A 455,780-nucleotide genomic window follows, 5' to 3' on the forward strand; every position below is an offset into this window, starting at 1 on the left:
CGCCGCGAAGAAGGGCTTCGTCGAGTGGCTCGCGTCGACCGACGCCGATGTGATCTGCCTCCAGGAGGTCCGGGCCGAACCGGGGCAGCTGCCCGCCGAGGTGCGGGAGCCCGAGGGCTGGCACACCGTGCACGCCCCCGCCGCCGCCAAGGGGCGGGCCGGGGTCTCGCTCTACTCGCGGCACGCGCCGGAGCGGACGCAGATCGGTTTCGGCGGCTTCGGGGTGGCCGGGAGCGAGGAGTTCGACGCGAGCGGGCGGTACGCCGAGATCGACCTGCCCGGCGTCACGGTCGCGAGCCTCTATCTGCCCTCGGGTGAGGTCGGCACCGAGCGGCAGGAGGAGAAGGAGCGCTTCATGGCGGCCTTCCTGCCCTATCTGAAGGGGCTCGGGGAACGGGCCGCCGCGGAGGGGCGCGAGGTCGTGGTGTGCGGCGACTGGAACATCGCCCACCAGGAGGCGGACCTCAAGAACTGGAAGTCCAACAAGAAGAACTCCGGCTTCCTCCCCGAGGAGCGGGAGTGGCTGACCCGGGTCCTGGGCGAGGCCGCCTACGTGGACGTGGTGCGCGCGCTGCACCCCGGAGTGGAGGGCCCGTACAGCTGGTGGTCCTACCGGGGGCGGGCCTTCGACAACGACTCCGGCTGGCGCATCGACTACCAGATGGCCACCCCGGGGCTGGCCGGGCGCGCGGTGAAGGCCTGGGTCGAGCGGGCCGCCACGCACGAGGAGCGGTGGAGCGACCATGCGCCGGTGGCGGTCGTGTACGACAAGTGACGGGCAGCCGCGCCGTTGCGCGCCCCTCGGGTGCGGAGCGGCGCGGGCGTGAGCCGGTGTGACGCGGTGTGACGCGGTGTGACGCGGTGCGACGCGGTGTGACGCGGTGCGGGGCGGTACGGGGCGGTGTGGGGCGAGAGCGCGACGGCGCGTGCGTGTGACAGCGCGTGCGTGACGGCGCGCGTGTGTGTGCCGGTACCCGGACGTGCGCCGTTCTGTCCCCCGGGGCGTGCGTTACGCCCCGGGTGCGGTTCGCCGGTCCGCCGGTGCGTCGGCCTCCGGCGCCTTCGGGGGCTGGGTGCCGTCCTCACGGCGCAGCCGCCGGTCCAGTGCCATGGAAAGCTCCGCGTCCACCACCGCGCGCGCCAATGGCCGGAGTTGGGCCGGTTCGGTCTCCGCCGTATGGGCATGCAGTACCCGGACGAAGATTTCGGCGAGAGCGTCCGCGTGTTCCCGGACGCGGCGGCCCGAGGAGAGCACCGTGGAGAGCGGCACCCCTTCCCGTACCAGTTCCGCCGAGACTTCCAGCAGACGGCGGCTGATGTGCACGATCTCGTCGCCGTCGGTGGCCAGATAGCCCAGGTCGAGCGCGGTGGCCAGGTTCTCCGGGGTGACCTCGCCCTCGAAGTAGTCCGCGAGCTGTTCCGGGGTGAGGCGGACCGGGGTCTCCTCGGTCGGTTCGCCCAGACCCAGCACCTCGGCGACATCGCGGCCGCTCTCGAAGGTGGCGGCCAGATCCGCGATGCCGTTGAGGGTGTGGCCGCGCTCCAGCAGACCGGCGATGGTGCGCAGACGGGCCAGGTGGTGGTCGTCGTACCAGGTGATACGGCCTTCGCGGCGGGGCGGCGGGATCAGGCCGCGCTCCCGGTAGAAGCGCAGGGTCCGCACGGTGATGCCGGCCATTCCGGCCAGCTCCTCCATGCGGTATTCACGGTGCTCGCGTCCTTCAGCCACAGGGGCACCCTATGTTGTACCGCCGGTAACTTTCCTCGGTCCGCCCCCTACCCATCAGTACGAGGCTGCTCTACTCTCCCCAACAGTGCCAGTGATTGCTGGCAGAGTCGTGTGACGTATCGCGGGAGGCGGCACCATGGCCCAGCAGGAGCAGGTACGCGTGGCGGTGATCGGATCCGGATTCGGGGGCCTCGGGGCCGCCGTCCGGCTGCGCCGCGAAGGGATCACCGATTTCGTCGTCCTGGAACGGGCCGGCTCGGTCGGCGGCACCTGGCGCGACAACAGCTACCCGGGCTGCGCCTGCGACGTACCGTCCCACCTCTACTCGTTCTCCTTCGCGCCCAACCCCGACTGGCCGCGCACCTTCTCCGGGCAGCGGCACATCCGCGCCTATCTGGAGCATGTCGCGGACACCTTCGGGCTGCGCCCGCATCTGCGCCTCAACCATGAGGTGACGATGATGCGTTGGGACAACGACGAACTGCACTGGGTGATCGAGTCCGCGAACGGGACCACGATCGTCGCCGATGTCGTCGTCTCCGCGACCGGCCCGCTGTCCGACCCGAAGATGCCGGACATCCCGGGGCTCGCCGAATTCCCCGGCAAGGTCTTCCACTCGGCCCGGTGGGACCACGACTACGACCTCACCGGCAAGCGCGTCGCCATGATCGGCACCGGCGCCTCCGCCATCCAGATAGTCCCGGCGATCCAGCCGAAGGCCGGCCGGGTGACCCTCTTCCAGCGCACCCCGCCCTGGGTCATGCCGCGCATGGACCGGACCATCAGCGGCGCCGAACGCTGGCTGCACCGCGCGGTCCCCCTCACCGGCACCGCGCGCCGCGGACTGCTGTGGGGCATCAGGGAGTTGCAGGTCAGTGCCTTCACCAAGCACCCGGACCAGCTGGGCCTGGTGGAGAAGATAGCCAAGTCCAACATCGCCCGGTCCATCAAGGACCCCGCGCTGCGGGCCAAGCTGACCCCCTCGTACCGCATCGGCTGCAAGCGCATACTGCTCTCCAGCGCCTACTACCCGGCGCTCGCCCGGCCCAATGTGGACGTGGTCGCCTCCGGGCTCGCCGAGGTGCGCGGCTCCACGGTCGTCGCGGCCGATGGTACGGAGACCGAGGTCGACGCGATCATCTTCGGCACCGGCTTCCATGTGACCGACATGCCGATCGCCGACCGGGTCGTCGGCTCGGCCGGCATCACGCTCGCCGAGCACTGGAAGACGGGCATGAAATCGCTGCGCGGCGCCACCGCGGACGGCTTCCCCAACTGGATGACGATCATCGGACCCAACACCGGTCTCGGCAACTCCTCCATGATTCTGATGATCGAATCCCAGCTGAACTACATGGCCGACTACCTGCGCCAGCTGAACGTCCTGGGCGGCCGGGCGGCGTTCGGCGCCCGCCCCTCCGCCGTCACCGCGTGGAACCACCGGGTCCAGCAGCGGATGAAGCGGACCGTGTGGAACACCGGTGGCTGCACCAGCTGGTACCTGGACGCCGAGGGGCGCAACACCACGGTCTGGCCCGGTACGACGGGTGAATTCCGCAAGGAGACACGGGTCATGGACCTCGCGGAGTACGAGGTCATCCGCCTCCCGAAGCGGACCGTGCCCGCCCAGGCGCGCGCCGGGGCGCCCGTCGCCGAGGAGATCGCGGGATGAGCCGGCTGCTGCGCCGCGACGCCGCCCGGCAGGCGCCCGCCGCCCCGGTGCCGGACCGCGTACTGTCCGCCGTCTCCGCCGACGGCTCCCGCATCCATGTCGAACTGCACGGCCCCGAGGACGCCCCCGCGGTGGTGCTGGCACACGGCTGGACCTGCAGCACCGGCTTCTGGGCCGCCCAGATCCGGGACCTGGCCGCCGACCACCGGGTCATCGCCTACGACCAGCGCGGTCATGGGCTGACCCCCGCGGCGGGGCCCGGCGGCTACAGCACGCACGCGCTGGCCGACGACCTCGAAGCGGTGCTGGCCGCCACCCTCGCACCGGGGCGCAAGGCGGTGCTCGCCGGTCACTCCATGGGCGGGATGACGCTGATGGCCGCCTCCCGCCGGCCCGGACTGCGCGAGCACGCGGCCGCCGTACTGCTGTGCAGCACCGGCAGCTCACGGCTGGTCGACGAGGCACTCGTCGTGCCGCTCCGGGCGGGAGCGCTGCGGACCCGGATGACCCGGGCGGTCCTCGGGGCGCGGGCACCCCTCGGACCGGTCACGCCCGTTTCGAAGCGGATCCTCAAGTACGGCACGATGGGGGCGGGTTCGGCCCCGGAGCGGGTCGAGGCCTGCTCCCGCATCGTGCACGCCTGTCCGCGACGGGCGAGGGTGGCCTGGGGGCATGTGCTCGCGGATCTGGACCTGGACGCGGGCGTGCGGGGACTGCGGGTACCGACCGCGGTCATCACGGGCACGGCCGACCGGCTGACCCCGCCGGTCCACGCGCGCGCCATCGCCGCCGCGCTGCCCCGGTGCCTCGGGCTGACCGAGCTCACCGGCATGGGGCACATGACTCCGGTGGAGGCGCCGGAAGCGGTCACGGCGGGGATCCGGGAACTAGTGGTGCGGTACGTCGAGGTGGACGGGGCCGGCACGGCCGACAAGGAGGAAGTCGCATGAGCGGCAGGCGGAGTCTCGAAGGACAGGTCGTCGTCGTCACGGGCGCGGCGAGAGGCGTGGGCGAACTGCTCGCCCGCAAACTCTCGGCACGCGGCGCGACCCTGGCACTGGTCGGCCTGGAACCGGACGAGCTGAAGAAGGTCTCCGAGCGGCTGCACGGGGAGAGCGACCACTGGTACGCCGACGTCACCGACCATACGGCGATGGTCCGGGTCGCCCAGGAGGTCAAGGAGCGCTTCGGCAAGGTCGACGTCGCCGTCGCCAACGCGGGCGTCGCCTCGGGCGGGCCGTTCGCCGACTCCGACCCGGAGGCGTGGCGGCGGGTCATCGAGGTCAACCTGATCGGCAGCGCGGTGACCGCGCGGGCGTTCCTGCCGGTGCTGATGGAGAGCCGCGGGTACTACCTCCAGATAGCGTCACTGGCCGCGATGACCCCGGCGCCGATGATGACCGCCTACTGCGCCTCCAAGTCGGGCGTGGAGGCGTTCGCGCACAGCCTGCGCGCCGAGGTCGGCCACCGGGGTGTCCGGGTCGGGGTCGGCTATCTGTCCTGGACGGACACCGACATGGTGCGGGGCGCCGACGCGGACGACGTGATGCGGGAGCTGCGCCAGCGGCTGCCCTGGCCGTCGAACCGCACCTACCCCCTCGGCCCGGCCGTGGACCGGATCGTGGCCGGCGTGGAGCGGCGCTCCCCGCATGTCTACGCCCAGTGGTGGCTGCGGGGGATGCAGTCGGTGCGCGGCTATCTGCCCTCGGTCATAGGGGTGGCCGGGCAGCGAGAGATGAAGCGGTTCGGATCCCGGCTGGAGAACGTACCCAAGGGGCTGGTGGGGGCCGGAGGAGCGGCGGACCAGGACGCGCGCACGCTGCGTAAGTGATCGAAATGCGGGGACTGTCATGCCGTGCGAGGCTGGGCGAGGCCCTTCAGGGGCTCCCCCCACCACGTCCCCCACACCCCCCACAGGAGTGAACGGCATGGGTATCGCAGACCAGTTCAAGGTCAAGGCGCAGGAACTTGCCGACCAGGCCCGGAAGAAGGCGAACCAGGGCCGCGACGAGGGCGGAGAGCGGGCGCAGGACGCGTCCGAGCAGGCCTCGGAGACGTCGCGGCACAACCGTGACATGGCTCGCGACGCCGCGACCGCCCTCGGCGAGCGCCGCGACCGCTGACGCGCCTGCGCGCCCTCGCGCGTCGTCCGTGAATCACCCACCGCATCCGGGTCCCCGGGTGCGGTGGGCGTGCGCGCGGGCGAACCGCGGTCGCCCGGAAGGTACTTCAGGAAGCCCGCAGCGGCGTCAGGACGCCTTGACGGACTCCACGAACGGTGACCAGGCGGACGCGTGGACGATGAGCACCGGCCCCTCAGGGCGCTTGGAGTCGCGGACGGGGACAACACCGGGGTGCCCGTCCGCGACTTCGAGGCAGTCGCCGCCGGAGGTGTTGCTGTAGCTGCTCTTGCGCCAGGTGGCGAAGCCCTCGGCGACTTCGAGGCAGTCGCCGCCACTGCCGTTGCTGTAGCTGCTCTTGCGCCAGGTGGCTGAACTGAGATCAGGACGGTTGCTGGCCATGCCGGTACTCCTCGGCCGCCTGCTCGATCAGTGCGAGGGACACCTCCGGCGGCAAGGCGGCGGCCCTCAGCCGATCGTATGCCTTGCGGTAATGCATCACGATGGACGGATCATCGATGATCTGGCCGTGGTACGGACCCTCGGTGTAGAGCAGTGGTGGTTCGCTGTCGAAGTCCAGCAGGAGGAGCGGCAGTTCGGTGAGGGGGCGGGTCGGACCGTTCCACGGAAGGATCTGCGTAACGATGCGACCGCGTCGTACGAGGGCGGCGATCTGGTCCAACTGCTCGGCCATCTCCATGGGCGCGATGATCGGCTGACGGATCAGACACTCGTGCAGAACAACCCAGTACTCGGGCCTCTTGGGGTCGTCGAAGAGCCGGGCCCGTTCGAGCCTGGCGTCGATCTTGGCTTTGGCCTCCTCCGGTGTGTCCAGCGAATGGGTGGAGCGGATGACGGCATGGGCGTACGACCGGGTCTGGAGCAGGCCAGGGATCAGAGTGCCTGACCATTGGTCGATGGTCCGTGCCCGCGTCTCCGCTTCCGCGACCGGAGCGAAGAACGCGGCGTGAGCCCCCCGTTTGGCCTGCCGCACGTCCTCGCACCGCCGCTCGAAGAACCCGTCCGTCCCCAGCACCCGGTCCACATGCTTGGCCAGGTCCGCGGGCATCCGGCGGTTGCCGTGCTCGATCTCGCTCAGATACGTGATGCCGTAGAAGCTGCCGGCCACCAGCTTCTCCAGGGTCAGGCCCGCCTCCTCCCGTTTGAAGCGGAGTTCCTTGCCGTAGAACTGCGGGACCCCGGCCGAGCCGTCGATGTCCTTGCGCGTAGCCACGTTGACCACCTTTCGCGCTGTGCGTTGTGGAGCGGGAAACCCTTTCAAGGTAGAGGTATGTACGGCAGCGTGTGAGGCGTTCGTCACAGTGTGCAACGGAAGGTGGATGCTCCCCCCATGGACGACACTCAAGACAGCCCCGGCTGCGACATCGGCGCGGACATCGACGCGCTGCGGGCCGCGCTCACGGCCCACGGCATCACCCTGCCGTCGCTCGGCGTCGATCCGCTGACCCTCGCCGGGCGCGGCAGCCGGCCGCCGTTGGTCGCGCTCGGCAACTGCAATGTGGCGACCGCGCGCCGCATGGCCGAGGCGCTGCGGTCGGCGGCCGGTGGATGACCCCGCTGCCCTACACGGTGGCTCTGTTCGCCGTGCCGAAGGCCGTACCGGAGATCCGGCGCTCCCTGAGGGAGTGGTGCGGGGGCGAGGATTCGCCCGATCTGCTGCTCTGCGTCAGTGAGTTGATGGCCAATGTGATCGTGCATCTCGGCGAGGGCACACCGGTCACGCTCCGGGTCTTCGGTACCCGCTCCGGGGGGATGCGGGTCGAGCTGAGCGACCCCGAACCGTGTGCCTGGCCGACGTTGAGAGCCGCGGCGGACGGCGAGGAGTCGGGGCGGGGGCTGACGCTCGTGGACGCGGTGGCGTGGCGCTGGGGCGTCGAGCGGCTGCCGTACGGGAAGACGGTCTGGTGCGAACTGGGGGCGCCCGTCCGGTGGGGCCTGCCGAAGCGCGAACCGGCCGGTTCCGACAGCCGGTCCGCCGCGGCTGTCGCTCCCGGCGGGGGGTGACGCCGGGCGCCGCCCCGTTCCAGGTGCTCGCCCCGACCGCCTCAGTGCGGCCGGGGCGAGCGGCTACCGCGGGGGCAGCGGCGGGCGCCGCAGGTCCGGCACCGTGCCGTACGTCGGCGGGGTCGCCGCCGGATGCTTCGCCAGCAGGTCCAGCGCCACCCGCACCGCGTCGTCCAGTACCGCGTGCCGGCCCTCCGCCCAGTCCAGGGGGGTGCGCAGCGCCTCCAGATCGGGCTCGACGCCATGGTTCTCCACGGACCAGCCGTAGGTGTCGAACCACGCGGCGTTCATCGGCACCGTGATCACCGTGCCGTCGCCCAGCCGGTGGCGCCCGGTCATGCCGACCACGCCGCCCCAGGTGCGCTGGCCGACCACCGGACCCAGCCTCAGCAGCCGGAACGCGGCTGTGATCATGTCGCCGTCGGAGGACGTCGCCTCGTCGGCCAGCGCGACCACCGGCCCCCTGGGCGCGTTCGAGGCGTAGCTGACCGCCTGGGCGTTGCGCGTCAGGTCCCAGCCGAGGATCCTGCGGGTCAGCTTCTCGACGACCAGTTCGCTGATGTGGCCGCCCGCGTTGCCCCGGACGTCCACGATCAGCGCCGGGCGCGAGACCTCAAGCCGCAGGTCCCGGTTGAACTGCGCCCAGCCCGAGCCGCCCATGTCGGGGATGTGCAGATAGCCGCACCGGCCGCCGCTCAACTCCCGTACGACTTCCCGGCGTTTGGCCACCCAGTCCTGGTAGCGCAGCGGCCGTTCGTCGACCAGCGGGACGACCGCGATGCGCCGGGGGCGGCCCTCCTCGCCGGCCGGGCGGAACGTCAGCTCCACCGTCGTGCCGCCCGCCGCCGTCAGCAGCGGGTACGGGCCGGTCACCGGGTCGACCGGGCGGCCGTCGACATGGGTGAGGACCGCGCCCTCCCTGATCCCCGTACCCGCGAGCGGTGAACGCGCCTTGGAGTCCGAGGAGTCGCCGGGCAGAATGCGCCGGACCTGCCACTCCCCGTCGCGGCAGACCAGGTTCGCGCCGAGCAGTCCGATCGCCCGCTGGTAGTGCGGCGGGCCCTCGTTGCGGCGTGCCGGTGTGACGTACGCGTGCGAGGTGCCCAGCTCGCCGACCACCTCGCGCAGCAGATCCGCGAACTCGTCGGGGGAGGCGACCCGTTCGACCAGCGGACGGTACTGGCCGAGCACCCCGTCCCAGTCGATGCCGCACATGTCCGGCTCCCAGAAGTACGCGCGGATGATCCGGCCCGCCTCGCCGTACGCCTGCCGCCACTCCGCCGCCGGGTCGACGTCGTGCAGGATGCGGCGCAGGTCGATGTAGACCGTGGAGTCGTTGTCGCCGGGTTCGTTGGACGGTACGGCGCGCAGCTCGCCGTCGTCCATGACGACGAGCCGGCTCGCGTCACCGCTGACCGCGAACCAGTCGAGGTGGTCGACCAGTTCGGTCTTGCGGGCCTTGGCGATGTTGAAGTGCTCCAGGGTGGGACGGCCGGACATGTCGGAGGGGTTGGCGAACGTCTCGCCCAGCGCGCCCGAGATCGGCCAGCGCAGCCAGACGAGCCCGCCGCCGGTGACCGGGCGCAGCGCCGAGTACTTCGAGGCGGAGACCGGGAACGGCGTGACCCGGCTCTCCAGGCCCTCGAACTCGACGGTGACCGTCGCCCCCTCGCCCGTACCGCCCTCGGGGATGTCCACCGGGTCCAGGCCGCCCGCCGCCGGGCGGCCGTCCGGGGAGAGCGCGAAGGGCGACGGGGTGGCCGAGGAGAGCGGGACCAGATACGGACGGCAGCCCAGCGGGAAGGAGAGGTCGCCGGTGTGCACGTCGTAGACGGGGTCGAACCCCCGCCAGGACAGGAACGCCAGATAGCGGCCGTCGCCGGTGAAGACCGGGTTCTCGTCCTCGAAGCGGCCATTGGTGACATCGGTGATGACCGGGGCGCCCGGACCGGAGATCCGGGCCAGTTTGATCTGGCGCAGCGAGCGGCCGACCCCGGGGTGCGACCAGGTGAGCCAGGCCCCGTCGGGGGAGAAGGCCAGGTCGCGGACGGGTCCGTTGACGGAACGGATGAGTTCGGTGACCCCGTCCGCGTCCGCCGCCGCGTCCTCGGCGTGCGTCGCGCGGTACAGATCGGCCCGCGTGGCACCGCGCGGTTCGTCCTCGGTCTCGGCGTCCGTCTCCGTCTCCCCGTCCGTCTCTGTCTCCCCGTCCGTCGCGGGTACGGGTACGGGTTCCGGTTCCTCCGCTGTGTCCAGGAGCAGCAGCCGCCCGTCGTTCGACGCGATCGCCAGCCGTTCGCCCGCCGGGTCGGAGATCAGTTCGTGCACCCGGCCGAGCTTCCCGGAGGCGAGCCTGCGCGGTTCGCGGTCGCCGCTGGCCCGGGGCAGGTAGGCGATCTCGACCGCGTCGTCGCCGTCCGCGTCCGTCACGTACGCCACCTGGCCGCCGCTGCCCAGCATCTCCGGCAGCCGGACCCGGACCCCCGGGGTGTCGGTGATGGTGCGGGCGGGGCCGTCGCGGTGGGTGAGCCAGTACAGGCTGCCGCGTACCGAGACGGCGCTCGCCCGGCCCGTCTCGTCGACCGAGAGCGCGTCGACGTTGCTGGCGGCGGGCACCTGGTAGGTGCGCCGCCCGGTCCGGGGTCCTCCGAGCCGTACCTCCAGCTTCCGGGGCGTGGCGTCCGGCGCCTCCAGGTCCTCGACGAGCCACACATCACCGGCGCACTGGTAGACGACCCGGTGGCCGTCGCTGGAGGCGTGCCGGGCGTAGAACGCGTCGTGGTCGGTGTGGCGCCGCAGATCGCTGCCGTCCATCAGACAGGAGTACAGATTGCCGACGCCCTCGTGGTCGGAGAGGAACGCGATCCGGCGGCCGACGAACATGGGCGAGTCCAGATGGCCGCCGATGTCCGGCAGGAGCCGTTCGCCGTGCAGCCACAGCCGCCCGGTCGCACCGCCCCGGTAGCGTTTCCAGGCGGCCGGTTCGTGCGGTGGCTTTCCGGTGAGCAGCAGGGTGCGCCGCTCGCCGTCGATGTCCGCGACCGCGATGTCGGAGACCGGTCCCCAGGGCAGGCGGCCGCCGGGGCTGCCGTCGATGGGGACGCTGTAGGACCAGGAGAAGTACGAGAACGGCTGGTTGTGCGAGGACACGGCGAGGATCTGGGACGTGTCGCCCGGGTCGGGGCTCCAGCCGCAGACCCGGGCGTCGGTCGAGCCCCAGTAGGTGAGCCGCCGGGCCGGGCCGCCCTCGACCGGGGCGAGATGGATCTCGGGGTCCAGTGTTCGCCAGGTGGTGTAGGCGATGCGGCTTCCGTCGGGCGAGAAGCGTGGATGGCTGACTCTGGTCCGGTCGACGGTGACCCGCCATGCCCGGTCGGGCCGGTGTCCTGCCGCGGCGAGGGGGGAGACCCAGAGGTCGTCCTCGGCCGCGAAACAGATCAAGTCCTGGTGGAGGTGCGGGAAACGGAGATACGCGACGTCGTCACTCACCCCCCAATGCTTTCCGCGCGAAGGGCCCGGGGCAACTTGTGGTGCAGCACACAAGCGAAACGATTTCGTTTCGCTGGATCGGGGGAGTACGGTCAGGTGTACGAAACGGTTTCGTTCGATGATGAGCGGGGCCGAGGCAGCGAGACCCCGAGGGAGGCCGGCACATGGCACGCACCAGGCTCACACCTGAGCGTGAGAGTGAGATGTACGCCGCCGTCCTCGACCTGCTCCGTGAGGTCGGTTACGACGCCCTGACCATGGACGCCGTCGCCGCCCGCACCCGGTCCAGCAAGGCCACCCTCTACCGCCAGTGGGGCAGCAAGGCCGAGCTGGTCGTCACGGCGCTGCGGAACAACAAGCCGGTGGATCTCGGCGAGATCGACACCGGCTCGCTGCGCGGGGACTTCCATGCCGTGCTGCACCGCAGCGACGACTGCCAGATGGAGAAGGACTCCGCGCTGATGCGGGGTCTGAGCCAGGCCGTCCACAACAATCCCGATCTGCACAAGGCCATGCGCGAACTGCTGATCGAGCCGGAGATGACCGGCTTCGATCTGCTGCTGCGACGGGCCGTGGACCGGGGCGAGCTGCGTCCGGACAATCCGGCGCTGAAGTACATCCCGCACATGCTGATCGGCGCGTTCGCCGCTCGGCAGCTGGTCGAGGACCGCGCCGTCGACCAGGCGTTTCTCATCGATTATGTCGACTCCGTGGTCCTCCCCGCCCTCGGCGTCTGACGTCCCCGCACCTCACGCACGGCCCTCTCCCCAACGCTCCACCTGACACGCCGCTCTCGTCGTCGGGCTGGTTCCTCATGCCCATTTCCACTCACACGACCTGACCGGGAGTACGCCCCCGTGGCCACATTCCTCTACAAGCTCGGACGGCTGACCTTCCGGCGCCGCCGCCTTGTCGCCCTTGTCTGGGTGGCACTGCTGGCGCTCGCCGGATTCGGCGCCGCCTCCGCGTCCACCGCCACCTCCAGCTCCTTCTCGATTCCGGGTACGGAGGCACAGAAGGCCTTCGACCTGCTGGAACAGCGCTTCCCGGGCAGCAGCGCCGACGGCGCCACGGCCCGCGTCGTCTTCAAGGCGCCCGACGGGCAGAAGGTGACCGACGCCGCCAACAAGGCCGAGGTCCAGGGCATCGTCGACGAGCTGAAGTCCGGTTCGGACCAGATCGCCTCGGTCGCCGACCCGTACACGGCCAACGCCGTCAGCAAGGACGGCTCCACGGCGTACGTCTCGGTCTCGTACAAGGTCAACTCGATGGAGCTGACCGACCCGACGCGTGAGGCCCTGGAGGACGCGGGGACCTCCGCCGAGAAGAGCGGGATGACCGTGGCGATCGGCGGTGACGCGCTCATGGTGATCCCGGAGACCGGCATCACGGAGGTCATCGGGGTCGCCCTCGCCGCGGTGGTGCTCGTCATCACCTTCGGTTCGCTGATCGCCGCCGGGCTGCCGCTGCTGACCGCGCTCATCGGCGTCGGTATCGGTGTCTCGACGATCACGGCGCTGGCGAACGTCCTGGACCTGGGCTCCACCACCTCGACGCTCGCGATGATGATCGGCCTCGCGGTCGGCATCGACTACGCGCTCTTCATCGTCTCCCGCTACCGCGCCGAACTGGCCGACGGCCGGGAGCGCGAGGAAGCCGCCGGACGGGCCGTCGGAACGGCCGGATCCGCGGTCGTCTTCGCGGGCCTGACCGTGATCATCGCCCTGGTGGGCCTGGCCGTCGTGAACATCCCGATGCTGTCGAAGATGGGCTTCGCCGCCGCCGGTACGGTCGCCATCGCCGTTCTCATCGCGCTCACCCTGGTCCCGGCCATGCTGGGCTTCGCGGGCAAGCGGGTCATGGGACGCAAGGCGCGCAAGGCCGCCGAGGCGGAGAACCGCCCCGACGCGAAGCCGAACATGGGCACCCGCTGGGCGCGGTTCGTGCTGCGCAGGCCGGTGTGGGTGCTGCTGGCCGGTGTCATCGGCCTCGGCGTCGTCGCCGTACCGGCCGCCTCGCTGGAGATGGGCCTGCCGGACGACGGAGCCCAGCCGAAGAGCACCACGCAGCGTCAGGCGTACGACATGCTCTCGGACGGCTTCGGCCCCGGGTTCAACGGGCCGCTGATGGTCGTCGTCGACACGAGGAACAGCTCGGACGGCAAGACCGCCGTCAGCCAGGTCTCCCAGGAGATCGAGTCCCTCCCGCACGTCGTCGCCGTCACCCCGGCCGCCTTCAACAAGGCCGGCGACACCGCGACCATCACCGTCATCCCGCAGGACCGGCCCAGCTCCGTCGAGACGGAGAGCGTGGTCCACGCCATCCGTGACGCGGGCGCCGACGTCAAGAGCGACTCCGGGGCGGAGGTGCTGGTCACCGGCGCCACCGCGATGAACATCGACTTCTCCCAGAAGATGAACGACGCGCTGCTGCCCTATCTGGCGCTCGTCGTGGGGCTGGCCTTCCTGCTCCTGATGCTGGTGTTCCGCTCGGTCCTCGTCCCGCTGAAGGCAGCCCTCGGCTTCCTGCTCTCGGTCGTCGCGGCACTCGGCGCGGTCGTCGCGGTCTTCCAGTGGGGATGGCTCGGCTCGCTCTTCGGGGTCGAGCAGACCGGCCCGATCATGTCGATGATGCCGATCTTCATGGTCGGTGTGGTCTTCGGTCTGGCCATGGACTACGAGGTCTTCCTCGTCACCCGGATGCGGGAGGCGTACGTCCACGGGGAGAGCCCCGGCCAGGCCATCGTGACCGGCTTCAGGCACGGTGCGCGAGTGGTCACGGCCGCGGCCGTGATCATGATGGCGGTCTTCGCCGGCTTCATCGGTGCCAGCGAGCAGATGATCAAGATGATCGGCTTCTCGCTCGCCATCGCCGTCTTCTTCGACGCCTTCGTGGTGCGGATGGCGATCGTGCCCGCGGTGCTCGCCCTGCTCGGCAAGCGGGCCTGGTGGCTGCCGCGCTGGCTGGACCGGGTGCTGCCCAATGTGGACGTGGAGGGCGAGGGGCTGCGCAAGCAGCTCGGCGAGACGTCCGGGTCCGCCCAGGACGGGTCCGGGCCCGACGGTGAGCGCGAGCTGATCCGGGTCTGAGAGCCGAGAGCCAAGAGCCGAGAGCTGAGAGCCAAGAGCTGAGAGCCAAGAGCCCCGGGGCCCGCGTCTGAGCGGAGCGCGGCCCTGGAAGCGCCGGTACCTGTGGGGACGGGGACCGGGCGCATGACGAAAGCCCCCGTGCGAGCGGCACGGGGGCTTTCGTCACGCGTACGGGCGTCAGGTGCCGCGGGTGGCCGGCTGCGGGGGCGCGGTCTCGCCGTGGGTCCGGCCGAGGAAGCGGATCAGCGTCGCGTTCTCGAACTGGAACACCTCGACGCCGTCCGCCGAGTGCAGCTCCACGATCAGCTGCGTCCGGCCGCACGGCCAGACGCGTACGGCGCCGCGTTCGGCGGGGAAGCGGAGGCCGCGCTCCAGCAGATCGCGGCCGAACGCCCAGTCGCTGCCGCCGGGCAGGGTGACATGGACGGTCCGGGGGTCGACGGCCGCGTCGTAGCGCAGGGCCACGGGGACGGGGCGGGTGAGTGGGCCGTCGGTGATGAGCCGGGCGCGGGCACGTTCTTCAATCACGGGGGACATGAGCCGGCTCCTCCTGTATGTAGAACTCTGCACTCCAATGTCCCATATTTCGGACCAAGGGTGCGATGGACGCGTGAGAAGTGGATAGGGGTGAGGCATCCAGTTGTGACCTGCTTGCTCTTGCATACTCTTCGCAACAGGGTCCTATCATTGACGCGTTCATGACCCTGCCCGCAGGGGCGCGGAAACCGCAGGAAGCGGAGCCACCTCATGCATGTACCCGACGGATTCATCGACGCACCCGTCTCCGTGGCCGCGGGAGTCGTCGCCGCGGGCGCCGTCGCCGTCAGCCTCCGCGGGGCCCGCCGTGAACTGGACGAGCGCACCGCACCCCTCGCGGGCCTGGTGGCCGCCTTCATCTTCGCCGTGCAGATGCTGAACTTCCCGGTCGCCGCGGGTACCAGCGGCCACCTGCTGGGCGGGGCGCTGGCCGCGATCCTCGTCGGGCCGTACACCGGGGTGCTCTGTATCTCCGTCGTCCTGCTGATGCAGGGCATCCTCTTCGCGGACGGCGGCCTCACCGCGCTCGGAGTCAACATCACCGTGATGGGTGTGGTCACCGTGGTCGTCGCGTACGCCCTGTTCCGCGGACTGACCGGGATACTGCCGCGCACCAGCCGTTCGGCCACCGCCGCCGCGTTCGTCGCCGCCCTGGTCTCCGTACCCGCCGCGGCCTGCGCCTTCACCTTGATCTACTGGATCGGCGGCACCACCGACATTCCGATCGGCAAGGTCCTGACCGCGATGGTCGGCGTCCATGTGCTGATCGGTGTCGGGGAGGCCGTGATCACCGCGCTGACCGTGGGCGCCGTCATCGCCGTCCGCCCCGACCTCGTGCACGCCGCCCGTGGACTCGCCGCCCCGCTCAAGCTCCGCGTCGACGGCGAGCTGATCGACGCCCCGGTCACCTCCGGCTCCTCCGCCGCACCCGCCCCGGCGGCCACCCGCTCCACGCACGGGATCCGGGCCGCCGGCCTGGTCACCGCCCTTCTCCTCGCGGGCTTCGTCTCCTACTACGCCTCCGCCAGCCCCGACGGCCTGGAGAAGGTCGCCGCCGACAAGGGCATCGACAGGAAGGCCGAGGAGCACGCCGCCGCGGACTCCCCGCTCGCCGACTACGGCGTCAGGAACGTCACCGACGCCCGGATCTCCGGGGGCCTCGCCGGAGTGATCGGCGTGAGCGCCACGATCGTCGTCGGCAGCGGCGTCTTCCGGGCCGTACGCGGGAGGCGCGCCGACCGGAACGCCGGCCCGGCCGACGACAGCGCCCACCGCACCGGAGAGAACGTCTGACATGGGCGCCGGTCACGCCCACAAGCTCTACCGGCACGGACACTCACCCGTCCACGACCTGCCCCCGCACTGCAAGCTCGTCGCCGTCCTCTGCTTCGTCATCGTGGTCGTCACCACCCCGCGCGAGGCGATGTGGGCCTTCGCGCTGTACGCGGCCCTGCTCGGCGCCGTCGCCGCCATGGCCCGTATCCCCGCCGGATTCCTGCTGAAGCGGCTGGTCATCGAGGTGCCGTTCGTCGCGTTCGCGCTGCTCATGCCGTTCGTGGTGCCCGGTGAGCAGACCGAGGTCCTCGGGCTCTCCGTCAGCGTCCCCGGCCTCTGGGGCGCCTGGAACGTCCTCGCCAAGGGCACCCTCGGCGTCGCCGCGTCCGTGATCCTCGCGTCCACCACCGAGCTGCGGTCCCTGCTGCTGGGCCTCCAGCGGCTGAGAATGCCGCCCCTGCTCGTCCAGATCGCGTCCTTCATGATCCGGTACGGGGATGTCATCACCGGCGAGATGCGGCGGATGTCGATCGCCCGGCGCTCCCGGGGCTTCGAGGCGCGCGGAGTACGCCATTGGAGTGTCCTCGCCAAATCGGCGGGCGCCCTGTTCATCCGGTCCTACGAGCGCGGCGAACGCGTCCACCTCGCGATGGTCAGCCGCGGCTACACCGGCACCATGCCGGTCATCGACGAGGTGACGGCCACCCGGACCCAGTGGGCGTACGCCTCGGCGCTCCCCGTGCTCGCCCTCGTCATCTGTCTGCTGGGACGGTCCCTATGAACAGCCCCCCGTCCGCGGCCCCCGCGCAGCCCCTCTCGCTGGAGGTCAGCGGTCTCGCGTACGCCTATCCCGACGGCCACCAGGCCCTGTTCGGCGTCGACCTCACCGTGGCCCGCGGCGAACGGGTCGCCCTCCTCGGGCCCAACGGGGCGGGCAAGACCACCCTCGTACTCCACCTCAACGGCATCCTCGACGCGGGCGCGGGCACCGTGCGCGTCGCCGGGCTCCCCGTGGCGAAGCGGAACCTCGCCGAGATCCGCCGCCGCGTCGGCATCGTCTTCCAGGACCCCGACGACCAGCTCTTCATGCCGACCGTCCGGGAGGACGTCGCCTTCGGGCCCGCGGCGGCCGGACTGCGCGGCCCCGAACTGGAGGAGCGGGTCCGCCTCGCGCTCAAGCAGGTCGGCATGGAGGAGTACGCGGACAGGCCGCCGCACCATCTGTCGTTCGGGCAGCGCCGCCGTGTCGCCGTGGCCACCGTTCTCGCCATGCGGCCGGAGATCCTCGTCCTGGACGAACCCTCGTCCAACCTCGACCCCGCCTCGCGCCGCGAACTCGCCGACATCCTGCGCTCCTTGGACGTCACCGTGCTCATGGTCACGCACGATCTGCCGTACGCCCTGGAACTGTGCCCGCGAGCCGTCATCCTCAGCGAGGGCGTCATCGCCGCCGACGACCCCACGCGGGATCTGCTCTGCGACGGGGAACTGATGCGCGCGCACCGGCTGGAGCTGCCCTTCGGCTTCGACCCGCGCTCCGTATCCGTCAACGGGGGGTGACCCGCCACGCGTCCGGCACGCGGCGCGATGCACCATGGGGGGTATGAGCGGGAGCGCAGGAGCAGGCGTGGACGTACGGGGCACGGTGGCACCCGGATTCGAACCGGTTGGGGACGCTTTCGTCCGTAACTTCGAGCGGCGCGGGGAGCGCGGTGCGGCCGTCACGGTCTACCGCCACGGGCGCAAGGTCGTGGATCTGTGGGCCGGTACGAAGGATGTCGACGGCACCGAACCGTGGGCCGTCGACACCGTGCAGGTCGTCCGCTCGGCCGGAAAGGGCATCGCCGCCGCCGTACCGCTGATGCTGCACCAGCGCGGGCAGGTCGACCTGGACGCCCCGGTCGGCACGTACTGGCCGGAGTTCAAGGCGAACGGCAAGGAACGCGTCCTGGTCCGCCACCTCCTCGCCCACCGGGCCGGAGTGCCCGCACTGGACCGCGTCCTGACCCCCGCGGAGGCCGCCGACGGGGTCTCCGGGGCGCGGGCCGTCGCCGCCCAGCGCCCGCAGTGGGAGCCCGGCACCGACCACGGTTACCACGCCCAGACCTACAGCTGGCTCATCGGCGAACTGGTACGCCGGGCCACCGGCCGGACCATCGGCCGCTGGATCGCCGAGGAGATCGCCCGCCCGCTCGGCCTGGACTTCTGGTTCGGGCTCCCTGTCGAGGAGGCCCACCGCGTCGGCCGGATCGGCCCGGTCGAACCGCCGCCCGCCGAGGCCGGGGGCGGCATCCTGCGCGTGCGCCCCAAGCGCAGCGTCACCGAGGCCTACCGCGACCCGGAATCCCTCACCCGCCGGGCCTTCGGGGCGATCGATCCGTTCCCCGACGAGAACGACGCCGCCTACCGGGCCGCCGAACTCCCCGCCTCCAACGGCATCGCCACCGCCCGCGCCCTGGCCCGCTGCTATGCCGCGATGATCGGCGAGGTCGACGGCCACCGGCTGTTCGCCCCGGCCACGCTCACCCTCGCCCGTACCGAGGAATCCGCCGGCCCGGACCGGGTGCTGGTCGTCGGCACCCGCTTCGGCCTCGGCTACATGCTGCACGGCCCGGCCGCCCCGCTGCTGGCCCCCGGCTCCTTCGGACACCCGGGCCGGGGCGGCTCGCTCGGGTTCGCCGACCCCGAATCCGGCATCGCCCTCGGCTATGTGACGAACGGTCTGCAGAAGGGAGTTACCGCCGACCCCCGTGCCCAGGCACTGGTCAGAGCAGTACGGTCGGCCCTATGACTCCTTCCCGCTTCGACGGTCACCGTGTCCTCATCACCGGCGCCGGCCAGGGCATCGGCGCGGCGACCGCCCGCCGCCTGGCCGCCGAGGGCGCCGCCGTACTGGTCACCGACCTGGACGCCACCCGCGCGGAGAACACCGCCGAGCGGATACGCGCGGCGGGCGGCACCGCCGAGTCCCTGCCCTGCGACGTCGGCGACCGCCGGGCCGTCGAAGCGGCCGTCGCCCACGCCGTCACCGCCTTCGGCGGGCTGGACGTGCTGGTCAACAACGCCTTCTCGGCCGGTGCGGACACCCCGCTCTTCGAGGACGAGACGGACGAGGTCTGGCAGCGGGACCTGGACATCACCCTGACCGGCCCGTACCGCTGCTCGCGCGCCGCCCTGCCGCACCTGGTGGCCTCGGGCCGGGGCGCGATCGTCAACATCGGCTCGGTCAACGGCGAACAGGACTTCGGCGGCCACGCCTACAGCGCCGCCAAGGCGGGCCTGGCCAGCCTGACCCGCACCCTGGCGGGCCACGCGGGCCCCCGGGGCGTCCGCGTCAACCTGGTGGCCCCCGGCACGATCCGCACCCCCGCCTGGGCGGGCCGCGAAGCGGAACTGGACCGGATCGCCACCCTCTACCCCCTGGGCCGCATCGGTGAGCCCGACGACATCGCGTCCGCCGTCGCCTTCCTCGCCTCGCACGAGGCGTCCTGGATCACGGGCACGACCCTGCGCGTGGACGGCGGGCTGCTGGGCGTGAACACGGGGTTCCGGAGGGCGGTGGCGGAGGGGTAGGGGCGGCCGGGCGCGGGGGACCGGATCGCCCGGTACGTCGTGTGCGCCCGGAGCGGGGGCGGGTTCGCGGGGGCGTCCGCGTGTTCCGTGTGCTCCCTGCCTGACTCCGCACGCCCTAATTTGCCGACATCATGTCGGTATCTACTCGGGGCATGACCACACTCACCGGACCACCCTTACCGACCGTCGGCCCCGAGGGCGTCAACCCCTCGATCCGCATCGTGTCCCGCGACTCACCCATGGCCATCGGCCGCACCGATGTGATCACCGAGATCCTGTCCTCCGACGTGATGTGCCCGCCGATCGGTGCCGGAGTCCTCGCCCTGCAGTGCCGCGAGGACGACACCGCCCTGATCGGCGCCGTGAGCGCACTCGGTGACCCCGCCGCACACCGTGAGGCAACGGCCGAGCGGATGTTCCTCCACGTCCTGCAGGGGCATTGCAACAGTCCCATCGCGGGGTACGCCCAGGTCGAGCGCAACGGTGACCTGTCGCTGCGGGCCAAGGTCTTCACGCCCGACGGCAAGACCGTCCTCAACGCCCATGAGTGGGCCGGCCGGCTCGACCCGGCGACCCTCGGCACATCCGTCGCTGTCAGCCTGCTGCGTCAGGGTGCCCGGGAGCTGATCGACGGCATCGCGCACTGACCGCCCGTACGACTCGGGGGCCGGGGCCGGGCCAAGGGCCGGGGCGATGACAGCATGGAGTAATGACGACGAACCACGAGGAACCCCCGGAAATCCCCGCTCCGGACCCGGCGCCCCGGCCTTCCGGGGCCCCCGTCCACGAGGACCTCCTTGCGGCGAAGGCGCTGGTGTACGACCCGTTGGGGTTCGTGTGCTCACGGCCGGTGGCGGAGGCGGAGAGCGCCGAGTACGGGGCGTACGGATTCACCCTGGACGGCCGCTCCGTCAGGTTCCGCGCGGCCAGGACGACACCGAAGAAGGCCGGCCAGTTCGTCACCCTGTGGCAGAGGTCCGGGGACGGCCCGATCCGGCCCTTCGACGCCGAGGACGGCATCGACCTCGTCGTCATCAGCACCCGTGAGGGCGGGCACTTCGGGCAGTTCGTCTTCCCGCGCGAGGTGCTCTGCGAGCGGGACATCATGTCGAGGAACGGTACGGGCGGAAAGCGCGGGTTCCGCGTCTACCCGCCCTGGGCGACGACGACGAACCGCCAGGCGGGCAGAACGCAGACCTGGCAGCTGAACCACTACCTCCCCGTCGGGGAGGACGGACCGGCCGACACCGACCGCGCCCGCGCGCTCTATCACCCGTAAAGGCTGTCCCGGAACGGAACGGGCCACCGCTTTCCGCCGACGGCCGACTTGCCGTACACCCGGGCGCTCCGTCTTGCGACTGCCTACGATGGAAGGGGAGTTGGCCCACACTCCCCACGGGAATCCAGCACGTCGAAGGAGTCGGATGCAGCTCGCCCTGCGGATCGAAGAGGACCGGGACCACCGCGAACTGCTGGCGCTGCGCACCTGGCTGAACCGGTCTGACGACCTGCGCGGGCGGGCCGGCCTCGCACCGCAGGGGCCGCTCTCCCCCGGGGACATGGGCGCCGGCCTGGACCTGATCAACGTCGTCCTCGCGAACGGCATCGCCCTCGGCAGCCTCGTCACCGCAGTCGCCACCTGGCGCGCCACCCGCCCCGGCCGCCCCGCCGTACGCATCGAGGTGAACGGCGTGACCGTCACCGTCGACACCGACGACCCGGAGACGATCACCCGGGTCACCGAGGCACTGCGTGGCGACGGCTCCGCGGCCGATTCCTGAGACGTGCGCGGTGCTCCGGCACGGGGGCTCAGGCGCTGTTGCCCGTCAGCCTAGGAGAGCGCACCGGACGTGAGGGCCGACATGAAGGCACTCCACGCCGAGGCCGCGTAGAACTGGGTCCCCTCGTCGCGGCACTTGCTGTCTCGTACGGCACGCCCCTGGTCGGTCGTGCGGGCGACTTCGAGGCAGTTGCCCTGCTGGTCGGAGTAGGACGACTTGCGGAACGAGCTGGTGATCTCGGGGGTCACGATGCCTCTTTCGTATGTCCGGACGCTTCTTCGAGGATATGCCGAATGCGGTCGGCGCTCTCCTGCGGTGACAGTGCGGCCGAGCGCAGGAGGTCGAACACGTTGACGTAGAGAGCGAGATCTTCGGGAGCCTCCACCACGGTGGTGTGGGCGACGGTCTGCACTGTCACCGCTTCCACGATGGGTTCCACGCCGAACGAGAAGGCGGCGAACGCGCCGGACATCCCCGCGCTCTTGCTGGCCGCGCGGGGCAGGATCTGCACGGTGACGTTCTGGCGGCTCCCTGCCTCCAGCAGGCGGAGCAACTGGCCCCTGCACACTGTCGGATCGTGCGGCAACGAGGCTATGGCGGGTTCCCAGATGATCGCGGTGAAGTGGACGCCGCCCTGCTCGATCCTCTTCTGCCGTTCCTGGCGGACCTTCACCAGAGCGGCGACGGTCTCCTGGGCGATGAAGGTCGGGCCCGACGTGATGACCGATTCGGCGTACTCCGCCGTCTGCAACAACCCGGGGATGAGCGCGGGTTCCCACGACCGGATGTAGGAGGCGTCGCTTTCCAGGGTGATGTAATCCGCGTAGTCCGGCCGGACGGCCTCCTGATGGTCGACCCACCAGCCGCGCTGGTTACTCGTACGCGCCAGCCGCTCAAGCCGACTGCGTTCGTCCCCGTCCTGCACTCCGTAGCAGTCCATCAACGCCCGGACTTCCAGAGCGGAGGCCGAAACCTGTCCGCCTTCCAGCCTGCTCACCTTGGAGACCGACTTCATGATCGCTTCGGCGGCCACTGACTGATCCACGCCTGCGGCCTCCCGATGGCGCTTCAGGGCCGAGCCCAGCCGTCGACTGCGGACGGTCGGCCTCCCACCTGCGGGCATGTTGTCTCCTCTCAACGTGCCGCTCATCTTGCCGCGTTGGGCTGGAGCGAAGCCAGCCGGCGACTCAGCAGACAAGCCCTATCGCAAATTTGCGAGCGTTTCACTTGCAGTAGTTTGCTCACCACCTCTAACGTACGTGTGTGACGTCACGCACATGAGCGCGTGCTCTGCGTGATGAATGGTGCTCGTCAGGCGCCGCCGAAGTTCGGCGTGCGGTTCCTTCGGCTGGAACGCACGGGTTCCGAATCTTCGGCGCCCTTGGGCGAGCCGGGACAAAGAGGACCCCCGCGACCGCTGCGTGGTCCGGGGGCGTGGTCAACGCTTCGAAGGAGCGCCGACATGGTGGACCCTATCGTCCGGGCGTTCGGACGGCTTTTATGTCTCTTGCGCGGGGGGCGGCGTCACCCCTCAAATCAACAGCCCTCTCAACGAACCCTCGCTGGACAGCCGGGGACTGAACCCCCGCCTGTGCCTGGGCGCCGACTGATCATCAGTCATCGCGCCGTGGAGGTGACCCCAGGCCCCCGACCGGCTGACGGCCCGTACTCCCGTGCCGCGTACAACCGTTGGGAGCGGACCGAGAACCGGCACCGTCGAGCGCACCGTACGGTCCTCTGGCTCGCGTGCCAGGGCATCGATGCCGGGCCGCGCATCGTCCACGGTGTGGTGGTGGGCTGATGAGTGAGGTCAAGGAGCCGCCGGTGGTGTTGCGCTGGAGCCGCCATCCGCGCCAGGTGGGCCGCGCCCGTGCGGCTCTGCGTGCGGCGTTGGCCGCCTGGGGGCTGTCGTCCGTGCAGGACTCCGCCGAACTCGTCCTCTCCGAGCTGCTGACGAATGCCGGGCGCCATGCCCGGGTGTCGCCGGGGCGGGAGATCGAGACGCGCTTCATCCCGGTCGGGGGCGGGGTTCGTATCGAGGTGCACGACGCATCGGAGGCGCCGCCCGTCACGCGTCGTGCCGCGCCGGAATCCACGGACGGGCGGGGCTTGTTCATCGTGTCGGCGCTGGCGCGGAGCTGGGGTATCGGGGAGCGGAACGGGCCGGGCAAGTTCGTCTGGGCCCATGTGGTGGCCGAGGGGGCGAGCCGTGCGCGGTGAGCGTCAGGTACCCGCAGTGCGGGTGCGGCGCGGCGACCAGGTGCGCGTCTGGGGGGAGTGGCAGGAGGTGATGGGCAATCGCCTCGAACGCTACGCGACCGGCGGGATGGCCGTGGTCCTGGACTTCCTGACGGCCTACCCGCTCCGGATTCCGGCGGCGTCCATGGTGCTGGTGGCTGCCCCGGCGGACCCGGGACCGTTATCTGCCCCGGCGGACCTGGGGCCGTTGGCCGGGCAGAAGCCGAGGCTGTGCATGGCGGATTGGGCGGTACGTGCGGACGCGTCCGGTTCACCGGTCGTCGCGGCCGAGTGCGCCTCGTGCGGCGAGTTCTGCGAGCCGTCCCCGTCGATGTCCGCCCAGCCTGTGTGGTGCGTCGATCACGCGGAGCGGACTGGGCACACAGGATTCCGGCGGATCGTCACGGACTTCGTCCGAGTCTCCGGCGGCCACGGGGAGGGGGTGGCGTGCGATGAAGGGGTGTAGCCGTGTCCCGCCGCCGGGGTAGCCGTACTCCATGATCCTGCCTCGGCCTGTCCGCCCTCTTCCCGGCGGGCAGGCCGGGGCAGGCGGGTGGGACGCCGCGCAGGGGAACCGTCCGCCCCTGGTGATCTCGCGGCGTGACGCCGCTTGACCTTGTCACAGTGACAAGGCCTTCACTGTGGCCGAGGAGGTGATCCCGATGATCACGCCGAAACAGGAAACGGACGCCGTGCGAGCTCTCCAGGGGCTGGAGCACGGCAGCTCGTCAGTGCGGCTGCAGACAGCGCTGGCGGTCGGCACGAACCCCGACGCGCGGTTCATCGACAGGCTCATCGAGCGGTGCGCGATCGAGCCCGAGTTCTACGTTCGTGAAATGCTGACGTGGGCGCTCACCCGCCACTCCGCGTCACTTACGGTTCCGGAGCTGCTCGGTGAAGTCCGCTCGGAGCATGCGCAGGCTCGAAGCCAGGCGTTGCACACGCTGTCCAAGATCGGGGATCGGCAGGCGTGGCCGGCGATCACGCGGGCGCTGCTGACCGACGCCGACGACGAGGTGGCGCGAAGCGCCTGGCGAGCAGCGGTCGCGCTCGTGCCCGAGGGCGAGGAGTCCGAGTTGGCGGCGGTGCTGTCGACGCAGCTCGGGCGGGGCGAACGTGAGACGCAGCTGAGTCTCAGCAGGGCGTTGATCGCGCTCGGTGAGGTGGTTCTGCCCCCTCTTCGCGCTGCGATGACGCATCTCGAACCTCGCGTGCGGCAGCATGCGATCGCCACGGAACGGCTGTTCCGCGACCCGGATGCCGGATTCGAGTTCGCGATCGAGGAGGCGAAGCGCATCGTGGCCCTCGGCAGGACCGGCCAGGAGGAGTGACAGGCAGTGTTGATCGGCGAAGTGGCACGGCGCTCCGGGGTCAGCGCCCGCATGCTCAGGCATTACGAGTCACTCGGACTGGTGCGGCCGACGGGACGTACCGGGGCCGGCTATCGGGAGTACTCCGGCGAGGACATCCGGCGGATCTTCCACATCGAGAGCCTGCGGTCATTGGGGCTGTCGCTGCGTGAAGTCGGGCGCGCGCTGGATGATCCCGGCTTCTCGCTCTCGGAGCTCGTCGATGACCTCATCCGCCGGACGCGAGAACGCATCGAGGTGGAGACGGAGCTGCTCACGCGGCTCCGTCGGATCGGGGCCGCGGAACCCGCCGGCTGGGAGGACGTGCTCCAGAGCGTCGCACTCCTCCAGGCGCTGGGGTCGAAGAGCGCCGGGACGCGCCAGCGCGCGGCCCTGTCCGCGATCGAGGAAGTTCCGGTTCCGGTGGAAGCACTGGCCGAGGCGGCGCTGAGCGAGTCGGACCCGAACGTCGCCGGGGCCCTTCGCTGGGCCTTGGCGCGCTCGGGCGGTGGCGGATGCGTGCTGCTGGCAGAGGGGCTCGGCTCGCCGGTGGCCGAGGTACGGAAACGTGCTGTCCAGTCCCTCGCCGAGATTCCGAGCGGTGAGGCGACCGCAGTGCTGCAGGACGCCCTCACCAACCCCGACCTCGTGGTCCGCAGGTACGCGGCTCTGGCGCTCGGGGCACGGGGAGTGGCCGACGCGGTCCCGACGCTCATGGACATGGTCGTCGAGGAGACGCATGACGTCGATGCGGCCGATGCGCTGAGCGCGCTGGCGATCCGTCCCGCCTTGGCGGAACGGATCGCCACGGGGCTCGTCGATCGCCTCGCCCACGGCACCGCCGAATCGCCCGCACGTCTACGGCTGGCACAGGCGCTCGCGGATATCCCCGGGACCACAGCGTCACGTGCCCTCGCGGATCTGTCCCATGACGAGGACCGTGCTGTCGCACTTACCGCGGCGTACGTTCTCGGGATGCGCGGGTAGGGCTTGCCCGGCGGATCATGTGACTGCCGGACCATTGGCTCGTCGCAGGGTGATCAACGGGATCAGGGTGAGCATGGTGAAGGCTGACCACCCCGCCACGAGGTACCGCTGGTCACCTCGGCGGGTCCTCGCCCGTGAGCCCGTCGACGGATTCACGGATGAGGTCGGCGTGACCGGCGTGACGGGCGTACTCCTCGATGAGGTCAAGGAGAATACGGCGGAGGTTGGGACGTTCGCCGCTACGGGTGGTGCAGGCGCCGAGTTGGTCCAGCCCGCAAGTGCTGAGCGCCTCGTCAACGATGACACGGGAGCGGGCGACTGACTCCTGCCAGAGAGTGCGGAGTTGCTCGGGGGTGTCCTCCGCAGCGGAGCGGTAGTCCCAGTCGGGAGTGCTGTCCCAGTCGACGGTGTCCCAGGGAGCACCGACGGGGGAGCCGAGCCACAGCCGGGCGAAGTGACTGTCCTCCACGTGCGCCAGGTGCTTGAGGAGGCCGCCCAGAGTGATGGTGGACGTGCCGAGTGTGGCGCGAAGGCCGGAGGCGTCCAGGCCGGAGCACTTCCAAGCGAGGGTGGCCCGCTGCCGTTCGAGGGCGCCGAGGACGGCTGCTGCCTCGGTGCCGGCGAGTGGAGGTTCCGGCCATGCCTCGGTTTTGCTCTCAGTCATGGCCGCAGACCTTAGCGAACGGAGCTGACAGCGCAGCCGACGGGTGAGCTGCGACGAACCGGTCACTCGAACCACAGGATCCGCCGGACAGGCTCTCACCGTGCACGAGCTCGTCAGGCCGTGTATCGAACGGGCTGGTCGCCGGCGCGACACCTTCGGCGGACGACTCAAAATCGCGTGCGGGCTTCGCCCGGTCATGCTGGGATCAATCGCTATGAACGATCATTTCCTCAATGAAGCCGACTTGATGGACAGGATGGAACGGAACCTGGCGGAGCATGCCTGTCATCTGCATCGGAGTATGACCGGTGCGGCCGTCACGGAGACTGATGACCTTCTGGTCGCCGACAGCGGCCTGGACGACGACACTTTCAACATCGTTGCCGCGGCCCGCTTCACCGACGCCACCGCCCCGGCACGCATCACCGGGACCGCCCGGACCCTGGCCGGCACCGGCCGCCGTTTCTCCTGGTGGGTGGGGCCCGCCTCGACGCCACCGGACCTCACCGCCCGCCTGACGGCGGCCGGTCTGCCGGCGTCCGAACGCGAGACGGCCATGTGGGCCGAGCTGGACGACACCCTGCCACCGCCCGCCGCCCAAGGCCTGGACATCCGGACGGTGTCCACGCCCGAACAGCTCGCCGACTACGCCACGGTTCTCGCCGCGAACTGGTCCCCGCCCGCCGATACCGTCCGCCGTTTCTTCGCCCGTGCCACCCCGCAGGCACTGTCCGCGCACTGCCCGGCCAGCTACCTGGTCGGCTATGTGGAGGGCCGGCCGGTCTGTTCGGCCGAAGTGTTCCATCACGCGGGGGTTGCCGGTATCTACAACATCTCCACCCTGGCCGCCCACCGCCGACGTGGCCACGGCGGTGCCATCACCCTCGCCGCGCTCCGCACGGCGCGCGACCGGGACCACCGCATCGCGGTCCTGCAGGCGTCGGCCGACGGCGAGCCCGTCTACCGCCGCCTCGGGTTCCGCTCCTGCGGCGAGTTCACCGAACACGCCATCAACCCCTGAACCGCCCGAACTCCACTGGTTGGTGGTTGAACGGATCCGGGGCCGGCACCAAGGCCAAGGTAACCGTGTGGCTGCAAGTGAAGGACGGCGGCAACTGGAAGGGAACGGCACCCGTGGATCGAGAGGGCCAGTGCCGAGTACGACCTCGATGAGGGGGTGTTCCGCCTCACCGGCCTGCATGTGCTGGCGCCAGTACGCCTTGCCCCGGACAGCCGGTTCGATCTCGTCGCCGCTGCCGACTGGTTCGGTCTCGCTGATCGGGACGGCCGGGCCGACATGGTGGTCACGGTCTCGGCCGGGGAATCGGCGGGCCTGGGCGGGCGCGTCGCCGAGATCCGCGAATTGGCCCGGGAGCGCGCCTTCGGGCGAATGACCGTCGACGCGGTACCGGCAGGGCGGGTCGGGCAGAACGGGCTGGCTCCCCCACTGGCAGGTGAGCTCCAGACCGGTGGAATGCGGCAGACCATGGCCTTTTGCTGCCGCGCACGCGAATGGTCCCCGGACGTGGCTGCCTGGGCGACCGAGATCTTCGTCGATGCCCTTCGGGCCTCCGGAGCGGCGCACCCGGCCCTCATCACCGTCTCCGTACCCGACACTTTGCCGTAGTGGTGGCTCGCACGGCATGAACCGGCCCGCTCCGTCCACTCGCGGGCAGCGTCAACTCGTGTGCAGCATCAGCCCGATGCCCACCACCATCAGCCCGGCCGCAGCGATGCGCGGGGCGCCGAAGCGCTCCTTGAAGAACAGGGTGCCTATCGCCGCGCCCACGATGATCGAGGATTCCCGCAGTGCCGCGATCGGGGCGAGCGGGGCCTTCGTCTGGGCCCACAGGACCAGGCCGTACGCGGAGACCGAGAGGGCCGCGCCGATGAGGCCGCGGGCCGCGTACGGGCGTAGCTGTGGCAGGAGAGCGGCGCGGCGGCTCCAGAGCGCGTACGCCGGGATGGCGAGGCCCTCCAGGATCATCAGCCACGCGATGTAGCCGAGCGGGGTGCCCGAGGCGCGTACGCCGACGCCGTCCACCGTGGTGTACCCGGCGATGGCCAGGCCCGTGCCGAGGGCCGCCAGGATCGCCGGCCAGTGCGGGCGTTTCCCGGAACCGCGGATGCCCCACAGGGCGAGGCCGACGAGTCCGGCCGAGGCGACCGCGACGCCCGCCGTGGCCCAGGCGTCGGGGCGTTCGCCGACGAAGACCGCGGCCAGGACCGTCACCACGAGCGGGGCCGTGCCCCGGGCGATCGGGTACATCTGGCCGAAGTCGCCCAGGGTGAACGACCGCATCAGCAACAGCATGTACGCCACGTGCAGCGCGGACGAGACGAAGAGGTACGGCCAGGCCTCCGCCGCAGGGAACGGGACGAACAGGGCGGCCACCGCGCCGATCAGCAGGCCGCCCCCGGATATCAGGGTGAAGGAGACGAGCTGGTCCTTGATGGCGTGCGCGATGGCGTTCCACGAGGCGTGGGTGATCGCGGCCATGAGGACCGCGAACGCGACCAGAGGAGTCACTTGGTCTGCTCGCGCACATCGGCCACCGTGGCGCCCGCGTGGCCGATCAGCGTCGTGGGGTCGAGCGGGAACACCGTGTGCGGGGTGCCCGCCGCCGCCCACACCACCGCGTGGTCCAGCAGCCCGCGGTCGGCCAGCACGCGGGTCTTCCGCACATGGCCGAAGGGCGGTACGCCGCCGATCGCGTACCCCGTGGTCTCGCGGACCAGGTCGGCCCCGGCGCGCTTGACCTTCCCGGCGCCCAGTTCCTTCCGTACGAGCTCCACATCGACGCGCGAGGACCCGTCCATCAGGACCAGGACCGGTACGCCGTCCGCCTCGAAGATCAGCGACTTGACGATCTCGCTGAGCTCGCAGCCGACCGCCGCGGCCGCCTCGGCGGCGGTGCGGGTGGCGTCCGGGAACCGGCGTACCTCCACCTGGAGGCCCAGCTCGCGCAGCGCTTCGGCGAACCGGGGGTGGGCATCGGAGGAGGCGGCGGACGGGGAGGCGGCGGTCGCGGGCGCGGTTTCGGGAGTGCTCATGTGCTGCACGCTACTGAACCGCGCCGGGCGGGCACCAGACGGATTCCGGAGTATCGCACTCCGGACGATTTCGGTGACTTCCGGTCAAAACCTGGCCGGATAGATGCCCGTGCCAACCCGGAATGGCCGGGCGCTCCACAGGGCGGCCACCGCGCCGATCGGCAGGCCCGCCCTCTCCGATATTCAGGGAGAAACGAGACGAGCTGGTCCTTGATGGTGTGTCCGAACACTCAGGACTGCCGGCAAGACCGTAGGGCTCAGGTGGAAGCCCCGTCCGACGCCTCGGGCAGAAGCGCACGGACGGGGCGGTCTCGCTGATCAGCCACTTGTGGGGACGTGCCGTTCAGGGGTGTCCAGCCACGGAGTCTCACCTGTGGCCGTGACCGTCAGACCGAGTCGTTCCGGGCCGGGACGGTCATGCAGCGCCCACCAGTCGTGCGCCGCTTCCACCTCGTTCCAGAGCCGACGGCGGCCTTGCTGCCACACCGTCCACTGGGTGTCGGACTTCCCGTCCCAGTCCACGGCAGCCCACGACGTGGCATCGGTCGTGGCGAGCCACAGGCGGGATGCCACCCCTTCCACGTCCGGGTTGTCGTGCCACGTCCACCACACGTCACGGAGCTGCAGCCCCATGGCGAACCGTGCGGCGAGTTCCTCCCCGGCCACCTGCCACGGCGGCAGGATGGTGGTCGACTCGTCGGGCTGGTGGTCGTCGCGCACCACGTCCCGGAAAATCCGCAGGTTGGTCCGCTGCTGCCGCATGAGCATGAACGCACTGTGCGGAGAGAACCGGCCCGAAGCCGTCCCACCGTCGTCCACGGTCAGGCGCAGCAGTCCGTAACAGATCCACGGCGACTCCCACGGAGCGAGGATGACGCCCCCGGGCTTCACCTGCGTGAGCCACGGGCGAGGGACGGACCGCACGGAACACGTGGCCACGAGCCGGTCGTACGGCGCGCCGTCCGCGTGTCCCATAGCGCCGTCCCCGGCGATGACTTCCACGCCGAGCCCCGACTTCCGCAGACAGGCCTGGGCTCTGGACGCCAGCACGGGGTCCACTTCGACGGTCGTCACGTTCTCCGAGCCGGCGACGTGGGCCAGGAGACCCGCGTTCCACCCTGTTCCGGTGCCGATCTCCAGGACTCGTTGTTCCGGCGCCACATCGAGCATGTGCAGCATCCGGAACACGATGGACGGAGCCGAAGCGGATGACGAGGCCCACCGATCTCCGTCCGCGGGCTCCTCGCCGTCGTTGATCTGCGTCACTACGGAGTCATCGACGTACACCGCCCGAAGCCACGCCTCCGGAGCCTTGGTGCGGTCGCAGGGCACCAACTGATCACCCAGATAGATGCGTTCAGGAACAAACGCGGACCGGGTGACGGACCATGCCGCTCGCTCCCACTCGGGGCGCAACGGCGTATCCATGTCGTTGTTCACTGCTCCGAGCAGATCACGGAGGGCGATCTGCTCGGACGCTGCGAGATTCGGTGTTGTCACCTACTCGTCCTTCTTGTGCTTCGGCGGGTCCTTCGGCTTGGCCGTGTCGCTCGACGGCTTGGACGTGCCCGGGTCCTTCCCCCCGGAGTGCTGCCCGCTGCCACCGCTTCCGCCCTTTCCCGTTCCCCATCCCATGCCGTTGCTCCTCTTGTTGGTTGCGGACTATCTGCGGAGTCTCGGAAGTCTTGGGGCGCGCGGGGAATGCCCCCGACCCCCGGCCGGCCGGGACCACTGGTGACAGTCCTCACCAGGGGCCGACGATGCGAGTCGACGCTAGAAGGACGCCTGTCCGGGGCGCTACGAACTTGCACGGGTTTGCACATCAATTCCCCTGGCCGAGAGCGGTATTGACGCTGTACCCGCTGTTCGGCGAAGCTCGTGCAAGCCCGAGCAAACCCGAGCAAGCACCTGGATCAGGGAGCCAGCCATGGCCGTAGAGTTCGTCGGTATCGATCCGAACACCGACCGGGATCACTGCCCGACGGTGTGGGCGGACACGGAAGCTCAGGAGATCTTGTTGCAAGGATGGAAGCCGGACGCCAGGGCTCAGGCCCAGTGCGAGGCGACCAGCCCGGCGAACGGATCGGTCCCTGAGGGCGAGGCCATCGTGCGGCTCCCCGCCCGCATGATTCCGGTGATCAGGGAGGCCTGCGATGCCGTCGAGCGCGCCCGGCTTCGCTGAGCTGCTCGGCCGGTGCGAGCGGTCGGCCGTCCACCTGGAGATGCGTGACTCGTACGCGCCCACCGACCGGTTCGACGCATGGCGGCGCGGCGTGCGGATCAACTGGGAAGACCGGGAGTCCTGGTGGCACCCGTACGACCAATTGATCACGGACTCCGTGGCACGGGGTGTGTCGATCCGTCGGGCCCGCATCGTCTCCGAGCCAGTGACGGAGTACATCCGCTGGGAGCATTACGTGACCCACGCGAACGTGACGGCGGGGGAGGAGGTCCGATGGCTACCGCGACGACGGGCCACGGACATCGCCCTCCCGGGAAACGACTTCTGGCTCTTCGACGGTGAGCTCCTGCGGGTGCACCACTTCTCAGGGGACGGCGCGGTGGTCGAGGATGAGATCACCTCGGACGAGGAGACCGTGAAACTCTGCTCGTCGGCCTTCGAAGCCGTCTGGCAGCGAGCGGTTCCGCACCACCTGTACGCGATCTGACGAAAGCCGGCTCCATGCCCCCGCACCCTTCACCGAGCGTTCAGCAGGCACGCGAAGAACTGGCGGGCCGACTGCGCGATCTCCGTAGGGATGCCGGAATCAGCGGGCGGGAGCTGGCCGTCAGGTGCGGCTGGTCGGACGCGAAGGCATCGCGTATCGGAAACGCCAGAACGCCACCGTCCGACGCGGACATCCGGGCATGGTGCCGAGCCTGCGACGCCGACAGCCAGGCGCCGGACCTGATCGCGGCGAACAGGCAGTCCGCGGACTCCCACGTCGAGTGGAGACGACTCCAGCGCACCGGCCTCCGCCGGGTGCAGGAGTCCACGGAGAGCCTGTACCAGCGAACCAGTCTGTTCCGGGTCTACGTCTCCGACGTGATCCCCGGATTCCTCCAGACGCCCGGGTACGCCACCGCCCTTCTGTCCTCCATCGCGGAGTTCCGAGGGGCACCCGACGACGTGACCGATGCCGTCAAGGCCCGGATGAGGCGTAACGCGGTGCTGACCAACGGTGCACACCGGTTCTCGTTCGTTCTGGAGGAATCGGTCCTGCACTATCGGCTGTGCACGGTCGAGACCATGGCCGCGCAACTGGGCCATCTCCTGGGAGTCATGGATCTCCAGAACGTGGCCCTGGGAATCCTGCCGTTCTCGGCCCGACGAGCAGTGTGGCCCATGCCGACGTTCACGATGTTCGACGATGCCAGGGTGCACGCGGATGGTTTGGACGCCGCGTCCACCCTCACACAGCCGAGTCAAGTGGACCTGTACGCACGGGCCTTCGGGCGCCTTTCGCAGGGTGCGGTGCGGGGGGCCGTCGCGCGTGCTCGCGTGGCGTCCGCCCTGGCTGCGCTTGGGTAGTCCGTGCTCGGCGGCGGGCGCATGACAAAAGCCCCCGAAATCGTCGCCCTGGCGTGGTGACAAGTGCGGGGAGTCACGGCATCAGCCGTTCAGCGCGCCGGTAAGGACCGCCGCGGCGGTTTGGGGCGCGGTTTCGGGAGTGCTCATGTGCTGCACGCTACTGAACCGCGCCGGGCGGGCACCAGACGGATTCCGGAGTATCGCACTCCGGATGATTTCGGTGACTTCTGGTCAAAACCTGGCCGGATAGATGCCCGTGCCAACCGCGGCTCCCTGGCGCGGCGTCGGTGGGGTAAGGGCCCATGGGTAGTACGACAAGGGGGGAAATCTTGTTGCGCGTCCATTTCACCGGCCGGGACCTGGAGTACATCCGCATCGCCCGCCGCCCTGACCCGCTGTGGGAGATCGTCTGCAGCGTCTGCCGATTACAGACCAAGGAAGGGCCGCTCGTGTTCGGCCCGTGGCGGCGCGCGGTCGCCCCGAGCCTGAAGGGTGACGCGGCCGCGCGCGGTGCCGCGCTCGCCCTGCGCAGCCTGGTGCCGTTCGGCCCGTACTTCCCGGACTTCCTGACGCCCGCCGTGGACGGGGGCACCACCGACCTCCGGCAGGGCATCGAGGGAGTGCTCTCGACGCCGCGACGCCGCCTGCGCGACGAACTGGTGCTGCTGGCGGAAGGCGGGGAGAGCGCGGTCACGGGGGTGCGGGTGCGGCCGTTCGCCGGGGCGGAGCTGGCCCGGGGCGACACCACGGCGCTACGGGCACTGGGCGGACTCCTGAGCTCCTACGACGAGGTGTTCGTCGCACCGTTCCAGCACCGGATCGACGAGGCGGTGGCGCTCGACGTCGCCTGGCGGTCCCGGGAGTTGTCGGTGGGCGGGACCAGGGCGCTGCTGGGCACCTTCCGGCCCATGGCCCGGTGGAGCCCGCCGGTGCTGGAGGTGGAGTATCCGGTCGAGAGGGACCTGTACCTCGACGGGCGCGGCCTGCTCCTGGTGCCGTCCTACTTCTGCTGGCGCATGCCGATCACCCTGGTCGACGACGCGCTGATGCCGATGCTGGTCTACCCGGTGGCCAAGTCCGTCGAGCGGCCCGTCGACAGGCCCGCCGGTCCGGAGGGGGCGGGGTCCGTGTCCTCCCTGGCCAAGCTGCTCGGGCCGACGCGGGCCGCGCTCCTGCACGAGGTGGCGGCGCGCGGCTGTGCCACGACGTCCGAACTGGCCGAAGCCGTCGGCTCGTCGCTGCCCAACACCAGTCAGCAGCTGGCGATTCTGCGCGAGGCCGGGCTGGCCTCCAGCCGCCGGGAGGGCCGGTTCGTCCTGCACATCCCCTCGCCGCTGGGCCTGGCGCTGATCGAAACGACCAGCCCCTGACCCGGCCTCGATCCGGCCCCTGGTCCGGCCCTGATCTCCCGACGATTTCACCCCGATGAAAGCGTGCGGCGCCCGGGGCGGCTCCGGGGCCAAGCTCTTCCCATGCCGGGCGTCACGGCAACGGAAAACGTTGCGGGGAGGGCGTCCGGAGGGCCGACGGCCATTCCACAGGGGAGTGCGGTGTCCACCGGGCACGGCACAGGGAAGGATCGATATGCGTAGGTTCGTACGAGCAGCAGCGGCACTCACGTTCGCGGCGGGGGCCGTACTGGTGACGGGGGCGGGTGCGCAGGCCGCCGACGCCGGCACGCAGGCCGTCACGGTGCACGGGTGCCGGTCCGGGTACGTCTGCGTCTACCCGAAGGCGTCGTGGAACGGCGACAATCCGGAGCTTGAGTACTGGGATTACCGCGCCTACAACCTGGTCAACCACACCGGGATGCACCGGGTCTTCAACAACCAGATCGACGGGGCGACCGCACAGCTCTGCAAGAAGTACGACGGCGGCGACTGCGGCACCAAGGGGTTTCCGGGCCAGTACATCGACGCGGACCTGACCCCGATCAACTCGATCAAGCTGGCCCCGTAGCGGGCCGGTTCACCGTCCGGCGGTGAAAACGGGGTGACATGGGGGCGAGGGGGTTTCTACCCTCGCCCCCATGAGCATGGGTGGGACGCTGCTGAACGTCGTCGATGTCGAAGCGACCTGCTGGGACGGGCAGCCGCCGCCCGGCCAGGTGAGCGAGATCATCGAGATCGGGCTCACCGTCGTCGATCTCCGCGCGGGCGAACGCCTGGCCAAGCACCGGCTGCTGGTCCGGCCCGCCAGGTCCCGGGTCAGTCCGTTCTGCACCGAGCTGACCGGGCTGACGCAGGCCGAGGTGGACGCGGGCCCGTCCTTCGCAGAGGCCTGCCGGCTGCTGGCCACCGAGCACCGGACCGGCGCGCTCCCGTGGGCCAGCTGGGGCGACTACGACCGCAACCAGTTCACCCGCCAGTGCCGCCACACGGGCACCGAGTACCCCTTCGGTCACCGGCACACCAACGCGAAGGTCCCCTTCACCTCTTCGTACGGGCTGCGCAAGCGTCCCGGCATGGCCCAGGCGCTTCGGACCGCCGGCCTCCCGCTGGAGGGCCGCCACCACCGGGGCGACGACGACGCGTGGAACATCGCCGCCCTGGTGCTCGATGTGGCGGGACGGGGCGACTGGCCGGAACCGCGGGACTCGTGGGACGTGGGGGACTCGCCGGTCCCGTCCGGCTGACCGGGCCCCGGTCTCCTGTCTCTGACCCACGGTGCAAAGTAGCCGTCGCTCCCTTGTCCGGGCCCGTTGCTTCGTGGTCGGCCACCTCGTTGGGCCGAACGTGTTGTCGGCGGAGGGGGAGCGTTCATGCGCCGGGAGTGGTCCTCCGAGGACGTGGTGGCTCGGGTTCCGCCCCGCGACCCGCGCGGACGAGGAACGGCTGACCGCCTGGCTCGCCGATGACGTCTGCCCGGTGGAACTGGTGCAGGACCGGTTGCGCGGGGCCCTCCTCGTGCAGTGCCGCAGTGACCGCATCGAGCCCCCGGGCCGTGTCGAGCGGATCGTGGCCACGGCACGGGCGGACCGCCTCTTCTGCGCGCAGACCGTCGCGCGTCTGGGCGAGGTGTGCGCCGACCGCCTCCTGGCGCTGGTCGTGGAGGGCAACGAGGACGGCGCCGCGCTGGCCTCGCTGAAGCGGGACCCGGGCGCGGTGGGGCTGGACTCGCTGCTGACGGAGATCGTCAAGCTGACCACCGTACGGCAACTCGGTCTGCCGGACGGGGTGTTCGCGAACTGCTCGGAGAAGCTGGTGACCGCGTGGCGGGCGCGCGTGACCCGAGCATCGACGAGAAAGCGGCCGACGACGAGAACAGCTGACCGCTTCCCAGCGGTCAGGTCGTTCTGGTCGCTACTCGGCCTGCAGGACGAAGAACAGGAAGCACAGGAAGCGCGGCTCGGCCGCGATGGCCTCGGGGAACATCTCGCGGGCGGCGGGATCAGGATCCGGCTCGCTGATACCCGTTATCCGGAAACCGGCCCCGATGAAAGCCTCGATCATCGCGTGCAGCGGCCTGTTCCATCTGCTCACCAGAGCGGTCTGGCCGCCCACGGTCCACTCTACGGTCCATTTGGTGGTGTCGAAGTAGTTGCACTCGGCCTCGCGACCGGCCTCGCGGTGTATGAGGTTGATGGCAAAGGGATGGTCGACAGACGCGATCAGCCGACCGCCGGGCCTGAGTATGCGTCGCAGCTCGGCCAGCGCCGGCCCCCAGTCCTCCAGGTAGTGCAGCACCAGGGACGCCGCTACATCGTCGAACGTGTCATCAGCGTAAGGAAGCGGGCTGCCCAGGTCCGCCACCTGCAGGTCCGTACCGTCGCCGAGCCGCTGCCGAGCCAGCTCCAGCATCCCGGCACTCGTGTCGAAGCCACTCACCATGGCGCCACGGTCGCGCAGCGCGGCAAACAGGGCCCCCGAGCCGCAGCCCGCGTCGAGGATCCGCCGGCCCGCCACGTCGCCGGCGAGGGCCAGCATCGCGGGCCGCTCGTAGTAGGCATTGACCAGGTTGGTTTCGTTAGCGGCCGTGTACGCCTCGGCGAAGCTGTTGTAGTCGTTGGTCTTCGACGGATCCACACTCACCGCGGACGGCGAGACCAGCCTGGTGGAAATCGCGTGCTCTTGGCGCTCGCTTGAGATCATGGTGCGGGAGACGTGCGCTGCAGCAGCTCGGTTCCTGGCTGCGGCCAACTGCTGCGCCTCCACCCGCGCCACCATCCGCCCCGAGTTGGAGGCGGCCGTCAGACTCGCCGGGGAGATCCGTTCCTCCGGCGTGCACGTCACCCTCGTCGTCCACGAACACAAACGGCTCGGCCGCGGCATCGAACTCGTCATGCTCGCCGAGGAACTGAAGGCGAGCGACGTCGGCCTGGAATTCCTCGCCGGGGAGCTGGAGGGCTCGCACGACCCCTCCGGCATCGTGTTCACCGTGCTGGCTGCCATGTCCGGCATGGAGCGCGAGTACATCCGCGACCGCACCCTCGAAGGCCACGAGTCCGCCCGCAACCGCGGCAAGACCATCGGCGGCGCCGGCGTCACCGACCCCGACATGCTCTCCATGGCTCTCCACCTGCGCGACGAGAAGGAGATGAGCCTGCGCGACATCGCCAAGCGGCTCGTCATCACCACGGGCACGAAGAAGGGACAGCACCCCTCACCCGCCACCGTCATGCGGATGCTGCGCGAACACGACGAACAGGCGGCAGCACTGACGAGCGCCTGACCGCTGCGACCCCTGTCGCTACTTTGCACCGTGGGTCAGAGATAGGAGACCGGGGCCGACCGGGCGGGCCTGCCGGACGGCTCAGCCGCCCGCGCGCAGTACGTCGGCCACCACCGGGCCCGCCGCGTCGCCGCCGTGGCCGCCGGACTGGACGACCGCCGCCGCCGCGAGGTCGTTGCTGAAGCCGGTGAACCAGCTGTTGGACGTGCCCTGTCCGTCGACCTCGGCCGAGCCCGTCTTGGCGCCCTTGTCGCCGCCGACCGAAGCCATGGCGTCCCGGCCCGTGCCCCAGGCCGCCGTGGCCCGCATCATCGTGGTGAGCTGCTGGGACACATGCGCGGGCAGGGAGCGGGAGGCCGTGGCGAGCTGACGGTTGTCCAGCGACTGCGGGACGATGACGGGCTGGCGGAAGGTGCCGGTGCGGGCGGTCGCCGTGATGGACGCCATGTTGAGGACGTTCATCTGGACGGTGCCCTGGCCTATGTACTGGGCCGCGGCCACGCCGCCGGTCTCCTCCGGGACGCTGCCGTCCGTGGTGACGACGCCGGTCTTCCAGTCCAGGCCGATCCCGAAGACGTCCCGGGCCTCCTTGGCGAGGGCGGCGTCGTCCTTCACGTCATCGATCAGCTTGATGAAGGCCGTGTTGCAGGACCGGGCGAAGCTCTGGGTGAAGGTGCTGCCGTCCGGCAGGTCGAAGTACTTCAGGTTGTGGAACGAATTCCCCTGGTACATCACGTCCTTGGGACACTCGGCCGCGCCGTTCGCGGTGGCGAGGCCCTTCTCGATCAGCAGCGCGGCGGTCATGATCTTCAGCGTGGAGCCGGGCGCCTGCTTGCCCTGGAGCGCCACGTTGAACTCGGTCACCGGGTTGTTGGCCACCGCGCGGATCGCGCCGGTGGAGGGCTTGACCGCGACCACCGACGCCTGGCCGAACTTCTTGACCGCCTGTTCCGCCGCCGCCTGGGCCCCGGCGTCCAGGGTGGTCCGGAGCTTGCCGGGCCTGCCCTTCGTCACGGTCAGCAGTGTCCGGTCCGGGGCGTTCGCGTCGGCGCTCTCGATCCAGGTCTCGATGCCGGGCGTGCCGCCGGCCGTGGAGCCGTACTTGGTGCGCAGGGTCTCCAGGACCGGCCCGAGCGACGGGTACTTCTCCTTGGTCAGCACCTTGTCGTTGCGGTCGACCGCCTCGATCTGCGCGAGGGAGGACTCGCCCGTCCTCAGGGTCGCGCCCTCCGTCAGCTGCGGATGGACGACGGAGGGCTCCCAGTCGACCAGGGCCTTTCCGGTGGTCACACCGCGCACCACGGTCAGCTCCGAGGCGTACGACCAGGGCTTGGTCTTACCTTTGTAGGAGATGGTCGCCTTCACCGTGTACGGCACCTTGGTGCCGACCGCCGGGCCGGGAGTGATCACGGCCTTGCCGACATGGGCGTCCTCGGCGAATCCGGCGAGCAGCGGCTCGGCGGCCGACTCGTTGTTCGTGAGGGCGGAGGCGCCCTTCGCGTCCCCGGCCGCCCACGCCGTGAGGAAGTCCTCCGACGTCCCGGTGATCTCCGCCTCGCTGAGCGGCCCCGTCTTCACTTCCTGTGACGCGGTCCTGGACGATCCGGACCCGGCATCCGTACCGCCGTCACCACCCCCGAGCATGCTGTACGCCCCGTAGCCGATGCCTCCGGCCGCCAGTACGAACACTCCGCCGACCACGGCGACCTTCGCTCCACTGCGCATCCGTGCAGTCCCCCTCCCCAGGAGTCCCCCTTGAACGTGTTCAAGGGGAGCTGTCAGGAACCATAAGGGGTGGTGACGGCTGGTGAGTGTGTTGTTACCGGACCGGAATGCTGTCCGGTGGGTGCTACACCCAGGTGTCCAGCCACATCCGGTCGCGCCAGGAGTCCTCCGGGATGGAGGTCCCCGTGTACAGCGGCCAGAAGTAGATGAAGTTCCAGACGATCAGCAGGATCAGCACGCCCGCCGCGACCGCGCCCAGCGTCCGGCGTCTCTCACCGCCGGGGTCGTCGGTCGGCAGGCCGAGTTCCGCTTTCGCCCCCGTGCCCGCCGCGGGCCCCAGCATCGCGCCGATCATCATCGACACGGCCAGGCACAGGAACGGGACGAACACGACCGCGTAGAAGAGGAAGATCGTGCGCTCCTGGTAGAAGAACCAGGGCAGCCAGCCCGCCGCCACACCGCAGGCGATGGCGCCCGCCCGCCAGTCGCGCCGGAAGAACCAGCGCCACAGCACGTACAGCAGCGCGAAGCACGCGGCCCACCAGAGCAGCGGGGTGCCGATGGCGAGCACCTCGCTGGCGCACTTGCCGGTCGCGGACTCCTTGCAGCCGCTCGTCTCCTCGTAGAAGTACGAGACGGGGCGGCCCAGGATGATCCAGCTCCAGGGGTTGGACTCGTACGTGTGGCCGGACGTCAGGCCGACGTGGAAGTCGTACACCTGGTTCTCGTAGTGCCACAGGCTGCGCAGCCAGTCGGGCAGCCAGGTCCAGCTGCCGCCCTTGCCCTCGGTCGCCGCCCAGTTGCGGTAGTAGCCCTTGTCCGTGACGATCCAGCCGGTCCACGAGACCACGTACGTGCCGATCGCGACCGGCACCGTGGAGACGAACGCGGGCACCAGATCGCGCAGGACCACCGCCCGGTAGGGCCGTACCGCGCCCGCCGTGCGCCGCCCGGCCACGTCCCACAGCACCGCCATCACGCCGAACGCGGCCAGGATGTAGAGGCCGTTCCACTTCGTGGCGAACGCCAGCCCCAGCATCAGGCCCGCGGCGATCCGCCACGGCCGCCACCCCAGGCGCAGGTTCTCGGCGATGTGTGCGTCCGGGCGCAGCACCCCCTCCGCCTCGTCGTAGGGCAGCGCGGCGGCCAGTTTCCGGCGGGCCCAGTCGCGGTCGATCACCAGGCACCCGAAGGCCGCCAGCACGAAGAACATCAGGATCAGGTCGAGCAGCGCGGTGCGGCTCATCACGAAGTGCAGGCCGTCCACCGCGAGGAGCAGGCCCGCCAGACAGCCCAGGAACGTGGACCGGAAGAGCCGCCGGCCGATCCGGCACAGCATCAGGACGGACACCGTGCCGAGCAGCGCGACCATGAAGCGCCAGCCGAACGGCGTGAAGCCGAACATCTGCTCACCGAGCCCGATGATCCACTTGCCGACCGGCGGATGCACGACATAGCCGGGATCGACGGGGATCTCCACCCCGGAGGGGTTCTTCAGGATCAGTTTGTCGATGTCCTTGGGCCACGCCCCCTCGTACCCCTGGTTGACCAGGGCCCAGGCGTCCTTGGCGTAGTACGTCTCATCGAATATCACCGCGTCCGGCTTGCCCAGGTCGTGGAACCGCAGCAGCCCGGCGACCAGCGCCACCAGCAGCGGCCCGCCCCAGGCCGACCAGCGCACCAGACGGTCCGCGAGCGTCGGAGGCACGCCGAGCACCGCCCACAGCCGGGCTCCCGGGCGGGTGTACGGCGGCACCAGCCGCTCGCGCAGCCCGATTCCCGGCCGGGGCGAATGGCCGAAGCGGCGCAGCCGCCGCTGCCAGGAATGCGACTCTTCGCCGTGCTGGTCCCCGGCGTCTTGGCCCTGCTGGGCTTCGGGCGCAGTACTCGTCACCGCGCCATCGTAGGGAACGCATCTGTGCGAGGCGCGCTCCCGGGCTGGGAGGATGGTTGTTGTGACTGGAACGACTGGAACGCTGGTACTCGCAGGGACCCCCATCGGTGATGTGGCGGACGCCCCGCCACGGCTCGCCGCCGAGCTGGAGCGGGCCGACGTCGTCGCCGCCGAGGACACCCGGCGGCTGCGCCGTCTCACCCAGGCGCTCGGCATCCACACCACGGGGCGTGTCGTCTCCTACTTCGAGGGCAACGAGTCGGCCCGCACGCCGGAACTCGTCGAGGCGCTGACGGGCGGCGCCCGGGTGCTGCTGGTCACGGACGCCGGGATGCCGTCCGTCTCCGACCCCGGCTACCGGCTCGTCGCCGCGGCCGTCGAGAAGGACATCCGGGTCACGGCGGTGCCGGGCCCGTCGGCGGTGCTGACGGCGCTCGCCCTGTCCGGGCTGCCGGTGGACCGGTTCTGCTTCGAGGGCTTCCTGCCCCGCAAGGCGGGCGAACGTCTCGGCAAGCTCCGGGAGGTCGCCGACGAGCGCCGCACGATGGTCTTCTTCGAGGCCCCGCACCGGCTCGACGACACCCTGGCCGCGATGGCCGAGGTGTTCGGCGCGGACCGCCGGGCCGCCGTGTGCCGGGAGCTGACCAAGACGTACGAGGAAGTGAAGCGCGGCCCGCTGGGCGATCTCGCCGTCTGGGCGGCGGACGGCGTACGCGGTGAGATCACCGTGGTCGTCGAGGGAGCCACGGACTCCGGCAACGAGGACCTGGACCCCGAGGAGCTCGTCCGCAGGGTGCAGGTCCGCGAGGAGGCGGGGGAGCGGCGCAAGGAGGCCATCGCGGCGGTCGCGGCGGCTGCCGGGCTGCCCAAGCGCGAGGTGTTCGACGCGGTGGTCGCGGCCAAGAACGCCGCCCGGCCTCCGAAGCCCTGACCGGTCCGGCCCCCCGAAGCCCTGACCGGTCCGGGCGCGGCGCGCCGACCGGTCCGGGCCCGGGGCGCCGCGCGGTCCGGGTGCGGCGCGCCGGTCGGAGGTGTTACGTCAGAGCTTTTCCGTCAGCAGCTCGTGGATGGTCGCGATGAACGGGTCGGCCCTGTTCACCCGCCGGTCGACCATGGCCGCCAGGGCGGTGCCGGTGTCCGGGCGGAAGCCGAGGAACATCTGCTGCCCGAGCGTGGCTCCGGCATGGAAGCAGACCGGTCCGCGCGGTGACGGATGGCGGAACCAGGTCAGCGTGTGCGTATGGGCGTGCCGCAGTCCGCGCCGCAGCAGCGGACGCCGTACGTCCGTGAGCGCGACGGCCAGCGGGCGGGTGGGCGCGACGGCCGGCGGCAGATGCGCCTCCAGGAACGTGAGCAGGTCCGACGGGGTCGCCCGTACCGCTCCGGCGGCGGTGAAGCCACCGGTGTCCAGCGCGGGCAGCGCCCTGCCGTCGCGTCGGTGCCCCACGGCATCGCTGCCCGGCGGACCCGGGCGCAGCCGCGTGCCGTCCAGCCCGAGCGGGCCCAGCACCTCCTGCTGGAGCAGGACCTCCCAGGGGGTGCCGGTGGCGGCGGCGAGGGTGTGCCCGAGCACGGAGACCGCGAAGTTCGAGTAGTGCCAGCGGGTGCCCGGCCGGTGACGCGGGCGGGCGCGCAGGAAGGCCCGTACGACCCGGTCGGCCGGGTAGCGGCTGTACGGGGCGGTGGACCACCGGGGCAGCGCCTGCGGGTAGAAGTCGGCCGGCAGCGCGGGGAGCCCCGAGGTGTGGGTGATCAGATGGCGCAGGGTGATGGCGCGCACGGCGGGATGCACCGGCCGGCCCGGGGCCAGCAGTTCGGCCGCCGAGTCCTCGTACCGCAGCCGGCCCGCCGCGACGAGTGCGGCCAGCAGCAGCCCGGTGAAGGGCTTCGACGCGGAGCCGAGCTCGTGGTGGAGCCGGTCGCGGGGCACCTCGCCGGGCTCGGCGCCGCCGAACCGGAGGGTGCGGTGGCCCCGGTGGCTGAGCGCGATCACGAGGCCGGGCGAGTCGATGGTCCGCGCGGCCCAGTCCAGCAGCCGGGCCCTCTCGCCGTGGTCCGGGGAGGGACGGCCGGCGGGGGCCCGGCGGACGTCCTGCCGGGCCGTCACGCGGGGGCCGGGGCGGCGAGGTCCGACAGGGCGCGGGACAGGGCCAGCGCCGAGGCGAACGCGGCCACCAGCGTGGGGTGGTAGAGGAGGTCGAAGACCGACTCCTCGTCGCCCTCCGGCACCGGCATGGCGTCCATCACGGGCATCGCCCCGTCCGGCTGCTGGGCCCCGGCGAATCCCGCCCAGGCGGCCGGGTCCAGGGTCGGCTCCGGCAGGCAGGCATCGACCACGAGCAGTTCGCCCAGCAGGTCCCAGCGGCCCAGGTCGAGCCAGTCGTCCAGCCACACCGGCAGCCAGAGGGCGAGGTAGTCCGCCACCTCGGCGGGCAGCCCGGCCGGGTTCGCGCCCCAGTCCGTCAGATGGAAGACGGTGTGGGTGATGTCGTAGCCGATGTTGCCCTCGACGGTCCAGGGCTCGGGCCGCCGGGACAGCCAGGTGTTCCGGTACGCCTCGTCGACCGGCACGCTCGGCTCCAGTCCGAAGCGGCGCTCCACGGCGCTGAGTCCGAGCCGGCGCGCGGGCTGGACCTCCAGTCCGCCCCAGCTGGTCAGCCGGTGGTTCAGCCGGACGGCGGCCTCCAGCTCCGGCGCCCGGAACCCCAGCTCCCGGAACGGTACGTAGACCTCCATCGGAATGGGGCAGAGCGGTTCGTGCCGCTGGCCGTCGACCAGCCGGCTTCCCGAGCCGAGCAGGTCGTGCCAGGCGTGGTCGAGGAGCTTGCGCGCCAGGCCGGCCTGCCGGGAACCGGCGACCCCCTCCCGGAAGATGACCTTGCTGATCATCGCCAGCTCGCCGAGCGGCTTGAACCGGTCCAGGACACCCGCCTCGGGTGGCGGGTCGTCGTCCAGCCGGAAGCCCGTCCGGTGGTCGTAGAGCCATCCCAGGGCCCGCGCGCCCACGTCGTGGATCTGCTGGATGCCGCTCATGCGGCAGCTCCTTCCGTACGGCTGGTCCGGCTCATGCGACCGGTGCGGCTCGGATGACCGGTGCGGCCGGTGCGGTTCATGCGGCTGCCCCGGTTTCCGCTGCCGTGACGTCGGGCCGGTGTGCGGTGAGCCGCTTCAGGCACAGTGCGGCGGCGAACGCGGTCACCAGCGTGGAGTGGTAGCAGGCGAGAAAGGGGTACGGGTCCGGGTTCTCGTTCCCGGAGTCGGCCAACGGGCCCGTCTCCGGTACGGCGCCGCTCGCGGCCTGCGCGGTCGCGAGCGCGGGCCAGGCCGCGTCCAGCAGGGCCGAGGGCGGCGGGCCCGGCAGGGCGGCGGCGACCGCGAGCAGTTCGCCGGTCAGGTCCCACTGCTCGCTCTCCAGACAGCCGTCGACCCAGGGGGGCAGCCAGGCCCGCAGATAGGCGTCGATGCCGGCGGGCATCCGCTCGGGGACGCAGCACCAGTCCGTGATGTGGAAGACGGTGTGGGTCAGCGCGTAGCCGGAGGGGCCCTCGAACATCCATGGCTCGGACAGCCCGCCCAGCCAGGTGCGCGCGAGGACCGGACCGGGGTCGGTGTGCGGGGCGGTGCCGACCCGCCGCTCCGAGTTGATCAGCCCCAGCTCCCGGTTGGCGTGCTGCTCGGTGTGGGCCCAGCCCCTGGTCGCGGAGAGGGTCCCGGCCAGGCGCTCGAAGCCCTCGTGGCGTAGCCCGTATCCGGCGAAGGCGGCGTAGATCTCGTACGGGTAGGCGGCGAAGGGTTCGCCGTGCAGCAGTTCCAGCAGCAGGTCGCCGGTGTGCAGCTGCTCCCAGGCGAAGGTGACGAGGTCCCCGGCCGTCCCGTGTTCCGGGGTGCCCGGGACGGTGCTGCGGCGGATCGTGGTGCACAGCTGGGCCAGCTCGCCCAGCGGCTTGAGCGTGGCGTTGACCTGGGTGTGCGGCTCCAGTACGTCCTGGGGGAGCACGAAGCCCGAGCGGTGGGCGTCGGCCCAGCCGAGTGCCTGCCGCAGGACGCGGGGCAGGACGGACAGCGCCGCGCCCGTCGTGCCGCCGTGCTGTGCGTCGGGGCCGGCGGCCGCCGCTGCCGTCACCGCGCCCGCCCCTCGGCCATGAGCCGGGCCGCCCGTACGTGCAGCGTGACCCGGGGGTCCGGGCCGCCCATGAGCTCGACGAAGTCGAGTCCGCGCTCCAGGCCCAGGCTCTCGGGACGGCCGTCCAGCGCGGCCAGCCAGCGGCCGGCACCCGCCGCCTGGAGCCAGTTGCGCCGCCGCACCGCGCGCACGAATCCCCGGGACAGGTCCACGACCCGGTGTGCGGCGGCCCGGTGCACGGCCGACGAGGCGGCCGGGACGGCGAGCGGGGCCAGTACGGAGAGCTGATGGGTGAACGCCTGCCAGGGAGCCCCTTCGAGCCAGGCCGCATCCGGCTCGTCGACACCGGGTCCGGCGGCCGGCGGCTGTCCCGGAGCGGTGGTGGCCGGTGCCGTCCGGTGCAGGGCCGACATCATGCCCCAGTGGCTCCAGGCCGCCGCGTCGGAGGCGTCGGGCCTGGGCGGGAATTCCCGCACGGCACGGTGCAGCACGGCGATGTCGCCGGGATGCGGACTGCGCCCACGCAGAACACTGGGCAGAAGAAGGTCGGCCCCGATGACACGTACCGCGGCGATTCCCGTCCGGTTGTCCTCGTCGATTCCGGCGGCGCCGCATACCGTGGCGAGGTGGTCCCCGCTCCGAAGAGCGAGGACCACCTCTGTTGCCAGGTCATGCACGGCACCCGCGAGGGGGGACGAGGCATGTGACTGGTCCATGTGCTACCGACTAGCCCTTCTTCGGGCGGGGGGTCGGAGGCGCGAGCAGCAGGAGCGAGCCGCCTCCGAGAAGGGCGAGGTACGCGCACTCGCGCGAGTCCCGGTAGAAGCCCTCGGCCTCGCCCGGGTTGAGAGCCGCGTCGAGGTCGAGCTCGATGTCGGTGGCAGTGGATTCGGTGGTGTACATGGGTGTTTCCCCGTCCTGTGGGAAGTGGGGTTTGCGTACGGTCCGAGTGAAATACACGAAATGTAAAGCCGCAATTCGGGCGGATTGGCCCTGGAATTTCTTCTTTCAATTGAATGATGAATTCTCATGGCTCTCAGTAAGGCGATGGCCTGGGGCAATGCCTATTCCGTTCACGCGAACGGAGGGTGGTGCGCGGGGCGCATTCGCCCCTGCGCGGGGGGCGCTCACGGGCGGTCGGTGCGGGGCCGGTCACGGGCGTTCCTGCCCGGGGCCATGCGGGGGCAAAGGGCTGCCAAAGGAGGCCAAGAACGCATCAATGCTGGCCCTGAGCTGGTGCGTCCGCCCATACGGAGGTGTCCACTGGAAGGTGACGGGCAATCCCCGGAGTGCTTGTCCGGCGGACAAGAGGAGCAGGTATGAGCGAGATCGCAGCAACCACCGTGCATGAGGCGTACGCCTTCGCCTGCATGAGGTGTGGATACGGCTGGGAACAGGCCTACGAGATAGAGCACCACGTCGACGGTTCCGGCCATGCCTTCGTGGTCTACAAGGCGGACGGGGAGCGCGTGCCTTCACCGCTGTCCACTCCTACCTGCACGAACTGCGGTGGACACGTGGTCCGGATCATGCGGGCCGGCCGGGTCTCCATCGTGCAGCAACTGCTCCAGCGCCAGCAGATCCCCAAGCCCCCGGAGCCCGCCGAACAGGACGAGGTGGCCGCGGTGGCCGTCGGCGCGCCGCGGACACCGCACCACTGGCATCTGTCCGACCTGCTGCACCCCTTCCACCGCCGGTGAGCCGTCGGTTCCACCGCCGGTGAGCCCTCGGCCCGTGCCCTCGTGCGCCCGTGCCCTCGTACGATCGTGGGCATGAGCCGTACCGAAGCCCCGCCGCTGCCCGAACCCCTGCGGGTTCCGGTCGCCGATTCGCACACCCACCTGGACATGCAGGACGGAACGGTCGAGGAGGGCCTGGCCAGGGCCGCCGCGGTCAACGTCACCACCGTCGTCCAGGTGGGCTGCGACGTCGCGGGCTCGCGATGGGCCGCCGAGACCGCCGCCGCACACCCGGCCGTGCACGCCTCGGTCGCCCTGCACCCCAACGAGGCGCCGCGCATCGTGCACGGCGACCCCGACGGCACCTCGCGCCAGGGCGCCAGGACGCCGGGCGGCAGGGCGGCCCTCGACGAGGCGCTCGCCGAGATCGACGCGCTGGCCGCCCTCGACCACGTACGCGGTGTCGGCGAGACCGGTCTCGACCACTTCCGTACGGGTCCCGAGGGCATGGCCGCCCAGGAGGAGTCCTTCCGGGCCCACATCGAGATCGCCAAACGCCACGGCAAGGCGCTCGTCATCCACGACCGCGAGGCGCACGCGGATGTGCTGCGCGTCCTCGCCGACGCGGGCGCCCCCGAGCGGACGGTCTTCCACTGCTACTCCGGCGACGCCGAGATGGCCCGGATCTGCGCGGACGCCGGGTACTTCATGTCCTTCGCGGGCAACGTCACCTTCAAGAACGCCCAGCCGCTGCGCGACGCGCTGGCCGTCGCGCCGACCGAGCTGGTCCTGGTCGAGACGGACGCCCCCTTCCTGACCCCCGCCCCGTACCGGGGGCGGCCCAACGCGCCGTATCTCATCCCGGTCACCCTGCGCGCCATGGCGGAGGTGAAGGGCGTCGATGAGGACACCCTGGCGGCGGCGGTCTACGACAACACCGCTCGGGCCTTCGACTTCTGAGGCACGGCACGGGGGCACCGCGGCGCACGGCACGGGCGGCCCCGCGGAAAGCGGCACCGGCGGCCCCGCGGGCGCGACGGCACGGCGGCACCGCGCCGCGGCCGTAGGCTTACCGGGTGAGCAGCACAGAGCCCGACGCCCTCCTGGGCCCCGCAGACATCCGCGACCTGGCCGCGAAGCTGGGCGTACGCCCCACCAAGCAGCGGGGTCAGAACTTCGTCATCGACGCCAACACGGTCCGCAGGATCGTGCGCACCGCGGAGGTCCGCCCGGACGACGTGGTCGTGGAGGTCGGCCCCGGGCTCGGCTCGCTGACCCTGGCCCTGCTGGAGGCGGCCGACCGGGTCGTCGCCGTGGAGATCGACGACACGCTCGCCGCCGCCCTCCCGGCCACGGTCGCCGCCCGGATGCCGGGGCGCGCCGACCGGTTCGCCCTGGTCCACTCCGACGCGATGCTGGTGACCGAGCTGCCCGGCCCGGCGCCCACCGCGCTCGTCGCGAACCTGCCGTACAACGTGGCGGTGCCGGTCCTGCTCACCATGCTGGAGCGCTTCCCGAGCATCGAGCGGACCCTCGTCATGGTCCAGGCCGAGGTCGCCGACCGGCTGGCCGCCCGGCCGGGCAGCAAGGTCTACGGCGTGCCGTCGGTGAAGGCCAACTGGTACGCGGACGTCAAGCGCGCCGGGTCCATCGGCCGCACGGTGTTCTGGCCCGCGCCGAACGTGGACTCGGGGCTCGTCTCGCTGGTCCGGCGCACCGAACCGATCAGGACCACCGCGAGCCGGCAGGAGGTCTTCGCCGTCGTCGACGCGGCCTTCGCCCAGCGCCGCAAGACGCTGCGCGCGGCTCTGTCCGGGTGGGCCGGTTCCGCACCCGCCGCCGAGGCCGCGCTGGTCGCCGCCGGAATCTCCCCGCAGGCCCGGGGCGAGGCGCTGACGGTCGAGGAGTTCGCCGCCATCGCCGAGAACAAGCCCTCCGTGGACAAGCCCTCCGAGGACAAGCCCTCCGTGGACAAGCCCTCCTCGACCGCCGGGAGCGACGCATGAGCGGCACCGACCGTACGGCGGCCGGTACGGCGGCCGGGAGCGTCACGGTCCGCGTACCCGCCAAGGTCAACGCGCAGCTCGCCGTGGGTGCCGCGCGCCCCGACGGCTTCCACGACCTGGCCAATGTCTTCCTCGCGGTGGGCCTGTACGACGAGGTCACCGCCACCCCCGCCGACGAGCTGACCGTCACCTGCTCGGGGCCGGACGCCGCCCAGGTCCCGCTGGACACCACCAACCTCGCCGCCCGCGCCGCGCTGGCGCTGGCCGAACGGCACGGCATCGCCCCCGGCGTACACCTGCACATCGACAAGGACATCCCCGTCGCGGGCGGCATGGCGGGCGGCAGTGCCGACGGGGCCGCCGCCCTGCTGGCCTGCGACACCCTGTGGGGCACCCGCGCCACCCGCGAGGAACTGCTCGGCATCTGCGCCGAGCTCGGCAGCGACGTCCCCTTCAGCCTGGTCGGCGGGGCGGCCCTCGGCGTCGGGCGCGGAGAACAGCTCACCCCCGTCGAGGTCGGCGGCACCTTCCACTGGGTCTTCGCGGTCGCCGACGGGGGGCTCTCCACACCGGCGGTGTACGGCGAGTTCGACCGGCTCACCGCCGGTACGGACATCCCCGCCCCCGCCGCGTCCGAGGCGCTGCTGAACGCCCTGCGCTCCGGCGACTCCGGCGCACTCGCGGCGGCCCTCAGCAACGACCTCCAGGCCGCCGCGCTCTCCCTGCGCCCCTCGCTGGCCGACACCCTCGCCGCGGGCACCGGGGCGGGCGCCCTGGCCGCGCTGGTCTCCGGCTCCGGGCCGACCACCGCGTTCCTGGTGGCGGACGAGGCGTCGGCCCGCAAGGTTGCCGACGCCCTGCTCGGCTCCGGCACCTGCCGGAACGCGCGGATCGCGGTCTCGCCCGCGCCCGGTGCCACCGTCCTCTGACACCGGGTACGGGCTGATCCGCCAGGGACGACGGGACAGCCCGCGCTCGGACGGGAACCGAGTACGGCCGCGCTCGGACGGGAACCGGGTGCGGCCGTACTCAGACGGGAACTGAGTACGGCCGCGCTGCCGCTCCCGGGCGATCGGCGCGACCGTACCCGTATGGGATCAAGTGTTCGTGCGGGATCAAGCGTCCGTGACCTGGCCGGGGCGACGCCCGCCACCCGGGACCGCTACATCGACCTGCTGCGCGTCGCCTCGCTCGGCACGGTCGTCCTCGGCCACTGGCTGATGGCGGCCGTCACCTCCGACGGCGTCGGCAATCTGCTGGCCGTCGTCCCCGGCCTCCAGTCGCTGACCTGGGTGCTCCAGATCATGCCGGTGTTCTTCTTCGTCGGCGGCTTCTCGCACGCCCTGTCCTACCGCTCGCTGCTCCGCAAGCGCCCCGGGGGTTCCACGGACTCCGTCTACTCCGCGTTCCTGCGCGCCCGGCTCCAGCGGCTGCTGCGGCCCACCGTGGTCTTCATCCTGGTCTGGGGCGCGGCCGCGCTGATCGTCCAGCTGCTCGGCGGGGGCGGCGGCGGGCTGACCGGGGTCACGCTGCGGCTGGTGACCCAGCCGCTCTGGTTCATCGGGATCTACCTCGCCATGGTGGCGTTCACCCCGCCGCTGCTGAAGCTGCACGAGCGCTACGGCTGGGGCGCCTTCGCCGCGCTCGCCGGTGCCGCGGTCGCCGTCGACGTCCTGCGGTTCGCCGCCTCGGTCCCGTACGTCTCGTTCCTGAACTTCGCCTTCGTCTGGCTCGCGGTCCACCAGCTCGGGTTCCTGCGTGCCGACGGCCGGATCCGCCGCCCCGCCCTGCTCGCCGGTGCCGGGCTGGCCTCGGCCGCGGCACTGGTGGCGCTGGGCCCGTACCCCCTGTCGATGGTCGGCATGCCCGGCGAGAAGGTCAGCAACATGGCCCCGCCCACCCTCGCCCTGCTCTGCCACGGCCTCTGGCTGGTCGGCGCGGTCGAGCTGCTGCGCGGACCCGGCACCCGCCTCGTCGCCCGCCCCCGGGTCTGGCGCACCGTCGTCGCCGCCAACGGGGTGGCCATGACCGCGTTCCTCTGGCACCTCACCGCGATGCTCGGGGTCTACGGCGCGATGCTCGCCCTCGACGTCCCCCTGCCCGGACCGGCCACCGGCGCCTGGTGGGCCCAGGTCCCGCTCCGGCTCGCCGCGGCGGCGGCCCTCACCGCCGGGCTCGTCGCCGTCTTCCGTACCTTCGAACGACCGGTCTCCGCCCTGCCCGGCAAGGGTTCCGGCGCCGTCTCGGCGCTCGGCGCGACCCTCTGCCTGCTCGGTGTGCTCGGCCTGTCCATGGTCGGCTTCGGCGGGCTCCTGGAGGGACACACGGCGCTGCTCATCGCGGTACGGGTCAGCGCCCCGGCCGCCGTCGCGATGGCACTCGGCGGCTGGTTCCTGGTGGAACGCGCGGGCCGGTGAGCGCGGGCCCCGCCCGGGACGGGGCCGTCGGGGTTCCCGCCGCGCCGTACCCTGGGGACGTCGAACGAACCCCTGGACAGGAGTGAAATGGCCGTCAATCTGGTCAATGTCGAGCAGGTCACCAAGGTGTACGGCACCCGTGCCCTGCTCGACGGCGTATCCCTCGGGGTGTCCGAGGGCGACCGGATCGGTGTCGTCGGCCGCAACGGCGACGGCAAGACGACCCTCATCCGGATGCTCGCCAAACTGGAGGAGGCGGACACCGGCCGCGTCACGCACAACGGCGGGCTGCGGCTCGGGGTCCTCACCCAGCACGACTCCCTCGACCCGTCGGCGACGATCCGCCACGAGGTCATCGGCGATCTCGCCGACCACGAGTGGGCGGGCAGCGCCAAGATCCGTGATGTGCTCACCGGCCTGTTCGGCGGGCTCGCCCTGCCCGGCTTCGAGCACGGGCTGGACACCGTCATCGCCCCGCTCTCCGGTGGTGAGCGCCGCCGCATCGCGCTCGCCAAGCTGCTCATCGGCGAACCGGATCTGATCGTCCTGGACGAGCCCACCAACCACCTCGACGTCGAGGGCATCTCCTGGCTGGCCGGACATCTGCGGGCCCGCCGCTCCGCGCTCGTCTGCGTCACGCACGACCGGTGGTTCCTCGACCAGGTCTGCACCCGTATGTGGGACGTCCAGCGCGGCACGGTCCACGAGTACGAGGGCGGCTACAGCGACTACGTCTTCGCCCGCGCCGAACGGGAGCGGATCGCCGCGACCGAGGAGTCCAAGCGGCAGAACCTGATGCGCAAGGAGCTGGCCTGGCTGCGCCGGGGCGCCCCGGCCCGTACGTCGAAGCCGCGCTACCGCATCGAGGCCGCCAACGAGCTGATCGCCGATGTGCCGCCGCCGCGCGACACCAGCGAGCTGATGAAGTTCGCCAACGCCCGCCTCGGCAAGACCGTCTTCGACCTGGAGGACGTGACTGTCCAGGCCGGGCCCAAGACGCTGCTCACCCACCTCACCTGGCAGCTCGGTCCGGGCGACCGGATCGGTCTGGTCGGGGTCAACGGCGCCGGCAAGACCTCGCTGCTGCGGGCGCTGGCCGAGGCCTCCCGTACGCAGGGCGAGGAGCAGCCGGCCGCCGGCAGGATCGTCGTCGGCAAGACCGTGCGGCTGGCCTACCTCTCCCAGGAGGTCAGCGAGCTGCCCCCGAACCTGCGGGTGCTGGAAGCCGTCCAGCAGGTACGCGACCGGGTCGACCTGGGCAAGGGCCGCGAGATGACCGCGGGCCAGCTCTGCGAGCAGTTCGGTTTCTCGAAGGAGAAGCAGTGGACCCCGGTCGGCGACCTCTCCGGCGGTGAGCGGCGCCGGCTCCAGATCCTGCGGCTGCTGATGGACGAGCCCAACGTCCTGTTCCTCGACGAGCCGACCAACGACCTGGACATCGAGACCCTGACCCAGCTGGAGGACCTGCTCGACGGCTGGCCCGGGTCGATGATCGTGATCTCCCACGACCGGTTCTTCATCGAGCGGACCACGGACCGGGTGATGGCGCTGCTCGGCGACCGCACGCTGCGGATGCTGCCGCGCGGGATCGACGAGTACCTGGAGCGCAGGCAGCGGATGGAGGAGACGGCCACCCCGTCCGCCGCCGCGCCCGCGCCGTCCGGCGGGACGTCCGCCCCGGCCCCGGCCGTGTCGCCGCAGGAGGCGCGGGCGGCGAAGAAGGAGCTCCAGAAGGTCGAGCGGCAGCTCGACAAGATGTCGACGCGCGAGACGGCCCTGCACAAGCAGATCGCCGACAACGCCACCGACTTCGAGAAGGTCGCCAAGCTCGACGCCGAGCTGCGAGAACTGGTCACGGAGCGCGATGAGCTGGAGATGCGCTGGCTGGAGCTGGCCGAGGACGCCTGACGGCCAGGGTGTGACGGGCCGGTGAAGGCGGGGCCAGTGGTGCGGATGGTGCGGGCGGGGCGGGTGGTAGAAAGAAGCCCCGCCCGGGGGTGACGTGAACCCTGCGGTACGGGACCGCACGAGGGGGACGTGCCGATGACTCAGCCGCCCGGCCGGCAATCGCCGCAGGGAGGCTTCGGAGCACCGTACGATCCGTCGCCCGGCCTGTACGGTCCGCCGCGGCAGCCTTCCGCGGCCCCGGAGCCCCCACCGGCGCACTCGCCGTACGGACCTACCGCTCCCCACTCGTCGGCGGCACCGACGACTACGAGCCGCGCTGCACCAAGGAACAGCGCACCCAGGGCAGGAACCTCGACAACTGCGTGGGGGTCGCGGCCGAGGCGGACACCTTCTGCATGGCGACGAAGCCCGAGTTCGTCGACAAGGACATGACCAACGCCGTCGTGGCCTTCGACCTGAACACCGGTAGGTCGAAGTGGAGGGCCGCCGCGCCCGCCGGACAGACCCTGATGCCGCTGCGGGTCGAGGGCGGCAGGGCTGCTGATGTATGTGAGCGCGGCCATGGTCGCCTTCAGCGACTGACGGCGGTCGCCCCAGGTGACTGACGATCAGGTCCGGCCATGGCGTAACGAGGGCATCACAAGGCGGTTCTCCCTTGGGAACAGGGGATGGGCCGACCCCGTGTTCGAACTGATGCGGGTGGTACAAAGAAGCCCCGCTCGACTGTCGTAACACGCGGAAGCCATGCCCGATTCGCTCCTTTCCGGAGGGATTTCAGCCCAACGGAATCGCGGGGGAGACCGAAACGGGCACCGGACCGCACGAAGGGGGACGTGCTGATGACCCAGCCGCCCAGCCAGCAACCGCCGCAGGGAGGCTTCGGGGCTCCGCAGGAGCCGCCGCAGGGAACTCCTCAGCCGCCCCAGGGCCAGCCTCCCCAGGCACAGCCGCCTCTGCCGCCCCAGGCACCGCAGACACCGCCGCCCGTGCAGCCTCCGGCCGGGCTCCCGCAGACGCCGCCCGGGGGTCAGCCCGGCTACGGCTATCCGCAGACGCCGCCCGGGGGTCAGCCCGGCTACGGCTATCCGCAGACGCCGCCCGGGGGTCAGCCCGGCTACGGCTATCCGCAGGCCCCGGGTCAGGCGCCCGGCCAGGCCCCGGGTCCGTACGCCGCCCAGCAGCCCGGCCCCTACGCCCAGCAGCCCGGCCCGTACGGCGATCAGGCCGCGGGCCCGTATGCCCAGCAGCCGGGACCGTACGGTCAGCAGCCCGGCCCCTACGCCCAGCAGCCGGGGCCGTACGGCGGGCAGGCCCAGACCGGGCAGGGCTATCCGACCCAGCAGTACCCCGGCGCGCCCGTGCCCGGCGGACCGGGCGGTTCCGGGGGCGGCGGCTTCCTCAAGGGCAAGCCCGCGGTCGTCGCGGCAGCGGCGCTCGCCGTCGTCCTGGCCGTAGGCGCCGGAGTCTGGTTCACCGTGAGCGGCGACGACGACAAGAAGCCCGTGGCCAAGAAGAGCACCGGCCCCAAGGAGCCGAGCGGGTCGCCCACGGTCGACGAGGGCGACGGCAACGGCGACGGCCGCGCGGTGGACGACGACCTGAACGCCGGGCGCAAGAAGGGCGAGGCGAAGGTTCTCTGGCTCCAGCAGAACGGCGTCGACCTGCCGCGCAACGGCGCCGATGTGTACGGGCCCTGGATCGTCGGCGACACGGTGGTCAAGGCCATGTACCGCTCCGTCTCCGCCTACTCGGCCGCCGACGGCAAGCAGAAGTGGACCCTTCCGCTTCCCGCCGATGTGTGTGCGACGCCCAACACTCCGACCGCCGACGGCAAGATGGTCATCGGCGTGAAGAACGGCACCACGGACAAGGCCGACTGTTCCGACCTCCAGATGATCGACCTCAACACCGGCAAGGCCGGCTGGAAGAAGTCGATCACGAAGAACAGCACCTGGGACCTGATGTCCGACATCGGTCTGGCGATCAGCGGCGACACCGTCACCGTCGGGCGGACCAGCAACTCCAACGCGTACCGCGTCAGCGACGGCAAGGAACTGTTCGGCAAGCCCTCGGGCAACTGCCAGCCCTTCGCGTTCGCGGGCGGCCCCAAGCTGATCGCCGCGGCGAGCTGCCGCACCGACGACATCCAGAACCCGCAGCACCAGGTGCAGGAGCTCGACCCCACCACCGGCAAGGCCAAGTGGACGTACCAGCCGCCGCGCGGCTGGGAGGTCAAGAAGGTCTACTCGGTGAGCCCGCTGATCGTCTCGCTCATCCACGAGAAGAAGAAGCAGTGGTCCATCGTGGCGCTCAAGGAGAACGGCACGCTCCGTTCCCAGCTGGTCAGCGACAAGGGCGACAAGCTCTCCACCAACTGCGGCCATGACTTCAGCATCTTCGGCGAGAAGCTCGAAGGGTGCAGCGGCGTCGCCGCCGACGCCAACACCTTCTACATCGCGACCGAGGCCGACACCAGCGGCACCGGCCGGACCAACAAGGTCGTCGCCTTCGACCTGAACACCGGCAGGACCAAGTGGAAGGCCGACGCCCCGGCCGAGCGGATCCTCCAGCCCCTGCGCATGGAGGGCGGCAACGTGCTCCTCTACATGGAGGCGAAGTACGACAAGGGCGGGGCCATCGCGACGCTCCCGCCGACCGGCGGGACCCCCACCGTGGTGCTCCAGCACCCGGATTCGACGACCCGTATCGAGAGCAGCTTCTTCACCTCCAGGATCGCCTACGCGGGCGGCCGTTCCTTCATCATGAGCGGGCGCGTCAGCGCCTCCAACGACGAGGAGGAGAAGGAGCAGAAGACGATGATGGTGTTCGGCAAGTGACGGTTCACGACGGCACCCGACGGAATCCGGCCGGCAGCCACCGGCCCCGACCCCACACACCCCCTTCTTCCGAGGTACGCACGCCATGACCCAGCCGCCCCAGCCGCCCAACGAGCCGTCCCCCGGCGGATTCGGCGCTCCCCAGGACCCGCCGCCCGGTGGTTTCGGTGCCCCGCAGGACCCGCCGCCCGGTGGTTTCGGCGCCCCGCAGGACCCGCCGCCGGACGCCCTCAGCAAGCAGCAGCCGCCCGCACCGGCCGCACCGGCCGCGCCGCAGACGCCGCCGCCCGGCGGGTACGGCAGCCCGCCCGCCCCGCCCGCCGGGGGTTACGGTGCTCCGGCCGCCCCGCCCGCGGGCGGCTACGTCCCGCCGCCCGCGCCGCAGCCCAACGGCTACGGCTATGGCTATCCGCAGGCACCGCAGGGCGGCTACGGCTACCCGCAGGGTCCGACGGCAGGCCAGCCGGGAATGCAGCAGGGGGCGCCGCAGGGGTACGGCTACCCGACCCAGCCGATGCAGCCGCAGTACCCGGACCCGCAGCAGGGCGCCGGCGGCAAGAAGTTCAGCACCCAGATGCAGATCATCGTCGCCGCGGCCGTCGCCGTGGTGCTGATCATCGGCGGTGGCATCATCTACTCCGCCACCGGTGACGACGACAAGGGCGGTGGCACCGAGGCAGCCTCCGCCGGCGCCACCGGCGGCGAGAGCAAGGGCGGCGAGGGCGCGGACGGCGGACTCGGCGGCGGGGCCGAGAAGGCACCGGCGAACACCAAGTCCAAGGTCGCCTTCCAGCTTCCGCAGCCGAAGGTCACCGACGTCACCACGGTCTCGGGCTCCTGGCTCACCGACAAGGCGTACGTCAAGACCGGCGTGAACGAGATCGTCGCCTACGACCTGACCAAGGGCACCAAGCTCTGGGCCATTCCGCTCACCGGCCAGCTCTGCGCCGCCTCCCGGCACATGAGCAAGGACTTCAGGACGGCGATCGCCTTCGAGCCCGCCAAGCGGACGGCTAAGGACAAGTACCAGGACTGCAGCCAGGTCGGCGCGCTCGACCTGAGCACCGGCAAGCTGCTGTGGAGCAAGTCCGTCACCGCCGCCACCAGCGGTGACAAGCCGATCAGGTTCGACGAGGTGACGCTCAGCGGCACCACGATCGCCGCGGGCGGCACCAGCGGCGGCGCCGCGTTCAACCTCACCACCGGCGCCGAGCTGTGGAAGCCGAAGGCCAGTACGGACGGCTGCTACGACAAGGGGTACGGCGGCGGCGACGCCCTCGCCGTGGTCCGCAAGTGCGGCTCGTACGACGAACCGCAGCTCACGATCCAGGCCCTGAACCCGGCCACCGGTGCCCCGATCTCCTCGTACAAGATGCCGGCCGGTGTCGAGTACGCGAGCATCGTCTCCACCAAGCCGCTGGTCGTCGCGGCCGACGTCGGCGACACCGCCGGTGACGGCAGCGGTATCTCGGACTTCTTCTCCATCGACGCGGCCACCGGCAAGCTGCTCGTGCGGATCTCGGCCGACGCGGACAAGTACGCGGCGCGCTGCGGCTCCACCGAGGTCGAGACGTGCCAGCACGTGGTCGTCGGCAACAACCGGATCTACGTGCCGACCGAGGAGCACGAGGGCGGCGGCGACTACGGCGACACCAACGAGATCGTCGCCTTCGACCTGACCACCGGCAAGCTCGTCGGCGGCAAGGCGGACGCGGGCGACCGCTACACGCTGACCCCGCTGCGGATGGACGGCTCCAACATCATCGCGTACAAGGAGCCCCCGTACGACAAGGGCGGCCAGATCGTCTCCATCAACGGCTCCAGCTTCAAGGAGACGCTGCTGATGGAGAACCCGAGCGAGGAGGCCGTCCGCGACGCGGAGACCAGCTTCTCCGGCGACTACGCCGAGATCCTGTACTCCCAGGGGCGGCTGTACCTCTCCGAGGTGATGATCAGCGAGCCCCGCGAGAGCTCGGCGGACGACAAGGAGTACCTGGTGGTCAGTTTCTCCGCCAGCTGACCCCTCAGCGTTGTTCCACGGCCCTGCCGGTCGATCACCGACCGGCAGGGCCGATCGTTTTCCGCCCGCCAAGTAGCCCTGAATCAAGCAGAATTCGGCAATCCGGGGGGCTTATGGCGGGTAAGGCGCACGTGGCGTCGAACAAGCGTGTAGCTTGCCGGGTCAGGCGGCCGGGGGCACGGAATCCGGTGCACACAGGGGTACTTGGGGGCGTGTTTCGATGGGCGTGCGGCTCATGGTGGTCGACGATCACCGACTGCTCGCCGAGGCACTGGCCTCGGCGCTGAAACTGCGCGGGCACCGGGTCCTCGCGGCGGCCGCGCCGACGTCGGGGTCAGCGGAACTGGTGGTCAGCAGGGCGCCGGAGGTCTGCCTCTTCGGCACGGCGTCCCCCGCCGAACCGGGGGCCTTCGACCCGATCGTACGGATCGGTCAGGAACGCCCGCAGGTGGCGGTGGTGGTGCTCGGCCCGGTGCCGAGCCCGCGCGGGATCGCGGCGGCCTTCGCGGCCGGGGCCGCCGGATACGTACGGCACGACGAGCGGATCGAGGGCGTGGAACGGGCCATGATCAAGGCCCGTGCCGGAGAGACGGCGATCGCTCCGCAGTTGCTCCGGGGTGCCTTCGCCGAGCTGCTCAACCCGGCGGTCCAGCCCGACGACGAGGGCCGACGGCTGCTCCTGATGCTCACCCCGCGCGAGGCCGAGGTGCTGGTGAGGGTCGCCGAGGGCGAGGACACCCGGCTGATCGCGGCCGGGATGGGCATCGCGCCCAGCACCGCGCGTACGCATGTGCAGCGGGTGCTGATGAAGCTGGGGGTGGGCTCACGGCTGGAGGCCGCGGCCCTCGCGGCCCGTACCGGACTGCTGGACCGGGCGTCCACGGGGGCGGTGCGGGGACCCGACGCCCTCGGCCGGGACGAGTGACGCCGGGCCGGCACAGAGGTTGACGCTTGGCACGGGCGGCGAGGCCGATGCCGGGAACGACGGCGAAGCAGATCGTCGGGATCGTGCAGTCGAGCCCGTTCGTGGGGAGACGGAGCCCTTCGGCCAGTGCCTGCTGGGGAGGCATGCGGCGGGGGTTCTCGCTTCGTTGGGCGCATGTGAACGCGACGGGACCTACGCCGATGCGTTCCGCGAACGAGCCATCCGAACGGTGTTCTTTGTTCGGTCATGAGCGAGCGTGGCGCTATGTACGGGTGTGTGCCGATCGGGCGAAGCGCTTCGCGTGGCCGGGGCGCGGTTCGCGTCCCGGGGTGTGCAGATGCGGGACGGGCGGCTGGACCATTGACGGAGGTGTTGGGTCGTGATTAGTTATGTGCGGTTATGTTTGGAGGAACCTGGTGAAGAAGACGGTTACGCCCCTCGCCGACGGCCGTGAACTGATCTATTACGACGCCGCGGACGACACCGTCCGCGACGCTGTCGACCGACGCCCCCTGGCCCCGGTCTCGACCTCGTCGCAGATCCGCCACGATCCGCTCCTCGGCGACTCGGTGGCCATCGCCTCGCACCGGCAGGGGCGTACGTACCACCCGCCGGCCGACGAGTGCCCGCTCTGCCCGTCGAGGGACGGGCGGCTCAGCGAGATCCCCGACGACCACTACGACGTCGCCGTCTTCGAGAACCGTTTCCCCTCCCTCGCCGGGGACTCCGGCCGCTGCGAGGTCGTCTGCTTCACCTCCGACCACCACGCGTCCTTCGCCGACCTCACCGAGGACCGCGCCGCCCTGGTCCTCGACGCCTGGACCGACCGCACCGCCGAACTCGCCGGACTGGACGAGGTCACCCAGGTCTTCTGCTTCGAGAACCGCGGGGCCGAGATCGGTGTGACCCTCGGCCACCCGCACGGCCAGATCTACGGCTACCCCTTCGTCACCCCGCGCACCGAACTGATGATGCGCTCGGCCCGCCGGCACCGCGAGGAGACCGGGCGCAACCTCTTCGACGACGTCGTGTCCCGCGAGGAGGCGGACGGCTCACGCGTCGTCCTCAGCGGCGAGCACTGGGTCGCCTTCGTGCCGTACGCCGCGCACTGGCCCTACGAGGTCCACCTCCACCCCCGCCGCCGCGTCCCCGACCTGCGGGAACTGGACGAGGGCGCGCGGACGGAGTTTCCACAGATCTATCTGGAACTCTTGAAGCGGTTCGACCGGATCTTCGGCCCCGGTGAACCGCCGACCCCGTACATCTCCGCCTGGCACCAGGCACCGTTCGGGGTGCCGGGCCGGGAGGACTTCGGGCTCCATCTGGAGCTTTTCACCATTCGACGTACCTCCGGCAAGCTGAAGTTCCTCGCGGGTTCCGAGTCCGGCATGAGTGTGTTCATCAACGATGTGCCGCCGGAAGCCGCGGCCCAGCGACTGCGAGAGGTAGCGAGCGAATGAGCAACCCCCGGAAGAAGTACCTGGTGACCGGCGGCGCGGGATACGTCGGCAGCGTGGTCGCCGCGCATCTGCTGGAGGCCGGGCACGAGGTGACCGTCCTCGACGACCTGTCCACCGGGTTCCGGGAGGGCGTCCCCGCCGGGGCCGAGTTCATCGAGGGCCGGGTCCAGGACGCGGCCCGCTGGCTGCACCCCGGCTACGACGGGGTGCTGCACTTCGCCGCGTACTCCCAGGTCGGCGAGTCCGTCGCCGACCCCGCGAAGTACTGGGTGAACAACGTCGGCGGCACCATGGACCTGCTCGCCGCGATGCGCGACGCCGGGGTGCGCACCCTGGTCTTCTCCTCGACCGCGGCCACCTACGGCGAACCGGTCTCCAGCCCCATCGCGGAGTCCGACCCGACCGCGCCGACCAGCCCGTACGGTGCCTCCAAGCTCGCCGTCGACCACATGATCACCGGCGAGGCGGTAGCGCACGGCCTGGCAGCCGTCTCGCTGCGCTACTTCAACGTGGCCGGAGCGTACGGCGGTTACGGGGAGCGCCACGCGCCCGAGACGCATCTGATCCCGCTCGTCCTCCAGGTCGCCCTCGGGCAGCGCGAGTCGATCTCCGTCTACGGCGAGGACTACCCGACCCCGGACGGCACCTGCGTCCGCGACTACATCCATGTCGCCGACCTCGCCGAGGCCCATCTGCTGGCACTCGACGCGGCCGTCTCCGGCGAGCACCTGATCTGCAACCTCGGCAACGGCAACGGCTTCTCCGTACGCGAGGTCGTCGAGACCGTCCGGCAGGTCACCGGCCACCCCGTCCCCGAGACCGCCGCCCCGCGCCGGGCCGGCGACCCGGCCGTGCTGGTCGCCTCCGCCGACACCGCCAGGAAGCGCCTCGGCTGGCAGCCGTCCCGCTCCGGCCTGGCCGGAATCATCGCCGATGCCTGGGCGTTCGCCCGCCGAGAGGAGCCCACCGCCCCATGACCGATGACACCACCGATGCCACCGATGTCATGACCGATGCCACCACCCGTGCCGCTTCCGGCACGGCGGCGCGGAACGCCGAGTCGGCCGCCTCCTTCACCGCCCTGTACGGGACCGAGCCCGAGGGGATCTGGGCCGCGCCCGGACGGGTGAACCTGATCGGTGAGTACACCGACTTCAACGACGGCTTCGTGATGCCGCTCGCCCTCCCGCACACGGCACGCGCGGCCGTCGCCCGGCGCACCGACGGCGTGCTCCGGCTGCACTCCACCGACATGCCCGGCGGCGTCGTCCAGCTCCGTGTCGACGAGCTGGCCCCGCACGCGGGCCACGGCTGGGCCGCCTACCCGGCCGGAGTCGTCTGGGCGCTGCGCGAGGCGGGCCACCGGGTCACCGGCGCGGACATCCAGCTGACCTCCACGGTCCCCACCGGGGCCGGGCTCTCCTCGTCCGCCGCCCTCGAAGTCGTCACGGCGCTCGCCCTGAACGCTCTCTTCGGGCTGGGTCTGACCGCCTCCGAGCTCGCGGTGCTCGGCCAGCGCGCCGAGAACGCGTTCGTCGGCGTGCCCTGCGGCGTCATGGACCAGATGGCCTCGGCCTGCTGCACCGAGGGGCACCTCCTGTACCTGGACACCCGTGACCTCGGCAGCCGCCAGGTTCCCTTCGACCTGGCCGCCCAGGGGCTGACGCTCCTGGTCGTCGACACCCGGGTCAAGCACGCCCTCGGCGACGGCGCCTACGCCGAGCGCCGGGCGGGCTGCGAGGAGGGCGCCCGGATCCTCGGCATACCGGCGCTGCGGGACCTCCCGTACGACGGTCTCGACGCGGCACTGGAGAAGCTGGCGGCGGCCGGGGCGGACGAGTCCGTCCTGCGTTTCGTACGCCATGTGGTCAGTGACAACCAGCGCGTCGAGCAGGTCATCGCGCTGCTCGACGCGGGGGACGCACCGGCCGTCGGCCCGGTCCTCACCGCGGGCCATGTCTCGCTCCGGGACGACCTGCGGGTCTCCTGCCCGGAGCTGGACCTGGCGGTCTCGGCGGCGAACGGGGCCGGGGCGCTCGGGGCCCGGATGACCGGCGGCGGTTTCGGCGGCTCGGCGATCGTGCTGGTGGACGTGGCGGCCGCGGCCGCGGTCACCGAATCCGTTCTGGAGGCGTTCGCCTCGGCCGGCTACGCGGCGCCCGGGGTGTTCACCGCCGTGCCGTCGGCGGGTGCCCGCCGTCTCGCCCCAGCCGCTTGGTGAGGACGAACTCGGTGACTCCGGGCGGGTAGTTGTCCACCCGCCCGGCCTCCTCGTACCCGTGGCTCCGGTAGAAGCCGGGGGCCTGGAAGTCCCAGGTCTCCACCCGGGAAGCGGTGCAGTCCCGCTCCGTGCGGGCCACCCGTTCGGCCTCGGTGAGCAACAGCGAGCCGAGGCCGAGGCCGCGATGGGTCGCCTCGACCCAGAGCAGTTCCACATGGAGCCAGTACGCCCAGGTCCGCCCGGTCAGGCCGCCGACGATCCCGCCCTGTTCGTCCAGCGCCCATACCTCCAGCGGGACTTCGTGCTCGGCGGGGGTGGTGAGCAGCGCCCGCAGCTCCGGTGAGGCGGCTCTGTTGTCGTCCCGCAGCCGTCCGTTCAGCAGGCTGCGTCGTTCTCTGTCCACTTCTGTCTCAAGACGGAACATGCAGCACACCCTAAACACCTTGGGCAACCAGTTCCGCGAATTTGCTTCCCCTGTCGGCCCCCGCCCGTACGCTGATCCCAGCACCGGTGGGGGCCGGTGCCGATTCAGGGGGCGAGACAGTCGGGTACGACGCCCGGGGCAGGGTTCCAGTCGGCGCACGGCGGCGGCCGTGGGGCCGAGGAACATCCCGATGCTCCGGGTGTCGTACCCGTACCGGTCCGTCCCCGCCGAAGGGGATGTCTGTGGCTCGAATCCGGGTTCTCGTGGTCGACGATCACCGCATCTTCGCCGAGTCGCTCGCCGCGGCCCTCGCGGCCGAGCCGGACGTCGACGGGGCGGCGGCGGGCAGCGGTCCCGCCGCGCTGCGCTGTCTGGAGCGTGCGGCGGCCGAAGGGCACTGCTACGACGTCATGCTGATCGACGCCGAACTGGGCGCCCTGGCCGCGGGCGTCGCCCGTGCCGTCCCCGTCCCGCAGCAGGGGGACGGGCGTCCGGTGGACGGCATCTCGCTGGTGGCCGGGGTCCGTTCGGACCGGCCCGCGGTGCGTACGGTGGTGCTCGCCGAGCGGGACGACCCGCGCCGGGCCGCGCGGGCGCTCCAGGCCGGGGCCTCCGGCTGGGTGGCCAAGGACAGCTCGCTCCAGCGGCTCCTCGCGGTGATACGGGGCGTGCTGCGCGACGAGACACATCTGCCGCCCGCCCTGCTCACGGGCGTCCTGCGGGAGTTGACCGCGGCCCGCAAGCACCGCACCGAGAGCGAACGGCTGGTGGAGTCGCTGACGCCGCGCGAGCGCGAGGTGCTGCGCTGCATGGTGGCGGGGCTGGGCCGCAAGGCGGTGGCCGAGCGGCTCTTCCTGTCCCCGCACACGGTGCGTACGCATATGCAGAACGTGCTGGGCAAGCTGGGCGTGCACTCGACGCTGGCCGCGGTGGCGCTGGCCAGGAGGGCGGGGGTGGGCCCCGCCGAGCTGAACGGTGACGTGGTGGAGCTGGCCGGGCACGCCGCCGGACTGAACGGGCACGTGGCGGGCTGATCGGGTACGTGGCGGGCCGGGCGGGCACGTCGCGGGCCGGGCGGGAACGGTCCCGGTTCCGGCCCTCAGGTCGGGACGTTGTCGAACGGTGCGGTCAACTGGCGCAGCAGACCGGCCAGTTCGGCCCGCTGGTGGCGGGACAGCTCACCGAGGATGGCGCGCTCCTGGGCGAGCAGACCGGCCAGCGACTGGTCGGCCTTGTCGCGGCCCTCGGCGGTCAGCCGGACGAGCACGCCCCGGCGGTCGCTCGGGTCGGGCAGCCGCTCGACGAGGTTCTTCTTGGTCAGCCGGTCGATGCGGTTGGTCATCGTGCCGGAGGTGACCAGGGTCTGGGTCAGCAACTGGCCGGGTGAGAGCTGATACGGGTCGCCCGCGCGGCGCAGCGACGTCAGCACGTCGAACTCCCACGGCTCCAGATGATGCTCGGAGAAGGCGATCCGGCGGGCCCGGTCGAGGTGGCGGGCCAGGCGGGAGACGCGGCTGAGCACCTCGAGCGGTTCCACGTCGAGGTCGGGGCGCTCGCGGCGCCATGCAGCGACCAGTCGGTCGACCTCGTCCTCCATGTCGATCAGTGTAGAGGGTCTGTCGACATGAAGTCTCTTGAATTCGAGTGTCTTGACATCAAGATAGTTGGATGCTGATGCTGTTCCATGACCGATTCCGCCTCCTCGCCCGCCCCCACGCCCCCGCCCACTTCCGCACCCCCCACTTCAGCGCCCCTCGTTTCGCCCACCTGGGACCCGGGGCAGTACCTGCGCCACGCGGACCACCGCACCCGCCCGTTCCGCGACCTGCTGGCCCGGATCGGGGACCTCCCCGGCCACCCGGCGCCCCGCATCGCCGACCTCGGCTGCGGCGCGGGCAATGTCACCGCGCTGCTGGCCGACCGCTGGCCGGAGGCCCGGATCACGGGCTACGACAACTCCCCGCAGATGCTGGAGGAGGCCGTCGCCCATACCCGCCCCCTCCTGGACTTCACCCGGGCCGACGCGGCGACGTGGACCCCCACGGAGACGTACGGCCTGATCGTCTCCAACGCCCTGCTCCAGTGGCTCCCCGGCCACTGGGGCCGCTTCCCGGTCTGGCTCGACGCCCTGGCCCCCGGCGGCACGTTCGCGTTCCAGGTCCCCGGCAACTTCACGGCCCCCAGCCACACACTGCTCGCCGCACTCCGTGAGTCCGACCGCTGGCGCCCCCTGCTGCACGGCGTGGGCGACCGCACGGCCGCCGTCCTCACCCCCGCCGACTACCTGACCCGGCTCCAGGACCTGGGCTGCGAGGCGGACGTCTGGGAGACCACCTACCTCCAGACCCTGCCCGGCGAGGACCCCGTCCTGGACTGGGTCAAGGGCACCGCCCTCCGCCCGGTCCTCACGGCGCTCGCCGGCGACCCCGGGGCCCGCGACGCCTTCCTCGCCGAATACCGCGACCTGCTCCACACCGCGTACCCGCCGGGCCCGCACGGCACGGTCTTCCCGTTCCGCCGCATCTTCGCGGTCGCCCGCAAGCGGGGCTGACGGCCCTGCGGGCTGACGGCCCTGCGGGCTGTCGCGGGGACGTCAGAGCTCGTTCAGGGCGTCCAGCGTGATGTCGATGTCGATGGGGAACGGCACGCCGGTCTTGAGACGGTCGTGGTGGATCCCGGTCAGCGCGTACGCCTTCGTCACCGGGTCCAGCTCGTAGACCCGCACGACCGGGTGCTGGTCGGTGCCCGCCATCTCGACCAGCCAGAAGTTCGGGATGCCGGCCGCGGCGTACTTCTGCGGCTTGGCCTCACGGTCGCGCGCCTCGGAGTCGGGGGAGACCACTTCGACGGCGAGGAGGACATCGGAGGCGTTGTACGACGTCTGGTCCAGGCTCCCCGTCTCGGCTGCGGCGCGAATGACGGAGATATCGGGCTCGGGGCCGTTGCGCCGGTTGAGGACAACCGTCATCTCCCGGACGGCCTTCAGCTCGCGGGGGGCGCTGCCCCGCAGGCCGTACATCAGCAGGTCGATCATGCGGCTGTGGAAGATCCGCTGCGGACTCACAAAAACGAGGCTCCCGTCGATCAGCTCTGTGTGCGGCGGGAGATCGGGCAGCGTGAACAGATCGTCCACGGTGTAGCCGCCCTGGGGCGGCACCGGCCAGCGGGAACTGTGCGCGGCGGTCGACTCGGCGGTCATGGTTCCTCCCATGGACGGGATTCTTGGCCCTGTTGACCACAGTACGGGTGGGTTTCCCGCAGCGTCACCGCATCGGGTGACGCGTCGGCTCAGTTCTTGCGGTGGCCTATCAGGCGCGGCTTCGACTCCAGGTTCTCCAGGCCGTGCCAGGCCAGGTTCACCAGATGGGCGGCGACCTCCGCCTTCTTCGGCTTGCGGACGTCCAGCCACCACTGGCCGGTCAGTGCCACCATGCCCACCAGGGCCTGCGCGTACAGCGGGGCCAGCTTCGGTTCGAAGCCGCGGGCCTTGAACTCCAGCCCCAGGATGTCCTCGACCTGTGTGGCGATATCACTGATCAGGGACGCGAACGTGCCGGTCGACTGGGCGACGGGGGAGTCGCGGACCAGGATCCGGAAGCCGTCGGTGTACGTCTCGATGTAGTCGAGCAGCGCGAACGCCGCCTGTTCCAGCAGTTCGCGGGGATGGCCCGCCGTGAGGGCGCCCGTCACCATGTCCAGCAGCTGACGCATCTCGCGGTCGACCACGACGGCGTACAGGCCCTCCTTGCCGCCGAAGTGCTCGTACACGACCGGCTTGGAGACCCCGGCGCGGGCCGCGATCTCCTCCACCGACGTGCCTTCGAAACCCTTGTCGGCGAACAGGGTGCGGCCGATGTCCAGCAGCTGTTCGCGCCGCTCCTTGCCGGTCATCCGGACCCGTCGGGTCCGGCGGGTGGGGGAGGGTCTGCTCTTCTCGCCGCTTGTGCTTCCGTCGGTCGCCACGTCGTCAATCATGCCGCGTCTGCCTGTGCGGGCTTGCGCCGGGAGTCGATACGGGCGGCGTCGGGCCAGCGGACGTCGTACGCCCAGCCCAGCTTCTCGAACCAGCGGATCAGCCGGGCGCTCGAATCGACCTGGCCGCGCAGCACTCCGTGCCGGGCGCTCGTCGGGTCCGCGTGGTGCAGGTTGTGCCAGGACTCGCCGCAGGACAGCACCGCCAGCCACCACACATTCCCGGACCTGTCACGGGACTTGAAGGGGCGCTTGCCGACCGCGTGGCAGATCGAGTTGATCGACCAGGTGACGTGGTGCAGCAGCGCCACCCGTACCAGCGAGCCCCAGAAGAACGCGGTCGCCGCGCCCCACCAGGACATCGTCACCAGACCGCCGACCAGCGGCGGGATCGCCAGCGAGGCGATGGTGAAGCCGAGGAAGTGCCGGGAGATCGCGACCAGGGCCGGGTCCCTGATCAGATCCGGGGCGTACTTCTGCTGCGACGTCCGCTCCTCGTCGAACATCCAGCCGATGTGGGCCCACCACAGGCCCTTCATCAGGGCGGGCAGGCTCTCGCCGAACCGCCACGGCGAATGCGGGTCGCCCTCCGCGTCGGAGAACCGGTGGTGCTTGCGGTGGTCGGCCACCCAGCGCACCAGCGGGCCCTCCACGGCCAGCGACCCGGCGATGGCGATCGCGATGCGCAGCGGACGCTTCGCCTTGAAGGCGCCGTGCGTGAAGTAGCGGTGGAAACCGATCGTGATCCCGTGGCAGCCGATGTAGTACATCGCCACCAGCAGACCCAGATCGAGCCAGCTGACCCCGCGCCCCCAGGCCAGCGGCACCGCCGCGGCCAGGGCCAGGAACGGCACCACGATGAACAGCAGCAGGGCGATCTGCTCGACCGACCGCTTCCGGTCGCCGCCGAGCGTGGCGGGGGGCAGAGCGCGGGTCTCCGCGGCCGGGTGGGGATCGTCGATCACATCGGGGCTGGTCGGCATGCGAGTCCTCTGTGGGGTGAGGAGATATACGACGGACGGCCCTGGCTACGGTTCCGTAACCTACGGCCTGGTAAGTATGGCAGTGACGGGGGCCACAACACGAGAGGCCGGTCCAGCACGTCCCCGGCGGTACCCCGTACGCGCACCGGGTAGGGGAACCGTGCCGACGGCATCCGCGAGCCGCCCCTCAGGGCAGCGGAGACGCCGTTCGCGACGACACCTATCCTTGGGAGGGTCGGACAGCGCGGTCCGCACCCGCTCGTCGGGGCGTGGCGACAGCACCGCTGCAGCCGAGGGCCCCGGATCCCGTGCTCAACCACTGCAAGGAGCCGCACACTGTGAGCAGTGCCGACCAGACCCCTGCCGCCAGCCCCGAGCTGCGGGCGGACATCCGACGCCTCGGCGATCTGCTGGGCGAGACCCTCGTACGTCAGGAAGGCCAGGAGCTCCTCGACCTCGTCGAGCGGGTCCGCGCCCTGACCCGTACCGACGGCGAGGCCGCGGCCGAGCTCCTCGGCGACACGGACCTGGAGACCGCCGCGCAGCTCGTGCGCGCCTTCTCCACGTACTTCCACCTCGCCAACGTCACCGAGCAGGTCCACCGCGCCCACGAGATGCGCGACCGGCGTGCCGCGGAGGGCGGGCTCCTCGCCCGTACCGCCGACCGGCTGAAGGACGCGGACCCCGAGCACCTGCGCGAGACGGTCAAGAACCTCAACGTCCGCCCCGTCTTCACCGCGCACCCCACCGAGGCCGCCCGGCGCTCCGTGCTCAACAAGCTCCGCCGCATCGCGGAGCTCCTCGAAACCCCCGTCATCGAGGCCGACCGGCGCCGCCACGACCTCCGGCTGGCCGAGAACATCGACCTCATCTGGCAGACGGACGAGCTGCGCGTCGTGCGGCCCGAGCCGGCCGACGAGGCCCGCAACGCCATCTACTACCTCGACGAGCTGCACGCCAACGCCGTCGGCGACGTCCTGGAGGACCTCGCCGCCGAGCTGGAGCGCGTCGGCGTCGAACTGCCCGCGGGCACCCGTCCGCTCACCTTCGGCACCTGGATCGGCGGCGACCGCGACGGCAACCCCAACGTGACGCCCGCCGTCACCTGGGAGGTGCTGATCCTCCAGCACGAGCACGGCATCACCGACGCGCTGGAGCTCATCGACTACCTGCGCGGGCTGCTCTCCAACTCCATCCGCTACACCGGCGCCACCGACGAGCTGCTGACCTCCCTCCAGGCCGACCTGGAACGCCTCCCCGAGATCAGCCCCCGCTACAAGCGGCTGAACGCCGAGGAGCCCTACCGCCTCAAGGCCACCTGCATCCGGCAGAAGCTCGTCAACACCCGCGAGCGCCTGGCCTCCGGCACCCCGCACCGCCCCGGCTGCGACTACCTCGGCACCGCCGAGCTGATCGCCGACCTCGCGCTCATCCAGACCTCGCTGCGCGAGCACCGCGGCGGCCTCTTCGCCGACGGCCGGATGAACCGCACCATCCGCACCCTGTCCGCGTTCGGCCTCCAGCTCGCCACCATGGACGTACGCGAGCACGCCGACGCCCACCACCACGCCCTCGGCCAGCTCTTCGACCGGCTCGGCGAGGAGTCCTGGCGCTACGCCGACATGCCGCGCGACTACCGGCGCAAGCTCCTCGCCAAGGAGCTCCGCTCACGCCGCCCGCTCGCTCCGACCCCGGCCCCGCTGGACGCCGCGGGCGAGAAGACCCTCGGCGTGTTCCACACCATCAAGGAAGCCTTCGAGCGCTTCGGCCCCGAGGTCATCGAGTCCTACATCATCTCGATGTGCCAGGGCGCCGACGATGTCTTCGCCGCCGCCGTCCTCGCCCGCGAGGCGGGCCTCCTGGACCTGCACGCCGGCTGGGCGAAGATCGGCATCGTGCCGCTGCTGGAGACCACCGACGAGCTGCGCGCCGCCGACGTCATCCTCGACGAGATGCTCGCCGACCCGTCGTACCGCCGGCTCGTCTCCCTGCGCGGCGACGTGCAGGAGGTCATGCTCGGCTACAGCGACTCCTCCAAGTTCGGCGGGATCACCACCTCCCAGTGGGAGATTCACCGCGCCCAGCGCCGGCTGCGCGACGTCGCCCACCGCTACGGCGTACGGCTGCGGCTCTTCCACGGCCGCGGCGGCACCGTCGGCCGCGGTGGCGGCCCCTCGCACGACGCGATCCTCGCGCAGCCGTGGGGCACGCTGGAGGGCGAGATCAAGGTGACCGAGCAGGGCGAGGTCATCTCCGACAAGTACCTCATCCCCGCGCTCGCCCGGGAGAACCTGGAGCTGACCGTCGCGGCCACCCTCCAGGCTTCCGCGCTGCACACCGCGCCCCGGCAGTCCGACGAGGCCCTCGCCCGCTGGGACGCGGCGATGGACACCGTCTCCGACGCGGCGCACGGCGCGTACCGCAAGCTGGTCGAGGACCCCGACCTGCCCGCGTACTTCTTTGCCTCCACCCCCGTGGACCAGCTCGCCGAACTGCACCTCGGCTCCCGCCCCTCCCGCCGCCCCGACTCGGGCGCCGGGCTGGACGGGCTGCGGGCCATCCCGTGGGTGTTCGGCTGGACCCAGTCCCGCCAGATCGTGCCCGGCTGGTACGGCGTCGGCTCGGGCCTCAAGGCCCTGCGCGAGGCCGGGCTCGGCACGGTCCTGGACGAGATGCACGAGCACTGGCACTTCTTCCAGAACTTCCTGTCCAACGTCGAGATGACCCTGGCCAAGACCGACCTGCGCATCGCCCGGCACTACGTCGACACGCTCGTCCCCGACGAGCTGAAGCACGTCTTCGCCGACATCGAGGCCGAGCACGCGCTCACCGTGAGCGAGGTCCTCAAGGTCACCGGGGGCACCGAACTGCTCGGCACCAGCCCGGTGCTCCAGCAGACCTTCTCCATCCGCGACGCCTACCTGGACCCGATCTCCTACCTCCAGGTGTCGCTGCTGGCCCGTCAGCGCCGGGCCGCGGAGCGCGGCGAGGAGCCCGACCCGCTGCTCGCGAGGGCCCTGCTGCTCACCGTGAACGGGGTCGCCGCGGGTCTGCGCAACACCGGCTGACCGCCGCCGGGGGCGCCGGTACGCCCCCGGCCGGTGGGTGCGGTCCTGTCACAGGGCGACGAACGTCGCCACCAGCAGGACCGCACCCGCCGTCCCGAAGCCCCACGCCGTGCGGGACAGCCGCAGTCCGCCGCCGATCACCAGGGCGGCCAGCAGCAGGGAGCCGCCCAGCGGCATCCAGGCGTGCAGGAAGCCCGCCGTTCCGACGCGCACGGCGGCATCGGTGCCGGGCTTCACGACCACGGGGAAACGGTCGCCCTTCTTCGCCGCGACGGACTTCTCCACCGTCAGCCGGGAGCGGTCCGGCGACTTCGCGTCCGGCTCGTAGGGGCCGGTGCACCATTCCTCACCGCATCCGGTGACCGTCAGCGTGCCGTGTTCGCGGCCCTTGGACAGCACGACGTGATGCGCGGTGTTCCAGGACGACCACGCGCCCGCGACCAGCAACAACAGGGCTACGAGACCCATGGCGGCAAGGCGGCCGAAGAGTATCGCGCGGTGGGGAGAGCTCCGCTTCATGGGGGCAGATCCTTGGCCAGACCGGCACCCCGGGTCAACCTGTGGCCGAAAATCGCCCCACAGGTCGTGGGTATCCCGGGGGAATGTCAGGAGTTGTACGCGCTCTGCGCCCGCTCCAGCCCCTCCGCGAGCAGGCACTCCACCGCGTCCGCCGACCGGTCGACCAGGAACGCCAGCTCCTTGCGCTCGGTGGACGAGAAGTCCTTGAGCACGAAGTCCGCGACCTGCATCCGGCCCGGCGGCCGTCCGATCCCGAACCGCACCCGGTGGTAGTCCGGTCCCATCGACTTGGTCATGGACTTCAGCCCGTTGTGCCCGTTGTCGCCGCCGCCGAGCTTCAGCCGCAGCATGCCGTAGTCGATGTCCAGCTCGTCATGGACCGCGACGATGTGGTCGGTGGGCACCTTGTAGAAGTCGCGCAGCGCCGTCACGGGGCCGCCGGACAGGTTCATGTACGACATCGGCTTCGCCAGGATCACCCGGCGGCTCGCCGGTCCCGGCGGACCGATCCGGCCCTCCAGCACCTGCGCCTGAGCCTTCTGGGCGCGCTTGAACTTCCCGCCGATCCGTTCCGCCAGCAGGTCGGCGACCATGAAGCCGACGTTGTGGCGGTTCGCCGCGTAGTCGGGGCCGGGGTTGCCGAGGCCCACGATCAGCCAGGGGTCGGTGGCGTCGGACATCGCGCTGGGTCTCCTCGGGTGCGGGCGAGTGGATGAGGTGTTGCTCGGAGCTGTCGATACGAGCTGTCGATACGAGCTGTCGGTACAGGCAAACGGGGCGGCGGAACCCCCGGAAGGGAACCGCCACCCCGTCAGTCAAGCAGGTGCGGTGAGGCTCGGAGCCTGTCGGGCTCTCAGGCCTCGGTGGTCTCGGCGTCGGCGTCGGCCGGCTCCTCGACCTGCGCGGCGACGACCTGGAGCACGACGGCGTCCTCGTCGCCGGCCAGCACGGAGCCGGCGGGCAGCGGGATGTCCTTGGCCAGGATCGAGTCACCGGCGTCCAGGCCCGCGACGGAGACCGTGACGGACTCGGGGATGTGGGTGGCCTCGGCCTCGACGAGCAGGGTGTTCTGCACGTACTCCAGCAGGTTGCCGCCCGGTGCCAGGTCGCCCTCGGCGTGCACGGCGATCTCGACGTTGACCTTCTCGCCGCGCTTGACGGTCAGCAGGTCGACGTGCTCGATGTTGCCCTTGAGCGGGTTGCGCTGCACGGCCTTCGGGATGACCAGCGCGTCCTTGCCGTCGATCTCCAGACCGATGAGGACGTTGGCGGTACGCAGCGCCAGCTGGAGCTCGTGGGCCGGCAGGCTGACGTGGACGGCCTCGGCGCCGTGGCCGTAGACGACCGCGGGAACCAGGTTGGCACGGCGGGTGCGGCGGGCGGCGCCCTTGCCGAACTCGGTACGGACCTGAGCGGCGAGCTTGATCTCGGCCATGGTTGCACTCCTCGTAAGTGACGAACGTCGAATGGTCACCCGGCCCACGACAGGCCTGCTACGAAGAGCGCGTCGATAACGGACCACCGTACCGAACAGGTACGGCCTCCCTCGCCGAGCAACTCGCTGAGTCTACCCGGCGGGGAGGCCGCACCCCAAAGTGGATCTACCGCACCCTTACGGGCACGGCCTGAGCAGGGATTACTCCTGCTCCTCGAAGAGGCTCGTGACCGAACCGTCCTCGAAGACCTCGCGCACCGCGCGCGCGATCGTCGGCGCGATCGACAGCACCGTGATCTTGTCGAGCTCCAGCTCGCCCGGCGTCGGGAGCGTGTCGGTGAAGACGAACTCGCTGACCTTGGAGTTCTTCAGGCGGTCGGCGGCCGGGCCCGAGAGGACACCGTGCGTCGCCGTCACTATGACGTCCTCGGCGCCGTGCGCGAACAGGGCGTCGGCGGCGGCGCAGATCGTGCCACCGGTGTCGATCATGTCGTCGACCAGGACACAGACCCGGCCCTCGACGTTGCCGACGACCTCGTGGACGCTGACCTGGTTGGGCACGTCCTTGTCGCGGCGCTTGTGGACGATCGCCAGCGGGGCGTCCAGACGGTCGCACCAGCGGTCGGCGACCCGCACGCGGCCGGCGTCCGGGGAGACGATCGTGAGCTTGGTGCGGTCGACCTTGGCACCGACGTAGTCGGCCAGGATCGGCAGCGCGAACAGGTGGTCCACCGGGCCGTCGAAGAAGCCCTGGATCTGGTCGGTGTGCAGGTCGACCGTGAGAATGCGGTCGGCACCGGCCGTCTTCATCAGGTCCGCGATCAGGCGCGCCGAGATCGGCTCGCGGCCGCGGTGCTTCTTGTCCTGGCGGGCGTAGCCGTAGAACGGCACGATCACCGTGATGGACCGGGCCGACGCGCGCTTCAGCGCGTCCAGCATGATCAGCTGCTCCATGATCCACTTGTTGATCGGAGCCGTGTGGCTCTGGATCAGGAAGCAGTCGGCGCCACGTGCGGACTCCTGGAAACGCACGTAGATCTCACCGTTGGCGAAATCGAAGGCCTTCGTCGGCACGAGACCGACACCCAGCTGGTGTGCGACCTCCTCGGCCAGCTCGGGGTGGGCGCGGCCGGAGAAGAGCATCAGTTTCTTCTCGCCGGTCGTCTTGATCCCGGTCACAGCACAGTCTCCTCAGACGTGTATCTGGCGCCGCACGCATAGGTCCCGATGTGCAACGAGCCAGCCGAAATGGGTGAGCATCTATCACGGTACGCCGTGTCGGGCGCACCTGTTTCCGGTCAGCTTTCGTCGTTGGTCTCCCCGGACGCCGCGTGGGCGGCCTGCGCGGCCGCGCTGCCCGGACGCTTCCGGGCCACCCAACCCTCGATATTCCGCTGCTGGCCCCGGGCGACGGCCAGCGAACCCGCGGGCACGTCCTTCGTGATGACCGATCCGGCGGCGGTGTAGGCGCCGTCCCCCACCGTGACGGGCGCCACAAACATATTGTCCGAGCCGGTGCGGCAGTGGGAGCCGATCGTCGTGTGGTGCTTCGCGACCCCGTCGTAGTTCACGAACACGCTGGCGGCACCGATGTTGGTGTGGTCGCCGATCGTCGCGTCGCCCACGTAGCTCAGATGCGGGACCTTCGTGCCCTCGCCGATCGTGGCGTTCTTCAGCTCCACGTACGTACCGGCCTTGGCCTTCGGGCCGAGCCGCGTTCCGGGCCGCAGATAGGCGTACGGGCCCACCGACGCCCCGGGGCCGACCTCGGCCGAGTCCGCGACCGTGTTGTCCACGCGCGCGCCCGCGTGGACGACCGTGTCCTTCAGCCGGGTGTTCGGGCCGACCTCGGCGTCCTCGTCCAGATGCGTGGTCCCCAGCAGCTGCGTGCCCGGGTGCACGGTCACGTCCTGCCCGAAGGTGACCGTGGCGTCGATCAGCGTCGACGCGGGGTCGACCACCGTCACGCCCGCCAGCATCGCCCGCTCCAGCAGCCGCTCGTTGAGCAGGGTGCGGGCCTGGACGAGCTGGAGCCGGTTGTTGATGCCGAGGATCTCGCGGTGGTCGGCGGTGACGCAGGCCCCGACGCGGTGCCCGGCCTCGCGCAGGATGGACAGGACGTCGGTGAGGTACTCCTCGCCCTGGCTGTTGTCCGTACGGACCTTGCCGAGCGCGTCCGTGAGCAGCCGGCCGTCGAAGGCGAAGACCCCGGAGTTGATCTCCCGGATCGCGCGCTGTTCCTCGGTGGCGTCCTTGTGCTCGACGATCCCGGTGACCGCGCCGCTGGCCGCGTCGCGGACGATGCGGCCGTAGCCGGTGGAGTCGGGGACCTCGGCGGTCAGCACGGTGACGGCGTTGGCGTCGGAGGCGTGCGTGGCGGCGAGCGCGGTGAGCGTCCCGCCGGAGAGCAGCGGGGTGTCGCCGCAGACGACGATCACGGTGCCCTCGACGGCACCGCCGAGCTCCTGGAGCCCGATGCGTACGGCGTGGCCGGTGCCGTTCTGCTCGGACTGGTAGGCCGTCCGTACGGGGGTGTCCCCGGCGGAGAGGTGCGCGGTGACCCGCTCGCTCGCGTGGCCGACGACCACGACGAGGTGCTGGGGGTCCAGCTCGCGGGCGGCGGCGACGACATGTCCGACGAGCGAGCGCCCGGAGATCTCGTGCAGGACCTTGGGAGTCTTCGACTTCATGCGGGTGCCTTCACCCGCTGCGAGGACGACGACGGCGGCCGGGCTGATGGCGCTCACGGATGTGCCCTTCGGCTTCGGGTGGTGGACATCCGCAGGATACCGGGGGTGTTTCCGCGTGAAACGAGCGCGGGCCCCGACCGGTGAGGTCGGGGCCCGCGTACGTGTGCTCCCCCATCAGGATTTGAACCTGAACAGACGGTACCAAAAACCGCAGTGCTGCCTGATTACACCATGGGGGATCAATTCCGACTGAACCGGACATTGCGTCGGCCCGCCGGATCGGCACCCAACACTATGCCGTACCGACCGCCTTTTCCGCGACGACGAACCCGTCCGCTCCCGGCCGCGCGAGGGCGGCGGCGGGGCGGGTGGAGGCGGCAAGAAAGACAAGAGGGACAAGGGCGACAAGGTGCCCGCGATGCGGGCCGGTGGTGTTCTTGCTCGCATACGGCGCGCGGTGTCCGGGTCACCCGAAAATGAGATGCGTGCGCCCGTAGGCTGGAAGGCATGACCGCAACGGGGGCAGACCAGGAAGCGGCGGGCCCGACCACCCGCGGCTACTGGTGGTGGGAACGGCGGCGCAGTGTCGCCCTGGACGTGGGACTGGCGCTCTTCTCGGCGCTGGAGTGTGCGCTGGAGGGGGTTGAGTTCGCCCGGGACACCGGACTGCCGGTGCCGATCGGGGTGCTGTTCGGGCTGATCGCCGGCTCGGTCCTGGTGGTACGCAGACGCTGGCCGATCGCCGTGGTGCTCGTGTCGATCGCGACGACGCCCGCCGAGATGGGCTTCCTGATGGGCCTCGTGGGCCTGTACACACTGGCCGCGTCCGACGTGCCGCGCAGGATCACCGTCGTACTGACCGGGATGTCGCTCGTCGGCACGTTCATCGTCACCTACGTACGGATGCGCCAGAGCGTCACCGAGCAGGCCGACTTCGGGCCCACCGAATGGTACGTACCGCTGATCTCCCTGTTCATGTCGCTGGGGCTGACGGCGCCCGCGCTGCTGTTCGGCCTCTACATAGGGGCCAGGCGCCGGCTCATGGAGAGCCTGCGGGAGCGGGCGGACTCCCTGGAGCGGGAGCTCTCGCTGCTCGCCGACCGGGCCGAGGAACGCGCCGAGTGGGCGCGGACCGAGGAACGCACCCGCATCGCCCGCGAGATGCACGACGTGGTCGCGCACCGGGTCAGCCTGATGGTCGTCCACGCGGCGGCGCTCCAGGCGGTCGCCCCGAAGGACCCCGCGAAGGCGGTGCGCAACGCCGCGCTGGTCGGCGACATGGGACGCCAGGCGCTGACCGAGCTCCGCGAGATGCTCGGTGTCCTGCGCAGCGGCGACGCGCTGGTCGCGCCCGCGGCGGGAGGCCGTCCGCCGCTCGCCGAGGTGGGCCGGGCGGCGGCCGCCGCCGCGGCGGCGGCCGCGAGCGAGGACGGGCCGCGCCTGCACGAGGTGGAGAAGCTCGTCGCGCAGTCACGGGAGGCCGGGATGACGGTCGAGCTCTCGGTCCACGGTGAGCTGCGCCCGTACGCGCCCGAGGTCGAGCAGACCGCGTACCGGGTGGTGCAGGAGGCCCTGACGAACGTGCACAAGCACGCGGCGGGGGCGAAGACCTGGGTACGGCTCGCTCACCGCGGCGAGGAGGTCGCGATGCAGGTGGAGAACGGCCCCTCGGACAGCGCGGCGGCGGACGCGGGACTGCCGAGCGGGGGCAACGGCCTGGTGGGGATGCGGGAGCGGGTGCTGGGGCTGGGCGGCGTGTTCGTCTCCGGCCCGACGGACGCGGGGGGCTTCCGGGTCTCGGCGGTACTGCCGGACGCGGGCTGAGCCGGGGGACCGCGCGGACCCACGGCCCGTGCGGATCGCGGACTTACGGGCCCGTACAGATCGCGGACTCACGGCTTGTGCGGATCGCGGACTCACGGGCTTGTACGGATGCACGGCCTGCCCGTGCGGACTCGCCGCACCCCGCCGGGGGTGTCGTCAGCCCGGTGCCAGGCGCGACGGCTGGGCGCCCGTCACCAGCGTGGCCAGGGCCTGGTCGATGTCCGCGCCGAGGTACCAGTCGCCCGTGTGGTCGATGCTGTAGACCCGGCCCTCGTTGTCGATCGCGAGCACGGCCTGTCCCTCCCCCTCCTCGCCGAGCGGGCTGACCTCCGTCTCCAGCGCCCGTCCGAGGTCGCCCAGAGTCCGGGCGAGATGCAGCCCGCTCAGCGGGTCGATGCGCACCGCGGCCGGGGCGATCTGCCGGCCCGGCGCCGAGGCGGTGATGTACAGCCCGCCGAACTCCGCCCAGGCCTCGACGGCCGCCGGGAACACGGCGTGCTGATGCCCGGCGGGCGAGGCGTGGGAGCGCAGCTCGTCCGCCCATTCCTCGGCCTGCCGGATGTCCCAGCGCCCCGGCTGCCAGCCGGCGTCGCGCAGGGCGGCGTCGACGGCGACGGGGAAGCGGGTGGAGGTGTGCTGCTGGTGTCGGTCGTGCATCTGCGCGCGGTCAGCCCTTCTCGGCGGTGGTCGCCGCCCCGGTGGCGGTGAGGTCGACGGGGCGTACGCCGAAGTGGGCGAGCATCGCCGTGCAGGAGCGGCAGGGCGGTGCGTAGCTGCCGTGCAAGGGGTCGCCGTCCTCGCGGATGCGGCGGGCGGTGATGCGGGAGTGCTTCAGCGCGCGGCGGGCCTCGCCGTTGGTCAGCGGCTTGCGCTGGGCCCGCTTGGAGCGGTTGCCCTCCGCGGCGGTGAGCTGCCGGGACAGCAGTATGGCCTCGGGGCAGCGGCCGGTGAAGCGTTCGCGCTGGCCGCTGGTGAGGGTGTCGAGGAAGTCCTGGACGAGTGGGTGGAGCACGGGCGGCTGGTCCCCCTTGCCCGCCGTGCACGTGAGCGTCTCCCCGCGTACGGACAGCGCTGCGGCCACGGCGGGCAGGATGCCGTCGCGGCGGTGGTGCAGGCGGGGGGTGCGGCTGGTCTCGGTGCTCCTCCAGCTGAGTCGCGGGTCCCCGGATGTCGTTGTTTGTGCCGTATGCATGGTGCTGGCGTCCCTCCCTGCAATCCCCCGAGTTGCGGGGACAGCCTGCCAAATGTGCCGGGTCGTGGGGAAGCTGGGGCGGTGAAACGTGTCCTCGTGTCGCCCGAAGGGGGCGAAACGGTCGCTCCTCCGTCACGCCGAAGTGACGGTTCGTGACCGATGCGGAGGGGCGGGACCCCCTGTTGCCCCACCGCATAGGCTGTGCGGAACACCAGACGCAGCAGGGGGCAACCGCCATGACGACAGGTCGGCTCGGGCAGCAAGCCGCGCCACCGAACTCGGCCTACGCCGGGCAGGTCGTGCACTTCCCGGACCCGGTCCGGGCGTCCCGCCACCCCAGAGGTGTGCGCGTGGACGGGAACGGCCATCCGGAACTCTCGCCGTACGCGCGTGCCGCCGCGGAGATCGCCGATCCCCCGCAGGGCTTCGGCATCGACGAGCTGCGGCTCACCGACTACGTGTCGGCGAACGCCGCACTGGCGACGAGCGGCCATGAGCTGTGGGACACGATCCCGGCGGTGGCCACACCGCACGGCTGGACCTGGCACCACGTGGCGGGCGGCCGGCGGATGGAGCTGGTCCCGGTCGAGGTGAAGGCGCTGCTGCGCCATCACGCCGGCCTGGCCACGACTCCGGTCGACCAGAACCGGCGCGGCACCCGTCCGCTCCAGGAGACCCGGCCCGCGCACTTCCGGCTGCCGAAGGGCGCCGTGGCGGTGAGCGAGCACCAGGTCCTGAACGTGGAGGAGGACCTCGGCTACCGGCTGCCGGGCGCGTACCGCACCTTCCTGAAGGCGGCGGGCGGCTCGGCCCCGGTGGGCGCGGCACTGGACGCGGAGCTGGGACTGCTGGTGGACCAGCCGTTCTTCACGGTGCGTGAGGAGGCCGCGATGAACGACCTGCTGTACGTGAACAAATGCCTGCGGGACCACTTCACCAAGGACTACCTGGGCGTCGGCTTCGTCCAGGGCGGCATCCTCGCCGTGAAGGTACGGGGCGACAGCATCGGCTCGGTCTGGTTCTGCCCGTACGACGACGCCAGGGACCAGGACGGCTGGAGTGTGCAGGAGCGGGCCGAACGGCTGCTGCTGCCCTGCGGTACGGACTTCGATGTGTTCCTCCAGCGGCTGGCGGGCAACCCGCCGGAGCTAGAGACCGTGGCGAACCTGATGGTGGACGGCGGCTTCGCGCAGGCCGTCCCGGTGGAGGGGTGAGCGCGATGGTGACCTTCGCGCAGGCGCAGGAGCGGGCGGACGAGTGGGTCAACGGCGACGTGGCCGCGTACCAGCACCGCGAGGTGCGGGTCCGTGAGTTCGAGCTCGGCTTCGTGGTGTGGGCCGAGGACCGGGTGGACGGCCCGGTCTCGGACGGCGGGCGGCAGCGGCTGGTGATCGCCCGCGACAGCGGCGAGGCCACGCTGTGGCCCGGACTGCCGGTGGGCGAGGTGATCCGGCGGTACGAGGAGGAGTACGGCACCTCGGCCGGAGCACCGGTCGCGCCGGAGCCGCCCCAGCGCATCGACCTGAACCAGACGTCGTTCCTGCTGACGCCGCCGGAGTGGCTCCAGGAGGCGGCGGACAAACTGGGGATCCCGGACCGCCGCGCGGGCGCCGACACGGATGAAGACACGGCCCCGGATGCGGATCCAGCCCCGGGGATTCCGGCTGCTCCGGTCGCCCCGGCAGCGCCCGCAGCGCCCGTGGCGCCCGTGGCCCCGGCAGCACCTGTTCCGCCCGCAGCGCCTGTTCCGCCCGTGGTCCCGGCCGCCCCTGCAGCCGACTACGAGCCCACGGCCTCCGAGGGCGTGCCCGCGTCCGCTCCGCCCCCCGTGCCTTTCGGGGCCACCCCGTGGGCCGGCACCGACACCAACGGGGGCTCCGACGAGGGTGCCGTCCCGCTGCCCGCCACCGTGTTCGCGCCGCCGCTCTCCGGGGCCGACGACGAGGGGATGCCGCCGCCGGTCGTATCGGCCGACGCCCCCACGGCGCTGATGTCCGGCGGCAGCCAGTTGCCGCGTACGAGCGTCGCGCACGCGCTGAACACGCGGCCGGGCCCCGATGCCGGTGACATCGCGGACGCGGCCACCAGCAAGGCCGCCGTGTCCCCGCGCAGCGCGCGGGGAAGCGTCTCGACGACTCCGCCGCCGCCCGGCGCCCCCGGGACTCCCGGCGTACGCCCCGGTGCGACGCCGCCCCCTTCGGGCCCGGGTGCGCCCGGCGCTCCGGCGGGCGGCTATGTACCGACCCAGCTCGTCTCCCAGCTCGGCCCGCCCGGCCCGCCCGGTCCTCCGGGGCCGCCCGGTGCGACACCGCCCCCGGGGTTCCCCACGCCTCCCGGTCCGCCCGGAGCGACGCCGCCTCCCGGTCCGCCCGGTCCTCCCGGAGCCACGCCCCCGCCCGGCGGCGGGATGCACCACGCGGCGACGATGTTCGCCGACGGGAGCAGTCTCGGCGGCCCCGGCGGTCTCGCGGCCCCGCAGCCTCCGGGCCCGCCCGGCGCCCCCGGCGTCCCGGGTGCCGGTGCGCCGCAGCCGCCCGGCCCGCCCGGTCCTCCCGGTCCGCCCACGCCTCCGGGCCCGCCCGGTGCGCCGCAGCCGCCCGGCCCGCCCGGACCTCCGCCCGGCTCCACGCCGCCGCCCGGTGGCGGGGTGCACCATGCCGCGACGATGCTGGCGAGCCCCGGCCAGGTCGGCCCGCCCGGTCCGCCCGGTGCTCCGGGTTCTCCGGGTGCGCCCACGCCCCCCGGCCCGCCGAATCAGCACGCCCCGCACGGTCCGCATGCCCCGCACACCCCGCCGCCTCCGTCGTACGGCTATCCGCAGCAGCCCACCGGTCAGCCGACCGTCGGGCCCGGCTACCAGGCCGTGCTGCGCTTCCGGGCGCCGGACGGCAGTGAGCAGCAGCTGATCCGCCGCTCGGCGCCCGGCACCCCGCACCCCGAGTGGCAGATGCTGCACGAGCTGCGCGCGATGAACGTGCCGCCGCAGCAGGTGATCGAGCTGCACACCGAGCTGGAGTCCTGCGAGCTGCCTGGCGGGTACTGCGCCCGGATGATCCGGGAGACCTGGCCGCAGGTACGGATCACCAGCGTCGCCCCGTACGGCACCGACCACGCGAGCCGCCAGCAGGGCATGCAGCATCTGCTGACGCACCAGGGCGAGCTGCACCAGGTCGCCGACGGCCCGGCCCGGCCCGCGCCGGTACGGGCTCCGCTGCCGCAGATGCCGCCCGCCCCGGCCATTCCGCCGGAGGCTGTCGCGGAGGAGCTGCTCCAGGCCTTCGGCCCGCAGGGTGTGCTCCGCTTCGACCAGCGCGCCGTGTCCCGGCAGGGGGTGCCCGAGATCGTGGGGCGGACCCTGGTGTGGGCGGGGCTGCCCGCCGATTTCGGGCCGTTCTTCTGGGCGCAGCCGGGTCAGCCGGTGGTGCCCACCCTGGCCGAGCTGGCCACGCAGCGGCAGGTGCAGCCCGCTTCCGACGCGGGCTCGTACCTCGTGATGGGGACGGACTTCGGCCGGGCGATCTGTGTCCAGTACGGCACGGCGAACATCGTGGCCGTACCGGTGGAGGCAGGACCGGGCGGGCAGCCGGTGCCGCCGCAGTTCGTCAACACCGGGCTGCCGGAGTTCGTGCGCTCGATGGCGCTGCTCGGCCGGATGTGGCGGCTGCGCTTCGGGCTCAACCCGGAGCAGGCGGGCCGCTGGACCGTCGACTTCCAGGCGCAGCTGGTGGCTCTGGACCCGGCGGCTCTCGCGTCGCCGGAGAGCTGGTGGTCGGTGCTGCTGGAGCAGATGTGGGACGGGCTGATCTGACCCGTACGAGCCATGTCGCCGATGGCTGGGAAGCGCCCGGTCCCCCTGGAATTCGCCGGAATGAGCCAGGGGGACCGGGCGCTTCCGGCTTCCCGGGCTGTGATGCCGGTCGCTTCCGCACGGAATCCCGCTGATCGATTCAGACTTCCGTCACCAATTACCGCATCCTTGACGTATTGATGGGGTGTCGGAGAGTCGGAGAGAGGCTTCAGGATGAGTGCTGCACCGGATTCCGCGTACGGCTTCGTCGGCGTACGGGGACGTGGCTACCGCCCTGAGCAGGTGGACCGCATGGTGGCAGCCCTGTCGGCGGAGCGGGACGCGGCGCTGGCCGAGATCGCCCGGCTGTCGGACCTGACACAGGAGCTGACCGCCGAGTCGGCCCGGCTGGGCGAGGCCGTGGCCACGCTCGCCCCGCAGACCTACGCGGAGCTGGGCGAGCGGGCCCAGCGGATCCTGGCGCTCGCCGAGAGCGAGGCCGAGACCCTGCACGAGGCCGCCCGGACGGACGGCCAGCAGCTGCGTGACGAGGCGGAAGCGGTGGGGCGGGCCGCCGGTGACGCGGCCCGCGAGCACTCCGCGACGGTACGGGAGGCGGCCGAGGCGCACGCGGAACAGGCGCTCGACGCCGCCCGCCACACGGCCGAGGAGACGGTGTCCACGGCCCGCCGGGAGGCCGCCGAGGTCGCCGGGACCGCCGCGACGGGGATGCGGGAGACACAGCGCCGTACGGCGAGCGTGCTGGCACACCAGGAGCAGGAGCACGCCGAGCGCTGGAAGGTCTCGGAGGCCGAACTCGCGGCGGAGGAAGCCGCGTCGGCCGCCCGGCACGCCGAGCTGACCGAGCGCGCCGAGGCACTCCTCGCGGAGGCGAAGCGAGCCCTCGCGGAGACCGAGGAAGCCGTCCGGCACGGCCAGGAGGACGCGGAGGCGAGCGCCGCCGAACTCCTCGCTGAGGCCCGGGTCCGCGAGGAGCGGGTGGTCCGCGAGACGGAACGCGTCCTGCGCGAGCACGAGGAGGGCCGCGAGGAGGTGCAGGCGCACATGAAGCACGTACGCAACTCGCTCGCGGCGCTCACCGGACGCGTGACTCCGGCGGAGGACGACGGGGCGGCGGAGGACTGAGAGCGGCGGGACGGGGAGCTGAGGACGGGCGCTCCGCCGGCTACGCCGAGATCATCCGATTCCGACGAGGCATTGTCCAAGCAGGCGCAGGAGTTACTGGCTGAGGCACGGAGTCAGCGAGACGAGGCCGCCGAGGCGGTTCAGCGTGTTCTCGACGCGGCGATGGAGCACGCTCCGGCGGAGCCCGCCGCCGGTATCTAAGTGGTCGGCTTCGTAAGTCCTTCTTGAGCCGCATCGCTCGGGCCTTGCCGGGGGCAAGGGTGGGGTGGCAGCGACAGCGGGCCTGGATGGAAGTCTTCTCGTCGGCGCTGATCACGTACTCGCCATCGCCCAGCGGAACGTTGTTGAAGGTGCGGTGGTACAGGTCCAGGACGCGGGCGGCTTTGGTGCCGAAGGCGGGGTCTGTGGGAAAGATCCAGGAGCGGTGCTGACAGGGTTTGAGCGCGTCCCGGGAAAGCCAGCGGCGCACGGTGGAGAGCGAGGATGACGACTTCCGAAGAACGTGGACGGACGGAAGGCTGGAAAAACGAACCGGGCCGAGGCCCGTCGCAGCCTCGGCTCGGCAGATTGGGCGTGTTTCCTCTGGAGGACCTATAAAGCGCCTCCGGTTTCAATTCACCCCACGTTGTGCCCCTAAGGGCTGTCCCGTAATCGATCTACGGAACGTGCGCTGACGTGTTCGTCGTGAGGGCGCGGACGGGATTGTGCAGGCCGGTGATGCCGAGGACTCAGTTCTGGTTCACTGGCCAGACCGCCGCCGGATGGCAGTGGGCCGGGCACGCCAGCAGGTAGACCTCGTTGCCAAGAAACAGCCCGTAGGTGTCGGCCCCAATGCTGTAGGGCTGCTCTGGTTGGCCAGGATGGACGGCGAATTCCATGCCTTCCGGAACCTGGCAGAGGTACTCCAGATCGGCGCCGCACACGCACTTGTAGTACTCGGGATCCTGCGCCCAGGAGGGTGTGCCGCCCACCTTGAACGTCTGGGCTCCGAGCCCGCGTGGGTTGGGGGCGTCCACGAAGGGCTGAAGCGTCAGCGGCAGTGCGCGTACGGACGGTTCGGGCTCCGCAGTTGGAAGCACCGCGTCTTGCTGGAGCAGGACACGCCAGAACGGACGCGGGTAGGGCAGTTGCGGAGCGTCCCAATACTCGGTCACGAGCCGGCCGTCAGCAAACTCGGGTTCGGACGCGTCGTTGTGCGCACGGCAGTGGAAGACCAGTAGATGGTCTCCACCGAAAGGCCCCAGGTCCAGGGGCACGTCGAGCTGGAAGAACAGGGCCATCTGCTCCCCGCAGAAACACGAGGGCCACTCCTGTGTGTTGTCGAGGAAGGGCCAGCCGCCAACGGAGTTCCGCGTCGGTCGATCCAGCGGATCGGACCCGACCTCGATCACGTGAGCAGGCAGCGCCGCCCAAATCTTCCCCACATCCCGTCCGGCCATCCGCTCACCCTAAGGGCTGCCCTGTGACTGCTGATCGTGGGTGAGAAGGTCTGGCTATGACTGGTGTGATCACGGCGTCCGAACCATCCTGGATATACCCATTCACCGGGTTGAGCCAGCGCCAGTTTGGGAAGCTGCTGACCGTGCTCCGATGCCAGGACGCTGCAGTGGTGCGACGGGGCCGGCCGTGGAGACTCCCCTTGGAGGACCGTCTCCTGCTCATTGCGGCCTACTGGCGCACGAACTAGGCACTGCGCCAACTTGCCCTGCTGTTCGGCATCTCGAAGTCGGCAGCCGACCGCATCATCGGTCAGATCGTTCCGCTTCTCGCGCTGAAACCCAGGCGACGCTTCGCGAAAGACACCGTGCTCATCGTCGACGGCACCCTTGTCCCGACCCGTGACCATGAGATTGCCGAGCAGTCGAAGAACTACCGATACTCCACCAACCGCCAAGTTGTCATCGACGCCGACAGTCGCCTCGTCGTCGTGGTCGGTCGGCCGCTTCCCGGCAACCGCAATGACTGCAAGGCATGGGAAGAGTCCGGAGCCGAAAGGGCCGTCGGCGCCACTATGAACGATCGCTGACGGCGGATACCCAGGCACCGGGCTCGTCATGCCCCACCGCCGCCGCGCAGGCGAGGAACTGCCTGGCTGGAGAGAAGCACACAACAAGTCTCACAAACAGGTCCGCGCCCGCGTGGAGCACGTCTTTGCCCGCATGAAGACCTGGAAGATCCTCCGCGACTGTCGCCTCAAAGGCGACGGTGTCCATCACGCCATGCTCGGCATCGCCCGCCTCCACAACCTCACTCTCGCCGGATAGGCGAGCAATCACTATCGCGACCGACCCACGTCTGCATCGAATCGAAGATCGATTACGGGACAGCCCTTAGTGGAGTCGGCGAGCCTGCCGGAAAGCAGTGATGATGTCTGAGATTTCGCGGCCGACGAAGCAGGGGAAGGGTGACATGCTTGCGGCGGAAGCGGAATGAGGTAAGTAGCCTGATCTCGTGCTTGCATTACAGGTACCCGAGCGTGCCAGGCACGCTGACCATATGCGTTCTCATGAATTCAAGGACTCATGCGCGTTTGTGGGTGTCCACCCCTATTCGTCCTTCACTGTGAGGCCGAGGACCTGAGCGAGTGCCGGTGCCAGCTCTATTGATCCGAAACGATTCGGGTTCTGGGTCGTTGGAGGGGTCAAGGTGCCCCTCAAGATCCGGATCAAGCCGGTCCTGCGGGGTGACCTGGGCAGACTGATGGCCGCGGTGGCGGCCTTCGAAGTCGGCAACGTCGCCGTCACGCTGCTGATCCTGCGGGTATCCGACCTGTTCGAACCGGAGCACGGCACGAAAACCGCGACCATGATCGCGCCCGGCCTCTACACCGCGTACAACATCGCCGCGTCGCTCGTCGCCATCCCCGCAGGCCGGCTCCCCGACAGGCTCGGCCGACGCGGGCCAGTCATCGTACTCGCCGGCGGCGTCGCAAGCTTCGCCGTCTCCTACAGCCTGTTCGTTGTCGACGCAGCCGCCGTCGCGTTCCTCGCCGTCCCGTTCATTCTGGCCGGCATCGGCATCGGCGCCGTCGAGACCGCCCAGCACGCGGCGGTTGCGGCCCTCGCCCCCGAGGACCTGCGCGGCTCCGCCTTCGGCATGCTCGCCGCCGTCCAGTCCTTCGGAAACCTCGCCGCCTCCACTCTCGCCGGCATTCTCTGGACCGTTCTCTCACCCGCCGCCGCCTTCGCTTATCTGACAGCCTGGATGCTCCTCGCGCTGGTCGGGCTGATGGTCAGCTCCCGCCTGCTTCAGCGCTGAGTGCCGTACGAACGCCGAAGCCTCCAAACGCTCGGTCCGGAAGCTTGGCGGAATCTTCTCGAGGCTCGGCGGTCAGGCCGGATGCGGTCAGCCGATGCCGAAGTGCACGTACTGGGGCTCGACGTGGCGCCGGTCGGTGCCGCCTTGCAGGGTGACGCCCGAGGCCACCCACTCCGAGGAGTTCGGGTTGTGCCGACGACAGGAGGCATAGTCTCCCCACGCTCCGCCGTTCGGTCCGTTGGTGCCGGTGCGGGTGATGGCCAGTCGCCAGTCCCCGCCGTCGCGGAAGCCCACGACATGCGAGGGATGCCGGGTCCCTCCGCCAAAGGCCAGTGATACGCCGACGACTCCTTGGGCGTTCGGACAGGCCGCGGGATAGGCGAAGGCCGAGTTCGCGTTCCAGATGTCAGGTTCCTCCACCAGCCGGTGAGTGGTGATGTCGACGACCGCGCCCTTGACATAGGGCTTCGGCCGGCCGGACCTGGGCGCCGCGGTCCACAGGAAGCCCGCGCGGGTACCGCTCACCCAGGCGCCCGTGATCCGCGAGTCGACCCGGTCGAGCCACTCCGAGCCGTCAGGTCCCGGGGCGCTGTACGGACCGGAGTTCCACGGGCTCACCTGGACGTCGAACGAACCCACCGTGTTGGAGCTGTCCGGCCAGCCGTGGACCCGCAGCGTCGTCCCCGCGTTGTGGCTGGCGAAGAACATGCTGCCCGCAGCCCCTTGGGTGAGCCGCAGGGAACCGTTGTTGGTCGTCGACCACCACTGGTACGTCAGGCCGGATCCCGCGCGCAGCGTGTCGAGAGGCAGCTTGAAGGCTACCGCGCGCTGCCACCGGTCGGCCGAGTTGAACACGTTGAAGGTGACGTACAGGTGGTTGCTGCTGAACGCCGCGTCCGGATAGTCGAACCACAGGTCCGTCCAGGAGGAGTTGAGGTCACTGGGACTGAAGTCCCACCAGTGCCAGGCGCCCGGGTTCGCTCCTGGAGCGACGGCGATCCGGAAGACGTTGTTGCCGCCTGGGACCGCGATGTACTGGAGGATCCAGATCCAGATGTCCCGGCTGGGCTCGTAGACGACGATCTGGTCGCAGCAGAAGCCGTCGGCGGCCGACGGCAGAGCTGTGAACGGGTCGACGTGATTCCATTCCTTGCCGCCGGTGGTGCTGCTGGTGGCGGACCAGTTGCAGGTGTAGAAGATGTTGCTGTTGGACGCTGCGACGGTGGGCTCGTTGACGGTGCTCGTCTGGGTGCCGGTGGCAGTGTCGTCGAGGCCGATGTTCTTGATGAGTTGGACGTTCGCCATGGCAGTTGCGCTCCTTAGCGAGCTGCGGGGATGGCCCCGCGTTCAGGCGGGGCCATCGGTCACCGCTCTTCGGGGACGGTTTCAGGCACCTGGCCCTGAGTGGGACCCATCGGCTTGCGGGGTCCGGTGAACTTCCTCTCGCGCGCGTCAAGCTGCTTGGTCGTCGGCGTCTTGGGCTGGTCGGCGGACTCGTCCATCGCCTGCGGTTCTCCCGGGCCGGGCAGCGACTGGGCCTCTCCGGCATGTGCAAGGGCAGCGTCCTCCGCCGTGTACTCGGGGCCATCGCTGCGGATCTCGTTCGACATGTGTCATCCACCTCAATCTCGAGTTACCCACTGGCATTCTCGGCAGGGTGATACCCGCATTCCGGCGTCATATTCATTAGGCATCTCACATCACATCCTGTCAAATGCGCAGAGTCTGCCGGATTCGCGATTGCTGGCGTTTCATCAATTTTCAATTATGGAGTGAACAATTGAAGGGCGTATCGGATCGGTTCAACTCGACCTCACAGGCCGGCAAGTAGGCGTCCGGTGTAGCCCACCATCACGGTCCAGAAGAGGCCGGTGTATCCGCGCTCGCCAATTTTGGTGTTAAAGCGCCTGCCGAGAAACGTTGCGAAGAACATCAGCGGCAGACACGCCAGGGCGACGAGATAGTCCCCACCCCCAAGCAGCGCGGCATCCGTCCAGACAGCGGTTTTCGTGGCATCTCCGACGAGTGAGGCCATGGAAAGCGCGCCAACGAGGTGGAGACGGTCCAAGGAAAGTCCACGGACGGCAAGCCCTTTCAGCGGTCCGGACGTGCCACTGAATCCGGACGTCGCTCCGGCAGCGAACGCCATCACCGGGGAACTCGCCCGCCGCCAGCGGGTGAGATCGAGCGACTCGATCAGAAACGCGGCAGCGAAACTGACGATGACCGCGATGGCCACAGCCCGATCGGGCGCGGAAACCAGCAACTTCGCACCCAGGAACGCTCCCACGGCGACCAGCGCGATAACAATGGCTGCCTTCCGATACGGGAGCGTCTTTCGGTAGGCGAAGACTTTGACCAGGTTGTTCCCGGCAAGAAGGAGAGCTGCCAGCGCCACCCCGGACTTGGTGCCGAGTACGAGCGCCAGCGTGGGAACAAGAATCAGGCTGCCGCCGAATCCCGCCGAAGCGGAGAGTGTGAATGCGGCGGCCACAGCCAGGAACACTATGGGAAGCAGATACGGATCCATCAGTGCTCCTCCATCGGACCGCAAAGGGCAGCAGCGATGCAGGCATCTCCACCACCAGGTGGCTCACCGGGATCTGCCTACACGGCCACGGTGTCCCGGGGCGGAGGGCCGGTATGTGGCAACCTGCTGGAAACCGGCCAACCGCCGCGCCGGGACTCCGCAGTGGCGGCGTCTGGCTGTCAGAAGCGTCTCCCCCAGTTCATTGTCGCGGAAACGCAGTCCCCCCATCCATACTGGCTGAGGTGGTAGTACGTCTGCCCCGCGTAGAGTTCGAGCCGATTTCCCCCAAAGTCGGGGAGATCCCAAAGCGTTATGTGCCAGCGGCACCAGTTGACCGACGACATGATGTCGTTCCAGTCGCCCAGGCCCAGGATCCCGCGTGGAACACGCCTCAGGTTCCTCCAGCCATACCCGGGCCTGTTGTCCAGCCGGTCTCCGCCTGCGTCATCGTGCTCGAAGTAGGACGAGTACTCTGGGAGTGAGTCGGGATTCGTCGTTCCGATGTCGTGACGAACCGAAGTCTCCTGGAGCGCATGGTCGTTGAGACCTTCCAGCGAAGTGAAGCAGTAAAGGACCTCGTTTCGCTTGGAGTCAAGACCAGGTGTGGAATACAGGGCCTGGCCATCGAATTGCTTGATCACTTCTGGCTCGTGGGTCTCGCCGTCGATCACCACCATCATTTCGGGGGTCTGGTGGTTGGGCGGCGTCGCGACGACGCCGCCGTGCAGATTTCCGACGAGCGTCGCGGGAACTTCGTTCAGGGTGCGGGGAACGGATTCTGCCAACCGCTCGACAATCGCGTCGAAGGAGTCGAGTCCGGATTGCGCGAGGCTTTCACGGACTTGCGCTTTCGTGTCTTCCGGGGTCGCGTTGCCTGCTTCTCGGATCAGTGGCCTGGTCATGATTCGCTCACCTTCCTCGTGGTATGTGCGCGGCCCGCACGAGTGGCGGGACAAATGAACAGCGCGGTCAACCGCTGGAGCGAGGGATGGACGACTAGAGAGCGCGGTTATAACCGGCTATACCTCAGCATGCGTCCGACCGAGGCAGGGCGCATCTCAGCGAGCAGGATGCTCAGCGCATGGGTATCCCCGCAGGCGCACGCGGAGTTGAAAGCCGGAATAGTTCAGAACTGGTTCGCCGCCTCGGCTGCGTAGGCAGTGCAGCCCTTCCCTTCGTCGGCCCCGGATTTGATCAGAAACGGTTTGGGTTCTGGGTCGTTGGACGGGTGTGAGCGATCTGGTGGGGGACGCGCGGCATCTGTCGCCGTCGGCGCAGGAAGCCCCGCGGCTGCGGGCGGTGGCCGCGCTGGTGGCGGGACGGGACCGCGAGAACGTGGCGGCGGTGTTCGGGGTGTCGCTGAAGGCGGTCGACACGTGGTGGGCGAAGTGGCAGGCCGGCGGGCGGGAGGCGCTGGTCATGCGTCCGCGTGGCAAGCCGGTCGGGGTGCACCAGGTGCTCGGGGAGGCTGAGCAGGCCGCGGTGCGGCAGGCGGTACTCGATCACCGGCCCTGTGACGTGGGGCTTCCGGTCAGCTGTGGACGCGGCGGTTGGTGGGCGAGCTGATCGCGAGGCTGTACCGGGTGCGGCTGACCGAGGTGGGGGTGGGCAAGTACCTGAAGCGTTGGGGGCTGTCCTTCCAGCGTCCGGACAAGCGGGCCGTCGAGCAGGACCCGGATGCTGTCCGGCGCTGGCATCAGGAGACCTGGCCGGAGATCCGCGCGAAGGCGAAGGCCGACGGTGGGGAGATCCTCTTCGCCGATCAGGTCGGCATCCGCTCGGACCAGGTCACCGGCCGTACCTGGGGTGAGAAGGGTAAGACACCTGTGGTGCGGCGGAGCGGGAACCGGTTCTCGGTGAACGCGATGTCGGCGATCAGCACCAAGGGCCGGATGCACTTCATGGTCTTCGCCGAGAGCTTCACCGCCGAGGTGATGTGCCGCTTCCTGGACCGGCTCGCCGGCCACTTCGACCACAAGGTCCACCTCGTGGTCGACGGGCACTCCGCCCACCGCTCCAAGAAGGTCCGCGACTGGCTCGCCGCCCACCCCAACGACATCGAGCTGCACTTCCTGCCCCCGTACTCGCCCGAGCTGAACCCCGACGAGCTGGTCAACGCGGACCTCAAGCACAGCCTGCCCAAACAGCACCGGGCTCGCGATCAGGCCGAACTCGCCGCCGAGACCCGCCGCTTCTTCCGCAGACGCCAGTGTCAGCCGCACATCGTCCGCGGCTACTTCGGCGGCCCGCACGTCCGCTACGTCCTGGACGAGAACCCCATGAGTTTCTGATCAATAGGAGTTGGTAGGTGTTGATCATTGCACCCTTCAAGGCTTCGAGTCCGGAAGCGATGTTCAGCCCGTCTGCCCCTCGCAGGTCGACCTTCGTCATCTTGGAGTTGTCGAAGTGTGCTCGGTCCAGGGTGGATCCGGGGAAGGAGACATTGGTGAGCACGGCTCCGCCGAAGTCGACGTCGCGCAGGAGACAGTCCACGAACGAAACATTCTTCAGCTTGGTCAGGCGGGCATTGACCGAGTCGAACTTGCAGTTGGAGAAAGTGACGCGGTTCATGTGGGAGCCGGAAAGTTCTGTGCCGGCGAGGACCATCTGGTCACACTCGCTGTCCATCCAGGTGGTCTCTGAGAGGTCGGTCCCCACCATGCGCACGGTGTGCAGCCAGACGTCGTCGAACTGAGAGCGCCGGTAACGGCCCCGAGTGAAGGTAACCGCAGAGAATGCGGATTCAGTGAATCCAGAGCCGCCGCCATCTACTTCCTCGAAATCGCAACCCTCGAAGTGAATCCATTCGTAGGAGCCCTCCCTTTCCATCTCTCCGGTGAATGGTGTAAGGCGATGCAGGTACGGGAGCTCATTGAGATCGCGGGGGGTACGGGCTCGCATCAGGTGTCTCCAGGAGATGGGCGCATCAATATTGCAGGGCAGGCAAAGACTTACGCAATCGCCACGTTGAGGCGGCTTGGTGCGAAAGTGGAGTCCTATGCCTATCGCGACTCGCGATGCTCTGCCCAATCGTCAAGTCCGGAAAGCTGTCGACCTAATAGACGGCATCACGCGGAAGCCAGGAGAGCATAACGGGGCAAATATCGCATAAGGTATGGGCCCATGTGGTCCGGTCTGCAGGCAGGGCTGCCGTGCGCGCCTAGGAAAGCGCCTCGATGTATCCAACTAGCCCTGTCCTACGGGTACTTGCTTGACCATCTATCGACGGTCGGGTGCCACCTCTCCCCGAGGGGCGAGTTCCCTGAAACTCATTTTGCGCTCGGCATTCCGATCGCCCGATTCCGCTACCTGTCTCACAATCGTTCTGGATGAACATCGCTGCCCGTGCGGGCGACGCGTTCGCCGGGGCGATGGGCATGGAGGGCATGGAGGGCATGGAGATGAAGGGGCGTCTACGCCTTCTGTTCCGCGGATCCCTTCGCGAGCAGGGATGGGGTGGAACGGTGGATTTCGGTGTGGGGCAGACGGGTAGGGCGTGGGTTCTTACGGATGTGTCCCTGGTGGTGAAGAAGAGTGATCTCGACCCTGACGCGGTGACGGCCCGTCTTGGGCTGCAGCCGACTGCGGTCCGCGCGCCAGGGGAGGACCGCTGGGGCCCGCCGGGCGAGATCGACGGTCAGTGGCGGCTCCAATGCGACGAGCACACGGCCAGGAAGCTCTCCGAGCAATTGGATGAGATTTTGCTTTTGGCGGAGCGGTGTGCGCCCCAGTTGCGAGAAATGATGGCGGAGGGATTTGAAGTCTGCCTGGCTGTCCATGGATTTGCGGACAATGATTCCCGTGCCCTCTTTTCCTCTCCCGCCATATCGAGGATCGCCTCTCTGGGTTTCCCCCTGCTCCTTAAGCCGAACCTGAATGCGCGATGATCCAATGAAAGAGTGGAGTTGTCATGGGCTTGGTCGATAGCTGGCGGGGTGTGAGTGTCACCCTGGTGGTTGCCAGGAGTGATATTGATGTGGATTTCGTGGCGTCGACCCTCGGGGCGAATGTGAAGCCGCTTGCGGAAACCTCGCGAATCGACTCAAGTCCGGACTCCTGGGCATGGAGCTTCGGGGATTCCGTAAACGGCACGCTAGAGCAGCAGGTCTTCTCGCTGGCCGCCCGGATCCGGCCCAGGCTTGAGAATGTGCGGGGTCTCATTCGGGACGGTTGCTCGGTGCATGTGGATATCGCAGGCACAGTGGAGACGGGATCGGAGATGCTTGTTTCACCTGATTTGCTCTCTGAGTTGGCATCCTTGGGTGTTCCCCTGACCTTCACCTGTCGTACGGAGACGGGGGTGGCCGAGAGCGACCCCTTGAGTTGGCTCGACGGGTAGCCGAGTGACCTCCTGTCCCTGTCGACAGGGATGTTCTGGGGCCTGGCTGTCGGCGGAGGACTGAGAGCGGCGGGACGGGGCCGCTTTCAGGCGACGGCGGTGCCCCTGTTGCCGGTGCGGCCCTTCCTGCCCCGGTGGGCCCTGTCGGCCCGGTCGGTCATGGCGGCGCGCACGGTCTTGATGGAGTCGGGGTCTGTGGGGTCTGCGGGGCCTGCGCTCTCGGGCGGGGCGTCGCAGTCGAGACAGTTGCCGGGGCGGGCGGCGCGGAAGGCGCGCTCACAGCCACCGTCGCAGGTCTGCCAGGGCAGTAGGTCCGGCGCGGCCCCGGCAGGGGAAACCGCCGGTGCGGCAGGCACGGCAACGGGGGCTTCGCCGAGCCGATAGGCCAGGATGCGGGCCGGTCGGGCGCGGAGCGGGGTGGGCAGATCAAGGGTGAGCGAATCGGTGATCTGCTCGGCGCCGATTCCCTGCGCGAGCCAGGCGGTGACGGCTGGGGCGAGCGCGGCCACTTCACGCCGGGACAGGATGAGCCGGGCATCGACGATACGCAGCGAGGCCAGGATGGCGACGGCCTGCGGGTCGGCACCGGTGAGCGCGAGCGGGGGCGGGGCATCGGGGGTGTACGGGGCGGGGGTTGCGTCCACGCCCGCATCGACTTCGGGGGCGGTTACGGACGCGTCGTCCGCCTCCCCGGAGGGCCACCCCTCTGACTCCGGCGGCGCAGGTGGCGCAGGTGGCGCAGGTGGCACAGGCGGCGGGGCGGTCCGGGCAGCGGTCCGGGCAGCGGTCCGGCTGTCAGTGCGGCCGGGCACGTCGTGGAAGTACGTCCGCGTGCCGATCAGCCCGCCGGACCCGCGAACCCGGCGCCGTTCCAGGTACCCGGCGTCCTCCAGCTCCCGCAGCGCGCGGGAGATCAGGATCTCGCCCTCGGTGAAGTGCGCACACAGCGCGGGGACGCTCACCCGGGCACCGTCCGGCAACGAGAGGATGTACGCGGCGACGCCGACCGTGACGGCGCTACCGGGGCGCTGTGCAAGGGAGTTGGAGATCACGGTGAAGTGGGCCGTGAGGCGCGTACGGACGTGGATCACGCCGGAGGTCGGAGCTCCGGGTTCGGCGCGCAGGGGGGTATTAGACTGCGAATCAGCCATGGGGAAGCGCTACTTCCTGATTGGTCAGGCCCTCGATCGGGATTGCCGTCCCGGCCGGGGGCCGTCTGCGTGTGAGGTTGTTTCGCCGAACGTAACCGGCCCCGCCCCGGGCATGCAAACAAGTCACCCTTGTGGGTGACCAGTTGGGAGGGGAGGGAGGGAGGTAGTTCTTTCCCCCGGTTCTTTAGGGAGGCCAGTGGCCCACCGACCCCCCGGCGACGCCCCCTTGGTGGCCGGCAGAACCCGAGCGCGAGCGCACGCGCGAGCCGTCAGCCGCGCCGCCGCGTGTTGAGCCGGGCCGCCTGGCGGGTCAGGTGGTCGCGCTCGGCGAGGTTGGGCGCCTTCAGGGCCGCTTCGGCGTACAGCCGCGCCGCCGTCGCCGGGTCGCCGTCGCGCTCGTGGAGGTACGCCGCCACCGCGCTGTGGCGGGGCAGCGAGCCGTCCAGTGACGCGAGCGCCGACAGACCGGCGCGCGGTCCATCGGCCTCGCCGACGGCCACCGCGCGGTTGAGCCGGACGACCGGGTTGTCGGTCAGGCGTACGAGTTCGTCGTACCACTCCACGATCTGCACCCAGTCGGTCTCCTCGGCGGTGGGCGCGTCTGCGTGCAGTGCCGCGATGGCGGCCTGGGCCTGGAACTCGCCCAGCCGGTCGCGGGCCAGGGCCGCCTGAAGGATCCCGACTCCCTCAGCGATCGACGCGGTGTCCCACCGGCCGCGGTCCTGCTCGGCGAGCGGCACCAGGCTGCCGTCCGGCGCGGTCCGGGCGGCGCGCCGGGCATGGTGGAGCAGCATGAGGGCGAGCAGTCCCGCCACCTCGGGGTGGTCGACCACGGCGGCGAGCTGCCGGGTGAGCCGGATGGCCTCGGCGGCGAGGTCGACATCGCCGGAGTACCCCTCGTTGAAGACCAGATAGAGGACGCGCAGCACGGTGGCGACGTCGCCGGGGCGGTCGAACCGTACGCCGGAGACGGTGCGCTTGGCCCGGCTGATGCGCTGCGCCATGGTCGCCTCGGGCACCAGGTAGGCGCGGGCGATCTGGCGGGTGGTCAGCCCGCCCACGGCGCGCAGCGTGAGCGCGACCGCGGACGACGGTGTCAGCGACGGGTGGGCGCACAGGAAGTAGAGCTGGAGCGTGTCGTCCACCGCGGGCGAGGGGCCTGGCGCCGGCTCCTCGTCGACGCGGTCCTCACGTCGGCGGCGGGCGCTGTCCGCCCGGGTCGCGTCGAGGAACCGGCGCCAGGCCACGGTGATCAGCCAGCCCTTGGGGTCCTGCGGCTGTCCGGCGGGCCAGACGCGTACCGCCTCGACCAGCGCGTCCTGCACGGCGTCCTCGGCCGCCGCGAAATCGGCTCCGCGGCCGACGAGGACTCCGAGCACCTCCGGCGTCAGGCGCCGCAGCAGTGCCTCGTCCACCTGGAAGGTCACTCCGTGACGGTGGGCTGCGCGGTCAGGAACGGGCGAAGTTCGAGCCACTCGTGGATGGGCTTCCCGCCCGCCCCGGGCGCGGCCGACAGCTCCCCGGCCAGTTCGACGGCGCGTTCGTAGCTGTCGACGTCGATCACCATCCAGCCGGCGATGAGGTCCTTGGTCTCGGCGAAGGGACCGTCGGTGACCGGGGGACGGCCCTCACCGTCGTACCGGACGAACGTTCCCCCGGGGGCGAGCGCCTGGCTGTCGACGTACTCGCCGGTTCCCTCCAGCCGGGCCGCGAAGTCGTTCATGTACTGCACGTGGGCCGAGACCTCCTCGGGCGTCCACTGGTCCATCGGAACGTCGTTTACCGAAGCCGGAGCGCCGCGGTAGTGCTTCAGCAGCAGGTACTTGGCCATGGTGTCTCTCCTCGCTGTGGTGCGGCCCATTCTGGCCGCGTTCACTACGGGGACGGAGCCGGACACGGGTTCTCGACATCGGCGGCGGGAAGTCTTGGCCCTCGCGGACGAGCCCGGTGAGCGGTTCCGGGTGAGTGGTCGCGGGCGAGCGGTCCGGGGGGCGGTCAGCCGACCGTTCGCGGTAGAGCTTGATCGAGGAGGACTTCCGCCGCCGCCCACGCGTGCCGGCCGTAGTCCGCTTCGTCCAGCACCATGGCACGGCTGGCCGCCCCGTCCGCGAGGGTGGCCAACTGGTGGGCCAGTGAGAGGGGGTCGCGGCAGCCCAGCTCCGTCACCAAGGCGACGATCAGTTCCACCATGCGCAGCTTCTGCTCCCGGGCGTAGGAGTGCACCGTGCTCTCCGGGTCGGGGAACTCCGCCGCGGCATCGATGAACGGACACCCGCGCACCGGAACCGCGTCCGGCACCGATTGGTCGAACAGCTTGCGGATCCGGTCACGCGGCGGGATGTCCTCGCGGGTCAGCACGCCTTCCAGCGTGGCCCCCGACAGCACGAGGTCCTGCAAGTGGGCGATGACAAGATCGTCTTTGGTGCGAAAGTGCGCGTAGAGCGTCCGCTTGGACACCGGCGCCTCCTTCGCGATCTGTTCCATGCCGGTCGCGTTGATGCCCTGGTTCGCGAACAGCAGGGCGGCGGCAGCCAGAATGCGCTCCCGCCCTCCACGCCCCCGCCGCTGGGATGTCGTGGCCGTCGTGCGCACAGTCGTATCCATGAATTAAGTGTACGCATTCGTTTACTTCATCCGGGAGGCCGCGCTAAGGTGACGTTTGGATGTAAACGATTCCGTTTACATGGGTCTCCGTCGCCAAGGAGTCACATGAGCAAGTTCGTTCCCACTGAGATGAGCGGCTGCGCGGAGAAGCTGATACGCGGTCGCCACGCGACCCGCGCCTTCCGTCCGGAAGCCGTACCCGAGGACACGATGCACAGGATCTTCTCCCTGGCCGGCGCCGCGCCGTCCAACTCCAACGCCCAGCCGTGGCAGGTGCAGGTGGTGAGCGGGGCGACACGTCAGCGCCTGACCGATGCCTTGCAGACGGCCCACGCCGGAAGGCGCACCTCGGTGGACTTCCCGTATTCCGAGGGGATGTACGCGCAGGTGCACCAGGCGCGTCGGGCGGCGTTCGGCGCCGAGCTGTACGGGGCGCTGGGCATCGGCCCCGACGATCACGCGGCACGTGCGGCCTACGACTTGGAGAGCCTACGCTTCTACGGCGCGCCACACGCGGCGTTCCTCTTCGTCCACGGTGACGGAGAGGTGCGGCTGGCCGCAGATGTCGGCGCCTACATGCAGACACTGCTCCTGGCGATGACCACGTACGGCGTGGACAGCTGCCCGCAGGGGCTGTTGAGCTTCTACTCCGACACCGTCCGCACCGAACTCGGCGTCAATGGGGGAAAGCTGCTCGTCGGCATCTCTTTCGGCTATGCCGACGAGGCCGCACCGGTGAATCGGGTGAGAACCGAGCGGGCTCCAGTCGAGTCGACCACGGCCTTCCACTACTAGTGCCGCATCAGGCAACGTTCGCCCTGTGGACGACGGCGCGTAGGCGCCGGTCGTCGGCGTGGCGGTTTCGCCAGATGATGTAGCGGCGGATCATGCTGCCCTGCTCTTTATGGTCGGCGTGGTCGGTGCCGTCGAGGGTGAAGTAGCGCAGGGCTGTGAACTGGGCCTCGATGCGGTTGAGCCAGGAGCTGTTGGTCGGGGTGTAGGCCATCTCCACGTTGTTCGCCGCTGCCCAGGTGCCGACGCGCTGGCACTTTTTCGTGGTCAGGTGCGGGGAGAAGTTGTCGCTGACGATCGCGATCCGCACCGTTGGTGGGTGAAGCGTGCGGAGGTAGCGGCAAAACTCCAGGAACTGGGTCCTCTTCTTGACCGGCTTGATGTGGCCGTAGAGCTTGTCCTTGGTCAGGTCCAGGGCAGCGAACAGGTGCCGGACCCCGCCGTAGCGGTTGTAGGTCGCCCGGCGCCGTCGCCGGGGCTCGCGGTCGGGGTCCTTGTGCTTACCTCCCCGTTCGGCCCACTGCCGGCCCGGGTGCGGCATCAGGTTGAGGGGCCCGAACTCGTCCATGCAGAAAATGACCTCGGGTTCACCGTCCTCGGGTATGACCTCGCCGTCTGCGATCGCATAGAGGTGCTCGACGCGGGCCTTCTTGGCCGCGTAGTCCGGATCGCGGGAGGTCTTCCAGGTCTTCAGGCGTTGAAAGGAGACGCCTTCCTCGCGGAGCAGGATGCGCAGGCCCTCGTAGCTGATGTCGTCGACCACCCCCTCGGCGACCAGGAAGTCCGCCAACTTGGTCAGACTCCAGGTCGAGAACGGCAGGTCGTGCTCGGTCGGCTTGGACTTGGCGATCTTCTTGATCTCGCGTCGTTCCGGCAACGTGAATGTCTTCGGCCGGCCGCCGGAATACTTCGGATACAGCGAGCCGAAGCCGTCCGTGTTGAAGTTGTGGATCACGTCTCTGACACGATCGTCACTGGTGAACGACACCTCGGCGATTCTCGCCACCGGCATGCCCTGAGCGGACAGCAGCACCATCTGAGCCCGCCGCCAGGTCACCACCGACCCGGTGCCCCTGCGGATGATCCGCAGCAGCCGTCGGCCCTCGTCGTCATCGATCTCACGAACCCGTACACGCTCTGGCATCCGCATAGGATCTCGCTCAATGCGCGGTCACATGGGAGCTCCAGGCGGCGCGTAGTGATTCAAGTAATCCTGCAGCCGCAGCTCGAGCAGTGGCGGTTCACGGTCGTTGACCGCATGCCAGAGGCGGTTCTCGATCCAGAACCGATGGGCAAACTCCTCGAATGACGGCGCACACCAAAGGATCGCGGCCCTCTGCTCCTCCGCATCCTCAAGATCGGCCTGCGTCTCCTCCCCATCGCGCCGCGCCTCGTACTCGAACTCGTAGTCGAGGTCGGAGTACACCACGAATGCCTCGCTCATCGGGCGGAGGTAGAGGTACCAGATGACGCAGTCCTGCTGGTCCCGGAAGAACCGCACCAGGAAGGCATCGGGCTCGACCGGACTGGGCAGCGGGTCTGAAAGATTTGTCCAGCACCCAGTTACCGAAACATCGTCCAGCGAGCCGTACAGATTCTCGGTGGTCTGGAACGTCACGAAATCCTGCGGCAAGGTGAGGCCCCTGGCGGCCAGATCCCTTGCCAGCCCATTGAGCTTCATGACCTGCCGCGGGATGAGGTCGCCAGCGTCCCCGAGCCATCGGAAGGCACCCGTGAACTGGCTGGAGTCCAGCGGCGGCAGACTCTCAAGGGAGTAGTGCTCATAGGTGTATTGGCAGGCACGGTACTTGCCGAGGTCGGTGGCGCACCAAGCGGCGTCGAAGTCGACCGAAGACAGGGCAGACCCTGATTGTTCACTCATCGGAACCCCTGAATGATCATTGGGAGCGGAGTTGTCGGCGTCAGCATCACATTGGCCACCGACAACTCCTGCCGAGGAGCGCGCGTGGACGAGCCCTCAGGCTCGGTCAAGAGGGCGAACGTTGTCTGATGCGGCACTAGGAGCGGGCCGACCCGGGTGGAACGCCGGGTCCTCGTGCGATGGCGGCGGCTGAGCGGTCGCGGCGGGGCTCGTCCCAGCTGTCGAACTGTGCGGTGAGCCACCGGGGGTCGACCTGCCAGGTGCGGCAGAGGTTCAGCAGGGATGCGCCGTTGCGGTAGGCGTGGAGTACGTCGTCGCGGTGGAGGAGTAACTCTACTCGTGCGGCTTTGACTTGGGCTCTGGTGCGGCGGGGCAACGGTCCTTCTCCTCTGGGGTTGTGGGGTTGCTGGGCTGTTGGGCTGTGGGGTTACGGGTGTTCCACGACTTTCACGCCGCGTAGTTGGCGGATGAGGAGGGAGGCGAGCATGCCGGGGTGGCGGGGTTGGTTGTAGGGGGAGAGTTGGCCGTTGTCGGTGGTGGTCCAGCCGGTGGTGGTGAGGGTGTAGAGGGTTCCGGCTACGCCGTGGGGGTGGGGTTTGCGTACGCGGAGGAGGGTGTGTTCGCCGTGGCGGAGGAAGGGGCATTGGCGGGCGGAGATGTGGGCGTGTTCGGTGCAGAGCGGGGGCATGGTGGTGAGGGATTTCTCGGGCCAGGTGGGGGGTGAGTCCTGGCGTCGCCAGTCGATGAAGAGCCAGCCGTCCTTGTTGCGGTCGGCGGGCCGGGCGCAGATCTGGCAGAGGAGCTGTTCCATGCAGGTGCGCTGGCGGGTGGGGTGGAGGGAGTCGTACTGGATGTGTCCGGGGTCGTCGGATTCCTCGACGCGGACCCAGAGGTTGCCGTGCTTGTCCCGGTCCTGGGGCCGTTCGTCCCGGTAGACGAGGTGGGGCCCTTTCGCGGTGAACCCGATGTCCAACGCGGATTGCAGGGTGCCCCTGTCGGTGCTCCGTGAGGCGACGTACGGGGTCAGGAGAGGCATGGTTCCTCCTTGAGTTGTCTGGCGGCCCGGGGTGGCCGGGCGGGGCGGCCGGTGAGGTGGAGGTGGAGGCCGGTGGCGGGGTCGGTCACGGTGAGGAGGGGGGTGTGGGGGCGGGTTTCGAGGTGGTGGAGTGCGTGGGCCTGGTGCTGGTCGGTGGTGGCCCAGGTGCGGAGTGCTGTGGGGGCGTGGGTGCTGTGGAAGGTGACCGGCCGTACGTCGTTGCTCGTGTGGGTCCAGGGGGTGGTGCCTGGGGGTATGGGCTGTCCGTGTGCGTCGGCGAGGCGGAGTGCTTGTGTGCGGAGCCAGCGCAGGGCGAGGCGGCGGTTGGGTGCGGTGGTCCGGCCGAGGGGGACGGGGTGTGGTGTGGCTCCGGTGGTCATGGCGATCTCGGCGATGTAGGTGGTGCCTGTCGCGGCGGCGGCGGCGGCGGTGTTGCGTTCGGCAAGGCTGGGGCTGGGGTCGGGGTGGGTGAGGTGCCGGAGCAGGTCGCCCGCTGCTTCGACGGCGTGGAGTTCGGCGGTGCGTTCCGCGTCGCGCCGGTGGATCGCGGCGTCCAGTCCGGCGAGGAACAGGGCCCGGTAGGCGGGGTCGGTCTCGATGCGTCGCAGCTCGGTGAACAGCGGCTGGGGCCGGGGTGGTTGTGGGGTGAGGGCCCGCGTGATCCGGCGGGCGTACTGGCGGATGAGGAGTGCGGCGGCTCCTGCGGTGAGGGCGAGCCGGACGGGTAAGTGCGCGAAGGGCCTGGTCACAGCAGCCGGCCCTCGCTCCGGGCGTTGCGCCGCGCGTTCTCGGCCCGAAGACGCTCTATGCGGTCCACGGGACGGACATCCTCGGGCACGGCTTCCCACTCCTGTCCGCCGCAGACCGGCCGCAGCGACCAGTACGGGCCGGCAATCCCACGGAACTCGCCCACGCGGTCGGCGCGGCTGGTGTCGACCACGAGGGTGCCGGGGGCGGGAGTGTGGGGGGTGTGTCCGTTCGGGAGACCGTCTACTGCACACACGATCGTGCCTCTCCGTAGCTGTTCCACTACCAAGGCGGCCAGCGTGGCCTAGAGTCTGTGGCGCTTCAACTTGTTGGGCACGAACGGAAAGCTGGTGAAGGGCCCTTGAACCGCAAGGAGTTAGCCCCTGAGAGCAGTCCGGAGGCCGCCTTCGGTGCGCGAATCCGCAGGCTGCGCGAGGCTCACGGATGGAAGCAGGAAGAGCTGGGCGGACAGATGGGGTACTCCGGTACGCACATCTCTGCCGTCGAAACTGGTCGCAAGCTTCCGACTCTTCGCTTCTCGCGCAGTGCGGACCGTGTCTTCGGGACCGGGGACACCGCCGACACCTTCGAACGTCAGTGGCGTGAAATCCGGCACGGCAGCCTGCTGGAAGGCTTCCCGGAGTACGTGGGGTACGAAGGCCGGGCAGCGGAGATCCGGCTGTACGAAGTAGGCGTCCTACCTGGTCTTCTCCAGACCCCGGAATATGCAACAGTCCTCGCGGAGAGCGCCGTCAAGCGGGGGGCGATCACCCCCGAGCAGGCGCGTGAGCGGGTCTGTCTCGTCGCGGAGCGGCAGGCCGCGCTCGTCCGGAAGTCCACCGCGCCCCTCGTCCTGGTGGTGCTGGATGAGAGCTGCATCCAACGGCCCGTAGGCGGATCAGCCGTGATGGACGCGCAGTTGGCGCGACTGGTGGAGTTCGCCGAGCTGCCGAACACTGTGCTGCAGGTTGCCCCGTTCGGCATGGGGGAACGTCGCCCGTTCGACCTGCCGCTGTACATACTGACGCTCGCGGACCGCCAGCTCATGTCGTACGCGGAGTCCACCCAGCGGGGCCATCTCGAACGGGAAAGCACTTCCGTAGTCCCCCTGTTGACCGCCTACCATCAGTTGCAGGCCGAAGCGCTCTCACAAGCGGCATCCGTGGCCATGATCGAGCAGTTACGAAAGGGCACTCCGTGACGACCGAATCCCCCCGTTGGTTCAAGTCCTCGTACAGCAACAACGGCGGCGCCTGTGTCGAGGTCGCTGCCAACCTCGCCGCCTCGCGCGGCATGGTCCCCGTGCGTGACTCCAAGGATCTGAACGGCCCCACCCTGGACCTTCGTGCCGATGCGTTCGCCTCCTTCGTGGCGGGCGTCAAGGCCGGAGAGTTCGGCACTGCCTGACCCCCCGGTTCTTCGCCGAGCCGGGCAGCCCCATCGTGCGTGCGCATGGTGGGGCTTCGCGCTGATACGGCGGTTAGCTCATGTCGTACGCCGAGTCCGTCCAGTCGTCGTCACCTAGTAGGGCGTGGTCATGTGCGGTCTGTGGTGGCGTGTCCTCTTGATCGGTAGTGTCGTTGATCGGGTTTGCTGGGTGGGGAGTTGGCTGCGGTCCGGTGTGATCTGGAGAACTTCGCGGCGGAGATGTTCGAGCCGTTCGCGCGGGCGGATCAGCGTCGGTGGGCGGGGTCTATCTGCGGGGCCTGCTGCTGGACGGCGCGCGCAAGTCGGTGGAGCCGATGGCCGCCCGCCTGGGCGACTACGGGAACCGGCAGGCCCTGGCCCACTTCGTCACCTTCAGCCCGTGGGATGCGGCGCATGTGCGGGCCCGGTTGGCCTGGCGCCTGCAGCCGGTCATCAAGCCCACCGCGCCGGTCATCGATGACACAGGATTCCTCAAGGACGGGGACGCGTCGGCGGCCTGAGCTTCTACCGAGTCGTCCACGAACTGCAGATACTCATCGTGATCTGGACCGGCGCCTGCCCCACCTGTCACCGCGACATGCCAGACCCCGCACCAACATGACCCAGCTCTACTAGCTAGTAGCGGTGGGCGCCGCGTCTGCCTCTCAGGCGCGGCGGATCCGCCAGAGCCAGGTGCACGCGGCGGCAATCAGGGCGGTGATTACCAGGTTGGGCAGGAGAGCGGGAGCGCTGTCCTCCTGCAGGATGCCGGAGGAGAGGTTCCAGGTGACGATGAGGACCGTGGGCAGGACGGCGGTCAGCAGGACGCCAGTGGTTTTCTGGACGGCCCGCCAGTGCACCGAGGTGCAGAGCAGGACGGCGCCGATGACGCGGAACAGGACGCTGAACACAGGCCCCGGCTGGTCGGGGAAGACCATCCCGAAAGGGGCGGCGAGGGTGAGCATCAGGAGCGGGACCAGGGGGTGGACTCTGCCGGGCCGGGCGGACGGGGCGTCGTCGCCGTGGCTGCGTGCCGGGACCCAGGCGTTCCCGTGGGCGGCCTCGGCCAGTGCCGTCGCCGCGATCGTCCGAGGGTCGCCCAGCTCGGCCAGAACGACGACGACTGCGGTGCCGGGGCGTTCGGCACGGGTGACCTCGATGTGTTCGGCGAGGTCGGCGAGGAGTTCCTGGCGGCGCTCTGCGGGCAGTGCGGATGCCTCGCGCTCGACGGCGCGGAGGTAGTCCTGGACAAGGTCGGCGGTCTTCATGCGGGGTCTCCAGGGGAGGGGCGGGGGACGTTCAGGAAAGCGTCGACGGCGTTACGGAAGCCGGGCCACAGGAGAGTGAACTCCTCAAGCGCGGCCCGGCCACTGCCGGTGAGCGCGTAGTAGCGGCGCGGCGGCCCGACGGCGGACTCCTGCCAGGTGGTGGTGACCAGGTCGTCGCGGCGGAGCCGGGAGAGCAGCGGATAGACGGTGCCCTGGCTGGTGGCCAGGGCGCCGGAGTCCTCCAGGGCGGCCAGCAGTTCCACGCCGTAGCGAGGGCGGTCCCGCATGAGAGCGAGGACGCAGTACTCCAGGACGCCCTTGCGCAGCTGGGCGGTTGCCCGAGCCTGCTTAGCTGAATAACCTGGTTCCATGTGATGCAAGATACCTGGTGAGGCAGGCAGCAGGGAAGGGGGGCCTTTCTCTGGACATCCCCGGTGCCGGCCGAGCTGACGGATCTGGTGCGGGAGGCGTTCGAGCGCTGGGCGCAGCTGGATCAGGCCGAGCAGCAGCGGCGTTGCGCCTGCGGCAGCAGGCGGCGTCATGATGCGCCGCAGCCGGAAGGAGCGTGCCCGGTGGTCCGATGCCGATGCTGTGGCGGACCAGGAGCTGGAGGAGCAGGGAGGTTGGTGGATGTCGCCGCCGACCGGGCCGGTGGTGGTGACCGGTGTGGTGCGGCGCCTGCCCCACCTGTCACCGCGACATGCCAGCCCCCGCACCAACATGACCAAGCCCTATGCTGTGACCGGGATGGTTCACCGTGATCGGAAGGCGGCTCGCGGGACGAGCGCACGGAGGGCACTCCGTGACGACCGAATCCCCCCGTTGGTTCAAGTCCTCGTACAGCAGCAGCGGCGGCTACTGCGTCGAGGTCGCCGCCAACCTCGCTCCGCTGGGTGTGGTCCCGGTCCGTGACTCCAAGCGCCCGAGCGGACCCGTCCTGGGCGTCCCCGCCGGCGCGTTCGCGTCGTTCGCGGCGGGTGTGAAGGCCGGAGAGTTCGGCACTGCCTGACCCCCCGGTTCTTCGTCGAGCCGGGCAGCCCCATCGTGCGTGCGCAGGGTGGGGCTTCGCGCTGTTCCGGCGGCCGGCTCATGTCGTACGCACCGAGTCCGTCCAGCCGTCGTCACCTCAAGGCTTTTCCGTAAAGGCGAATCGCGCGCATGGGGTGTCGCCATGTCACTGCCGACGCGGACGGCCGGACCCTCCGCTATCGGCGGTGCACCGGAGACTGACCGCCGCCCTTGCGCGCGTGGGCTCCTGGCGGGTGCCTTCGGTTGCGCCCGGCTGTTCTCGGTCAAGGTCTGGCCTGTTGCCCGCCTGGAGGTTTGCACGGCGCCATTCATCCGTTCGGGTGGCCGACGTCGAACGCTTCCCCGGGGTGATTTCAGCGGGGTGAGCATGTGTCCGACACCTCGTCATCATCCCTTTTACCAAAGGTGGTTACAGCCATGTCTGCTGACGGAACCCCCCAGACGCCGTTCGAGCTCGGCGCCGACGACCACGCAAAGCTGGACGCAGTCCGTGAGGCGCTGCTGGACCCCTCGCCGCGTCGGATCGGCCGTCTGGACCAGTGGGGCCTGGCAGACGAGTACGAGGTGTACGCGGAGATCGCCCGGTACTCGGAGGTCTCCCTCGCCATGGAGGACGGGACGGTCCTGGACGCGTCGCTGAGCGTCCCGAAGAACCTCGCCCCCGGGCAGGTCTGCCCCACGGTCGTCCTGCCCGCTCCGCTGATCAGCGTCGGGCATCGTGCCTACCTCGGCATGATCTCCCGCTGGGCCCGGGGCGGCTACGTCGTCCTGGCCTACAGCCAGCGAGGTCTGGCCAAGTCCACGGGTGAGATCCACGTTGCCGGTCCGCAGGATGTCGCCGACGCCACCGAGGTGATCAACTGGTTGATCCAGCAGGATGGGGTCGACGCCGACCGGATCGGATTCTTCGGCGCCTCCTACGGAGCCGGCACGAGCCTGCTCGCGGCCGCGCAGGATCCGCGGATCAAGGCCGTTGCGGGCGCCAGCGCCTGGACCGACCTGTTCGCCTCCCTGTACGAGAACGGCACCCGTCACCTCAAGGCGTTCGAGGCACTCGTGGCGCTCTTCGGCGAGGACCGGTGCTCGGAGGAGTTCCGCGGGATCATCCAGAAGATCCGCGCCAACACCATCGACGACGAGGTCAGGAAGTTCGCCGAGGCACGGTCGCCCAAGAACTACCTGAACGCGTACAACGACGCCGTGACGCCCATCCTCATGACCACCACCTGGCACGAGACCATCTTCTCGGTGCCCGCCGTCATCGACTTCCATAGCCGTCTGACCGGACCCAAGGCCCTCCTCGTCCAGGTCGGCGACCACGGCAACGCCGAGCTTCCGGGCCTGTTCGGCCTTTCCGCCAAGCCCACGGACATGGCCTACCGGTGGATGGACCACCACCTCGGCGGCAGCGCCGGCGACGGGGCGGCTCCGCGGTTCGACGTCCGCTCGGAGTACATGTTCAACCCCCTCTCCGACGTCCGCCACCCCTCCTGGGCCGACTACGCCCTGCCGAAGAAGCGGTTGCACCTCGCCGACGCGGCCTCCGGGAAGAGCGACGGACAGCTGGTCGAGGGCACCGCGGCGGCGGGCTGGACCCGTTCGGTGAAGGCCACCGGCGCGGGCACCGACATCGTCGTGGCCCCCCAGCTCATCCAGACCGGCCTGGCCGAACGCCTGGGCCTGCCCCACGTCTACAAGACGGCCGACATCGACCGCGGCCTCGCGGCGGTCTTCTCAACCACGCCGCTGGAAAAGGCCATGCGCGTGCGGGGCGACCTGGAACTGCGGGTGACGGTGAACCCGCAGCAGGCGGATGCCACGATCGTCGCCTACCTGCTCGACCACAACCCGGTCACCGGCAGGGCGTACATCGTCACCCACGCCCCCTACACCTTCACCGCTGAGCAGGCGGGCCAGGCCACCACCGCGACGTTCCCCCTCCAGCCCGCCGACTACGTCCTGGCCAAGGGCCACCAGCTCCAGCTGGTCATCGACACCCACGACCCCCTCTTCACCGCACCCAACACCACCACCGCGGTGTACACCCTCGACATCACCTCCCCGGAGGGCACCGAGTCCTACCTCGACGTCCCCCTCCACCCCGTCAACTGACCCCGCCCTCCGGGACATCGGTGCGGCCCGCCCGAACACAGACGGGCGGGCCGTACCGTCACCTTCAGCAGGGCGTTCGGGCGCACCGGCGGCCCGTCCGGAACGTGTCCGGCGTCCGATCACCCCTCGTGGTCCGCCCGGTGCTGCGGTGGTACGTAGAGCGCGCTCCGGGGGACCTCGCGGCCCGACGTGGCGTCGATGATCAACACCCCCCGGCCCTCACGCACGATCTGGAGGTCCGCCCCGACCGGAAAGTCGTAGATGCCGATGAGCGCCGGTTCGATGGCGCAGAGCTCGTTGAAGTCGACGGGCACCCAGTTCTTCGCGTTCGACAGGTAGTCACCCGTGTCGGTGTCGCCCAGGACGCGCCAGCCGTTGTCGGCCGACTGCCGGGACGGTTTGCGATGCACCCAGCGAATCCGGCTCTCGCCCGCGAGAACGCTCCGCGTTACCAGGCTCGCTCCAGCGCCCGGGATGAACTCAGGGTACGGACGGGACATGCGTTCCTCCTGCGGTGATCGGGGTGAGTGTTCCATGCTCGCCCAACGGCTGTACGGGCAGGCCCGAGCCCCGGCCTGCGCCCTTCGGTACGGTGTCACCACCCGCTACGACAGGACCTGGGCCCGGAACGTACGTCACTTCGCCCCGCGTTGGCTGCCCACCGTCATCGAGGGCTGGAGGAACTGCGTCCGTCCGGCGTCCCGCGACCCCGACCGCATGGCCAACGGCCGTGCCCGGCCGCTCGACTGCCCGGACAGGGACACCCCTGAAATCCCTTCGCCCGTGCTTGCCTAGTCCCGTACGTTCGCGGGATTGTCCTCGCTGCTGGGAGTCACAAGGTCGGTGTGTGGTCTCCCCTGCGCACCCCAGGCTGAGAGGTGGTTTCGTCAATGGCATGTCGTATCAGTGAGCTCGTGCTCGGTTGCCGCGAACCCGAGGTGCTGGCGCGGTTCTGGTGCGAGGTCCTGGACTTCGTCGTGCTCGATCGTGAGGACGACGGAACGCTGGAGATCGGGCCGCGCGAAGGGTTCGGCGGTCCGCAGCCGACGATCATCCTCAGTCGCAGGGACGAGCCGGAGAAGGGGAAGTCCCGGCTGCACATCGACGTCAACGCCACCGACCGCGATCAGGACGCCGAGCTCGAACGCCTTCTCAAGCTCGGTGCGCGCCCGGCCGACATCGGCCAGACGGGGGAGGAGCAGTGGCACGTTCTGACCGACCCCAACACTCCTGACTACCAGTTCTGAGCATACGCGCACGTCAGCGCCAACGACAGAGCCCCGCACGGCACTTGGCCGAACGGGGCGTTTTGCTGTCTGAGTAGGGCGCTACGGACGGCGCAACACGTCCTCGGGCGTCGGGCCCCGACCCGAACTCCACGGCGTGGTCCAGGCACGCGTAGAGGGTCGTTCCGGGGCCACTGGCACTCTCGATGTAGCGCACGGGGATCGGGGCGCGGGTCACTTCGTGGCAGCCGACGCAGAGCGCGACGTGTCCCGCGAGGACTTCCGGGAACAGCTCATCTGCGGTCATGCGGACACCCCCGCAGCGGCGAACGCGGACGCGGGGAACGGAGCACCCTCGTACGTGTAGGGGTAGTCCACTCCCTCCACAGCGAGGGCAGCAGCGCGCCGATGCTCCCGGATCACATGCAGCTCTAGCGTCTGTTCGGCTTCCCGCACGAGCAGCCACGGCCCTATGCGGTGGTGCCACGGGGACGGCATCGAGCGAGCGAGGACGTGAGCGGGGATCGGCGTGGTCGGGCCGCAGATGACGCGGGGCGGATTGGTCGGCTCGGGGACGAGCACGGGAACGGCTCGGCGTTTTCCTCGGGCGGGCAGCAGCAGCCGCAGCACCCAAAAGCAGTGCACGGGCGATAGAGCAGTGCACGGGCGATAGAATCGCGCATGTCGCAACTCCTCTACCCTCATCTACTTACGTATAGAAACGGCCCTCGGCGTGGCCGGTTGTCTACGCTTCCCCTCATGAGCCCGAGCGAGCATTGACTACGAAGCCCCGACGCCGCCGTATCAGCAGATCGCGGCAGAGATCATCCGGGATATCAAGTCGGGCACCCTTGCCGTGGACCGTCCGATCCCCTCGGAGTCCTCGTTGATCCAGCGATGGGGCGTGGCTCGGGACACTGCCCGCCGCGCGGTGCGGCACCTTCGGGAACTCGGGTACGTCTACACCGTGCCGCAGCGAGGTACCTACGTACGCGACCGCAGCGGCGAGGACGAGCGCCAGGACGCGCAGTAGCCCCGCCCGTGTGCCACGGGGCAGCACGCGGACGGGGCCGGTATGGGTGTGCGGTCAGTCAGTGCGGCGCGGAGGTGGACGCGCGCAGATCAGAGAGACGCCGCTGATACATCGGCCCGATGGCATGTGCGCCCCTGGCCTCGCTCGGCGTGGCCTGTTCGATCAGGTGATGGGAAACCGCCTTGAGGTGAGCGGCCCAAGCAATCACGTGTTGCTGAGCCGTCCGCCCGCATTCCTGCGGTTCACCAGGGAGGCACAGCGGGAGTTCCGGCCCGAGCTTGTTGGCTGCGTGCCGGACGTACCGAGCGATGGTGAGCCATTCGTCCTCGGTCCGCCGGATGGCGTTGCCTTGGTCCTCCCACCCCCATGGGCCGAAGTCGTCCCCGTGATCGTCCATGTGTGCGCTCCCTTTGCATTCAGCGGGCTAGACCGGTGCGGCGATCGTAGCGGCGGTGCCCGCTTCCTTGGGGTCGCAGTGCCCGACCGAGGGAACGCACGGGCCGCAGGGGCCGCACATGGGCAGGAATTGCGGAGGAGTGCACGACTGGACACCATCCCCGTGAACCGCTGCGATCTCGGCCGCAACGTCGGTCATTTGTGCGCCGCCCCAGATATCGGAGATCGGCCTTTCCAGCACGTTGCCGAGTGCCAGGAATCGACCGAGGACACACGGCCACACTTCGCCGGTCGGGCCGATGGCGAATTTCTCGTGGGCGCAGTGCCCGCACAGATCAGCGATGGTCGGCGCGGCCCCCTGGCTCGCCCGCCCGAATGCGCGGGTCCGGTCCCCGCCGACCGTGCCGACGCCAAGCGCCGTAAGGTCCTGCGCCGCTTGGTGTACGCGCTGTCCGTCCCGCACGGCGACGACTCCACCCCGCAGCGGGATACCGAGCGACAGGGCTTTTTGAACGTTGGCGCGAGTCTTCTTATGCGCCCCACGGAGTCGAGTCACCGAGTCGTGTTCCTCGGCGTTGTCCGAGTAGTACGACGTGGCGAGCTTGACGCCGTGTTCGGTGAACGTGTCCCACAGTTCCGCGCGTATGCGGGTCATGTTCGAGAACACCTCGACACCGAGGCCGCGCCCGTGGGCGTGCTTGATCAGTTCAGGCAAACCCGGGTAGAGCGTTGGCTCACCACCGTTGTCGCTGCTTAGTCGCAGTGTCTCTTTCAAGCCCTGCGCGAGCATTGAGGTCCGCCCAACTAGTGTTCTGTCGTTTGCAGTCGACTGTGTCTCATACCTAGAGTCGCCCGTCATGCAACAGACATTCTTCTCGGCTGGTGGCTGGGAGTCCTGGGGTCTCGATGACAGGCCGGTGATCCCCGAGGGCATGCCGGTGCTCGTCGATGACGACCTGCTGTTTGAGGATGGTGGGGTACCGCGGCCGACCGTCGCCGTGAATCGGTGGCTGAGCGAGCTGCCGTCGAGTGGCTGCCCGTCACCGCGGTCGTGGCGGTACTACGCGCAGGTGTTGCGTGGATGGTTGGAGCATCTTGCCGCGCACGGGTTCGGCCCGTTTGAGGAGCGGACCCGTCTGAAGGCCGCGCTGAGTTCGTACGCGGTGTTCCGGGCGAGCGGTCCGCTGGAGCAGCGGATCGAGGCCACGACGTGGAACCAGCACATGAGCATCCTGTCCGGCTTCTATCGGTGGGCGGTGGCTGAAGGCGTCGCGTCGGCCGAGCCGTTCACCTACAAGCAGGCTCAGACGTTCTACGGCGATCAGGTGCGCGAGCGGTCGGTGAACCTGGCGAACCGTCGTACCCCGAAGGCCCACGTGACGATCAAGTACCTGGAGAACGACTTCGCCGAGTTGTTCCTGCGTGCTCTGGCGGGGCTGCGGCCCGACGGAGGCGAGGACGAGGGCTTCCGCGGGAGGGAGACTGCCCGCAACGCGGCGATCGGTCGGCTGGCGTTGTCGACTGGCTTGCGCCGACAGGAGTTCACCTACTTGCTCACGACCGAGGTTCCGCCGCTTCCTCCCGCGCCGACGGCATTGCCGATCTCCTTCCCGGTGGCGGCCGGCATCACGAAGGGACGCAAGTACCGCACGACCTGGATCGACTATGCGGCGCTGGCCGAAGTGCACGGCTATATGGACCTGTTCCGGCCCCTCTCCGCCGAGGGTTCGTCGTGGCGTCCGCCTGCGCGATGGGGGGAGCCGCTGGTGGTGACCGAAGCGGATGCGCGAGGCGGGAGGGTCAACGGCAAGCGCACACAGTGGGCTTCGCTGCGGCCGGTCGAGCGACGCCGCCTGGTCGCCCCGGACGGAGGCAGCATGTTGCTGGCCGTCCGGTACGACGGTGGCCCGTTCACGGCCTGGCCCACCGTCTTCGCCCGCACTTCGACGCGGATCCGCGATCGGCACGAACCCCGGTTCCCTCACGTCTTCGCCCACCGGCTGCGTCACAGCTTCGCGATGCGCACGTTGGAACTGCTGGTCGGCGGCTACTACACGCAGGCGGCGAAGCTCGTTCGCGACACGGATGCCGACGCCGCGCTGGCGCTCTACCTGAGCAAGGCCGATCCGTTGATGGTGCTGCGCGACCTGCTGGGGCACTCCAGTGTCCTCGTCACGGAGACCTACCTTCGGCGCCTGGACATGACCCGCATCTACAAGGACGCCTACGACCGGGCGGAACGCCTCTACGATCCCGCTGGCCGCGAGGCAGTCGCCCACGAGGTCGACGACGAGTTCGACGACGAGGAGAGTTGATGCCCGCGCGTATCGTCGACGAGCCGCTGGGCATCGAATGCGTCCTGAGCAACGCCACCGCGGTCACCTTGACCTTCGGCACGTGCCCCAATCCGGTCCTGGCCCGCGAGCTGCTCAGCGGCCTGGTCAGACTGGTCCACCCGCACGGGCGGGTCGATGCACCCTCCACCGTGGAGATGTACGTCAACGCTGCCCGCGCGATGGTCAAGACCCTGGACGCCGACGGTTTCACGGGATCTGCTGCGGGGCTTTCCCGGGCACGTCTCGCAGAGTACTTGTGGGGCCTGTCTCATCAGGCTGAAGCGGCCTGCCGTCGCATGCTGACCGTCTTCGATGAGGACGTACGGGTACTGCGGCCCGAGGTGCGTGAACTCGTCCGCGGCCGGGCGTTCAACCGGACCGTGGCCAGGGCACCGCTGGCTCCCTACGGAGAGCGGGAGTGGCAGCGACTGCAGGAAGCATGCCGTGCTGTGGTTCGAGAGTCCTACGCCGCTCACCAGCGGGCGCTCGCCGCCGCCGAGGACGGCCAGGATCCCCGCGAGGGTGGGTGGAGCGAACCGAACGTGCACTGGCAGCTTGTTCACTGCGGCCCGACCACCGCTACCGAGATCGGCGCGGAGCTCGGCTGGAGCACGCCATGGGTAAACCGGCAGATCCCCGAGCTCAGGCGGGCGACCACCGCCCTGTTCCCCGACGTCTCTGCGACGCTGGCCTACCGGCTCCTCTTCGCCACCTACACTGGGGTCGTTCCCGACGGTGTCGACGATCTCAGCGTCGAGGGCCTGGACTGGGCCGGCGACGGGGTGGTCCTGCTCGACTACCTCAAGGGCCGCACGGCCAAGGAGAGTACAACGTTGAACCGGCGCGGCGTGCGCCTGCTGGAACAGTGGCTGCGGCACTCCGAACTGTCCCGGCGGCACGCTCCTCGCGAGTTCCGTGATGCCTTGTGGCTGCGGCACGTGCCCGGCAGCGTCGGGGGGCCGTGGCACACGACCCCCATTTCGACGTATCCGGTGCGGGCCTGGATGACCAAGCACCAAGTCGTCGGCGACGACGGAAAGCCGCTCAAGATCCACGAGTCCCGCATCCGGACCACCTACCAGTCTCTGCGTGAACGGCGAAGCTGGTTCGGCAGCACCCGGGCCACCGTGGACCCGAACCACACTCCCCAGGTGGAAGGCGATCACTACCTGACCGTGACCACACCGGCCCAGAAGGACGCCGTCGAGACCATCATCGAAGAAGCTCAGGCCGACCTGCTCCGAAAATCCCGTCCGCCGGTGATCCTGACGGAGGATCAGGCGGCGGACCTTGCTGGGGAACTTCCCGGGCTAGTCGCCGGGATGGACCTGGACGACTCGGCGCTTGCCGAGCTACTCGGCGGCGAGCGCGACGTGTTCGTCGCTGCCTGCACCGATCCACTCAGCGGCCTGCACGGTCCGGCGGGCAAGCCCTGCCCGGCACGACCGTGGATCTGCCTGCTCTGCCCATTGGCGATCTTCGCGCCACGGCACGTCCCGAATCTGCTGCGGATGAAGGCGTTCTTCTCCCGCCAGTGGAAGCAGACGCATGCCTCCCAGTTCATGGCCATCTTCGGCCCCTACGCGCAACGCGTCGATGAAGTCCTCGATGCCTTCCGCGCGCGTGACGCACAACTGGTCCTCCGCGCGGCCGACACGGTGGCCGATACCGACGACGAACTGCCGCTGCTTCCCGAGGAGCGCACACAGTGATCAGACGCCACACCGCCGTGAGCACCGCGGAGCCCCTGAGCTCCGCATTCGCCGGGCTCGCTCTCTGCCCGGCGGTCGGATTCGCGCTTCCTCCCGGGCAGGCCGGGCCCGTCTTCGGGCAGGACGTCTGGGACTTCAGCCAGGTCACCGGGCTCCCCGCCTACATGAAGACGGCTGATCGGATCCTGGACTTCACCCCGATCCGCAACCCGCTCTGGCGGGTGGTCGCCAAGGAGTACGCCGCGGCCCTGATGCTCCCGGGCCATGAGCGGGTCCGGGAACTCCCGAAAGCCGTCCGCACGCCCCATACCGTGCAGACGTGCAACCTGAAGCTGAAGGAGACCGCTCGGTGGCTGAACTGGCTCACCAGTCACGGTATCTCCCGGCTCGGAGACGTAACGGAGTACCACTGCACCGCCTACGTGGCGGAACGTGCGCGACGTCGCGACAAGAGGGGCGAGGTGATCGGGCAGCAGAGCCCGACCATGGCCAGAGCCGCTAACGTCGTCATCGAACTGGCCCACTACCGGGAGCTGTTCAGTACCGACCGCTACGCAGTTGACCTGCAGCCCTTCGGCGGGCGAGCCGCGTCGACGGTCGCGGGCCTCCGCAGGACCAGGAACGGGGAGAACTCCACCCCCGTCGTCCCCGACGAGGCCCTGCAGCCGTTGCTCGGTGCCGCGCTCTACATGGTGCAGGTCCTCGCCCCGCACATCCTCGCGCTGCGTGACCAGGTCCGTGACCTTCAGCAGCCGGCACCGAGTCCAGCACCACGCGTCCGAGGCGTGGCCGTCCTGGAGGAAGTCGTACGCCGCCGGATCGCCGAGGCCCGGCCCCTCGACCGACTCCCGCAGGGACGTATCACCCTGCGTCTGTCCAAGGGCACGTTCGCGCCGGAGGATCCACTCCTGCAGGTGTCACTCGACTCGCTCGCCCGTGAAGCGGGACGCTCCGAATTCAACTACCGCCACCTACCGGCGCTACGTCCCGTGCTCCTGCGGGCCCTGGACGCGGTGGGAGTCGAGCAGCCATGGGGCCGGGACGCCGCCACGGTCATCCGGGCGGACGAACAAGGCGAGATCCCGTGGACGGCTCCGATTCCCGAAGATCAGGTCAGGACTCTGGAGCGTCAACTGCGGACGGCATGCATCATCGTCACCGCGGCGGTCTCCGGGATGAGGATCAGCGAGATCGCCGAGCTCGCCGTGGGCTGCCGTCTGACCGAGGAGCCGATCCCGGGCATGGTCCGCTATCGCCTGGCAAGCAAGGTGATCAAGGGACAGCCGCTGGGCGGCACGGATGACGAGTGGATCGTCACGGAAGAGGTCCACCGCGCCGTCAAGGTCGCCGAGGATCTCATGGGCTCCGAGGAACCGGGAACCCTGTTGTTCGGGAACTTCGCCTTCAACCTGCTCTACAAACGCTTCCGTCGTTGGGTCAACGGCCCCAGCGGGCAAAGGCTCGGCCTATCTCCGATCCCTGAGCACCAGGTCAGCCTGCGTATGTTCCGCAGGACGCTGGCCATGGCCCTGGCCTACCGGCCCGGCGGAGTGCTCGCTACCAAGATTGCTTTGAAGCATGTGTCCGTGGCGACGACGGAGGGGTACGCGAACCGGCCCGGCGGTGCTCAGTCCCGGCTCCTGGCCGAGGTCACCGCGGAGGAACAGCAACGCAACCTCGACCTGACGCTTGCCGAATACCGCAAGCACCAACAGGGGATCCAGCCCTCCGGGCCGGGCGCGAGGGACCTCGTGAAGTTCTTCGACTCGGTGGACAGCGCCCTGCACGAACAGACGAAGAAGGCCCCACACGTCGTGCTCAACGATCAGCAGATCCGCACCATGCTCTCCAAGCGGGCCTCCTCCCTCCACCTCGGCGTCGCCAACTACTGCTGGTTCACGGACCCGTCGCGGGCACTCTGCCTGAAGCTCGCCCAGACCCCGAACGCCAAGAAGCCGCTGATCGGGATGTGCGACTCCACGCGCTGCCCGCAGGCCACCCACCACGCCTGCCATCGACCCGTCTGGGCCGAGCACCAGACAACCACCAAGGTCTTCCTGGGCAACCTCGGCCGCGGACACAGAGCCGAACGCGAACGCCTGGAAGCCGACCTTGCCCGCTGCGAGCACGTCCTCGCCGAAATCGACAGCACCGCCGGAAACGGAGCCTGACATGGGACGCATCACCGATCAGGACCGCCAGCACAACGAGACGGCGATCCGCGCCGCGATGGACCGGCTACTCGCCGGGGACCTCCCCGAGGACAGCCGACGCGACATCAAGACCCTTGCTGCAATGGCCGGGGTCACCCGAACCGGCTTCTACCCGAAGAAGAACCGTGACGGCTCCTCCCGTCCCGGCCCTTACCAGCATCTCGCCGAGGAATTCAGCCGCCGCCTGCTGGCCCTCGAAGCGGCTGGCCAGATCGTCGACCCACGAGCCGCGCAGATCGATCGACTCAAAGCTCACGTGGGTGAGCTCAAGGAACGGGTCGCCGAACGCAACATGCAGATCTCCGAGTTGACCGAGTTCAAGCAGCAAGCACTCTCTCGCATCGCCGCACAACACCAGGAGATCGAGCGCCTACGTGCTCAGATCGGAGCAGGAAGCAAGGTCACTCCGCTACCTAGGTGATCAACTCCAAGGGATACCTGCGGAGGGTGTGGGGGTGGGCGGTCAGGCGTCGGGGTCGACTGCGGGGTGCGTGAACCGCACGGGCTTTCCCAGCGACCGGGCGTAGGTGATTTCGGCTCGGGTGCTGTCTCCGATGTAGTCGCCGACTACGAGTGCCTCATCAGCGAGCCGGATCTTCGCCCGGTGCAGATCGTCGAGTCGAACCTTCAGCGCCTCGGCCTCGACAGGATCGGACCAAAGTTCGTGCGGCGACTTCATGTCGCAACCCGGCTTGACGACAATCCTTCCGGCTTTGGTCTCCCGCAGATCGGCCTCGGTCATCTCGGTCATGAAACGGGTGGAGCCGCAGATCACGACGATACGCGGGAGGCTCAACTGCTTCTTCGCGTCGGCGAGTTTCTCCTCGGGGGTAAGCGGTTGCAGGTATGACACTGGTTCCTCCTGGTGGTGTGGTCCAAGGTGTGCCGGCGGAGACGAGAATGAGGGTGTCCAAGATCGTTGGACAGCTCGACCTCGAACGGTACCGAGGGCGCACACCCGGAGGGGTCATAGCCCGCGTCATGCAAAGCATCCTCGCGCTGACCGCGGCGATCTGGCACAACGACGCCACCGGACAAACCGTCCTGCGCTCACTGATCGCTTACGATCACTGACCCCTTGGAATAGATCATCTAGCCGGTCGCCGCGGGCAGCTCCGGCGCGGCCGTTCAGGCTGCGGCTTCGCCGGAGTCTTCGTCGTCGTTCCGGGCGCCGCCCCGCCTGTAAGGCGGGATCTCGATGACACGCCCGTCGCGGAGGGTCCTCGTGTGCTTCTTCACGCCGTGCTCGACTGGGGAGTTTCGCGGCTTGCCGGAGGCGGAGTCCGGCTCGCTCTCCTTGACCTCGGTGAAGTCCTCGGCGTCTGCGACGGGGGCGTCCTCGGTGTCCTCGTCGCGTTGAGCGAGCTGCTCCAGGGCCGTCTTGGTGACCACGGCGCCGACGGCTAGGAGGATACTCCCGGCGGCGATGAGCTTGCCCTTGTGCCTCTCGGCCAGGGCCTTCGCCTTCTCGGTCACGGACCTGGGCTTGCTGTTCTCGGGCTTCCCGTCCTCGGGCATGGAGTCGCTCACGGGCACAGATCTATCGGACTTGTCCCCGATCTGTCAGGTGTTCCCCCGATTTCGGATCGGGGGAACATTGGGCCCATGGAGCCCCCCATCGTCCAAGAGGTGATCCGCGAGTGCCTGGCCGCCAACCCTCGGTTGCCGAGCAGTGCGAGGGGCGGCTTCCTAGTCGGTGACACCCAGCGCAGCGCGCGCACAGCGGACGAATTCGTCCAGGGCCTCGTTGTGCTCCCGCCAGGACTGCTCAAGCAAGGGGCCGATCTCAGGCTCCAAGCCGTCGTTGAGCAGAGCCGACTTTCCCTCTGAGCTCAGATTAGGGATCCGGTCGAGAGCCGCCGACGCCGCATCGTGTGCATCCATCATGTTCGAGTCCTCGGCCTCATACGCGGCACGCCAAGCATCCAGGGCCTCCACGGCCCGACGAGCATCCTCGTACTCGGGCATCCAGACACGTACGCCCGTCAACTGCATGTGGAACCGGTACGCCTCACCTCGTTCGCGCGCAAGACGCTGAAGGTCCTGCGACGCATGCAGAACGCGGGAGGACGCGGCGGTGAGGGAGGCGGGTGCGACAAGCTGGACCACCCCCCAGGCGTGGAGAAGTTCGTCGTATGCGGGCGTGGAAGCTCCCGCGTCGGGCTGCCGGAACAGCGTGTGTAGCACTCGGCCGAAGGCCCTGTCAGCGCGGATCAGGTTCGTCGCTGCGCTGATCCGCTGCTCGCGCAGAGCCGCGGCGTGGGCGGCGGCCGCGGCGTGGTCGGCCTGTTCGCGGACCGCTTGGAGGGTTGCTGCCGCAGCCGTTGTTGCTGCCTTCTCCGCAGCCTTGGCCTGCGCGTGGCCCCCACGGGCCTGGATCCAGGCTCCGAGCCAGACTCCGGCGAAGGCGAGCACGATGGGAAAGAGCCAGACTATGAGCGCCTGGTGCTCCTCAAGGAAGTCAGTCACGCACAGATCTTCCCCTGCAGAAGAGCACCGCCTGCTCCCTCTGCCCGAACTGCTGCTCCTCAGCGTCGCCGAACACCGAGCCACCCACCCCACCGCCCTCGCCCGTTCACGGACAGGTCTCGTCGTCCTTGACCACGTTGTCCACGGCGTCGAATGGTTCGCCGACGCCGCCGTCCTCCTGGACCGGATCGGCGACTCTCTAGGGGCGACGCGTGACCGCCACGGCGATCGCGCCGCCGCAGCCCGTTACACCACCCGCCGCCTCAAGACGAAGAGCAGGCAATCGGCTCCTGCATCTGACGTCCCAAAGAATCCGCGTGCGGTCGGCGGGCAGCGGGCATTCGAGGTGACCTTCCTCACGTGTTACGGTCGTCGCCGTCTCCGAAAGGGACACAATGCGAGTCGTCATGGCAACACGGCCGGGCCTCTCCGCCCGCAACTGAAGCGACACGACCTGCGAGGGACACCACGACCGCGCGAACAACCACCGATGAACTGAACGTCCAACGTGCCCATGTCGGCAAGCTGGTCGATCACGTCCAGCCAGTCCCGCACAGTCATGGTTCCGTGTGTGCCCTTGGGCCCGCTGTCCGCGTAGCAGTGATCACAGAACTCATTGTAGAGTCCCGTGACTTCCAGCCACGCGAATAAGAGACGGTTTCCGGCAGCGCTCATTGCATCTCCTTGTGACCGTTGGTGTTTGGTGCCCCACCCCTGCCGAGATTCCGAATTTCATGGGGGAACGGGTTCGGTTACGTCCGGCAGGGGTGGGAGTTCATAAGCGGCCGGTTGCGGCCAGCGTGGGAATCGCTGTGATGAGTGCAGCGGTTACGAACACGAATGCGGACCGCCCGGCGCGGCGTACGTACTTCACGCGCTGTCCAGCGGGCCGCAGTTCGGGCAGTCCTCGGGGTGGAGGGGCGATGGCGGGTGCGTCGGGCCCGGAAGGTAGACCACGCCCGACGCCATGTTCAGAGCCCCGCCGTACTGGTCCCACCACCCGGGCGGGGAGTCCGCATAAGGCCCGGACGGGTCGTCTGTGAGGCTCACGAGCTGCGGGGCCGGAAGAGGGCATGTGGGGCGTCTCTGCCGCTGCGCCGGAGTGGTGGTCATCTGTGCGCGTCCGTGAGGTGCCGGCTGAGCCTGACGTTGCAGTCGCTCACGCGGCTACCGTCGCCGTTCGCCTTGGCGCGGTCGCAGTCTATGGCGACCTTGTCGCAGTGCGGGCATCCGGCGACAGGCTGAGGAGACTGCGGGGCGTCGGTCCTCCCTGCGGTGCTTGCGTGCGTCGTGGTCTGCCTCGCCATGGTCACCAACTCACTCTTTGGCCAAGTCCGCTTCGGGCGTTGGTCGTTCAACTACGGAAGCGCGACCGGGGACGCGTGACCACGGCAGAAAGGCCGCAGTTTCGCCGCACGCGGGCCGCGCTGGCTACGCTGGCCAGGGAAGACGCACCGGCGCGAGAGGGGACGGGCCACGATGAGCAGTCGGCGGCGGAGGTTGGCAGAGCGCCGGAAAGCGTGCGGGCTCAACCAAGAGGGATTCGCGGAAGCGGTAGGCGTTGACCGCTCGACCGTTCAGCGCTGGGAGGGCGGGAAGAACGACCCTCAACCGTGGCAGCGGCCGAGAATTGCAAAGGTGCTGGCGGTCACATCGGCAGAACTGGACGCGCTGCTTGTGCCCGACGCCTACGCCTCGCCTGCGTCGCGCAATAGCTGGATCGCCAATAATTCCCCGGACGATGATGACGAATTCGAAGCGCTCGAACTCGCCCGGCGAGTATCGGCAAGTGATGTGGGTCGGGAAACTCTGGGGCGCCTCGAATTTGCGTTTGATGACCTAGCCATGAAATACCCCGTATCCCCGCCCCAGGATCTACTACGGCGAGTCCGCAAGCACTCTTCGTATGTAGCGCGTCTCATGGATGCTCGCATGACTCTTGCAGAACAACGCCGCTTGTATGTCGTTGGCGGCTGGTTCCAATTGCTCGGGGCCACGCTCCATATCGACTTGCACCAAGACAATGCGGCCACCGCTCGTTTGCAGACAGCGGCAACTCTGGCGCAGCACGCGGAGCACCGCGAGATAGAAGCATGGTGCTATGAGACGGACGCTTGGAGGGTCCTCACGGAAGGTGATTACAAGCGCGCTCTTGAACTCTCACTGATTGCACAGAACTTGGCACCTGTCGGTACCTCTGCCGCAATCCAAGCCACCGCACAGGAAGGGCGGGCGAGAGCGCGACTCGGAGAGGAACAGGAAACCTATGCAGCTATCGAGCGCGTCCGCCGCATGTCGGCCGGGATGGTTCCAGGAAAAGGAACCGAGCACCATTATCAATACGACCCGAGCAAGGCTCTAGCTTATACCGCGACAACGCTTGCATGGGTCGGAGATCCGGCGGCCGAAGGTTACGCGCGCCAAGTTATCGCTAAACTTGCACCCGCTGACGATGTGGAGAAATGGCCTCGCCGCGTAGCCTCAGCAAATATCGATCTGGCGTTGGCACTTCTTGGAAGTGACCAACTGGACGAAGCGTGCGACGCTGCGCAGCGCGCAATCCTGTCAGGCCGTATCGTACCATCTAATCATTGGCGGGCCTTGGAAGTCGTAAAGGCCGTGGAAAGTCGGCAACTACCCGAAGCCTCCGATTTGCGAGAGGCATACCAGGGGCTGAATGCACTCCCGCGCGGTAAATGAAAATACCCCGTACCGCCATCCTGATATTGGATAGCGATACGGGGTTGTGTGGCGTGTCGGGTCAGTCCCAAACATCCGAGTCGTCAGCGTCGGGCTCGGGGGTCGTAATGGCGGTGCGCGCACTCGGCGAGAGATCCAACTCCCGTATGTATCGGCCGAGTTGGGTGCGGTACTGGCCCGCGATGGTGGTAGCGCCGTTCTTCTGCCACCCCCGCTCGCCCTGGACGAGCAAGCCGTTCTCCGACAGCTCCCGATCGCACTGGTCGATCCGCGCGGCAGATATGCAGTAGTCCTTAAGGACCGTGGTATCTACCTCGCCGAGTCCGACCGCGAGTTTCAGTACGGGGACGACGCGCTGCCATTCACGCGAGGCGACAGCACGGCAGCGGGTGTTGACCGCTTCCCGTTTCGGATCGTCCACCGTTCGGAAAGTCTCGCGCCAATCCGGCTCGGTCAGATCCGAGGGTGGTACGGCAGTGCTATCCGGGACAGGACGCTTTCCGGCGTTGCCTTCCCGGATCACTTGCAGCGCGGGTTTCTTGCGCCGTGGATCGGCCAAGGTCACTTCCTTTCGATATGCGGGTAATGCATCAGGCCCGCGCAAATGGCTTTAGCTGCGGCGAGAGTCTTTTGCCTCCCTGCCGCTCAGCAGCGAGAGGGGAAGGGGGTCACCCCCTGGTCAGAACGGCGGAGGTTCGAACGCCTCCCGCCGCGAACGTGCTTCGGCAGCGAATCCGCCCGGCTGATTACGTGCGGTCTCCCGGTTGTGGCACGCAACGCACAGCGGACGAAGATGCTTCGCCGCATCCGGGTTCGACTCACCCCGAGCGATCAACTCACGTCGGGACAGCGGGAAATGGTCGGCCACGTTCGCCGCACGACCGCACAGCACACACCACAGGTTCGCGTACAGGTACGCCTTACGGATGCGCTGCCAACGGGTCGTGTAGACAGCACCGCCGCGCGAGGCACGGTCCGCGTTCGCTTCCCTGGCGTGCTTCGGGCAGCGTCCGTCGGCTGCCGTCAGCTCGGGGCACCCGGGGATGCTGCAAGGGGGGTGGGGTCTGCGAGGCATGGGAGATTCACCTCCGGCGTGGAGTTTCATAGCTCCGCTGGTGACTTACTGACGAGGCAGCGTCCGCGGAACGTCCTTCCCCTCGGGCACGCAGCGTGCTGAGCTGGAGACATGGAACCAGTAAGAGCCCTCGCCCTTCCTTCGAGCTTCGCGTTGGGCTCCGTGTGACGATCCAGCGCGTCCCCGGATGGCTGGTGGCAGCCCTCGCCATGGCCACAGGAAGCGGACTCGCCGCGTGGTTCACGTCGTGGTGACGGCGCCGTCAGCTCGGGGCACCTGGGGATGTTGTAAGGGGGAGTGGTCTGCGGGGCATGGGGTCGCCTCCCGAGGGGTGGAAAGTGACATGCAAGTGACCCGCAAGTGGGGGTAGCGGTGCCCACTGCGACCGTGGTAATCACATCCGCGTAAGTGGAGGAAAGTGGGGACGGTATGGCGTTGCGGCCCCCATTTCTTTGTGCTACGAGATCGGCCATTGAAGTGGGGTTAAGTGGCCCACGCTTAGAACTCCTAACGAAATGATCTTCAAGGTGGTTGGATCACTCCAAGGCCGTTGATTTAGGGGTGCGCAGTGGCTCGGCGGAAGCCGTGGGATGTCGATGACGAGCTGTGGGCGGTGATCGAGCCGCTGCTGCCGATGGTTGAGCGTCGGTACCGGCATCCGGGGCGGAAGCGGCATCCGGACCGGCAGGTGTTTCAGGGCATCTTGTTCGTGCTGCACACCGGGATCGCCTGGGAACACCTGCCGCAGGAGCTCGGCTTCGGTTCGGGCATGACGTGCTGGCGCCGCCTGGCCGAGTGGACCGAGGCCGGCGTGTGGCCCCGGCTCCATGAAGCACTCTTGGCCAAACTCCGGAGCGCGGACGCCCTGGACTTCTCGCGGGCGGCCGTCGACGGCTCCCACATCCGGGCGTTAAAGGGGGCTCCAAGACGGGACGAAGCCCTGTTGACCGGGGCAAGACGGGCAGCAAGCACCATCTGATCACGGACGCCACTGGCATCCCGCTCGCCGTCACCCTGACCGGCGGCAACCGCAACGACGTCACCCAGCTCATCCCACTGCTCCAGGCAGTGCCGCACGTACGGGGCAAGCGCGGCAGACCTCGACACCGCCCCGACGTCGTGCTCGGTGACCGCGGATACGACCACGACAAATACCGTCGCCTCGTCCGCGCGCTCGGTGTGAAGCCACTGATCGCAAGACGCGGCATCGAGCACGGCTCCGGACTCGGAACCCAACGCTGGGTCGTAGAGCGCGCCTTCGCCCACCTGCACTGGTTCCGCCGCCTGCGGATCCGCTGGGAGATCCGCGACGACATCCACGAAGCCTTCCTCACTCTCGGGTGCGCACTCATCTGCTGGCGACGCCTGTCACAGGCGGCCCGGGCCCTCCCCCTCCCGCAGTAGCCATTCCCGCACCGAAGGAGCACGGTCAAGGAGCCGCCTGACCTGCATGCCCTCTTCGCGTGAGGTCACTTTCGGCAGCGGGGTGAAGTCGTCGGGGATCACATCCAGCAGGCTCAGCACACGGTCTCCCGTACGCAGAGTGATCAGCAGTTCCCACCGCACGTGACGTGGTACGTCCGGGCGGTGGGACAAGGTGTGCCACAGGGCCGGCCATAGATAGTGGGTGCCGTCAGGCGCCGCATTCGCGCGCACCCACGCCGGGTCCAACCGTTGACTCAGACCGAGGTCACACGCCCGCTCCTCCAGCCTGAACAGCGAGGCCGAATCGACAGCCTTCAGCTCGCGAGGCAACGGCTGTTCGAAGTCCATCGCCCCATGCTGCCCGACGGCATCCCACGACGAGGAGCCGACCCCAAAGTGTCATTCCGTTAGGAGTTCTTAGACGTTGCGGTGCCGTCCGGGCCCAGGTCTGATGATGAGCATGCCTCGAAGCAACGATGACCAACTGGCCATGTTCGAACTCCGCTGCGGCGGGCTGCATTTGACAATCCAACGTGTCCCCGAGTGTCTCATATCGCTACAGCGATATCGCTCTAGCGATTGCCGGTGGCCTTCGGCCGATGTTGTACTAACGCCGCTCTGGCCAAGCAGTTCACGGAGTATCACGGATACTGCCCCAAGTTCATGGACTTCGCGCCCCAACTACCTACCGCGACCGACCTCTCTCCGATGGGATACAAGATCATGTTTTCCCTGCCAGAAACGGCCCCTTGGTGGGCTGTCTTGGCTGTTGTCGCTCTGGGAATCGTCGTGTTCGGAGTACGTAGCTTCGTCCGCGCTGTCTGGCCGCAGACCTCCGCCCACCGCAAAGAGCTGCTACAGGAGCGGCAGCGGCAGCGTGGACAGGAGAGGGCTCGTAAGCAGGAGCACAAGAGTGCCCATAGACGAGAGCAGGAGCGGGCTCGTCGAAGGAAGGAAATCGGCAACCGGGAGAGATGGGACGCCGGGGCGGGGACCTGAAATAGGTTCCCGCCCGTAAGTGCTATTCATATCTCGGTTGAAAGCGAGCCTGGCACTCCATCGGAACTTACCGAGCCTGACCTCCAAATAATGCACGCAGGGCCGCTAATGCACGTTCCCTGATTTCTCTACTTGGATGTGTAATCGCCACTAGCGCTACGGCAGCGATCACGGCGAGAAATCCCGTTGCCGGTGCGGCTGTCGTCATCTCCACAGCAGGAACTTAGCGCGGTCTGCCCGCTTCACGCAAACCTTGTGCATAAGGAGACACCTTGTACACAAGGTCGCGATGTACACATTCGACTGCACAGAGGATTTCTGGAATACGGTGACCAGTAATCCAGAAATGCTGAGTCAGTTGTGCACACGCAGCAACGGGCGTAGCTAGCGGCGTCGCCGCGTGGTTTCGGTGGAACTGGCCGAAGATCACGACGTTCAAGAAAGCTGTCATCCGGATCAGGTTTCGGTTGATCTGTGCCCGCCCGAGGACTCGAACCCCGGAACTCTGCCGATTGGGTACGGCGCACCTCTAGCCGTTGGGTCAGCGGGCATGGTCAGCCGAAGTCCGCTCGCATTGCGCCAAGTCGTGGCCCTAGCGGTTGCAATGCCTGGTCGCGGGCATCGGACGTCGAAACACGATGGAAGCGAGCTGTCATGTGTGCGTATCGGGGCCCGGGGGACACAACGCGGAATCAGCTAATCGCATGTTGGGTCGTGTGTGCCGTCATAGTTGTGGGTCTAGTAGTCATGATCCTCACGACCAGTGCGGCCAGACCGTGAGGTGCGTGTTGCACGGGCAGAGCTTCGTGTGAGGGTCGGGCACTCGGTCCGCCCGTTCCGGGCTGGTGGGGTGCGCGGTAGTCCCTGGTCCCTCACTGTCCAGAACTACTAGTTCCATGTGTTGGGAGACCCTGAAGGCAACGAGTTCTGCCTGCTCAAGGCCCGCCTCAACCCCCTGTGACACTCATCGGTCACGCCTCGGCACCAGCGGCGGCCCAGGGTCTGCCGCTGGTCCCCGGTGGTGGGCCGGGGCTACGCTCGGCCCACCACCGTCCCACCCGCGACCCGTAAGCCGGAGATCCGCCCCTCCGGCCCGCGCCCTCTCGCGCCTGCCGGTCAGACGGCTCGCCGATCACTCATCAGCCTGACGAACCGGCCGAAGGCCTCGTCCCCGGCGCGACTGTCCGCGAGCTCCGCGCACAGCGCGGGGAACTCGATCCACGCCTCGCCCGCGACGGACCACCGCGCAACGCTGCTCCGCCCGTCGTGGACGCGTACCTCGTCAATCCACTGGTCGAGGCCGTCACCCATCGAATAGACGAAGAAGTGCGCGTCCTCCATGGCCGGTGCCAGGAGGTCGATGAGCTGGTGAAGGTTGCGTATGTCGATGTAGCAGATGTCCGACAGCAGCTCCAGGCAGAGGTAGTCGGCTTCCGGTGGGCCCAGGGCGAAGTCCCATGTGCTCCCATGGACCTTCTGGTTGAGTAGATGGACCGGCCAGTTCTGCCTGGGCATCTCGGCAGTCACCAGTGCCAGCGTTTCCTCGACCAGGGACCGCCATCCCGGACGTACTCGAATGAACGTCGTGGGTAGGCCGGGCCACGGCGACACTTGAGCGAAACGCAACCGGAACCGCCCGTACCAATGATCATCGCGCCTGGTGACGAACGTCCCGGGCAGCTCGACCGGATGAGGTTCTCTCATCGGTTGAGCATAGGAAGTCGACGAAGAGGTCTGCCCACCGGCCCAGGGCGGCATGGGGTGTCGGGCCGGCGGCCAGCAGGGTCTGCTGGACGCGGCGGGCGTCCTTGCGCGGGGACCTGGCCGCGCTTCCCGTGCTCGCCGGGCTGCCCGCGCCGGTCGAGCTGCCCGAGCGCTGGCGGGGGTGCTGCTCGCCCTGACCGGGCTGGGTGACGACCTGACTCCGTTCGCCGCCGAGCATCTCCCCTTCATGAAGCCGTCCTTCGTCAGCAGCTCACCACGGCCTTCCTGCGCGGCGCCCTCCATCCCGGTGACACCAGTTGGAAGGCGGCGGCCGCCGCACTGGAGGAGAGCCCCGACCCGCTGGGGAACGTGCGGAGCAAGTAGGAGGCCCTCGCGTTCCGCAACCGCGTTCCGCAGCCGCGCCCCGCAGCCTCGTCCCCGATCCAGCGGTCGGCCGCGGAAATGCCCTCGGGGCCGGTAGGGAGGCGCCCGGAGACAGTGGTCAGCCCTGGCCGGGGCGCGCCATCGTCGAGGTGGCGATCCCGCCCAGGAGAGTGGCGAGTTGCCGGGGCATGGAGAGGAACGGCGAGTGGCTGCTCGGCAGCCGGTGGACGGAACCGGCGCGCGTGGCGAGTTCGCGTTGCCGGGACGGTTCGAGCGCCCGGTCGTGGTCGCAGACGACGTAGCTGGAGGGCACGGTGCGCCATCCCGCCGTGGTCACCGGCTCCGTGAAGGAGCGCACGCTCTGCGGGCGCAGGCGGGCCACGGCGCGGTCGGCGTCGGCCTGGGACGCGTCGCCGAAGAGTATGCGCCGGGAGTCCTCGTACGGCGGAGCCTGGCCGGTGCCGTCATCCGGAACGGGCGCTCCCAGGAACGTGAACATGCTCTCGCCCACGTCCAGTTGGAAAGCGGCGAGATACACCGCGCCCACCACGTTCGCGGCATCCCCGATGGCCTCCGTGGCGGGGACGCCGCCGTAGGAGTGGGCGACCACCACCACCGGGCCGTCGATGCGCCGGAGGCTGTCCCGGATGGTGTCCGCGTCGTCCAGCATGCCCACCGGGCGGGCGCGGTCGTGCCGTCCGCCCGGGGGGTTGGCGCTGGGCAGGTCGACGGTGTGGGACCGCCGGCCGTCGGCGTCGAGCTCGGCGCGTACGGAGTCCCAGCACCAGGCTCCGTGCCAGGCTCCGTGGACGAGCAGGAAGGCCGGCCGATCGGTGTCGGCGTTCATGTGCGGTACCTCCGTTGTCCGGACTGCGGGTCGCGGGTGACTGCGGCGCGAAGCGGGCCGGCCCGTGACTCACGGGCCGGGTCCGCCGAGGGGTCGGAGCGCCCATGAAGGGCGTGGGACGGGCCGTCCCGGGCGGGTTCAGTCCCGTCCCGGGCGGGTTCAGAAGCCGACGGTGGCGCCGAAGGTGTCGCGCGCGCGGAAGAGCTGGTACCAGCGGTCGGCGAGGGAGTCCGGGTCGCCCGCGCCCGTACCGCGCACGATCGGCACGCCGATGGCCAAGTGGCCGACGTAGACGCCCTCCTCGGCCAGGTCGTCGTGCAGGCTGCGCGCCCAGGACCGCAGCCCGGCCATGGCGATGCCGCCATTGGCCATCCCCGGGAGGGGGTCGACGGCGATCGTGCCGCCCGTGAACAGCAGAGCGCCGTCGCGGGCCGCTCGCATGCCCGGAAGGACGGCGGCCGTCGCGGTGAGAGCGCCACCGACGATCAGGTCGAACATGGCCTGCGCGGATTCCACCGTGGTCTCGGCCGCGGAGGTGAAACCCAGAGCCTTCAGGTCGGCCACCTGGCCGGCCACGTCGGGGAAGGCGGGGGACGGGCTGTAGGCGAGTACACCGATCCGCCCGAGCTCTTCGGCGGCCGTGTGCAGTGCGCCGGTCAGGGCCTCCCTGTCGGTGACGTCGGCCGGGTAGGCGCGGGCGTTCACGCCCTCGGCCGTCAGGGAGTCGGCCAGGCCCTTCAGCTTCTCGCCGTTGCGGGAGACCAGGGCGACAGGGTGCCCGGCGGTGCCGAAGCGGCGGGCGATGGCCTTGCCCAGGCCCGGACCGGCGCCTACGACTGCGATCGTGGAAGACATACGGCTACCTCGCTTGGTTACGATTTGTGCGCAGCCCCACCGTAGAGATGTATCAGGCACCCTACAAAAGGCACATCGATGTTCGAAGAGCACACTCATGAACCTGACGGCGCTGCGGACAACCCCCCGCATCCCTGCGAGATGTGGCCCGACAACGGCCGCGGAGCCAGGGAGACCCTCGACCGGATCGGCGACAAGTGGTCGGTCCTCGTCATCGGCATGCTCAGTACCGGACCCCTGCGATTCAGCACCCTGAACCGGCGGGTCCCGGGCATCTCCCAGCGCATGCTCACCCTTACCCTGCGCCACCTCGAACGCGACGGTCTTCTCACCCGCACCGCCTACGCCGAGGTGCCCCCACGCGTCGAATACCAGCTCACCCCACTCGGAGAGAGCCTGCGCGGAACGGTCTACGCCCTCGCCCAATGGGCCACCGACCACCACGACGAGATCGACACCGCCCGCCACCACTACGACGCGCGCTGAGCTGAGGGCCCGTTCAGCGCCGCGCCAGTGCCAGCACACTCAGGCCGAACATCAGGACACCCAGGGGGAGATGTACGGACGGTACGTGCGCGATGCCGACCGCGACCTGGACCGAGGCGAGGGCGAGGAAGCCGGACGCGTACCAGAGCGGCCGGGGCGATCCGCCGCCCGGCTTCCAGGCCAGCACCGCCGCGAGTACGTACAGCATCGACGCCCCGTACATCACGCGGGCTCCGGCGCTGTGCAGCGTCTCTCCGTAGGCCGAGGACAGCAGCAGTCCGGCGGAGACCGCCTGCAGGAAAATGGTCAGGGTCTGGAGGCCGATCGCCATCCGCAGAAACGAGAAGCGGTGCTGTGCCGTCGCCCGGGTCGCCATGCCGCAGTCCCCTTTTCCCGCCCTGGGGGCGGTAGATCGATAAGGTCTCACCGGTCCGACGACGCGGGCCCGCGAAAGGTAAGGCGAGGGGGCGGTCGGGAGCATGGGGACGGCTGGGGCGGGCGCGGGCGGGATAGCCGGCGAGCGTCACCAACTGATCAATGTCGCCTACCGGTTGCTCGGATCTCTGACCGAGTCCGAGGACGCCGTGCAGGAGGCCTACGCTCGCTGGTACGCGCTGCCGCGCAGCCGGCGGGACGAGATCGTGTCGCCCGGCGCCTGGCTGACGACGGTGACCGGCCGCATCTGCCTGGACGTGCTCGGTTCGGCGCGGGTCCGGCGCGAACGCTATGTCGGAGCGTGGTTGCCCGATCCGCTGCCCGACCGCGCGGAGTGGGACACCGGCCGTGGCACCGCCCCCGGCTACCCCGCCGACCCCGCCTACCCCGCCGACCCCGCCGACCAGTTGGTCCTGGACGAATCGGTGGCCATGGCCTTCCTCGTGGTCCTGGAGTCGATGACACCCGCCGAGCGGGTGGCGTTCGTCCTGCACGACGTCTTCCGGTACCCCTTCGCCGAGATCGCGGGCATCCTCGGCCGGACGCCCGCGGCCTGCAAGCAACTCGCGGCCTCCGCCCGGCGGCGGGTGCGCGGCGCGCGGGCTCCGGTGACGGCGGCCGGGCAGGCCGACGCCGTCCGGCAGGTCAAAGAGGCATGGGAGACCAAGAACATCGCGGCCCTCGTCGACCTTCTCGACCCGGCGGCCGTGATGACCGCCGACGGTGGCGGCCTGGTCGGCACCGTCCTGCGCCCGGTCGAAGGCGGTGCGCGCATCGCCCAGTACATGGTCGCCATCGCCGACAGGGCTCCTGGGCTCGAACTCCTGGAGCGGTCGGTCAACGGGGTGCCGGGGCTGGTGGCCCGGCGCGCGGGTGCCGTCGTGACCGTGGCCTCGTTCGAGGTCGCCGATGGCCGCGTCACCCGGATCTGGGTCGTCCGCAATCCGGAGAAGCTGCGGCTGTGGAAGCGGGGCGGATCCGGCGGTGGTGGAGGGGACGGGGAAGCCGGTGGTGGAGGGGACGGGGAAGCCGGTGGTGGAGGGGACGGGGAAGCCGGTGGTGGTGGGAACGGGGAAGCCGGCGGTGCGGGCGCGCAAGCCGGTGGTGCGTCCACGGCATCGTGATCAGGGGGGGCTCCGGGACAGGCTTCAGCGCGCCCGCGCGGCGAGGGCCAGGAAGACCGACAGGTTCTCGATCATCTCGACGGGGAGCCTGGTCCACGGCTTTCCTCCGCCGCGCCGGTGTATCTCCACCCAGCCCTTCTCGACCGTGATCCGGCCGACCTCGCGCCAGTCGAGCCGGTGTTCGGGGTAGCCGAGACCGGCGGGATCGATGTGGGCGCCGAGGAAGTCGATCCGCTCGCCGGCCTTGAGCCGGTCGCTGTCCTGGGGCAGCCGTACGCGCGTGAACGCCTTGTCCAGTCCGTCGATGAACCGGGCGATGCCCTCGTAGGCGTCGTCCACCACGATCTCGTCGCCCTCGTGGGGACGTACCCAGAGCTCGTGTGTGGTGACGCTGGTGATTCCGTTCGTCACTCTGGTACCGCACCGCCGGATGCCGGCGATCTCGTCCCAGGAGTATGCCTCCGGCTCCCGTCCGGCGACTTCCCGCACGATGCCGTGCCGGTAGTGGCCCACCCAGACCTGTGGCTGCCGTCGCGTGAGCGCGAGGAAGAGGAAGTACCAGGCCGCTGCGAGGATGGCGGCCGCCAGGAGGAGCAGCGGCAGCGCGTAGTACCAGGCGTCGCCGTTCCGCTGGTTCTCCACCATGGCCGAGATCCCCATCCAGAGCACCAGCAGTCCGATCAGCCCCGGCAGCAGCACCACGATCCACGGGAAGCTCTTGGGATCCGTGCATACCAGTCCCTCGCGCGGACCGAGTTCGAGCTCCCGCGCGACGATGCGCATGGCGGGTGGAACAGGAGTGGAACCACGATCCGACACAAGCCCCCCAAGGCCAGACAGCAGAGGGCCACTTTAGAGGAGCGCGGCCGGTGCGAGAAGAGCGGACAGCCCTCTGTGCGCCCGGGGTTGGGGCTTCGAGCCGTCCGGCCGCCAGTGCCGCGCTGTGATCCGGCGCGCGCCTGGTCGATAGGCTCTGGGAACGTGTGTTCAGGCCGCTGACCCTGGAGGTGCCCTCATGGCCGTCGAGTGGGTTCGACTCAAGCTCGATCTGGACGCGTTCGACGATGCCCGGTTCGAGCCCCGCCTCCGGAGCTGCCGACAGACCGGAATCGAGTTCACGACGATGGCGGCACTCGGCGACACGGCCGAACACCGGCGTGCGCTCTATGAGTTGAACAAGACGTGCTCCGCCGACATACCGGAGCGCGGGGAGTTCTACACGTACGACGAGTACCTCGCCCAGCGCATCGAGATTCCGACCTACGATCCCCGAGGCATCGTTCTCGCCCTGGACGGCGGGGCATGGGTCGGCATGGCCACCACGTCGATCCAGCCCGAGGGACACGCCTTCAGCGAGATGACCGGGCTGCTGGCCGGCCACCGGGGGAGGGGTGTCTCGCTGGCCATGAAGCTTCTGGCCATCGGCTTCGCGCGTTCCCGCGGCACGCATGTGCTGCGGACCTTCCACCACCCCGCCAACGCGGCGGCCATCGGCATGAACCGCCGGCTCGGCTTCGTCGACGACGACGCGCCACGTGCTGCCGCCGTGTGAGGGACCCGCGTGACCGTGTGCGGGAGGCCGCCACCCCGCAGGCCCAGCAGGCACCGTAGGCCCCGCAGGCACCGAAGCGCGTCGCGCCCCCCTCTGCGGCGCCCGCGCCCGCACTCGCGCCTGCCGCGCCCCAGCTGGTGCTCTCCGGGGGCCTTCGCGACGGCCTCGGTCGCAAGCGCGGCTGACAGCCGGCCGGCCCGCCCGGTCCCGACGGGGTCGTCCGGCCCCGCCCCGGTCACCCGGCCGCCGTACGGATCATCTCCATCAGCAGCCCGTGGGCCTCGGGGTCGGCCGCCGCCACGAGTCCGCGCCCCGCCCGCCCGACCGGGGCGCCGTCGATGCCGGTGACCACGCAGCCCGCAGCCCTGCACAGGGCGATCCCGGCAGCGAAGTGCACGCTCTCCGAGAGGTCACCGCCATCGGTGACATACGCGGCACGCTTGCCCGCCGCGACCCAGGCCAGTGCCAGCGTCGTGGACACGACCCGCGGCCGGAACCGCTCGATGAAGGCCGGATCGGCCAGCAGGTCCACCGCACGGAACCCGGGCGCGCTCGGGAACGGCGGATCGAGGTTGACGTCCACCAGCCGGGTGGCGGACGTGGGCACCAGCCGTGTGTCCACCCCGTCCTGCCGCACCCACGCGGTCCTGCCGTCCGTCGCGAAGACCTCGCCGCTGAACGGGTCGGCCACCGCCGCCGCCCCGTCGCCCAGCGCCACGTTGACGGCCACCAGCATGTTGCCGACCGCGTAGTTCAGCGTGCCGCACAGAGGGTCCACCAGCCATCGGCGTCCGGCGTCGGCGGCACCCTGCCGCCCGCCCTCCTCACCGAGCACCGCGTCGTCGGGCCGCGCGGCACGGATGACATCGAGGATCGCCCTCTCCGCCTCCACATCGGCGGCGGTCGCGAAGTCTCCGGCACCCTTGTCGATACGGGAGAGCGGCTGACCGTACAGGGCACGCACCACGTCCGCACCGGCACGCGCGCCCGCCGTCGCGACCTCGGAATCGTCGGCATGCGTCAGGGAGTTGATCACGCCGCACAGAGTATCGAGGCGAAGTCGCCGACCCGCCGCGTCAGGCCCGTCAGCGGGTGGCCCGCCTCAGCGGAACTCGTGGACGACCTGGATCCCGCCGACGATGTGGGCGTTGAACTCCTCCAGCTCCTCGGCGGGTACCCAGAGTTCGAGGATCGTGCGTCCCCCGGCCTGCTGGACGGGGTACCGGCTCAGGAACTGAGACTCGACGTCGAAACGGGTGACGAACCCGGCGCCATCGTGCTTCACGTTCCAGTCCCGCGCGATCCTGATCGCGTAGTCCTCGTTGAGGACCGGGTAGAAGATCGGCTGTTCGGGCAGCCGGGGTGGCCAGGCACGCCAGTCGAGCTCGCGGACCAGGTCCAGTTCCTTGGGGCCGGTGGGTCGCCACAAGGTCGTCACTGCTTGCCGGCCGGTCATCCGAATCGCTCTCCGTGCGTGCGCCGCCGGTGCGGCGGGTCGTGGGGCCGGACGATACCGGCACCACGACCCGGGCGACCACGCGGTTTCCCCGCTCCGGCAGCTGCCGGGCCCCACCACACCCCTTACTGATCATTTCAGAATGAGATCGGTGTGTTGGCTTGGCAGTTGGGTGTTGTGTCGGCAGGATCTGCCGGGTGTCTGCTGATCTCGTGCCCGATGACCTGTGGGAACGCATAGCCCCGCTGCTGCCTCCTCGTCCGCCTCGGCGGCACCGGTATCCCGGGCGGCTGCCGGCCGATGACCGTGCTGCTCTGCGGGGCATCGTTTACGTGCTGCGCAAAAGTGTGAGCTGGCGGGACGTCCCTGCGGAGCAGGTGGGCTGCAGTGGGGTGACGGCCTGGCGGCGTCTGCGGGACTGGACCGAAGCCGGAGTCTGGCCCCGCCTCCACGAAGTCCTGCTGGCAGAACTGCGTAAAGAGGGCCTGCTGGAGATGGACGACGCTGCGATCGACGGCTCGCACGTCAGGGCCCTCAAGGGGGCTCACACCGGACCTTCGCCGGTCGACCGCGCACGCCCCGGCAGCAAACACCACATCATCGTCGACCGGCACGGAACCCCGCTCGCCGTTGCTCTGACCAGCGGCAACCGCCACGACGTCACCCAGCTCATGCCACTTCTGGACGCCATACCGCACATCCGCGGCCTGCGCGGCCGGCCACGCCACCGGCCCCGGCGACTGTTCGCCGACCGTGGCTACGACTACGACAAGTACCGCCGTCTCGTCCGGGCTCGTGGGATCACACCGAAGATCGCCCGCCGCGGCACACCGCACGGCTCCGGCCTGGGCAGGACCCGCTGGGTCGTCGAGCGGACCTTCGCCTGGCTGCACCAGTTCAAACGCCTTCGGATCCGCTACGAGATACGCGCCGACCTCCATCTCGGCCTGCTCCAACTCGCCTGCAGCATCATCTGCTTGAGACGACTCCGAACCGCATTCTGAAACGATCAGTTAGGCTGGGCCGATGTCCGACAACGGCGTACCACCGGGCGGCCCGGGAGCCGAAGAGCCCGCAGTCGAAGAGCCCGCAGTCGAAGAGCGCGGCGCTGAAGGGCCGGACGCTGATGGGCGGGGCGCCGAAGATCGGGGCTCCGAAGAGGGCTTCGCCGGAGCCGAGTTGCCTGAGGTCCTGCATATCGCCGGGCTCGCGCTGGGGCGGACGGAGAGCCCGGCGTCGCTGGCCTGCTGGACCGGCCGCATCCCGGCCCCGGCGGGCGAGGAGCCGGCCGGGGTGAGTCTGGTGATGGAGCCGGCCGCCCCGCCGGACGCATCCGCCCTCCGGCTCGCCCACGACGTGGTGAGCCGTTTCGACGTCCTCGTCGGCAGGGCCATGGAGTACTGCCGTACCCGGCTCCGGGAACGGCAGTTCGCGCTCACCGCCGAGGAACTGGGCTGGCTGGACCTGCCGGAGCTGCCCCTCGCGGTTCCCGAAGCGACCGTGTGGGCCGACCGGACCTGGGCAATCCGCTTCGCCGAGAGCCGTTTCCGGCTGGCGGACCCCCACGGAATCCTCGTGACCTTCGACGGAACACGGCCCGTCGATGTGCAGGGGCTCGACGACGAGCAGTGAGCCTGCCCGTAGCCCGTAGCCCGTAGCCCGTAGCCCGTAGCCCGTAGCCCGTCGTCAGGCGCTCCGCGGCCGCGTCAGACGTACCGGCAGCGTGTGGGGGCCGTTCATGATGAAGGACGCCAGCGGCACCAGCTCGTCGTCCGGCACCGCGATCTCCAGATCGGGGAACCGTTCGAACAGTGCGGGCAGCGCGATCGCGACCTCCATCCGGGCCAGCGGCGCGCCGATGCAGAAGTGCGCTCCGTGGCCGAACGCGAGGTGCGCCTTGTTGGTACGGGTGACGTCGAAGCGGTCCGCGTCCTCGCCGTGCAGCTTCGGATCGCGGCCCGCCGCGGCGAAGCCCATGAGGACCGGGTCGCCCTCGCGGATCGTCACCCCGCCGATCTCGATGTCCTCGGTCGCGAACCGGAACGGCAGCTGGTTGATCGGCGACTGCACCCGCAGGGCCTCCTCGGTGACCTGGTCCCAGGAGACCTCGCCGCTCATCGCCATCGCCAGCTGGTCGGGGTGGGCCAGCAGATTGCGGACCGCGTGGCACAGGAGGTTCATCACCGTCTCGGAGCCCGCGCCGAGCATCAGGAACAGGGTGCCGACCAGCTCCTCGTGGGTCAGCCGCTGCCCTTCGTACGCCGCGTCTATCAGCACGCTGGTCAGGTCGTCCGCCGGCGCCCCGCGCTTCGCGTCGACGAGGTCGCCCAGCGCCTGGTGCCAATGCGCCACGTTGGCCGCCGCCTCCTCCTCCGTGAGGGACGTGCTGGTGGTCACCTCGCCCCCGCGCAGCACCTCGGCGCGGGACTCGGCCGGAACACCGAACAGGTCGCAGATCACGGCGGCGGGCAGGGCGTAGGCGAAGCGGCCCTTCAGGTCGATGACCTCCCCGGGCGGCACGTCCGCCAGGTCCTCGATGAGTTCCGTGGTGATCTTCTCGACCAGCGGCCGGGTCTCGTCGACCCGGCGCGGGGTGAACGCCTGCGAGATCAGCTTGCGCAGACGGTTGTGGTCATCACCGTCATGGGTGGTCATGTTGTCCATCACGACCCAGCTGATCAGCGGCCAGTTCGCTGGGATCTCACCGGAGGCGAAGGCCGGCCAGCGCTGCGGATTCTTCACGAACCGCGCGTCGTTGAGCACCTGCTTCGCCAGGGCGTGGTCCACCACGCTCCAGCCGGTGACCCCACCGGGGAGCGCCACCGCGGCCACCGGCCCCTGCGATCGTAGGCGCGCGTTCTCGGCGTGCAGGTCCGTGCCGTTGCGGTCGAGTGCGAAGGGGCAAGCGGTCGCCATCGGAATGCCTCCTGGAAGTAGAGGCCTCGAACACTAGGGAGCGTGCCGCGGCCCGCTCATCTCCTCCCGTGCGGAGATCGCCGGCACCCGGCTGCCCGCCCGGCGCGGCCCGCTCCGGGCCTCCACCGCCCGGACCGGGGACGATCACCGGGAACCCGGCGGCAGAAAATTCCCGCGGCGTGTCGATCGGTCCCGGTCCCGTTCGTCGTCATGGTGAAAGGCACCCCACAGCGGGGTGCGACGGTATATGGCAGGACACGACAGGAGCCAGGACCATGAAGTACATGCTGCTGATCCACAGCGGGGCGATCGACGAGAACGGAGGCGCGGCCGACTGCACCGTCGAGGACTGGACGGACTACGACAGGTCCGTGCGCGACGCGGGCATCCTCGTCTCCGGGGAGTCGCTGGCCGACCTGGTCACCGCCACGACCGTCCGGGTCGGGCCGACGGGGGAGCGGACCGTGACGGACGGGCCGTTCGCCGAGACACGTGAGGTGCTGGGCGGGTTCCTCGTCATCGACGTGCCCGACCTCGACACCGCGCTCGACTGGGCGGCCCGCTGCCCCGGGGCGCGCGGCAGCGGTGCCGTCGTCGTGCGGCCCGTGGCCGACTTCGGGGCCTGACGGTGACGGGCGGGGGAGCCGGGGCCGGTGCGGGGGAGGCCGGGGCGCGGGCCTCGGTCGAGGCGGTGTTCCGGGAGGAGCGCGGTCTGCTGCTGGCCTCCCTCGTCCGCCGGTTCGGGGACCTGGACCTGGCCGAGGAGGTGACGTCGGAGGCCATCGAGGCGGCGCTGCTGCACTGGCCGGCCGAGGGGGTCCCGGCCCGTCCCGGGGCCTGGCTGCTGACGACGGCCCGGCGCAAGGCCGTGGACCGGCTGCGGCGGGACCGGACGTACGCGGCCAGGCTCGCCGTCCTGCGCGCCGACGCGGAGCGGGCGGAGACGGAACGCGTGTACGCCGCACCGCCCGCCGGTGCCGCGGGCGAGCTGCCCGACGAACGGCTCCAGCTCTTCTTCACCTGCGCCCACCCGGCGCTCGCCGCCGAGGACAGGACCGCGCTCGTCCTGCGCTGTCTGGCCGGACTCACCACACCCGAGGTGGCGCGGGCCTTCCTGGTGCCGACCGTCACCATGGCCCAGCGGATCGTGCGGGCGAAGAAGAAGATCCGCGAGGCCCGTATCCCGTTCCGGGTGCCCGGCGCCGACGAACTGCCCGAACGGCTGCCCGGAGTGCTCCAGGCCCTCTACTCGATCTTCACCGAGGGGTACGCCGCCAGCTCCGGACCGAGTCTCCAGCGGCCGGATCTGGCCGACGAGGCGATCCGGCTGGCCCGGATCCTGCGCCGGCTGCTGCCCGCCGAACGGGAGACCGCCGGGCTCCTCGCCCTGATGCTGCTCGTCCACGCCCGGCGCGACGCCCGCAGCGGGGCGGACGGTGAGCCGGTGCTCCTCGACGAGCAGGACCGGGGGCGCTGGGACCGGGCCATGATCGAGGAGGGGCGCGGTCTGGTGGTCGACGCGCTGACCGGCGGACCGGCCGGGCCGTACGGGGTGCAGGCCGCTGTGGCCGCGCTGCACGACGAGGCGCCGGACGTCGCGCGCACGGACTGGCCGCAGATCGTGGCGCTGTACGACGTGCTGCTCGCCCTCGCCCCGTCCCCGGTGGTCGCCCTGAACCGGGCCGTGGCGGTGGCGATGCGGGACGGCCCGGAGGCGGGTCTCGCGCTGCTCGACGCGCTCGCCGGGGAGCCGAGGCTGCGCGCGTACCCGCCGTACCCGGCCGCGCGGGGCGATCTGCTGCGCCGCCTGGAGCGCTTCGGCGAGGCGGCCGCCGCGTACCGGGAAGCGCTCGAACTCCCGGGCACCGCACCGGAGAAGGCAGCGCTGCGCCGGCGGCTCGCGGAGGCCGAGCGGGGCGGGGGAGCGCCCGGCGTGCGACCCGGCTCCTAGCCCGGCGTGCCGGGCGTCGCGAGCCAGGCGGGACTTTCGGCACACGCCCTAGCCCGGCGTGCCGGGGGAGCGCCCGGGGGAGCGTCGGGGGAGCGCCCGGGGATGTGCGGGTATCAGGACCGGCCTTGGCCGGAAGCATCCTCTTGACCCGGGCATGTCATGACACGACCATATGTGCGTCGCACAGGTCCATCCCCCACTCACGGACTCAGGAGACTGCCAGCATGCGACTCGTCAGCGCACGGAAAACCCGACCGACGAAAACCAGACGGAACGCCACCATCGCCGTCCTGCTCGCCCTGGGCCTCGCCGCTCCCGTCTCCGCCGTCGCCAGTGCCGACACCTCGGCGCGGGGCGCGGTCGTCGCGGCGGACGAGCAGACCTCGCAGTACGAGATCACGGGGCGCACCACCGCCGTCACCCGCACCGAGATCGCCCGCGCCGGGGTCTCGGTCGACGAGGTGCACGACCACGGCATCGTGATCACCGCGGACGCCGCCCAGGCCAGGAAGCTCCGGGCGCGCGGCCATGTCCTGGAGGCTCTTCCCGCGCCGGAGGCCGAACCCGTCGCGGCGGGCGGCGCCGGAGTGCTCGACTTTCCGCCGTCCGACTCCGGTTACCACAACTACGCCGAGATGAGCGCGGAGATCGACGCGCGTATCGCCGCGTACCCCTCGATCATGAGCAAGCGGGTGATCGGCAAGACCTACCAGGGCCGGGACATCGTCGCGGTCAAGGTCAGCGACAACGTCGGCACGGACGAGGCCGAGCCCGAGGTCCTCTTCACCGCCCATCAGCACGCCCGCGAGCACCTGACCGTCGAGATGGCGCTCTACCTGCTCCGTGAGCTCGGTGAGGACTACGGCACCGACTCCCGCATCACCCAGGCGGTCAACGGCCGCGAGCTGTGGATCGTGCCGGACGTGAACCCCGACGGCGGGGAGTACGACATCGCGTCGGGCTCGTACCGCAGCTGGCGCAAGAACCGGCAGCCCAACTCCGGTTCCACGGCCGTGGGAACGGACCTCAACCGCAACTGGGCCTTCAAGTGGGGCTGCTGCGGCGGCTCGTCCTCCAGCACCTCCTCGGAGACCTACCGCGGTGCCGCGGCCGAGTCCGCGCCCGAGACGAAGGTCGTCGCCGACTTCGTCCGCGGCCGGGTGGTCGGCGGGAAGCAGCAGATCACGGCGGGCATCGACTTCCACACCTACAGCCAGCTGGTGCTGTGGCCGTTCGGCTACACGTACAGCGACACCGCCACCGGCATGAGCGCCGACGACCGCAACGCGTTCGCCGCCGTCGGCCAGAAGATGGGCGCGAGCAACGGCTACACCGCCGAGCAGTCCAGCGACCTCTACATCACCGACGGATCGATCGACGACTGGCTGTGGGGCTCGCAGAAGATCTTCGGGTACACCTTCGAGATGTATCCCGGGTCCGCGTCCGGCGGCGGTTTCTACCCGCCCGACGAGGTGATCGAGCGGGAGACCTCGCGCAACCGTGACGCGGTGCTCCAGCTGATCGAGAACGCCGACTGCATGTACCGGTCGATCGGCAAGGAGGCGCAGTACTGCGCCTGACGGCCGCGGGCGCGCGCGGGGCGTGCGGCGCATCCGGGGCGCATTGGAGAGGTACGGAACCGGTGCGCCCGAAGGTGGCTGATACGTCCCGCGCGCTCCCCCGCCCACGACGAGGCTGCGGCCTTAGGGTGCCGATATGTGCGGAATCGTGGGTTACGTCGGTAGGCAGTCGGCGCAGGATGTCGTCGTCGCAGGTCTCAAGCGCCTCGAATACCGGGGCTACGACTCGGCGGGTGTCGCCGTTCTCGCGGACGGCGGGCTGGCCGCCGCGAAGAGGGCGGGCAAGCTCGTCAATCTGGAGAAGGAGCTGAAGGACCGGCCCCTTCCGGCCGGGAACACCGGCATCGGGCACACCCGGTGGGCCACGCACGGGGCGCCCAACGATGCCAACGCGCACCCCCATCTGGACAACGCGGGCCGGGTCGCCGTCGTGCACAACGGGATCATCGAGAACTTCGCCGCGCTCCGGCGCGAGCTCGCCGGGCGCGGGCACGCGCTGGGCTCGGAGACCGATACCGAGGTGGTCGCCCATCTGCTGGCCGAGGCGTTCTCCGGCTGCGGGGAACTGGCGGAGGCCATGCGCCAGGTGTGCCGGCGGCTGGAGGGGGCCTTCACCCTCGTCGCCGTACACGCCGATCAGCCCGACGTGGTGGTCGGCGCCCGGCGGAACTCACCGCTCGTCGTGGGCGTGGGGGAGGACGAGTGGTTCCTCGCCTCCGATGTCGCCGCCTTCATCGCGCACACCCGGGCGGCGGTCGAGCTGGGGCAGGACCAGGTCGTGGAGCTGAGCCGGGCGGGCGTCGTCGTCACCGGGTTCGACGGGCGGACCGCCGAGGTGCGCGAGTACCACGTGGACTGGGACGCCTCCGCCGCCGAGAAGGGCGGCTACGACTACTTCATGCTCAAGGAGATCGCCGAGCAGCCCAAGGCGGTCGCGGACACCCTGCTGGGACGGACCGACCAGGAGGGCTTCCTGCTGCTGGACGAGGTGCGCATCGCGCCCGGTGTGCTCCGGGAGATCGACAAGGTCGTCGTCGTGGCCTGCGGGACCGCCTTCCACGCCGGGATGATCGCGAAGTACGCCATCGAGCACTGGACCCGGCTGCCCTGCGAGACCGAACTCGCCAGCGAGTTCCGCTACCGCGACCCGATCCTCGACCACCGCACCCTCGTCATCGCCATCTCGCAGTCCGGCGAGACCATGGACACGCTCATGGCCCTGCGGCACGCCCGCGAACAGGGCGCGAAGGTCCTCGCCATCTGCAACACGAACGGCTCGACCATCCCCCGGGAGTCCGACGCCGTCCTCTACACGCACGCCGGGCCCGAAGTCGCCGTCGCCTCCACCAAGGCCTTCCTCACCCAGCTGGTGGCCTGCTACCTCGTCGCCCTCTACCTCGGGCAGGTGCGCGGGACGAAGTGGGGCGACGAGATCCGGACCGTCGTACGCCAGCTCGCCGCGGTCTCCGGACAGGTCGAGCGGGTCCTCGCGACCATGGAGCCCGTACGCGAACTGGCCCGGTCCGTCGCCGACAAGAACACCGTGCTGTTCCTCGGGCGCCACGTCGGCTACCCGGTCGCTCTCGAAGGTGCGCTGAAGCTCAAGGAACTCGCCTACATGCACGCCGAGGGCTTCGCCGCCGGTGAGCTCAAGCACGGGCCGATCGCGCTCATCGAGAAGGATCTGCCGGTCGTCGTGATCGTGCCCTCACCACGCGGCCGTTCCCTGCTCCACGACAAGATCGTGTCGAACATCCAGGAGATCAGGGCGCGCGGCGCCCGCACCATCGTCATCGCCGAGGAGGGCGACGAGGCCGTCGCCCCGTACGCCGACCACCTCATCACCGTCCCCGTTACGCCTACGCTGCTTCAGCCGCTGGTCTCCACCGTGCCCTTGCAGGTCTTCGCCTGCGAACTCGCGACGGCCCGCGGCAACGAGGTGGACCAGCCGCGCAATCTGGCGAAGTCCGTCACCGTGGAGTGAGTGGAGTGAGCGGAGTGGGACGGGAGTGGCGAGAAGCATGACCAGGGGAAAGGCGAGGGTGAGTTCGTGATCATCGGGGTGGGGATCGACGTGGCCGAGATCGAGCGCTTCGGCGCCGCGCTGGAGCGTACGCCCCAGATGGCCCAGCGGCTGTTCGTGGAACGGGAGTTGACACTGCCCAGCGGGGAGCGGCGCGGTGTCGCGTCGCTGGCCGCCAGGTTCGCGGCCAAGGAGGCCCTGGCGAAGGCGCTCGGCGCGCCCGCCGGGCTGCTCTGGACCGACGCGGAGGTCTGGGTCGAGGACAGCGGGCAGCCCCGGCTGCGGGTGAGCGGCTCGGTCGCGGCGCGCGCCGCCGCACTCGGCGTACGGAGCTGGCACGTCTCCCTCAGCCATGACGCGGGGGTGGCGTCGGCCGTGGTGATCGCGGAGGGTTGACCGTATGCGACGTGCGTACAGCGTGGAGACCGTACGGGCCGCCGAGGCGGCACTCATCTCACGGCTGCCGGAGGGCGCCCTGATGCAGCGGGCCGCCGCCGGGCTCGCCGTGGCCTGCGGCGATCTGCTCCGGCGCAACGGGCGGGTGTACGGCTCCCGGGTCCTGCTCCTCGTCGGCAGCGGCGACAACGGCGGCGACGCGCTGTACGCGGGGGCCCGGCTGGCCCGGCGGGGCGCGGGGGTACGGGCCCTGCTGACCTCGCCCGACAAGGTCCACGCCGCCGGGCTCGCCGCGCTGGAGGCGGCCGGCGGGCATGTGCTCGACAGCCCGGACGGGCTCGGCGCCGTCGATCTGATCGTGGACGGCATCACCGGGATCGGCGGACGCGGCGGGCTGCGCCCGGAGGCCGCCGCGCTGCTGCGGGCGCTGTCCGGGTCACGGGCCCCGGTCCTCGCGGTGGACCTGCCCAGCGGGGTGGAGGCCGACAGCGGGGAGATCCACGGGACGGCCGTGCGGGCGGACGCGACGGTCACCTTCGGCACGTACAAACCGGGGCTGCTCATCGACCCGGCCGCCGAACGGGCGGGCGCCCTGCGGCTCGTCGACATCGGCCTGGGGCCCGAACTGCCCGAGCCGCCGGACCTGGAGGCGCTGCAGTACGCGGACGTGGCGGCGCTGCTGCCGGTCCCGGACGCGGAGAGCGACAAGTACCGGCGCGGGGTCGTCGGCGTCGTCGCCGGGTCGGAGCGCTACCCGGGCGCGGCGGTGCTCGCGGTCGCGGGCGCGCTGCGGGGCGGCGCCGGGGCGGTGCGGTACGTCGGCCCCGGCGGGGACGCGGTGATCGCCCGCTACCCGGAGGCGCTGGTGCACGCCGGGCCGCCGTCGAGGGCCGGGCGGGTGCAGGCCTGGGTGGTGGGGCCGGGGCTCGGTGACGGTACGGCGGCCGGGGCGGCGGTCGCCGATGTGCTGGCCTCGGACGTGCCGGTGCTCGTCGACGCGGACGGGCTGCGGCTGATGGACGCCGACGCCGTCCGGACGCGCGGCGCCGCCACCGTGCTCACCCCGCACGCCGGGGAGGCCGCCGCGCTGCTCGGCGTACCGCGCGAGGAGGTCGAGGCGGGCCGGCTCGCCGCCGTACGGGAGCTGGCCGCCCGCTACCGCGCCACGGTCCTGCTCAAGGGGTCGACGACCCTGGTCGCCGAGGCCCGCGACACACCCGTACGGGTCAACCCGACCGGCACGTCCTGGCTCGCCACCGCGGGCAGCGGGGACGTGCTGTCCGGGCTGACCGGGTCCCTGCTGGCCGCCGGGCTCGCCCCGCGCGACGCCGCGTCGGTGGGCGCCTATCTGCACGGCCTCGCGGCCCGGCACGGCTCGGACGGCGCACCGGTCGCCGCACAGGACGTCGCCGACCGCGTCCCGGCCGCCTGGCGCGACGTACGGGCCGGGTGAGAACGGCCCCGCGGGTTCCGGGCCGCGGGCGGCCTGCCCCGGGCTCCGTGCTCCGTGCTCCGTGCTCCGTGCTGCGGGCTCCGGGCTGCGGGACGGGGGAGGCCGGGCCAGGGTGGAGACCGGGGCGTGAGCGTGAGCGGGCGAGAGAGGCGGTCGGTGCGGTGAGCGGTCCGGGCACGGATTCCGTACGGGTACGCAGGGTCTACGACCCGCCGGAGGACGGTGACGGCACCCGCGTGCTCGTCGACCGGCTCTGGCCACGGGGCCGGTCCAAGGAGCGGGCCGCGATCGACGTGTGGCTGAAGGACATCACCCCGTCCGACGAACTCCGCTCCTGGTACCACCAGGACCGCTCCGGCGCGCGGTACGACGGCTTCGTCGACCGCTACCGCACCGAGCTGGGCGACCCGGCCCACACCGAGGCCGTCGACCGGCTGGTCGCCCTGGTGCGCGGGGGCGGACCGGTGACACTGATCACGGCTGTGAAGGACGTCTCCGGCAGCCATGTCCCGGTCCTGGTCGACCATCTGGAGCACGAGCTGAAACGCCGCTGACGCCACGAAAGCCCCCTGGCAGGCCCCCGACGGCCCCCCTCGCAGGCCCCCGACGGCCGCGTGGCAGGGCCCCTGACGGGCTCCCGCGGCAGGGGCTTCTACGGGCTTTTGCGCGCGGCGGCGGGACGGGTGGTCGAACGGATGACCGGGAGACGGTTGGCCGGGCGGGGGTGCGGACAGTGACGGGATGCCGCCCCACGCCTCTGAGAGACTGGGCGCGATGAACGAGACAGCGCCCCTGAGAGCCCGTGCCGAGATCGACCTCGCCGCCCTGCGCGCGAACGTGCGCGCCCTGCGCACGCGGGCGGGCGGAGCGCAGCTCATGGCCGTGGTGAAGGCCGACGCCTACGGGCACGGCGCGGTGCCCTGCGCCAGGGCGGCGCAGGAGGCGGGCGCGACCTGGCTCGGCACCGCCACCCCGCAGGAGGCCCTGGCCCTGCGCGCGGCCGGGCTCGACGGCCCGCTCATGTGCTGGCTGTGGACACCCGGCGGCCCCTGGCGCGAGGCGATCGAGGCCGGCATCGATGTGTCGGTCAGCGGGATGTGGGCGCTGCGCGAGGCCGTCGCCGCGGCGGAGGCGGCCGGCCGCCCGGCCCGTGTCCAGCTCAAGGCCGACACCGGCCTCGGCCGCAACGGCTGCCAGCCCGCCGACTGGTCCCGCCTGGTCGCCGAGGCCCGCGCCGCCGAGAAGGCCGGCCGGGTCCGGATCACCGGTCTCTGGTCCCACTTCGCCTGCGCCGACGAACCGGGCCACCCCTCGATCGCCGCCCAGCTCGGCGTGTTCCGCGACATGGTGGCGTACGCGGAGAAGGAGGGCGTCGAGCCGGAGGTGCGGCACATGGCCAACTCCCCGGCGACGCTGACCCTCCCCGAGGCGCACTTCGACCTTGTCCGGACCGGGGTCGCGATCTACGGCATCTCGCCCAGCCCCGAGCTGGGCACGCCCGCCGATTTCGGGCTGCGCCCCGTGATGACGCTCGCCGCGTCCCTCGCCCTGGTCAAGGAGGTCCCGGCCGGGCACGGCATCAGCTACGGGCACCACTACACGACCTCCGCCGAAACGACCCTCGGCCTGATCCCCCTCGGCTACGCGGACGGCATCCCGCGCCATGCCTCGGGGCGCGGACCGGTCCTCGTCGACGGCCGGGTGCGCACGATCGCGGGCCGTGTGGCCATGGACCAGTTCGTCGTCGACCTCGCGGGCGACCGGCCGGAACCCGGCGCGGACGCCGTACTGTTCGGCCCCGGCGACCGGGGCGAGCCGACCGCCGAGGACTGGGCGGTGGCCGCCGGCACCATCGCGTACGAGATCGTCACCCGGATCGCGGCCCGGGTGCCCCGGGTGTACGTGAACGAGCAGGACGAGCCGCACGAGATCCCGACCGACAACGACTAGGAGCGCGGCACGGTGAGCGAGAGCAGCGCGGGGGACGTGGCGGCGGCGACGGCCGCCGCGGCGGCAGGCTGGCGCCGGGCGGGCATCGCGGGCGCCGCGATAGGAGTCATCGCGGCGGGCGCGGCGGCCGGGGTCGCGGTCGAGCGGCTCACCGTGGGCCGGGGCATGCGGAAGAAGGCCCGCCTCGCGCTGGACGCCACCGGCCCCTACGGCTCGCTGCGCGGCATGCCGGGGCGGGCGCTCGCGGACGACGGGACCGAGCTGTACTACGAGGTCGACGAGACCGAGCCCCCCGCCCCGGCGGAGGCGGCGGGCGAGGGCGGCGCCGGCTCGCGGCGGCGACGGCTCTTCGGGCGGAAGGCTCCCGTACCGGTCACCGTCGTCTTCAGCCACGGCTACTGCCTCAGCCAGGACTCCTGGCACTTCCAGCGGGCGGCGCTGCGCGGCCTGGTGCGCACGGTCCACTGGGACCAGCGCAGCCACGGCCGGTCGGAGCGCGGCCGGGCCCAGGCCGACGGCGTACCGGTCGGCATCGACCAGCTCGGCCGCGATCTGAAGGCGGTCATCGACGCGGCGGCTCCCGAGGGCCGGCTCGTCCTGGTCGGGCATTCGATGGGCGGCATGACGATGATGGCGCTCGCCGACCAGTACCCGGCGCTGATCCGGGACCGGGTGGCCGCCGTCGCGTTCGTCGGCACATCGAGCGGGAAGCTCGGCGAGGTGAGCTTCGGGCTGCCGGTGGCGGGTGTGAACGCGGTGCGCCGGGTGCTGCCCGGGGTGCTGAAGGCGCTCGGCTCGCAGGCGGAGCTGGTGGAGCGGGGGCGGCGGGCGACGGCCGACCTCTTCGCGGGGCTGATCAAGCGGTACTCGTTCGGATCGCGCGACGTGGACCCGGCGGTGTCGCGGTTCGCCGAGCGGCTGATCGAGTCCACCCCGATCGATGTGGTCGCCGAGTTCTATCCCGCCTTCACCGAACACGACAAGAGCGGGGCGCTGCCCGCCTTCCGCGACCTCCCGGTGCTGATCCTGGCGGGCGACAAGGACCTGGTCACGCCCAGTTCGCACAGCGAGGCCATCGCGGACGTGCTGCCGGACGCCGAGCTGGTGATCGTGCCGGACGCGGGGCACCTGGTGATGCTGGAGCACCCGGAGACCGTCACCGACCGTCTCGCCGACCTGCTGGTACGGATCGGGGCGGTGCCTGCGGCTAACGTTGGCGAACATGGAAGCACCGCACAACAGCCCGGCCGCTGAGACGTCCCCGGGCACAGAGGTTCCCGTCACGGTACGGATCGCCGTCGAGTCCCCCGAGCAGATGGGGGAGCTGGGCCGACGCCTCGCCCGTGTCGTGGCCCCCGGCGACCTGGTCATGCTCACCGGCGAACTGGGCGCCGGGAAGACGACACTGACCCGGGGGCTCGGCGAGGGCCTCGGGGTGCGCGGCGCCGTCACGTCCCCCACCTTCGTGATCGCCCGGGTCCACCCGTCCCTGGGGACGGGTCCGGCGCTGGTCCACGTCGACGCCTACCGCCTGGGCGGCGGGCTCGACGAGATGGAGGACCTGGACCTCGATGTATCGCTGCCGGATTCGGTGGTGGTCGTGGAGTGGGGCGACGGCAAGGTCGAGGACCTGTCGGAGGACCGGCTCCAGGTGTTCATCGACCGGGCGGTCGGCGACACGGACGACGAGCGGCGCGAGGTGACGCTGGTGGGCATCGGGGCGCGCTGGGCGGGGCTGCGGGCGGAGCTGGCGTAGAGCGGGGCGCCGGGGCGCGTACGGGCGGGCGGCCGGAGCGCGGCCGGGCCGGAGCGCGCACGGGCCGGGGCGCGTACGGGCCCGGCGTACTGACGGGGGAGGGGAGCGCCCGACCGGTGCCGTGGGCCCGCTCAGTAGTCTGAACCCCGTTCGGCACTGATCTCGGGGGACATCGCATGGAACACCTACGCCAGGACGACCCTGCCCGGATCGGGCCGTACGTCCCGCTGGCCGCGCTGGACGCCCGGGACAGCGGCCGCCCCGTCCCCGACCGCCGCTATCTCGCCCGCGCGGCCGACGGCGACCGCACCGTCCTCGTCTGTGTCCCGCGCCCCGACGCCGACCCGGCGCGGTGGGCCGAGGAGGCGCGGCAGGCGCTCCGGCTGTCCGTACCGCGCTTCCTCCCGGTAGCGGAGGCGGCGTACGACCCGGCCGGACTCCCCTGGTACGCGGCGCCCTACACACCCGTCCTGCCCCTCCCCGCCGCGCTGGCGGCCCACGGGGGACCGCTGCCGGAACGATTCGTCCGTGCCCTCGGGGCGGCCCTGGCGGACGCCCTCGCGGTGGCCCACGCCCAGGGGGTGACCCATGCCGGGGTGTCCCCGTCGGCCGTCCTGCTCACGGCGGACGGGCCGTGGCTGGCCGGATTCGGCGCGGTGCGCGCGGCGGGGCCCGACGGCACGGCGCGCGTGGGCCCGGCCGCTTCGGAGCCCGGCGGCCTCGCCCCGGAGCAGCTCACGGGCGGCCGCCCGCGCCCCCTCGGTGATGTGTACGGGCTGGGAGCGGTGCTCTCGTACGCGAGCACCGGTCATGTGGTGCCCGAGAGCGCGGAACTGCCCGCCGCCCTGCGCCCGTTGATCACCGCCTGTCTGGCCCGCGACCCGGCCGCCCGCCCGGACGCGGCACGCCTCGCCGCCGGACTGGGAGCGGGGGCCGCGGGCTTCCCGGGGCCGGGGACAGGCGCGGGTACCGGGCCGGGGCCGGGGGCGCCCGAGGCCACCGTGCTCGACGCCGCCTTCCCCGTACCGCTGCCCGCGCGGGTCGTCGCCGAGCTCGTCCGGCAGTCCGCCGCGGCCCTCGCGGCCGGGCTTCCCCTGTCCACCACCGTTCCTACCGCCCGGGGCTGACGGCCGATGTTCTCTCCGCTCACCCACGACGACCCGCACTCCCTCGGCGGCCACCGCCCCCTCGCCCGGCTCGGCGGCGGCGGCATGGGCACCGTCTATCTGGCCCGCTCCGGCGGCGGGCGCACCGTGGCCCTGAAGACGATGCACGCCCGCATCGCGTCCGACCCCGCCTTCCGTACCCGCTTCCGGCTGGAGACCGAGGCCGCCCGCGTCATCGGACCCGTCCACGGCGCCAGGGTCTTCGAGGCCGACCCCGCCGCCGAAACCCCCTGGCTGGCAACGGAGTACGTCCTCGGCCCACCGCTCGACGAGGCGGTGCGGCTCGCCGGGCCCCTGCCCGAAGCGGCGGTACGGGCCCTGGGCGCCCTGCTGTGCGCGGCCCTGACCCAGCTGCACCTGTCGGGCGTCGTCCACCGTGACCTCAAGCCGTCCAACATCATGCTCACGGCGGACGGCCCCAAGGTGATCGACTTCGGCATCGCCCGCGCCCTCGGGGACGAGCGGCTGACCCGTACCGGAGCGGCCGCCGGTACGCCCGCGTACATGTCCCCGGAACAGGCCACCGGCCAGGAACACACCTCGGCCGGTGATGTGTTCGCCCTCGCGGGGGTGCTCACCTGGGCCGCGAGCGGACGCGGTCCCTTCGGCTCCGGTCTGCCCGCGGACCTGCTCTACCGGGTCCGTTACACCACCCCCGACCTCACCGGCGTGCCCGCGGCCCTGGTTCCCGTGCTGGCCCGCTGCCTGAGCAAGGACCCGGCCGGCCGGCCCGCCACCACGGCGCTCGCGGCCGAACTCGCCCCGCCCGCAGGTCACTTCGCCGACCAGCTGCCCGAGGCCCTGCTCATGGAGATGGCCCGTCGCGCGGCGGCGGTCTGGGCCGTCACCCCCCACCGCCTGCCACCGCCCGCCGGACACGAGCACGAGCACGGCCCCGGTCCCGGGCACGAGCACGGCCGCGGTCCCGCGCTCGCCGGGACGGCCGCGGACGGGGCGAAGTCCGGCATGTCCCGCCGCCGGGTGCTCGCCCTGGGAGGTGCCGGACTGCTCGGCGCGGCCGGGGTGGCGGCGGGGGCCCGGTATCTGACGGGGGCCGACGACGACGGCCCGGAGAAGGGCGCCGCCGGCCGGACCCCCTCCAAGGGCCCCGCCTGGGACCAGCTCTGGCAGGTGCGGGCCGACTACGGGATCAGCCCCCGCGTACCACCGGCTCCGCTCCTCCTGGAAAAGCTCGTCGTGGTCGCCGACAGTGCCAGCACGCTCCAGGCGCTGGACCCGAAGACCGGCAAGGCCCAGTGGACGGACCTCGACACGTACCGCTTCCACCAGGTCACCAGCGACGGCGAACAGATCTACGCCATCGAGTTCCCCTTCGAGGAGACCGACCCGCTGACCATCGGCACGGTGGGGCTCGGCGACGGGAAGCTCACCACACCCTTCGCCCGGCTTCCCGGCCTGCGGGGACGGTTCTTCGAGAACCAGCTGCTCTGTGTCGCGGACGGCACCCTGTACGTGGTCGGGGGCCGGGGACCCTATTCGACGGACGGATTCCTCAAGGCCCAGACCTGGTCGCTGCTGGCGCTCGACAGCCGTACGGGAGCGACCCGCTGGTCCCGGCCGCTGCCCGCGCGGCCGGACGGGTCCGAACCGCTGCACTTCCTGACGGCACAGGCCCGGGGCCGGTATCTCGTCCTCGTCCAGCAGTCCGCGAAGGGCGGGATCAGCCTGGTCGTCCGCGACACCCGTACCGGGCGGCAGCTCTGGAACCGGCCGCTCGACGGGGACCGGCCCGCCTTCGCCCGGGCCCGCTTCGCGGTCGACGACCAGCATGTCTACACGGGATCCGGCGGACTCCTCGCACTCCGGCTGGCCGACGGCGCCCAGGCGTGGCGGTACGCGAGCGGGCGTGCCGGGGCCGCCTACAGCCCGCCGGCCGTCGAGGGCGGTGTGGTGTACGCGGTGGAGCAGGACCGGGGCGTCGTCGCGGTCGGGGCCGGTGACGGGAAGCCGCGCTGGACGGAGAAGGGCCGCGCCGACACCGGGACCGTCCTGGACGTGCCCCCCGCCGTGAGCGGCGGCCGGGTCTACAGCGCGTCCGCGTCGGGGCTGACCGTCACGGACGCGCGTACCGGCGTCTCGGCCCGCCCCTACAAGGCCGCGGTCGGCCGGTACTTCCCGCACGAGGGCTCGGGCACGCTCGTCGCGCTCGGCGACGCGTACGCGGCCGCGTACCCCCTGGGCTGAACGCACCGGCCCTCTCGCGCCTCCGGGCGCGGAGCGGCCCCGTACCGCCGTGCCCCGTACCGCTGTACCCCGCACCGCGTCACCCCCTCCGTCACCGCACTCACGGAAAGCACCGCTGAAACATGAAGCCCCTGGAAACCGGCGACCCGATCCGACTCGGCCCGTACCACCTGCGCGGCGTGCTGGGGGAGGGCGGCATGGGCAAGGTGTACGTGGGACAGGACGGGCAGGGGCGTGCCGCCGCCGTGAAGGTCCTGCACTCCCACCTGGCGCACGACCGGAATCTGGCGCAGCGCTTCGTCCGCGAGGCCCGGATGGCGCAGGCCGTCACCGGTGAGGGAGTGGCCCGGGTGCTGGACACCCGGACCGAGGGCGGGCGCCCCTGGATCGCCACCGAGTTCCTCATCGGCCCGGACCTGGACGAGGCGGTCCGCGCGTACGGTCCGCTCGACGAGTCCGGGGTCCGGGTCCTGGCGGTGGCGCTGGCCCGCGCGCTCCAGGACATCCATGCCGCCGGTCTCGTCCACCGCGACCTGAAACCCGCCAACATCGTCCTCACCTCGGCGGGCCCCCGGATCATCGACTTCGGCATCGCCCGCCCCGAGCACGGGTTCACCCTGACGGTGACCGGCCAGGTCCCGGTCACACCGGGATACGGCGCCCCCGAGCAGGCGCTCGGCCGGCGCGTGGGTCCGGCGGCGGACGTCTTCTCGCTCGGCGCCGTGCTCGTGTACGCGGCGAGCGGGCAGCGCGCGTACGAGGGGGCGCACGTCGCGGCGGTGCAGTACGAGGTGGTCCACGGGGAACCGCGGCTGGACCGGGTCCCTCCCGTGCTGCGGCCCCTGATCGCGCCGTGTCTGGCCAAGGACCCCGCGCACCGGCCCGTGCCGGAGCAGCTGGCCGGGGCCTTCGACCCGCCGCGCGGCGCCGACCGCGTCTGGCGGCAGGGCCCGCTCGCACAGGACGTCTCGGCGCGCGAGCGCAGCCTCCATGAGCTGACCACCACCGTGCCGGGCCGGGGCGCCGCCGCCACCGTCACCGGGGGGCCGGTGACGCGCCGCCGTCTGCTGACCGCGCTGGCGGTCGGCGGGGCGGTGGCGGCGGCCGGTGGCGGCGCGGTGTGGTGGAGCGGACGGGAGAGCGACGGGGACCCGTTCGCCATACCGCCCGCCGTGCCGACGCCGAAGCTGCGCGCCCTGTCCACGGTGCGGGGCGACTATGTGAACGGGGAGACCCCGAAGCCGCTGTGGACCGTCGCCACGGCGGTCGACGCGAAGACCCCGGCGCCCCTTCCGGTACGCGATGTGATCGTCGCCGGGGCGAAGGGCGGCGGTCTCGTGGCGCGGAGCGTCGTCGACGGTTCGGAGAAGTGGAAGGCGCCCGGCGTCACGGCGGGCAGCCGCTATGTGTCGCTCTCCGGAAGGCTGGTGGCCGCGGCCGACCGGAAGGGCGTGCTCCGTACGTTCGTCGCCTCGACGGGTGAACCGAAGTGGACGGCGGACGCGGAGGTCTCCTCCGTCCTGGCCGCCGACGACGACGCGGTGTACGTGGTCACCGGGGACGGCCGGGTGCGTGCCGTCGGCCGGTCCGACGCGAAGGTGCGCTGGACCGCCGAGGCCGGGATCTCCCTCACCGCCGGGTCCGGGGCGCGCGGTGCCACCGCGCCGGGCCGTCTGATCGTCGTCGGGGGCGGCGGCGTGGCGGCGTTCGCCACCGGCGACGGGCGCCGGGAGTGGGTCCGGCGCGGGCAGTCCACGGGCCGCCCCGGACTCGCCGTCTCGGGGGACACCGTCGTCGTGAGCGGCAACCGTCTGGCGGCGCTGGACGCCGGCGACGGCGAGGAGCGCTGGGCCGTGGACACCTTCGGGAAGGTGCGGGGGGTGCCGGTCTCCTCGGGCCCGCCGACCCTTCACGGCACGCATGTGTACGCGGCCGTCACCGGATTCCCCCGGCGGCTGGGAATCGCCGACGGAAAGCCCACCGACTGGACCTACGAGGGGCTGGTCCAGTGCGATCCGCCCAGCCCGCTCCTCGTCCAGGGCCACGGCTTCTGGTCGGTGGCCGTCAACGCGAAGGCCGGCGGCATCAACGTGCTGGATCTGGATCTTGAGCGGGAGCCATGGGTGTTCCGCCTGATCAGGAACGTCGACCGCTACTGGATCACGGCCGACGGCGGACGGGTCTTCCTGCTCGACGGGGCGTCGCTCACCGCGCTGCCGGTCTTCTGAGCGCACCCTTTCCGACAAGCCGTCGGTAAATTGTTGCGCGGGGCGCGGTGGGCGTGGTCACATGGAGTGGAGATCTGGTTAGGTCTACCTAACCACGCCCTCCAGTGGAGCCCGGGAGGCATCCATGCCGACGTCCGAGCATGAAGCGCGGCCGCAGCCGCAGCCGGCGCAGTCCCCGAAGCCGCGGACGACGCCGTCCGCCCTGTCGATGAAGGATCTGCTGGCCTCCTGCGCGGCGGCCACGGCGGTGTCGACACCGCCCGCGTGCGCGGAGGGCGAACCGGACGGCGGAGCGGTGACCGGGGTGCGGCGCGACGCGGCGTAGGGCCTCGCCCGGATCATCCCGGCAGGGCGGCCCGGAGGCCGGTGGGGGCGGAGGCCCAGGTGCCCGGCCCTCTGTCACGGGGCGACGGCGCCCGGTGCGCCACGGGACGACGGCCGGTGCGCTACGGGACGACGACGACCTTGACGCCGACGGTCGCGAACGTCCACACCGCCTCGCCGTCCGCCCGCGTCATCCGCACGCCGCCGGTCTTCGAGGTCGGGTCCGGGCTCTCCATGGAGCCGTCCTGCGCCGCGCTGAAACCCACGACCACATCGCCGACGTTCACGAACCGCACCACGTGCTCGATCAGCACGCCGTCCGAGCCCTGGACGCTGCCGGAGCGCGAGGTCACCCCGTACGTCCCGGGCAGCGGGCTGACGGTGCTCGGCATCACGGCGAACGTCCGCTCCGCCTTCTCCTTCGCGTTCACCAGCCACACCCGGCGGTCCTTGAGCGCGTAGACGACGCGCGCCCCGGTGCCGGAATCGGCCGGGACGGCGAGCGGGCGCACCGGCTTCCCGGGCTTCGTGGAGGGGTGGGGCGAGGCGGAGGCCGAGGCCGAGGCGGACGCCTTCGGGGTGACGGAGGCCACCGACTCCGGCGCGTTCGCCGATGCCTGGTAGGCGAGGAAGCTGACCACGGCAACGGCCGCCGCAGTGAGCCCGGCCACGATTCCCGAGCTTCCTCTTGCCACCGTGAGCTCCCCTTTCGCACGCCACCCAGGGCATGTCATACAAGCGTTTACGTCGTATACGCGTATCCACGGTGACGGTAGCAGCCGGGGCGGGGCTGATCGGTACGACGGACGGGCGCCGTGCCTTTGTCGGCGGAGCCGTAGGCTGTTTGCGTGCTCTTGCTCGCTGTGGATACCGCCACCCCCGCCGTCACCGTCGCCCTTCACGACGGGAGATCCGTCATCGCGGAGTCCGGTCAGGTCGACGCCCGCAGGCACGGGGAACTGCTGCTGCCCGCCGTCGACCGGGTCCTCGCCGAGGCCGGGGTGAAACTCGACGCCGTGACCGGTCTGGTCGTCGGCGTGGGCCCCGGCCCGTACACCGGGCTCCGGGTCGGCCTGGTCACCGCCGCGACCTTCGGCTCCGCCCTCTCCGTACCGGTGTACGGGCTGTGCACGCTGGACGGCCTCGCGTACGCCGCCGGGCTCGCCGGGCTGGAGGGCCCGTTCGCCGTGGCGACGGACGCCCGCCGCAAGGAGGTCTACTGGGCGCGGTACGAGGACTCCCGTACCCGTACCGGTGAACCCGCCGTCGACCGGCCGGCCGACATCGCCGGACAGCTGGCGGGTCTGCCCGTGGTCGGGGCGGGCGCGGTGCTGTATCCCGAGGCGTTCGGCGACGCCCGCGGACCCGAGCATGTCTCGGCCGGGGCGCTGGCCGCGCTCGCCGCCGAGCGGCTGGCCGCCGGGGCCGAGCTGCTGCCGCCGCAGCCGCTCTATCTGCGCAGGCCCGACGCGCAGGTGCCGAAGAACTACAAGGTGGTCACCCCCAAGTGAGGACCACGGCCGCTGTGCTGCGCGAGATGCGCTGGTGGGACATCGAACCGGTGCTGGAGCTGGAGCACGAGCTGTTCCCGGACGACGCCTGGTCGCCCGGCATGTTCTGGTCCGAGCTGGCGCACTCCCGCGGTCCGGGGGCCACCCGCCGTTATGTCGTCGCCGAGGACCCGGCCACCGGGCGGATCGTCGGCTACGCGGGACTGGCCGCCCTCGGCGACCTCGCCGACGTCCAGACGATCGGGGTGATCCGTGAGTACTGGGGCGGCGGTCTGGGCTCCGAACTCCTCACCGATCTGCTGAAACACGCCACGGCCTTCGAGTGCGCCACGGTGCTCCTCGAAGTCCGCGTCGACAACACCCGGGCGCAGAAGCTCTACGAACGCTTCGGATTCGAGCCGATCGGCTTCCGGCGCGGCTACTACCAGCCGGGCAACATCGACGCGCTCGTCATGCGCCTCCACGTACAAGAAACTGAGACTGACTGATGGCTGACGAACCGCTCGTACTCGGCATCGAGACCTCCTGCGACGAGACCGGCGTGGGCATCGTGCGCGGGACGACGCTGCTCGCGGACGCCGTCGCGTCCAGCGTCGACACGCACGCCCGCTTCGGCGGGGTCGTCCCGGAGATCGCCTCCCGCGCCCATCTGGAGGCGATGGTCCCCACCATCGAGCGCGCCCTGAAGGAAGCCGGGATCAGCGCCCGTGACCTGGACGGCATCGCGGTCACGGCCGGTCCCGGGCTCGCCGGGGCGCTGCTCGTCGGCGTCTCGGCGGCGAAGGCGTACGCGTACGCCCTGAACAAGCCGCTCTACGGGGTCAACCACCTCGCCTCGCACATCTGCGTCGACCAGCTGGAACACGGCCCGCTGCCCGAGCCGACGATGGCGCTGCTGGTCAGCGGCGGGCACTCCTCGCTGCTGCTGGCCCCGGACATCACGAACGACGTACGGCCGCTGGGCGCGACCATCGACGACGCGGCGGGGGAGGCCTTCGACAAGATCGCCCGGGTGCTGAACCTCGGCTTCCCCGGCGGCCCGGTCATCGACCGGCTGGCGAAGGAGGGCGACCCGAAGGCGATCGCGTTCCCGCGCGGGCTGAGCGGGTCGCGCGACCCGGCGTACGACTTCTCCTTCTCCGGCCTCAAGACCTCGGTCGCCCGCTGGATCGAGGCGAAGCGGGCGGCGGGCGAGGAGGTGCCGGTACGGGACGTGGCGGCGTCGTTCCAGGAGGCCGTGGTGGACGTGCTCACCCGCAAGGCCGTCCGGGCGTGCAAGGACGAGGGCGTCGACCACCTGATGATCGGTGGCGGGGTCGCGGCCAACTCGCGGCTGCGGGCGCTGGCCGAGGAGCGCTGCGAGCGGGCCGGTATCCGGCTGCGGGTGCCCCGGCCGGGGCTCTGCACGGACAACGGGGCGATGGTCGCGGCGCTGGGCGCGGAGATGGTGGCCCGCAACCGGCCCGTCTCGGACCTGGGGCTGTCGGCGGACTCCTCGCTTCCGGTGACCGAGACCCATGTGCCCGGCGAGCCCGGCCACGGACACGGCGATGGCGATGGTCACAGCCACGGGCACGGACACGGCCACACGCACGATCACGACCATGTGCACGAGATCAGCAAGGACAACCTGTACTCATGAGCGATTCGACCGTCGCGCTGATGTGGGAGGCCCGCGCCACCGAGGGGCGGGGCGCCGAGCTGCTGGAGTGGGCACGGGCCCGGACGGGCGAGCTGGCCCGCGAGCCGCTCCGCAGCGAACTGCTGCGCGCCCCCCAGGACCGGGTCCTGGTGATCACCTGGTGGGCGGGGGAGTACGGGGACGAGCTGCCCGAACTCCCCGAGCCGGACGCCGGCCTGATCACCCGGGCGGTGCACCGCTGGCGCTTCGAGTCCCTCGGCTGATCAGCCCCTCGATGATCGCGTCGAGTTCGTCGGCGACCTCGTAGTCGGCGGCGTACTCGCGCCACCGGTCCTTGATCGCCGTGAGGCGCGGCAGTGTGTCCGCGTCCTCGGCGGTGACCATCTCGGGGAAGTACCGCGTGCTCGGCGGGTTCTCGGCCCGGCGGGCCGCCGCCCTGCGGAAGACCAGGTCGCCGTAGACGTAGCTCCAGATCGTCCGGTAGGCGCGCACCGAGCGGGCGGGGGAGAGGCCGCAGTCGAGCGCGGAGCCGATGATCTCCTCCACCATCCACAGCGCGTTCCTGTCGGTCAGCTCGCCCAGCGCCAGGATGTCCAGCACCCACGGCATCCGGCCGAGGATGTCGTGCATGTGCACGGACACGGCGAGCAGCCGCGCGCGCGGGTCCGCGGGCAGCTCGGGCCGCGGGAAGGCGGCCGCGGTGCCGGACAGGGTGAGCATCAGCAGCTCGTCCTTGTCCTTCACGTAGTGGTAGAGCGCCATCGGCGTGCTGCCGAGCTCCTTCGCCACCCGCCGCATGCTCAGGGCTCCGACGCCCTCTTCCTCGATGATCCGGCGCGCGGTGGCGACCATCGCGTCCGGGTCCAGCCTGCGGGGCCGTCCCACGGATCGCTTCTTCGCCGGTGGTTCCTTCTCTGTGCCTGACACCGGGGCATTGTCTCCCGCGCCCGTCACATCTCTCCCCCTGGGGCCGTTGTGGCTCATGTCTTCCTCAGTGCGTCCGTGATTAATTTTTATACACGTATAGTAATTTCTGGGCCGAGAGATGTGAGAGAAGGGGAAGTCGTGAACAGTGACGCGAAGCAGGTGCGTTGGCTGCTTGTCGTGGCGCTCACCGTGCAGTTCCTGGTGTCGTTGGACATGTCCGTGGTGAACGTGGCGCTGCCCGACATCCGCAGCGATCTCGGTTTCGGCCGGGACGGGCTGCTGTGGGTCGTGAACGCCTACGCCCTGGCCTTCGGCGGGCTGCTCATGCTCGGTGGGCGCCTCGCCGACCTGATCGGCAGCCGCCGCGTCCTGACCGCGGGCCTGGTGCTGTTCGGGGTGGCGAGCCTGGCGGGCGGTCTGGCGCAGTCGCCGGGCGCGCTGGTCGCGGCACGGGCGGTGCAGGGGGCCGGCGCGGCGGCGCTCGCCCCGGTGGCCTTCGCCCTGATCGCCCTCGCCTTCCCGGCCGGACCCGCCCGCTCGCGCGCCCTGGGGCTGTGGGGCATGGCCGGTGCGGCGGGCGGCGCGGTCGGCGTGCTCGCGGGCGGGCTGCTCACCGACGCGGCGGGCTGGCGGTCCGTGATGCTGGTGAACGTGCCGATCGTGGTCTTCGCGCTGGCCGCGTCGGTGCGTACGGGCCTCACCGCCCGGCCCGTCCGGACCGGGGCCCGGCTCGATGTGACGGGGGCGCTGCTGGCCACCGCCGGTACGACGCTGCTGGTCCTCGGGCTGGTACGGACCGCGGACCACTCCTGGGGCTCCGCCACCACGCTGGGCACGCTCGGCGCCGCGGTGCTGCTGCTGGCGGCCTTCATCGCCGTCGAACTGCGGACCGCGTCGCCGCTGCTGCGGCCGGGCCTGCTGAAGGGGCGGCCGGTGCTGACGGCGAACCTGTTCTGCCTGCTGCTGTCCTCGGGCCAGTTCGCCGCGTTCTACTTCGTCTCGCTCCACCTCCAGCTGGTGCTGGGCTACGGGCCGACGGCGGCCGGTGCCGCGTTCCTGCCGTTCTGCGTGGGCGTCGTGGCGGGCTCGGTCCTCGCCACCCGTACGGTCGCGACGCTCGGCACCCGGCGGCTGCTGGCCGCCGGCGGGGCGATCGCCGCGCTCGGCATGGCCGGGTTCGCGGCGACGGCCACGGCGGACGGCGGCTTCCTCCACTCGATCCTCGGCCCGTCCCTGGTGACGAGCTTCGGCGTCGGCCTGTGCTTCGTACCGCTCGGCACGGCCGCCACCACAGGTGTCGTACCCGGCGAGACGGGCATGGCGTCCGGGCTGCTCAACAGCGCCCGCCAGGTCGGCGGCTCGCTGGGCCTCGCGGTCCTGGTCACCGTCGCCGCCCAGGTGACCGGCGGCGGCTCCGGGCGCCCCGAACTGGCCGCCGGCCACGCGGCGGCCTTCTGGGTCTGCGCGGGGCTCCTGGCGGCGGCCGCGCTGGCGGCGCTGGTGCTGCTCCCCGCGGGTGAGCGGGCCTCGGCCCCGGCCGAGCCGGAGGGGGCGGCGGGCGTGTCCTGATGAGTCCGGGGGGTGCCGGAGGTCTACCTTCCACAGCATCCGGCGCCCCGCCGGCCGGTCCGAGGAGGAGACGGCCATGCAGAAGATCAGGCCATGCCTGTGGTTCGACAACCAGGCGGAGGAGGCGGCCGGCCACTATGTGTCCGTCTTCGGGGGCGACTCCCGGATCGTGGACATCGCCCACTACACCGAGGCGTCCCCCGGCGTGACCGGCTCGGTGATGACCGTGGAGTTCGTCCTCGCGGGCCAGGAGTACATCGCGCTCAACGGCGGCCCGGAGTTCTCGTTCACCGAGGCGGTCTCGCTCTCCGTCGACTGCGCCGACCAGGCCGAGGTGGACCGCCTGTGGGACGCGCTCTCCGAGGGCGGCGAGGAGAGCATGTGCGGCTGGCTCAAGGACAAGTACGGGCTGTCCTGGCAGATCGTCCCGCGCGTGCTGGGAGAGCTGCTCGGCGGCCCGGACAGGGCCAGGGCCGAGCGGGTCATGACGGCCATGCTGGGCATGCGGAAGCTGGACGTCCAGGCGCTGCGCGACGCGTGACCGGCGGGCGGGCGCGGCCTCCTGGACCGTGTGGCCCGCCCCGTCCGTCCGGATCGGCCCGCAGCGTGCGGGTGAGTGCCGCGCCGGAGCCCTTCCGCCCGCCGGTAGTGTCTGGGGCATGTCACGCCGCTCGCCGTTGCCGCCGCCCCCGCCGCCTGTGGAGATCCGCTCCTGGCCCGACCGCGAGACGCTGCTCGCCGACCGTGACGTGGTCCTCGGCGAGCTGGTCAGGATGCATGTGGGGAGGGGCCGGCTCGGGCTGCTGTGGATGTGGGGGGCGCTCGCCGCGCTCGGCTGGTCCTTCGTGGGGACCGCGCTCATCATGTTCGAGGAGACGTACGACGTGTTCAGCGCGATCGGCGCGCTCGTCGCCCTCGTCCTCGGCTTCGCGCTCCTGGTGCCGTCCGGCATCTTCGTGTCGCTGGGCCTGGGCCGGGACCGGAAGGTCCGTCAACTGCTCCTGGAATGGGGCGCGCTGGACCGCGATCCGGTCCGCGACCGGCGGCTGCGGCTTCCCGGGACCAGCCTCGCCTGGCTGCTGATGTCCTTCGCGCTGTGCGCGGTCGGCCTGTTCGCGTGCACGGCCGCGCCGGCGGGTGCCGCGGCCGAGGACCCGTACGGGCTGCTGGTCCTGGTGATGGGCGTCGGCCTGATCGCCTGGGTGATCGGTCTGATCGGCATCACCAAGGCGCTCACGCACCGCCGTTGGGTGGTACGGGTCCTGATGGGCGCCGCTTCCCGGCCGCCGGTGCCGGCGGCCGGCGGGGCGCCCCGCTGACGCGCCACCGGCTCACCCGCCGACGGGGTGGCCGATCAGCATCGTCGGGGCACCGGCCACCCGGGTCAGGAACACGGTGGCCGAATGGGGCCCCTGGAGCTTCATGCGCCGCCGCAGCTCCTCGGGTTCGACGGCCGAACCGCGCTTCTTGACGGTCAGGACGCCGACCTCCCGCTCCCGCAGCAGGGCCTTGAGCTTCTTCATGCCGAACGGGAGCCGGTCGGTGATCTCGTACGCCGTCGTGTACGGCGAGGTGTACGCCGTGTCGCTCGTGATGTACGCGATCGTCTCGTCGATCAGCCGCCCGCCGCACCGCTCCACGATGTCGGCGACCAGATGGGCGCGGATGACCGCGCCGTCCGGCTCGTACAGATAGCGGCCGACCGGGCCGACCGGCGGGGCGGGCAGCGGGGCCGCCGCAGTGAGGGTCGCCGCCGAGGGCAGGAGCGTGGCCCGGTACGAGCCGGGCGTGAAGCCCTCGCCGAACCAGAGCACCGCCTCCTTCACATCGCCGCCGTCCGAGATCCACTCCGCCTCGGCCTGCGGCCCGATCGCCTCGTGCGGGACGCCGGGGGCGATCTTCAGCGCCGCCCTGGGGGCCTTCAGCGCGGCCGCGGTCGCCCACGACAACGGCGGTGAGTACGCCTCCGGGTCGAAGATCCGGCCCCGCCCCCCGCGCCGGGCGGGGTCGACGAAGACCGCGTCGTACGCGGATGTGCCGATCTCCGTGACATCGGCGCACCGGACCTCGATCAGGTCCGCCAGCCCGAGCGCCTCGGCATTGGCGCGGGCGACCTCGGCGGTCAGCGGGTCGCGGTCCACGGCGAGCACCCGGATCCCGGCGCGCGCCAGGGCGATCGCGTCGCCGCCGATCCCGCAGCACAGGTCCGCCACGCTCCGTACGCCGAGCGAGGCGAACCGTCCGGCGCGGTGGGCGGCGACCGATGTACGGGTGGCCTGCTCCACACCGTTGGGCGTGAAGAACATCCGGTACGCGTCCTCGGCGCCGAACTTCGCCACCGCCCGCTGCCGCAGCCGCGCCTGCCCCAGCGCCGCCGACACCAGATCCGCCGGGTGCGTACGGCGCAGCCGGGTGGCGGTGGCCAGCTCCTGCGCGGGGTCGTGGTCCCGCAGCGCGGCCAGGAGTCCGGTGCCCTCCGGCGTACGCAGGGCGGCGAAGGCGGCGAGCGGGTCCGTGGGGCCGGCGGGACCGGTGGGGGTAGGTGCGTTCACCCGGTCCATTGTGAGCCAGGTTCCGTGTGAGCCAGCCGGGGGACCGGGCGGTTCCGGCGGCGGTGTCGGGGTGGGGGCCCGGTGACGGGCTGGCAGGATGCGGCGCCATGCAGCCAGTAAGACAAAAGGAAAAATTGGCCACGAAGAGGCGCGGACCGGGCTCCTTGGTTCTGGCGGCGCTGCTGGTCGCCGTGATCGGCTCCGGATGCGCCGCCGGCCCGGACGGCGGCGGCGCGGGCGCCCCGGACAAGCGGGACGGGCCCGGCGCCGGACAGCCGGGCGGACCGGCCCAGCAGGCCGGACCCGCCCGCGCCCCGGACACGCGCGCCCAGGAGGCCAAGCGGAAACAGGCCGCCCGTGCCGCCGCGGCGAAGAAGTGGGGGCTGGCCGGGGTCCCGCTGGCGGCCCCGGCGCCGCCCGTGGTGAAGCCGCGTATCACCACCCGCGAGGGCTTCGAGGTCACGGACGGCGACGCGCTGCCTCCCGTCTTCACCACCGTTCCCACCAAGGAGCGGATCGTCTTCCTCACCATGGACGACGGCGCGGAGAAGGACCCCGAGCTGCTGCGGATGATGACGGAACTCGACATCCCGTACAGCGCGTTCCTCAGCGACTACGTCATCGACGACGACTACGGCTACTTCGCGCAGATGCAGAAGCGCGGCGTCACCCTCAACAACCACACGCTGAACCACCGCTATCTGCCCGGCCTCTCGTACGGCGAGCAGAAGAAGGAGATCTGCGACCAGCAGGCCAACATCGAGAAGCGCTACGGGAAGCGGCCCACGCTCTTCCGGCCGCCGTACGGCAACTACAACCGCGACACCCTGGCCGTCGCGAAGTCCTGCGGGGTGACGGCCGTGCCCCTGTGGTCCGCCGAGGCGTTCCCCGACCACATGGAGTGGCGCGAATGGGACCGGGACCTGCACCCGGGCGACATCATCCTCACCCATTTCCGCGGGCGCGAGGACTGGAAGGGCTCCATGCCGGACATGATCCGACGGGTCATGAAGACGATCACCGACAAGGGGTACGCGGTGGCCAGGCTGGAGGACTACGTATGACGCGCGCGCACCGGCTGCTGGCCGGGCTGCTGACGGCCGGTGCGCTCCTCACCGTCACCGCCGGGTGCGCGCAGTCGGTGGACCCGATCGAACGGCTGGGACGCAAGGCGGCCCAGCAGATGGGCGGCCGGTCGCCGTCACCGAAGTCCGCGGTGCTCAGGGGGACCCGCGGCGCGTGCGGTCAGCGGCCGCTCGCCGCGCGGTCCCCGGCACGGTCCTCCGCGCCCCCTGCGGCGCGGCCCTCCGCGGCACGGTCCCCCGCACGACGCGAGGGTGGTGAATTGGCACTCCGCTTGACCGAGTGCTAATCGCGGTCATAGTCTCAGGTCTGGCACTCCCCTCTGGAGAGTGCCAGCACCACTGTGCGGCAGGGCAGGTCCGGCACCCGCGACGACGGATCGACCTGGTCGCCACCCAAAGACTGTTAAACCCCGTGAGATCTCCGAAGGGGGAGACCGGATCGTGTCGACCACCAGCACCAAGGTTGCGATCAAGCCGCTTGAGGACCGCATTGTGGTCCAGCCGCTCGACGCCGAGCAGACCACGGCTTCTGGCCTGGTCATTCCGGACACCGCCAAGGAGAAGCCCCAGGAGGGCGTCGTCCTGGCCGTGGGCCCGGGTCGCTTCGAGAACGGCGAGCGCCTTCCGCTCGACGTCAAGACCGGCGATGTCGTTCTGTACAGCAAGTACGGCGGCACCGAGGTGAAGTACAACGGCGAGGAGTACCTCGTCCTCTCGGCCCGCGACGTGCTCGCGATCGTCGAGAAGTAATTCACCCACGTTTGCTTCTGTTCTGCGCCCCTGGCCCCCTGCGAAATAACTAGCCGGGTGGTGAGGGGCGCAGTTCGTTTTGAGAGGGAAGAACAGCCCATGGCGAAGATTCTGAAGTTCGACGAGGACGCCCGTCGCGCCCTTGAGCGCGGCGTCAACAAGCTTGCCGACACGGTCAAGGTGACGATCGGCCCCAAGGGCCGCAACGTCGTCATCGACAAGAAGTTCGGCGCTCCCACCATCACCAACGACGGTGTCACCATCGCGCGTGAGGTCGAGCTCGACGACCCGTACGAGAACCTCGGTGCCCAGCTCGTGAAGGAGGTGGCGACCAAGACCAACGACGTAGCGGGTGACGGCACCACCACCGCCACCGTGCTGGCCCAGGCGCTCGTCCGCGAGGGTCTGCGCAACGTCGCCGCGGGCGCCTCCCCGGCCGCCCTGAAGAAGGGCATCGACGCCGCGGTCAAGGCCGTGTCCGAGGAGCTCCTCGCGACCGCCCGTCCGATCGACGACAAGTCCGACATCGCCGCCGTGGCCGCGCTCTCCGCGCAGGACACCCAGGTCGGCGAGCTCATCGCGGACGCGATGGACAAGGTCGGCAAGGACGGTGTCATCACCGTCGAGGAGTCCAACACCTTCGGTCTGGACCTCGAGTTCACCGAGGGCATGGCCTTCGACAAGGGCTACCTGTCCCCGTACATGGTGACCGACCAGGAGCGTATGGAGGCCGTCCTCGACGACCCGTACATCCTGATCCACCAGGGCAAGATCGGCTCCATCCAGGAGCTGCTCCCGCTGCTGGAGAAGGTCATCCAGGCCGGTGGCTCCAAGCCGCTCCTGATCATCGCCGAGGACGTCGAGGGCGAGGCGCTCTCCACCCTCGTCGTCAACAAGATCCGCGGCACCTTCAACGCCGTCGCGGTGAAGGCCCCGGGCTTCGGCGACCGCCGCAAGGCCATGCTCGGTGACATCGCCACCCTCACGGGTGCGACCGTCATCGCCGAGGAGGTCGGCCTCAAGCTCGACCAGGCCGGTCTGGACGTGCTGGGCACCGCCCGTCGCGTGACCGTCTCCAAGGACGACACGACCATCGTCGACGGCGGCGGCGACACGGCCGACGTCAAGGGCCGCGTCAACCAGATCAAGGCCGAGATCGAGTCCACGGACTCCGACTGGGACCGCGAGAAGCTCCAGGAGCGCCTCGCGAAGCTGGCCGGCGGCGTCTGCGTGATCCGCGTCGGTGCCGCCACCGAGGTGGAGCTCAAGGAGAAGAAGCACCGTCTGGAGGACGCCATCTCCGCGACCCGCGCCGCGGTCGAGGAGGGCATCGTCTCCGGTGGTGGCTCCGCTCTGGTCCACGCCGTCAAGGTCCTGGAGGGCAACCTCGGCAAGACCGGCGACGAGGCCACGGGTGTCGCGGTCGTGCACCGTGCCGCCGTCGAGCCGCTGCGCTGGATCGCCGAGAACGCCGGCCTCGAGGGCTACGTCATCACCTCGAAGGTCTCCGAGCTCGACAAGGGCCAGGGCTTCAACGCCGCCACCGGCGAGTACGGCGACCTGGTGAAGGCCGGCGTCATCGACCCGGTCAAGGTCACCCGCTCCGCCCTGGAGAACGCCGCGTCCATCGCGTCGCTGCTGCTCACGACCGAGACCCTGGTCGTCGAGAAGCCGGCCGAGGAAGAGGCCGAGGCCGGTCACGGCCACGGTCACTCCCACTAGTACGCCGTAGTACGCCGTTCCGGTACGGCAGCGCGCCGTACCGGAACGAGAACCACCGAGGCCCGGTATCCCCGTCGCGGGGGCACCGGGCCTCGGTGCGTCGTGCCCGGAGCCTCACGCCGAGTGGGGCAGCACTCCCGGCGTCACCGGATCCGCGAACGGCAGCCCCCGGGCGAAACGTTCGAGCTCGTCCAGGGACCGGTCGGCCATCCGGTACAGCTCATTGCCGAGCGAGCCCGCGATGTGCGGGGTCAGCAGGACGTTCGGCAGGTCGTACAACGGGGAGTGCGACGGCGGGAGTTCGGGCTCCGTGACGTCCAGCACCGCGTGCAGCCGCCCGCTCACCAGCTCCGGCAGCAGCGCCTCCTCGTCCACCAGCGAACCCCGCGCCGTGTTGATCAGCGTCGCCCCGTCCGGCAGCAGTGCCAGCTGCTCCGCGCCGATGAGGTGGTGGGTGGCCGGGAGCTGCGGCGCGTGGACGGAGAGGACCGAGCTGCGCGCGCACACCTGCGCCAGCGACGCGGACCCGACCCCCAGCGCGGCGGCCTCCTCCTCGGAGAGGTACGGGTCGTAGAGCACCACGTCCAGATCGAACGGGCGCAGCAGCTCGATCACCCGGCGGCCGATGCGGGAGGCTCCGACGATGCCGACGGTCCGGCGGTAGTTGCCGGTGCCGTCCAGTTCGTCGCGCCAGTCGTGGTCGGCGCGCAGTGTGCGGTAGCGCTGGGCGGCGTGCAGGACGCGCTTGTTGGCGAACAGGATCGCGGCCACCGTGTACTCGGCGACCGGCAGCGCGTTCGCCGCCGCGGCGGAGGTGACGGTGATCCCGCGCTCCCAGCACGCGTCGGTGATGTGGTGCTTCACCGATCCGGCGGCGTGCACGACGGCGCGCAGCCGCGGGGCGGCGGCCAGTACCTCGGCGGTGAGCGGGGTCGCTCCCCAGCAGGTGAACAGCACCTCGGCCTCGGCGAGTGCGGCGGCCACCTCGGGTGTCGGAGCGGCCAGGTCATGGCCGACGAGCCGGGTGTCCGTGCGGGTGAGGGCGGCCAGCCGGGTGTGGTGGCGTTCGGCGAGGAGGCGTTCGGCGATGCCGGGGGCCATCGCCAGCAGGGCTTTCGGCCGGTTGTCAGTGGCGTGGGGCATGGTGGGACTCGTACTCCTCAGGGCTCGCGCGGGCGGTCCGGCGGTCACTTGACGCTTCCGGCGGTCAGACCCGCCTTCCAGTGCCGTTGCAGCGAGACGAAGGCGACGATCAGGGGGATGACGGCGAGGAGGGAGCCGGTGACGACGAGCGGGTAGAAGCTCGGCTCGCCGTGCGTGTTGGTGTTCCAGGAGTACAGACCGAGGCTCAGCGGGAAGAGCTTGCGGTCCGACAGCATCACCAGGGGGAGGAAGAAGTTGTTCCAGATCGCGGTGAACTGGAAGAGGAAGACCGTCACGAAGCCCGGCATGACCATGGGCAGACCGATCGACCAGAAGGTGCGCAGCTCGCCCGCCCCGTCGATCCGGGCGGCCTCCAGCGCCTCGTTCGGGATATAGCCGGTGCAGAACACCCGTGCGAGATATACGCCGAACGGGTTGACCAGCACCGGGATCAGCACCGACCAGTAGGTGTTGACCAGGCCGATCTCGGAGGCCAGGAGATACATCGGCAGGGCCAGCGCGGTGGTGGGCACCAGCACGCCCATCAGGACCAGGCCGAACAGCTTCTCCTTGCCCCGGAATTCGTACTTGTCGAAGGCGTAGCCCGCGGCCACACAGATCAGCGAGCAGACGATGGCGCCGCCACCGGCGTACAGGAGGCTGTTGAGGTACCAGCGGAAGTAGATGCCGTCGCCGTAGGAGGCGAGGTTCGACAGGTTCTCGCCGAGGTTGAAGCCGTCGAAGGAGAACGCGCTGCCCGCGAGCAGGTCCCCGGTGTCCTTCGTGGCGGCGGTGACCAGCCAGACGAGGGGGAAGAGCATGTAGACGACCGCGAGGAGCAGGAAGCCGTTGACCGCGGTTCTGGACATCCAGCGGCTGGGGCGGGTCGATGAGTTCATGCCTTCTTGCCCTTCCGGCCGGTGAAGCGGGTGACGACGAAGGAGAGCAGCGCGGCGGTGAGGGCCAGCAGGATGGAGGCGGCCGCGGCGAGCCCGTAGTCGTTGCGCTCGAAGGCCGCGGTGTACGCGTACATGTTCGGTGTCCAGGTGGAGGAGACGGCCGAGCCCGTTCCCTTGTTGAGGATCAGCGGTTCGGTGAACAGCTGGAGCGAGCCGATGATCGTGAACAGCGCGACCATCGCCACGGAGGCGCGGATCAGCGGGATCTTGATGGACAGGGCGATCCGCCAGGCGCCGGCGCCGTCGACCGTGGCCGCTTCGAGTACGGAGCGGTCGATGGCCTGGAGCGCGGCGTAGAAGATCACCATGTTGTAGCCGAGCCATTCCCACAGCGCGATGTTGACGATGGAGGGAAGAGCGCCTTCGGGGGAGAAGAAGTCGAAGCCGATCCCGCCGTGCTCCATGGCACTGACGACCGGGCTGAGCTGGGGCGTGTAGAGGTACACCCAGATCAGCGCGGCGATGATGCCGGGCACGGCGTGCGGCAGGAAGAGCGCGAGCTGGAAGAACCGGCGGGCGCGGGCCAGCGTGGAGTCCAGCAGCAGGGCGAGGGCGAGGGCCCCGATGAGCAGCAGCGGAATGTAGAAGAGGCAGTATCCGAGCAGAACGACGAAGCCCTCGCGGAAGGCCCGGTCGCCCAGGGCCGCCGCGTAGTTGTCGAGGCCGCTGAAGACGGTCTCGGTGCCGCCGAAGCCCAGTCCGGACTGCTTCTCGGTGAACAGGCTGAGCCAGACCGCGTATCCGATCGGCACGAGCATGGCCAAGGTGAACAGTACGAAGAAGGGCCCCAGCAGGACGGCGGCGGCTCTGGATGTCCGGGCGCGCTTCATCAGCCGGCGTCCTCGACCTTCAGGCCGCGCTTCTTGAGCTCGGCGACAGTGGCGTCATGGCCCGCCTTCACCGCTTCGGAGATCGTCGAACCGCCGCTGGCGACCTTGCCGAACTGGTCCTTGATCACGGTGTTGGAGGTGCCGGTCGTCGGGCCCCAGGCCCAGTTCTGGCCGATGGACGTCGCGGCGCCCTCGAACACCTGGTAGATGTCCGTGCCGCCGTAGAAGCTCGCGTCGAAGGCCTTCTTCGCCACGGGGCGCAGCTCGGCCGCGGCCGGGAAGGCGCTCGACGTACCGGACTCGATCCGGGCCTTGATGCCGTCCTCGGTGGTGGACATCCAGGTCGCGAACTCGACGGCGGCCTCGGCCTTCTTGCTGTTCTTCGACACCGCGAACGTGGAGCCGCCGAGCATGCCGCTGGCCGGCTTGCCGTCCCAGCTGGGCATCGGGGCGACCGCCCACTTGCCGCTCTGCTCGGGCAGCGTGCCCTTCAGGACACCCGCGCCCCAGGCGGCGCCGAGGTAGCCGACGGTGCCGCCGTTCTTGAGGGAGTTGGTCCACTCCGGGCTGAAGGAGGCGTTGGCCCGGATCAGGTCGTCGTCGAGCAGTCCCTGCCAGTAGTCGGCGACCTTGGTGGTGGCCGCGTCCGTGGTGGAGACCTTCCAGGTGTCGCCCTCGGCCTTGTACCACTGGGCCCCGGCCTGCCAGGCCATCGCCTGGAAGGTGGTCGGGTCGTCGGGGAAGAAGGTGCCGATACGGGCCTTCTTGTCGGCCTTCTTGACCTCTTCGGCGGCTTTGCGGAAGCCGTCCCAGGTGGTGGGGACCTCGACGCCGTACTTCTTGAACAGGTCCTGGCGGTAGTAGAACGCCTGCGGCGAGGCGTCGAAGGGGACGGCCCAGTTCTTGCCGCCCAGCGTGGTCAGCTCCACCGCCTGCGGCAGCAGCTTCTTCTTGACGTCGTCGGTGACGTACTGGCTGATGTCCTGGAGGGCGCCCTGGCTGACGAACTCGGGCAGCTGCGGGTACTCGATGCTGACCAGGTCGGGGGCGTTGCCCGCCTTCACCGCGTTGGAGATCTTGGCGTAGCCGCCCGCGTTGCCGGAGGGGATCTCCTCGTAGACGACCTTGATGTTCTTGTGCGAGGCGTTGAACGCGTCAACGACCTCCTTGGATCCCTTGGCCCAGCCCCAGAAGGTGATGCTGACGGGCTTCCCGTCGCTTCCGGGGGCTGCGGAGTCGTCACCGCTGCCGCCGCAGGCCGTGAGAACGGCGAGGGCGGTGGCGGCGCCGACTATGACATGGGACGTTCTGCTCCGACTGCGGCTCACAGCGTGGCTCCTGAACAGGCGACGACATTGGCGTTGGCCGTGATCCTTGAACCAGCCGTGACCGAAGTCAAGAGCGAAAGATTGATTGATCGAAAAAAGATCAAATAAGTTACGAACGGAAGTGGTCGAGGAGACCGCGCGAGGCCTACCCCAGGGGGGCTCCGCAGGAGGACCTGACCCGCAGTTCGGGGAGCAGCGACAGATGCCGGCGGGGCGCGGCACCGCCCGTGCCGCGGGCCTGCGCCAGCCGCTCCACCAGCAGTTCCGTGGCGTGCCGCCCCACCTCGCGCTTCGGCGGCGCCACCGCGGTGAGCGGGGTGTCGGCGAGGGCCGCCACCTCGTCGTCGTACGCGATCAGGGCCAGGTCCTCCGGCACCCGTACACCCAGCTCGGCCAGGCGCTGCACCACCTGGATCGCGTCCACGTCGTTGTGGATCAGCGCCGCCGTGGCCACCCCGGAGGTGACCGCGTCGCGCAGGGCCAGCACCGCGTCCTCGAAGCCGTCCGGGGCCAGCTCGGCCGGTACGGAATCGATCACGTCCTGCGGGGCGCGCAGCTTCAGCACGCTCAGCGCCTCCTCGTACCCGGACCGCACGGCGACCGCCGTCGGGGAGTCCGCGCGGGCCATCAGCAGCGGCGCGCCGTGGCCCAGTCCCACCAGGTGGCGCACGGCCAGCAGCACCCCGTGCCGGTGGTCCGAGCAGACCCTGTCCAGGGCGTCGAGCGGGGAGCCGGCGGCGGGCTGCCGCTCCAGCAGCACGGTGGGCACGGGCAGCGAGGTGATCCAGTCGCCGAACGCCGCCGGGTCGCCGGGCCGCCGCCACCCGGGCGCGACCAGCATGCCCTCGGCGCCCGCCGCGAGCAGGCCCTCGGTGCGGGCGTGGTCCTCCTCCGGGCGGTAGTCGGAGATCCGCAGGATCAGCCGGGCGCCGGCCCGCGCCGCCGCCTCGTGCGCTCCACGGATCACCTCGGCGAAGTAGTACGTCGCGGAGGGCGCGAGCATGCCGAGGACCATCCCGCCCCCCGGACCGGCGGCACCCGGACCGGGGGCCGCGGCGGGCGCGGGCGTGGCGTCCCGCGGCCAGGACACGGAGCCGTGCACCCGGTCGAGCAGGCCCCGTACCGCCAGATCCTCCACGTCCCGGCGGGCCGTGACGGGGGAGACCCCCAGCAGGGAGGCCAGATCCGAGACGCGGGCCGAGCCCCGTTCACGGACCAGGTCCAGCAGTCGGTCATGACGTTCAGCAGCACTTTCGCGCACGGCGGCAGTCCCCTCGCAATGTGTGGCGCGGTCCCCGGTCCGGCGGTTCCCGGAGCCCTGTCCCGACCCTAGTCCAGCGTGATCGAACGATGGCAGTTTCGATCATTCAAACGCAATCCATTGACGTTCGATCAATCGGCGTTCAGGATTCCGGCGACGCCGACCGATCCGACCGTTCGGCCGATCCGACCGGCCGGTCCGCCGACCGATCCGCCGGCCGGTGAATCGATCCGACCGCACCGCCCCTGCCCGACCCAACTGCCCGACCGACTCTGACTGTTCGTACGGAGGAATTGTGAGACATCGCGTCACCGCGGCCGCGCTCGCCGCCCTGACCGCCGCCGGTCTGACCGCCGCAGGCACCGGCGGCGCGCAGGCCGCGCCCACCGGCCGTACCCACTACGTCGACTGCTCCGCCACCACCGGCACGGCAGCGGCCGACGGCAGCAGGGCACGGCCCTGGACCGGCCTCGCCGAGGCGAACGCCCGGACCTACGGCCCCGGCGACCGGCTGCTCTTCCGGCGCGGCGCCACCTGCACCGGCACCCTCGCCCCGCAGGGCGGCGGCTCCGCCCGCGCCCCGTTCACCATCGCCGACTACGGCCCCGGCGCTGCCCGCGCCCGGCTCGACGGCGCGGGCGCCCACGATGTCGTACTGCTCTCCAACACGCAGTACGTCCACCTCCGCGACCTGGAGATCACCAACGCCGACAACCCCGGCAGCGAGCGCAACGGCGTCCGCCTCCGGCTCACCGACTACGGCACCGCCCGCGGCTTCAGCATCTCGGGCCTCTACATCCACGATGTGCGGGGTGGCGACTTCAAGACACTGACCGGCTCCAGCGCGATCCACATCGCGGTCGAGGGCACGGCGAAGGCCAGCCGGTACGACGGTCTCGACATCGGCTACAACCGGATCGAGAACGTCGACCGCGAGGGCATCTACTTCAAGTCCACCTTCTCCAAGCGCGATCTGGTCGGCCAGCAGCAGGACCCGAACGTCTACCCGGGGGAGTGGACGCCCAGCACCGGCGTCCGCATCCACCACAACACCCTCAAGTCCCTGGCGGGCGACGGCATGAAGCTGGACACCACCAGCGGCGCCCGCGTCGACCACAACCGGATCGACGGGTTCCAGCTCCGCTCGCCCTCCGCCAACGCGGGCATCTGGACCTTCAACACGGACGACACGACCATCGAGTACAACGAGGTCTCGGGCGGCGGCAACACCCACGACGGCATGTCCTTCGACGCCGACGGCGCCTCCCGGAACACGGTCTTCCAGTACAACTACAGCCACGACAACAAGGGCGGCTTCCTGCTGGTCTGCCCGTACAGCGGAGCCAGGACCATCGGCACGGTCGCCCGCTACAACGTCAGCCGCAACGACGGCGCGCGCCTCATCCAGAACTGCTGGGGCCCGATCCTCGACACCCGGATCCACAACAACACCTTCGTCAACAGCGCGGAGACGGTGCCCGGTTACCTCGTCCAGGACGACGCCGGCAGCCCCGCCACCACGCAGCACGAACTGTCCATCCGCAACAACCTCTTCGTGAGCGAGGGCACCGGCGGCTACGCCTTCAAGAACCCGACCGCCGGACTCTCGTTCGACCACAACGCCTTCCACGGCATCGGCATGACCCGCCCCGACCCCGGTGGCATCACGGCCGACCCGAAGCTGCGCCCCGACTTCCGGCTGGGCAAGGGCTCGCCCGCCCTCGCCGCCGGAGCCGAGATCGAGGACAACGGCGGCAAGGACTACTTCGGCAACAGGCTGAAGCCCGGCGCCCCCAACATCGGCGCCTACGCGGGCCGCGGCGTCCGATAGCCCTGCCGCGCGTCCGGTCCGGACGGTCGGCACCGCGCACGACTCACCGCGCACGACTCACCGCGCACCACTCACTGAGGTCCGTACTTGCGGCCTGTCCTGGAGGAGACCCCTCCGAGCAGGCCGCGAGGCGTGACCTTGACCAGTCCCATCAGCGCCTTGTAGCGCGGGTCCGGAATCGACACCGACCTGCCGCGCGCCAGATCCGAGAGCGCCGCCGCCACCAGCTTGTCGGCGTCCAGCCACATCCAGCCCGGGATGTTGCCCGTCCCCATCCCGGCGCGGTCATGGAACTCCGTACGGACGAAACCGGGGCAGAGCGCCATCAGCCTGACCCCCGACCCCGCCAGGTCCTTCGCCGTGCCCTGGGTGAACTGCACGACCCACGCCTTCGACGCCCCGTACGTCCCGCGCGGCAGGAACGCCGCGACGGAGGCCACGTTGATGACTCCGCCCCGGCCCCGCTCCCGCATCCCGGCGGCCGCCGCCGAGGTCAGCCGCAGCACCGCCTCGCAGTGCACCTTCAGCATCATCAGCTCATCGGCGACGGGCACATCCAGATAGCGCCCCTTGTTGCCGAAACCGGCGTTGTTGACCAGCAGGTCGACCGGGTGCCGGGAGTCCTCCAGCCGCGCCTCGACGGCCGCGATCCCGGAGTCCTGGGACAGATCGGCGCTCAGCACCTCGGCCTCGATGCCGTGCCGGTCGTGCAGTTCGGTGGCCTGGACCCGCAGCCGCTCGGTGTCACGGGCCACCAGCACCAGGTTGTGCCCGTCGCCCGCGAGCCGCCGCGCGAAAGCGGCCCCGATCCCCGCCGTCGCGCCCGTAATCAGTGCAGTCGTCATACGCGGCACGTTAGTGCCCCGCGCGCGCCGCCGGACCCCCCGCCCGCCGGGCGGACGGCGCTATGCGCCGGACGGCCCCCGGCCGTGCTCCTCGACGTACGCCCGCGCCTTGCGCGCCGCCTCGGGGTGCAGCGCGTCCCCGGCGGCCAACAGGCGGGGCAGCAGATCCCGTTCGGTCGTCACCGCCCGGAACTGCAGGGCCACCGTGATGTCGTGGTCCGGGCGGTGCACGATCTCCACCGGGTCCCCGGCGTGGACCGTGCCCGGCTCGATCACCCGGAGGTACGCGCCCGGGGCGGCCGCCTCGGTGAACCGCTTGACCCAGCCCTTCTCGCCGACATGGCCCGCGAACGTCCGGCAGGGAATGCGGCCCGAGGTCACCTCCAGCACCAGGCCGGAGCCGATCCGCCAGCGTTCGCCGATCCTCGCGCCGCTCACGTCGATGCCCAGGGTCGTCAGATTCTCGCCGAACGCCCCGTTGGGGAGCGCCCGCCCGCCCAGCACCCGCTCCCAGCCGTCCAGCTCCTCGCGGGCGAAGGCGTACACGGCCTGGTCGCTGCCGCCGTGGTGGCGCAGATCGCACACCGCGTCCCCGCCGACCCCGCTGCCGCCGATCCCCTTCGCGCCCGGGTCGGCGACCCGTACCGGCCCCTCGACGGGCCGTTTGTCGATCCCGGTGGGGGCATCGGAGTGGGCGGAGGGGCGGGGGATCCCCACATTGACGGTCAGTAGCTTCATGGCGCATACGCTAACGAATCATGTCTCAAAGTAACTAGGCGATAATTCGCCACTCATACAAGATTCGCTTATGGTGGTGAGGTGATCGAAGCCCGTCATCTCCGTGTCCTGCGCGCCGTGGCCACCACCGGTTCCTTCTCCGCCGCCGCGCGCGAACTGGGCTGCACCCAGCCCGCCGTCAGCCAGCAGATGAAGGCGCTGGAGTCCTCCGCGGGCACCACGCTGCTGATCCGTACGGGCCGCGAGATGCGCCTCACCCAGGCGGGCGAGGCGCTGGTACGGCACGCCTCCGGCATCCTGGCCGGGCTGACCGCCGCCGAGGAGGAGGTCGCCGCCATCGCCGGGCTGCGGGCGGGCCGGGTCCGGCTCGTCTCGTTCCCCAGCGGCAGCTCCACCCTGGTCCCCGGCGCCCTCGCCGCGCTGCGCGCGGAGCACCCCGGCACGCGGGTCTCCCTCGTCGAGGCCGAGCCGCCGAGATCGGTGGAGATGCTGCGCGACGGCGACTGCGACATCGCGCTGGCCTTCCGGTACGGGACCTCCGGCGGCGAATGGGACGACCTGGTCGCACGCCCCCTGCTCACCGACCGGCTGATCGGCCTGGTCCCGGACGGGCACCGGCTGGCCGGGGCGCGGAGCGTGGGCATCGGCGAACTGGCCGACGAGCCGTGGATCGCCGGATGCCCGCGCTGCCGCCGCCAGCTCGTGGAGGTCTGCGAGGAGTCCGGCTTCACCCCCCGGATCGACTTCGCCACGGACGACTACCCGGCGGTGATCGGCCTGGTCGGCGCGGGACTGGGGGTGGCGGTGCTCCCGGCGCTGGCGATCGAGTCGGTACGCCCCAAGGGGGCGCGCACCATCTCGGTGGAGCCGGCCATCGAGCGCGAGATCGTGGCGCTGACCCTGCCGGACCTGGCGCGGGTCCCGGCGGTGGCGGCCACCCTGGACCAGCTGTCCCTGGCGGCCGCCCGCTGAGCGGCCGCCCGCTGAGCGGCCGCCCGCCGGGCGGGCGGCCCCCGGAGGGCGCCGCCGGCGTGCGCGCGGCTCATGGCGCTGTCCGGCCGTCGGCTCGCGGCGCGCTCCAGCGCCGGCGTACGACGTCGTCGGTTGCCGGTACGCGCCATGTCCGCCGTTCGAGAGAAACGTTTCTGCCCCAGGGGGGCGGGCTCAGGTGTCAGGCGCGTCCGGATCCGTGGGCGGCGCCCGACGGGGTCGCCGTGATCAGCCGGTTGCGTGCGCGGCCCATGAGCTCTTCGCGCTCGTCCTCGGTCAGGCCGCCCCACACTCCGTAGGGCTCCCGTACCGCCAGCGCGTGTGCCGCGCACTCGGCGCGTACCGGGCAGCGCATGCACACCTCCTTCGCCGAGGTCTCGCGTGCGCTCCGAGCCGCCCCGCGCTCACCTTCCGGGTGGAAGAACAGTGAGCTGTCGACCCCTCGGCAGGCGGCCAGAAGCTGCCAGTCCCACAGATCTGCATTGGGTCCGGGAAGGCGGGAGAAATCTGCCATTGCTTGTCCCCTCGAAACCGTGCTGAGTCGGAAACGGCATGCTCGACCGTCGTCGAACTTCGGCGGCCGGAGTTCCGACCGTACATCTACGGTGTTAGTAGATGTAAATATGACTGATTGCGAATCTAGCCACAGACACCAGCAAAAGGGAAGAAAACCCGCCAAACAGGGCATACCTTCAGGTGAAGATTCGGGCGAGAGGTGGATCGCCCGCGCCGTTCTCCTCCGTGTGCGGCCCTTCACGTAGAGTGCCGAACCCGACGGTCCGACCCGTAACTCTTTCGAGTGACCATCGTTGAGAGGGCGGAGGCGGTTGACGGAGAACGAGCTCGGGCACATGTCCGAGGGGGTCAACCGCACAGGTGACGACTTGTATCAGCCTGGAGGCTCAAGGTGACGCGCATCAGCTGCGGAGGACGGTCATGACATCCGTCCTCGTCTGCGACGACTCCCCGCTTGCCCGAGAAGCGCTCCGTCGCGCGGTGGCCACTGTGCCCGGCGTCGAGCGCGTGACGACGGCGGCCAACGGCGAGGAAGTCCTCCGCCGCTGGGGTGCCGATCGTTCGGATCTGATTCTGATGGACGTACGCATGCCCGGTCTGGGGGGTGTGGAGACGGTCCGGCGGCTGCTCTCCGCTGACCCCGGGGCCCGGATCATCATGCTGACCGTCGCCGAGGACCTGGACGGGGTCGCGCTCGCGGTCGCCGCCGGGGCCCGCGGCTATCTGCACAAGGACGCCTCGCGCGCCGAGCTGCGGGCCACCGTGACCCAGGCGCTGGCCGATCCGACGTGGCGGCTCGCCCCGCGCCGGCTGCGGTCCGCCGAGATGGGGGCGGCCCCCACGCTCACCGCGCGGGAGATCCAGGTGCTCGAAGGCATGAGTCACGGCCGTTCCAACGCGGAGATCGGGCGCGAGCTCTTCCTCTCCGAGGACACGGTGAAGACGCACGCCAGGAGGCTGTTCAAGAAGCTCGGCGCCTCGGACCGCGCCCACGCGGTGGCGCTCGGCTTCCGCTGGGGTCTGGTCCGCTGAGGGCGGGGGCCGTGCCCGGCAGCCGAGGCCTTCCCCGTCCGCACTCCGGCGGACGGGGCGACGGGACCGGCGGGCCGGCGGTCGCGTCGCGGCGGTGGGCCCGGAGCCCGGCGGCGTACCCGTGCCGGCCCCTCCGTACCGGCGCTGTGTGACGCTTCCCGGCCGATGACGCATCCTTGAGTCGTGGAGTTCCTCGGGAACGATTCGGACGAGCGGAAGGGGAGGGCGCAGGACATGACATCCGGCGCACCCGCTCATAACGCTTCGGTGCACAACTCAGGACGCGGTGGAGCGGACCAGACGGCATCAAGGCACCATGGTCCGATGCGCGACGACGAGACAACGGTGATCGGTGCTCTGGTGCACCGTGCCGTCGAAGGCGACGCGCAGGCCACCCACGATCTGCTGGCCCATGTCCACCCCCTCGCCCTGCGCTACTGCAGGTCCCGGCTGAACCGGCTGCCCGGTGATGCTCGCCACTTCGTGGAGGACCTGGCGCAGGAGGTCTGTGTCGCGGTCCTGATGGCGCTGCCGCGCTACAAGGACACCGGCAGGCCCTTCGAAGCCTTCGTCTTCGCCATCGCGGGCCACAAGGTCGCCGACCTCCAGCGGGCCGCCATGCGGCACCCGGGGTCGACGGCCGTCCCCTCCGACGAGATGCCGGAGCGGCCCGACGATTCCCTCGGCCCCGAAGAGCGCGCGCTGCTCAGCAGCGACGCGGCCTGGGCGAAGAAGCTCCTCGCCAACCTTCCGGAGAACCAGCGGGAACTGCTGGTCCTGCGGGTCGCGGTCGGTCTGACCGCGGAGGAGACCGGGCAGATGCTCGGAATGTCCCCGGGCGCGGTCCGGGTCGCCCAGCACCGCGCGCTCAGCAGGCTGCGGGCCCTCGCCGGGCAGTAGCCCGCCCGGTGGCGGAGGGGCCCGGGGGCGGACCGTAGGAAAGTACAAAAACTCTTAGTGATCTTGATCGTGGAATGAGACACCCGCGGAGCCCGTTAGCATGGACATCCGCACCGATCAAGGCCATTTGGGGAAGGTGTCATGACTGCAAACGTCGACGGAGTGCCCGAGAAATTCGCGACGCTCGGGCTGACATACGACGACGTGCTGCTGCTGCCCGGCGCGTCCGACATGGCGCCCGACCAGATCGATACCTCCTCGTACATCTCGAAGAACGTACGGGTGAACATCCCGCTGCTCTCCGCGGCGATGGACAAGGTCACCGAAGCACGCATGGCCATCGCCATGGCCCGGCAGGGCGGCGCGGGCGTACTGCACCGCAATCTCTCCATCGCCGACCAGGCCAACCAGGTCGACCTGGTCAAGCGCTCCGAGTCCGGCATGGTCACCGACCCGATCACGGTGCACCCCGACGCCACGCTCAGCGAGGCGAACGACCTGTGCGCCAAGTTCCGCATCAGCGGTGTCCCGGTCACCGACCCGGCGGGCAAGCTCCTCGGCATCGTCACCAACCGTGACATGGCCTTCGAGCCCGACCGCACGCGCCAGGTGCGCGAGGTCATGACGCCGATGCCGCTGGTCACCGGCAAGGTCGGCATCTCCGGCGTGGACGCCATGGAGCTGCTGCGCCGCCACAAGATCGAGAAGCTGCCGCTGGTCGACGAGGCGGGCGTCCTCAAGGGCCTCATCACCGTCAAGGACTTCGTCAAGGCCGAGAAGTACCCGAACGCGGCCAAGGACAAGGGCGGCCGGCTGCTCGTCGGCGCGGCCGTCGGTGTCGCGGGCGACGCCTACGAGCGTGCCCAGGCGCTCATCGAGGCGGGTGTCGACTTCATCGTCGTCGACACCGCCCACGGCCACTCCCGGCTGGTCGGCGACATGGTCGCCAAGATCAAGTCGAACGCGTCGGTCGATGTCATCGGTGGCAACATCGCCACCCGTGACGGCGCCCAGGCGCTGATCGACGCCGGTGTGGACGGCATCAAGGTCGGCGTCGGCCCCGGCTCCATCTGTACGACGCGTGTGGTCGCCGGTATCGGCGTTCCGCAGGTCACCGCGATCTACGAGGCCTCGCTCGCCGCCAAGGCGGCCGGTGTCCCGGTCATCGGCGACGGCGGCCTCCAGTACTCGGGCGACATCGCCAAGGCCCTGGTGGCCGGCGCGGACACCGTGATGCTCGGCTCGCTGCTCGCGGGCTGCGAGGAGTCCCCGGGCGAACTGCTCTTCATCAACGGCAAGCAGTTCAAGTCGTACCGCGGCATGGGCTCGCTCGCCGCGATGCAGACCCGCGGCGACCGCAAGTCCTTCTCCAAGGACCGCTACTTCCAGGAGGGCGTCGCCTCCGACGAGAAGCTGGTCCCCGAGGGCATCGAGGGCCAGGTGCCCTACCGGGGCCCGCTCTCCGCGGTCGTCCACCAGCTCACCGGCGGTCTGCGCCAGTCGATGTTCTACGTCGGCGGCCGTACCGTGCCGGAGCTCCAGTCCAACGGCCGGTTCGTACGGATCACCTCGGCGGGTCTCAAGGAGAGCCACCCGCACGACATCCAGATGACTGTCGAAGCGCCGAACTACAGCAGGAAGTAACGCGAAACCGCAGGTGAGGGGCGGACCGGTGTTCCCGGGACCGCCCCTCACGCGTGTGTCGGGGATACTGGTCAGCGCAGACGTAGAGGGAAAGGCCACATCATCGTGACTGAGATCGAGATCGGGCGCGGCAAGCGCGGCCGCCGGGCATACGCATTCGACGACATCGCCGTCGTACCGAGCCGCCGCACCCGCGACCCGAAGGAGGTCTCGATCGCCTGGCAGATCGACGCCTACCGCTTCGAGCTGCCGTTCCTGGCCGCTCCCATGGACTCCGTGGTCTCTCCGCAGCACGCCATCCGGATCGGCGAGCTCGGCGGCCTGGGCGTGCTCAACCTGGAAGGGCTGTGGACCCGGCACGCCGACCCGCAGCCGCTGCTCGACGAGATCGCCGAGATGCCCGTCGAGTCCGCGACCCGGCGGCTCCAGGAGATCTACTCCGCGCCGATCCAGGAAGAGCTGATCGGGCAGCGCATCAAGGAGGTGCGCGACTCCGGTGTCGTCACCGCCGCCGCGCTCTCGCCGCAGCGCACCGCCCAGTTCTCCAAGGCCGTCGTCGACGCGGGTGTGGACATCTTCGTCATCCGCGGTACGACGGTCTCCGCCGAGCATGTCTCGGGTGCGGCCGAACCGCTCAACCTGAAGCAGTTCATCTACGAGCTGGACGTTCCGGTGATCGTCGGCGGCTGTGCCACGTACACCGCGGCCCTGCACCTGATGCGCACCGGCGCGGCCGGTGTCCTGGTGGGCTTCGGCGGCGGCGCCGCGCACACCACGCGCAACGTCTTCGGCATCCAGGTCCCGATGGCGACCGCGGTCGCCGATGTGGCCGGGGCCCGCCGCGACTACATGGACGAGTCCGGCGGCCGGTACGTCCACGTGATCGCGGACGGTGGCGTCGGCTGGTCCGGCGACCTGCCCAAGGCCATCGCCTGCGGCGCGGACGCCGTGATGATGGGCTCCCCGCTGGCCCGTGCGACGGACGCCCCCGGGCGTGGCCGGCACTGGGGCATGGAGGCCGTCCACGAGGACGTGCCGCGCGGCAAGCTGGTGGACCTGGGCTCGGTCGGGACGACGGAGGAGGTCCTCACCGGGCCTTCGCACACCCCCGACGGCTCGATGAACATCTTCGGCGCCCTGCGCCGCGCGATGGCCACCACGGGCTACAGCGACCTCAAGGAGTTCCAGCGCGTCGAGGTGACGGTGGCGGACTCGCAGCACCGCCGCTGAGCCGTACCCACGGAAGCTGATCCGTACGTACCTGTGGAAAGGGCCCGGACCGTCACATGACGGTCCGGGCCCTTTCCACAGGTACGTACGGGCGAGGCGGGTGTCAGCCCGCCTTCTTGGCGCCGCCGATCGCGGCGATCGGGCCCAGGGCGAGGAAGAGGTAGGTCATGAAGTCGGACTCTTCCTTCCAGAGCCGGGTCACCACGTCGAAGTGGTCGAAGAAGACCTCGGAGAAGGTCGCGCCCGCCACGTCCGCCATGATCATCGACATGCCGACGAGCTGGCCGAGGTAGACACCGCCGAGCGAGAAGAGCGCGGCGGCCCCGACGACGACCGGGTTGCTCCCGCCGACCTTGCTGGCGGCGAAGCCGACGAGGAAGCCGACGCCGACCGCCGCGTAGCCGACCTCGCGCTCGATGGAGCCCGCGATCACGCCGTACAGGATGCCCGCGATGATCGCCGCGCCCAGCGCGGTCACCACACCGAGTGCGATGTTGTTGCGCGCCGGGGGTGCCGGGGTGAAGGGGGTGCCGCCGCCGAACTGGCCGGGCTGCTGGTCCGCGAAGGGGTTGCCCGTGGGGGCACCGGGCTGCTGGCCGTACGGGTTGCCCGCCGGGGCGCCCGGCTGCTGGCCGTAGGGGTTGCCGGTCGGGGCACCGGGCTGCGGCTGGTTCGCGTACGGGTTGCCTTCGGCGGGCTGGCCCCCGTAGGGCTGCTGGGGCTGGTTCGGCGGCACGGGCTGGCTCACGGTGGGTCTCCCCCTGGGGCGAATGCGCACGAGTGTGCGAGTTGTGACGCCGCAGGCTAGCAGTCGGTTCCGACAACGCCCACCGAAAACGTTGGGGCGACTGGTCCGGAGCCCGTTCAGGAGGCATCCTCAGAGCCGGTGCGCGGCTCCGGCGGGGGTGGCTCCCCGGGTGTCCAGGAGAAGCTGGGCCTTCACCGCGAGGCCCTGGAGGTCGTAGGTGCGGTGCTGCTGGAGCAGTACGGTCAGGTCGGCGCCGGCGGCGGCCTCGTACAGCGAGTCGGCGCGCGGCACGGGCAGCTCGCGGACGCGCCAGTCCAGGACGTGCGGGTCGTGGTAGCCGATCTGCGCGCCCATGTCCATCAGCCGGGTCGCGATCTCGCGGGCGGGGGAGGCCTCCTGGTCGGCGCTGTCCGGCTTGTAGGTGACGCCCAGGAGCAGGACCCTGGCGCCGCGCACGGACTTGCCGTGCTCGTTCAGCAGGGTGGCGCAGCGCTGGATCACATAGCTCGGCATGCGGTCGTTGATCTCCTGGGCGAGCGAGACCATGCGCAGGGGGTGGCCGGGGGTGCGGGTGCTGTACGGGAGGTAGCCGGGGTCGACCGGGGCGCCGTGGCCGCCGACGCCGGGTCCCGGCCGGAAGGGCTGGAAGCCGAAGGGCTTGGTCTCGGCGCACCGGATGACGTCCCACAGATCGACGCCGAGGTCGTGGCAGAGCACCGCCATCTCGTTGACCAGGGCGATGTTGACGTGCCGGAAGTTGGTCTCCAGGACCTTGGTCATCTCGGCCTCGCGGGGCCCGCGCGCCCGGACGACCTTGTCGGTGAGCCGGCCGTAGAAGGCAGCGGCCGATTCGGTGCAGGCGGAGGTGAGGCCGCCGATGACCTTGGGGGTGTTGGCGTAGATGTGGGTGCGGTTGCCGGGGTCGAGCCGGCTGGGGGAGCACGCGAGGTGGAAGTCGCGTCCGGCGCGCAGGCCCGAGCCCTCTTCGAGCAGGGGGCGCAGGAAGTTCTCGGTGGTGCCCGGGGGGACGGACGACTCCAGCAGGACGGTGGTGTGCGGCCGCAGCCGGGCGGCCAGCGCGCGGGCCGCGTCGCCCAGCGCCGTGAGGTCGAGGGTGCGGTCGGCGCCGAGCGGGGTCGGGGCGCAGATCACGGCGGTACGGACCCGGCCGAGTTCGGCCGCGTTGCTGGTGGGCCGGAAGCCCCCGGAGAGCATCCGGCGGATGTCGGAGGCGGTGAGGGAGCCCTCGACGGGGGTGCGGCCCGCGGCGAGTTCCGTGCAGGGGCGTGGGTCGGTGTCGTAACCGACGGTGTCGATGCCGGCGGCGACGGCGGCCTGGGCGAGGGGCAGGCCGAGGTGACCGAGTCCGATGACGGCGAGGTCTGCGGGCATGTCGAAGGCCGTCCTTCCCTAAGACCATGAAGACGGAAAGCGCAACTGCTGGGAACAGTGCAATGTCAGACTAGGCGTAAATATGACCTATATGTCGCATTGTGTGGCTCCGGTCGTCCGGGTGTTGTCCACAGGCGGTGGCTGAAGTCGCCGACCGCGGACAGAATCGAGAGGTGGGCACGGACGCCCGGCCTCCCGGGCCGGGCCGCACCTCCGTGCCCGACCACCCCGATCTACCGGGAGGCAGCAGTGAGGACAGCGACACTGGGACCCGCGGAGCGTGCGACGGCGCTCGCCGCGATGGCCGAGCGCGAACTGGACGTGCTGGTCGTGGGGGCGGGCGTGGTCGGCGCCGGGACGGCGCTGGACGCCGCGACCAGAGGGCTCTCGACCGGACTGGTCGAGGCCCGCGACTGGGCCTCCGGCACATCGAGCCGGTCCAGCAAACTGATCCACGGCGGGCTGCGCTATCTGGAGATGCTCGACTTCGCGCTCGTGCGGGAGGCGCTGAAGGAGCGCGGGCTGCTCCTGGAGCGGCTCGCCCCGCACCTGGTGAAGCCGGTGCCCTTCCTCTACCCGTTGCAGCACAAGGGCTGGGAGCGGCTCTACGCGGGATCCGGCGTGGCGCTGTACGACGCGATGTCGGTCTCCTCGGGCCACGGCCGCGGACTGCCCGTGCACCGTCACCTCTCCCGCCGGCACGCCCTGCGCGTCGCGCCCGCGCTGAAGCGGGACGCCCTGGTCGGGGCCCTGCAGTACTACGACGCGCAGATGGACGACGCCCGCTATGTGGCCGCCCTGGTGCGCACCGCCGCCGGATACGGCGCCCAGGTGGCGAACCGGGCGCGGGTGATCGGCTTCCTGCGCGAGGGCGAGCGGGTTGTCGGGGCGCGGGTGCAGGACGTCGAGGGGGGTGGGGAGTACGAGGTCCGGGCCAAGCAGGTGGTCAACGCGACCGGGGTGTGGACGGACGACACCCAGGCGCTGATCGGTGAGCGCGGGCAGTTCCACGTACGGGCGTCGAAGGGCATCCATCTGGTCGTCCCCAAGGACCGGATCCACTCCTCGACCGGCCTCATCCTGCGCACCGAGAAGTCCGTGCTGTTCGTGATCCCGTGGGGACGCCACTGGATCATCGGGACCACGGACACCGACTGGGACCTCGACAAGGCCCACCCGGCGGCGTCCAGCGCCGATATCGACTATCTGCTCGAACACGTCAACTCGGTGCTGGCCACCCCGTTGACCAGGGACGACGTCCAGGGTGTCTACGCCGGGCTGCGGCCGCTGCTGGCCGGTGAGTCGGACGCCACCAGCAAGCTCTCGCGCGAGCACACCGTGGCGCACCCGGTCCCCGGGCTGGTGGTCGTCGCGGGCGGCAAGTACACGACGTACCGGGTGATGGCGAAGGACGCGGTGGACGAGGCGGTGCACGCGCTCGACCAGCGGGTCGCGGCCTGTGTCACCGAGGACATCCCCCTGCTGGGCGCCGAGGGCTACCGCGCCCTGTGGAACGCCCGCGCCCGGATCGCGGCCAGGACGGGCATCCATGTCGCCCGGGTGGAGCATCTGCTGAACCGCTACGGCTCCATGGTCGAGGAGATCCTGGAACTGATCACGGCCGACCCCTCACTGGGCGAACCGCTGGCGGCGGCGGACGACTATCTGCGGGCCGAGATCGTCTACGCCGCCTCGCACGAGGGGGCCAGACACCTCGACGACGTGCTGACCCGGCGCACCCGGATCTCCATCGAGACCTTCGACCGGGGCACCCGCTCCGCCCGGGAGTGCGCGGAGCTGATGGCCCCGGTGCTGGGCTGGGACGAGGGGCAGATCGAGCGGGAGGTCGAGCACTACGAGAAGCGGGTGGAGGCGGAGCGGGAGTCGCAGCGGCAGCCGGACGACCTGACGGCCGACGCGGCGCGGCTCGGGGCGCCGGACATCGTGCCCATCTGACGCGCGTCCCAAGGTCCCTGACGGGGGCAGCCCCTGACGGCCGGCGGTTTCGGCGGGCGGCGGTTCCCGGCGGGTGGCCGGAGACCGGGCGGTCGGACCGGGGCGCCGACCCGGGTGGCGTCAAGGGCGGCAGAACTCCGCCTCCAGCAGGGCCGGTTCCAGACGGGTATCGGACAAGGTGTCCGTGTTGATGCGGAAAGTGAGGATGTGTCGGCCGTCGCGGGTCGCGGCGGTACGGACGTAGCTGCCCGGTGTGCGTCCGTTGTGCCCCCACACCGTGATGCCGCAGGAGAGTTTCTCCGGGTAGACGCCCATCCCGTAGGAGCCATGGGCGGCACGGGTGTTCAGCAGGGTGGCCTGCTGTGCGGGCGGCAGGAGCCAGCCGCACAGCAGGGCCGCGTAGAAGCGGTTCAGGTCGGCGAGCGTCGAGACCATCTCGCCCGCGGCGCCCGCCAGGCGCGGGTCCATCGCGGTGACGTCCCGCAGGGACCCGTCCCGCGGATCGCGGTAGTAGCCGCGGGAGTGCGGGGCGGGCAGACCGGTGCGGGCGCCCGGGAGAGAGGTTCCGCCGAGGCGGAGGGGGACAAGGACGCGGCGTCTGATCTCGGAGGCGTAGGAGTGACCGGTGACGCGCTGGATGACCAGGCCCAGCGTCAGGTAGCCGGTGTTGGAGTAGGCGTAGCGGCCGGGCGCCGCGGCGGGGCGGCGGGCCGTCGCGGCCCGGACCACCGCCTCGGCGGACGGGGGCCGGACGGACGGGCCCGCCCGGCCGGTCATGGAGGGGACGGTGACCGGCAGACCGGCGGCGTGGTCGGGGAGACCACTGGTGTGGGTGAGCAGCGCGCGCAGGGTGATGCGGCGGCCGTCGTGGCCGTGGCCCCGGATCAGCCCGGGGAGATAGCGCTCGACCGGGGACGACAGCTTCAGCCTGCCCTCCCCGGCGAGTTGGAGGATCACCGTCGCGACGAACGTCTTGGTGACGCTGCCTGCCCGGAACCGGTCCCGCTGCCGGATGCCGGGACCCGCCGAGGCGTATGTCCGGCCCGGGGCGGTGGCGGAATTCCGGGCCAGCAGGGCCGCGGCCGGGGCATCGCCCTGGACGAGGAGACGGGGCAGATAGGAGGCTGCGGGCGTGAGGTGTGGTTCGCTGGACGGGCACGCCGTACCCGGGACGAGCAGAGAAAACACCAGCGGGGCGGCGAGCAGCGCCCTGAATGTCGGCATGGCGGGGGATCCCTTTCCTCCGGCCACATCATGGCGGACCCCGACCCGGCACCAGGACCGGTCCCGGGGTGAGGGACAATGAACGCTCTGCCAGGGCGGGTTGATCGCAGAGGGGACGCATGTCGGAGGCGGAGCAGGCACGGGAGCCCCAACGGGACAAGGAAGGTCGTCTTCTCGCGGGGCGTTACCGGCTCGGGGAGGTGCTCGGCCGGGGCGGCATGGGCACGGTCCACCGCGCTGCCGACGAGACGCTGGGCCGCACGGTCGCGGTCAAGGAACTGAGGTTCCCGTCGGCCATCGACGAGGACGAGAAGCGCCGCCTGATCACGCGCACCCTGCGCGAGGCCAAGGCGATCGCGCGGATCCGCAACAACGGCGCGGTGACCGTCTACGACGTGGTCGACGAGGACGACCGGCCGTGGATCGTCATGGAACTGATCGAGGGAAAGTCGCTGGCCGAGGCGATCCGTGAGGACGGGACGCTGACCCCCAGGCGTGCCGCGGAGGTCGGGCTCGCCATCCTCGACGTGCTGCGCTCGGCGCACCGCGAGGGCATCCTGCACCGCGATGTGAAGCCGTCCAACGTGCTGATCTCCGAGGACGGCCGGGTCGTGCTGACCGACTTCGGCATCGCCCAGGTCGAGGGCGACCCGTCGGTCACCTCGACCGGCATGCTGGTCGGCGCCCCCTCGTACATCTCGCCCGAGCGGGCCCGTGGCCACAAGCCGGGGCCGCCCGCCGACCTGTGGTCGCTCGGCGGACTGCTGTACGCGAGCGTCGAGGGCTGCCCGCCGTACGACAAGGGGTCGGCGATCGCCACCCTCACGGCCGTGATGACCGAGCCGCTCGACCCGCCCAAGAACGCGGGCCCGCTGGAGGAGGTCATCTACGGCCTGCTCGCCCGGGACCCCGACCAACGGCTGGACGACGCCGGGGCGCGTGCCCTGCTCAACGCCGTGATCAACGCTCCGGACGTGCCGGTGCCGCCGCCGGCCGACTCCACCCAGATCATGGCCCTGCCGGTGGACGTCGACGCCGGGAACGCCGGCAGGAAGCCGCCGAAGCCGTCCAGGCAGGCGGCCGGACCGGGCGGCGAGTCCGGCGAGGGCGCCCGCGACCGGCTGCGCGGTGCCCTGCGCTCCGTACGGAACGTCAAGCCGGCCCCGGCGGTCGCGGCGGGGGCCGGTGCTGCCTCCGCGTCCGGGGCGGCCCAGGCCGCGCCCGGCGGGAGGCCCGGACCGCAGGACCGGGGTCCCGTGACGGCTTCCGCCGCGGCTCCGGCAGCCGCGCCCAAGGCACCGGCCAAGCCCCCGACGGCACCGGCCACCACCGCCGCCGTGCCGCCGCAGCGCCCGGGGGGACCGCAGGCCGGTGCCGCGCCCGTCCGCGCGTCCATCACGGACGTGGTGCCGCGCCGCACCCTGGCGGTCATCGCGGCCGTCGTCGCGCTCGCCATCATCGGTACGGTGCTCGCGATCGCCCTCAGCGGGGGCGACGACAAGGACAACCGGGGCAGCGGCTCGGGCAAGGGCGACACCTCCGCCTCGGCCGGTTCCGCCCAGGGCCAGGGGGACGCGGGCAAGGAAGGCCAGGGCGGGAGCGACGGCAAGGCTTCGGAGCAGCCGTCCCAGGACCCCAAGAAGCAGGACCCGAAGACCGAGGACCCGGCGGACCCGCCGAAGCCCCCCGCCGACGCCCTGCCCGCCGGGTACGAGAAGGTCAGCGACAAGCGGTTCCACTTCACCATGGCGATGCCCGAGGGCTTCAAGCGCGATGCCATAGCGGGCAGGAACTCCGGCGGGATCTACAACGCCGACGGCGGCTTCCCGCGTGTCCAGGTCGACTTCAACGACTCGCCCGGAAGCGACGCGGCAGCGGCATGGGCCGGGGCGGTGGCGGGCACCAAGGTCCACAGCAACGGCTTCAAGCAGATCGGCATCGACAAGGTCGAGTACAACGGTTACCCGACCGTCGCCGACTGGCATTTCGAGCGCGACCAGAAGGGCATCCGGGTCCGGGTGCAGAACCGGGGCTTCAAGGTCGACGCCAAGCGCGGCTACTCGATCATGGTCAGCTGCAAGGCGAGCGAGTGGGACGGGGCGGAGTGCAAAACGATGCGGGAGACGGCGTTCGCCACGTTCAAGCCCACGGACTGACAACCGGACCGACAGCCGTACTGACGGCCGGGCCGACGGCCGGGGCGACGGCCGGGGCGGCCGGGTTGCCGCGACCCGGCCGCGTGGCCGGGGCTTGCCACGTATCGTAGGAGGCCGGGGTCGTACGCACCCGGAACGACAGGTCAATTGCACGGCAACTGACCGTAATTGACTGATTCATACGGCCCTGGTGACCGGGGGACAGTGCGCTCTGGGGAGGCGTCGTGGACGACTACGCGGGTCGGGTGCTTGCCGACCGCTACCGCCTTCCCCTGCCCCCGTTCGATGGTTACGAACTGGTCGAGACCCGGGCGTTCGACACATACAGCGGGCAGGAAGTCCTGGTCCGCCAGGTGCCGTTGCCGGAGATCGTGGACGCGGAGGTGCTCGACGCCGACGGCCCGACACCGGCCGGCGGACGCGGCACCGGACGTGCCGCGGGCCGTGCGGTGCGCCGTTCCACGGACCCCGCCGTCCGGCGCGCGATCGAGGCCGCGCAGGCCGCGGCCCAGGTGCCCGACCACCCGCGGCTCGACCAGGTCTTCGACGTGTTCGCCGAGGCGGGATCGCTCTGGATAGTGAGCGAACTGGTACCGGCACGCCCGCTGGCCGCCCTCCTCGCCGAGCGTCCGCTCAACCCGTACCGGGCCGCCGAGATCGGCTCCGATGTGCTGACGGCGCTGCGCGTGCTGCACGCCCACGGCTGGACCCATCGCAACATCACCGTCCGTACGGTCCTGATCTGCGACGACGGCCGCGTCGTGCTGACCGGCCTGGCGGCCGGAGCGGCCGAGGAAGCGCTGTGCGGATATGTCACGGCACCGCTGCCCGACGATGACGACGACCAGGCCGACGACGACGCGGGCGGGCAGGGCGGGCCGGCCGAGTACGGCGAGTACGACGCGTACGGCACCTACGCCGACACGGATCACGCGGACGACCCGGACCGCACGGACGCTCCGGATCACCAGGACGATCCGGACGACGCCTACGGCGCTGAACCGGCGCCCGCGCGCCCGGAGAGCCAGGAGATCGTCCCGCGGCCGGCAGCCCCGGCCGTCCCGTTCTCCGCCCCACCGCCTTCCGCCGAGATCGACCCCGCCCCGCTCGACCCTGTGCGGCCCGGAACGGTGCCGCCCGGGGCCGCGAGCGCCGCGCAGTTGCGCGCCGCGCGCGCCGGAGCCATCGCCGCCTACCGTGCGGGCGCCCGCGCCGCCGCCCGGGTGAACGAGGACAACTACCGCAAGGGGGACGGCGCGGAGGGCGACCCGGCCGCCGACGACACGGCCCTCCTGCCGGTCCAGCGCCCCGCCTCCGGCGGTTCCGTGCTCCCCGGCGCCTGGGGCAGCACGCCGGACGACCCGTACGCGGAGGATGACCGGTACGCCTCGGCCCCGTACGCCGCCGACGACCCCTACGCGGCGGACGACCGCCATGCCGCCGACGACCCGTACGCGTCGGACGCCCCGTACGCCGGCCGCGACGGACGTGACGAGGACGACGACGAGGACGGGAACGGCGACGGCCGCCCGCCCGGCCGCCGGGTCCACCTGGCCGGCACCTGGGGCGACGGTCCGGGCTCCGGCCGCCCCGTCCCCGCGGGCGGCTCCGGCGAGGACGCGCTGCGCGCCGACTCACGCCGCCCCGGCAGCACCCCCGTACCGCCCGGCCCGGAGCCGCTGCCCGCCGGATCCGGGTCCGGCGGCTGGGACGAGGTCGTCGCCGCCGGCGGGACCCCCGCCTACCGGGGCCCCGCCACCCCGCGCGCCGCCGAACGCGCCCGGCAGGCACGGATCGCCGTGGTCGGCGCGGTGACCGAGCGCTGGGCGCCCGAGCAGGCCGGACCGGTCCATGAGAACTGGCAGCTCGCACCGCCCATCGGCCCCGCCACCGACCTGTGGGCGCTCGGCGCCCTGCTCTACCGCGCGGTCCAGGGCCACGCCCCCTACCCCGAGGAGAACGCGGCCGAGCTCGTCCAGATGGTGTGCGGCGAGCCGCCCGCCTTCGCGGAGGAGAGCGGCGCGCTGCGGCCCGTCGTCGAATCGCTGCTGCGCCAGGACCCCTCGGAGCGCCCCGACGTCGAGGAGCTGAGCGGCTGGCTGCGCTCCCTGGTGCGGGCCGCCCCGGAACCGGAAGCGGGCACGGACGTCGTCCCGCTGCCCTCCGCCGACGAAACCCGGCTTCCCATCGTGCGGCGCCGGGGCGAGCTCGTCCGCAAGCGCCGGGGCCGCGGGGGCGGCTCGGCGCACGGCCGGCACCGCCAGGGCAAGCAGAAGCAGCGTCAGGAGAAGCAGCGTCACGAGGAACCGCGCTACGAGGAACCGCGTTACGAGGAGACGCGTTACGAGGAGACGCGGCAGGAGGCGGGCCTGCTGCCCGAGCAGCCGTACGAGATCCCCGAACCCCGGGACTCCCGGCCGTCCCGCCCGCCCCGCGCACCGCGTGAGCCCAAGGGCCCCAGGGTGCTGCGCGAGCCCGCTCGTCCGGGCGAGGGGCGGGGACCGCGCAGCCTCGGCCGGCTGCTGCTCGTCCTCATCCTGCTGGGCATGGCCGCCGCCGTCGCGTACGCCCTGATCTTCATGCCCGAGGACGAGTCCGGCGCGGGTGCCGTGAAGACGCCCTCCGGTTCCGCCACCCCTGCCGGTCCCGGCGCCGGGACCCCCGGGGCTTCGGGAGACGCCTCCGCCAACCCCGGCTCCCAGCAGCCGCAGACCAGCCGTTCCGCGGTCGCGCTCGCCCCGGGCTATGTGCTGCGCAAGGACGTGGAGGGCTTCGAGGTCGGGGTGGTCAAGAACTGGCAGCGCAGCCCCGCCAACGCGGACCGTCAGATTCGTTACGGGAGCGACGGGTTCAGTCTGCTGATCGTGCCCGGCCGCGACACGGTCAAGGCCAACGGTGCCGATCCGCTGGCCTATCAGCGGGACAAGGAGCCGGAGCTCCAGCAGTTCCGGGACTCCAGCTGGTCCACGTCGGCCGGGCTGCGCCGGGTCGACGTCGGCCGACAGGCCATGGCGGAGGGCCAGTTCACCTGGCAGGAGAGCGGCGGACGCGAGGTGTACGTGCGCAACCTGGCGATGGTCGTCGACGGCAGGTACCACATCATCCAGGTGATCGGCCCGCATGATCAGCGGGACAAGGTCACCGCCATCTACGAACAGGCCATCGCCTCCTACCGCGTCGGCTCCTGACCGCCCGTCATCACCGCGCCCCGCGCCACGGCCGGGCGACCCCGGCGGCACGCACCGTGACATCGCCTCCGGCCCGGCCGGTGCCGACGCCCGTGAACGGCGGGCGTACCGGGGCGACAAGCATCACAGTGCGGTCTCGTGGGCGATCCCAGGTTCCATGGCCGTGCCCCTCCTCCGTAATCTGGCAGCCGAGGAACGGGGCGGGGACAACACGTGGATCATTCACAGGGCACGGGTGCGGGAACGGATACGGGTCTGGTGCTGGCCGGGCGTTACCGGCTGGGCGAGGTCCTCGGCCGCGGCGGTATGGGCAAGGTCTGGCGCGCCCATGACGAGGTGCTGCACCGCACCGTCGCCGTCAAGGAGTTGACCGCCGGGCTGTACGTCGCCGAGGCCGACCGCCTCGTCCTGCACGCCCGCACCCAGAAGGAGGCGCGCGCGGCGGCCCGCATCACGCACCCCGGCGTCGTCACCGTCCATGACGTCATCGAGTACGACAACCGCCCCTGGATCGTCATGCAGTACGTCGACGGGCCCTCGCTCGCCGACGCGGCCAAGGAGACCGGCGAGATGGCGCCGCGCGAGGCGGCCAGGATCGGCCTCCATGTGCTGAGCGCCCTGCGGGCCGCGCACAGTGCCGGAGTGCTGCACCGGGACGTCAAACCCGGCAACGTCCTGCTCGCCCGCGACGGGCAGGTGCTGCTGACCGACTTCGGGATCGCCGCGATCGAGGGCGACTCCACCATCACCAGGACCGGTGAACTGGTGGGATCCATCGACTATCTGGCGCCCGAACGGGTACGCGGCGGAGACCCGGGCCCCTCCTCCGACCTCTGGTCGCTCGGCGCCACGCTGTACACCGCCGTCGAGGGGCGCTCCCCGTTCCGCCGTACGTCTCCGATCTCCACGATGCAGGCCGTCGTCACGGAGGAGGCGCCCGAGGCCAGGAACGCCGGACCGCTGGCCCCCGTGATCACCGCGCTGCTCCGCAAGGACCCCGAGGACCGGCCCTCGGCCGCCGAGACCGAACAGATGCTGCTGGACGCCATGGAGGGCCGGAAGCCCCGCGCCGCCCAGGAGTTCGTCCCGACCCAACGGGTCGGCGAGGAGGCCATGCGCGGACTCCCGGCCCAGGACGGTGCCACCAACCGGCTGCCCGGGGGAGTGTCTCCCGGCACCCCGCACACCCTGTCCGCCCCGGTCCCCGGCCACGGCGAGGCCCCGCTCCCCGGGCCCGCGCTTTCCGGGCCCGCGCTTTCCGGGCCCGCGCTCCCCGGGCCCGCGCTTTCCGGGCCCGTCTCCGTACCGGTGACCCGGCGGGGAGGGGCCCGGTGGCGCACCACGCTCGTGGTCATCGCCGCGGCCGCGGTGCTCGGCGGGGCGGCAGGCCTGGCCGCGATGAAGTACGGGGACGGCGACGGGGGATCCGCGGGCAAGGGCGCCGCCCAGGGGGTCAGCACCGCACCGAGGACCACCTCGCCCCGGCCCTCGGAGCCCGCGACCCCTTCGGCGAAGCCGTTGAAGGAGATACCCGACGGCTGGGAGCGGGTCAACGATCCGGAAGGCTTCAGCCTGCTCGTACCGCAGGGGTGGACGCGCCGCACGGACGGCAACCAGATCGACTACACGCCGGACAACGGGGCGCACCGCATCCGGATCAGCGTCGATCCGGCACCGGACTTCGAGAACTCGTACACGCACATGCTGAACCTGGAGAAGGATCTCTCCAAGCGGCTGCCCGGTTATGAGCGGATCACCCTGCACTCCAACACCTACCGTGACCGTCCGGGTTCCCTCTGGGAGTTCACCTGGGTCGAGTCCAAGGACCATCCCGGCCCGCGCTACGGCATCGACCAGATGTACTACGGCGAGACGAACGGTCCCGAGTACGCGTTGTACATGACCGCGCCGGTGGCGGACCGGGAGACCAGCCGGGAGCAGTTCGAGATCATGCTGCGCAGCTGGCGGGCGCCGGAGACGACGGACTGACGAGCGCTGCCGGATACATAGGCGCTGATCAGCGGTTATGTGGCCAGCGATCACTGGCGAGTTTGCGGGGCGGCCGGCCGTCGGCTTGTGGGGAGTGTGAAAACCTATTACCCACGGGTATGCAAAGTGTGCGGGTGGACATACTCTCGGCCTCATGACGGACTCGCAGGCTCCTGTTGCCCCCCTCGGTACGAACCCCGTCGCGGCCGCTCCCGCCGGCGCGCGCACGGCCGCCGATGTGGTCACCCCCGAGGTGATCGCCCAGCTGACCCGCGGGGTGGTCGGCTCCGGCCGTACGGCCAACCACACCCCCTTCACGGGGGAGAAGCTGGCGGACCTGCCCGAGTCCACCCCCGAGGACGTGGCGGCCGCCTTCGAGCGCGCCCGCGCCGCCCAGCCCGCCTGGGCCGCGACCCCCGTACGGGCGAGGGCGGCCGTCCTGCTCCGCTTCCACGACCTCGTGCTCAGCCGCCAGTCCGAGGTCCTCGACCTCATCCAGCTGGAGACCGGCAAGGCCCGTCTGCACGCCCACGAGGAGGTGCAGGCCGTCGCCGTCGCCGCCCGGCACTACGGCCGCAAGGCGTCCTCGTATCTGCGGGCGAAGCGGCACACCGGCGTCGTACCGACCCTCACCAAGGTCACCGAGCTGCGCCAGCCGCGCGGGGTCATCGGCCAGATCGCTCCGTGGAACTACCCGTTCGAGCTGTCCGTGGGCGACGCCCTGCCCGCGTTCGTCTCCGGCAACGCCGTGGTGATGAAGCCCGACACGGAGACCGCGCTGACCGCGCTGTGGGCCCGTGATCTGCTCATCGAGGCGGGGCTGCCCGCCGAGGTCTTCCAGATCGTCCTCGGTGAGGGCCCCGTCGTCGGCCCCGAGGTCGTCAGCCGCGCCGACTATGTCTCCTTCACCGGCTCCACCCGCACCGGCCGCGAGGTCGCCCAGGGCGCCGCCGCCCGCCTGGTCGGCGTCTCCCTGGAGCTCGGCGGCAAGAACGCCATGCTGGTCCTGGCGGACGCCGATGTGGAGAAGGCCGCGGCGGGCGCCGTGCGGGCCTGCTTCTCCTCCGCCGGACAGCTCTGCATCTCCATCGAGCGGCTGTACGTCCACGAGTCGGTCGCCGACGACTTCGTGGCCCGGTTCGCCGCCCGCACGAAGGCCATGCGGCTCGGCAGCTCCCTCGCGTACGGCGCCGACATGGGCTCCCTCGTCGGCGAACCGCAGCTGGAGACCGTCACCCGGCATGTCGCCGAAGCGGTCGAGAAGGGCGCCACCGTCGTCGCGGGCGGTGTCGCCCGGCCCGACATCGGCCCGCTGTTCTACGAGCCGACCATCCTGGACGGCGTCGAGGCGCCGATGGCCGTCTGCACCGAGGAAACCTTCGGGCCGGTCGTCTCCATCTACCGGTTCAGCGACGAGGACGAGGTCATCGGCCTCGCCAACGCCACTCCGTACGGTCTCAATTCGAGCGTCTGGACCAAGGACGGCAGGCGTGGTCACCAGGTGGCGGCGCGGCTGCGGACCGGCACGGTCAACATCAACGAGGGGTACGCCCCCGCGTACGGCAGCGTGCAGTCCCCGATGGGCGGCATGAAGGATTCCGGTCTCGGCCGGCGGCACGGCTCCGAGGGCATCCTCAAGTACACCGAGGCCCAGACCGTCGCCCAGCAGCGGCTGCTTCCGCTCGCCCCGTCCTTCGGGATGGACGACGAGAAGTACGCGGCGCTCATGAACCGCAGCCTGAAGGCGATGAAGGCGTTCCGCCTGCGCTGACCCGCGGCGGCCCACTTCCCCGCAGCCCGCAGCCCGCAGCCCGCAGCCCACTTCCCCGCAGCCTCACAGCCCGCAGCCTCACAGCCCCGCGACCTCACTTCCCCGTACCCCGGCGACCGCGCGTACGCCGCGGCACTTCTGTCCTTTTCGTACCGAGGAGAGCCATGTCCCAGGACAGCCCTGACCGGAACCGGCCCGTGAACCCGGTGCGGGCCGAGGACGACGCGGCGTACGACTACGACGTCCTCGTCGTGGGCTCGGGCTTCGGCGGTGCGGTGTCGGCGCTGCGGCTGACCGAGAAGGGGTACCGGGTCGGGGTTCTGGAGGCGGGCCGCCGCTTCACCCCCGGCACCCTCCCCAAGAACTCCTGGGACCTCAGGAACTACCTCTGGGCTCCGGCGCTCGGCCTCTTCGGCATCCAGCGCGTGCACCTGCTCGGCAAGGTGGTGGTGCTGGCCGGCGCGGGCGTCGGCGGCGGCTCGCTGAACTACGCCAACACGCTGTACGTACCGCCGGCGCCGTTCTTCGAGGACCGTCAGTGGGCCGGGATCACCGACTGGCAGGACGAGCTGAAGCCGTACTACGACCAGGCCCAACGGATGCTGGGGGTCCGGCTCAACCCGACCATGACCCCCTCCGACATCCACCTCAAGGCCGCCGCACAGGCCATGGGCGTCGGCGACACCTTCCACCTCGCCCCGGTGGGCGTCTTCTTCGGCGACGGCGAGGACGCCGACGGCACGGCCAGGGCGAAGCCCGGCGGTACGGTCGCCGACCCGTACTTCGGGGGCGCCGGCCCCGCCCGCAAGGCCTGCACCGAGTGCGGGGAGTGCATGACCGGCTGCCGCCACGGCGCGAAGAACACGCTCAACGAGAACTATCTCCACCTCGCGGAGAAGGCCGGAGCGGTCATCCACCCGATGACGTCCGTCGTCGCGGTCACCGACGACCCCGAGGGCGGCTACCGCGTCACGACCGTCCCGACCGACCGCCGGAAGAAGGCGAAGCCCACCCGGCTGCGCGCCCGCGAGGTGGTCGTCGCGGCGGGCACGTACGGCACCCAGACCCTGCTGCACACCATGAAGGACCGGGGGCTGCTGCCCCGGCTCTCGGCACGGCTCGGCGAGCTGACCCGGACCAACTCCGAGGCGCTGGTCGGTTCGCAGACCAGCGACCGCCGCTACCGCAGGAAGCACGGCGCCAAGAGGGCCGACTTCACCCGGGGCGTCGCCATCACCTCCTCGATCCACCCGGACGCCGACACGCACATCGAGCCCGTCCGCTACGGCAAGGGCTCCAACGCCATGGGTGCCATGTCCATCCTCCAGGTGCCCTACGGCGGGCGCCGGGTACTGGGCTGGCTGGGCAATGTGGTCAGGCACCCCACGCTCGCCGCGCGTTCGCTCTCCAACCGCCACTGGTCCGAACGGACCATCATCGGCCTCGTCATGCAGTCGCTGGACAACTCCCTGACGACGTACCGCAAGCCCGGCGGGCTCGGCAAGGGCCTGCTCACCGCCCGGCAGGGGCACGGGGCGCCCAACCCGACGCAGATCGCCGAGGCGACCCGCAGTGCCACGCTGCTCGCCGAGGAGATCAACGGCTTCGCCGGCTCCAACGTGGGCGAGCTGATGGGGACCCCGCTCACCGCGCACTTCCTCGGCGGGTGCCCGATCGGGGCGAGTGCCGAGGACGGGGTCATCGACCCGTACCACCGGCTGTACGGCCACCCGGGAATCTCCGTCGTCGACGGCTCCGCGGTCTCCGCCAACCTCGGCGTCAACCCCTCCCTGACCATCACGGCGCAGGCGGAGCGGGCCATGTCCTTCTGGCCCAACAAGGGGGCGGAGGACCCCCGTCCCGCGCAGGGCGAGGCCTATGAGCGGCTGGCCGCCGTGGAACCGCGGTCACCGGCGGTGCCGAAGGAGGCGTTCGGGGCGCTGAAGCTGCCGTTCCTGGGCATGCCCACCGTGCCGCCGAAGGGGAACACGGTCCCGCCGAAGGGGAAAACGGTCCCGCCGAAGGGGAACACGGTCCCGCCGAAGGGCAACGCCGCGGTCCGGGCGGACGGGGACGCCGTGCCCAATCCGTGATCTTGCTGAGGGCAACTCTTCGGACGGCTGCGTGGTCGAACCGGTACTGCCTCACAGCAGTCACACAGCTCTGTCGAGTCCCATGAGGTCCGCGATGACACGCCTTTCCCCGAGAACCGCGCTGCGCCGTACCGCGGGCGGTCTCGCCGTCGCCGGTCTGCTGGCCGCAGGTTCGCTCTCCGCCGGTGCGCTCGCCGTGGCCGCACCGGTGAAGGCGGCCGACCCCGTCTTCACGCTGGGCGGCCCCGCGCAGACCGGTCTGTACCCGTACCCGGCGAGCGGTTCGCCGCGGAAGTCCACCGTCGGGATCACCGTCAGCAATCCGGCCGAGGACGAGGAGACGGGCGGCTACCGGGGCGAGGTCACGTACACCTTCGACCTCTCCGGAGTCGCGGGCGTCGCCGATGTCGGCTTCGACGGCGAGGCGGGCGCGGAGTGCGAGGTCACCGGAGCCACGGCGGTCTGTCACGACGACCGTGTGTGGGCGGGTCTCAGCCTGCTCACCGACCTCAGGGTCGGAGCGGCCAAGGGCAGCAAGGAGGGCGACTCGGGCACGATCAGGGTGACCGGGGCGGCCGAGGGCGCGACCTTCACCCCGTTCACCACCAAGGTCACGGTCGGCGGCCCCGACCTCGTGATGAAGCAGCTCCCGTTCGACCAGGAGCCCGCCCCGGGTGACACGCAGCAGGCCCCGATCACCTTCACCAACGACGGCACCCGGGCCGCCGACGGGGTCCTGCTCACCCTGATGTACTCGCGCGGACTGGACCTCCCCCAGCGCTACTCCAACTGCGAGTACCTGGAGAACAGCGCCCCGGAGATGGGCGACTTCGCCTGGTCCACCGCGCTCTGCTCCATCGACGGAGAGTTCGAGGCGGGTGGGACGTACACGCTGGAGACGCCGCTCACCGTCAAGTCCACCGAGCGCGCGTACTACGACACCTTCATCTACCGCATCCACGAGGACGGCGCCGACCAGCGCGCCGCCCATCGCGCGGGCGCGCGATTCGACCGGGGGACCGGCCCGGCCCTCACCCTGAAGAAGGTGCCGTCCGCCCGCGGGCTGGACCTCAACCCCCGGGACAACCAGCAGGAGGCCGACTTCCGTACGAAGAACACGGCCGACTTCGTGGCGTACGGGGACAAGGCGTCCGGCGCCGAGGGCGACACCGTGAAGGCCGACATCGGCTTCCGCAACAAGGGCCCGGCCTGGATCGGCTACCTCCGCTCCGGCGAGGACGTCGCCACGGTCGACTTCACCGTGCCCCAGGGCGCGAGTGTCACGGCCAAGCCCGACTCCTGCCGGGGCGTCTCGGCCGGCGGGAACCAGCGCGACGAGCAGCTCGGTGCTCCGCGCTACGTCTGTGACACCTCGATGACCGTCCGCGAGGACGCCGAGGTCACCCTGCCCTTCGAGCTGAAGATCCACGAGAAGCTGATCGGTGCCTCGGGCAAGGTCACCGTCCGCAACATCTTCCTCTCGGACCCCGCGCTGCCCTTCGACCCGAAGCCGGCCAACAACTCCGCGCTGCTGGTGCTGAACGGTGAGGACTCCGGTTCCGAGGACTCCGGCGGTACGTCGGAGGGCTCGGAAGGCGCCACGGCGGGCAGCACCGGAGGCTCGGCGTCCGGCACCTCCGGCGAGGCGCCCGCCTCCGGTACGTCGGGCGGCGGCACCTCGGGCACCTCGGGTTCCACCTCCGGGAGCACCGGCGCGGCCGGCGGCGGCAGCCTCGCCTCCACCGGCTCTGTCGCGCTCCTGGCATCCGGCGCCGCCGCCGTCGCGCTGGCCGCGGGCGGGGTGCTGTACGCGACGACCCGGCGCCGCGTCCGGCAGGACTGACACCGGCACCGGACGTTCGGCATCCGGCACCCGGCACCCGGCAAGCACAGAGGGCCCGGCGGACCAGGAACGGTCCGCGGGGCCCTCGGCTGTCGCCACCGGCGTTCAGGGCAGCGCGCCGGTGCCGTGGCGGCGCCGGGGGGTGCGCCGCTGGAGGAGGGGCTGTGCCGGGTCGGATCCCCTGCGCGCCGGTGGCGTGGGCCGGCCCGTCGTGCGCCCGCGCGGAGGCCGATGGCGAAGAACCGCGGGCGGGACGGCTGTGGGGCGAGGAGAGCCGGGGGCGAGAAGTGCTGTGGGGCGAAATGATGCGGGACGGGAGGGGATGGGCGGGGACGGGAACCCCTCGCATCGTGGTCGAAGGACTGCGCGCGGCGCAACCGTTTCGACCGGATGCGGTCGTCCCCGGGCGTCCCCGGGGCCGACCGCACATGGGGTGACCGGGCTGCTGTCCCCTGCCGACCGGTCACATGCGCCGGGACGCGGTCCCACGACGTACCTGCAGTACGTCACACGTCCCGACGGAGCCACGCGTGGTTTCCTACCGATGCCGCCCCTGGTTGGCACGGACACCCGGACCAACGAAGCCACTGTGGCCCCGGTCACGCGCCGTACGGGTGAGACCGGGCCCGAACGCAGATACGGCCGTACAGCCCGGCAGGGGCGCACAGGTCACACCCGGCCTCGGCACAGCTCCAGCAGCGTCATCGCGAGCGAGGTGCCGGGCCTGCCCAGCGCGTCCCGGAAGTGGGCGAGCACGTCCATCTCCCGGGAGAGGTTCACCCGGCGCCCTCCCGAGGTGATCCGGGCCTCCTGGATCACCGCCGAGACGGCCATCCGCTCCTGCACGAGGCCGATGATCCGGTCGTCGAGGACATCGATGCGCGCACGGGCGTCGCCGATCAGTGACGCGGCCTCGTCGGTGTGCGCGCCGGTCTGCTCGGTGAGGGTCTTCGTGGGGGTGGTGCCGCTGCTCATGGGGTGACTCCTGGTGGGGTGGGGCCCCCGGAGCGACAGGCCCGCAACGCAGAGCGCCCCGGGCCTGTCGGCCCGGGGCGCCTGGAACGTTGCTTGTCAGTGGCTCAAGCAGCACGACCATGGCAGCCGGCGGGCCGGATGCCATAGGTAAAGACGAAGGTCGTGTGCTGACGCATGGGGACAGTATGGCCCCGGCCCCGCCGTCCCACCAACGCCGGGCCCGGATCGTGAGACGCGCGCGGCCGGTAGAATCGACAAAACAGACCCCTCATCACCGCCGGAAGGCCGCCCCCGTGCCAGCAGCACCCCCCGCCGCCCCCGACACCACGGCCGACGTGGTCCTCGTTGTCGACTTCGGCGCGCAGTACGCCCAGCTCATCGCCCGCCGTGTCCGTGAGGCCCGGGTCTACAGCGAGATCGTCCCGTCCACCATGCCGGTGGCCGAGATGCTGGCCAGGAACCCCCGCGCGATCATCCTGTCCGGCGGCCCGTCCTCGGTGTACGCGCCTGGCGCGCCCACCCTCGACCGCGCGCTGTTCGAGGCCGGGGTTCCGGTGTTCGGCATGTGCTACGGCTTCCAGCTGATGGCCACCACGCTCGGCGGCACCGTCGACGACAACGGCGCCCGCGAGTACGGCCGTACCGGGCTCACCGTCTCCAAGACCGGCTCCACGCTCTTCGAGGGCACGCCCGCCGAGCAGTCGGTGTGGATGTCGCACGGCGACGCCTGCTCCGCCGCCCCCGAGGGCTTCACCGTCACCGCGTCCACCGACGTCGTACCGGTCGCCGCCTTCGAGAACGACGAGAAGAAGCTCTACGGCGTCCAGTACCACCCGGAGGTCCTGCACTCCACGCACGGCCAGCAGGTCCTGGAGCACTTCCTCTACCGGGGCGCGGGCATCGAGCCCAACTGGACGACGACCAATGTGGTCGAGGAGCAGGTCGCGCTCATCCGTGAGCAGGTCGGCACCAAGCGCGCCATCTGCGCCCTGTCCGGCGGGGTGGACTCCGCGGTCGCCGCGGCCCTCGTGCAGAAGGCCATCGGCTCCCAGCTGACCTGCGTCTACGTCGACCACGGGCTGATGCGCAAGGGCGAGACCGAGCAGGTCGAGAAGGACTTCGTCGCCGCCACGGGCGTCAAGCTCAAGGTCGTCGACGCCGAGAAGCGCTTCCTCGACGCGCTCGCCGGGGTCTCCGACCCGGAGCAGAAGCGGAAGATCATCGGCCGCGAGTTCATCCGCGTCTTCGAGCAGGCCCAGGCCGAGCTCATCGCCGAGGCCGGCGCGGCGGGCGAGGACGTCGCCTTCCTCGTCCAGGGCACCCTCTACCCGGATGTCGTCGAGTCCGGCGGCGGCACCGGCACCGCCAACATCAAGTCCCACCACAATGTGGGCGGCCTCCCCGACGACATCGAGTTCCAGCTCGTCGAGCCGCTGCGCCAGCTGTTCAAGGACGAGGTCCGGATGGTCGGCCAGGAGCTCGGCCTGCCCGAGGAGATCGTCCAGCGCCAGCCGTTCCCCGGCCCGGGGCTCGGCATCCGCATCGTCGGCGAGGTCACCAAGGACCGGCTCGACCTGCTGCGCGAGGCCGACGCCATCGCCCGCGAGGAGCTGACCGCGGCCGGCCTGGACCGCGACATCTGGCAGTGCCCGGTGGTCCTCCTGGCCGACGTCCGCTCGGTCGGCGTCCAGGGCGACGGCCGTACCTACGGTCACCCCATCGTGCTGCGCCCGGTCTCCTCCGAGGACGCCATGACGGCCGACTGGTCGCGCCTGCCGTACGAGACACTGGCGAAGATCTCCACCCGCATCACCAACGAGGTCGCCGACGTCAACCGCGTCGTCCTCGATGTGACGAGCAAGCCGCCGGGCACCATCGAGTGGGAGTAGTCCCTCCCGCGGGACCCGTACCGATGCCGCCGCCCGGACGTCCGGGCGGCGGCATCGTCGTATCCGCCTCCGGACGGCGGCGGATACGCACCCGGCGGGCGCGCGGAAATTCGGTGGCGGGCCCGCCCGGTCCGTGCGAGGCTGCGCGACCATGTCCGCCGAAGAGATCCGCCCGCTCATCTCCGCCCCGCACAACCACCGTCTGACCTGGAACACCCCGCTCTCCGAGGAACACGCGGCCCAGCTGATCGCGGCCTGCGCGCCGGAGCCCGGGGCGCGGATCGCCGACTTCGGCGCCGGCTGGGGCGAGCTGCTGATGCGCCTGGTGGAGTCGGCGCCCGGGTCCACCGGGGACGCCGTCGAGACCGACCCGGACGCCGTGGCGCGCGGGCGCCGGCTGGCCGACGGGCGGGGCCTCGCGGAGCGCGTGCGGTTCCACGGCGTACCCGCCGCCGAATGGGCCGGGGGAGACTACGACCTCGCCGTCTCCATCGGCTCGTCCCACGCCTGGCCCGGCTCGACGGCACAGGCGCTGAAGGCCCTGCGGGCGGCCGTGCGCCCCGGCGGGCGGGTGCTGTTCGGCGACGGGATCTGGCTGCGCGAGCCGACCCCGGCCGCGCTCGACGGGATCGGGGCCGAGCCGGGCGACTTCGGTTCGCTGCTCGAACTGATCCGGCTGGCGGAGAGCACCGGGCTGCGCCCCCTCCAGGTCACCGTCGCCGACGAGCGCGAATGGGATGTCTTCGAGTCCAACGGCCCGATCGGGCGGGGCCAGCGCTGGGCACTGGAGAACCCGGGGCACCCCCTGTACGACGAGGTGATGGCCGAGGTCGACGCCCGCCGCACCGGCTACTACGGCGGCTACCGCTCGCAGTTCAGCCTCGCCTACCTCGTCCTCAGCGCCTGACTCGGTCCGTGATCGCACTGGCCACCTGTGGCAACCGGCGGTAACTTCCGATCCCGTACGCCGCCCGGGAGCCCCGAGGAGCCGCCATGTCCGAGCCCACCGCCCTGCCGTCCGCCGCACCCGAGCCGATACCCGTCGAGCAGTTGCGGTTCGCGATGCCGCCCGTGCACGCGTCGCCGGGCGAGGAGCGCGCGTACCGCCGGGAGCGGCTGGCGGGGGCGCTGCGGCTCTTCGGGCAGCAGGGGTACGAGGACGGCGTCTCCGGGCACATCACCGCCCGGGACCCGGAGCTCACGGACTGCTTCTGGGTCAATCCGTTCGGGGCGCCCTTCGAGGACATCGCCCCGCAGGACCTGATCCTGGTCAACGGGGACGGGCAGGTCGTGCAGGGCCGGTTCCACGTCAACCAGGCGGCCTTCGCCGTACACGCGCAGGTGCACCGGGCCCGCCCGGACGTCGTGGCCGTCGCGCACACCCACTCCCCGCACGGGCGGGCCCTGTCCGCGCTGGGCGAGCTGATCGAGCCGATCACCCAGGAATCCTGTGCCTTCTACGAGGACCACGCCCTGTACGACACGTACACCGGGGTCGTCGTGGACGAGGACGAGGGGCGCCGCATCGCCGCCGCGCTCGGCCCCCGCAAGGCGGTCGTCCTGCGCAACCACGGGCTGCTGACCGTCGGGGACTCGGTGGACGCGGCGGCCTGGTGGTTCCTCACGATGGAACGCTCCTGCCAGGTGCAGCTGATGGCGCGGGCCGCCGGGAAGCCCGTCCTGATCCAGCACCGGGACGCGGTCACCACCCGCGAACAGCTCGGCAGCGACCTGGTGGCGTGGATCAATTACCAGCCACTGTGGCAGCGGATCAGTCGCACATTCTGACGACACGCGCCCCCGGCCCGCCCCGATGCGGTCCGCAGCCGTCCCGTACGGCACAATTCGCAGAAATCACAGGTGAGTTGGCTGTACCGGGGCGGGAAAGGGCGGAATTCTCCGTGGCGTTGGACGAGGCGAGGGCGAGCAGCACGCACGGCGGAGGCTGTACGTGCGGCGACTGCCCGCACGGAGCACGCGAAGGACACCGGCGCGCGGTGGCCGCCTTCCTCGCCAAGCGCGACGAACTGGCGGCGGGCAAGGGCCTGCCCGCGGGCGTCGCCCGGTCGGCCTCGGCCTCCCGGCAGTGGGTCTCCGACGAGCTGACCGAGTCGGCCCGCGCCGTCGCCGCACGGGGCCGTGAGGCGGGTGACGCCTGGCTCCACCAGGTGTGGCAGCGCACCCTGTTCGTCGTCTGGGGAGGCGTCGTCGCGCTGGTCATCGGCGAGAGCGTCACCGCCATCGGCGCGGGCTGGTCCACCGCCCGCACCGCGGGTCTGATCGCCGGGCTCGTCACCGCGGTCCTGCTGACCGGTGCCGCCCGCCTCCACCGGGCCCGCGGCGGGCTGCTCGCCCCCCTCATCGGGGAGGACAACCGGCTCTCCACCTCACGGACGGTCGCCGCGGCCTGGGTGCTGCTGGCCGTGTTCTCCGTGCTCGTCCTCGCCCTCCAGCTGGCGGGCGCGTCCGACCACCGCGACCGCGACGCCCTGATCGAGGGACTGGACCTGGTGCGGTCCGCCGGAGTGCTCACGGTGCTGGCCCTGGTCTGCGCCGTGGCCGTCGTCGTACGCCGCGTGGTGACCGTACGGGTGCTGGCGCAGCGGCTCCAGAAGCTGCGCGCCGACCGGCCGCGCGCCGCCGATCTGCTGACCGACGACTCGGGGCGCGGCAGCTTCACCGATGTGCAGTACGTGCTGGTGAGCGCCGTCGCGGTGCTGTTCGCGGCGGTCCGGCTGGCCCGCCGCCCCGAGCAGCTGCCCGACCTGCCGTGGGGTCTGGCGCTCCTGGTCGTGGTGTCCGCGGCGACCTACTTCGCCGGGAAGTACGCGGAGGGCGGCCGCCCGGTCGTCCTGTCCGTCGTCCGGGCGCGGGAGGCCGGGGACCTGGACGCCCCGATCCGTACCGGGGACGACATCGAGATCCGTGGCGCGGGCTTCGTGCCGCCCGGTGCCGGAAGTCCCGACCGGCTGGCCCGGCTGGTCGTCAGGATCGGCCGGGTCCATGTCCATGTCCCGCTGATCCCGGTCGCCGGGGGCTTCGCCAATCCGGCCGACACGGTGCTCACCGTGCCCGTGCCGGTGGAGGTCGAACCGGGCGTGGTGGATGTGCAGGTCGTCACGGCCGCCGGGGTGGAGACCAACCGCTGCCCGATCGAGGTCACCGACTGAGGTCGCCGATCGAGGTCACCGGCTCAGGTCGCCGACTGAGGTCGCCGACTGAGGTCACCGGCCGGACGGCCCCGGTCCGTTGCCGCCGGGACACCGCCGGGGCACCTGCGGGGCCGCCCCGGGCCGTCTCCGGCACGTATGTCCGCCGATTGAACCCCAGCCCTGGTGAGCGGCCCGTTTCCGGCGTACGTATGGTCGGGTGACGGGCAATCGGAGAGTGGGGCATTGATGCGTGGCTACGGCGGCAATACGTACCTTCTGAACGAGCCGAGGCCTCTGCGCGAGCGGGCACGGGAATACGCCCTGCTGCCGCTGCGGGTCTTCCTCGGCGTCACCTTCGTCTACGCGGGGCTCGACAAGCTGACGGACAGCTCGTTCATGTCCGCCGACGGCGCCGGGTCCATCGGCGAGATGATGCGCGCGGTGCGCGACTCCGCCGCGATCCCGGGCCTGGTCGACCTGGCGCTGAAGAGCCCCGAGGGCTTCGGCTACGCCATCGCGATCGGTGAACTGGCCGTCGGCCTCGGCACCCTCATCGGTCTCTGGGCCCGGCTCGCCGCGCTGGGCGGCGCGCTGATCTCGCTGAGCCTGTGGCTGACCGTGAGCTGGCAGACCACCCCGTACTACTACGGCAACGACCTGATCTATCTGATGGCCTGGCTGCCGCTCGTGCTCGCCGGTGCCTCCGTCCTCTCCGCGGACAGCTTCCGGGCGTCCCTGCGCCGCCGGAACATGTAGGCCGCCCAGGTCACGGTGGCGGCCAGCCACAGGCCGCCGAAGAACAACGGGAAGAAGAAGGTCCAGGGGACGTGCCACGCCCCCGCCGCGTCGCCCGCGTAACCGGCGGCCAGGCCGAGCATCGCCAGGCCCGCCACCGCGCGGCCGGGCCGGAACTCATGAATCAGCACGGCTTACCTCCACCTGTCCGATGCCCACTTCCAGTCGCAGTTCGACCGTGCCGGCCGGCCCGGCGCCCTTGGGCGGGGCGTAGCTGCGCTCGGTCCTCAGGTCGGTGGCGATGCGCACGCCCTCGCGCGGCGCGGCCTTCAGCACCCGGATGTCCCCGAGGCCGGCCTCCGCGTACACCTTCACCGTCACCGCACCGGGTACGACCACGGTGGCCCGGCCCGCCCCGACCTCCAGCCGGGTGCGCACGGTCTCGCCCGCGGGGACCGCGACCCCGGACAGGTCGAGCCTCGCGTCCCCGGTGCCCAGCTCGTAGCGCGGCTGGACCGCGGCGACCGAGGCCGGGCGCCACTCCTTGTGGATCCAGTCCGTACTGATGTCCTTGGGCAGCGTCGAGGCGCCCGCCAGCAGCACTGCCGTGATCATCGCCATCATGATCGTGCCGAAGCCGGTCCGGCCGAGGAACGAAGCGATGACCAGGCCGAGACCGAACACCGCGAGCGCGGCGGCCAGCCCGATCTGCAGGCACGTCCCCAGCGGGTGGGTCTCCCAGCTCAGCCCGGTGCCCAGACCTCCGGCGACCAGGGCGAGGAGGAACACGGGGCCGCCGATCGAACGCGGGCCGCGCGTGCCGCCCGTGGCCTGCCCCGGCGGCCGGAAGGGAGCGTCCGCCGTCGCCCGGCGCGGACTCGCCGCAGGGGAGGAGAGGCTGGTGTCCGCGGGACCCCACAGATAGCCCGGCCCCACCGGCCCCGAGGTGCCGTCCTTGATGATCGGATCCCGCCACCAGGACGGGCTGCCCGGCGTCGGCGGCGCCTTCACCTCCGGCGGCGCCGTACCGAGGCCACCGGCGTGCGGGGCCCCCGTCGTGCTCTGCGCCCCCATCACGTCGAGCGGGTCCTCCGGAGCCGCGGTCCTGCGGTGCTGCGTCCACACGGAGAAGCCGACCACCGCCAGCGAGAGCATCGAGGCGAACGCCAGGATGCCGCCGTTGCCCAGCATCGACAGGAACAGCCCGCAGCCGATCAGCGCCAGCATCAGGGCGACCAGCGACGCGCCCTCGACCCGGCCCGACAGCAGCCTGCGCGCCTCGTTCTCCTCCTCGCCCTCCACGGGGAGCAGCAGCCAGGCGAAGCCGTAGAAGATCAGGCCGATCCCGCCCGTCACCGCGAGCACACCGAGCACGATCCGGAAGATCACCGGGTCCACGTCGCAGTAGCGCCCCAGGCCGCCGCAGACCCCTGCCACCACCTTCTGCCGCGGGCTGCGGCGCAGCTGCGGTTTCGGTCCGGCCGGGGGCGCGGCGCCGGGGCCGGCGTCCTGAGGAGCGATCATGACTCCATGGTGACCGCCCGGACCTCCCGGCGGCACCCGCCGCGACCCTGGCCGATCCCTGATTTTGGCCCCGGGGTCCCCTGAGGGGCGGCGGCCCGGGGCGGGCATCAGGGTCGACGGGGGGGCGACCCTGATGCCGCGCCCGTCGCGTACGTGTGACGATCGGTGCATGCCGACCGCCACCACCCGAGCCGCCAGCTCCCTCGCGTCCGACCCGGAGGAGCCGCCGCCGCGCAAGCTGTACCGCAGCGCCGACGGACGGCTGCTCGGCGGTGTCGCCCGGGGGCTCGCCGGACACCTCGGGCTGCCCGTCGTCTGGGTGCGGTTCGTCTTCCTCGGGCTGTTCTTCGCGGACGGCCTCGGCGCCCTGCTGTACGCGGTGTTCTGGATCGTCGTCCCACTCGGCGTCGGCGGGGTCGAGGCGCCGCGCTCGGTCTTCGAGACGGCCCCCGACGGCCGGCGCCGGCTCCGCAAGCCCGACAAGGGACAGGTCTTCGCCCTGGTCGCGCTCCTCATCGGTGCCATGATCTTCGTCGGCAATGTCGACATGGGCGGCAAGGCCGACCGCTACATCTGGCCCACGCTGCTGATCGGCGCCGGCTCCGTCCTGGTGTGGCGGCAGGCCGACAACGCCCGGCGCGCCCGCTGGATGGAGGTCGGCCGCAGCCGCCGCGTGCTGCAACTGGCCCGCGGGCTCGCCGGAGTCGCACTCGTCGGCCTCGGCCTCGCCGTCTTCATCGTGGTCCGGGGTTCGGCGGCCCAGCTCGGCAACGTCCTGACCGCCGCCATCGCCGTACTCACCGGCATAGCACTGCTGGCGGGCCCCTACCTGGTCCGGATGACCCAGGACCTCTCCGAGGAACGGCTGATGCGCATCCGGGCCCAGGAGCGTGCCGAGGTCGCCGCCCATGTCCACGACTCCGTCCTGCACACCCTCACCCTGATCCAGCGCAACGCGGACGACGGCGGCGAGGTCCGCAGACTGGCCCGCGCCCAGGAACGCGAGCTGCGCAACTGGCTGTACAACCCCGAGGGCACCGGTAAGGACGAGGACGACGAGCCCGAGAACCTCGCCGAAGCGGTCAAGCGCGCCGCCGCCGAGGTCGAGGACAAGCACGGCGTCCCGCTGGAGGTCGTCGTCGTCGGCGACTGCCCCCTCGACGAGAGGCTGACCGCCCAGATGCAGGCCGCGCGCGAGGCGATGGTCAACGCCGCCAAGTACGGTGGCGAGGGCGGCGCCGTCCAGGTCTACGCGGAGGTCGAGGGCCGCACGGTCTTCGTCTCCGTACGGGACCGGGGTCCGGGATTCGACCTGGACTCCGTACCGGGGGACAGGATGGGCGTACGAGAATCAATCATCGGCCGGATGCAGCGCAACGGCGGTACGGCCCGGCTGCGTTCGGTGCCCGGCGGGGGCACGGAAGTCGAGCTGGAGATGGAAAGGGCGAGCGAATGACCGAGAACACCGAAGCCACCGGGGGCCCGGAGCGGCGGGTACGGGTCGTGCTCGTCGACGACCACCGGATGTTCCGCACCGGGGTCCAGGCCGAGATCGGCCGTACCGAGGAGACCGGGGTCGAGGTCGTCGGTGAGGCCGCCGACGTCGACCAGGCGGTCACCGTCATCACGGCGACCCGCCCCGAGGTCGTCCTCCTCGATGTCCATCTGCCGGGCGGCGGCGGTGTCGAGGTGCTGCGCCGCTGCGCCTCGATGATGTCGGCCGCCGAGAACCCGGTGCGCTTCCTCGCGCTGTCCGTCTCGGACGCCGCGGAGGATGTCATCGGGGTCATCCGCGGCGGTGCGCGCGGCTATGTCACCAAGACGATCACCGGCACCGACCTGGTCGACTCGGTCTTCCGGGTGCAGGACGGCGACGCGGTGTTCTCCCCGCGGCTGGCCGGCTTCGTGCTGGACGCCTTCGCCTCGACGGACGCGCCGCCGGTCGACGAGGACATGGACCGGTTGACCCAGCGGGAGCGGGAGGTGCTGCGGCTGATCGCGCGGGGTTACGCGTACAAGGAGATCGCCAAGCAGCTGTTCATCTCGGTGAAGACGGTCGAGTCGCATGTCTCGGCGGTGCTGAGGAAGCTCCAGCTCTCCAACCGGCACGAGCTGACCCGGTGGGCGACGGCACGACGGCTGGTCTGAGCGACGGCCGGTCCGGGCCGGGGTGACGGCCGGTCCGGGCGGTGGTGGGCCGGGGTGACGGCCGGTCCGCGCGGCGGCTGCGCGCGGGGGAGACCCGGACGGCCCCGTGCCGGACCGCCCCGTGCCATGCCGCCCTGTGCCATGCCGCCCTGTGCCATGCCGCCCCGTGCCGCCCGGCCAGGCCCGGCCCGGGTCAGCCCGCGGCCGGGGCGAGCGAGATGTTCAGCTTCTCGCCGATCCGGCGGTAGCCGATGCTCGCGTAGATCCGCTCCGCGTCGCCGTCGCCCGGCTCCAGCCAGACGGTCCGGCAGCCCTGGCCGAAGGCCCGCTCCGTCAGCCAGGCCGAGAGCGCGGCGCCGACGCCGCGGCGGCGGAAGGTCTCCGCGACGGCCAGGCCGACCAGTTCACTGAGACCGCCGACCGCGATGGAGCAGCCGCCCACCCCGGCGGGAGCGGCGTCGAGGGTGGCCAGAGCGACGATCCCGCCGTCGGCCGCCGCCTTGCGCAGCCCGTGGGCCATGTCTTCCGCGGGTTCGCCCTCGCCGCCGAAGCCCTGGTGCTGGGTGCGGGCGGCGTCGGCGAACTCCGCGTCGGTGACCGGCACCGCGATCCGCAGCCCGTCCACCGGTTTCGGCGGGAGCAGCGCCTCGGGGGCGCAGGCCAGGAGCGGGGCCCGGTTCTCCACGGTGAACCCGGCGGCCAGCAGCGCCGGTTCGACCGCCGGGGCCCAGACCGGCAGGTATTCGAGCCGAGGCATCCGCTCCCGCTCGCGGAACGCGTCGATCAGAGCCGTCACCTCCGCCGCGCTCGGCTCCGCGTCCCGGTCGGGGATGGCGTAATTCGCGTACTTCAGTGTCCAGAGCGGGTTGTGCCGCACGGTGAAGGGGCCCACCCGGTAGTGGCCGGGGGAGCGGAGTGCGAGCGCGCGGGCGTACTCCTGGACCTCGATGTCCATCGGTGTACGGGGGGCCATCGGCATACGGGGAGTCCTTCGGCGGGTCCGGTGTCGGCGCCGGGAGACTACGCCACCCGGGTCGCTCCCGCGAAAGGCATTTCGTCGAGGGGCGCGATGCGGACCGGTGCGCCGGGGCGCGGTGCGTGGATCATCCGGCCGCCGCCGATGTAGAGCCCGACATGGCTGATCCCGGAGTAGAAGAACACCAGGTCGCCGGGGGCCAGTTCGGAGCGGGAGACCCGCTGTCCGGCGTTGATCTGTGTGTAGGTGGTGCGGGGCAGCGAGACACCGGCCGCGCGCCAGGCGGCCTGGGTGAGCCCGGAGCAGTCGAACGAGGAGGGGCCGGTGGCGCCCCAGACGTACGGCTTGCCGATCGCCCCGTACGCGAAGCCGACGGCCTGGGCGGCACGGGCGTTGGGGGCCACGGCCGAGCCGCGGGGGAAGGCGCGGTCCGCGTGGGAGGTGCCGCCGCCGTGCCGTGCGTCGGCCGCGCGCTCGTAGTCGGCGCGCTGGGCGTCGGTCAGGGTGTCCAGGAGCCGCCGTGCGTCGGCCAGTTTGCCGGTGATCCGGGCCTTGTGTCTCTTCAGGTCCGCCTGGCGGGCGGTGAGGGTGCCGATCTCCTCCTCGGCCCTCGCCCGGACCCGCGCCACCTCGGTCAGCTGGCGCCGGATCCCGTTGAGCACGGTCGCCCGGCGGTCACCGGCCCGGTCCAGGAACGCGGCGCGCTGGAGGTACTGGTCGGGGTCGGAGGAGAGCGCCAGCTGGACGGCCGGGTCGAGCCCGCCGGTGCGGTACTGCGCGGTGGCCAGGGAACCGAGGTCGTGGCGCGAGGTGTTGAGGCGTTCGGTCCGGCGGGCCGCCTCGTCGCGCAGGGCGTCGAGGGCCTTCGCCGTCGCGGTCGCCTTCTCCTTCGCCCCGTTGTACTTCTCGGTGGCGACCTCCGCGTCGTGGTACAGCCGGTCCACCTTGGTCTTGACCTGGGCCGGGGTGGGCCGGGGCTCGGCGTGGGCCGCCCCGGCACCGGTGGCGGTGGTGGCGGTCGCCGCCCCGGCGAGGGCCAGGGTGGCCGCGGTGCGGGCAGCAGGGCCGGTGAACAGGCGCTGCTTGGGTTTCCGGTGAGCTGATTTCCGGTGCGCGGCCACGAGGGCTGCATCCTTCCTGTCGGCTGCCCGCCGGGGGCTGCCGACGGGCACGCGAGGCCCGGTGGGCCGGCCACCACGGGGGGAGCGGCCGACCGCCGGACCTCGCGGCGGGGTGAGCGGGTGCCGCCCGGTACGGGCGGCGCTGGAGAGCCGATCACCTGGGAGGGACGCTAATCGCGGGGCGCGGAAAAGAGTCGACATGACAGCTATTGCACGCATGTGGCGTTTCGCTGTGCCGGAATGACCGGAAATACTGCCTCAGAGTCAGGCAATTCGTGCAGGTCCGGGCGAAATCCGTAAGAACGAGCCAAGAACGCTACACCTGGCTGTGAGGTGGTGCTACGGCCAGGGCCGCGATCCGCGGTTCGGGGCAGGGCCCTAGGCTGCGGGACCATGGACGTACTCATCAATATCTTCGTCGCCCTGCACATCATCGGCATCGCCTCGTTGCTGGGAGGTTTCCTGACCCAGATGAAGGCGATGGGCGCGGGCACGGCGCGATTCGTTCCGGCCATGCTGCACGGTGCGCTGACCATGCTGGTCACCGGCGTCGCCCTGGTCGGGCTCAACCAGGCCGACGACCAGACCGTGAACAACATCAAGATCGGCGTGAAGCTGCTGATCCTGGTCGTCATCCTCGCGCTCGTCTACATCAAGCGGGACGAGGAGAAGGTCGACAAGGGCGCGTTCGCCGCGGTCGGCGGTCTGACGGTCGCCAACATCTTCATCGCCACCCTCTGGACCTGAGCCGGCCGGTCCCGTCCCGGAGCGCCCCGGGACGGCCTTCACCGGCCGTCCGGGGCGTCGCGCGGTCAGGCGGGGCGCACGCTGCCGTAGATCGGCATGTAGTAGATCGACTCCTCGCGCACGTTCGCGCCCGGCTTCGGCGCGTGGATCATCATGCCGTCGCCCTTGTAGATGCCGACGTGACTGATGTCGTCGTAGAAGAAGACCAGGTCCCCGGGGCGCAGATCCGCCGTGGCCACCCGGGTGCCGACCTTCACCTGGTCCCAGGTCGTACGGGGGAGGTCGACCCCGGCCGCCTTCCACGCCGCCTGCGTCAGCCCGGAGCAGTCGTACGAGGCGGGGCCCGTCGCGCCCCAGACGTACGGCTTGCCGATCTGGCCGCGCGCGAACGCGAGGACCTTCTCCGCCTTGGCGGCGTAGCCGCTGTCCGGCCCCGATCCGGTGTCCGTCCCGCCACCGGTGCCGCTCCCGGAGTCCGGCTCCTTCGCGGCCTCCTCCTTGGCCTTCCGCTCGGCCTCCGCCTCGGCGGCGGCCTGCTGACGCGCCAGCTTCTCCGCCTTGATCCTGGCCTCGGCCTTCTTCTCGCGCTCCAGCTCCGCCAGCCGCGCCTTCTCCTGGGCGGTCAGCGTCGACAGCAGGGTGCGCGCCTCGGTCAGCTTGGTCTGCACGCTCTGCTTGCTGGTGCGCAGCGTGGCCTGCGACTCGGTGAGCGTCTCCAGGCTCTTCACCGCCTCGGTGCGCTTGACCGCCGCCGCGGACTGCTGCTCGCGGAAGTCGGCGACGGCCTTCTGCTGCTGGCTCGTCATCCGGTCCATCAGCTGGTCCTGGTCGAAGTACGCCTGCGGGTCGTCCGCCAGGAAGAACGTCGCGGTGGGCGCGATGCCGCCGGTGCGGTACTGCGCCGCCGCGTAGTTCCCGAGGGCGCGGCGGGCCTCGTTGACCTTGTCGGCGCGCTTGGCCACATCGTCGAGCAGGGCGTCGACCTCGGCGCGCTGGTTCGCGGAGGCCGCCTTCGCCTCGTTGTACTGCTGGGTCGCGGTGCCCGCCTGCCGGTAGAGGTCGTCGACCTTCTTCCGGACCTCCTCGATCCCGGGCCTGGGCTCCGCGGGCGCGGCCGTCGCGCTCTGCGTGGAGAGCAGCGTGACGGAGGCCAGCGCCGCCGTCGTCAGCCCGACGGCGGGAGTGGTGGTGCGCACCTTCGTACGCGGTTTGCGATGCGAGGCCAAGGCCGGCATCTCCTTCCGTGGACCGCCTGCCGGGTTGGCTGTCGGGTTCGGGCGGAACGGAAGGCTGCCCTACGGCCCCGTGGGGAAGGGCCGGTTCACCCCGGTACCGCTGGTGGGTCCCCGGTCCCGGGCTGCCGTCGGGCAGTACGGATTCGGCGGGGGCGTCCGCTCGGCGTGGTTCGCCGCAAGGGGGTACGGGGCGCCCGACCGAGCACGCTAGCCACCCGTGGGGCCGCTGTGAAGGTTGATGTTCGATATGCCCGATACATTTTCGTGACCTCGGTGAATCGGGCCCGCGGGAACCGGGCGCCGCCGCCCTTCCCCTACGCGGTGTGGGTGCCCGGTCTCCGTACGTGCCCGTCCGGCCGCCCTCGTATCCGATGCGGCCACGGACTGTCGGTGCGGCGGCCTAGACTCGTCAAGCGATGAGCAGCCTCTTTGACGACAGCTTCCTGACCGGCCTCCAGCACTCGGAGGAAGGGCCCCCGCCGCCTCCCGAGGACCACGCACCCGAAGCGGTGCCGGAGGGTCTCTTCGAGGGCGTCTTCGACGCGCCCCCGCCGCCCCGCGACGGCTATTACCGGGACGGTGCCCCGCGGCCGGTCATCGACGCCGCCGCGCTGCTCGACGGGCTGAACACCGAGCAGCGCGCCGCCGTGGTGCACGCCGGTTCGCCGCTGCTCATCGTCGCCGGGGCCGGCTCGGGCAAGACCCGGGTGCTGACCCACCGGATCGCCCATCTGCTCGCGGAGCGCGGTGTGCACCCCGGCCAGATCCTCGCGATCACCTTCACCAACAAGGCCGCGGGCGAGATGAAGGAGCGTGTCGAGCAGCTCGTCGGCCCGCGCGCCAACGCCATGTGGGTCATGACCTTCCACAGCGCGTGCGTACGGATCCTGCGCCGCGAGTCGAAGAAGCTCGGCTTCACCTCGTCGTTCTCGATCTACGACGCCGCCGACTCCAAGCGGCTGATGGCCCTGGTCTGCCGCGATCTGGACCTCGACCCCAAGCGCTACCCGCCGAAGTCGTTCACGGCCAAGGTCTCGAACCTGAAGAACGAGCTGATCGACGAGGAGACCTTCGCCGGCCAGGCCGCCGACGGCTTCGAGAAGACACTGGCCCAGGCATACGCGCTGTACCAGGCACGGCTGCGCGAGGCCAACGCCCTGGACTTCGACGACATCATCATGACGACGGTCCACCTGCTCCAGGCGTTCCCCGATGTCGCCGAGCACTACCGCCGCCGCTTCCGCCACGTCCTGGTCGACGAGTACCAGGACACCAACCACGCGCAGTACACCCTCGTGCGCGAGCTGGTGGGCCCGTCCGGCGAGGCGGACGCACCCGCCGAGCTGTGTGTCGTCGGTGACGCGGACCAGTCGATCTACGCCTTCCGGGGCGCGACCATCCGCAACATCCTCCAGTTCGAGGAGGACTACCCCAACGCCACCACGATCCTGCTGGAGCAGAACTACCGCTCCACGCAGACGATCCTCTCCGCCGCCAACGCGGTGATCGAGCGGAACGAGAGCCGCCGCCCCAAGAATCTCTGGACGAACGCCGGCAGTGGCGCCCGGATCACCGGCTATGTCGCCGACACCGAGCACGACGAGGCACAGTTCGTCGCCGACGAGATCGACCGGCTGACGGACGCGGGCGACGCGAAGGCCGGCGATGTCGCCGTCTTCTACCGGACGAACGCCCAGTCACGTGTCTTCGAAGAGATCTTCATCCGCGTCGGGCTGCCCTACAAGGTCGTCGGCGGAGTGCGCTTCTACGAGCGCAAGGAGGTCCGGGACGTCCTGGCCTACCTCAGGGTCCTCGCCAACCCCGAGGACACCGTCCCCCTGCGCCGCATCCTGAACGTGCCCAAGCGGGGCATCGGCGACCGCGCCGAAGCGATGATCGACGCGCTGTCGCTGCGCGAGAAGATCTCCTTCCCGCAGGCGCTGCGCCGCGTCGACGAGGCGTACGGCATGGCGGCCCGCTCGGCCAACGCCGTGAAGCGCTTCAACACGCTCATGGAGGAGCTGCGCACGATCGTCGAGTCCGGTGCCGGACCGGCCGTCGTCCTGGAGGCGGTCCTGGAGCGGACCGGCTATCTCGCCGAGCTCCAGGCCTCCACGGACCCGCAGGACGAGACCCGTATCGAGAACCTCCAGGAGCTCGCCGCCGTCGCCCTCGAATTCGAGCAGGAGCGCGGCGACGAGGAGGGTGCGGGCACCCTCGCCGAGTTCCTGGAGAAGGTCGCGCTGGTCGCCGACTCGGACCAGATCCCGGACGAGGACGAGGACGGCTCCGGCGTCATCACCCTGATGACGCTGCACACGGCCAAGGGCCTCGAATTCCCCGTGGTGTTCCTGACCGGGATGGAGGACGGCGTCTTCCCGCACATGCGGGCCCTCGGCCAGACCAAGGAGCTGGAGGAGGAGCGGCGGCTCGCCTACGTCGGCATCACCCGCGCCCGTGAGCGGCTCTATCTGACCCGGGCCGCGATGCGCAGCGCCTGGGGCCAGCCCTCGTACAACCCGCCGTCGCGCTTCCTGGAGGAGATCCCGGACCAGCACCTGGAGTGGAAGCGGAAGGGGCCGATGGCGGCTCCGGCCGGTCCGACCTCGGGCATCACGTCCTCGCTGTCCTCGTCCCGCTCGCGCTCCGGCCCGTCCGGCTTCGCGACCCGTCGCAGCTCGGACAAGCCGGTGGTCACGCTGGTGGTGGGGGACCGGGTCACGCACGACCAGTTCGGTCTGGGCACGGTGACGGCCGTAGAGGGCTTCGGGGACCAGGCGAAGGCCACGGTGGACTTCGGCGACGAGCGGCCCAAGAAGCTGCTCCTGCGGTACGCGCCGGTCGAGAAGCTGTAGGCCGAGGAGCTGCGGGCCGAGAGGCCGCAGACGGAGAACGCCCGGGGAGCGGGGCGGCCTCGGCCGTCCCGCCCCCCGGGCGTGTCGTGGATTTCCCGGCCGGAATCCCCTCGGCCCGAGGGGACGCCCGGCCCTGGGCCGCTCAGGTCGGGTTGAGTCCGTGGCTGCGGAGCCACGCCAGCGGGTCGATCGCCGAGCCGCCGCCGGGCCGGACCTCGAAGTGCAGGTGCGCGCCGGTCGAGTTGCCCGAATCCCCGGCGTACCCGATGACATCACCGGCCTTCACCGGGCCCGAGCGGATCCTGGTGCTGCTGAGGTGGCAGTACCAGGTCTCGGTGCCATCGGCCATGGTCACGATCACCATGTTGCCGTAGGCGCTGTTCAACTGGGTGCGCACGGTGCCGTCGGTCGCGGCCATCACCGGAGTGCCGTACCCGACGGGGAAGTCGATGCCCGTGTGGACGGACATCCAGTTGACGCCCGCCTGGCCGTAGTAGGCGCTGAGTCCGTGCTGCTTGACCGGCAGGACGAACTTGGGGCGCAGCGCCTCACGGCGTGCCGCCTCCTCCGCGCGCTTCTTCTTCTCGGCGGCCTGCCGCTCCTTCAGGTCGATGCGCTCCTGGGTGCGGCTGGCGCGGTCCCGGAAGTCGTCGGCATCGGCGCTGAGCCGGGCGAGCTGGGTGTCCAGCTTGTTGTTCGCGGCGACGGGCTTGACGGTGCTGGGGTCGGCGACCGCCATCGAGATGGTGTCGTCCTGCCGCTTCTCGGTCTCGCCGAGTCCGCCGACGGAGGCGGCCGCGATGCCCGCGACGCTCATGACGCAGGCGGAGGGGACGGCGACGGTGAGGAGTGCGGACCGCTTGGCGGGGGAACGGCGCCGCGCGCGGCTGCGCGAAGCGGAGCGGGCCACCGGCCGGGGGGAGTCGACGGCGCGCTCCATGGTGACGGTGCCGAGCTTGTCGATGCCGGGGCCGGGGCCGTCCGCCCTGTACTCGTCCGGCCCGTACTCGGCCGCCTCGTACTCCTCCGCCCGGTATCCGTCGGTGCCGGACCCGCTGGTCGCGGACTCCGGCGCCTCGGACTCCAGGACGGCGAACTCCGCCGTCGCCGGCGCCTCGGGCAGTGCCTCCGACGGCACTCCGGCCGTCCCGGTGGAGGCCGTCCGCTGTTCGTACAGGGAGTAGGACGTCTGTTCTGGCTCGTACGGCGCGCTCCCGGGCGTGGCGCCGGAGTTCCAGGCGGTGGCGTCGTAGGTGCCGGAGTCGTACGTTCCGGTGCCGTAGGCCGTCGTCGTCGCGTAGGAACCCGTGTCGTAGGTCCCGGTGTCGTACGCACCCGTCTCGTACGAAGCGGTCCCGTACGCGCCCGTGTCGTGCGCGCCCGTGTCGTGCGTACGGAGGTCGTAGGAACCCGTCTCGTACGACGCGGTGCTGAAGGTCGTGGTGGGGAACGCGCCCGTGTCGGTCGCCGCCCACTGGCCGGTCTGCTGCCCGCCGGTTTGCTGCCCGCCGGTCTGCTGCCAGGCGGTGCTGTCCCACTGGCCCGAGACATCGGGGGCGCCCGCCTGCGCCGGGATTCCCGGCCCGGAGGTCCAGGCGGCCGAAGCGTCGTACGGCTGCTGGGGCTGCGCCTGCGGGGTGTAGGCGTCGTACGGGGCGGTCTGCTGCGCGCCCGTGGCCCACTGGGTGGCGTCGTACTGGCCGCTGTGGTCCGGTGCCCCGGTGGCGTACGCGGTGTCGTAGCCGCTGTACCCGGTCGCGTAGCCCGTCTGGTAACTGCTGTCTTGACCGTCCGGAAGTACACCGAAGAGCGGATCGGTGTCGAAGCTGCCGGTTGACTCACCGTCGTGTCCGACGTGTCCGGCGTGGGGGTGCTGGTCGTTCACCAACTTCTCTCTCGCCTCGGCAGCAGGGCCTGCTCCGGAGTCCGGTGGAGGGACCCCAGGGGGAAAGCAGTGGCCGCGACTGTACCCGGCGGTACGTGACGACGACAATCTTCGGCAGGTTTTGGGCCCCAGGAAACGGGCAATCAGCCGCCTTTCGGTGGACCGCCTACGCAGCCTTGGCGCTTTGTTCGAGGAGTGTTCTATTCGGTGGGGGCGAGCGCGGGCGGCCGTGCCGCGAAAGGGCTCGGCGCGGCGGTACGTAGGGGGGTGCGGTGGTACGCGGGCGGCGCGGAGGTTACGCGGGCGGCGCGGCGCTGCGAGGGGGCGCGGAGATTGCGCGGGCGGCGCGGCGGGGGCAGTGGCTGACGATGGGCCGTACCACCGTGCCGCGCGGCTGGCGGCGCGGTGGTACGGCGACCTCGTAGCGGCACCCTTCGCGTCCGTACGCGCGAGGTGGGGGTGTCCAGGGGTGCGGGGAACGGCGCGTGGCGAACATGTCCCCATGCGTGTCCCCCGTGTGATTTCCCCCTCCCCGTCCACCGCGAAACGGCGGCTTGCGGGATGCTGTGGATAACGTTCGTTCACATCCCCGGCCCTTCAGGCGCGGGAGACCATGTGGAGGCAGTGATGGGTGTGACCGGTCCGATTCGTGTGGTGGTGGCCAAGCCGGGACTCGACGGCCACGACCGTGGAGCCAAGGTGATCGCGCGGGCGCTGCGGGATGCCGGTATGGAGGTCATCTATACCGGGCTGCACCAGACCCCTGAGCAGATCGTGGACACGGCGATCCAGGAGGACGCCGACGCGATCGGTCTCTCGATCCTTTCCGGGGCGCACAACACGCTCTTCGCGAAGGTGATCGAACTGTTGAAGGAGCGCGAAGCGGAGGACATCAAGGTGTTCGGCGGCGGCATCATTCCCGAGGCGGACATCGCGCCGCTGAAGGAGCAGGGTGTCGCGGAGATCTTCACTCCCGGCGCGACGACGGCCTCCATCGTCACCTGGGTGAACGCCAACGTCCGTCAGCCCGCACAAGCCTGAACCGGCCCGGCGGACGCCCGCCGGACTGGCTGCTCAGGCCAGTTCGGCATCCATCGCCGCCCGCAGGCGCAGCGTGGAGACCAGCCGCTGGAAGGCCTCCGACCAGTAGCCGCCCGCCCCCGGTGACGCGCCTTCCGGCTCGTCCTGGGTGGCTGTGAGGACCTCCAGGCGATCCGCCTCCACGGGGTCCAGACAGCGCTCGGCGAGCCCCATCACCCCGCTGAAGCTCCAGGGGTAACTCCCCGCGTCCCGGGCGATGTCGAGCGCGTCGACCACCGAACGGCCGAGGGGCCCGGCCCACGGCACCGCGCAGACCCCGAGCAGCTGGAAGGCCTCGGACAGTCCGTGCGCGGCGATGAAATCCGCGACCCACCCCGCGCGTTCGGCGCCGGGCAGGGTGACCAGGAGCTTCGACCGCTCGGCGAGCGAGGCCGTCCCGGGGCCGTTGGACGGGGGTGTCGAGGGGGCGCCGAGCAGCGCGCGGGCCCACTCCGCGTCCCTCTGCCGCACCGCTGCCCGGCACCAGGCCGCGTGCAGTTCCCCGGCCCAGTCGTCGGCGACGGGCAGGGCCACGATCTCGTGCGCCGTACGCCCCCCGAACTGCTGGCGCCAGACAGTCAGCGGGGCCGCCTCCACCAGCTGGCCGAGCCACCAGGACCGTTCCCCGCGTCCGGCCGGCGGGAGTGGCGCCACACCGTCGCGCTGCATCCCGCTGTCGCACTCGTGCGGGGCCTCCACGGCGATGGAGGCCCCGCCGCCCGTACGGTCGGGATTCACGCATGAGGTGGCACGGGCCGCCATCCGCCCGGCCAGCGCGGAATCGGGCAGCGCGGACAGGAGTTCGGCGGCGGTCGACCGGACATTGCGGCTGCGGTCGGACAGTGCCTGTTCCAGGAAGGGTTCGTCCGCGCCGGACAGACCGGTCCGCAGCGAGTCGAGGAACATCAGCCGGTCCTCGGCCCGCTCGGTGGACCAGGTGGTGGCCAGCAGGGCGAGCGCGGCGCCGGGGTCCTGCGCCCGTACGGCGTCCAGCAGCGCGACCCGCTCCGCGAACAGGCCCTCCTCCCACAGCAGGCGCACCGCCTGCGGATCCGTGGTGTCGGGGCGCGGAGAGCCGCCGGAGGAGCCGCGCAGGGCGAACTTCCACTCCGGGTTCAGCCCGGCCAGCCACAGGCCGAGAGGCCCGGCGAAGGTGAGGGCCTGCGGGCGCAGATCCGTACGGGCCCGCGCCGCGTCCAGCAACGGCGGCAGCAGCGCCGCCGGGGCGCGGAAACCGCGCAGATTGGCGGTGGCCAGCCACTGCGGGATGAGTTCGGTGAGGTCGGGCGTCGTGCCGCGCCGTCCGCCGCCGGACGGTGCGGCACGGTCGGCGAGCAGCTGGGCGAGCCTGCGGCGGGCCGCCGCGGGCAGCGGCGGGCGCGCGTCGGCGGCCGCGGGGGCGGGCCGGGCGCCCGGACGCGCGGGCAGCAGCCCGGCCCTGCGCCGCACGGTGTGCAGTGCGGCGGCGTCCAGCAGCGCGGCCGGAGCGGTCGCGGCGCTGTCCTCCCGAGCGGGGCCGCCCCCGGGGAGGACCGGGGGCCGGCGGTCGGTGCCCAGCAGTGCCGAGGTGACCAGGTCCTCCCACGCCGTGGGCGCGGCTGCGGCTGCGGACGCGGACGCGGTCGTGTCCGTCGGCGCGGACATGTCCGTGTCCGTGTTCGGGGCTGTACGCGTGCCGGTGTCCGTGTCCGTGTTCGTGTCGGTGTTCGTACGGGGCATCGGTCCCCCTCCAAGTTCGGTGGTCGCAGGAGTGCAAGAACGCGCGGGCGGCGAGAGGTTCACTGAGCCGGGGACAGGACGGGACGGGAGGGGACGGGACGGGACAGGGCAGGGGGCCTGGAGCGGGGTCAGATGAGCGGTACGGGTTCCTCGCCGCCCCCACTCCGGCTCCCGCCGCCGGGGTCGTTGCCTGCGCCCGTGGTCCAGGCCGCCAGCGGGTCGAAGCCCCGGTGGCCGATCTCACCGAACACGGTGACCGGGCCACCGCCGGAGAGCGCGACCAGCTTCCACAGGCCGGGCCGGGACAGCGCGGCCGGTGCCACGGGCACGGCGGACTCGGCCCGCGCGTCGGCCAGTTGCCAACCGTCCCCGGACGGCACGGGTATGACATCGCGCAGGGTGACGGGGCAGGCCTCCAGCCAGGGATCGTGCCGCAGGGCGTCCCCGTACGCGGCGAGCGCGGCGGCCGTACCGGCTCCCGGCGGAGGGGTCCCCGACGGTGTCGGTGCGCCGAACTGACGGCCCAGCTCCGCCCTCGGCTGCCCGGACCCCGGATACGGCGTGAGCTCCGCCTCCAGCGTGACGCCCACGGGCAGGGCCTGGCCGGGAGAGCGCCCCGGCGCCCCGAAGGAGAGCAGCAGCGCGGTGCGGCCCGACTCCCGCCCGTACAGCCAGATCCGGCGGGCGACGATCTTGCCGTCCGGGATGTCGTACTGCGCCAGGACCAGCCAGTGGTCACGGACCGGGAGTCCTTCGGCGGCGGCGGGCAGCCCCACTCTCGTCCGCACGGTCGCGGCCAGGCGGTCCGGCAGCCGGTCCAGCCCCAGCCAGGCCGTGTCCAGCAGATGGAGCAGCGCGCACTCCTCCAGCAGCCGTACCGGCCAGCCGGGACCGGAAGCGGGTATCGCCCCCAACTCCCGCACCCGGGAGGCCAGTCCCGGGGCCTGGGCGTCGACCATGCGGGCCGCGGTCTCCTCCCAGAGTCCGTACCCCGCCCGGTCGGCCGACGCGAGTCCCCCTCGCAGCACATCGGCGAGGCGCTGCTCCAACTCCTCGGCACCGCCGGTGATCCGCTCGGCCCGGCGCTCCGCGCGCTTCCTGACGGCCTCCGGATCGGCCGGGCCCGGTGCCGCGTCCGACGCCGGAGGGCCCTTCTCCGCCGCGCGCACGCGACGTCCCCGGAGCCACTCACCGGCCCACTCGGCGGCTTCCCCCGGCCGGATCGCCGCATCGCCGCCCGCCCAGAGCAGCAACAGCCCCAGCGCGTGCTTGCACGGGAACTTGCGGCTCGGGCAACTGCATCTGTACGCCGGGCCGGTGGTGTCGATCACCGTCCGATACGGCTTGCCCCCGCTCCCCTTGCACAGCCCCCACACCGCACCCGAACCGTCGAAACCGCCGTCCGACCACGGCCCAGCCGAACCGAGCCTGCTCCCCGCCTTGCGCGAGGCGTCGTCAGGAGCCAGGGCCAGTACCTGCTCCACCGTCCAGCGCGCCACCGGGCCGTCGGCGCGCGAGGGTTCTCCCCCGTGAGATCGCAGCATGGGAACGACAGTAGGGCGCCCCACTGACAATCGGCCGTGACCTGCGAACTTGGCGGGACTGGCTCAACTTGACTTTGCTTTTCCTTTGCGTTTCTCTGCGAGCTCCGGCATTCGGACATCCGATCCAGGGGGGATCCCAGAATGAACCGCTCCATCAGCACCACCCGCATGTCCCGCACCGCCCGTACCGCGGCCGGAGCCGTCGCGGTCGCCGGTCTCGTGTTCGGTCTCGGCGCCTGCTCCTCCGAGACGGTCGACAAGGCCGTCGACAAGGCGGTCGACAAGACCGTGACCGAGAAGTACGAGGTCACCTACGAGGTCACCGGCACGGGCGTCGACGAGATCCAGTTCCACGGCGGCGAGGGCGAGGCCATGGAGCCGAAGCTCGAAACGGTCAAGGCGCCCACGCTGCCGTGGAAGAAGACCGTGACGCTGACCGGCATCATGCCGCCCGCCGTCATGCCGTTCGCGCTGGAGGCCGGTGGCGCCGACGTCACCTGCACCATCACGTACAAGGGCAAGGTCATCAAGGAGGCCAAGGGCGAGGGCATGCTCGCGGCCGGCGGCTGCGTCGCCGTGTCCCCGATCGTCGGCTGACCCTTCCTCAACTGCCGTCATATCGGCCCTGACCTGCGGTCGGGGCCGATTGTCAGTGGCATGGTGCACGGTGGGAACCACAACAGGTCGACCGATCTGGAGGGGGAGCCATGACCGTGCCCGAAACCACCGGAACCACCGCGGCCGAGGTCCTGCGGCCGCATGCCGAGGACGCGTTCGCCGACGAGCTCAAGGCCCTGGCCGCTGCCGACGACCGGCCCCGGCCCGTCCGCTGGCGCCTCTCGCCGTGGGCCGTCGCCACCTATCTGCTGGGCGGGACACTCCCCGACGGGACGGTGATCACGCCGAAGTACGTGGGCCCGCGCCGCCTCGTGGAAGTCGCCGTGACCACGCTCGCCACCGACCGTGCCCTCCTGCTCCTCGGTGTCCCCGGCACCGCCAAGACCTGGGTGTCCGAGCACCTCGCCGCGGCCGTCAGCGGCGATTCGACCCTGCTCGTCCAGGGCACCGCCGGGACACCCGAGGAAGCCGTCCGCTACGGCTGGAACTACGCGCAGCTGCTCGCCCACGGCCCCAGCCGGGAGGCGCTGGTGCCCAGCCCGCTCATGCGGGCCATGTCCACGGGCATGACCGCCCGGGTCGAGGAACTGACCCGTATCCCCGCCGATGTGCAGGACGCGCTCATCACGATCCTGTCCGAGAAGACACTCCCCGTCCCCGAACTGGGCCAGGAGGTACAGGCGGTCCGGGGCTTCAACCTGATCGCCACGGCCAACGACCGGGACCGCGGGGTCAACGAGCTCTCCAGCGCGCTGCGCCGCCGGTTCAACACCGTCGTCCTGCCCCTGCCCGCGACACCCGACGCCGAGGTGGACATCGTGTCCCGCCGCGTCGACCAGATCGGCCGCTCGCTCGACCTTCCGGCGGCTCCCGAGGGCATGGCCGAGATCCGGCGTGTGGTGACGGTCTTCCGCGAACTGCGCGACGGCGTCACCACCGATGGGCGCACCAAGCTCAAGTCCCCCTCCGGGACGCTCTCCACGGCCGAGGCCATCTCCGTCGTGACGAACGGTCTCGCCCTCGCCGCCCACTTCGGCGACGGCATCCTGCGCCCCGGCGACGTCGCCTCCGGAATCCTCGGCGCGGTCGTCCGGGACCCGGCGGCCGACCGCGTGGTCTGGCAGGAGTATCTGGAGACCGTGGTCCGTGAGCGGGACGGCTGGAAGGACTTCTACCGCGCCTGCCGCGAGGTCTCCGTATGACCGCGCGCACCGCGCGCACCGCGGTCACCGGGCCGCTGCTGCTGGGGGTGCGCCATCACGGCCCCGGATCGGCCCGCGCGGTTCTCGCCGCGCTGGACGCCGCCCGGCCGGGTGCCGTGCTCATCGAAGGGCCGCCGGAGGGCGACGCGCTGCTGCCGCTCGCCGCCGATCCGCGGATGCGTCCGCCCGTCGCGCTGCTCGCCCACGCCGTGGACGACCCGGGGCTGGCGGCCTTCTGGCCGATGGCGGAGTTCTCGCCCGAGTGGGTGGCGATCCGCTGGGCACTGGCCCACGACGTCCCGGTGCGCTTCATCGACCTGCCCGCGGCGCACTCGCTGGCACTGAAGGAGACCGCGGCGGGTCCCCCCGGCCCAGGCCCCGGCGCCGGCACCCCCGACGAACCAGACAGCCTCGGGGACACCGAGGGCGATGAGGACGGCGACGGCCGCGACGGCGGCGACGGTGCGGGGGACCTCCGGGGGCCGCTCTCGCCCGCCGTCGACCCGATCGGCGTCCTCGCCCGGACCGCCGGATACGACGACCCGGAGCGCTGGTGGGAGGACGTCGTCGAGCACCGCGCGTCGGACGGCGTGCCCGCCGATCCACGGGCCCCGTTCGCCGTGCTCGCCGAGGCCATGACCGCACTGCGCGAGGTGTACGGGGACGGCGGCCACCCCCGCGACGCCGTACGCGAAGCCTGCATGCGGATCCAGCTGCGCGCCGCCCGCAAGGAGTTCGGGGACGACATCGCGGTCGTCTGCGGCGCCTGGCACGTGCCCGCGCTCGCCGCCCGGACCACCGTCACCGCCGACCGGGCGCTGCTCAAGGGACTCCCGAAGGTCAGGGCCGAACTGACCTGGGTGCCCTGGACCCACCGCCGCCTCGCCCGGCACAGCGGATACGGGGCCGGAATCGACTCACCCGGCTGGTACGGCCATCTCTTCGGCGCGGCCGACCGGCCGGTCGAGCGCTGGATGACCAAGGTCGCCGGGCTGCTGCGCGGCGAGGACCGGTTCGTCTCGACCGCCCATGTCATCGAGGCGGTCAGGCTCGCCGAGACCCTCGCGGCCATGCGGGGCAGGCCGCTCGCCGGGCTCGGCGAGGCCACCGACGCCGTCCGGGCCGTGATGTGCGAGGGCTCCGACGTGCCGCTGGCTCTCGTGCAGGACCGGCTCATCGTCGGCGAGACCCTCGGCGAGGTCCCCGACAGCGCCCCCGCCGTCCCGCTGCAACGCGACCTGACACGACAGCAGCGCACCCTCCGGCTCAAACCGGAAGCGCTGGAACGGGAGGTGGACCTCGACCTCCGCAAGGACACGGACGCCGCCCGCAGCCGGCTGCTGCACCGGCTCCGGCTGCTCGCCGTCGGATGGGGCGAGACGACCACCGGCCGGGGGAGCACCGGCACGTTCCGGGAGAGCTGGCGGCTGCGCTGGGAACCCGAGCTGCATGTCCGGGTCGCGGAGGCCGGAGTGTGGGGCACCACCGTGCTCTCCGCGGCCACGGCGAAGGCCGAGTCCGAAGCCGTGTCGGCCACCGCGCTGTCGGAGGTGACCGCCCTCGCCGAGCGCTGTCTGCTGGCCGAGCTGCCCGAGGCGCTGCCCGTCGTGATGAGGGCCCTCGCCGACCGGGCCGCACTCGACGCGGACGTCGGCCACCTGGCCGACGCGCTGCCCGCACTCGCCCGTTCCCTGCGGTACGGGGACGTCCGGTCCACGGACACGGCCGCGCTCGGCGAGGTCGCCGCCGGGCTCGCCGAGCGGATCTGCGTCGGCCTGCCGCCCGCCTGCACGGGGCTCGACGCGGACGGCGCCGAAGCGCTGCGCCGGCAGATGGACGGGGTGCACACCGCGATCGGACTGCTCGCCGGTGCCGTGCCCGCCGGGGAACTGCGGGAGCGCTGGGCCGCCGTGCTGCGCAAGCTGGCCGGCCGGGACACCGTCGCCGGTGTCATCCGCGGCCGCGCCACCCGCCTGCTGCTCGACGAGGGACGGCTGGCCGAGGACGAGGCGGCGCTCCTCATGGGCCTCGCGCTCTCGCCCGGCACCCCGCCGCCCGACGCGGCGGCCTGGATCGAGGGCTTCGTCGGCGGCGCGGCGGGCGGCGGCATGCTGCTCGTCCATGACGAGCGGCTGCTCGGCCTGGTCGACGCCTGGCTCACGGGTGTCCCCGCGGACACCTTCACCGATGTGCTGCCGCTGCTGCGCCGCACGTTCTCCGCCTATGAGCCGGGCGTACGGCGCACCTTGGGCGAGCTGGTCCGCCGGGGGCCTGCCCCCGGAGGGCACCAGCACGGCGGCATGGACCCCGCCGCGCCGGGCTTCGGCCCCGGCCTCGACGGGGACAGGGCGGACGCGGTGGTTCCGGTGCTGCGACTGCTGCTCGGCCTCGCCCCCGAGCCCGCCGTACAGGACGGGACGAACGCCGGAAAGCTGGAGGCGAGCGCATGACGGTGGACACGACAGGGGCGGACACCGTGCGGGAAACGGAAGCGGACACCGTGCGGGAATCGGAAGGGGAGAGCGGGATGACGGCGCGGACGGCGGAGATCCCGGCCGACGGCGAGCGGCTGCGTCGCTGGCGGATGGTGCTCGGCGCGGACAGCGCCGAGAGCACCGGGTGCACGCTCACCGGCAGGGACGCCGCGATGGACAGCGCGCTGGGTGCGCTCTACGGCGGCGGGGAGAAGAAGCCCGGCGGCCGCAGCGGGAGTGAGCGCTCGGCGGGAATGGGCGCCTCCGCCCCGTCCGTCGCCCGCTGGCTCGGTGACATCCGTACGTACTTCCCCAGCTCCGTCGTCCAGGTCATGCAGCGGGACGCGATCGACCGCCTCGGCCTGTCGGCACTGCTGCTGGAGCCGGAGATGCTGGAGGCCGTCGAGGCCGACGTCCACCTCGTCGGCACCCTGCTCTCGCTCAACAAGGCCATGCCGGAGACGACGAAGGAGACCGCGCGGGCCGTCGTGCGGAAAGTCGTCGAGGACCTGGAGAAGCGCCTCGCGGGACGCACCCGGGCCACCCTCACCGGAGCGCTGGACCGTTCGGCGAGGATCAGCCGGCCGCGTCACCGGGACATCGACTGGGACCGCACCATCCGGGCCAATCTCAAGAACTACCTCGCCGTTCCGGGCGCGGACGGGGCCGGCACCGTCGTACCCGAACGTCTCATCGGCTACGGACGCGCCGCCCGGTCCGTGAAGAAGGACGTCATCCTGTGCATCGACCAGTCGGGTTCGATGGCCGCGTCCGTCGTCCACGCCTCCGTGTTCGGCGCCGTCCTCGCCTCCATGCGCACCCTGGCGACCCGGCTCGTCGTCTTCGACACGGCGGTGGTCGACCTCACCGACCAGCTCGACGACCCGGTCGACGTCCTCTTCGGCACCCAGCTCGGCGGCGGTACGGACATCAACCGGGCGCTCGCCTACTGCCAGTCCCGGATCACCCGCCCCGCCGACACGGTCGTCGTCCTCATCAGCGACCTCTACGAAGGCGGGATACGGGACGAGATGCTCAAGCGGGTCGCCGCGATGAAGGCGTCGGGCGTGCAGTTCGTGTCGCTGCTCGCACTCTCCGACGAGGGCGCGCCCGCGTACGACAGGGAGCACGCGGCGGCGCTCGGTGCGCTCGGGGCGCCCGCGTTCGCCTGCACGCCGGACCTGTTCCCGGACATCATGGCGGCGGCGATCGAGAAGAGGCCGCTGCCCATACCGGACGGGGAAAACCCTCGGTGACCCTGCCGACGTGCGGTTTCGTCCTGGGCGACGTGGCCATCGGCGCGACCTGTGACCGTAATCACCGCTCAGGTGTGATCTGCGATTTAGGGTCCTGTGGAGCGCGGGGATAACCTGCCGGATGGACATGCCGCGTACTCGGACACCGTGTGCGCATTCCTGGTGACAGCGCAGTCACGATGCCCTTCGCGGCACGCCCACGCAGAAAACCAACCGCGAGACCACTAAAAGGGACGGACGCGCGTGGACCTGTTCGAGTACCAGGCGAGGGACCTCTTCGCCAAGCACGGTGTACCGGTGCTGGCCGGTGAAGTCATTGACACGCCTGAGGCAGCCCGCGAGGCGACCGAGCGGCTGGGCGGCAAGTCTGTCGTCAAGGCGCAGGTGAAGGTCGGTGGCCGAGGCAAGGCCGGCGGCGTCAAGCTGGCCGCCACCCCCGACGAGGCGGTCGCGCGTGCGACCGACATTCTCGGCATGGACATCAAGGGCCACACGGTCCACAAGGTGATGATCGCCGAGACCGCGCCGGAGATCCTTGAGGAGTACTACGTTTCGTACCTCCTCGACCGCACCAACCGCACCTTCCTGGCCATGGCCTCGGTGCAGGGCGGCATGGACATCGAGGAGGTCGCGGAGAAGACCCCCGAGGCCCTCGCGAAGGTCCCGGTCGACTCCAACTCCGGCGTCACCATCGAGAAGGCCCGCGAGATCGTGGCCCAGGCGAAGTTCCCGGCCGAGGTGGCCGAGAAGGTCGCCGAGGTCCTGGTCACGCTGTGGGACACCTTCGTCGCCGAGGACGCGCTCCTCGTCGAGGTGAACCCGCTGGCCAAGGTCGCCTCCGGCGACATCATCGCGCTGGACGGCAAGGTCTCGCTCGACGAGAACGCCGACTTCCGCCAGCCCGGCCACGAGGCCCTGGAGGACAAGGCCGCGGCCAACCCGCTGGAGGCTGCCGCCAAGGCCAAGAACCTCAACTACGTCAAGCTCGACGGCGAGGTCGGCATCATCGGAAACGGTGCCGGTCTGGTCATGTCGACCCTGGACGTCGTCGCGTACGCCGGTGAGAACCACGGCAACGTGAAGCCCGCCAACTTCCTCGACATCGGTGGCGGCGCCTCCGCAGAGGTCATGGCGAACGGCCTGGAGATCATCCTCGGCGACTCGGACGTCAAGTCCGTCTTCGTCAACGTCTTCGGCGGCATCACCGCCTGCGACGAGGTCGCCAACGGCATCGTCCAGGCTCTGGCGCTGCTCGAGTCCAAGGGCGAGAAGGTCGAGAAGCCGCTGGTCGTGCGTCTCGACGGCAACAACGCGGAGCTGGGTCGCAAGATCCTTTCCGACGCCAACCACCCGCTCGTGCAGCGTGTGGACACCATGGACGGCGCGGCCGACAAGGCCGCCGAGCTCGCCGCGGCTGCGAAGTAAGGGACGAGGGACTCCAACACCATGGCTATCTTCCTCACCAAGGACAGCAAGGTCATCGTCCAGGGGATGACCGGCGCCACGGGCATGAAGCACACCAAGCTCATGCTGGCTGACGGCACCAACATCGTCGGCGGCGTGAACCCGCGCAAGGCCGGCACGACCGTCGACTTCGACGGCACCGAGGTCCCGGTCTTCGGTTCCGTCAAGGAAGCGATGGAGAAGACGGGCGCGGACGTCTCCGTCCTCTTCGTGCCGCCGGCCTTCGCCAAGGCCGCCGTCGTCGAGGCGATCGACGCCGAGATCCCCCTCGCGGTCGTCATCACCGAGGGCATCGCCGTCCACGACTCCGCCGCCTTCTGGGCGCACGCGGGCGCCAAGGGCAACAAGACCCGGATCATCGGCCCGAACTGCCCGGGTCTCATCACCCCCGGCCAGTCCAACGCCGGCATCATCCCGGGCGACATCACCAAGCCCGGCCGCATCGGTCTCGTGTCCAAGTCCGGCACGCTGACCTACCAGATGATGTACGAGCTCCGTGACATCGGCTTCTCCTCCGCCGTCGGCATCGGTGGCGACCCGGTCATCGGTACGACGCACATCGACGCCCTCGCGGCGTTCGAGGCCGACCCCGAGACCGACCTCATCGTGATGATCGGCGAGATCGGTGGCGACGCCGAGGAGCGTGCCGCCGACTTCATCGCGAAGAACGTCACGAAGCCGGTCGTCGGTTACGTCGCGGGCTTCACCGCCCCCGAGGGCAAGACCATGGGCCACGCGGGCGCCATCGTCTCCGGCTCCTCCGGCACCGCCCAGGCGAAGAAGGAGGCCCTTGAGGCCGCCGGCGTGAAGGTCGGCAAGACGCCGACCGAGACCGCCAAGCTGGCGCGCGAGATCCTCGGCGCCTGATCGCGCGCCGCGGCGGCCCGGCCGCCCCGGCACCGCGTCACACCGCACGGATGGCGCGGGCCCGTACCCCCGGACAAGGGGTACGGGCCCGCGCCGTTTCCGTTCCGTCCGGTCGGGGAATGCGCGCCGATCGGGGAATGCGCGCCGATCGGGAATGCGTACCGGCCGGGAAGCCGCCGGTCAGGGAATCCGCGGCACCAGCCGTTCCGGGCCGTTGGCGAACTGCTCGCGCAGTGTTTTCTGGAGTTCCAGGTCCTGGGAGGTGAGCTTCTGCGGGCCACCGCGCGGCGGAACGCCGCCGACCCGCTCCGGGGGCGACAGCGGTTGCTCGTACCGTGTGGGGGCCGTGTGCAGGGTGAAGCCCGTCGCGCCGATGAGCAGCGCGGCGAAGGCGATGGCCGCCCGGGTCCAGAGCTGGGCCTTGCGTTCGCTTCCGGTGCGCACGGTACGCGCGGGTGGCAGGGCGGGCAGTTTCCCGGCGAGGGCGAGCGCCCCCAGTTTCTCGTGCAGCAGCGCGGACTGTTCCGTCGGTGACGCGGAGCCCGCCAGCTCGGGCAGCCGTTCGGCGACGGCGGCCCGCGCGTTCATCAGCCGGCCCGCCGCCGCCGGGGTGCTGGCCTCGGTCTCGGCCGCGGTCTCCGGCAGATCCAGGCCCACGCCGTCGTAGAGCAGCAGCGTGCGGCGGTACGAGGGGGGCAGGTCGAGCAGCGCGTCGCGCAGGGCCCGCCGGTCCGGCTCGGCGGGCGGTGCGTCGGGATGACGGTGGGCGCGGCGCAGCCGGTGCCAGGGCGACATCGCGTACTCGTACGCGGCGGCCCGCACCCAGCCCGCCGGGTCACGGTCCACGGCGACCTCGGGCCAGCGGTGCCAGGCCAGCTGGAACGCGCGCTCGACGGACTCGACGGAGAGATTGCGGCGGCCCGTCAGCAGATACGTCTGGCGGACGAGGCCCTGGGCGCAGCCGCTGTACAGGGCGTCGAACGCCTCGGTCGGCGAGAGCCCGGTCACGTCGGGCGCGGGAGGCGAGGGGGACTCGGGGGGTGTACCCGGTGCGGCGGGGACGGGGGGTGTAGCCGGTGCGGAGGAGACGGCGGGAGCCGGAGACTCCGGGCGGATGGCCGGGGCGGCGGCCGTAGGCCGGGGAGCGTTCGGCTCCGACGGCTCAGGGGTCTCCGAGGGCCCCGAAGCCTCCGCCGGCCTCGAAACCTCCGTAGCCTTCACGGGCTCCGAAGCCCCTGAAGCCCCTGAAGCCTCCGAAGCCCCTGAAGCCTTCGGGGCCGTCGAGGTTGCCGGCGGCCGCGTCTCGCCCTCGGCGGCTGGATTCACCCCGGTGTTCGAGGTGGTCAACGCGGGACGGGGTGCCCGAGCGGTCCGTGCGGCGTCCTCGGCGGAGGAGCCGATGAGCTTGGCGTACACGGTGCGCTTGCGTCCGCGCGGGCTCGTGCGCCCCGTCTCCCAGGAACGGACGGTGGCACGCGTGACGCCGACCGCCGCCGCGACCTGCTCCTCGGTCAGCGATTTCGCCTCACGCAGCCTGCGGCGCTCCTTGGGGGAGGGCAGGGGGTCGGCAGCGGCCGTGTCGGTCGTGCTCCGAGTCATGGGTGACCCCCGGCGGTGCTGCGCTGGGTGAAAAAGTACATAAACGTATATTGAGCGACACAGCGGCCGTTCGCCCGTTACACGGAATAAGCGCGTGTCGTTGGCAGCATGGCAGCGTGACCCAAGTGACCGAGCGCAGCCCGATGTTGTCGGCCGAGCGGGGCAGGTCCGCCGCGCTGGCCTCCGCTTTTCTGCGCGGGGTGATCGCGGCGGGGCTCGGGCTCGGCTCGCTCGCCGTGCTTGTCATGGTGCTGTGGATCAGCTCTCCGTACCCGGACAGCGGACCCGGCGGAGCCCTGCACGTCGCGGCGGGGCTCTGGCTGCTCGCGCATGGCGCCGAACTCGTCAGAACCGACACCCTCAGCGGGATCCCGGCCCCCGTGGCGACCGTTCCGCTGCTGCTCTCCCTGCTGCCGGTCTGGCTGGCGCACCGGGCCGCCCGGGGCGCGGCGGACCCCGACGAGGGGCGCCCCCGGCCGTCCCCGGCCGGTGCCTTCGGCGCGGTCACGACCGGATATCTGCTGGTCGCGGCCGGTGCCGTGGCCTATGCGCGTGACGGTTCGCTGAGCGCGGACCCGGACACGCTGGCGTTCCCGCTGGCCGTCGTGGTGGCCGGTGCCGCGGCGGCCGGGGTGTGGACGGCGGGCGGGCGGCCGCTGGGCCCGGTGCCGTCCTGGGCGCCGCTGTGGATTCAGGAGGCGGTCGCGCGCACCCTGTTCCGGACCCGGGCCGAGGCGGTGTGCCGGTCCGCCGCGGCCGGGGTGATGGTGCTGCTCGGCGGTGGTGCGCTGGTGGTCGCGGCGGGGCTGGTGTGGCACATGGAGGCGGCCCGGGAGACGTTCCTCGCGCTCTCGGGCGACTGGGCGGGGCGGTTCGCCGTGCTCCTGCTGGCCCTGGCGCTCGTGCCGAACGCCGCGCTGTGGGGTGCCTCGTACGGGCTGGGGCCGGGGTTCGCGCTCGGTACGGGGGCCACGGTCACCCCGATGGCCTTCGCCGGGAGCCCGGCCCTGCCCGAGTTCCCGCTGCTGGCGGCGCTGCCGGACCAGGGGCCGGGTTCGCCCGTCAACTGGGCGGCCGCGGCCGTGCCCCTCGCGGCCGGGCTGGCCGTCGCCTGGTTCACCGTACGCAGGGCGGTTCCCGAACCGGCGGTACGGGACGGGGCCTGGAGCGTGGGGGAGACGGTGCTGGTGACGGGGCTCGCCGCGGGGGGATGCGGGGCCGGTACGGCGGTGCTCACGGCGATGGCCGGGGGCCCGCTCGGCACCGGGGCGCTGGCGGAGTTCGGGCCCGTGTGGTGGCTGACGGGCCCGGCAGCCCTGGCGTGGACGGCCGCCATCGCCGTACCGCTGGTGCTGCTGCTCCGGATGTGGCGGCTGCGGGAGACCGGGTGGGCACGGCGGCGTCGGAGCGGGCCGGAGGCGGCGGGGGAGGAGGCCGGCGCGGCGGCGCCCGGCGCGCGACAGCCGGCGCCGGCCCCCGGGGGCGAAGGCGGCCGAAGCGGCGTGCGGGACGGCGCACACGGCGGCGTACTTGGCGGCGTGCATGACGCGCACGGCGAGAGCGACGATGCCGCGCCGGAGATCACCGGGCGGCGGCGCCGGTGGCGGCGGAAGCGCGGGGCCGGGGACGGTGCGGAGGGGACGGGAGGAGCCGGCGGCGCGGCCCTGCCCGGTCCCGTGTCCATGTCCGGCCCGGCGGACCCCGCACCCGGGGCGGTCGCGGGGTTCGAACCGTACGACTTCCTGCCGACCGATCCCTGGCACGACGGGAAGGAGGCCACGGAGGCCCGGTGGGCTTCCCTCCGGCAGGACTCCGAAGGGCTCGAGGCCGACTTCCGGCCGGAGCTTCCCGCAGGTCCGCCGGAGCTCCTGGCGGACCCACCGGAGCCCCCGGTGGAATCGCGGGAGCCCTCGGCGGCCCCGGAGTCCGGCCGGGCGGCTACTTCTTGACGCCGAAGAAGGGCTCCAGCGGCTTCGGCAGGAGATCGTTGCAGGCCAGCGCGCCGGACTTGGTGAGGGCGTCGTTCACGCACGTGTAGTAGTCGCGGTAGACCAGCTGGACCGTGAAGGACGTCGCGACGATCGAGAGTGCGAGCAGGGCGGTCACCAGGCCGCTGACCGCCGCCGTGGTCTGCGGCCGGTTGCCGCCGCTCCGGCCGGCCGTCGCGGGCGGCGCGGCCCCGTCGCCCGCCCCCGCCCCTGCCGGGCCGGCCGTCGCAGGGGTGCCCGCGCCGCTGGCCGCTGCCGTGCCGTCCGTCGCGGACGCGCCCTTGGGCTTGGCGCGCAGGGAGCTGATGGCCCAGTAGACGGAGAGCGCGCCCAGGAGCAGGGCGATCTCCGGGAAGTCGAAGAGGGCGAAGAAGAACGCCCACATGCCGCCGAGCACCGCGTAGCGGGCGCGCCGCTGGGCGGGGTCGGTCGGGTCCCAGCGCAGTCCGCCCGGGTTGCCCTCGGGGCCGCCCTTGCCACCGCCCGGCCCGCCGCCGGGGCGGCTGCCGAAGCCGCCGGTGCCCCGGCCGGGCTGCTGGTCGCTCCACTGACTGCCCCAGGCCGGGCGGTCGCCGGACGGGCCGTTGCCGGAGCCGTCATCCTCCCCGTCACCCTCCCCGTTGCCGTTCGTGGGCGAGGACGGGTGGCGTGGCTGCCAGGGCTGGTCGGGCCGGTCCGCGGGCGGCGGCGCGAACGGATTGTCATCGGTGGGCCCGGCGGAACCCGGAGCGCCGGAGGAACCCGGCGTACCCGAGGGACCGGACGGCCCGGAGGAACCCGGCGTACCGGAGGAACGAGAGAGGCGGAAGGCGGTGCGGCGGCGTCGGTCCGGCATGTGGTGAACGTCTTCCCCATCTCGTCATGTCCGCCCCGAGGACGGTTCGTCCGCCCGGTGGGCGGTTCGCTGTCCCCTGACGCTACCTCCCGGTCACGCCCCCGTCCCGTGGGGGCCGCTGGGTGTGCCGGTATCGTTGCTGACGGTCGGCTCGTTCGTAGAGTTCCCCGTATCGAGGGGCGAGATTCTTTCGTACGACCGTACAAAGAGCACCGCACGCACATCGCACCTGCCTTACCACGCGAGAAAGGGCCCAGCTGTGGCCTCCCCGCCCCCCTCCGCCGCTCCGGCCCGCCTGGTCGTGCTGGTCTCCGGCTCCGGTACGAATCTCCAGGCCCTGCTCGACGCCATCGGCGACGACCCCGAGGGCTACGGCGCCCAGGTCGTCGCGGTCGGCGCGGACCGTGACGACATCGTCGGCCTGGAGCGTGCCGAGCGTGCCGGGCTGCCCACTTTCGTGTGCAAGGTCAAGGACCATGCCACCCGCGAGGAGTGGGACGCGGCGCTCACGGCCGCCACGGCCGCGCACCGCCCGGACCTCGTCGTCTCCGCGGGATTCATGAAGATCGTGGGCAGGACGTTCCTCGCCGCGTTCGGCGGCCGGTTCATCAACACACACCCCGCCCTGCTCCCCAGCTTTCCCGGTGCCCATGGGGTGCGCGACGCGCTCGCGTACGGCGTGAAGGTCACCGGCTGCACCGTCCACTTCGTCGACGACGGCGTCGACACCGGTCCGATCATCGCGCAGGGCGTGGTCGAGGTGACCGAAGAGGACACGCCGGAGGGCGAAGCCGCTCTCCATGAACGCATCAAGGAAGTCGAGCGCAAGCTGCTCGTCGAGGCCGTGGGGCGACTCGCCCGTGACGGCCATCGCATTGAGGGACGAAAGGTTCATCTCGGTCATGTCGGTGAATAAGCCCATCCGCCGCGCCCTGGTCAGTGTCTACGACAAGACGGGGCTCGAAGACCTCGCCCGCGGTCTGCACGAGGCGGGCGTCGAGCTCGTCTCCACCGGCTCCACCGCCGGGCGGATCGCCGCCGCCGGAGTGCCGGTCACCAAGGTCGAGGAGCTCACCGGTTTCCCCGAGTGCCTCGACGGCCGCGTGAAGACACTGCACCCCCGCGTGCACGCCGGCATCCTGGCCGACCTGCGCCTGGACACCCACCGTGAGCAGCTCGCCGAGCTCGGCGTGGAGCCGTTCGACCTCGTGGTCGTCAACCTGTACCCGTTCAAGGAGACCGTCGCCTCCGGCGCCTCCGACGACGAGTGCGTGGAGCAGATCGACATCGGCGGCCCCTCGATGGTCCGCGCCGCCGCCAAGAACCACCCGTCCGTCGCCGTCGTGACGAGCCCCGAGCGGTACGCCGACGTCCTCGCCGCCGTCGCCGCGGGCGGCTTCGACCTGAGCGCCCGCAAGCGCCTGGCCGCCGAGGCCTTCCAGCACACCGCCGCGTACGACGTGGCCGTGGCCTCCTGGTTCGCGGCCGACTACGCCGCCGCCGACGACTCGGGCTTCCCCGACTTCTTCGGTACGACGTACGAGCGCGGCAACGTCCTGCGCTACGGCGAGAACCCGCACCAGCCCGCCGCCCTCTACACCTCGGGCGCCGGCGGCCTGGCCGAGGCGGAGCAGCTGCACGGCAAGGAGATGTCGTACAACAACTACACGGACACCGACGCCGCGCGCCGGGCCGCGTACGACCACGCCGAGCCCTGTGTCGCGATCATCAAGCACGCCAACCCGTGCGGGATCGCGATCGCCGACGATGTCGCCGAGGCGCACCGCAACGCGCACGCCTGTGACCCGCTGTCCGCCTTCGGCGGGGTCATCGCCGTCAACCGCCCGGTGACCGTCGCCATGGCCGAGCAGGTCGCGGAGATCTTCACCGAGGTCATCGTCGCCCCGGCGTACGAGGACGGTGCCGTCGAGGTGCTGGCCCGCAAGAAGAACATCCGCGTACTGCGCTGCCCCGACGGCCCGGCCGCCCCGGTGGAGGTCAAGCCCATCGACGGCGGAGCGCTGCTCCAGGTCACCGACCGGCTCCAGGCCGAGGGCGACGACCCGGCCAACTGGACCCTCGCCACCGGTGAGGCACTCTCCGCGGACGAGCTGAAGGAGCTCGCCTTCGCGTGGAAGGCCTGTCGCGCGGTCAAGTCCAACGCGATCCTGCTCGCCAAGGACGGCGCCTCGGTCGGCGTCGGCATGGGCCAGGTCAACCGCGTCGACTCCGCCAAGCTCGCCGTCGAGCGGGCGGGCGAGGAGCGGGCGCGCGGGGCGTACGCCGCCTCCGACGCGTTCTTCCCGTTCCCGGACGGCCTGGAGATCCTCACCGCGGCCGGCATCAGGGCCGTGGCCCAGCCCGGTGGATCGGTCCGCGACGAGCTGGTCATCGAGGCCGCGAAGAAGGCGGGCGTGACCATGTACTTCACCGGAACGCGCCACTTCTTCCACTGAGCCGCGACCGAGCCCCCGGCCGCACCCCTCTCCCGGGGTGCGGCGGGGGCCGCACCGTGTCCGGGATATCCGGGAATTCAGGTCTTGGTCGTGCCTCTGTTCTAATAAACCGCCGTGGAAATCCGTTGCGGGGGCGTCGTGCTTGATCTGAACAAGAGGAAGACGGGCCGGTCCGCCGTACCGGCACCGGGCGGTCCGCCGGACGAGGTCCCGGCCTCCACCGCGGACCGGGTCCCCCTGCGCCCGTATCTGATCGCCGCCGCGGTGCTGTGCGCGCTGTACTTCCTGTACTCGCACCTCCAGTACAGCCGCTTCGGCTCGCCCTCCTGGGACCTGGGGATCTTCGAGCAGGAGGTACGGGCGTACGCCGGACTGAACGCTCCCGTCGTCGACATCAAGGGCCCCGGCTATCTGATACTCGGCGACCACTTCAGCCCCGTCGTGGCGCTGCTCGCCCCGCTCTACTGGATCTGGCCGTCCGCCGAAGCCCTGCTGTTCGCGCAGGCCGCACTCTTCGCGGCCTCCGCCGTCATCGTCGGCCGCACCGCGCAGCAGATCCTGGGCGGCCGTGCGGGCATGTGCGTCACCGTCGCGTACGGGCTGTCCTGGGGACTCCAGGAGGCGGTGAAGTCCGACTTCCACGAAATCGCCTTCGCCGTACCGCTGCTCGCGCTCGTCTGCCGGGCCCTGCTCACCCGGCGGTGGACGGCCGCCGTCCTGTGGTCCCTGCCCCTGGTCCTGGTCAAGGAGGACCTGGGCGCCACGGTCGCCGTCGTCGGCCTTCTGCTCTTCCTGTACGGCCGCCGCCTCCAGGGCGCCCTGCTGGCGGCCTTCGGCGTGCTGGCCTTCGCCGTCACCGTCCTCGTCCTGATACCGGCGGCCAGCAGCGAGGGAACGTACGACTACTGGACGAAGATCGACAAGAACGGGGAGCAGGACGTCTCCCTGTTCGACTCCGTCCTCGGCGTCCTCAACTCCTCGGTCAAGATCGAGATGCTGGTCTTCCTGGTCGGCATCACCGCCTTCATGGCACTGCGCTCGCCCCTGATCCTGCTCGTCGTGCCCACGCTCGGCTGGCGTCTGCTGTCCCAGGACTCCCACCACTGGGGCATGGTCTGGCACTACAGCGCCATCCTCATGCCCGTGGTGTTCCTGGCCATGTGCGACGGAATCCGTCGCAGCCGCGACTCCGCGCGGCCGTGGCTCGCCTCGTACGCGAAGGTCGCCGTACCCGTCGCCACCGCGATCGCCGTGGCCCTCACCCAGCATCTGCCGCTGCGCGACGTGCTGCGCCCTGAGACCTACCGCACCGACGCGCGCGTCCACGCGGCCCGGGAGGCGCTGGAGGCCATCCCCGCCGGGGCACGGGTCGAGACGGACATCACGCTGATGGCGCACCTCACGGGCGACCGCACCGTCTACTGGATCGGCGGGGCCCCGGGCACGGCCCCCGACATCGTCGCGGTCAACCTGGACTTCGGCTGGTCGCGGCCGATCACCGACCCGGTGGCGTACGCCGAGCAGCTCCACCCCGAGGCGCAGTACCGGCTCAAGCACCGGGCCGGGAGCTTCGTGGTCATGGAGCGCACGACACCGGCCCCGTCGGACATCCCCGGCCGCTGAGCCCGGCCGGCCACCGGCACTCCTGCCGCTTCCGTGCACGGCCGCTCCCGTGCACGGCTGTTCACGCGGACGGCCGCTCCTGCCGGGGGGCCGTTTCCGAGAGCGTCCGGGAAACGCGCGGAGGCCGCGACCCGTCGAACGGGTGCGGCCTCCGAGGCGAGCGGGTCGGGGCGGGGTCAGCCGGCCTTGACGACCACCGACGAGCAGACCTTGTCCGCGAACGTCTGCTTCTTCGAGTCCCACAGCGGCCACAGCCAGCCGATGTAGCAGGCGGCGCTGTCCAGGAAGTGGGCCAGGCGGCGCACGAAGGCCATGCCGAAGCCGAGCGGACGGCCGTCGGCCTCGCGCAGCAGGCGGATGCCCACGGCCTTCTTGCCGATCGTCTGGCCGGTGGAGCCCTCCAGGTACAGCAGCCAGATGGCGACGCCGATCAGACCGAGGAAGCCGATGATGGCCAGGACGCCGCCCGCGCCGTCGCCCATGGCGCCGCCCACGGCCACCACGGCGTACGGGACCGCGAGGATCAGCCCGTCGATGATGAGCCCGCCCAGGCGCAGGCCCCAGTGGGCCAGCTCGGGCATGCCGCCGCCGTAGCCGGCCTGCTGCGGGTAGCCGCCGCCGTAGGGCTGGCCGGGCTGCTGCTGGGGGTAGCCGTAACCCTGCGGCGGGACACCCTGGGGAGCCTGCTGCGGGTAGCCGTAGCCGGGCTGCTGGCCCTGGGGCGGCTGGCCGGGCTGCTGCCCGTACGGGTTGTTCGGGTCGCCGAAGCTCATGGGGTGTTCCTTCAACAGACGTGCGGGGACGGATGCGGCCACACGGAGGAAGGAACAGGTCAGCGGTCCGCCCCCCGTACTACCGCGGCACTGCGAATATCATCGTTATAAGCCGTACGTAAGTTTGTCCAGTCCGGCCCTCCAGGTGTTGTGCAAGTGCAACCTTGTGTCCATGGGGGACCCGCAATTGGTATGCGGGCGGGGTCATCCGCGAGGATGGGAACATGACTGCCCAGATTCTCGATGGCAAGGCCACCGCTGCCGCGATCAAATCCGATCTGACCGTCCGTGTGGCGGCCCTCAAGGCGCAGGGCATCGTCCCCGGCCTGGGAACCCTGCTCGTCGGGGACGACCCGGGCAGCCGCTGGTACGTGAACGGCAAGCACCGTGACTGCGCGCAGGTCGGCATCGGCTCCATCCAGCGCGAACTCCCCGACACCGCCACGCAGGAGGAGATCGAGGAGGTCGTACGGGAGCTCAACGCCAACCCCGAATGCACGGGCTACATCGTTCAGCTCCCGCTGCCCAAGGGCATCGACACCAACCGGGTCCTGGAACTGATGGACCCGGCCAAGGACGCCGACGGCCTGCACCCGATGAGCCTCGGCCGGCTGGTCCTCAACGAGACCGGCCCGCTGCCCTGCACCCCGCAGGGTGTCGTCCAGCTGCTCCGTGCCCACGGTGTGGAGATCAACGGCGCGCATGTCGTGGTCGTCGGCCGCGGTGTCACCATCGGCCGCTCGATCCCGCTGCTGCTGACCCGTAAGACCGAGAACGCCACCGTCACCCAGTGCCACACCGGTACGCGTGATCTCTCCGCCCACCTCCGGCAGGCCGACATCATCGTGGCCGCCGCCGGGGTGCCCCACCTGATCAAGCCCGAGGACGTGAAGCCGGGCGCCGCCGTGCTCGACGTCGGCGTCAGCCGCGACGAGAACGGCAAGATCGTCGGCGATGTGCACCCCGGAGTCGCCGAAGTGGCCGCCTGGGTCGCCCCGAACCCCGGCGGTGTCGGCCCGATGACCCGCGCCCAGCTGCTGGTCAACGTGGTCGAGGCAGCCGAGCGGACGGCCGCCGAGGCCACCGACGCCGCCGCGACCGCGGGCTGACCCGAACCGGAAGGAACCCCATGGGTGCTGGTACGAGTCCGGCCGGGGCCGATCCGGCTCCCGCTCCCGACCCCGCCTCCGACCCCGCCTCCGTGTCCGTCCCCGGGGACAGGGGCCCGGGGGAGCGGGGCGAGCAGCCGCACGAGCCGCACGAGCCAGGAGAGCAGGGCGAGTCGGGAGAGCAGGGCGGTGCGACGGCCGAGGAGCCCGGTGCGGGGAGCACCGCCCCCCGCCGGTCGCGGCGCTTCCCGTCGCTGACCCGTGACACCGCGCGTCCCGAGGGCGGCGGTCGGGCGGCATCGGGCGACGCGCCCGCACCGGCCCGGCAGTGGCCGCTGCTCACCGTGCTCTGCACGGCCGGGGCCGGGCTGCTGATCGTCGCCGCCGACCCGTTCGCCGCGGCGTTCCGGATCGGCACGATACTGATCGGCGCCGCGCTTCTCACCGGGGCCGTGCTGCGCTGGGCGGTCCCCTCGGTCGGCATGCTCGCCGTACGGTCCCGGTTCACCGACCTGGTCACGTACGGGCTGATGGGCACCTTGATCGTGCTGCTCGCGCTGATGGCCCAGCCCAAGCCGTGGCTGGACATTCCGGTGCTGGAGGACGCGGTCCACTTCACGATCCGCTGAGGTGCGGTGCCGGTCCGGCCCGCGTGGTGACGGGGTGTCCGTCCCTTCCCCCGTGAAGGGACGGACACCCCCCGGGCGGGACCCCTGCGGAAGTCGAGCAACTCCGGTATGCGGTGGCTTGAGCGGCCTTGCCCCGTCCTGCCTCCAGCGTCATGGACGGCGGACGCGGGTTCAAGGGATCACTGGGGCCTGTGGCACGGAAGTGACCATTCCGGCACGGTGTGATCGTTGCGCAACGGTGGCGGACCGGCCCGGCGCACGGGTACGGCACGGGTACGGCACGGGTGCGGGGCGAGTGTGCGGCACGGGTGAGGGGCGGGTCGCCCCCGTGCCCGCGTGCGCTGTGTGACCGGTTGTGTGCCGTGCCACAGGGGGGCGGGCGGCCGGGGCGGCCGGGGTCGGATAGCCTGATCGCTGGATATCTCTTCACATCAAGATTCAGAGGTGTCCAGCACCAGGGGCCCGGCACCAGGGGTCGGGGACCGCCACCGCCAGCTGTCTAACGGAGATCGCCATGACCCGCACTCCCGTGAATGTCACTGTGACCGGCGCAGCCGGCCAGATCGGCTACGCGCTGCTCTTCCGCATCGCTTCCGGCCACCTGCTCGGCCCGGACGTGCCGGTCAACCTGCGCCTCCTGGAGATCCCGCAGGGCCTCAAGGCCGCCGAGGGCACCGCGATGGAGCTCGACGACTGCGCCTTCCCGCTGCTGCGCAACATCGAGATCACCGACGACGCCAACGTCGGCTTCGCCGGTGCGAACGTCGCCCTGCTCGTCGGCGCCCGCCCGCGTACGAAGGGCATGGAGCGCGGCGACCTGCTCTCCGCCAACGGCGGCATCTTCAAGCCGCAGGGCAAGGCCATCAACGACAACGCCGCGGACGACATCAAGGTCCTCGTCGTGGGCAACCCGGCCAACACCAACGCGCTCATCGCGCAGGCCGCCGCCCCGGACGTACCGGCCGAGCGTTTCACCGCGATGACCCGCCTGGACCACAACCGCGCGATCTCGCAGCTGGCCGCCAGGACCGGTGCCGCCGTCTCCGACATCAAGAAGCTGACGATCTGGGGCAACCACTCGGCGACCCAGTACCCCGACATCTTCCACGCGGAGGTGGCCGGCAAGAACGCCGCCGACGTCGTCAACGACGAGAAGTGGCTGGCCGACACCTTCATCCCGACCGTCGCCAAGCGCGGCGCCGCGATCATCGAGGCCCGTGGCGCGTCCTCCGCCGCCTCGGCCGCCAACGCCGCCATCGACCACGTGCACACCTGGATCAACGGCACCGCCGAGGGCGACTGGACCTCGATGGGTATCCCGTCGGACGGCTCCTACGGCGTGCCCGAGGGCATCATCTCGTCCTTCCCGGTCACCACGAGGAACGGCACGTACGAGATCGTCCAGGGCCTGGACATCAACGAGTTCTCCCGCGCGCGCATCGACGCCTCGGTGAAGGAGCTCACCGAGGAGCGCGACGCGGTGCGCGAGCTCGGCCTGATCTGAGTCCCGGTCCCGGTCCCGCCGGAACCGCCGTACGCCGAAGCGCCCCCGCAGCATTCCGCTGCCGGGGCGCTTCGGCGTTCCGCGGGTCCCGCACCCGATGGACGCATGACCGGGCAGACGTCACCCGTGGTGACGCCACGGCTCCCAAAAGTCTCCACCGGGCTGCGGAGTGCGGGTATGGTGTCCCCTTTCCACCACCAACGCACGCTGCCGGAGCGTGAGTTGTGGTCAGCTAGGGGGAACCGGTGACCGGGAGTACCGTGCCGCAACCGTCGCGGAGCCAGGACGACCTGCTGGGGAAACCGCCCGTGCACCCGGCCACGAGCGAGGCCTGCAGACTGCTCTGCGCCGGGGTCTATCTGCACGACGGCTACCGCGACGCCGTGATCGACCAGCTGTATGTGCAGGAGGAGCGGATCGCCGCCCCGTCGACGGGTTTCGACGCCGCCCGGGTGCTGGCGCACGCCCTGCGGGCACGCCGCTCCGAACTCCGGTGGGCCGCGGGCATCCTGGCCACCTGGCTGCTGGGCGTCGTGCTCACCCGCGGTGCCGTCGCGGTCCTCGTGATGCCGTGCGTCCTGCTCGCCCTCGCGCCCTTGATCAGGGGGTCGGCGCGCAACCCACCGGTCTACCGCCGGATCCCGGCGTTCCTGATGCGCTGGTACGGGCGGGTCCTCCTGTTCCTCGCGGTGCTCTGGACCGTCGGCAGCGCCTTCGCCGGTCTCTTCGACGACGACGACGATTCCGGGAGCTACGACTCCTCGTACGGCTCCTCGTACGACTCCTCCGACGGGCTGTCCGACGGCTTGTCCGACGCGATCCCGGACGGGGCCGGTCTCGGTCTCGCCGTGCTGAACGAAGGCTTCTCCTCCGGCGGGTCCGGCTCGGGCGCGGCCTGGGGAGCGATTGCCTTCTTCGCCCTGATCGCCACCCTGGTGGGGCTCCGGCGCGGCCAGTTCGCCCGGGTCATGGCCGGTGAGCTGGCCAGGAAGAACTTCCCCGACCAGACCGCCGACCCGGCCGAACGGACCGTGGGCGGCCGCTTCCGGCGGCTCCAGCAGCGGATCAGGCTGGAGCAGCACGCCCCGCTGATCATGTACAGCGCCGGCGATCCGTTCTGCGGTGCCGGGGTCCCGTACCACCCGTGGAACCTGGCCGTCGAGCTCCGGCCGAGCGAGGACGGCCCGACCGAACCGATCGACAACGCGCGGATCCTCCGCCGGATCGTGCCACTGCTCCAGGAGCTGCGGGTGCCGTCTCCGCACGGCTCCCCGGAGGCTGCCGCCGCCGTACGGGACCGGCTGCGCGAGCTGCAGATCGACGAGTGCGTGTTCCTGCCGGTGCTGGGCATGCGGCGGCGCGAGGACGCCCCGTACGGTCCCGAGGGCTTCGAGACCCACCGGCTGGGCGCCGTCGAGGAGGGCGGGGAGAGCCGCAGGCACTTCCTGCGCATCCGTGTCGGCGGATGGAGCGAGGAGGTCGTCGTCACCGTCTTCGTCCGGGTCCACACCCAGGGCGGGATGCTGATGCTGGAGCTCGCGCCGCATGTCCTGATGCCGGTGCACCCGTTGTTCCAGGAGGCCGACCGGATCGCCCACCGGCACCGCAACAACAACTGGTTCGGGAAGACCGCCTGGGCGGTGGCCCGCACTCCGGGCTCGCTGGTGCGCTCGGTCGTCACCCTGGGCCGCGGCGCGGTCAGCGGCTGGACGGTCCTCACCGCCGGGAACAGCGGTGCGCTGACGGACGGGCCTGCGATGTCCATCCGGCAGCTGGGCTCGGACGACGAGGCCTCGCTCTTCCAGGACATGGACATCAACCGGTATCTGAAGAGCATCCAGGACCGGGTGACCGGTGGTGTGCGGCTCGCCCTGCGCGAAGCGGGCTGGCAGACCGACGAGTTCGAGCAGAAGATCGTGAACATCGGCGCGGGCGGGGTCTTCATCGAGTCCGCGAAGGACAGCGCGATCGGCATCGGGGACCACAACAACGTCTCGTACGGAAACGCCGGCCACCGGTCCACCGCGGACCCGAAGCGGGCCCCGGGGGCGAAACAGGGCCCCGGCGCGCAGAAGCCCCCGCCGAAGCCGTCCGGACCCGGCACCTCGCCGCGGCCGGACCAGCACCCGAACACCGGAGGTAAGTGACCATGGAGACGCCCGACGGACAGCAGCCGGTACAGCGGACCGTCCACGTGGGATCGGTGACCGGCAGCGCCTTCGCCATCGGTGACCACAACACCGTCACACAGCACCAGCACGCCGCTCCCGCCGACGGGACCCAGGCCGAACTGCTCCGCGCCGTGCGGGAGCTCCGCGCCGACCTCGAACGGTTCGTCGCCTCGGACGCCACGGAGATCCTCGACGCCGAACTGGTCTCGGTGACGGAGGAGATCGAGGGCGCCGGCGCGGCGACTCCCGGAAGGCTGGCCCGGCTCCGGGACGCACTGACGGCGACCGGTGCCCTCACCGGGACGCTGGCCTCCGGCATCGCCGTGGGGCAGGCGCTCGCCGCGCTGCTGGGGAGCTGAGCGGTGAACGGGGGCGGCGGAGCACGCTGGAACGACGAGACACAGAGCTGGGAGACCGAGGAGCGGCGCGGCCACACCCCGCCGCCCCCGCCGCTGCCCTCGGTACCGCCGGTGGTTCCGGTGGCCCCCGTGACGCAGGAGCCACCGGGGCCGCAGGGGCCTTGGGGTCCGGCCGGTCCTCCGGGCCCGGCAGGGCCGCCCGCGCCGCCGGGGACGTACAACAACATCACCGGGACCTTCGAGACCACCGGGACCGGCGGGGCGGGCGGCGGCAGGTCCTTCCGGGAGCGGGTCACCCCACTGACCGCCGGGGTCGCGGTGGGCGTGCTCGCGGTGGGTGCGGCGGCGCTGTGGTTCACGCTCGGCGGCGACAACGACGGCGGTCACGAAGGTGCGCGGGGGGCGAGCGCCACCTCCACCGAGCTGGAGAACTCGGCCGACGGGACGACCGGCGGTGAGGACGCCGGGGGGACCGACGGGGCCCTTCCCGATGCCTCCGCGTCGGAAACCGCCCAGGAATCCGCGTCGCCGTCCGGTGCGCCGCCTCCCGAATACGCCGATACGGACGACCGTGAAGGCTTCCGGATCGCTGTCCCCCGGGAGTGGGACGTCCGCACCGAGGACAAGGGCGCGGTGTTCTACAGGTCGGCCGACGGCGTGGAACTGATGCAGATCTTCCGGATCGCCGAGTCCATCACCGCCGTGGACGCCGTCGGACGCGCGTCCGAGGAACTCAGCTCCAACCCGGGCTTCGAGGAGATCAGCCGCGGCGCCGTGGAGAACCCCGGAGGCGGGGAGGCGGCCGAGCTGGTCTACGCGTACGACAGCGAGGAGACCGGCGGCCGGCGCCAGGTCGTCGAGCGCGTCTTCACGGCCTCGGACGGTCGGCTGTACGCGGTGCTGGTCGGCGCCGCCGACAGCGAGTGGCCGCGGCAGCAGGAGATCCTGGACGTGGCCGTGACGCACTTCGACCCGTACGGCAGTCCGTTCTGACCGCCGGTTCCGCTCCCCCCTGTGGCGCCGTCCTCGAAGCCATCAGCGTCCGACGCCGTTCAGGGTCCGACCCCGTTCAGGGGCTGAGGCTGTTCAGCGCCTGAGGCTGTTCAGTGCTTGAGGCCGTTCAGTGCTTGAGGTCGCCGGGGGTGTAGTGACCGGGGACCTGGCGGGTGGACACGCCGAAGCGGTTCCAGGCGTTGATCACCGTGATGGTGGAGATCAACTGCGCGAGTTCCGCCTCCTCGAAGTGCTCGGCGGCCTTCGCGTACACCTCGTCCGGGACGGAGCCGTCGGTCAGCACCGTGATGGCCTCGGTCAGCTCGATCGCCGCCACCTCCTTCTCCGTGTAGAAGTGCCGCGACTCGTCCCAGGCGCTGAGCTGGACGATCCGCTCGACGGACTCGCCCGCCGCGAGCGCGTCCTTGGAGTGCATGTCCAGGCAGAAGGCGCAGCGGTTGAGCTGCGAGGCCCGCACCTTCACCAGTTCGACCAGGAGCGGGTCCAGACCCTTCCTGGAGGCGGCGTCCAGCCGGACCATCGCCTTGTAGACATCGGGGGCGAGCCGGGACCAGGCCAGGCGGGCCGGGTGCTCGGGGGCGTACGCGGAGGTGGTGCGGTCGTGCGTGTGTGTCGTCATGTCTACGACGCTATGGCCTGGGTGGCGCAACGGTATGGTCCATTCCCATGACAGATTCCTGGGCCACTTTCGGTGCCGATCTGCATATCGAACCGCACGGCGGGGGACTGCGCAGCGGACTGATAGAGGCCCTGCGGGAGGCCGTGCGCACCGGGCGGCTGACTCCCGGGACCCGGCTGCCGTCCTCCCGCACGCTCGCCGCCGACCTGGGCGTCGCCCGGAACACCGTGGCCGACGCCTACGCCGAACTGGTCGCCGAGGGCTGGCTCACCGCCCGGCAGGGTTCGGGGACCCGGGTCGCGCCGAGGTCCGTGCCGCGCCGGGCGGACCCGGCCGTGCCACCGTCCCCCGCGGTGCGGTCCGGGCCCGTCCACAACCTGAAGCCCGGCTCGCCCGACCTTGCCGCCTTCCCGCGCGCGGAGTGGCTCAAGGCGGCCCGCCGGGCGCTGACCGCCGCCCCCAACGAGGCGTTCGGGTACGGCGATCCGCGCGGACGCGTCGAACTGCGCACCGTACTGGCCGAGTATCTGGCGCGGGCCCGCGGGGTGTACGCGGCACCGGAGCGGATTCTGGTCTGTGCCGGCTTCGTCCACGGGCTGATGCTGCTGGGCAAGGTGCTCGGGGCGCGGCGGGTGCGGGAGGTCGCCGTCGAGTCGTACGGGCTCGACCCGCACTGGAACCTGCTGAGGGAGGCCGGACTGCGTACCCCGTGCCTGCCGTTGGACGGCCTCGGGTCCCGTACGGGGGAGCTGGCCGGGATGCGCGGCGTCAGGGCGGTCCTGATGACGCCCGCGCACCAGTTCCCGACGGGCGTCCCGCTGCACCCCGACCGGCGGGCCGCCGCGGTCGACTGGGCCCGGTCCACGGCGGGGCTGATCCTGGAGGACGACTACGACGGGGAGTTCCGGTACGACAGACAGCCGGTGGGGGCGCTTCAGGGGCTCGATCCGGAGCGCGTCGTCTACCTGGGAACCGCCAGCAAGTCCCTCGCGCCCGGTCTGCGCCTCGCCTGGATGGTGCTGCCGCAGGAGCTGGTGACGGAGGTGGCGCGGGCCAAGGGGGAGTTCGACTGGACACCGGGCGCGCCGGATCAGCTGACGCTCGCGGAGTTCATCGCCTCGGGGGCGTACGACCGCCATGTGCGCTCGATGCGGCTGCGGTACCGGCGCCGCCGCGACCAGCTCGTCGCCGCGCTCGCCGAACGCGCGCCGGACATCAGGGTCGGCGGAATCGCGGCCGGGCTGCACGCGGTCCTCGAACTCCCCGAAGGCAGCGAGCGCGCGGTGATCCAGGCGGCCGCCTGGCAGGGGCTGGCCCTGGAGGGCCTCGCGCGCTTCCGGCACCGCGACGCGCCGCCCGGCCGTGACGCGCTGGTGATCGGCTACGGCTCCCCGCCCGACAGCGCCTGGGCGGGGGCGCTGGACGCACTGTGCCGGGTGCTGCCGTAGGGGCCGCGAGGGCGCGGGGCGCAGGGGCCACCGGCTGCCGGGCCGCCGGGGCGAGGGTCTGCCTACGCCTTCCCCGCTGACGTCCCCGGCGCCCCTGCCGTGTCCGGAGCCCCCGCCCCGTCCACCGGTGCCTCGCCGAACCGGGCCAGGGCCAGCGCCCCCGCGACGGCCACCGCGAACCCGGTGACCGCCAGCCACCCGAGGCCGTCCCGGGTCTCGTCGCCGAGCCAGATGACCCCGACCAGGGCCGGGCCGATGGTCTCGCCGAGCACCATCCCGGCCGTCGCGGTGGTCACCGGACCACGCTGCAGTGCGGACGTGAGCAGCAGCGCGGGGTCGACCCCCGCTTCGGAGCCCGGCCGGGCCGCGGCGCGGGCCGCGACGGCCTGGAGGACGGAGGCCGTGCCGAAGCAGACCGCGGAACCGAGCGCGCAGATCATCCCAAAGAACACATAGGGACTCTACTGGCGCGTGGTTGACGCACCGGGTTCCGATCGAGTGGCCCGGCCATCTAATCTGACGAGCGGTCTGAGGGTGGACCGAACAGGACAGGAAACGACAGCACAGGGCAACGGGGGAGCGGAAAATGTCCAAGCGGAGGCTGAGATCGAGCACTGTGGTGCTCGGCGGTATGGGAGTGCTCGCGGCGACGATCACCTCCTGCGGTTCGGATCCGGACCGGCGGTGCGTCGACCCGCTGACCCAGGACAAGCTGCCGAGTTACGAGTGCGCGGGCGGCAGCGGCGGCAGCAGCAGCGGTGGCAGCGGCTCGTACTACTACGGCGGCACCAGCAGCAACGGCAAGGTGACCGGCGGCAGTTTCAACAAGGCCGCGGTCGACCGAGGCGGGTTCGGCTGCTCCGGAACGGGCGGCGGCTGACGCGCATGCGACGCCGCACGATCGAACCGCGCCCCGGCTGGCAGGAGACCGTCGAGGAACAGGGCCTGGTCTACCCGCTCACCCGTTACCCGGACGGCTCGCTGCGCCCCTACTGGGACGAGAGCGCCTACTACGTCTTCACGCTGCCCGAGGTCGAGGCGCTCGAAGAGGTCGTCGAGGAACTGCACACGATGTGCCTGGCCGCGGCCGCGCACATCGTCGAGCGGGACCGGTTCGCCGATCTCGGCATCACCGACCGCCGGCTGGCCGCACTGATCGCCGACTCCTGGCGGCGCCGCGCCGAACTGCCCTCCCTGTACGGCAGGTTCGACCTCCGGTACGACGGCACCGGCCCGGCGAAGATGCTGGAGTACAACGCCGACACCCCGACCTCGCTGGTGGAGGCCGCGAGCCCGCAGTGGTTCTGGATGGAGGACCGGTTCCCCGGCGCGGACCAGTGGAACTCCCTCCACGAGCGCCTCGTCGAGGCCTGGAAGCGGCAGGCGCCCCTGCTGCCGCCGGGGCCGCTGCACTTCGCGCACTCGGACGGCGACGAGCTCGGCGAGGACCTGATGACGGTCGCGTATCTGCGCGAGACCGCCCAGCAGGCCGGGATCGACACCGAGGCGCTGTCCGTCGAACACATCGGCTGGGACCGGCTGAGCGGGCGCTTCGTCGACGAGCGGCTCCGCTTCATCCGGAGCTGCTTCAAGCTCTACCCCTGGGAGTGGCTGGCGACGGACCGCTTCGGACCGCATGTGCTGGACACGCTCGACAACGGCGGCGGCACCGGCACCACCTGCTGGATCGAACCCGCCTGGAAGATGCTCCTCTCCAACAAGGCGCTGCTGGCCGTCCTGTGGGAGCTGTACCCGGGACATCCGAACCTGCTGCCGTCCTACCTCGACGGCCCCCGCGGCCTCGCCGGACCCGGCGGCGCCGGATACGCCGCCAAGCCCCTGCTCGGCCGCGAGGGCGCCGGGGTCACCCTCCACGGGCCGGGAAGCGCGGCGGCGGTACGGGACGAGCCCTGCTGCTACCAGGAGCTCGCCCCGCTGCCCGACTTCGACGGCAACCGGGTGGTGCTGGGCGCGTGGGTCGTCGAGGACGAGGCCGCCGGACTCGGCATCCGGGAATCGGCGGGTCCTGTCACGGACGAGTACGCCCGCTTCCTGCCCCACGTCATCCTCTAGCCGGGACCCGGGACCCGGGACCCGGGACCCGGGCCCCGGCCCCCGAACCGAGGGCCGGGACCCGTGCGCCCTGTACGCCCCGGTCCGTACGCTCAGGCGCCCGCCCGTACGCTCAGGCGCCCGCGCCGTCCACCCGCGTCAGGCGCCGAGCTCCGCCCGCAGCTGGTCCAGGCCCCAGTCGAGGTCCTCCTTGGAGATCACCAGCGGCGGCGCGATCCGGATCGTCGAGCCATGGGTGTCCTTGACCAGCACCCGGCGTCGCATCAGCCGCTCGGAGATCTCCCGGCCCGTGCCCAGGGCCGGGGCGATGTCGACGCCCGCCCACAGGCCGCGCCCCCGGACGGCCTCCACCGAGCCGCCGCCCGTCAGCAGCCCCAGCTCCCGGTGCAGGTGATCACCCAGCTCCGCCGCCCGCTGCTGGTACTCGCCCGTCCGCAGCATCGCGATCACCTCCAGTGCGACCGCGCACGCCAGCGGATTGCCGCCGAACGTCGAACCGTGCTCCCCGGGCCGGTACACGCCCAGTACCGCGGCCGACGAGACCACGGCGGAAACCGGTACGATCCCGCCGCCCAGCGCCTTGCCGAGCAGATACATGTCGGGCACGACGCCCTCGTGCTCACAGGCGAAGGTCTTTCCCGTCCGGCCCAGGCCCGACTGGATCTCGTCCGCGATGAACAGCACGTTCCGCTCGCGGGTCAGCTCCCGGACCCCGGGCAGATAGCCGGGCGGCGGCACCAGCACCCCGGCCTCGCCCTGGATGGGCTCCATCAGCACCGCCACGGTGTTCTCCGTCATCGCCGCGCGGAGCGCGGTCAGGTCCCCGTACGGCACGATCTCGAACCCCGGGGTGTACGGGCCGAAGTCGGCCCGTGCCTCGTGGTCCGTGGAGAAGCTGATGATCGTGGTCGTCCTGCCGTGGAAGTTGTCCGAGGCGACGATGATCTTCGCCATGCCGTCCGGGACGCCCTTGACCCGGTAGCCCCACTTGCGGGCCGTCTTCACCGCGGTCTCCACCGCCTCGGCGCCGGTGTTCATGGGCAGGACCATCTCCATGCCGCACAGCTCGGCGAGCTCCGTACAGAACTCGGCGAAGCGGTCGTGGTGGAAGGCCCGGGAGGTGAGGGTCACCCGCTCCAGCTGAGCCTTGGCCGCCTCGATCAGGCGGCGGTTGCCGTGACCGAAGTTCAGCGCCGAGTAGGCGGCGAGCATGTCCAGATAGCGCCGCCCCTCGACATCGGTCACCCAGGCGCCTTCCGCCGAGGCGACGACGACAGGCAACGGGTGGTAGTTGTGCGCGCTGTGCGCCTCGGCGGAGGCGATGGCAGTTTCCGTGGTCGACACGGGATCTCCGTTCGTCGTGCGGCGTGGGCGGGGGTCGTGCCCACTTTGTATCGTCGGTCCGATCCGGCGCGAGGAAACCTTCACGGCGCGGCGCGCCTCGCGCGCCGGTCCGTGCGGGGCGCGTCATCGCGGCGCGTCATCGTGTGCGCGGGGGCGCGGTACCGCACGTGCGGGGGCGCGGTGCCGCACATGAGGGGGCGCGCAGATTTGCGCCGTACACCGGCTGCCGGAGAACGGTTCCGCACCTGAGACAATGGGTCCCATGGCCTCTGATCGTCCTCGCGTGCTCTCCGGAATCCAGCCCACCGCAGGCTCGTTCCACCTCGGCAACTACCTCGGTGCGGTCCGCCAGTGGGTGGCGCTGCAGGAGTCCCACGACGCCTTCTACATGATCGTGGACCTGCATGCGATCACCATTCCGCAGGACCCCGCGGAGCTGCGCGCGAACACCCGGCTCGCCGCCGCCCAGCTGCTGGCGGCCGGCCTGGACCCCGACCGGTGCACGCTCTTCGTGCAGAGCCATGTCCCCGAGCACGCCCAGCTCGGCTGGGTCATGAACTGCCTCACCGGCTTCGGCGAGGCGTCCCGGATGACGCAGTTCAAGGACAAGTCCGCCAAGCAGGGTGCCGACCGGGCGACCGTGGGCCTTTTCACCTACCCGGTCCTCCAGGTCGCGGACATCCTGCTCTACCAGGCCAACCAGGTCCCGGTCGGCGAGGACCAGCGCCAGCACATCGAGCTCACCCGGGACCTCGCCGAGCGGTTCAACGGCCGGTTCGGGCAGACGTTCACCATTCCGGAGCCGTACATCCTCAAGGAGACGGGGAAGATCTACGACCTCCAGGACCCGTCGGTCAAGATGAGCAAGTCGGCGTCCACGCCGAAGGGCCTCATCAACCTGCTGGACGAGCCGAAGATCACGGCGAAGAAGGTCAGGAGCGCCGTCACCGACACCGACACGGTCATCCGTTACGACACGGAGAACAAGCCGGGCGTCAGCAACCTCCTGAGCGTCTACTCCACCCTCACCGGAACCGGAATCGCGGATCTGGAGCAGAAGTACGAGGGCAAGGGCTACGGTGCGCTCAAGACCGACCTCGCCGAGGTCATGGTGGAGTTCGTCACCCCGTTCCGGAGCCGTACGCAGGAATATCTGGACGACCCGGAGACGCTGGACTCCATCCTGGCCAAGGGTGCGGAGAAGGCCAGGACCGTCGCCGCGGAGACCCTGGCGCAGACCTACGACCGTATGGGCCTTCTGCCCGCCAAGCACTGAGTCCAACGGCCCTGGCGAGAACGCCGCCGCAGGCTGCACACTTGCGGCGGCGGGACCGAGAACCGGCCATCGGCGGACCGACCGACGAGGATTGAGGAGAACGACGTGGGGACCGTAACGCTCGGCGTTTCGATCGCGGTCCCGGAGCCCTACGGCAGCCTGCTCCAGGAGCGGCGCGCGAGCTTCGGGGACCCTGCCGCCTACGGCATTCCCACCCACGTCACCCTGCTCCCGCCGACGGCGGCGGAGGCGGCCGACCTGCCGGCGGTCGAGGCGCATCTCGCCCGGATCGCCACGGCCGGCCGGCCCTTCCCGATGCGGCTGTCCGGCACCGGGACCTTCCGGCCGCTCTCGCCGGTCGTCTTCGTCCAGGTCGTCGAGGGCGCCTCGGCCTGCTCCTGGCTGCAGAAGCGGGTCCGGGACGCGTCCGGGCCGCTGGTGCGCGATCTCCAGTTCCCGTACCACCCGCACGTCACCGTGGCGCACGACATCTCCGAGGAGGCGATGGACCGGGCGTACGAGGAGCTCTCCTCCTACGAGGCCGCCTGGACCTGCGGTTCCTTCGCGCTCTACGAACAGGGCGCGGACGCCGTCTGGCGCAAGATCAATGAATTCCCCTTCGGAGGCGGCGTCGCGCCCGCCGTTCCCGCACAGGGCGGCTCCTCCGTGGACGAGCCGTCGCTGCACCCCTGAGCGGCGGGCCGCCGGGCAGCCCTCAGACGGGCAGCCCTCAGACGGACAGCCGCCGGAACAGTGGGCGCGGCACATGACGCAGTGCCGACATCACCACCCGTAGCGCCCCGGGCACCCACACCGTCCCGGTGCCCTGCCTCAGCCCTGTCACGATGGCGTCCGCGACCGCCTCCGGGGTGGTCATGAGCCGCCGGCGCACGAGTTCCGCGGGGTCCACGACACCTGTCACCGCCGCTGCCCCGTCCGTGCCGTCCGGCTCGGCCCCGTCGCCGCGTACGGAGCCCGGGTGTACGGAACCGGGGTGTACGGAACCGGGGCGGACGGGACCGGGGCGGACGATCATCACCCGCACCCCCGTGCCGTGCAGCGCGTCTCCCAGCCCCTGCGCGAACGCGTCCAGGCCGGCCTTGCTCGACCCGTAGATGAAGTCGGCGCGGCGTACGCGCTCGCCGGACACGGAGGAGAGCACGACCAGCGACCCATGACCCTGCGCCTGGAGCGCGCCCGCGCACACCAGCCCGGCGGAGACCGCCCCCGTGTAGTTGGTCCGGGCGACCCGGACCGCCCGCAGCGGCTCCTCCTCGTCGCGCGTCTGGTCGCCCGGGATGCCGAACGCCATCATCACCAGATCGATGTCGCCCTCCGCGAAGACCTTGCCGAGCACCGTCTCGTGGGACTCCGGGTCGAGGGCGTCGAAGGCGACGGTACGGACCTCGGCGCCGCGCGCGCGGAGCCCGGCGGCGGCGGTCTCCAGGGCGGGGGAGGGGCGGCCGGCCAGCCACACCGTGCGGGTGCGGAGCGCGATCAGCCGGCGCGCGGTGGCCAGCGCGATCTGTGAGGTGCCGCCGAGGACGAGCAGGGACTGCGGGGCACCGAAGGCGTCCTTCACGAAATCACTCCTGGTGGGAACGGGATACGGACGGGAGCTCACAGCGAGAGCCGGCGGGAGAGGTCGGACCGGAACGCTCCGCCGGGGTCCAGCTCCGCCCGCAGCGCCCGGAACTCGGGCAGCCGCGGATACATCGCGGCCAGTACCCCGGGCCGCATCCGGGCGTCCTTCGCCAGGCAGACCCGGCCGCCGGCCGCCGCCACCTCCTCGTCGAGCCCGTCCAGGAACCGCCCCAGACCGGGCAGGCCGACGGGCAGATCGAGTGCGAGCGACCAGCCGGGAGCCGGGAACGACAGCCAGCCCGGGTCGGCCCGGCCGAACCGTTTGAGCACGGCGAGGAACGAGGGACAGCGGCGCGTGGAGAGGCGCCGCACGACGCGGTGCAGCGTCTCCTCCTGCCCGTAGGGGACGACGAACTGGTACCGCACGAAGCCGCCGCGGCCGTGCAGCCGGTTCCAGTGCGGTACGCCGTCCAGGGCGTGGAAGAACGTGGGGATCCGCTGGAGCTCACCGGTGCGGGACCTGGGGGCGGCGCGAAAGCGGAGTTCGTTGTACAGGGCGGCGGAGGTCCGGCCGAGCAGCCCCGCCGGGACGAGGGCGGGGGCGGCCGGCAGTTGCCCCGGGCGGAACGCGAGCGGGGTGCGCCGCGCGCGTGCCGGGAGCGTGTGCAGGGGCGCGTGCTCCCCACGGGTGATGATGCCGCGCCCCGTCGCGCCGCCCCGTGCCAGCAGATCGAGCCAGGCGGACGCGTAGCGATGGCGGTCCCCACCGGCCGTGAACCGGGCCAGCAGGTCGTCCAGATCGGTCGCCCGCTCCGTGTCGACCGACATCAGCGAGGAGGTGACCGGCTGGAACCGCAGGGTGGCGGCGAGCACGACACCGGTCAGCCCCAGCCCGCCGGCGGTCGCGTCGAAGAGCGCGGTGCCGGGCAGCACCGTACGCACCTCGCCGTCCGCGGTGAGCAGTTCCAGCGAGCCGACATGCCGGGAGAAGGAACCGGAGAGGCGATGGTCGCGGCCCTGGACGTCGGAGCCGATCGCACCGCCGACCGTGATGTGGCGGGTCGAGGGCGTGACCGGCACGAACCGGCCCAGCGGCAGCAGCACCTCCATCAGCCGGTGCAGGCTCACCCCCGCGTCGCACACCACGGTGCCCGTACGGGTGTCGATGGTGTGGACGCGGTTCAGCGCGGTCATGTCGAGGACGGAGCCGCCCGCGTTCTGGGCCGCGTCGCCGTGCGCGCGGCCGAGCCCGCGGGCGAGGACGCCGCGGGGACCACGCCCGCGCACGACGGCCGCCGCCTCCTCGTAACTGCGGGGGCGGAACCGCAGCGCGGTCGTCGGGGCGGTGCGGCCCCAGCCGGTCAAGGACACCGTGTCGACGGACATGATGGTGACCGTATCGCCAGACAAAACCCCTTTGCGGCATTTGTTACGGTGCTCACTGGAATGGGTGATTGATTGGGTGTCAGAGAACCACCCGCACCGGTTCTTCCGGGCCTGGAGGGTACGCGTACGTCATGGACTGGCTGAAGAAACTCCCCGTCGTCGGGCCGCTCGTCTCCCGGCTGATGGGGACGCACGCCTGGCGCTCCTACGAGAGGCTGGACCGGGTCCACTGGGCCCGGCTGGCCGCCGCCATCACCTTCATCAGCTTCCTGGCGCTCTTCCCGCTGATCGCGGTCGGTGCGGCGATCGGCGCCGCGCTGCTCTCCGACAAGCAGCTGGACAAGATCGAGGACAAGATCGCCGATCAGGTGCCGGGCATCTCCGACCAGCTCGGCATCGACAATCTGGTGGCCCACGCGGGCACGGTCGGTGTGGTGGCCGGTGCGCTGCTGCTGTTCACCGGTATCGGCTGGGTCGGCTCACTGCGGGAGTGTCTGCGCGCGGTCTGGGAGATGGACGGCGTCGAGGAGGGCAACCCGGTCGTCCGCAAGCTCAAGGACGCCGGGCTGCTGCTGGGCCTGGGCGGCGCGGCGCTCGCGACGCTGGCGGTCTCCGCGGCCGGTTCGACGGCCGTCGGCCGGACCGCCGATCTGCTGGGCGTCACCGATCACGGTGCGGGTGGTGTGCTGTTGCAGGTGGCCGCACTGGTGGTGGCCGTTCTCGCCGACTTCCTGCTGCTGCTCTATCTGCTGACGCTGCTGCCCGGGGTGGAGCCGCCGAGGCGCCGGCTGCTGGTCGCCGGGCTGCTCGGCGCGGTCGGCTTCGAACTGCTCAAACTGCTGCTCGGCAGCTATATGAAGGGCGTCGCGTCCAAGAGCATGTACGGGGCCTTCGGCGTGCCCGTCGCCCTGCTCCTGTGGATCAACTTCACCGCGAAGCTGCTGCTGTTCTGCGCCGCCTGGACGGCGACGCGGAGCAAGGTCGGTATCGAGGGAGAAGCAGAAGGAGAGGCAGAAGGAGAAGCAGCAGCAGAAGGAACGGGAAAGGAGCGGGGGCGGGCGGAGGGCGGCCGGACGGAGGGGGCGGTCAGCGACGGGGAAGGCGGCGGACCAGGTCGGGCAGCGGCCAGCGCCGGTTGACCAGGAACACCCCGGCCGCCAGCACGACCAGCACTCCGCCGGTGATCGCCAGCGCGATCCCGACCCCGCTGGAGCCCTTGGAGGCGACCGCGGTCTTCTTCTTCGCGGACGCCTCCCCGTCCTGCCCGGACTTGTTCGCCCCGGCGGCCGGCTCGGCGCCCTTGCCTGTCCCGGTCTCCGCGGACTTCGGCGGCACCAGCTCGCCGACCGGCGTCACCTTGCCGCTCGCGCTGAAGCCCCAGTCGAGCAGGCTCGCGGCCTCCTTGTACACGGCGTGGCTCTCGTCGGAGGACGGGTTCATGACGGTGACCAGCAGCACCCGGCCGTCGCGCTCGGCGACACCGGTGAAGGTGTTGCCCGCGTGGGTGGTGTAGCCGTTCTTGACCCCCGCGATGCCCTTGTACGGCTCCACCCCGATGTCCCCGGTGATCAGCCGGTTGGTGTTCTGGATCTCGAAGCTCTCGCGCTTCTTGCCCTTCTTCTCCTCGCCGGGGAAGTCGGCCGAGGCCGTCGCGGAGTACTCGCGGAAGTCCTTCTTCTGCAGCCCGCTGCGGGCGAACAGGGTGAGGTCGTACGCGCTGGAGACCTGGTTCGGCGCGTCGTACCCGTCCGGCGAGACCACCGTCGTGTCGAGGGCCTGCAACTCCTCGGCGTGGCTCTGCATCGCCTGGACCGTCTTGGGGACGCCGCCGAACATCGAGGCCAGCACGTGCACCGCGTCGTTGCCGGAGCGCAGGAACACCCCGAGCCACAGGTCGTGGACCGTATAGGTGTGGTCCTCCTTGACGCCCACCAGGCTGCTGCCCGCGCCGACACCGGCGAGTTCGGCGTCCGTCACCTTGTGGGTGAGGCTCTTCGGCTGGAGCGCCGGCAGGACCGTGTCCGCGAAGAGCATCTTCAGGGTGGAGGCGGGAGGCAGCCGCCAGTGGGAGTTGTGCGCCGCCAGCACCTGGCCGTTCTCCGCGTCCGCGACGATCCACGACCGGCCCGTGAGGTCCTTGGGCAGGACCGGGGCGCCGGGCCCCAGATTGACCTGGGTTCCGACCTTGGCGAGCTGCTCACCGCCGACGTTCGACATGGGGTGCGTCGGCTTCGGCTGCTTGTCGTCGGTCTTGTCCTTGTCGGCCGCAGAAGCGGGACTGAGGACAAAACCGGACAGCAACGCGGCGGAGAGGACCGTCAACACGGTCTTTTTCAGAGCATGCACGGTCGGAAACGTACAGGGCGAAGATGTGCTTGGGGACCCGGACCGCCGGACCCGCCGCAGGTAACGCCAGGACAGCCCACCCCGCACCCCGCCGTACCCCCCACCCCGGGCGATCCGGCCGGAGGCGGGCGGTGATACTGAATCCATGAAGCTCAGCCGCCCCGTCTCCTGGTTCCTGCTCGCGTTCGGGGTGTGGAGCTGGTTCATCTGGATCACTTTCGTCAAGAACCTGTGGAAGGACGGCAGCGGGCTCGCGTTCGACGACGCGGGCGACCCGACCACCTATTTCTGGGTGCACCTGCTGCTCGCCATCACGTCCTTTCTTCTGGGGACGGCGGTCGGGGTGATCGGGTTCCGTGGTGTCAGGGCTTTGCGCCGTGAGCGCACCTGACCCTCGCGGTACGAACCGGCAGGGGGAGCGGTCCGGCGGCCGGTCCGAGGACAGGCAAACGGGGGTGCGCACATGGCAGTGGTCTTCATCCTGGTGGCGGTCGGGGTACTGGCGCTGCTCGCCGCCGTGCACCGCTACGTATGGCGGCGTCTCGTCGGTGACACGACGGCGCCGGGCAGCGCGATGCGCCGGGCGGGCACGGCCGCCGCGTTCGTCCTGCCCCTGCTGAGCGTCGGCGCGCTCGTCTCCGGCCGCGCCGGATTCCCCTTCTGGCTCCAGCAGGTACTCGCCTGGCCGGGCTATCTGTGGCTGGCCGCGCTCCTGTACCTGACGCTGGCCCTGCTCGTCGGCGAGGCCGTACGCCCCCTCCTGCGCCGGGTGCTCGCCCGCCGGGACGGCCCGGCGGAGGCGGGTGCCCACCCGCGTACCGAGACGATGGCCCTGTCCGGAGCCCCCGCCGCCCCCTCCGCGCCCTCCGCCGGCTCCTCGACCACGCCGGATGCCCCGGACGCGGACACGGCGGCGCCCGAAGCACCCCCGACCGCGGCGGCCGGGCCCTCGCGGCGGCTGTTCGTCGCCAGGGCCGTCGGCGGCGCCGCCGCCGTCGCCGGGCTCGGCACCGTCGGGTACGGCACCCACGGGGTGCTGCGCGGCCCCCGTACGAAGCGGATCACCGTACCCCTCGCCCGGCTGCCCCGCTCGGCACACGGGTTCCGGATCGCCGTCGTCAGCGATGTCCACCTCGGCCCCATCCTCGGCCGCGCCCACACCCGGCGCATCGTCGACGCGGTGAACGCGACCCGGCCCGATCTGATCGCCGTCGTCGGGGACCTCGTCGACGGGTCCGTCGCGGACCTGGGCACGGCCGCGGAGCCGCTGGCCGGGCTCGAAGCACGGCACGGCAGCTTCTTCGTCACCGGGAACCACGAGTACTTCTCCGGCGCGGCCCAATGGGTCGACCACGTAAGGGAGCTGGGACTGCACCCGCTGGAGAACGCCCGTGTGGAGATCGACGGCTTCGACCTCGCCGGGGTCAACGATGTCGCCGGGGAGAGCGAGGGCCAGGGCCCCGACTTCGTACGGGCCCTCGGCGACCGGGACCGCTCCCGCGCCGCCGTCCTCCTGGCCCACCAGCCCGTCGTGATCCACGACGCCGTCGAGCACGGCGTCGACCTCCAGCTCTCCGGCCACACCCACGGCGGACAGCTCTGGCCCGGCAGTCTCATCGCCGGACTGGCCAACCCCACCGTCGCCGGACTCGAACGCTACGGGGACACCCAGCTCTACGTCTCGCGCGGCGCGGGAGCCTGGGGGCCGCCCGTGCGGGTGGGGGCGCCGTCGGACATCACGGTGGTGGAGCTGGCCTCCCGGCAGGCCTGAGAACCGTCCCGCGGACCGCTTTCCGCGGCGATCGTGATGCTCCCGGAATCCGGACCGAAGCGTCACCGTCTGCTACGAAAAAAGACCAAGTGGATGGCGTAAACACCCTTATCGGACGTGTCATGTTTCAGGCGGCGAACAAATCGCTGTGAGTCCCCTATTTACTCTTCCAGTTGTGAAAATCGTGTGATTGGGTAAGCGCGAGCATGCGGCAATGTGCGTGTCTGAGCACATAGTCGAGGTGGGGCTGGTAAGGGAGAGCACGGCAATGCGGTCGATCCGGATACGGATTCTCGCGATTCTCGCGGTACTGATCATCGCGGGCGTCGGCGCCTGGCAACTACTTCCCTCGGACGGGAAGAAGACTGATCCGGTCACAGTGGGCACGACCGATGCCGTGACCTCGCTGGACCCCGCCGGTGCGTACGACGCCGGTTCCTGGGCGATCTACAGCAATCTCTACCAGTCGCTCATGACGTTCAGGGCCGGGGCGATCGTGCCCGAACCGGACGCCGCCGAGAGCTGCGGATTCGTCGGGCAGAAGCTCCAGACGTACCAGTGCAAGCTGCGCAACGACCTCACCTTCTCCAACGGCCGGAAGATCACCGCCGCCGATGTCGAGTACTCCTTCGAGCGGATGCTCAGGATCAAGACCGACGTCGGCCCCTCGGCGCTGTTCCCGAGCCTGAAGAACGTCGTGACCGAAGGCCGCACCATCACCTTCAACCTGTCCTCGCGCGACGCGACCTTCCCGCAGAAGCTCGCCACCGGCGCGGGTTCGATCGTGGACTCCACCCAGTACCCCGAGAGCAAGCTCCGTGGCGGGAACAAGGTCGACGGTTCCGGACCGTACGTCCTCAAGTCCTACGAGCCGGGCGTCCGCGCCGAGCTGGTACCCAACCTCAAGTACCGGGGCGCGCTCAAGAAGACCGGCGAAGCGGTCGAGATCCGCTACTACAAGGGCTCCGAGGACCTTCTGACGGGCTGGAAGAGCGGTGACCTCGATGTCACGCACCGTCAGCTGCCGCCCGCCCGGCTCGCCGAGCTGAACCCGGGCGACCCGGACCTGCGCGTCACTGAGGCGGAGAGCGCCGAGATCCGCAACCTCGTCTTCAACGTCCGCGAGGGCTCACCATTCGCGAACAAGAAGGTCCGCCAGGCCGTCGCGGCGGTCATCGACCGCGGTCCGCTGGTGGGCGAGGTCTACCGGAGCACCGTCGAGCCCCTCTACTCGCTGATCCCGCAGGGCTACATCGGCCACAGCACCCCGTTCTTCGACAAGTACCCCTCGCCCGACCCCGACCGTGCCAAGAAGCTGATGCAGGAGGCCGGCGTCGAGACTCCGCTGCGCATCAACTTCGCCTACAAGGCCGACGAGGCGTACACGGCGGAGACCGCCGAGCTGCGGCGCCAGCTGGAGAAGGACGGACTGTTCAAGGTCTCGGTGAAGGCCGTGAAGTGGACGGACTTCCAGAAGGGTTACGCGGAGGGCGCGTACGACGCGTACACCGTCGGCTGGCTCCCCGACTACCCGGACCCCGACACCTTCAGCCAGCCGCTCGTCGGCCGCGACAACAGCCTCCACAACGGCTACGCGAGCAAGCAGATGGACGAGCTGATCACGGCCACGCTCCAGTACAGCGACAGGGGCAGGACCTCGGCCGACTTCAAGAAGCTCCAGCAGCTGGTCGGCGAGGACGTTCCGCTGGTCCCGCTGTGGCAGAAGAAGGACTACGTCGTCGCCAAGACGGACATCTCCGGATCCCAGTACCTCTCCAACGGCACCGGCATCTGGCGCCTGTGGGAGCTCGGCCGGATCTGACGCCGCCGGACCCCCTCACCCCGAAGTCCCGCCACGCCCACCCGGGCGTACGGCGGGACTTCTCGGTTCCCGCGCGACAGCCCTCAGGCCCTCTTGCGGGCGGTGGCCGTCTCGGCCATCCCCGGCAGGAAGTCGGTGAACAGCTCGTGCACCTCGTGGACGAGCGGCCGCAGCACGCGGAACCGGGCGAGCGCCACGCCCCGGGTGGTGAGCCGGGCGCCGCGCACCGCGAGCCGGCGGCTGCGCTCGCGCTCCGGAGAACGGTCGAACACCCAGTACAGGACGAGTCCCATCTGGGAGAGCCACATCAGCTCGGGCAGGATGTCCACGAGCTCCGCGGGGATCTTGGCCTTGGAGCCCGCCAGCACTTCGCGGTGGATGGCGATGGACGCCTCGCGGGCGGGCTCCGACTCGACGGAGAAGGGGCTCAGCGGGCTCTCCGGGTCGGCGGCGTTCTTGAAGAACTGGGCCGCGAACTCGTGGTACGGCGCGGCGATGTCCAGCCAGCACGTCAGGACCCCGGCCAGCCGGGTCTCCAGATCCGTCTCCTTGTCCAGGACCTCCCGGACCGCTGCGGCGTGTTCGGCGCCGATCCGGTCGTAGAAGCCCTGGACGAGGTGTTCCTTGCTCGCGAAGTAGTAGTAGGCGTTGCCGACGGAGACACCGGCCTCCTGGGCGATGGCTCGCATGGTCGTCTTGTCGAAACCGCGCTCCTGGAAGAGCCGGAGCGCGGTTTCGAGGATGAGCGTGCGGGTCTGCTCGCTCTTGGGGGCCTTGGCCGGCTTGACATCCTTCACGCCCGGATCGCCCTTCACACCTAGCTCGTCCTGCTTGTCGCTCGCCACGGTCCCCAGGCTATCCGCCCGTTTCGGCACCCATGACCGGGACTTCGCAGGCCCCGCCGCCCCCGCCGCACGAGGGTGCGGTCACCGAGCGGTACTTCGCCGCGGCCAGTACGGTCGCACGGGCGAACGGGCGGCCCGCCGGGGTGGTCAGCCAGTGGGCCTTGGGCCGGTGCTCGGACAGTGCCCAGAGGCAGACGATCCAGGCGGCGGTCCCCCGGTAGATCTGCCCCCGGTCGCCGATCACCGTGATCTCGTCGAGCGTCTTCGCGTGGTCGAGGCCGGGGAAGCGCCGGCGCGCCTCCTCGGAGGCGGCCGGCACGAGGTCCAGCGGGATGAGCTGATGCTGCTTCATCAGCCAGTGCCGTACGTGGACGCAGAGCGAGCACTGCGCGTCGTAGAGCACGGTGAGCCGTGTGACCGGGGTACGAGGTCCGGAGTCGGCCATCCGGCTCACCGTCCGGCGGCGGGGGCGATCCACGGGCCCTGCGGGGTGGGACCGGCCCAGCCCTGCGGCGGCACCGGCGGGGTCTGCTCGCGCTCCATCATGCCGCGCCGCCGGATCTTGTTCAGTACGTAGACGTTTGCGAGGTGCATGCCGCCGAGCACGAGCAGCACCACGCCGACCTTGGTCGACAGGGCGTCGAAGAGTTCGCGGGCGTTGGCCACGCTGTCGGCGTTCTTCAGATAGAGGGTCACGAAGCCGAGGTTGACCAGGTAGAAGCCGACCACCAGCAGATGGTTCACGGCGTCGGCGAGCTTCTCGTTCCCGTGCAGCACGTCCGCGAGGAACACCTTGCCGTTGCGGCTGAGGGTGCGGGCAACCCAGATGGTGAGAGCGACGCTGATCAGCAGATAGATGACGTACGCGACAACAGTGAGGTCCATGCCCCGAGGCTCCCTTGAACGTGTTCAAAAGCTCTTGTCATGGACTGTAGACCTGTTCTTGAACATGTTCAAGACGGGCTCGGGTGATCCGGGGCACGGGAGTGAGGGAGCGTCAGGAGGAGTACCGGTCCACCGGCTTGGCCGACGCACGAGGGCGCCACCGGGGGCCGCGCGGGCATCGAGGTGCCTTGCGGGGGCGGTGCGTCAGGGCGTGGTGCCGGACGGGGAGGGCGCCGGGCGCAAGGGCCGCCGGGCGGGCTCCGCCGTCAACGGGAGCGAGGGTCGGCCGAGGGTGACAGGGGGCCGAGGGGGAGAGTCGGCCGGGAACGAGGCTCAGCCGAGGGCGGGAGCCGGCCGGGGGGTGAGAGCCGGCGGGGAACGAGGCTCAGCCGAGGGTGGGAGCGGGCAACCGGGAGGCGGGAGACGGCCGAGGGTGGGAGCGGGCAACCGGGAGGCGGGAGACGGCCGAGGGTGGGAGCGGGCAACCGGGAGGCGGGAGACGGCCGAGGGTGGGAGCGGGCAACCGGGAGGCGGGAGACGGCCGAGGGTGGGAGCGGGCAACCGGGAGGCGGGAGACGGCCGGGAGTGAGCCGGACGCCGGAGCGGCCGGCCACCCGCGCGGTCTCAGGCGCTCATCGAGCGGGCCGTGTTGAGCTGGGCCATGACCATCGGGAAGGTCTCGGGGCCCATCGCCGGGATCATCGTCGAGTGGTGCCGGCCCCCGCTGGTGACCGTGACCTGGATGAAGCCGGTGGTCTTCTTCTCCTTCATCAGGAGGAAGAGCAGACCGATCAGACACAGCAGGGCGAAGACGATCGCCAGCACGATCGCGACCGGCGGGATCTTCTCCTCCGTGCGCGACATGTCGGTCGCCGTCCACACGGCGCCCTTGAGGGGCATCGTCCCGGACGGCGTCACGATCGAGTCGTTCATGACGGTGATGTCGCCGAAGGACAGCATCGGAACCCCGCCGCCCGGCATGCCCGGCTGCGCGGGGAGGTTGTAGCCGGGCGCCGGCTGGCCGGGCCCCGGATACCCGTACCCCGGGCCCGGCTGGGTCGCCGAGTCCGGCAGCGGCTGCGGATAGCCGTACGCGGGTGCGGCGCCCGGCGCCGGGTAGCCGTAACCCTGCCCGTCCGCCACGGTGGGCGGGTGGCCCGGCTGCTGGGGCGGGCCCCACTTGTATGAGTCGTCCGCGTACGGATTGGGCTCGGTCACGGGATCCCCGTTCTGTTCGGTCTTCAGCTCCGCATGACCGTACCGCCCGCGCCCGCGGGGCGCAGCAAGAGGCCCCGCTTCCCACAGCGACGCTGCGGCAGGCGGGGCCTCTTGAAGTGCGCCCGGCGGACCGGGAGGGTCAGAAGCGGCGCGTGATCAGCGCGCGCTTCACTTCCTGGATGGCCTTGGTGACCTCGATGCCACGCGGGCAGGCGTCCGTGCAGTTGAACGTCGTGCGGCAACGCCACACACCGTCACGGTCGTTGAGGATCTCCAGCCGCTGCTCGCCGCCCTCGTCGCGCGAGTCGAAGATGAAGCGGTGCGCGTTGACGATCGCGGCCGGGCCGAAGTACTGCCCGTCGTTCCAGAACACGGGGCAGGACGACGTGCACGCGGCGCACAGGATGCACTTGGTGGTGTCGTCGAAGCGCTCGCGGTCCTCGGCGGACTGCAGACGCTCGCGGGTCGGCTCGTTCCCCTTGGTGATGAGGAAGGGCATGACATCGCGGAACGCCTGGAAGAACGGCTCCATGTCGACCACGAGGTCCTTGAGGACCGTGAGGCCCTTGATGGCCTCGACCGTGATCGGCTTCTCCGGGCTGATGTCCTTGATCAGCGTCTTGCAGGCGAGCCTGTTCTTGCCGTTGATCCGCATCGCGTCGGAGCCGCAGATGCCGTGCGCGCAGGAGCGCCGGAAGGTCAGCGTGCCGTCGACATCCCACTTGATCTTGTGAAGGGCGTCGAGCACACGCTCCTTCGGGTCGATCTCGATCTGGAAGTCCTGCCACTGCGCCTCGTCCGACACCTCGGGGTTGAAGCGGCGGATCCGGAACGTGGCCGTGATGTACGGGGAGTCGGCGAAGCCCGCCTCGGGCTTGTCGGCCGGGCCGGTCTTTTCCAGTGTCGGGGTAGCCATCAGTACTTACGCTCCATCGGCTGGTAGCGGGTCGTCACGACGGGCTTGTAGTCGAGCCGGATCGACTCGGTGCCGTCGTCCGCGACCTCGCGGTACGCCATGGTGTGGCGCATGAAGTTGACGTCGTCGCGGTTCGGGTAGTCCTCGCGGTAGTGGCCGCCGCGGGACTCCTTGCGGGCCAGCGCGGAGGTCGCCATGACCTCGGCCAGGTCGAGCAGGTTGCCCAGCTCGATGGCCTCCAGCAGGTCGGTGTTGAACCGCTTGCCCTTGTCCTGGATGGACACGTTCAGATAGCGCTCGCGCAGCTCGGCGATCTTGTCGACCGCCGTCTTGATCGTCTGCTCGGTGCGGAACACCATCACGTTGGCGTCCATGCACTCCTGCAGCTCCAGACGGAGCACGGACACCCGCTCGGTGCCGTTGGAGCCGCGCAGCCGCTCGACCTGGTCGACGACCTGCTGGGCCGGGTTCTCGGGAAGCTCGACGAAGTCGTTCTTCGCGGAGTACTCGGCGGCGGCGATGCCCGACCGGCGCCCGAAGACGTTGATGTCGAGCAGCGAGTTGGTGCCCAGGCGGTTGGCGCCGTGCACGGAGACGCAGGCGACCTCGCCGGCGGCGTACAGGCCCGGGACGACGGTGGTGTTGTCGGCCAGCACCTCGCCCTCGACGTTGGTCGGGATGCCGCCCATGGCGTAGTGCGCGGTCGGCTGGATCGGGATCGGGTCCGTGTAGGGCTCGATGCCCAGGTACGTACGCGCGAACTCGGTGATGTCCGGGAGCTTCGCGTCCAGCTGCTCCGGCGGCAGGTGGGTGAGGTCCAGGTAGACGTGGTCGCCCGCCGGACCGCAGCCGCGGCCTTCGCGGATCTCCGTGTAGATGGAGCGGGACACGACGTCACGGGACGCGAGGTCCTTCATGACGGGCGCGTACTTCTCCATGAAGCGCTCGCCGTCCTTGTTGCGGAGGATGCCGCCCTCACCGCGGGCGCCCTCCGTCAGCAGGATGCCCATGCGCCAGATGCCCGTCGGGTGGAACTGGAAGAACTCCATGTCCTCCAGCGGCAGACCGCGGCGGTACGCGGCGGCCTGGCCGTCACCGGTCAGGGTGTGGGCGTTCGACGTCACCTTGAAGAACTTGCCGGTGCCGCCGGAGGCGAAGATGACGGACTTCGCCTGGAAGACGTGGATCTCGCCGGTGGCCAGCTCGTAGGCGACGACGCCCGCGGACTTCTTGACCCCGTCCACGTCCTGGAGCAGGAGGTCCAGGACGTAGAACTCGTTGAAGAACTCCACACCCTCCTTGACGCAGTTCTGGTACAGCGTCTGGAGGATCATGTGGCCGGTGCGGTCCGAGGCGTAGCAGGACCGGCGGACCGGGGCCTCGCCGTGGTTACGGCTGTGACCGCCGAAGCGGCGCTGGTCGATCCGGCCCTCGGGCGTGCGGTTGAACGGCAGGCCCATCTTCTCCAGGTCGAGGACCGAGTCGATGGCCTCCTTCGCCAGGATCTCGGCGGCGTCCTGGTCGACCAGGTAGTCGCCGCCCTTGATCGTGTCGAAGGTGTGCCACTCCCAGTTGTCCTCCTCCACGTTGGCGAGCGCGGCGGCCATGCCGCCCTGCGCCGCGCCCGTGTGGGAGCGGGTCGGGTAGAGCTTCGTCAGCACGGCGGTACGGCTGCGCTTGGTCGACTCGATGGCCGCGCGCATGCCGGCGCCGCCGGCGCCGACGATGACGGTGTCGTACTTGTGGATCTGCATGGTTTTCCTCTGGTCCCTCTGTCCCGGCGCCTAGCGGATGTTCGGGTCGAAGGTGAAGATCACCAGCGTGCCCAGCAGGACGGTGAACACCGTGGCGGTGTACAGCAGCATCTTCAGCCAGAAGCGGGTGTTGTCCCGTTCGGCGTAGTCGTTGATGACCGTACGGAGGCCGTTGGCGCCGTGGAGCATGGCGAGCCACAGCATCGTGAGGTCCCAGACCTGCCAGAACGGCGAGGCCCAGCGGCCCGCCACGAAGGCGAATCCGATCTTGGAGACACCGCCGTCGAGCACCAGCTGGATCAGCAGGTGGCCGATGACCAGGACGACCAGGACGATGCCCGACAGGCGCATGAAGAGCCAGGCGTACATCTCGAAATTGGTGCGCGAGCCCTTGGGCGTCTTGCCCGTCCGCTTGCGCGGGGGCTCGATCACGGGGGCCGGGTGGTCGACGTCGTAGAGGCTCACGCCTTCGACGTCCCCGATCGCGGAAGAGGTCTCGGTGGACATGGGCCTCAGCTCCCGAAGATGTCGCGTACGGCGTGGCCGAGGACGGGGTACAGGGCCCCGACCATCAGCACGATCCAGATGCCCAGCACGGTCCAGAGCATCTGCTTCTGGAAGCGCGGGCCCTTGGCCCAGAAGTCCACGGCGACGATACGGAGACCGTTCAGCGCATGAAAGAGAATGGCGGCCACGAGGCCGTATTCGAGCAGCGCGACAGGCCATGTCTTGTACGTGGCCACGACCTCGTCGTAGGCCTCGGGGGAGACGCGGACGAGAGCGGTGTCCAGGACGTGTACGAACAGGAAGAAGAAAATGAGGACACCGGTGACTCGATGAGCCACCCAGGACCACATGCCTTCCCGGCCGCGGTACAGCGTTCCAGCCGGCACGGAAGAACCCTCCGGGAGCGGGGATTGGGGTCGGCCGGCTTGACTGTCGGTCTGACCCGGCCGGGTACGGTCCACCGGCCCCGGCCATCGTAGCGACGCTTTGTCGGTTCGTTCGCGCCGGGGCCTCTGGTGTGATCAAAGTGGCAATCAAACAGGCACGGACGGGCTAGAGCGGGCGAAAGGTCCCGTAACCCCTGTCGGGCCGCCGGGGCACCCGCTCGAACGGGGCGGCGGGCCCGGTACGGGCCCGGAAGCGGCCGGCGGGAGAGCCCCTGGAAGGGGCCCCTGCGGCCCGGCCCTCAGGGCGGATCCTGGAGCGGGCCGCCGTCCAGGCCCGCGGCCGTCACCAGTTCGACGATGCGGACCCGGGCGAGTCGTCGCATCTCCTCCGCCGTGACGGCCCGCTCCTCGTCCCGGTCGTGGGCCAGCCGGGTCCGGAGGCCTGCCAGTACCTGGTCCACCTGCTGCGTTGGCCGGGTCGCGTCCAGGCAGATCACGAACACATGGCCGAAGCGGCTCTCGTACTCGGCGTGCGCGGCCCGGAGCGCGAGGTGGGCGGCGTATGGCGCGTCATGGCGCAGGCGGGGGGCGCTCTCCCCGGCGAGCGCCTCGGCGATATCCGTGGGGGACAGGTCGTAGCCCGCCTCGTCGGACGCGGCGAGCAGCGCGCCGAGATCCGGGAACGGGCGGTGGGCGGCCATCCGCTGGGCCCAGCGGCGGCTGGCGCAGCACTCCAGCAGGGCCGCTTCGACGGCGTCGCGCGGCGCGGTGTTGAGCCGGACGAGACCGGCCGGGCGGCCACCCGGCGGAGCCGGCAGGGGTGCGGGTGCCCCGGCGCGGCCGCGGCACTGGACGGGTATGGCCGTCAGCCCGGCCGGCTGCGGTGATCGCTTCGGCAGGCCGGCGTGGGGCTCGCTGGACCTGGACAGCGTGGACTCCTCGAATCAATGACTTCTGTGCCCCTGGAAGAGGGAGCTGAGAGCGACGAGGTTGCACGGGGTGGGAGTGAAAGGAGCGACGAATGTGTCGTAACGCTAGCGAGATCGGGCTACGGCCGTCCGGAGGACGCCGGAAAAATCACTCGGACGGGAGAGTTTCGGAACGTGTGATGGACGACGGGCCGCTGCCCGTCCAGCCCTCGTTCGATGCACTATGGGCGATGAGTACATAGTTGAGGGAAGTGCCCGCATTCGGCTCGCCTCGTACCGGCTCGCCTCGTACCGGACCGCCCCCAACGGGCCTGCCCGCCCCGCCCCCGCTCGCCCCGATCCCGATCCCGATCCCGATCCGGAGGATTCTGACCGATGTCGCCCTCACGCGGTGCCCTCGTGGCCGGTGCGGCCGTCACGGCCGCCGCCGCCGTCGCTCTCACCGTCGCCGTCTGGCCGGACGGCGACGGCTCGGGCTCCGGGTCCACCGGCGGCGCGGCGTCGTCACGCGCCCCCTCCTCGCCCTCGGCCGCGCCGACGCCCACCCGCAGCTACCCGCTGTCCACCGCACCCCGCACCATCCCCGCCGTACGCGAGCACACCCCCGCCCGGGGGCCCGGCTGGCAGCCCGGACGCGACAGCACGGTCGTCGTCGCCGACGGCAGCGAACGGCTGGCCGACGAGGCGCGGCTGCTCGCCGGGGAGCTGAAGATCCGCTACCGGGGCGCCGCGGCGGCCCGCGCCGGGGACGTCGAGCTGGCGCTCGACACGGCGGGCGGGGGCGCCCCCGAGTCGTACACCCTCACCACCCGCGACCGGCGGGTCAGGATCAGCGGGCCCGACGAGGCCGGGGTCTTCTACGGGACCCGCACCCTGAAACAGTCGCTGCGCGCCGCCGGCACCATGCCGGAGGGCGTCGTGAAGGACACCCCGGACCGGCCGCAGCGCGGACTCAACCTCGACATCGCGCGCAAGCACTACACCGCGTCGTGGATCGAGGGACGGGTACGCGAGATGGCCGATCTCAAGCTCAACCAGCTCGGCCTGCACTTCTCCGACGACCAGGCCTTCCGGATCGAGTCCGAGTCCCACCCCGAGGTCGTCTCGCCCGAGCACCTGACCCGGGCCGAGGTCCGCCGTATCGTCGGCCTCGCCACGAGCCTGCACATCGAGGTCGTCCCGGAGATCGACTCCCCGGGCCACCTGGGTGCCGTACTGCGCGCCCACCCGGACCTCCAGTTGCGCAACGTTCAGGGCGTGGCGTCGACCGGGTCCCTCGACATCTCCGAGCCGGGTTCGGCGGAACTCGTCGACGAACTGCTCGACGAGTACACCGAGCTGTTCCCCGGTGCCTACTGGCACCTGGGCGCGGACGAGTACCGCGCGCTGACGGTGAGCGACCCCGCGGCCTCGTACCCCCAGCTGCTCCGGGCCGCCCGGGAGAAGTACGGCGACGGGGCCACGATCGAGGACCTGGCCACCGGGTGGCTCAACGACCGCGCGGCGGTGGTCCAGGCCAAGGGCCGCACGGCCAAGGCGTGGAACGACGGCTTCTTCCGCGGCGGCACCGTTCAGGCCCGGAAGGACATCGAGGTCGAGTACTGGACGGGCAAGGAGATCGGCGCCCGGCCGCCGCAGGAGTATCTGAGCGAGGGGCGCCGGGTGGTGAACCTCAACGACGAATTCCTCTATTACGTACTCGGTCAGCCCAACGACTTCGTCTATCCGACCGGCAAACGGATCTACGAGCAGTGGACCCCGCTCGTCCTGCGGGGCACCCAGCCGGTTCCCTCGCGCTACTCGAAGCAGATCCTGGGCGGCCGGTTCGCGGTCTGGGGCGACCTCCCGCAGGCGCAGACCGCGCAGCAGGTGGCCCAGGGGATCCGGATGCCGCTGAAGGCGACGGCCCAGAAGCTCTGGGTCCCGGGGAAGCCCGCGCTGACCTGGGCACAGTTCCAGCAGCTGGCCGCACGGATCGACGCGACGGGCTGAGCGGCCGGGGCACCTTCGCCCAGGAGCGATGCGGCGCGCGGCTGCTCACCCTGCGAACGGGCCGCACTCGGCCCGAATCCGATGTCGGCGTTGGTGGCGAGGGGTGGCGCACGCCTGGCCCGAGGTCCCCCGTACTGTGTCGCCGCAACTGACGATTTTCAGCCACCCGGGCGCAGTACGCGGTACGACCGAGGGAGACGTCGAATGAGTCTGCTGGAACTGATCGCCGTTGCCGACGAGCGGGCGCTGGCCGCCGGGGCGCTCGCCTGCCTGGACCGCTGTCTGCCGCCGCTCGGCGGGGCCGCGGAACCGGAACCGCTGCGCCCGCTCTGGGCGAGCTGCGAGGACGGGCGAGAATGGGCCACCCGGCTCACGGCCGCCCGCACGGCGCAGGCCGGCGAGGACCCCGCGGACGGCCCGGCCGCACCGCTGCGCGGGCTGCTCGCCGCCGCCCCCTCGGACTTCGCCGCGGCTCCGCTGCGGGAATGGGCCGACGCCTGCTCGCTCGCCGCCCTGGAGGTCCACCTGCGCTACGACGCGTACGGGGACCAGGAGGCGCTGCGGCGCTGCCGGACCGGCGAGGAGAACGGCATCGGCCCGCTCGTCGCCGGGGAGCTGCGCCGTCAGACGCGGATCCTGGAGATCCTCGCGGAGAGTGCCGGTACACGGGGCGGCGGCGCCGGCCTGCGACGGGCGCTCGACCTGTCGACGGAGGGCCGGCGGGTGCTGCGCGCGGTGATGTCACGGCGGGCCCGGGGGCAGAGCTGAAGGCCCGTCACCCGGGCGGGCACTTGGGCCGTCACCGGGGCGGCGGTACGGGAGTCGCCGGAGCGGAAGCCGGGCCCGTCACCGGCCGGCGGAGCGGGAGTCGCCGGAGCGGATGTCCGGCCGAGGGACGACGACCGGGGCCGCCACCCCCCACAGGAGAGGCCCCGGTCGTCTTCCACGGGGTCGCAGCACGACCCCGTACTCCTCTCAGCGCCGCGGCCGCGTTTTCTGTCACACCGCGCTGTGTCAGTGAACTGTTGCGGGTTGTACAAGCCATGGACGCGACACCCGCCGAGCACGTAGCGTGCTGAGTCGCGCAGAGTGGCGCAGCAGTGGTGACCAGCTGCGATTCAGGACATCAGGGCGGGTTGAGGGAGTGCTGGGGGACGACGCGGAGCTGACCGCCGCGGTGCTCGCGGCACAGGACGGGGACGAGGACGCCTTCCGTGCTGTGTACCGCGCGGTGCAGCCGCGGCTGTTGGGCTACATACGGACACTGGTGGGGGAGCCGGACGCGGAGGACGTGGCGTCCGAGTCGTGGCTGCAGATAGCCAGGGACCTCGGCCGGTTCAGCGGTGACGCCGACCGGTTCCGCGGATGGGCGGCCCGGATCGCGCGCAACCGCTCCCTGGACCATCTGCGGATGCGCAGCAGGCGCCCCGCCATCGGCGGCGACGAGTCCGAACTGACCGGCAGGCCGGGCGACTCGGACACCGCGGGCGATGCCATCGAGGCGCTGGACACCGACCGCACCATGTCGCTCATCGCCCAGCTGCCGCAGGACCAGGCCGAGGCCGTCGTGCTGCGGGTGGTGGTCGGCCTGGACGCGAAGAGCGCGGCGCAGACCCTGGGCAAGCGGCCCGGCGCCGTACGTACCGCCGCGCACCGTGGCCTGAAACGGCTGGCGGAGCTGCTCGGCGCGGACCCGTCGGAGGAGGCGGGGGACCGGACACCGGACCCGGGCGGGACCTTCGACCGGGCGGCGGAGCCGGGGCCGGACGACGGTGCAGGTCAAGGTGGATCCGGGGGAGCGGAACTGGGCGCTCTGCCCGCGCAGCGCCCCGGACGTCATGGTTCGGCGGCACCCGCCGGTGTCATTCCCGGTGTGACGCATTCACGCCCGTGGACGCAGAAGGACATGTGATGGCCGACGAGCACTACGAGTGGCTTGACAAGGACGCGGCGGAGAAATTGCTCCGCGGCGAACCGGTCGTACCCGTCGGTGATCACGCCCGCACCGACGCCCTGCGGCTCACCCGGGCGCTGGGCGAGGCCCGGTCCGCCGCCCGCCCGCGCGGCGGTGAACTGCCGGGTGAGGACAGGGTGATCGCCGCTTTCCGGCAGGCGGGCCACGGGGCCGGGGCGAACGCCCGCGCCGCGAAGAGATCCGCCGCCGCGGCGCACGGACAATCCGGACTGCTGGACTCCGTACGGATCGGCGGCGCGGGCCCGGCAGTGCCCCGTCGCTCGCGCTGGAGCCGCCCCGTGCGCTTCGGCCTGGTCGTCTCGCTCGCGGGCTGTGCGCTCGGCGGGGTGGCGGTCGCGGCCGGAACCGGCATCATCACCGGGCCGTTCGGCGGCCGGCACACCCCGGCCCCGGCGGCCTCCGTCTCGGCCGCCGCGTCGCCCGGGGAACTGGGATCCGGGCTGCCGGACGACGACGGACCGTCCGTCGGCCCGTCCGCTCCGGCCGACCCCGGCACCACACCCGACGCCTCCCACTCGCCCGGGGACGGGCGGACCGGGGTGGACGGCACCGACCGCCGGCGCACCGACGAGGGCACCGCGGCCGGGACCGCCACGGGCAGCGGCGGCGGCACGGACCGGCCGGACGGCGCCGGACCCACGGACGGCTCGGGGGACGACGCCGACGCCGAGGACCTGCCCGACGGCCCGGGCGACGCCGCGTCCGGCACGTGGTACGAGAAGTCGCTCAAGGCCTGCCGGGACTACCGCGACGGCAAGCTCGACGAGAGCAGCAGGCGCCGCCTCATCCGGCTGGCGAAGGGCGAGAAGAACCTGGAACGGTTCTGCGAGCGGCTCCTGGACGAGGCCGACGGGGACGGCCAGGGCGGCGACGGCGGGAACGGCGGCGACGGCGGATCGGGGGAGGGCGGCGGCAACGGCGGTTCGCTCCCGGCGATCTCCTTCCGTACGCAGCCCGCGGGCGCCGGTACGGGTCCGGGCGCCGGAGCGGTCCCGGGCGTGGGGACGGGTTCGTTCGCCGGGCCGGCCGGCGGTCAGGAAGGCGCCGCCGCCTCGTCCGCGGCCCCGCAGTCCCTGGCACCGAACGCCTCGGCCATTCGCTGACCTGCGCTTTTCGCTTCGCCCGGAAGGGCCTCACCCTCAGGTGTGACGTTTTTCGGCGGCGGGGCGCAGTACAGAGTGAGCCGACTGGTCATCGGCAGCGCTATGAGCCGGGGTTCCCCCCGTACCTACGGCTCGGCGCATCGGCGCGGGCGGGACATGTTCCCCCGGTCCCGTCCGCGCCCCTTTCCTTCGCTCGTCCGGCGTCGGCGCGAGCCGCGTCCGGCGTCGGCGCCCGCTACCAGTAGATGACGACCTTGTCGCCGTTCTTCACCTGCGCGTACAGTGCGGCGATCTTCCCCTCGTCCCGGACGTTCACACAGCCGTGCGACGCGCCGCTGTAGCCGCGGGCCGCGAAGTCCGAGGAGTAGTGCACCGCCTGGCCGCCGCTGAAGAACATCGCGTACGGCATCGGCGAGTCGTAGAGCGTCGAGACGTGGTGCCGGGACTTCCAGTACACGGCGAACGTCCCCTCGCGGGTGGGCGTGTACTGCGAGCCGAAGCGCACATCCATCGAGGAGACGACCCGGCCGTCGATCATCCACGACAGGGTCCGGCTGTTCTTGCTGATGCACAGGACCCGCCCCGTCATGCACCGCTCGTCCGGCTCGGTCGCCGGCCGCTCGGTCGGCGGGTCCAGCTCCGCGGCCGTCGGCGTCCGGGTCATACCGAGCAGCTTCTGCCAGGTGACGGCATCGGTGCTGCCGGTGCGGTCGAGCTCCCGCTTGCCCTGGAAGGACTGGACGGCCGCGACGGTGACGGTGCCGTAGTAGCCGGTGGGGGTGCGGCCGAAGTGGCCGATCTGGCGGAGCCGGGCCTGGAGTTCCCGTACCTGCTTGCCCTGTGACCCGGTCTTCATCAGGACCGCCGGCCGCGGCGTGGGCGGCGCGGTGCTCGGCTGCGGCACGGGTGCGGTCGCCGAGGGCGTCGCGGTGGGGCCGCCGCCCGGCTTCGCGTCGTCGGAGGGAGTGGCGAAGGGGCGCGGGGTGGGGCTCGCCGCCGGGGTGCCGGAGGCCGGGGCGGGCGGTGGCACCGGCTCCGTACCCTGGGCGGCCTGGGCCCTGCAGCCTGCCGCCAGCGCGGTGACGGCGAGCACACCGACCGCCGCCCGCGTCGCGGAGGAGCGCCTCCCGCGGCGCCGGCGCACGCCCGGACCGCCGCCGCTCACCCCGCTCACCCCGCCCGTACCGCTGCCGCGGCTCGCACCGCTTCCATCGCTTCCATCGTCTACGGCTCTGCCTGTCATCCTCGGTCCCCCTGCCTCGCCCGGTGGTTCCGGTGTCCCGCCCGGTGGTTCCGGTGTCTCCTTGGACGGATTCCCGCCCTGCCCGGTTGCCGAATCCTGCGCATGATGGGAACGGCGCGTCCAGACCGGTACGGGTCCTGTGAGCAAGGTCCCAGCCGGTGGCTCTCCACCGGTCGCGCGGGCGCCGCTACAGTCCGTCGCGAGATTTATTACCAGTAGGTAGCTTGAAGGGGAGGCGCATCAGATGACGCGAGAGTCCGAGTCGGGACTGCCCATCGAGCCGGTGTACGGGCCGGACGCGCTCGACGGCTGGCGGGCGGACCAGAAGCTCGGCGAGCCCGGTGCGTACCCCTTCACCCGCGGTGTCTACCCGACGATGTACACCGGGCGGCCCTGGACGATGCGCCAGTACGCCGGTTTCGGCACCGCCACCGAGTCGAACGCCCGCTATCAGCAGCTCATCGCCAACGGCACCATGGGCCTGTCGGTCGCCTTCGACCTGCCCACCCAGATGGGCCACGACTCCGACGCCCCGATCGCCTCGGGCGAGGTCGGCAAGGTCGGGGTGGCGATCGACTCGCTCGACGACATGCGCGTCCTGTTCGGCGGGATTCCGCTGGACAAGGTCTCCACCTCCATGACCATCAACGCCCCCGCCGCACTCCTGCTGCTGCTCTACCAACTGGTCGGCGAGGAGCAGGGCGTCCCGGCCGACCGGCTGACGGGAACCATCCAGAACGATGTGCTCAAGGAGTACATCGCCCGCGGCACCTACATCTTCCCGCCGGCGCCCTCGCTCCGGCTGATCGCGGACATCTTCAAGTACTGCCAGGCCGAGATCCCCAAGTGGAACACCATCTCCATCTCCGGCTACCACATGGCCGAGGCCGGAGCCTCGCCCGCGCAGGAGATCGCCTTCACCCTCGCGGACGGCATCGAGTACGTCCGTACGGCGGTGGCGGCGGGCATGGACGTCGACGACTTCGCCCCGCGCCTCTCCTTCTTCTTCGTCGCCCGCACCACGATCCTCGAAGAGGTCGCCAAATTCCGGGCCGCCCGCCGGATCTGGGCCCGGGTGATGAAGGAGGAGTTCGGCGCGAAGAACCCCAAGTCGCTGATGCTGCGCTTCCACACCCAGACCGCGGGCGTCCAGCTCACCGCCCAGCAGCCCGAGGTCAACCTCGTCCGCGTCGCCGTGCAGGGGCTGGGCGCGGTCCTCGGCGGCACCCAGTCGCTGCACACCAACTCCTTCGACGAGGCCATCGCCCTGCCCACCGACAAGTCCGCCCGCCTCGCGCTGCGCACCCAGCAGGTCCTCGCGTACGAGACGGACGTCACGGCCACCGTCGACCCGTTCGCCGGGTCGTACGTCGTCGAGAGCATGACGGACGACGTGGAGGAGGCCGCCCTCGGACTGATGCGCAAGGTCGAGGACATGGGCGGTGCCGTCAGCGCGATCGAGCGCGGTTTCCAGAAGGGCGAGATCGAGCGCAGCGCGTACCGCATCGCGCAGGAGACCGACAGCGGCGAGCGCGTCGTCGTCGGCGTCAACCGCTTCCGGCTCGACGAGGAGGAGCCGTACGAGCCGCTGCGCGTGGACCCGGAGATCGAGGCCCAGCAGGCCCGGCGGCTGGCCGCGCTCCGTGCCGGACGGGACCAGGAGGCGGTCGACGCCGCGCTGGTGCGGCTGAAGGAGGCGGCGGGGGGAACGGACAACGTGCTGTACCCGATGAAGGACGCGCTCAAGGCGCGGGCGACGGTGGGCGAGGTCTGCGACGCGCTGCGGGAGGTCTGGGGGACGTACGTGCCCACGGACGCCTTCTGATGTTGCCCCGGCGTCTCCCGGCGTCTGCTGGTGCCTCCCGGTGTTTCCTGGCGTCTGCTGGCGCCTCCCGGTGCCTTCCCGGTGCCTTCCCGGGGTCTCCTGATGCCTCCCGGCGCATGCCGGCGTCTCCCGCAGTGAAACGCCTGGACGGAGTGTCGTGCCGCCGTGCGACACTCCGTCCATGCTGGGTGTCACCGATCTTCCGACCTATCTCGCCGGCCTGGTGCTGATCGTCCTTCTGCCGGGGCCGAATTCGCTGTACGTGCTCTCCGTCGCCGCCCGGCGCGGTGTACGGACCGGCTATGTGGCCGCCGCCGGTGTCTGGACCGGGGACACGGTCCTGATGACGCTCTCCGCGCTGGGCGCCGCCTCCCTGCTCCAGACGACTCCGCTGCTGTTCACCCTCGTCAAGTACGCGGGAGCGGGCTATCTGACCTGGCTGGCCATCGGGATGCTGCGGGCGGCCGTGTCGCTGTGGCGCGAGCGGCACCGGCGGGTGGCCGAGCTGACGGACGAGGCCGGGGCGCCGCAGGCGGCGGCCGAGATGGAGCGGCCCTACCGGCGGGCGCTGGTGGTCAGCCTGTTCAACCCGAAGGCGATCCTGTTCGTGATCTCCTTCTTCGTGCAGTTCGTCGAGCCCGGCTACGCCTACCCGGCCCTGTCCTTCCTCCTGCTGGGCACGCTGCTCCAGTTCGCCAGCTTCCTGTACCTCTCGATGCTCATATTCGGGGGCACCCGGCTGGCCTCCGCGTTCCGCCGCCGCAAGCGGCTCTCGGCGGGGGCCACTTCGGCGGCGGGCGTGCTGTTCCTCGGATTCGCGGCGAAGCTCTCGATCAGCAGTATCTGACCGGCCGCGGCCGTCGGCCGGGTTCAGTGGTGCCAGGCCTGGCCGCCGACGTTGTGGATCATCCGCTGGAGGACCTTGAGCGCGGCCACGAACTCCTCGGGCGGGATGCCGTCGTGGATGTCCGCACTGGCCCGCGTCACGCCGCCGAGCGCCCTTTCGCGCAGCGCGTGCCCCTCGGCGGTCAGCCGCAGCCGGGTGTCCGGTGCCTGGGTGACCAGACCCTGCCCGATCAGGGCGTCGACCTCGGGCTCCATGCTGTCCCCGACGTCCAGGTAGCCCTTCAGCATCGTCACCAGCTCCTCGCGGACCCGGCCCTCCCCGTCCGCGTCGCCGAGCTGGTTGAGGACCCACCACCGGGGCTGGGTCAGACCGTGCTCCGCGAGCGCGGCCCGGATGTGTGTCACGGCCGCCTTGTGCGCGGCCCAGGCCCAGTACCCGATCGGCTGACGGGCAAGACCCGCGTCATCGTGTGAGTAGTCCATGGCCCGACGGTAGGAACTCAACCACGCTTGAGGTCAAGGGACGTCCGGGAGAGGGCGCCCCGCAGCAGCGGGGTGAACCGCCGCTCCACGAACCGGTGCAGCAGCCAGGCCAGCGCCAGCATCGCCGCCACCGTCAGCGCGAACGTCCCCCAGGCCGGTACGCCCAGGCCCCGGTGCAGGGCCCCCACGACCACCCAGCCGAGGTGCTCGTGCACCAGATAGAAGGGGTACGTCAGCGCCCCGGCGACCGTCAGCCACTGCCAGTCGATCCGGTTCAGGGCCCCCAGCGCGATGGCCGCGACCGCGGCGAAGCCCGCCGTCACGACCAGGACGATCACCGTGGACGAACGGTAGGAGAAGGCGTCCGGGCCGGCCGGGTGCCACAGGTCCGCCACCGCGTAGTGCTGGCCCAGCAGCCAGCTCACCCCGACGATGCCCCAGGCCAACGCGTCCCGACGGTCCCGGTGCACGAGATACAGACCGATGCCGCCGATGAAGTACGGGGCGTACTCCGGCATCAGGAGCACATCGAGGAACGGCTCGCCCGAGGCCTTCGCCAGTGCCGCCGCCAGCGTCCACACGGCGCAGAACAGCACCACCCGCCGCCGGTTCGCCCCGGGCAGCACGACGCACAGCGCGAACAGGGCGTAGAACCGCACCTCCGCCCAGAGCGTCCAGCACACCCCCAGCACCCGGTCCACGCCCAACGGCTGCTGGAGCAGTGTCATGTTGACGAGCGCGTCACTGGGCGACACCGCCTCGTACGCCACCCAGGGCAGCGCGAAGACGAGGGTCACCAGGGCGACGGCCACCCAGTACGCGGGCATCAGCCGGGAGACCCGCGAGGCGAAGAACGCGTTCAGTGAACGGCCCCAGCCGCTCATGCAGATCACGAAACCGCTGATCACGAAGAAGATCTGCACCCCGAGACAGCCATAGGCGAACCAGCTGTGGGCGGTCGGGAACTGCACCGCCGCGGAACTGCCCCACGCCTCGGTGATGTCGCCGCCCCGGCCGCCGTAGTGGTAGCCCGCGACCATCAGCGCGGCCAGCAGCCGCAGCCCGTCCAGGGCGCGCATCCGGACCTTCGGCCGCGCGGGCGACGGGTCCCGCGGCCGGGCTCCGGACGATTTCTCCGGGGTGGCCCGGGGGGTGCTCCGGGGGGCGGAGAGGGGGAGCGTGGCGGCGCGGGCCGCCGTGCCCGCGTCCTGCGGTGTGATGGTCAAGGCCACTCCATTTCAGCCGGTGCGCCGCGTCAGCGTAGGGCGCGGAGAGGGGCCAAAACGCCCGGGAGGCACGCAGTTTCCCGGGTCGACAGAGCGAGTTCATCCAAGGGCCGTCCAGGTTTCCTACGGTGACGCGAAACCGAGATCCGCTCCGCGGACTCCCGCCCCTCCCGTCCCGCCGGAGACGGGACGGGAGGCACGGACGTCCGCGACCGCCGTACGCAACCCACGCCCCCTTTCCCCTCCACAGGCACAGACGCTTGGAGCGCCATGACGAAAGCCCGCACCCGCTGGCCACGGCAACGTCACGCGGAGGTCCCGGCCCGACCCGAGGGCGATACGTCAGCGGCAGCCGACGTCACCCCCACCGACCTGGAGACCTGCCTGCGCGCCTGTGCCGCGCACAGCGGCAAGCTGGTCGCGGGTCTGGACCGGCGCCGTACGGCACTCGCGGAAGCGCTGCGTCAACTGCTCGCCGCCCACGCCGCCCACGCCGCCTCGGCCCCCTCCGCTCCGGCGGCCGCGCTGGCACTGCTCCGGCGGCCCGGCAAGGAGCCGGCGGGCGCCGGCGCCGTCCTCGGCGACCATCTGATCGACCCGCTGCTCGCCGTCGGGAACAAGGCGCTGGACTGCGAGTACGAGGACGAGACCAAGCTCGCCCTCCTCGTCGCGGACACCCTGCTCACCCAGCGCAGGCGCTCCCGGGGCGGCTGGCGGCTGCGGGCCCGCATCCTGGAGTCGATGGGCGCGGAGAGCGCCGCCGTCGCCGCGTACGAGCGCTACCTCGCCCTCACCGAGGACGACGGGTTCGGTGTGGCGGCCAAGGTCGCCGGACTGCGGGAGGGCGCCCGGCTCCAGGCCGAACTGCTGTACCGGCTGGCCGAAGGCTGCCCCGAGGCACGGGAGTTCGCCGAGCGGCCCGTCACCGAGTCCTGGGCCGCGGGCCTGGAGCGGCAGGCGCGCGGCGACCGGCCCGGTGCCAGGGCCCGGCTGATCGGCGCGCTGCTGGCCCAGAGCCGTGACGGCACGCCCGTCACCGAGGTGCAGGAGACGGTGTCCCAGTACCTCGGCCTGGCGCGCGAGGCCGCCGGGATGCCCGGCAGCGGTGGCGGTACGTACGCGGGGGCCGGCAGCCCCGGCGCCGCACGGCGCACCGGTCCCGTCGACCCCACTGGACTCGCCGACCCCATCGGACCTGCTGACCCCGCCGGTCCCGCCGAACTCACCGCTCTCACCGCCCTGTACGCCGAGCAGCGCAGGATCCGGATACGCGGCCCGCTCGACGACCCCTCCTTCGGTGGCGTCCAGTGGCTCACCCTCGGCGAGTTCCGCAACCGCATCGCGGGCAAGTCGGTCTGTCTGATCGCCAACTCCCAGCGGTTAGGCGCCAGTTCGCTCGGCGCCGAGATCGACGCCTACGACCTGGTCGTCCGCTTCAACTCGTACCGGATCGACCCCGTGGCGACCGGCCGGCGCACCGACATCCACGCCAGCATCCACAAGCACGGGTTCAACTGGGACCAGCGGGTGGACACCCGGCTGATCTTCGGCGGCGTCTCCGGCGACTGGAAGCACTCGCTGCGCAACCGGCTGGTGCCCGGCGCGCAGACCTGCCTGGGCGACGAGACGCTGCGCTGGCCGATGCGTGACATCGGGCGGGTCGGCACGGAGGACTGGCCGGCGATACCCACCACCGGGTTCAACATGCTGTGGCTGCTCGACTTCCTGGACGTCAGCCCGCGACTGGACCTGATCGGCTTCGACTTCTACGAGAGCGGCGCCTACCGGCTGCCCGGGGCGATGAAGATGCCCATCACCGCCGTGCACGAGTACACCAGCGAAAAGGCGTGGGTCATGGAACGCGCCCAGAGCGTCACCGATACGAGGATACGACTGCGATGACGGCTCCCACCCCCGCGAACGTGCTCCCCGGGACCCCCGCGAACGCGCTCGGCGGAACCTCCGCGAACGCGCTCACCGGCAAGCGCCGCGTCGCCTTCGCGAGCTTCGTCGACGAGAACTACCTGCCCGGCTTCCTGACCCTGCTCCGCAGCCTCGCCCTTTCCAACCCGCAGGTCTGCGAGGACTTCCTCGTCCTGCACGACGGACTGCGCCCCGCCTCGGTCGCGAAGATCCGCGCCCTGCACCCGCGCGTCGACTTCCGGCGTGTGGACGCCGACCACTACGACACGTACGCCAAGGGCGACCAGGACAACTACCTGGTGCGCAAGGCGTACTTCATCCTCGATGTGTTCCGGGTGCGTGACTACGACACCGTGATCACGCTGGACACCGACATGGTGGTCCTCGACGACCTGGGCGAGCTGCTCCGGCTGCGCGACGGCCTCGCCGCCGTCCCGCAGTTCTTCTACGGGCAGCACAAGCTCAACAGCGGGCTGCTGGTCATCCAGCGCGAGTATCTGAGCGACGAGTTCTGTGCCGAGCTGGACGAGGTCGGCCGGGCCGGTACGTATGAGTTGGACAAGCACGACCAGGGCATCCTGAACGCCGTGCTGGACGGGGACTTCCTCCGTCTCGACGCCCGCTACAACTTCGTCAAGCGGCGGCTCTCGGGCGACCTCCCGGTCCCCGAGGGCACCGCGATCCTGCACTTCACGGGGCGGCACAAGCCCTGGCAGGGCGGCGAGGCGGGGTACGGCGAGGCCGAGGCGCGCTGGCACGCGTACGAGCTGTCCGACGCCGACTTCCACGCGGCGTACCTCGCCGCCGGCACGCCCAAGCACCACGACCTGCTGGTCCACTACGGCACCCCGCACGTCCTGCGCACCGGCGATGTGGAGAGCGCCCGCAGGGTCGCCGCCGCCCATATCGGCGCGGGGGAGTACCAGGAGGCCGCCGACCTGCTGGGCCGGGTCCGTATCCCGGTCGACGAGGCCTGGCCGCACGAGGTGCTGGGGCACGCCCTGATGAGCGTCTCCCGGTACGAGGAGGCCCGCGCCCAGCTGCTGCTGGCCACCGCCGCGCCGAACCGGGCCGCGACCGCCTTCGGCCGGCTCGCCCAGATCGCCTGGATCCACGGCGACGACGAGGGGGCCGCGGACTACGCCCGCCAGGGGCTCGGTGTCGACCCGACGCACCGGGCGAACCGGCTGACGCACCTGCGCACCACCGGCCTCGTCCCGCCCGCCGAGGGCCCCGCCTCCGGCCAGCTCGCCCATGTCGCCTTCTACATGGAGCGCCAGGGCAACGCGGGCGACAAGCTGCTGCCCGAGAGCGTACGGCTGGCCTTCGGCCAGGACACCGGACCCGGACGCTGGCACTCCGTCCACGCCCACCGCCTCTTCGACGAGGCGGCCCTGGAACGGGTCAACGACCGCCGCGGCCTGGTCATCGGCGGCGGCGGGCTCTTCATCCCGGACACCGCGCCGAACGGCAACAGCGGCTGGCAGTGGAACGTGCCGGACGGGCTGCTGGAGCGGATCGACGTCCCCGTCATGGTGTACGCGGTCGGCTTCAACGCCTTCGACGGCCAGGCGTACGGGCACGGCCGCGACCGTTTCCTGTCCAGCCTGCGCACCCTCGTGGAGCGCTCCGCGTTCTTCGGGCTGCGCAACCACGGATCGATCGAGAAGGTCCGCGACCTGCTGCCGCCCGAGCTGCACCACAAGGTGCGCTTCCAGCCCTGCCCGACCACGGTCACCCGGCAGCTGGTCGACGGCTGGCAGGACCCGGCCACCCGCGAGGACACCATCCTGGTCAACGCCGCGTACGACCGGGCGGGACTCCGCTTCGGCCACGACTACGGGCACTTCCTCGGCGAGATGGCCACCGCCGTCACCGCCCTGGGGGAGCTGGCCGGGGTGAAGTGCGTCGCGCACTCGCTGGACGACGAGCGGATCGCGTTCGACCTGCGGCGCGAGTACGGCATCTCGCTGCCGGTCATCCCGATGTACGACTTCGACAACGACGCGATCCGGGACACCTACGCGCGTACGAAGCTGGTCATCGGCATGCGCGGACACGCGGGCATGATCCCGTTCGGCTGCGGGACGCCGGTCATCAGCCTGATCTCGCACCCCAAGATGGCGTACTTCCTGGCCGACATCGAGCGGCCCGAGTGGGGCATCTCCGTCCACGACCGGCACCTGGGCGCCCGCCTCACCGAACGGGCGGCCGGGCTGCTGGCCGACCACGCGGCGGCGGTGGCCGATGTGCACGGCCGGCAGCGGGAGCTGTGGAAGGTCACCGAGGCGAACGCGGCGGACCTGCGCGTGATCCTGGGGCGCTAGGGCGTGTGTCGAAAGTCCCGCCTGGCTCGCGACGTCCGGCACGCACGCTCGCCGCGTTGTCCGCGTTGTCGGAGTGTTCTCGTACGTCCAGTACGAGGACACTCCTCCGCCTTGCGATCGCACGCACCGGACGCCGTGAGCCCCGCCCTTCGGGCGGACGGCGCTACTTTCGACACACGCCCTAGGCGGGGGGCGACGGGAGGCCGGGCGGCCGGCGGGAGCCGGCGCACGAACGGCCGCGGGGCGGGCCCGGACCACCGGACCCGCCCCGTCGGCCGTCGGCCGTCGCCGTCGCCATGGCCGACGCCGACACCCGCGACGGCTACCCGCGCACCGCGCGCCGCAGCGACCGCGCCCGCTTCGCCACCCTGCGTACCGTCGCGTTGCGCGGCAGGAACGCGAACTGGGACGGCACCGCCCCCGGCAGCGCCAGCGCGGTGAGCCGGCGCCGCTTGAAGTACCGCCAGGTCACCGGCGTCAGCCGGTCCGCGAGATACCGCTCCGCCTCCGGCCGCAGCTGCGGGTATATCCGGGGCTGCATGGCGAACCCGACCGCCCGCACCAGCGCGGACACCTCCTGCTCGGCACCGTCCGAAGGCCGCTGCGCCAGCACCGCCGCCCGGTCCCCCAGCTCCGGCAGCAGGGCGTCCACCAGGGTGACCGGCACCCGGTTGCTGTTCTCGTACGGAGCGAGCCGGTCCAGCAGCAGCTCCGTGCCGACCCGGGCGACCGGCAGCCCGTAGAACGCGGACGCGGTGAGCAGCGCCGTCGAGAAACAGCCGACGACCAGCGCGGGCCGCATCCGCTCGTAGAGGACCTCCGCGAGGACCGGCGCGGTGAGGATCCCGGCGTCCAGCACGGTCAGTTCGGCACCGAGCCGCTCCGCCTCCGCCTCCATCGCCCTCGACCACTGGGCCGGAGCCGTCGGATGCGGCTTGAACACCAGACGGGTGTGGCCGAGTGCCACCGCGCCCCGCATCATCCGCAGGTGCAGGTTCTCCTCCTCGGCGGCGGAGATGAGCCCCAGCGCGGAGAGGTACTGGCCCAGCAGCAGCGCGGGCGACTCCACCGACGGCAGGCCGGCCGGCACACCGGCCAGTTCGGCCAGCACCTCGCGGAACGCCTCGGTCCGCACGATCTGCGGCACCACGCCGAACTCGGTGAGCAGCAGCGGCTTCAGACCCGGCACCAGGTCCAGATGCAGCAGCCGCCCCACCCGCGTCCCGACCAGTGGGTCGATCTTGTTGCGGGTCGGCCCGTAGCTCATCAGCCCGTCGGCGTACACATCGACCGGCGCGCCGGAGAAGATCTGGGTGATCGCCATGGCCGGGTTGACCTGGATCGACTCGACGGCCAGCTCGACCTCGTCGTCGCCGAGCCCCCAGGCGAGCCGCAGATACCGCTCCCACAGGGGTACGTCGTCGGGGCGCGGCGCCCAGCCGCTCGGGTGGAAGGGCGCGATGGTCCCGTTCCAGGACACCACGTCGTCGAAACGGCCGCGCAGCCGCTCGAAGCCCGGCATCGCGTCGAGGGACGGGGTGGTCTCCGGGATCGCGGCGTTGTTGCAGACGAGCAGGATGCGGCGGTCGGCCGGAGCGAAGCAGTCGGTGTCCAGGGCGGCGGCGAGCGTGGCCGCGCCGTAGAGGGTGGAGGCGGCGAAGATCTGGGTGGTGCGGCGGCGCGACGGGGACAGGCTCATGCTGCCGTCGCCTCCTTCGCGGCGACGGGCCGCCGGCGCAGCCGGCGCAGAAGGGTCGCGCGCTGGACGTCCATGGAGTCGAGCGCGTCGTCCAGCACCGGCTGGGGCATGCGCTTGAGTGCCGCCGCACTGAGCGATTTCAGGGTGCGGGCCACGGGCGGTTCGAACCTCTCGATCGAGCTCATGTGATGGGAAATGATCGCGCAGTACGTGCGTACCGCCTTCGGCAGCAGCACTTCCGCGTCGCGGTCCTCCGCGGTTTCCCGGACGACCTGGTCGAAGGAGCGAATGAAATCGAGCTGACGCACATCACCGATCTGTGTCAGTGAGGAAGCCACTCCGCGCCGGTAGAAAATACCCAGCATTCCGAGTACCGCGAAGGAATCCGCGCTGCGGTGCAGCCGCCAGATCCACGGCCGGTCCTCGGCCGTGCGCAGCCCGTCGGTGAAATGCAGCAGCCCGCGGTCCAGCAGCCGGCGGTGGTAGAGGCCCGCCCAGGCGTACGGATAGTCCACCGACGTCGACCGGTCGGCGGGCAGGATCGCCTCGCGCGGGTCCATCACCCGCTCGCGCCCGCCGTGCGGGACGCGGTGCACCGTACGGCTGGTGCCCTCCACCTGGACATGGTCGGTGCGCACGAAGTCACAGCCCAACGCCTCGGTACGGGCCAGGAGTTCGGCGTAGTGGCCGGGCGCCAGCCAGTCGTCGCCGTCCAGGAAGGCGAGGTACTGGCCGCGCGCCGCGTCCAGGCCCGTATTGCGGGCGGTGGCCAGCCCTCCGTTCCGCTCGTGTCTGAGCAGGACCACCCCCGGGATGTCGTCCTGGGCCCGGCGCAGGATGTCCGCCGTCCCGTCGGTCGAACAGTCGTCGACAAGGATGAACTCGAAGTCCTCACGGGCGTTGGCCCGTAGGCTTCTGAGCGTGTCGGGCGCGTATGTCTGCACGTTGTAGAACGGCACGATGACGGAGAGCTTAACCACCCGCATCACGCTAGGGCGGTGCCCGGCATTTGCCTTGTCCCCAGGGGGGATGGTCGGTGAACGGCGAATGTTGGAATGATGAACCAGGACGAATCCGGGGCCGATTCGCCAAGCGTCGGCGGGCTGTTAACCATTTGTTGCCGCTCCGTTGGGCCGCCCATTCACCTGCTTTCCTAACTTCTACGTCGTGCCCCCACGTACCAGTAATACGGCTGATCCGGCCGAAACCGCCGCCGCGGACACCGCGGCGCTGCGGGTGGCCGTCCTCGCCGACTCCGACACCCGGTGGAAATGGGGCGCGCTCACCGCGCGCCGTCTGACCGCCGCGGCCGGCACTCCCGCACGCCCCGTACAGCTGAGCGGACTGCTGCTGCGCGGCCGGGCCACCCCCACACCCCGGCAGCTCGCCGAGGTCGGCGAGGTCGGCATCGACGCCGGCCGGGTGCGCGAGGTGACCGCCGTCGAGTTCCTGCACACGGTGCGCGAGGAGGCGTACGACCTCGTCGTGCTCTCCCTCGTCGGCGGCGGGGTCCAGGCCATGCTGCACGGCCTCGCCGCCCTCGCTCTGCCCCGCAGACCCGTGATCGTCACCGGCTATGTGGGCGTCGTCTACGAGAAGCTGGCCGACGGGCTCCTGCTGCGGCACGGCGCCGATGTCGTCCTCGCCAACTCCCGCCACGACGCGGAGCGGTTCCGCGCGGTGTACGAGGGAGTGGGCGCCGATGCCTCGGCCGTCACGGAGGCGGCGCTGCCCTTCCTCGGCGGCGAGCCGCACCGGCCCCAGGAGGGCCGCGACACCGTCGTGTTCGCCGCCCAGCCCTCCGTACCGGCCTCCCGTGCCGACCGCACGTACCTGCTGCGCAGGCTCGTCGAGCACGCCCGGCTGCACCCGCGCCGCGAGGTGCTGCTGAAGCTGCGCTCCAAGCCGGGCGAGCACACCACGCACATCGAGGAGCTGCCCTACCAGCGCCTCGCGGAGAGGCTGCCCGGCGGCCTGCCGCCCAACCTCCGCCTGGTGTACGGGCACATGGGCGAGGTCCTGGACCGCACCGACCTGCTGGTCACGGTCTCCTCGACGGCCGCGCTGGAGTCCCTGCACCGGCGCATCCCGACCGCCGTCCTCACCGACCTCGGTGTCCGCGAGACCCTCGGCAACCACCACTTCGTCGGCTCCGGGCTGCTCACCTCCTGGGACCGTCTCGACGGCGGCTTCCGCCCGCGGCCCGACGAGGAGTGGCTGGCCGGCCAGGGAGTCGCCGCCGACGGCACGTACGAGGGTGCCTACGACCGGGCCCGCGCCAGGGTCGGCGCGCTGCTGGAACGCGGCGACCGGCTCCCGGCCCTGTCCCCCTACTACACGCCCGCCACCGCCCCCGGCTATCTGCCCGGCATCCTCGCCCGCCACCACCTGGCCCCCGACGGTCACCCGCTGCCCGGCGCGGCGGCCCCCCAGGAGACCGGCCGGGTACGGGGCGCGGTGCGCGAGACCGTACGCAACGCGGCACGCGGCGCCTACCGCCAGGGCGTCCAGCGGGTGGCCCCCGTGATCCGCCGGATGGGCGAGCTGTGACCACCACTTCAGGAGCATCCATGACGCCGCCACAGAACTCCCCGACGACGCCGGACCCCGCGCGGACACCGGCCCGGAACCCCTCGAAGCCCACCGTGCTCGCGGTGATCCCCGCCCGCGGCGGTTCCAAGGGGGTCCCCGCCAAGAACCTCGCCCAGGTCGGCGGCGTGCCGCTGGTAGCCCGCGCGGTCCGCGCCTGCCTCGGCGCTCCCGAGGTCACCGACGTCGTCGTCACGACCGACGACGCGGCCATCGCCGAGGCGGCCCGGACGGCGGCCGAGACGTACGGCGCCGCCCAGCGGCTGCACTGCGTCCGGCGTCCCGAAGCCATCGCCGGGGACACCTCCACCAGCGAGGCGGCCGTCCTGCACGCCCTCGACGCGTACGAGGCCATGCACGGCCGGAGCGTGGACGTGGTGCTGCTGGTCCAGTGCACCAGCCCGTTCGTCACCCGCGAGGACATCGACGGCGTCGCCGTCGCCGTCGCGCGGGAGGGCGCCGACACGGCGGTCACCGTCGCCCCGTTCCACGGCTTCGTGTGGCGCGACGGCGCCGCGGTGGAGGAGGGCAGTTACGGCGTCAACCACGACAAGGCCGTGCGCCCCATGCGCCAGGCCCGCCCCCAGGACCTGCTGGAGACCGGCGCCGCCTACGCCATGGACGTGGCGGGCTTCCGTGCCCACCGCCACCGCTTCTTCGGCCACACCGCGCTGGTCCGCACGGACCCGGCCCGGGTGCTGGAGATCGACGACCCGCACGACCTCGAACGCGCTCGCGCGCTCGCCCCGCTCCTGGACCCGGCCCCGCTGCCCACCCGCGCGGACATCGACGCCGTCGTCCTGGACTTCGACGGCACCCAGACCGACGACCGGGTCATGATCGACTCCGAGGGCCGCGAGACCGTCTCCGTACACCGGGGCGACGGCCTGGGCATCGCCGCGATGCGCAGGGCGGGCCTCCCGCTGCTGATCCTCTCCACGGAGCGGAACCCGGTCGTCGCCGCCCGCGCCCGCAAGCTCAAGGTCCCCGTCCTGCACGGCATCGACCGCAAGGACGAGGCGCTCAAGCAGTGGTGCGACGAACAGTCCATCTCCCCCGAACGCGTCCTCTACGTCGGCAACGACGTCAACGACCTGCCCTGCTTCGACCTCGCGGGCTGGCCCGTCGCTGTCGCCAGCGCCCATGACTCGGTACGCGCCGCGGCGCGCGCCGTCACGACCACCCCGGGCGGGTTCGGCGCCATCCGCGAGATCGCGGCCTGGCTGCTGGGCCCCACCCTCACCACCACGGCTCCCACCCTCACCACCACAGCTTCCACCCTCACCACCACGGCCCCGGCCGTCCCCACCGTCCCCACCAAGTAAGGAACGCACCACCATGAACGCCTCCCGCCTGCGCACCTTCGGCACCCGCACCGCCGGCACCGGCCGCCCCGTCTACATCACCGGCGAGATCGGCATCAACCACAACGGCGACCTCGACAACGCCCTCGCGCTGATCGACGTGGCCGCCGAAGCCGGCTGCGACGCCGTCAAGTTCCAGAAGCGCACCCCGGAGATCTGCACCCCGCGCGACCAGTGGGACATCGAGCGCGACACCCCCTGGGGCCGGATGACGTACATCGACTACCGCCACCGCGTCGAGTTCGGCGAGGACGAGTACCGCACCATCGCCGAGCACTGCGCCAAGCGCGGCATCGACTGGTTCGCCTCCCCGTGGGACACCGAGGCCGTCGCGTTCCTGGAGAAGTTCGACGTCCCCGCGCACAAGGTGGCCTCGGCCTCCCTCACCGACGACGAACTGCTGCGCGCGCTGCGCGCCACCGGCCGCACCGTCATCCTCTCCACCGGCATGTCGACCCCGCGCCAGATCCGCCACGCGGTGGAGGTCCTCGGCTCGGACAACATCCTGCTCTGCCACGCCACGTCGACGTACCCGGCGAAGGCCGAGGAGCTGAACCTGCGGGTCATCAACACCCTCCAGCAGGAGTACCCCAACGTCCCGATCGGCTACAGCGGCCACGAGACCGGCCTGCAGACCACGCTGGCCGCCGTCGCGCTCGGCGCCACGTTCGTCGAGCGCCACATCACCCTGGACCGCGCCATGTGGGGCTCCGACCAGGCCGCCTCCGTCGAGCCGCAGGGCCTGACCCGCCTGGTCCGCGACATCCGCACCATCGAGGCCTCCCTCGGCGACGGCGTCAAGAAGGTGTACGAGTCGGAGCTCGGCCCGATGAAGAAGCTCCGCCGCGTCGCGGGCGTCGTCGCCGAGAGCGACGCGGCCCCCGAGCCGGTCGCGGTCTGAGCGCCGACCGGTGAACCTCGCCTTCGTCGAGAGCCCGGTCCAGCTCCTGAACGTCCTGGAGTGGACCCACGCCATGGGGGGAGGGGACCCGGCCGCCACCACGGTCGTCGTCCTCCCCCCGGTCGACCCGATGTCGCGCGGCCAGCTGCGCAGGATGGCGGAGCTGGCCCGCGACGAGGGCGTCACCGTCCGCTGGCAGGAGGCGCGCGGCGAGTCCGGCGCGCCTCTCAAGGCCCTGCGCGCCCTGACCGGGCTGGTCAGGCGGGCGGACCACATCGTGATCGGTGACCCGTTCTCCCGGTACGTACAACTCCTGCTCACCCTGGTCCGTGCCCCGCGCCTCACGGTGGTCGACGACGGCACGGCCACCATGGAGTTCGTCGCCCAACTGGCCCGCGGTGAGCGCCTGGTGCGCTGGCACCGCCGGGGCAGCAAGGGCCCGCGCGAACTGGTCCTGGCCCCGGTCACCGCGACCGCCCGCCGCCGCTTCACCCCGACGGCGAACCGCACGGTCGAGGTGTTCACCGCCATGCCGGTCCAGGCTCCGCCCGGCATCACGGTCACGGCCAACGACTTCTCCTGGACCCGCACCCGCTTCGGCCCGCCCCGCATCAGCAAGGGCGCGGACCTGGTCGGCACCTCCCTGGTGGAAACCGGCGTCGTGGACCCGGTCCCGTACCAGGAAGCCGTCGCCGCGCTGGCCCGCACCCACGGCGCGACCCGCTACTTCGCGCACCGCCGCGAGTCCGCCGAAAAGCTCCACGCGCTGGAGGCAGCCACCGGCCTGGAGATCGTCCGCCCGGACCTCCCCCTGGAACTCATCGCCCGCCGGGGCCCCATCGGCCGCACGGTCCTGAGCTTCCCCTCCACCGTCGTCCACACCCTCCCCCTGGCCCTGGCCGGCACGGGCGTCAGGGTCGCGGTCTGCGACATCGCCCCGGAATGGCTCCGCGACACGGCCTCCCCACGCGCCCAGGGCTTCCTGAGCGGCGTCACGGAAACCGCCCGCGACGTACAGCGCCTCGCCCCGTGGCGGGCCACGGCGGTGACGGCGGAGGGGTGAGGGCGGGACGTCGAGCCGTGCGCCGCGTCACTTCTCGCGGCGGGGCTCCAGCATCCGGGTCAGCAGATTACGGGTGGCCCGCTGGACCTGAGGGTTGATGTAGGCCGGATCGTGCAGGGCGAGCGGCCAGTGGAAGGTACCGGCGACGAAGACGAACGTGCCCTGCTTGTTTTCGCACAGGCTGGTGTTCTGCATGCTGCGCCCGCGCCCCCAGCTGTCCACGTAGGGGGACGCGGCGAGCAGAGTCTGCTCGCTGTCCGCGGGCCGGGGCATCGACGGGTCGAAGCCGTCCGCCTCGACACCGATGAGGTCCGGGAGCTTGTCACCGTCCCGCAGCCCGGTGCCCGACCAGAACCAGTGACCGCTCTCGCGCACCACGAGGGGTGCGGGTTCCTTCAGAATGCCGTTGTACTGCACGCCCAGCAGACCCTGCTCGGCCTTCCGATGCTTCTTGCCGAGCTTGCGCCAGCGCACGGTGGGCCCCGCGGTGCCGGGCTCGGGGTCGGAGGCTTCCTTGTAGCAGGTCACCACCCGGCCGTCCCGGCCGTCGGCCGCGGATTCGAGCCGGATGTGGAAGTAGATGTTGTTCGAGGCGAGGAACGCGAGATGGGTTCCGGCGTCGACCGCCTCCTCGGCGCAGTCGCGCATCTCCTTGGACCAGTACTCGTCGTGCCCCGAGAAGACGACCGCGGTGTACTTCGCCGGATCGATGCGTCCCTCGTGCAGATCCACGCTGCTGGCATAGGTGATGTCGTACCCGGCCGCCTCCGCCCAGCGCGCGGCACTGGTGTCCATGTTGAACCACCGGGGTGCACCGGTCTCGACATAGGGCCGGTCGAAGGAGACCCGGACGGCGCGCTCGTCGTTCCCGCCGATCTTTCCCTCGGCGGTGTAGCCCTTGTACAGGTTCTTCCCGGTGCGGCCGTCGAACGGCCAGAGGTTGTACGCCTGGTACGTGGTGAAGGGGAGGACCATCAGGAGGTCGGACCGGCGGTCGGTGTCCCGGACGACGAACGGCGTGAAGCTGCGGAATCCGTCTTCCGAGGTGAAGACCGCCATGAATATCCCCGACAGCCAGTCCTCGGGTATCTCCAGGGTCCAGGTCACCGGCCAGTCGCAGGCGATCATCCCGGTCCCGGCATCCGGCTCCGGTCTCTTCCGGGGCTTCGCACGGACCGGCTCGCTGGTCATCAGATGCCGGGCACCTGAACCGTCGTAGTGTCCGACGCGGTAGACCGCAATCGTGCATTCCTGAGCACGGTGGGCCGAGATATGGAAGCCGATCGATTCACCACGGCTCACCGAGGTCTTCGACGCGTAGCCCTGTATCTGGATGGCCTTGTCGTCGGCGCCCCGGGTACCCCCGTGCCCGACCGCCCACTCGTCCGAGCCGACCGCGCGGTTCTCGCTCACCACGGGGTTGTTCCCCGTGCTCGCCCTGGGCCGCTGTGGCAGGGACTCGGCCTCGCCCCGCAGCTGATATCCGGCCACGGCCACGGCCCCGACTCCGAGGGCTCCAAGGGCAGCACGACGGGACACTTTCGACACAGCGCACACTCCGAGGCCCGGACGCCAGGCCTCTCGCCTCACGCGTCGTCATCTGCGTGACCGGAGAGCACCCGCTTCCTGTGCGACGCCTGTCAACAATCGCTGATTGTATGGATGTGAAGGACCGGAAACGCAGAGATGGACAGTGTGTAATCGCACACACTGCGGGGTCAGTTGGGCAGGGGCAGTGACCGGCATCGTGGAACGAGCCGCCCACAGCCCCTGCCCTTCGCATCAGCTGCCGTACCGCTCCACGGCATAGGAGCGCGCGAAGCTGTAACCGGTCAGCGCCTCCCAGCTGCTCACCGGCTTGGCAAACGTACGGTTCGCCTGCGCCGACCAGGTCCACGCCCTGATCGTGCCGTCGTCGTACCCGTACAGGGCACCGAAATCGTCCATGCCGTCGCCGTTGTAGTCGCCGATGACGATCGACATGTGGTCGCGCCACATCGCCCCGGCGGGCGTCGTCCACGCTTCGGCCACAGAACCGAAAGTGCCTGTCGCACTGCTGGGGAAGGTGTAGATGCTGTCGTGACCGTCGGCGTAGTCGTACCAGGCCGCGATGTCGTCGCGCCCGTCACCGTCGAAGTCCCCGGCATGGACCGTTGTCCGGTTCCAGTCGCCCCACGACGTGCTGGTCCATGAGCCGACGGGATAGGTGAACCCACCGGTCGGTGCCGCGAGGAAGGTGAAGATCTTGTTGCTTCCGTCGGAGTATCCGTGGAAGACGGCCAGATCATCTCGACCATCCCCGTTGAAGTCCCCCGTCACCTGCTTGTCACGGGAGGACGTCCAGTTGCCGGAAGGGCTCGACCACGAGCTGAACGGGGCGTTGAAACCACCCCGGACATCCGCGGTGAAGGTCCACAGGGCGTCGCGGCCGTCCGCGTAGTCGTACCAGACGGAGACGTCGTCACGGCCGTCACTGTTGAAGTCGCCGCTGCTCAGGGTCATGCGCTTGAAGCTCCAGTTGCCGGCCGGAACCTGCCACGACACGAACGGGGCAGCGAAGTTCCCCTGCGTGTTGCCGAGCCAGGTCCACAGGGCGACCCGGCCGTCGTCGTAGCCGTAGACAGCGGCGACATCGCCGATTCCGTCGCCGTTGTAGTCACCGGTGGTGCGCTTCATCCGACTGACCGCCCACGAATCCGCGGGCACGTTCCACCCGGTGAGCGGGTTCCTGAACGTACCGTCGGAGTTGGTCGGGAAACTGTGGATGGTGTCCGACTTGTCGGTGTGGTCGTACCAGTCGGCCATGTCACTGCGGCCGTCGCTGTTGTAGTCGTGCCTGAGGGCGGTGCCGCTGCTCCAGAGCGACTGGCCCTTGGCGTTGTGGATGACGAGGTTTCCGCGGTCCTGCAGGACCGCATACCCTTCCGCACCACTGGTCTTCGAGTCCCACAGGACGGTGGTGCCGTCCGCCTTGTAGACCACCAGGTTGCCCTTGGTCTGCATGACCGCCATCGCGCCGACGTTGCCGGCGGTCTTCGTCGACCACAGACGTTTGCCGGCGTTGGAGGTGATCTCCAGGTCGCCGTCGTCCTTCATGGTTAGTTCGGCCGACCGCGAGATGTAGGACTGCCCGCCCGTGAGCGTGGTGCCGGCCGGGATGCGGATGCCGCCGACGGCGCCGTCGATCGGGAACGCGGCTCCGAAGGAGAACTCGGATCCGGTCACCTTCCCGGGCCAGCCGGTCATGGTGTTGTCGGACTTGCGGGCCCAGAGATCGGCCATGCCGTCCCCGGTGAGGTCACCGACCGTGCCGAGAGTCGGGTAGGTACTCGCGGGGAATCCGCCGGCGATCTTCACCCGAGCCGTAGTGCCTCCCCAGGCGGTCGGGTCGAGAATCCCGTTGGGTCCCTCGCTGCCGTAGGTCCGCAGGATGTCTCCCGTGGCCTTGTTCCGGAGCCACAGGTCGGCAAGCCCGTCGTTGTTCAGGTCGCCCGGCGCCAGGACGGTGAACTTGTCCCAGTCGTCGCCTCCCACCAGCACAGGAGGGCTGAGCCGTTTGGTGTAGCCGCCGAAGTAGGCCCACAGGAGCTTGCCCTGCTGCACCAGCAGATCGGGTCTGCCGTCCGCGTTGATGTCACCGGGTGCGATGACCTGGCCTGCATCGCTCCAGTGGTCGTTACCGGTCCAGCCGGGCTCGCCGAAGCAGCCGGAGTCCTCGTCGACGACGGGGCATTTGACGGTGAGAGGCTGCTTGCCCTCCTTGTAGTTGGTGGTCGCGATGCCGAGACCGTTGTTCGTGTACGTCCAGAGGACCTTCCTCTTGAGGGCCGGGTCGTACTCAAGAGTGACCAGGTCGGTGTATCCGTCCTGACCCCAGTCCGTGCGATAGGTGATCGACGCGTCGTCGAAGGCCTGCCCGCCGTTGGTCGCCGAGGAGAATTCGCCGTTCTGCCGGCCCGAGTAGGTGAGCAGAGTGCCGTTGGAGTCGACGCTCCAGATGTCCTTGCTGCCGTCGCCGTTGAGGTCGCCGGGAGCGTCACGGGCTGCCGAACGGGTCGCGTAGAAGATGTATGTCGCGGTGTCGGACTGGTTGCCCGCCTTGTCGACGCTGTACGCGTAGATGAAGTGGGCGCCGTATCCGGGTGCGCGTACGGTGACCGGGACCCCGGGCAGCACGTCGTTGAGCTCCGGAGCGGAACTGGACCACCAGACGTAGTGGTCCACGTCCGTCACACCATTGGGTGCGAAGCCGAATTTTCCTTCCTCACGGGCCTTGCCGGTCGTACTCGGCCACCCGTTCTCACCCGACGGGAACTTGCCGTCCAGGGACGAGATCGTCGGCGGTGTGCCCGGACGCGTACGGTCCACCGAGAACTTGCATGTGGGGCTCCAGCCCGAGGTGGCCTTCTGGGCGTCCTCGGCGCGGACCTTCCAGGTGTAGTCCCCGGTGGGTATCAGCGCGTCGGTGGTCGGCAGAGTCGCCACTCGCCCCTTCAGAGCACCGATCGACCGGTCGATGACCGGCGTGCTGCTGCCGCTCCTGAAGACCTGGAACTGCGCACTCAGGTTTCCGGCGTCGGGATCGTCGATCGTGGCGAACAGGCTCACCTGGGTGTTGCCGATCAGTCCGCCCGCGGAGCAGGACGTCTTCGGATTCGTACCGAGACCGGAGGGAGCGTTGGGCGGATTGTTGTACTCGGTCTCCAGGACAGCGGTCTTGGCGTCGAACTTCTTCCAGCCGAACGTGTCGCTCTCGTTCTCCGCGTAGAGGCCGAGAGTGAGACTCGACCACTTGCCCGCCGCGGCTTCGCGCGCCTTGGCGGTCACATCGAACTCAAGGTTGCCCGCCGCGCAGTCCTTGCTCCAGCCTTTGGACTCGTTCACCGTCTTCAGCGGCGAAGTACCCACCTTCGCGGGCTGGTTGTTCCAGGTCGTCTTCTTCGAGATCGCCTTGGTCTGCCAGATCTCGACGGGCCTGTCCTGGCAGGACCAGGACCACACGTTCTTGATCCGGAAGGTCGACGACTTGACCTCGGCACCCTTGATGCTGTCGGTGTCGACCTGGAAGAAGGAGCGGGAAAGCCCGTTCGTCTCGTTCTCGTAGCCGACCCGGGCAACTTCGTTGGCGTTCCAGAAGGACGATTTGGGGTATTTCTTGTAGACCCGGGTCCAGTTCTCCTTCTTGCCCCAGGCCCAGGACGGGTCGATATAGACGGGGTATGTGGTGGCGGAACCCGTCAGCAGCGCCTGGTCGGGCTTGATCTCGATGCTGTCGCCACTGACAGTGGTGGGCATCTGCGCATCGGCCGCGCCCGGTGGTGGCTCGAATATGTCACCGGCCGCCGACCCCTCACCGGCGACGGTGGCGGACCTGGCTGCCGGCGTCGAGGAATCCGTACGGGAGTCCCACATCAGGGGAGTCGGGCTGGTGAACACCGTCTGCCCGGCGGGATCCACGGCGGCGAGGCTGCCGGACTCCGCGTCCGCCGACACGGTGAGACCGACCGTCTTCATCTTGTAGGTAAGAGTGGCGAGTTCGGGATTTCTGGCCGCTTCGGCGGTCTTGACGACGAAGAGCTGGGAAAAGCCCTCGACCTCGGCCTTGAGTTGGAGGTCGACCCCGGGCAGCACCTCGCTGTACGTGGCCACGTTCTCGGTGAGCACCGGCGTGGGCAGTTCGGTCGGCCAGGACAGCGTGAGCGTACGGCCGTCCTTGACCCCGGACAGCAGGGGGCCGGTGCCACCGCCGGAGAACGCGACACTGACCGTCGACGCTCTCGGTACCACGGTGCCGTCGGCGGCGAACGTCAGGCTGGGGTCGGTCGCCACCCAGGCCCCGTCCCGGAAGAGCCGGATCGGTGATCCGTATCGCTTGACGGAGAACGAGCCGTCGGGCTGTGCCCAGGTATCGGACACCTCGGTGCGCGCGGACATCAACTCGGCTGGGCTGCCGGTCGACTTGGCCTTCTCCAGAGCCCTGTCCTCTTCGCTGACGGAACCGTCGTCGACCGGGTCGTCAGCGGCGAGGGCGGCGCGCGGTGCGACGCCGGGCGAGGCCGTGGCGGTGACCGGAACGAGCGCTCCGGCTGAGCCGATGGCCGCGGCCAGAAGCAAAGAAACAGACCGATATGGCGGTTTGTTTCTCCTTCTGTGTTGCCTGGGTGTGTGTCTCATTTCATTCCCCTCATGAAGTTCACAATTTCCGCGCCGACTTTAGGTCGTGACGTACGGGGCGGGGAATGGTGAATTCCGAAATGGACGGCAATGTGACGCCGCAGGGGTGGAGAGGATTGGCTGACTAGTGATGCGTTTTCGGTACAGAAGGGGCAAGCTGTGCACACTTCAGGGGGTAGTGACTTTTCTGTGGAGATCCTGTTAGCTTCCGACGGTCATTCGTGGGGCGGCAAGGGGTGGGGTATGCGCAGATTCAGAAGGACATGGTTGGCTATGCCATTGTCCGCAGCACTCTTGGTGGGAATTCTCCCGGGAGTGGCCTTTTCGGCTGATCCGGCTGAGGCGTCCGCGCGCCCGTCCACCCACATCGAGCAGCCGAAGGCCGTGCCGGTGGTTCCGGTCGAGTTTGGTGGCAAGAAGCGCAAGGACGACGCCAAGAGTCATCCCTGGCGGTCTCCGAAGGTCACCTGGCCGACCGCGTCGAGTGCCGACGTTGTGCTGGATCCCGCGAGCGGGAAATCCGTCCGGCCCGAGGACAGTTCGCCGGTCTCGATCGCCGCAGCCGCCACACATGCCACGACTGCCGGAACGCGGCAACGCAAGACCATGTCCGCGGAGGCCGGTCCGCCGGTGAAGGCCAGGGTCTCGGTCGCGAGCCGGGCCGCCGCCGACAGGGCGGGGGTGGACGGTCTGCTGCTCTCGGTGGAGCGCAGCGACGAGAAGGCCGGCGTCCAGCCGGTGAGCGTGGCCGTCGACTATTCGACGTTCCAGGGGGCGTACGGCGGAGACTGGGCCGCACGGCTACGCCTCGTCGAAATGCCCGCGTGCGCGTTGACGACGCCGCAGAAGTCGGGGTGTGGCACCACCACTCCGCTCAAGACCGTCAATGACACCGAGCGGAGGACGCTGTCGGCGACCGCCTCGGTATCCGCAGGCGCACCGACTGTGCTGGCGGCGACAGCAGGGGAGTCGGGCGCGTCCGGCTCGTACAAGGCCACACCGCTCCAACCTTCGGGGGCGTGGAGTGCGGGTGGCTCGACAGGGTCGTTCAACTGGGCGCAGGAGATCGGAGTTCCGACCGTCCCCGGCGGACTGAAGCCCAGCGTTTCGCTGAACTACTCGTCACAGAGCGTCGATGGCCGGACTGCCGCGTCGAACAACCAGCCCAGCTGGATTGGTGACGGGTGGTCCTGGGAGCCGGGGTACATCGAGCGGCGGTACAAGTCCTGCAACGATGACAAGGACGGCGGCACCAACACCACCAAGGTCGGTGACCGGTGCTGGTTCAACGACAACGCGACGCTGTCCCTCGGTGGCAAGACGACCGAGTTGGTGCATGACGCGGCCAAAGGCTGGCACCCGGCCCAGGACGCGGGCGAGAAGATCGAGAAGCTGACCGGCGCCTCCAACGGTGACAAGGGCACCACCGGCGTCGATGGTGCCGGTGAGCACTGGAAGGTCACCACGACGGACGGGACGCAGTACTTCTTCGGCCTGAACCGGCTTCCCGGCTGGAGCGATCACGGCACGGCGGACGATGACCCGGTCACCAACTCCACCCTCACCGCACCTGTCTTCGGCAACCAGACCGGCGAGCCCTGCTACAACGCGTCGTTCGCATCCGCCTGGTGCCAGCAGGCATGGCGCTGGCAGCTCGACTACGTCGTCGACGTACATGGCAACGCGATGTCGTACTACTGGAAGACCGAGACCAACAACTACGGCCGCAATGTCTCGGAGACCACGGGCAAGGCGACGGTCACCCCGTACGACCGTGGCGGGTACCTCGACCACATCGACTACGGGCTGCGTCACGGAGGTGCTTATACGGGCAAGGCAATGGGACGGGTCGACTTCGGTGTCGACGAAAGGTGTCTCAGCAGCTGTGGAACCTTCGACGCGGCGAACGCGAAGAACTGGCCCGACGTCCCTTACGACCTGTACTGCAAGGACGGTGCGACGGAGTGCAAGGACCAGTACTCGGCGAGCTTCTGGTCCCGGAAGAAACTCTCCACGATCACCACGAAGGTGCTGACCGGGGGGACGTACAAGGACGTTGATTCGTGGACGCTCAAGCAGGGCTTTCCGGCCTCCGGTGATGGCCTCTCCACGCCCATGTGGCTGGAGTCGATCCAGCGCACCGGAAAGACAGGAGGCAGCGAGACGCTTCCGCCGGTGACCTTCGCGGGTGAGCAGTTGGCCAATCGGGTCGACAAGACCGGGGACGGTCTGGCTCCGTTCATCCGGTTGCGCATGAATCAGGTGATCAATGAGACCGGTGGTGAGATCGGCGCGTACTACTCCGATCCCGACTGCACTGTGACCACGTTGCCGGCCGCTGACGGGACGAACAAGACCCGTTGTTTCCCCGTGAAGTGGGCCTTCGAAGGAGAAACGGCCAAGCTGGACTGGTTCCACTCGTACGTGGTGACCAAGGTCCAGGAGGGCGACAGACGTGACGAGACTCCGGACACGATCACCAAGTACAGCTATCTGGACGGCGCAGCGTGGGCCAAGAGCACGGATGAGTTCACCAAGAAGGACGACCGGACCTACTCGGTGGCTCGCGGGTACGGCCGGGTGCAGACACGTACGGGCGGCATCGAATCGGGGCCGACGCTGACGGAGGCTCGCTACTTCCGGGGGATCGACGGCGCCGCCGTGGAGAACTCGGCAGGCGCGGCGGTCACGGACCGTGAGCAGTTCGCCGGCGTGACGCGCGAGAGTGCCACGTACAACGGCGACGACACCTCCAAGCTCGTGTCCGCTGTGTCCTACACCCCTTGGCGTTCGGCTCTCACGGCCAGCCGGACCCGCGCCGACCTGCCGGACCTGGAGGCGTACCTCACCGGCACGCTGAAGGAGGAGGAGCGGACTTCGACAGCGTCCGGCACCCGGACCACCTCCCTGACACGGACATTCGACGGCTACGGGCAGGTCACTTCCGAGTCCGATACGGGCGACACGGCGAAGACCGGGGACGAGAAGTGCACCACCACCACGTACGTCGCCAACACGACGAGCCGTCTCCTCGATGTGGTCGCTCAGAAGAAGACCGTGGCGGCACTGTGCGGCGACGCGGCGGGCACGGGGAGTGTGATCAGCGACGAGCGCATGTACTACGACGGAGCTACGTCGTTGACGGCTGTGCCGTCCAAGGGCGACGCGACCAAGGTCGAGAAGCTCAACGGCCTCGGCACGGGCTACGACACGGTGGCCGCGACTCCCGCAGCCGACTTCGATGTCTACGGACGGGCGCTGTCGGCCACCGATGCCTACGGCAAGGAGACCGAAACGGTCTATACGCCGGTGCAGGGGGAGGTGCCGACCAGGACTCTGGTCACCAACCCTCTCGGCCACCAGATCACCACTGACGTGGACCCACTGCGCGGTCTGCCGGTCAAGGTGACCGATGCGAATGCGCGGGTCACGTCGACCGCGTACGACGCGCTGGGCCGGGTGACGAAGGTCTGGCTGCCTTCCCACCCCGCCGCCACCCAGCCCGATCTGCCGAGCCAGTCGTTCGAGTATCAGATCCGCAAGACCGGTCCCGTCGTCGTCACGACGAAAACCCTTAACTACCGTTCCGCCTATGGGGTCTCGTACACCTTTTATGACGGACTGATGCGGGAGATGCAGTCTCAGGCGAAGTCCCCGGACGACGAGGGACGCCTGGTCACCGAGACCCGCTACAACAGCCGAGGGCAGGCCTGGCACAGCTCGGGTGTGTACTACGCCACCGGGGAGGCGGAGCCCGTCCCGGTGACCGCGATGGATCTCAAGTACCCGGACGCGACCGAGACGCTCTTCGACGGCGCGGGCCGCACTGTGGCCCTGATCTCACGCAACCACGGTGAGGAGACCAAGCGCACCACCACGAGCTACACGGGCGATACGACGACCGTCATTCCGCCCGCTGGCGGAACCGCGACCACCACCGTCACGGACGCTCTAGGCCGTACCACGGAGCTGAAGCAGTACACGGATGCGGGAAGGGCCAAGTCCCAGTCCACGGTGTACACGTACAACAAGCTGGGGCAGTTGGAGCAGGTCACCGATCCGTCGGGTGCGACCTGGAAGTACGGCTACGACGCCGCAGGCCGACAGGACCATGTCGAGGATCCCGACAAGGGAGCTTCGGACACCGCGTACGACGAGGGCGGGCGTGCCACCGATGTCACGGACGCCCGTGGCATCACTCTGCACACCGCCTACGACGATCTGGGGCGCCCCACCGCGCTCACCCGGGGCGCCACGAAGCTGGCCGACTGGGAATACGACAAGTCTTCCAAGGGCCTCGGGCAACTCTCCAGCACGACTCGCCATGACGGGGGAAACACTTACATCAGCACGGTCGTCAATTACAACGCTTTCTACAAGCCGGTCGTGAGCCGCTTCACCGTTCCTGCCTCGGAAGGCGCCCTGGCTGGTACGTACGAGTGGACGGACGTCTACAACACCATTACCGGCCAGCTGATGGAGTCGGCGCAGCCCGCCATGGGCGATCTCCCGGACGAGGCTGTCACCAACGCGTACGCGTTCAGCGCCGGCCTTCCCGTGTCGGTGTCCGGTGGTGACGACATCGCCATCCTGGCCTCGGTGAGTTACGACCACTACGGTCGTCCTCTTGAGCAGGCGTTCGGCGCAATTGCCCAACAGCTCTGGAAGAGGCGTCAGTACGACCAGCACACGGGGGAGCTGACCCAGGCTTCCACCGAGCGTGACGTCGAGCCGCGCTTCATCGACAACGTCAGCTACACCTATGACCTCGCAGGCAATATCAAGAAGATCGGTACGGTAACCGGCCAGGACGCCACCGTCGTCAGCGACACCCAGTGCTTCGGTCTCGACACCCTGCGCCGCATCACCGACGCCTGGACCGCGACCGATGACTGCGCGGCCGCGTCCCCGACCGCGGCGGTTATCGGCGGTCCGGACCCGTACTGGACCACGTACACCTACGATGCCGTCGGCAACCGCAAGACCGAGACCCAGCACACCGCAGCGGCCGGTCCCGCCACGGATACGGTGCGCACGTACCAGGCTCCCGAGGCGGGAACGCACAACCTTCCCGGTATCACACAGACGGGCACGAACCAGCACACCGAGACCTATACCTACGACGAGACAGGCAACACTCGGACCCGCAAGATCGGCAACGCCGATCTGCAGGACCTCACGTGGGATACCGAAGGCCATCTGGCTTCCGTCACCGAAGTCACCAGCACCACCAACTACCTGTACGACACGTCGGGTAGCCGCATGGTGCGACGCGACTCGACCGGGACCACGCTCTACCTGCCCTTCGGCAACGAACTGCACCTCGACAAGGCCGGCAAGGTCACGGGTACCCGCTACTACACCGCAGCGGGTGAAACCGTAGCCCTGCGCAAGGGCGGGAAGCTCAGCTTCCTGATCAACGACCACCACGGCACCAGCACCACTCAGGTCTCCGCGGACGCGGCCCAGACCGTCACCCGTCGTCAGAGCACCATCTTCGGCGCGCCCCGTGGTTCCCAGCCCACAACATGGGCCGGGGACAAGGGATTCGTCGGCGGAACGAAGGACCCCGACACCGAACTCACCCACCTCGGCGCCCGCGAGTACGACCCGGCCAGCGGCCGCTTCATCAGCGTCGATCCGATCCTGGACCTCGCCGATCCCCAGCAGGCACACGGCTACACCTACGCGAACAACAACCCCGTCTCCTTCAGTGATCCCAGCGGGCTGCGGCCCGACGGCCCGGTCGGTGGCAACGACTACAACGATGTCCGCAGTACGACTGATGGTTCGAACAACGGGAAGGCCGGCAGCGGATGGTTCCGCGACAGCCAAGGAGGCTGGAGCTACCGACACCAGCAGTACTGGCCCGGGCACCTCGGTAGCAAGGTAAGCGGCGTCACCACCGTCTCCTACTCCTGGTCCTCGCGCGTGAGGGCGAAGGGGAAGCCCGTCAGCGGCTATGTGATCCCGCACCCGAAGGTCGCCCCGAAGAACTTCTACACGAAGTGGGTCGCACCGATCGCGGTATCCGTCCTGCTGCCGGATGTGCAGGCATGGCAGGACTGCGGCGGCGGTGACCTGAGCCAGTGCGGCTGGTCGGCCACGGACCTTCCGCTGCTGAAGCCTCTGAAGGCGATCAAGGGGGCCAAGAAGGCCGTTGACGCCGCCTCGACTGCGGCCAAGAAGTGCCACAGCTTCCTGCCGGGCACCCGAGTTCTGCTGGCAGATGGCACAAGTAAGAAGATCGAGGACGTCGAGAAGGGGGACGTCGTACTCGCCACGGACCCGGATACCGGTGAGACACGGTCCAAGGAAGTCATCGAGACCATTCTGACCAAGGATGACAAGGACTTCACCGAGCTCAACGTCACCACGGATATGGGCGAAGCCAGCATCGTCGCCACGGACACCCATCCCTTCTGGTCGGTGAACCAGAAGAAGTGGCTCGACGCGGGGAAAGTACAGCCGGGGACCAAGCTGCTCACATCCGATGGTCGTGATGTCGAGGTCACTTCGACGCGGCACTATACGAAGCGGCAGCAGACGCACGACCTCACGGTTGAGGGCATCCACACGTACTATGTGCTGGCGGGTGCCACGCCGGTCCTCGTGCACAACTGCAATCTGTTTGATGGACCTGGCTGGCAACACGTGCTGGATGAGCACGTAGATGGAAGTCCGGGAGTGGTTTCAGGAAACACTACTTTCTCCAATTATATGGATCTGGATGAAATTGGAGAATTGATTGAGGGTGCCGCTAAAACTCCCGGGCGGCGAAATACCCCTGATGCAACTGGGCGTCCTCGCGACGGAACAATTCACACGTACGATTTCGATTACCCTGTTGGGTCTCGAGGTGAAACTAGCGTCGAAGTGATTCTCAATCCAAACGGATCTCTGCGTACCGCCTACCCGAGGTGATGGCGATGGAAGAATTGTCTCTGCATTGGAATATGGTTCGGCCCGGATCGGCCAACCTCATTCTGCGATTTCCGCATGAGGTCATCGAAGTGCACACCACATATGTGGGAGATGGTCTCCGCTCTGTAGTGCAAGCTGCCATCGATCTCCGACTGGGGTCAAGCTCGGCAACGGCCTTCCTTCCTGCCGAACCTGCGGGTACCTTCCTGTTTTTTACGGGAGCAGACGAAGAGGTGTACTTGCAGGTCGTTCAATTCGCGGACATGGAATCAGAGTCTCGTCGCTGGAGTGGCGGCAATCTGCGATGGTGCGGTCGGATCGACGTTCGTACACTTATCCGCAGCGTAGTGGTAATGGCTGACGACGTGCTCGTTCAGTGTGGCGGAGCTGACGCGTATGCAAGGGAGTGGGGTGGAATCACTTTCCCGATTCGCGAGTTGGGGAATCTCCGGTAGACCGTGATCCTGGTGTGCCCAGCAGGCAGATGAAAAAGGTCTCCGAGCGGATGCGGACGCCGTGGTAGCGCCGCCCGGCTTCTGGATGTAGTGAGTGCAAACCTAAAGGCCCGTCAGGCTGGTTCTGACGGGCCTTCAGCGGGTCTTGAAGGCAGTAGTTGACGGCAACGCTCCCCGTACGAGAGGAAGGCTGACCGTGGCCCGCACCGAGTACTACGACGACCCGGCGCGCCCAAGCCGAACAGCGCGGTCGTCACCGCATCCGCCGTTGTCACCGACGACTACGGGCGCATCCTCCTACAGCGCCGCCGCGACAACGACCTATGGGCCTTGCCCAGCGGAGGCATGGACCTCACCGACCCCCTACCCGGCACAGACGTCCGCGAGGTCAAGGAAGAGACCGGCCTCGACGTAGAGATCGCCGGCCCTGTGGGCACCTACACCGACCTGAAACACATCATCGCCTACACCGACGGCAAGGTCCGCCGACAGTTCAACGTCTGCTTCACCGGTGGCCAACTAGCAATCTCTGACGAATCCACCGAACTCCGTCGTACCGCCGGAAGAGATCGAACATCTGCTGATGCAATATACCCAACGACTCAGGATCCAATACTTCCTGGAACATCGCGAGAAGCCGTGCGTGGGCTGAACCGCCTGACGGCAGTAGCGACGGCAACAACTCCGCACAACTACGCAGCTCACCGGACCGGCAAACCGCACTTGACCCTGCGAGAAATAAAGTCGAAGGCTTCGAGTAGCACGCACACTATGTGCTGGTGGGCGAGACTCCGGTCCTCGTCCACAATTGCGGAACGGCTGATCCCTAAAGTTTCAAGCGGACCGAGGCATTGTCCGGTGAAGAGGTAGCCGCTGTCCTTCCATCCCGCCCCTGATGCCTCGCGTTCCTGGAGTTCCCGGTTGCGGCGCAGTTAGAGGGAGCACAGGCACGGCGTGGGCAGAGCGATTCGCCGTTCGGAGCTCGGGGTCTTGGTCGGGAGGGCGGTCAGGCCGCCGGAGTTGGCGCGCCAGATGTTGGAAGTTTCGATGGCCAGGTCGAGATCTTCCCAGTGCAGGTCGGGGCGGAGTGCGAGTTCGAACAGTAAGTAGCAGGTGGTGGCTCGGGGGTGCTGGGAGAATATGGCGGGCATCTTCGGCAGGAAGTGGTTTCTAGCTGATGAGGCAGGAGTTGCCGGTGTGTACGTGCAGGGATGCTGCGAGTGATCTCTCCTCGCGTACCGCGTGTTCCAGCGTGGACTTGAGTAGGGAATGCATGCACGCTGACGTCAACTGGGAGCCGCCACCAAAGCCCGAGTTCCGGACAAGTCGGGGGGAGGGGCGTCGGGTAGGTCCGTTCGGGCCTGTCAGGCAGCACCGTTCTTTTCCAGATCTCGCGCTGTGTCCCCATCCGGGGTGAACTGCCTGTCCCCAGGTGCCCGTTGGCGCCGGCCCCGGCGTAGCGTGGATGCTGACGTCCGCCTGTGGGGGTGACCCGTGCAGTTCCGCGAAGAGTCCAGCATCGGAGACCGGATCGCTCGGCTGCGACTGCGCCGAAAGCTCGCCCAGGAACGGCTCGCCGAGCGGGCCGGTGTCTCGGTGGATGTCGTGCGCAAGCTTGAGCAAGGAGTGCGCAATACCGCCCGGCTCACGACTCTCAACGCCTTGGCCCGCGCCCTGGACGTGGAGCCGTCCGTGCTTGGCGGGCAGCCGACCACCTTCGAGGTGCGGGGCGAACAGGACCAGCCGTCCGTGCTCGCACTTCGACAGGCTGTCTCTCCGCTTGCTGATCTTCTCGGAGAGGAGGCCGACCCCGAGGAGCCGCCGTCTCTCGCGGATTTGCGTGCCGCCCTCCGTTCCACCGAATGCATCAGGCGCGACGGCCGGATCAGCGAGATCGGTGCGCTGCTGCCGCAGCTGATCAAGGACGCGCGTGCCGCCGTACGAGCTCACCATGGAGCCGAAGCCGCCGCCGCTCACGCTGTGCTCGCCGAGGCGTATCAGATCGCGGCGACCACACTGACGGCACTCGGCAAGGAGGACGCGGCGTTCACCGCCATGGAGCGGGCGGCCGAAGCGGCGCGGAGAGGGGATGACCCGCATCTGGAGACGGTCGGTGTCTCCACCCTTGCCTGGGTGCTGACCAGGCAGGGACGGCTGGCCGACGCGGAGCGGATCGCCGTCGCCACGGCCGAACGTGTGGAACCCACCTTCCGCTCACGGCCCGTCGAGCTGTCTCTCTGGGGCATCCTCCTGCTGCGCGCCGCGACCGCCGCCGTCCGCGCGGGTCGGCACGACACCGTGCGGGACCTGATCGGCCTTGCGGGCGCCGCCGCGGCCCGTATCGGTACGGACCGGCTCGACTACGCGACTCCGTTCGGTCCGACGAACGTGGGTGTGGCCAAGGTCAACTTCCTGGTGGAGATGGAGGAGAACGCCGAGGCGCTGAGCGCCGCGCGTGTCGTCCCCGATCTGCGGTCGCTGCCGCCCACCTGGCTCGCCCGCTTCCACGTGGACCGGGCGCAGGCCTGCGTGGAACTGGACAGGGCCGATGGGGCTACCCAGGCCCTGCTCGTGGCTGAGCGCATCGCGCCGGAGTGGATGCGGTACCACTCGACGAGCCGCCGGCTCGTCGCCGACCTGCGGGGCAGGGAACGACGCCGTACGTCCCCCATTGCGGAGCTTGCCGAGCGGATCAACCTCGACGGGCAGGCTTGCGACTAGGACGGGCTGCCCCAGTCGTCCCGCGGAGTCGCACGGGATGTCACTGGGCGGGCCCTGTGGCCGCGCCTAGCGTGAGGGAGCCGTCAGAAGAGGACGCTTCGCACGAATAATGAGGATCCATGCCGAACCCTGATGTCCGCCTGCTGCCGTGGTCCGACGCACAAGGCAAGGGGTGTCTTCTGATCACGGACAACGACGCGCCCGGACCCGTCTCGCGTGTCGCCGATCAGGTCGAAGCCGTACAGCTCGGCATGGGCCAGGAGCTGATCGGACACGCGGAGGAGATTCTCGGCGATCCGCGCGCCGATCCCGGGCAGGTTCGCTACCTGGCCGCCCGGCTGACCGAGGCCCTGGGGGACGCCGTGAGGGTGGCGGTGAGCAGGGGCGCGCGGGCCGGGCGTGGGTGAGGAGAAATGGGCACGAGGGGCCCTCCCACAACCCACATCCGTCCCAAGGCCCCGCATCCGTCCCGAGCCCCGCACCCATACCCGGCCCCGCATCCGTACCGGGCCCCGCAGCCGGCACCGCTCCGGCTCCGCGCCCGGCGCGCCTGCCGCGGGTGCCCGCGCGTCGGCCCCCGCGCGTCGGACCGCACGCGTCGGCCCCCGCCCTCGGCCCGCACGCGCCGGACCCCCGCGCCCCGCTCCCGCCCCGCTCCCGCCACGCTCCCGCCACGCCCCGTGCCCGACTTGCCGAAGAAGCGGCGGAGTGTACCCACCACGCACCCCCCTCACACGCCCCCGCGCCCAAAAATGTTCGCCTGAGCGGCTGAAGTTTTGTTGATATGTGGCCAGTTGAGGGTGTGAGGGGCCTACTCTTCAACAGGTGAACCAGTTGAAGTCCCGCACCGATGCCCTTGCCGAGCTGTCCGGGGAAGCCGCTCTGCCCGGCACGCTGTCCGAGGAGCTCCGCGCCGAGCTGATCGCGTTCCGTCGTGATCTGCACATGCACCCCGAGCTCGGCAACCAGGAGTTCCGTACCACCGCGGCCATCAAGGACCGGCTGGAGAAGGCCGGGCTGAAGCCGCGGGTGCTCTCCATCGGGACCGGGCTGATGTGTGACGTGGGGGAGTGGGACGGGGTGACGCCCATGCTGGCGTTGCGGGCCGACATCGACGCGCTGCCGATCCCGGACACCAAGGCGGGGGTCTCCTACCGGTCCACCGTGCCCGAGCGGGCGCACGCCTGCGGGCACGACGTGCACACCACCACCGTGCTGGGCGCCGGGCTCGTGCTGGCCGGGCTGGCGCGGCAGGGGCTGCTGCCCAGGGCCGTGCGGCTGATCTTCCAGCCCGCCGAGGAGGTGCTGCCCGGCGGCGCCACCGACGCGATCGAGGCCGGGGTGCTGGAGGGCGTCGGGCGGATCATCGGGGTGCACTGCGACCCGAAGGTGGACGTCGGGCGCATCGGGCTGCGGGCCGGGGCCATCACCTCCGCCTGCGACCGGCTGGAGGTGTCCATGGACGGGCCCGGCGGGCACACCGCCCGGCCGCACCTGACCACCGACCTGGTCACCGCCGCCGCCCGGGTGGCCACCGACGTACCCGCGCTGCTGGCCCGCCGGACCGACGCCCGCTCGGGGCTCGCCGTCACCTGGGGGCGGCTGGAGACCGGGCACGCGTGCAACGTCATCCCGCAGCACGCCGAACTGTCCGGAACTGTTCGCTGCCTGGACCTGGACGCCTGGCGGGAGGCGCCCGACCTCGTGCACACCGCCATCGACGAGGTGGCGGGCATGCACCGGGCCAAGACCGTGATCAATTACGTGCGCGGGGTGCCGCCCGTGGTGAACGACGCCGAGACGGTCGCCCTGCTCGACGCCGCGATGACCGAGCGGCGCGGTTCGTACGCGATCGAGGACACCGAGCAGAGCCTCGGGGGCGAGGACTTCTCCTGGTACCTGGAGCACGTGCCGGGCGCGATGGCGCGCCTCGGGGTGCGTACTCCGGGGGACACCCGCGGGCTCGACCTGCACCGGGGGAACTTCGACGTGGACGAGGAGGCGATCACCGTGGGTGTGGAGCTGTTCACGGCGGCCGCGCTGCTCGACGGCAACCGTTCGTGAGCTGTTCGGAGGCCATTCATGGACGCGCTGGACCACTTCTGTTCGCGACGATCCGATAACGGCTTCCGTACGGGTCCTTATCTGACATCTACGCGCGTTACGATCGCCGCGAAACCAGCGCCGGAAGAGGCGCTTCGGTCAGGTTTGAAGGAGCCTTCCCTTGCGCCGGATCACCAGGATTGCCACCGTGGGCGTTGCGTCCGCAGCGCTTGCGCTCAGCGCCACCGCGTGTGGCGGAAAATCATCGTCGGACGCCGGGTCCGACTCCAAGGAAGCCAAGACGGCCATCGCGTACGACATCGGTGGCCGCGGCGACCAGTCGTTCAACGATGCTGCCTACGCCGGTCTTGCCAAGGCCGAGAAGGAACTCGGCGTCAAGGGCACCGAGGCGGAGCCCTCCGACGGTGAGTCGGATGCCGACAAGGTGCAGCGCCTCACGGAGCTGGCCCGTGCCGGCAACAATCCGGTGATCGGCGTCGGTTTCGCCTACGCGCCCGCCATCAAGAAGGTCGCGCCGAAGTTCCCGAAGATCACCTTCGGGATCATCGACGACGCCTCGGTGACCGGCGACAACATCGCCAACATCGTCTTCAACGAGGAGCAGGGCTCCTACCTCGCTGGTGTCGCCGCCGCCAAGGTCACCAAGACGAAGACGGTCGGCTTCATCGGTGGTGTCGAGACTCCGCTGATCAAGAAGTTCCAGGCCGGCTACGAGCAGGGTGTCAAGGACACCGACCCCTCGGTCAAGGTCCAGTCGCAGTACCTGACCCAGCCGCCGAACTTCGACGGCTTCTCCAAGCCCGACCTCGGCAAGGCCGCCGCCCAGGGCCAGCTCGACAAGAAGGCCGACGTGATCTACTCGGCGGCCGGTCTGGCCGGTTCCGGTGCGATCGAGGCTGTCTCCAAGGCCGGCAAGTGGAACATCGGCGTCGACTCCGACCAGTACCAGCAGAAGGGCCTCGCCGCCTACAAGGCGAGCATTCTGACCTCGGTCACCAAGGACGTCGAGGACTCGGTCTTCAACCTGATCAAGTCGGTCAAGGACGGCAAGCCGGAGACCGGCGAGGTCCGCTACGGCCTCGACAAGGATGGCGTCGGCCTCTCGATGTCCAACCCGGCCTTCACCAAGATGACCGAGGTCATCGCTGCTGTGGACGAGGCGAAGAAGAGCATCATCGACGGCAAGATCACCGTCAAGACCACCCCGTAACGGCTTCTGCCGTCCGGCTGGTTTCCTGTGGGCCCGGAGTGCGCGACACCGCCGCTCCGGGCCTGCGGAGTACCACTCGCAATACCTCGAAGAAGATCCGCCTCTCGCAGTGCTCCTCCGTACCGGCCCGGATACTGACATCCGGGCCGTGCTGTGCACCTGTGTTTTACGATTCGGCAGCGCTACGCGTGTAGACAGCCCTCCGGCGCGATAACTTCACCCCGCCCCTCAGCCACTCCGCTCCCGCTCCTGTCCGGCCAAGGAGAGTGCGTCATCAACGCGTCCAGCAGCCCCCCCGCCGTAGAACTGCACGGCATCACCAAGCGATTCCCCGGCGTCGTCGCCAACCACAACATCGACATCACCATCGGCAAGGGCACGGTCCACGCCCTCGTCGGCGAGAACGGGGCCGGTAAGTCCACCCTGATGAAGATCCTCTACGGCATGCAGAAGCCGGATGAGGGAACCATCGCGGTCGACGGCGACCTGGTCTCCTTCAGTAACCCGGGCGATGCCATCGCACGCGGCATCGGCATGGTGCACCAGCACTTCATGCTCGCCGACAACTTCACCGTCCTGGAGAACGTCGTCCTCGGCGGCGAGAAGCTGCACGGCATCGGGTCCGCGGCCCGCAAGAAGATCAAGGAGATCTCGGACGCGTACGGTCTGGGGATCCGGCCCGACGCACTCGTGGAAGACCTCGGCGTCGCCGACCGTCAGCGCGTGGAGATCCTCAAGGTCCTCTACCGAGGTGCCCGCATCCTCATCCTGGACGAGCCGACTGCCGTGCTCGTGCCGCAGGAGGTCGACGCGCTCTTCGACAACCTCCGTGAGCTCAAGGCCGAGGGCCTCACGGTCATCTTCATCTCGCACAAGCTCGGCGAGGTCCTGTCGGTTGCCGACGACATCACCGTGATCCGCCGCGGTACGACGGTGGGTACCGCCGACCCGGCGAACACCACCACGAAGCAGCTCGCCGAACTGATGGTGGGCAGCGAACTGCCCTCGCCGGAAACTCGCGAGTCGACGGTCACGGACGTTCCGATGCTCCGTGTCGAGGGTCTCGCGCTCAGTGTGACCGACCCCGACGGAGCCGTCCGCGACGTCCTCGCCGGGGTCGGCTTCACCATCCACAAGGGTGAGGTCCTCGGGATCGCCGGGGTCGAGGGCAACGGCCAGACCGAGCTGATCGAGACCCTGATCGGGATGCGGGATCCGGACGCCGGGGTGATCACTCTCGACACCGATGACGTTTCGCACGCCCCCACGCGCAAGCGGCGTGAGAGCGGCATCGGATACATTCCGGAGGACCGGCACCGGCACGGTGTCCTTCTGGACGCCCCGCTCTGGGAGAACCGGATCCTCGGCCATGTCACCGAGAAGCCCAACAGCCGGGGCTGGTTGCTGGACCCGGGCGCGGCACGTGCCGACACCGAGCGGATCGTGCGCGAGTACGACGTCCGTACCCCTGGCATCGAGGTGACCGCGGCCTCGCTCTCCGGCGGCAACCAGCAGAAGCTGATCGTCGGCCGCGAGATGAGCCACAACCCCAAGCTGCTGATCGCGGCGCACCCCACCCGGGGTGTGGATGTCGGTGCCCAGGCGCAGATCTGGGACCAGATCCGTGAAGCGCGCCGCGAAGGGCTGGCCGTCCTGCTGATCTCGGCGGATCTGGACGAGCTGATCGGGCTCTCCGACACCCTGCGCGTCATGTACCGCGGCCGGCTGGTCGCCGATGCCGACCCGGCCACCATCACTCCGGAGGAACTGGGCTCGGCCATGACCGGCGCCGCCACCGGTCACCTCGAAAGCCCGGAGGACGAGGCCCGATGAAGAAAATCGACAAGGACCGGCTGATCCTGGGGTTCGCGGGCCCGGTCCTCGCCCTGATCGTCGCCATCGCGCTCACCACGGTGGTGCTGCTGGCTTCCGGGCGTAACCCCTTCGAGCCGTACCGGCTGATGTTCGAGTCGGCTTCGTATGTCGACGTGCAGGTCCTGATCATCAACCAGGCCGGTACGTACTACCTTGCCGCTCTCGCCGTCGCCGTCGGCTTCCGGATGAATCTGTTCAATATCGGTGTCGATGGGCAGTACCGCCTCGCCGCGATGATGGCCGCGCTCGTCGGGGCCAGCGTCACCCTGCCGGGGCCCCTCCAGATCGCGCTGATCGTCATCGTCGCGATGCTGGTCGGAGCCTTCTGGGCAGGCATCGCGGGCTTCCTGAAAACCACCCGCGGAGTCAGCGAGGTCGTCTCGACGATCATGCTCAACTCCATCGCCACCGCGCTGGTCGCCTGGCTCATCCTGCCGAAGAACTTCGGTGAGCAGCCGCCCGGCTCCAACAACCTGACCACCGGCGAGCTCCCGGAGTCCGGCTGGTTCCCGGGTCTGTCCATGGGGGCCGAAGCGGGCGAGATCTACGGGTTCACCTTCGTCGCCGCGGGCTGCGGTCTCGTCTATTGGTTCGTCCTCAACCGCACCCGATTCGGTTTCGACCTGCGGGCCACGGGAGCCAGCGAGAGCGCCGCCCAGGCTTCCGGCGTGGACGCCAAGAAGATGATCCTGACCTCGATGCTGATCTCTGGAGCGGTTGCCGGTCTCGCCGGTATGCCGACCCTGCTCGGTGACACGCACACCTACAGCCTCGACTTCCCGACCGGCATCGGTTTCACCGGCATCACCATCGCGCTGCTGGGCCGGAACAACCCGCTCGGCATCGCCTTCAGCGCCCTGCTGATCGCCTTCCTGGACAAGTCGTCGGCCTCGCTCGACCAGTACGGGTACGAGAAGGAGATCGCCACGATCATGCAGGGCCTGATCGTGATCTCGGTCGTCGTCAGCTACGAACTGGTCCGCCGTTACGGCATCAGCCGCCAGCAGCAGAAGGTCGGCGAGGAACTCGCCGCCGGGCACGCACTCAAGACCGAGAAGGAGGCGGCACTGTGAGCACCAGCAAAGTCTCCGCCGCGACCGCCGTCCCCAAGAAGGGTGCTGGGCGCCGCAAGCTCACCCTGCCCGTCGTCCTCCTGATCATCGCGGGCGCGCTCGCACTGGTCTCACTGGTCCGTCTGATCAGTGGCGCCAACGACGTGACCTCCGTGGGGCAGGTCGCGGGCGCGCTGGAACTGGCCGTTCCGATCGGCCTGGCCGGGCTCGGCGGTCTGTGGGCCGAACGCGCCGGCGTCGTCAACATCGGCCTCGAAGGCATGATGGTGCTGGGTACCTGGTTCGGCGCCTGGGCAGGATTCCAGTGGGGCCCGTGGGTGGGAGTGCTGTTCGGGATCCTCGGAGGTGCGCTCGGCGGGCTGCTGCACGCGGTCATCACCGTCACCTTCGGCGTGAACCACATCGTCTCCGGTGTGGCCATCAACATCCTCGCCGTCGGCCTCACCCGCTATCTCTCCAACTTCGCCTTCGACGGCGTTGAGGGAGGTTCGTCCAAGCAGTCGCCCCGCATCGATCCGATCGACAAGATCACTATTCCGGGGCTGTCCGACTGGATGCAGGATCTGCAGCAACAACACTGGTTCCTGATTTCCGACATCGCGGGCATCATCGGTGGACTCGTCACCGGCCTGTCCCTGCTGACGGTCGTTGCCCTGCTGCTGGTCCCCGGCACCTGGTGGATCCTGTGGCGCACGTCATTCGGTCTGCGGCTGCGTTCCTGCGGCGAGAGCCCGGTGGCCGCCGAGACGCTCGGCGTCAATGTCTACAAGTACAAGTACATCGCCGTCACCGTCTCCGGCGGCCTGGCCGGACTCGCCGGTGCCTTTCTGGCGATCGTTGCGACCGGCATCTACCAGGAGAACCAGACCGGCGGGCGCGGCTACATCGGTCTTGCTGCCATGATCTTCGGCAACTGGATGCCGGGCGGGATGGCGCTGGGTGCCGGTCTCTTCGGGTTCACCGACAGCCTCAAGCTGCGCGGCGGCGCCGAGAACGTGCACGCGATGCTGTTGTTGCTGGCGATCCTGCTGGTGATCGTGGTGTTCTGGCAGCTGTACCGCAGGAAGTACATCGCGGCAGTGATCTCGGCAGCCATCTCCGCGCTGCTGTTCACCTGGTACGCGCTGACCGACCAGGTACCCAGCCAGTTCGTCGACGCCGCCCCGTATGTCACCACGCTGCTGGTCCTCTCGCTCTCCGCGCAACGGCTGCGGATGCCGAAGGCCGACGGTGTGACGTACCGCAAGGGCGAAGGCAAGTGACGGCTCCCGCCGCGGCAGAGGCCGACTGGGGCCGGCTGAGGGCCGCCGCCCGGGACGCGATGTCCCGGGCGTACGTCCCCTACTCGGGCTACCCGGTCGGCGTCGCGGCCCTGGTGGACGACGGACGTCTGATCGTCGGCTGCAACGTCGAGAACGCCTCGTACGGCCTCTCGCTGTGCGCCGAGTGCGGCCTCGTCTCCCAGCTGCACGCCACCGGCGGCGGCCGGCTGACCCACTTCACGTGCGTGGACGGCACCGGGGCGATCCTGGTGCCGTGCGGCAGGTGCAGGCAGCTGCTGTACGAGTTCGGGGGGCCGGAGCTCGTCCTGGAGACCCCGGACGGACTCCGTACGCTGGACGAGATGCTGCCGCAGGCGTTCGGCCCGCAGCACCTCGGCTGAGGGCCCGAAGGACCGTTCCCGGCCGGGCACCCGCGCACCGGGTGCCCGGCCACCACCCCCCCCTGTACGCACACCCCGTACGCAGACCCTCACGTACGCAGACCCTCACGTACGCAAACCCTCATGTACGCGACGACCCTCACGTACGAACGACACGGCCGGAAGGACTCCAGAACATGGACGCCATCTCCGTCATCCGCACCAAGCGGGACCGCGGCGAACTGACCCCCGAGCAGATCGACTGGGTCATCGACGCGTACACCCACGGCCAGGTCGCCGACGAGCAGATGTCCGCGCTGGCCATGGCGATCCTGCTGAACGGCATGAACCGCGCCGAGATCGCCCGCTGGACCGCCGCGATGATCGCCTCCGGCGAGCGGATGAGCTTCTCCGAACTCTCCCGGCCCACCACCGACAAGCACTCCACCGGCGGCGTCGGCGACAAGATCACGCTGCCGCTCGCCCCGCTGGTCGCCGCCTGCGGCGCCGCCGTGCCGCAGCTCAGCGGGCGCGGCCTCGGCCACACCGGCGGCACCCTCGACAAGCTGGAGTCCATCCCCGGCTGGCGCGCCCATCTCTCCAACGAGGAGATGCGCCACGTCCTGGACACCACCGGCGCGGTCATCTGCGCCGCCGGTGACGGGCTCGCCCCGGCCGACAAGAAGCTGTACGCGCTGCGCGATGTCACCGGCACCGTCGAGGCCATCCCGCTGATCGCCAGCTCGATCATGTCCAAGAAGATCGCCGAAGGCACCGGCGCCCTCGTGCTGGACGTCAAGGTCGGCTCCGGCGCCTTCATGAAGACCATCGAGGACGCCCGCGAACTGGCCTCCACCATGGTCGCGCTCGGCACCGACAGCGGTGTACGGACGGTCGCCCTGCTCACCGACATGGCCACCCCGCTCGGACTCACCGCGGGCAACGCCCTGGAGGTACGGGAGTCGGTGGAGGTGCTGGCCGGCGGCGGCCCCAGGGACGTCGTCGACCTCACCCTGGCGCTCGCCCGCGAGATGCTGGACGCGGCCGGGCTCAAGGACGCCGACCCGGAGAAGGCCCTGGCCGACGGCTCCGCGATGGACGTGTGGCGCCGCATGATCTCCGCCCAGGGCGGCGACCCGGACGCCGCGCTCCCCGTCGCCCGTGAGCAGCACGTGGTGACCGCTCCCGCCACCGGCGTACTGACCCGCCTGGACGCGTACGACATCGGTGTCGCCGCCTGGCGCCTGGGCGCGGGCCGCGCCCGCAAGGAGGACCCGGTGCAGGCGGGCGCGGGCGTCGAGCTGCACGCCCGGCCCGGGGACGCCGTCACCGAGGGGCAGCCGCTGCTCACCCTGCACACGGACACCCCGGAGAAGTTCGAGTACGCGCTGAAGGCCCTGCCCGGGGCGTACGACATCGCCCCGGCCGGTACGGACTTCGCCCCGCTGCCCGTGGTGCGCGAGCGCATCGCGTAACCCGGGGACCGGCAGACCGGCAGACCGGCAGACCGGGAGAGCGGGGACCCGGCAGACCGGGGGACAACGCGCGCGGCCCGCCGCACGGATCTCGAAGATCCGTGCGGCGGGCCGCTGTCGTACGGAGCGTCGGCCCTCGCCGGGCCTCAGCGTCTGCCGTTCCCGGTCACTTGCCCAGGTACGCGCTGTGGATCGTCACCGACGACTTGTTGCCCTTCTTGTCCGTGACGTTGGCCTTGAAGGAGATGGCCTTCCCCTTCGCCGGGTTCTTCACGGAGATCTTGTTCTTCTTGACGGTGACCTTCTTCCAGGTCTTGCCGTCGTTGTAACTCACGTACACCGTGAGCGACTTGAGGTTCTTGCCCGCCGCCGCGCCCTGCACCTTCACCGGCACCGAGACGGTCCTGCCCGCCTTCGCCCGGCCGTCCGTGCCCAGGGCGGGGGTGAAGCGGACCGTGGACGCGGGAAGCTGGGCGTCCGCGGTCTTCTTGGAGCGGAAGGACCAGCTCGCGTCGACCCGGGTGGACAGCGCGCTGATCTTCGCGCTGTGCCGGACCGAGGTCGTCAGCTTGTAGTCGGCGGCGGCCGAGGGGACCTTGAAGAACTCGGTGCCCGTCAGCGGGTCCTCGTTCTGGGCGATCTTCTTGCCGTTGCGGTGGAGCACCGTCTTCACCGAGGTGAGGTCCGGGGAACCGTAGTTGCCCTTGCCGTCGGCCAGGACGGGCAGAGCGGCGGTGATCTCGTTGCCGCTGCGGAAGATGCCGGACTCCTTGGACACCAGCGGCCCGAAGACCCCGGTGTTGACGGTCCTCGTGTAGCTCTTGCCGCCCTTGTACGCGGCCTCGTCGCCGATCGCGTAGTACGCCTCGGTCAGCGGGAAGCCCTCCGGGCTGTGCCCGCCGGCCTGCGCGAAGTCGAAGCTCCAGCGGGCCTTGTCGAGGGTGGAGACCTTGACCGTGCGCGTACCGGGCAGCTTCTGCTCGGTCGCCGTGCCGAAGAGCTGATCGCTGCCGGGCAGCGTGGCCCAGGCGAAGATCTGGCCCGTCTTGCGGGTGACCGCACCGGCCCCCATGGACACCTTCAGCGTGGCGAACTGTCCGGCCGTGAACTTACGGCTGTAGCCCGTCGCGACCTGCTGCACCGGTCCGCCGAGCGCGAGGTTGTACTCGCTCGACGCGCCCTTGCTCCAGCTGCCCGTCCAGCTCTGGGAGAGCGAGCCGTCGGTGATCTTCGGGCCGAGGTGGGCGGTGCCGAAGCCCTTCGTGTCCTCCAGGATCCAGCCGTAGCTCGCCTCGCTGTTCTTGGTGGAGACCGTGTACTCGGTCAGGAGGCCGCGGGACTTGGTGCCCTTCTCCGGCAGTGTGAAGGAGACCGGCTTCGCCGCGCGGGCGTCCAGTGTGACCGTGGTGTCCTTGCCGACGGTCAGCTTCGGCTGGGAGATCCAGTCGACGCCCGCCGCGGGGTCCTCGCTCACATAGAGGTTGGCGTTCAGCGTGTAGGTGCCCTTGGGCACCCGCACCTTGACCACGCCGTCGCTGAACAGCGGAGCGAGCGACAGCGCGCCGCCGAGCGCGTCCAGACCGGCCTCCGCGAAGGCGGGCGCCTTTCCGTCGCGGCCGAGGGCCTTCAGCGTCACGTCGTACGACTCGGCCTCGCGCTCGACGGCGGCCGCGGTGCGGACGGTCTGCCCGCCGCCGGTGCCCACGACATACGCGGAGTACGTGCCGTCCGCCGTGCCGCCGAGCCGGGTGTCGGTGCTCAGCGCCACATCGGCGCTGCCGCCCGCCGGGACGGTGACCTTGTCGGCGCCGAGGGTGAAGAAGCCGGCCGGGGCGGGCTTGCCCTGGGGGCCGGTGCCCGTCACCGTCAGATCGAGGGTGACATCGCTCGTACCGAGGTTGCGGTACGTCACCTTCTTCGTGGCCGGGGTGTCATCGGTGTGCGGCCACTGCTGCACGCCGAAGCTCACCGAGACCGGGTCGGCCACGATGGTCTGGCCGAGCGCCTTGTCGACCGCGATCCGCCCCGAACCCTGCTGGAACGGGTTGTACGCGCCCGGCTTGGTGGAGGCCGTCAGCGCACCCTTCAGCTCGCTGTACTTCCAGTCGGGGTGCTGCTGCTTGAGGAGTGCCGCGGCGCCCGCGACATGCGGGGTCGCCATCGACGTACCGGAAATGCTCAGATACCCGGGCGGGTTCTGGCCGACCTCCTGGTCGATGGCCGAACCGGGGGCGGCGGCGGCCGTGATGTCCACCCCGGGGGCGGTCACATCGGGCTTGATGGCGCCGTCACCGATGCGCGGACCGCGGCTGGAGAAGTCCGCCAGTACGTCCTTGTCGTCGACGGCACCGACGGTCAGCGCGGCGTCCGCGCTGCCCGGCGAACCCACCGTGCCGGCCCCGTCGCCCTCGTTGCCCGCCGCGATGGCGAACAGGACACCCTTGTCGGCGGACAGCTTGTCGACCGCCGCTTCGAGCGGGTCGATCTCGGGGGTGTCGCTGCCACCGAGGCTCAGGTTGACGATGTCGGCGCCCTGCGCGACCGCCCACTCCATGCCGGCCAGGATGCCGGAGTCGTCGCCGAAACCGTCGTCGTCGAGGACCTTGCCCTCAAGCAGCTTGGCGTCCGGGGCGACCCCCTTGAACTTGCCGGCCGACCTGGCGCCCGTACCGGCCGCGATCGAGGAGACATGCGTGCCGTGCCCGACGCGGTCCTTGGTGTCGGGCGAGGCCGTGAAGTTCTTCGACGCGAGGATCTGGTCCTTGAGGTCGGGGTGCGTGGCGTCCACACCCGTGTCCAGGACCGCGATCTTCACGCCCTTGCCGGTGTAGCCGGCCTTCCAGGCGGCCGGTGCGCCGATCTGGCCGACACTCCTGTCCAGGCTCGCCCGGCGCACCCCGTCCAGCCAGACCCGGTCGATGCCCGCCGCCGTGGTGCGCTGGGGGCTGTGGGACTGCTTGCTGGTGAGTGCCTGCCAGATGTCCTTGGCGTCGCGCTTCGGTGTGAGCAGCGACTCGGCGTTCAGCGAGGTCAGGCTCCGGCCGACCCGGGTGGCACCGGCGTCCCGCACCTCGGCCTTCGCGGCGGCTGCCTGCGCGCCCCGGTAGCCGACGATCAGCCGCAGGCCCTGCTTCTGGGCACGGCGGTTCTCCGGGCGGTTCAGCTCCGTGATGTCGAAGAGCCGCCGGTCCAGCTTGCCGGAGGTGATCAGCCGGTGGGCGTCGGCCGGTATGACGAGCGTGTGCCCGTCGCGTATCCGCTTCTGCACCGGTATCCCGGCGCGGCCCTTCGCGGGCTCGAAGCCCACGACGCGGCCCTTGGCGTCGACCGCGACCCGGTCGCCGGTGATGAGCGTCAGATGGTGCGCCGCCCCGGCCGTGGTGCCCGTGCCGGCGCCGGTCCGGTGGGCCCGGTCCGGCTGTGCCGCCGCGGGTGTGGCCATCCCCGCCGCGAGTGCCACGGCTGCCGCCGCGGCGATGGTCGAAACACACGCGCTCTTCACGTGTCTGCGCAACTCTCCCCCTGGAGAATGAGGCGGTTCCTGGGAACCGTCGGTCCGCGGGAGCCGGTGAACTTCCGGTGCCCGCTGGTTCATCCACCAAGAGGCAAAAAGCGGCCAACAGGTTCGCGAAAGCGGCGTCGGGTCCGGAGTTGACGGAAACACGCGGGTGACTGGCCGGACACGTGCGCGGGGACGGACGGTCGGGCCGGGAGAGCGCGCGGGGGAGTGGGCGCTCACGGGGAGCGCGACGGGCAGGGACGCTCACGGGGAGCGCGCGGGCAGGGACGCTCACGGGGTACGGGCCCTCGCGGGCCGACGGGCTCGGGCGGGACTTTCACCGGGTGCAGATGAGTTTCGGCGGCCGAAGGGGTCTGCCTGGTGTGGATGCCATGAACCCGAACGTCCTCGTCGTCGCGGGCCGCGTCACCCGGTCCGCCGTGCCGGGGCTCTGCGCAGAGCTGGAGGCGCTGCTGCGGAGCCCACGAGCCGCCTCCCTCGAACCGGCCGGGGTGGTGGACTGCGACGTGGGCGATGTCGTCGGACCGGACCTGGCCCTGGTCGAGGCGGTGGCCCGGCTGGCGCTGGTCGCGCGCCGGGAGGGCGGCAGGCGACTGCGCCTCTGCCGGGTGCCGCCCGAACTCCGGTCGCTGCTGGACCTGGTGGGGCTGGCGGATGTGGTGGCGCTGGAGGCCCCCGTGCCACCGGAGACCCCCGGGGAACGGGTCCCGTGAGCGGCGCCGGCCGTGGGAACGGCGCCCCGGCCGAGGCCGGGGCGCCTGCTCACGCGGCGTCGGCCGCGAGGTGGTCGGGCAGTCCGAACAGCGGGAACCAGCGCGGCGTGTCCAGGAAGCAGTGCATCCCGGAGATCGCCCCGTCCGTGATGTCGATGATCTGCAACGCCCACGGCACGAAGCCGGATCCCTCGGGATTCGGCTTGTAGTGGGCGAACGCCGGTGTTCCGTTGGCCTCGGTCGCCACCAGACGGGAGCCCGCGCAGCTCGCGCCGTAGGAGAGCATGAAGCCCGTGATGTCGTCGTGTCCCTTCAGCCACAGGTCGAACGGCGGCATCGTCATCACCGCGTCCTCGTGGAGCAGCGCGGTCAGCGCCGTCATGTCGTAGCCCTCGAAGGCCGATACGTACCTCTCCAGGAGCTTCTGCTGTTCCGCGTCGAGCGGATTCGCGGTGTCCGGGGCGCGGTTGTCCGTGAGCGTGGCCCGCGCCCGCTGGAGGGCGCTGTTGACCGAGGCGACGGAGGTGTCGAGCAGCTCGGCGACCTCGCTCGCCTTCCAGGCGAGGACCTCGCGCAGGATCAGCACGGCCCGCTGCTTGGGCGGCAGGTGCTGGAGCGCGGCGACGAACGCCAGGCGCACCGACTCCTTGGCCACGGCGGCCTCCGCCGGGTCGGCCACCGAGGGCAGGATCCGGCCGTCGGGCATCGGCTCCAGCCAGGTGTTCTCCGGCAGCGGGTTGAGCGCCGCCTGCGCCAGCGGGGTCGGGCCGGTCAGATCCACCGGCCTGGCCCGCTTGTTGCCCGCGTTCAGCATGTCCAGACAGACGTTCGTCGCGATCCGGTACAGCCAGGAGCGCAACGAGGAACGGCCTTCGAACTTGTCGAAGTTGCGCCAGGCGCGCACCAGCGTGTCCTGGACCGCGTCCTCGGCCTCGAAGGCCGAGCCGAGCATCCGGTAGCAGTAGCCGGTCAGCTCGACCCGGTGTCCTTCCAGACGGCTGTCGACACTCGCCGCGGCCGTCGTCGTCAGATCGCTCATCGCTCCACCCCAGTTGCGCTGTGACACCTATCGCTCAGCACTCCGGAAGCTACCGCAGACCACTGACAACGGGGGCGGGAAGCGTCAAAGCCCTCACGTACCGGGCTTGCGCCCGTACACGAAGACGTCGTCGCCCTTCTTCAGCATCTTCCAGTACGCCTTCGCGTCCGCGGGCCGCATGTTGACGCAGCCGCCCGAACCCGGAGGGTTGTACATGGACTTGGTGACGGAGTGGAACGCCTGGCCGCCGTCGAAGAACTGGGAGTACGGCATCCAGACCTTGTAGATCGTCGACCAGTGCTTGATGTCGCGCCAGTAGACCTTGCTCGCGCCGGTACGCGTCTCCGCGCCGTCGCGTCCCGTCCGCACCGGCACGGGACCGAACTTCAGCTTCTTGCCGTCCTGGATCCAGCTCAGCTGCCGGGTCAGGTCCACGCACGCGACGCGGCCCATGTCGGTGGGGCACTTCCTGGCCTTGTTCGGGTTCTTCCCGGCGGCCTTCTGGGCGAGCATCGTGTTCATCGTGCGCCAGGTGAGCGGCCCCGCGTATCCGATGGTGGGCGTGATCCCGTGGGCCTTCTGGAACTTCTGGGTCGCCTTGCAGTCGGCCGTCGACTGTTTGCCGTCCACGGTCCGCCCGAGGAACTTCTCCACCTTCTTCTGGTACGGCCCGGTGGACTTCGTGCAGGACGCCGCCTGGGCCGCGGTGCCGGTGCCCAGTACCAGCGCGGGTGCCGCCACCAGACCGGCGACGGACAGCGCGACCCCGCGCCGCAGTCGTACGGTACGTATCTTCTCCGTCACTCCCATGTACGCCAACTCCCCTTCACGAGCAGTGCGTTGGTCTCGCCTGCTAGACGCGTGAAGGGGAGCGGACGGTTGCTCGCGGTGACGTCTCGGTTGCGTTGCGGTTCGGATCCGGCCGCTTCCGCCGTGCCCCGGTTCAACGGGTCGCCCGGGCCCGGGAGCCGTTCAGCGGGCCGCCGGGACCAGCGCGCGCCGTTCGGCCCGCGCGGCCCGGGTCCCGTACAGCGTGATCGATACGACGCCGAGGACCGCGAGCAGTCCCAGTGCCACCGTCCCCGCCCAGCCCCCGGCGTGGAAGGCGACCGCGCCGAGCGTGCCGCCCGCGCTGGAGCCCAGGTAGTACGCGGACTGGTAGAGCGCCGACGCCTGGGCGCGGCCGGTGGTCGCCGTACGGCTCACGGAGGACGAGGCGACCGCGTGCCCGGCGAAGAACCCGGCCGTGATCAGCACCAGGCCCAGCAGGACGGCGAGCAGTTGGTCGGCCAGCGAGAGCAGCAGTCCGGCGGCCGTGGTGGAGACGGCCAGGTAGAGGGCTCCCCGGCGGCCGAGCCGGGCGACGAGCTGCCCGGCCGCGGCGGAGGAGACCGTACCGACCAGGTAGACCAGGAAGATCGAGCCGACGACGCCCTGCGGCAGGCTGAAGGGGGCCTCGACCAGCCGGTAGCCGATCACCGTGTAGACCGCGCCGAACACGGTCATGAACAGGGCGCCGATCGCGTACAGCCGGCGCAGCAGCGGGTCGGCGAGGTGGCCGCCGACGGTCCTGGCCAGTGCCTTCGGGTTGAGCGAACCCGGCGTGAAGTTCCGGGCCTTGGGGATCATGAAGTGGAAGACCACCGCGCAGAGTGCGGCGAGCAGCCCGACGGCGCCCAGCGCGGCCCGCCAGCCCCACAGCTGGGCCACCCAGCCGGTGAGGATGCGCCCGCTCATGCCGCCGATGCTGTTGCCCGCCACGAACAGTCCGATCGCGGCGACCAGCGCCTTGGGCCGTACCTCCTCGGCCAGGTACGCCATCGCGGAGGCCGGCAGCCCGGCGAGCGCGGCGCCCTGCACGGCGCGCAGCGCGATCAGCCAGCCGAGCGAGGGGGCGAACGGTACGAGCAGCCCCACCAGTACGGCGACCGTCAGCGAGGCGGTCATCATCTGCCGCCGCCCGAACCGCTCGGAGAGCGCGCTCAGCGGCAGCACGCACAGCGCCAGCGCCCCGGTCGCCGCGGAGACCGTCCAGCTCGCCTGCCCCGCCGTGGCGCCGAAGGAGGCGGAGACGGCGGGCAGCAGGGCCTGGGTGGAGTAGAGGAGGGCGAAGGTCGCGACCCCGGCGGCGAAGAGCGCGAAGCTCATCCGGCGGTAGCCGGGACGTCCGGGTTCGAGCCTCGACGGGGCCTCGACGGCCGCGGAGGAGGCGGCGGAGGCGGGCGGGACGGAGGCGGGCGACGACGGGGCTGCGGCATCCACGGCGAGGGTGGATGCCCCGGTACTGGCAGGAGGCATACGTCGAAAGTAGGACGCCGCGTTTCATGCGTCCAATGCACGAACTCGTCATAATCGTTCCCATGGTGCATGAACGCAGCTCACGGCCTCGGCTGTCACCGAGTAGTTACGAAGAAGACATCCGCGCCGTCCTCGCGCCGAGGCTCGCGTACTTCGAGGCGGTGGCCCGGCACGAGCACGTCACCCGCGCCGCGCACGAGCTGGGGGTCCCGCAGTCGACCCTGTCGCGGGCCATGGTCCGGCTGGAACAGGATCTCGGTGTCGCCCTGTTCGCCCGCAACGGCCGCACCGTCTCGCTCACTCCGGCGGGCCGCACCTTCCTCGGCTCGGCGGAACGGGCGCTGGCCGAGGTGGAGAAGGCCGCCGACTCCGTACGGGCGGACGCCGACCCGACCGCGGGCCGGGTCTCCTTCGGCTTTCTGCACACCATGGGCTCCGAGACCGTGCCCGCCCTGATCCGCGCCTTCCGGGTCGACCACCCCGGGGTCCGTTTCCAGCTCGTCCAGAACTACGGCGAGGCGATGATCGAGCGCCTGCGCGCGGGCGGCCTGGACCTCTGTCTCACCTCACCCGTCCCCGACGCCCCGGACCTGGTCGCCCGCCGCCTCGACGAGCAGCGGCTGCGCCTGGTGGTCCCCGACGACCACCGTCTCGCCGGGCGCCGCCGTGTCCGCCTCGCGGAGGCCGCCGACGAAGCCTTCGTCACCCTGGAACCCGGTTACGGCCTGCGGCGGATCACCGACGACCTCTGTACGGAGGCGGGCTTCACCCCGCGCGTCGCCTTCGAGGGCGAGGAGGCGGAGACGCTGCGCGGGCTGGTCGCGGCCGGACTCGGGGTGGCCCTGCTGCCGCCGCCCGCGGTGGCCCGGCCCGGCGTCGTCGAGCTGACGGTCACGGCGCCGCGCGCCGCCCGGGAGATCGGCGTCGCGTGGCTGGACGGTCACCCGGACACCCCGCCGGTCGCCGCCTTCAAGCGCTTCCTGCTCTCCCGCCGGGGCCACCTGCTCCCGGACTGAGCCGCCGTCGGCCCCCGTACCGGGAGCTGCCCTCCCGCTGTCAGTGCCTCCCCCTAGAGTCACCCGCGTGACCGGGCCCTCCTGCCTTGCGGCGGTCCGGAAGTCGCACGACACCGTCGCCTCCGCATGCACGCGACACGGTCTCGTCGAACCGGCGCACCGCGCCAAACCGAGCAGGGCAGCAAAGGAGCAAGCAAGGATGACCGATCAGGAATCCCGGTGCGCGGCCGCTCCGTCGAGCGACGACCTCACAATGGTTCACTCACCCCCGGGGTACCGCGTCATCACCGTCGAGGAGGCGGAGGAACGCTTCCGGATCTCCGACGATGTCTGGTACCCGTACGCCGACTTCGCCGACGAGCAGGAGATCCGCCTGTACGAGGGCGGTCTGCATGTCGCGGGGCACCTGGGGCCGGAGGGGGACGACGACTGGGTGCCGTACAACACCATCGTGGACGGTGACCTCACCGTCGACGGCGATCTGAAGTGGTGGGACGACAACAGCGGCAACTTCCTCGCCGTGACGGGCAGCCTGCGGGCCCGGAACGTGCTCCTGTCCGGCTGCCCGAGCATCCTGGTGCGCGGGAACCTGGAGGTGACGGGCGGCATCTGCTGCTCGTACGGCGACGACGGCGGCATCCTCACGGTGTGCGGCAGCACCCGCTCCCAACTCCTCATCAGCATGCTCTACTTCAACCTGGTCTTCGCCGAGCAGCCGCAGGCCCTGCTCATCGCCGACCGCTACCGCAGCAACTGCCCGGTCGACTTCGGCGACGACGAACTGAGCGGCGTCCTGCTGCCCGAGCTGCTGGACAAGGACGGCGAGGCCGACGCGCGGAAGATCGAGGAGGCCATGGGCGAGGGGCGGCAGGTGCTGCGCGCCGGGGTGCGCCCGAGCCACGTCATCGCGCTGGAGGATCTGGACCTCCTGCTGGACCGGGCCGATGAGGTCACCGAACTCGACCTCTCCGGACGAATGCTCCGCGGCTTCCCGGAACAACTGCTCGCGTTCCCCCGGCTGCGCGTCCTGTCCCTCGCGGACAACGCCGATCTCGGCGCCATCGGCACACGCGTCGGCGAACTCACCGCCCTGGAAGAACTCGACGTGTCGGAAACGGGGCTGACCGGGCTGCCCGAATCCATCGGAGCCCTCCAGAACCTCCGGGTGCTGGACATATCCGGCAACCGCTTCATGGAACTCCCCGAGTCACTCGGTGGCCTCGGACGCCTGGAGGTCCTGCGCGCCGGGCATCTGACCTGCCGGCTCCCCGACTCGCTCGACCGGCTTCGCTCCCTGCGCGAGCTGGACCTGTCCCGCTTCCGCCCGGGGGCCCACCTCTCCGACACCCCGCTCGAACTCCCCGAAGTCGTCACCCGCCTGTCCGGACTGCGCTCCCTGGACCTGTCCGGCACCTGGCTGGCCTCCGTCCCCGACACCCTCCTCCGCCTCACCGGACTGGAGGAACTCAACCTCGACGACTGTCTGTCCGCCCGGATGACCCGGCTGCCCGAGCTGGCCCGGCTGCCCCGCCTGCGCGTGCTGCGCCTCAACGGCCACGCCCCGTCGAACGGGCGTCCACCGGGCCGCGACCTGCTCTCCGGCATCTGGGACATCACCACGCTGGAACACCTGGAGATCGACCGCTGGGGCAGGAAGATCTTCGAGGGCAACAAGGCCCGCGAGTTCTTCCGCACACTTCCGGACGACGCGTTCGCCCGCACCCCGAACCTCCGGTACCTCGACCTGTCGTTCAACGAACTCACCACCCTCCCCGAGTCCTTCTTCGCCCTGCGGCACCTGGAGTTCGTCGGCCTGCGGTACGCCCAGCTCGACCAGCCCACCCGGGAGCGGCTGCGCAGCACGTTCCCGCAGGTCCGCGTCGACCTGCGCGACACCGGCACCCGCGGCGTCTCCCACGACGCGAACTGGCAGTCCGTGCATGCCCTGGTCAGGACCGGCGGCGCCAAGCTTCACGCACAGGAACACCACGAGGCCGCGGCCGCCTTCGAGGAAGCCCTCGCCCTCTGCGTCCCCGGCGACCGCTACTCCGACTACGACCAGCTCTACGCCCACTACGGCCTCGTCGACGCCCTCGGCCACCTCGTCGACAAGGCGTCGGACGCCGACCGCCCCGCCCTGAGCGCCGCACTCATCCGGTACGCCGAACAGGCGCTCGCCCTGGTACCCGACATGATCTGGCACTTCACCGACGAGGGCGCCTTCCAGGAAGAGGTCAAGCGCCGCACCGGCAACGCCCTCGCCTGGCAACTGCTGCACAGCGGCGAACCGGAACGTGCCCTGGCCGCCGTGGAACAGTCACTGTCGGTCTCCTCCGGCCCGGAGTACGACTTCGTCCGCGACACCCAGGTCCGCGTCCTGCTCGCCCTCGGCCGCACCGACGACGCCTACCGGGTCGCCGACCAGGTCCTCACCCGCGACCCGTCCTTCGACGACTTCACCGACATCGCCTCCTCCCCCGAGTTCCAGCAGTGGCGGCAGGCCCAGCGCATCGACAAGGCCCTCGGAGGCAACCGATGACACCCGGACTTTCCGGGCGACCGGCCACGCGCCCCCTCACCGACCTCGACCAGGTGCCCTGGGCGGATCTCGCCCACTGCTACGGTCCGGCGACCGAGGTCCCCTCCCAGCTCCGCGACCTGGCCGGGCCCGGCGAGGAGGCCCGCACCCGGGCCTGGGACCGCCTGTGGTCCGACCTGAACCACCAGGGAAGCGTCTACGAGGCGACGGCCCACGCCGTCCCCTTCCTGCTGCATCTGCTCGCCGACGAAACGGCTCCCCACCGCAAGGGGTTCCTGGGATACCTGTCCGCGCTGGTCACCGGCGAGGACGAGGGTCAGTACCTCCCGGACGGGTACGACCGCACGATGCTCGACGGGCGGCCGGCCGAAACCGCCGTGTACGAAGCCGTCGAAGCCGGCATCCCGACCGTCGTCGCACCGCTGCTGGACCACGACGACCCCGAGACGGCGACCCTGGCAGCCGTGCTCACGGCATGGTTTCCTGGCGCCGCCCCGCATGTCCTGCCCGCACTGCGCCGGCTGTGCGCCAGGCCGTTGCCGCGCCCCCACCGCGCCACCGCCCTCGTGGTCCTGGGCCTGCTGGCCGGCGCCGCCGGCGACCGCTCCGACACGGCCCGGCTGGAGCGGATACTGCGGGACGGCGACGACCCCGACCGCTGGGCGGCGGCCGTGGCCCTGGCGAGGATCTCCGCACCCGGCCTCCCCGCCCCGGCGATCGGCGCCCTGACCGACGAGCTGGGCGTGATCTGCGCCGACCCCGACGCGTACGGGACGGTCGCCCGGGTGAGCTTCTGCGACGGCTTCGTGGCGGAGCCGGTACTGAAGACACTGCGCCGTCTGCCCGAGGCGGGCCGGGAGACCACCCGTGCCTGCCTCGCACGGATCCTGCGGCGAACCGAGGAACAGGAACCCAAGCCGTGGGGCACGGCCGTGACACTCGCCGGGTACGCCCTCCTCGACGCCGGCCGGCCGGCCGCCGCGGAACTGACGCCGTGGCAGCACGCCGTGCTCCGGGCGCTGCTCGACGGCGACACGATCTGGGCATCGGGAGAGCTTGGCCTGCTTCTTTCCTCCGCACACGGGATCCCCGATACCCCCGACGCACTGGAGGCGTGGCTGAGCCGCCCGTGAACGGGCCTTAGGGGGCCGTTCACGGTCCCGCGGGGCGGGCCCCGCGCCCACGGGGACGCCCCCACCGCCTCACCCCCGCAGCGACTTCCCGAACCCCGCGGCCAGCGGCATCCGCAGCCCCAGCGGCGGCGGCGCCGCCAGCGCGTCGGCCACCGGCCGGGCGTAGGACCGGGCGAACAGCGATCCCCGGACGAAGTCGGCGGCCAGCGCCTCCACCTCGGACCGGTGCTGACGCAGCGCGTGCCCGTCGGAGTGGACCTCGAAGCGGCAGATGTCCCGGTTGGACTTCTTGGCCCGCTCGGCCAGCCGGTAGGACAGCTCCGGGTCGGTGTGCGCGTCGTTCGTGCCGTGCACGATCAGCACCCGCCGCCCCACCAGCTGTTTCACCGGCTCCAGCTCGTCGGTGGCCTGCTCCGGCAGCCAGGGGGCCATCGCCAGTACGGAGTTGACGGCGTCGTGCCCGCCCGCCCGGAGCGCGGCCCGGCCGCCCATGCCGTGGCCGACGAGACAGACGGGGACGTCCCCGTAGCGCCGTACGACCTCGTCGGCCGCCCACCGGGCGTCCGCCGCCGGGGCCGCGTCGCCGTTCCAGCCGCGGGCGCGGTAGCGCAGCACATGCACCGCGAGACCGTCGCCCCGGCCCGCACGGGCCAGGGTCCGGGCGAACGGCAGCTGTGCCGCGTACGAGAAGGGGGAAGGACGGCGGCGCGAATCCGCCTCGCCGTCCGGGAGCAGCAGAACCACGCCGCTGACCTCAGGTGGTGCTCCGGCCGTGTTGACGGCCCGTCCCAGCCTCGCAGCAGGCAGGGGAAGTGCGCGCTGTGCCATGACAGAACAGTGTCAGAAGGAGAGGTGTACTCCACCCGACTTCGCGGTCACTGTTACGCATCGGCGACCAGCGCTCTACGCGCGTAGGCGCTAGAGTGCCAAAATGACGAGCCAGACCCTGAATGTCCCCGACCCCGACCAGATCCGCCGCGCCCCCAAGGTGCTTCTCCACGACCATCTCGACGGTGGCCTGCGCCCCGGCACGATCGTGGACCTGGCGCGCGAACAGGGCTACGACGACCTCCCCGAGACCGAGCCCGACAAGCTCGGCATCTGGTTCCGCGAGGCGGCCGACTCCGGTTCGCTGGAGCGCTACCTGGAGACCTTCGCCCACACCTGCGCCGTCATGCAGACCCGCGACGCGCTGTTCCGGGTGGCCGCGGAGTGCGCGGAGGACCTGGCCGAGGACGGCGTCGTGTACGCCGAGGTGCGCTACGCCCCCGAGCAGCACCTGACCGGCGGCCTCACCCTCGAAGAGGTCGTCGAAGCGGTCAACGAGGGCTTCCGCGAGGGTGAGCGCCGGGCCCGCGCGGGCGGCCACCGCATCCGCGTCGGCGCGCTCCTCACCGCGATGCGGCACGCCGCCCGCGCCCTGGAGATCGCCGAACTCGCCAACCGCTACCGCGATCTGGGCGTCGCCGGCTTCGACATCGCGGGTGCCGAGGCGGGCTACCCGCCCACCCGGCACCTCGACGCGTTCGAGTACCTCAAGCGCGAGAACAACCACTTCACCATCCACGCGGGCGAGGCGTTCGGCCTGCCGTCGATCTGGCAGGCGCTCCAGTGGTGCGGCGCCGACCGCCTCGGCCACGGCGTCCGCATCATCGACGACATCGAGGTCGCCGAGGACGGCACCGTGACCCTCGGCCGCCTCGCCTCCTACGTACGCGACAAGCGCATCCCGCTGGAGCTCTGCCCGACCTCCAACCTCCAGACCGGCGCCGCCGACTCCTACGCCACGCACCCCATCGGGCTGCTGCGGAAGCTGCACTTCCGCGCCACGGTGAACACGGACAACCGGCTGATGAGCGGGACGAGCATGAGCCAGGAATTCGAGCGGCTGACCGAGACTTTCGGATACACGCTCGATGACATGCAGTGGTTCACAGTCAATGCGATGAAATCAGCGTTCATTCCTTTCGATGAACGTCTGGCCATGATCAACGACGTCGTCAAGCCTGGATACGCGGAACTGAAGTCCGAATGGCTGTTCCGGCAGACCGCTGCGACCAGCGGTTCTTCATCCTTCGCGGGCTGAGCGAACTAAAAGGGAAACGGCCGGGAGTCTGGTGTCCCGGCCGTTTTCCGCGTGTCGCCATGTTTGCGGTGGAGGTAATGAGCTGGCTACGTTGCAGAGCCCCTCACATTCCCTTCCCCCAAGGATGAATTCGCCATGAAGAAGACTGCTGCCAGGACCCTCGGTGCCGCCGCTCTCGGTGCCGCTTTCGCCGCTGCCGCAGCCGGCAGCGCCTCCGCCGTCACCGCCCTGCCGGTCGACGCCGTGGCCGGTGCGCTCCCCGTCTCCACCAGCGCGCTGGACACCGTCGCCAAGTCCCTCCCGGTCCAGGAGACCGCGGGCAAGGTGCTCGGCGGCGAGGCCACCGACGCGGTCGCGCCCGTCACCGGCCTGCTCGGCGGCCTGCCCACCAAGGGCCTGTCGGCGAACGGGATCCCGCTCGGCGGCTGATCAGCACCGCCGCGGAGCATCACCGCACATGCCAGTGGGGCACACACCCGGACCGGGTGCGTGCCCCACCGCGCGTTCTCCCCGTGGTCCCCGGATCACCAGGCCGTCGCGGAGGTGGCGGACTTCTCCGCCGGCAGCAGCACCCAGAGCGCCAGGTACAGCAGGAACTGCGGGCCGGGGAGCAGGCACGAGGCGAGGAAGATGACACGCATCGTCCCGGCGGACATGCCGAAGCGCCGTGCCAGCGCCGCGCACACTCCACCGATCATGCGTCCTTCGCGGGGGCGGACAAGTGCGGCCATGGTGGGCTCCTTCGCGAACCGTTGCGGAGGGAGCATCGTGTGTGCTCCCGATGTATCCATGGTGGCTCGCCGAAAGGGGATGGAGCATCGCTCTACGGTGCGATGCCGACCCTGGTAATCGTCGGGGTCGAACCCCCAGGGGCCTCGTCCCTGAGTCGGGGGGCGTTTTGCACCCCCGGCTGCTCGCGGCGGCGCAGCCGCGCCCGGCAGGCCGGGACGACGAGCACATGGGCCAGCCCCACTCCGACCGTGTTCAGCAGCAGCGAGTCGATGTCCACGACCTGACCGGGCACCGCGGTCTGCGCGAGTTCGATGGCGAGCGAGATCAGGGCGCCGGCGGCCACCGTGCGCAGCAGTGAGGCCCATGGGGAGACGAAGAGCCGTCCCCCGGCCATCGGCAGCAGCACACCCAGCGGCGCCAGCAGGAGCAGCCCCTCACCGATGCGGCGTGCCGCCTCGACCGGGCCGAGCGCCAGATCCGCCTTGATACCGGCGAGTGGCTCGAAATTCGCGGCGGTCATCCAGGGAACGTCCAGCGGGCGCAGGGTCAGCCACCCGACAAGCAGCAGATGCGCGAAGAGGAAAAGGATCCCGGTCGCACGGAAGCGGATGACGGTCTGGCCGCCCGAACCTTGACGCACGCCCACCAAGACGTCACGACCGGCAGGATCGGTTCCGCGCGGTCGCAGGAAGGTCGCGGGGCGCGCCCGGTGCCCGCCGTGCCCCGGCGCGCGGCCGAGGACGCCCTACGCGGTCCTGTGACGTCCCGCGCGAGACGTGACGTCCCGTGGACCCGTGTGACCCGCCCCGCGCGACGCCGTGACGTCCCGCGCCCGGTCCCGAGACGCCCCGCGCGACGCCGTGACGTCCCGCGCCCGGTCCCGTGACGTCCCGTGCGGCGCCGTGACGTCCCGCACGGCCCGGGGAGCCCGTCCGCTCAGCGCAGTTCGACCGCGCCGAGCGTCGGCACGTTCCTCGGCCGTGCCTTCGTCTCGGCGGTGCACAGATAGCCACGCGGCGCGTAGTTCCCGGGGCCGCCGAGGACAACGGTGCCCGCGGTGACGAGCACCTCGTTCTCCGCGTATGTGCACACCAGCTGCGCCAGCGCCTCCGCCGACAGGTCCTCGGGCTGGACGTTCAGCCGCAGCGTGCCCGCGGGGTCGCCCGCGCGCCCCCCGGTGACCCGCAGGTCCGAGGGAACCGCCGTGGTGAAGCCGGCCCGCCGCTCGTCCGCGGCCGGCGGCGACCGCACCTCGTCCAGCAGGACCCGTGCGACCAGCAGCCGGTCGGAGCCCGTGTCCGGGATCGGTACGGTGCGGTCGACCGTCACCAGCTGCGAGGCACACACCAGGTAGACATCGGCCCGGATGCCGTCCAGCGCCTTCGTGGAGGCGTCCCCGGAGGACAGCCGGCACGGCACCCGGGACGGTGCCGCCCCCGCGTCCACCGGCACCGAGGTGCTCCGGATCCCGCAGCCGGACGCCAGCGCCGCGCAGGCCAGGGCGGCGGCCAGTGCCGAAGCGGCCCGCCGCGGGCGGCCGGTGCGGGGTGCGCGTGGCGCACGGTCGGCGCGTGTCACGTCGGCCCACTCTCCTCGTCGCGGCCGTCCGGCCCCGGTGTTCCGGGCCCGGCCGGACCGGCGGGCCCGGTGAGCTTCTCCGCGTCGCGCGGCAGCCTCAGTACGAACACGGCGCCGTCGCCGTCCGGAGAGTTCGCGGCCGTGATGTCACCGCCGTGGACATGGGCGTTCTCCATGGCGATGGACAGTCCCAGGCCACTGCCCTCGGAGCGCGGCCGTGAGGCGCTCGCCTTGTAGAAGCGGTCGAAGACATGCGGCAGGACGTCCTCGGGAATGCCGGGGCCGTGGTCGCGCACCTCGATGACCAGTTCCTCGCCCTCGGTCCGTACCGACACCCGTACCGGCGAACCGCCGTGCTTGAGCGCGTTGCCGATCAGATTCGCCAGGATCACGTCGAGCCGGCGCGGATCGAGCCGCACCATCATCCCGCGCTCCGCGTCCAGGTCCACCGCGTCCAGCCAGGCACGGACGTCGATGCAGGCGGTGACCTGGTCGGCCACATCGACCGTGTCCAGCACGAGGCGGGCCGTACCCGCGTCGAAGCGGGTGACCTCCATCAGGTTCTCCACCAGGTCGTTCAGCCGCCGGGTCTCGCTCACCACCAGATGCACGGCGGGCGCGATCATCGGGTCGAGGCTGTCGGCCTCGTCCTCCAGCACCTCGGCCACCGCGGTGATCGCGGTCAGCGGGGTCCGCAGCTCGTGCGACATGTCGGCGACGAACCGGCGGCTCGACTCCTCCCGCGCCGTCATGTCCGCGACCTTCTTCTCCAGCGAGTGCGCGGTCCTGTTGAACGTACGCGACAGATCGGCGAGTTCGTCCGTGCCGGAGACCACGAGCCGGGTGTCGAGCTTGCCCTCGCCGAGCTTGCGCGCGGCGTCGCCGAGCCGCTGGACGGGCCGCAGCACGGTCGTCGCCGCCGCCTGCGCGAGCAGTGCCGAGCCGACCAGTGCCAGGCCCGTGGCTATCCCCAGCGACCAGGCCAGCGAGTTCAGGTCCGCCCGCTCCTGGTCGAGCGACTTCAGCATGTACCCCGTGGGGCCACCGCCGATGATCTTCGTACCGGCCACCAGATACGGCTTGCCCGCGATGCTCGTACGCTGCCAGAACAGGTGGTACTCAAACTTGTTGCTCGACGTCAGCGGCTGCTTCCGGCTCACCTGCTTCTGGAGCGAGTCCGGCACATTGACCCGGGTGAACGTGTCCAGGTCCGAGTACCCGACGATCGGCTTGCCGCTGTCGCGTTCGTCCACGAGCAGCACGCTGTACCCCGGGCTGCTGCTCGCCATCCGCGTGGCGGCGCTCTGCAGATCGTCCTTGGTGGGCCGCAGGGGCAGCGTGGCCGCCGTGCCCTGCATCTGCCGCCGGAAGTCCCCGAGCGCCGTGTCCTGGGTACGGGTGAGCACCGCCTCGCGGTTCAGCCAGTACGCGATTCCCGAGGCGGACACCGCGGCGGTCAGCGCGACCAGCGCGAACACGATGACGAGACGCAGTCGCAGACTGGTCCAGCGAAGACCCGCGCGAATCGACCGTGTGGCGGATTCGCTCACTGAGGCGAATCCAGCCGGTAGCCCACTCCCCGCACCGTACGGATCAGCGTCGGCGAGGACGGGACGTCCTCCACCTTCGCGCGCAGCCGCTGCACACAGGCGTCCACGAGCCGCGAGTCACCCAGATAGTCGTGCTCCCACACCAGCCGCAGCAACTGCTGCCGGGACAGCGCCTGGCCCGGCCGGCGGCTCAGTTCCAGCAGGAGCCGCAGCTCCGTCGGTGTCAGCTGAAGATCCTCACCGCCCTTGGTGACCGTCATCGCGGAACGGTCGATGACCACGTTCCCGAAGGTCGCCGAGTCGATGGACTCGCGCTCGCCGCGGCGCAGCACCGCGCGGATCCGGGCGTCCAGCACCCGGCCCTGCACGGGTTTCACCACATAGTCGTCCGCGCCGGACTCCAGTCCCACCACGACGTCGATGTCGTCGCTGCGCGCGGTCAGCAGAATGATCGGCAGTTGGTCGGTACGGCGGATCCGCCGGCACACCTCGAAACCGTCGATCCCGGGCAGCATCACATCCAGCACAACCAGGTCCGGCCGCTGCTCGCGCAGCAGGTTCAGGCCGTCCTCTCCCGTCGCCGCGGTGGCCACACGGTGGCCCTGGCGTGACAGCGAGAGTTCGAGGGCCGTGCGGATGGCGTCGTCGTCCTCGATCAGCAACAGGAAAGGCACGGAGGTCATTCTGACTCATGGTGGTGCCTCAGTTCGACAGTTGGAGCGCTCCCATCGTTACGTCACGGGAGAAGAGGGCCCTGTGACAGGCCTGTGACAGTCGGGGGACAGCGTGATGAAACTGGCCGGGCAAGCTCGTTGGCACATGGAACGAACGGACTCCACCGAACAGGGGGCGCGAGATGAACGCACTGCACAGCACCAGCTCAAGCGCAGTTGTCACGCGTCTCCACGACGTCGGCAGGAGCTCGGAGAAGTCCGGTGCGGCAGGAGGTACGTCCCTGGCCGAGCGGAGCCGCGAGCTCGGGGGAGTTCGGGGGTGCGTTCGCGGCGCCGGGCGTCAGCATCCGTCGTTCATGACGGTCGTTGACGCGCCCACGGGGGCCAACGGGGGACATCACGGGGGAGCCGCGTACGGGGAGGTCACAGGGGAGCGGAAGACCTCGACGGGGACCGAGGACGCCGAAGCGGCGTTCACGGCCTACGTCCAGGAGCGCCGTGCCTCCCTGTACGCAACCGCCTATCACCTGACCGGCGACCGGTTCGAGGCCGAGGACCTGCTCCAGAGCGCCCTCTTCTCGACGTACCGGGCGTGGGACAGGATCAGTGACAAGGCGGCGGTCGGCGGATATCTCCGCCGCACCATGACCAATCTGCACATCAGCGCCTGGCGCAGGCGCAAGCTCAACGAGTATCCGACCGAGGAGCTGCCGGAGACGGTGGGCGACACGGACGCGATGCGCGGTACGGAACTGCGGGCGGTGCTCTGGCAGGCGCTCGCCCGGCTGCCGGAACTCCAGCGCACGATGCTGGTCCTGCGGTACTACGAGGGGCGGACCGATCCGGAGATCGCGTCGATCCTCGACATCAGTGTCGGCACGGTGAAGTCGAGCATCTGGCGGTCGCTCCGCCGGCTGCGCGAGGACGAGGTCCTCAGCTTCGGCCGTGACGAGGAGGAGTCCTTCGGCGAGCTGGTGGCCTGAGGCGACGGGGGAACGGGGACACGGGGGAACGGGTCGCCGCGTCGGGGGAGGCGGCGGTACGGGGAACGGGGATACGGGGAACAGGCCGGCGCTTCGGGGGAGGCGGCGGTACGGGGAACGCAGCGGGGTCGGACGGGCCGGGGGGTCCTGTCCGGCCCCGTTCGCGTGTACGCCCACAGACGCGGGCGCGCCGACGGGTGCCGGCGTGCCCGCACCCGGGGCTCAGCGTCCCGCGGACGCCCCGCGACGGCAGCGGCCCGCCGCCGCGGCGGCCAGGCGGCCCAGCGCCTCGTCCTTGCCGCAGGGGTACGCGCCCAGCGCCGTCTGACGGGCCACGATCCGCCGCTCGTCCCGCATCAGACGCCACCCGCGCCGCAGCAGGAACGGCACCGACTTGCGCCCCTCGCGCAGGTCCCGCAGCAGCCGCCGCCGGAACGTCGTCGACGGACGGCCGCGCAGGCACAGCGCGTCGGCCAGCAGCCCCAGCTCCTGGCAGCGCTCGACTATGTCCGCCGCGAAGATGCCCTCGGCCACGAACAGCGGTGAACGCTCGATGTGGAACGCCTCCCGGTCCGTACGGGCGCTGATGGAGATGTCGTACACCGGCACCTCCGTACGGCCCGTGCGGCACAGCTCCTCGATGGCCGTCACCGCCGCGTCCGCGTCCCAGGACTGCGCGGAGTCCCAGTCGATGTCCCCGCTGCCCGGGACCTGGGGCAGCGAGGGGTCGTCGCCCTCCTTGTAGAAGTCGTCCAGGCGCAGCACCGGCAGACCGGTGCGGGCGGCGAGGGACGACTTCCCGGAGCCTGAGGGGCCCGCGAGCAGGACGACGCGGGTCGGGATCGGTTGGGAACTCACAGAACAGAAGTGTGAGGCATTGACCCGCGCAGGGGATCCCTCGGAGGTCTTGTTGGTATCGAGCATCACACCTCAACTACTCTGCGCGCACGCACGATTACACATCCAGACTCGATCAGGTGGGAAAAACATGGGACTTCATGCACGCCGGCCCGCACGTCGCGTTCTGCTGCGCGCCGGTCTGACCATCACCGCGCTGGGCGCCGCCCTCGGTGGCGGAGCCGCGGCGGCGCAGGCGGCACCGTCGCACACCGCGCCGGCCAGCGAGGCCGACAGCACGATCGGCGCGCTCACCGACGCCGCCGGGCCCGCGCTGACCGGGGCGCTCGGGTACTCGCTCGCCGGGGCCCTCACGCCCGTCACGGACATGCAGCTCGACCCGCTGGCCGGGACCGGGGTGGACCCGCTGGACAACGCGGTGGGCACCCAGATCGCCGACTTCCAGCCGGTGACCACGGCGGTCCTCACCGACCCGCTGACCAGTGGCGGCGCGCTGAACGACCTCCCCCTGGTGGGGCAGGTCACCGGGCTGATCACGGGCGGACTGCCGGGCACCGCCGGGCCCGCCGCGGGCTGACGCACGGCGCAGGGCCGCCCCTCGTGCGGAGGGGCGGCCCTGTGCCGCGGGGGTGTTGCGGGGTGCTGACGGGGCCCGTACGGCACCCCGTCCCGGTCAGTACGAGGAGCCGGAGGCTCCCAGGGCGCCCGTGGGGTGCCAGACCGTCTTGGTCTCCAGGAAGGCCGTCAGCCGGTGCGTCCCGGGGTCCGCCGACCAGTCGGTGGAGCCGCCCTCGCCCTCCGCGTCCACCGGGCGCGGGCGCAGAACCCGCTTCAGGTTGTCCGCGGCCGCGATCTCCAGCTCCTTCGCCAGCTCCGCGCCCGCCCCCGTCAGGTCGATCGCGTTGACGTCCTGGTGGGAGGCGAGCGGGGCCGCGAGCTCAGCGGTGTCCCCGGACAGGACGTTCACCACACCGCCCGGCAGGTCGGAGGTGGCCAGCACCTCGCCCAGGGACAGCGCGGGCAGCGGCGATCCGGCCGAGGCGACGACCACCGCGGTGTTGCCGGTGGCGATCACCGGCGCGATCACCGAGACCAGGCCCAGGAACGAGGACTTCTGCGGGGCGAGGACCGTGACGACACCGGTCGGCTCCGGGGTGGAGAGGTTGAAGAAGGGCCCCGCCACCGGGTTCGCCCCGCCCACGACCTGGCCGATCTTGTCGGTCCAGCCCGCGTACCAGACCCAGCGGTCGACCGCCGCGTCCACGACGGCCGCCGCCTTGGACTTCGACAGGCCCTCCGCGTCCGCCACTTCGCGGACGAACTGGTCCCGGCGGCCCTCCAGCATCTCGGCGACGCGGTAGAGGATCTGGCCGCGGTTGTACGCGGTCGCGCCCGACCAGCCGCCGAAGGCCTTGCGGGCGGCCACGACCGCGTCGCGGGCGTCCTTGCGGGAGGACCGGGGGGCGTTCGCCAGCCAGTTGCCCTTGGAGTCCGTCACCTCGTACACCCGGCCGCTCTCGGAGCGGGGGAACTTGCCCCCGACGTACAGCTTGTAGGTCTTGAAGACGCTCAGACGGTTATCGGACATCGAGGTATGCCTCCAGGCCGTGGCGGCCGCCCTCGCGGCCGAAGCCCGACTCCTTGTAGCCGCCGAAGGGCGACGTCGGGTCGAACTTGTTGAACGTGTTGGCCCAGACGACGCCCGCACGGAGCTTGCCCGCCACCGCGAGGATGCGGGAGCCCTTCTCCGTCCAGATGCCGGCCGAGAGGCCGTACTGACTGTTGTTGGCCTTGGCGACCGCCTCGTCCGGGGTGCGGAACGTCAGGACGGAGAGCACCGGGCCGAAGATCTCGTCACGGGCGACCGTGTGCGCCTGGGAGACGCCGGTGAACAGCGTCGGCGGGAACCAGTAGCCGGCCGAGGGGAGTTCGCAGGGGGCGGTCCAGCGCTCGGCGCCCTCCGCCTCGCCCGTCCCGACGAGCGCGGTGATCCGGGAGAGCTGCTCCGCGGAGTTGATCGCGCCGATGTCGGTGTTCTTGTCCAGCGGGTCGCCGAGCCGCAGCGTGGACAGCCGGCGCTTCAGCGAGTCCAGCACCTCGTCGTGCACCGATTCCTGGACCAGGAGGCGGGAGCCCGCGCAGCAGACCTGGCCCTGGTTGAAGAAGATGCCGGTGACGATGCCCTCGACCGCCTGGTCGACCGGCGCGTCGTCGAAGACGATGTTGGCGCCCTTGCCGCCCAGTTCCAGGGTGGCCCGCTTGTCCGTACCGGCGATCTGGCGGGCGATGGCCTTGCCGACCGCGGTCGAGCCGGTGAAGGCGACCTTGTCGACGTCCGGGTGCCCGACGAGCGCGGCACCCGTGTCGCCGTATCCCGTGAGGATGTTGACGACGCCCTTGGGCAGGCCCGCCTGGCGGCAGATGTCCGCGAAGAAGAGCGCGGAGAGCGGCGTCGTCTCGGCGGGCTTGAGGACCACCGTGTTGCCGGTGGCGAGCGCCGGGGCGATCTTCCACGCGAGCATCAGGAGCGGGAAGTTCCACGGGATGACCTGGCCGGCCACGCCCAGCGGGCGCGGGTTGGGGCCGTAGCCCGCGTGGTCCAGCTTGTCGGCCCAGCCCGCGTAGTAGAAGAAGTGCGCGGCGACCAGTGGGAGGTCCGCGTCGCGGGTCTCCCGGATCGGCTTGCCGTTGTCGAGGGTTTCGAGGACGGCGAGCTCGCGGCTGCGCTCCTGGATGATCCGGGCGATCCGGAACAGGTACTTGGCGCGCTCGGAGCCGGGCAGCGCCGACCACTTCTCGAACGCCCTGCGGGCCGCCTTCACGGCCCGGTCGACGTCCGCCTCGCCCGCCTGCGCGACCTCGGAGAGCACCTCCTCGGTGCTCGGCGAGACGGTCTTGAAGACCTTGCCGTCGGCGGCCTCGGTGAACTCACCGTCGATGAACAGGCCGTACGACGGGGCGATGTCGACGACGGAGCGGGACTCCGGCGCCGGTGCGTACTCGAATGCAGATGCCATGGGGATCAGTCCACCGTCACGTAATCGGGGCCGGAGTAACGGCCGGTGCTGAGCTTCTGGCGCTGCATCAGCAGGTCGTTGAGCAGGCTGGAGGCGCCGAACCGGAACCAGTGGTTGTCCAGCCAGTCCTCGCCCGCCGTCTCGTTCACCAGCACCAGGAACTTGATCGCGTCCTTGGAGGTGCGGATGCCGCCGGCCGGCTTCACACCGATCTGTACGCCGGTCTGCGCCCGGAAGTCGCGCACGGCCTCCAGCATGAGGAGGGTGTTCGCCGGGGTGGCGTTGACCCCGACCTTGCCGGTCGACGTCTTGATGAAGTCGGCGCCGGCCAGCATCCCGAGCCAGGAGGCGCGGCGGATGTTGTCGTACGTGGACAGCTCGCCGGTCTCGAAGATCACCTTCAGGCGCGCGGAGCCGCACTCCGCCTTCACGGCGAGGATCTCCTCGTACACCTTGAGGAAACGCCCGGAGAGGAACGCCCCGCGGTCGATCACCATGTCGATCTCGTCGGCCCCGGCCGCCACGGCGTCGCGGACGTCCGCGAGCTTGACGTCCAGCGCGGCGCGTCCGGCGGGGAAGGCCGTCGCGACGGACGCCACCTTCACTCCGGATCCCGCCAGCGCGGCGACGGCGGTCGCCGCCATGTCGGGGTAGACGCAGACCGCCGCGGTGCGCGGGGTCGTGCGGTCGGTGGGGTCGGGGTTGACGGCCTTGGCGGCGAGTGCCCGGACCTTGCCCGGGGTGTCCGCGCCTTCCAGCGTCGTGAGGTCGATCATCGAGATGGCGAGATCGATGGCGTACGCCTTGGCCGTCGTCTTGATCGAACGGGTTCCGAGGGAGGCGGCGCGCGCTTCGAGGCCGACGGCGTCGACGCCGGGGAGCCCGTACAGGAAGCGGCGCAGCGCAGCGTCGGACGCGGTCGCGTCGGAAAATGCGGGTGCAGTGGTGGGCATGGTCACCAGATGAGCATATCTACGCGCGTAGCGACCTGTACAGGGGCCCTGGTGGACCGGCGGTCCCGCGGAATTCCCGGGTGTTCCGGCCCGGCGGCGCGCGGTGCCGGGCCCGGCCGCCCCGTCACCGTCGGCGGCCGTCAGGCAGAATCGGCCCCATGACGAGCCCCACACCTCCCGCAGAGCCGACCTACGCCGCCCGGACCTTCCGGTCGGGCGCCGGGCTGGTCTGCGGTGTGCTGCTGCTTCTGCTGGCCGCCTGGCTCGCCGGGGACGCCATGTTCCGGGGCGAGGGCCAGGTGCCGTGGCTGGCCCTCGCCGCGCTGCTCATGGTGGTGCCGCTGATCGTGGCGTTCACGCTGCGGCCCGCGGTGTTCGCGACCGACCGGGACATCAGGATCCGCAACCCGTTCCGGACGATCGCACTGCCCTGGAGCGAGGTCGCCGATGTGCGGGCCGGGTACTCCACCGAGCTCTTCACCCAGGAAGGCACCAAGTACCAGCTGTGGGCGGTGCCCGTCTCGCTGCGCGAACGCAAGCGGGCGGCCCGCAGGGCCTCGCGTCAGGCGCACGACGACCCGTACGGCCGGACCTCCGTGCACGCCGACGTACGCGACACCCAGGCGCGCGTCGCGGCGGCCGACCGGGCCGTGCTGGACCTGCGCGAGCTGGCCGAGCGGGCCGGGGCGGTACAGGGCGCGGCGGCCACCGGGAGCGGGACCGGCGACGCCGCTCCGGCCGCGACCGCGGTCACGGCCCCGTCCGTGCGGTGGGCCGTCGAGCTGATCGCGCCCGCCGCGGCGGGCGCGGTGCTCCTCGTGGTGCTGCTCGCCGTGGGGTGAGCGGGGTGAGCGGGCGAGTGGGGTGACGGGGAGGACAGCGGCTCCGGCGCCGGCCGCCCGGAGTCAGATCCCCGCAGCCGCCGCCAGGTCCCGCTTGATCCCCGCGAGGAGCTCGGCGCCCTTCGCCCGTGCGGCGGGCAGCTCCGCCGTCGAACCGACCGGCACCACGACCTCCAGGTAGCACTTGAGCTTGGGCTCGGTGCCGCTCGGACGGACGATCACCCGGGCGCCCCGGAGCCGGTAGCGCAGCCCGTCGGTGGGCGGCAGCTGCCCGGTGCCCCGGGAGAGGTCCTCGGCCGAGACGACCGCGAGGCCCGCCAGCGCGGTCGGCGGCGTCTCGCGCAGGCGCCGCATGGCGTCGGCGATGACCGACAGGTCCTCGACCCGCACGGACAGCTGGTCGGTGGCGTGCAGCCCGTGCGCCAGGGCGAGGTCGTCGAGAAGGTCCAGGAGGGTACGTCCCCGTTCCTTGAGCACGGAGGCCAGTTCCGCGACGAGCAGGGCGGCCGTGATGCCGTCCTTGTCGCGGACGCCTTCGGGGTCCACGCAGTAGCCGAGCGCCTCCTCGTACCCGTACCGCAGGCCGTCGACGCGGGCGATCCACTTGAAGCCGGTCAGCGTCTCCTCATGGCCGAGACCCGCCTTCTCGGCGATCCGGCCGAGCAGCGAGGACGACACGATCGACTCGGCGAAGACCCCCGTCGCGCCCCGGTCCACCAGATGGGCGGCGAGCAGCGCGCCCACCTCGTCGCCGCGCAGCATCCGCCAGCCGCCCTCGACGGCGGCGTCCGGGACGGCCACGGCGCAGCGGTCGGCGTCCGGGTCGTTGGCGATGACCAGATCGGGGTCCGCCCGGCGCGCGGTCGCGAAGGCGAGATCCATGGCGCCGGGCTCTTCCGGGTTGGGGAAGGCGACGGTGGGGAACGCGGGGTCGGGCTCGGCCTGCTCGGCCACCAGTACCGGTTCGGGGAACCCGGCGCGGGCGAACGCGGCCGTCAGCACGGAGGTGCCGACGCCGTGCATCGCGGTGTACACGACCCGGGCGGTACGCGGGGTCCGCGCGCCGAGCACCGCGTCCGTGCGGGCGAGATAGGCGTCCAGCACCTCCTCGCCGAGCACCTCCCAGCCGGACTCGGGACGGGGGACGCCCTCCAGCGGGCCGACGGCGGCGATCGCGGCGGCGATCTCGCCGTCGGCCGGGGGCACGATCTGCGAGCCGTCGCCGAGATAGACCTTGTAGCCGTTGTCGCGCGGCGGGTTGTGGCTGGCGGTGACCTCGACGCCGGCCACGGCGCCCAGATGCCGTATGGCGTACGCCAGGACCGGGGTCGGCAGGGGCCGGGGGAGTACGGCGGCCCGCAGCCCGGCACCGGTCATCACGGCCGCGGTGTCCCGGGCGAAGTCCTCGGACTTGTAGCGGGCGTCGTACCCGATGACGACGAGCCCGCCCTTCCGCCCCTGCGCGACGAGGTACGCGGCGAGACCGGCGGCGGCCCGGATCACGACGGACCGGTTCATCCGCATCGGCCCGGCCCCGATCTCGCCGCGCAGCCCGGCCGTGCCGAACTGGAGCGTGCCCGCGAAGCGCACGGCGAGCTCGTCCAGGTCCGCCGCGTCGATGAGCCGGCCGAGCTCGTCACGGGTCTCGGGGTCCGGGTCCTCGGCCAGCCAGGTCCTGGCCTGCGCGATGAGGTCGTGCTGCACGGGGTCCACCTTTCGGGACGCGAGGGGCGCGAGGGGCGCCGGCGGTGCGAGTGGCACGGAAGTGCCGGGGCATACGGGGCATACGGGGCCTGCGCGGCGTACGACCGCTTGCACGGCGCACTCTGCGTACGGAGTCGTACGGAGTCGCACCCGGCGTACGGAGCCGTACGAAGTCGTACGGGCGGGTACGGACGGCCATGGGCGTTACGGGAAGGGGCGAGGCCGCCGGGGCGGGCGCGCGCCCCGGCTCAGATGCGGTCCAGCACCCGTGCCAGCAGCGACCCCATACGGGTCGCGGAGTCCCGTCCCGCCTGAAGCACCTCTTCGTGGTTGAGCGGCTCCCCGGACAGTCCGGCGGCGAGGTTCGTGACGAGCGAGATGCCCAGCACCTCCGCTCCCGCCTCCCGGGCCGCGATCGCTTCGAGGACGGTCGACATGCCGACCAGGTCGCCGCCCATGACCCGGACCATGCCGATCTCGGCCGGGGTCTCGTAGTGCGGGCCGGGGAACTGCACGTACACGCCCTCTTCGAGCGTCCCGTCGATCTCCTTGCACAGCGCGCGCAGGCGCGGCGAGTAGAGGTCGGTGAGATCGACGAAGTTGGCACCGACGATCGGGGACGCCGCCGTGAGGTTGATGTGGTCGCTGATCAGCACCGGCTGACCGGGGCGCATGCCCTCGCGCAGTCCGCCGCAGCCGTTCGTCAGGACCACGGTGCCGCAGCCCGCGGCGACGGCGGTGCGCACACCGTGCGCGACGGCGGCGACCCCGCGGCCCTCGTAGTAGTGCGTACGTCCGAGGAAGACCAGGACACGCTTCGCGCCGATCTTGTACGAGCGGATCGTGCCGCCGTGGCCCTGGACGGCGGGTGCGGGGAACCCGGGAAGCTCGGTCACCGGGAACTCGGCTTCCGGAGTGCCGAGTGCGTCGCCCGCGGGAGCCCAGCCCGAGCCCATCACGAGGGCGACGTCGTGGGTCTCGGCGCCGGTCAGCTCGCGCAGACGGGCGGCGGCCCCGGCAGCGGCGGCGTGGGGGTCGCCCTGGATGTTGTCCGGAATAACAGATGCGTTCACGCGAATGAGCGTAACCGGTGATTCCCTACGCGCGTAGATGCCCATGCGAAGAGTCTGGCCGGTCATGGTCGTACTTTCGTACGAACGCGTGAACGAGGGGGGCGGGCGGAAGGCGGGCCCGCCGGCTTTCAGCAGGGCCGCTTGCGCAGCTCCATCACATAGTCGTGCGGTGCGCCCGCGGACTCCGCGGCGTCCGCCAGTTCGCCGAGATACCGGGCCGAGGGCAGCCCGCCCTCGTACCCGTTCAGTACGTACATCCAGGCCGGCTCCTCGCCGTCCAGGGTGTGCACCCGTACCCGCATCCGCCGGTAGATGTCGAGCCCGACACCCTCCCAGCGGTCCATGGAGTCCTCGTCCATCGGCGCGAGGTCGTACAGCGCCACGAAGACCTGGGACCGCGGCGCCTCCACCACGGTGGCCAGCGCCCCTTCCCAGCCCATCTGCTCCCCGCCGAAGGTCAGCCGCCAGCCGTTGAGCCAGCCGGTACCGCGCAGCGGCGAATGCGGGGCGCGGCGGGTCATCAGCCGCGCGTCGAGGTTGCCGGCGTACGCGGCGTAGAGCGACATGAGGTCGAGAGTACGGGAGGTGGCCGCGGGAGTGCCGATTCCGGGGAGGAAGCCCCCGGTCGGGGAGTTCTCCGCGCGTCTCCCAGGCGCCCACGCCACGTATGGAGGGCCCCGGGGCGAAGCGCTTTGGCGCGTGCGGGACAATGGAGTACGTACTGCATTCCCCCGGGGCGATCCCCCGGACCCCCGGCCGGGGCGGCAGACGGCCGTGGGATGACACCACGCGAGGCGGACTTTTCGTGACCCGGATCGTGATCATCGGCGGCGGCCCCGGCGGCTACGAGGCGGCACTGGTGGGCGCCCAGCTCGGCGCGGAGGTGACTGTCGTGGACTGCGACGGCCTCGGCGGAGCCTCGGTACTCACCGACTGTGTGCCCTCGAAGACCCTGATCGCGACGGCAGAGGTGATGACCACCTTCGACTCCTCGTACGAGGAGCTGGGCATCATCGTCGCCGACGACACGCCGCACCTGGAACAGGCGGCGCGCGTGGTCGGCGTCGACCTCGGCAAGGTCAACCGACGGGTCAAGCGTCTCGCGCTCGCCCAGTCCCACGACATCACCGCCTCCGTCACCCGCGCCGGTGCCCGGGTGATGCGCGGCCGGGGCCGTCTCGAAGGTCTCCAGGCCGCCGACGGGTCCCGCCAGGTCGTCGTGACCGCCGCCGACGGTACGGAGGAACGGCTCACCGCCGACGCCGTGCTGGTCGCCACCGGCGGTCACCCCCGCGAGATCCCGGACGCGCTCCCCGACGGCGAGCGCATCCTGAACTGGACCCAGGTCTACGACCTCGACGAGCTCCCCGAGGAGCTGATCGTGGTCGGCTCCGGTGTGACGGGTGCCGAGTTCGCGGGTGCCTACCAGGCGCTCGGCTCGCGCGTCACCCTCGTCTCCTCCCGGGACCGGGTGCTGCCCGGTGAGGACCCGGACGCCGCCGCCGTCCTGGAGGACGTCTTCCGGCGCCGGGGCATGAACGTCATGGCCCGCTCCCGGGCCCAGTCCGCGAAGCGGGTGGGCGACCGGGTCGAGGTCACCCTCGCCGACGGCCGGGTCATCTCCGGCTCGCACTGTCTGATGGCGGTCGGCGCGATCCCGAACACGGCGGGCATGGGCCTGGAGGAGGCCGGGGTCCGGCTCAAGGAGTCCGGGCACATCATGACCGACCGGGTCTCCCGCACGAGCGCCCCCGGCGTCTACGCGGCGGGTGATGTCACCGGGATCTTCGCGCTGGCCTCGGTCGCCGCGATGCAGGGCCGGATCGCGATGTACCACTTCCTCGGTGACGCGGTGGCCCCGCTGAACCTGAAGACGGTCTCCTCGAACGTCTTCACCGACCCGGAGATCGCCACCGTCGGCTACAGCCAGGCCGACGTCGACGCGGGCAAGATCGACGCCCGTGTGGTGAAGCTGCCGCTGCTGCGCAACCCGCGCGCCAAGATGCAGGGCATCCGGGACGGGTTCGTCAAGATCTTCTGCCGGCCCGGCACCGGCATCGTGGTCGGCGGCTGTGTCGTCGCGCCGCGCGCCAGCGAACTCATCCATCCGATCTCGATCGCGGTCGACAACAACTTGACGGTGGAACAGATCGCAAACGCTTTCACCGTGTACCCGTCCCTGTCCGGATCGATCGCCGAAGTGGCCCGGCAGCTGCACACCCGCAAGCTCACCGGCGAGGCGTAGAACCCGGCAATCCCCGGCAACCCCCGGCAACTCAGGCGGGTCCGGGGACGCCGCGCGATCACTTCGGGACAACAGAGGGGCCGCCTATATCACTTGGCGGCCCCTTGTGCGTACAGCTTCTGTTATTCGGCGCAAACTGCTGAAAACCATCCGGCGGTCACGTTACTGTCAGTTCCGTGTTCGCTGCAGAACGTCGTCAATTGATCCTCGAAATGGTGCGTGCCAACGGGGCGGTATCGCTCCGTGAGCTCGCCCGCGTCGTCCAGACCTCCGAAGTGACCGTACGGCGGGACGTGCGGGCACTGGAGGCAGAAGGACTCCTCGACCGCCGGCACGGCGGTGCGGTCTTGCCGGGCGGTTTTACGCGGGAGTCCGGCTTTCCGCAGAAATCCCACCTCTCCACCGCGGAGAAAACAGCCATCGCTGATCTCGCCGCCGGTCTCGTCGGCGAGGGCGAGGCCATCGTGGTCGGCGCCGGTACGACCACGCAGGAGCTGGCCCGCCGGCTCGCGCGGGTCCCCGGTCTGACCGTGGTCACCAACTCGCTGCTGGTCGCCCAGGCGTTGGCCCATGCCAACCGGGTGGAAGTGGTGATGACCGGAGGCACCCTGCGCGGGAGCAACTACGCCCTCGTGGGCAGCGGAGCCGAGCAGTCCCTCCAGGGGCTGCGGGTCTCCCGGGCGTTCCTGTCCGGGAGCGGTCTCACGGCCGAACGGGGCCTGTCCACCTCCAACATGCTCTCCGCGAGCGTCGATCGCGCACTGGTGCAGGCCGCCGCGGAGGTGGTCGTCCTGGCGGACCACACCAAGCTGGGCTCGGACACCATGTTCCAGACGGTGCCGACGGACCTCATCACCCGGCTGGTGACGGACGAACCCCCGCTCCACGACGAGCGTGCCGCCGCCGAACTCCAGGCCCTGGCGGACCAGGGCGTGGAGATCACGGTGGCGGGGCCGGAACCGGGCACCTCCGGCGGGGAGGGCGCGCCGTCGGGCCGTCCGTCCGCCCGCCGCGACATGCCCCTGCCGGGGCAACGCCGTACGCAGAACGGGGGGCTGGGAAGCCCGTTGCGGAGCGCGGCGGCCATGCCGGAGCCGGGCGACCGGGCCCGGGTGGCTGACCTCCGCCGACGCTGAGGGCCGTCCCGTCCCGGGAGACCGCCCCGGCCGGGCCCCGTGAGGCCCGGCAGACCCCCCCTGCCGGCCCCGTGACACCCCGGCAGCCACCCGCCGGGTCCGGCCCCCGGTCTCCGGGCCCGCCGCCGGTCTCGCGCGCCCCGGCGAGGTGGGCTCAGGCCCCCGCGGGGTCAGTCGCGGGCGGGCTCCTCGCGGCCCTTCAGACCCTGGAGCGTCAGGAGCAGCAGGCGGTCCGCCAGCGCCGGGTCGTCCGGCGTCTGCTCCGCGGCCAGCGCGATCGCGTTCGTCAGCTGCAACAGATCGTCGATCGAGACGTCCGCCCGCACCGACCCGCTCTCCTGCGCCCGTGACAGCAGCCGGGCGCCCGCCTCCCGCAGGGGCGTATGGCACTGGGTCAGCGCCGAGGTCTCGTCGCGGGACGCCGACATGAGCGCCTGGGCCAGCCCGCGGTACTCACCCGCATGAGTGACGATCGCGCCCAGCCACTCCACCAGCGCCCGGCACGGCTGCTCGGCGCCCGCCAGCTCACGGGAGCGCTCCAGGAGCGCGCTCAGGGCCTCCTGGAACACCGCGTTCATCAGGGCGTGGCGGTTGGGGAAATGCCGGTACAGCGTGCCGATGCCCACGCCCGCCCGCCGTGCGACATCCTCCAGCGAGGCATCGGTGCCGTGTTCCGCGAACGCCGTACGGGCCTCGCCCAGCAGCCGGTCGTAGTTCCGGCGCGCGTCCGCGCGCATCGGCCGGTCCGGCCCCTGCGCCGTGCTCGTCGACATCGAGATCGCCCTTGCCATCGCGCAGTCCTCCCAGAATCCCTGGGTCCAGGATGCCACCGCATGCCCGAGGGCCCGGTCCGCGTCGCACAACCCGGACCGGGCCCTCAGGGAAACAGCGGTGCGCTCAGTCCTTGATCTCGCAGATCATCGCGCCGGAGGAGACGGAGGCGCCGACCTCGGCCGCCAGTCCCTTGACGGTGCCCGCGCGGTGCGCGTTGAGCGGCTGCTCCATCTTCATCGCTTCGAGGACGACGACGAGGTCGCCCTCCTTGACCTCCTGGCCCTCCTCGACCGCGATCTTCACGATCGTGCCCTGCATCGGGGAGGCGAGGGTGTCACCGGAGGCGGCGGAACCGGCCTTCTTCGCCGCCCGCCGCTTCGGCTTCGCGCCCGCGGCGAGTCCGGTCCGGGCCAGGCTCATGCCCAGGGACGAGGGCAGCGAGACCTCCAGCCGCTTCCCGCCGACCTCGACCACGACCGTCTCGCGGCCCGGCTCGTCGTCGCTGTCGGCGTCCGCGGCCGCGGTGAACGGCGTGATCTCGTTGACGAACTCCGTCTCGATCCACCGGGTGTGGACGGTGAACGGGTCCGAGGTGAACGCAGGGTCGACCACCACCGCGCGGTGGAACGGGATCGCGGTCGCCATTCCCTCCACGGTGAACTCACCCAGCGCACGGGCCGCCCGCTGGAGCGCCTGCTCCCGCGTCGCACCCGTCACGATCAGCTTCGCGAGGAGCGAGTCCCACGCCGGGCCGATCACACTGCCCGACTCCACGCCCGTGTCCAGACGGACACCCGGGCCGGTCGGCGGGGCGAAGGTGGTGACGGTGCCGGGGGCGGGCAGGAAACCGCGGCCCGGGTCCTCGCCGTTGATGCGGAACTCGAACGCGTGCCCCCGCAGCGCGGGGTCCCCGTAGCCGAGCTCCTCGCCGTCCGCGATCCGGAACATCTCGCGGACCAGGTCGATGCCGGTGACCTCCTCGGTCACCGGGTGCTCGACCTGGAGACGGGTGTTGACCTCCAGGAACGAGATCGTTCCGTCCAGCCCGACCAGGAACTCGACCGTGCCGGCGCCGACATAGCCGGCTTCCTTCAGGATCGCCTTCGACGCCGCGTACAGCTCCGCGTTCTGCGCCTCGGACAGGAACGGGGCCGGGGCCTCCTCGACCAGCTTCTGGTGCCGCCGCTGGAGCGAGCAGTCGCGCGTCGAGACGACCACCACGTTGCCGTGGGTGTCGGCCAGGCACTGCGTCTCCACATGCCTCGGCTTGTCGAGGTACCGCTCGACGAAGCACTCGCCCCGCCCGAACGCCGCGACCGCCTCACGCACCGCGGAGTCGTACAGCTCCGGGATCTCCTCCAGCGTCCGGGCCACCTTCAGCCCGCGGCCGCCGCCGCCGAACGCCGCCTTGATCGCGATCGGCAGCCCGTTCTCGGCCGCGAACGCCACGACCTCGTCCGCACCGGACACCGGGTCCGGCGTCCCCGCGACGAGCGGGGCACCCGCGCGCTGCGCGATGTGCCGGGCGGCGACCTTGTCCCCGAGGTCTCGGATCGCCTGCGGCGGCGGACCGATCCACGTCAGACCCGCGTCGAGCACCGCCTGGGCGAACTCGGCGTTCTCCGACAGGAACCCGTACCCCGGATGAATCGCGTCCGCTCCCGAGTCGGCCGCGGCCCGGAGCACCTTGGCCATGTCCAGATAACTCGCGGCCGGGGTGTCACCGCCCAGAGCGAACGCCTCATCAGCCGCCCGGACATGCAGAGCATCCCGGTCCGGATCCGCGTAGACCGCCACACTCGCGATACCGGCATCCCGGCACGCCCTGGCAACACGGACAGCGATTTCGCCACGGTTGGCGATGAGCACCTTGCGCACGATGACTCCCTCCTTGAAACAAGCTGAGTTTAGGGACTACCGACACGGCCGTACGACCCGTCCCCAATAGTGAGCTTGCCCACACGGAGTGTGATTCGAGGCTTGCTTGAGTCGTGAAATCCCTTGTCGCACCACGGTACGCCGCGTTCCTCAAGCGCACAGTAGCCACGAGGTGTGGTGCAGGTCTCTGTAATTTGAGTCAACGCTTCGGGGCATTTCTTTGTGGACTCCCTACGAACGGCCGGTGGATTCTTTGCCCGGCCCCGAGGGCGGCAAGACCCCTTGTTCGAACGATTACCCGTTAGTAGGGTCCGCCGTATCGCACGTACTACAGGTAACAGGGGGTGGCGCAGTGGTGCGCAGACCGGTGGCCGTCGTGACCGCGCTCGTGCTGTTCGGGGAAGCCGCGGGCATCGTGTTCGTCAACGCCGTGCTCGCGACGGTCGCGGAGAACCAGAACATGTCGCTCGCCGGAATGGACCCGGAGGCCATGTCCACCGGCACCTGGGTGATGGGCGGTGTCCTTGGCCTCCTGCTGGTGCTGTGCGGTCTCGTCGCCCTCGTGGCCGGGATACGCGACCGCTCGCCGGGGCGGGCGGGCCGTGTCGCCCTCATCGGGTGCGCGATCGTGCACGGGGTGCTGGGGGCCCTCACGGTGGGCCTGGTCGGCTGGGCCGCCTTCGCGTTCATGATGGCCGTGCTGGCCCTGCTTGTGCTGACGCTGGTGACGTACGGCTCCGGTGGCGCGGACAGCGGCGGGAACGGGAGCGGGCCGGGGAACGGGAACGGCGCCGAGGCGTCCGCCCCCGCGCCCGCCTGAAGGCTGTCCCCGCAGGGGGCCGACGCGCCGTGCGGCCCGCGCCGCGGCCCCCGGGCGGCTCTCAGGTCCACAACTCCGTCACGGAGATGTCCAGTTCGCCGAGCAGCCGGCGCAGCAGCGGCAGGGAGAGCCCGATGACGTTGCCGTGGTCGCCCTCGATGGAGTCGACGAACGGTGCCGAACGGCCGTCCAGGGTGAACGCCCCCGCGACATGGAGCGGCTCGCCCGAGGCGACATAGGCGGCGACCTCGGCGTCGGTCGGCTCGCCGAACCGGACGACGGTGGACGCGGTCGCGGAGGCGGTACGGCCGGACGCGGTGTCGATCACGCTGTGCCCGGTCCGCAGGACGCCGGACCGGCCGCGCATGGACTTCCAGCGCGCGGTGGCCTCCTCGGCGTCGGCGGGCTTGCCGAGCGCCTCGCCGTCCAGTTCGAGGACGGAGTCGCAGCCGATCACCAGGGCGCCCCCGGCCTCGGGGCGGGCGGCGACGGCCGCCGCCTTGGCCTCGGCCAGGACCAGCGCCAGCCGGGCCGGTGTCGGGGCGGTCAGGGCGTCCTCGTCGACGCCGCTGACGATCACCTCGGGAGCGAAACCGGCCTGGCGGAGAAGGCCGAGACGGGCGGGCGAGGCGGAGGCGAGCACAAGGCGGCGCTGATCAGTCATACCGGCCATCGTAGAAGGGCCGGTACGCCCCTGTGGCCGAAGGTTCAGCGGATGCCCAGGGCGAACATCGCGACGATCATGGCGAGCGCGAGCACCAGACCCGCGCGGCGCATCATGTCCTGAGCGTCGCGCAGGTCCTTCGGCGGCTTGTTCTCGGGATCGGACCACAGCATGTTCCGATCCTGCTGCGATGCCCGCACTCACGCCTGAGTACGGATACTCAACCGGCCCCGTTCATACGGACCAGATCGTTCCGCGGGCGTCCGCCGCGCGCGTGGAGCGCGCGTCGGACGCACGCGTGGAGCGCGCGTCAGGCGGGCCAGTACGTCCGTGCCCAGGACCGCGGGCCCGGCTGCGGGCGTCCGCGGCGGGCGATGCGGCCCGGGTCGGACCACTGCTCGGGCGGTACCGGGCCGCCGGAGGACACGGCGGCCGTCGCCGCGGCGCGGGCCCGGACCACCGCGAGGGCGGCGGCCAGCTCCTCCGGGGTCGGGTTGCCCCGTACGACCTTGATCATGGCCAGACGCCTTTCTAGAGGGGGATGTTGCCGTGCTTCTTCGGGGGCAGCGACTCCCGCTTCGTGCGCAGCTGACGCAGGCCCTTCACGATGTGGGCCCGGGTGTCGGACGGCATGATCACCGCGTCGACGTATCCGCGCTCGGCCGCCACGTACGGGTTCAGCAGGGCGTCCTCGTAGTCCGCCATCAGCTCGGCGCGGGCCGCGTCGGGGTCCTCGGCGGCGGCGATCGTACGGCGGTGCAGGATGTTCACCGCGCCCTGCGCGCCCATCACGGCGATCTGCGCGGTCGGCCAGGCGACATTGAGGTCGGCGCCCAGGTGCTTGGAGCCCATGACGTCGTAGGCGCCGCCGAACGCCTTGCGGGTGATCACCGTGATCAGCGGGACGGTGGCCTCCGCGTACGCGTAGATCAGCTTGGCGCCGCGGCGGATGATGCCGCCGTACTCCTGGTCCACGCCCGGCAGGAAGCCCGGCACGTCGACGAAGGTCAGCACCGGCACGTTGAACGCGTCGCAGGTGCGGACGAAGCGGGCCGCCTTCTCGCTCGCGTCGATGTCCAGGCAGCCGGCGAACTGCATCGGCTGGTTGGCGACGACGCCGACCGGGTGCCCCTCCACGCGGCCGAAGCCGGTGATGATGTTCGGCGCGAACAGGGCCTGGGTCTCCAGGAATTCACTGTCGTCCAGCACATGCTCGATGGCGGTGTGCATGTCGTACGGCTGGTTCGCCGAGTCCGGGATGAGGGTGTCCAGCTCGCGGTCCTCGTCCGTGGTGGCCAGATCGGCCTCCTCCGGGAAGGCGGGAGCCTCGGAGAGGTTGTTCGAAGGGAGGTACGACAACAGGGACTTGACGTACTCGATGGCGTCCTTCTCGTCACCCGCCATGTGGTGGGCCACACCCGAGGTGGTGTTGTGCGTACGCGCGCCGCCCAGCTCCTCGAAGCCGACGTCCTCGCCGGTGACCGTCTTGATGACGTCGGGCCCCGTGATGAACATGTGCGAGGTCTGGTCGACCATCACCGTGAAGTCGGTGATCGCGGGGGAGTACACCGCGCCGCCCGCGCACGGTCCGACGATCAGGGAGATCTGCGGGATCACGCCTGAGGCGTGCACATTGCGGCGGAAGATCTCGGCGAACAGGCCGAGGGCCGCCACCCCCTCCTGGATACGGGCGCCGCCGCCGTCGTTGATGCCGATGACCGGACAGCCGGTCTTCAGGGCGAAGTCCATGACCTTGACGATCTTCTCGCCGTAGACCTCGCCGAGCGAGCCGCCGAAGATCGTGAAATCCTGCGAGTACACGCAGACGGGGCGGCCGTCGACCGTGCCGTAGCCGGTGACGACACCGTCTCCGTACGGGCGGTTCTTCTCGATGCCGAAATTGGTGGAGCGGTGCCGGGCGAACTCGTCCAGCTCCACGAAGGACCCCTCGTCGAGCAGGAGACCGACCCGCTCGCGTGCGGTCAGCTTGCCCTTGGCGTGCTGCTTCTCGACCGCGCGGGCGGACCCTGCGTGCGTCGCCTCTCCGATGCGGTGCTGTAGGTCCGCGATCTTGCCCGCGGTGGTGTGGATGTCGCTCTGCGGCTCGGACATCGGGTGGCGGCTCCCTGCCTGGTCACGGGGGACGACAAGTACCGGTCACGGGGGACGGCCAGTACTCCGTTTAGCTACTGACTCGTAGGGTATCGGCGCCGATACGGTTCGGCAGTGCGTCGTTTGCCACACCTAGGGTGGCTTGCATGACTTCACCGGATGCGCCACACAACCGCTGGTCGGACCTGGACCGGCCGCCCCTGAACGTCGCCGCGCTGCGCCGCGGACTGCTGCGGCCCGGGGGGCTGTGGAGCTCGCTCGACGTGGTGGAGTCGACCGGCTCGACCAACTCCGACCTCGCGCGACGGGCCGGTTCGCTGACCGAGGGCACGGTGCTGGTCGCCGAGGAGCAGACCGCGGGGCGCGGGCGGCTGGACCGGACCTGGACGGCGCCGCCCCGCTCGGGGCTCTTCTTCTCGGTCTTCCTGACGCCCGGTGAGGTGCCCGTGGAGCGCTGGGGGTGGCTGCCGCTGCTGGCCGGGGTCGCCGCCGCGACGGGGCTCGCCAGGTCGGCGGGCGTCGACACGGCGCTGAAATGGCCCAACGACCTGCTGGTCACGGTGGAGGGTGCGGAGCGCAAGGCGGGCGGCATCCTCGCCGAGCGCGCCGGGGACGGCGTCGTCATCGGCATGGGCCTCAACGTCTCCCTGCGGGCCGACGAGCTGCCCGCCCCGACAGCGGGCTCGCTGGTCCTCGCCGACGCGGTCTCCACCGACCGGGAGACCCTGCTGCGGGCCGTCCTGCGTTCCCTGGAGCAGTGGTACGGGACATGGCGGGCGGCGGACGGCGACGCCGCGGCGTCCGGGCTCCAGGCGGCCTACGCGGCGGGGTGCGCCACCCTGGACCGGACCGTGCGGGCCCAGCTGCCCGGTGACCGGTCGATCGTCGGCGAGGCCGTCGCGATCGACGGCGACGGCCGTCTCGTCCTGTCCACCGACGACGGGCTCCGGGAGCCGGTGTCGGCGGGAGACATCGTGCACCTGCGGGGGGTGGAGGGCGGTCTGACCTGAGATCGGGTGGAATCTGCGGGGGGTCGACCGGAACGGAATACTGCAAATACGGGAGATGTCACGCGCGACGCACCCGTACCGGGCAACCGGGGACGTGAGCTAGGGCACACCTGCCGTATCGTTGAGGCGATCCAGCGACAGATCGGCAGGGAAGTGCGCAGGGAACGGGCAGGAGGCGGCTGGTGACCGTCGACGACACGACCCCCGGCGAGGGCGCGGAGCCCCCGCCGGGATCCTCGGTCCACCCCACACCGCATCTTGAGGTCGAACATACGGCCGAGCCGAGCGATGATCCCCTCGCGATCCGGCTCGAACAGCTGATCCTGGGGGCCGACCGCCGCTACACGCCCTTCCAGGCGGCCCGTACCGCCGGGGTGTCCATGGACCTGGCGTCCCGGTTCTGGCGGGCCATGGGCTTCGCCGACATCGGGCAGGCCAGGGCGCTCACCGAGGCCGATGTGCTGGCGCTGCGCCGGCTCGCGGGTCTCGTCGAGGCGGGGCTGCTGAGCGAGCCGATGGCGATCCAGGTGGCCCGGTCGACCGGGCAGACCACCGCCCGGCTGGCGGAGTGGCAGATCGACTCGTTCCTGGAGGGGCTGACCGAGCCGCCCGAGCCGGGGATGACCCGTACCGAGGTCACGTATCCGCTGATCGAGCTGCTGCTGCCGGAGCTGGAGGAGTTCCTCATCTATGTGTGGCGGCGTCAGCTCGCCGCCGCCACCGGCCGGGTCGTGCAGGCCGCGGACGACGACGAGATGGTCGACCGGCGGCTCGCCGTCGGCTTCGCCGACCTGGTCGGCTTCACCCGGCTGACCCGGCGCCTGGAGGAGGAGGAGCTCGGCGAACTGGTCGAGTCCTTCGAGACCACCGCCGCCGATCTGGTCGCGGCCCACGGCGGGCGGCTCATCAAGACACTCGGCGACGAGGTGCTGTTCGCCGCCGACGACGCGGGTACGGCGGCCGAGATAGCGCTGCGTCTGATCGAGGCCATGGCCCAGGACGAGACGATGCCGGCGCTGCGGGTCGGCATCGCGTTCGGCACGGTCACCACCCGGATGGGCGATGTCTTCGGTACGACGGTGAACCTCGCCAGCCGGCTCACCTCCATAGCGCCGAAGGACGCGGTGCTGGTCGACGGTGCCTTCGCCCAGGAGCTGACCCGTACCGGCGACGCCCCCGTGTCCGAGGCGCAGGCCGCCGAGGAGGTCGCCGCCGCCGCGGAGCGGGCCCGGGTGGCCGAGAAGGAGGGCCGGAAGGACACGGACGCCCCGCCCCTGCCCACGTACCGCTTCGGGCTCCAGCCGATGTGGCAGCGGCCGGTGCGCGGGCTGGGCGTCGTGGAGCCGTGGCTGCTGGCCCGGCGGGGGAGGACGGGCGGCTGACGGGCGCGGACTCCTCGCGGCGGTACGGACCGGGCCTCCGGGCGGACGGCGCTCTCGTCGGCGACGACCGGTCCTGTCTAGGATCCCTCCGGTAACGCTCGTTGACCGGAGGGGTGCAGACATGACCATCACGTCGGAGCAGCGGTTCGGGGAGTTCGTCGTCGTACGGCGGTACGAGGGCCAGGACCATGTCGCCGAGCTGGTGCTCGACCGGCCCAAGGCCATGAACGCCGTGTCCACCGACATGGCCCGCTCCATCGGGGCCGCCTGTGAGGCGCTGGGCGCCGAACGCGGCGTACGCGTCACCGTCCTCACCTCCAGCCATGACCGGGCCTTCTGCGTGGGCGCGGACCTCAAGGAGCGCAACTCCCTCACCGACGCCGAGCTGGTGCGGCAGCGGCCCACCGCGCGGGCCGCCTACACCGGGGTGCTCGAACTGCCGATGCCGACGATCGCCGCCGTGCACGGCTTCGCGCTCGGCGGCGGCTTCGAGCTCGCCCTCGCCTGCGACCTGATCGTGGCCGACCGCACCGCCGTGGTCGGCCTGCCCGAGGTGTCGGTCGGGGTGATCCCGGGCGGCGGCGGTACGCAGCTGCTGCCCCGCCGGGTCGGTGCGGCGCGGGCGGCCGAGCTGGTGTTCACCGCGCGCCGGGTGGAGGCCGCCGAGGCCCGGGAACTGGGGCTGGTCGACGAACTGGTCGAAGCGGGCCGGGACCGGGAGGAGGCGCTGGCGCTCGGCGGCCGGATCGCGGCCAACTCCCCGGTCGGACTGCGGGCCGCGAAGCGGGCCCTGCGGCTGGGGCACGGGCTGGATCTGCGCACCGGCCTCGAAGTGGAGGACTCGGCCTGGCGGTCGGTGGCCTTCTCCGGGGACCGCGTGGAGGGCGTGGCGGCCTTCAACGAGAAGCGCAGGCCGAACTGGCCCGGTGAGTGACGGCGGCGCGCCGGGGGACGGGAGCGAGGCGTCAGGGGGATGCGGGCGGCGCGCGCGGGGCGCGCGGAAGGATCGCTGACGTCTCAAACTGATCAAAACGGAACAAATCTACATAAGCTGTGCAAATGGGTGGTGACGATACGCGGCTGCGGGCCGTGGTTTCGCTGGCGCAGACGATGGCCGCGGCCTACACTCCGCGCGAGTCGTGGCGGGCGGCGGCGCTGGGGGCCTGTGAGGCACTGGGCGGCAGCTTCGCCGCGCTCTCGGTGTGGGAGCGCGACCGGGGCAGGCTCCGGGTACTGGTGAACGCCGGGCAGCGGGCCGAGGGGGAGGAGGAGTTCCCCGAGGAAGAGGCGTACCCGGTGCATCAGTTCCCGGAGATCACCGAGTTCCTGCACGAGCGGTGGGCGGGCGGCGGTGAGCCGGACGCCTGGGTGGAGACCGCCGACGGGCAGCCCGGTGCGGGCGGCCCGGCCCGCGGGGCCCGCCCGTACAGCCATCAGCGGGTCGCGGCCCTGCGGCGGCGGGGGCGCGGCTGCTGTGTGGTCGCGCCGATCGTGCTGCACGGACGGGCCTGGGGCGAGCTGTATGTCGCACGCCTGGCGGGGGAGCCGGTGTTCGACCGGGACGACGCGGACTTCGCGACCGTGCTGGCCGCCGTCGCCGCGGCCGGGATCGCCCAGACGGAGCGTCTGGAGGAGGTGCGCAAGCTCGCCTTCACCGACCCGCTGACCGGACTCGCCAACCGCCGCGCCGTCGACATCCGGCTCGACGAGGCCGTGGAGCGCCACCGTGCGGACGGCGCCGTCGTCAGCCTGGTCGTCTGCGATCTGAACGGCCTCAAGACGGTCAACGACACCCATGGCCACGCGGTCGGCGACCGTCTGCTGGAACGTTTCGGCTCGGTGCTCTCCCGATGCGGGGCGATGCTCCCCGGTGCCCTCGCGGCGCGGCTCGGCGGCGACGAGTTCTGCCTGCTCGCCGTGGGGCCCGGCGCGGACGACGTGGTCCGGGTCGCCACGGAACTGTGCGAGCGGGCGGCCGTGCTCGAACTCGGTGACGGGGTCGCCTGCGGGGTCGCGTCGACCGGTGACCCGATCGGGCAGGTGCGCTCGGCGCGGCGGCTGTTCCGGCTGGCGGACGCGGCGCAGTACCGGGCCAAGGCGGCGCGCGCCGTCGGGCCGGTGGTGGCCGGGCGCGACGGTGAGGTGATCCGGCTGGCCGACTCGCCGCCGAAGGCCGCCCACGACCGGCGCAGGCTGCGCGGCCACCGGCCGTGAATCGTCCCCGGCCGGTAAGGGGTCAACCGGGCTACCACTAGTGACATGAAGGGTTTCAGTCCGTACGCTTCTGAATATGGATATGCATACAGTCGTGGTGGGGACGTCCGGTACCACCGCCGAGGACGTCATCGCCGTGGCCCGCGGGGGAGCCCGGGTCGAGCTCTCCGCCGCCGCCGTGGAAGCGCTGGCCGCCGCCCGCCGGATCGTGGACGCGCTCGCCGCCAAGCCCGAGCCGGTCTACGGCGTCTCCACCGGCTTCGGCGCCCTCGCCAGCCGCCACATCAGCCCCGACCTGCGGGCGCAGCTCCAGCGCAACATCGTCCGCTCGCACGCCGCGGGCATGGGCCCCCACGTCGAGCGCGAGGTCGTGCGCGCCCTGATGTTCCTCCGGCTGAAGACGGTCGCCTCCGGCCACACCGGCGTACGCCCCGAGGTCGCGCAGACCATGGCCGATGTGCTCAACGCGGGCATCACGCCCGTCGTGCACGAGTACGGCTCGCTCGGCTGCTCCGGCGACCTGGCGCCCCTGTCGCACTGCGCCCTGACACTGATGGGCGAGGGCGACGCGGAGGGCCCCGACGGAACCGTGCGCCCCGCGGGCGAACTGCTCGCCGCACACGGCATCACCCCGGTCGAGCTGCGCGAGAAGGAGGGCCTCGCCCTCCTCAACGGCACCGACGGCATGCTCGGCATGCTCGTCATGGCCCTCGCCGACCTCCGGAACCTCTACACCTCGGCCGACATCACCGCCGCCCTCTCGCTGGAGGCGTTGCTCGGCACGGACAAGGTCCTCGCGCCGGAACTGCACGCCATCCGCCCCCACCCGGGCCAGGGCGCCAGCGCCGACAACATGCTGCGGGTACTGGCGGGTTCCGGTCTTACGGGTCACCATCAGGACGACGCGCCGCGCGTCCAGGACGCCTACTCGGTGCGCTGCGCCCCGCAGGTCAACGGCGCGGGGCGGGACACCCTCGCGTACGCGGCCGTGGTCGCCGGGCGTGAGCTGGCCTCCGCCGTCGACAACCCGGTGGTGCTGCCCGACGGCAGGGTCGAGTCCAACGGCAACTTCCACGGCGCCCCCGTGGCGTACGTCCTGGACTTCCTCGCCATCGTGGCCGCCGACCTCGGCTCGATCTCCGAGCGCCGCACCGACCGGCTCCTGGACAAGAACCGCTCGCACGGGCTGCCGCCCTTCCTCGCCGACGACGCCGGGGTCGACTCGGGCCTGATGATCGCCCAGTACACCCAGGCCGCCCTGGTCAGCGAGATGAAGCGGCTCGCGGTCCCCGCCTCCGCCGACTCGATCCCGTCCTCCGCGATGCAGGAGGACCACGTCTCCATGGGCTGGTCGGCGGCGCGCAAGCTCCGTACCGCCGTCGACAACCTCGCCCGGATCGTCGCCGTCGAGCTGTACGCGGCGACCCGTGCCGTCGAGCTGCGCGCCGCCCAGGGCCTCACCCCGGCCCCCGCCTCGCGGGCCGTCATCGACGCGCTGCGGGCGGCCGGCGTCCAGGGCCCGGGGCCGGACCGCTTCCTGTCGCCGGACCTGGCCGCCGCGGACATCTTCGTACGCGAGGGGAAGCTCGTGGAGGCCGTGGAACCGGTCACCGGGCCGCTGGCCTGAGCCCACGGGCACGACGGGTGGACCGGGGTGCCGTACGGCACGGAGGGCTGCCGCACCGGGTGGTGCGACAGCCCTCCGTGTCATGCGTACCGGCCCCGACGGGGGAGCCGGTGTGTCATGCGTACCTGCTCAGAGCGCGGGCCGTACCGTCCCCCGGCGCGCCGAGTACGTGACGAAGCCCGCGCCGATCCCCAGCAGTGCCGTGCCGCCGATCAGATACGGCGTGGTGTCGACCCCGGTGCCGGTGTCGGCGAGGGTCTCACCCGAGCTCTCGTTCCCGGCGGCGGGCCCCGCTCCCGGCTGTGCGGATTCGGCCGCCCCGGTCCTGTGCGCCGTCCTGTCGACGGTCGCGTTGGCCGAGGGAACGAACCAGAGAGCACAGAGCAGGGTGCCCGCGGCGGTGGTGGTCAGCAGTGTGCGACGAGTGACTGACACAGATTCGATCCCCTTGCGACAACCATGAGTTAGCCCCGTGGGCCGATGCTAAGCAAAGCAGCGGGTCGTAGGAAAGTCGCGGACAGCGGGAGCCTTACGCTCCGGCTTATGAGCACTTCAGAGACATCCAGGTTTGTTCGACTTCGTGTGGAGATGGTGCTGGAGATCACCGACTCCGACGCCCTGACCGGCACCGCGCTCGAAAGCATCGCCGCCGAGTACGGGGAGCCCGTCACCGGGATCGCCGAGGGCGACACCGCCGAGGAGCGCACCCGCGCGGAGGCCACCGTCCGGGCCGACGCCGCGGAGGCGCTCGCCTCCCTGGTGGACCCCTTCGACCTGGTCAGTGAGGTACCGGGGGTCGAGCTGGCCCAGGCCTCCTGGAGCAGCGAGAGCGTCGACTACGACCCCGACGCGGAGGGCTGGGACGACGACGAGGACGAGGACTACCTCACGGACGCCCTCTTCCTCGGCGAGGAGATCCTCCTCGGCGACGACGAGGAGGAGACCGGCGAGGGCGGTGGCGGAGACGGCGGCGAGGTCGCGCACAATGGGAGGGACGACGGCGAGCACAGCGACGCGGTACGGCAGGGCTGACGTGTGAGAGAACGGCCCCGGTCCGCCCACCCGCGGGCCGGGGCCGCCCCCTGTCCCGGGCCGCGCAAGCACAGGCCGGCCGGGAATGGCCGCTGCCACCGCCACGTCATGGAGTGGTGTTCCCCACATCCGCCGGGGATGAGGAACCGAGCGCCCGTTCCGGGTGTTCTTGGAACATTGACGGGTATTCGCCGTCCGGCGGCCCCGTTCGGGGATTTTTGGGGAATCGGCAACGATGGAGAAGCGTGTGATGACGGACAGCAAGCGGCGCAGGGGCCTCGTGGCCGTGTCCGCACTGCTCGGCGGCGTGCTGGTGCTTTCGGCCTGTAGCGACGACGGGGACAAGGGCGGAGCGAACGCCGACGGCTCGAAGACATCGCAGGCGCAGGAGGTGGACAAGGCGGCCGCCGAGGACGCTTCCGAGGCGCAGATAGCGATCAAGCCGAAGAACGGCGCCACCAACGCCAGCATCAACAACGATGCCAAGGTCACCGTCACCAAGGGCAAGCTGACCGAGGTCGTCATGACCACGGCGGCCGGCGAGGCGGTCGAGGGCACCCTGGCGGCGGACGGCCTGAGCTGGCAGCCGGCCGGTCAGCTGGAGCGCTCCACCACGTACAAGATCAACGCGACGGCGAAGGACTCGAAGGGCCGCGAGGCGCACGAGAACAGCTCCTTCACCACCGTGTCGCCCGCCAACAGCTTCATCGGGAACTTCACCCCGGAGGACGGCTCCACCGTCGGCGTCGGCATGCCGGTCTCGATCAACTTCAACAAGCCGATCACGGACAAGAAGGCCGTCCAGGACGGCATCACCGTGACGTCGAGCAGCGGCCAGGAGGTCGCCGGTCACTGGTTCAACTCGCAGCGCCTGGACCTGCGCCCCGAGGACTACTGGCAGGGCGGCTCCACCGTCACGCTGAAGCTGGCGCTGGACGGTGTCGAGGGCGCGGACGGCGTCTTCGGTGTCCAGCAGAAGACGGTCACCTTCAAGGTCGGCCGCAACCAGGTCTCCACCGTGGACGCCCGGACGAAGACCATGACGGTCACCCGGGACGGCAAGACGGTCAAGACCATCCCGATCTCCGCCGGTTCGCCCGACAACCCCACGTACAACGGTCAGATGGTGATCTCCGAGAAGTACAAGGAGACCCGGATGAACGGTGCGACCGTCGGCTTCACCGACGACGACGGCAAGGGCGAGTACGACATCAAGGACGTGCCGCACGCCATGCGGCTGTCCACCTCGGGCACCTTCATCCACGGCAACTACTGGGGCAAGGGCATCTTCGGTTCGGCGAACACCAGCCACGGCTGTGTGGGCCTCGCCGATGTGAAGGGCGCGGGCGACCCCGGCCAGCCCGGTGCCTGGTTCTACAACAACTCGCTCGTCGGCGACGTGGTCATCGTCAAGAACTCCCCGGACAAGACCATCACCCCGGACAACGGCCTCAACGGCTGGAACATGAGCTGGGCCGAGTGGACGGCGCCCGCCGCCGGCTGACCCCGCCCCGCTTCTCCGCCCTTCCCGGTACGTATCCCCGTACCGAACCCCGTACGAAGGCGGCGGCACCCGGATCCCCTCGGATCCCCGGTGCCGCCGCCTTCGGCGTACCCGGGCGTGCGTGTGCCGCCTCCGTCGTACGCCGTACCCGGCCGTGCGTGTCCCGCCGCGCTCACTCCGTCCGGGCCGCCACGGCGGCCCGGTAGCAGAGCAGGTCCCGGTGTCTGATCTGGCGGAGCCCCACCAGGTCCTCGTGCTGCGGCCCAGCGTCCGCGATGGGGCACAGCACACCCGGCGTCGCGCCCGTTCCGGCCGCTCCTGGGCGGTCGGGGGTCCGCCCGGCCTGTGCGCGCAGCCCGCGCCAGGGCTGGAACGGCAGCCAGAACAGGCCGTACAGCCAGCGCCGCACCAGCTGCCGGAAGGCGGGCCGGCCCGCGTCGGGCAGTCCGATCACCCGGACCCCCATGATCAGCTTTCCCGCGCTCGCCCGGACGGCGGCGGTCAGCAGCACCTGGTTGGCGAAGGACAGGGCCAGCGCCTGGACGACCAGCAGCGCGGCCGCACGGCCGGCGCCGGTCGCGTCCAGATAGGGGCGGACCAGCAGCCCGACGGCCAGCAGGCAGAGGTAGGAGTCGAGCCCGACCGCGAGATACCGCCGCATGTCCCCGGCCGCCGAGGGCAGACGGGGCGGAGGTCTCAGCGGTCCGGGCGGCCGCGGGGACGTCGTCCGGTGCGGGGAGAGGGGACTGCGGGGCGCGCCGCTGGGCGGCGCGGGGTTCCGGCGCGCGGGGCGCGCCGTCGCCTTGCGTACTTCCAACGGCCTTGGTCCGTAAGGGCGTTGGCCGTTCCGGTGCTCCCATGGCGTCGTCATGACGGCATCATGGCTGATTGTCGGCTGTTGCGCGCCGGTTCCTGGCGGGTAAGTCCTCGCACATCGGATCAACATCGCACAGCGCGGGCCGGTGCCCCCACTTCCTTGCCTCCGGGGCAAGGGGTCCCGGGGCGGTCCCCGCTACCCGCAGCCCGTGCCCGTACCCGCGTTCGTGCCCGTACCCGGCAGCCTGTACCGCCCGTCCAGCCGGTAGTCACCGCCCCGGTCCACCGTGAGCCGCGACCATGCGCCGTCCCGGCGCACACACCCGCCGCCGTCCGCCCGCAGCCACGGGGAGTACGCGATCCGTACCCGTACCGAACCGGCCGCCGGCATCCGTACCACCAGCGAAGCCGCGTCCCCGCGCACCGCGGCACCGGGCGCGGACACCAACGGCACCGCGTTCCGGACCCGGTAGATCCGCCAGTCCGCGTCCTGCCAGACCGGTTCCAGCCAGTTTGTGCCGCGCCGTACGATCTCCGCCTCCGCCTCCGCCGGACCGTCCGGGCGCCCGCTGTGCAGGACCACCAGCCCGACGCCCCAGCGGTCGAGCCAGCCGCGGTACGTGAGGGGGTTCAGGGTGCCGTCGTAGAACAGCCGCCCGCGTTCCACGTCCAGTTGGCGGTTCCAGCCACGGGCCAGGCTGACGTGGGGGGCGAGTACGGCGGCCTCCCGGTGGTTGCGGGCCGGGACGGCCTCGACCCGGGTGCGGTCCGCGCCGAGCCGGTGCAGTGCGGCGACCACGCCTTCGGTGCGCGCGGCCCAGGAGGGCACGGCGTTGGAGACCTCCAGATCGTCGTCGGTCTTGTCCACCACCCAGCCGGTGTTGACGGCGAGCAGTGCCGCCAGTACCAGCACCCGCCCCCGCCGCGCGGTGCGCGTCCCGCGTCCCGTACCGCGTTCGCGTCCCGTATCGCGTTCGCGTCCCGTACCGCTTTCGCGTCCCGTATCGCCTGCGCGTCCCGTACCGCGTTCGCGGCGGACGCGCGTCAGCAGGGCGGCCAGCAGCACGGGCGGACCGGCGACCCCCACCAGCCGCTCCACGTTCGTCCCGATGGGCGAGGGCACCAGAAAGGTCAGGACCACCCCGAGCGCGTACACGGCGCTCGCGAACCGCACCACCCGCCAGCCGCCGTCGCGCGGCGCCGCCGGCCACACGGCCGCACAGGCGGCGAGCGGCATCCACAACTTCCCCGCGGGCATCGGCTGTTCGCCCGTGAACGGGAAGAGCGCGGTGGTCACGGCCACCACGGCGAAGGGCGGCAGGACCAGCGCCAGGGCCCGGTGCCACTGCCGGTCGAGCCCATGGGCCGCACCCACCACCACCAGGAACAGCCCCGCCACCGGACTGGCGGCCGTCGCCAGCAGCCCGCAGCCCGCCGCGAGCGCCGGACGGTTCCGCACGTACAGCAGCGCGACCAGCCCGAACGCCAGCCCCAGCGCGAACGTCGTCCGCCCGGAGGCGGCATTGCACCAGAGCAGCAGCGACCCCAGCACCGCGGGGGCCAGTGGCCACGGCACCCCGCTGCGCACACACAGCCGCCCCAGCGCCCACGATCCGAGCAGCCCGGCGGCGACGGAGACCGCCCGCACCCCGAACAGTCCCATCAACGGCGGCGCCAGCACGCTGTAGTTGGCGGTGTGCGTGCCGCCGTACCAGGAGAGGTTGTACGCGGACCAGGGATGCCGCGCCACGAATTCGGCCCAGGCGAACTGCGCGGCCAGGTCCCCGCCGCCGGTGGCCAGGACGGCCGCCCACACCGCGTACAGCGGCACCACGGCCAGCGTGGCGAGGAGAGGCACCCGCAGGAGCGCGCCGCGCCCGTCGTCCGCGGCGTCGGCGAGCGGGCCGGGCGGGTGTGTGCGGACGCCCTCGGTGATCCCCATCGCCCAGACCTTAACGGGGCCGGCGGCCCCTTGCCGCAGCACGGGAACGGGTGTCCGAAAGGGCTCGAACGGTGGCTCGGGACCTCTTCGCGCGCCGCCGGGTACAGGTGGCTACACCCCCACCTGGGGGGACGGCTCCCTCGTCGCGGCGGCCACCGATCGGGAGACTTGACGCATCACCCGAACCACGGAGGACATCATGAAGGCTCTGCTCTGGCTCGTCCTGTGCGTCGCGCTGGTCGCGAACGTGCTCAGCAACTTCGTCGTGGAGGGGGGCGCCCTCCAGATCGTGATGAGCTCCGTCGCGGGCATCGTGGTGATCGGTTCCGGTATCGGGCTCTGGATGCTGCGCGGACCGCGCGAATCCTGACCGGTGCGGGCTAAGGGCGGGGGGACGCGAACGCGGCGGCGACAGCCCGGGGCCATGGCCCCCGTGACTACGGAGACTGGGCCATGGCCCCGGTGACTACGGAGACTGCGGACCGGGTACATGCGAAGAGCCCCCCGTGGCGGCCAAACCGGTCGATGGAGGCCAATATGTGGATGCCTTCGAAGATCATCGGCCAGCTCTGGGACAATTGCGTCGTACAACGGTCCGTGCGTCACCCCTCGGGACGGGGGCGTCGACGTGCCTGTCGCCGACCCCCATGGAAGGTCTTGATCAGATGCCGGCCAGCCCCGCCCCGTCATTCCCCCGCGACGGGGAGCACAGCGTCATCGAACCGCTCTACGCCGAGATCCTGCGGCGCAACCAGGGCGAGAACGAATTCCACCAGGCGGTACGCGAAGTTCTCGAAACCCTCGGTCCGGTGCTGGCACGGCGGCCGGAGTTCGTCGACGCCCGCATCATCGAGCGGGTCTGCGAGCCGGAGCGCCAGCTGATCTTCCGGGTGCCGTGGGCGGACGACTCCGGCGACATCCACGTGAACCGCGGCTTCCGGGTCGAGTTCTCCAGCTCCCTGGGACCGTACAAGGGCGGGCTGCGCTTCCACCCCTCGGTCAACCTCGGGATCGTGAAGTTCCTCGGCTTCGAGCAGATCTTCAAGAACGCCCTCACCGGCATGCCCATCGGCGGCGGCAAGGGCGGCGCGGACTTCGACCCCAAGGGCCGCTCCGACGCGGAGATCATGCGGTTCTGCCAGTCCTTCATGACCGAACTCCACCGCCACCTGGGCGAGTACACCGACGTCCCCGCCGGTGACATAGGTGTGGGCGGCCGGGAGATCGGCTACCTCTTCGGCCAGTACAAGCGGATCACCAACCGCTACGAGTCCGGTGTGCTCACCGGAAAGGGCCTCGGCTGGGGAGGCGCCCAGGCCCGTACGGAAGCCACCGGATACGGCTGCGTCCTGTTCACCGCCGAGATGCTGCGCAGCCGGGGAGACTCCCTCGACGGCCAGCGCATCGCCGTCTCGGGTTCCGGCAACGTGGCCATCTACGCCATCGAGAAGGCCCAGCAGCTCGGTGCGACCGTTGTGACCTGCTCCGACTCCGACGGCTATGTCGTCGACGAGAAGGGCATCGACCTCGCCCTCCTCAAGGAGATCAAGGAGGCGGGCCGCGGCCGGGTCTCCGAGTACGCCGAACGCCGCGGCGAGCACGCGCGGTTCGTGCCCGGTACGGGTGTCTGGTCCGTGCCCGTCGATGTCGCCCTGCCCTGCGCCACCCAGAACGAACTCCACGAGGCCGACGCCCTCACCCTCGTACGCAACGGGGTGAAGGCCGTCGCCGAGGGCGCCAACATGCCCACCACCCCGGACGCCGTCCGGGTCCTCCAGGAGGCGGGCGTCGCGTTCGCCCCCGGAAAGGCGGCCAACGCGGGCGGGGTGGCCACCAGCGCGCTGGAGATGCAGCAGAACGCGTCCCGTGACTCCTGGTCCTTCTCGCACACCGAGGAGCGGCTCGCGGAGATCATGCGTCACATCCACGACTCCTGCTACACGACGGCCGAGCGCTACGGCAGCCCCGGCAACTACGTGGTGGGCGCCAACATCGCGGGCTTCGAACTGGTCGCGGAGGCCATGCTCGCGCAGGGCCTCATCTGATCCCCTGCGTACGCGCCTCGCGGGCGGGCCCCGATGCCCTTCCCGCGAGGCGGCCGCGTGTCACGGGACTTCGCCGACAGCAGATCCGCCCGGCGCGCAACGCCCGTGCGGTGCGGGCCGGGCGGGGCACTCCTACTCTGGAGCGGTGAGCACCCAAGCGACGAACCAAGCCCGCGTCATCCCCCTGCGCCCGGTCCCCGCGACACCTCCGGCCACCGCCGCGCCCGCCGCGCCCGCGCCCAGAGAGCCGCTGTGGCGCGACATCGTCGGGGAGGTCCTGCGCCGCGAGCGCCTGGCCCAGGAGCGCACGCTCAAGGACGTCGCCGACGCCGCACGGATTTCGATGCCCTATCTCTCCGAGGTGGAACGCGGCCGCAAGGAGGCTTCGTCGGAAGTCCTCGCGGCAGCCGCCCATGCGCTCGGCCTCGGCCTCGCCGATGTCCTCGGCCTGGCCCGGGGCGAGCTGATCCGGCTGACCTCGGTGCGCCCCCTGACCACCCGCCCCGTCCGGGTCGCCGCCCCGTCCCGGGCCCCGATGGGCGAGGTGCGCCTGGCGGCCTGAGCGCGGAGGCGTACGGCGGCGGGGCGAACCCCAGTACCGCCCCGCCGCTTCCCTGCCTCGCGCCCCCGCCGCTTCCCCGCCGCGCACCCCCTCCGCTCCCGCCCCGCACCCCCTCCGCTCCCCCCGGCGGTCCTCAGCCGCTGAGCGGGATCCTCCGGCTGAGCACCTCATCCGCGAGCCCGTAGGCCACCGCCTCGTGCGGGGTGAAGATCTTGTCCCGGTCCATGTCCGCGCGGAGCGTCGCCGGATCGTGGTCCGTGTGCCGGGACAGCACCTCCTCGACCTCGGAGCGGATCCGGAGCATCTCCTTGGCGTGCACGCGCAGATCCGATACGGTCCCCTGCTGCCCGCCGCTCGCCGGCTGTCCCAGGAGCACACGGGCGTGTTCGAGCACGAACCGCCGCCCGGGATCGCCCCCGGCCAGCAGCACCGCCGCCGTCGAGGCGGCCTGCCCCACGCAGAACGTCGAGATGGGCGAGGCGATGAAGCTCATGGTGTCGTAGATCGCCATCAGCGAAGTGAACGAGCCGCCGGGGGAGTTGATGTAGATCGCGATCTCCGTGTCCGGGCTCGACGACTCCAGATGGAGGAGCTGCGCGATGACGACGTTGGCGACCCCGTCGTCGATCTCCGTACCGAGGAAGATGATCCGCTCCGACAGGAGCCGGCTGAAGACGTCGTAGGACCGCTCGCCCTGCGGGGTGCGCTCGACGACGTTCGGAATCGTGTACTGGCCCATGTCAGAGTCCCACCCGTCGCCGCGGACCCGCCGGCCGTACGTCGTCCAGCGTGTCGACGACCCGGTCGACCATGCCGTACGCCTTTGCCTGCTCGGCCGTGAACCACCGGTCGCGGTCACCGTCGCGGGAGATCGTCTCCGCGCTCTGACCGGTGTGCTCCGCGGTGATCCGCTCGACGGCCTGCTTGGTGAACTCCAGGTTCTCCGCCTGGATCGCGATGTCGGCCGCGGTGCCGCCGATCCCGGCGGACGGCTGGTGCATCATGATCCGCGCGTTGGGCAGCGCGAAACGCTTCCCGGCCGTCCCGACGGTGAGCAGGAACTGCCCCATGCTCGCGGCGAACCCCATGGCGAGGGTGGAGACGTCGTTGGGTATCAGCCGCATCGTGTCGTAGATCGCGAGCCCGGCGGACACCGAGCCGCCGGGGCTGTTGATGCAGAGGCTGATGTCGGTCCGCGGGTCCTCCGCCGACAGCAGGAGCAACTGCGCGCAGACCCGGTTCGCGGAGACCTCGTCCACCTGCGTGCCGAGGAAGACGATCCGCTGGGTCAGGAGCTGCGCGGCGAGATGGTCGTCGAACCGCGTCGAGGGCGTGTCCTCCGACGCGGCGCGCGGATACGGGGCGGGGTGTGGCGACATCGGTCCTCCCGGTGGGGTGGTGCGGCAGTGGCCGCCGCGTTCCCTCCACCTTTGACCCGCCCGCGCCGCGACCGGGCATTTCTCGGCCGGCAGCAGATTCGCCACCGGCAGATCGGCCCGGAACACGAAAGCGGCGGCACCGGGCCCGAAGACCTGCCGCCGCCGCTTTCCCGCACGCGCTCACCCCGATGCGCGGTCACTCACCCGACGACGCCGGAGCCACCCCGATCGGGCACGAAACGCCGGTCCCGCCGATCCCGCAGTAGCCCGCCGGGTTCTTGTCCAAGTACTGCTGGTGATACGCCTCCGCAGGCCAGAACGGCCGGCCCTCCGCCGGGAGGATCTCCGTGGTGATCGTCCCGAAGCCGGAGCCGGTCAGGACCCGCTGGTACGCCTCGCGGGACGCGGTCACCGCCGCCGCCTGCTCGGGGGAGTGGGTGTAGATCGCCGAGCGGTACTGGGTGCCCACGTCGTTGCCCTGGCGGAAGCCCTGGGTCGGGTTGTGGGACTCCCAGAACAGCTTGAGCAGCTCCGCGTACGTGACGGTCTTCGGGTCGAAGACGACCCGGACGGCCTCCGTGTGGCCGGTCAGGCCCGAGCAGGCCTCTTCGTATGTGGGGCTCTCGGTGTATCCGCCCTGGTAGCCGACGAGGGTCGTCCAGACACCCTCCGTCTGCCAGAACTTGCGCTCGGCACCCCAGAAGCAGCCCAGGGCGAAGTCCGCGACCTCCAGACCCTCGGGGTAGGGGCCGAGCAGCGGATTGCCCAGGACCGTGTGGCGGGAGGGCACCGTGAATCCGGGGGTGGGACGGCCGCGCAGGGCCTGCTCGCGGGTGGGGAGCTCGGGGGTACGGCTGTTCAGGAACATACGGGGGCTCCTCCGGGGGCCGGGTGCGGGTCGCTTCGTACAACAAAGGCGCGGCGGTCAGGATTCCGGTCAGCTCGGCAGCGTGGCGGGGCTGCCTCCGTTCGCCTCGTAACCGGCGACCGCGAGCGCCCGGTAGACCGTGTACTCGGCCGCCGGGTCCGGGTCCTGCGTCCACGGCAGTGCCCCCACGTGCCCGTCGATGTGGACGATCTGGTTCATCGCCTCGGACCAGCGTTCCATCCGGACGAGGAACAGCACCAGGAGATGGCGTACATGGGCGAGCATCGGGTCGTCCGCACGGGCCGCGTGCACCGCGAACAGCGCCCCCTCGACCGCCTTCGTCACCACGGCACCCCGGTAGAAGCCCTGCACCAGATTGACCTCGGGCAGATGCTCGTACACCGCGAACAGCGGCAGCGCGGCGAGCAGCGATCCCTGCGGGGCGCGGGCGGCGGCCGCGGTGGCGAACCGTTCGGCCTCCTCGCGCGAACCGTGCCACTTCTCGCACCAGAAGTGCAGCGCGGCGATGTGCGCTCCCATGTGCGCCGGGGCCCGGTCGATGATCTTCGCCCAGAGCTGGTCGAACTGCTCGTGGGAGTAGCCCAGTCCACGGGCCGCGGACAGTTCGACGATGTACGGGACGGGGTCGCCGGGCGCCAGCAGCGCGGCCTCGCCGCAGACCGTGCGGGCCTCCTCCAGGATGATCCGGAAGTCGTCGGAGCCCGCGGTGGACGACCGCCACGCCTGCTGCACCAGGAACTCGGCGTGCACCGCGGCGCCGCCCGCGTCCTTGGCCGATTCCGAACGCCAGTTGCGCAGCCATGCCCCGCCCACGCCCGGCTGCCGCGCCAGCTCCAGCGAGGCCGCGCCCGCGAACGCCTGCACCCGCTGCCAGCGGACCTCGCCCTCCTTCGGCGTACCGGCGAGCAACTGTGCGGCGGCCCGCCAGTCCTGGGTGCGCTGGACGACGTCCAGGACATCGAGCAGGTCCTGGTCGGGGCCCGGCATCCGGACGTCCAGATCCTCCTGGCGGACAAAGCCGTACGTGTCCGGGTCGGCCGCGTCCGGGGAGCCGGGGGCGACCTGGCGGATACCGCCGCGACGGCGCAGCATGATCGGACCGATCACGGCGGCGAACATGCACAGCGCGAGCAGGAACCACAGAATCTCCATGGCTCCATTGTCCCCGGACGGCGCAGTGGCCCGTGCGGGCCCTCTCGACGAACTACGCTCGGGCCTCATGAGCGACCAGCACAGCTTTGAGACCCTCGCGATTCACGCGGGAAACACCGCCGATCCCCTCACCGGCGCCGTGGTTCCGCCCATTTACCAGGTGTCCACGTACAAGCAGGACGGCGTGGGCGGACTCCGGGGCGGCTACGAGTACAGCCGCAGCGCCAACCCCACCCGTACCGCCCTGGAGGAGAACCTCGCGGCCCTGGAGAACGGACGGCGCGGTCTGGCCTTCGCCTCCGGCCTCGCCGCCGAGGACTGCCTGCTCCGTACGCTGCTGACCCCCGGCGACCATGTGGTCATCCCGAACGACGCGTACGGCGGCACGTTCCGGCTGTTCGCGAAGGTCGTCTCCCGCTGGGGCGTGGAGTTCTCGGTCGCCGACACCTCGGACGTGGCGGCGGTTCGGGCCGCGATCACCCCGCGCACCAAGGCGGTCTGGGTCGAGACCCCGTCCAACCCGCTGCTCGGGATCACCGACATCGAGGCCGTCGCGGGCGTGGCCCAGCAGGCGGGGGCGCGCCTCGTCGTCGACAACACGTTCGCCAGCCCCTACCTCCAGCAGCCGCTCGCGCTCGGCGCGGACGTCGTGGTGCACTCCACCACCAAGTACATGGGCGGGCACTCCGATGTCGTCGGCGGCGCGCTGGTCGTCAACGACGCGGAGCTGGCCGACGAGCTGGCGTACCACCAGAACGCGATGGGGGCCGTCGCCGGTCCGTTCGACGCCTGGCTCGTGCTGCGTGGCATCAAGACCCTCGCGGTCCGCATGGACCGGCACACCGAGAACGCCACGAAGGTCACCGAGCTGCTGACCCGCCACCCCAAGGTGACCCAGGTCCTCTACCCGGGCCTGCCGGAGCACCCGGGGCACGAGGTGGCCGCCAAGCAGATGAAGGCGTTCGGCGGCATGGTGTCGTTCCGGGTCGCCGGCGGCGAGGAAGCGGCCGTGGAGGTCTGCAACCGGGCGAAGCTCTTCACGCTCGGTGAGTCCCTGGGCGGCGTCGAGTCGCTCCTGGAGCACCCGGGCCGGATGACGCACGCCTCCGCCGCGGGCTCCCCGCTGGAGGTACCGGCCGACCTGGTCCGCCTGTCGGTGGGCATCGAGAACGGCGACGACCTGCTGGCCGACCTGACCCAGGCGCTCGGCTGATCCGGACGGCCGGCCGGGACCAGTCCCTGTGCACGACGGTGCCCGTCCGTTCCGGGCGGGCACCGCGCGGGATGTCAGACGGCGGCCTTCTCGTCCTCCAACGAGGCCCTGACCTGCTCACGCAGTTCGGGGCTGTCGGTGTGTTCGTGGACCGAGACGGCGTGCTCGGACGCGGCGCGTACGACTTCCTCCTCCTCACCGGAAATGGTGAGGGAGCAGTTCGAGACGCTCGGGTACTTGCGGCAGTCGGCGATCTTCCTGGTCATGTCGGCCTCCTTCGGATGGGGCGTCGACCGGCTCTTCCAGGATAGTTCCGTTCACCAGCCCTCCAGGGGTGGAGTCGTCTCGGCGGGCGGGACAACCCACGGCTGCTCCACCGCCGCCCACACCGCGAACGCGATCACCGCCACGGCCAGCAGGCACATCGCCAGCCGGTGCACCGCCCGCCGGCGCCGCAGCAGCCGGTCCCCCTTCCGCGCCGCCCGTACCGCCAGGTCGGCCGGGACCCGTGGATGCGGGCCCCCCCAGCATCCGGCGGACCTGGTCCACCTTGCGGTCCGGGCCGCTCCCCGGGCTCATGCCGTGGCCTGCGGACGCCGTGCGGCGGGCCGGGCCGCCCGGGACCCTGGGCCGGAGCGCAGCGCCGTGACCGCCCGGCTGCAGATCGCCCGTACCCGGTCGGGCGGCAGCCCGAGCAGTGACGCGGTCTGTTCCTCCGCGACCCCTTCGTACAGGCGCAGGACGAGGACGAGGCGTTCCCGCGGAGTCAGCCGTTCCAGGAGGCCGCCGCGCGGACGGTGGTGACGCCGGGCCTCCCGGGCGAAGCGGACGGCCAGGTCCTGCCGGGTGCGGTCGTAGGGGTCCTCGCCGCACAGCCGGTCCCAGTCGGCGTACGTCCGGGCCAGCGCGGCGCGGAGCAGCCCTTCGGCCCGCGCGTTGGCGCCGGGCGGGTGGGCCGGTTCGGCGGTGAGGAGCGTGGCCGTGTGCAGCAGACGCCCCGCCGCGCCCGCGACGAAGTCCTCGAACTCCTGGGCGCGGCGGCGCTGCCGGTCCGTGTGCGGCACTCGCATGCCTCATCGGAGACCCCGTACGGCCCTCCGGTCAAGGGGCGTGCGCGAACCGGCGGCCGACGGTGACCGGCGCGGGCCTGGGCCTCAGCTGTCCTGCGGGCTCAGATGGGCGGCCTGGCGTGCGGCCAGCGCCGTGTTGAAGCGGGTGAGCAGGGCGCAGAAGGTGTCGCGCTCCTCGGCGCTCCACTCCTCGGTGACCTGGGACATCAGCTCGCGCCGCGAGGCGCGGACCTCGTCCAGGCGGGCCTGGCCGCGCGGCGACAGCTGGAGCACGACGGCCCGGCCGTCCTCCGGGTGCGAGGTGCGCTTGACCAGGCCGGTGTCGACGAGCGGGGCGACCTGCCGGGTCACGGTCGAGGAGTCGATCCCCATCCCCGCGGCCAGCGCCTTGACGCCCATCGGGCCTTCCCGGTCCAGCCGGTTCAGCAGCAGATACGCCGCCCGGTCCATGGAATTGCGGACCTGGCCGACACCGCCGAGGCGGGTCTGCTCGGCACGGCGGGCGAAGACGGCCACCTGGTGCTGGAGGGCGTCGAGCAGGCGGTCGGGACCCGGGTGTTCGGGGACGGCGCCCCCGGAAGGAGACGCAGCAGTCGTCATGTCCTGAGGGGGCATGGCCGGGGGCTCTCTTCGTGCGGTGTCGGATGGGTGGGGGACAGAGTACGCGGCCGGGGGGCAACGCGTACCAGCGCTGCACAAACCTGTGGACAACACCGCGGGCGCCGTGAGACAGGTCGGCCCGGATCGGCCCGAGCTGCAAGACTTGCTGTCATGACCTTCCGCGCACCAGGCTCCCTTCCTCCCGTGATCCTCGATGACATCCGCGGGGCACGGAAGATGCTGGCCGGTGTGGCCAGGGTGACCGCGATGGAGGGCAGCCGCCATCTGTCCGGCCTGGTGGGCGCGCCGGTCCACTTCAAGTGCGAGAACCTCCAGCGCACCGGTTCGTTCAAGCTGCGGGGCGCGTACGTGCGGATCTCGGGCCTCAGCCCCGTCGAGCGGGCGGCCGGGGTGGTCGCCGCGAGTGCCGGTAACCACGCGCAGGGTGTCGCCCTCGCCTCGTCCCTCCTCGGCGTACGGTCGACGGTCTTCATGCCCGTGGGCGCGCCGTTGCCGAAGGTCGCGGCGACCCGGGAGTACGGGGCCGAGGTCCGGCTGCACGGCCATGTCGTCGACGAGACCCTCGCCGCCGCCGAGGACTACGCGCAGCGGACGGGCGCGGTCTTCATCCACCCCTTCGACCACCCGGACATCATCGCGGGCCAGGGCACCGTCGGCCTGGAGATCCTGGAGCAGTGCCCGGAGGTCCGCACCATCGTCGTCGGCGTCGGCGGCGGCGGTCTCGCCGCGGGCATCGCCGTCGCGGTGAAGGCCGTGCGCCCGGACGTACGGATCGTCGGGGTGCAGGCGGCCGGCGCGGCCTGCTACCCGCCGTCGCTGGAGGCCGGCCGGCCGGTGTCGCTCCGGTCGACGCAGACGATGGCGGACGGCATCAGGGTGGGGCGCCCCGGCGACGTACCGTTCGGGATCGTCGAGGAGCTGGTCGACGAGGTCCGTACGGTCACCGAGGACGAGCTGTCCAGTGCGCTGCTGCTCTGCCTGGAGCGGGCGAAGCTGGTCGTCGAGCCGGCCGGCGCGAGCCCGGTGGCGGCGCTGCTGAGCGATCCGAAGGGGTTCAGGGGGCCGGTCGTCGCGCTGCTGTCGGGCGGCAATGTGGACCCGCTGCTGATGCAGCGCATCCTGCGGCACGGCATGGCCGCCGCGGGCCGCTATCTGAGCCTGCGGCTGCGGCTGACGGACCGGCCCGGCGCGCTGGCCACGCTGCTGGCCGCGCTGTCCCTCGCGGACGCCAATGTCCTGGACGTGAGCCATGTGCGGACCGATCCCCGGCTGGGGCTCACCGAGGCCGAGGTGGAACTGCATCTGGAGACCAAGGGCCCGGAGCACTGCGAGGAGGTCGCGGCGACCCTGCGCGGGGCCGGGTACCTCGTCATGAGCTGAGCTGAGCTGAGCTGAGCTGAGCTGAGCCGGGCTGAGCCGGGCTGAGCCGGGCTGAGCCGGGCTGAGCCGGGCTGAGCCGGGCTGAGCCGGGCTGAGCCGGGCTGAGCCGGGCCCGGACCGCCGCGACGGTGTTCGCCGGGCGCGCCGGGACCCGCGTACCTAGGATCTGGCAGAGGAAGTCACCCAAGAGCAACCGGGGGATCCCCTATGCCGGGAGCGATCTACGCCGAGGATCTGGTGAAGACCTTCGGTGACGTACGAGCACTGGACGGCGTCGGCTTCGACGTACCGGAGGGCACCGTGCTGGGCCTCCTCGGGCCCAATGGCGCGGGCAAGACGACCGCGGTGCGCGTGCTGACCACCCTGCTCAGGCCGGACAGCGGCCGGGCCGTGGTGGCGGGCATCGACGTGCTGAGGAAACCCAACGAGGTACGCCGCTCGATCGGGCTGTCCGGCCAGTTCGCCGCCGTCGACGAGTATCTGACCGGCCGCGAGAACCTCCGGATGGTCGGGCAGCTCTACCAGATGAGCTCCAGGGACGCGAAGGTCCGGGCCGGGGAGCTGCTGGAGCGGTTCAACCTCGCCGACGCGGCAGACCGCACCGCCAAGACGTACTCCGGAGGCATGCGCAGGCGCCTCGACCTCGCCGCCGCGCTCGTCGTGTCGCCGCCCGTGATGTTCATGGACGAGCCCACGACGGGGCTCGACCCGCGCAACCGACAGCAGCTGTGGGAGGTCATCCAGGAGCTGGTGGCGGGCGGTACGACGCTGCTGCTGACCACGCAGTATCTGGAGGAGGCCGACCATCTGGCCCATGACATCTGTGTCATCGACCACGGCAAGGTCATCGCACGCGGCACCGCCGACCAGCTCAAGGCCCGCATCGGCGGCGAGCGCGTCGAGGTCGTCGTCCACCGGCCCGACCAGATCGAACCCGCCCGGACGGTGCTCGGCGACCTGGGCGCGGGCGAGGTCACCGTCGCCGAGCTGTCCCGCAGACTGACCGTCCCGGTGACCGGCGGGGCCCGTCTGCTGGCCGAGGTCATCCGCGATCTCGACACCCGCGGCGTCCAGATCGACGACATCGGGCTCCGCCGCCCCACTCTCGACGACGTCTTCATCTCGCTCACCGGGCATGCCGCGGAGCTGGAGAGGGATGGCAACAGCGGGAACAACGGGAAGGAGTCCGGCACATGAGCGCCCTCACCGAGCCCGCGCCCCGGCCGGCGGGCCACCGGCCGGAAGGCGGCATCGGGCAGTCCGTACGCGACTCGCTCGTCATCGCCCGCCGGAATCTGATCCGGATGGCACGCATCCCGGAGATGATCATCTTCGGGCTGGTGCAGCCGATCATGTTCGTCGTGCTGTTCAGCTACGTCTTCGGCGGTTCGATGGTGATCGCCGGCTCCACCGACGCCACCGAGTACCGCAACTTCCTGATGGCGGGCATCTTCGCGCAGACCGTCACCTTCGCCACCGCGGGCGCCGGAGCGGGCATCGCCGACGACATGCACAAGGGCCTCATCGACCGCTTCCGCTCGCTGCCCATGGCGCGCGGCGCGGTCCTCACCGGCCGTACCCTCGCCGACCTGGTCCAGACGACGCTCACCCTGGTGGTCCTGGCGATCGTCGCCCTGCTGGTCGGCTGGCGCACCCACGAGAACTTCGGCAAGGTGCTGGGAGCCTTCGGGCTGCTCCTGCTGCTGGGCTACGCCTTCTCCTGGATCGGGGCGCTCATCGGACTCACCGTCCGCACCCCCGAGGCCGCGACGTCGGGCGGGCTGATCTGGCTCTTCCCCGTCACGTTCATCTCGAACGCGTTCGTGCCCACCGAGAACATGGCGGGCTGGCTCCAGCCGATCGCGGAGTGGAACCCGTTCAGCGCGACCGTCCAGGCCTGCCGCGTACTCTTCGGCAACCCGGGCGTGTCTCCGTCGGACGCCTGGCCGATGGTGCACCCGGTCTGGGCCTCGCTGCTGTGGTCGCTGCTGATCCTGGTGGTCTTCCGGACCCTGTCCGTACGCAAGTACCGGCGGGCCACGGTCTGACCGGCGGCGGTCCGGCAGCCGACGGTCAAAGGGGCGGCGGTCCGGGTGGCGGCGGAACGTTCCGCCGCGCCGGCGAATCGTTCCGGCGCGGGCACGAAAGAGCCTCCGGCCCATCGGACCGGAGGCTCCTTCACGGGAAGGTCCCCGCTCAGCCGGTGTACGGCTTCGCGCTGAGGATCTTCACCGTGGCGGTCTTGCCGTTCGGCAGCTCGTACTCGGCGTCGTCGCCCATCCGCTTGCCGTTCACGCCGGTGCCCAGCGGGGACTGCGGGGAATACGTCTCGATGTCCGAGCTGGCGTACTCGCGCGAGGCGAGCAGGAAGGTCAGCGTGTCGTCCGGGTCGCCGTCGAAGGCGATCGTCACGACCATGCCGGGCTCGACCACGCCGTCGTCGGCGGGGGCCTCGCCGACCTTCGCGTGCTCCAGGAGCTGGGTGAGCTGGCGCACCCGCAGCTCCATCTTGCCCTGCTCCTCCTTGGCCGCGTGGTACCCGCCGTTCTCCCGGAGGTCACCCTCCTCACGGGCCGCCGCGATCTTTACGGCGATCTCCGTGCGCGCGGGACCAGACAGGTACTCCAGCTCGGCCTTGAGCTGGCTGTACGCCTCCGGCGTGAGCCAGGTGACGTTTTCGCTGGTCTGGGTCACAGGTGCTCCTCGTCGGTACTGGGAATACAAAGCATCGCCCTACCCAGAAGCATGTGCCTCCACGGGTGGGCGAAACCACGAGCCTAACAATTCCGCAGGAAAAGGGGGAGAAGGTAAAACATCAATCCCGTATCCGGGCAGGTCAGCACCCGGACGGAGCGGATCAGGGGCGGCCCGGATCCGTCAACGCGAGGACCCGCCGCCCGCCGTGCAGCCCATCAGCTCGACCGCGGTCGCCCTGGACGTCGTACGCAGGGCCACGACGTCGTCGATCCGGTCGGAGGGCTGATCGAAGCGGAAGTCCCTGCGCGCGACCTCCCGGCCGTCCTCGCTCAGGGCGCGGAGCGTGCAGTAGCCGCCGCCGTCCTTGCGCACTTCGAGATGGACCTCGGCCCGGGTGTCCGACACGATCTTGGACTTGATCACCTCGGCGCTGATGCCCCGGCCGCCGACGTAGTCGAAACCGATCCAGGCGACCACGCCGAGCAGGACGACTCCCAGGGACGCCCCGATGATCTTCAGCTTGCGGTCGGCGCGCTGATCCTCGGTCCGGCCGTAGCGCCCCTCGGGCGTGGCCTCACGAACCGCCGTCATGATCGTTCCTCCTGTGCCGGGGATCGAGGAATTTTCCACCCCCCGGTTCGGTCACTATAGAAGCCGCACAATGCGACCAATCACTGAGGATCGAAGCTTTGACTGAGCAGCTGCGCCTGATGGCCGTTCACGCCCACCCCGACGACGAGTCGAGCAAGGGCGCGGCCACGATGGCCAAGTATGTGTCCGAGGGGGTGGACGTGCTGGTCGTGACCTGCACGGGGGGCGAGCGCGGCTCCATCCTCAATCCGAAGCTCCAGGGGGACGCGTACATCGAGGAGAACATCCACGAGGTGCGCCGGAAGGAGATGGACGAGGCCAGGGAGATTCTGGGCGTCAAGCAGGAGTGGCTCGGTTTCGTCGATTCGGGGCTGCCCGAGGGCGACCCGCTGCCGCCGCTGCCCGAGGGCTGCTTCGCGCTGGAGGACGACGAGACGGCGGCGGGGCGTCTCGTGTCGAAGATCCGCGCCTTCCGGCCGCAGGTCATCACCACGTACGACGAGAACGGCGGATATCCGCACCCGGACCACATCATGACCCACAGGATCACGATGATCGCGTTCGACGGTGCGGCCGACACGGAGAAGTTCCCCGAGGACGAGTTCGGCCCGGCCTGGCAGCCGCAGAAGCTCTACTACAACCAGGGCTTCAACCGGCCGCGCACCGTCGCCCTCCACGAAGCGCTCCTCGCCCGCGGACTGGAGTCCCCGTACGGCGAGTGGCTGGAGCGCTGGAAGGAGTTCGAGCGCGACGAACGCACGCTGACCACGCATGTTCCGTGCGACGAGTTCTATGAGATCCGCGACAAGGCGCTGATCGCGCACGCGACGCAGATCGATCCGGACGGCGGCTGGTTCCGGGTGCCGATGGACATCCAGCGGGAGGTCTGGCCGACCGAGGAGTACGAGCTGGCCAAGTCTCTGGTCGATACCTCCCTCCCCGAGAGCGACCTCTTCGCGGGCATCCGCGACAATGCCTGATATGTACGCGACCCAGGCACTGACGCACCTCGTCCCGCTCGCCGCCGAAGAGCTCGACAAGAACAAGGTCACTCCCGGCGTTCTCGGCTTCCTCGTCTTCGCGGCACTCGCCGTCGGCGTGTGGCTGCTGATGAAGTCGATGAACCGCCACATGGGCAAGGTCGACTTCGTGGAGGCGCCGGATCCGGACGCCGTCCCGGACGGGACGGCGGCGGAGGCCGCCGCCGCGCCGCGCACATAGTGCCGTGACCGGTCCGTGGACGCGCTCGCCGGCCGAGGGCGTCCACGGACCGGCCCATGCCTCGCCCCGCTCGTCCCGGGTGCGCCCGTACCGCTCCAGCGCGGTGCGCCGCGCCTCCTCCTCCACGGCGCGCACCAACAGCCGTTCGGCTTCCGCCCGATGGCTGTCCGGCATGTGTGTCCCCCTCCGAGAGCCGCCCGGCGGCCGGGTCAGGCGGACAGGCCGGAACCGCCGGGCAGTTCCAGCCCCAGGGCCTGCCGGGCGGCCGCCTCCTTCTCGGGCGTGACCGTGCTCCGGGTGAGGGCCAGTCGCTCCTTGAAGGCGTCCACGGTCGGGGCGGTGGACGCGCGGCGCATCGCCGCGGCGGAGGCCTCGAACCCGTCCGCGAGAGCGGCCACCGGCCTGCGCGCGGACTCGGGGAGCGCGGCGGCGCGGAGCAGCCGGGCGGACTCGGCGTGGCTGTCGGCCGCCCGCCCGGACCAGGACTTCGCCGCGGCGAAGTCGCTGTCGGGACCCTGCGGCGGCATACCGAACCGCGCGATGTCGGCCGGCCGGAGAGCATCGAGGTACGCCAGCTGTGCGGCGTCCCAACCGCTCCGGTCCTGGCGGACGGAGGTGTCGAGCACTCCGGACGCGTCCGCCACCCAGCACAGCACCGTACGGTCCCCGCTGTCCCAGCGGTCCATCTGCGGGAAGTAGAAGAAGGTGCGCACCCGGGGGAGGGTCAGGGGGTCCGGCGCGAAGTCGGCCAGGAGCGGGGCGCATCCCTCGCGCGCGGCCTCCCCGATCGCGGCCGCCCCCGGGAACGCGCTGTCGATCTGGAGGCGGAACGTCCCGTACACCTCCGCCCGGTGGGCCGATCCGCAGGGGATGAGCTCGGCCGAGATGTCCGCGATGGACTGCCCGTCGACGGTCGGCAGGCCCGCACCCGGAGTGAAGCAGTCGCCCTCCTCCAGGTCGTAGACGGAGAACCCCGGCGCACTGCCGCTCCGGCCGGCACCGCGCGTGGAACCGCCCTCCGACTCCCAGGCGTAGAACCGCACGCCGCCGATGACGGTCAGGAAGGCGGCGAGCGCCGTGACGACCGCCCCCACCACCACACCGGCGACGGCCAGGCCCTTGCCCCGCCGGCCATTGCGGGGGATCCGCACCAGCGCCACGATCCCGGCGATCAGGCCCAGCGGAGCGAGACAGACCAGCAGGGACAGGACGAGCGAGGTGACCGCGAGACCGCTGAGCGGCTGCTGCGGCACCGGCTGCTGCCAGGATCCGTAGGGGCCCTGCGGGGACGGCGGACGCGGGTACGAGGGCGGAGGCTGCTGCGACACGGCGGTATCCCCTGTCCCTTTCGGGAGTTGCGAGCGGGTACGTCCGTGTGGGGCCGGGCTGAGGGCACCGTAGCACTGTGCGCCTTTTTTGGCCGCTCAGCGGGGGGCCGGCGGCCCGCCGGGCACGGAGCGGCCGAGCCCCCGCCGCTGTGGCGCACCGGCGGGGGCTCTCCGCATGCGCGAGGATTGCCCGTATGGCCAACCGACTTGCGCAGACCACGTCCCCGTACCTGCTCCAGCACGCCGACAATCCCGTCGACTGGTGGCCGTGGTCGCCCGAGGCGTTCGAGGAGGCGCGCAGGCGGAATGTGCCGGTGCTCCTCAGCGTCGGCTACGCGAGCTGCCACTGGTGCCATGTGATGGCGCACGAGTCGTTCGAGGACGACACCGTGGCCGCGTATCTGAACGAGCACTTCGTGCCGGTGAAGGTCGACCGCGAGGAGCGGCCCGATGTCGACGCGGTCTACATGGAGGCGGTGCAGGCGGCGACCGGGCAGGGGGGCTGGCCGATGACCGTCTTCCTGACCGCGGACGCCGAACCCTTCTACTTCGGTACGTACTTCCCGCCCGAGCCCCGGCACGGCTCGCCCTCCTTCCTCCAGGTCCTCGAAGGGGTCGGCGCCGCCTGGACCGACCGGCGTGAGGAGGTCGCCGAGGTGGCCGCGCGCATTGTGCGGGACCTCGCGGGGCGGTCGCTGGCGCACGGGGGCGAGGGCGTGCCGGCGGAGCCGGAGACGGCGCAGGCGCTGCTCGGGCTGACCCGGGAGTACGACGAGAAGTACGGCGGGTTCGGCGGCGCGCCGAAGTTCCCGCCGTCCATGGCGGTCGAGTTCCTGCTGCGGCACCATGCCCGCACCGGGGCCGAGGGCGCGCTCCAGATGGCGGCCGACACCTGTGGAGCGATGGCCCGGGGCGGGATCTACGACCAGCTCGGCGGCGGTTTCGCCCGCTACTCGGTGGACCGGGAGTGGGTCGTCCCGCACTTCGAGAAGATGCTCTACGACAACGCGCTGCTGTGCCGGGTGTACGCCCATCTGTGGCGTGCCACCGGCTCGGACCTGGCCCGCCGGGTCGCCCTGGAGACCGCCGACTTCATGGTGCGCGAGCTGCGCACGGCGGAGGGCGGCTTCGCCTCCGCGCTGGATGCCGACAGCGAGGACGCGGGCGGCAGGCATGTGGAGGGCGCGTTCTACGTGTGGACGCCCGCGCAGCTGCGCGAGGTGCTCGGGGAGGAGGACGCCGCCTTCGCCGCGGCGCTCTTCGGCGTCACCGAGGAGGGCACCTTCGAGGAGGGGGCCTCCGTCCTCCGGCTGCCGGAGAGCGGCGACGGGGCGGACGCCGCGCGGGTCGAGGGCGTACGGGCCAGGCTGCTCGCGGCGCGCGAGGAGCGGGCACGGCCGGGCCGGGACGACAAGGTGGTCGCCGCCTGGAACGGGCTCGCGATCGCCGCGCTCGCCGAGACCGGAGCGTACTTCGGCCGGCCCGACCTGATCGAGCGGGCCACCGAGGCGGCCGATCTGCTCGTACGGGTCCACCTGGGCGATGTCGCCCGGCTCTCGCGGACGTCCAGGGACGGGCGGACGGGCACCAACGCCGGGGTGCTGGAGGACTACGGCGATGTCGCCGAGGGCTTCCTCGCGCTGGCAGCCGTCACCGGCGAGGGGGTCTGGCTGGAGTTCGCGGGCTTCCTGCTGGACATCGTGCTGGAGCAGTTCACCGGCGAGGGCGGGCAGTTGTACGACACCGCGCACGACGCCGAGCAGCTGATCCGCCGCCCGCAGGACCCCACCGACAGTGCCACTCCGGCCGGCTGGACCGCGGCGGCGGGCGCACTGCTCTCCTACGCCGCGCACACCGGCTCCGAGGCCCATCGCACCGCCGCCGAAGGCGCCCTGGGCGTGGTGAAGGCGCTCGCGCCGCGTGCGCCCCGGTTCATCGGCTGGGGGCTCGCCGTCGCGGAGGCGCTGCTCGACGGGCCGCGCGAGGTGGCCGTCGCCGGGCCGGTCGGCGGTGAGCTGCACCGTACGGCGCTGCTGGGCCGGGCGCCGGGCGCGGTGGTCGCCGCGGGTGAGGGGCCGGACGCCGGAGCGGAGTTCCCGCTGCTGGTGGACCGGCCGCAGGTGGGCGGGGAGCCGACCGCGTATGTGTGCCGGCACTTCGTCTGCGACGCGCCGACGACGGACGCGGCCGAGCTGGAGCGCAGGCTGGGCGGCTGAGGTCCGGTACGGGGAAGGGGCCGCGTCCCGGCGGGATGCGGCCCCTTCCCCATGACGGCGCGCGCGCCGGGTGGCTCAGCCGTGCTGGTAGGCCACCAGCGAGATACCGACGTAGTGCACGACGAAGGCCGCCAGGGTCAGCGAGTGGAAGACCTCGTGGAAGCCGAACCAGCGCGGTGACGGGTTGGGCCGCTTGATCCCGTAGATCACGCCGCCCACGCTGTAGAGCAGCCCGCCGACGACGACGAGGACCAGCACCGCGATGCCGCCGGTGCGCAGGAAGTCGGGCAGGAAGAAGACCGCGGCCCACCCCATCGCGATGTAGCAGGGGGTGTAGAGCCAGCGCGGGGCACCGACCCAGAACACCCGGAAGGCGATTCCCGCCACCGCCGCCGCCCATACCGCCCAGAGGAGGGGCCGCCCGGTGGACTCCGGGAGGAGGAGCAGGGTCAGCGGGGTGTAGGTGCCCGCGATGATCAGGAAGATGTTGGCGTGGTCGAGGCGCCTGAGCACGGCCTCGCCGCGCGGGCCCCAGTTGCCGCGGTGGTAGACGGCGCTCACGCCGAACAGCAGGCACGCGCTCACGATGTACACCGCGCAGGCGATCCGGCCGCGGGTGCTGTCGGTCAGGGCGATCAGGGTGACCCCGGCGATCAGCACCGCGGGGAACATTCCGGCGTGCAGCCAGCCGCGCATCCGTGGTTTCACCGGTACGGGGTCGAGGGCGACGGGTTCGGGCGCAGCGGCAGCGGCGGCAGAAGTCATGTCCGCATGCTACCTACGCCACCGTAGGTAACGGATACGAGTGGTGATGCTCACGTGGGCGGCCCCCTGGACATATGGGCGAAACGGTCGGATGATCAAATGAGTGCAGTCGGCACCGGATGAGCGCCAGGGGAAATCGAAAGGTTCGAAGCGTCCGGGTCGCGGCCCCCACGGGGCAACTGACAACAGACACCCTCAACTAGGAGCGATCGTGGCGCGCGACATCGCGGCTCCCCCCACTGCCCCCACCAACCACCAGGAGCTGGTCTCCTGGGTCGACGAGATCGCAGCCATCACCCAGCCGGACCGGGTGGTCTGGTGCGACGGCTCCGAGGCCGAGTACGAGCGCCTGTGCGGGGAGCTCGTGGCCAAGGGCACGTTCACCAAGCTCGACGGGGCCAAGCGCCCGAACTCGTACTACGCCGCGTCCGACCCGAGCGATGTCGCCCGCGTCGAGGACCGCACCTTCATCTGCTCCGCGGAGGAGAAGGACGCGGGCCCGACCAACCACTGGAAGGCGCCCGCCGAGATGCGGGAGATCTTCACCGGTGAGCAGGGTGTCTTCCGCGGCTCCATGCGCGGCCGCACCATGTACGTCGTGCCCTTCTGCATGGGCCCCGTCGGCTCGCCGCTCTCCGCGATCGGGGTCGAGATCACCGACTCCGCGTACGTCGCCGTCTCCATGCGCACCATGACCCGCATGGGACAGGCCGTCCTGGACGAGCTCGGCGCCGACGGCTTCTTCGTCAAGGCCGTCCACACGCTGGGCGCCCCCCTGGCGGAGGGCCAGGAGGACGTTCCGTGGCCGTGCAACTCCACCAAGTACATCTCGCACTTCCCCGAGGACCGGGAGATCTGGTCCTACGGCTCCGGCTACGGCGGCAACGCCCTGCTCGGCAAGAAGTGCTACGCGCTGCGCATCGCGTCCGTCATGGCCCGTGACGAGGGCTGGCTCGCCGAGCACATGCTGATCCTGAAGCTCACGCCGCCGCCCGGTGAGTCGGAGACCCCCAAGTACATCGCGGCCGCGTTCCCGTCGGCCTGCGGCAAGACCAACCTCGCCATGCTGGAGCCGACGATCCCCGGCTGGACCGTCGAGACCATCGGCGACGACATCGCCTGGATGCGGTTCGGTGAGGACGGCCGCCTCTACGCGATCAACCCCGAGGCCGGATTCTTCGGCGTCGCGCCCGGCACCGGCGAGCACACCAACGCCAACGCCATGAAGACCATGTGGGGCAACTCCGTCTTCACCAACGTCGCGCTCACCGACGACGGCGACGTCTGGTGGGAGGGCATGACCGAGGAGGCGCCCGCGCACCTCACGGACTGGAAGGGCAACGACTGGACCCCCGAGTCCGGTACGCCCGCCGCCCACCCCAACGCCCGGTTCACCGTCCCCGCCGGCCAGTGCCCGATCATCGCGCCGGAGTGGGAGGACCCGAAGGGTGTGCCGATCTCGGCCATCCTCTTCGGCGGCCGCCGGGCCTCGGCCGTACCGCTGGTCACCGAGTCCTTCGACTGGCAGCACGGTGTCTTCCTCGGCGCCAACGTCGCCTCCGAGAAGACCGCCGCCGCCGAGGGCAAGGTCGGCGAGCTGCGCCGCGACCCGTTCGCCATGCTGCCGTTCTGCGGCTACAACATGGGCGACTACATGAACCACTGGGTGAAGGTCGGCGCGGACAAGGCCGATCAGTCGAAGCTCCCGAAGATCTACTACGTGAACTGGTTCCGCAAGAACGAGGCGGGCAAGTTCGTCTGGCCCGGCTTCGGCGAGAACAGCCGCGTCCTCAAGTGGATCGTCGAGCGTCTGGAGGGCCGGGCCGAGGGCGTCGAGTCCCCGATCGGCATCCTGCCGGCCAAGGGCTCGCTCGACACCGAGGGCCTGGACCTCTCCGAGTCCGACCTGGACTTCCTGCTCACCGTGGACAGGGAAGTCTGGCGCGAGGAGGCCGCGCTGGTCCCCGAGCACCTCAACACCTTCGGCGACCACACGCCCAAGGAGCTGTGGGACGAGTACCACGCGCTGGTCGAGCGCCTCGGCTGACGCGGGCCGGACACGGCCCGGGGCGGCGCCCGTCGCGGCGCCGCCCACCGGGCGCGCCGCCGGGGTGCGCCCGCGATGTGCCCCGCGGCCGGGTCTTCCGACATCCGCCCTGACCTGTGGGGTCAACAGCCTGCCGCGGTAAGGCCCCTGGAGCCCCCTCATGGCTCCAGGGGCCGCCCCATTTATAGAGAACGTCCATGCATCGCCAGATGCTTGCGCACGAAATCTTCACTCCTGTTGACTCGTTCTTCACAAGGTGGCCCGCTCTTCACGCGGGCCATGAACGAGTCCGTGGGGGGACCTCAGTTGAAGAATTCCCGGCACCGCATCCGTACGGCGGCGACCCTGACCGCACTCACACTCGGCACGGCGGGCCTGACCGCGCTGGGCGCTCCCGCCGCGATGGCGGCCGGGGAGCGGGTGGCCAAGCTCCCGGTCTCCTCGTACTCGGCGATGGTCGTCGACTCCGCCCGTGAGCGGGTCTACATCAGCGACGACACCCGGTCCCGCAACGCGGGGCAGGTCCTCGTGTACAACTTCGCGGGGGAGAAGGTCGGTTCGCTCACCACCGACACCTCGCCCTCGGGGATGGCGCTCAGCACGGACGGCTCCACGCTCCATGTGTCGCAGTCGACCGGGATCCTCTCCTTCGACACCGGGACACAGACCCGCACCGGCCAGGCGTACGCCAACTACCACGTGGAGTGCCCGCGCGATGTGGCCTTCGCCGGCGGAAAGCAGTGGTACACCGAGGTCGCGGCCACCAGCGACTGCGACACCCGCAGCAGCCGGCTGTACATGGCCGAGGGCAGCGGGGTCGTCAACACCGGCTGGAACGACCTGGGACGGCTGCGCCTGTGGAGCGGCCCCGAGGCGCCCGGCCGTCTGCTCATGGGGCAGCCGCGCACCGCGGGCGTGACCGACCCGTTCCTCACCGCCTTCGACGCGACCGGCAGCACGCTCGTCCGCGGCCCGGAGCGCCGGTTCGCGGACGCCGCGGGCAAGGGCGCGCTGGACCTGAAGGACGTCGCGCAGTCCGCCGACGGACAGCGGATCGCCGTCGCCGACGCCGCCGCGGGCACCCGGCTCCTGGACGCCGCCGACCTGTCCGACGCGCCGGTCGCGTACCAGCCGCTGCCCGAGGGGGCCACGGCGTCGGCCGTCTCCTTCAGCGGCGACGGGAAGTACATCGCCCGGGGCGCCGCCGCCACCGGGGGCACCGCCGACCTGCTGGTGCAGCCGGCCGACCCGGCGGACCGTACGGCGCCGCTGGAGTTCGCCTTCGACGGGGCGCTGGAGGGGAACCGGGTCGCCCCGCGCGGCCTCGGCTGGTCGCAGGACGGCGCACGCCTCTTCGCCGTCACCACCAACGGCTCCGGCAACGAGTACTGGCTGCACATCATCCAGCCCCCGGCCGCGCAGCACGACTCCCGCTTCACCGGGACGCTCGGCACCACCCCGGGACAGGCCGTCGTCGGTGAACCCCTCGGTATCCGGGGGCGGCTGGAGCTCGACGGGCCCGCGCCCGCCGAGCCGGTGAAGGTCTCGGCGGTGCGCCACGACGCGAACGGAGACCGCCGGCTCGCCGCCGTCGAGGTCGACGCGGACGGCTCGTTCACGGTCCTGGACGTGCCCGCGCTCGTCGGCGACGCCACGTACACGGTCTCGTACACCGGGGACCTGACGCACCGTCCGGCCCAGGACGTCACGCTCGCCGTCGCCGTGGCCAAGGCGCCGACCGCGCTCGCGCTGACCGCTCCGGCGGAGGGGGTGAAGGGCGAGGGGCTGGAGATCACCGGCCGCCTGACCGGGCAGGGCCGCGCCCTTCCGGCCGGGATCACCCTGACCGTGGAGCGTGCGGACAAGAAGGGGACCGGCGTTCTGACCTCGGCGGCGGTCGCGGCCGACGGTACGTTCCGGATCAATGACCTGCCCAGGGCGACCGGCCAGGTGACGTACACGGTCGGCTACGCGGGCGACGACCTGCACAGCGGCTCGACGGCGTCGGCGACCGTACGGGTGCGCAGGGCCGGCTGACCGGCGGCCCACCCGGTGGGTGGCACCCGGTGGGTGGCACCCGGTCCACGCGCCTCGACGGCCCGTGGACCGGGGCCGTCAGCGGGCGCCGACCAGCTGTGCGCCGGTGGCGGTGGCGGTGGTGGCTTCGGGCGCGGGGGCGGCCAGCGCCGCCGTGTGGGCGTCCATCCGCTCCGCGGAGAGGATCGCCGCCGCCGTGTCGGCGCGTGAGGCGGACACCACCAGCGCGCGGCCCGCGAGGGCGTGGGCGCGGCGGTGGAGCGCGGCCGGGGCTGCGTCCGTCAGGCCGGCGTGCCGGGCGGGCGGTGCGCCGCGCAGCCGCGCCACCTGCTCGGCGATGCGGTCGCCCGCCGCGCCGAGCCCCAGCTCGTCGGTGACCGCGAGCAGCGCGGCCAGATGCCCGGCGAGCTGGATGTCCAGCTCCTCCTCGCGGGAACGGTGCGGGAAGTCGGCGTCGTCGGCCGGTGTGTGGACCGATTTGCTGCGGATCGGCTCGTACATGGATGGCCTCCTGCGTGATGCGTGGGATCCATCCTAGCTTGGATTTAGTCTAAAGTTATGCGCGATCCGGGAGTGGTCGCATTACGGCTGTCCGTAACCGTCCAGGAAGCTGCCGATCCGGGTGATGGCATCGGTCAGATCCTCGACCGAGGGCAGGGTCACCACCCGGAAGTGATCGGGCTCCGGCCAGTTGAACCCCGTCCCGTGCACCACCATGATCTTCTCGGCCCGCAGCAGGTCGAGAACCATCTGCCGGTCGTCCTTGATCTTGTAGACCTTGGGGTCGAGCCGGGGGAAGAGATACAGCGCCCCCTTCGGCTTCACACACGTCACCCCGGGGATCGACGTCAGCAGGTCGTACGCCACGTCGCGCTGTTCCAGGATGCGCCCGCCGGGCAGCACCAGATCGTTGATCGACTGCCGCCCGCCGAGCGCGGTGGCCACCGCGTGCTGCGAGGGCATATTGGCGCACAGCCGCATATTGGCGAGGATCGTCAGCCCCTCGATGTACGAGGTGGCGTGGGCCTTCGGGCCGCAGACGGCCAGCCAGCCGGAGCGGTAGCCGGCCACCCGGTAGTTCTTGGAGAGACCGTTGAAGGTCAGCACCATCAGATCGGGGGCGATCGAGGCGGTCGGAGTGTGGGTCGCGCCGTCGTACAGGATGCGGTCGTAGATCTCGTCGGAGCAGACGACCAGTTGGTGCCGCCGGGCGATCTCCGTCAGCCCGCGCAGCATCTCGTCGTCGTACACCGCGCCGGTCGGGTTGTTCGGGTTGATGATCACCAGGGCCTTGGTGCGGTCGGTGATCTTCCGCTCGATGTCGGCGAGGTCGGGCATCCAGTCGGACTGCTCGTCGCAGCGGTAGTGCACGGCGGTTCCGCCCGCCAGCGAGACCGAGGCGGTCCACAGCGGATAGTCCGGAGCCGGTACGAGCACCTCGTCGCCGTCGTCGAGCAGCGCCTGCATCGACATCTGGATCAGCTCGGAGACGCCGTTGCCGAGGTAGACGTCCTCGACGTCGAGGTCGATCCCCTTGGTCTGGTAGTGCTGCATCACCGCACGGCGCGCGGACAGCAGGCCCTTCGCGTCGCCGTAGCCGTGCGCCCCGGAGAGGTTGCGCAGTATGTCTTCGAGGATCTCGGGCGGGCATTCGAACCCGAACGCGGCAGGGTTGCCGGTGTTGAGCTTGAGGATGCGCTGACCGGCCGCTTCCAGCCGCATCGCCTCCTCCAGCACGGGGCCCCGGATTTCGTAACAGACGTTGGCGAGCTTCGTGGACTGGATGACCTGCATGTCCGCGAGCTTACGACCGTGTTTCGCGGGGTGCGCGGAGATTGCCCGTCCGCCGCGCCTCCCGGCCAGGAGGCCTGCCCGCCCCCGGCTTCCAACGGAATGTGTCCCCCCGCTCCGCGCCGTGGGAACCCTGGCGGGGACGCCGTCGCGGCTTGGAATACGGGCGCGGGGCGGAGGGCGGGTGAGATGGGCCACGTGGAGGGAGGCGGGGTGACGCCGATGCGACTCCGGCCCCTCGCCCCGCACCGTCTCCGGCCCGCCCCCCCGCCTCATTCCGGCAGACGGGTGCCCTCCGGGAGGCGGATGCCGAAGTCGTCCCGCAGGACCTGGAGCACCTCGGCCGAGTCCGCCAGCACGCGCTCCCGCACCGTGCCGTCGTCGGCCGTCTCGACCAGATCGCGCCCCGACAGGGCCAGGTGGGAGCCCGGCCGGGTGCGCAGGGCGTACACGGCCTGCCGGAACGGCGAGCGCGGGTTGGTCGCGATGTGCCAGTTGATCACTTCGAAGTCCGGGGCCTCGAAGGGTTCCAGCGTGAAGACGTACTGCGGCTCCCAGGCCCCGCCCTTCTCCGTCCGGAGCTCCCACAGGTCGAGCGGCCCGTGGTGCGGGGTGTGGACGAGGCTGTGGTGGCGCGGGGTGTCGAACAGCTCCGCGCCCGCCACCATCGGGATCGGCTCCAGCAGCGCGCTGACCGCGCCGAAGCCGACATCGGCCAGGTAGGGGGTGTCCCCGCCGGGCACGTCCACCCGCATCAGCATGTGTGTACGGGGCCGGATGTCTCCGGGGGCGGCCCCCAGCATCACCCGGGCGGCGAGCGGTGTCACCGTGAATCCGAGCCGCTTCAGGACGGCGGAGAAGAGCGTGTTGTGCTCGTAGCAGTACCCGCCGCGCTCGCCGCGGACGAGCTTGGCCTCCAGATCGGCGAGTGCCAGGGACGGCGCGGACCCGAGGACCGGTTCCAGGTTCTCGAACGGGATGCCCAGCATGTGGGCGCGGTGCACGGAGCGCAGCACCTCCGCGGTGGGGCCCGGCTCACCGCTCCAGCCGATGCGGGCGAAGTACGCGTCGAGGTCGAGTGTCATACGCCGACCGTACGCAGCCGGGGCGGCACCGGGGCGTCATGTCCGCCGGCGGGCGCCGTCCCGGTCGGAGGGGATCCGCTCCGGTGCGTCCTTGATCGGCCAACGGATGGCTTGAATTCGCCCCTTGTGGCGTCCCCGCATGTGCGCCAGCATGCGCATGTCAAATGTCGGAAGATCTCCGGCTACTGACACCACTGGAGGGGACCCCCCACATGAAGAAGCCTCTCGTCGGTGCGTTCCTCGCTGTCCTGCTCCTGGGAGCGGGGGTCGCGCCCGCCACCGCGGCGTCCCCGGCCCCGTCCGGGGCCGGAGCGAAGGTCGCGGGCGACGCCCATGCCACGGCCAAGGCCAAGGCGGTCAACTTCGCCGGGACCGTCGCGCTGAGCAACTGTTCGGGCTCCGTCGTCCGCTCGCCCGGTTCCCAGCCCACCGATCCCGCCCTCGTGCTCTCCAACGGACACTGCATGGAGTCCGGCTTCCCGGGCCCCGGCGAGGTCGTGCTCGACCAGCCGTCCAGCCGCTCGTTCACGCTGCTCAACGCCGCGGGCAGCGGCGTCGGCACCCTGCGGGCCAGCAAGATCGCCTACGGCACCATGACCGACACCGACGTCTCGCTGTACCAGCTCACCAGCACCTACGCCCAGATCGAGAGCAGCTACGGCATCAAGGCGCTGGAGCTCGAAACCGCCCACCCGGCGGCCGGCTCCGCGATCACCGTCGTCTCCGGGTACTGGAAGCGCACGTACAGCTGCAACGTCGACGGCTTCGCCTACCGCCTCAAGGAGGGTGAGTGGACCTGGAAGGACTCGGTCCGCTACACCTCGGCCTGCAGGACCATCGGCGGTACGTCGGGCTCCCCGGTGGTCGACAACGCCACCGGCAAGGTGGTCGCCGTCAACAACACCGGCAATGAGGACGGCCAGGAGTGCACGGACAACAACCCGTGCGAGGTTGACGAGAGCGGCAATGTGACCGTCCGCGAAGGCATCAACTACGCCCAGCAGACGTACAACATGGTCCCCTGCATCGGCACCGGCAACAAGATCGACCTGAACCGGGCCGGCTGCGCCCTGCCCAAGCCGTAGTCCCCGTACGCGTCGGCGGGTCACCACGCGGGCGCCGCGCGGGCCGGGAACTTCAGGCCCGCGCGGCGCCCGCGTCGTGCTCCCCGGGCTCCGGGTGCCGTCCCCCGCGAAGGACCTGGCCTGGGCGCGGGAACGGGCCGGCGGCTCGGGTGCCTGATCCGGTCACCCGACAGGCTCTCAGCGCCGTGCGCCCGTGCTCCGTACCGAGCGCCCCGCCAGCACCGAGGTCCGCCGGCCGTCCTCGATGACGAAGCGGCCGTCGATCAGGACGTGCGGGATGCCCGCCGGCAACGTACGGGGGTTCTCGAACGTCGAGCCCGCCGCCACCGTCCCCGGGTCGAACAGCACCAGGTCGGCGCGGTAGCCCTCGCGGACGAGGCCGCGGTCCGCCAGCCGCAGCCGGGCGGCCGGACGGGACGTCAGATGGGCGACGCACTCCTCCAGCGACAGGATGCCCAGCTCCCTCACGTACCGGCCGAGATACTGCGGGAACGTGCCGTAGGCGCGCGGATGCGGCTTGTCGCCCTGGAGGATGCCGTCGCTGCCGCCGGTGTGCACCCGGTGGCGCATGATCTGCCGGACGTTCTCCTCGTGGCCGACGTGCTGGAGGATCGTCGTGCCGAGCCGGTCCTCGACCAGCAGCCGGTGGGCGGTGACCCAGGGGGCCTCGCCGCGCAGCCGGGCGGACTCGGCCACCGTGCGGCCCACATGACCGGCCAGCTCCGGCACCCCGACGCCGGAGATCTCGATGGTGTCCCACTCGATCGGCACCCCGTGGCAGCCGTCCGAGCCCAGTACCTCCAGGTGGTGACGTATCCTCTCCGCCGTCTCCGGGTCCGCGAGACGGGTCAGGACGGACTCCGGGCCGCCCTCGCCCGCCCAGCTCGGCAGCATCGCGACGAGCGTCGTGCAGCCGGGGGTGTACGGATAGGTGTCCAGCGAGATGTCGGCGCCCGCGTCCAGGGCCTCGTCGAGCAGGGCCAGCAGCTCCGGGGCCTTCCCCTTGTTCACGCCGAAGTTCATGGTGGCGTGGGCGAGATGGAGGGCGCAGCCCGCGGTACGGGTGAGCCGCACCATCTCCTCGTACGCCTCCAGCGCGCCCGCGCCGTAACTGCGGTGGTGCGGGCAGTAGTAGCCGCCGTGGCGGGCCACCACCCGGCACAGTTCGGTGAGTTCGGCGTCGTCCGCGTACATCCCGGGGGTGTACGTCAGTCCCGAGGACATGCCGACCGCGCCCTCGGCCATGCCCTGGGCGACGAGCTCCCTCATCCGGTCCAGCTCGGCGTCGGTGGCGGGGCGGTCGTCCCAGCCGACCGCGTACATCCGGACCGTGCCCTGCGGGACGAGATAGGCGGCGTTGACCGCGATGCCCCGGCCGCCGAAGTTCGCGTCGAGCCGGTCCAGATAGCCGCCGACCGTGCGCCAGTCGAAGTCGATGTCCGTGTCCTCGGGGGCACCGCCGTTCCATCCGCTGATGGAGCGGCGCACCTCCGCCAGTGTGCGGTCGTCGGCCGGGGCGTACGACAGACCGTCCTGGCCGAGGACTTCGAGGGTGACGCCCTGTGCCGCCTTCGCGCTGTGGTCCGGGTCCCGCAGCAGTGCCAGATCGCTGTGGGCGTGCATGTCGATGAAGCCGGGGGAGAGGGCGAGGCCGCCGGCGTCCAGGACGCGGGTGGCGGTGGGCCGTGGGCCGGGGGCGTCCTCGGTGTGGATCTCGGCGATCCGTCCGCCGTCGACGGCGACATCGGCGCGGCGGGCGGGGGTGGCGGTGCCGTCGACGACCAGCGCGTCGCGGATGACCAGGTCCATGGGGGCGCCTCTGCTCAGAAGAACGTGCGGATGTAGTCCGTGACCGTGCCGTCCGCCGTGACCAGCGGAATCAGCTGCCACTTGTCGAAGCTGGTGCAGGGGTGCGACAGGCCCATGCCGACCCAGTCGCCCACCTCCAGCTCCGCGCCCGGCTCCGTACGCACCCAGGTGTGCTGGTCGGAGAGACCGGTGACCGTGAGTCCCGTCGCGGGCCGCACCGAGCCGTCCCGGCCGGAGCGGACGACCTGCGCCTCGGGGAGGTCGAGGTCGTACGCCGCGTCGCGCTTGCCCGCGTTGAGGAAGGCCTGCTCGCCGGTCGGGCGGGACACCACCTGGGCCCAGAGCCGGAAGGCGGGCTGGAGCGTGCCCTCCCCGGGGATCCGGTTGAAGGGGGTGAGGCGCTTGTAGTGGCCGTCGTCGTGCGAGACATAGGCGCCCGAGCGCAGCAGCTTCAGCACGGGCAGGCTCAGCGCGGGGATCCCGGCGAACACCTCCGCCACCGTGTCGAACCAGGCGCTGCCGCCCGCGCTGATCACGATCTCCTCGCAGCCGGCGAAGCGCCCCTCCGCGTCGAGGCCGGACGCCAGCGCCACGAGGCGCCGCAGCCACTCCTGTACGCGCTCCGGGGTCGCGCCCGGGACCTCGCCCTCGTACCCGGCGACGCCCACCAGACGCAGGGTCCCGGCGGCGGCCACCGCGTCCGCGACCGCCGCGCAGTCCGCGTCGCTCCGGGCGCCGGTGCGCGCGCCCTCGCCCGCGCCCAGCTCCACGACGACATCGACCGGGCGGCCGGCCCCCGCGTCGCGCAGGGCCTCCTCCATCAGCTCGACGCCGCGCACCGAGTCCACGTAGCAGATGAAGCGGAACTCCGGGTCGGCCGCCAGCTCACCGGCCAGCCAGCGCAGCGCCACCGCGTCGACGACCTCGTTGGCCAGGAAGATCCGTCGGATGCCGTACGCCCGGTAGACCCGCGCCTGGTGCGGGACGGCCGCGGTGATGCCCCAGGCACCGCGCTCCAGCTGGTCGGCGAAGAGCCGCGGCGACATCGACGTCTTGCCGTGCGGGGCGAACAGCAGGCCGTGGCGCTCGGCGTACGTCTCCAGCAGCGCGAGGTTGTGCTCGACCGACTCGGCGGACAGCGCGAGCACCGGGGTGGTGAAACCGCCCGTGAAGAGGTTGCGGCGCTCGGCGGCCAGGGCGCCGACACTCAGGCCGTTGGCGTCGGGCGGCAGCGACTTGAACCGGTGGTCGACACGCTCCTCGGCGAGGCCGGACACGGTGTGGAGGGCGGGGCGGTCGGCTGCCAAGACGGACTCCTCGAAGTGTTCGTTGCACCATATGCAACACCCATTGCGCATATCGCTCGATGCTGTCTAACATCCGAGCCGATGCCGGGTCAATGGTGAGAGCCGGTGCCGCACGCCCGATCATCGAGGAGCCCCAGAGTGCCCGGACCCGCAGCAGGGACGACCAGCGCCGCCGCGACCCCCGACGTGGTGTGTCTCGGTGAGTCCATGGTGACGTTCCGGCCCTCACGGCCCGGCCGCCTCGCCGACGTCCCCTCCTTCGGCCGCGGCATCGGCGGAGCCGAGTCCAACGTCGCCTGCGCGCTCGCCGCCGCCGGGCACCGGGTGGCCTGGGTCAGCCGGGTCGGGGCCGACGGCTTCGGCGACCACCTCGTCGAGGCCATCGCCGCGTACGGGGTCGACACCTCCGCGGTCCGCCGCGACCCGGACCGCCCCACCGGCGTCTACTTCCGCACCGCCACGGACCGGGCCACCGACACCCACGAGGTGGCGTACTACCGGGCAGGCTCCGCCGCCTCCGCGATGTCCCCCCACAACGTCCCCCACGAGACGCTGTCCGTCGGCCGCTTCCTGCACCTGTCCGGCATCACGGCCGCGCTCTCCGCGGACTGTCTGGCCCTGCTCCACGAACTGACCGCACCCCGGTCCGGCCGCCCGCTGATCTCCTTCGACGTGAACCACCGGCCCGGCCTGTGGCGCGGCAGCGAGGCGGGACCGGACGTCCTGCTCGACCTCGCACGCCGCGCCGACCTGGTCTTCGTCGGGGAGGACGAGGCGGACGAGGCCTGGGGGCTGAAGGGCGCGGACGCCATCCGCGCGGCCCTGCCCGAACCCACGCTGCTCGTCGTCAAGCGCGGCGCGGAGGGGGCCACGGTCTACTCGTCACCCCGGCCGGGCGCCCACCTGGGCCCCCGCCCCGGACCCTGCGCCGACACCGCCGCCGCGGCGGCGACCGACACCGTCACCGACGTGCCCGCGCTTCATGTCGACGTCGTCGCCCCGGTCGGAGCGGGCGACGCCTTCGCCGCCGGGTTCCTCTCCGCCACCCTGCGCGGCCTGTCCGTCCGCGACCGCGCCCGGCACGGCCATCTGATGGCCGCCGCCGTCCTCACCGTGCCCGGCGACCTCACCGACCCGCCGCCGCGCGAGCGCGCCGACCGCCTCGCCGCCCTCGACGACGACGCCTGGGGGAGACTTCGTCTCGGCCCCGGGTGGACGGGGGACGACCAGGAGGTACGTACGACATGAGCCAGACCGTCGACCGGGCGCTGAGCATCCTGCCGCTGCTCGCCCAGGGGCCCGCCGACCTCGGCCAGGTCGCCGAGCGGCTCGGCGTCCACAAGTCCACGGCGCTGCGCCTGCTCCGTACGCTCCACGAGCACGGACTCGTCTACCGCCAGCAGGACCAGCGCTACCGCCTCGGCGCCCGTCTCTTCGCGCTCGCCCAGGAAGCCGTCGAGAACCTCGACGTACGCGAGATCGCCCACCCCCACCTCGTCGAACTCAACGACCGGTGCGGACACACCGTCCACCTCGCCGTGTACGAGGAGCACGAGGTCCTCTACATCGACAAGGTCGAGAGCCGCTACCCGGTCCGGATGTACTCACGGATCGGCAAACCCGTCGCGATCACCGTCGCCGCGGTCGCCAAACTGCTGCTCGCCGACCTGACCGAGGCCGAGCGGCGGGCGATCGCCGAGACGCTCGACTACCCCATGTACACGTCCCGTTCCGTCCCCGGCGCGGGTGCGTTCCTCAAGGAACTCGCCGTCGTACGCGAACAGGGCTGGGCCACCGACCTCGGTGGCCACGAGGAGTCCATCAACTGCATCGGGGCCCCGATCCGCGGCGCGGACGGCCGGGTCGTCGCCGCGATGTCGGTCTCGGCCCCCAACGTGGTCGTCACCGCGGAGGAACTCCTCACCCTGCTCCCGCTGGTGCGCCGTACCGCCGACGCCATCAGCCGGGAGTACTCCGGCACCACCCCACTCAAGAAAGCCTGATCGTCATGACCGAGAAGATCTCCCTCACGCCCAGCACCCACGCCGCCCCGCCCGCGAAGTTCTCGCACGGTGTGAAGAAGGGCAACATCCTCCAGGTCGCCGGCCAGGTCGGCTTCCTGCCCGCCGTGGCCGGTGAGCCCGCCACCGTCGTCGGCCCGACGCTGCGCGAGCAGACCCTGCAGACCTTCGCCAACGTCAAGGCGATCCTCGAAGAGGGCGGCGCCACCTGGGACGACGTGATGATGATGCGCGTCTACCTCACCGACGTCGGCCACTTCGCCGAGATGAACGAGATCTACAACGCGTACTTCGAGGAGCAGGGCCTCGCGGCCCCCGCCTCGGCCCGTACGACGGTCTACGTCGGCCTCCCCAAGGGCCTGCTCATCGAGATCGACGCGCTCGCGGTCCTCGGCTGACCGGCTTGCCCCACCCGCGGTACCGCTCCAGCGACCCGTCCGGCACGGCGCCCCGCACCACGGGGGCGCCGTGCCGCGCTCCCCCCTGCCCGGAACCGCCCCCCGCCCCCACGGAGTCACCATGCTGCTCGCCGCCACCCCACCGCCGGCCGGGACGCCACCCCACACCGGTGGACTCCTTCTCCTGATCGACGGCACCGCCGGACTGCTGACCGTCGCCGCCCTCGGCATCGCCCTTCTCCTCTTCCTGATCATCAAGGTCAGGCTCCAGCCGTTCGTCGCGCTGCTCGCCGTCTCCATAGCCGTCGGCCTCGGCGCCGGTCTCTCCGTGACCGAACTCTTCGGAACCGTCCAGAAGTCCGCCGCGGTCTCCGTCATCGAATCGGGCATGGGCGGCATCCTCGGCCATGTCGCGATCATCATCGGACTCGGCACGATGCTCGGCGCGATCCTGGAGGTCTCCGGCGGCGCGGAGGTGCTGAGCACCCGCCTGCTGAACCTCTTCGGCGAGAAGCGGGCCCCGCTCGCCATGGGCCTCACCGGCCTCATCTTCGGCATCCCGGTCTTCTTCGACGTCGGTATCTTCGTCCTCGCCCCGATCGTGTACGCCGCCGCCAAGCGCTCCGGCAAATCGATCCTGCTGTACGCGATGCCGCTGCTCGCGGGCCTGTCCATGACCCACGCGTTCCTGCCGCCGCACCCCGGCCCGGTGGCCGCCGCCGGACTCTTCCAGGTGTCCCTGGGCTGGGTCATCCTGATGGGCGCCGTCGTCGGCATCCCCTCCGTACTCGCCGCGTGGGGCTACGCCGCCTGGATCGGCAAGCGGATCTTCGTCGAGGTCCCGCAGGACATGGTCGAGGCCGCCGAGGAGGCCAGGGCGGCCGTCGTCGCCGAACAGCGGGCCGCCGGGGTCACCCCGCACGAGGCGCCCGTCGCCCTCGGCACGGTGCTCGCGATCATCGGAACCCCGCTGCTCCTGATCCTCGCCGCGACGTTCTCCTCCATCGCGCTGGACCCCTCCACACCCCGCTCGGTCATCGAGTTCTTCGGCAACCCGTTCGTGGCCCTGACGATCGCGCTGCTCCTGGCGTACTACCTGCTGGGCATCCGGCGCGGCTGGTCCCGCAAATCCCTGGAATCGGTCTCCACGTCCTCGCTCAAGCCGGTCGGCAACATCCTGCTGGTGGTCGGCGCGGGCGGCATCTTCGGCGCCGTGCTCAAGGGCAGCGGCATCGCGGACGCCCTCGCCGACACCTTCAACGACGTCGGCCTGCCGGTCATCCTGCTCGCCTGGCTGATCTCCGTGGTGCTGCGCGTGGCCCAGGGCTCGGCGACGGTCGCCATCGTCACCACCGCGGGCATCGTCGTCCCGCTGGTCGAGGGCCAGGACATGTCCCAGGCGCACCTTGCGCTGATCATCATGGCGATCTCCGCCGGATCGATCTTCGCCTCGCACGTCAACGACGGCGGCTTCTGGATGGTCTCGAAGTACTTCGGCATCCCGGAGCGCGACACCCTGAAGTCCTGGACGGTCCTGGAGACGGTCCTGTCGGTGGCGGGGTTCGTGGTCGCGGCACTGCTCAGCCTGGTGATCTAGGGGCGTGTGCCGAGAGTCCCGCCCGGCTCGCGACGCCCGGGTCCGGGACCGCCAGGGTTTCGCCCCGCCCGGGTCCGGGCCCGGCTCCGGGCCGGTTCCGAGGGTTTCGGTTCGGGCCGGAACACGCAGCAGCGCCGCCGGGGGAGCGGCGGCGCTGCTGGTCAGGGGTGTCGCTCGGGCCTCGGGAGGGTTACGGCAGACCGTGGACGTGCGGGCCGACCGCGTTCGACCAGGCGTTGCCCGCCGTGGCGTCCCAGTTCGTCGACCAGGTCATCGCGCCGCGCAGGGCCGGGTAGGTCTTGGCCGGCTTGAAGGAACCGCAGTTGGTGCCCTTGGCCAGGCAGTCCAGGGCGGCGTTCACGACGGACGGGGCGACGTAGCCGCTGCCCGCGCCGCGGGTGGAGGCGGGGACCCCGAGACCGACCTGCGAGGCGTCGAGACCGCCCTCCAGCTGGATGCAGGCCAGCGCGGTGAGGAAGTCCACCGAGCCCTGCGAGTAGACCTTGCCGTCGCAGCCCAGCATCGAACCGCTGTTGTAGTACTGCATGTTGACGACAGTCAGGATGTCCTTGATGTTCAGCGCCGTCTTGAAGTACTCACCGGACGTCGACTGCATGTCGATGGTCTGCGGCGCCATCGTGATGACGAGACCGGAGCCCACCTTCGAGGACAGCGAGCGCAGTGCCTTCGTCATGTAGGTGGAGTTGAGGCCGTTCTCCAGGTCGATGTCGACCCCGTTGAAGCCGTACTCCTGGATGAGCGCGTGGACGGAGTTCGCGAAGGCCGTGGCGGAGGCGTCGCTGTTGACCGAGACGGAGCCCTTCTCGCCGCCGACCGAGATGATGACGTTCTTCCCGGCGGCCTGCTTGGCCTTGATGTCGGCCTTGAACTGGTCGACCGTGTAGCCGTTCAGTCCGGCACTGTCCAGGTTGAAGGTGACGGCACCCGGCGTCGCCGTGGCGTCCGCGAAGGAGACCGCGATGATGTCGTAGTTCGCGGGGACGTCACTGAGCTTCTGGACGGCGGCGCCGTTGTTGAAGTTCTGCCAGTAGCCGGTCACCGCGTGCTTCGGCACCGAGGTCACCGGGCCGGGCCCGGTGTTCTCCTTCGCCGTACGGGCGCTGACCGCGGCGGACTTGACCGACTCGCCGGCCTCGTTGGTGGCGCTCACCGAGAACTGGTACGCGGTGTCGGCGGCCAGGCCGCTCACCGTGGCCGAGGTCCCGGTGGCCGCGGTGGCCTTGGCGCCGTCCTTGTAGACGGTGTAACCGGTGGCGCCGGAGACGGCGTTCCAGGAGAGGGCCACGGAGGACGCCGTCGTCGTACCGGCGGCGAGACCGGCGGGCGCGCCGGGGATCGACGGGCCGGGGTCGGTACCGCCGCCGTCGGGGCCGGTCACCGAGATGTCGTCGACGAGGTAGGACGCCTGGCCGTACCAGCCGTGGGTGTAGACGGTCACCGAGGTGGTGGACGCGCCGGTCCTGAAGCTGGTGGAGAGCTGCGTCCAGGCCGTGGAGCCCGGCGACCAGGTGGCGACGTCCGTGGTGCCGGTACCGCTCGCGCCGAGGTAGGCGTAGCCGCCCTGGACCCAGGAGCTGAGCGTGTACGTCGAGTTGGGCTTCACGGCCACGGTCTGCGCGCACCTGGCGTTGTCCTGGCCGGCCGGGGTGGCCCTGAGCGCCGACGTACCGCTGCGCACGGGGGAGGAGACGGCGGCGCCGCTGCCTCCGGAACAGGTCCAGTTGGCGAGTCCGGACTCGAACCCGGCGTTCCTGGCGACGTTGACGTCGGCCGCCTGGGCGCTGCTGACGAGACCGGTGACGGTCAGGGCTCCGGCCGCGACGACGGCCATGGCACCGCCGAGGACGGGCCGGACGTGACGCATTCTGCGCCTGCTGCCTGCGGAGCGTTCCACTGTTGCCTCCGGGGGAGTTGGGGGGTGCGTGACGGGGATGCCGGCGGGGTCGTACGGGGGGTCGTACGGGGGGTCGTGCGGGGGGTGCGGGACGTGCCGGACGTACGCAGAGGTGTACGGGGGATGTGGAGCCGAAGAACGGTGGCCACCGCTGGCGGATAAACTGGTCCAGACCAATCGAGTTGTCAAGACCTCTGGCAGCGATGGGCGCCCCAGACGGGTGTTCGACACCTCCTTCGGGAGGGCCCCGGAGGGCCCTCCGGCAGCCGTTTCTTTACGGGAAGATGTCGCCGCGGCCACCTTGTGGTCCCCTGGTGGGTGACTTCGCGCGAGACCTTCGGACCGTGACGAAGGCGCGCTGTCGAAATGAACCGGAACGCCCCCCGGGACCTCTCTGACGTGCGCGGATGAAGTGACGGGCCGTCGGGGGCGGCGGGGCTCCGTAACACTCCGCAGTGGTACAGGAGTTAACCAGTCTTGATTTCGTCCTATTTGGTACCCGGGCGCCGTCGAGGCGGTGTTCGCATGTTGTCGTATCGGTCCCCGATAAGTGTTCTCTGCCTGGTGAGACGTGGCTAAAGTGCTGGGGCAGGAGCACCGGGCAGGAGCGAATGCGGCCGACGTCACCACGACGGCCGGAGCTGAACGGGGAAGAGCGTGCCGACCGCAATAGCAGTGACAAGCGCAGATCTGGTGCTGCCGCCCACCGATCAGCAGACGCCGACCGCGGCCCTGCTCCAGGCTCCCGAAGCCCAGACCATGGAACACGCCATCGGTGACATGCACCTGCTGCTGGAGCAGCACGGGTATGTGATCGCGGTGTATCCGTCCAGCATCCAGCCGGCCCACGAACGACGGCTGTTCGGCATCCGCTCCGTCCTGGAGAGCGACCGGATCGCGCTGGTCAAAGTGGACCTGCCGCCGCTCGGCGTCGCCGTGCTGGTGCGTCAGCTGCGTCAGCTCTCACTGAGCGATTTCAGTCCCGGGGTGGTCGCCTCCGCCGCCCGGCTGCTCTCGCACTACATCTACGCGGGTGCGCTGCTGCACTCGGTGGCCAAGCTGGACCGGGTGGCCGTCAGCCTGAAGAGCCATGCGAAGTCCTGGGTGCCCGGCTCCCAGTTCGCCGTGCTCGCCGGTCCCGAGTCTCAGCTCATCAAGGTCGGCCCTGCGGCGGAACCGCTGACCGGACCGGAATTCGGCACGCATCTTTTGGTGGCCAAGGGGCAGTCGCAGTCCGACTGGGTGCAGGAGACCCTGGCTCCCGCCTGGAAGGTCCAGGCCATTCATGACGCAACCCTGCCCGGCGAGTCCTCCCGCTGGTGGGGTACGGGGAAGCTGGTGGAGTTCGCCGCCTACCTCCCGGACATCTCCGTCCTGTATCAACTGGTGTCCTCCGTACGGAGGGAAAAGTGCCACTGGTGCGAAATGGAACTCATCGGAGACCGCTGCGGATTCTGTTCCTCCCCGCTCGCGTCCGCCGAGAACCGCTCGTACTCCACGGGTGTCCTGCATCAAGAGGTGAACGCATCAGCCGCCTCCTAGAGCCGCCGGGCGCCCAGCGCCACTGAGTACCGGGCCGCACCGCCCGGACAACTGGACATCCAGCACCAACGCGCAGAAGTCGCACGACCGAGCAGAATCCGTACCACCGGGCACCGACCGGGCTCAACCGCACAACTCCCGCTCCACCACCCGCTCGTGCACCACCCGACCAAGCACTCCCGCTCCTCCCGCTCCGGGCGCCCCCTCCAGCGCTCACCACTCTCAGAGCCGTCCCGTCCCGCATCGTCACAGCCATCTCCGCGAACCCCGCACTTCGCACGCCGAACCATCGCACTACGCGCGTTGTGCTCCTGCTTTACCGCACTTCGCGCCCCGTACGTCGTACTCCGCGCATCCCTCTCTGTCCGCTGCCCCACGCATCCGAATCGAACGAGGTTGTCCGGCCCATGAACTCCCGCCAGCGCCGCGGCGTGATACTCCTGCTCCTGTCGGTCCTGTGTGCCTTCGGTGCTTTCGCCGGTGTGCTCTCGGTGATCAGCGATGTGAACTCGAAGGTCGGTCCCGAGGTGACCGCATATCAGCTGAAAGCCGACGTGGCCCCCTATACGGCCCTGAACGACGGTCAGTTCGAGAAGATCAAGATGCCCAAGCGCTGGCTCTCGGAGAACGCCGTGACCAACCTGCGGGAAGTCGAATCGAAGATCGCCGTCACCCAGCTCCGCAAGGGCTCGCTGCTCCAGTCGGACATGATGGCCCGCAAGCCCGAACTCCGTGCCGGTGAGCAGGAGATCGCCATCATGATCGACGCGGCGACCGGTGTCGCGGGCAAGATCACGCCCGGCGCCACGGTCAACATCTACGCCACGTTCGCCGGTGAGCAGCAGGACGACGTCTCCCAGTCCAAGGTCATCGTCTCCAACGCCAAGGTGCTGGACGTGGGCAAGCTGACCGCCCTGGAGCCCCGCGGGGACCAGCGGAGCACCCAGAGCACCGAGGCCGTGCCGATCACCTTCGCCCTGAACACGCTGGACACCCAGCGTGTGGCGTACGCCGAATCCTTCGCGGAGCACGTACGGCTCGCCCTCGTCGCGCCCGGCAGTGACGGCACCATCCGTCCGGGGGACCGCACCTACACGCTCGACAAGGACAAGTGAGGATGGGATGACCACCAGAATCCTCCCGGCCGTCGGTGACCTCGACGCGGCCAGATCGGTCACCACTCTGCTCAGCCAGCTCCCCGACGCGGAGCCGGCCGCGCCGGTCGGCGACTCGACCCAGCTGATCGACACCCTGGCCCGCCTCGCGGGCGAGTCCCTCGACGAGCTGCCCGAGGTCGTGCTGGTCCACGAGCGGATCGGCCCGGTACCGGCCCTGGAGCTCATCCGGGAGGTGTCGATGCGGTTCCCGTCCGTCGGGGTCGTCCTGATCACCGCGGATGCGAATCCCAGCCTGTTCGCCGACGCCATGGACTCCGGCGCCCGCGGGATCGTCACCCTGCCGCTGAGCTACGAGGAACTGGCCAACCGGGTCCAGGCCGCGTCCCAGTGGTCGGCCGGTGTACGCCGCCACCTCACCGCGAACAACGAGGTGTTCACCGGCCCCGGCGGCATGGTCCTCACCGTCACCGGCGCCAAGGGCGGCGTGGGCGCCACCGTCGCCGCGATCCAGCTCGCCCTGGCCGCGCAGGCGTCCGGCAACACCGTGGCCCTGGTCGACATGGACCTCCAGACCGGCGACATCGCCTCGTACCTCGATGTGCAGTTCCGGCGCTCCCTGGTCGACCTGGCACTCATCACGGAGATCTCCCCGCGGGTGCTGGCGGACGCGGTGTTCTCCCACTCGACCGGCCTGGCCCTGCTGCTGGCACCGGGCGAGGGCGAACGGGGCGAGGAGGTCAGCGACCGGTCCGCACGCCAGATCGTCAGCGCGCTGCGCACCCGCTACGAGATCGTGGTGATCGACTGCGGCGGCCAGATGAACGGGGCCAACGCGGCGGCCATCGAGATGGCGGACGTGGCCCTGCTGGTGACGACCCCGGACGTCATCTCGGTGCGCGGGGCGAAGCGCATCGTACGGATGTGGGAACGGCTCCAGATCCGCAAGGCGGAGGAGACGATCACGCTCGTCAACCGCTTCACGCGCAACACCGAGATCCAGCCGCCCCTGATCCAGAAGATCACGGGAACCCAGGTGGCGAACGCGGCGGTGCCCGCGAACTTCAAGGAACTCCAGGCCTCGGTGGACGCCGGGCGCCTGCACGAACTGGATGCCAAGAGCACCGTCAAGCAAGCGCTCTGGGGACTGGCCGGAGAACTGGGCATCGTCAAGGTCAGTGCGAGCAAGAAGAAGAGCGGTGGCACATTCAAAAACGACCGGGGCTCGATCGGACGTCCGCGCCGACGGCGCGACGGCGACGAACGGGACCACGGGAAGACCGAGGGGACACGTTGACCGATGACTACCAACCGGGCACCGGACACCGAGATACGGGGGAGGCGTGACGCCCGCGGCTCCCGGGGCGGGCTCACCCACTCCCCGGAGGGGCTCACACCTTCACGGAACGGCCTGAGGCGCACCGCCGCCCGCCGATTCCGCGTACACGGCCATCTCGTACGAGGTCGCTTCGTACGGGGCCGTTTCGTACGGGGCCGTGACCGCGACCGCGGGCAGACCGCGATCGAGTTCCTGGGGATGACCCCGTTCATCATCCTGATCATGCTCGTGCTCTGGGAGTGCGCGCTGATCGGCTACACCTGGAGCCTCGCGGGCAACGCGGCGGACGTGGGCGCGCGCAAGGGCAGCGGCGCGGAGTACGCACAGAGCCGGGCCTGCAAGCAGGGTGCGAAGAAGGACCTGCCGGAAGCCTGGCGCGACGGCGTCAAGATCACCTGCAAGTCCAGCCGTGAGCTGTACAAGGCCGACGTCAAGCTCAAGGTCCCTGTCCTGGTCCCGGGTCTCTTCGACCTGGACGTGAAGATCACGGGCCATGCCGGCTCGCCGCTGGAGGGCTGAGTGATGACCGTAACCGCACGCGTGAAGCACTCCGGCGGCAGGAACACCGACGGCTGCCGTCCAGCCTCCCGCCGCACCGACCGCGGCCAGGTCGCCATCGAGTACCTGGGCTTCCTCCCGCTCCTCATCCTGGTCGCCCTCCTCGCCATCCAGGCCGGCCTCGCCGCGTACACGGCCGCTCAGGCGGGTACGGCGGCCCGTGCGGCCGCCAGGACGGCGACCCAGGACTTCCCCTCGGGCAATCCCCGCACCGCGGCCCGGGACTCGATGAGCAAGTGGCTCGCGAACGACGGCTTCCGGTACCGCCAGCGCGGGGGCACCGACGACGTCACGATCACCATCGAGATCAAGGTTCCCAACGTGGTCCCGGGCATGGACGGCAAGTGGGGCAAGGCCAAGCGGAGTTCCACCATGCCCCGCGGATAGTGCCCCCGCGGGCCGGTCCATCCACCGGCCCGCCCCGAGGGAACGACCGTCTGCGGGACCGACCACCCGCAGGTTCGACCGGACAGTGAGACCGAGGAGTTACGCACATGAGCCTGCGGGCACGCATGACCGCCCCGGAGGAGCACGGCGGGGCACGGGAGGACGGCCACATGGTGGCCACCTACCGTGCCAAGCTGCTGGAGGAGATCGACCTCGCGGAGATGTCCTCGCTGGCCGCCGCCGAGCGGCGGGCCCGCCTGGAGCGCGTCCTCGGGCACATCATCAGCCGCGAGGGTCCGGTCCTCTCGACCGTCGAGCGCTCGCAGCTGATCCGCCGCGTGGTCGACGAGGCCCTCGGACTCGGCATCCTGGAACCGCTCCTGGAGGACGCCTCCATCACCGAGATCATGGTGAACGGGCCGGACCAGATCTTCGTCGAGCGCAGCGGCAAGGTCGAGCAGCTCCCGATGCGCTTCGGCTCGCACGAACAGCTGATGCAGACGATCGAGCGCATCGTGTCGACCGTCAACCGCCGTGTGGACGAGTCGAACCCGATGGTGGACGCGCGACTGCCCAGCGGTGAACGTGTCAACGTGATCATTCCACCGCTGTCCCTGACCGGCGCGACCCTCACCATCCGCCGGTTCCCGCGGTCCTTCACCCTCCAGGAGATGATCGGGTTCGGCTCGCTGGACGAGCAGATGCTGATCCTCCTCGCCGGTCTCGTCCAGGCCAAGCTCAACATCATCGTCTCCGGCGCCACCGGCACGGGGAAGACGACGCTGCTCAACGCCCTGTCCGGGCTGATCCCGAACAGCGAACGCATCGTCACGATCGAGGACTCCGCCGAACTCCAGCTCCAGCAGAGCCATGTGATCCGGCTGGAGTCCCGGCCGGCGAACGTGGAGGGCAAGGGCCAGATCACCATCCGCGACCTGGTCCGCAACTCCCTGCGTATGCGCCCCGACCGCATCGTCGTCGGTGAGGTCCGTGGCGGCGAATCGCTTGACATGCTCCAGGCGATGTCCACCGGTCACGACGGCTCGCTCGCCACCGTCCACGCCAACAACGCCGAGGACGCGCTGATGCGTCTGCAGACCCTGGCCTCCATGTCGGAGATCAAGATCCCGTTCGAGGCGCTGCACGACCAGATCAACAGCGCCGTCGACGTGATCGTCCAGCTGACCCGGCACGCCGACGGATCGCGAAAGGTCACCGAGATCGCGGCGCTGGACTCGCACGGCCGCGACCCGTACCGCATCGTCACCGTGGCCAAGTTCAACGCCCGGCCGATGGACGCCGACGGCCGGATCGAGGGGGAGTTCCAGTACCTGCCCCTGCCCCGCCGGATCGCCGACCGCCTCTACATGGCCAGCCAGCCCATCCCGCAGGCGTTCGGGGTCGCCGCATCCTCCGAACAGCTCGCCACCCGAGAGGCCAACTAGGTACCGAGCCATGGACAATGTGAATCTCCCCCTGATCACGATCGGCGTCACGCTGCTGTGCGGCGTGCTCGGCGTCATGGGCCTGCACGCCTACTCCGGCGGCAAGGCGGACCGCGACGCGCTCGTCGACCGGCTCTCCCACGTCGGTCACCTTTCCGAGACGGGCCGTCGCCGCCGGTTCCGCACCCTGGACCGCAAGCTGCGCAAGACCGGCCTGGGCAAGAAGCTGGAGCTGAAGCTCGCCGCGACCGGCATGGAACTCTCCCCGGGCGAGTTCTTCGTGTACGCGCTCCTGGCGATGGCCGGGCTGTGGATGATCGCCTCCTCGCTGCTCGCCGCGTTCTTCGGCCCGGTGGCCGCCCTCATCGGTCTCTGGGGCACCAACGCGTTCCTGAACTGGCAGCGGGTCAAGCGCACCGAACGCTTCATCAACCAGCTCCCCGAGCTGTCCCGCATCCTCGCCAACGCCACCCAGGCGGGCCTGGCCCTGCGGACCGCGCTGTCCATGGCCGCGGACGAGCTGGAGAACCCGGCCGGTGAGGAGCTGGCACGTGTCGCCCGCCGCCTCGCCGTCGGTGAGCCTCTGGAGGACGCGCTCAGCGAGGTGACCGACCGGCTGCCCTCACGCGAACTCGTCGTCCTCGTCACGACGCTGGTCCTGTCCAACCGGGCCGGCGGTACGGTCGTCAGCTCCCTGCGCAACCTCACCGAGACGCTGGAGGAGCGCAAGGAGACCCGGCGCGAGGTCAAGACCCAGCTGTCCCAGGTCACCGTCACCGCCTACGCCGTACCCGGCTTCGGCATCGGCGCCATGCTCCTGATGAACGCCGTGATGCCCGGCGCCCTCGACCGGATGACCGGCGCCCTCATCGGCCAGATCGCCGTCGTGGTCTCCATCGTCCTGTACGCGATCGGATTCATCGTGATCCGCCGTCTGTCCCGCATCGACGTCTGACGGCCTGGGAGAAGAAGCAGACATGGACATGTTGCTCGCGATCGTCGTCGGACTCGCGGTGTACGGAGCCATCCACGGCATCCGGATGTACCGGGCCGACGCCAAACTGCCCGGCGACCTCGCCATCGCCCTGGAATCCGGCGCCACCCGCACCAGCGCGGTGGGCTCCGGCATCGACCGGCTCGGCATCCGCTGGGCCCCCATGGTGCTCCGGATGATGGGGGCCAAGGCCGTCACCAAGAAGCGCCGCCAGATCGACCTGGCCGGTAACCCCGGCGGCCTCACCATCGACCGGTACGCCGCCCGGCGCGCCGTCTACGGGGCCCTCGGCGGCCTCGGCGCGTTCGCGATGCTCCTGCAGGGACAGATCTTCCTCGCACTCGTCATGATCGCGTTCGGACTCTTCTGGGTGGAGGCCGGTATCTGGTCCGCCATCCGGGTCCGCAGGGAGCACATCGAGCGCACCCTCCCGGACTTCCTCGACGTCCTCGCCGTCGTCGTCTCCGCGGGCCTCGGCTTCCGCCAGGCGCTCGCCCGCGTCGCCGAGAAGTACGAAGGCCCCTGGGCCGACGAACTGCGCATCACCCTGCGCCAGATGGACATGGGCGTCAGCCGTCGGCAGGCCTTCGAGGAGCTGCGCAGGCGCAACGACTCGGAACAGGTCGCGATGTTCGTCACCACGCTCCAGCAGGGCGAGGAGCTCGGCGCCCCGATCGTCGAGACGCTGATCCAGATCGCCAACGACATGCGCCGCACCGACGCCCAGAACGCCCGCCGCAAGGCGGCGAAGGCGGTGCCGAAGGCAACGTTCGCCGTCACCTCGTTCCTGCTGCCCGGCACGCTCGTCCTGCTGACCGTCGGCTTCGTCTACGGAGCCAACGTCGACCTCGGCTTCATGTCGGGCGGCTGACGATGACCGGCGACGGCGACCACGGGGACAGACGGGAGGTGGCAGGCCCATGACGTTTCAGCTCAGCGGTGTCCATAACGGACTCACCGCGGACATGTCCGTGGCCACCACCGACCCGCAGTCGCGCCCCGCGCTCGCCATCCAGGTCAACGCCCTGCAGGCGATGTGCCGGCAGGTCTTCGGCTTCCGGCTGGCGATGATCGCCATAGCCACCCCGTTCGCCATCAGCCACACCGCGCGCGGCCTCGCCACCTGGTTCATCGGGGCGGCGATCCTGATCACGTTCATGGGCAGCTATGTCCTGTTCCGCGACTGGGAGCGCTTCGGCCCGCGCCTGCTGCGCCACCCCTGGATGCTCGGCATCGATGTGTTCCTGGGCGCGCTCCTGCTGATCACCGCCACCCCAGAGTCCACGCTCGCGTACGTCACCGTCTGCACCCCGCTCCTCGCCGGCCTCGTCTACGGCTGGCGGGGAGCCGCCGTGTTCGCCGCGGTCCAGGTCGTCATCGTCTTCGGGGTCTACAACACCGTCCCCAAGCTCGAAGCCGGCGACGCGACGAACCTGCTGCTCCCCGGCTTCTGCGTGATCGCCGGTGCCGTCGGGGTGACCCTGCGCAATCTGCTCCTGCGCTTCGGGACCGCCAGCCAGGCCCTCACCGAGACCCGTGCCCGCCTCGCCGTGAACGAGGCCGTGGAAGGCGAACGCACCCGTCTCGCCCGCGAGATGCACGACTCCGTGGCCAAGACCCTGCACGGTCTCGCCCTGGCCGCCGACGGCCTCGCCGCGTCCGCCGACCGGATGGACCCGCCCACCGTCAGACAGCAGGCCGAACTCGTCGCCCGCGCCGCCCGCCGCGCCGCCGCCGAGTCCCGCGAACTGCTCACCGATCTCCGCCGCGAGTCGGGCCTGGACGGCGGGGTGGACGTCGTCGGCGAACTCCAGGCCCGCGCAGCCGACTTCAGCGGCCGCCACGGACTGACCGCGACCTTCCGCCGACTCCAGGAGCACATCCCCGTACCGCCCGTCCCGCAGGCGGTCGCCCGGCAGCTGCTCACGGTCGCCTCCGAGGCCATGGAGAACGCCCAGCGGCACGCTGGCCCCAGCTATCTCATCGTCCTCGCCGGAGTGAAGGGCGACGTCCTGCGCATCAGCGTCTACGACGACGGGCGCGGCCTGCCCGCGGGCACCACCCTCGACACCCTCAGACGGGCGGGACACTTCGGTCTCGTCGGCATGGTCGAACGCGCCGCATCCATCGGCGCTCGTATCCGGATCGGCAAGGGAGACGCCGCCAAGGGCACCGAAGTGCGCCTGGAAATACCCCTCGCCGCTCTTGGCACCACCTCCACCGCCCCTCCATCCGCCCCCCACCCGTAGCTCCTGAGAGGAGGTCGCAGAATGCCGGACGATGTCTCCCGCGCGTCGAGCCAGAACTGGGTGGCCCAGCACCACGCCTCCCCGCACACCTCGCCGCACAGAGCACCGCTCAGCCCGGAACCCAGCTCCTCCGGGTTCCCCGTCCCCCAGCGGACCGCGGCACCCGAGGCCCTGCCCACCCCCTTCCCGGCCGCACCCGGCCCCCAGGCCGCCGGCCGGCTCCGGGTGGTGGTCGCCGACGACAACCCCGTGGTCCGGGCCGGTCTGGGCGTACTGCTCTCCGGCCGCGCCGACATCCAGGTCGTCGCGGAGGCGGCGGACGGCCGCCAGGCCTACGAGATGGCCCTCCGGCACCGTCCTGACGTCGTGCTGCTGGACGTCCGGATGCCCGGCGTGGACGGCATCTCCGCCCTGCCGCACCTGGTGCGGATCGCCCCCGTGATGATGCTGACCTACAGCCGCGAGAGCGAGATCGTCCACGAGGCCCTGCGCCTGGGCGCGGGCGGCTATCTGGTGCACGGCGAGTTCACGGCCGACCAGCTGGTCCAGGCGGTACGCGACACCACGCAGGGCCGGGCCAACTTCACCGCCACCGCCGCGAACGCCCTGCTCGCCCATATGCGCAACGGGGCGGACCCGGGCCGCGGAGCGCTCCCGGAGGGCCTGGGCACCGCCCTGACGACGGGCGTCCCCTACCCGGCCTCCGGACACGAGGAGCAGCCCGGCTTCACACCGCCGCCACCCCTCACCATGGCGACGCGACAGGTCCAGGAATCGGAAGGTCTTTCGCAACTGCAACCTGTTGTGGGACAGTCTTCCATGACCAGGGGGTCCGGCGCGGCTCCCAACAGGCAACAACACGGGCTGAGTTCGAGGGAGGTGGAGGTCATGGAGCTGATTGCGTCCGGAATGAGCAACCAGCAGATCGCCGCCACCTGCTTCATCAGCGAGAAGACCGTGAAGAATCACATCAACCGCATCTTCACGAAACTGCACAGCGGCAGTCGCAGTGAGGCGATCGCCCGCTGGCTGGGCACGGCGCCCGCGACGGGCTCCGGGCCGCGAAGGGCGGGCGGTCATGGCTGAACGAGGCGGCAACGCGGGGGCCCAGAGCGCGCTTTGGGCCCGGGAATGGGTCCTGGGACCCTCTGGTGAGCGTGGTGCCCCCCTCTATGTTTCTCATGTCGCAAGCGGCACCGGCCAGGAGGAAGCCGGAGCCGGGCGCGACATGCCAGGAACGTGCGAGTCGGCCGGCAAGCGGTCGGCCGAATCAGGAGGGGAACACCATGTCGAACATCACCCTGAAGACCGCCGTGCGCGTCAACGGCTGGGCCAACACCGCCGTCAGCAGCATCCAGAAGCGCTACGCGGCGAAGGACCGGGGTCAGACGGCGTTCGAGTACCTGGGCATCATCCTGGTGGTCGTGGCGATCATCGGTGCGGTCGCGGCCTCGGGCATCGGCGGCAACATCTCGAACCGCATCGACGGCCTGGTCACCTCCATCACCGCTGGCTAATGACTGTCCGGTCTCGTAGCGACCGAGGGCAGGCCTTCCCTATCTATGTCGTGATGGTGGCGGGCCTGCTCTTCCTCGTGTTCGCTTTCTTCGCCGTGGGTAAAGCGTCGGCCCTGCGCAACGGCTCCCAGGGCGCGGCGGACTCCGCCGCGCTCGCCGCCGCCCAGGCCGCCCGCGCGGACTTCGAGTCGGGGTTCATCGCCTCGCTTCCCGAGAACATGCTCGACGCCTTCCTGGCGGCTCCCTTCACGGCGCCGTGCGGCGAGGCACAGAGCTTCGCATCGGACAATGACGCCGATGTGACGAGCTGCACCGCCCGGTACGGCCCCCGACGGGACTCGATCAAGGTCGAGGTCGAGGGCCGCGAAGCGGTGGACTCGTCGGTGATCCCGGGTACGAAGCGCACCTTCGCGAAGGCCAAAGCGACGGCCATCATCGAGTTCCGCTGCACCTGGCAGGCTCTGGACTTCGACAACAACAATGTCCAGGACCTGTTCATCTTCTCGTGCGGAGACGCCGGGATGGTCGAGATCGTGCCAAGCAGCCCCCCTCCCTGGTCCCAAGTCAGCAAGATTCTCTTCGACGTGCATTTGGTCGACAACTGACAGCGAACGACTAGTAGAGGGATCGGACCATGAGCATTCGGCGCACCACGACAACCAGAAGGATGATGGCGGCTGTCGCGATGACGGCGACCATCACCCTCGCACTTGCCGGCTGTGGTGAGGACGGCGGTGGGCAGGCGCAGGGCGAAGGCTCCGCGGCGCCCTCCGCACCGGCCAGCCCCTCCACGGAGGACAAGGGCGAGCAGCAGGAGGACACCGCTGCCGGGGAAAACGTGGATCCGGATGTGAAACTGGCCGAGGCGCGCGGGGAGCGGGGTCTCAAACTCGTCGTCCATCAGGTCAAGCGCGACGCCGGCGGCTTCCTCACCGTTCAGGGGGAGGTCGTGAACGAGGGCGACAGCACCCGCAACACCGCGGGCTGGGGCGGGCAGGAGAGTTCGGTCGTCGCGAAGAACCCGAACTCGGTGGCCGGCGCCACGCTCGTCGACAAGGTCGGCAAGAAGCGCTACTACGTCCTCAGGGACACCGACTCGCGATGCCTGTGCACCACGGCGATCGCCCCGCTGCCGCAGGGGAAGTCCGCTGCCGTCTTCATGCAGTTCCCGGCTCCGCCGGCGACGACGACGGAAGTGGACTTCACTCTGCCCACCTTCGCCACCACGTCGCTGAAGATCTCTGAGTGAGCGCCGGGATGACGACCATGCGACGGACCGCGTCAGGGCGTCACACCGGGCGTGTCCTGGTGGTGGGCCTGCTCCTGGCCGGCACCACGGTGTTCGGTGCCTCGGCCGCGTACAGCGACGACGGCCCCAGTGTGCCGCCGGGCACCGAGGCGACGTCCCAGCCGCCGGTGCAGCTCGATCCCAAGGACCCCGACCTCAAGATGCCCGAGGGCGGGACACTGGCGCCCGGCAAGGTCCTCGACATCGTCCAGGTCGTGGAGGACATGGGCGGCGAGGAGCGCCGTGAGGACAGCAACGCCAACATCAAGTTCGCGCTCCAGGCCGAAGTCCTCTTCGGCAAGGACAGCGCGAAGCTGAGCCCGGCGGCCAACTCGCGGATCTCCGCCATCGCGGCGGAGATCAAGAAGCAGAACGCGACCAAGGTCCGTGTCTTCGGCTTCACCGACAACCTCGGCTCCTCCGCCCACGGCGACGTGCTCTCCAAGCAGCGCGCCGACGCGGTGCACGGGGTCCTGTCGAAGGAGCTCGGCTCCACGATCACCTTCGAGATCCGTGGATACGGCGAGCAGTACCCGATCGCCAGCAACAGCAACGAAGAGGGCAGGAAGAAGAACCGGCGCGTGGAGGTCTCCTTCCCGCGCGGCACCGCTTCCTGACCTCCTCCGCGAGGCACGCGAGCGACGCATGCGGCGGCGCACGCACAGCGCGCGAAGGGCCCGGCACCGCGGCTCCTGGAACCCCAGGGCCGCGGTGCCGGGCCTTCGCTGTGCGGCGGGGCCCGCCCGATCCCGAACCGATCCCGATCCCGAACCGATCCCGAACCGATCCCGATCCCGAACCGATCCCGATCCCGAACCGATCCCGATCCCGAACCCGGCCACGGCCCCGCCGTGCGAACCGGAACGGCCCGGACGGCGCCCCCCGGCAGCGGGGGAGCACCGTCCGGGCCGGACGGACTACTTGACGGTGATGGACGTGACGAACGCGTCCAGGTCGCCGGCGGTCAGCTGGTCCTTGACCGCGTTGATGCGGATGGCGAACGGCACGCCCTTGGAGTCGACGCCGGCCACCACGACACCCGTCATCGGGGTCCCGACGGTCGGGGTGTCCTCCTTGCCGTCGGCGGTGAACTCGTAGTCGATCCTGCGGGCCTCCCGGGCGCTGTCCGCGCCTTCGAGCCGTACGTCCTCGGTGTCCTTGCGGGTGGCGCCGAGGCCGAGCCCCGCGCCCGCGGCGGCCGCGGCCTCACCGGCCGTGCTGACGCCGGTGGCGAAGTTCAGCTGGACCGAGACCATGCCGGTACGTACGCCGTCCTCGGTCCTGAGGGCGACGGCGGCGTTGTTCTTGCTGCGCTTGTCCGCCGGCTGCTCGGCGTACCCCTTGTTCTTCGGGTAGCCGACGGACAGGCTCTTGGTGTCCAGCGTGCCCCAGCCCTCCGGGACCGCGGCGGTGTCGTCGCTGCCGCAGCCCGTGAGCAGGGCCAGGGCGATGACGGCCGCGGCGGCCGCGCCGAGCGGCCGGGACTTCTTGGGTGTGGACGTGGTCATGGCCGTCATCGGTGCTCGCCTCTTCGTCGTGCGGTCGGTCGACGTGCTCACTTCGCGCAGTAGCTGTAGGGAAGATACGTGCGATTGTCGCCCTGCGGGGCGCCGAGGAACTGCGCGTCCGTCAGCGTTTCCTTCTTGTGCTCGTCGGAGATGGAGAAGCCGAGGCTCATGCCGAGCGAGACCTCGAAGCCGAACTCCTGGGCGTCCGTCTCGCCGTGGTAGCGCATCGTGCTGGAGAGGCCGTCGTCGAACATCATCTGCTCGAAGGGGTCGCTGCCCGCGGGCCGCTTGTCCATGGCGTGGTCGCCGAACATGTACTCGAACGGGGCGGTGTTGTTGCCGGAACCGTCCAGCCACTGCTCGGCGATGGCCCGCTTGTCCTCGGTGGCCTTGTCGGTGTCCTTGCCGAAGATGATCGAGTTCGTCTGGACGTCGATGCCGGAGTCGCCGGAGGAGTCGCCGACGCTGCCCTTGCCGCCGCGCTTGTCCTGGCCCTTCTCGCCGTTGTCGCCGCCCACCTCGACCTTGCCGGAGGTGGAGCCCTTGTCCACCGTCTGCGTCATGTCGATCCGGACGATCTTCCCGGTCTTCTGGTCACGGGTGACGGTGATGGCGCCGGTGTGGTTCTCCTTGCCGCCCAGGCTGCCCTTGACCGGCCCGGCGTTACCGCTGAGCTTGCCCTCGAGTTCGAGCTTGGCGGTGTACGTGTACGACTCGTTGCCGTTCACGTCGTCCTTGGTGATCGTCACCTCGGGGGAGAACTTGGCCTTGCCGCCCAGCTTGGCGCCGAGCTCGGTCTCGTCGCCCGACTTGATGGAGAGCCCGCCGTCCGCGTACGCGTTGAGCCCGACGGTCGAGTAGGAGATCTTCTTGTCGCCGATCTTCTTCTCGATGGCTTCCTTCTTCTCGGCCCACTTCATGCCCGAGTACCAGCCGCCGCCGTAGCCGCCGCTGTGCTTGGTGGCGGTCTCCCACATCTTCATCTCCTCGATGTCGTCCCGCATCTTCTGAGCCTCTTCCTCGCTCTTGAAGATCCAGGTGTCACCGTTGGTGATCTTGATGCCGCCGCCGATGTCGATGTCCGCCTTGCCGAGGCTGCCGAGCTTGACGCCCGGGGTGCTGGCGGTGGCGCCCGCCGAGGCCGCGTCGGTGAAGGTCATGGTGACCTGTTTGTCGTTCTCGTCGACCTCGCCGTCCCCGTTCACATCGGAGTTGGCCCGGGACACCTTCTGCTGGAAGCCGTACTCCTCGCCCCACTCGAACCAGCCGATCTTGACCTTGCCGCCCGCCGTGTCCGAGATGCTGGAGACCTGGCACATCTTGGGTTCGTAGTCGGCATCGGTCTTCGGCTTGGCCTCCGGCTCCGCGCCACCGCCGGTGGAGCAGGACCCGCCCTCGCCGGCGAGCGAGCTGATCGCGCACCGGATGCGCTCGCCGATCTTCCCGCCGACCCCGGCCATCGCCATGGCGCCGATCAGCATGACGACGAGGGTGACCACGCCGAGGTACTCCATGGCGGTGGCCCCGCCGTCCCGCCAGTTGTACGAGTACTGCGGCGGGGGAGGGGGCTGCGTGGCGCGCTCCTCCAGCAGCCGGTCTACGGCCACACCCGCGGCGGCGCCCGTGGCCAGCGAGACGACCGGCATCAGGACACCCTCGATGCCGACGACGTTCCACGAGACGGCGAAGCCGTACACCAGGCCGGCCAGGGGCACGGCCAGGGCGCCGAGCAGATGGACGACGCGGGATTCGCGGTGCTCGTCGGGGAGTACGCGCGCGGCGGCCAGCACCGTCAGCAGAGTCACGACGAGGCTGGGTACGTGCATGAGCGCGAGGCGCCAGCCGAACGACTCCAGCCGCTCCCCGCTGCCCAGCAGTTCGACCAGCACCCGGTCGGTCATGAAACCGGCGGCGATGTAGACCAGGGCCCCCGTCGCCCAACTGCGGGTCAACGCGAAGAACCGGTTGCTGTGTTCACGCTGATACAAGGTGCCGGGCCCGCCCGGACCGCGATGCCCCACCGATATGTGGCTCGCGCTCCTGTCCCCCCAGCCGCCGCCACCGCTCACGGTTCAACCTCTCTCCGGCACACGGGTGTTGCCTGTCGCTCGTGAGCGTAGGGGCGGAAACCGGCGGTGGCGCGGGCCCCCGGCCCCAAAGGCGGGCCCAACGCCGAGGCCGGTGATCAGCGCGTTCGTGTCCGTCCGGCGGGCCGGTCCGACGCGGCGGGTACGCCGGTTCCGCATTTGGGCCGTCCGTGGGTCCGTGGGCCCACGCCGGAGCCGTCGCGGCTCATTACGCTCGAACGTGCCGGTCGTCGCCGACCACGACACCGCCGCCGTCCACGCCTGTGATCCGGGCGCTCGCCATGGCCCGTATCCGGGCGAACCCATGGGCATTCCGACCACCGGTGGCACACGTTCGACCGGGCACCAACCTCTCATGCTCGATTTGCGCACGCGAATACACATGTTCACGCTGTGATGGGGTGAGGCGTCGATGAGTACCGGCTTCTTCTACTCGTACCACCTGGGCTGGACCCGGCTGGACGCCCAGACTCTGCTGGGTGACCTCGAAGCGGAGGGGCTGCGGCTGTCGCATCCGGCGACCGGGCGCACCGTGCTCGTCAGCCAGGACGCCGCGTCGGCCGGGGCGCGTTCGCCCGTCACCCGGGAGCAGTTGCTGTCCATTGCCGGACTGCAAAGGCTCGACGAGATCGGGTTCCGGCTGTGGGTGAGCGGTGCCATGGATGTCCTCGTACGCGTCCGACGGGCGCGGCGCGGGGCCGTGGCCGTCGAATTCGGCCTGGGTGAGCTGCCCCCCGAGGAGCAGGACCGGGCCGTGAGCGCCATACGGCGGACCATCGGACGCGCGTCCGTCCTGTGCATCGGCTTTGTCGTCGACCGGCGTGGCGCAACCTCGGCGACCGACTGGGACGGGGTCGTCATCGACGGCGCGGCCCCTCTCGACGAGTGGCCCGATGTCGTCGCCGTGCGCGAGGAAATCGCCGCCGCGCACCCGCAGTTGGCGTTCCTCGACTCGGTCGGGCACTCCCCGTGGCGGGTGTTCGGGAAATCGGTGCTCAGCGTGTGACGGGGCGGCGCCGGCCCCGCACGGGGGCACGCGATACCGCTCCCGCGCGGTGCGGCGCCCTCTCGCGGAGCCCTGTCCGTCAGTGGGCCCAGGGGCCCAAGACGCCCGCGACCTGGGAGGTTAGCGTCACCTTCGTAACGGATCAGGGCCCGGCCCGGCGCTCCCCCATGGCGCCGGGCCGGGCGGCTACCAGAGGGTGACGGCAGAGTGCAGACGGCGGAACAGCTCACGCTGACCGACGAGGAGTCCCGGCTCCTCCAGCAGGGTTTGGCCGAGTGGAGCGGCCCGGCCCGCTGTACCGAGGAATTCGCCGTCGCCATGGGGTTCGACGGTACCGAGGATCTGCACCGCAGAGGCATCGCGATCCGCGGCGCCCTCGCCGCACGGGAGCCGCTGGCCCCGATGGACTGGGCACGGGCACTGCTGGCCACCGAACTCGCCTTCGCCAGTGAGGTGGTCGGCTCCGGGTACGGGTGGTCCACGACGACGGGATGGCCCGACGACCTCACGGTGCGCGTCCTGCGCAACACCCAGCTGAAGCTGATCCGCACGGTCGGCCCGCTGGTCGGCCGGGGACTCGGCACCCGCCCCACCGGTGCCTGACGCGTCCCCCGCCACGGCCCACGGGGGTGCGGGCGGGTGCCAGGGGCGCGGGAGGGCCCGTTACGCGTCGCTCGCGGCCGTGACGTGCACCTCGACCCGGGCGCCCGGCCGCAGTCCCCACTGTTCCATCGCCCCGGCCTCGGACTCCAGCACGTGCCGGGCGCGCAGGCGCGGCAGCCCGAGGCGGCCGGGCTTCATCGTGCGGACCGCCAGCACATTGAACTTCCGGTCCAGATACGCCACATCGATGGTGAACCGCATCCGGAAGGTGTGCACGCTCCCGCACGGCGTGAGCATCAGTGCCCCCTCGATCCCGTCCTGCCCCAGCAGCCCCCGGGTCCGGGCCCGGTAGGAGGCCGCTATCCGCAGCGGAACCGCACACTCCCCGGTGTCCGTGCCGACCGTGACTGTTGCGTCGCCATCGCGCCATTTCCTCATGGGCACCGACCGTAGCCCCCGACGACGGATCATGGGTCCCGAACGGCGTCCAGTGGGCCCCAGGGCCCAAGCCCCCTGTCCTGCCGCCGGATTAAGGTCCCTGGTGTGGACGCAACGCTGATCGCCCTCGCCGCCCTCTGGGGCGCCGCCACCGGGCTGCTGGTCCCGCGTGCCGCGTACCGGTTCTCCGTCGAACCGGAGGAGGCCTGGCGCGACGCCTGCCCCGCCGGGCACCCGCTCACCGGTCCCGGCGGCGGCTGGTTCGGCCCGGCGCGGTGTACGGCCTGTGCGTCGGTGGCGCTCACCCACGTCCCCCGGACGACGGCCCCGGCCGACCACGGCCCGGACGGTGACCGGGTCCCCGAAGCCACCGAGGGTCCGGAAGCCGCATCAGGACCGGAAGCGACGGCGGGCGCGACGGCGGACGCGGTGCCGGGCGCGGACCGTATCCCCGTGTCGCCCGGCGGCCACTACGCCCCCCGCGTCCTCGCCCCCGTCATCACCGCGCTCGCCTGCACCGCGCTGGCGGCCGGCACCGGCACCAGGCCGGAGCTCGTGGCCTGGCTGCTGCTCGCCCCCGTCGCCGTGCTGCTCGCCGTGGTCGACAGCCGGGTGCACCGGCTGCCCGATCCGCTGACGCTGCCCCTGGCCGGTGCGGCCGTCCTGCTTCTGGGGGCCGTCGCCCTCCTTCCCGAACACGCCGGCTCCTGGACCTCCGGGCTGCTCGGAGGACTTGTCCTCGGCGGGTTCTACTTTGTGCTCTTCCTGATCAACCCGAACGGCATGGGCTTCGGCGATGTGAAGCTCGCACTGGCCCTGGGGATCGCCCTCGGCTGGTACGGCTGGGCGGTGCTGTTCGTCGGGGCCTTCGCGGGATTCCTGTACGGGGCGGTGTACGGCCTCGGACTGGTGATCCTGCGCCGCGCCGGGCGCAGGACGGGCATCCCGTTCGGTCCGTTCATGATCGCGGGAGCGCTGACCGGGCTGCTGCTGGGCGCCCTGGCGGCCTGACCCCCCCTGCCCCGGGCGGAATGCGGTCGCGGTCCCGGTGCCCGCCTGGAACGATTCCCGCATGCCAGAACAATCCCCCTCCTCCGGCCCCACCGGTTCCTCCCCCGGCTCCTCTTCCCCCGGCTCCTCCCCCGGCTCCTCCTCCGCCGCCTCCGACGAGCGGTTCGAGGCGCTCGTCCGCGAGGCCGGCACCGCCTCCGTGGACGGCTGGGACTTCTCGTGGCTCGACGGCCGGGCCACCGAGCAGCGGCCTTCGTGGGGCTACGCCCGCGCCATGGCGGACCGGCTGGCCCGCGCCCACGCCGCGCTGGACATCCAGACCGGCGGCGGCGAGGTCCTGGCCGCCGCGCCGAAGCTCCCGCGGCTGACCGTGGCCACCGAGTCCTGGCCCCCGAACGTCGCCAGGGCCACCGCCCTGCTGCACCCGCTCGGCGCCGTCGTCGTCGCGGACCCCGACGAGCCGCCGCTGCCCTTCGGCGACGAGGCCTTCGACCTGGTGGTCAGCCGGCATCCGGTGACCACCTGGTGGGAGGAGATCGCCAGGGTGCTCGCACCGGGCGGTACGTACTTCTCGCAGCAGGTCGGACCGGCGAGCGTCTTCGAGCTCGTCGAGTACTTCCTCGGCCCGCAGCCGACCGAGGTGCGCGGCGCCCGCGACCCCGGGGAGGCAGGTGCCGCCGCCAAGGCGGCCGGTCTCGACGTGGTCGATCTGCGGCCCGAGCGGCTGCGCACGGAGTTCTTCGACATCGGCGCTGTCGTCTACTTCCTGCGCAAGGTCATCTGGATGGTCCCCGGCTTCACGGTCGAGCGCTACCGCCCGCGACTGCTCGCCCTGCACCGGAAGATCGAGGCGGAGGGGCCCTTCGTCGCCACCACCACCCGCTTCCTGATCGAGGCCCGCAAGCCGGGCACCGTCCCGCCCGAGGTCCGGCGCACCGCGTAGTGCTGGGACCTGTCCGGGGCGGTGTCCGGTACGTCGTACCCGGGCCCGTCCCGTAGGGGCCCGCAACATCCCCTCCCTTCAACGTACTTACTCCGTACGCCAGTTCACCGAGGCCCCGCAGGCAACGGGAACGCGGCCGTAGCCGTCCTACCTTTGGGAGGTACGAGCCTGATGACGGAGCGTGCGGAGAGGGGTGGGCAGGTCATGACGGTGGAGAGGGAAGAGCCCGGCGGGCCGGCCGGCCGGGCTCGGAGCGGCAATCCCGACTGGCTCAAGGGCGCCCGCATCACCGCGGTCCAGGGCGTCTTCTACCGGCCGGAGGGCCGCGCGGGCGAACCGGAGGCCGTCGAGTTCGTGCTCGACGACGGGCAGTCGGTCCTGCTGACCTGCGCCTCCGACCGGACGCTTCGGGTCACCCCCGGCGCCTGGCCGGAGCTGCCGGACTGGTGTGTGCCCGCCAGTCAGTGGCAGCACGCCGCCCTGACGAATCTGCCCCCGGCGCCGTACGGGGGAGCCTGGACGGTCACCGGTACGCACGAGCGCCGCGACGGGAGGGGCGAGGTGCACGAGGCCGTCATCCGGTGCGAGGACGGGGACTTCGTGGTCATCGGCGGGGACACGATGGCGGTCCGCTTCGTCCGCCACTGACGGGAACGCCCGTCACTGACCGAGGACGCCGTCACTGACCCGAGGCCCCGCCGCCAACCCCGAGAATGCCCGCGCCCGCGTGCTCCCCGAGGCCGCCCGCGCTCCCCGAGAACGCCTCCGCGCCCCCCGCGCCCCGGCCCCCGCGAGGCGGCCCGTTACGCGTGCGGTCCCACGGTCACCTTTCCCACCGTCAGCTCCGCCCTGCCCTCCAGCACTTCGGCCACCCGCTCCACCTGTTCCTCCAGGGCCCGCAGCCGCGCGGGCCCCAGCGGGTTCAGCGGCTCCACCGTCACCGTGATCCGGCGCCCCGAGCGGCGCTGGTGCCAGACCCCGGCGACCGTGCCGTCGACCAGCAGCGTCGGGTGGTTCCCCGCCTGGCCGCGCGCCAGGGCCCGCTCGTACGCGGCACCCGGGAACAGCCGCTCACGGGGCTGGGAGGCGATGGTGAACGCGTCGAAGTACGGCAGCAGGAGCACACCCCGCGCGGCATCGGCCGGGAACGCGGTGTCACCCGCCACCACCCAGGCGGGTCCGGCGTCCTCGAACACCACCTCCTCGATCGCTCCCGCCGAGGCCAGTGAGGCGAACAGCCCGTCGGCCCAGCCCTTCGGCGCGGCGAGCCACTTCGCGAAGTGCCCGGACGTGGCGGGGCCGTACGCGTGCAGATAGCGCTCCACCAGGGCGGCCAGCGCCTGCGGGCCGGGCATCGGGGTACCGCCCGGGTTGGTGTACGTGGCCTTGCGGCCGCGGTTCGGGGCGTAGCGGAGGGCGCCCCGGTGGCCCGCCAGATGGAGCACCTGCCGCCAGCGCGGCCACATCGTCCGGAAACCGGGCATCACCGGGTCTCCGGCCCACGGCCCGGTACGGGCGACGACCTCGTCGCCGAGCTCGTCGATCGTCAGCTCCGCCCCGGTCAGGGCGTCGGCCACGGCGGCGACGACCGCCTCCACCTGATCCGGTGTCATCCGGGCGTCCTTGGCGAACGGACCGGTTCCGGTGGGTACGGCGGACAGGGCGCCGGTCCAGAGCGGCAGCTCGTCGGCGGGGAGCAGATGGACGGTCCCGCGCGGTCCGAACGTCTTGACCAGGGTGCGGTCGGTCCACAGGGCCCGGCGGACATCGGCACGGGTCACCCCGGCGGCGCGCACCCCGATGGAGAGCTCGGCGGCGGAGAGCACCTGGGCATGGGCTCCGAGCATCGCGCCCACGGCCCCGCGGGGTGAGCCGCCCGACGAGGCACCGCCCGACGAGGCACCGGCCGAAGGGGGGCCGGCCGGGGCGGGGGGCAGTTGCTGGCGGGACAGCCGCCGCGCGTTCGCCTCGGGCCAGGTCACGGTCACGGTGCGGGCTCGTGTCGTCATGCGACCGAATCTAGGACGTCAATAGGCCGGAAACTGTCCTCTTGGGAGTGCTCCACCGGCCGCGTCAAGCCCGCGCCCGCCGCCGTACGCCGTCCCCGGCAGGGGGTCCGGAGGCCTTCCGGGGCCCCGTGCGCCCCCGGGTTCCGTGCCCGGACCGCAGTCCGGCGGATCCGGAGAGTAGTTGTGGAGTGGCGTGGCACCCAGCAGCACATACGAAGGGTTATGGTGGAAACCCCCCCCTCGGGCCGGTCCGTATCCCCCCCACGGACCGGCCCGTTTTTTTGTGCGCCGGTCGTGAACCGGCGCGGGGTCAGCCCCGTCCGGCCCAGATGTTGGTGCCCGCGGTGTCGACGGCGAAGGTGTCGATCTCCGTCAACTCCTCCGCGGACAGCGGCGGTCCAGCCAGCGCGGCCACGTTCTGCTCCAGCTGGCCCACGCTCGAAGCGCCGATCAGGGCCGACGTCATCCGGCTGTCGCGCAGCACCCAGCCGATCGCCAGCTGGGCGAGCGACTGGCCCCTGCGCCGGGCGATGCCGTCGAGCCCGTTGAGGCGGCGGATCACCTCGTCGGAGAGCAGGCTCGGGTCGAGGGACTTGCCCTGGGTGGCGCGCGAGCCCGCCGGGATGCCCTTGAGGTACTTGTCCGTGAGCAGGCCCTGCGCGAGCGGCACGAAGGAGATGCAGCCCATGCCGGCCGCCTCCAGCGTGTCGAGCAGCCCGTCGTCCTCGGTCCAGCGGTTGATCATCGAGTAGGACGGCTGGTGGATCAGGGCCGGGACGCGCATCTCCCGGAGCAGCCGGGCCGCCTCGGCGGTCTGCGCCGCGTTGTACGAGGACACACCCACGTAGAGCGCCTTGCCCTGCTGTACGGCGGAGGCCAGGGCCCCCATCGTCTCCTCCAGCGGAGTGTCCGGGTCGAAGCGGTGCGAGTAGAAGATGTCGACGTGGTCCAGGCCCATGCGCTTCAGTGAGGCGTCGAGCGAGGACAGCAGGTACTTGCGGGAGCCCCACTCACCGTACGGGCCGGGGTGCATCTCGTATCCGGCCTTGGTGGAGATGACCAGCTCGTCGCGGTACGGGGTGAAGTCCTGCCGGAACAGCTTGCCGAAGTTGAGCTCGGCGGAGCCGGGCGGCGGACCGTAGTTATTGGCCAGATCGAAGTGGGTCACGCCGAGGTCGAAGGCGCGCCGGAGGATCGCCCGCTGGGAGTCCAGCGTGCGGTCGTCACCGAAGTTGTGCCACAGGCCGAGCGAGAGTGCGGGCAGTTTGAGCCCGCTGCGGCCGGTGCGGCGGTACTCCATGGAGTCGTAGCGCGAATCGACAGCGCGGTAGGGAAGAGAATGAGTCACGTTTGTCTCTTTATCACGGTGTTGTGACAGACCGGGTTGGGCCCCCGTGACCCGCTCGCAGTAATGTGGCGGCTTCGGGGAATGCCGATGTGCGGCGCGGCGAAAGCCTGCGGACCGTGCGGACCTTTGTGGCGATCTCCCCACGGGGGACGGGCCCCGGACCCCCCGGAGACGGGGCGGACGGGCCTGCGGCCCGTACGGAACCGAGAGGGTGAACTCAGTGAACTTGCGTGACCTGGTGTACGGGCTCTACGCACGCCGGGTGGAAGGCCGCCTGGACCACGCCCAGGTACCGAAGCACATCGGGGTCATTCTCGACGGCAACCGGCGATGGGCGAAGGCGTCCGGCGGTTCGGCCGTCCAGGGGCACCAGGCCGGTGCGGACAAGATCTCCGACCTGCTCGGCTGGTGCAACGAGACCGATGTCGAGGTCGTCACCCTCTGGCTGCTTTCCACGGACAACTTCGACCGGCCCGAGGCCGAGCTGACCCCCCTGCTGGGCATTATCGAGAACACCGTGCGCAACCTCGCGGCGGACGGGCGGTGGCGGGTCCATCACGTCGGCACGCTCGATCTCCTGCCGGCGGACACGCAGACCGTCCTCAAGGAGGCGGAGGCGGCCACGTCCGATATCGACGGAATAATCGTCAATGTCGCAGTTGGCTACGGTGGTCGCCAGGAGATCGCCGACGCGGTCAGATCGCTCCTGCTGGAGCACTCCGAGAAGGGCACGACCTTCGAGGAGCTGGCGGAGGTCGTCTCCACGGACCTGATCTCCGAACACCTCTACACCCGGGGGCAGCCGGACCCGGACCTGGTGATCCGTACCAGCGGGGAGCAGCGGCTGTCGGGCTTCATGCTCTGGCAGAGCGCCCATTCGGAGTACTACTTCTGCGAGGTCTTCTGGCCGGCCTTCCGCAAGGTCGACTTCCTGCGCGCGCTGCGCGACTACGCGGCACGCGGCAGGCGCTACGGGGCCTGAACGCGCCCCTTCCCCGGACGGCCCAAGCCCTCCCCTTCCTGCAGGGGAGGGCTTTCGCGTGGCCGGACGGCCCCGGGCCGTCACCGCCCGTACACCAGGACTGTTCATCACCGTGTCATATGCGGTGGCATGGCTTCGGGTGTTCGAGGGAATACCCCTGACAGGTCGACATCCGGTCAGTAACCGGGCGGATGTCGCATCCAAGTGAGCGGCTCCCAGCCCGCTCGCCCGGGAGGCCCTTTGCACACGAAGGACCGTACGCAACGTGCGGCCGACGCGGAGGGCCGGCGTTCGGCCCTCACGCGAGGGTCAGAACCCGGTCCGTCCTCTCCCTTTGGGAAGTTCCGCGACGTCCGTCGCACTCCCCGACCTCGTCCGAGGGGGTACGTCCTTCCGTGGTGACCAGTACAAAGCGCCGCATGCCCGACCGGCGCACCTACGTTCTCGACACCAGCGTCCTGCTGGCCGACCCCAACGCCATGGCCCGATTCGACGAGCACGAAGTGGTGCTGCCGATCGTGGTGGTCACGGAGCTGGAGGCCAAACGGCATCACCCCGAACTCGGCTACTTCGCCCGGCAGGCGCTGCGCCTGCTGGACGACTTCCGGGTCCGGTACGGCCGGCTGGACGCCCCGATCCCGCTCGGGGATCTGGGCGGGACGCTCCGTGTCGAACTCAACCACTCCGATCCCGGCGTACTCCCCGCCGGCTACCGGTTGGGGGACAACGACTCACGGATTCTCGCGGTCGCGCGCAACCTCCAGGCCGAGGGGTACGACGTCACGGTCGTCTCCAAGGACCTGCCGTTGCGGATCAAGGCGTCCTCGGTCGGCCTCCTCGCCGAGGAGTACCGCGCCGAGCTCGCCATCACCGACTCCGGCTGGACCGGCATGGCCGAACTGTCCCTCGCCGGGGAGCAGGTGGATCTGCTGTTCAGTGAGGAGACGCTGTACGTCCCCGAGGCGGCCGAACTGCCCGTGCACACCGGGCTGGTCCTCCAGTCGGAGCGCGGCAAGGCGCTCGGCCGGGTCACGGCCGAGGGCCTCGTCCGGCTGGTGCGCGGCGACCGGGAGGCCTTCGGGATCCACGGCCGCAGCGCGGAACAGCGGATCGCCCTGGACGTCCTCCTCGACCAGGACGTCGGCATCGTGTCGCTGGGCGGCCGGGCGGGTACCGGAAAGTCGGCCCTGGCGCTCTGCGCCGGTCTGGAAGCGGTGCTGGAGCGGCAGCAGCACAAGAAGGTGATGGTCTTCCGTCCGCTCTACGCGGTCGGCGGACAGGAGCTCGGCTATCTCCCCGGCAGCGAGGCCGAGAAGATGAGCCCCTGGGCGCAGGCCGTCTTCGACACGCTCTCGGCCGTCGCCGGACGCGAGGTCATCGAGGAGGTGCTGGGGCGCGGGATGCTGGAGGTTCTGCCGCTCACTCATATCCGGGGCCGTTCGCTCCACGACGCGTTCGTGATCGTGGACGAGGCGCAGTCGCTCGAACGGAACGTCCTGCTGACCGTGTTGTCCCGGATCGGGGCGAATTCCCGGGTGGTGCTCACGCATGACGTGGCCCAGCGGGACAACCTCAGGGTCGGCCGGTACGACGGAGTCGTCGCCGTGGTCGAAAAGCTGAAGGGCCATCCGCTCTTCTCCCACATCACGCTCACCCGCTCCGAGCGGTCGCAGATCGCCGCGCTGGTGACCGAAATGCTGGAGGAAGGCCAGATCTGACCTGGCTTGACCCAATGATGCCGCCCGGCGAGCCAAGGAGCTTAGCCGGGCGGCATTGTGCTGCGCCGTCATTTCCGAAAAACGGTTGACCCAAACGAGGTGTGAGCTTTCACACTCGGCACAGAATTGCCTCACGACGTGCCTGTCCGGCAGAGTCTTGCTTCCGTCAGGCCCCGCATACGGCACATGGGCACCTCAAGAGGCGCCGCGCACCACACAACTCAACAATCGCCGTCCGTATGCCGCCCGCGAGCACCACGCGGCACTCCTCCCAGGAGGAGTCGCCCACCGGGCCCGTGCCTCCCGTGACCCAAGCAGTAGGGAGGCCAGTGTCAAGGGCACGATTGCGCCCGCGAGGTCACCTAAGCGGGCGATGCTGGAAGGACACCGTGTGAGCCGGATCTCGGTCCGGGGGTTCGCCGTGGCATCTGCCACTGCGGTCACCACCGTAGGCGCCGTCGTAGGCGTTGCTTCGGGCAGCACTCCCGCTGCCGACGACAACAACTTCGAGGCGACCGCAGCCGACACCACGCTGCTCGCAGACATCCCCGCGGGCCAGCAGGCCCAGGTGCAGACTGCTTCGCTGACGCAGCAGGCCGATGCCCAGGCATCCGCCGCCGACGCCGCGGCGAAGAAGTCCGCCGAGGAGACGGCCCGCATCCAGGCCGCCAAGGACGCCAAGTCGAAGAAGGCGGCGGCCGAGGAGCGGGCCGAGGCCGAGCGCCAGGAGAAGAAGGACCGCGCCGAGCGCGCGAGCCGTTCCTCCGTCCGCGACGCGTCCTCCTTCTCCGCGAAGGGCTCGTACAGCGTGGCCGAAGTCCAGGCGATGGCACGGCAGATGGTCCCCGCGGACCAGTTCCAGTGCTTCAGCAACATCGTGAACCACGAGTCGACCTGGAACTACCGCGCGAGCAACCCGTCCTCCGGGGCGTACGGGCTCGTCCAGGCCCTCCCGGGCTCCAAGATGTCGTCCGCCGGCGCCGACTGGCAGACCAACCCGGCCACCCAGATCAAGTGGGGCCTCAGCTACATGGACGGCCGCTACGGCAGCCCGTGCGGCGCCTGGTCCTTCTGGCAGGCCAACCACTGGTACTAGGGGGACGGGCGGAGCCTTCCGAGGCTCGGCTCCCCACCCCGCGAAGCCCCTCACCGTCCTGCGGTGGGGGGCTTCGCGCGTGTACGGTCACCATCGGGCGCGCCGGGGGAGCGAGGGGGCGCACGATGGGGGAAAGGGAAAGACATGTCGAAACTGCCGGGTTGGCTCGGCCGCGTCGGCGCCGAACTGACCGATCTGGGCGCACGCCTGGACGAGAAGCGGGCGCAGGCCGAGTCGGACGCCGACGAGCGGGTGTCCCGCAGCCAGGCCGAGGCAGTGGGTGAGCCGGCGGACGCCGGGGGCAGCGCCTCGGTGCCGGCGCCGCCCGCGTACGCTCCCGCCGTCGCCGCCAAACCCGATCCGGTAGCGGCGATTCCCTGGGGGATGCGGGTCGCGGCCGAGGCCGGCTGGCGGCTGCTCGTGCTGGCGGGCACGCTCTGGGTGCTGATGCGGGTCATCAGCGCCGTACAGCTCGTCGTACTGGCCTTCGTGGCGGCCCTGCTCGTCACCGCGATGCTCCAGCCGACCGTGGTCCGGCTGCGGCGGCTCGGACTGCCGCGCGGTCTCGCCACGGCCGTCACCGCCGTACTGGGCTTCGTCATCATGGGGCTGGTCGGCTGGTTCGTGGTCTGGCAGGTGATGGACAACCTCGACACGCTCTCCGACAAGGTCCGCGACGGTATCGACGAGTTGAAGCGCTGGCTGCTCGACAGCCCCTTCCATGTCACCGAGTCGCAGATCAACGACATCGCCAAGAACCTCAGCGACACCATCGGCACCAACACGGAGGAGATCACCTCCGCCGGGCTCCAGGGCGTCACCGTGATGGTGGAGTTCCTCACCGGGATGCTGCTGGCGATGTTCTCGACGCTCTTCCTGCTGTACGACGGCAAGCGCATCTGGCACTGGGTGCTGAAGCTCGTGCCCGCCCAGGCCCGGCCGGGGGTCGCGGGCGCCGGGCCGCGCGCCTGGCGCACGCTGACCGCCTACGTGCGCGGCACGGTGATCGTCGCGCTGATCGACGCGATCTTCATCGGGCTGGGGATCTACTGCCTCAATGTGCCGATGGCGGTCCCGCTGGCCGTCTTCATCTTCCTGTTCGCCTTCATCCCGCTGGTCGGCGCCGTGGTCTCCGGGGCCCTCGCGGTGGTCGTCGCACTGGTCACCGAGGGCGTGGTCACCGCACTGTTGGTGCTGGCCGTGGTCCTCACGGTGCAGCAGATCGAGGGCCACATCCTCCAGCCGTTCATCCTCGGGCGCGCCGTCCGGGTCCATCCGCTGGCCGTGGTGCTCTCGGTCGCGGCGGGCGGCATGATCGCGGGCATCGGCGGCGCGGTGGTCGCCGTACCGCTGGTCGCCGTGACCAATACGGTGGTCGGCTATCTGCGGGCCTATGGGCAGGAGGAGGCCCGGCGCCACTCAGCACCACCGCGGGGCGCCCCGGCTCTCGAAGTGGCCCCGATCCCGTCACCCGGGCTGCCCCCGAACGACCCGGACGGGGTTTCCGCGGACGCGGCGGACGCCCACGGCGGCCCGCCGCAGCCGGAGAAGTGACAAGCGGCCCCGGTTGCCGAGCGGCTCCGGTGGCCGAGCGGCCCCGGTGGCCGAGCGGCTCCGGCGGCCGGGAAAAGAAAAGGAAGAAGGGCCCCGTGGACGGTCGGTCGTCCTCGGGGCCCTTCTCGTATCAGGGGTACTGCTGTGTCACTCGGCGAGCACGGCCTCGGCTTCGAGGGTCACGCCGACCGCCTGGATCACCGAAGCGATCTTGACGGCTTCCTGAATGGTCTCACGATCCACGCCGGCCTTGCGCAGCACCTGCTCGTGGGAGTCGAGGCACTGGCCGCAGCCGTTGATCGCGGAGACGGCGAGCGACCACAGCTCGAAGTCGACCTTCTCCACGCCCGGCTTGCCGATGACGTTCATCCGCAGGCCCGCACGGAGCGTGCCGTACTCCGGGTCCGACAGCAGGTGCCGGGTCCGGTAGAAGACGTTGTTCATCGCCATGATGGCCGCCGCGGACTTCGCCGCGGTGTACGCCTCGGCGGAGAGCGCGGCCTTGGCCTCCGGCTCCAGCTCGCGCAGCACCTTCGGCGAGCGCGAGGCGATCGCGCAGGCCAGGACGGTGCCCCAGAGCTGCTGCTGCGGAAGTTCGCTGTTCCCGATGACCGAACCGAGGTTCAGCTTCAGGTCCTTGGCGAAGTCCGGTATGGCGGCCTTCAGTTCGTCGAGTGCCATGTTTGTGTCAGCTCACTCGCCCGAGAGGAGGGCGACCGGGTCGAGGGTGTTCTCGCCCTTGGTCCAGTTGCAGGGGCACAGCTCGTCGGTCTGCAGGGCGTCGAGGACCCGCAGGACCTCCTTGGGGTTACGGCCCACGGAACCGGCGGTCACCATCGTGAACTGGATCTCGTTGTTCTGGTCGACGATGAAGACGGCGCGCTGCGCGAAGCCGTCCTCGCCCTCGATGCCGAGGTCACGCATGAGCTCGTGCTTCGAGTCGGCCAGCATCGGGAAGGGCAGGTCGGTCAGGTCCGGGTGGTCCTTGCGCCAGGCGTGGTGCACGAACTCGGAGTCACCGGAGAAGCCCAGGATCTGCGCGTCGCGGTCGGCGAACTCCTCGTTCAGCTTGCCGAAGGCGGCGATCTCGGTGGGGCACACGAAGGTGAAGTCCTTCGGCCACGCAAAGACGATCTTCCACTTGCCCTCGTAGGTCTTGTGGTTGATCTGCTCGAACTCCTTGCCGCTCTCCAGCGAAACACAAGCAGTCAGGTCGAACTCGGGGAACTTGTCACCGACAGTGAGCACGCGCTCTCCTTGAAGCGTAGGAAATCCCCTTTTGAGGGAGTTCCTGAGGGTTGGACACGTCCTACCTTGGCACAGAGTGCATTGATCACGGAAATAGCTACACTCGGTTGTGATGATCGGAGGTGCCTATCAGTGGCCCAGGGAAATCAGGGCATCAGGCCCAAACAGCCCAGTCTCTCGCAGCTGCGCGCCTTCACTGCCGTGGCGGAACAACTGCACTTCAGGGACGCGGCGGCAGCAATCGGGATGAGTCAGCCGGCACTCTCCGGAGCCGTGTCGGCACTGGAGGAGGCACTGGGTGTCCAGCTCATCGAGCGTACGACGCGCAAGGTACTGCTCTCGCCCGCGGGGGAGCGGCTCGCGGTGCGGGCCAGGGCGGTGCTGGAGGCCGTCGGCGAGCTGATGGAGGAGGCGGAGGCGGTCCGGGCGCCCTTCACCGGGGTGCTCCGGCTCGGTGTGATCCCGACCGTCGCCCCGTATCTGCTGCCGACCGTGCTCCGGCTGGTCCATGAGCGCTACCCGGTCCTCGACCTCCAGGTCCACGAGGAGCAGACCTCCTCACTGCTGGAGGGGCTGGCCGGCGGACGGCTGGACCTGCTGCTGCTCGCCGTGCCGCTGGGTGTGCCCGGGGTGACCGAGCTGCCGCTGTTCGACGAGGACTTCGTCCTCGTCATGGAGCGGAAGCACTGGCTGGGCGGCCGGGCCGACATTCCGCGCGAGGCGCTGCGCGAGCTGCCGCTGCTCCTGCTCGACGAGGGGCACTGCCTGCGCGACCAGGCCCTGGACATCTGCCGGGAGGCCGGGCGCAAGGAAGGGGCGCCGGTGACCACGACCGCCGCCGGGCTCTCCACCCTGGTGCAGCTGGTCGCGGGCGGGCTCGGTGTCACACTGCTGCCGCGCACCGCGGTGATCGTGGAGACCGGGCGCAACGAGGCGCTGGCGACCGGGTACTTCGCGGACCCGGCGCCCTCGCGGCGGGTGGCGCTCGCGATGCGGAGCGGGACGGCGCGGCACGGGGATTTCGAGGAGCTCGCCGCCGCGCTGCGGGAGGCGATGGCGGCGCTGCCGGTACGGGTGGCGGCAGCCGGACGCGGCTGAGGGGCGGGCCGCCCTTGCGCGGCCCGCCCCCCCCATGCCCGTCCGGTGAACCGGGGCGGCTACTCCGTGCGCAGCCCGTCCGGGCGCATCAGGCGCCACAGCGAGGGCAGCGACAGCAGCGTCACCAGCAGGATCAGCCCCGCGCCCGCCCCCACCATCGGCAGGAACAGGAACCAGTCGGAGACCTTCTTCTCGATCATCCAGGTCAGCATCGCCCCGAGCGCGAGTCCGCCCAGGACCGCCACCGTGAGACCGAGCACCACCGGCACCGCGGTCTGCCACAGCACCGACCAGCCGAGCGTCGTACGCCGGGTGCCGAAGGCCACCAGGACCGACAGCAGCCGCTTGCGCTCCCGCAGCTGTTCCAGCTGGGTGACCAGCATGGACGCGGCGATCAGCAGCAGCGTCGCGGTCGCGCCCACCTGGAGGCCGGTCTGGATGCTCGCGTACTGCCGGTCGCGCTCCACCGAGTCGATGGTGACGAAGCGCATGGCGGGATCGATCCTGGCCGCCGTGTTGCGTACGTGCTCGGCGACGTCCGGCACGCTCTTGTCGACCCGGATCCGGGCGGTGATCGTCGCGCCGGGCAGCTTGCCCGCGTCGATCGCGCCGGTGGTGGCCATGATCCCCCAGTGGGGAGTGCCCATCGGGTCGTTGCGGCCCTCCACGGTCGGGGAATCGGCGGGCAGCGTCCACCGCACCGGCTTGGCGTTCCCGGAGCTGATCTCGACCTCCTTGCCCTTGCGGGCGGTCTCGTCGACCCAGCGGGACATGTCCTTGTCGCCCGCCGGGTGGGCGACGAAGGCGTCGCCGTCCTCGCAGGCGCCGATCTTCGCCAGCTCGCGCAGGGTGTCGCAGGTGCCGACCGACAGCGAGGTGGTGGGCTGCATGTCGTCATCGGAGTAGTCACCGGGCTTGGTCGCGTACGCCTCCACCGAGCCGATGACCAGTTCCACGCCCTTGGTGGCGCGGAACTGCTCGATGACCGAGGTGGCCGCGTCGCCCGTGACGTTCTCGGAGTAGGCGGCGAACTGGCCCCGCGAGGGGTCCTGGCCGGTGATCCGGTTGAAGTCGGCGTTCATCGCGGCGAAGAGCATCTGCAGGGCGATCGCTCCCGCCACCGCCACCGTGACCCCGCTGACCGCGCGTGACGCGGCCCCGCTGCTCAACTGGAGCCTGCGGGTGGCGAGCTGCCAGGGCACCGGGCCACCGCGCAACCGGTTCACGCACGCCTCGACCAGCCAGGGCAGCAGCAGCGCGAGCCCGACCAGCACCAGTACGGCACCGACGGTGATCGGAATCGGGTTCACGGGCGCGTACGGACCGACCCGGCCCGTGAATCCGAGCACCGCCAGACCGGCCAGCGGCACCAGCAGCCGCCACCACAGGCGGCGCCCCCGCTCACGCCCCCGGCGTACGACGCCCAGCGGCTCGATCACCACGGACCGCATCGCCGTCAGGGTGACGAGCACGGCGGTCAGCGGCACCGCCACCACGATGAGCGCCACCAGCAGGGGATCGGGCACCAGGTCGGCCGGGAACGCGCTGACGTCCCAGATCTCCACCGCACCGACGAACTGCCGCCCCACCAGGAAGAACCCCAGGCCGATCAGCAGCCCGAGCAGCGAGCCGAACAGCGCCTCCCCGGCCGCGATCCGGCGGGTCGTCCGGATGTCCGCGCCCACCAGCCGCAGTGCGGCCAGCCTGCGGTCGCGGCGGTCACCGCCGAAGCGCACGGCCGTCGCGATGAAGATCCCGACCGGGACGAGCAGCACGACGCAGACCATGATGGTCAGCAGCACGAGAAGAGGCGAGAACGGCTGGCCCGGACCGTCGTCGCCGTAGCCGGCGATCCGGTGCCCGCCATCGGCGGGAGTCAGTGTGCCGCTGCCCGCGTAGTACCGCAGCTCCCCGGGGGAGACGAGGCCCGCGTCCCCGATCGTGCCGACGGTCCGGAACGCCAGGCGTTCCCTGAGCAGGGTGTTCTCCGGTTCGGCCAGCAGCTTCCGCAGGGCGGGCGAGACCAGCATCTCGTCCGGTCCCGGGAAGCGGTCGACGCCCGGCGGGAGGACCGGGTGCGCACCGTCCGCCCGCATCAGCTGGCCCGAGATGGTCCGGTCGTGGTACTCGGTCCCGGCGTCGGCGCGGACCACCGAGGTGTCCGACTTCTTCGCCTGGGCGTCGGGGGAATCCGACATCCCGGCCTCGGTCCGGGCCTGTTCGCGGCCGGACCGCTGTTCGAGCATGTGCGGTACGGCGGAGGCGGTCAGCAGCAGTGCGACACCGAGGCCGACCCCGACCCCGGTCAGCAGCGTACGGATCCAGCCCTCGCGGCCCCCGGCGGCGGCGAACCGGATGCCGAGGCCGAGGTCGCGGAGCGTCGCCGCGCCGCGCGAGGGCGGCGCGGGACGCGGTGGCACCGCCGTGCCCCGCTTCTCGTCGAGCAGTGTCATACGGAGTGCTCCAAGTCGCGGGCCCGGCCGTCGCGCACGGTGACGTCACGGTCGGAGTAGGCGGCGACCCGGGTCTCGTGCGTCACCAGGACCACGGCGACGTTGGCGGACCGGGCGGCCTCGGTGAGCAGCTCCATGACCCGCTCGCCGTTCAGGGAGTCCAGCGCGCCGGTCGGCTCGTCCGCGAAGATCACCTTCGGGGAGGAGGCCAGCGCACGGGCCACGGCGACGCGCTGGCCCTGACCGCCGGAGACCTCGCCGGGACGCTTGGCGCCGAGGTCGTCGACCTCCAGGCGCGCCATCCATTCGAGGGCGGTGCGCTCGGCGGCCTTGCGCTTGACCCCGTCGAGCCGGAGCGGCAGCGCGACGTTCTCCACGCAGGTCAGCTCCGGGACGAGCTGGCCGAACTGGAACACGAAGCCGAACTCGCTGCGGCGCAGGGCGCTGCGCTCGGCGTCGGACATCGCCGACAGCTCACGGCCCGCGTAGGTGATGGTGCCCGAGTCGGGTGTGATGATCCCGGCGAGGCAGTGCAGCAGGGTGGACTTGCCGGAGCCGGAGGGGCCCATCACGGCGACGACCTCGCCGGGGTGGATCGAGAACGAGGCGCCGTCCAGGGCCGGCGTCGAACCATAGGCCTTGTGCAGGTCATGGGCGGCGAGCAGGGAGCCGTCGGGGATCACTTGGCCACCACCTCGGCGAGCCGGTCGAGCCGCGCGGCGGTCAGTTCCAGCCAGCGCAGGTCGGCCTCCAGATGGAACAGCGCGTGGTCGCAGATCAGCTGGTCGGCGAGGTCGCCCCGCCGCTTGCGGTCGGTGAGGATACGCATCAGGCGCAGGTGCTCCGCTCGCTGGGCGTCCAGCATCTCGGCGGCGCTGCGGCCGGTCAGGAGAGCCAGGACGACCTTGGTGTAGAGGGTCGACTGTAGGTAGGGTTCCGGTTTCTCCGGCTGGGCGAGCCAGCTGGAGACATCCGTGATCCCCGCGTCGGTGATGGCGTACCGCTTGCGCTCGGGGCCGCCGTCGCTCTCGACCCCGTCGACGACGACGAGGCCGTTCTTGAGCAGCCGGGACATGGTCGAGTAGACCTGCCCGTAGTGCAGGGGGCGGTCGTGGCCGAACTTCTCGTCGAAGGTCCGCTTGAGGTCATAGCCGTGGCGGGGGCCGGACTCCAGGAGTCCGAGCAGGGTGTGGCCGATTGACATGCCGAGCACTCTACATGGTGTGTATACCCCGGGTGTATACCCGGGCGGGCGAGGTCGCCTCCCGCCCGGGAACGGGCGGGGGCGAAGCCCTCAGCCGCCTCCGGGACCCGGTCCCGGAGGGCCCGGACCGTCCTGCGGACCCGGCCTGGCCCGGGGGTCGGCCCCCGGCTGCGGGCCGGGCCGCTCCTGCGCTCCGGGCCTGTCCTGCGGGCCGGGCCTGTCCTGCGCTCCGGGCCTGTCCTGCGCCGCGGCCTTCGGTGGCCGGCCGCGGCGGGCGATCGGGGCGGCCGAGCCCGGCAGCCGGCCCGCCTCCGCCAGCGCCCGGCGCAGCAGGAACTCGATCTGCGCGTTCGCGCTGCGCAGTTCGTCGGAGGCCCAGCGGGCCAGCGCGTCGTGCACCGCGGGGTCGAGCCGCAGCAGCATCTGCTTGCGCTGCTGCGGCCGCGACGCCGGTGCGCGCCGGGGAGGCGTCTGTTCGGTCACTGGTAGAGCGTGCCCGTGTTGAGGACCGGCTGCGCCGCACGATCACCGCACAGCACCACCATGAGGTTGCTGACCATGGCCGCCTTGCGCTCGGAGTCGAGCTCGACGATGTCCTGCTCGGCGATCCGGGTCAGGGCCATCTCGACCATGCCGACCGCTCCCTCCACGATCTGCTGACGGGCCGCGACGACCGCGCCCGCCTGCTGGCGCTGGAGCATCGCGGACGCGATCTCGGGGGCGTACGCGAGATGGCTGAAGCGCGACTCGATGATCAGGACGCCTGCCGCCTGCACCCGGGCGGTGAGCTCGACGGCCAGCTTCTCGGTGATCTCCTCCGCGTTGCCGCGCAGGGAGAGGCCGTCCTCGTCGTGGGCGTCGTAGGGGTACTCGATCGCGATGTGCCGGACGGCGGCCTCGGTCTGGGTGGCGACGAACTCCAGGAAGTCGTCCACCTCGAAGAGCGCCTGCGCGGTGTCCTCGACCTTCCAGACGACGATCGCCGCCAGTTCGATCGGGTTGCCGTAGGCGTCGTTGACCTTCAGGACGGCCGTCTCGTGGTTGCGGACCCGGGTGGAGATCTTCCGGCTGGAGGTCAGCGGGTTGATCCAGCGCAGCCCGTCGGCGCGGATCGTGCCGACGTACCGGCCGAAGAGCTGGATCACCCGGGCCTCGCCCGGAGCGACCATCTTCACACCGCTCATGCAGAAGAAGGAGGCGATGACGAGCAGGATTCCGAGGACGAGGAGGGGGATGCCGATCCCGTTGTGCCCGTTCGCGCCCAGTACGGCGCCGAGGATCACGAGGCCGACACCGAGGAACACGCCCAGCACCGTCAGCAGCAGGCCGACGCCGCCCGGTATGGAGTGCGCCGTGACCTCTCTGACCTGCGGGGCGGGCATCTCCGGGGCGTCCGGGGCGAGGTCGGAGGATGTGGTGGCCCGGGCGGCCGTGCCGGGGCGGTCGTGCTGTTCGGTCATGGGGTCCCCCGTGTCGTGCGGCGGTGAGCCGCGCTATCAATGTGATTTCACATTAACGGTTTTCGCAACCCTGCGCACCTCTCGGGAGTCGGTTCCTACGGGAACGGGTGCTCATTGTCACGTCCGGAAAAGACCAAATCACTCGCTTTTCGCTCTCGCCGACGGTGTTAGCTGGCTGGGCTGAGCGGAGCTGGTCGAGCAGAGAAACAGGGAGCAACACCGATGGGTCGAGCGGATGCGCGACGAGCCCCGGCGCGAGGATCGCGCCGGGCTGCGAAGAGCGGCGGCATACGCGGACTCTTCACCTGGAAGAAGCTGCTCGGCGCCTTCTTCGGGCTGTGCCTGCTGGTCATGGGGGCCTTCGTGGCGCTCTACGTCTACGTGGACGTGCCCGAGGCCAACGCCATGGCCGAGCGGCAGAGCAACGTCTACAAGTACAGCGACGGCACGCTGCTCGCCCGGGACGGCAAGGGCGTCAACCGCCAGATCGTGGACCTCGCCGTCGTACCGAAGAAGGTCCAGTACACCTTCGCCGCGGCCGAGAACAAGACCTTCTACGACGACAAGGGCGTCGACCTGAAGGGCACCGCCCGCGGCCTGTTCAACACGCTCAGCGGCAAGGGCAAGCAGGGTGGCTCGACCATCACCCAGCAGTACGTGAAGAACTACTACCTGACGCAGGACGCGACCGTGAGCCGCAAGCTCAAGGAACTCGTGATCTCCCTCAAGGTCGACCAGAAGAAGAGCAAGGAATACATCCTCGCCGGGTACATCAACACCGCGTACTACGGCCGCGGAGCCAGCGGCATCCAGGCCGCCGCGCAGGCGTACTACGGCGTCGACGCCAAGGATCTCGACGTCGCCCAGGGGGCCTACCTCGCCTCGCTGCTCCAGGCCCCCAGCCAGTACGACTGGGCCGTCGCCAGCGAGACCGGCAAGCGTCTGGTGTCCGACCGCTGGGAGTACACCCTCGACAACATGGTCGAGATGGGCTGGCTCGACTCGGCCGAGCGCGCCACGCTGAAGTTCCCCGTCCCGCAGAAGCCCAAGCCCGCACCCGGGATGGAGGGGCAGACCGGCTACCTCGTGGAGGCGGCCAACCAGGAGCTGCGGAAGCAGGGACTGAGCGACGAGGCCCGTGAGGCCGGCGGCTGGACCTTCACCCTGAACATCGACAAGAAGCGCCAGAAGCAGCTGGAGAAGTCGGTCGAGGACCAGCTGGAGTCCAAGCTCGACCGCGAGGGGAACAAGGTCGACGCCACCGTCCAGGCGGGCGCCACCTCCGTGAACCCGAAGAACGGCGCCGTGGTCGCGCTGTACGGCGGCGTCGGAGCCACCCAGCACTGGATATCCAACGCCACCCGCCAGGACTACCAGCCCGCCTCCACCTTCAAGCCCCTGGTGCTGGCCTCAGCCCTGGAGAACGGGGCGAAGACCCAGGACGGCGATCTGATCGGGCTGAACACGGTCTACGACGGAACCAGCAGACGCCCCGTCGTCGGCAGCGACACCCCGTTCAAGCCGCAGAACGAGGACGACCGGTCCTACGGTCCGATCTCCGTCCAGAAGGCCCTGAACAGCTCGGTCAACTCGGTCTTCGCGCAGATGGTCGTCGATGTCACCCCCGCCGCCGTGAAGCGGACCGCGCTCGGCCTCGGCGTGCCGGACAAGAACTTCCCCGAGCGCCCCGCGATCACCCTCGGCACGATGAACGCCTCGACCTGGGACATGGCGGGCGCGTACGCCACCCTGGACAACCACGGCAAGCAGGTCACCCCGCACATCGTGAAGTCCGCCGAGCACCGTGACCTCACGGCGAAGACGGTCGACGGCATCGGCAAGCAGGTGATCAGCCGCAAGTCGGCCGACACCGTGACCTCCGGGCTCACCGGGGTCGTCGACGCCGGTTCCGGCCGGGCGGCCAACACCTCCGCGTACGACGCGGCGGGCAAGACGGGTACGTCGGAGGACAACAAGTCGGCCTGGTTCGCCGGCTACACCCCGGAGCTGACCACGGTCGTGGCGCTCTTCGGGGAGTCCGCCAAGGACGGCGGCGGGCAGGTCAGCCTGACCGGCACGGCCAACTCCGGCCGGGCCAACGGCGGTGGCTTCCCGGCGGAGATCTGGGCGGACTACACGCTCGGCGCACTGGGCGGCGGTTCGAACGCACAGTTCGACCTGGAGGACGTCGAGCGCGGCGAGGTGACCGTGACCGAGAGCCCCTCCTCGACGCCGTCCGAGTCCACGAAGCCCGAGGAGACCCCCTCGGCCCCGTCGCAGTCGCCGTCCGGGACGCCCAGCGGCCCGCCCACGGGCGCGACCACCCCGCCGCCCACGCCGACCACGACCCCGCCGACGACTCCCACCGAGTCGCCGATCCTGCCCACGGACCCGGGGGAGGGCGAGGGCAGGCCCGGCGAGGGGCAGGGAAGCAACAGCAACGACCGCCCCGGACGGTGACGGCCTCCGGGTGAGGACGGGGAGAGGGGCGGTGCCGGCCGGCACCGCCCCTCTCCCCGTCCCGGCGGATCAGCCGCCGTTCACCTTCTTCGCGATCCGGTCGCCGAGGTCCTTGTCCACATTGCGCCAGTACTGGAGCGAACGGTCCAGGACCGGGCGGCTCACCCCGTCCAGCAGATGGCCGGCGGCGTTGGAGACCAGCCGCTCGCGCGCCGCGTCGTCCATGACCTCGCGCACCAGCGTGCCCGGCTGGCCCCAGTCGTCGTCCTCACTGTGCAGCTTGTACGCCTCGTGGACCATCTCGCCCGCCGTGGCCCAGCCCGCCGGGTCGCCGAAGCGCTCGGTGTCGGCCGCCGGACCCCCGTACGAGTTCGGTGCGTACACCGCGCCCGTCCGGGCCGGCTCGTACCGCATCGGGCCGTCCTTCGCGTACGAGCTCCGCCCGAAGCGCGGCCGGTTGGGCGGCAGCTGGGCGTAGTTCGGACCGATCCGGTACCGGTGGGTGTCCGGGTACGAGAACAGCCGGCCGAGCAGCATCTTGTCGGGCGACGGACCGATGCCGGGCACCAGGTTCGACGGCTCGAAGGACGCCTGCTCGATGTGGACGAAGAAGTCCTCGGGATTCTGGTTCAGCGTCATCCGGCCGACCTCGATCAGCGGATAGTCGCCCTGCGGCCACACCTTGGTGAGGTCGAAGGGGTTGAACCGGTAGTCCGGCGCCGCGTCGAACGGCATGACCTGGACCTTCAGCGTCCAGCTCGGGTGGTCACCGCGCTCGATCGACTCGAACAGGTCGCGGCGGTGGACATCGCCGTCGGTCCCCGCCATCGCGTCGGCGTCGGCCTGGGTGTAGAACTCGATGCCCTGGTCGGTCTTGAAGTGGTACTTCACCCAGAACCGTTCGCCGCCCGCGTTCACCCACATATAGGTGTGCGAGCTGTAGCCGTTCATGTGGCGGTACGTCTTCGGGATGCCCCGGTCACCCATCAGCCAGGTGACCTGGTGCGCGCTCTCGGGGGACAGCGACCAGAAGTCCCACTGCATGTCGTGGTCGCGCACCGCGCTGTCCGGGCGGCGCTTCTGGGAGCGGATGAAGTCCTGGAACTTCATCGGGTCGCGTACGAAGAAGACCGGCGTGTTGTTGCCGACCATGTCGTAGTTGCCGTGCTCGGTATAGAACTTCAGTGCGAAGCCGCGCGGGTCGCGCCAGGTGTCGGGGGAGCCCTGCTCACCGGCGACCGTGGAGAAACGGGCCAGCATGTCGGTCTGTCTGCCGGGCTGGAACAGGTCCGCCTTGGTGAACTGGCTGACGTCGTTCGTCACCTTGAAGGTGCCGTACGCGCCGGAGCCCTTGGCGTGCACCACCCGTTCGGGGACCCGTTCACGGTTGAACTGGGCCATCTTCTCGATGAGGTAGTGGTCCTGGAGCAGGATCGGGCCGTCGGATCCGACGGTGAGCGAATGTTCGTCGCTCTCCACCGGGATCCCGGCGTTGTTCGTGGTGTACGGAAGCTGCGGGGTTTCCTCGGTCACGAGCGTCCTCCCGTCGGTGGGGGGTATCGGTCAGGTCGCCTCGTTCACACATGCAGTCAACTCCGGCGATTCCGGACCGGCAACATTTCGGTCCGGTGCGGTGATCCGGTCACCGCACCGGACCCGCGAACCCCAGCACAAAGCGCCGCCCGCCCCTTCGGGCGGACGGCGCCGGATGCCGGACAGGCCCTACTGCCCCCGCGTCGCCATCTCGAACCAGACCACCTTGCCCGTGGAGAGCCGGGTCGCCCCCCAGCGCCTGGCCAGCCGGTTCACCAGGAACAGACCGCGTCCGCCCTCGTCCGTCTCGCGGGCGCGGCGCTGCCTCGGCAGCTGCGGGGAGTCGTCGCCGACCTCGCAGCGCAGGATGTCGGTCCGCAGCAGCCGCAGCGTCACCGGCCGCTCCGCGTACCGCACGGCATTGGTGACGACCTCGCTGACGAGCAGCTCGACCTCGTCCGAGAGGTCGTCCAGGCCCCACCGGCTGAGCGCCCGGCGGGCCAGCCTGCGGGCCCGTCCCGGGGCGGCGTCCTCGGGCTCCAGGAACCAGTACGCCACATCACTCGGCGCGATCCCGTCGAAGCGGGCGGCGAGCAGCGCGATGTCGTCGTCCCGGTCACCCGGGCCGAGCATGTCGAGCACGTCGTCGCAGAGCGCCTCCAGGGGCGGCGAGTGGTCGGGACCGGTCAGCTGGGCGGTGGCGGCGAGGCGCTCGCGCAGCTGCTCGATGCCCGTCCAGACGTCGCGCAGCCGGGACTCCACCAGGCCGTCGGTGTACAGCAGCAGTGTGGCGCCCGCGGGCGCGTCCAGCTCCACGGCCTCGAAGTCGACACCGCCGACCCCGATCGGCGCCCCCGGCGGTACCCGCAGCACCTCCGCGCGCCCGCCCAGGTGCAGCAGGACGGGCGGCGGGTGCCCGGCGTTGGCGATGGTGATCCGGTGCGCGACCGGGTCGTACACCGCGTACAGGCAGGTCGCCATGCGGTCGCTGCCGAGCCGCTGCGCCTGCTCGTCCAGATGGTGCAGCACCTCCTGCGGCGGCAGATCGAGACCGGCCAGGGTCTGCGCGGTGGTGCGCAGCTGGCCCATGATCGCCGCGGAGGTCATCGAGTGGCCCATCACATCACCGACGACCAGGGCGACCCGGCTGCCGGGCAGCGGGATGGCGTCGTACCAGTCACCGCCGACCCGGGCCGTCTCGGCGGCCGGGAGATAGCGGGAGGCGAGCCGGACCCCGGTGGGCTGCGGCAGCGAGTCCGGCAGCATGGTGCGCTGGAGCTCGTCGGCGATATAGGCCTCGCGCCCGTACAGCACGGCCTTGTCGATGCCGAGCGCGGTGTGGGTCGCCAGCTGGGCCGCGACCAGCAGGTCATTGGCCTCGAACGGCGGCCGCTCGGTCCCGCGCAGGAAGACGGCGGCGCCGATCACCCGGCGCCGGCCGCGCAGCGGGGCGAGGATCGCACGGTGCCCGGTGGGCACGGTGTGACCCGCCCCGAGCAGTTCGGGCAGCGCCGCGCGGGCGGCCGCGGAGTCCCCGAACACCGGCCGTACGCCGCGCAGCACCTCGGCCAGCGCGCCGCCGGGTCGCACCTCGCACAGCTCGGCGGCGGGCAGCAGACCGGCCTGCGGGTCGGTGACGGGCAGCCGCAGGCGCTCGGTGTCCGGGACGCCCTCGCTCTCCTCGTCGGTGAGCCGCAGCCGGTCGCTGCGGCGCAGCCGCAGGACGAACGGGACGACCGGCCGCTCGTCCCCGACGGGCAGCGGGTCGCGGAGGTAGACCAGGATCGCGTCGGAGAACGTCGGCACGCTGGCCCGGCACAGCCCCAGCACGATCTCGTCCAGGTCTATGCCGCGGGCGATGCGCCGGGTGGCGGCGCCCACGAAGCGCAGCCGGTCGCCCTCGCGCCGGGCGACCGCCTGGTGGTCGGTGACGGCCGCGGGGCCGGGGATCGCGCCGGCGGCGGTCCGCGGGCCCGGTCCGGGCGCGGCGGCCGGGCCGGGGATCGCGGCGGTGGCAGGGGCGGCCCCCGCCGCGGCGTCCTGCTGCCGCGGCCGGGTGCGTTCCTGCGGCCGGGCCGCGAGGGGCTGCCGGCCTTCGTGGGAGGTGGGATGCTCCGTCACGCGTGGGATTCCGTCCGTCCGGGCCGGTTGTATGAGGCAGTCACCTCGTGGGGCGCTACTGTGCCCCGGCAAGAGCGGTAAGAACAACGGCTGTCACCGGATGCCCGCATTCGCGGGGCCGAAACCGAGCGTCCGCACGGTGGCCGGTTGACAACGTTTCCAGGGACGGGGCAGCGGACAGCGAGCATGTCTCCACCCCCTCGTAGTGGTTCCTGCGGCCGTACGTTCCGTCCGGGTCCGTGTCCCGTACGGTCCGCGCGGCCGTCGCGATGACTTGTGGTCAGGTCCTGTGCCATGCCCGCCGGTTGTGGTGGCGGGGCCCCTGAGGGGGACGATCCTACGGTCGGCCCCCTGGGGTGTTCCAAGGGTCTCACGACGGCATACGGGCAGGGGTGCGGTCCCAGTCATCCGGCAGTGGCGGCACCTGCCACCGCGGGTCCGGCCGCCAGTCCTCCCAGCCGTCGCGGAACGGCGCACCCCACTCCTGGATCACCTGGACGGCCGCACGGCCCGCCGCCCGCACCCGCCCCGCGGTGGCCGTGTCCATCAGGCCGACCCGCTGCGCCTGGGCGAACTCGTCCTCGTCGAGCCACTTCCAGCTCCGGTCCGGGTGCACGGAGATGTCGAGAAAGTGATCCTCGGAATCGACCCCTCCGGCCCAGCGGGTACGGGGCTCCTCCAGGTTGACGTACCAGTTGCGGAAGAGCCATCCGCGGTCCCAGAACAGCCACACGGACCAGGGGTCACCGGGCCTGGCGAGCTTCAGCACCCCCGAGCCGAACCAGGTCGAGCGGGCGGTCGTGCGCGGCGCGGTGTAGCGGGTGGCGAGGGGTTCGGTCTGCACCGGGGTGCCGTCGGCGAGGACCGGCCGTACGCACTCGGTGCCGGGTGCCATCCAGACGGCGAGCAGCGTCTCGGAGTCCTCGACGACGGTGACCGGGCGGCAGATGTGCACGGGGCGGGCGGCCGAGTCCCCGCGGGCCCGGCCGTTGTCGCGGTAGCGCCAGAGGATCCGGTCCCCCGGGGCCCAGCGTGAGTGCTCTCCCGTGTCTGTCATGGAGGGATCTTACGGACGCGGTCCGCCCGCCCGCTGCGATACGCGTCACCCGCCGGCGGCACGCGGCACGGCGCGTACGGCGCGTACGGCGCGTACCGCCCGTGCCGTACGCCGCGCCGCGCCGCGCGGGCGACACGGCACGCGCGGCGCGGGCGGCCCGTCGGCGGGAGGTCACGGCCGTGTCATGCGCAGGACGTCCAGCGCTTCGTCGAGCTGCTCGACGGTGAGGTCGCCGCGCTCGACATAACCCGAGGCCAGCACCGTCTCGCGGATCGTCGTGCCGTCCTTGAGGGACTTCTTGGCGACCTTCGCCGCCTCCTCGTAGCCGATGTACTTGTTCAGCGGGGTCACCACGGAGGGCGAGGACTCCGCGTACGCGCGGGCCCGCTCCACGTTCGCGGTGATGCCGTCGACCGTGCGGTCGGCGAGCAGCCGGGAGGCGGTCGTGAGCAGCCGCACCGACTCCAGCAGGTTCTTCGCCATCACGGGCAGCATCACGTTCAGCTCGAAGTTGCCCGCGGCGCCCGCGACGGCGACCGTCGTGTCGTTCCCCGTCACCTGGGCGGCCACCATCAGCACCGCCTCCGGGATGACCGGATTCACCTTGCCCGGCATGATCGACGAGCCGGGCTGGAGGTCGGGCAGGCTGATCTCGGCCAGTCCGGTGCGGGGGCCCGAGGCCATCCAGCGCAGGTCGTTGGAGATCTTGGTCAGGGAGACCGCGATCGTCCGCAGCTGGCCGGAGGTCTCCACGAGTCCGTCCCGGGCGCCCTGTGCCTCGAAGTGGTCGCGGGCCTCGGTGAGCGGCAGCCCGGTGGCGGCGGCGACCTCGGCGATCACCGCGGCCGGGAAGCCGGGCGGGGTGTTGATCCCGGTGCCCACCGCCGTACCGCCCAGCGGGAGCTCGGCGAGGCGGGGGAGCGAGGCGCGCAGCCGCTCGACGCCGTAGCGGATCTGGGCCGCGTAGCCGCCGAACTCCTGGCCCAGGGTGACCGGGGTGGCGTCCATCAGATGGGTGCGGCCCGACTTGACGACCTCCGAGAATTCGGCCGATTTCCGCTCCAGGGCGTCCACCAGATGGCCCAGCGCCGGGATGAGGTCGGCGGTGACGGCGGCGGTCGCGGCGATGTGGATGGAGGACGGGAACACGTCGTTGGACGACTGAGAGGCGTTCACATGGTCGTTGGGGTGGACCTCGCGGCCCAGGCGTTCGGTGGCGAGCGTGGCGATGACCTCGTTGGTGTTCATGTTGGACGAGGTGCCGGAGCCCGTCTGGAACACGTCGACGGGGAAGTGCTCGTCCCACCGGCCCCCGGCGACCTCCTCCGCCGCCTCCCGGATCGCTCCGGCGATGTCCGCGTCCAGTACCCCCAGCTCCGCGTTGACCTTGGCGGCGGCCGCCTTGATCCGGGCCAGGGCCTCGATGTGGGCGCGCTCCAGCCGCTGTCCGGAGACCGGGAAGTTCTCCACGGCCCGCTGGGTCTGGGCGCGCCACTTGGCGTGCGCCGGGACCCGCACCTCACCCATCGAATCGTGCTCGATGCGGTACTCCGTGGCGCCTGACGAATCGTCCATGGTGTGTAAACCTCCTGAAAAAGTTGAGCACTTGTCTCGTTCTATGTATTCCCTTGGCGGCTACCGACCAGTAAATACCGGGGGTAACAACTCACCAGGAGGCGCAATGAGGCGCACCAGGCTCAGACTTCGCGGGCTTCGCTGTACGGTCGCGGCAGCCGCGGCCCTCGCGGCGGCCGTCGGCGGCATGGCCGCCGCCGGACCGGCAGGCGCGAGCGAGTCCCGTACCACCACTACCGCATCCGCCCCTCTCCCGCCCGAACTGGAAGCCGTCCGGGCCGCGGAAGCCACCCAGCTGTACGGCAGCCCCGCCGAACGGCCGCTCGCCGACCGCAAGACCGGGCTGATCTCGCTGGGCGACAGCGAGATCTCCGGCGAGGGCGTCGGCACGTACGAGCCCGGCACCAACGGCCCGGACAACTGGTGCCACCGGTCACCCGACGCCGCCATCCACCGCACGGGCATCGCGGCGGACGTCACGTACAACGTCTCGTGCTCCGGCGCCTATACCGGGAACATCAAGATCGGCGGATCCAAGCAGTACGCCGATGAGCTGGTCCAGAGCGACAGCCTCGCCGTGAAGGCGCGCAACACCCGTATCAAGATGATCGTGTTGGTGGCCGGGGCCAACGACGACCTCCAGTTCGGTCCGGTCATGACCGACTGCGTGGTGCGCTACATCAGCCTCCAGGGCCCCTGTGAGCCCAAGTACGCCGGTGGCTGGCAGGCGCGCGTCGACGCGCTCGTCCCCAAGGTCGAGCAGACGGTCCGGGACCTGCGCACCGTCATGACGGGCGCGGGCTACGCCAACGGCGACTACAAGCTGGTCGTCATGGGCTACCCGAGCCCGATCGGCCCCGACTTCCGCGACAACCCGGACTTCCCCGGGAAGCTCGCCTGCGGCGGTCTCGGCTACGACTCCGACACCGTCTGGGGCCGCAACACCGCCGTCCCCGCGTTCGAGGTCGGCATGCGCAAGGCCGCGGCCTCGACCGGAGCCGTCTTCCTCGACAACTCCCGGCTCTTCCACGGCCATGAGGTCTGCACCCAGCAGACCTGGGCGCGCGGACTCTACATCGACCTCACCAAGCCGGGCACACCGGACGAGAACTCGGTACGGCAGTCCTTCCACCCCAACGCGGCCGGCCACGGCGCCTTCGCGTCCTGCCTCACCCAGATCTACAACTCCGGCCTGCGTGAGGCCGGCTGCGCCGACCCGGGCAGCACGGGCAGGCCGGTGCTCCAGCCCGCCGCCTGGGACGACGTCTTCAAGCCGCTGAAGAACGAGGCCACCGGCACCTGTGTGGACGTCCCCGCCTCGGAGACCCGCAACGGCACCGCGATCGGCGGCTGGGACTGCCACGACGGCCGCAACCAGGGCTGGTGGTACGACTCCACCGAGCGGACCGTCCGCACCGAACTCAGCCACGACCGGTGCCTGGACGTGCCGGGCGCCAAGTACGACGCGGGTGCCGCGCTCGTCGTGTGGGACTGCTCGGGCGCGGCCAACCAGAAGTTCGTCCAGCAGGCGGGCACCCTCCGCCCGGCCGCGGCGACCGGGCTCTGCCTGACCCTGGCCGGGGCCAAGGACCCGCTCAGGCTCCAGGCGTGCGACGGCGGCGCGAAGCAGCGGTTCGTGTAGGGACAGCCCTTCCGGCCGACGGCGCCGGGAAGGACGGGGGCGTGTGGGAAGGGGTGGCCGCGGTGTGCCGTGGCCACCCCTTCCCCTCGCGGACCGGACGGCGGGTCTCAGCCGTCCCGGGCGGTACGCAGCCCGGCGGCCACCAGCTTCAGCAGCGCGGCGGGCTGATCGGCCAGATACATGTGCCCGCCGTCCAGTTCGGCCACGGTCAGCACACCCGTGGTCGCCCGGCACCACTGCGCCGCGTCGCCCGGCCCGACCAGCGCGTCCGACCGGCCCCGCACCGAGGTGACGGGCGCCGACAGCGGGCGGTCGGACGAGGGCACGTACGTCTCGTGGAGCCGCACGTCGGCCCGGAGCGTGGGCAGCAGCAGCTCCCGCATCTCCGGGTCCTCCAGCGCCGGATGGGCGTACCCGGCGAAGCTCTTCACCCGCGCCGTGAACTCCTCGTCCGGCAGGCCGCCCGCCCGGTCCGTCCTTGCCGTCCACGGGCCGGGGGACCCGCTGACCACCAGGGACTCCAGCCGCGGGCCCGCCGCGCCGGGGGCCTGCTCGATCCGGTGCGCCAGCTCGTACGCGAGCACCGCGCCCATGCTGTGACCGAACAGGGCCACCGGCCCGCCCGCCCCGAGCGCGGCGGTGACCTGCGCGTACGCGTCGTCCACGGCCGGAGCCGCCGAGGTGTACGCGGGTTCGGCGAACCGTTTCTCACGGCCCGGCAGCTGCACCGGGAGGATCCGCAGACCCGCCGGGGCCAGCGCCTGCCACGGGGCGTAGAACGACGGACCCGCCCCGGCGAAGGGCAGGCAGATCAGGACGGTCTCTTCCACGGTCTCTCGGTCCTTCTTCCGGTCCGGCGGTACGAACAGGGCGTCCAGCACGTCCAGGGGCCCGGGTCAGCCCCCGGTCATGATCGCGCCCAGGATGGCCGCGAGATACGCCGGGTCGTCCGCACCGCACAGCTCGCGCGCCGAGTGCATGGACAGCCCCGGCACTCCCACGTCGACCGTCGTGACGCCCAGCCGGGCGGCGGTGAGCGGGCCGATGGAGGTGCCGCACGGCATCGCGTTGTTGGAGACGAACGGCTGCCACGGAGCGCCCGCGCGCTCGCACGCCGCCGTGAACACCGCGATACCGGTGCTGTCGGTGGCGTACCGCTGGTTCACATTGACCTTGACCGTGGGCCCGCCGTTGGGCAGCGGCCGGTGGTCCGGGTCGTGCCGCTCCGCGTAGTTGGGGTGGACGGCGTGCGCCATGTCCGCGGAGACGCAGAAGGCACCGGACAGGGCCCGCGACCAGTCCTCGCCGCTGCCGCCCCGGGCCGAGACGGAACGCGACAGGACCCGCTCCAGCAGCGGGCTCTGCGCACCGGTCTCCGAACCGCTGCCGACCTCCTCGTGGTCGAAGGCGGCCAGCACGGGGACGTAGGCCGGCTCCTCGACGCCGGTCGCCGCACCGACCAGCGCCGTGACCCCCGCGTGCACCGAGATCTGGTTGTCCAGCCGGGACGCCACCACGAACTCCCGGTCGACGCCCAGATATCCGGGCGGCTGGATGTCGTGCAGCATCAGGTCCCAGCCCAGCACATCGGCCGGGTCCTCCTCGGCGGCCGCCGCCACCCGCCGCAGCAGCGCGCCCTCCTGGGGATCACCGAGCGCCCAGACCGGGGCGATGTGCCGCTGCCGGTCGAGTGCCACACCCTCGTTGACCGAACGGTCCAGATGAATGGCCAGCTGGGGTACGCGCAGCAGCGGTTCGTCGATCTGGACGAGCCGGTATCGCGGGGTGCCGTCCGGGCCGCGCAGGGCGAGCCGGCCGGAGATGCCCAGGTCACGGTCGAGCCAGGTGTTGAGCGGGACACCGCCGTAGATCTCCACGCCGATCTGGCGCCAGCCCGCCGTCCCGGTGTCGGGCGACGGCTTGATCCGCAGGTTCGGCGAGTCGGTGTGGGTGCCGACGATCCGGAACGGGGTGTGGGCCGGAGCGCCCTCGGGGACGTACCAGGCGATCAGCGCACCTGCGCGGATGACGAAGCAGCCGCCGGTCGCCCCGGTCCAGTCGTCCGTCCCGCGCAGCTCGCGGAAGCCGGCCTTCTCCAGGCGCTGGGCGGCGCTCGCCACCACGTGGTACGGCGAGGGGCTGGCCGCGATGAAGGAGAGCAGGTCGTCGGTGTGGCTGCGGTGGGTGGCCGGCGTCATACGGCGTCCGCCTTTCCGGTGTTCGGCAGTGACTGCGGGGGTGAGGGTGCTGCGGATGCTTCGGTCGGTACGTCGGTCAACGCGTCGGTCGGCTCACCGACCGGTTCGCCGGTCGCCTCGCCGGGTGGTCCGAGCAGTTCGCGGACCGGCCGGTCGGGCCGGGCACAGAACTCCGCGAGCAGTCCGGTGTACGAGGTGAGCAGTTCCTCGGCGGTCTCCCGGTTCCAGAGGTCCGAGGAGAACTCCAGGAACGTTCGATAACCCATCGCAGGGTCCCGGCGCGGCGCAAGCCCGAAGCACAGCTCACTGCGGGAAAGAGGCGGTGCCAGATCGGCCACCTCGACCCCGAGGCCGGGGATCTCGATGTCCGTGTCGACGGAGTTCTGGAACGCCAGGACGTGCGGCACCCGGTCCGGGACGCCCTCCGCGCCCGCGTCCCGCATCGCCCGCATGATCCGCGCGGTCGGCAGGACATGTGCCATGGCGCCCATCGCGCCCGCGCCGGTACGGGTGGCGAACTCCGCGCAGGTCTCCGCGAGATTGGCTGAATCCAGTCGTACGCGAACCATCACGGCGGTCGACGTCATCGCGACGAGCGACTCGGACTCGGTGCCCCGGCGATTGGCGTACGGCACGCTCAGCAGGATGTCCGGCTCCCCCGACAGCCTCGTCAGGAACACCCCGAGGGCCGCCGCCGCGACCGCGAACGGTGTGGTGTGCCGGGAACTCGCGAACTCCTCCACCGCCGCCCTCACCTCGCCCGACGCGACCCCGCGGATCGTGTCCCCGCGCCCGCTCAGCTTCTCGGGGCGGGGACGGTCGGTGGGTACGGGAACGGCGGACGGCACCCCCTCCAGGTACGCGGCACAGTACGCGGCCCTGGCCGCCTCGGTCTCCGGGTCGTGCTCGGCACGCTGCCGGCGGGCGTACTCCGGGGCCTGCAGGGCCGGTGCCGGGAGCGCGTGCGGGACGCCCGCCGCCGCCGCGGTGTACAGCTCGGCGATCTCGGCGAGCAGCAGCGACAGGGACCAGCCGTCGGCGGTGATGTGGTGCAGCACGAACATCAGCGTCCAGCGGTCCTCCTCGACACGCAGCAGCCGCAGCCTGGGCAGCACGGACCGGCCCAGGTCGAAGGCGCTCGCGGCGGTCTCCCGGCACAACGCCTCGGCCCGCGGCTCCCGTTCAGCGGGCGGGAGTCCGGTGAGGTCCTCCACCGGCAGCACGAGCGGAACCGGTGCGAGAACCTCCTGCCACCAGGGCCCGTCCGGCGCGTTCCCCTCCGGTACGAAACGGGTCCGCAGCGAGTCGTGCCGGGCGGTCACCCCGGCCAGCGCGGACCGCAGCGCCTCCGGGTCCAGGGGGCCGGTGAACGTGATCCGGGTCGGTATGTTCCACACCTCGGCGTGCGGGACTGCATGGTGACCGGCGATCATCCGCGCCTGCTGGTCGCTCACGGGAGCGCGGTCCAGGACCGTCTCCGGCGCCGTGCCAGGCCGGTCCCCGGGCGCCGTGCCCGGCCCGCCCTCCGGCGGTTGCGCGGCGGGCCCGCCCGTGAACTGCTCCGTCATGGCCCGCAGGGTCGCCTCGGAGAAGAAGTCCGCCAGCGGGTAGTCGACGCCGAGGGTGTCGCGCACCCGGTTCACCAGCCGGATCGCGGCGATGGAGTTGCCGCCGAGGTCGAAGAAGTTGGCGTCGTCGGGGAAGCCGCGCACATCGAGCACGGACTCCCAGACCTCCCGCAGAACGGCCGCGGTGCCGGGCGCCCCGCCGCCACCGCCCTCCCCCCGCTCCTCGGGAGCCCCGGGAGCCCCGGGAGCCCCGGGAGCCCCGGGAGCCCCGGGAGCCCCGGGAGCCCCGGGTCCCGTCGGCCCTTCCGGCCCTTCCGGCCCTTCCGGGGCCCGAGCGCCGGTCATCGTCCGCAGGGTGTCGTCCAGTTCGGCGAGATACCCGCGCGCCGTCCCGGCGTCGAACAGGTCCGCGTCGTAGCGCAGCCGCAGCCGCAGGCTCCCCGACGCCGTGCGGGTGACCATCAGGGCCAGCTCCAGCGGCGCCGACTCCGTCCCGGCCGCCACCTCCTCCGCGCGCAGACCGGGCAGTTCGATGCCGGTGAGCGGCGCGGTCCCGAGGTCGATCGACACCGTGATCAGCGGTCGCGGACCGGCCGCGGCCGGACGGACGGCGGCGAGCAGGGCATCGAGGTCCACCCTGCTGTGCGCGTCCGCCTCGAACAGGGCGCGCCCCGTGGCCCGTACGGCCTCCGGCACCGGCGTCGCGTCCGTCGCCGACAGCCGCAACGGCAGCAGCGCCACATGGAAGCCGACCGTGTCCAGCGTCTCCGGCAGGCGCCGCCCGAACGTCGTGCCGAGCAGGAACTCGTCCTGCCCCGAACGCCGGCGCAGCACCAGGTGCCAGGCCGTGCACAGCGTGGCGAACAGCGTGACCCCCCGCTCCCCGCTCCACTCCCGGAGCAGATCCGCCCGCTCCCGGTCCAGGGCGCGGGTCTCCGCCCCGCCGCGCCCCGCCACCCGGCGCCCGCGCGGCCGGTCCGTGGGCAGCTCCAGTACGGG

Annotated in this window: 404 protein-coding genes, 1 tRNA gene, 12 pseudogenes and 1 riboswitch (2 of these 418 running past the window's edge); of the genes and pseudogenes, 239 read left to right on the plus strand and 178 right to left on the minus strand. The window is 70.9% G+C overall.

Translation table 11 applies throughout. The features are described 5' to 3' along the window. Positions 1–775: the 3' portion of an exodeoxyribonuclease III gene (locus OHA98_RS04735; RefSeq protein WP_266922837.1), read on the plus strand. It extends 41 nt beyond the left edge of the window; 775 of the gene's 816 nt are visible here — the last part of the coding sequence; its start codon lies off the left edge, out of view; its stop codon occupies positions 773–775. A 234-nt stretch (positions 776–1,009) separates the two neighbouring features. On the opposite strand, the gene OHA98_RS04740 is transcribed toward OHA98_RS04735, so the two are convergent. Continuing rightward, a complete protein-coding gene (locus OHA98_RS04740) occupies positions 1,010–1,696 on the minus strand; it encodes a MerR family transcriptional regulator (protein WP_266927716.1) in 687 nt (228 codons plus the stop codon). Positions 1,697–1,865: 169 nt separating this feature from the next. On the opposite strand from OHA98_RS04740, the gene OHA98_RS04745 reads away from it, so the two are divergent. From OHA98_RS04745 to OHA98_RS04760, 4 genes are all read left to right on the plus strand, one after another. Beyond that, entirely contained in the window at positions 1,866–3,401 is a 1,536-nt protein-coding gene (locus OHA98_RS04745; RefSeq protein WP_266922838.1) for an NAD(P)/FAD-dependent oxidoreductase, read from the plus strand. Continuing rightward, the gene (locus OHA98_RS04750) at positions 3,398–4,351 is read left to right on the plus strand and encodes an alpha/beta fold hydrolase (RefSeq protein ID WP_266922839.1); all 954 of its coding nucleotides are present in this window, start codon (positions 3,398–3,400) and stop codon (positions 4,349–4,351) included. Before OHA98_RS04745 ends, OHA98_RS04750 begins: the two co-directional genes overlap by 4 nt. After that, complete coding sequence (locus tag OHA98_RS04755; protein ID WP_266922840.1) at positions 4,348–5,232, plus strand: SDR family oxidoreductase; 885 nt, start codon at positions 4,348–4,350, stop codon at positions 5,230–5,232. Before OHA98_RS04750 ends, OHA98_RS04755 begins: the two co-directional genes overlap by 4 nt. Before the next feature lie 97 nt (positions 5,233–5,329). Then, positions 5,330–5,524: a hypothetical protein gene (locus OHA98_RS04760; RefSeq protein WP_266922841.1), complete on the plus strand. Its 195-nt coding sequence runs from the start codon at positions 5,330–5,332 to the stop codon at positions 5,522–5,524. Positions 5,525–5,650: 126 nt separating this feature from the next. Here OHA98_RS04760 and OHA98_RS04765 read toward each other — a convergent pair whose 3' ends face one another. Both OHA98_RS04765 and OHA98_RS04770 read right to left on the minus strand, forming a co-directional pair. Beyond that, on the minus strand, positions 5,651–5,923 hold the full coding sequence (locus OHA98_RS04765; protein ID WP_266922842.1) for a DUF397 domain-containing protein: 273 nt from the start codon (positions 5,921–5,923) through the stop codon (positions 5,651–5,653). Beyond that, a complete protein-coding gene (locus tag OHA98_RS04770; protein ID WP_266922843.1) occupies positions 5,904–6,755 on the minus strand; it encodes a helix-turn-helix transcriptional regulator in 852 nt (283 codons plus the stop codon). Before OHA98_RS04770 ends, OHA98_RS04765 begins: the two co-directional genes overlap by 20 nt. A gap of 117 nt (positions 6,756–6,872) precedes the next feature. Between OHA98_RS04770 and OHA98_RS04775 the strand changes: the two genes are divergently transcribed. Both OHA98_RS04775 and OHA98_RS04780 read left to right on the plus strand, forming a co-directional pair. Continuing rightward, positions 6,873–7,094 (plus strand): hypothetical protein, encoded by a 222-nt coding sequence (locus OHA98_RS04775; RefSeq protein ID WP_266922844.1) that lies wholly within the window; start codon positions 6,873–6,875, stop codon positions 7,092–7,094. Then, entirely contained in the window at positions 7,091–7,546 is a 456-nt protein-coding gene (locus OHA98_RS04780) for an ATP-binding protein (RefSeq protein ID WP_266922845.1), read from the plus strand. The genes OHA98_RS04775 and OHA98_RS04780 overlap by 4 nt, the downstream gene beginning before the upstream one ends. Before the next feature lie 63 nt (positions 7,547–7,609). On the opposite strand, the gene OHA98_RS04785 is transcribed toward OHA98_RS04780, so the two are convergent. Beyond that, complete coding sequence (locus OHA98_RS04785) at positions 7,610–11,035, minus strand: S41 family peptidase (protein ID WP_266922846.1); 3,426 nt, start codon at positions 11,033–11,035, stop codon at positions 7,610–7,612. A 164-nt stretch (positions 11,036–11,199) separates the two neighbouring features. On the opposite strand from OHA98_RS04785, the gene OHA98_RS04790 reads away from it, so the two are divergent. Both OHA98_RS04790 and OHA98_RS04795 read left to right on the plus strand, forming a co-directional pair. Continuing rightward, positions 11,200–11,772 (plus strand): TetR/AcrR family transcriptional regulator, encoded by a 573-nt coding sequence (locus tag OHA98_RS04790; protein WP_266922847.1) that lies wholly within the window; start codon positions 11,200–11,202, stop codon positions 11,770–11,772. Positions 11,773–11,892: 120 nt separating this feature from the next. Next, a complete protein-coding gene (locus OHA98_RS04795; protein ID WP_266922848.1) occupies positions 11,893–14,124 on the plus strand; it encodes an MMPL family transporter in 2,232 nt (743 codons plus the stop codon). 210 nt (positions 14,125–14,334) lie between these two features. Here OHA98_RS04795 and OHA98_RS04800 read toward each other — a convergent pair. Next, positions 14,335–14,661 (minus strand): annotated as a pseudogene (locus OHA98_RS04800) (SsgA family sporulation/cell division regulator); the annotation flags it as partial. A gap of 210 nt (positions 14,662–14,871) precedes the next feature. On the opposite strand from OHA98_RS04800, the gene OHA98_RS04805 reads away from it, so the two are divergent. From OHA98_RS04805 to OHA98_RS04840, 8 genes and pseudogenes are all read left to right on the plus strand, one after another. After that, positions 14,872–15,954, plus strand: coding sequence for an energy-coupling factor ABC transporter permease (locus OHA98_RS04805; protein ID WP_266922849.1), 1,083 nt, complete (start codon positions 14,872–14,874; stop codon positions 15,952–15,954). 1 nt (position 15,955) lies between these two features. Next, positions 15,956–16,717 carry a cobalt ECF transporter T component CbiQ gene (gene cbiQ / locus OHA98_RS04810; protein ID WP_266922850.1) on the plus strand — a complete coding sequence of 254 codons (762 nt, stop codon included), beginning with the start codon at positions 15,956–15,958 and terminating at the stop codon, positions 16,715–16,717. Continuing rightward, entirely contained in the window at positions 16,714–17,496 is a 783-nt protein-coding gene (locus OHA98_RS04815) for an energy-coupling factor ABC transporter ATP-binding protein (protein ID WP_266922851.1), read from the plus strand. Before cbiQ ends, OHA98_RS04815 begins: the two co-directional genes overlap by 4 nt. 67 nt (positions 17,497–17,563) lie before the next feature. Beyond that, positions 17,564–18,727: a serine hydrolase domain-containing protein gene (locus OHA98_RS04820; protein WP_266927718.1), complete on the plus strand. Its 1,164-nt coding sequence runs from the start codon at positions 17,564–17,566 to the stop codon at positions 18,725–18,727. Next, the gene (locus OHA98_RS04825; RefSeq protein WP_266922852.1) at positions 18,724–19,509 is read left to right on the plus strand and encodes an SDR family NAD(P)-dependent oxidoreductase; all 786 of its coding nucleotides are present in this window, start codon (positions 18,724–18,726) and stop codon (positions 19,507–19,509) included. The genes OHA98_RS04820 and OHA98_RS04825 overlap by 4 nt, the downstream gene beginning before the upstream one ends. Before the next feature lie 245 nt (positions 19,510–19,754). After that, a pseudogene (locus tag OHA98_RS04830) lies at positions 19,755–20,156 on the plus strand (hydroxymethylbilane synthase); the annotation flags it as partial. Between the two features lie 62 nt (positions 20,157–20,218). Continuing rightward, the gene (locus OHA98_RS04835; protein WP_266922853.1) at positions 20,219–20,788 is read left to right on the plus strand and encodes a MepB family protein; all 570 of its coding nucleotides are present in this window, start codon (positions 20,219–20,221) and stop codon (positions 20,786–20,788) included. 145 nt (positions 20,789–20,933) lie between these two features. Beyond that, positions 20,934–21,290, plus strand: coding sequence for a hypothetical protein (locus tag OHA98_RS04840; RefSeq protein WP_266922854.1), 357 nt, complete (start codon positions 20,934–20,936; stop codon positions 21,288–21,290). Between the two features lie 50 nt (positions 21,291–21,340). Here OHA98_RS04840 and OHA98_RS04845 read toward each other — a convergent pair whose 3' ends face one another. Continuing rightward, positions 21,341–21,538, minus strand: coding sequence for a DUF397 domain-containing protein (locus OHA98_RS04845; RefSeq protein ID WP_266922855.1), 198 nt, complete (start codon positions 21,536–21,538; stop codon positions 21,341–21,343). Then, complete coding sequence (locus OHA98_RS04850) at positions 21,535–22,488, minus strand: helix-turn-helix transcriptional regulator (RefSeq protein WP_323179517.1); 954 nt, start codon at positions 22,486–22,488, stop codon at positions 21,535–21,537. The genes OHA98_RS04845 and OHA98_RS04850 overlap by 4 nt, the downstream gene beginning before the upstream one ends. Before the next feature lie 602 nt (positions 22,489–23,090). On the opposite strand from OHA98_RS04850, the gene OHA98_RS04855 reads away from it, so the two are divergent. The 4 genes from OHA98_RS04855 to OHA98_RS04870 all read left to right on the plus strand — a co-directional run bounded on the left by OHA98_RS04855 (position 23,091) and on the right by OHA98_RS04870 (position 25,864). Further along, positions 23,091–23,510: an ATP-binding protein gene (locus OHA98_RS04855; protein WP_266922856.1), complete on the plus strand. Its 420-nt coding sequence runs from the start codon at positions 23,091–23,093 to the stop codon at positions 23,508–23,510. Beyond that, entirely contained in the window at positions 23,500–23,994 is a 495-nt protein-coding gene (locus OHA98_RS04860; RefSeq protein ID WP_266922857.1) for a hypothetical protein, read from the plus strand. Before OHA98_RS04855 ends, OHA98_RS04860 begins: the two co-directional genes overlap by 11 nt. Positions 23,995–24,190: 196 nt before the next feature. Then, on the plus strand, positions 24,191–24,859 hold the full coding sequence (locus OHA98_RS04865) for a HEAT repeat domain-containing protein (protein WP_266922858.1): 669 nt from the start codon (positions 24,191–24,193) through the stop codon (positions 24,857–24,859). Between the two features lie 6 nt (positions 24,860–24,865). Further along, on the plus strand, positions 24,866–25,864 hold the full coding sequence (locus OHA98_RS04870; RefSeq protein WP_266922859.1) for a HEAT repeat domain-containing protein: 999 nt from the start codon (positions 24,866–24,868) through the stop codon (positions 25,862–25,864). Positions 25,865–25,976: 112 nt separating this feature from the next. Here OHA98_RS04870 and OHA98_RS04875 read toward each other — a convergent pair whose 3' ends face one another. Beyond that, positions 25,977–26,528, minus strand: coding sequence for a DinB family protein (locus OHA98_RS04875; RefSeq protein ID WP_266922860.1), 552 nt, complete (start codon positions 26,526–26,528; stop codon positions 25,977–25,979). Between the two features lie 256 nt (positions 26,529–26,784). On the opposite strand from OHA98_RS04875, the gene OHA98_RS04880 reads away from it, so the two are divergent. Together OHA98_RS04880 and OHA98_RS04885 are read left to right on the plus strand one after the other, a co-directional pair. After that, positions 26,785–27,549, plus strand: coding sequence for a GNAT family N-acetyltransferase (locus tag OHA98_RS04880; RefSeq protein WP_266927721.1), 765 nt, complete (start codon positions 26,785–26,787; stop codon positions 27,547–27,549). Positions 27,550–27,705: 156 nt separating this feature from the next. Beyond that, positions 27,706–28,155 (plus strand): hypothetical protein, encoded by a 450-nt coding sequence (locus tag OHA98_RS04885; RefSeq protein WP_266922861.1) that lies wholly within the window; start codon positions 27,706–27,708, stop codon positions 28,153–28,155. Positions 28,156–28,206: 51 nt separating this feature from the next. Here OHA98_RS04885 and OHA98_RS04890 read toward each other — a convergent pair whose 3' ends face one another. The 4 genes from OHA98_RS04890 to OHA98_RS04905 form a co-directional block, all read right to left on the minus strand. Then, complete coding sequence (locus tag OHA98_RS04890; RefSeq protein WP_266922862.1) at positions 28,207–29,058, minus strand: DMT family transporter; 852 nt, start codon at positions 29,056–29,058, stop codon at positions 28,207–28,209. Continuing rightward, a complete protein-coding gene (locus OHA98_RS04895) occupies positions 29,055–29,582 on the minus strand; it encodes a YbaK/EbsC family protein (protein ID WP_266922863.1) in 528 nt (175 codons plus the stop codon). Before OHA98_RS04895 ends, OHA98_RS04890 begins: the two co-directional genes overlap by 4 nt. Positions 29,583–29,900: 318 nt before the next feature. Next, positions 29,901–31,082: a methyltransferase domain-containing protein gene (locus tag OHA98_RS04900; protein WP_266922864.1), complete on the minus strand. Its 1,182-nt coding sequence runs from the start codon at positions 31,080–31,082 to the stop codon at positions 29,901–29,903. Then, on the minus strand, positions 31,083–31,217 hold the full coding sequence (locus OHA98_RS04905) for a hypothetical protein (RefSeq protein ID WP_266922865.1): 135 nt from the start codon (positions 31,215–31,217) through the stop codon (positions 31,083–31,085). Positions 31,218–31,509: 292 nt separating this feature from the next. Here OHA98_RS04905 and OHA98_RS04910 point away from each other — a divergent pair, with 292 nt between their 5' ends. From OHA98_RS04910 to OHA98_RS04935, 6 genes are all read left to right on the plus strand, one after another. Then, positions 31,510–31,764 (plus strand): hypothetical protein, encoded by a 255-nt coding sequence (locus tag OHA98_RS04910; protein ID WP_266922866.1) that lies wholly within the window; start codon positions 31,510–31,512, stop codon positions 31,762–31,764. Next, positions 31,736–32,251, plus strand: a complete 516-nt coding sequence (locus OHA98_RS04915) for a DUF6879 family protein (RefSeq protein WP_266922867.1) — start codon at positions 31,736–31,738, stop codon at positions 32,249–32,251. The genes OHA98_RS04910 and OHA98_RS04915 overlap by 29 nt, the downstream gene beginning before the upstream one ends. 14 nt (positions 32,252–32,265) lie before the next feature. Further along, the gene (locus tag OHA98_RS04920; RefSeq protein ID WP_266922868.1) at positions 32,266–33,114 is read left to right on the plus strand and encodes a helix-turn-helix transcriptional regulator; all 849 of its coding nucleotides are present in this window, start codon (positions 32,266–32,268) and stop codon (positions 33,112–33,114) included. A gap of 329 nt (positions 33,115–33,443) precedes the next feature. Further along, positions 33,444–34,484, plus strand: coding sequence for a helix-turn-helix transcriptional regulator (locus tag OHA98_RS04925; protein WP_266922869.1), 1,041 nt, complete (start codon positions 33,444–33,446; stop codon positions 34,482–34,484). Positions 34,485–34,698: 214 nt separating this feature from the next. After that, a complete protein-coding gene (locus OHA98_RS04930; RefSeq protein WP_266922870.1) occupies positions 34,699–35,073 on the plus strand; it encodes a hypothetical protein in 375 nt (124 codons plus the stop codon). A gap of 70 nt (positions 35,074–35,143) precedes the next feature. Next, the gene (locus OHA98_RS04935; RefSeq protein WP_266922871.1) at positions 35,144–35,749 is read left to right on the plus strand and encodes a 3'-5' exonuclease; all 606 of its coding nucleotides are present in this window, start codon (positions 35,144–35,146) and stop codon (positions 35,747–35,749) included. 667 nt (positions 35,750–36,416) lie between these two features. On the opposite strand, the gene OHA98_RS04940 is transcribed toward OHA98_RS04935, so the two are convergent. Then, positions 36,417–37,205, minus strand: coding sequence for a class I SAM-dependent methyltransferase (locus tag OHA98_RS04940; RefSeq protein WP_266922872.1), 789 nt, complete (start codon positions 37,203–37,205; stop codon positions 36,417–36,419). On the opposite strand from OHA98_RS04940, the gene OHA98_RS04945 reads away from it, so the two are divergent. Further along, positions 37,204–37,785: a recombinase family protein gene (locus tag OHA98_RS04945; RefSeq protein WP_266922873.1), complete on the plus strand. Its 582-nt coding sequence runs from the start codon at positions 37,204–37,206 to the stop codon at positions 37,783–37,785. The two genes, OHA98_RS04940 and OHA98_RS04945, sit on opposite strands and share 2 nt — an antisense overlap. An 81-nt stretch (positions 37,786–37,866) precedes the next feature. Here the strand turns inward: OHA98_RS04945 and OHA98_RS04950 are convergent, their stop codons facing one another. Together OHA98_RS04950 and OHA98_RS04955 are read right to left on the minus strand one after the other, a co-directional pair. Beyond that, complete coding sequence (locus OHA98_RS04950; protein ID WP_266922874.1) at positions 37,867–39,510, minus strand: penicillin-binding transpeptidase domain-containing protein; 1,644 nt, start codon at positions 39,508–39,510, stop codon at positions 37,867–37,869. Between the two features lie 124 nt (positions 39,511–39,634). Then, positions 39,635–41,404 (minus strand): dolichyl-phosphate-mannose--protein mannosyltransferase, encoded by a 1,770-nt coding sequence (locus tag OHA98_RS04955; protein WP_266922875.1) that lies wholly within the window; start codon positions 41,402–41,404, stop codon positions 39,635–39,637. A gap of 52 nt (positions 41,405–41,456) precedes the next feature. On the opposite strand from OHA98_RS04955, the gene rsmI reads away from it, so the two are divergent. Further along, the gene (gene rsmI / locus OHA98_RS04960) at positions 41,457–42,335 is read left to right on the plus strand and encodes a 16S rRNA (cytidine(1402)-2'-O)-methyltransferase (RefSeq protein WP_266922876.1); all 879 of its coding nucleotides are present in this window, start codon (positions 41,457–41,459) and stop codon (positions 42,333–42,335) included. A 108-nt stretch (positions 42,336–42,443) separates the two neighbouring features. On the opposite strand, the gene OHA98_RS04965 is transcribed toward rsmI, so the two are convergent. The 5 genes from OHA98_RS04965 to OHA98_RS04985 all read right to left on the minus strand — a co-directional run bounded on the left by OHA98_RS04965 (position 42,444) and on the right by OHA98_RS04985 (position 46,430). Next, positions 42,444–43,439, minus strand: coding sequence for a serine hydrolase (locus OHA98_RS04965; protein ID WP_266927723.1), 996 nt, complete (start codon positions 43,437–43,439; stop codon positions 42,444–42,446). A gap of 68 nt (positions 43,440–43,507) precedes the next feature. Next, positions 43,508–44,437, minus strand: coding sequence for a hypothetical protein (locus tag OHA98_RS04970; protein ID WP_266922877.1), 930 nt, complete (start codon positions 44,435–44,437; stop codon positions 43,508–43,510). Between the two features lie 76 nt (positions 44,438–44,513). After that, the gene (locus OHA98_RS04975) at positions 44,514–45,527 is read right to left on the minus strand and encodes a hypothetical protein (protein WP_266922878.1); all 1,014 of its coding nucleotides are present in this window, start codon (positions 45,525–45,527) and stop codon (positions 44,514–44,516) included. Then, entirely contained in the window at positions 45,524–46,243 is a 720-nt protein-coding gene (locus tag OHA98_RS04980; RefSeq protein WP_266922879.1) for a hypothetical protein, read from the minus strand. Before OHA98_RS04980 ends, OHA98_RS04975 begins: the two co-directional genes overlap by 4 nt. A gap of 10 nt (positions 46,244–46,253) precedes the next feature. After that, positions 46,254–46,430: a hypothetical protein gene (locus OHA98_RS04985; protein WP_266922880.1), complete on the minus strand. Its 177-nt coding sequence runs from the start codon at positions 46,428–46,430 to the stop codon at positions 46,254–46,256. Between the two features lie 416 nt (positions 46,431–46,846). On the opposite strand from OHA98_RS04985, the gene OHA98_RS04990 reads away from it, so the two are divergent. The 13 genes from OHA98_RS04990 (at position 46,847) to galK (ending at position 63,000) form a co-directional block, all read left to right on the plus strand. After that, a complete protein-coding gene (locus OHA98_RS04990; protein WP_266922881.1) occupies positions 46,847–47,227 on the plus strand; it encodes a hypothetical protein in 381 nt (126 codons plus the stop codon). Between the two features lie 72 nt (positions 47,228–47,299). Next, the gene (locus tag OHA98_RS04995; RefSeq protein ID WP_266922882.1) at positions 47,300–48,166 is read left to right on the plus strand and encodes a TatD family hydrolase; all 867 of its coding nucleotides are present in this window, start codon (positions 47,300–47,302) and stop codon (positions 48,164–48,166) included. 116 nt (positions 48,167–48,282) lie between these two features. Next, a complete protein-coding gene (gene rsmA / locus OHA98_RS05000) occupies positions 48,283–49,212 on the plus strand; it encodes a 16S rRNA (adenine(1518)-N(6)/adenine(1519)-N(6))-dimethyltransferase RsmA (protein ID WP_266922883.1) in 930 nt (309 codons plus the stop codon). After that, on the plus strand, positions 49,209–50,141 hold the full coding sequence (locus tag OHA98_RS05005) for a 4-(cytidine 5'-diphospho)-2-C-methyl-D-erythritol kinase (RefSeq protein ID WP_266922884.1): 933 nt from the start codon (positions 49,209–49,211) through the stop codon (positions 50,139–50,141). The genes rsmA and OHA98_RS05005 overlap by 4 nt, the downstream gene beginning before the upstream one ends. A 162-nt stretch (positions 50,142–50,303) precedes the next feature. Continuing rightward, positions 50,304–51,629: an acyltransferase family protein gene (locus OHA98_RS05010; protein WP_266922885.1), complete on the plus strand. Its 1,326-nt coding sequence runs from the start codon at positions 50,304–50,306 to the stop codon at positions 51,627–51,629. Positions 51,630–51,716: 87 nt separating this feature from the next. After that, on the plus strand, positions 51,717–53,537 hold the full coding sequence (locus OHA98_RS05015) for an ABC-F family ATP-binding cassette domain-containing protein (RefSeq protein WP_266922886.1): 1,821 nt from the start codon (positions 51,717–51,719) through the stop codon (positions 53,535–53,537). Positions 53,538–53,932: 395 nt separating this feature from the next. After that, a complete protein-coding gene (locus OHA98_RS05020) occupies positions 53,933–54,142 on the plus strand; it encodes a hypothetical protein (protein ID WP_266922887.1) in 210 nt (69 codons plus the stop codon). Positions 54,143–54,376: 234 nt separating this feature from the next. Continuing rightward, the gene (locus OHA98_RS05025) at positions 54,377–56,374 is read left to right on the plus strand and encodes a PQQ-binding-like beta-propeller repeat protein (RefSeq protein WP_266922888.1); all 1,998 of its coding nucleotides are present in this window, start codon (positions 54,377–54,379) and stop codon (positions 56,372–56,374) included. Between the two features lie 85 nt (positions 56,375–56,459). Then, entirely contained in the window at positions 56,460–58,394 is a 1,935-nt protein-coding gene (locus tag OHA98_RS05030; protein WP_266922889.1) for a PQQ-binding-like beta-propeller repeat protein, read from the plus strand. A 220-nt stretch (positions 58,395–58,614) separates the two neighbouring features. Next, positions 58,615–59,319 carry a LuxR C-terminal-related transcriptional regulator gene (locus OHA98_RS05035; RefSeq protein WP_266922890.1) on the plus strand — a complete coding sequence of 235 codons (705 nt, stop codon included), beginning with the start codon at positions 58,615–58,617 and terminating at the stop codon, positions 59,317–59,319. A gap of 416 nt (positions 59,320–59,735) precedes the next feature. Continuing rightward, positions 59,736–60,779, plus strand: a complete 1,044-nt coding sequence (galT, locus tag OHA98_RS05040) for a galactose-1-phosphate uridylyltransferase (protein ID WP_266922891.1) — start codon at positions 59,736–59,738, stop codon at positions 60,777–60,779. Further along, positions 60,776–61,756 carry a UDP-glucose 4-epimerase GalE gene (galE, locus tag OHA98_RS05045; RefSeq protein ID WP_266922892.1) on the plus strand — a complete coding sequence of 327 codons (981 nt, stop codon included), beginning with the start codon at positions 60,776–60,778 and terminating at the stop codon, positions 61,754–61,756. The genes galT and galE overlap by 4 nt, the downstream gene beginning before the upstream one ends. 29 nt (positions 61,757–61,785) lie before the next feature. Further along, positions 61,786–63,000, plus strand: a complete 1,215-nt coding sequence (gene galK / locus OHA98_RS05050; protein ID WP_266927725.1) for a galactokinase — start codon at positions 61,786–61,788, stop codon at positions 62,998–63,000. Here the strand turns inward: galK and OHA98_RS05055 are convergent. Beyond that, entirely contained in the window at positions 62,948–63,424 is a 477-nt protein-coding gene (locus OHA98_RS05055) for a GNAT family N-acetyltransferase (protein ID WP_266922893.1), read from the minus strand. The genes galK and OHA98_RS05055 overlap by 53 nt on opposite strands. 242 nt (positions 63,425–63,666) lie before the next feature. Here OHA98_RS05055 and OHA98_RS05060 point away from each other — a divergent pair, with 242 nt between their 5' ends. Further along, the gene (locus tag OHA98_RS05060; RefSeq protein WP_266922894.1) at positions 63,667–64,458 is read left to right on the plus strand and encodes a response regulator transcription factor; all 792 of its coding nucleotides are present in this window, start codon (positions 63,667–63,669) and stop codon (positions 64,456–64,458) included. A 65-nt stretch (positions 64,459–64,523) separates the two neighbouring features. Here the strand turns inward: OHA98_RS05060 and OHA98_RS05065 are convergent, their stop codons facing one another. Then, complete coding sequence (locus OHA98_RS05065) at positions 64,524–65,021, minus strand: MarR family winged helix-turn-helix transcriptional regulator (RefSeq protein ID WP_266922895.1); 498 nt, start codon at positions 65,019–65,021, stop codon at positions 64,524–64,526. Between the two features lie 87 nt (positions 65,022–65,108). Between OHA98_RS05065 and OHA98_RS05070 the strand changes: the two genes are divergently transcribed. Beyond that, positions 65,109–65,975: a trans-aconitate 2-methyltransferase gene (locus tag OHA98_RS05070; RefSeq protein ID WP_266922896.1), complete on the plus strand. Its 867-nt coding sequence runs from the start codon at positions 65,109–65,111 to the stop codon at positions 65,973–65,975. Positions 65,976–66,017: 42 nt separating this feature from the next. Here OHA98_RS05070 and OHA98_RS05075 read toward each other — a convergent pair whose 3' ends face one another. The 3 genes from OHA98_RS05075 to OHA98_RS05085 form a co-directional block, all read right to left on the minus strand. After that, complete coding sequence (locus tag OHA98_RS05075; protein ID WP_266927727.1) at positions 66,018–66,623, minus strand: Uma2 family endonuclease; 606 nt, start codon at positions 66,621–66,623, stop codon at positions 66,018–66,020. Between the two features lie 89 nt (positions 66,624–66,712). After that, positions 66,713–67,399 (minus strand): TetR/AcrR family transcriptional regulator, encoded by a 687-nt coding sequence (locus tag OHA98_RS05080; RefSeq protein WP_266922897.1) that lies wholly within the window; start codon positions 67,397–67,399, stop codon positions 66,713–66,715. Further along, the gene (locus OHA98_RS05085; protein ID WP_266922898.1) at positions 67,396–68,379 is read right to left on the minus strand and encodes a fatty acid desaturase; all 984 of its coding nucleotides are present in this window, start codon (positions 68,377–68,379) and stop codon (positions 67,396–67,398) included. Before OHA98_RS05085 ends, OHA98_RS05080 begins: the two co-directional genes overlap by 4 nt. 338 nt (positions 68,380–68,717) lie before the next feature. Here OHA98_RS05085 and ppc point away from each other — a divergent pair, with 338 nt between their 5' ends. Next, on the plus strand, positions 68,718–71,447 hold the full coding sequence (ppc, locus tag OHA98_RS05090) for a phosphoenolpyruvate carboxylase (protein ID WP_266922899.1): 2,730 nt from the start codon (positions 68,718–68,720) through the stop codon (positions 71,445–71,447). 48 nt (positions 71,448–71,495) lie between these two features. On the opposite strand, the gene OHA98_RS05095 is transcribed toward ppc, so the two are convergent. From OHA98_RS05095 to OHA98_RS05120, 6 genes are all read right to left on the minus strand, one after another. Then, positions 71,496–71,966, minus strand: coding sequence for a hypothetical protein (locus tag OHA98_RS05095; RefSeq protein WP_266922900.1), 471 nt, complete (start codon positions 71,964–71,966; stop codon positions 71,496–71,498). 86 nt (positions 71,967–72,052) lie between these two features. Then, a complete protein-coding gene (pth, locus tag OHA98_RS05100) occupies positions 72,053–72,646 on the minus strand; it encodes an aminoacyl-tRNA hydrolase (RefSeq protein ID WP_266922901.1) in 594 nt (197 codons plus the stop codon). A gap of 173 nt (positions 72,647–72,819) precedes the next feature. Next, complete coding sequence (locus OHA98_RS05105; protein WP_266922902.1) at positions 72,820–73,401, minus strand: 50S ribosomal protein L25/general stress protein Ctc; 582 nt, start codon at positions 73,399–73,401, stop codon at positions 72,820–72,822. A 201-nt stretch (positions 73,402–73,602) separates the two neighbouring features. Then, positions 73,603–74,580: a ribose-phosphate diphosphokinase gene (locus OHA98_RS05110; RefSeq protein WP_266922903.1), complete on the minus strand. Its 978-nt coding sequence runs from the start codon at positions 74,578–74,580 to the stop codon at positions 73,603–73,605. 119 nt (positions 74,581–74,699) lie between these two features. After that, positions 74,700–76,148, minus strand: a complete 1,449-nt coding sequence (gene glmU, locus OHA98_RS05115; RefSeq protein WP_266922904.1) for a bifunctional UDP-N-acetylglucosamine diphosphorylase/glucosamine-1-phosphate N-acetyltransferase GlmU — start codon at positions 76,146–76,148, stop codon at positions 74,700–74,702. A gap of 109 nt (positions 76,149–76,257) precedes the next feature. Next, positions 76,258–76,330, minus strand: a tRNA-Gln gene (locus tag OHA98_RS05120). Positions 76,331–76,598: 268 nt separating this feature from the next. Between OHA98_RS05120 and OHA98_RS05125 the strand changes: the two genes are divergently transcribed. Further along, the gene (locus OHA98_RS05125; protein ID WP_266922905.1) at positions 76,599–77,915 is read left to right on the plus strand and encodes a sensor histidine kinase; all 1,317 of its coding nucleotides are present in this window, start codon (positions 76,599–76,601) and stop codon (positions 77,913–77,915) included. Between the two features lie 156 nt (positions 77,916–78,071). On the opposite strand, the gene OHA98_RS05130 is transcribed toward OHA98_RS05125, so the two are convergent. Both OHA98_RS05130 and OHA98_RS05135 read right to left on the minus strand, forming a co-directional pair. Then, positions 78,072–78,572 (minus strand): SUKH-3 domain-containing protein, encoded by a 501-nt coding sequence (locus OHA98_RS05130; RefSeq protein ID WP_266922906.1) that lies wholly within the window; start codon positions 78,570–78,572, stop codon positions 78,072–78,074. 10 nt (positions 78,573–78,582) lie between these two features. Continuing rightward, the gene (locus OHA98_RS05135) at positions 78,583–79,107 is read right to left on the minus strand and encodes a YwqJ-related putative deaminase (protein ID WP_266922907.1); all 525 of its coding nucleotides are present in this window, start codon (positions 79,105–79,107) and stop codon (positions 78,583–78,585) included. 236 nt (positions 79,108–79,343) lie between these two features. Here OHA98_RS05135 and OHA98_RS05140 point away from each other — a divergent pair, with 236 nt between their 5' ends. The 4 genes from OHA98_RS05140 (at position 79,344) to OHA98_RS42865 (ending at position 84,241) form a co-directional block, all read left to right on the plus strand. Further along, complete coding sequence (locus OHA98_RS05140) at positions 79,344–80,321, plus strand: HNH endonuclease (protein ID WP_266922908.1); 978 nt, start codon at positions 79,344–79,346, stop codon at positions 80,319–80,321. Between the two features lie 5 nt (positions 80,322–80,326). Continuing rightward, positions 80,327–82,915, plus strand: coding sequence for an SUKH-4 family immunity protein (locus tag OHA98_RS05145; protein WP_266922909.1), 2,589 nt, complete (start codon positions 80,327–80,329; stop codon positions 82,913–82,915). A 213-nt stretch (positions 82,916–83,128) separates the two neighbouring features. Then, entirely contained in the window at positions 83,129–84,040 is a 912-nt protein-coding gene (locus tag OHA98_RS05150) for a cellulose-binding protein (protein ID WP_266922910.1), read from the plus strand. 18 nt (positions 84,041–84,058) lie between these two features. Further along, positions 84,059–84,241 (plus strand): putative T7SS-secreted protein, encoded by a 183-nt coding sequence (locus OHA98_RS42865; RefSeq protein WP_353962251.1) that lies wholly within the window; start codon positions 84,059–84,061, stop codon positions 84,239–84,241. A gap of 527 nt (positions 84,242–84,768) precedes the next feature. Here OHA98_RS42865 and OHA98_RS05155 read toward each other — a convergent pair. Next, entirely contained in the window at positions 84,769–85,479 is a 711-nt protein-coding gene (locus OHA98_RS05155) for a hypothetical protein (RefSeq protein ID WP_266922911.1), read from the minus strand. Positions 85,480–85,535: 56 nt separating this feature from the next. On the opposite strand from OHA98_RS05155, the pseudogene OHA98_RS05160 reads away from it, so the two are divergent. Together OHA98_RS05160 and OHA98_RS05165 are read left to right on the plus strand one after the other, a co-directional pair. After that, positions 85,536–86,304 (plus strand): annotated as a pseudogene (locus OHA98_RS05160) (transposase). Positions 86,305–86,686: 382 nt separating this feature from the next. After that, positions 86,687–87,298, plus strand: coding sequence for an MFS transporter (locus tag OHA98_RS05165; RefSeq protein ID WP_266922912.1), 612 nt, complete (start codon positions 86,687–86,689; stop codon positions 87,296–87,298). Between the two features lie 87 nt (positions 87,299–87,385). Here the strand turns inward: OHA98_RS05165 and OHA98_RS05170 are convergent, their stop codons facing one another. The 4 genes from OHA98_RS05170 to OHA98_RS05185 form a co-directional block, all read right to left on the minus strand. Further along, a complete protein-coding gene (locus OHA98_RS05170) occupies positions 87,386–88,603 on the minus strand; it encodes a hypothetical protein (RefSeq protein ID WP_266922913.1) in 1,218 nt (405 codons plus the stop codon). Between the two features lie 59 nt (positions 88,604–88,662). Beyond that, positions 88,663–88,908 (minus strand): hypothetical protein, encoded by a 246-nt coding sequence (locus tag OHA98_RS05175; protein ID WP_266922914.1) that lies wholly within the window; start codon positions 88,906–88,908, stop codon positions 88,663–88,665. A 203-nt stretch (positions 88,909–89,111) separates the two neighbouring features. Beyond that, positions 89,112–89,828, minus strand: coding sequence for a sulfite exporter TauE/SafE family protein (locus tag OHA98_RS05180; protein ID WP_266922915.1), 717 nt, complete (start codon positions 89,826–89,828; stop codon positions 89,112–89,114). 179 nt (positions 89,829–90,007) lie between these two features. Continuing rightward, entirely contained in the window at positions 90,008–90,730 is a 723-nt protein-coding gene (locus tag OHA98_RS05185; protein WP_266922916.1) for a hypothetical protein, read from the minus strand. A gap of 388 nt (positions 90,731–91,118) precedes the next feature. On the opposite strand from OHA98_RS05185, the pseudogene OHA98_RS05195 reads away from it, so the two are divergent. Beyond that, positions 91,119–92,119 (plus strand): annotated as a pseudogene (locus OHA98_RS05195) (IS630 family transposase). Positions 92,120–92,207: 88 nt separating this feature from the next. On the opposite strand, the pseudogene OHA98_RS42610 reads toward OHA98_RS05195, so the two are convergent. Continuing rightward, positions 92,208–92,729, minus strand: a pseudogene (locus OHA98_RS42610) (pentapeptide repeat-containing protein); the annotation flags it as partial. A 428-nt stretch (positions 92,730–93,157) separates the two neighbouring features. Here OHA98_RS42610 and OHA98_RS05205 point away from each other — a divergent pair. Next, positions 93,158–93,715: a DUF4279 domain-containing protein gene (locus OHA98_RS05205; RefSeq protein ID WP_266922919.1), complete on the plus strand. Its 558-nt coding sequence runs from the start codon at positions 93,158–93,160 to the stop codon at positions 93,713–93,715. 23 nt (positions 93,716–93,738) lie between these two features. After that, on the plus strand, positions 93,739–94,167 hold the full coding sequence (locus tag OHA98_RS05210; RefSeq protein WP_266922920.1) for a hypothetical protein: 429 nt from the start codon (positions 93,739–93,741) through the stop codon (positions 94,165–94,167). A gap of 86 nt (positions 94,168–94,253) precedes the next feature. On the opposite strand, the gene OHA98_RS05215 is transcribed toward OHA98_RS05210, so the two are convergent. The 4 genes from OHA98_RS05215 to OHA98_RS05230 all read right to left on the minus strand — a co-directional run bounded on the left by OHA98_RS05215 (position 94,254) and on the right by OHA98_RS05230 (position 97,922). Further along, the gene (locus tag OHA98_RS05215; protein ID WP_266922921.1) at positions 94,254–95,318 is read right to left on the minus strand and encodes a hypothetical protein; all 1,065 of its coding nucleotides are present in this window, start codon (positions 95,316–95,318) and stop codon (positions 94,254–94,256) included. A 269-nt stretch (positions 95,319–95,587) separates the two neighbouring features. After that, positions 95,588–96,733, minus strand: coding sequence for an RNA polymerase sigma factor (locus OHA98_RS05220; RefSeq protein WP_266927729.1), 1,146 nt, complete (start codon positions 96,731–96,733; stop codon positions 95,588–95,590). Between the two features lie 8 nt (positions 96,734–96,741). Next, the gene (locus tag OHA98_RS05225; RefSeq protein WP_266922922.1) at positions 96,742–97,149 is read right to left on the minus strand and encodes a YciI family protein; all 408 of its coding nucleotides are present in this window, start codon (positions 97,147–97,149) and stop codon (positions 96,742–96,744) included. A gap of 164 nt (positions 97,150–97,313) precedes the next feature. After that, the gene (locus OHA98_RS05230; RefSeq protein ID WP_266922923.1) at positions 97,314–97,922 is read right to left on the minus strand and encodes a TetR/AcrR family transcriptional regulator; all 609 of its coding nucleotides are present in this window, start codon (positions 97,920–97,922) and stop codon (positions 97,314–97,316) included. Between the two features lie 105 nt (positions 97,923–98,027). Here OHA98_RS05230 and OHA98_RS05235 point away from each other — a divergent pair, with 105 nt between their 5' ends. Further along, entirely contained in the window at positions 98,028–98,717 is a 690-nt protein-coding gene (locus OHA98_RS05235; RefSeq protein ID WP_266922924.1) for a nitroreductase, read from the plus strand. Between the two features lie 7 nt (positions 98,718–98,724). Here OHA98_RS05235 and OHA98_RS05240 read toward each other — a convergent pair whose 3' ends face one another. The 5 genes from OHA98_RS05240 to OHA98_RS05260 all read right to left on the minus strand — a co-directional run bounded on the left by OHA98_RS05240 (position 98,725) and on the right by OHA98_RS05260 (position 102,635). Beyond that, positions 98,725–99,858, minus strand: a complete 1,134-nt coding sequence (locus OHA98_RS05240) for an IS630 family transposase (RefSeq protein ID WP_266922925.1) — start codon at positions 99,856–99,858, stop codon at positions 98,725–98,727. Positions 99,859–99,885: 27 nt separating this feature from the next. Next, positions 99,886–100,596 (minus strand): hypothetical protein, encoded by a 711-nt coding sequence (locus OHA98_RS05245; RefSeq protein WP_266922926.1) that lies wholly within the window; start codon positions 100,594–100,596, stop codon positions 99,886–99,888. A gap of 427 nt (positions 100,597–101,023) precedes the next feature. Next, the gene (locus OHA98_RS05250) at positions 101,024–101,632 is read right to left on the minus strand and encodes a hypothetical protein (protein ID WP_266922927.1); all 609 of its coding nucleotides are present in this window, start codon (positions 101,630–101,632) and stop codon (positions 101,024–101,026) included. After that, positions 101,620–102,381: a hypothetical protein gene (locus tag OHA98_RS05255; protein WP_266922928.1), complete on the minus strand. Its 762-nt coding sequence runs from the start codon at positions 102,379–102,381 to the stop codon at positions 101,620–101,622. Before OHA98_RS05255 ends, OHA98_RS05250 begins: the two co-directional genes overlap by 13 nt. Then, on the minus strand, positions 102,378–102,635 hold the full coding sequence (locus OHA98_RS05260) for a hypothetical protein (RefSeq protein WP_266922929.1): 258 nt from the start codon (positions 102,633–102,635) through the stop codon (positions 102,378–102,380). Before OHA98_RS05260 ends, OHA98_RS05255 begins: the two co-directional genes overlap by 4 nt. 105 nt (positions 102,636–102,740) lie before the next feature. Between OHA98_RS05260 and OHA98_RS05265 the strand changes: the two genes are divergently transcribed. The 3 genes and pseudogenes from OHA98_RS05265 to OHA98_RS05275 form a co-directional block, all read left to right on the plus strand. Beyond that, positions 102,741–103,580, plus strand: a complete 840-nt coding sequence (locus OHA98_RS05265; protein WP_266922930.1) for a helix-turn-helix transcriptional regulator — start codon at positions 102,741–102,743, stop codon at positions 103,578–103,580. Further along, entirely contained in the window at positions 103,577–103,786 is a 210-nt protein-coding gene (locus OHA98_RS05270) for a DUF397 domain-containing protein (RefSeq protein ID WP_266922931.1), read from the plus strand. The genes OHA98_RS05265 and OHA98_RS05270 overlap by 4 nt, the downstream gene beginning before the upstream one ends. A 240-nt stretch (positions 103,787–104,026) precedes the next feature. Continuing rightward, positions 104,027–104,301 (plus strand): annotated as a pseudogene (locus OHA98_RS05275) (transposase); the annotation flags it as partial. A gap of 150 nt (positions 104,302–104,451) precedes the next feature. On the opposite strand, the gene OHA98_RS05280 reads toward OHA98_RS05275, so the two are convergent. Together OHA98_RS05280 and OHA98_RS05285 are read right to left on the minus strand one after the other, a co-directional pair. Continuing rightward, positions 104,452–105,054 carry a hypothetical protein gene (locus OHA98_RS05280; RefSeq protein ID WP_266922932.1) on the minus strand — a complete coding sequence of 201 codons (603 nt, stop codon included), beginning with the start codon at positions 105,052–105,054 and terminating at the stop codon, positions 104,452–104,454. Continuing rightward, entirely contained in the window at positions 105,051–105,425 is a 375-nt protein-coding gene (locus tag OHA98_RS05285; protein WP_266922933.1) for a PadR family transcriptional regulator, read from the minus strand. The genes OHA98_RS05280 and OHA98_RS05285 overlap by 4 nt, the downstream gene beginning before the upstream one ends. A gap of 431 nt (positions 105,426–105,856) precedes the next feature. Between OHA98_RS05285 and OHA98_RS05290 the strand changes: the two genes are divergently transcribed. Further along, positions 105,857–106,063 (plus strand): DUF397 domain-containing protein, encoded by a 207-nt coding sequence (locus OHA98_RS05290; RefSeq protein WP_266922934.1) that lies wholly within the window; start codon positions 105,857–105,859, stop codon positions 106,061–106,063. Between the two features lie 437 nt (positions 106,064–106,500). Further along, positions 106,501–108,195, plus strand: a complete 1,695-nt coding sequence (locus OHA98_RS05295) for a CocE/NonD family hydrolase (RefSeq protein WP_266922935.1) — start codon at positions 106,501–106,503, stop codon at positions 108,193–108,195. Positions 108,196–108,314: 119 nt separating this feature from the next. Here the strand turns inward: OHA98_RS05295 and OHA98_RS05300 are convergent, their stop codons facing one another. Continuing rightward, complete coding sequence (locus OHA98_RS05300; protein WP_266922936.1) at positions 108,315–108,695, minus strand: DUF2185 domain-containing protein; 381 nt, start codon at positions 108,693–108,695, stop codon at positions 108,315–108,317. Positions 108,696–108,729: 34 nt separating this feature from the next. Here OHA98_RS05300 and OHA98_RS05305 point away from each other — a divergent pair, with 34 nt between their 5' ends. The 4 genes from OHA98_RS05305 to OHA98_RS05320 all read left to right on the plus strand — a co-directional run bounded on the left by OHA98_RS05305 (position 108,730) and on the right by OHA98_RS05320 (position 110,454). Next, a complete protein-coding gene (locus OHA98_RS05305; RefSeq protein ID WP_266922937.1) occupies positions 108,730–108,990 on the plus strand; it encodes a hypothetical protein in 261 nt (86 codons plus the stop codon). Positions 108,991–109,085: 95 nt separating this feature from the next. Then, a complete protein-coding gene (locus OHA98_RS05310; RefSeq protein ID WP_266922938.1) occupies positions 109,086–109,442 on the plus strand; it encodes a VOC family protein in 357 nt (118 codons plus the stop codon). 220 nt (positions 109,443–109,662) lie between these two features. Beyond that, positions 109,663–109,788 (plus strand): hypothetical protein, encoded by a 126-nt coding sequence (locus OHA98_RS05315; protein ID WP_266922939.1) that lies wholly within the window; start codon positions 109,663–109,665, stop codon positions 109,786–109,788. 408 nt (positions 109,789–110,196) lie between these two features. Beyond that, a complete protein-coding gene (locus OHA98_RS05320) occupies positions 110,197–110,454 on the plus strand; it encodes a winged helix-turn-helix domain-containing protein (RefSeq protein ID WP_266927731.1) in 258 nt (85 codons plus the stop codon). 58 nt (positions 110,455–110,512) lie between these two features. Here OHA98_RS05320 and OHA98_RS05325 read toward each other — a convergent pair whose 3' ends face one another. Together OHA98_RS05325 and OHA98_RS05330 are read right to left on the minus strand one after the other, a co-directional pair. After that, positions 110,513–110,851 (minus strand): hypothetical protein, encoded by a 339-nt coding sequence (locus tag OHA98_RS05325; protein WP_266922940.1) that lies wholly within the window; start codon positions 110,849–110,851, stop codon positions 110,513–110,515. Between the two features lie 27 nt (positions 110,852–110,878). Then, complete coding sequence (locus OHA98_RS05330) at positions 110,879–111,640, minus strand: SPASM domain-containing protein (protein ID WP_266922941.1); 762 nt, start codon at positions 111,638–111,640, stop codon at positions 110,879–110,881. A 67-nt stretch (positions 111,641–111,707) separates the two neighbouring features. Here OHA98_RS05330 and OHA98_RS05335 point away from each other — a divergent pair, with 67 nt between their 5' ends. Genes OHA98_RS05335 through OHA98_RS05350 form a run of 4 tightly spaced genes read left to right on the plus strand, consistent with a single transcriptional unit; the run spans position 111,708 to position 117,532 of the window. After that, positions 111,708–113,165, plus strand: coding sequence for a site-specific integrase (locus OHA98_RS05335; protein WP_266922942.1), 1,458 nt, complete (start codon positions 111,708–111,710; stop codon positions 113,163–113,165). Further along, positions 113,165–114,898, plus strand: a complete 1,734-nt coding sequence (locus OHA98_RS05340; RefSeq protein ID WP_266922943.1) for a hypothetical protein — start codon at positions 113,165–113,167, stop codon at positions 114,896–114,898. The genes OHA98_RS05335 and OHA98_RS05340 overlap by 1 nt, the downstream gene beginning before the upstream one ends. After that, positions 114,895–117,069 (plus strand): site-specific integrase, encoded by a 2,175-nt coding sequence (locus OHA98_RS05345; protein ID WP_266922944.1) that lies wholly within the window; start codon positions 114,895–114,897, stop codon positions 117,067–117,069. Before OHA98_RS05340 ends, OHA98_RS05345 begins: the two co-directional genes overlap by 4 nt. 1 nt (position 117,070) lies before the next feature. After that, positions 117,071–117,532 carry a hypothetical protein gene (locus tag OHA98_RS05350; protein ID WP_266922945.1) on the plus strand — a complete coding sequence of 154 codons (462 nt, stop codon included), beginning with the start codon at positions 117,071–117,073 and terminating at the stop codon, positions 117,530–117,532. A 42-nt stretch (positions 117,533–117,574) separates the two neighbouring features. On the opposite strand, the gene OHA98_RS05355 is transcribed toward OHA98_RS05350, so the two are convergent. Then, positions 117,575–117,964: a hypothetical protein gene (locus OHA98_RS05355; RefSeq protein ID WP_266922946.1), complete on the minus strand. Its 390-nt coding sequence runs from the start codon at positions 117,962–117,964 to the stop codon at positions 117,575–117,577. A gap of 68 nt (positions 117,965–118,032) precedes the next feature. Between OHA98_RS05355 and OHA98_RS05360 the strand changes: the two are divergent. Next, positions 118,033–118,185, plus strand: a pseudogene (locus OHA98_RS05360) (IS982 family transposase); the annotation flags it as partial. A gap of 54 nt (positions 118,186–118,239) precedes the next feature. Here OHA98_RS05360 and OHA98_RS05365 read toward each other — a convergent pair. Both OHA98_RS05365 and OHA98_RS05370 read right to left on the minus strand, forming a co-directional pair. Next, positions 118,240–118,641 carry a hypothetical protein gene (locus OHA98_RS05365; protein WP_266922947.1) on the minus strand — a complete coding sequence of 134 codons (402 nt, stop codon included), beginning with the start codon at positions 118,639–118,641 and terminating at the stop codon, positions 118,240–118,242. Positions 118,642–118,800: 159 nt separating this feature from the next. Further along, complete coding sequence (locus OHA98_RS05370) at positions 118,801–119,580, minus strand: hypothetical protein (protein ID WP_266922948.1); 780 nt, start codon at positions 119,578–119,580, stop codon at positions 118,801–118,803. 1,479 nt (positions 119,581–121,059) lie between these two features. On the opposite strand from OHA98_RS05370, the gene OHA98_RS05375 reads away from it, so the two are divergent. Next, a complete protein-coding gene (locus OHA98_RS05375) occupies positions 121,060–122,280 on the plus strand; it encodes a helix-turn-helix transcriptional regulator (protein ID WP_266922949.1) in 1,221 nt (406 codons plus the stop codon). Positions 122,281–122,341: 61 nt separating this feature from the next. Here OHA98_RS05375 and OHA98_RS05380 read toward each other — a convergent pair whose 3' ends face one another. Next, a complete protein-coding gene (locus OHA98_RS05380) occupies positions 122,342–122,839 on the minus strand; it encodes a P27 family phage terminase small subunit (protein WP_266922950.1) in 498 nt (165 codons plus the stop codon). A gap of 1,150 nt (positions 122,840–123,989) precedes the next feature. Between OHA98_RS05380 and OHA98_RS05385 the strand changes: the two genes are divergently transcribed. Beyond that, positions 123,990–124,759, plus strand: a protein-coding gene (locus tag OHA98_RS05385; RefSeq protein WP_266927733.1) for an IS5 family transposase whose coding sequence is annotated in 2 segments (ribosomal slippage) — positions 123,990–124,269 and positions 124,269–124,759 — 771 coding nt in all. Because the reading frame shifts where the segments join, the coding sequence is not laid out codon by codon here. Here the strand turns inward: OHA98_RS05385 and OHA98_RS05390 are convergent. Beyond that, the gene (locus OHA98_RS05390; protein ID WP_266922951.1) at positions 124,724–125,128 is read right to left on the minus strand and encodes a hypothetical protein; all 405 of its coding nucleotides are present in this window, start codon (positions 125,126–125,128) and stop codon (positions 124,724–124,726) included. The two genes, OHA98_RS05385 and OHA98_RS05390, sit on opposite strands and share 36 nt — an antisense overlap. Before the next feature lie 1,546 nt (positions 125,129–126,674). Here OHA98_RS05390 and OHA98_RS42615 point away from each other — a divergent pair. Continuing rightward, positions 126,675–126,740 (plus strand): annotated as a pseudogene (locus OHA98_RS42615) (VOC family protein); the annotation flags it as partial. A 155-nt stretch (positions 126,741–126,895) separates the two neighbouring features. Here OHA98_RS42615 and OHA98_RS05395 read toward each other — a convergent pair. Beyond that, complete coding sequence (locus OHA98_RS05395) at positions 126,896–127,306, minus strand: hypothetical protein (RefSeq protein ID WP_266922952.1); 411 nt, start codon at positions 127,304–127,306, stop codon at positions 126,896–126,898. A 352-nt stretch (positions 127,307–127,658) separates the two neighbouring features. Between OHA98_RS05395 and OHA98_RS05400 the strand changes: the two are divergent. Then, positions 127,659–127,867 (plus strand): annotated as a pseudogene (locus tag OHA98_RS05400) (chlorophyllase); the annotation flags it as partial. 118 nt (positions 127,868–127,985) lie between these two features. Here the strand turns inward: OHA98_RS05400 and OHA98_RS05405 are convergent. Beyond that, positions 127,986–128,714: an alpha/beta fold hydrolase gene (locus OHA98_RS05405; RefSeq protein ID WP_266922953.1), complete on the minus strand. Its 729-nt coding sequence runs from the start codon at positions 128,712–128,714 to the stop codon at positions 127,986–127,988. Between the two features lie 159 nt (positions 128,715–128,873). After that, positions 128,874–129,569 (minus strand): SDR family oxidoreductase, encoded by a 696-nt coding sequence (locus tag OHA98_RS05410; protein WP_266922954.1) that lies wholly within the window; start codon positions 129,567–129,569, stop codon positions 128,874–128,876. Positions 129,570–129,710: 141 nt separating this feature from the next. Between OHA98_RS05410 and OHA98_RS05415 the strand changes: the two genes are divergently transcribed. Continuing rightward, positions 129,711–130,055, plus strand: coding sequence for a helix-turn-helix domain-containing protein (locus tag OHA98_RS05415; RefSeq protein ID WP_266922955.1), 345 nt, complete (start codon positions 129,711–129,713; stop codon positions 130,053–130,055). 13 nt (positions 130,056–130,068) lie between these two features. Here the strand turns inward: OHA98_RS05415 and OHA98_RS05420 are convergent, their stop codons facing one another. Continuing rightward, complete coding sequence (locus tag OHA98_RS05420) at positions 130,069–130,431, minus strand: hypothetical protein (RefSeq protein ID WP_266922956.1); 363 nt, start codon at positions 130,429–130,431, stop codon at positions 130,069–130,071. 103 nt (positions 130,432–130,534) lie between these two features. Between OHA98_RS05420 and sigJ the strand changes: the two are divergent. Beyond that, positions 130,535–131,461 (plus strand): annotated as a pseudogene (sigJ, locus tag OHA98_RS05425) (RNA polymerase sigma factor SigJ); the annotation flags it as partial. Between the two features lie 177 nt (positions 131,462–131,638). On the opposite strand, the gene OHA98_RS05430 reads toward sigJ, so the two are convergent. Beyond that, positions 131,639–132,397 (minus strand): DUF6585 family protein, encoded by a 759-nt coding sequence (locus OHA98_RS05430; RefSeq protein WP_266922957.1) that lies wholly within the window; start codon positions 132,395–132,397, stop codon positions 131,639–131,641. A gap of 232 nt (positions 132,398–132,629) precedes the next feature. On the opposite strand from OHA98_RS05430, the gene OHA98_RS05435 reads away from it, so the two are divergent. Further along, positions 132,630–133,166: a GNAT family N-acetyltransferase gene (locus tag OHA98_RS05435; protein WP_266922958.1), complete on the plus strand. Its 537-nt coding sequence runs from the start codon at positions 132,630–132,632 to the stop codon at positions 133,164–133,166. Positions 133,167–133,401: 235 nt separating this feature from the next. Here OHA98_RS05435 and OHA98_RS05440 read toward each other — a convergent pair whose 3' ends face one another. Together OHA98_RS05440 and OHA98_RS05445 are read right to left on the minus strand one after the other, a co-directional pair. After that, the gene (locus OHA98_RS05440) at positions 133,402–134,202 is read right to left on the minus strand and encodes an inositol monophosphatase family protein (RefSeq protein ID WP_266922959.1); all 801 of its coding nucleotides are present in this window, start codon (positions 134,200–134,202) and stop codon (positions 133,402–133,404) included. A gap of 66 nt (positions 134,203–134,268) precedes the next feature. Then, a complete protein-coding gene (locus tag OHA98_RS05445; RefSeq protein WP_266922960.1) occupies positions 134,269–134,622 on the minus strand; it encodes a hypothetical protein in 354 nt (117 codons plus the stop codon). Between the two features lie 197 nt (positions 134,623–134,819). Here OHA98_RS05445 and OHA98_RS05450 point away from each other — a divergent pair, with 197 nt between their 5' ends. After that, positions 134,820–135,626 (plus strand): IS5 family transposase, encoded by an 807-nt coding sequence (locus OHA98_RS05450; RefSeq protein WP_266922961.1) that lies wholly within the window; start codon positions 134,820–134,822, stop codon positions 135,624–135,626. Between the two features lie 22 nt (positions 135,627–135,648). Beyond that, positions 135,649–136,254: a hypothetical protein gene (locus OHA98_RS05455; protein WP_266922962.1), complete on the plus strand. Its 606-nt coding sequence runs from the start codon at positions 135,649–135,651 to the stop codon at positions 136,252–136,254. 54 nt (positions 136,255–136,308) lie between these two features. On the opposite strand, the gene OHA98_RS05460 is transcribed toward OHA98_RS05455, so the two are convergent. After that, entirely contained in the window at positions 136,309–137,538 is a 1,230-nt protein-coding gene (locus OHA98_RS05460) for a cytochrome P450 (protein ID WP_266922963.1), read from the minus strand. 275 nt (positions 137,539–137,813) lie between these two features. Between OHA98_RS05460 and OHA98_RS05465 the strand changes: the two genes are divergently transcribed. The 14 genes from OHA98_RS05465 to OHA98_RS05530 all read left to right on the plus strand — a co-directional run bounded on the left by OHA98_RS05465 (position 137,814) and on the right by OHA98_RS05530 (position 154,571). Continuing rightward, the gene (locus OHA98_RS05465) at positions 137,814–138,164 is read left to right on the plus strand and encodes a YciI family protein (protein WP_266922964.1); all 351 of its coding nucleotides are present in this window, start codon (positions 137,814–137,816) and stop codon (positions 138,162–138,164) included. Positions 138,165–138,166: 2 nt separating this feature from the next. Then, positions 138,167–139,489: an RNA polymerase sigma factor gene (locus OHA98_RS05470; protein ID WP_266922965.1), complete on the plus strand. Its 1,323-nt coding sequence runs from the start codon at positions 138,167–138,169 to the stop codon at positions 139,487–139,489. A gap of 224 nt (positions 139,490–139,713) precedes the next feature. Further along, positions 139,714–141,069: a M14 family metallopeptidase gene (locus OHA98_RS05475; RefSeq protein ID WP_266922966.1), complete on the plus strand. Its 1,356-nt coding sequence runs from the start codon at positions 139,714–139,716 to the stop codon at positions 141,067–141,069. 136 nt (positions 141,070–141,205) lie between these two features. Beyond that, positions 141,206–143,053 (plus strand): glutamine--fructose-6-phosphate transaminase (isomerizing), encoded by a 1,848-nt coding sequence (gene glmS, locus OHA98_RS05480; RefSeq protein ID WP_266922967.1) that lies wholly within the window; start codon positions 141,206–141,208, stop codon positions 143,051–143,053. 66 nt (positions 143,054–143,119) lie between these two features. After that, a complete protein-coding gene (locus tag OHA98_RS05485; protein ID WP_266922968.1) occupies positions 143,120–143,488 on the plus strand; it encodes a holo-ACP synthase in 369 nt (122 codons plus the stop codon). 4 nt (positions 143,489–143,492) lie between these two features. Continuing rightward, positions 143,493–144,941 carry an NAD(P)H-hydrate dehydratase gene (locus OHA98_RS05490; protein WP_266922969.1) on the plus strand — a complete coding sequence of 483 codons (1,449 nt, stop codon included), beginning with the start codon at positions 143,493–143,495 and terminating at the stop codon, positions 144,939–144,941. Between the two features lie 161 nt (positions 144,942–145,102). Further along, positions 145,103–145,495: a DUF488 domain-containing protein gene (locus OHA98_RS05495; protein ID WP_266922970.1), complete on the plus strand. Its 393-nt coding sequence runs from the start codon at positions 145,103–145,105 to the stop codon at positions 145,493–145,495. A gap of 220 nt (positions 145,496–145,715) precedes the next feature. Further along, entirely contained in the window at positions 145,716–146,891 is a 1,176-nt protein-coding gene (alr, locus tag OHA98_RS05500) for an alanine racemase (RefSeq protein WP_266922971.1), read from the plus strand. Between the two features lie 12 nt (positions 146,892–146,903). Continuing rightward, complete coding sequence (locus OHA98_RS05505) at positions 146,904–148,145, plus strand: alpha/beta fold hydrolase (protein WP_266922972.1); 1,242 nt, start codon at positions 146,904–146,906, stop codon at positions 148,143–148,145. After that, positions 148,114–148,647, plus strand: a complete 534-nt coding sequence (gene tsaE, locus OHA98_RS05510; protein WP_266922973.1) for a tRNA (adenosine(37)-N6)-threonylcarbamoyltransferase complex ATPase subunit type 1 TsaE — start codon at positions 148,114–148,116, stop codon at positions 148,645–148,647. Before OHA98_RS05505 ends, tsaE begins: the two co-directional genes overlap by 32 nt. A gap of 176 nt (positions 148,648–148,823) precedes the next feature. Beyond that, entirely contained in the window at positions 148,824–149,774 is a 951-nt protein-coding gene (locus tag OHA98_RS05515; RefSeq protein ID WP_266922974.1) for a serine/threonine protein kinase, read from the plus strand. A gap of 6 nt (positions 149,775–149,780) precedes the next feature. Then, positions 149,781–152,018, plus strand: coding sequence for a serine/threonine-protein kinase (locus OHA98_RS05520; protein ID WP_266922975.1), 2,238 nt, complete (start codon positions 149,781–149,783; stop codon positions 152,016–152,018). A 122-nt stretch (positions 152,019–152,140) separates the two neighbouring features. After that, a complete protein-coding gene (locus tag OHA98_RS05525; RefSeq protein ID WP_266922976.1) occupies positions 152,141–154,246 on the plus strand; it encodes a serine/threonine-protein kinase in 2,106 nt (701 codons plus the stop codon). Positions 154,247–154,370: 124 nt separating this feature from the next. Continuing rightward, positions 154,371–154,571 (plus strand): hypothetical protein, encoded by a 201-nt coding sequence (locus OHA98_RS05530; protein ID WP_266922977.1) that lies wholly within the window; start codon positions 154,371–154,373, stop codon positions 154,569–154,571. A gap of 121 nt (positions 154,572–154,692) precedes the next feature. Here OHA98_RS05530 and OHA98_RS05535 read toward each other — a convergent pair whose 3' ends face one another. Next, the gene (locus OHA98_RS05535; RefSeq protein WP_266922978.1) at positions 154,693–155,241 is read right to left on the minus strand and encodes a hypothetical protein; all 549 of its coding nucleotides are present in this window, start codon (positions 155,239–155,241) and stop codon (positions 154,693–154,695) included. Positions 155,242–155,418: 177 nt separating this feature from the next. On the opposite strand from OHA98_RS05535, the gene tsaB reads away from it, so the two are divergent. Genes tsaB through OHA98_RS05555 form a run of 4 tightly spaced genes read left to right on the plus strand, consistent with a single transcriptional unit; the run spans position 155,419 to position 157,986 of the window. Further along, the gene (gene tsaB / locus OHA98_RS05540; RefSeq protein WP_266922979.1) at positions 155,419–156,081 is read left to right on the plus strand and encodes a tRNA (adenosine(37)-N6)-threonylcarbamoyltransferase complex dimerization subunit type 1 TsaB; all 663 of its coding nucleotides are present in this window, start codon (positions 155,419–155,421) and stop codon (positions 156,079–156,081) included. Beyond that, entirely contained in the window at positions 156,078–156,569 is a 492-nt protein-coding gene (rimI, locus tag OHA98_RS05545) for a ribosomal protein S18-alanine N-acetyltransferase (protein ID WP_266922980.1), read from the plus strand. The genes tsaB and rimI overlap by 4 nt, the downstream gene beginning before the upstream one ends. Further along, positions 156,569–157,723: a tRNA (adenosine(37)-N6)-threonylcarbamoyltransferase complex transferase subunit TsaD gene (gene tsaD, locus OHA98_RS05550; protein ID WP_266922981.1), complete on the plus strand. Its 1,155-nt coding sequence runs from the start codon at positions 156,569–156,571 to the stop codon at positions 157,721–157,723. The genes rimI and tsaD overlap by 1 nt, the downstream gene beginning before the upstream one ends. Further along, positions 157,720–157,986 carry a hypothetical protein gene (locus OHA98_RS05555; RefSeq protein WP_266922982.1) on the plus strand — a complete coding sequence of 89 codons (267 nt, stop codon included), beginning with the start codon at positions 157,720–157,722 and terminating at the stop codon, positions 157,984–157,986. Before tsaD ends, OHA98_RS05555 begins: the two co-directional genes overlap by 4 nt. Here OHA98_RS05555 and OHA98_RS05560 read toward each other — a convergent pair. Beyond that, positions 157,943–158,650 carry a TetR/AcrR family transcriptional regulator gene (locus tag OHA98_RS05560; protein WP_266922983.1) on the minus strand — a complete coding sequence of 236 codons (708 nt, stop codon included), beginning with the start codon at positions 158,648–158,650 and terminating at the stop codon, positions 157,943–157,945. The genes OHA98_RS05555 and OHA98_RS05560 overlap by 44 nt on opposite strands. A gap of 138 nt (positions 158,651–158,788) precedes the next feature. Between OHA98_RS05560 and OHA98_RS05565 the strand changes: the two genes are divergently transcribed. From OHA98_RS05565 to OHA98_RS05575, 3 genes are all read left to right on the plus strand, one after another. Beyond that, entirely contained in the window at positions 158,789–160,219 is a 1,431-nt protein-coding gene (locus OHA98_RS05565; protein WP_266922984.1) for an MFS transporter, read from the plus strand. 76 nt (positions 160,220–160,295) lie between these two features. Beyond that, the gene (locus OHA98_RS05570) at positions 160,296–160,760 is read left to right on the plus strand and encodes a VOC family protein (RefSeq protein WP_266922985.1); all 465 of its coding nucleotides are present in this window, start codon (positions 160,296–160,298) and stop codon (positions 160,758–160,760) included. Positions 160,761–160,878: 118 nt separating this feature from the next. Continuing rightward, positions 160,879–161,538 carry a hypothetical protein gene (locus tag OHA98_RS05575; RefSeq protein ID WP_266922986.1) on the plus strand — a complete coding sequence of 220 codons (660 nt, stop codon included), beginning with the start codon at positions 160,879–160,881 and terminating at the stop codon, positions 161,536–161,538. 12 nt (positions 161,539–161,550) lie between these two features. Here the strand turns inward: OHA98_RS05575 and OHA98_RS05580 are convergent, their stop codons facing one another. Next, positions 161,551–162,780, minus strand: a complete 1,230-nt coding sequence (locus tag OHA98_RS05580; RefSeq protein WP_266922987.1) for a methyltransferase domain-containing protein — start codon at positions 162,778–162,780, stop codon at positions 161,551–161,553. 98 nt (positions 162,781–162,878) lie between these two features. On the opposite strand from OHA98_RS05580, the gene OHA98_RS05585 reads away from it, so the two are divergent. The 4 genes from OHA98_RS05585 (at position 162,879) to groL (ending at position 166,328) form a co-directional block, all read left to right on the plus strand. Then, positions 162,879–163,835 (plus strand): polysaccharide deacetylase family protein, encoded by a 957-nt coding sequence (locus tag OHA98_RS05585; protein WP_266922988.1) that lies wholly within the window; start codon positions 162,879–162,881, stop codon positions 163,833–163,835. After that, entirely contained in the window at positions 163,832–164,143 is a 312-nt protein-coding gene (locus OHA98_RS05590) for a hypothetical protein (RefSeq protein ID WP_266922989.1), read from the plus strand. Before OHA98_RS05585 ends, OHA98_RS05590 begins: the two co-directional genes overlap by 4 nt. Positions 164,144–164,297: 154 nt before the next feature. Continuing rightward, positions 164,298–164,606, plus strand: a complete 309-nt coding sequence (groES, locus tag OHA98_RS05595) for a co-chaperone GroES (RefSeq protein WP_185299054.1) — start codon at positions 164,298–164,300, stop codon at positions 164,604–164,606. 99 nt (positions 164,607–164,705) lie between these two features. Continuing rightward, positions 164,706–166,328 carry a chaperonin GroEL gene (gene groL, locus OHA98_RS05600; RefSeq protein ID WP_266922990.1) on the plus strand — a complete coding sequence of 541 codons (1,623 nt, stop codon included), beginning with the start codon at positions 164,706–164,708 and terminating at the stop codon, positions 166,326–166,328. A 114-nt stretch (positions 166,329–166,442) separates the two neighbouring features. Here the strand turns inward: groL and OHA98_RS05605 are convergent, their stop codons facing one another. The 5 genes from OHA98_RS05605 to OHA98_RS05625 form a co-directional block, all read right to left on the minus strand. Continuing rightward, a complete protein-coding gene (locus OHA98_RS05605; RefSeq protein WP_266922991.1) occupies positions 166,443–167,471 on the minus strand; it encodes a hydroxyacid dehydrogenase in 1,029 nt (342 codons plus the stop codon). A 44-nt stretch (positions 167,472–167,515) separates the two neighbouring features. Beyond that, on the minus strand, positions 167,516–168,370 hold the full coding sequence (locus tag OHA98_RS05610) for a carbohydrate ABC transporter permease (protein ID WP_266922992.1): 855 nt from the start codon (positions 168,368–168,370) through the stop codon (positions 167,516–167,518). Beyond that, positions 168,367–169,260: a carbohydrate ABC transporter permease gene (locus tag OHA98_RS05615; RefSeq protein WP_266922993.1), complete on the minus strand. Its 894-nt coding sequence runs from the start codon at positions 169,258–169,260 to the stop codon at positions 168,367–168,369. The genes OHA98_RS05610 and OHA98_RS05615 overlap by 4 nt, the downstream gene beginning before the upstream one ends. Next, positions 169,260–170,588 carry an ABC transporter substrate-binding protein gene (locus OHA98_RS05620; RefSeq protein ID WP_266922994.1) on the minus strand — a complete coding sequence of 443 codons (1,329 nt, stop codon included), beginning with the start codon at positions 170,586–170,588 and terminating at the stop codon, positions 169,260–169,262. Before OHA98_RS05620 ends, OHA98_RS05615 begins: the two co-directional genes overlap by 1 nt. Before the next feature lie 145 nt (positions 170,589–170,733). Further along, positions 170,734–171,849: a substrate-binding domain-containing protein gene (locus tag OHA98_RS05625; protein ID WP_266922995.1), complete on the minus strand. Its 1,116-nt coding sequence runs from the start codon at positions 171,847–171,849 to the stop codon at positions 170,734–170,736. A gap of 295 nt (positions 171,850–172,144) precedes the next feature. Here OHA98_RS05625 and OHA98_RS05630 point away from each other — a divergent pair, with 295 nt between their 5' ends. Further along, positions 172,145–173,680, plus strand: a complete 1,536-nt coding sequence (locus OHA98_RS05630; RefSeq protein ID WP_266922996.1) for a right-handed parallel beta-helix repeat-containing protein — start codon at positions 172,145–172,147, stop codon at positions 173,678–173,680. A gap of 71 nt (positions 173,681–173,751) precedes the next feature. Here the strand turns inward: OHA98_RS05630 and OHA98_RS05635 are convergent, their stop codons facing one another. Together OHA98_RS05635 and OHA98_RS05640 are read right to left on the minus strand one after the other, a co-directional pair. Further along, positions 173,752–174,525 (minus strand): SDR family oxidoreductase, encoded by a 774-nt coding sequence (locus OHA98_RS05635; RefSeq protein ID WP_266922997.1) that lies wholly within the window; start codon positions 174,523–174,525, stop codon positions 173,752–173,754. Between the two features lie 60 nt (positions 174,526–174,585). After that, on the minus strand, positions 174,586–175,263 hold the full coding sequence (locus OHA98_RS05640) for an MOSC domain-containing protein (protein ID WP_266922998.1): 678 nt from the start codon (positions 175,261–175,263) through the stop codon (positions 174,586–174,588). Positions 175,264–175,344: 81 nt separating this feature from the next. Between OHA98_RS05640 and OHA98_RS05645 the strand changes: the two genes are divergently transcribed. Continuing rightward, positions 175,345–176,235, plus strand: a complete 891-nt coding sequence (locus tag OHA98_RS05645; protein WP_266922999.1) for a LysR family transcriptional regulator — start codon at positions 175,345–175,347, stop codon at positions 176,233–176,235. 199 nt (positions 176,236–176,434) lie between these two features. On the opposite strand, the gene OHA98_RS05650 is transcribed toward OHA98_RS05645, so the two are convergent. Next, positions 176,435–176,767: a WhiB family transcriptional regulator gene (locus tag OHA98_RS05650; RefSeq protein ID WP_266923000.1), complete on the minus strand. Its 333-nt coding sequence runs from the start codon at positions 176,765–176,767 to the stop codon at positions 176,435–176,437. A 422-nt stretch (positions 176,768–177,189) separates the two neighbouring features. Between OHA98_RS05650 and OHA98_RS05655 the strand changes: the two genes are divergently transcribed. From OHA98_RS05655 to OHA98_RS05670, 4 genes are all read left to right on the plus strand, one after another. Beyond that, the gene (locus OHA98_RS05655; RefSeq protein WP_003948568.1) at positions 177,190–177,801 is read left to right on the plus strand and encodes a response regulator transcription factor; all 612 of its coding nucleotides are present in this window, start codon (positions 177,190–177,192) and stop codon (positions 177,799–177,801) included. 324 nt (positions 177,802–178,125) lie between these two features. Next, positions 178,126–178,701 carry a sigma-70 family RNA polymerase sigma factor gene (locus OHA98_RS05660; RefSeq protein ID WP_266923001.1) on the plus strand — a complete coding sequence of 192 codons (576 nt, stop codon included), beginning with the start codon at positions 178,126–178,128 and terminating at the stop codon, positions 178,699–178,701. Between the two features lie 141 nt (positions 178,702–178,842). Beyond that, positions 178,843–180,345, plus strand: a complete 1,503-nt coding sequence (gene guaB / locus OHA98_RS05665; RefSeq protein WP_266923002.1) for an IMP dehydrogenase — start codon at positions 178,843–178,845, stop codon at positions 180,343–180,345. A 105-nt stretch (positions 180,346–180,450) separates the two neighbouring features. After that, positions 180,451–181,575 carry a GuaB3 family IMP dehydrogenase-related protein gene (locus tag OHA98_RS05670; protein WP_007453079.1) on the plus strand — a complete coding sequence of 375 codons (1,125 nt, stop codon included), beginning with the start codon at positions 180,451–180,453 and terminating at the stop codon, positions 181,573–181,575. A 103-nt stretch (positions 181,576–181,678) separates the two neighbouring features. Here OHA98_RS05670 and OHA98_RS05675 read toward each other — a convergent pair whose 3' ends face one another. Next, on the minus strand, positions 181,679–182,323 hold the full coding sequence (locus OHA98_RS05675; protein WP_266923003.1) for a hypothetical protein: 645 nt from the start codon (positions 182,321–182,323) through the stop codon (positions 181,679–181,681). A gap of 129 nt (positions 182,324–182,452) precedes the next feature. After that, entirely contained in the window at positions 182,453–183,715 is a 1,263-nt protein-coding gene (locus tag OHA98_RS05680; protein ID WP_266923004.1) for a nucleotide sugar dehydrogenase, read from the minus strand. A gap of 249 nt (positions 183,716–183,964) precedes the next feature. Between OHA98_RS05680 and OHA98_RS05685 the strand changes: the two genes are divergently transcribed. Beyond that, positions 183,965–185,671, plus strand: coding sequence for a glycerol-3-phosphate dehydrogenase/oxidase (locus OHA98_RS05685; RefSeq protein ID WP_266923005.1), 1,707 nt, complete (start codon positions 183,965–183,967; stop codon positions 185,669–185,671). 120 nt (positions 185,672–185,791) lie between these two features. Here OHA98_RS05685 and OHA98_RS05690 read toward each other — a convergent pair whose 3' ends face one another. Beyond that, complete coding sequence (locus OHA98_RS05690; RefSeq protein ID WP_266923006.1) at positions 185,792–186,895, minus strand: serine hydrolase; 1,104 nt, start codon at positions 186,893–186,895, stop codon at positions 185,792–185,794. Positions 186,896–187,014: 119 nt separating this feature from the next. On the opposite strand from OHA98_RS05690, the gene OHA98_RS05695 reads away from it, so the two are divergent. The 6 genes from OHA98_RS05695 to OHA98_RS05720 all read left to right on the plus strand — a co-directional run bounded on the left by OHA98_RS05695 (position 187,015) and on the right by OHA98_RS05720 (position 199,935). After that, positions 187,015–189,051 (plus strand): serine/threonine-protein kinase, encoded by a 2,037-nt coding sequence (locus tag OHA98_RS05695; RefSeq protein WP_266923007.1) that lies wholly within the window; start codon positions 187,015–187,017, stop codon positions 189,049–189,051. A 224-nt stretch (positions 189,052–189,275) separates the two neighbouring features. After that, a complete protein-coding gene (locus OHA98_RS05700; RefSeq protein WP_266923008.1) occupies positions 189,276–192,239 on the plus strand; it encodes a protein kinase in 2,964 nt (987 codons plus the stop codon). Between the two features lie 213 nt (positions 192,240–192,452). Continuing rightward, positions 192,453–194,228 (plus strand): serine/threonine-protein kinase, encoded by a 1,776-nt coding sequence (locus OHA98_RS05705; protein ID WP_266923009.1) that lies wholly within the window; start codon positions 192,453–192,455, stop codon positions 194,226–194,228. A 154-nt stretch (positions 194,229–194,382) separates the two neighbouring features. After that, on the plus strand, positions 194,383–195,999 hold the full coding sequence (locus tag OHA98_RS05710) for a succinic semialdehyde dehydrogenase (RefSeq protein WP_266923010.1): 1,617 nt from the start codon (positions 194,383–194,385) through the stop codon (positions 195,997–195,999). Between the two features lie 164 nt (positions 196,000–196,163). Beyond that, on the plus strand, positions 196,164–198,092 hold the full coding sequence (locus OHA98_RS05715; protein WP_266923011.1) for a GMC oxidoreductase: 1,929 nt from the start codon (positions 196,164–196,166) through the stop codon (positions 198,090–198,092). Positions 198,093–198,186: 94 nt separating this feature from the next. Next, entirely contained in the window at positions 198,187–199,935 is a 1,749-nt protein-coding gene (locus tag OHA98_RS05720) for a peptidase (protein ID WP_266923012.1), read from the plus strand. Between the two features lie 669 nt (positions 199,936–200,604). Here OHA98_RS05720 and OHA98_RS05725 read toward each other — a convergent pair. After that, a complete protein-coding gene (locus OHA98_RS05725; RefSeq protein ID WP_266923013.1) occupies positions 200,605–200,910 on the minus strand; it encodes a chorismate mutase in 306 nt (101 codons plus the stop codon). A gap of 293 nt (positions 200,911–201,203) precedes the next feature. Between OHA98_RS05725 and guaA the strand changes: the two genes are divergently transcribed. The 5 genes from guaA to OHA98_RS05750 all read left to right on the plus strand — a co-directional run bounded on the left by guaA (position 201,204) and on the right by OHA98_RS05750 (position 206,707). Continuing rightward, entirely contained in the window at positions 201,204–202,799 is a 1,596-nt protein-coding gene (gene guaA / locus OHA98_RS05730; protein WP_266923014.1) for a glutamine-hydrolyzing GMP synthase, read from the plus strand. Between the two features lie 151 nt (positions 202,800–202,950). Next, positions 202,951–203,706 (plus strand): cyclopropane-fatty-acyl-phospholipid synthase family protein, encoded by a 756-nt coding sequence (locus tag OHA98_RS05735; RefSeq protein ID WP_266923015.1) that lies wholly within the window; start codon positions 202,951–202,953, stop codon positions 203,704–203,706. A gap of 86 nt (positions 203,707–203,792) precedes the next feature. After that, positions 203,793–204,587 carry a class II aldolase/adducin family protein gene (locus tag OHA98_RS05740; RefSeq protein ID WP_266923016.1) on the plus strand — a complete coding sequence of 265 codons (795 nt, stop codon included), beginning with the start codon at positions 203,793–203,795 and terminating at the stop codon, positions 204,585–204,587. Positions 204,588–204,700: 113 nt separating this feature from the next. Further along, the gene (locus OHA98_RS05745) at positions 204,701–205,969 is read left to right on the plus strand and encodes a hypothetical protein (RefSeq protein ID WP_266923017.1); all 1,269 of its coding nucleotides are present in this window, start codon (positions 204,701–204,703) and stop codon (positions 205,967–205,969) included. 228 nt (positions 205,970–206,197) lie between these two features. After that, positions 206,198–206,707 carry a DoxX family protein gene (locus tag OHA98_RS05750; protein WP_266923018.1) on the plus strand — a complete coding sequence of 170 codons (510 nt, stop codon included), beginning with the start codon at positions 206,198–206,200 and terminating at the stop codon, positions 206,705–206,707. On the opposite strand, the gene OHA98_RS05755 is transcribed toward OHA98_RS05750, so the two are convergent. Both OHA98_RS05755 and OHA98_RS05760 read right to left on the minus strand, forming a co-directional pair. Continuing rightward, entirely contained in the window at positions 206,614–206,877 is a 264-nt protein-coding gene (locus OHA98_RS05755; protein ID WP_266923019.1) for a hypothetical protein, read from the minus strand. The two genes, OHA98_RS05750 and OHA98_RS05755, sit on opposite strands and share 94 nt — an antisense overlap. Continuing rightward, positions 206,864–208,210, minus strand: a complete 1,347-nt coding sequence (locus tag OHA98_RS05760; protein WP_266923020.1) for a PspC domain-containing protein — start codon at positions 208,208–208,210, stop codon at positions 206,864–206,866. The genes OHA98_RS05755 and OHA98_RS05760 overlap by 14 nt, the downstream gene beginning before the upstream one ends. 169 nt (positions 208,211–208,379) lie before the next feature. Here OHA98_RS05760 and OHA98_RS05765 point away from each other — a divergent pair, with 169 nt between their 5' ends. Next, a complete protein-coding gene (locus tag OHA98_RS05765; RefSeq protein WP_266923021.1) occupies positions 208,380–209,666 on the plus strand; it encodes an ATP-binding protein in 1,287 nt (428 codons plus the stop codon). Further along, positions 209,663–210,358 carry a response regulator transcription factor gene (locus tag OHA98_RS05770; RefSeq protein ID WP_266923022.1) on the plus strand — a complete coding sequence of 232 codons (696 nt, stop codon included), beginning with the start codon at positions 209,663–209,665 and terminating at the stop codon, positions 210,356–210,358. The genes OHA98_RS05765 and OHA98_RS05770 overlap by 4 nt, the downstream gene beginning before the upstream one ends. A 193-nt stretch (positions 210,359–210,551) precedes the next feature. Here the strand turns inward: OHA98_RS05770 and OHA98_RS05775 are convergent, their stop codons facing one another. Both OHA98_RS05775 and OHA98_RS05780 read right to left on the minus strand, forming a co-directional pair. Continuing rightward, positions 210,552–211,313 (minus strand): GNAT family N-acetyltransferase, encoded by a 762-nt coding sequence (locus tag OHA98_RS05775; RefSeq protein WP_266927735.1) that lies wholly within the window; start codon positions 211,311–211,313, stop codon positions 210,552–210,554. A gap of 65 nt (positions 211,314–211,378) precedes the next feature. Further along, positions 211,379–212,455: a C40 family peptidase gene (locus OHA98_RS05780; protein WP_266923023.1), complete on the minus strand. Its 1,077-nt coding sequence runs from the start codon at positions 212,453–212,455 to the stop codon at positions 211,379–211,381. 393 nt (positions 212,456–212,848) lie between these two features. Here OHA98_RS05780 and OHA98_RS05785 point away from each other — a divergent pair, with 393 nt between their 5' ends. Next, a complete protein-coding gene (locus tag OHA98_RS05785; protein WP_266923024.1) occupies positions 212,849–213,202 on the plus strand; it encodes a hypothetical protein in 354 nt (117 codons plus the stop codon). A 65-nt stretch (positions 213,203–213,267) separates the two neighbouring features. Here OHA98_RS05785 and OHA98_RS05790 read toward each other — a convergent pair whose 3' ends face one another. Then, the gene (locus OHA98_RS05790; RefSeq protein WP_266923025.1) at positions 213,268–214,437 is read right to left on the minus strand and encodes a C40 family peptidase; all 1,170 of its coding nucleotides are present in this window, start codon (positions 214,435–214,437) and stop codon (positions 213,268–213,270) included. Then, a riboswitch (cyclic di-AMP (ydaO/yuaA leader) is annotated at positions 214,436–214,582 on the minus strand. Its footprint overlaps the gene before it by 2 nt. A gap of 271 nt (positions 214,583–214,853) precedes the next feature. On the opposite strand from OHA98_RS05790, the gene pcrA reads away from it, so the two are divergent. Beyond that, complete coding sequence (gene pcrA / locus OHA98_RS05795) at positions 214,854–217,292, plus strand: DNA helicase PcrA (RefSeq protein WP_266923026.1); 2,439 nt, start codon at positions 214,854–214,856, stop codon at positions 217,290–217,292. A 142-nt stretch (positions 217,293–217,434) separates the two neighbouring features. Here pcrA and OHA98_RS05800 read toward each other — a convergent pair whose 3' ends face one another. Continuing rightward, positions 217,435–219,177, minus strand: coding sequence for a M23 family metallopeptidase (locus OHA98_RS05800; RefSeq protein ID WP_266923027.1), 1,743 nt, complete (start codon positions 219,175–219,177; stop codon positions 217,435–217,437). A gap of 627 nt (positions 219,178–219,804) precedes the next feature. On the opposite strand from OHA98_RS05800, the gene OHA98_RS05805 reads away from it, so the two are divergent. Beyond that, complete coding sequence (locus OHA98_RS05805; RefSeq protein WP_266923028.1) at positions 219,805–220,218, plus strand: cobalamin B12-binding domain-containing protein; 414 nt, start codon at positions 219,805–219,807, stop codon at positions 220,216–220,218. A gap of 33 nt (positions 220,219–220,251) precedes the next feature. Here OHA98_RS05805 and OHA98_RS05810 read toward each other — a convergent pair whose 3' ends face one another. Further along, positions 220,252–221,901, minus strand: a complete 1,650-nt coding sequence (locus OHA98_RS05810; RefSeq protein WP_266927737.1) for a DUF5691 domain-containing protein — start codon at positions 221,899–221,901, stop codon at positions 220,252–220,254. A gap of 203 nt (positions 221,902–222,104) precedes the next feature. Continuing rightward, positions 222,105–223,520, minus strand: coding sequence for an SWIM zinc finger family protein (locus OHA98_RS05815; RefSeq protein WP_266923029.1), 1,416 nt, complete (start codon positions 223,518–223,520; stop codon positions 222,105–222,107). A gap of 141 nt (positions 223,521–223,661) precedes the next feature. Here OHA98_RS05815 and OHA98_RS05820 point away from each other — a divergent pair, with 141 nt between their 5' ends. From OHA98_RS05820 to sucD, 6 genes are all read left to right on the plus strand, one after another. Next, entirely contained in the window at positions 223,662–224,117 is a 456-nt protein-coding gene (locus OHA98_RS05820) for an MmpS family transport accessory protein (RefSeq protein WP_266923030.1), read from the plus strand. A gap of 110 nt (positions 224,118–224,227) precedes the next feature. Continuing rightward, positions 224,228–225,340 carry an AAA family ATPase gene (locus OHA98_RS05825; RefSeq protein WP_266923031.1) on the plus strand — a complete coding sequence of 371 codons (1,113 nt, stop codon included), beginning with the start codon at positions 224,228–224,230 and terminating at the stop codon, positions 225,338–225,340. Continuing rightward, positions 225,337–227,790, plus strand: coding sequence for a DUF5682 family protein (locus OHA98_RS05830; protein ID WP_266923032.1), 2,454 nt, complete (start codon positions 225,337–225,339; stop codon positions 227,788–227,790). The genes OHA98_RS05825 and OHA98_RS05830 overlap by 4 nt, the downstream gene beginning before the upstream one ends. A 77-nt stretch (positions 227,791–227,867) precedes the next feature. Next, on the plus strand, positions 227,868–229,070 hold the full coding sequence (locus OHA98_RS05835; protein WP_266927739.1) for a VWA domain-containing protein: 1,203 nt from the start codon (positions 227,868–227,870) through the stop codon (positions 229,068–229,070). 243 nt (positions 229,071–229,313) lie between these two features. Next, positions 229,314–230,495, plus strand: coding sequence for an ADP-forming succinate--CoA ligase subunit beta (gene sucC, locus OHA98_RS05840; protein ID WP_266923033.1), 1,182 nt, complete (start codon positions 229,314–229,316; stop codon positions 230,493–230,495). Between the two features lie 21 nt (positions 230,496–230,516). After that, positions 230,517–231,401, plus strand: a complete 885-nt coding sequence (gene sucD, locus OHA98_RS05845; protein ID WP_266923034.1) for a succinate--CoA ligase subunit alpha — start codon at positions 230,517–230,519, stop codon at positions 231,399–231,401. Positions 231,402–231,581: 180 nt separating this feature from the next. Here the strand turns inward: sucD and OHA98_RS05850 are convergent, their stop codons facing one another. Beyond that, positions 231,582–233,000, minus strand: a complete 1,419-nt coding sequence (locus OHA98_RS05850; protein ID WP_266923035.1) for a helix-turn-helix domain-containing protein — start codon at positions 232,998–233,000, stop codon at positions 231,582–231,584. 125 nt (positions 233,001–233,125) lie between these two features. Between OHA98_RS05850 and OHA98_RS05855 the strand changes: the two genes are divergently transcribed. Then, entirely contained in the window at positions 233,126–234,949 is a 1,824-nt protein-coding gene (locus OHA98_RS05855) for a DUF6350 family protein (RefSeq protein WP_266927741.1), read from the plus strand. Here the strand turns inward: OHA98_RS05855 and OHA98_RS05860 are convergent. Continuing rightward, complete coding sequence (locus OHA98_RS05860) at positions 234,939–235,823, minus strand: hypothetical protein (protein WP_266923036.1); 885 nt, start codon at positions 235,821–235,823, stop codon at positions 234,939–234,941. The two genes, OHA98_RS05855 and OHA98_RS05860, sit on opposite strands and share 11 nt — an antisense overlap. Before the next feature lie 259 nt (positions 235,824–236,082). On the opposite strand from OHA98_RS05860, the gene purN reads away from it, so the two are divergent. From purN to OHA98_RS05875, 3 genes are all read left to right on the plus strand, one after another. Further along, positions 236,083–236,739, plus strand: a complete 657-nt coding sequence (purN, locus tag OHA98_RS05865) for a phosphoribosylglycinamide formyltransferase (protein WP_266923037.1) — start codon at positions 236,083–236,085, stop codon at positions 236,737–236,739. After that, positions 236,726–238,279: a bifunctional phosphoribosylaminoimidazolecarboxamide formyltransferase/IMP cyclohydrolase gene (gene purH, locus OHA98_RS05870; RefSeq protein WP_266923038.1), complete on the plus strand. Its 1,554-nt coding sequence runs from the start codon at positions 236,726–236,728 to the stop codon at positions 238,277–238,279. Before purN ends, purH begins: the two co-directional genes overlap by 14 nt. A 138-nt stretch (positions 238,280–238,417) precedes the next feature. Beyond that, positions 238,418–239,902, plus strand: coding sequence for a DUF2079 domain-containing protein (locus OHA98_RS05875; protein WP_266923040.1), 1,485 nt, complete (start codon positions 238,418–238,420; stop codon positions 239,900–239,902). 176 nt (positions 239,903–240,078) lie between these two features. On the opposite strand, the gene OHA98_RS05880 is transcribed toward OHA98_RS05875, so the two are convergent. After that, positions 240,079–240,675 (minus strand): RDD family protein, encoded by a 597-nt coding sequence (locus tag OHA98_RS05880; protein WP_266923041.1) that lies wholly within the window; start codon positions 240,673–240,675, stop codon positions 240,079–240,081. A gap of 224 nt (positions 240,676–240,899) precedes the next feature. Here OHA98_RS05880 and OHA98_RS05885 point away from each other — a divergent pair, with 224 nt between their 5' ends. The 6 genes from OHA98_RS05885 to OHA98_RS05910 all read left to right on the plus strand — a co-directional run bounded on the left by OHA98_RS05885 (position 240,900) and on the right by OHA98_RS05910 (position 247,440). Further along, positions 240,900–241,784, plus strand: coding sequence for a bifunctional methylenetetrahydrofolate dehydrogenase/methenyltetrahydrofolate cyclohydrolase (locus OHA98_RS05885; RefSeq protein WP_266923042.1), 885 nt, complete (start codon positions 240,900–240,902; stop codon positions 241,782–241,784). A 20-nt stretch (positions 241,785–241,804) separates the two neighbouring features. Then, complete coding sequence (locus tag OHA98_RS05890; protein ID WP_266923044.1) at positions 241,805–242,413, plus strand: DUF3017 domain-containing protein; 609 nt, start codon at positions 241,805–241,807, stop codon at positions 242,411–242,413. A gap of 514 nt (positions 242,414–242,927) precedes the next feature. Beyond that, entirely contained in the window at positions 242,928–243,917 is a 990-nt protein-coding gene (locus OHA98_RS05895; RefSeq protein ID WP_266923046.1) for a malate dehydrogenase, read from the plus strand. A 260-nt stretch (positions 243,918–244,177) separates the two neighbouring features. After that, a complete protein-coding gene (locus OHA98_RS05900; protein WP_323179518.1) occupies positions 244,178–246,064 on the plus strand; it encodes a hypothetical protein in 1,887 nt (628 codons plus the stop codon). A 2-nt stretch (positions 246,065–246,066) separates the two neighbouring features. Beyond that, complete coding sequence (locus OHA98_RS05905; RefSeq protein WP_266923050.1) at positions 246,067–246,447, plus strand: hypothetical protein; 381 nt, start codon at positions 246,067–246,069, stop codon at positions 246,445–246,447. 3 nt (positions 246,448–246,450) lie between these two features. Next, a complete protein-coding gene (locus OHA98_RS05910; protein ID WP_266923052.1) occupies positions 246,451–247,440 on the plus strand; it encodes a serine/arginine repetitive matrix protein 2 in 990 nt (329 codons plus the stop codon). Between the two features lie 127 nt (positions 247,441–247,567). Here OHA98_RS05910 and OHA98_RS05915 read toward each other — a convergent pair whose 3' ends face one another. Beyond that, entirely contained in the window at positions 247,568–248,080 is a 513-nt protein-coding gene (locus OHA98_RS05915; protein WP_266923054.1) for a carboxymuconolactone decarboxylase family protein, read from the minus strand. Between the two features lie 47 nt (positions 248,081–248,127). Here OHA98_RS05915 and OHA98_RS05920 point away from each other — a divergent pair, with 47 nt between their 5' ends. Then, positions 248,128–249,528: a PLP-dependent aminotransferase family protein gene (locus OHA98_RS05920; RefSeq protein WP_266923056.1), complete on the plus strand. Its 1,401-nt coding sequence runs from the start codon at positions 248,128–248,130 to the stop codon at positions 249,526–249,528. A 62-nt stretch (positions 249,529–249,590) separates the two neighbouring features. On the opposite strand, the pseudogene OHA98_RS05925 reads toward OHA98_RS05920, so the two are convergent. Beyond that, positions 249,591–249,857, minus strand: a pseudogene (locus OHA98_RS05925) (hypothetical protein); the annotation flags it as partial. Positions 249,858–250,114: 257 nt separating this feature from the next. Between OHA98_RS05925 and OHA98_RS05930 the strand changes: the two are divergent. Then, complete coding sequence (locus tag OHA98_RS05930; RefSeq protein WP_266923058.1) at positions 250,115–250,408, plus strand: hypothetical protein; 294 nt, start codon at positions 250,115–250,117, stop codon at positions 250,406–250,408. Positions 250,409–250,413: 5 nt separating this feature from the next. After that, the gene (locus tag OHA98_RS05935) at positions 250,414–251,601 is read left to right on the plus strand and encodes a glutathionylspermidine synthase family protein (protein WP_266923060.1); all 1,188 of its coding nucleotides are present in this window, start codon (positions 250,414–250,416) and stop codon (positions 251,599–251,601) included. A 138-nt stretch (positions 251,602–251,739) separates the two neighbouring features. Here OHA98_RS05935 and rocD read toward each other — a convergent pair whose 3' ends face one another. Continuing rightward, a complete protein-coding gene (rocD, locus tag OHA98_RS05940; RefSeq protein ID WP_266923062.1) occupies positions 251,740–252,945 on the minus strand; it encodes an ornithine--oxo-acid transaminase in 1,206 nt (401 codons plus the stop codon). 262 nt (positions 252,946–253,207) lie between these two features. On the opposite strand from rocD, the gene trpS reads away from it, so the two are divergent. After that, positions 253,208–254,221, plus strand: coding sequence for a tryptophan--tRNA ligase (gene trpS, locus OHA98_RS05945; RefSeq protein WP_266923064.1), 1,014 nt, complete (start codon positions 253,208–253,210; stop codon positions 254,219–254,221). Positions 254,222–254,326: 105 nt separating this feature from the next. Beyond that, positions 254,327–254,914 carry a 2'-5' RNA ligase family protein gene (locus OHA98_RS05950; protein ID WP_266923066.1) on the plus strand — a complete coding sequence of 196 codons (588 nt, stop codon included), beginning with the start codon at positions 254,327–254,329 and terminating at the stop codon, positions 254,912–254,914. A gap of 37 nt (positions 254,915–254,951) precedes the next feature. Here the strand turns inward: OHA98_RS05950 and OHA98_RS05955 are convergent, their stop codons facing one another. Then, positions 254,952–255,803 carry an SDR family NAD(P)-dependent oxidoreductase gene (locus OHA98_RS05955; protein ID WP_266923068.1) on the minus strand — a complete coding sequence of 284 codons (852 nt, stop codon included), beginning with the start codon at positions 255,801–255,803 and terminating at the stop codon, positions 254,952–254,954. Between the two features lie 38 nt (positions 255,804–255,841). Further along, positions 255,842–257,191: an FAD-binding oxidoreductase gene (locus tag OHA98_RS05960; RefSeq protein ID WP_266923070.1), complete on the minus strand. Its 1,350-nt coding sequence runs from the start codon at positions 257,189–257,191 to the stop codon at positions 255,842–255,844. Positions 257,192–257,322: 131 nt separating this feature from the next. Between OHA98_RS05960 and OHA98_RS05965 the strand changes: the two genes are divergently transcribed. Further along, complete coding sequence (locus OHA98_RS05965) at positions 257,323–258,330, plus strand: YihY/virulence factor BrkB family protein (RefSeq protein WP_266923072.1); 1,008 nt, start codon at positions 257,323–257,325, stop codon at positions 258,328–258,330. On the opposite strand, the gene OHA98_RS05970 is transcribed toward OHA98_RS05965, so the two are convergent. Next, positions 258,278–259,537 carry a D-alanyl-D-alanine carboxypeptidase family protein gene (locus tag OHA98_RS05970; RefSeq protein WP_266923074.1) on the minus strand — a complete coding sequence of 420 codons (1,260 nt, stop codon included), beginning with the start codon at positions 259,535–259,537 and terminating at the stop codon, positions 258,278–258,280. The genes OHA98_RS05965 and OHA98_RS05970 overlap by 53 nt on opposite strands. 145 nt (positions 259,538–259,682) lie before the next feature. Between OHA98_RS05970 and OHA98_RS05975 the strand changes: the two genes are divergently transcribed. The 3 genes from OHA98_RS05975 to OHA98_RS05985 all read left to right on the plus strand — a co-directional run bounded on the left by OHA98_RS05975 (position 259,683) and on the right by OHA98_RS05985 (position 263,130). Then, positions 259,683–259,928 (plus strand): SCO4848 family membrane protein, encoded by a 246-nt coding sequence (locus OHA98_RS05975; protein ID WP_266923076.1) that lies wholly within the window; start codon positions 259,683–259,685, stop codon positions 259,926–259,928. A 72-nt stretch (positions 259,929–260,000) separates the two neighbouring features. Next, positions 260,001–261,308, plus strand: a complete 1,308-nt coding sequence (locus tag OHA98_RS05980; RefSeq protein WP_266923078.1) for a metallophosphoesterase — start codon at positions 260,001–260,003, stop codon at positions 261,306–261,308. Positions 261,309–261,576: 268 nt separating this feature from the next. After that, on the plus strand, positions 261,577–263,130 hold the full coding sequence (locus OHA98_RS05985) for an ABC transporter substrate-binding protein (RefSeq protein ID WP_266927743.1): 1,554 nt from the start codon (positions 261,577–261,579) through the stop codon (positions 263,128–263,130). Positions 263,131–263,213: 83 nt separating this feature from the next. Here OHA98_RS05985 and OHA98_RS05990 read toward each other — a convergent pair whose 3' ends face one another. The 9 genes from OHA98_RS05990 to OHA98_RS06030 all read right to left on the minus strand — a co-directional run bounded on the left by OHA98_RS05990 (position 263,214) and on the right by OHA98_RS06030 (position 270,381). After that, positions 263,214–263,945, minus strand: coding sequence for a TetR/AcrR family transcriptional regulator (locus OHA98_RS05990; RefSeq protein WP_266927744.1), 732 nt, complete (start codon positions 263,943–263,945; stop codon positions 263,214–263,216). 40 nt (positions 263,946–263,985) lie between these two features. Continuing rightward, positions 263,986–264,420, minus strand: coding sequence for a thiol-disulfide oxidoreductase DCC family protein (locus OHA98_RS05995; protein WP_266923080.1), 435 nt, complete (start codon positions 264,418–264,420; stop codon positions 263,986–263,988). Between the two features lie 5 nt (positions 264,421–264,425). Then, entirely contained in the window at positions 264,426–264,860 is a 435-nt protein-coding gene (locus tag OHA98_RS06000; protein ID WP_266923082.1) for a hypothetical protein, read from the minus strand. Positions 264,861–265,484: 624 nt separating this feature from the next. Next, entirely contained in the window at positions 265,485–266,078 is a 594-nt protein-coding gene (locus OHA98_RS06005; RefSeq protein ID WP_266923084.1) for a hypothetical protein, read from the minus strand. Positions 266,079–266,217: 139 nt separating this feature from the next. Then, a complete protein-coding gene (locus tag OHA98_RS06010; protein ID WP_266923086.1) occupies positions 266,218–266,994 on the minus strand; it encodes a succinate dehydrogenase iron-sulfur subunit in 777 nt (258 codons plus the stop codon). Beyond that, positions 266,994–268,748: a succinate dehydrogenase flavoprotein subunit gene (gene sdhA, locus OHA98_RS06015; RefSeq protein ID WP_266923088.1), complete on the minus strand. Its 1,755-nt coding sequence runs from the start codon at positions 268,746–268,748 to the stop codon at positions 266,994–266,996. Before sdhA ends, OHA98_RS06010 begins: the two co-directional genes overlap by 1 nt. Before the next feature lie 30 nt (positions 268,749–268,778). Beyond that, positions 268,779–269,255 (minus strand): succinate dehydrogenase hydrophobic membrane anchor subunit, encoded by a 477-nt coding sequence (locus tag OHA98_RS06020; protein WP_073718236.1) that lies wholly within the window; start codon positions 269,253–269,255, stop codon positions 268,779–268,781. A 5-nt stretch (positions 269,256–269,260) separates the two neighbouring features. Continuing rightward, positions 269,261–269,641: a succinate dehydrogenase, cytochrome b556 subunit gene (gene sdhC, locus OHA98_RS06025; protein WP_266923090.1), complete on the minus strand. Its 381-nt coding sequence runs from the start codon at positions 269,639–269,641 to the stop codon at positions 269,261–269,263. Positions 269,642–269,940: 299 nt separating this feature from the next. Further along, a complete protein-coding gene (locus OHA98_RS06030; protein WP_266927746.1) occupies positions 269,941–270,381 on the minus strand; it encodes a 2-oxo-4-hydroxy-4-carboxy-5-ureidoimidazoline decarboxylase in 441 nt (146 codons plus the stop codon). A gap of 564 nt (positions 270,382–270,945) precedes the next feature. Between OHA98_RS06030 and OHA98_RS06035 the strand changes: the two genes are divergently transcribed. The 4 genes from OHA98_RS06035 (at position 270,946) to OHA98_RS06050 (ending at position 275,640) form a co-directional block, all read left to right on the plus strand. Next, positions 270,946–272,562, plus strand: coding sequence for a glycoside hydrolase family 20 protein (locus tag OHA98_RS06035; protein WP_266923092.1), 1,617 nt, complete (start codon positions 270,946–270,948; stop codon positions 272,560–272,562). Positions 272,563–272,766: 204 nt separating this feature from the next. Further along, a complete protein-coding gene (locus tag OHA98_RS06040) occupies positions 272,767–273,330 on the plus strand; it encodes a hypothetical protein (protein WP_266923094.1) in 564 nt (187 codons plus the stop codon). Positions 273,331–273,706: 376 nt separating this feature from the next. Then, positions 273,707–274,474: an RNA polymerase sigma factor gene (locus OHA98_RS06045; protein WP_266923095.1), complete on the plus strand. Its 768-nt coding sequence runs from the start codon at positions 273,707–273,709 to the stop codon at positions 274,472–274,474. Beyond that, on the plus strand, positions 274,474–275,640 hold the full coding sequence (locus tag OHA98_RS06050; protein ID WP_266923097.1) for a hypothetical protein: 1,167 nt from the start codon (positions 274,474–274,476) through the stop codon (positions 275,638–275,640). Before OHA98_RS06045 ends, OHA98_RS06050 begins: the two co-directional genes overlap by 1 nt. 235 nt (positions 275,641–275,875) lie before the next feature. On the opposite strand, the gene OHA98_RS06055 is transcribed toward OHA98_RS06050, so the two are convergent. Continuing rightward, the gene (locus OHA98_RS06055; protein ID WP_323179519.1) at positions 275,876–276,805 is read right to left on the minus strand and encodes a L,D-transpeptidase family protein; all 930 of its coding nucleotides are present in this window, start codon (positions 276,803–276,805) and stop codon (positions 275,876–275,878) included. A 322-nt stretch (positions 276,806–277,127) separates the two neighbouring features. Here OHA98_RS06055 and OHA98_RS06060 point away from each other — a divergent pair, with 322 nt between their 5' ends. Both OHA98_RS06060 and leuE read left to right on the plus strand, forming a co-directional pair. After that, positions 277,128–278,708 (plus strand): methylmalonyl-CoA mutase, encoded by a 1,581-nt coding sequence (locus tag OHA98_RS06060; protein WP_266923101.1) that lies wholly within the window; start codon positions 277,128–277,130, stop codon positions 278,706–278,708. A gap of 181 nt (positions 278,709–278,889) precedes the next feature. Next, the gene (gene leuE, locus OHA98_RS06065; RefSeq protein WP_266923103.1) at positions 278,890–279,555 is read left to right on the plus strand and encodes a leucine efflux protein LeuE; all 666 of its coding nucleotides are present in this window, start codon (positions 278,890–278,892) and stop codon (positions 279,553–279,555) included. A gap of 23 nt (positions 279,556–279,578) precedes the next feature. Here the strand turns inward: leuE and OHA98_RS06070 are convergent, their stop codons facing one another. Both OHA98_RS06070 and OHA98_RS06075 read right to left on the minus strand, forming a co-directional pair. After that, a complete protein-coding gene (locus tag OHA98_RS06070) occupies positions 279,579–280,037 on the minus strand; it encodes a MarR family winged helix-turn-helix transcriptional regulator (protein ID WP_266923105.1) in 459 nt (152 codons plus the stop codon). Between the two features lie 17 nt (positions 280,038–280,054). Next, positions 280,055–281,263 (minus strand): acyltransferase, encoded by a 1,209-nt coding sequence (locus OHA98_RS06075; RefSeq protein ID WP_266923107.1) that lies wholly within the window; start codon positions 281,261–281,263, stop codon positions 280,055–280,057. Positions 281,264–281,533: 270 nt separating this feature from the next. Here OHA98_RS06075 and OHA98_RS06080 point away from each other — a divergent pair, with 270 nt between their 5' ends. Together OHA98_RS06080 and OHA98_RS06085 are read left to right on the plus strand one after the other, a co-directional pair. Then, complete coding sequence (locus OHA98_RS06080; RefSeq protein WP_266923108.1) at positions 281,534–283,165, plus strand: hypothetical protein; 1,632 nt, start codon at positions 281,534–281,536, stop codon at positions 283,163–283,165. Further along, positions 283,162–285,513: a glycosyltransferase gene (locus OHA98_RS06085; RefSeq protein ID WP_266923110.1), complete on the plus strand. Its 2,352-nt coding sequence runs from the start codon at positions 283,162–283,164 to the stop codon at positions 285,511–285,513. Before OHA98_RS06080 ends, OHA98_RS06085 begins: the two co-directional genes overlap by 4 nt. Positions 285,514–285,835: 322 nt before the next feature. Here OHA98_RS06085 and OHA98_RS06090 read toward each other — a convergent pair whose 3' ends face one another. Both OHA98_RS06090 and OHA98_RS06095 read right to left on the minus strand, forming a co-directional pair. Then, on the minus strand, positions 285,836–287,212 hold the full coding sequence (locus OHA98_RS06090; protein WP_266923112.1) for a polysialyltransferase family glycosyltransferase: 1,377 nt from the start codon (positions 287,210–287,212) through the stop codon (positions 285,836–285,838). Then, positions 287,209–288,192 (minus strand): glycosyltransferase family 2 protein, encoded by a 984-nt coding sequence (locus OHA98_RS06095; RefSeq protein WP_266923114.1) that lies wholly within the window; start codon positions 288,190–288,192, stop codon positions 287,209–287,211. The genes OHA98_RS06090 and OHA98_RS06095 overlap by 4 nt, the downstream gene beginning before the upstream one ends. A 187-nt stretch (positions 288,193–288,379) precedes the next feature. Here OHA98_RS06095 and OHA98_RS06100 point away from each other — a divergent pair, with 187 nt between their 5' ends. From OHA98_RS06100 to OHA98_RS06115, 4 genes are read left to right on the plus strand one after another with little or no spacing between them, the layout of a single operon-like run. Further along, positions 288,380–289,762, plus strand: coding sequence for a DUF6716 putative glycosyltransferase (locus OHA98_RS06100; protein ID WP_266923116.1), 1,383 nt, complete (start codon positions 288,380–288,382; stop codon positions 289,760–289,762). A gap of 20 nt (positions 289,763–289,782) precedes the next feature. Then, the gene (locus OHA98_RS06105) at positions 289,783–291,126 is read left to right on the plus strand and encodes an acylneuraminate cytidylyltransferase (RefSeq protein WP_266923118.1); all 1,344 of its coding nucleotides are present in this window, start codon (positions 289,783–289,785) and stop codon (positions 291,124–291,126) included. 13 nt (positions 291,127–291,139) lie between these two features. After that, the gene (locus tag OHA98_RS06110; protein WP_266923120.1) at positions 291,140–292,066 is read left to right on the plus strand and encodes an N-acetylneuraminate synthase family protein; all 927 of its coding nucleotides are present in this window, start codon (positions 291,140–291,142) and stop codon (positions 292,064–292,066) included. Positions 292,067–292,076: 10 nt separating this feature from the next. After that, positions 292,077–293,129 (plus strand): hypothetical protein, encoded by a 1,053-nt coding sequence (locus OHA98_RS06115; RefSeq protein ID WP_266923122.1) that lies wholly within the window; start codon positions 292,077–292,079, stop codon positions 293,127–293,129. Positions 293,130–293,156: 27 nt separating this feature from the next. Here OHA98_RS06115 and OHA98_RS06120 read toward each other — a convergent pair whose 3' ends face one another. Further along, positions 293,157–294,626: a N,N-dimethylformamidase beta subunit family domain-containing protein gene (locus tag OHA98_RS06120; RefSeq protein ID WP_266923124.1), complete on the minus strand. Its 1,470-nt coding sequence runs from the start codon at positions 294,624–294,626 to the stop codon at positions 293,157–293,159. Positions 294,627–294,911: 285 nt separating this feature from the next. Beyond that, a complete protein-coding gene (locus OHA98_RS06125; protein WP_266923126.1) occupies positions 294,912–299,243 on the minus strand; it encodes an FG-GAP-like repeat-containing protein in 4,332 nt (1,443 codons plus the stop codon). Positions 299,244–299,618: 375 nt separating this feature from the next. On the opposite strand from OHA98_RS06125, the gene OHA98_RS06130 reads away from it, so the two are divergent. Together OHA98_RS06130 and OHA98_RS06135 are read left to right on the plus strand one after the other, a co-directional pair. Continuing rightward, positions 299,619–306,227, plus strand: a complete 6,609-nt coding sequence (locus OHA98_RS06130; protein WP_266923128.1) for a polymorphic toxin-type HINT domain-containing protein — start codon at positions 299,619–299,621, stop codon at positions 306,225–306,227. A 651-nt stretch (positions 306,228–306,878) separates the two neighbouring features. Beyond that, a pseudogene (locus OHA98_RS06135) lies at positions 306,879–307,334 on the plus strand (NUDIX domain-containing protein). A 280-nt stretch (positions 307,335–307,614) separates the two neighbouring features. Here the strand turns inward: OHA98_RS06135 and OHA98_RS06140 are convergent. Further along, entirely contained in the window at positions 307,615–307,833 is a 219-nt protein-coding gene (locus OHA98_RS06140; protein ID WP_266923130.1) for a hypothetical protein, read from the minus strand. 343 nt (positions 307,834–308,176) lie between these two features. Between OHA98_RS06140 and OHA98_RS06145 the strand changes: the two genes are divergently transcribed. The 9 genes from OHA98_RS06145 (at position 308,177) to OHA98_RS06185 (ending at position 318,742) form a co-directional block, all read left to right on the plus strand. Then, a complete protein-coding gene (locus OHA98_RS06145) occupies positions 308,177–309,403 on the plus strand; it encodes a helix-turn-helix domain-containing protein (protein WP_266923132.1) in 1,227 nt (408 codons plus the stop codon). Positions 309,404–309,522: 119 nt separating this feature from the next. After that, positions 309,523–309,810 (plus strand): hypothetical protein, encoded by a 288-nt coding sequence (locus OHA98_RS06150; protein WP_266923133.1) that lies wholly within the window; start codon positions 309,523–309,525, stop codon positions 309,808–309,810. Positions 309,811–310,228: 418 nt separating this feature from the next. After that, positions 310,229–311,467 (plus strand): amidohydrolase, encoded by a 1,239-nt coding sequence (locus tag OHA98_RS06155; RefSeq protein WP_266923134.1) that lies wholly within the window; start codon positions 310,229–310,231, stop codon positions 311,465–311,467. Positions 311,468–311,627: 160 nt separating this feature from the next. Then, entirely contained in the window at positions 311,628–312,677 is a 1,050-nt protein-coding gene (locus OHA98_RS06160) for a BMP family protein (RefSeq protein WP_266923136.1), read from the plus strand. Positions 312,678–312,926: 249 nt separating this feature from the next. Next, positions 312,927–314,510, plus strand: coding sequence for an ABC transporter ATP-binding protein (locus tag OHA98_RS06165; protein WP_266927748.1), 1,584 nt, complete (start codon positions 312,927–312,929; stop codon positions 314,508–314,510). Continuing rightward, positions 314,507–315,625 carry an ABC transporter permease gene (locus OHA98_RS06170; protein WP_266923138.1) on the plus strand — a complete coding sequence of 373 codons (1,119 nt, stop codon included), beginning with the start codon at positions 314,507–314,509 and terminating at the stop codon, positions 315,623–315,625. The genes OHA98_RS06165 and OHA98_RS06170 overlap by 4 nt, the downstream gene beginning before the upstream one ends. After that, positions 315,622–316,887 carry an ABC transporter permease gene (locus tag OHA98_RS06175; RefSeq protein WP_266923140.1) on the plus strand — a complete coding sequence of 422 codons (1,266 nt, stop codon included), beginning with the start codon at positions 315,622–315,624 and terminating at the stop codon, positions 316,885–316,887. The genes OHA98_RS06170 and OHA98_RS06175 overlap by 4 nt, the downstream gene beginning before the upstream one ends. Beyond that, positions 316,884–317,288, plus strand: a complete 405-nt coding sequence (locus OHA98_RS06180; protein WP_266923141.1) for a cytidine deaminase — start codon at positions 316,884–316,886, stop codon at positions 317,286–317,288. The genes OHA98_RS06175 and OHA98_RS06180 overlap by 4 nt, the downstream gene beginning before the upstream one ends. Positions 317,289–317,464: 176 nt before the next feature. Further along, positions 317,465–318,742, plus strand: coding sequence for a thymidine phosphorylase (locus OHA98_RS06185; protein ID WP_266923143.1), 1,278 nt, complete (start codon positions 317,465–317,467; stop codon positions 318,740–318,742). Between the two features lie 166 nt (positions 318,743–318,908). Here the strand turns inward: OHA98_RS06185 and OHA98_RS06190 are convergent, their stop codons facing one another. Then, positions 318,909–322,244 (minus strand): S8 family serine peptidase, encoded by a 3,336-nt coding sequence (locus tag OHA98_RS06190; protein ID WP_266923145.1) that lies wholly within the window; start codon positions 322,242–322,244, stop codon positions 318,909–318,911. Between the two features lie 347 nt (positions 322,245–322,591). Here OHA98_RS06190 and OHA98_RS06195 point away from each other — a divergent pair, with 347 nt between their 5' ends. Beyond that, entirely contained in the window at positions 322,592–322,975 is a 384-nt protein-coding gene (locus OHA98_RS06195; RefSeq protein WP_266927750.1) for an STAS domain-containing protein, read from the plus strand. 49 nt (positions 322,976–323,024) lie between these two features. On the opposite strand, the gene OHA98_RS06200 is transcribed toward OHA98_RS06195, so the two are convergent. The 3 genes from OHA98_RS06200 to OHA98_RS06210 form a co-directional block, all read right to left on the minus strand. Further along, the gene (locus OHA98_RS06200) at positions 323,025–324,014 is read right to left on the minus strand and encodes a sigma-70 family RNA polymerase sigma factor (protein WP_266923147.1); all 990 of its coding nucleotides are present in this window, start codon (positions 324,012–324,014) and stop codon (positions 323,025–323,027) included. Between the two features lie 93 nt (positions 324,015–324,107). Then, entirely contained in the window at positions 324,108–324,824 is a 717-nt protein-coding gene (locus OHA98_RS06205; RefSeq protein WP_266923149.1) for a L,D-transpeptidase, read from the minus strand. A gap of 162 nt (positions 324,825–324,986) precedes the next feature. After that, a complete protein-coding gene (locus OHA98_RS06210) occupies positions 324,987–326,312 on the minus strand; it encodes an MFS transporter (protein ID WP_266923151.1) in 1,326 nt (441 codons plus the stop codon). Between the two features lie 62 nt (positions 326,313–326,374). Between OHA98_RS06210 and OHA98_RS06215 the strand changes: the two genes are divergently transcribed. The 3 genes from OHA98_RS06215 (at position 326,375) to OHA98_RS06225 (ending at position 331,000) form a co-directional block, all read left to right on the plus strand. Next, positions 326,375–327,328: a LysR family transcriptional regulator gene (locus OHA98_RS06215; protein WP_266923152.1), complete on the plus strand. Its 954-nt coding sequence runs from the start codon at positions 326,375–326,377 to the stop codon at positions 327,326–327,328. Between the two features lie 199 nt (positions 327,329–327,527). Beyond that, positions 327,528–329,867 carry a hypothetical protein gene (locus tag OHA98_RS06220; RefSeq protein WP_266923154.1) on the plus strand — a complete coding sequence of 780 codons (2,340 nt, stop codon included), beginning with the start codon at positions 327,528–327,530 and terminating at the stop codon, positions 329,865–329,867. Continuing rightward, positions 329,864–331,000 (plus strand): hypothetical protein, encoded by a 1,137-nt coding sequence (locus OHA98_RS06225; protein ID WP_266923156.1) that lies wholly within the window; start codon positions 329,864–329,866, stop codon positions 330,998–331,000. The genes OHA98_RS06220 and OHA98_RS06225 overlap by 4 nt, the downstream gene beginning before the upstream one ends. Positions 331,001–331,069: 69 nt before the next feature. On the opposite strand, the gene OHA98_RS06230 is transcribed toward OHA98_RS06225, so the two are convergent. Continuing rightward, a complete protein-coding gene (locus OHA98_RS06230) occupies positions 331,070–331,828 on the minus strand; it encodes a dienelactone hydrolase family protein (RefSeq protein ID WP_266923157.1) in 759 nt (252 codons plus the stop codon). 103 nt (positions 331,829–331,931) lie between these two features. On the opposite strand from OHA98_RS06230, the gene OHA98_RS06235 reads away from it, so the two are divergent. Together OHA98_RS06235 and OHA98_RS06240 are read left to right on the plus strand one after the other, a co-directional pair. Continuing rightward, positions 331,932–333,086 carry an adenosine deaminase gene (locus tag OHA98_RS06235; RefSeq protein WP_266923159.1) on the plus strand — a complete coding sequence of 385 codons (1,155 nt, stop codon included), beginning with the start codon at positions 331,932–331,934 and terminating at the stop codon, positions 333,084–333,086. A 135-nt stretch (positions 333,087–333,221) separates the two neighbouring features. Further along, on the plus strand, positions 333,222–333,515 hold the full coding sequence (locus OHA98_RS06240; RefSeq protein ID WP_266923161.1) for a hypothetical protein: 294 nt from the start codon (positions 333,222–333,224) through the stop codon (positions 333,513–333,515). A gap of 95 nt (positions 333,516–333,610) precedes the next feature. On the opposite strand, the gene OHA98_RS06245 is transcribed toward OHA98_RS06240, so the two are convergent. The 5 genes from OHA98_RS06245 to afsQ1 all read right to left on the minus strand — a co-directional run bounded on the left by OHA98_RS06245 (position 333,611) and on the right by afsQ1 (position 337,620). Next, complete coding sequence (locus OHA98_RS06245) at positions 333,611–333,817, minus strand: PspC domain-containing protein (protein WP_266923163.1); 207 nt, start codon at positions 333,815–333,817, stop codon at positions 333,611–333,613. Between the two features lie 92 nt (positions 333,818–333,909). Continuing rightward, positions 333,910–334,458, minus strand: a complete 549-nt coding sequence (locus tag OHA98_RS06250; protein WP_266923165.1) for a VanZ family protein — start codon at positions 334,456–334,458, stop codon at positions 333,910–333,912. Between the two features lie 296 nt (positions 334,459–334,754). Continuing rightward, a complete protein-coding gene (locus OHA98_RS06255) occupies positions 334,755–335,396 on the minus strand; it encodes a hypothetical protein (RefSeq protein WP_266923166.1) in 642 nt (213 codons plus the stop codon). After that, positions 335,393–336,946 carry a HAMP domain-containing sensor histidine kinase gene (locus OHA98_RS06260; RefSeq protein WP_266923168.1) on the minus strand — a complete coding sequence of 518 codons (1,554 nt, stop codon included), beginning with the start codon at positions 336,944–336,946 and terminating at the stop codon, positions 335,393–335,395. Before OHA98_RS06260 ends, OHA98_RS06255 begins: the two co-directional genes overlap by 4 nt. Then, positions 336,943–337,620 (minus strand): two-component system response regulator AfsQ1, encoded by a 678-nt coding sequence (gene afsQ1, locus OHA98_RS06265; protein ID WP_266927752.1) that lies wholly within the window; start codon positions 337,618–337,620, stop codon positions 336,943–336,945. Before afsQ1 ends, OHA98_RS06260 begins: the two co-directional genes overlap by 4 nt. Before the next feature lie 182 nt (positions 337,621–337,802). Between afsQ1 and OHA98_RS06270 the strand changes: the two genes are divergently transcribed. Beyond that, positions 337,803–338,603, plus strand: a complete 801-nt coding sequence (locus tag OHA98_RS06270; RefSeq protein WP_266923170.1) for a SigE family RNA polymerase sigma factor — start codon at positions 337,803–337,805, stop codon at positions 338,601–338,603. A gap of 222 nt (positions 338,604–338,825) precedes the next feature. On the opposite strand, the gene OHA98_RS06275 is transcribed toward OHA98_RS06270, so the two are convergent. Next, on the minus strand, positions 338,826–339,527 hold the full coding sequence (locus tag OHA98_RS06275) for a uridine kinase (protein ID WP_266923171.1): 702 nt from the start codon (positions 339,525–339,527) through the stop codon (positions 338,826–338,828). Between the two features lie 64 nt (positions 339,528–339,591). Between OHA98_RS06275 and OHA98_RS06280 the strand changes: the two genes are divergently transcribed. Beyond that, on the plus strand, positions 339,592–340,038 hold the full coding sequence (locus OHA98_RS06280; protein ID WP_266923173.1) for a hypothetical protein: 447 nt from the start codon (positions 339,592–339,594) through the stop codon (positions 340,036–340,038). 96 nt (positions 340,039–340,134) lie between these two features. Here OHA98_RS06280 and OHA98_RS06285 read toward each other — a convergent pair whose 3' ends face one another. Genes OHA98_RS06285 through deoC form a run of 3 tightly spaced genes read right to left on the minus strand, consistent with a single transcriptional unit; the run spans position 340,135 to position 343,431 of the window. Next, positions 340,135–341,049: an aldehyde dehydrogenase family protein gene (locus OHA98_RS06285; RefSeq protein ID WP_266923174.1), complete on the minus strand. Its 915-nt coding sequence runs from the start codon at positions 341,047–341,049 to the stop codon at positions 340,135–340,137. Next, positions 341,039–342,478: an aldehyde dehydrogenase family protein gene (locus OHA98_RS06290; RefSeq protein WP_266923176.1), complete on the minus strand. Its 1,440-nt coding sequence runs from the start codon at positions 342,476–342,478 to the stop codon at positions 341,039–341,041. Before OHA98_RS06290 ends, OHA98_RS06285 begins: the two co-directional genes overlap by 11 nt. A gap of 5 nt (positions 342,479–342,483) precedes the next feature. Then, a complete protein-coding gene (deoC, locus tag OHA98_RS06295) occupies positions 342,484–343,431 on the minus strand; it encodes a deoxyribose-phosphate aldolase (RefSeq protein ID WP_266923178.1) in 948 nt (315 codons plus the stop codon). A 158-nt stretch (positions 343,432–343,589) separates the two neighbouring features. On the opposite strand from deoC, the gene OHA98_RS06300 reads away from it, so the two are divergent. Continuing rightward, positions 343,590–344,273: a PH domain-containing protein gene (locus OHA98_RS06300; protein WP_266923179.1), complete on the plus strand. Its 684-nt coding sequence runs from the start codon at positions 343,590–343,592 to the stop codon at positions 344,271–344,273. Between the two features lie 63 nt (positions 344,274–344,336). On the opposite strand, the gene OHA98_RS06305 is transcribed toward OHA98_RS06300, so the two are convergent. The 3 genes from OHA98_RS06305 to OHA98_RS06315 all read right to left on the minus strand — a co-directional run bounded on the left by OHA98_RS06305 (position 344,337) and on the right by OHA98_RS06315 (position 347,616). After that, positions 344,337–345,977, minus strand: a complete 1,641-nt coding sequence (locus OHA98_RS06305; RefSeq protein ID WP_266923181.1) for a phospho-sugar mutase — start codon at positions 345,975–345,977, stop codon at positions 344,337–344,339. A gap of 248 nt (positions 345,978–346,225) precedes the next feature. Further along, the gene (locus OHA98_RS06310) at positions 346,226–347,050 is read right to left on the minus strand and encodes a purine-nucleoside phosphorylase (RefSeq protein WP_266923183.1); all 825 of its coding nucleotides are present in this window, start codon (positions 347,048–347,050) and stop codon (positions 346,226–346,228) included. Positions 347,051–347,178: 128 nt separating this feature from the next. After that, entirely contained in the window at positions 347,179–347,616 is a 438-nt protein-coding gene (locus tag OHA98_RS06315) for a gamma-glutamylcyclotransferase (RefSeq protein ID WP_073718187.1), read from the minus strand. 239 nt (positions 347,617–347,855) lie between these two features. On the opposite strand from OHA98_RS06315, the gene OHA98_RS06320 reads away from it, so the two are divergent. Together OHA98_RS06320 and OHA98_RS06325 are read left to right on the plus strand one after the other, a co-directional pair. After that, positions 347,856–349,295: an NAD(P)H-quinone dehydrogenase gene (locus tag OHA98_RS06320; RefSeq protein ID WP_266923186.1), complete on the plus strand. Its 1,440-nt coding sequence runs from the start codon at positions 347,856–347,858 to the stop codon at positions 349,293–349,295. A gap of 176 nt (positions 349,296–349,471) precedes the next feature. Next, a complete protein-coding gene (locus OHA98_RS06325; protein ID WP_266923187.1) occupies positions 349,472–350,431 on the plus strand; it encodes a DeoR/GlpR family DNA-binding transcription regulator in 960 nt (319 codons plus the stop codon). A 170-nt stretch (positions 350,432–350,601) separates the two neighbouring features. Here OHA98_RS06325 and OHA98_RS06330 read toward each other — a convergent pair whose 3' ends face one another. Both OHA98_RS06330 and OHA98_RS06335 read right to left on the minus strand, forming a co-directional pair. Further along, positions 350,602–351,222, minus strand: a complete 621-nt coding sequence (locus OHA98_RS06330; RefSeq protein ID WP_266923189.1) for a TetR/AcrR family transcriptional regulator — start codon at positions 351,220–351,222, stop codon at positions 350,602–350,604. Positions 351,223–351,328: 106 nt separating this feature from the next. Beyond that, positions 351,329–353,083 (minus strand): biotin carboxylase N-terminal domain-containing protein, encoded by a 1,755-nt coding sequence (locus OHA98_RS06335; protein ID WP_266923191.1) that lies wholly within the window; start codon positions 353,081–353,083, stop codon positions 351,329–351,331. Between the two features lie 355 nt (positions 353,084–353,438). On the opposite strand from OHA98_RS06335, the gene OHA98_RS06340 reads away from it, so the two are divergent. Then, the gene (locus OHA98_RS06340) at positions 353,439–353,903 is read left to right on the plus strand and encodes a hypothetical protein (protein WP_266927754.1); all 465 of its coding nucleotides are present in this window, start codon (positions 353,439–353,441) and stop codon (positions 353,901–353,903) included. 61 nt (positions 353,904–353,964) lie between these two features. Here OHA98_RS06340 and OHA98_RS06345 read toward each other — a convergent pair whose 3' ends face one another. The 4 genes from OHA98_RS06345 to OHA98_RS06360 all read right to left on the minus strand — a co-directional run bounded on the left by OHA98_RS06345 (position 353,965) and on the right by OHA98_RS06360 (position 356,679). Continuing rightward, on the minus strand, positions 353,965–354,576 hold the full coding sequence (locus OHA98_RS06345; protein WP_266923193.1) for a nucleoside triphosphate pyrophosphatase: 612 nt from the start codon (positions 354,574–354,576) through the stop codon (positions 353,965–353,967). Between the two features lie 35 nt (positions 354,577–354,611). Further along, complete coding sequence (gene mmpB, locus OHA98_RS06350) at positions 354,612–354,740, minus strand: morphogenic membrane protein MmpB (protein ID WP_266923195.1); 129 nt, start codon at positions 354,738–354,740, stop codon at positions 354,612–354,614. A 137-nt stretch (positions 354,741–354,877) separates the two neighbouring features. Then, complete coding sequence (locus tag OHA98_RS06355; protein ID WP_266923197.1) at positions 354,878–355,084, minus strand: acyl-CoA carboxylase epsilon subunit; 207 nt, start codon at positions 355,082–355,084, stop codon at positions 354,878–354,880. Positions 355,085–355,098: 14 nt separating this feature from the next. Beyond that, on the minus strand, positions 355,099–356,679 hold the full coding sequence (locus OHA98_RS06360; protein ID WP_266923198.1) for an acyl-CoA carboxylase subunit beta: 1,581 nt from the start codon (positions 356,677–356,679) through the stop codon (positions 355,099–355,101). 146 nt (positions 356,680–356,825) lie between these two features. On the opposite strand from OHA98_RS06360, the gene OHA98_RS06365 reads away from it, so the two are divergent. The 5 genes from OHA98_RS06365 to hutH all read left to right on the plus strand — a co-directional run bounded on the left by OHA98_RS06365 (position 356,826) and on the right by hutH (position 362,912). Continuing rightward, positions 356,826–357,689 carry a biotin--[acetyl-CoA-carboxylase] ligase gene (locus OHA98_RS06365; RefSeq protein ID WP_266923200.1) on the plus strand — a complete coding sequence of 288 codons (864 nt, stop codon included), beginning with the start codon at positions 356,826–356,828 and terminating at the stop codon, positions 357,687–357,689. 182 nt (positions 357,690–357,871) lie between these two features. Then, positions 357,872–359,071: an adenylate/guanylate cyclase domain-containing protein gene (locus tag OHA98_RS06370; protein ID WP_266923202.1), complete on the plus strand. Its 1,200-nt coding sequence runs from the start codon at positions 357,872–357,874 to the stop codon at positions 359,069–359,071. Positions 359,072–359,192: 121 nt separating this feature from the next. Beyond that, positions 359,193–360,005 carry an enoyl-CoA hydratase/isomerase family protein gene (locus OHA98_RS06375; RefSeq protein WP_266923204.1) on the plus strand — a complete coding sequence of 271 codons (813 nt, stop codon included), beginning with the start codon at positions 359,193–359,195 and terminating at the stop codon, positions 360,003–360,005. Positions 360,006–360,130: 125 nt separating this feature from the next. Continuing rightward, positions 360,131–361,285, plus strand: coding sequence for a GGDEF domain-containing protein (locus tag OHA98_RS06380; protein ID WP_266923206.1), 1,155 nt, complete (start codon positions 360,131–360,133; stop codon positions 361,283–361,285). Positions 361,286–361,361: 76 nt separating this feature from the next. Further along, positions 361,362–362,912, plus strand: a complete 1,551-nt coding sequence (gene hutH, locus OHA98_RS06385) for a histidine ammonia-lyase (protein ID WP_266923208.1) — start codon at positions 361,362–361,364, stop codon at positions 362,910–362,912. A gap of 129 nt (positions 362,913–363,041) precedes the next feature. Here the strand turns inward: hutH and OHA98_RS06390 are convergent, their stop codons facing one another. Then, positions 363,042–363,347 (minus strand): hypothetical protein, encoded by a 306-nt coding sequence (locus OHA98_RS06390; protein WP_266923210.1) that lies wholly within the window; start codon positions 363,345–363,347, stop codon positions 363,042–363,044. A 108-nt stretch (positions 363,348–363,455) separates the two neighbouring features. On the opposite strand from OHA98_RS06390, the gene OHA98_RS06395 reads away from it, so the two are divergent. Together OHA98_RS06395 and OHA98_RS06400 are read left to right on the plus strand one after the other, a co-directional pair. Beyond that, entirely contained in the window at positions 363,456–363,944 is a 489-nt protein-coding gene (locus OHA98_RS06395) for a hypothetical protein (RefSeq protein WP_266923212.1), read from the plus strand. A 235-nt stretch (positions 363,945–364,179) separates the two neighbouring features. Beyond that, the gene (locus OHA98_RS06400; protein ID WP_266923214.1) at positions 364,180–365,448 is read left to right on the plus strand and encodes an Ig-like domain-containing protein; all 1,269 of its coding nucleotides are present in this window, start codon (positions 364,180–364,182) and stop codon (positions 365,446–365,448) included. 172 nt (positions 365,449–365,620) lie between these two features. Here the strand turns inward: OHA98_RS06400 and OHA98_RS06405 are convergent, their stop codons facing one another. Continuing rightward, entirely contained in the window at positions 365,621–366,109 is a 489-nt protein-coding gene (locus tag OHA98_RS06405; protein WP_266923216.1) for an RDD family protein, read from the minus strand. Positions 366,110–366,460: 351 nt separating this feature from the next. Further along, positions 366,461–368,122 carry a hypothetical protein gene (locus OHA98_RS06410; RefSeq protein ID WP_266927756.1) on the minus strand — a complete coding sequence of 554 codons (1,662 nt, stop codon included), beginning with the start codon at positions 368,120–368,122 and terminating at the stop codon, positions 366,461–366,463. Between the two features lie 283 nt (positions 368,123–368,405). On the opposite strand from OHA98_RS06410, the gene OHA98_RS06415 reads away from it, so the two are divergent. The 3 genes from OHA98_RS06415 (at position 368,406) to OHA98_RS06425 (ending at position 370,813) form a co-directional block, all read left to right on the plus strand. Beyond that, positions 368,406–368,576, plus strand: a complete 171-nt coding sequence (locus tag OHA98_RS06415; RefSeq protein WP_266923218.1) for a hypothetical protein — start codon at positions 368,406–368,408, stop codon at positions 368,574–368,576. A 295-nt stretch (positions 368,577–368,871) separates the two neighbouring features. After that, entirely contained in the window at positions 368,872–370,251 is a 1,380-nt protein-coding gene (gdhA, locus tag OHA98_RS06420; RefSeq protein ID WP_266923220.1) for an NADP-specific glutamate dehydrogenase, read from the plus strand. Between the two features lie 145 nt (positions 370,252–370,396). Beyond that, positions 370,397–370,813, plus strand: a complete 417-nt coding sequence (locus OHA98_RS06425; RefSeq protein ID WP_323179520.1) for a helix-turn-helix transcriptional regulator — start codon at positions 370,397–370,399, stop codon at positions 370,811–370,813. A 133-nt stretch (positions 370,814–370,946) separates the two neighbouring features. Here OHA98_RS06425 and OHA98_RS06430 read toward each other — a convergent pair whose 3' ends face one another. The 4 genes from OHA98_RS06430 to OHA98_RS06445 all read right to left on the minus strand — a co-directional run bounded on the left by OHA98_RS06430 (position 370,947) and on the right by OHA98_RS06445 (position 374,233). Continuing rightward, positions 370,947–371,552, minus strand: coding sequence for a ClpP family protease (locus tag OHA98_RS06430; RefSeq protein WP_266923222.1), 606 nt, complete (start codon positions 371,550–371,552; stop codon positions 370,947–370,949). Between the two features lies 1 nt (position 371,553). Further along, a complete protein-coding gene (locus tag OHA98_RS06435; RefSeq protein ID WP_266923224.1) occupies positions 371,554–372,192 on the minus strand; it encodes an ATP-dependent Clp protease proteolytic subunit in 639 nt (212 codons plus the stop codon). A 196-nt stretch (positions 372,193–372,388) separates the two neighbouring features. After that, positions 372,389–373,060 carry a peptide-methionine (S)-S-oxide reductase MsrA gene (msrA, locus tag OHA98_RS06440; protein WP_266923226.1) on the minus strand — a complete coding sequence of 224 codons (672 nt, stop codon included), beginning with the start codon at positions 373,058–373,060 and terminating at the stop codon, positions 372,389–372,391. Between the two features lie 69 nt (positions 373,061–373,129). Next, a complete protein-coding gene (locus OHA98_RS06445) occupies positions 373,130–374,233 on the minus strand; it encodes a hypothetical protein (protein WP_266923228.1) in 1,104 nt (367 codons plus the stop codon). Positions 374,234–374,300: 67 nt separating this feature from the next. Between OHA98_RS06445 and OHA98_RS06450 the strand changes: the two genes are divergently transcribed. Beyond that, positions 374,301–375,446 carry a cystathionine gamma-synthase gene (locus tag OHA98_RS06450; RefSeq protein ID WP_266923230.1) on the plus strand — a complete coding sequence of 382 codons (1,146 nt, stop codon included), beginning with the start codon at positions 374,301–374,303 and terminating at the stop codon, positions 375,444–375,446. Positions 375,447–375,520: 74 nt separating this feature from the next. Here the strand turns inward: OHA98_RS06450 and OHA98_RS06455 are convergent, their stop codons facing one another. The 4 genes from OHA98_RS06455 to OHA98_RS06470 all read right to left on the minus strand — a co-directional run bounded on the left by OHA98_RS06455 (position 375,521) and on the right by OHA98_RS06470 (position 377,131). Next, complete coding sequence (locus OHA98_RS06455; RefSeq protein ID WP_266923232.1) at positions 375,521–375,712, minus strand: DUF1059 domain-containing protein; 192 nt, start codon at positions 375,710–375,712, stop codon at positions 375,521–375,523. Positions 375,713–375,763: 51 nt separating this feature from the next. After that, the gene (locus OHA98_RS42620; protein WP_323179521.1) at positions 375,764–375,886 is read right to left on the minus strand and encodes a hypothetical protein; all 123 of its coding nucleotides are present in this window, start codon (positions 375,884–375,886) and stop codon (positions 375,764–375,766) included. Positions 375,887–376,021: 135 nt separating this feature from the next. Beyond that, on the minus strand, positions 376,022–376,516 hold the full coding sequence (locus OHA98_RS06465) for a sigma factor-like helix-turn-helix DNA-binding protein (RefSeq protein ID WP_266923234.1): 495 nt from the start codon (positions 376,514–376,516) through the stop codon (positions 376,022–376,024). Positions 376,517–376,600: 84 nt separating this feature from the next. Next, the gene (locus tag OHA98_RS06470; RefSeq protein WP_266923236.1) at positions 376,601–377,131 is read right to left on the minus strand and encodes a MarR family winged helix-turn-helix transcriptional regulator; all 531 of its coding nucleotides are present in this window, start codon (positions 377,129–377,131) and stop codon (positions 376,601–376,603) included. 156 nt (positions 377,132–377,287) lie between these two features. On the opposite strand from OHA98_RS06470, the gene ilvA reads away from it, so the two are divergent. From ilvA to OHA98_RS06485, 3 genes are all read left to right on the plus strand, one after another. After that, positions 377,288–378,517, plus strand: coding sequence for a threonine ammonia-lyase (ilvA, locus tag OHA98_RS06475; protein ID WP_266923238.1), 1,230 nt, complete (start codon positions 377,288–377,290; stop codon positions 378,515–378,517). Between the two features lie 207 nt (positions 378,518–378,724). Further along, positions 378,725–379,714, plus strand: coding sequence for an ATP-binding cassette domain-containing protein (locus OHA98_RS06480; protein ID WP_266923240.1), 990 nt, complete (start codon positions 378,725–378,727; stop codon positions 379,712–379,714). Then, the gene (locus tag OHA98_RS06485; protein WP_266923242.1) at positions 379,711–380,565 is read left to right on the plus strand and encodes an ABC transporter permease; all 855 of its coding nucleotides are present in this window, start codon (positions 379,711–379,713) and stop codon (positions 380,563–380,565) included. Before OHA98_RS06480 ends, OHA98_RS06485 begins: the two co-directional genes overlap by 4 nt. Before the next feature lie 148 nt (positions 380,566–380,713). Here the strand turns inward: OHA98_RS06485 and greA are convergent, their stop codons facing one another. Then, positions 380,714–381,211, minus strand: a complete 498-nt coding sequence (gene greA / locus OHA98_RS06490) for a transcription elongation factor GreA (RefSeq protein ID WP_266923244.1) — start codon at positions 381,209–381,211, stop codon at positions 380,714–380,716. A gap of 183 nt (positions 381,212–381,394) precedes the next feature. Next, a complete protein-coding gene (locus OHA98_RS06495) occupies positions 381,395–381,805 on the minus strand; it encodes a DUF4307 domain-containing protein (RefSeq protein ID WP_266923245.1) in 411 nt (136 codons plus the stop codon). Positions 381,806–381,903: 98 nt separating this feature from the next. Between OHA98_RS06495 and mca the strand changes: the two genes are divergently transcribed. Next, positions 381,904–382,785: a mycothiol conjugate amidase Mca gene (mca, locus tag OHA98_RS06500; RefSeq protein ID WP_266923247.1), complete on the plus strand. Its 882-nt coding sequence runs from the start codon at positions 381,904–381,906 to the stop codon at positions 382,783–382,785. A 1-nt stretch (position 382,786) separates the two neighbouring features. Continuing rightward, complete coding sequence (locus OHA98_RS06505; RefSeq protein WP_266923249.1) at positions 382,787–383,026, plus strand: hypothetical protein; 240 nt, start codon at positions 382,787–382,789, stop codon at positions 383,024–383,026. Positions 383,027–383,235: 209 nt separating this feature from the next. On the opposite strand, the gene OHA98_RS06510 is transcribed toward OHA98_RS06505, so the two are convergent. Then, positions 383,236–384,354, minus strand: coding sequence for a DUF4190 domain-containing protein (locus OHA98_RS06510; RefSeq protein WP_266923251.1), 1,119 nt, complete (start codon positions 384,352–384,354; stop codon positions 383,236–383,238). 194 nt (positions 384,355–384,548) lie between these two features. On the opposite strand from OHA98_RS06510, the gene OHA98_RS06515 reads away from it, so the two are divergent. Then, the gene (locus OHA98_RS06515) at positions 384,549–386,570 is read left to right on the plus strand and encodes a thioredoxin domain-containing protein (RefSeq protein WP_266923252.1); all 2,022 of its coding nucleotides are present in this window, start codon (positions 384,549–384,551) and stop codon (positions 386,568–386,570) included. Between the two features lie 75 nt (positions 386,571–386,645). On the opposite strand, the gene OHA98_RS06520 is transcribed toward OHA98_RS06515, so the two are convergent. After that, positions 386,646–387,335, minus strand: a complete 690-nt coding sequence (locus OHA98_RS06520; RefSeq protein WP_266923254.1) for a hemolysin III family protein — start codon at positions 387,333–387,335, stop codon at positions 386,646–386,648. 211 nt (positions 387,336–387,546) lie between these two features. Here OHA98_RS06520 and OHA98_RS06525 point away from each other — a divergent pair, with 211 nt between their 5' ends. Further along, positions 387,547–389,382: a phosphoenolpyruvate carboxykinase (GTP) gene (locus OHA98_RS06525; protein WP_266923256.1), complete on the plus strand. Its 1,836-nt coding sequence runs from the start codon at positions 387,547–387,549 to the stop codon at positions 389,380–389,382. A gap of 306 nt (positions 389,383–389,688) precedes the next feature. Then, entirely contained in the window at positions 389,689–391,419 is a 1,731-nt protein-coding gene (locus tag OHA98_RS06530; RefSeq protein WP_266923258.1) for an Ig-like domain repeat protein, read from the plus strand. Between the two features lie 78 nt (positions 391,420–391,497). Here OHA98_RS06530 and OHA98_RS06535 read toward each other — a convergent pair whose 3' ends face one another. The 3 genes from OHA98_RS06535 to OHA98_RS06545 all read right to left on the minus strand — a co-directional run bounded on the left by OHA98_RS06535 (position 391,498) and on the right by OHA98_RS06545 (position 394,295). Then, positions 391,498–391,920 (minus strand): hypothetical protein, encoded by a 423-nt coding sequence (locus OHA98_RS06535; RefSeq protein WP_266923259.1) that lies wholly within the window; start codon positions 391,918–391,920, stop codon positions 391,498–391,500. 81 nt (positions 391,921–392,001) lie between these two features. Beyond that, positions 392,002–393,213, minus strand: a complete 1,212-nt coding sequence (locus OHA98_RS06540) for a pyridoxal phosphate-dependent aminotransferase (RefSeq protein WP_266923261.1) — start codon at positions 393,211–393,213, stop codon at positions 392,002–392,004. Between the two features lie 269 nt (positions 393,214–393,482). Next, complete coding sequence (locus OHA98_RS06545) at positions 393,483–394,295, minus strand: arylamine N-acetyltransferase (RefSeq protein ID WP_266923263.1); 813 nt, start codon at positions 394,293–394,295, stop codon at positions 393,483–393,485. Between the two features lie 212 nt (positions 394,296–394,507). Here OHA98_RS06545 and OHA98_RS06550 point away from each other — a divergent pair, with 212 nt between their 5' ends. Continuing rightward, positions 394,508–395,380, plus strand: coding sequence for a serine protease (locus OHA98_RS06550; RefSeq protein ID WP_266923265.1), 873 nt, complete (start codon positions 394,508–394,510; stop codon positions 395,378–395,380). 177 nt (positions 395,381–395,557) lie between these two features. On the opposite strand, the gene OHA98_RS06555 is transcribed toward OHA98_RS06550, so the two are convergent. Next, the gene (locus OHA98_RS06555) at positions 395,558–397,189 is read right to left on the minus strand and encodes an amidohydrolase family protein (protein WP_266923267.1); all 1,632 of its coding nucleotides are present in this window, start codon (positions 397,187–397,189) and stop codon (positions 395,558–395,560) included. A 14-nt stretch (positions 397,190–397,203) separates the two neighbouring features. After that, positions 397,204–398,496, minus strand: coding sequence for an alanine racemase (locus OHA98_RS06560; protein WP_266923269.1), 1,293 nt, complete (start codon positions 398,494–398,496; stop codon positions 397,204–397,206). Between the two features lie 138 nt (positions 398,497–398,634). Between OHA98_RS06560 and OHA98_RS06565 the strand changes: the two genes are divergently transcribed. From OHA98_RS06565 to OHA98_RS06580, 4 genes are all read left to right on the plus strand, one after another. Continuing rightward, complete coding sequence (locus tag OHA98_RS06565; RefSeq protein ID WP_266923271.1) at positions 398,635–399,744, plus strand: sugar kinase; 1,110 nt, start codon at positions 398,635–398,637, stop codon at positions 399,742–399,744. After that, the gene (locus OHA98_RS06570) at positions 399,741–400,499 is read left to right on the plus strand and encodes an IclR family transcriptional regulator (protein ID WP_266923273.1); all 759 of its coding nucleotides are present in this window, start codon (positions 399,741–399,743) and stop codon (positions 400,497–400,499) included. The genes OHA98_RS06565 and OHA98_RS06570 overlap by 4 nt, the downstream gene beginning before the upstream one ends. A 5-nt stretch (positions 400,500–400,504) precedes the next feature. Next, complete coding sequence (locus OHA98_RS06575) at positions 400,505–400,915, plus strand: RidA family protein (RefSeq protein WP_266923275.1); 411 nt, start codon at positions 400,505–400,507, stop codon at positions 400,913–400,915. 121 nt (positions 400,916–401,036) lie between these two features. After that, positions 401,037–402,512 carry a GntP family permease gene (locus tag OHA98_RS06580; protein ID WP_266923277.1) on the plus strand — a complete coding sequence of 492 codons (1,476 nt, stop codon included), beginning with the start codon at positions 401,037–401,039 and terminating at the stop codon, positions 402,510–402,512. Between the two features lie 190 nt (positions 402,513–402,702). On the opposite strand, the gene OHA98_RS06585 is transcribed toward OHA98_RS06580, so the two are convergent. Further along, entirely contained in the window at positions 402,703–404,427 is a 1,725-nt protein-coding gene (locus OHA98_RS06585; protein ID WP_323179522.1) for a glycoside hydrolase family 18 protein, read from the minus strand. A 675-nt stretch (positions 404,428–405,102) separates the two neighbouring features. On the opposite strand from OHA98_RS06585, the gene OHA98_RS06590 reads away from it, so the two are divergent. The 14 genes from OHA98_RS06590 to OHA98_RS06655 all read left to right on the plus strand — a co-directional run bounded on the left by OHA98_RS06590 (position 405,103) and on the right by OHA98_RS06655 (position 417,478). Beyond that, complete coding sequence (locus OHA98_RS06590) at positions 405,103–405,969, plus strand: hypothetical protein (RefSeq protein WP_266923279.1); 867 nt, start codon at positions 405,103–405,105, stop codon at positions 405,967–405,969. 407 nt (positions 405,970–406,376) lie between these two features. Next, complete coding sequence (gene cpaB / locus OHA98_RS06595; RefSeq protein WP_266923281.1) at positions 406,377–407,084, plus strand: Flp pilus assembly protein CpaB; 708 nt, start codon at positions 406,377–406,379, stop codon at positions 407,082–407,084. A 7-nt stretch (positions 407,085–407,091) separates the two neighbouring features. After that, entirely contained in the window at positions 407,092–408,381 is a 1,290-nt protein-coding gene (locus tag OHA98_RS06600) for an AAA family ATPase (protein ID WP_266923282.1), read from the plus strand. Positions 408,382–408,384: 3 nt separating this feature from the next. Beyond that, positions 408,385–408,942: a TadE family protein gene (locus OHA98_RS42625; RefSeq protein WP_323179523.1), complete on the plus strand. Its 558-nt coding sequence runs from the start codon at positions 408,385–408,387 to the stop codon at positions 408,940–408,942. Positions 408,943–408,945: 3 nt separating this feature from the next. Next, the gene (locus OHA98_RS06610; protein WP_266923284.1) at positions 408,946–409,368 is read left to right on the plus strand and encodes a TadE/TadG family type IV pilus assembly protein; all 423 of its coding nucleotides are present in this window, start codon (positions 408,946–408,948) and stop codon (positions 409,366–409,368) included. A gap of 107 nt (positions 409,369–409,475) precedes the next feature. Next, on the plus strand, positions 409,476–410,813 hold the full coding sequence (locus tag OHA98_RS06615) for a CpaF family protein (RefSeq protein ID WP_266923286.1): 1,338 nt from the start codon (positions 409,476–409,478) through the stop codon (positions 410,811–410,813). 10 nt (positions 410,814–410,823) lie between these two features. Continuing rightward, positions 410,824–411,768 carry a type II secretion system F family protein gene (locus OHA98_RS06620; protein WP_266923288.1) on the plus strand — a complete coding sequence of 315 codons (945 nt, stop codon included), beginning with the start codon at positions 410,824–410,826 and terminating at the stop codon, positions 411,766–411,768. A gap of 22 nt (positions 411,769–411,790) precedes the next feature. Next, on the plus strand, positions 411,791–412,678 hold the full coding sequence (locus tag OHA98_RS06625) for a DUF5936 domain-containing protein (RefSeq protein ID WP_266923290.1): 888 nt from the start codon (positions 411,791–411,793) through the stop codon (positions 412,676–412,678). A 49-nt stretch (positions 412,679–412,727) separates the two neighbouring features. Beyond that, positions 412,728–414,056 (plus strand): sensor histidine kinase, encoded by a 1,329-nt coding sequence (locus tag OHA98_RS06630; RefSeq protein ID WP_266923292.1) that lies wholly within the window; start codon positions 412,728–412,730, stop codon positions 414,054–414,056. A gap of 21 nt (positions 414,057–414,077) precedes the next feature. Next, on the plus strand, positions 414,078–415,142 hold the full coding sequence (locus OHA98_RS06635; RefSeq protein ID WP_266923293.1) for a response regulator transcription factor: 1,065 nt from the start codon (positions 414,078–414,080) through the stop codon (positions 415,140–415,142). 200 nt (positions 415,143–415,342) lie between these two features. Next, positions 415,343–415,573, plus strand: a complete 231-nt coding sequence (locus OHA98_RS06640; RefSeq protein ID WP_266923295.1) for a Flp family type IVb pilin — start codon at positions 415,343–415,345, stop codon at positions 415,571–415,573. Then, positions 415,573–416,178, plus strand: coding sequence for a pilus assembly protein TadG-related protein (locus OHA98_RS06645; RefSeq protein ID WP_266923297.1), 606 nt, complete (start codon positions 415,573–415,575; stop codon positions 416,176–416,178). The genes OHA98_RS06640 and OHA98_RS06645 overlap by 1 nt, the downstream gene beginning before the upstream one ends. Positions 416,179–416,207: 29 nt before the next feature. Continuing rightward, complete coding sequence (locus tag OHA98_RS06650; protein WP_266923299.1) at positions 416,208–416,822, plus strand: hypothetical protein; 615 nt, start codon at positions 416,208–416,210, stop codon at positions 416,820–416,822. A gap of 8 nt (positions 416,823–416,830) precedes the next feature. Beyond that, complete coding sequence (locus OHA98_RS06655; protein ID WP_266923301.1) at positions 416,831–417,478, plus strand: OmpA family protein; 648 nt, start codon at positions 416,831–416,833, stop codon at positions 417,476–417,478. Between the two features lie 300 nt (positions 417,479–417,778). Here the strand turns inward: OHA98_RS06655 and OHA98_RS06660 are convergent, their stop codons facing one another. Together OHA98_RS06660 and OHA98_RS06665 are read right to left on the minus strand one after the other, a co-directional pair. Beyond that, positions 417,779–418,369 carry a hypothetical protein gene (locus OHA98_RS06660; RefSeq protein WP_266923303.1) on the minus strand — a complete coding sequence of 197 codons (591 nt, stop codon included), beginning with the start codon at positions 418,367–418,369 and terminating at the stop codon, positions 417,779–417,781. 47 nt (positions 418,370–418,416) lie between these two features. Further along, positions 418,417–420,270 (minus strand): hypothetical protein, encoded by a 1,854-nt coding sequence (locus OHA98_RS06665; protein WP_266927763.1) that lies wholly within the window; start codon positions 420,268–420,270, stop codon positions 418,417–418,419. 598 nt (positions 420,271–420,868) lie between these two features. Here OHA98_RS06665 and OHA98_RS06670 point away from each other — a divergent pair. Beyond that, positions 420,869–421,462, plus strand: a complete 594-nt coding sequence (locus OHA98_RS06670) for a hypothetical protein (RefSeq protein WP_266923305.1) — start codon at positions 420,869–420,871, stop codon at positions 421,460–421,462. Between the two features lie 207 nt (positions 421,463–421,669). Further along, positions 421,670–422,065: a hypothetical protein gene (locus OHA98_RS06675; RefSeq protein ID WP_266923306.1), complete on the plus strand. Its 396-nt coding sequence runs from the start codon at positions 421,670–421,672 to the stop codon at positions 422,063–422,065. A gap of 60 nt (positions 422,066–422,125) precedes the next feature. Here OHA98_RS06675 and OHA98_RS06680 read toward each other — a convergent pair whose 3' ends face one another. Continuing rightward, positions 422,126–422,503 (minus strand): DUF192 domain-containing protein, encoded by a 378-nt coding sequence (locus OHA98_RS06680; RefSeq protein WP_266923307.1) that lies wholly within the window; start codon positions 422,501–422,503, stop codon positions 422,126–422,128. 105 nt (positions 422,504–422,608) lie between these two features. Between OHA98_RS06680 and OHA98_RS06685 the strand changes: the two genes are divergently transcribed. From OHA98_RS06685 to OHA98_RS06695, 3 genes are all read left to right on the plus strand, one after another. Then, positions 422,609–423,514, plus strand: coding sequence for an A24 family peptidase (locus OHA98_RS06685; protein WP_266923309.1), 906 nt, complete (start codon positions 422,609–422,611; stop codon positions 423,512–423,514). A gap of 61 nt (positions 423,515–423,575) precedes the next feature. After that, complete coding sequence (locus tag OHA98_RS06690) at positions 423,576–424,457, plus strand: class I SAM-dependent methyltransferase (RefSeq protein ID WP_266923311.1); 882 nt, start codon at positions 423,576–423,578, stop codon at positions 424,455–424,457. A gap of 204 nt (positions 424,458–424,661) precedes the next feature. Further along, the gene (locus OHA98_RS06695; protein WP_266927765.1) at positions 424,662–425,105 is read left to right on the plus strand and encodes a hypothetical protein; all 444 of its coding nucleotides are present in this window, start codon (positions 424,662–424,664) and stop codon (positions 425,103–425,105) included. 155 nt (positions 425,106–425,260) lie between these two features. Here the strand turns inward: OHA98_RS06695 and OHA98_RS06700 are convergent, their stop codons facing one another. Together OHA98_RS06700 and mgrA are read right to left on the minus strand one after the other, a co-directional pair. Further along, on the minus strand, positions 425,261–426,466 hold the full coding sequence (locus OHA98_RS06700; RefSeq protein WP_266923312.1) for a winged helix DNA-binding domain-containing protein: 1,206 nt from the start codon (positions 426,464–426,466) through the stop codon (positions 425,261–425,263). 310 nt (positions 426,467–426,776) lie between these two features. After that, positions 426,777–427,814 carry an L-glyceraldehyde 3-phosphate reductase gene (gene mgrA, locus OHA98_RS06705; protein ID WP_266923314.1) on the minus strand — a complete coding sequence of 346 codons (1,038 nt, stop codon included), beginning with the start codon at positions 427,812–427,814 and terminating at the stop codon, positions 426,777–426,779. A gap of 220 nt (positions 427,815–428,034) precedes the next feature. On the opposite strand from mgrA, the gene OHA98_RS06710 reads away from it, so the two are divergent. The 4 genes from OHA98_RS06710 to OHA98_RS06725 all read left to right on the plus strand — a co-directional run bounded on the left by OHA98_RS06710 (position 428,035) and on the right by OHA98_RS06725 (position 433,164). Further along, positions 428,035–428,796, plus strand: a complete 762-nt coding sequence (locus tag OHA98_RS06710; protein ID WP_266923316.1) for an isoprenyl transferase — start codon at positions 428,035–428,037, stop codon at positions 428,794–428,796. Positions 428,797–429,191: 395 nt separating this feature from the next. Continuing rightward, entirely contained in the window at positions 429,192–430,514 is a 1,323-nt protein-coding gene (locus OHA98_RS06715; RefSeq protein WP_266923318.1) for a PhoH family protein, read from the plus strand. Between the two features lie 391 nt (positions 430,515–430,905). After that, positions 430,906–431,610 (plus strand): lytic transglycosylase domain-containing protein, encoded by a 705-nt coding sequence (locus tag OHA98_RS06720; protein ID WP_266923320.1) that lies wholly within the window; start codon positions 430,906–430,908, stop codon positions 431,608–431,610. Positions 431,611–431,754: 144 nt separating this feature from the next. Beyond that, the gene (locus OHA98_RS06725; protein ID WP_266923321.1) at positions 431,755–433,164 is read left to right on the plus strand and encodes an AI-2E family transporter; all 1,410 of its coding nucleotides are present in this window, start codon (positions 431,755–431,757) and stop codon (positions 433,162–433,164) included. Positions 433,165–433,311: 147 nt separating this feature from the next. On the opposite strand, the gene OHA98_RS06730 is transcribed toward OHA98_RS06725, so the two are convergent. Continuing rightward, positions 433,312–433,845 (minus strand): alkyl hydroperoxide reductase, encoded by a 534-nt coding sequence (locus OHA98_RS06730; protein ID WP_266923323.1) that lies wholly within the window; start codon positions 433,843–433,845, stop codon positions 433,312–433,314. A gap of 12 nt (positions 433,846–433,857) precedes the next feature. Beyond that, positions 433,858–434,412, minus strand: coding sequence for a peroxiredoxin (locus OHA98_RS06735; RefSeq protein WP_003966619.1), 555 nt, complete (start codon positions 434,410–434,412; stop codon positions 433,858–433,860). A gap of 132 nt (positions 434,413–434,544) precedes the next feature. Here OHA98_RS06735 and OHA98_RS06740 point away from each other — a divergent pair, with 132 nt between their 5' ends. Next, positions 434,545–435,510: a hydrogen peroxide-inducible genes activator gene (locus tag OHA98_RS06740; protein ID WP_266923329.1), complete on the plus strand. Its 966-nt coding sequence runs from the start codon at positions 434,545–434,547 to the stop codon at positions 435,508–435,510. Positions 435,511–435,569: 59 nt separating this feature from the next. Here the strand turns inward: OHA98_RS06740 and OHA98_RS06745 are convergent, their stop codons facing one another. The 5 genes from OHA98_RS06745 to OHA98_RS06765 all read right to left on the minus strand — a co-directional run bounded on the left by OHA98_RS06745 (position 435,570) and on the right by OHA98_RS06765 (position 440,627). Continuing rightward, entirely contained in the window at positions 435,570–437,963 is a 2,394-nt protein-coding gene (locus tag OHA98_RS06745) for an ABC transporter permease (RefSeq protein WP_266923330.1), read from the minus strand. Next, a complete protein-coding gene (locus OHA98_RS06750; protein WP_266923332.1) occupies positions 437,960–438,646 on the minus strand; it encodes an ABC transporter ATP-binding protein in 687 nt (228 codons plus the stop codon). The genes OHA98_RS06745 and OHA98_RS06750 overlap by 4 nt, the downstream gene beginning before the upstream one ends. Further along, positions 438,643–439,167 carry a PadR family transcriptional regulator gene (locus tag OHA98_RS06755; protein ID WP_266923334.1) on the minus strand — a complete coding sequence of 175 codons (525 nt, stop codon included), beginning with the start codon at positions 439,165–439,167 and terminating at the stop codon, positions 438,643–438,645. Before OHA98_RS06755 ends, OHA98_RS06750 begins: the two co-directional genes overlap by 4 nt. 90 nt (positions 439,168–439,257) lie before the next feature. Beyond that, a complete protein-coding gene (locus OHA98_RS06760; protein WP_266923335.1) occupies positions 439,258–439,650 on the minus strand; it encodes a hypothetical protein in 393 nt (130 codons plus the stop codon). Further along, on the minus strand, positions 439,647–440,627 hold the full coding sequence (locus OHA98_RS06765; RefSeq protein ID WP_266923337.1) for an SPFH domain-containing protein: 981 nt from the start codon (positions 440,625–440,627) through the stop codon (positions 439,647–439,649). Before OHA98_RS06765 ends, OHA98_RS06760 begins: the two co-directional genes overlap by 4 nt. A gap of 222 nt (positions 440,628–440,849) precedes the next feature. On the opposite strand from OHA98_RS06765, the gene OHA98_RS06770 reads away from it, so the two are divergent. Further along, on the plus strand, positions 440,850–443,087 hold the full coding sequence (locus OHA98_RS06770; protein ID WP_266923339.1) for a transglycosylase domain-containing protein: 2,238 nt from the start codon (positions 440,850–440,852) through the stop codon (positions 443,085–443,087). Positions 443,088–443,156: 69 nt separating this feature from the next. Here the strand turns inward: OHA98_RS06770 and OHA98_RS06775 are convergent, their stop codons facing one another. From OHA98_RS06775 to OHA98_RS06790, 4 genes are all read right to left on the minus strand, one after another. Then, positions 443,157–444,620, minus strand: a complete 1,464-nt coding sequence (locus OHA98_RS06775; RefSeq protein WP_266923341.1) for a catalase — start codon at positions 444,618–444,620, stop codon at positions 443,157–443,159. A 189-nt stretch (positions 444,621–444,809) separates the two neighbouring features. Then, entirely contained in the window at positions 444,810–446,741 is a 1,932-nt protein-coding gene (locus OHA98_RS06780) for an ATP-binding SpoIIE family protein phosphatase (RefSeq protein ID WP_266923343.1), read from the minus strand. A gap of 370 nt (positions 446,742–447,111) precedes the next feature. Further along, entirely contained in the window at positions 447,112–447,798 is a 687-nt protein-coding gene (locus OHA98_RS06785) for a DUF402 domain-containing protein (RefSeq protein ID WP_266923344.1), read from the minus strand. Between the two features lie 171 nt (positions 447,799–447,969). Further along, entirely contained in the window at positions 447,970–449,373 is a 1,404-nt protein-coding gene (locus OHA98_RS06790) for an aspartate ammonia-lyase (protein ID WP_266923346.1), read from the minus strand. A gap of 106 nt (positions 449,374–449,479) precedes the next feature. Here OHA98_RS06790 and OHA98_RS06795 point away from each other — a divergent pair, with 106 nt between their 5' ends. Then, positions 449,480–451,015 (plus strand): ricin-type beta-trefoil lectin domain protein, encoded by a 1,536-nt coding sequence (locus tag OHA98_RS06795; protein WP_266923348.1) that lies wholly within the window; start codon positions 449,480–449,482, stop codon positions 451,013–451,015. 107 nt (positions 451,016–451,122) lie between these two features. Here the strand turns inward: OHA98_RS06795 and OHA98_RS06800 are convergent, their stop codons facing one another. The 3 genes from OHA98_RS06800 to OHA98_RS06810 all read right to left on the minus strand — a co-directional run. Next, complete coding sequence (locus OHA98_RS06800; RefSeq protein WP_266923349.1) at positions 451,123–451,845, minus strand: thioesterase II family protein; 723 nt, start codon at positions 451,843–451,845, stop codon at positions 451,123–451,125. 66 nt (positions 451,846–451,911) lie between these two features. Beyond that, positions 451,912–453,213 carry a M18 family aminopeptidase gene (locus OHA98_RS06805; RefSeq protein ID WP_266923351.1) on the minus strand — a complete coding sequence of 434 codons (1,302 nt, stop codon included), beginning with the start codon at positions 453,211–453,213 and terminating at the stop codon, positions 451,912–451,914. Continuing rightward, positions 453,210–455,780, minus strand: partial view of a MupA/Atu3671 family FMN-dependent luciferase-like monooxygenase gene (locus OHA98_RS06810; protein WP_266923353.1) — the end only. It continues 3,435 nt past the right edge of the window; only the last 2,571 of its 6,006 coding nucleotides appear in the window; its start codon lies beyond the right edge, outside the window; the stop codon is at positions 453,210–453,212. The genes OHA98_RS06805 and OHA98_RS06810 overlap by 4 nt, the downstream gene beginning before the upstream one ends.

The organism is Streptomyces sp. NBC_00654 (assembly GCF_026341775.1).
Classification (GTDB): Bacteria; Actinomycetota; Actinomycetes; order Streptomycetales; family Streptomycetaceae; genus Streptomyces.

Bases quoted from the DNA above. Each gene is read 5' to 3' on its own strand.
- OHA98_RS05230 (WP_266922923.1), bottom strand. From the start codon at position 97,922: ATGGATACGACTGTGCGCACGACGGCCACGACATCCCAGCGGCGGGGG.
- galE (WP_266922892.1), top strand. From the start codon at position 60,776: ATGAGCAACCCCCGGAAGAAGTACCTGGTGACCGGCGGCGCGGGATAC.
- OHA98_RS05350 (WP_266922945.1), top strand. From the start codon at position 117,071: ATGGGACGCATCACCGATCAGGACCGCCAGCACAACGAGACGGCGATC.
- OHA98_RS06450 (WP_266923230.1), top strand. From the start codon at position 374,301: ATGAGCGACCAGCACAGCTTTGAGACCCTCGCGATTCACGCGGGAAAC.
- OHA98_RS06085 (WP_266923110.1), top strand. From the start codon at position 283,162: ATGACGGCTCCCACCCCCGCGAACGTGCTCCCCGGGACCCCCGCGAAC.
- OHA98_RS06405 (WP_266923216.1), bottom strand. From the start codon at position 366,109: ATGCGGCGGTATCTCGCGGTCGGGCTCGACTCCTACCTCTGCCTGCTG.
- OHA98_RS04970 (WP_266922877.1), bottom strand. From the start codon at position 44,437: ATGAGCGGCATCCAGCAGATCCACGACGTGGGCGCGCGGGCCCTGGGA.
- OHA98_RS06725 (WP_266923321.1), top strand. From the start codon at position 431,755: ATGTCGAAACTGCCGGGTTGGCTCGGCCGCGTCGGCGCCGAACTGACC.
- OHA98_RS06205 (WP_266923149.1), bottom strand. From the start codon at position 324,824: ATGGGAGTGACGGAGAAGATACGTACCGTACGACTGCGGCGCGGGGTC.
- OHA98_RS05155 (WP_266922911.1), bottom strand. From the start codon at position 85,479: ATGGCCGGACGGGATGTGGGGAAGATTTGGGCGGCGCTGCCTGCTCAC.
- guaB (WP_266923002.1), top strand. From the start codon at position 178,843: ATGACTGCAAACGTCGACGGAGTGCCCGAGAAATTCGCGACGCTCGGG.
- OHA98_RS05555 (WP_266922982.1), top strand. From the start codon at position 157,720: ATGAGCGATTCGACCGTCGCGCTGATGTGGGAGGCCCGCGCCACCGAG.
- OHA98_RS06270 (WP_266923170.1), top strand. From the start codon at position 337,803: ATGAACGCACTGCACAGCACCAGCTCAAGCGCAGTTGTCACGCGTCTC.
- OHA98_RS06300 (WP_266923179.1), top strand. From the start codon at position 343,590: ATGACGAGCCCCACACCTCCCGCAGAGCCGACCTACGCCGCCCGGACC.
- OHA98_RS05960 (WP_266923070.1), bottom strand. From the start codon at position 257,191: ATGTCCGTCGACACGGTGTCCTTGACCGGCTGGGGCCGCACCGCCCCG.
- cbiQ (WP_266922850.1), top strand. From the start codon at position 15,956: ATGGGCGCCGGTCACGCCCACAAGCTCTACCGGCACGGACACTCACCC.
- OHA98_RS05930 (WP_266923058.1), top strand. From the start codon at position 250,115: ATGTCCAAGCGGAGGCTGAGATCGAGCACTGTGGTGCTCGGCGGTATG.
- OHA98_RS05735 (WP_266923015.1), top strand. From the start codon at position 202,951: ATGTCCGCCGAAGAGATCCGCCCGCTCATCTCCGCCCCGCACAACCAC.
- OHA98_RS06520 (WP_266923254.1), bottom strand. From the start codon at position 387,335: ATGACTTCTGCCGCCGCTGCCGCTGCGCCCGAACCCGTCGCCCTCGAC.
- OHA98_RS05375 (WP_266922949.1), top strand. From the start codon at position 121,060: ATGAGCAGTCGGCGGCGGAGGTTGGCAGAGCGCCGGAAAGCGTGCGGG.
- OHA98_RS05965 (WP_266923072.1), top strand. From the start codon at position 257,323: ATGGACTGGCTGAAGAAACTCCCCGTCGTCGGGCCGCTCGTCTCCCGG.
- hutH (WP_266923208.1), top strand. From the start codon at position 361,362: ATGGATATGCATACAGTCGTGGTGGGGACGTCCGGTACCACCGCCGAG.
- OHA98_RS06695 (WP_266927765.1), top strand. From the start codon at position 424,662: ATGACGGTGGAGAGGGAAGAGCCCGGCGGGCCGGCCGGCCGGGCTCGG.
- OHA98_RS05835 (WP_266927739.1), top strand. From the start codon at position 227,868: ATGACGGCGCGGACGGCGGAGATCCCGGCCGACGGCGAGCGGCTGCGT.
- OHA98_RS04775 (WP_266922844.1), top strand. From the start codon at position 6,873: ATGGACGACACTCAAGACAGCCCCGGCTGCGACATCGGCGCGGACATC.
- OHA98_RS05135 (WP_266922907.1), bottom strand. From the start codon at position 79,107: ATGCATACGGCACAAACAACGACATCCGGGGACCCGCGACTCAGCTGG.
- OHA98_RS06105 (WP_266923118.1), top strand. From the start codon at position 289,783: ATGACGCCGCCACAGAACTCCCCGACGACGCCGGACCCCGCGCGGACA.
- OHA98_RS05085 (WP_266922898.1), bottom strand. From the start codon at position 68,379: ATGCCGACCAGCCCCGATGTGATCGACGATCCCCACCCGGCCGCGGAG.
- OHA98_RS05475 (WP_266922966.1), top strand. From the start codon at position 139,714: ATGCGACTCGTCAGCGCACGGAAAACCCGACCGACGAAAACCAGACGG.
- OHA98_RS05310 (WP_266922938.1), top strand. From the start codon at position 109,086: ATGGCATGTCGTATCAGTGAGCTCGTGCTCGGTTGCCGCGAACCCGAG.
- OHA98_RS06485 (WP_266923242.1), top strand. From the start codon at position 379,711: ATGAGCGCCCTCACCGAGCCCGCGCCCCGGCCGGCGGGCCACCGGCCG.
- OHA98_RS06375 (WP_266923204.1), top strand. From the start codon at position 359,193: ATGACCATCACGTCGGAGCAGCGGTTCGGGGAGTTCGTCGTCGTACGG.
- OHA98_RS05815 (WP_266923029.1), bottom strand. From the start codon at position 223,520: ATGCTGCGATCTCACGGGGGAGAACCCTCGCGCGCCGACGGCCCGGTG.
- OHA98_RS04945 (WP_266922873.1), top strand. From the start codon at position 37,204: ATGGTGCGGGAGACGTGCGCTGCAGCAGCTCGGTTCCTGGCTGCGGCC.
- OHA98_RS06635 (WP_266923293.1), top strand. From the start codon at position 414,078: ATGCCGGACGATGTCTCCCGCGCGTCGAGCCAGAACTGGGTGGCCCAG.
- OHA98_RS04815 (WP_266922851.1), top strand. From the start codon at position 16,714: ATGAACAGCCCCCCGTCCGCGGCCCCCGCGCAGCCCCTCTCGCTGGAG.
- OHA98_RS04920 (WP_266922868.1), top strand. From the start codon at position 32,266: ATGCCCCCGCACCCTTCACCGAGCGTTCAGCAGGCACGCGAAGAACTG.
- OHA98_RS04980 (WP_266922879.1), bottom strand. From the start codon at position 46,243: ATGGACCAGTCACATGCCTCGTCCCCCCTCGCGGGTGCCGTGCATGAC.
- OHA98_RS05005 (WP_266922884.1), top strand. From the start codon at position 49,209: ATGAGCGGCACCGACCGTACGGCGGCCGGTACGGCGGCCGGGAGCGTC.
- OHA98_RS05660 (WP_266923001.1), top strand. From the start codon at position 178,126: ATGCGCGACGACGAGACAACGGTGATCGGTGCTCTGGTGCACCGTGCC.
- OHA98_RS06465 (WP_266923234.1), bottom strand. From the start codon at position 376,516: ATGCGAGTGCCGCACACGGACCGGCAGCGCCGCCGCGCCCAGGAGTTC.
- OHA98_RS06315 (WP_073718187.1), bottom strand. From the start codon at position 347,616: ATGTCGCTCTACGCCGCGTACGCCGGCAACCTCGACGCGCGGCTGATG.
- OHA98_RS06195 (WP_266927750.1), top strand. From the start codon at position 322,592: ATGAGTTTCGGCGGCCGAAGGGGTCTGCCTGGTGTGGATGCCATGAAC.
- OHA98_RS06050 (WP_266923097.1), top strand. From the start codon at position 274,474: ATGGCCGACGAGCACTACGAGTGGCTTGACAAGGACGCGGCGGAGAAA.
- OHA98_RS04805 (WP_266922849.1), top strand. From the start codon at position 14,872: ATGCATGTACCCGACGGATTCATCGACGCACCCGTCTCCGTGGCCGCG.
- OHA98_RS05210 (WP_266922920.1), top strand. From the start codon at position 93,739: ATGGGCTTGGTCGATAGCTGGCGGGGTGTGAGTGTCACCCTGGTGGTT.
- OHA98_RS06215 (WP_266923152.1), top strand. From the start codon at position 326,375: ATGGTGCATGAACGCAGCTCACGGCCTCGGCTGTCACCGAGTAGTTAC.
- OHA98_RS04740 (WP_266927716.1), bottom strand. From the start codon at position 1,696: ATGGAGGAGCTGGCCGGAATGGCCGGCATCACCGTGCGGACCCTGCGC.
- OHA98_RS06795 (WP_266923348.1), top strand. From the start codon at position 449,480: ATGAGGCGCACCAGGCTCAGACTTCGCGGGCTTCGCTGTACGGTCGCG.
- OHA98_RS05420 (WP_266922956.1), bottom strand. From the start codon at position 130,431: ATGGCGACCCGGGCGACGGCACAGCACCGCTTCTCGTTTCTGCGGATG.
- cpaB (WP_266923281.1), top strand. From the start codon at position 406,377: ATGAACTCCCGCCAGCGCCGCGGCGTGATACTCCTGCTCCTGTCGGTC.
- OHA98_RS05240 (WP_266922925.1), bottom strand. From the start codon at position 99,858: ATGCCAGAGCGTGTACGGGTTCGTGAGATCGATGACGACGAGGGCCGA.
- OHA98_RS05305 (WP_266922937.1), top strand. From the start codon at position 108,730: ATGCTCGCCCAACGGCTGTACGGGCAGGCCCGAGCCCCGGCCTGCGCC.
- OHA98_RS05125 (WP_266922905.1), top strand. From the start codon at position 76,599: ATGACCGCAACGGGGGCAGACCAGGAAGCGGCGGGCCCGACCACCCGC.
- OHA98_RS06355 (WP_266923197.1), bottom strand. From the start codon at position 355,084: ATGATCAAGGTCGTACGGGGCAACCCGACCCCGGAGGAGCTGGCCGCC.
- OHA98_RS05075 (WP_266927727.1), bottom strand. From the start codon at position 66,623: ATGACCGCCGAGTCGACCGCCGCGCACAGTTCCCGCTGGCCGGTGCCG.
- OHA98_RS05710 (WP_266923010.1), top strand. From the start codon at position 194,383: ATGACGGACTCGCAGGCTCCTGTTGCCCCCCTCGGTACGAACCCCGTC.
- OHA98_RS05715 (WP_266923011.1), top strand. From the start codon at position 196,164: ATGTCCCAGGACAGCCCTGACCGGAACCGGCCCGTGAACCCGGTGCGG.
- OHA98_RS42625 (WP_323179523.1), top strand. From the start codon at position 408,385: ATGACTACCAACCGGGCACCGGACACCGAGATACGGGGGAGGCGTGAC.
- OHA98_RS05205 (WP_266922919.1), top strand. From the start codon at position 93,158: ATGAACATCGCTGCCCGTGCGGGCGACGCGTTCGCCGGGGCGATGGGC.
- OHA98_RS05390 (WP_266922951.1), bottom strand. From the start codon at position 125,128: ATGGACTTCGAACAGCCGTTGCCTCGCGAGCTGAAGGCTGTCGATTCG.
- OHA98_RS06110 (WP_266923120.1), top strand. From the start codon at position 291,140: ATGAACGCCTCCCGCCTGCGCACCTTCGGCACCCGCACCGCCGGCACC.
- OHA98_RS04840 (WP_266922854.1), top strand. From the start codon at position 20,934: ATGCAGCTCGCCCTGCGGATCGAAGAGGACCGGGACCACCGCGAACTG.
- OHA98_RS04910 (WP_266922866.1), top strand. From the start codon at position 31,510: ATGGCCGTAGAGTTCGTCGGTATCGATCCGAACACCGACCGGGATCAC.
- OHA98_RS04950 (WP_266922874.1), bottom strand. From the start codon at position 39,510: ATGCGCAGTGGAGCGAAGGTCGCCGTGGTCGGCGGAGTGTTCGTACTG.
- OHA98_RS06745 (WP_266923330.1), bottom strand. From the start codon at position 437,963: ATGACACTGCTCGACGAGAAGCGGGGCACGGCGGTGCCACCGCGTCCC.
- OHA98_RS06400 (WP_266923214.1), top strand. From the start codon at position 364,180: ATGGAGAAGCGTGTGATGACGGACAGCAAGCGGCGCAGGGGCCTCGTG.
- OHA98_RS06470 (WP_266923236.1), bottom strand. From the start codon at position 377,131: ATGCCCCCTCAGGACATGACGACTGCTGCGTCTCCTTCCGGGGGCGCC.
- OHA98_RS06285 (WP_266923174.1), bottom strand. From the start codon at position 341,049: ATGTCCGATAACCGTCTGAGCGTCTTCAAGACCTACAAGCTGTACGTC.
- OHA98_RS05820 (WP_266923030.1), top strand. From the start codon at position 223,662: ATGAACCGCTCCATCAGCACCACCCGCATGTCCCGCACCGCCCGTACC.
- OHA98_RS05245 (WP_266922926.1), bottom strand. From the start codon at position 100,596: ATGAGTGAACAATCAGGGTCTGCCCTGTCTTCGGTCGACTTCGACGCC.
- OHA98_RS05150 (WP_266922910.1), top strand. From the start codon at position 83,129: ATGAGTGCTGCACCGGATTCCGCGTACGGCTTCGTCGGCGTACGGGGA.
- OHA98_RS06600 (WP_266923282.1), top strand. From the start codon at position 407,092: ATGACCACCAGAATCCTCCCGGCCGTCGGTGACCTCGACGCGGCCAGA.
- OHA98_RS06765 (WP_266923337.1), bottom strand. From the start codon at position 440,627: ATGACCGAACAGCACGACCGCCCCGGCACGGCCGCCCGGGCCACCACA.
- OHA98_RS05235 (WP_266922924.1), top strand. From the start codon at position 98,028: ATGAGCAAGTTCGTTCCCACTGAGATGAGCGGCTGCGCGGAGAAGCTG.
- OHA98_RS05785 (WP_266923024.1), top strand. From the start codon at position 212,849: ATGGACGTACTCATCAATATCTTCGTCGCCCTGCACATCATCGGCATC.
- OHA98_RS06730 (WP_266923323.1), bottom strand. From the start codon at position 433,845: ATGGCACTCGACGAACTGAAGGCCGCCATACCGGACTTCGCCAAGGAC.
- OHA98_RS06200 (WP_266923147.1), bottom strand. From the start codon at position 324,014: ATGAGCGATCTGACGACGACGGCCGCGGCGAGTGTCGACAGCCGTCTG.
- OHA98_RS06620 (WP_266923288.1), top strand. From the start codon at position 410,824: ATGGACAATGTGAATCTCCCCCTGATCACGATCGGCGTCACGCTGCTG.
- OHA98_RS04865 (WP_266922858.1), top strand. From the start codon at position 24,191: ATGATCACGCCGAAACAGGAAACGGACGCCGTGCGAGCTCTCCAGGGG.
- OHA98_RS05025 (WP_266922888.1), top strand. From the start codon at position 54,377: ATGACCCAGCCGCCCAGCCAGCAACCGCCGCAGGGAGGCTTCGGGGCT.
- OHA98_RS05680 (WP_266923004.1), bottom strand. From the start codon at position 183,715: ATGCCCGCAGACCTCGCCGTCATCGGACTCGGTCACCTCGGCCTGCCC.
- OHA98_RS05515 (WP_266922974.1), top strand. From the start codon at position 148,824: ATGGAACACCTACGCCAGGACGACCCTGCCCGGATCGGGCCGTACGTC.
- OHA98_RS05640 (WP_266922998.1), bottom strand. From the start codon at position 175,263: ATGAAGCTACTGACCGTCAATGTGGGGATCCCCCGCCCCTCCGCCCAC.
- OHA98_RS05170 (WP_266922913.1), bottom strand. From the start codon at position 88,603: ATGGCGAACGTCCAACTCATCAAGAACATCGGCCTCGACGACACTGCC.
- OHA98_RS06445 (WP_266923228.1), bottom strand. From the start codon at position 374,233: ATGGAGATTCTGTGGTTCCTGCTCGCGCTGTGCATGTTCGCCGCCGTG.
- galK (WP_266927725.1), top strand. From the start codon at position 61,786: ATGACCGATGCCACCACCCGTGCCGCTTCCGGCACGGCGGCGCGGAAC.
- rsmI (WP_266922876.1), top strand. From the start codon at position 41,457: ATGGTTGTTGTGACTGGAACGACTGGAACGCTGGTACTCGCAGGGACC.
- OHA98_RS05010 (WP_266922885.1), top strand. From the start codon at position 50,304: ATGGGATCAAGTGTTCGTGCGGGATCAAGCGTCCGTGACCTGGCCGGG.
- OHA98_RS05140 (WP_266922908.1), top strand. From the start codon at position 79,344: ATGACGACAGGTCGGCTCGGGCAGCAAGCCGCGCCACCGAACTCGGCC.
- OHA98_RS05295 (WP_266922935.1), top strand. From the start codon at position 106,501: ATGTCTGCTGACGGAACCCCCCAGACGCCGTTCGAGCTCGGCGCCGAC.
- OHA98_RS06700 (WP_266923312.1), bottom strand. From the start codon at position 426,466: ATGACGACACGAGCCCGCACCGTGACCGTGACCTGGCCCGAGGCGAAC.
- OHA98_RS04760 (WP_266922841.1), top strand. From the start codon at position 5,330: ATGGGTATCGCAGACCAGTTCAAGGTCAAGGCGCAGGAACTTGCCGAC.
- OHA98_RS05975 (WP_266923076.1), top strand. From the start codon at position 259,683: ATGAAGCTCAGCCGCCCCGTCTCCTGGTTCCTGCTCGCGTTCGGGGTG.
- OHA98_RS06680 (WP_266923307.1), bottom strand. From the start codon at position 422,503: ATGAGGAAATGGCGCGATGGCGACGCAACAGTCACGGTCGGCACGGAC.
- OHA98_RS04875 (WP_266922860.1), bottom strand. From the start codon at position 26,528: ATGACTGAGAGCAAAACCGAGGCATGGCCGGAACCTCCACTCGCCGGC.
- OHA98_RS05825 (WP_266923031.1), top strand. From the start codon at position 224,228: ATGACCGTGCCCGAAACCACCGGAACCACCGCGGCCGAGGTCCTGCGG.
- OHA98_RS04880 (WP_266927721.1), top strand. From the start codon at position 26,785: ATGGAACGGAACCTGGCGGAGCATGCCTGTCATCTGCATCGGAGTATG.
- pth (WP_266922901.1), bottom strand. From the start codon at position 72,646: ATGTCCGACGCCACCGACCCCTGGCTGATCGTGGGCCTCGGCAACCCC.
- OHA98_RS05790 (WP_266923025.1), bottom strand. From the start codon at position 214,437: ATGCCGGCCTTGGCCTCGCATCGCAAACCGCGTACGAAGGTGCGCACC.
- OHA98_RS05635 (WP_266922997.1), bottom strand. From the start codon at position 174,525: ATGACGACTGCACTGATTACGGGCGCGACGGCGGGGATCGGGGCCGCT.
- OHA98_RS05995 (WP_266923080.1), bottom strand. From the start codon at position 264,420: ATGGCCGACTCCGGACCTCGTACCCCGGTCACACGGCTCACCGTGCTC.
- OHA98_RS05225 (WP_266922922.1), bottom strand. From the start codon at position 97,149: ATGGCCAAGTACCTGCTGCTGAAGCACTACCGCGGCGCTCCGGCTTCG.
- OHA98_RS05410 (WP_266922954.1), bottom strand. From the start codon at position 129,569: ATGTCTTCCACGATCGCAGTCGTAGGCGCCGGTCCGGGCCTGGGCAAG.
- OHA98_RS05280 (WP_266922932.1), bottom strand. From the start codon at position 105,054: ATGAAGACCGCCGACCTTGTCCAGGACTACCTCCGCGCCGTCGAGCGC.
- OHA98_RS04835 (WP_266922853.1), top strand. From the start codon at position 20,219: ATGACGACGAACCACGAGGAACCCCCGGAAATCCCCGCTCCGGACCCG.
- OHA98_RS06330 (WP_266923189.1), bottom strand. From the start codon at position 351,222: ATGGCAAGGGCGATCTCGATGTCGACGAGCACGGCGCAGGGGCCGGAC.
- OHA98_RS05175 (WP_266922914.1), bottom strand. From the start codon at position 88,908: ATGTCGAACGAGATCCGCAGCGATGGCCCCGAGTACACGGCGGAGGAC.
- OHA98_RS06545 (WP_266923263.1), bottom strand. From the start codon at position 394,295: ATGACACTCGACCTCGACGCGTACTTCGCCCGCATCGGCTGGAGCGGT.
- mmpB (WP_266923195.1), bottom strand. From the start codon at position 354,740: ATGCTGTGGTCCGATCCCGAGAACAAGCCGCCGAAGGACCTGCGCGAC.
- OHA98_RS05570 (WP_266922985.1), top strand. From the start codon at position 160,296: ATGCAGAAGATCAGGCCATGCCTGTGGTTCGACAACCAGGCGGAGGAG.
- OHA98_RS05445 (WP_266922960.1), bottom strand. From the start codon at position 134,622: ATGACCGGCCGGCAAGCAGTGACGACCTTGTGGCGACCCACCGGCCCC.
- OHA98_RS05490 (WP_266922969.1), top strand. From the start codon at position 143,493: ATGCGACGTGCGTACAGCGTGGAGACCGTACGGGCCGCCGAGGCGGCA.
- OHA98_RS06185 (WP_266923143.1), top strand. From the start codon at position 317,465: ATGGACGCCATCTCCGTCATCCGCACCAAGCGGGACCGCGGCGAACTG.
- OHA98_RS05765 (WP_266923021.1), top strand. From the start codon at position 208,380: ATGCCGACCGCCACCACCCGAGCCGCCAGCTCCCTCGCGTCCGACCCG.
- OHA98_RS06755 (WP_266923334.1), bottom strand. From the start codon at position 439,167: ATGTCAATCGGCCACACCCTGCTCGGACTCCTGGAGTCCGGCCCCCGC.
- OHA98_RS06555 (WP_266923267.1), bottom strand. From the start codon at position 397,189: ATGGACCTGGTCATCCGCGACGCGCTGGTCGTCGACGGCACCGCCACC.
- trpS (WP_266923064.1), top strand. From the start codon at position 253,208: ATGGCCTCTGATCGTCCTCGCGTGCTCTCCGGAATCCAGCCCACCGCA.
- OHA98_RS05850 (WP_266923035.1), bottom strand. From the start codon at position 233,000: ATGACTCGGAGCACGACCGACACGGCCGCTGCCGACCCCCTGCCCTCC.
- OHA98_RS06640 (WP_266923295.1), top strand. From the start codon at position 415,343: ATGTCGAACATCACCCTGAAGACCGCCGTGCGCGTCAACGGCTGGGCC.
- glmS (WP_266922967.1), top strand. From the start codon at position 141,206: ATGTGCGGAATCGTGGGTTACGTCGGTAGGCAGTCGGCGCAGGATGTC.
- OHA98_RS06060 (WP_266923101.1), top strand. From the start codon at position 277,128: ATGACGCGAGAGTCCGAGTCGGGACTGCCCATCGAGCCGGTGTACGGG.
- OHA98_RS05015 (WP_266922886.1), top strand. From the start codon at position 51,717: ATGGCCGTCAATCTGGTCAATGTCGAGCAGGTCACCAAGGTGTACGGC.
- OHA98_RS05250 (WP_266922927.1), bottom strand. From the start codon at position 101,632: ATGCCTCTCCTGACCCCGTACGTCGCCTCACGGAGCACCGACAGGGGC.
- OHA98_RS06150 (WP_266923133.1), top strand. From the start codon at position 309,523: ATGCCGAACCCTGATGTCCGCCTGCTGCCGTGGTCCGACGCACAAGGC.
- OHA98_RS06225 (WP_266923156.1), top strand. From the start codon at position 329,864: ATGACACCCGGACTTTCCGGGCGACCGGCCACGCGCCCCCTCACCGAC.
- gdhA (WP_266923220.1), top strand. From the start codon at position 368,872: ATGCCGGCCAGCCCCGCCCCGTCATTCCCCCGCGACGGGGAGCACAGC.
- OHA98_RS05770 (WP_266923022.1), top strand. From the start codon at position 209,663: ATGACCGAGAACACCGAAGCCACCGGGGGCCCGGAGCGGCGGGTACGG.
- OHA98_RS04990 (WP_266922881.1), top strand. From the start codon at position 46,847: ATGAGCGAGATCGCAGCAACCACCGTGCATGAGGCGTACGCCTTCGCC.
- OHA98_RS05335 (WP_266922942.1), top strand. From the start codon at position 111,708: ATGCAACAGACATTCTTCTCGGCTGGTGGCTGGGAGTCCTGGGGTCTC.
- OHA98_RS06235 (WP_266923159.1), top strand. From the start codon at position 331,932: ATGACGAGCCAGACCCTGAATGTCCCCGACCCCGACCAGATCCGCCGC.
- OHA98_RS04855 (WP_266922856.1), top strand. From the start codon at position 23,091: ATGAGTGAGGTCAAGGAGCCGCCGGTGGTGTTGCGCTGGAGCCGCCAT.
- OHA98_RS05740 (WP_266923016.1), top strand. From the start codon at position 203,793: ATGTCCGAGCCCACCGCCCTGCCGTCCGCCGCACCCGAGCCGATACCC.
- OHA98_RS06170 (WP_266923138.1), top strand. From the start codon at position 314,507: ATGAAGAAAATCGACAAGGACCGGCTGATCCTGGGGTTCGCGGGCCCG.
- OHA98_RS06070 (WP_266923105.1), bottom strand. From the start codon at position 280,037: ATGGACTACTCACACGATGACGCGGGTCTTGCCCGTCAGCCGATCGGG.
- OHA98_RS04930 (WP_266922870.1), top strand. From the start codon at position 34,699: ATGCGTAGGTTCGTACGAGCAGCAGCGGCACTCACGTTCGCGGCGGGG.
- OHA98_RS05080 (WP_266922897.1), bottom strand. From the start codon at position 67,399: ATGATTGACGACGTGGCGACCGACGGAAGCACAAGCGGCGAGAAGAGC.
- OHA98_RS05605 (WP_266922991.1), bottom strand. From the start codon at position 167,471: ATGCCCCACGCCACTGACAACCGGCCGAAAGCCCTGCTGGCGATGGCC.
- OHA98_RS05590 (WP_266922989.1), top strand. From the start codon at position 163,832: ATGACGCGCGCGCACCGGCTGCTGGCCGGGCTGCTGACGGCCGGTGCG.
- OHA98_RS04935 (WP_266922871.1), top strand. From the start codon at position 35,144: ATGAGCATGGGTGGGACGCTGCTGAACGTCGTCGATGTCGAAGCGACC.
- OHA98_RS06010 (WP_266923086.1), bottom strand. From the start codon at position 266,994: ATGGCTACCCCGACACTGGAAAAGACCGGCCCGGCCGACAAGCCCGAG.
- OHA98_RS04995 (WP_266922882.1), top strand. From the start codon at position 47,300: ATGAGCCGTACCGAAGCCCCGCCGCTGCCCGAACCCCTGCGGGTTCCG.
- OHA98_RS06570 (WP_266923273.1), top strand. From the start codon at position 399,741: ATGAGCCAGACCGTCGACCGGGCGCTGAGCATCCTGCCGCTGCTCGCC.
- OHA98_RS06610 (WP_266923284.1), top strand. From the start codon at position 408,946: ATGACCGTAACCGCACGCGTGAAGCACTCCGGCGGCAGGAACACCGAC.
- OHA98_RS06360 (WP_266923198.1), bottom strand. From the start codon at position 356,679: ATGTCCGAGCCGCAGAGCGACATCCACACCACCGCGGGCAAGATCGCG.
- OHA98_RS06395 (WP_266923212.1), top strand. From the start codon at position 363,456: ATGAGCACTTCAGAGACATCCAGGTTTGTTCGACTTCGTGTGGAGATG.
- OHA98_RS06435 (WP_266923224.1), bottom strand. From the start codon at position 372,192: ATGTCGCCACACCCCGCCCCGTATCCGCGCGCCGCGTCGGAGGACACG.
- OHA98_RS05215 (WP_266922921.1), bottom strand. From the start codon at position 95,318: ATGGCTGATTCGCAGTCTAATACCCCCCTGCGCGCCGAACCCGGAGCT.
- sdhA (WP_266923088.1), bottom strand. From the start codon at position 268,748: ATGCAGATCCACAAGTACGACACCGTCATCGTCGGCGCCGGCGGCGCC.
- OHA98_RS05035 (WP_266922890.1), top strand. From the start codon at position 58,615: ATGGGCGTGCGGCTCATGGTGGTCGACGATCACCGACTGCTCGCCGAG.
- OHA98_RS06080 (WP_266923108.1), top strand. From the start codon at position 281,534: ATGACGAAAGCCCGCACCCGCTGGCCACGGCAACGTCACGCGGAGGTC.
- OHA98_RS05830 (WP_266923032.1), top strand. From the start codon at position 225,337: ATGACCGCGCGCACCGCGCGCACCGCGGTCACCGGGCCGCTGCTGCTG.
- OHA98_RS04985 (WP_266922880.1), bottom strand. From the start codon at position 46,430: ATGTACACCACCGAATCCACTGCCACCGACATCGAGCTCGACCTCGAC.
- OHA98_RS05185 (WP_266922916.1), bottom strand. From the start codon at position 90,730: ATGACCAGGCCACTGATCCGAGAAGCAGGCAACGCGACCCCGGAAGAC.
- OHA98_RS04745 (WP_266922838.1), top strand. From the start codon at position 1,866: ATGGCCCAGCAGGAGCAGGTACGCGTGGCGGTGATCGGATCCGGATTC.
- OHA98_RS05720 (WP_266923012.1), top strand. From the start codon at position 198,187: ATGACACGCCTTTCCCCGAGAACCGCGCTGCGCCGTACCGCGGGCGGT.
- OHA98_RS06140 (WP_266923130.1), bottom strand. From the start codon at position 307,833: ATGCCCGCCATATTCTCCCAGCACCCCCGAGCCACCACCTGCTACTTA.
- OHA98_RS06650 (WP_266923299.1), top strand. From the start codon at position 416,208: ATGAGCATTCGGCGCACCACGACAACCAGAAGGATGATGGCGGCTGTC.
- OHA98_RS05615 (WP_266922993.1), bottom strand. From the start codon at position 169,260: ATGAAGCGCGCCCGGACATCCAGAGCCGCCGCCGTCCTGCTGGGGCCC.
- OHA98_RS05860 (WP_266923036.1), bottom strand. From the start codon at position 235,823: ATGCCGGACCGACGCCGCCGCACCGCCTTCCGCCTCTCTCGTTCCTCC.
- groL (WP_266922990.1), top strand. From the start codon at position 164,706: ATGGCGAAGATTCTGAAGTTCGACGAGGACGCCCGTCGCGCCCTTGAG.
- OHA98_RS05415 (WP_266922955.1), top strand. From the start codon at position 129,711: ATGTGGCCCGACAACGGCCGCGGAGCCAGGGAGACCCTCGACCGGATC.
- OHA98_RS06280 (WP_266923173.1), top strand. From the start codon at position 339,592: ATGGGACTTCATGCACGCCGGCCCGCACGTCGCGTTCTGCTGCGCGCC.
- OHA98_RS05405 (WP_266922953.1), bottom strand. From the start codon at position 128,714: ATGAACGCCGACACCGATCGGCCGGCCTTCCTGCTCGTCCACGGAGCC.
- OHA98_RS06575 (WP_266923275.1), top strand. From the start codon at position 400,505: ATGACCGAGAAGATCTCCCTCACGCCCAGCACCCACGCCGCCCCGCCC.
- OHA98_RS06790 (WP_266923346.1), bottom strand. From the start codon at position 449,373: ATGGACGATTCGTCAGGCGCCACGGAGTACCGCATCGAGCACGATTCG.
- OHA98_RS05575 (WP_266922986.1), top strand. From the start codon at position 160,879: ATGTCACGCCGCTCGCCGTTGCCGCCGCCCCCGCCGCCTGTGGAGATC.
- OHA98_RS05065 (WP_266922895.1), bottom strand. From the start codon at position 65,021: ATGGAGGACGAGGTCGACCGACTGGTCGCTGCATGGCGCCGCGAGCGC.
- OHA98_RS05430 (WP_266922957.1), bottom strand. From the start codon at position 132,397: ATGCGCATCGTCGCGCGGGAGCTCGAACTCGGTCCGCGCGAGGGACTG.
- OHA98_RS06550 (WP_266923265.1), top strand. From the start codon at position 394,508: ATGAAGAAGCCTCTCGTCGGTGCGTTCCTCGCTGTCCTGCTCCTGGGA.
- OHA98_RS06365 (WP_266923200.1), top strand. From the start codon at position 356,826: ATGACTTCACCGGATGCGCCACACAACCGCTGGTCGGACCTGGACCGG.
- OHA98_RS05915 (WP_266923054.1), bottom strand. From the start codon at position 248,080: ATGACGACACACACGCACGACCGCACCACCTCCGCGTACGCCCCCGAG.
- OHA98_RS05465 (WP_266922964.1), top strand. From the start codon at position 137,814: ATGAAGTACATGCTGCTGATCCACAGCGGGGCGATCGACGAGAACGGA.
- OHA98_RS04780 (WP_266922845.1), top strand. From the start codon at position 7,091: ATGACCCCGCTGCCCTACACGGTGGCTCTGTTCGCCGTGCCGAAGGCC.
- pcrA (WP_266923026.1), top strand. From the start codon at position 214,854: ATGAGCAGCCTCTTTGACGACAGCTTCCTGACCGGCCTCCAGCACTCG.
- OHA98_RS05455 (WP_266922962.1), top strand. From the start codon at position 135,649: ATGTCCGACAACGGCGTACCACCGGGCGGCCCGGGAGCCGAAGAGCCC.
- OHA98_RS05435 (WP_266922958.1), top strand. From the start codon at position 132,630: ATGGCCGTCGAGTGGGTTCGACTCAAGCTCGATCTGGACGCGTTCGAC.
- OHA98_RS05180 (WP_266922915.1), bottom strand. From the start codon at position 89,828: ATGGATCCGTATCTGCTTCCCATAGTGTTCCTGGCTGTGGCCGCCGCA.
- OHA98_RS05340 (WP_266922943.1), top strand. From the start codon at position 113,165: ATGCCCGCGCGTATCGTCGACGAGCCGCTGGGCATCGAATGCGTCCTG.
- OHA98_RS06455 (WP_266923232.1), bottom strand. From the start codon at position 375,712: ATGACCAGGAAGATCGCCGACTGCCGCAAGTACCCGAGCGTCTCGAAC.
- OHA98_RS05655 (WP_003948568.1), top strand. From the start codon at position 177,190: ATGACATCCGTCCTCGTCTGCGACGACTCCCCGCTTGCCCGAGAAGCG.
- OHA98_RS05330 (WP_266922941.1), bottom strand. From the start codon at position 111,640: ATGCTCGCGCAGGGCTTGAAAGAGACACTGCGACTAAGCAGCGACAAC.
- tsaD (WP_266922981.1), top strand. From the start codon at position 156,569: ATGGCTGACGAACCGCTCGTACTCGGCATCGAGACCTCCTGCGACGAG.
- alr (WP_266922971.1), top strand. From the start codon at position 145,716: ATGAACGAGACAGCGCCCCTGAGAGCCCGTGCCGAGATCGACCTCGCC.
- msrA (WP_266923226.1), bottom strand. From the start codon at position 373,060: ATGTTCCTGAACAGCCGTACCCCCGAGCTCCCCACCCGCGAGCAGGCC.
- OHA98_RS05285 (WP_266922933.1), bottom strand. From the start codon at position 105,425: ATGGAACCAGGTTATTCAGCTAAGCAGGCTCGGGCAACCGCCCAGCTG.
- tsaE (WP_266922973.1), top strand. From the start codon at position 148,114: ATGGAAGCACCGCACAACAGCCCGGCCGCTGAGACGTCCCCGGGCACA.
- OHA98_RS05760 (WP_266923020.1), bottom strand. From the start codon at position 208,210: ATGATCGCTCCTCAGGACGCCGGCCCCGGCGCCGCGCCCCCGGCCGGA.
- OHA98_RS05095 (WP_266922900.1), bottom strand. From the start codon at position 71,966: ATGAAGCGGAGCTCTCCCCACCGCGCGATACTCTTCGGCCGCCTTGCC.
- OHA98_RS05905 (WP_266923050.1), top strand. From the start codon at position 246,067: ATGGAGACGCCCGACGGACAGCAGCCGGTACAGCGGACCGTCCACGTG.
- leuE (WP_266923103.1), top strand. From the start codon at position 278,890: ATGCTGGGTGTCACCGATCTTCCGACCTATCTCGCCGGCCTGGTGCTG.
- OHA98_RS05020 (WP_266922887.1), top strand. From the start codon at position 53,933: ATGGCGACGAAGCCCGAGTTCGTCGACAAGGACATGACCAACGCCGTC.
- OHA98_RS05460 (WP_266922963.1), bottom strand. From the start codon at position 137,538: ATGGCGACCGCTTGCCCCTTCGCACTCGACCGCAACGGCACGGACCTG.
- OHA98_RS04750 (WP_266922839.1), top strand. From the start codon at position 3,398: ATGAGCCGGCTGCTGCGCCGCGACGCCGCCCGGCAGGCGCCCGCCGCC.
- OHA98_RS05695 (WP_266923007.1), top strand. From the start codon at position 187,015: ATGTCGGAGGCGGAGCAGGCACGGGAGCCCCAACGGGACAAGGAAGGT.
- OHA98_RS04905 (WP_266922865.1), bottom strand. From the start codon at position 31,217: ATGGGATGGGGAACGGGAAAGGGCGGAAGCGGTGGCAGCGGGCAGCAC.
- OHA98_RS05920 (WP_266923056.1), top strand. From the start codon at position 248,128: ATGACAGATTCCTGGGCCACTTTCGGTGCCGATCTGCATATCGAACCG.
- OHA98_RS05130 (WP_266922906.1), bottom strand. From the start codon at position 78,572: ATGCACGACCGACACCAGCAGCACACCTCCACCCGCTTCCCCGTCGCC.
- OHA98_RS05890 (WP_266923044.1), top strand. From the start codon at position 241,805: ATGGGTGCTGGTACGAGTCCGGCCGGGGCCGATCCGGCTCCCGCTCCC.
- OHA98_RS05650 (WP_266923000.1), bottom strand. From the start codon at position 176,767: ATGGCAGATTTCTCCCGCCTTCCCGGACCCAATGCAGATCTGTGGGAC.
- OHA98_RS05145 (WP_266922909.1), top strand. From the start codon at position 80,327: ATGGTGACCTTCGCGCAGGCGCAGGAGCGGGCGGACGAGTGGGTCAAC.
- OHA98_RS06275 (WP_266923171.1), bottom strand. From the start codon at position 339,527: ATGCTCGATACCAACAAGACCTCCGAGGGATCCCCTGCGCGGGTCAAT.
- deoC (WP_266923178.1), bottom strand. From the start codon at position 343,431: ATGCCCACCACTGCACCCGCATTTTCCGACGCGACCGCGTCCGACGCT.
- OHA98_RS05805 (WP_266923028.1), top strand. From the start codon at position 219,805: ATGGGTGTGACCGGTCCGATTCGTGTGGTGGTGGCCAAGCCGGGACTC.
- OHA98_RS05810 (WP_266927737.1), bottom strand. From the start codon at position 221,901: ATGTCCGCGCCGACGGACACGACCGCGTCCGCGTCCGCAGCCGCAGCC.
- OHA98_RS05030 (WP_266922889.1), top strand. From the start codon at position 56,460: ATGACCCAGCCGCCCCAGCCGCCCAACGAGCCGTCCCCCGGCGGATTC.
- OHA98_RS06645 (WP_266923297.1), top strand. From the start codon at position 415,573: ATGACTGTCCGGTCTCGTAGCGACCGAGGGCAGGCCTTCCCTATCTAT.
- OHA98_RS05530 (WP_266922977.1), top strand. From the start codon at position 154,371: ATGCCGACGTCCGAGCATGAAGCGCGGCCGCAGCCGCAGCCGGCGCAG.
- OHA98_RS06415 (WP_266923218.1), top strand. From the start codon at position 368,406: ATGAAGGCTCTGCTCTGGCTCGTCCTGTGCGTCGCGCTGGTCGCGAAC.
- OHA98_RS06660 (WP_266923303.1), bottom strand. From the start codon at position 418,369: ATGACCACGTCCACACCCAAGAAGTCCCGGCCGCTCGGCGCGGCCGCC.
- OHA98_RS06785 (WP_266923344.1), bottom strand. From the start codon at position 447,798: ATGACAGACACGGGAGAGCACTCACGCTGGGCCCCGGGGGACCGGATC.
- OHA98_RS05105 (WP_266922902.1), bottom strand. From the start codon at position 73,401: ATGGCCGAGATCAAGCTCGCCGCTCAGGTCCGTACCGAGTTCGGCAAG.
- OHA98_RS06040 (WP_266923094.1), top strand. From the start codon at position 272,767: ATGAGTCTGCTGGAACTGATCGCCGTTGCCGACGAGCGGGCGCTGGCC.
- OHA98_RS04915 (WP_266922867.1), top strand. From the start codon at position 31,736: ATGCCGTCGAGCGCGCCCGGCTTCGCTGAGCTGCTCGGCCGGTGCGAG.
- OHA98_RS05895 (WP_266923046.1), top strand. From the start codon at position 242,928: ATGACCCGCACTCCCGTGAATGTCACTGTGACCGGCGCAGCCGGCCAG.
- OHA98_RS05980 (WP_266923078.1), top strand. From the start codon at position 260,001: ATGGCAGTGGTCTTCATCCTGGTGGCGGTCGGGGTACTGGCGCTGCTC.
- OHA98_RS05690 (WP_266923006.1), bottom strand. From the start codon at position 186,895: ATGCCGACATTCAGGGCGCTGCTCGCCGCCCCGCTGGTGTTTTCTCTG.
- OHA98_RS06505 (WP_266923249.1), top strand. From the start codon at position 382,787: ATGTACGCGACCCAGGCACTGACGCACCTCGTCCCGCTCGCCGCCGAA.
- purH (WP_266923038.1), top strand. From the start codon at position 236,726: ATGTCGGTGAATAAGCCCATCCGCCGCGCCCTGGTCAGTGTCTACGAC.
- OHA98_RS05055 (WP_266922893.1), bottom strand. From the start codon at position 63,424: ATGTTCCGTCTTGAGACAGAAGTGGACAGAGAACGACGCAGCCTGCTG.
- OHA98_RS06540 (WP_266923261.1), bottom strand. From the start codon at position 393,213: ATGCAGGTCATCCAGTCCACGAAGCTCGCCAACGTCTGTTACGAAATC.
- OHA98_RS06480 (WP_266923240.1), top strand. From the start codon at position 378,725: ATGCCGGGAGCGATCTACGCCGAGGATCTGGTGAAGACCTTCGGTGAC.
- OHA98_RS06000 (WP_266923082.1), bottom strand. From the start codon at position 264,860: ATGGACCTCACTGTTGTCGCGTACGTCATCTATCTGCTGATCAGCGTC.
- OHA98_RS06090 (WP_266923112.1), bottom strand. From the start codon at position 287,212: ATGAGCCTGTCCCCGTCGCGCCGCCGCACCACCCAGATCTTCGCCGCC.
- OHA98_RS06240 (WP_266923161.1), top strand. From the start codon at position 333,222: ATGAAGAAGACTGCTGCCAGGACCCTCGGTGCCGCCGCTCTCGGTGCC.
- OHA98_RS06345 (WP_266923193.1), bottom strand. From the start codon at position 354,576: ATGGCCGGTATGACTGATCAGCGCCGCCTTGTGCTCGCCTCCGCCTCG.
- OHA98_RS06535 (WP_266923259.1), bottom strand. From the start codon at position 391,920: ATGTACGAGCCGATCCGCAGCAAATCGGTCCACACACCGGCCGACGAC.
- OHA98_RS04825 (WP_266922852.1), top strand. From the start codon at position 18,724: ATGACTCCTTCCCGCTTCGACGGTCACCGTGTCCTCATCACCGGCGCC.
- OHA98_RS06630 (WP_266923292.1), top strand. From the start codon at position 412,728: ATGACGTTTCAGCTCAGCGGTGTCCATAACGGACTCACCGCGGACATG.
- OHA98_RS04790 (WP_266922847.1), top strand. From the start codon at position 11,200: ATGGCACGCACCAGGCTCACACCTGAGCGTGAGAGTGAGATGTACGCC.
- OHA98_RS04765 (WP_266922842.1), bottom strand. From the start codon at position 5,923: ATGGCCAGCAACCGTCCTGATCTCAGTTCAGCCACCTGGCGCAAGAGC.
- OHA98_RS05885 (WP_266923042.1), top strand. From the start codon at position 240,900: ATGACTGCCCAGATTCTCGATGGCAAGGCCACCGCTGCCGCGATCAAA.
- OHA98_RS05585 (WP_266922988.1), top strand. From the start codon at position 162,879: ATGCAGCCAGTAAGACAAAAGGAAAAATTGGCCACGAAGAGGCGCGGA.
- OHA98_RS05325 (WP_266922940.1), bottom strand. From the start codon at position 110,851: ATGGACGATCACGGGGACGACTTCGGCCCATGGGGGTGGGAGGACCAA.
- OHA98_RS06495 (WP_266923245.1), bottom strand. From the start codon at position 381,805: ATGACGGCGGTTCGTGAGGCCACGCCCGAGGGGCGCTACGGCCGGACC.
- OHA98_RS06245 (WP_266923163.1), bottom strand. From the start codon at position 333,817: ATGGCCGCACTTGTCCGCCCCCGCGAAGGACGCATGATCGGTGGAGTG.
- OHA98_RS06230 (WP_266923157.1), bottom strand. From the start codon at position 331,828: ATGGCACAGCGCGCACTTCCCCTGCCTGCTGCGAGGCTGGGACGGGCC.
- OHA98_RS05775 (WP_266927735.1), bottom strand. From the start codon at position 211,313: ATGGACATCGAGGTCCAGGAGTACGCCCGCGCGCTCGCACTCCGCTCC.
- OHA98_RS06380 (WP_266923206.1), top strand. From the start codon at position 360,131: ATGGGTGGTGACGATACGCGGCTGCGGGCCGTGGTTTCGCTGGCGCAG.
- OHA98_RS06625 (WP_266923290.1), top strand. From the start codon at position 411,791: ATGGACATGTTGCTCGCGATCGTCGTCGGACTCGCGGTGTACGGAGCC.
- OHA98_RS05750 (WP_266923018.1), top strand. From the start codon at position 206,198: ATGCGTGGCTACGGCGGCAATACGTACCTTCTGAACGAGCCGAGGCCT.
- OHA98_RS05070 (WP_266922896.1), top strand. From the start codon at position 65,109: ATGACCGATTCCGCCTCCTCGCCCGCCCCCACGCCCCCGCCCACTTCC.
- OHA98_RS06615 (WP_266923286.1), top strand. From the start codon at position 409,476: ATGAGCCTGCGGGCACGCATGACCGCCCCGGAGGAGCACGGCGGGGCA.
- sucD (WP_266923034.1), top strand. From the start codon at position 230,517: ATGGCTATCTTCCTCACCAAGGACAGCAAGGTCATCGTCCAGGGGATG.
- OHA98_RS06430 (WP_266923222.1), bottom strand. From the start codon at position 371,552: ATGGGCCAGTACACGATTCCGAACGTCGTCGAGCGCACCCCGCAGGGC.
- OHA98_RS05610 (WP_266922992.1), bottom strand. From the start codon at position 168,370: ATGAACTCATCGACCCGCCCCAGCCGCTGGATGTCCAGAACCGCGGTC.
- OHA98_RS05520 (WP_266922975.1), top strand. From the start codon at position 149,781: ATGTTCTCTCCGCTCACCCACGACGACCCGCACTCCCTCGGCGGCCAC.
- OHA98_RS04755 (WP_266922840.1), top strand. From the start codon at position 4,348: ATGAGCGGCAGGCGGAGTCTCGAAGGACAGGTCGTCGTCGTCACGGGC.
- OHA98_RS06670 (WP_266923305.1), top strand. From the start codon at position 420,869: ATGAGTACCGGCTTCTTCTACTCGTACCACCTGGGCTGGACCCGGCTG.
- OHA98_RS05725 (WP_266923013.1), bottom strand. From the start codon at position 200,910: ATGAGCAGCGGCACCACCCCCACGAAGACCCTCACCGAGCAGACCGGC.
- OHA98_RS05985 (WP_266927743.1), top strand. From the start codon at position 261,577: ATGCGGTCGATCCGGATACGGATTCTCGCGATTCTCGCGGTACTGATC.
- OHA98_RS05525 (WP_266922976.1), top strand. From the start codon at position 152,141: ATGAAGCCCCTGGAAACCGGCGACCCGATCCGACTCGGCCCGTACCAC.
- OHA98_RS06655 (WP_266923301.1), top strand. From the start codon at position 416,831: ATGACGACCATGCGACGGACCGCGTCAGGGCGTCACACCGGGCGTGTC.
- OHA98_RS04940 (WP_266922872.1), bottom strand. From the start codon at position 37,205: ATGATCTCAAGCGAGCGCCAAGAGCACGCGATTTCCACCAGGCTGGTC.
- OHA98_RS06035 (WP_266923092.1), top strand. From the start codon at position 270,946: ATGTCGCCCTCACGCGGTGCCCTCGTGGCCGGTGCGGCCGTCACGGCC.
- ilvA (WP_266923238.1), top strand. From the start codon at position 377,288: ATGACCTTCCGCGCACCAGGCTCCCTTCCTCCCGTGATCCTCGATGAC.
- OHA98_RS06690 (WP_266923311.1), top strand. From the start codon at position 423,576: ATGCCAGAACAATCCCCCTCCTCCGGCCCCACCGGTTCCTCCCCCGGC.
- OHA98_RS06580 (WP_266923277.1), top strand. From the start codon at position 401,037: ATGCTGCTCGCCGCCACCCCACCGCCGGCCGGGACGCCACCCCACACC.
- OHA98_RS06020 (WP_073718236.1), bottom strand. From the start codon at position 269,255: ATGTCCACCGAGACCTCTTCCGCGATCGGGGACGTCGAAGGCGTGAGC.
- OHA98_RS05580 (WP_266922987.1), bottom strand. From the start codon at position 162,780: ATGGACCGGGTGAACGCACCTACCCCCACCGGTCCCGCCGGCCCCACG.
- OHA98_RS05880 (WP_266923041.1), bottom strand. From the start codon at position 240,675: ATGAGCTTCGGCGACCCGAACAACCCGTACGGGCAGCAGCCCGGCCAG.
- OHA98_RS04895 (WP_266922863.1), bottom strand. From the start codon at position 29,582: ATGAGCACTCCCGAAACCGCGCCCGCGACCGCCGCCTCCCCGTCCGCC.
- OHA98_RS05300 (WP_266922936.1), bottom strand. From the start codon at position 108,695: ATGTCCCGTCCGTACCCTGAGTTCATCCCGGGCGCTGGAGCGAGCCTG.
- OHA98_RS06220 (WP_266923154.1), top strand. From the start codon at position 327,528: ATGACCGATCAGGAATCCCGGTGCGCGGCCGCTCCGTCGAGCGACGAC.
- OHA98_RS05935 (WP_266923060.1), top strand. From the start codon at position 250,414: ATGCGACGCCGCACGATCGAACCGCGCCCCGGCTGGCAGGAGACCGTC.
- OHA98_RS06515 (WP_266923252.1), top strand. From the start codon at position 384,549: ATGGCCAACCGACTTGCGCAGACCACGTCCCCGTACCTGCTCCAGCAC.
- OHA98_RS06210 (WP_266923151.1), bottom strand. From the start codon at position 326,312: ATGCCTCCTGCCAGTACCGGGGCATCCACCCTCGCCGTGGATGCCGCA.
- OHA98_RS06290 (WP_266923176.1), bottom strand. From the start codon at position 342,478: ATGGCATCTGCATTCGAGTACGCACCGGCGCCGGAGTCCCGCTCCGTC.
- OHA98_RS06665 (WP_266927763.1), bottom strand. From the start codon at position 420,270: ATGACCGACCGGGTGCTGGTCGAACTGCTGGGCAGCGGGGAGCGGCTG.
- OHA98_RS06770 (WP_266923339.1), top strand. From the start codon at position 440,850: ATGGGTCGAGCGGATGCGCGACGAGCCCCGGCGCGAGGATCGCGCCGG.
- OHA98_RS06805 (WP_266923351.1), bottom strand. From the start codon at position 453,213: ATGACGCCGGCCACCCACCGCAGCCACACCGACGACCTGCTCTCCTTC.